This window comes from Paenibacillus algicola, assembly GCF_005577435.1.
GTDB classification, from domain to species: domain Bacteria; phylum Bacillota; class Bacilli; order Paenibacillales; family Paenibacillaceae; genus Paenibacillus_AQ; species Paenibacillus_AQ algicola.
The window spans coordinates 1,002,012-1,417,500 of the sequence record NZ_CP040396.1 but is presented as its reverse complement, the minus strand read 5'-3'; the positions used below and the strand labels follow the sequence as shown (position 1 = coordinate 1,417,500).

Below are 415,489 nucleotides of genomic sequence, written 5' to 3'. Positions count from 1 at the left end.
ATGGCAGCCGCAGTCTTTTTGCGGGCCGTGTAGCGGGAGGGGACTCATATCGGCTCCATATGTTGACCATGGCTGGCACGGCTGAGATGGCATTCCCATGACCATTCCTTGCTGTTGACCGTGCATCGGTTGATGATACATGGAACCAGCGCCCGCAATCGCCTGACCTCCCCACATCATTTGTCCGTAGGGTACCCCGCCGTAATAATCTGGTGATATAGCCATCGGTGAAGACTGCATCTTGTGCTGGGCCGCTTCATGAGGCTGTGGATATACACTGCCTGATGCTGTTGGATATTCAGACACTCCAGCATACATCATCTCATGCCCCCCTGCATTCATGCTCATTGGAGAGCCATAAGGCATAGGATAGGCCGCTGGATGACCCATGCCCCCATCAAACCACATCGGATATGGAGACAATGGCGATCCCTCATTGCAGCCACAAGGCATTTCAGGCAGCATGCTATAGGATGCTGTGGGCGCCCATGGTGCCGGCATCCCTCCGTACATCGGATTTACCATAGACTGGGAGAAGTCTCCTGGAGCACAAGGCATAGGAAAATGAGGCATAGCCTCACTGGCTTCCGTATACGGTTCAGGGCAGGCTGGCATGGACGGATGCATGTCAGGCAGGCATTCTTTCTCAATGATCACAGTCTTCTCTACAACCTCTGGGCTTACGGTAATCTCTGGCTTTACCACGATTTCAGGTGCAATCTCCACTTCGATCTCCAGTTCTTCCGGCATATCAGGGGCTTCTGGCATGTCAGGAACCAAGGGGAGTGAAGGCGCCGTCATCTGTTCTTTGGGACCTGTGTAGGTTTTGCTCCCAGGTGCGGTTTTGCCAAGGAGGTCCGGTGCTGCCTCCATTTCCTTCTTCTCGACAGCTCCTGCTGGTGAAGGTGCCGGTATATTAACGATTTCTCCGACCAAAAGAGCATTGGGATTCTTCAGCTGCGGATTAGCCTCAATCATGTTCTTAAGGGGAACTCCCCATGCTTTGGACAGCTTCCACAGTGAATCTCCCTGCTTCACCGTATGCTTATGGATAGACGTGCTTGAGCCGTCCGGCACGGTAACGGGTTCTGCCGGAATTTTAATTTTGGCACCGATGTCCAGCTGATCAGGGTCCACCAGCTGCGGATTGGCATCCATAATCTTGGCCAATGAAACCCCATACTTTTGTGACAACTCATATAAGGTGTCGCCCTGTTTGACGATGTGGATTTTCACGCTGTACAAACCTCCTATACTCCTCTTTTAGGCCACCGTTAGGTTATCGCCCGCATTGAATAATACATCCTATGCAGGCAATGGGCGATTGACCTCCCTAAAAGCAAAAAAAATCCCTGTCGCAGTAGCGACGGGATCTTTTCAAGCTATGTTGCTGCCGGGGATTGCTGTTTATTGTAAGCAAAGCCGGGATAGGAGCCGAGCACTCGAACCTGACAGCCCAGCGCTTCGATCTCTCCAATAGCTGCTGTCAGCAGCACAGATTCAGCCGATTCCATAACATCAATGTAGAAGTAGTAGTTACCCAGCTTTTTTTTGGTTGGACGAGACTCAATTCGGGACAGGTTCAGCCGGCGCCATGCAAAAGCGGAAAGCACCTGATGCAGGGCTCCTGGCACATCCTCCGGGAGCGTAACCAGAACACTTGTCTTGACATACACCGATGTACGCGGAATGGATATCGAATGGCTTCCAACCAGCACAAATCGGGTGTAGTTGTTGTCGTGATCCGTAATTGACGGGGACAGGATATCCAGCCCATGCGTCTCAGCACCCAGCGAGGTACCGATGGCCGCCCAGCCTTTCCCCGGGTTCTGCTTCACAATGTGTACTCCTTCAGAAGTGCTGCCTACCGGCTCCAGCTCCGCACCAGGTACATTGCGTGAGAGAAACTGCCGACATTGAGCAGTCGCTACAGGATGAGAGTAAATTTTCGTAATCCGTTGAAAATCAATGCTCCCGTCTGCCCGCTCAAACTCAGCTCGGCTGCCGATCAGATTCTGTTTCGAAGGGTACACCCACTCCGCCTGCATCGGGATCTCAACTTCATTCACAAGCCAATCCATATGAAGACTGACCGAGCCCTCAATCGTGTTCTCAATCGGAATGACGCTGTAATCGGTTCTGCCTTCTACGGTAGACATGAACACATCAGAAATCAGCTTATGGTGAACCAATTCTGCCGGCTCGCCGTTCAACAGATACAACAGTGCTTCATGCGATACAGATCCTGAGGGTAGAAGTGCGATTCGGTTCATATTGTAACTTCCCCTTTAACGATATCCATCAGGGTAGTGCCCCGGTTCATGCCCAGAACAGTAACACCCTCTTTATCGGGCTTCAGCAGCTGGGCTGACGCCTGAATTCCCTGCTCCTTCATCGTCTCCAAAAGATAGCTCTTCAGCATCTCGGTTCCCTCATCACCGCGGCGCACGAATGCAATCATCGTCGGCCCAGCTCCGCTTAAAGCAATGCCCAAAGCCCCTCGCCCTGTAGCTTCCTTCAGGATGCGGTCCATTCCAGGCACGAGACTCGCCCGGTAAGGCTGATGCAGGCGGTCCTGCATCGCGGCAGAAATCAGGTCCAGCTGCCCCGAGGAGAGCGCTGCGGTGAGAAGTGAAGACCGGCTAATATTAAATACGGCATCTGTTAATGACACATGCTGCGGCAATACGTCCCGAGCCTTGGTCGTGGCCAGCTGAAAGTCTGGTATGACCACTAGCGTCTCCAGCTCTTCGGGAGGCTCAATCCGCACGTAGTCCGCATGCTGGCCGTCCCAGGCAGACGCAATAATTCCCCCGAACATGGAAGCTCCTACATTGTCAGGATGACGCTCCAAGTCTGTGGCCATGTCAAATAGCTTATGATCCGGCAGCGGCGAGCCTGCAACAGCATTGGCTGCCGCCAGCGCACCAACGATGGCTGAAGCACTGCTTCCCAAGCCGCGCGTCAGCGGGATGTCTGAATACATTCCGATGTGGAGCTCCGGAATTGAAATCCCGGCCTCCTGAAATACCAGCTGCGCTACCTTGTACAGCAGATTATCCTTATTTTGCGGAAGGCCCTTCATTTCGTCACCGTGCAGCTCGAATACGGTCCGATCATGCGGTCTCATTTCAATCCAGGCGTACAGCGATAGCGCCATGCCCAAGGTGTCAAAGCCGGGTCCCAGGTTTGCCGTACTGGCAGGAACCCTGATCCGTACGCCGTCGTTCAAGATCATACCTGCGCAGCCCCTTCAAGGGTAGCAATCGCATCCATAACGGCAGCTTCGTTGTCCGAGACTACGAGCGGCTCGGCGTTGACCGTTTTGATCGCAATGTTCGGATCCTTCAAGCCGTGGCCTGTCAGCACACAGACTACCGATTCTCCGCCCTTGAAATATCCTTCGCGCTTCATTTTGTAGACACCAGCGATCGATGCGGCAGAGCCCGGCTCAGCGAATACTCCTTCCCGGGAAGCAATCGTACGATAGGCCTCCAGAATCTCATCATCGGTTACATAGTTAATCTGACCTTGAGATTCTTCAGCAGCTATTACCGCCGTCTTCCAGCTGGCTGGATTACCGATACGAATCGCCGTCGCAACGGTTTCAGGATTAGCAATCGGCTCACCTTTTACGATCGCCATTGCACCCTCAGCCTCAAAGCCGAGCATACGAGGCAAGGTCGAGGACTTACCCGCTTCCTTATATTCCTTGAAGCCCTTCCAGTATGCGGAGATGTTTCCGGCATTACCAACAGGAATTGCCAATACATCCGGAGCTTTGCCCAGCTGATCCACCACCTCAAAGGCTGCAGTCTTCTGTCCTTCGATACGATACGGATTCACAGAGTTCACCAGCGTAATCGGATGCTTCGCTGTAATTTCACGGACGATTTCAAGCGCACGGTCAAAGTTGCCGTCAATCGCAATGACTTTGGCTCCATAAATGATCGCTTGTGCCAGCTTGCCGAGGGCAATATTGTTGTTTGGAATCAACACAATACAGTTCAGCCCCCCACGTGCAGCATACGCTGCTGCCGCGGCGGAGGTGTTCCCGGTGGACGCGCACATAATCGTCTTGCTTCCTTCTTCCATCGCTTTCGCTACAGCCATGACCATACCGCGGTCCTTAAAGGAACCGGTTGGATTCAAGCCTTCAAACTTGAAATACAAATCAAGATCCAGATCCTTGGACAGATTCTCCGCACGGATCAGAGGGGTATTCCCTTCCTTCAGCGTCAACAATGGTGTGTTCTCATTTACAGGCAGATAATTTTTATAAGTTTGGATTAAGCCTTCGTATGGCATAGCAATACTCTCCTCGTATTCATTCAAATAAGTGATATTTAACTAGCATGACTCCAACGGACACCTGGCCTGATTAGCCTTCGACCCGATACACGCTTTTAATCTCGCGGATAACTTCCAAGCCTTCAAAATGATCCAGCACCTTATCCATACTCGCTTTGCTGGCATTGTGGGTTACAATAATGATTTCTGCCTGAGGTGTCTGATCATTCGGCTGCTGAACAACCGACTCCAGGCTCACCCCGTATTCTGCAAACACCTGTGTAATCTGTGCCAATACCCCAGCCTTGTCATCTACGTGAAGCAAAATGAAATTCTTAAACATAATCTGATCATCGGTCTTCAGCACCTTCGCCTTATAAGGAGCGATCGCCTGAAGCCCGTTGACTCCGAGCTTAAGATTCTTAACCACAGCTACCAGATCGGCAACCACTGACGTAGCTGTAGGCATCTCACCTGCCCCTGGTCCGTAAAACATGGTCTCGCCCACAGCTTCTCCATACACATAAACCGCGTTGAACACACCGTTTACGGCGGCCATCGGGTGACTGGTGCGGACCATTGTTGGCTGCACACTAATGCTGACCTGCTCCTGCTCCCGATCCGCGATGCCGAGCAGCTTCATTTCATAGCCGAGACGTTTAGCGTACTGGATATCCTCTTTCGTTACCTGGGAGATCCCCTTCACACTTACATCCTGCAGCTCCACGTTCGTACGGAAGCCGAGCGTTCCCATAATGGCCATTTTGCGTGCCGCATCCAGACCTTCTACATCCGAGGTGGGATCTGCTTCTGCATATCCGAGCTCCTGAGCTTCAGCCAAAACATCCTCGTAGGATGCTCCTTCCTGGCTCATTTTGGTCAAAATATAGTTCGTTGTTCCGTTCACAATGCCCATGATCTTCGTAATCCGGTCCGAGGAGAAGCCCTCGATCAGCGTCCGTATAATCGGAATGCCGCCGGCCACACTCGCTTCATAAAACACATCGCACTGCTTCTCTTGAGCTTTAGCCAAAATTTCCGCCCCATGCAAAGCCATCAAATCCTTGTTGGCTGTTACAATATGCTTGCCCTGATATGCTTGCAATATGCTTGCCCTGCTCAAGCGCCTCCAGGATATACTCCTTCGTCTGCTCAATCCCGCCCATCACCTCTACAATGACGTCGATCTCCGGGTCACGGATAACTTCCCATGGGTCAGATGTCATCTTGCTGCTGTCAACCGAAATACTGCGTTCTTTCTCTGTATTCTTAACAGCAATCTTGCCGATCGTAATCGGTGAGCCCACCTGACTGCTCAAATCCTCCTGATGTCCTTCCACAATCCGAACCACACCTGTTCCTACAGTCCCTAATCCCAACAAACCTACCTTAACCGGCTTCATCTATACATTCCCTCCTGTATTCTAGCATCAATCTCTTCTTTCCCTATGTGAATCCATCCTGTTATCCCTGTCCAATCATCTGGACCCGCCGGACTCCCTGGATGCGCCGAATGCCGACCAATAAATCGTCCAGCTCCTCATTCAGCCTTGAAACCTCTACGGAAATAACGACGTTGGCAATGCCTTGCAGCGGGATGCTCTGATGAATGGTCAGCACGTTTCCGCCTTCCCCAGCGACCAGTCCCAGAACTCCTGACAGCATGCCCGAGCGATGTTCCATATCAATGGAGATGGTTACAATTTCGTCCCGCTCCAGCTGGTTAATGGGATGAATACCGTCTTTGTATTTGTAAAAAGCGCTCCGGCTTAATCCCACCTGCTCCACAGCATCGTGCACGGTCTTGGCCTCTCCGGCCGCCAGCAGTCTCTTGACCTGCATCGTCTTGACGACAGCTTCCGGTAAAATATCCTCTCGGACCAAATAATAACGTTCTTTCACAAAACGTCCTCTCCCCAAAGACTACTGTATTCATATAGTGGACATTATAAGGGATATTGAACAGGAGGGCAATACATTCACGTCTATTTTTTGTAATGCGTGTTGCTGCCTTTCCCCACTATACCTTAAAACGGCTATGAATTGAGGCTTTGCAGCAATAAAAAAAACGCCGATTTCATAACATGAAATCTGGCGTTCTTCATAGTGGCTCTGTTGCAGGGCACTAGTAATAGCTGCTTCCCTCAACAAACTCAAACTCAAAATCCGCAATACGTACAATCGTTCCGTCCACAGCCCCCCGGCGGCGAAGCTCATCGTCAATGCCCATATGTCTCATCGTCCGCGCAAGCTTCAGAATCGCATCATGGGAATTCATCTGCATCCGCTTGAGCATGCGCTCAATGCGCTCACTGTGCACCACGTACGCCTCATTGTCCCGGGTAATTGTAAAGGAATTGTCCTCCTGCTGCTCGAATCGGTACACCTTGCGCTCTGCTACCTCCGGCACTTCTTCTACTGCAACCTCCTCCGGAATTTCATCCAGTACAGCAGCGGCTTTGTACAGAAGCTCTTTAATGCCTTGGCGCGTCAAGGATGAGATCGGCAGAATCTCAAGATCCGGCCGGACTGCTGCAGTCTTCTCACGGAACACGCTTAGATTCTCCTCCGACTCCGGCATGTCCATTTTATTAGCTGCTACGATCTGAGGGCGCTCGGCCAAAACCGGATTGTACAGCCTGAGCTCTTCGTTAATTTTTACCCAGTCTTCAAACGGGTCCCGGCCCTCAGAGCCCGACATGTCCACCACGTGAATAATGACACGCGTACGCTCAACATGACGCAGGAATTCGTGTCCCAGTCCGATTCCCTCATGAGCACCTTCAATCAGACCCGGCAGGTCTGCCATTACAAAGCTACGGTCATCTCCTACTTCCACCATCCCCAGGTTCGGAGTTATCGTTGTGAAATGATACGCCCCGATCTTCGGCTGGGCAGCAGATACTACGGAGAGCAGCGTTGATTTGCCGACACTTGGAAAGCCGACAAGACCGACATCTGCCATCACCTTGAGCTCCATCGTAATGTACCGCTCCTGCCCCTCTTCTCCGTTCTCTGCAAGCTCCGGAGCAGGATTATTCGGTGTTGCAAAACGGATATTTCCCCGTCCGCCCCGTCCGCCGCGAGCGACGACAACCTGCTGGCCGTTACGTGTCAAATCGGCAATGATCTCGCCGGAATCATCATCAATAAGCACTGTTCCCGGAGGAATCCGAACAATCATATCCTCGGCGCCGGCACCGTGCTGACTTTTATTTCTGCCCTTTTCGCCACGCTTGGCTTTAAAATGGCGCTGGTAACGGAAATCCATCAAGGTTCTCAAGCCTTCATCTACCCGAAAAATAACGTCTCCGCCTCTTCCGCCATCCCCGCCGGCAGGTCCGCCGTTAGGAACGTATTTCTCCCGCCGGAACGAAATCAAGCCGTCTCCGCCGTCTCCGCCTTTTACAAACACTTTCGCTTTATCTACGAACATCGGTTATCTTCACCTTCCTCAAGTCACATACGGGATATACAGACGGTAGGTCATATGATCCGTATCGACCTGCTCTACCCGTAATTCTGTATGCTCCGTCACGCGCTTCAATTGCTGCTCCAAAGCACGGCGGTCTCCAAAAGCTCCTTCTCCTTCAAGCTCGGCTATGCAGTGATCCTCCTGATCCCAGAAGGTAATAATCAGCTGTCTTTCTTCCTCTGGCGAACCGCCTTCTCCCGCCTTCTCATAGATGTCTACAGCAGCAATAATGACTTCCGTCAAAGCCTCCTGCCGCAGCGGGGACAGCTTCTCATTCAAGTGCAGCTGGTCCACGACTTCGATCTCAAGCTGCAGCGGCACATTAAAGGTTCGATACGCCTGAAAGTAAAACACGAGTGAAGGAATGCCCAGCTTCGACACTTTGCTTTCCTGAAGCATCCGTTCTTTTATTCTTTCCACACATTGCACCGATTTATCATGCTTGCCCAACTGGATATAGCCGTACATAATTTGCAGCTCGTTCATCCAATCATGACGGTGATGATTCAGTGCCTGCACCGCCCGCTCCTTCAGCTGCTCCTCGGACATTCTTTGCTGCTCAGCCATAGATCTCTCCTGCTCCCGCAGCACCATCCTTACCGCGAACAGCGTTGCGGCAACAGACCAGATTACTGTCCCAAGAGCTGCCAGAAGGCCAGGCATCCACAGCAGCCAGATGACAGGAAGCAGTATTGATCCCCCGGCCCCAGCCGCAATCCATTTCCAGGACTTCATGAACTCTCCCCGTTCCCTATACTGGTTAGTTTCACCAAAACCAAGTATACCATAGACGTTATTCGGGATTCATCCGTGATCCATAAATAGTTCTGCCTTGATCCCTAAAAAAAGAAGCCCCCGGCATACTGCCGGAGACCTCTTCATCTGTATGCCGGATTGAGGACAATTAAGCCTCAACTGCTGCCGCTACAGGAGCGACCTCAACCGGGTAGACGCTCACTTTCTTGCGATCACGACCCCAACGTTCAAATTTCACAACGCCATCGACTTTCGCAAACAGAGTGTCGTCTTTACCAATGCCCACGTTCGTGCCTGGGTGAATCTTGGTTCCGCGTTGGCGAACCAGAATGCTTCCGCCCGTAACGGTTTGACCGTCTGCACGCTTCGTGCCGAGACGCTTGGAAATACTGTCACGACCGTTCTTCGTGGAGCCTACACCTTTTTTGGATGCGAATAACTGAAGATCCAATTTCAACATGTTAGCCTACCTCCTTCTTTTAATAATCTTAACCTGTATTTGAATATACTCATCGTATGAATCTGCAATACTCTGCAGCATCAGCACCATCGATTCCAGGAGCAGCTGAACTTGTTCCGAGGAGGCGTTATGTCCTTCATGCGGCAGCACCGCACTCAGAAATCCACCTTTCATCTCGGCCTCCATGACTGTGCCGGTTAACGCCTCGATCGAGTTGACCGTGCCAACAGTGACAGCGGAAACCCCAGCGCAAACGATATCCTGTCCCGGATCTGCATAACCTGCATGACCCTTGACTTCAAAGCCATGAATTCTTCCGTCGTCCCGGCGGGAGATCTGTACAGTAATCAATTACCGCACCCTCTTACGCCTGAATCTTCTCGATTGTTACTTTCGTGAAAGGCTGACGATGACCTTGCTTCTTGTGGTAGTTCTTCTTCGGCTTGTATTTGTATACAACGACCTTGCGGCCTTTACCGTGCTTCTCTACCTTTGCAGTTACAGAAGCTCCGGATACTACCGGTGTTCCTGCTACCAGGCCTTCACCATTGGATACGGCCAGTACACGGTCGAAAGTCACGCTTTCGCCGTCACCTGCATTCAGCTTCTCGATGAACAACACATCGCCCTCTTGGACTTTGTATTGCTTACCACCTGTTTCGATAATAGCGTACATTTGCTTGCACCTCCTCATGTCTCAGACTCGCCTGATTCAGGTGTCCAGCCGAGCAGTCTCGACCGTCCTTGTCAACCTGACCGGAGCGGTTACAGCATGTGCAGCAAATTGTTCGCTGAACACATACCAAGAGATGATAACACAGAATAAAAGTGTCGTCAATCCATCAACTCGTAATTCCTTTGCCGGAGCAGGCTTTGCAGATTCTGCGATAGGGGTTAGCCGCAGGATCCCGTTCCATCTTCCGTGTAATTTCGAGCAGTCCCAGACGCGTCCAGCCCAGCACAACGCATTTGGTGCGGTCCTTGCTAATAATCTCCTCCATGGCAGACAGCACCAGCTCCCGGCTATGCTCTTCCTCCATATCAATAAAGTCAACAATAATGATGCCGCCCATATCCCTCAAACGGAGCAGGCGTGCAATCTCCCTGGCAGCACTGACATTGGTGCGCGTGACCGTTTCCTCCAGACTGCTGCCCCCCGTATAACTGGCCGTATTGACATCAATCACCGTCAGGGCCTCCGTCTCATCAATGACAATCGTACCGCCGTCTGCAAGCTGGATCTGTCTCGAAAAAGCCTGCTTTAGCTGCTCCTCTACGCCATATGCCTCAAAAAGAGTTCGGTCCCCTTCGTAAACCTTGATGCAGGGCTTGCTCCCAGGAAGCAGCTCCTGCAAATAAGCACGGATTTCCTTCGCTTCAGTCGGCCTTGCTACAATCAATTCATCCTGCTCCGGGCTAAATACATCGCGAATAAATCGGTGGACCATGCCCCGCTCCCGGTGCAGCAGTGCCGGTGGCCTTTGCTTGATCGCCTGCTCCAGAATACGCGACCAAAGAAATCGCAGCCACTCCAGATCGCTGCGCACAGCTGCTTCTTGTTCCCCCTCTGACACAGTCCTGATAATCAGGCCCTCTTCCTTACCTATCAGGCCTTCTCCCAGCTGCTTCAGACGCGATCGTTCATTCTCCCGGGAAATTTTCTTGGATACAGCGACATATCCGGCCTTAGGCATATAGACCATAAACCGCCCGGGGAGAGAATAATGAGTCGTCACCCGAGCGCCTTTTCCGCCCATCGGCTCCTTCACGACTTGTACAATCAACTCCTGGCCTGCACTTAGCAATGCTTCAATAGACGGCTTGGTGTCGGGCTGCTTCTCCAGATGGGGAGAGAGCACATCATCCACGTACAAAAAGGCATTCTTCCTCAGTCCGATGTCAACAAAGGCGGCCTGCATGCCTGGAATGACATTAACGACCCTGCCTTTATAAAAATTGCCGGCCGCACCGGGATGCTCACCCCGTTCGGAGGCATATTCCAGAAGGATACGGTTGTCCAGAAGAGCGAGCTGAACAATGTCTGCTTCGCTCTGAACGATAAGCTGCTTCATGGCCTCACCTCTTTAAGCGGATACTGTCTGTTGATTATACCATTTCAACAGCTCACGCTGGGCCGATTTGGAGCACATTGCTCCTCTGCTGAAATGATAGATATGCTAGTCACGCACCGGGGGTTCTTTGACTGCAAAGTAGGAAGAGATCACCTGCTGTTCAGGAAGAACAGCCATGACGCCCCCGCCCCGATTCATGACATAAATCAGATGAACCTTTTCTCTCCTAAATAAACGCACAATCTCATCTAAAGGTTTCGAAGCATCTGCTACAATAGCTTGAGCTTCTCCACTCTGCTCTCCTGCATAGCTGCTTCGCTGGACTAGAAAACGTACGAAGCGGTAAGGCACATTCCGATAATCCTCGAAATTGGAATATGCCAGAAACAAGCCGATCATCATGATATTCAGCTGCAGCGTCTCTCCGGTGAACAATGGCTGGACGCCGATCGCGAGCATGACGAGGCTGCAGAAGCATCCCGCCCGCGAGGTCCAGATCAGTGTAGCGTGATAAGGAGCGAACAGACTGATCAGCGCCTGCAGCAATTTTCCACCATCCAGCGGCAGAATCGGCAGCAAATTGAACAGGGCAATCATCAGATTAGCCTGGATCAGGTATTCCAGAAAGCTGGCGTCTCCCCAGCCAATGTACAGCAGCAGCTTTGCCATGCCAATCATAATTACATTCTGCAGCGGCCCTGCAAGCGCAATGACGATCTCCTTGTATGCATTCATCCTTCCCTGCTCTTCAATGACCGCCACGCCTCCAAACGGCAGCAGCTGGATGGACCTAACCTTGAAGCCCATAGCAGCAGCTGCAGCAGCATGGCCTAATTCATGGATGAACACAATAATGAAGAGCGTCAGCAGCTCCAGAAAGCCACCAGTGATCACCGAAGCCAGCATAATCATGACAAATAGCGGGTGTAAAGACAGGACTGTGCCCCGAATGGTAATCAAAACGGAATCACATCCGCCGGATCGACAGGCATGCTCCCTTCTTTCAGCATAAAGTAAAGCACAGGCTCTTCACCGGAAGAAAGCGATAACGGAACCACTCCCAGCACATCCCCGCCCTGCACCCAGTCCTCGGCCCTCAGTGTGACATGGCTTAATCCGCTGTACTGCGCGTAGCGGCCGTTTCTGTGCTGCACCTCAAGCGTATACAGTCCATCCGGGAGCGGACGCACCTTCATAACTCTGCCAGCCTCAATACTGTGTACCTCCCGAGAGGATTGCTGCTCGCTCTGAGGAACGATTTTGATCCCCTTCATATCTACAACAAACGGCTGCAGTACCGTCCCGCTAAGGGGCGGTACGAGCATTTCTCCGTTCACCTTGGTAGATTCCTGTGGATCCTGTCCAAAAATCGGGATAAAGGATGGCGCACCGCCAAAATGCTCTTCATACCAGGCCTGGGCTGCTGCAAAATCCATCTCTCGACTTAGCCCGTCCAGCACAAACCATTGCACACGGGCTGCCCAAGGCTGATCGGTAGAAAAAACGCCCCAAACCGCTCCGAACAAAAGCGCACTGATAACAATTCTCCGAAGCAGGCCTGTCATCAGCCGCGGCGGACCTGAAGCGGGCGGAGTCGGCACCGGCTCCTCCCAGCCTCTATAGCCCTGCTTCCAGAGCTTTTCCGGGTCACGCTCCGACACAGGGTCTTGCAGCGGTGAAGCTAAAGAGCCTGTGAAGTGCTTCTTATTGAACTCCGCAGCCTGCAGCAGAGCTTCAGATTCCTGCCTCGTTGCTGATGCCGGATTTGCCTTTTCCTCCAGCAGCTCCCGAATTCGAGCTTCTCTTCTATTTCTGACCGATGTGCGGATGTCCATACGAATTCTCCCCCAGAGCTTGTTTTACCTTATCCTATGTGCCATAAAAAGCGGTTTAGAACAAGCCTTACGAGAGCGAACATCCACACAACGAAAAAAAAGCACCTTCTGAGCCAAAGCGTCTCAGAGGTGCCGGGTTGCTGCGGGGCCTAATCATGTCGGGCTTTCCTGCTAGCCCATGCCAAAAAATTTCTTAAAGCGGGTAAACATGCCTTTTTTCTGATGGATTTGCATTAAAGGCACGGTATCTCCCAGAATCCGCCGGGCGATATTGCGGTAAGCAATTGCCGCTTGGGAGTCCGGGTTCATTACCGTCGGCTCGCCGATGTTCGCTGCTTTAATGACCATTTCGTCATCCGGTACAATTCCGATCAGGTCAATGTTCAGCACCTGAAGAACGTCCTCAATTTCCAGCATGTCTCCCGACTTGACCATATTCGGCCGAATCCGGTTTACGACCAGCTTCGGTGACTCCACTTCCGAATTCTCCAGGAGCCCGATAATCCGATCGGCGTCACGGACTGCCGCATGCTCAGGAGTCGTCACTACAATTGCTTTATCCGCACCTGCAATCGCGTTCTTGAAGCCCTGCTCAATACCTGCCGGACAGTCGATAATAACGTATTCGTATTCCTTCTTCAGTTCCAGAACAATATCCCTCACCTGTTCCGGTGAAACAGCGTTCTTGTCCTTAGTCTGGGCGGCAGGCAGCATATACAGCTCGTCAAAGCGCTTATCCTTGATTAGCGCTTGATTAAGGCGGCATCGTCCTTCCGCAACGTCGCAAAGATCATATATGATCCGGTTCTCCAGACCCATAACGACATCCAGATTTCGCAGGCCGATATCGGTATCTACCAGGCATACCTTCTTGCCCAGCAGTGCCAGGGCCGTTCCGATGTTGGCCGAGGTCGTCGTTTTGCCGACTCCGCCTTTGCCTGATGTGACGACAATTGCCTCTCCCATGTTCTACACTCCTTTAAACACATTAAAATCCCGGCCCAAACGAGCAATGTTGCTAATCTTGTCAATCTTCATGACATCATCCTGCAGATAGGCAAACTCCATCACCGTCTCCCGGGTTTCCCATTCGTCCGGCGGCCTGCTAATCTTCTCCGAGATTCGAAGCTGCGTTGGAGCCAGGTAGGATGCAGCAATAATCGCGTCCTGATTCCCTTCAGAACCAGCGTGCGCCGTTCCCCTCAGCGCCCCTACAATGTAAATATCTCCGGTGGCCACGATGGTACCGCCGGGATTCACATCGCCCAGGAAGAGCAGGTCCCCGCGATGATGCAGCACCTGTCCGGAACGCACCATGCCTGCTTTCACTGACGGTCCCTTCTCAGGCTCACTCTCCGGGCTGACCGGAGGAGATTCCACGGAACGGATCAGCAGATTCCCCTTCTGCTTCAAAATATCTAGAATACTCTGCTTCTCATCATCATTAATTCTCCGGGAGCCCAGCTTCACATCCACGTGAATAATCGGCCCGGTCAGTATATTCTGATGGCTATGCTCCAGCTTGTAACGAAGCTCGCTGAGCAGCTCTTCAAAATCACATTGATCATCAAGCAGGAAAACCAGGCCATCTTTGATGCCCTTAATCGTAACGTGATTGGATTTTACAGCCATAAGCCTGTCCCTCCCATCTACATACATTTCGCGGTCACAGCCTGTAGTTCCTGCCGGCCTCTCACCAAAATGTCGAAATTAGATTCAAGAAGCCTTGCTTCGCCGTGGCGCCTTCACAACCAGATCGAGCTGTTTGCGGACAGGCACATAAATGATCAGGGCAAACGCGAAATGAATCAGAAGATCGGGCAGCATTTGATGCAGCAAAGCCCAATTGTACGAATCCGGATTAATCCGGAACAGCTTGTAGATGCCGAACAGCATACTGTCCAGCAGCAGGCTCCCCAGGATGACAGCGGTCAGCATGACCGGCAGAGGAGATCGCGGCTTGTTAAATATCATTCCCATGATATATGCCGAGACCCCCATCCCAAAGGAGTAGGTACCGATCATTTCGCCGTAATAGATAATGTCATGTACAATTCCGAAAATAAGTCCCAGCACAAGCCCGGTATGGCGGTGATGATAAATTGTCGCAAATAAAATAGCAACAAACACGAGATTTGGAGAAATGATTCCCTGCAGTGCAGGCGGTGTCAGCCAAAATCCAATGGTTCCCTGAAATATAAACAGCAGAAACAGCAGCAGGATCAGCAATTGATAACGCTTCATTCCTGAGGCTCCTCCGGCGTAAATACGACCAGGAGTGTCTTCCAATCCTGGAAGTTTGCCGCGGGTTCAATGGTGGCGGTTCGGGTCAGGCCAAATTCCCCGGTCTCTACCTCTACCACTTTACCGATAATCATGCCGCGAGGAATAACGCCTCCGTTACCAGAGGATACAATGAGATCCTGAGGAGCAACCGGATCGTCTTCCGGAATGCGCGTCATTTTCAGCATCCTGGTTTTCTTGTCATAGCTCTCAATGATGCCAAAGGTGTCCTTATTCGAGACCGTGGCCGCGATCTGCTGCCGCTTGGCATCCTGCGGGTCCAGGGTGGTAAGCAACTTCACGGTCGAGGTGAAGTTGCCGACCTGGCTGATCACACCGACCATCCCTTCTACCGAGATGACCGTCATGTTCTGCCTTACGCCATCCTTTTCTCCCAGGTCAATGACGAGCGTATGATTATTGGGATCCTGATTCACGCTGAGCACATTGGCCGGCCGGTAATCATAATCGTATTTGTTCTTCTGGGCCTCTGTGAACTTGAGCATGTTCATGTAGTCTTCATTCTCTGCTTTAATCCGGTGATACTCCGCACTTTCACGGGCATACTGGGCCACGGCCATCTTCAGGCGCTCATTCTCGCTGTAGACTTCTTTCATATTCCTAACATCTTCAAAGAAGCCCGCTATATAAGAAGCGGGCTTATAAAATACGCCTTGCACAAATCCAACGGTGTCTCTCATGAACTTTTCGGGCCAGGTCAGTCCCACACGAGGTCCCAGTGTAAAGCCCATGAGTGCTATAAACGTGACAAGTCCGATCAGCATAATAAACAGTCGTTTGTTGCCTAGCAGCTTAAACAGTTTCTAACACCTTCTAACGTTACTGTTATATTCCCGAATCCTTTGTTCAATCAGGGTCTGCTCTCCAGACTACCGCTTGGAACGGCTGGCTGAGCTGCTGCGGGATTTGAACAGATGAATATTGTCAAGCGCTTTGCCTGTGCCAATAGCTACGCAATCCAGCGGATTCTCGGCCACAATGACCGGCATTCCGGTTTCTTCTGCAAGCAGCTTATCGAGGTTACGGAGCAGCGCACCGCCACCGGTAAGCACAATGCCGCGGTCCATAATATCTGCTGCGAGCTCCGGCGGACATTTCTCCAGCGTAACCTTTACAGCTTCAACGATGGCATTGATCGTATCTGCCAGCGCTTCACTGATCTCATCGGACGTAATCGAGATCGTCTTCGGCAGTCCGGTCACGAGATCCCGGCCGCGAATTTCCATGGTTTCTACGGATTCCAGCGGCATGGCGGAGCCTACTTCCATCTTCAGCTGTTCTGCCGTCCGCTCTCCGATCATTAAATTATACTGGCGTTTGATATAAGAGATGATGGATTCATCCATTTCATCGCCGGCAACGCGAACCGAGCGGCTTGTTACGATTCCGCCCAACGAAATAACAGCTACCTCTGTCGTTCCTCCGCCGATATCTACTACCATGCTGCCCGTCGGCTCCCATACCGGTAGATCCGCTCCGATTGCCGCTGCGAACGGCTCCTCAATCGTGTAGGCTTCACGTGCACCGGCTTGCTTCGTTGCGTCCTCTACAGCGCGCTGTTCTACCGCTGTAATACCGGAAGGCACACACACCATGACATTCGGATGACGCTGAAAGAACGAGCGCTGCTTCTGCGCCTGACGAATGAAATATTTAATCATCGTCGCCGTAGTGTCAAAATCGGCGATGACGCCGTCCTTCATTGGCCGGATTGCCCGGATGTTGCCGGGGGTGCGTCCAATCATTTTCTTGGCAGATTCACCGACCGCCTCAATGCTCTTCGTATCTGTACGCAGGGCAACCACCGAGGGCTCCCGAACGACAATACCTTTACCACGGACATAAACGAGTGTATTCGCTGTCCCCAAATCAATTCCTAAATCCTTCGTGAATCCACCAAACATGCTGTAAACTCCCTTTCTTCCTCAATCTGGACTATTATATTACATCAAACCGCGTTCCTTCAAACTGACAAAGCTTCCATCTCCAATAATGATGTGATCCAGTACGTCAATCCCGATAATGCTCCCCGCCTCGACCAGGCGTGTTGTAAGCGCAATATCCTCCGGGCTTGGTGTAGGATCCCCGCTGGGATGATTGTGCGCACAGACGAGCGAAGCGCAGCTGCTCTTGATGGCAGCCCGGAAGACCTCTCTGGGATGCACGACCGCTGCGTTCAAGCTGCCAATGGACAGCGTCTCCTGAGCAATCACATGATTCTTGGTATTTAAAAAAAGACAAACAAAGTGTTCTTTATGCAGAGAGCGCAGCTCCTCGCTAAGCAGATCTGCAGCATCGCGCGGACTCCGGATAATGACCGGCTCGCCTCGCTTAAAACCGGACATTCTTCGTCCCAGCTCAATCCCGGCCTTTAGCTGAACCGCCTTGGCTGGCCCGATCCCTTTAATCTGCGTCAATTCGGTAATGCTTAAATCTGACAGCTCCCGAATGCTGCCTGCCTGTTGCAATATCCGCTGGGCTACGTGCACCGCCGATTCCTGGCGGGTTCCGGTCCGCAGCAGTATCGCGAGCAGCTCAGCATGACTCAAAGCGCTTGCCCCATAAGCCATCATGCGCTCTCTAGGTCGTTCATCATGGGGGATATCGCGCAGCATAAATGCGTGCGACTCCATGCCTTCCCCTACTTTCTATAAGTTCAACGCGTCATGTTCCTGCCGCCCTGGCTGCTGCTCTGCAAGCATCCGTCGAGCACGGAAATCCCCAGCTCCAGCAGCATATCGGACAGCATAGAGATCGAGAGGCCCACGACATTGAAGTAATCGCCCTCGATGCTCTCCACCAGAACAGCACCCAATCCTTGAATGCCATATGCCCCTGCCTTGTCCATCGGCTCGCCGGTTCTTACATAGCTCTCAATCTGAGTCTCCAGAAGCGGCTTCATCGCTACAGTTGTGACGCGATGCCGGAGCAGGCTTGTCCCTGTGGATAGATCCACGCAGGCAATGCCAGTATATACGGCATGTCTTCTTCCCTGAAGCCGGGAGAGCATTGAAACAGCCTCCTCCGGGTTCCGGGGCTTGCCCAGAATCTCCCCATCCAGCACGACTACCGTATCACTCCCGACAATAACAGCTGCCGGTGCAGCAAGTCTACAGCGCTCTAACACAGCCTCAGCCTTGCGGAGAGCCAGACTCTCCACAACCTGCTCAGGCTTCCATCCTGCAGGCGTGTCTTCGTCAGCGCCGCTAGGCATAACTTCAACCGGAAGACCAAGCATTTGAATCAGCTCCTGTCTTCGAGGAGAGGTTGAGGCAAGCACAATCTGCCGCCGAGATCTGTTGTCCGTCACGGGCTGTTCTCCTTGTCTAGAGCCTGCGATACAGCCAGACCGCTGTAATAATACCGATCAGTCCGAGCAGGCTAAGCTTGATTTCAATGTTTATATTATAATTGATAATATCCAATTGTGCCTCCGGCCTCCAGCCGATATAGGTCGAGGTTGTTAAAAAAGAAAGGGCCTTGACGGACATCAGCGCTTTGGCAAGCCAGGTTCCTGTCAGCCACCCCAGCAGTATGAACAAAATCAGCACTCCTGCGTTTTTCTTCATCTCTCATCGTCCCTCGCCATTTTTTGACACCTACATTATTATACGGTGTAACAGTTAGCAATACAAATACAAAAACAGCAGGGACAACTGGAAATAGTTGCCCCTGCTGTGAGGTATTTCTGACCCGGGAAATAAGGGCTATAGCAGTGAAATGAGCTTTTTTTGACCCATGATATAGTTCATCATGCCTGATTGGATTTCCCACAAATGCCCCTTGGCCTGGTTTTTGTTATATTCTGCGAGTGCCGTAACCGCGCTGTTCATCTGCTGCGCCATCCCCTTTAGCTGAGACTCCGCCTCGGGACTCATACCCTGAAGCAGCTCCAGCGCCTCCGTCCATTGTAAATGCAGCCCGGTTATACGGTTCATCGTTTCTGCATCGGCAGCAGTCCCGGTCTCCCGCCCCAGCATAAGGGCAGAAAACGCGCTGAGCTCTGAAGCCAGTCCTCCGCCCGTTTCTATGAACAGGCTCCATGGCAATCCAGAGACAGCCAGAACCGTCGTCTGTGGTCCCGCAGACACCACCTCTTTTACATAGAGCTCGATTCCGCTATGCTTCAGCTGACTGCTGAGCAGCTTCGCTCCCTCCCGGTCAGGAGATATTCCGGCATAGACACGGTAAGCCCCATCCATGTCCCCGTAGGCGGCCAGCCCTGACTGCAGCAGCTCCTTCTCTGCTTGCTTGGCCCCTTCCTCCGAGCTGAACATGCCGTATTGAAGCAAATAGTAGGTTTTTTCAGGAACAAGGACCGTCTCGCTTCCAGGCTGCACTCCCGCTGCATCATGCTGCTGTGACTGGGCCGCTTCCGGTACAGGTGCGGAATCGACAGGCGTAGTATGTTCAGATGCACGAGGCTCCCCGCCAAATGAATTCAAGACCGCAAAGCCGAACAGCAGACCGGTCAGCACAGCGGCTGTGATGGAGCCGATCAGCTTCCAGAGTGAAGCTTTCGGCGCGCGCGGGCGATAATAGCTGCCAAGATCCACTTCAATATTGTGATCCTCTGTCTTCGGAACTCCGGATAGCCGCACACTTCGCTCTTCTATCGTCCCCCGCGGCGGCTCTTGATCCAGACGAATCGTCATTCGGGATTTGCTCATGGACTCCCCTCCTTGGTTGTCACCTCTCGTACTACCCATATTTATGAGGATGTCCATCTCGTTATGTCCCGCTGCCGTGCCAGATGTAAATGAAAAAAAGAGCCATGCCCTGAAGGAAAGCCTCCTTCATAACATGACCCTGGTATTCACCTTATTTACTCTTCAGCACTTCTGCCAGAGCAGCTCCAACCTTCCAAATGTCACCTGCACCCATCGTAAGCACCAGATCTCCGGGAGCCACGCGTCCCTTCAAATCCTCCAGCACCTCATCCTTCGTCGAAAGGTACCTTGCTCCTGCATTGCTGTTCTGTACGATCAGCTCCGCGAGCTTCGCTGAGGTAATGCCTTCGATTTGCTTCTCGCCGGCCGGTGCGTAAATGTCGGTAATAATGACCTCATCGGCATCGCCGAAAGCGCGGCTAAACGCGTCCAGCAGGAAGAAGGTACGCGAGTAGCGCTGCGGCTGAAATACGGCTACAATTCTTTTTCCGGTTGCCTTTGCGGCGCTGATGGTCGCTTCAATCTCGGTCGGATGATGTGCATAATCGTCAATGACCAGAATATCATTGATTTCACCAAGCACCTGGAAGCGCCTTTTGGCTCCGTTAAATTTGATGATAGACTGGGCAATCTCTTCGAACGGGACGCCTGCCTTCATGCAGGTAATGACGGTAGCCATGGCGTTGTATACATTATGCTTGCCGGGAACCGAGAGCCGGATGGTACCCATGACCTCTTCACCGTGCAGCATCGTAAAGCTAACCTGCCGGTCTCCGAGCACAAGATCCCGCGCTGAGTATTCAGCATCATGGTGAATTCCATATGTGGTAGCCTGGTATTTCAGCTCCGGCAAAATAGCTCTGATATTCTCGTCATCCGCACACACAACGGCTGTTCCGTCCTCACGGATCTGGCTCAAAAATTGCACATAAGCCGCCTTGAGCTGGTTAAAATCTCCGTCATAATTCTCAAGATGATCAGCCTCAATGTTAAGCACTACCCCGAGCCACGGGTAGTACTGCAGGAACGAGCCGTCGCTTTCATCTGCTTCAGCTACGACATACTCCCCCTGTCCGGCCTTCGCATTCGTACCGACATTCATAATCTCTCCGCCGATAATAAAGGTCGGGTCTACGCCGCAATCCTCCAGCACCGTTGAGATCATGGATGAGGTCGTCGTCTTGCCGTGCGCCCCTGCTACCGCAATGCCCTTGCGCTCATTCAGCAGTCTCGCCAGCATTTGGGCACGGTGCAGCACGGGAATGTTCTGCTCCTCTGCCGCTACCCGCTCCACATTATCGCGAGAAAGCGCAGTCGAATAAACGACCAGGTCCGCTCCTTGAATCTGCTCGGCCGTATGGCCGATATATATTTGGGCGCCTTTGGCTGCCAGCTTTTCAGTCAGCTCCTGGGAGGCTACATCCGAGCCCGTAACCTTGTATCCCATCTCCAGCATCACTCTTGCAATGGCACTCATGCCATAACCGCCAATTCCTATAAAATGAACATGTTCCGAAGTATTCAACAATTTTCACCAACCTTTTTCAGCATCGGAAAGGCCAAGGAGGTCTGAACGCACGTCGGCAATCAGGTACAACGTGCCTGACACGACCCCGAGATCCTCCGCTTCCGTCCGTGACTTCAATGCTTCAAGCGCTTTTCTCCAGTCTGGTTCTATGATGATTTGAAGGGATGGTTTAGCGTATGACTCCCTGATCCGTTCAGCAACGTCTGCCAAGGCGTTGGCGTCCATTTTTCTCCGGAAATCCGGTTCAGTGATGATCAATGTATCCACTATAGGAAGTATATGCTTCAAATAGTCTTCATGATGCTTATTTGAGAGCATTCCCATCATCAGGTTCAGCTTTCGGTAGCGGTAGGTTCCAGGAAGGCTCTTCGCGAGCGATTCGGCTCCTTCCGGATTATGAGCTCCGTCGAGAATCAGTCGTGGCATTTGACTCACCTGTTCAAGGCGTCCAGCCCAGCGAGTGCTTGTAAAGCCCTTCTGCAAGTCATCAGGCTCAATAACAAACGCCATGTAATGGCGGAGAATGTCTATCGCCATCATGGCACAGGCCGCATTCTGGCATTGATGCTCGCCCTGCATGCCAATCTCCAGTTCCAGTTCCCGGAAAGGCCCCGAGAAGCGAAGCTTCTGGCTGTTTTCGTCCCCGGACAACCGCTCGTAGCTGAACTGCTCTCCTGCTGCATACAGTGTTGCGCGCTTGGAGGCTGCCGTCTGGCGGATAACCTCCAGAGCCTCCGGCTGGGAAACCGCCGTGACCACAGGTACCCCCGGCTTGATAATACCGGCTTTTTCCGCAGCAATCTCCTGAATGGTCTCCCCAAGAATATCGGTATGATCCATTCCTATGTTCGTAATCACCGATACGACAGGGTGAACGACGTTCGTCACATCCATTCTGCCGCCAAGCCCTGTCTCCCACACGACCACATCCGGTACCCGTTCCCGGGAATAGAACAGGATCGCCAGCGCTGTGGACACCTCAAACATGGTCGGAGAGCCAAGCTCACTGTCTGCAATCTCCTGTACAAGCGGATACAGCTGGTTTGCAAGCTTCAGCAATACCTCTTCCTCAATATCCTCACCGTCAATCTGAAAGCGATTCGTGAACTTCGTAATATAGGGCGAGGTAAAGGTCCCGACGGAATATCCGCCCTGCAGCAGCACGCGTGTCAAGAACGCACAGGTGGAGCCTTTACCGTTCGTGCCCGCCACATGAACGAACTTCAGCCGGCGTTCAGGATGACCCAGGCGCTCAAGCAGCAGCTCAATCCGCTCTAGACCGGGCCTGATCCCGAATGGGATCAAGCCGTTAATCCAGTTCACCGCTTCTGTATACGTCTCAAAGGGGGCTGCCGGGACCTTATTCATCATATCTTCACCTACGGATCCGGTTTGTCCCATATCAGCCTCTCAGCTCCGCGATACGGGCAATCACTTTATCCCGCTTGTCGCTGTAATCAGCCTGCTTGGCCTTCTCTTCCTCGATCACCTTCGCCGGCGCTTTGGCCACAAATCCCTCATTACCCAGCTTCTTGTCTACCCGGGATACCTCGCTATTGAGATGCTGCAGCTCCTTCTCCAGGCGGGCAATCTCCTGATCGATATCGATCAGGCCGGCAAGCGGAAGGTACAGCTCCGCCCCTGTTACAATTGCAGTCATCGCTTTATCCGGCGTGGACAGGCTCAGACCCGCTTCGTATTGGGAAGTGTTGCAGAAGCGGCGGATGTACACTTCGTTGCGCTGAACAATGCTTAAGCCTTTGGCGTCCGAAGCTTGAAGGAGCAGCTCGATTTTCTTGCTCATCGGTACGTTCACCTCGGCCCGGATGTTCCGGACTGCACGGATCACGTCCATAAGCATATCCATTTCAGCAACAGCCTCCGGGTTCTCCAGAGCGGCATCATAGGTCGGCCATTCTGCCAGCATAACGGTATCCCCGTCATGAGGAAGATGCTGCCAGATTTCCTCGGAAATAAACGGCATGAACGGGTGAATCAAACGCATCGTGCGATCCAGGACATAGACGAGCACGGACTGGGTGTTCTTTTTGGCAGCCTCATCCTCGCCGTACAGTGTCAGCTTCGCAAACTCAATATACCAGTCACACAGATCATCCCAGATGAAGTTATAGAGCAATCGGCCTGTTTCGCCGAACTCGTAGCTGTCTATTAGACGCGTAATGTCGCGTGAAGTTTCGTTCAGGCGATGCAGAATCCAGCGGTCGGCTGTACCCAGATCCCCGCTGATGTCGATATCGCTGTATTGTACGCCCTCCAGATTCATCAAGGCAAAGCGGGAGGCGTTCCAGATCTTGTTGGCGAAGTTCCGCGCCTGCTCTACCTTCTCCCAGCGGAAGCGCAGATCCTGTCCCGGCGTAATTCCTGTAGAGATCATATAGCGCATGGCATCTGTGCCATACTTCTCGATGACTTCCAGCGGATCCACGCCGTTGCCGAGCGACTTGGACATTTTCTTGCCGTCCGCATCCCGCACCAGTCCGTGCATCAGCACATCCTTAAACGGCTTCTCGCCGGTAAACTCCAGCGCAGTGAAGATCATCCGGGCTACCCAGAAATAAATAATGTCATAGCCGGTCACGAGAACATTCGTTGGGTAGTAACGCTTGAAGTCCTCACTGTCCTCCGGCCAGCCTAGTGTCGAGAACGGCCAGAGCGCGGAGCTGAACCAAGTGTCCAGAACGTCCTCATCCTGCTTCAGCTGATGACTTCCGCACGCGCTGCACACGTCCAGCTCGTCATGCGATACATGCACTTCGCCGCACTGCTCACAGTACCAGGCTGGAATCCGGTGTCCCCACCACAGCTGCCGGGAAATGCACCAGTCCCGCACATTCTCGATCCAGTGAAGATAGGTTTTCTCAAAGCGTTCCGGCACGAAGTTTACACCGTCTCCGGATTTTTGCGCCTCGATGGCGGCATCGGCGAGCGGCTTCATTTTGACAAACCACTGTGTCGACAAATACGGCTCAACGACCGCGCCGCTGCGCTCACTGTGCCCGACCTGATGAACATGGTCCTCGATACGGATCAGGACGCCGGCTTCCTGCAGATCGCTGACAATCTGCTTGCGGCATTCGCTGCGGTCAAGCCCTTCATATTTGCCGGCGAAGCCATTCATGGTGCCGGACTCATCCATCACCGTGATCTGCGGAAGATCGTGGCGCAGGCCCATCTCAAAATCGTTCGGGTCATGGGAAGGGGTGATCTTCACCGCACCGCTGCCGAAGTCCTTCTCTACATACTCGTCTGCGATGACCGGAATTTCCCGGCCTACAACCGGAAGCACCAGCATTTTGCCGATCATATCCTGATAACGCTCATCTTCCGGATGCACCGCTACCGCTGTATCTCCCAGCATCGTTTCCGGACGGGTCGTCGCGACCGTAATAAACCCGCTGCCATCCTTTAACGGATATTTCAGATGATACAGATGGCCCTGTACCTCTTTATATTCCACCTCAATATCAGACAGGGCTGTCCGCGCTGCCGGGTCCCAGTTAATAATTCGCTTACCGCGATAAATGAGACCCTTGTTGTACAAGTTCACGAACACTTCCCGTACTGCACGGGACAGTCCCTCATCCAGTGTGAAGCGCTCGCGGGAATAATCCAGGGAAAGCCCCATCTTCGCCCACTGCTCGCGGATGGTATTCGCGTATTGCTCTTTCCACTCCCACACCTTCTCCAGAAACTTCTCGCGCCCCAGATCATAACGGGTCACACCCTGCTCGCGCAGCTTCTGCTCGACCTTGGTCTGTGTAGCAATGCCGGCATGGTCCGAGCCCGGTAGCCATAAGGCATCATAGCCCTGCATGCGCTTGACCCGGATAATGATGTCCTGAAGGGTAAAATCCAGAGTATGGCCGATGTGCAGCATACCGGTCACATTCGGCGGCGGAATGACGATCGTAAAAGGCTCTGCCTCCGGTCGCTTCCCGGCGTTAAAAAAGCCTCCGTCCTTCCAGTAGCTGTACCATTTCTGTTCTGCAGCTTTGGGATCATAGGTGGTCGGCATCTGAGCCGAGCCTGTCGTTTCTTTGGATTCCATATTCATTTACCTCCGTTACTTAGTCAGCATTTCCATACTATAGGGTTTTAGCCGTACCGCTGCGGGAGGGCCGCGCAGTCCGGAACAACAAAAAAAGCCCCTCGTCCTCAAAGGACGAAAGACTTTGGTTCTCTCGCGGTACCACCTTTGTTTCGCAATCCACCAGGAGCACTTCTACGCTCACGGCAATCCTGATCACACTGCGACACTCTGCACAGATAACGGCTGCAGCCGGCCTGCTCTAACTGGGTCCTCACATCGGTGTGTGTCACAGCTCAAGCAAGCAACTCACGGGCGACTTTGGGAATGCTGGTTCCTGCGGAATCTCTCAGCGCTGCAACTCCGCTCTCTTTAGGCCACACATCCTACTCTTCCCGCTCCTCGTTGATGATGGTATGGGGTTACTGCTTTTTGAATTTGGCTATAGATACTATAACCTTTTTAAGGCATGACCGTCAATCTTTGCAGGTACCGCCGCTGTGAGAAAACGGCAGGGCCGCTTTATGACGAAGCAGCACCGAATTAAACCGTCCTAACACAGCAAAAAGCTGTTCCCCACCAGGCATAAAAATCCCCAGGGAAACAGCTTTTAATAAGCAACTGCCGCATAAGCATTCCATCAACGGTTCAGGCCAGCTACGGGATGTACAAAATTTGCCCCTCTTCGACACTCTGCTCCGACAAGCGGTTATATAGCAGCAGCTCGCGCGGACTCAGCTGGTAGCGCTCTGCAATGCCCTCCAGCGTCTCTTCCCTCTGCACAATGCATAAGCGAACCTTTCGGAACGGCGTTTCTTCCTGCCGTGCTCCCAGGAACAAGGACTTCCATTGCACGTCCTCTCCTGCTTGCCGCTCAGGCTCATTCGCTGCTGGCTCTTCCGCAGGAATGGAAGCCGCTTCTCCTTCCGAAGTCAGACGGCCGGGATGCAGCAATGAGGAGAAGCCTGCACTGCCAGTGCTGCTAACCGTACTGTTTTTGCTGCTGAAGGCCACCTTAAGCTCCGGCTTCGCGGGCACTTCTTCCTCCTGCAGCTCTGCGCTTTCCTGAATGCCTCCCTCCAGCGCGATCGTTTCCGGCTGTTCAGCCTCGGTTTCCAAGGTATCTGGAGTATGTTCTACAGTCTCCGCAGCCTGCTCCGGCTCGGCAGTTTCTTTCTCATCCTGCCTTTCTTCGTCCTGAAGCTCCTCCGGCCAGCCGGATTGCTGACGCTCAAAGCTCCATACACTCGGCACCGGCGCTGCAGCGTCAGCTTGAGTGCTCTCTGCCGTCAGGGGAGTGGAGTCCGCCTTTGATTCGTTTGTGGTCTCTGCCGCCCCTCTCGGGACAGCCTCAAGCTCAGGCTCCGCTGCTGCAGGCTCGTTCACTGCCTCAAAAGAATTGGCCGTATACACCTCCTGTGAGGCTTCGCGGCGTGCTTCTTCCTCCTGCTGTTGCGAATCTGCAGGAGCATGTACGACCGAAATTTCTTCATCTTGCCAGGCTTGGTCGCTGCCGTAGCCCTGCACCCCGCCTTGGATTCCTTTTAAGGACAACACACCGGTAATGTTTAACCCTCGCTTGGACAGCACATCAACATCAAAATTCTCAATCTCGACGGCAATGTCCTCCAGCGAGGAAACCCGATTCATCGGAACCGTGATCTCAACGGGAATCCAATGCTCCAGCGGCTCGGTTTCCTGCTCCGGGGTGTCCCCCTTGTACAGTCCGGCTAACAGCAGATGACCCCGCAGGGCAGCTTGCTCTCCCTGGTGAATCACCTGGATATGAGGAATCAGCTCAGCCTCCTCCAGCTCTTCAATTCCCGGCAGATCTTCCGCTAAAATGATGCGCTCGTAAATATCAAACCGCAATCCGTAGGACTGGTCGAACACGGGAATGTCCTCCTTTTTGGCGTATACTATCCGCGGCAATTCCGCGGCATGAGCCCGTTATGGTCACTCCCTTAATCTATATGCCGTGAACGGGCGGGCATGCCTGTTTTGAGCGAGATGGAAGCCAGAACATAAAAAAAGACCGCCGCAGCGGTCTCAAATCATCATTCATCTCTCCTGCTGAACAAGCTCCTTCAGCTCCATTAAATCCTGCGGCCAGGGTGCCTCCAGAAGCAGCTCTTCTCCGGTTAACGGATGCCTGAAGGAAAGCTCCGCTCCATGAAGCGCCTGACGCTGGAAGCTGCCAAACGAGGCACCATACAGCGGATCGCCCAAAATAGGATGTCCCATATGGCTGAGATGCACCCGAAGCTGGTGGGTCCGCCCCGTCTCCAGACTCAAGAACAGGAGGCTTGCTTGCCGATACGGCTCTACCGAGAGGATTCGCGTCACGGCATGCTGTCCGGTCAGTGATACTCTGCGCCGCTTAGGATGATGCCGGTCTTTGCCGATAGGCAGATCAATAACCTTCAGCTTGTGAGACACGACTCCCTGCACCAGTGCAGCATATCTGCGTACGATTTCTTTGTTCCGCATCGCCTCATCCAGCTTCAGGAGAGCAAATTCATTCTTGCCGTACAGCACCGGCCCCGTGGTATCCTTATCCAGTCGATGGACATGACGGACAGCGGCCTTGGTGCCATGGGTATGAAAATGCCAGGCTACCGCGTGATTCAAGGTCAGCTCCGAGCTCGAGGAGTCCGGATGGACTGCCATCCCGGCCGGCTTGTTGACCACCAGGCAGAAATCATCCTCATACAAAATGTCGAGCTCTGCGCACCGCGGCTCAATCCCGGCCGCAACGGCAGGAAACAGCTGCAGACGGAGACGGTCTCCGCGCCACTGAAGCGCACCCTCACTTCTCAGGCAGCGTATCAGCTTCTCAGGCATCCCGAGCTGCTCCTTGAGCCAAGCCTCCGTTGCCGATTCACGGTCACTTGCAGCCGTTAGCACCTTGCCGGGTGTCAGCTCCAGCCATTCGCCCCGGCGCAGCCAGGCACCTTGGTAGAGGCTCACAGGCTTTGCAGCGCGCGGTAGTTGGCTTCAATAGTAGCGTCAATATCCTCCACGCTGTGCGCAGCCGAAATGAACATGCCTTCAAACTGGGAAGGAGGTACACTGATGCCCTCATGCACCATACCGGCAAAGTATGAGGTGAATCTCGACAAGTCGCTTGTCTTCGCGGTGTCGAAATTTACGACCTCCTTCTCCGTAAAGAACGGACATACCATCGAACCTACCCGGTTAATCGTCAATGGAATGCCAAGCTCCCGGCTATTGCGCTCGAAGCCAGCTTGCAGACGTGCTCCCCGCTCTTCAAGCTGGGCATATACTTCAGGGGTAAGCAGCGACAGTGTCGTATACCCGGCTGCCATAGCCAGCGGATTGCCGCTCAACGTTCCGGCCTGATAGATCGGCCCCGCCGGTGCGATCTGCTCCATAATCTCTCTGCGGCCGCCGTACGCGCCTACAGGCAGTCCACCGCCAATGACCTTGCCAAGGCAGGTCAGGTCCGGTGTGACTCCGTAACGCCCCTGCGCACAGTGAAGGTCTACCCGGAAGCCGGTCATCACTTCATCGAATATGAGCAGGCTGCCGTACTGGGAGGTCACCCTTCTCAAGCCTTCCAGAAAGCCTACCGCCGGCGGAACGACACCCATGTTGCCCGCCACCGGCTCCACAATAATAGCGGCAATTTCTTCTCCAAACCGCTCAAACGCCAGCTCGATAGACTCCAGATCGTTGTAAGGGACGGCGATCGTGTTCGTAGCTACCGATTCCGGAACGCCCGGACTGTCCGGCAGCCCCAGAGTTGCAATGCCAGAGCCGGCCTTGATCAGAAGACTGTCGGCATGACCATGGTAGGAGCCTTCGAATTTGATAATTTTGGTACGTCCGGTATAGCCTCTCGCCAAGCGAATTGCGCTCATGGTCGCTTCCGTCCCGGAATTGACCATTCGAACTACCTCAATCGACGGTACCCGCTCACAGACGAGCTTCGCCATCTCGGTTTCCAGAAGCGTCGGCGCACCAAAGCTCGTGCCTTTTACTGCCGTATCCCGCAGGACATCGACAACGGCAGGATGCGCGTGCCCCATAATGAGCGGACCCCATGAGCCTACATAATCAATAAAAGAGTTGCCATCAATGTCATACACCCGGCTGCCTTCGCCGCGATCCATATAGATGGGCGTCAAGCCTACCGATTTAAAAGCCCGGACCGGACTGTTCACACCACCTGGGATGTATTGCTTCGCTTCCTCAAAAGCATTACGCGATGCTTCTTCCTTGCGTTGGTGTTGATTCATTTCAATTCACTCCTAACTGTCTGGAAGACGATTTGTGCCATTCATGCCAAGCCTCTTAACGCTGACGGAGCCAGCCTGCTGCCTGCTTGGAAAAATACGTAATGATCATATCCGCACCCGCGCGCTTCATGCCGGTTAGCTTTTCCATAACGATCGCCTTCTCATCAATCCAGCCCTGCATCGAGGCTGCCTTGACCATGGAATATTCTCCGCTTACATTGTACACCACCAGCGGCAGGTCGAATTGATCCCGAAGCTGGCGAACGATGTCCAGATAGGCGAGGCCCGGCTTCACCATCAGCATATCTGCACCTTCAAGCACATCGGTCTCTGCTTCCCGCAGTGCTTCACGGCTATTAGCCGGATCCATCTGATACGTCTTTCGATCGCCAAACTGCGGAGCTGAATCCGCCGCCTCCCGGAACGGGCCGTAAAACGCAGAGGCATACTTGACCGAATACGACATGATTGGAATATGCTCAAAGCCCTCTTCATCCAGTGCCGATCGGATGGCCTGAACAAAGCCGTCCATCATATTGGATGGAGCAATAATGTCCGCCCCTGCCTTCGCCTGGGAGACGGCCGTTCGCGCAAGCAGCTCCAGCGATTCATCATTCATGACATCTCCGCACAGCTGTCCCTCACGTTCATAGGTGTGCACCATGCCGCAGTGACCGTGATCCGTAAACTCACACAGACAGGTGTCGGCAATGACCATCAGATCCGGATACCACGACTTGATCAGACGAGTCGCCTCCTGGACAATGCCCTGCTCGTCAAAGCCGGAGCTGCCCACCTCGTCCTTGCTCTCCGGAATGCCGAACAGCAACACTGCCGGGATTCCCAGCGCCGCAATCTCATCCACCTCTGGCTTCAAGGTGTCCAGTGAAAAGTGATACACGCCCGGCATGGAAGATATTTCATTCTTGATTCCGCTGCCGTGTGCAACGAATATCGGCTGGATCAAATCCTCCACATGAAGTACGTTCTCGCGGACCATACTGCGAATCGCAGCAGTCCGGCGCAAACGGCGATGCCTTACTATCGGAAAACTCATGTCCAATCCCTCCATAGCTGTATGTTAATCCCGAAATCGTCTCGGTTCATCTTTATTCCACTCACAGAGTGCCTCTACCAGGCTCTCGATGGTCGCTTCCTTAGCGAGAATCAACCCTTTCAGTCCCGCTTGCTGAGCCGTATCGGCCGTAATCGGTCCAATACAGGCGGCAGCTGCGCCCTCTAACAGCTGAACCGGGCTTTGGACACCCATGCGCTCCAGCATCGCCAGCAGATGAGTCACCGTGGATGAGCTGGTGAAGGTCACCGCATGAATACCGCCTTCCTGCAGCAGCCGCAGCAGCTCCTCATCTTCCTCTTCGGGCATGACTGTCTCATAAATCGGAAGATCCGTCACCTGGAGCCCCATGTCTCGCAATTGGCCGGGAAGCCAGTCTCGGGCCAGATCACCCCGGGGGAGCAGCACCGCCTGTCCAGGCTGCAATTCCCCGGCAAAGGCGTCAATCAGTCCCTCAGCCTGGAAGCGGCTTTCCAGCACCTCTGCAGCAATGCCCCGCTCGCGAAGCGCGGCTCCCGTTGCCGGGCCGACTGCGGCAATCCGTGCTTCCGCGAGAGACCTGATATCTTGCCCGGAAGCATTAAGATGGCGGAAGAAATACTCTACTCCATTCACGCTTGTGAAAAACACCCAAGCATACGTCTGAAGCTGCTCCAAAGCGCGACTGATTTCCTGCAGCTTGCCGGGTGAAGGCATGACCATCTCAATGACCGGAAATTCATACGGCTCTCCGCCCAGCTCTTCAATCCGCTTCACAAGCAGACTTTCCTGCTTCCGGGAACGGGTTACCAGAATGCGCTTGCCGAACAACGGAAGCTGCTCTGACCATTTCAAACGAGAGCGCTGGTGTACAACTTCTCCGACTACAATAACAGCAGGAGGCTCAAACCGCAGTGCGTTCACCTTCTCTTCAATATCCTGAAGCGTTCCGACCAGGGTATCCTGCTCTGCCCTCGTTCCCCAGCGGATCAAGGCTACGGGTGTTTCCGGCGGCTTGCCATGAAGCATCAGCTGACGACTGATGTAACCGATCTTGGCAACGCCCATCATAAAGATGAGCGTTCCGGTTGCATGAGTCACCTTGTCCCATTGAATCATTCGGTCCAGCTTATCCGGGCTTTCATGGCCGGTAATAATCGATAAAGATGAGGCCAGGTCCCGATGGGTTACGGGAATCCCGGCATATGCAGGAACACTGATCGAAGAAGTAATGCCGGGTACAATCTCGAAAGGGATTCCGTGCTTATATAACAGCTCGGCTTCTTCCCCCACGCGTCCGAAGATCGTGGGATCTCCTCCCTTGAGCCTCACCACCGTCTTCCCCTCCAGAGCCAAATCCACCAGCAGCTGGTTGATTTCCTCCTGCTTCATGGTATGGCGATCCGGAAGCTTGCCGACATAAATCTTTTGTACCCCCGGCTGCAGCCACCGTAACAACCGCGGAGAAGCTAACCGGTCATAGACAACGGCATCGGCCTGTTCCAGACAGTCCTTCCCTTTCACCGTAATCAAACGCGCATCGCCCGGTCCAGCTCCGACCAGATAAACCTTCCCCGTCATGCTTCTTCATCCCCTAACCTGTGACAATATCTCCTCGGCACCGCCAGATTTCAACAAATCTGCAACCTGGATGCCCAAGCTATCCGGCTCCACTCCCATAGAGCTTTCTTTCAAGATGCGCTCCCCGTCCGGCGAGCCGACCATTCCAGTCAATTGAATGATTCTTTGTCCCTCCTGCGCATGTCCCTCCGGGGCGTCCATCCAGACCGCATGCGCGCCAATCGGCACCTGGCATCCGCCGTTCAGCTCATACAAATATCTGCGCTCCGCTGCGACCGTTTGCGCTGTATCGTCATCATTGTAGAGCTTCAGCAATGCCAGTAGGTCTTCATCCTCTGTCCGGCATTCAATGCCGAGCGCGCCTTGGCCTACCGCAGGCAGGCAAATATCAGAGGGAAGATAAGCTGTAATGACATCCTCCCAGCCCATGCGCTGCAGACCGGCTGCCGCCAGAATAATCGCTTGGAACTCTCCGTTCTGGAGCTTCCGCAGGCGTGAATCAATATTCCCCCTGATCCATTCAATCTGCAGATCCGGGCGATACGCCTTCAGCTGGCTCGATCTTCTCAAGCTGCTTGTCCCTACCTTTGCGCCTTCAGGAAGCTCATCCAGGCTGCCCGCAATATGAGAAATCAGGCAGTCCCGAGGGTCCTTGCGTTTCGGGACCGCCCCTGTCGTTAAGCCCTCCGGAAGCACGGACGGCATGTCCTTCATGCTGTGCACTGCCATATCAATGCTGCCATCGATCAACGCCTGCTCGATTTCCTTAACGAACAGACCCTTCCCTCCAACCTTGGACAGCGTCACATCCAGGATGCGGTCGCCTTTGGTCACGATTTTCTGTACCTCAAATGTATATTCAAGCCCATGCTCCTTACACAGCCGGGTCAAATCGTCGATCACCTGTCCCGTTTGCGTAAGTGCCAGAGCACTCTGTCTGCTTCCCACTACGATGGTTCTCATCATTCCGCCTCCTGATTGTCTGTAATCCAGTTTTGTATTTGCGCCGGAGTCCAGGGAATAAAATCTCCACGCTCAATGTCAAGCCATAGATCCTGCTCATGTATAGCCCGCATCAGGCGATGCCGCTCTGAAGGGGTCTTCACCTGCTTCTTGATTCCCTGACGAAGCTCATATAGAAACTCCAGATAAAGATCAAAGGAGCTCCCGAGCTCACTCTCTAAATGCCTGCATAGCTGAACAGAAGCGAGCGGGCCCGCCCCTGCTGTAGTTACGGCAAGCGTCAGCCGCCCCCGCCGGAGCACCGCCGGGCTGATGAAATCACCGGCCTCTCCATGATGGGCTATGTTTACCAGCGTTCCGAGGCTTCTTGCCTCCTCCGCAATCAGGTGGTTGACCTCTTCATGCTCTGTAGCCGCATATACCAGAAATGCGCCTTCCAGATCTCCGGGCTGATAAGCCCGCTCACTCCACCTCACGCTGCCTTCATCAGCCATTGCTGCCAGACGGGGCGTGACATCAGGACTAATAATATGTACGGAGGCACCGGCCTGCAGAAGGCTGCTAGCCTTTCGTTCCGCAACCGCTCCTCCACCTGCAATGACGCAGGACTTTCCTTCACAATTCAGCATTACCGGAACGTATCGGACCAAACCCCATTACACCCCCGACCATCCATGAAATCCCGACCAGGCATTCAGCAGAAAGTTAATAACGATAAAGACAAGGCCGATCAAGGCCCATCTCGCTGTTTCCAGCCCCGATCTGCGCTGAATGGTCCTCCTTACGAAATAATTCAGATATACGCAGAGCACAATAAAGGTCGTTATCACTTTCAAATCCCAGAGCAATGACAGCTGCCCTTCCTGAATCAACGAGATGACCGCAATTGTTAGAGACAGCACGAGCAGTAAAATCCCGAACAGAATAGCCGCATAGGAATAGCGGTCGAGCATTTCCAGACTCGGGAGCCTGCGAATGAGGCTGTTCCATTTCTTCGTTTTGAGCCTGCTGTGCAAAAAGAGATACATCCCCGCAAAGGCCGCCCCCACCATAAGGGCAGTGAAGCTGACACTTGCCAGTGTAATATGCAGCACCAGCAGGCCCTTCACCGAGCTCCACATGTCCCACATTTCCATCGGCTTGAAGCCTGTCGTAATGATCATGCGGTTAAACACGGTGACACAAAAGCCTGCTATGCCGAGTATGACAGGAGCCAGGTCTGCCCTTTTCATAAACGTAATGACCAGCGAGGTCAATGTCAGACTTAACGAACAGAATAGCAAAAAGTCGAAGGTTGTCAGCACCGGCAGCGCTGAATCCCCGAACAGCCTCACGCCCGTCACCAGCAGCTGCACGGCAAAAGCAACGGCAAGAAGCCCCGCGCCGGTCCGCTTTGCTGTCCGATTGCGATGGACGCAATCCGAAATGTAAAACAGTAGGCTCAGGGCATAGATATAAATGCCAATATCATACATATAATTGAGCGGCATATGTCTTCACCGCCTTACAGAACAGCTGGAGCAAAAGGAGCCTGAATACTCTTGCGCTCCTTCACCAGCGGATCGTCCTTACGGACAACAGTGTCATTTTCCTTCACCTGTGCCTGAACCGGAGTCTTCCGCTTTGCCCCCTGCTCCTGCTCGTGAACCAGATCCTCCAGGGCAAAAATCTGGGTGAAATACTCCAGTGCCTCCGGAGCTTGCTTACCGCCTGTCATCTCTTTAATCCGGTTGATGGGATCATGCATCATCTGATTCACGATGCTCTTCGTCAGGCGCCGGATGACCTTACGCTGACGGTCGTCCAGCTCGGGAAGCTTGTTAAACAAGCTTTCCAGCGTCTCTTCATAGATGCCGGTAGACTTGTCTTGAAGAGCGCGGATCGCAGGTCTTACCCCAAGCGTCTTCAGCCATTGATAGAAATTGGCCATCTCTTCCTCAATCATCCGCTCGATCTTCACGGCTTCCGAACGCCGCATTTCGAGGTTGCTCTCCACGATTCCCTCCAGATCGTCAATGTCGTACAGAAATACGTTCTCTACGTCTCCGACAGAAGGATCAATGTCACGCGGTACCGCAATGTCGATCATAAACAAGGGCTTGGACTTCCGCTTCATCATGCTCTGCTTGACAAGCGATGGACCCAGCACATAATCATTGGCTCCAGTAGAGCTGATGATAATATCCACTTCACCCAGACGGCTCATGGCCTCCGTCATCGTGCATGGAGTGCCCTTGAAGCGATCAGCCAGCTCTTCAGCGCGAGCCAAAGTCCGGTTTGCTACAATCACCTCGGCAGCACCATTGGCATAAAGATGCTTTACCGTCAGCTCACTCATTTTGCCGGCGCCAAGAATCATGACCTTCTTATGGTGAAACGTGCCGAAAATCCGCTTGCCCAGCTCCACCGCTGCATAGCTGACCGAAACAGCACTCTCTCCGATGGAGGTTTCTGCGTGGGCTTTCTTGGCAAGCGTGATCGCCTGCTTGAACAGCATATTGAACCAAGTGCCTGTCGCCTTCTCCTCTTGAGCTTTCAGGAAGGCATTGCGGACCTGACCGAGAATCTGAGTTTCGCCGATCACCATGGAATCCAGGCCGGAGGTTACTTTAAACAAGTGCGAGATCGCCTGTTCTTCTTCGTATATATATAAGTGTTTCGTAAATTCCTCACGCGGGATGCCAAACCACTTCTCCATAAAGCTGCGAATAAAATATCCGCACATATGAAGACGGTCAACCACCACATAGATTTCTGTCCGGTTGCAGGTGGCGACAACGACGCCCTCCAGTACGCTCTTGGTCGATTTCAGCTGTGCAAGCGCCTCAGGGAGATCCTGCTCCGCGAAGGCAAAACGTTCTCTGACCGCAACAGGCGCCGTGCGGTAATTCAACCCAACAACGACGATGTGCATGGATGTTCACCTGCCTAATAAATGATGTGTTCCAGATCTTTTATAGCCATAAATAATTATATCATAGTATGTCGAATAGGCTTGTTGCTTTTATGAAATGTTTATGAAATCGCCATCTTCTTCATCTGCTGCCTAAATGCACTGACCTTCCTGTACTATTGTGGTAAGTTTCAAGCCAAGATATGCAAGGTCAGGGAAATGGTCAGATCTGCTGCAGATTCCATAAAATAAATAACCATGGAATATTCCATGGTTATTTCTATACACATTTGGATGGTGATTTACACCAGTTCAGCCTGCTTCATATCAGGAGTTTCGACCTTCATCTCGCCCAGTCCGCGTACAAGCTTCTTGGCGTAGCATTTCTCAGGTTTCAGTGCGGATACCAGGTAATCAATGGCCAATTGCGGATCCACTGTTTCTCCGCAGGTATAACAGTCAATCGCAGCAAAACCTCTCTCAGGGTAAGTATGAATAGAGAGATGGCTTTCCGACAACAGCACAAGCACCGTTGCACCTTGTGGTTCAAATTGCTTGGACTGTACGGACAGTACCGTTGCTCCGCAGGCTTCAGCAGCTTCCACCATCTGAGACTGCAGGTATTCCGCATTGTTCAGTAGTTCGAAGTCAACTCCCCAAGTATCAACAGCAACGTGTCTTCCGAAAGTAGAGTATTCCATCTTCCGGTTTCCCCCTTCCTAGGAATAAAATGTTTGAAAAATTTCATCCGCTAGGACCTACGTCATTCACTTCCCGAGGGAATAATCTCTCGCAACATTACATGTCCTGAGTGAATCCTGGTTCCTATATTCTTTTCAACGAGATTAAAAATAACATCTATGACGGCGAATTGCAACACATTTCTTAAAAAAAGAAGAGATAATTATTTTACAGACCAGCATATGAATATTCCCGGTTCCTTGCTACACCGTCCATTAAAATTAACAAACCGCGTCAGAAAGTCAGAAATGTCTTTACATGGTCAAAGAAAATGCCCTGCGGTAAGCCGCAAGGCATAGTAAGTGTTAGGCTTCTAATATGAATAAGCGATGATTATAAAGGCGTAGCTGCTCATCAATGTTCCGGGTATGTGTCATGGATGTAGACTTCAGCCGCTCATCCAACAGGGCATTCACCCGGTCCTGGATGACCTTGATCTCGACTTCTGCTGCGTGACTCTGAAACAGACGCTCCAGCTCTCCGGCTGTATCCTTGTGCTCATACACCAGGCTGCATTCTCCGTCTGCCAATTGGGCGATCCGTTGTACCGTGCCTTCATGGTAGTCATAGCTCATCGTAAATCCTCGGTAAATCCGGTTAACCCGTCCGCTGCCCTTGAATGCCGCAAACAGCTTGCGGACCTCGTTGGTCAGTTTAGGGGTTACCAGTCGGCACGATAACTCACAGACATACATGCCATTTCTGCGCTCAAAAGGCAAATGAACTTCTTCCCCGCTTTCATCTTCGAGCATGATTGCATGCCCTCCGCCTTCTAAGACCCCGACCCGCATTTGCAGGGTGGAACCTCTCTTTCCTTGGAGGAATTGATCCATTTGAACATCCGTCATTTGCATGGTGGCGTTAACATATTCTGTGGCTATCTTATGAGCCATAAAAATCTCCTCAATTCTTTTAACAATCCTTAGGTCCATTATACAGCAGACGCCAAAGATTTTCTTGTGATTGAACGGAGATTATTCATCATATTTCATAAAAAAACGCTTTTAGGTTCGTTTTACGCAGGAATTTCAGCGACATCCTTCAAATCCTACTGAAAATTCACCGTATCCCTGCCCTATTCGTGAATATGGGACTGAATAATACTCCATAATTCATCTTTACCCATCCCCGTCTCCGATGAAAACATGACCAGCTGATGATCCTTTCGAAAGCCCAGCGTTTCTTTCACAACCTTGATATGCTTCTGCCACCGGCTGCGCGGAATTTTATCCGCCTTGGTCGCTACCACACAGATCGGGCGGTCATAATGCTGCAGCCAATCATACATACTGACATCATCCTTGGAAGGCGGATGGCGGAGATCCACGACCAGCAGCACCAGCTTGAGCACATCGCGCTCCAGCATGTAACGCTCAATCATGGCTCCCCAGGCGGCACGCTGGGTCTTGGACACTTTGGCGTAGCCATAGCCCGGAACGTCGACGAAATAAAGGCCATTTTCAATCCGGTAGTAGTTCAGATGCTGGGTTTTGCCTGGCGTTGAGCTTGTCCGGGCCAGGTTCTTTCTCGTGATCAAGGTGTTGATCAAGGAAGACTTCCCCACATTGGAACGCCCTGCCAGAGCAATCTCTGGCAAGGCGTCATCAGGATACTGTTCAGGTCGGACAGCGCTGATTACAAATTCGGCTTGATTAACTTTCATATGCAGTAAATTCCTCTCTAGTGCAGTCCCGCCTGTTCAACAAGCGCATGCTGCAGCACTTGATCCATGTGAGATACCGGAACAAACTCCACATCATTCTTTACACTGTCCGGTATTTCACGCAGATCGCGTTCATTGTCTTTGGGGAGCAGAATCTTCTTGTAGCCTGCACGATGAGCTGCCAGGGATTTCTCCTTCAGCCCTCCGATCGGCAATACCCGTCCGCGCAGGGTGATTTCTCCCGTCATCGCCACAGCGCGGTTGACGTGGCGCTTCGTTAAAGCGGAGATGAGTGCAGTCGCTATTGTAATGCCGGCTGAAGGTCCATCCTTCGGGATCGCTCCCTCCGGAATATGAATATGGACGTCCAGCTTCTCATGGAAATCATCTTGAATCCCGAGCTCTCCGGCCTTCGAGCGCGTATAGCTGAAGGCCGCTTGAGCAGATTCCTTCATAACGTCTCCCAGCTTGCCGGTCAGGGTCAGCTTCCCGGAGCCCGGTACGACTGTAACCTCAATGGTTAGAGTGTCTCCGCCGACCTCGGTCCAGGCCAGCCCCGTTACGCTGCCGATCTGATCCTCCAGCTCAGCCATGCCATAGCGGAATTTCGGTACACCGAGGTATTCCTTGATGTCTTCTGCTGTAATTGTAATGACACCCGGCTCACTTGTCACGATCTTCTTGGCTGTTTTGCGGCACAGCGCTGCGATCTGCTGCTCCAGGTTACGCACGCCCGATTCCCGGGTATACTCCCGGATCACCTTCAGCAGCGCGTCTTCCTCCAGGTGCAGCTGGTCCGGCTCCAGGCCATGATCCCGCTTCTGCTTCGGCAGCAGGTAGCGCGTGGCGATTTGCTGCTTCTCAAGCTCAGTATAGCCCGGGATATACAGCACCTCCATCCGGTCCAGCAACGGACGCGGAATCGTATGCAGGGCATTGGCTGTCGTGACAAACATCACCTGGGACAGATCGAAAGGAAGCTCAACAAAATGGTCACTAAAGGTGTTGTTCTGCTCCGGATCCAGCACCTCCAGCAAAGCTGAAGCCGGATCTCCCCGGAAATCGCTGGCCATCTTATCAATCTCATCCAGCAGGAACACCGGATTTCTGGAGCCTGCCGTCTTCATGCCTTGGACAATACGTCCCGGCATGGCTCCTACATAAGTCCGGCGGTGACCGCGAATTTCGGCCTCGTCCCGTACGCCGCCCAGGGAAATACGAACAAACTTCCGCTCCAGTGAACGGGCGATGGAGCGCGCGAGGGACGTTTTACCTACGCCGGGAGGTCCGACCAGACAAAGAATGGGACCCTTCAGCTTTTTGACGAGCTTCTGCACGGCCAAATACTCCAGCACCCGCTCCTTCGGCTTCTCCAGTCCGTAGTGATCCTCATCCAGCACCTGCTCCGCCTTCTTGATGTCAAGGTCATCCTCGGTTTCGGACGTCCACGGCAATGCCAGCAGCCAGTCCACATAGTTGCGGATTACTCCACCTTCTGCGGAGCTGGCAGGCATTTTTTCCAGACGGTCGATTTCCTTCTCCACCTTCTCGCGGACAGCCTCCGGCAGCTCCAGGTCCTGCAGCTGGCTGCGCAGCTCCTCAACCTCACCGGTGCGGCCTTCCTTGTCTCCAAGCTCCTTCTGGATCGCTTTCATCTGCTCCCGAAGGTAGTACTCCTTCTGCGTCTTCTCCATCTGCTTCTTAACGCGCTGGTTAATCTTCCGCTCGAGCTCCAGCACTTCCCGCTCATTATTGAGAATATCCAGCAGCTTCTCCAGCCGCTTACGTACATCAATCGTCTCCAGGATCTCCTGCTTATCCTTGATCTTCAAAGACAAATGGCTCGTAATGACATCGGCCAGACGTCCAGGCTCATCAATGTCCGATACCGCGGCGAGCGTCTCCGGCGTCACCTTTTTGGAAAGATTGATATAATTCTCAAACTGGCTCAGCACCGTCCGCATGAGAGCGGAAACCTCGAAATCATCATTCTCTTCCTCCGGCAGCTCCCGTGCCAGAACCTCATAGAACTCCTCGTTGTCCGTATATTCTATAATTTCCGCGCGCTCCATACCTTCAACCAGAACTCGTATGGTCCCGTTCGGAAGCTTCAGCATCTGCCTTACGTTGGCGATCGTGCCGATTCTGAATATGTCTTCCTGCGTAGGCTCTTCAATGTTCACTTCGGATTGAGAACAGAGGAGAATCAGATTATCTTCCACCATCGCCTTCTCCAGGGCCTTTACCGATTTCTCCCGCCCTACATCCAAATGAAGCACCATGCTTGGATAAACCAGCAGTCCTCGTAAAGGCAGCAAAGGAAAACGACGATCTTTCGACTTATGGGGTCCCATCGCTTTCACACCTCCAATGGCTCTCAATGTTGACACGAATCTTATTTTATCAAATGTTCATATAAAAAACCAACGGCGCGTCGCCTAACAGCCTCCTGCGTCTGTCACCTGGTTTGGACGCTGTACCGATGCCTGAAGCAGGGATGCAGCAGACGGAGGAAAGACCTCCACTGCCGGCTGATGGAGCAGCTCCCGCGCCGCCTCTACGCCAAAAATGTGTGCAAACACTTCATCCACCGTCTCCACCGGAATGACCCGCAGTCCGTCCAAATCCTCAAACAGGCTCTGCCAGTTATCCTTCGGAATAATGACCGTAGTGGCACCAGCCTGAAAAGCCGCCTCCACTTTGGCAATGACGCCGCCAATCGGCTTGACACTGCCATGAATACTGATTTCTCCCGTCATAGCGGTTTTGTTGTCTACCGGAATTCCTTTGATCGCAGATACGATGGCTGTAGCCATTGCAATGCCTGCCGAGGGGCCGTCAATCGGCGTGCCGCCCGGAAAATTAATATGCAGCTCATACGCTTTAGGCTGAAAGCCCATATAGCCCAAAACGGTCAGCACGTTCTCGATGGAGCCCTTCGCCATACTCTTGCGGCGCAGCTTCCGTGAGCCTCCTCCGAGCTCCTCTTCATCCACGACGCCTGTAATATTATATGTTCCGGCGCCTTTTTCGGCACGTACAGCAGACACCTCAATCTCCAGCAGCGCCCCCATATTGGGACCGTACACCGCAAGCCCGTTGACCAGCCCGATCTGCGGACGCTCCGGCACCTTGCGGTCCGGACGCGGCTGCAGCTGGCTGCTGCCGGCCACCCACTCGACGTCGGCAGCGCGAAGCGCATCCCTTTTTTCGGACATCGCAATGCCGCCTGCCATCTGAATCATATTCACAGCTTCCCGGCCGTTCGTGCAGTACCGCTTGACCACTTCCACCGCTTCCGGCGATGGCTGCAGTCCAATCTTCTGAATGGCATCCTCGCCGATCCGCCCGATCTCCTCCGGCAGCAGCGGACGGAAAAATATTTCCATACAGCGGGAGCGCAGCGCCGGCGCAATCTCCTCCGGAGAGCGGGTCGTCGCCCCAACAAGACGGAAGTCCGCCGGAAGTCCGTTCTGAAAAATATCGTGGATGTACGCCGGAGTGTTGACATCCTCCGAGTTGTAGTATGCGCTCTCCAGCAGCACTTTACGATCCTCGAGTACTTTTAACAGCTTATTCATCTGGATCGGGTGCAATTCGCCAATTTCATCCACAAATAAAATACCGCCGTGCGCCTTCGTCACCGCACCCGGCTTGGGCTGCGGAATGCCTGCTACTCCCATTGCCCCGGCGCCTTGGTAAATCGGGTCATGCACCGAGCCGATCAACGGGTCGGCAATACCCCTTTCATCGAATCGGGCTGTGGTAGCATCAATCTCTGTAAACTTGGCATCAAATTTAAAGGGTGACTGTGGATTTTTTTTGGCCTCCTCCAAAATTACCCGTGCTGCCGCCGTTTTACCCACCCCCGGTGGACCATAAACAATGACATGCTGAGGATTACCGCTGCACAAAGCAGCCTTTAAGGCGCGCAGCCCGTCCTTCTGACCCACAATATCGTCCATACTTTGCGGACGCGTCTTCTCTGCCAACGGCTTGGTCAGCGAAATGGAACGCAGCTTGCGGAGCTTATCCAGCTCCTTGCGCGATTCCCGGTCTACTGCCGTTTTACTGTTTTTTTGGCCTCGCAAAAGATTCCAGAAATAGACTCCGATGATCACAGCAAAAAACAATTGAATCATCATAATGATGATATTCAGATTCATGAGCACTTCCTCCTTTGTACTTTCAAAACAACAGCTTTTTATATGGTAGTATTGCCTGAATATTTGAAAGTAAAAGTAAACCACTTCATCAAATCTGTGAAAACATAAAAACCGCCTGAACCGGCGACTCCCGATTCAGGCGGCTATAGTGGCTGCTTACACACCCAATTTATGCTTGCGTCCCGGAATTTCTCCGGTTTGTTCATATACGGTAACGATATGGTCAATTTCCTTCTTCAGTTCCTCAACCATCGTCTCTTCCGGTACTTTGCGAATCATTTCTCCATAGCGGAACAGCAGGCCTTCGCCCCGTGCTCCGGCAATACCGATATCGGCTTCTCTTGCTTCGCCCGGGCCGTTTACGGCACAGCCCAAGACAGACACCTTAATCGGAACCTTCAGCTTGGAAATATACTCCTCCACCTCTGCGGCGATCGAGAACAGATCAATATCCAGCCTTCCGCAGGTTGGACAAGAGATCAGTGTTGGCGCATCAGAAATGAGACCGAAGGTCTTGAGCAGTTCCCGCCCTACTTTGATTTCTTCTACAGGATCTGCGCTGAGCGAGATGCGCACCGTGTTCCCGATGCCCATAGCCAGCAGCGCCCCCAATCCGGCCGCACTCTTCACGGTGCCGGAGAACAGCGTACCTGCTTCGGTAATTCCCAGGTGAAGCGGATAAGGAATGACCTCCGCAGCCTTGGTGTAAGCCGCAATAGCCATCGGAACGTCTGAAGCCTTCAAAGAAACAATAATGTCGTGGAAATCCAGCTCCTCCAAAATACCGATATGGTACAGGGCGCTCTCCACCATTGCTTCCGGAGTCGGATAGCCGTACTTCTCCAGCAAATGGTTCTCCAGAGAGCCGGCATTAACACCGATTCGAATAGGAATACCCTTGGCTTTGCAGGCTTTGACTACCTCTTCCACCTTGGAGCGCTTACCGATATTACCCGGGTTAATCCGAACCTTATCAATCCCGTTCTCAATTGCCAGAAGGGCGAGCTTGTAATTAAAATGAATATCTGCCACTAACGGAATATGAATGCGCTTCTTGATCTCCTTGATCGCTTCCGCCGCTTCCTCATTGTTAACGGTGACCCGGACTACCTGACAGCCCGCTTCCTCCAGACGAAGAATTTCGGCAACGGTTGCTTCGACGTCCGCAGTTTTGGTCGTGCACATGCTTTGGATAACGACTTCGTTACTCCCGCCAATTGTGAGATTCCCCACTTTTACGGGCCTGGTGTCCTGTCTCAAAAACATGGATCAATCTCTCCCATAGAACGGCAAAGCTCCACTCCTCAACTCGGCGTAGTAATCGGTGCCAAGAGTGGAAGTGGAGAATTGTCGTTTAATTGATTGTCAAGTGAGGGGCACCCGAATTAGGCGCTCTCTTCCTGCTTCTTGTCACTGCTGCTTTGCAGCTCCGGCACAACCTTGTCCTTCACGACCTGCTCTGTAATGACACAGTCAGCAATATCGTCACGGGACGGCACCTCGTACATAACCTCCAGCATAATGCCTTCAATAATGGAACGCAGGCCGCGGGCTCCGGTATTACGCTTGATCGCTTCACGGGCAATGGCCTCCAGCGCTTCCTGCTCGAACTTCAGATTGACGTTATCCAGCTCCAGAAGCTTCTGGTACTGCTTCGTCAACGCATTCTTCGGCTCCGAGAGGATACGAACCAGAGTCTGCTCATCCAACGGCTCTAGGGTAGAGATTACTGGAAGACGACCGACAAACTCCGGAATCAGGCCAAATTTCAGAAGATCCTCCGGCAATGCCATCGTCAGGTACTCGCCAGCCTTGAGCTCCTTCTGACCTTCCGTCGTAGTGGCATTGAAGCCAATGACCTTCTTGCCGATCCGGCGCTTGATGTACTGCTCCAGGCCATCAAAGGCACCGCCGCAAATAAACAGAATGTTCGTAGTATCAATCTGAATAAATTCCTGATGCGGATGCTTGCGGCCACCTTGAGGCGGAACCGATGCGACCGTGCCCTCCAGAATCTTCAGCAGTGCCTGCTGTACACCTTCCCCGGAAACGTCCCGGGTAATGGAAGGATTCTCGGATTTACGGGCCACTTTATCAATCTCATCAATATAGATGATGCCGCGCTCCGCCTTCTCTACATCAAAGTCCGCAGCCTGAATCAGCTTCAGGAGGATGTTCTCTACATCTTCCCCTACATAACCCGCTTCAGTTAGCGAGGTAGCATCCGCAATAGCAAAAGGTACATTCAGAATCTTCGCCATCGTTTGAGCAAGCAGAGTCTTACCAGAGCCTGTAGGTCCCAGCAAGAGAATGTTACTCTTCTGCAATTCTACGTCCTCAATCTTGCTCTGGGTGTTGATGCGCTTGTAATGGTTATATACAGCAACAGCAAGAGATTTCTTGGCTGCTTCCTGTCCAATTACATATTGATCCAGAATTCCGCGGATTTCCCGCGGCTTCGGAATATCCTTCAGATCTACTTCTTCTTCATGCCCCAGCTCTTCCTCTACGATCTCGGAGCACAGGTCGATACACTCGTCACATATATAAACGCCGGGCCCAGCTACCAGCTTGCGCACCTGCTCCTGCGACTTCCCGCAGAAGGAGCATTTCAGCTGCCCTTTGTCATCATTGAATTTAAACATCTTATTACCACCTCTTAAGATTTGATCGGCGAAGACAATACATCATCAATAATCCCGTAGGATTTGGCTTCTTCCGCACTCATGAAAAAGTCACGGTCTGTATCGCGTTCAATTTTTTCAAGGGGCTGTCCTGTCCGCTCCACATAGATCTGGTTCAGCTTCTGTCTCGTCTTGATGATCCAGTCAGCGTGAATTTGAATATCGGAGGCCTGGCCTTGAATGCCGCCCAGCGGCTGGTGAATCATGACCTCACTGTTCTGAAGCGCATAGCGTTTGCCCGGCGCTCCCGCCGTTAACAGAAGTGAGCCCATGCTTGCTGCCATACCTACACAAATCGTAGACACGTCAGGCTTGATAAATTGCATTGTATCATATATACCCATACCGGCTGTCACAGAACCACCGGGTGAATTGATGTACAGATGAATGTCTTTCTCCGGATCCTCGGCAGCCAGAAAGAGCAGCTGAGCCATCACCAGATTCGCTACATCATCATCGATCGCATTGCTGAGGAAGATGATACGATCCTTTAGCAGCCGGGAGTATATGTCATACGAACGCTCTCCCCGACTGGTTTGTTCCACAACCATAGGCACAAGACTCATGCGACCAACCTCATTTCCTTGAAAAATTATACTTCAGCGTTACAAAAGATATTCTAACATGTTCAACGTCTCATGTCATTTTTTAACCATGTATACATTGTATGAACATGCCGCTCAAAATATCCTGATCGAAAACTTGCAATATGTATGGAGCTGCTGTTGTCAATTGATGACCAATTGATGTCATATTTAGTATGTTTTTGGATGTTAAAGGGTAGAAATAAGGCACGTCTTTATACAAAGCACGTGCCTCATCGTATCCTTAACTGCGATAAGCAGTTTCTATTCTTCTGTGGACTCTTCTTCTTTCGGTGCTGGAGGACCCTCAACGCTGTTCTCAATCAGGAAATCAATCGTCTTGCGGAGAACCAGCTCTTCACGCAGGTTGTCCAGGGAACCGTTCGCGGAAAGGATGCTGCGGATTTCTTCAACCGGACGCTTGTAGGTTTCAGCCATATTGCCAAGCTCCTCGTTGATTTCTTCTTCGCTCACTTCCAGGTTCTCTTCCTTCGCGATTTGCTCCAGAACCAGGTTGTTACGAACGCGCTTCTCAGCATCGTCCTTCATTTGACCTTCCAGATCGGACTTGGATTGTCCGGAGAAGCTCAGGAACATATCCAGGTTCATACCCTGCTGACGCAGACGGTTGTCGAAGTCACGCATCATGTTCTGTACTTCGGACTGAATCATCGCTTCTGGAATTTCGATCTCTGCATTAGCAGACGCCTTCTCCACAGCTTCGTTCTCGCGAACGCCTTGAGCATCTTGCTCTTTACGCTTCATCAGCTGGGATTTCAGGTCAGCCTGGTATTCTTCCAGCGTGTCAAACTCGCTGACGTCTTTAGCGAATTCGTCGTCCAGCTCTGGCAGCTGCTTGCGCTTGATTTCATGTACCTTCACCTTGAAGACAGCAACTTTACCTGCAAGCTCTTCAGCATGATACTCTTCTGGGAAGGTCACCTCTACGTCCTTGAAATCGCCAGTCGCCATGCCGATGACCTGCTCTTCGAAGCCAGGGATAAAGCTGTTGCTTCCAAGCTCCAAGGAGTAACGCTCAGCTTGTCCACCTTCGAAAGGAACACCGTCAACCGATCCGTCGAAATCAATAACCGCGATGTCGCCGGACTCTGCTTGTCCTTCTTCAAGAACAGCCAGCTCCGCATGACGCTCCTGCATACGCTTCAGCTCTTCGTTCAGCTCGTCCTCTGTAACCTCTACAGGTACAGCGGCAACCTCGATCCCTTTGTAGTCGCCCAGCTTCACTTCAGGCTTCACAATTACTCTCGCCTTGAATTTGAACGACTCACCTTTGGAGAATTGCTCAATATCGATTTCAGGACGGTCTACAGGGAAGATGTCTGCTTGCTCTACAGCTTCGCCGTACACTTCAGGAAGAAGGATATCGATAGCATCCTGATACAGGCTTTCCACACCGTAACGCGCTTCAAAAATCGGCCGTGGCACTTTACCTTTACGGAAACCAGGTACGTTCGCTTTCTTTGACACTTTATTAAAAGCCTTGTCAAGCGCAGCCGCGACGCGGTCCGCTTCTACCTCAACGTCTAGAACGCCGAGGTTCTTCTCTATTTTTTCCCAAGTTGCTTTCATTTATGCTTTCCCCTCCAAAATTCACGTGGTCGGCGCAGATCAAATCTCACGTCCCGAATAACCACTATAGTATAAACAACATTAATTCCTTTTTCAAGGGTAAACCCTTGCAGACGGTAAGAGGAAGCGTTCCCTCTGCCCTAATTCTCCATTCCTGCGGATACAAACTGGCGGATCGCCCGGCATGCCTGCTCGTAGCGGAAGCGCATCGTGTCTGTCACTCCATACGCGGAGCGGATGCTCTCTTCGTCCCGAACGCCCTTCAGGCTCACCGATACCGTATCTTGAAGGGCGGCCGCCCAGATGTCAAGGGTCGATTCCTCATTATCCAGCATGGAATAATAATCCTTGGTCCCGTATACCGCCATAATAAACTGCGACCACAGCTCCTGCGCAAAATAATACAGCGTCGGCTCATGCACTTCTGTCTTCTCCGCAACCCGCTCCAGCACCTGCTGGATGACCTCCGGATATTCACCGGGGCCCAATGGAATATGCTCTACTTCCACGCTCACGGTCTCGCTGCCACGGATCAGAGACACCGTTCCGGTCGCGCCTCTTCGTCTCATGGTCTGCAGCACCCTGAACTGCAGCAGCGGATGCAGCGGCCGTTCCTTCATCCACGCCGCCAGGGCATCATCCACTTCCGGCCGGTCCAGATAAGCCAGCTGCTCCAGCGCCAGCACGGTCTGTTCCGTCAGCGGACCATTCATCACTGTATCCAGGAGCTTATCTGCGTATCCTGCATCCTGCGCCATTTTGTCCTGGACCATGCGCCTGGTCATCTCCGCTTCATCTCCATCTTCTTCGGGGTCATCACTGCTGCCTGCATCTGAGGATGGAAAAGCCGCCTCCAGCCACTCCAGCAAGGCCTGCCACTCTTCATAGTGGCGTTGATCCTGCCCCTCGCAGCGAAGAAGAAAGGCGAGCAGCTCCTTGGCTTCCCCGTACCGCTCGTTCTCAAGCATCACGGTCAGCTGGATCTGGTAGTAATCGAGGGTTTTGGGGAACAGAATAACATTTCTTGCGTCTTGGTCTGTGGAGTTGGAGTCCTTTATAAGGACACCTCCTTTCGCACCGATTTCATATTTGTTGATTATAGCATAACCCTGATCGCTAAAAAAATAAGGCCTGCGAGGTGAGCAGCCCGATGTCATGATCTCAAATTATAACGGCGATCCGCATGCCTATTTCCAGTTACAACTACCACAAAGCTGAAATAAAGGTTGAACTCACTTTCTGTTTATGATATTATAATTTTTGCTTGAAAAAATACGTGTCCCAGTAGCTCAGCTGGATAGAGCAACGGCCTTCTAAGCCGTCGGTCAGGGGTTCGAATCCCTTCTGGGACGTACATAGAGAAACCGCCCTCGGGCGGTTTTTCGCGTTCCAGAGGGATAAGAACCCCGTTGGTTCGTCGAAGCTGACGCTTCGGGAGCATATTCTTCGCAGTCCGCCCAAACGGGCGGCATCCCTTCTGGGACGTACATAGAAAAACCGCCCTCGGGCGGTTTTTCGCGTTCCAGAGGGATGAGAACCCCGTTGGTTCGTCGAAGCTGACGCTTCGAAAGCATATTCTTCGCAGTCCGCCTGCAACATGCTGTTGTGTTCGGTTTTTCGCATTCATTCGCCTCTTATGCCATTTACTGCACCATCGTGTTCGGTTTTTCGCACACATTCGTCTCTTACACCATTTACTGCACCATTGTGTTCGGTTTTTCGCATTCATTCGCCTTTTGCGCCATTTACTGCACCATCGTGTTCGGTTTTTCGCATTCATTCGGCTCTTACGCCATTTACTGCACCATTGTGTTCGGTTTTTCGCATTCATTCGCCTTTTGCGCCACCACTGCACCATCGTGTTCGGTTTTTCGCATTCATTCGCCTCTTATGCCATTTACTGCACCATCGTGTTCGGTTTTTCGCACACATTCGCCCCTTACGCCGCTCTCGACACCTATCGTATTCGGTTTTTCATACACATCTCACTACTTCACTCACGCGAAGTTTGCTAGATCTAATGACACGATTGATGGTCAAACTCAAAAGTTTCGCATGGTCTCAGAGCTGTGGATGGTCGAAGCCGCTGTGCGATTTTTTTTTCATCCGAAGGGGGTAAGAGGATTCTGGTTCCAATGCTTTTCCAGGATTTTATAGATTTAACCTATAAGTTGGATAGTTATTTAGTATTTCTATTTATAACACTCTAAGAGTAATAATAAGTCCAACATTACAAGTCTTTTGTTGGGAGGAATTGTCCATGGCAGATTCTCAGAGATGGAGTCCAGAAGAATATGACCGCTCTATGAGTTTTGTATCCGGATTCGGCAAGGGTCTGATCGACTGGCTATCTCCGCAGGAAGGTGAATCGATTTTGGATTGGGGCTGTGGAACCGGCGATCTGGCTTACAGCATTTCACGCTCCGGTGCTGAAGTAACGGGAATGGATTTCTCGCACGATATGGTCCGGGCTGCATCCGTCAAATACCCCGAACTTCACTTTATACAAGGCAACGGAGAAAATTACACCTCCGATATTTCGTATGATGCCATATTCTCTAATGCTGCACTGCACTGGATGAAAGACGCAAAAAGCGCCGCATTGTCGATCCACCGCTGCTTGAAGCCTGGAGGACGATTCATTGCTGAATTTGGCGGGCAGGGCAATATTGAGATGATCCTGAAGGCTGCATTGGACACGTTAAAAACAGATTACGGGATCGAAGCCGCAGGTCGAAATCCATGGTATTTTCCAACCCTTGGCCAGTACACTTTATTGCTGGAGGAAGCAGGCTTTCGGGTTACACAGGCGCTGCATTATGAGCGCCCCACTCCTCTTCCAGATGGGGAAAAGGGAGTACAGCATTGGCTCTCTCACTTTGGACAAATGCTTTTCTCGGGAATGAACCCGCAGGACAAGAAGGATGCCTACCATAAAATAAGTGAGCGAGTAAAACCCGCCTTATGGAACGGGGAATGGTACAGCGCTGACTATACGCGCCTTCGTATCGCTGCTATAAAATGTAGTTGATTTTCACATAATATTGGTTATAATATGAAAAACATTATGTACATATCAATGCAATTCAATGATCGGGAGAGTAATGAACGTATATCTATGTCCAAGCGAGCCGGAAGAGTGGGAGCCGGTACAGATTCGTTTACGAAACGGGCCCGGGAGATGGATCTCCGAAATTATAGTAGGAGTCCCGGCTTACACCGTTAACGTATAAAGTGGCTGAGTGTGTTTACATCAGCAACAAGAGTGGTACCGCGAGCCAAATCCTCGTCTCTTATAAGAGACGAGGATTTTTTTATTTTATCCTAGGAGGAAAGCATAATGCTGAGCCAGTTTATTAAATCATCCGTTCTAACCGCAGTTCAGGAAATCTTATCCTTATCGGGACAACCGGCGTCAGATGAAGCAAGCCTGCGGATCCAGATTCAGCAGCCTGCCAACATGAAGCATGGAGACTATTCAACCAATGCCGCCATGCAGCTGGCCAAGACACTGCGCAAACCGCCACTCTCTATCGCTCAAATGATTACAGAGGTACTCCAGCAAAACCCGAAATTTAGCGAGCTATTTCCGCAAATAGACATCGTTGCTCCCGGCTTCATCAATTTCAAAATCCATTGGACGGCCTGGGCCAAGATGAATACTGAAAAATCAGAGCCTGCAGGACAAAAAGTGGTAATCGAGCACACCTCCATTAATCCGAATAAATCAGCACATATCGGTCACTTGAGAAACTCCTGTATCGGGGACACTCTCGTTCGGCTGCTCAGGAAAAATGGATATCATGTAGAGGTCCACAATTATATCGATGATTTGGGGAATCAGCTGGCGGATACACTGGTTGGCCTGCTCCAGCAGCCTATAAATGGCAGCCACAAACGATTCGGCGATTTCTGCTGGGATGTTTACGCTGCGGTGAACCGGGCTTACAAGGAAAAACCTGATTTGCTGCAAAAAAGAACCGAAGTCCTTCATGCACTTGAAAAAGGCGATCAAAACATAGCCTGGATCGGCCTCATTACTGCAGAACGTATTGTGCGCGAGCATCTGGAAGAGATGCAGCAGTTTGGCATTGAATATGACCTGCTGGTTTGGGAGAGCAGCATTGTTAAAGAAGGTTTCTGGAACACCGCATTTCATCTGCTACAGCAAACACCTCTTTTTGTTCAAGAAACTCAAGGCAAGCTTGCGGGCTGCTGGGTGTTAAAACAAAACCATTCGGATGATGAAAGTTCGGGGGGCATGAGGACCCTAGAGCAGGATCACAGCTTGGATAAGGTGCTCGTGCGCTCTAACGGCATTTTGACCTATACGGCAAAAGACATTGCCTACCACTTGTGGAAATACGGGCTGCTGCAAAACGATTTTTCATATACAGGCTTTACTGAAGGGGTATGGACCACCGCGCCCAACAACACCGGTCAGATCAAGACGTTTGGACGGGCGGATGCCGTCATCAACGTAATTGACTATAGGCAGCAGTATCCACAAGCCATGGTAAAACAAGCGTTGGAGGTGCTTGGGTTTCAAGAAGAAGCGCAAAAGCTCCGCCATGTCAGCTACGGTGTCGTGTCTTTAAGTCCTGCCGCCGCTGAAGAATTGGGAGTGGATACATCGGAAAGAAAAGCTTCCTACGCCATGTCCGGGCGTCAGGGAATCGGAATCAAAGTCGCTGAGCTGATCGAACGCGTGGAAGCTTTTATAGAGGACCACCGCTCGGATAAAAACGGGCTGGCAAGCCGTGACATCGCTATCGCCTCGATCCGTTATTACCTGCTTCGGTTTGCTCTGCAAACTGAGGTGGTATTTGACTTGAAGCAGGCAACAGAGATTTCCGGGAACACCGGTGTCTATCTGCTGTATTCATACGCCCGGTCGCTGAGTGTGCTGAATAAAGCCGGCTTGAAGAATCAGCTGCCAGAGGCGCCCGAGCACATTGAGGCACTTGAGGTTCAGGAGCATGCCTTACTGCGACATATCAGCATGTGGAATGAAACACTCGCTGAGGCCGCGCAGGAGCTTTCACCGAGCACCATTTGTAACTATGCATACGAATTAGCTTCGCTCTTCAATCATTTTTATGCGGCTTGCCCTATTTTGAAATCAGAAGGTCCCCTGCATCAGCTTCGGGTCTGGTTGACCTTGTTATTCAGGGATACCCTTAAGGAAGCGTTGGATGTACTAGGCTTGCCCGCACCTGAAAGGATGTAACGCTGAGATATTGCCCTCTTTAATCGCCTGCTGGAGCATCTCGCCAAAGCTTAGGACGACTGAAGGCCGCGGAGCATGAGCCGGACGATTACGGCGGTGCCCTCAACCTTAACGTCTGCAATCATCCAGTTGACGGCCAGGCGCTGCTCCAGCAGCTTTAGCTGAGACTCTGACAGGGTCAGCCCCTCGATCATTCCTTCGCCAACCGTAAAGTCGGTTTCGGAATTCAGGCCGAACGTCTGCTCCAGCCATATTTTGAGACCGTTGCGGGTATTGAAGGTGATCCGGTAGCCCTCTTGAATGGCTTTTTGCAGATCCTCTCCATGCTCTTCGGCATAGCTGAACCATTCTTCGTAGCGGTAATGCTCATGCTGAGCCGGTGCAAACACCTGGAGTGACTGCTCTCTTACCCCCTGCAGCAGCTCTTCGGCAGACAGGCCGCAGCGACGGGCACGCTCCAGAAGAATGGCGGAATGCTGAGATATTTTTGGAATAGATACGGACATCTTGGAACCCCCCTTTGGGTTATAAAAAAACCGCCAAATCGGCGGTTTCATCTTTACTAATACGTCCCAGAAGGGATTCGAACCCCTGACCGACGGCTTAGAAGGCCGTTGCTCTATCCAGCTGAGCTACTGGGACATGAGCTATGTAATGGTATATCCATCAAAACAGTGACGAAGATTATTATAACGTAAGTTTATTCTTTTTCAAAGTATTTTTTTGCATTAGCTTCATGCTCTCCATAGCAATGCACCTCCACCCAGGGTAATAAAAAGAGTAAACCGCACCATATCATCCACATGGGAGGGATTTGCATGCGCCAGCTGTTGTCTTCGCTATCGTATTTCAGCATTTTTTTTGCTCCATTTCTGTTACCGATTGCCGTCTGGATTATCGCCGGGGACCGCTTTGTAAGGGAGCATGCCAAAAGAGCACTCCTCTCGCATCTGTTTCCTGTAGCCGCAGGCATTCTGCTGCTGATTATGGCCTTTAGTGCCGGGTCCTTCGGCGCAGTCATAGGATATGTCATTTTGTTCGCGATCATTTACTTCGGCACCTTCGTGTACAACATCATTCAAGGCATCCAGGTTCTCAGGGATTAAGGAAAAGCCGGACTGCTCACGCAGCCGGCTTTTTTTTTCGCTGCACTTACTCTCTTTCGAAAAGATAAACTTGGTGTTCATAACCAGCTGCTTCGCTCCCTGGCCTACATCCTATTGCCGCCGCCAAAAAACCGCTCATTCAGCTGCTGCTGAAGCGAGCCTGTGGACAGCAGCTGCTGCCTGAAGCTGTCGCGTTCCTCCTCCGCTGTCGCCATCAGGCTGCTTTCAAAAGCCGTATCTGTCGCATCCACAAACGCTTCGTGAAAGCTGTTGTCGTACCAGTCATACTCTAATGAGGCGTCGCTGCGGACGAGCTTGACCAGCTCGTAGCCTCCAACGGGTGCAGATGGAGACAGGTACGCCAGCACCGTAACGTCTCCGCTGCTTGCAGGGTACACTTCAATCTCCGCGCAAGGAGCTCCGTTGACCTCTGTCATTCTGCGAATCTTGGCATCCTTGATCTGATACATAATCCATCTCTCCTTCTTCTTTATAGATCCACCATAGGCTAGGCTGTTTTGTCATAACGGTCTTCCTAGTCATCCCTATTCCCGCTCCGGGGCATGAGCCTGTATTCTTCAATCAGGGCGCGTGTCTGTGCTGATCCCAATCGGTGAATACTCCGGTATACTTCATCCAAAGTGCCCTGAAAGCGAGCATTGGTCTCTGCTTCCGGCGTATCCGGCCAGGGGAAGACGAAGCCGGTAAAGTCCTCCTCTTCCTGCTCCTGCAGCAGCTCCAGCTGCATTCTTAGCTGCTCTGCTTCCTCTGAAGTCGCTTGAATCTCCCACTCATAGGCGCTCGCACCCTGTTCATTCAGGACCGAGCGGCCGTGAACGGACACATAGTATGTGGATTTATTCAACAGTCATCCCACTCCTTCGCTGGCGTGCTCCTCTTGTAGTTTTCGTTTAAGGACAGACATTTTATGCCTCCCTTCGGCATATATCTTTATCACTTTGGCGATTTTAGTCCCATGGAGAAGGTCAGCGGAGATCACATACAAAGAGAGGATGAACTACATGTGCGGAATAACCGGCTTTATACAATGGAATGGCGACCTGACCCAGGATTCCAGACTGCTGGTCAAAATGACAGAAACGTTAGCGCATCGCGGACCTGACGGCTCGGGAACCTGGATATCGGGCCCTTGTGCCTTTGGACATCGGCGCCTCAGTGTCATCGATCCCGAGAACGGAGCGCAGCCGATGATTATTCATCGGGAAGAAGAGGTTTATGCCATTGTGTATAACGGAGAACTATATAATGCAGGCGAATTAAAAAAAGAGCTGTCCAGCCGCGGTCACTCCTTCAGGACCACATGCGATACAGAGGTGCTGCTAGTGTCCTACATGGAGTGGGGGCCGGACTGTCTGGAGCGGCTTAACGGCATCTTTGCCTTTGCGATCTGGGACAGCGTTCAGGAGCAGGTATTTCTTGCGCGGGATCGCGTCGGGGTAAAGCCGCTATTCTACAGCTATGTGGATGGGACGCTTGTGTTCGGCTCCGAGCCGAAAGCGATTTTGCAGCATCCTAAAGTGGAGCCTGTCGTAGGTCCGGAAGGCTTGGCCGAGGTCTTCATCGTAGGCCCCGCGCGGACACCGGGCCACGGTGTATTCCGCGATCTGGCCGAGCTTCGTCCCGGACGCGCCATGATCTTCAATCGGGAAGGGCTGCGCACCTACACATACTGGAAGCTTGAAAGCCGGCCTCACGAGGATGACGAAGCCCGGACAGCGGCTTATTTGAGAGAGCTGATTCAGGATACGGTCGAGCGTCAGCTTGTTTCGGACGTCCCGGTATGCTCCCTGCTCTCCGGTGGTCTGGATTCCAGTGCCCTGTCCGCCCTAGCGGTGCAGTACTATACCCGCACAGGACAAGGGCAGGTCCATACGTATTCTGTCGATTATGTCGATAACGACAAGCATTTCAAATCCCACGCCTTTCAGCCGGGTGCCGATGCGCCCTGGATTCAGCGAATGCAGGAAGAGCTCAAATCCAAGCATCACTGGATTGAATTTGACACACCGGAGCTTGTCAATACACTGGAGCTGTCAACCGAGAAACGGGATTTGCCGGGAATGGCGGATGTGGATGCTTCTCTGCTGCTCTTCTGCCAGGAAATCAAGAAGGGCGCAACGGTTGCGATTTCTGGCGAGGCCGCAGATGAAATTTTTGGCGGCTACCCTTGGTTCCACCGCGAGGAGGCTCTTCAATCCGGAACGTTCCCCTGGTCTGTTGCTCCCCAGCTGCGCAGTGAGCTGCTATCTCCGGAAATCCGGGAATGGATCTCACCGCTTGAATATCTTGCTGACCGGTACAGCGATGCGGTGGCGGAGGTGCCGCTGCTGGAAGGCGAGGATGCCGGGCAGGCCAGAATGCGCGTCATGTCGTATCTGAACATTACACGCTTCATGCCTACTCTGCTGGACCGGAAGGACCGTATGAGCATGGGGGCGGGGCTGGAGGTCCGCGTACCGTACACGGATCATCGCCTGATCGATTACGTGTTTAATATTCCGTGGAGCATCAAGACCGCAGGCGGACGGGAAAAGGGTATTCTCCGCAAGGCGCTGGAAGGCGTGCTGCCCCAGGATGTCCTGTACCGCAAGAAAAGCCCTTATCCAAAGACCCATAATCCGAATTATCTTTCCGCTGTCAAGCAGCGCATGCTCCATGTGCTGGAGGATTCTTCTTCGCCGATTCTTCCGCTCATTGATGCCGCTAAAATAAGGGAGCTCGCCGCTTCGTCAGAAGCCTCGTCTAATCTCCCCTGGTTTGGCCAGCTGATGTCCGGCCCTCAGCTGTTTGCCTACTTAACTCAAGTGAATCATTGGCTCAAAGCCTACAAAATTTCTATTAAATAAGAAGTCTGCAGCCATAGGTAACATAAAAAGCCCGCGCCCCGGAGTATCTTGATCCCGGGGCGCGGGCCTTCATGCTTATGACTGAAATTCCCGAAGTCTGTCTGTCAACGCCCGCAGGGCGTGACCCCGGTGGCTGATTTCCTGCTTCTCCGCAAGCGTCAGCTCCGCCATCGTCTTGCCGTAAGGCTTCAGATAGAACAGGGGATCGTAGCCGAAGCCGCCCTCTCCATGAGGCTTGGCGGTAATCCAGCCGTCTATCGTGCCTCGGGTCTCTATATGCTCGCCGCTGTGCGGATCATACAGGACCAGGACACATACAAACTGAGCTTGGCTTAACAAAGGCTCTCCGGCATCGTCTGCCGTGCGCAGACGCTCCAGCTCGGTCAGCAGCTTGCGGTTGTTTGCTTCATCGTCCCCATGGGTTCCTGCATAACGTGCCGAATATACCCCGGGATCTCCGCCCAGCGCATCCACACACAAGCCCGAGTCATCCGCGAGCACAGGCAGATTCAGGGCATCTCCGATGATTTTTGCTTTCTTGATAGCATTATCGGCGAAGGTCGTTCCATCCTCAATGACATCCGGCAGATCCGGATAATCGAACATGCTCTGTACAGACCACCCGAAGGCCGCAAAAGCATGGGCAAACTCCTTCACCTTTCCCGGGTTCCGCGTTGCGACAATAATACTATTTCCGGTCAGCTTCATATCTTACACCCCGCTTCTGGAGCCCGCTGTGCCAATCCTATCTGCAATCGGCCCCAGAATTTCCCGCTGGCGGGCAATCAGCTCCGAAATCCCTTTCTCGCCCAGCTCCAGCATGTCATTCAGCTCGGAGCGCGAATACGGAGCTTCTTCCCCGGTGCCCTGAACCTCCACGAATTTGCCGCTGCCGGTCATCACAAGGTTCATATCCACCTTCGCCTTGGAATCCTCTTCATAGTTCAAATCCAGCAGCGCCCGGCCTCCTGCAATGCCGACGCTGACCGAGGCCAGATAGTCGGTAATGGGGAATACATTCAGCTTGTGCTGCTCAGCGATCTTGTTGACTGCAATGCTGAGCGCTATAAAGGCCCCCGTGATGGAGGTAGTCCGCGTACCGCCGTCCGCCTGGATGACATCACAATCCAACGTAATGGTACGCTCGCCTAAAGCATGCAGATTCACAACAGAGCGCAATGCCCGACCGATCAGCCGCTGAATTTCCATCGTCCGGCCGCTGAGCTTGCCGCGGTTGGCTTCACGCTGGTTACGGGAATGTGTCGCCCGAGGCAGCATGGAGTACTCGGCAGTGACCCAGCCTTTTCCTTGTCCTTTCAGAAACGGAGGAACCTTCTCGTCCACCGTTGCGGTGACCAGCACTTTGGTTTCTCCCATTTCGATGTACACGGAGCCTTCTGCATATTTATTGACATGAGTTGATAAATTCAAGGGCCGAAGCTCGTCGTTCTTGCGTCCGTTAGATCTCATCTTTTTGCCTCCTACTTTATCGCAATACTGGTTAGCTTCCTTTATTTTAACAAAGGTGACGCATAAAAGCACCCTGCCGGAATCAGATTGGAATCTCGTTGATATGCTCCGGACGGCTGACCGGCTGGCTATAGCTCACACTGTCCGTACCGGTTACCTCAGCCAGATCATTCATTTTGATCTTTACTTTAGTGGCTCCGGCATTCTCTGTCACCGTCAGGACGACAGCCTGCAGCAGCTCCGCCGGGATGTGATCACCCTGCTGGAACATGCTGTCGCTTAAAGCCACGGTCAGCGATCCGTCTTCTCCCTGCTCTACGCCTGTCAGTGTCGTTCCTCCCGTCATCACCATCGCGAGCCCGTCACCAAACTGCGGTCCGCGGATCAGCTCATGCACAGCCGCCTGAACAGCATCCTGTCCGGCAGGCACCAGGCGCGTTACCGGAACATAATACTGTACTCCTCCTGGCGTCACTCCAGAAAAGTACACCGTCACCGGTGAGGACTGACTGTACTGGGTATCATCCGCTTTCTGCAGATTAATGCCCATGGTGCGGGACAATGGGCGATCCAGCGGGGTGCGGTTTAGCGGCATCTCGGTCAGCTTCTCCCCCGCTACCCACAGCTCCGCCTTCTCGACTCCCTTTTGCCCTGTGAGCGTCCAGGTCAGGGCTTCCAGAATCCGCCGTTCCTCCTTGTGATCGTACTTCTTGAATACTTCGTTAAACTCTACCATGGCGAGCTTGCGTTCTGCGTCTACAGTCACATTCGTCACTTCTGTGCCTGCCGGCAGCACACCGCTGAAGCCTTCAGGGATGTAGCCGGCGTACGGGCTGTTCTTCACCAGCACCATGATTGCACTGGAAATCGGGTCTTTGGCACTGTCTTTGGGTAAAGCAAGAGTAACGGGGGCAAGCATACCCTTCGAGTCCGAGAGGTATACTGTATTCTGGACTGCATCATCTGCCAGAACGGGAATGACGCTGGCGCTGCTGTTCGCCGCGCCGATCATTTGGGCCTCGAGCTGCGCTGGCGGCGGATCCACGGCCTCCGACTCTTTCCCCCCGAAGGGACCGCAGCCCGCCAGCAGAATAGGTACCGCCAGCAAGCCAGCGGCTGAAAGTCCGCGAATGGAGTGCTTCTGTGTCATGTATAGTTCCTCCCTACATTTTGTACAGGTTGTACTCCTATGTATACGAGCTCTTTTCCAAAACATGACCGTCATTTACCCTTTCTGGACAAAGCACCTGCCGGACAAGTACAATCAATACCAACCCTACTTACACCAGAACGGAGGATGAGTATGACAGAAGCTAACATTCCTTACAGCCTGAACAGCAAGAAGGTTGCCGAAGCGACCACCCGCCTGCTTCATGAACGCGGGGTCACCATGGAAGAGATCGCCGAGCTGGTCATGTTTCTGCAGAAGAAATATTATCCCGACCTGACCATGCAGGAGTGCATCGAGAACGTCGAAAGCGTGCTCGCCAAGCGGGAAATTCAGAACGCCGTCCTGACCGGCATTCAGCTGGATATTTTGGCAGAGCAGGGTCAGCTGATGTCCCCGCTGCAGGAAATGCTCTCCAATGACGAAAGCTTATACGGTGTCGATGAGGTCCTCGCCTTCTCGATCGTCAATGTGTATGGAAGCATCGGCTTCACCAACTATGGTTATGTAGACAAGCTGAAGCCGGGCGTTCTGCAGCGGCTCAATGATAAATCGGATCATACGATACACACCTTCCTCGATGATATTGTCGGAGCCGTAGCCGCGGCTGCCAGCAGCCGGATCGCGCATCGCAAGCAGGGCGAGCGGGAGATCGAGCTGACGGGAGATACCGAGGAGAATCATAACCTCTAGCCTGCAGCAAAGCCGGTTTGGGAAGCTCCCAGCCGGCTTTATTGTGCTCCATATGCTTTAAAGCTTCAGGCATTGCTCAGCCCGAGCCCGAATCTCGGCGCTCATGCTTGCATGTACGGGATAGATGCTTTCCAGGAAATCCAGAATGATCAGCGCAGCTTGCGGTGTGTTCTCATAGCCCTGAAGCATGGAGCCCAGCTTCTTGGAGAAGACCGGAAAGCGGATTTCCAGCCTGCGCTCCTGGCCGAAGGGATCCGGAAACCCTTCCGACTCGTTTTCCAACAGATGAAGAATGGACATGAGGCCATCCAGAGGATAGCCCTGCACAAATTTAAAGGCCGACATTTTCTCTCCACGCAAATAGCGCCCCAGGCCCACATACAGATTCGTTACGGCTTCACCAACGACATGATCCAGAGACTTTGCTCGCCGTGATGGAATACAGCCGCGTCCTGCTGCAAGATCATCGGGAATCAGAGCCGAGCTTTTCCATATCATCCGTCCCCCGGTGTATAGTGCACGCTCCAGCTCATCCTGCTCAAATACGGCAAATTCTCCGTAAATCCCATCCTGGAACAAAAATTTATAGCCGATCTCACAATTCATAAACCGGTACGCCAGCGGACAAACGACCTCAAGCCAATCCAGAGAATCAATCAGCTCCTGCTTGCGTCCAGGCCTTGCAATGACAAAAAAATCAAGATCCGAATATTCATCCAGCCGTGCAGTCTCCACTCCCACAGAGCCCAGGCCAAACAAGGCCAGCGCCTCTTCCTTCTTCGACAAAGCTCTCCCGATTGCGTCCAGCCGCTCCAGCAAGGGGTTCGTATGCATAAGCATTCTCCTTCTCATATCTCTTATTTTACAGGGTGTAACAGTGAGTATACGGACGCTCATAACATCAAAAAAAGGGTTCAACCTCTTCAGATCGAGAGGTTGAACCCTTGGGGGTTACATAGCCTTTAGGTTAGAAACAATGGATGATGCCTTCAGCTCTCACGGCGCACGGGAGCAATATCCCAAATATCTGCAGCATAACGCTCAATCGTACAGTCACTTGAAAAATGCCCGCTGTTCGCGATGTTCACGATGGACTTGCTTGCCCAAGAGACGGAATCGCGGTAAGCCTGCTCTACCTGCTTCTGAGCAGCCGCATAATCATCAAAATCCCGCAGGACGAAGAACTCATCATTATGGTCGAGCAACGCCTGACGAATGATTTCAAACTCCCGTTCGTGGCAGCAGAACGGCCCTTCTGTCACGAGAGAATCCAGCACGCGCCGCAGGCGGGCATCCTGATGATAAAGTTCCCGAGCGACATACCCTCCATGACGATAGTAGTTCAGCACCTCTTGCGAGCGGAGCCCGAACAGGAACATATTCTCCTCGCCAAGCAGATCGAACATTTCCACATTCGCGCCGTCCAGCGTGCCAATGGTCAGCGCCCCGTTCATCATAAACTTCATATTTCCGGTACCGGACGCTTCCTTCCCCGCTGTCGAGATTTGTTCACTGACGTTAGCCGCCGGAATAATCTTCTCTGCCAGAGATACCGAGTAGTTCTCCAGAAAGACCACCTTCAGCTGCTGTGACACCTGAGGATCCCGGTTAATGACATCTGCGGCCACATTAATCAGCTTGATAATGCTCTTCGCCAAGTAGTAGCCCGGCGCGGCTTTAGCGCCGAAGATGAAGGTTCTTGGGACACGCTCGACATTCGGCTGATCCTTGATTTCGTGATACAGGTGGATCACATGCAAAATGTTCATCAGCTGCCGCTTGTAGCCATGCAATCGTTTTACCTGAACGTCAAAAATAGACTCCGGATCCACCATAACTCCCTGCTTGTCTTGGATATAAGCTGCCAGGCGCCGCTTATTGTCCAGCTTGATGCCCATCAGGACATCCTGTATGTGCCGGTCATCCTTGAACTTCGCAAGCTCCTTCAGCTGCAGAGGAGAGGTGGTCCAGCCGCTGCCGATGGCTTCGCTAATCAGGCTGCTGAGCTTCGGATTGGCATGCATGAGCCAGCGGCGATGTGTTATGCCGTTCGTTTTATTATTGAACCGATCCGGATACAGCTCATAGAAGGGCTGCATGACATCGGTTTTTAGCAGCTCGGTATGCAGACCGGCTACGCCATTAATGCTGTTGCTGCCTGCTATGGCAAGATGCGCCATTTTGACCTGGCCGCTCTCCAGAATGGCCACCTGGGACACAAACTCCTGAGACCGTCCCTCCTCCAGTAGCTGGCCGCAGAAACGTTTGTTGATTTCCTCAATAATCATATAGATGCGTGGCAGCAGCTCCCGAATCATATTCTCAGGCCACTTCTCCAGCGCTTCGCTGAGCAGTGTATGATTCGTATAGGATACGGTTCGAACGGTAATGTCCCACGCTTCGTCCCAGCCAAAGCCCTGCTCATCCATCAGAATCCGCATCAGCTCCGGAATGACCAGGGTGGGGTGCGTATCATTAATATGCACAGATACCTTCTCCGGCAGCTCCGTGTAAGGAAGCTTCAGCTTCTCAAAGGTTCGAAGCAGGCTTTGCAAGCCGGCGGAGCACAGGAAGTACTGCTGCTTGAGCCGGAGCAGCTTGCCTTCATAGCCGGAGTCATCGGGATACAGAAATTCCGAGATTGACTGCACGGAACGGCTGTAATTCAAGAAGGAATAATAGCTGTTTTGGCCATCCTGCGCCATCTTGATAGGATCTACGGCGGATTCCGCACTCCACAGACGCAGCGTGTTCACTCTGCCTTCGCCATGGCCAATGACCGGCACATCATAAGGAACGGCCCATACCTTCTCGTACCCGGTAGTCTCAAACACTGTGCGTCCGTCCCGCTCACTCATCTCGACACGGCCCCAGAAACGGACCTCTACCTTCTTGTCGGGACGGCGCTCTTCCCACACATTGCCCCGCTGAAGCCAGTCATCCGGCAGCTCCACCTGATGGCCGTCGATAATCTTTTGTTCAAACAGACCGTATTTATAGCGGATGCCGCAGCCGTGTCCGGCATATTGGAGCGAAGCAAGAGAATCCAGAAAGCAGGCGGCCAGGCGGCCTAAGCCGCCGTTGCCAAGCCCTGCATCCGGCTCCTGGGACTCGATCTCATCAAGATCCCAGCCGAGCTCCTTCAAGCCGTCCCGGACGGTCTCCAGCATGCCGATATTCAGCAGATTGTTGCCGAGCAGGCGCCCGATCAGAAACTCCATGGAGAAGTAGTATACCTGCTTCTCTTCCTGTACCTTCGCGATCCGGTTGCTTTCCGCCCAATCCCGGCCAATATTTTCACGGATTAAGGATCCTAAAATTTTGTACACATCGCCGGCTGTTGCTTCTTCCATACTCTTGCCGAGCCGACTAACGAGCTGCTCCTGAAATGACGCCTTGAACAATTCTTTATTGTTAAACAAAAGATGAAGCCTCCTGACCATAGTAAAAATTTAAATCACCGTATCCTTGGCAACGACGTACGGCTTGCGTACATCTCCCTGCAGCTTGATTCCTGCGGTAATTCTGACGTCTTTGTCCAGTATGACATTCTCCAGCACCACACCCTCTTCAATGACGCATTTCTGCATAATGATCGAGTTATGGATGCGCGCCCCTTCCTTGACCTTCACGCCGCGGAACAGAATGCTGTTCTCCACCTGGCCATCAATCTGACAGCCATTTGCCACCAGAGAATGGTTAACCTGCGCTCCCTCCAGATATTTGGCCGGAACCTCATACTTGATCTTGGTCAGCACCGGCTGCGGATCAAACAGAGCGTGGAAGGTATCCGGATTAAGCAGCTCCAGACTGTTGCGGTAATAGCTTTCCAGTGAGTTAATGACCGCATGATAGCCGGTATGCTGATAAGCGGCAATCTTGAGCTTATGCCGATTCTTTTGGATGGCATCCCGGAAAACATGGCTTTCCTGGTGGGCAATGCATTGGTTGACGAGCTGCAGAAACAGATTTTTTTCCATAATAAACATTTCCATATAAATGTTCCGGTTGTCCTGCTCATGATGAATATCCGTGACCCGTCCATCCTCTGCAACGTCCAGGCGAACACAAGGGCGGTGCTCCGGGAGCAGCTCCTCGGGAGTGCTGTAAATCAGAGTCACGTCAGCCCCCTGCTGGATATGATATTCATAGGCGGCGCTGAAATCCACACTGCCTAAATGCTGACTGCCGGAGTACACAATATGCGGTGCCGGACCGCGCTCGAAAAAATCCAGATTATTATAAATGTGCTGCATTTCTCCGATAGATACATCTGACGGATCGTTCCAGTCCGGAGGGAGAATAAATAATCCGCCCCGCTTCCGGTCCAGATCCCAGGGACCGCCTTCTCCCAGATGATCCAGCAGGGAGCGGTATTTGCGGCGCACGAACAGCGCGATATCCTCCACCCCGGAGTGCATCATATTCGACATTACAAAATCGATCAGCCGGTAGCGTCCGGCAAAAGGCACAGCCGCACCGCAGCGGAAATAGGTCAGCTCACTCAGTACATCCAGCTCGTGGTCCAAATTAATTACGCCGATCATGGATTTCATCGTCTACACCGTCCCTCATTATAATAGCTATGCTGCAGGCTCATCAGCGCTGGGTACTTTAATGACTCCCGGTCGCTTCCGGCGACACGTCCGCCTCCTCCTCGCTGATCAGCCTGATTTCGGAATCGTCTTCTCCCTGCGGACCAATGACGCTCCCGTCCGGGATGACCATGTTCTCCGTCACAATGGCGCGATGGATGGTGACATTCCGCCCGATCTTCACCTTCGGCATAATGACCGAATCGGTAATCACGCTGCCCTCACCAACCTCTACGCCGTAGAACAACACGGATTGGCGGACCTCGCCGTATACCCGGCAGCCCTCATTAATCATACAGTTGCTGACCTTGGCCAGTGGAGCGATGTACTGAGCCGGCTGATTGGGGTTTCGGGTATAGATGCGCCAGTCGGGATCGTTCAGATCCAGCTTGGGATGCTCGGAGAGCAGATCCATATTACCTTCCCACAGGCTCTGGACGGTTCCGACGTCTTTCCAGTAGCCCTCAAACGGATACGCATACAGGGTACGGTTCTCCTCCAGCATTAATGGAATAATGTCTTTGCCAAAATCGTGAGTCGTATCGGGATTGCGGACGTTCATCAGCAGATACTCACGCAGCATTTCCCAGCGGAAAATATAGACTCCCATGGAAGCCAGCGTACTCTTGGGCTGCGCGGGCTTCTCTTCGAATTCGTAGATCCGCAGGTCATCCTCGGTGTTCAGAATTCCGAACCGGGTCGCCTCCTCCATGGATACATTCACGACGGAAATGGTGCAGTCGGCATTTTTTTCTTTATGGTATTGAAGCATCCGGTCATAGTTCATCTTGTAGATGTGATCCCCGGAAAGAATCAGCACATGCTCCGGATTGTATTGCTCAATAAATTTCAGGTTTCTGAAAATCGCATCCGCTGTTCCCCGGTACCAGGTTGTCCCGTCCTCCCGTTCGTAGGGAGGGAGCACGAAAACACCACCGTTCTTCCGGTCCAGATCCCAGTCGCTGCCTACCCCGATATAGGAGTGGAGCACGAGCGGCTCATACTGTGTCAGCACCCCGACAGTGTCGATGCCTGAATTTGCGCAGTTGGACAATGGAAAATCAATAATACGGTAAGTCCCGCCGAAATATACGGCCGGCTTTGCCAGATTGCGGGTAAGGCTTTTCAGCCGTTTGCCCTGGCCTCCGGCAAGCAGCATCGCTACCATTTCTTTTCTTTTCATGGCAGATTCTCCTTTGCGTATGGTATGAGGGGTGCGGCCTTGCCTTCATAAATGGAAAACGGCCGTACCGGTAATGCGAGTGTACTCTGGGCGGCTGGCGCCTATGCCTGAGAGATGCGGCCAAAGGAGAAATCCGGGGAAAGCCCTTATGTACAAAGCCAAGCGGCTCAGGCGGCGAAAAAAACAGCCATTACACATCATTAAACGTTTATCCGGACTCATAATCCGGCTATCTCTACCATATTCGAAAATGCGTTGTCCATAAACCTTTATGTCAGCAGGGTGTGAGGATTAGTTTAAGGAAAGCCGTGATTTATTCTGGCACGGCAAACGAAATCCATCCATCCGGGTGCTCCCGGGGCACGGCTCGGGAGCGCCGGGACAGCTCGGCGAGATGGGCCAGCGCTTCGCACATGGCGAAGCGCATCTGGTGGATGCCGAGCCGGCCGCCGAAGAGGGCGGTGCACACCTCGAAGGCGCTTTGGGGGCCGGCCGTCTGCAGAAGGTCGGCCGCGGTGTCCAGCCGCTCCTCGTGATGGGCGAGGAGCGCGTCAATCCGTTCACGGTAATGCGTGAACGGGTTTCGGTGTCCGGGATACGCAGTCCGGACCGGGAGCTCCCGGAGGCGGCGCAGCCCCTCCAGGAAGCTGTGCAGCGGCTGGGCGTCGCTGCCCGGCAGCAGGCTGACGTTCGGCGAGATTTGCGGCAGCACGGCATCGCCGCAAATCAGGTCGCCGCTCTCTGCATGCCAGAAGGACAAGTGTCCCGGTGCATGTCCATGGGTCTGTACCGCTTGCCACAAACGTCCGCCAAGCGGCACAACATCACCATCTCGCAGAAAGCGCGCCTGCGGAGCCGGCTTGACCTGCGGCAGGAAGGAGTCCAGATGCCCCGGCAGCTGCTCCAGCCACGCTGCAGGCATGCCATGAATGCGAAAGAACGCCGGCAGGTCTGCACTCATGCTGCTGTGCTTGCCCCACATGAGCTTCGCTTCCTGATGAGCACGCTCCGACATCCATACCGCAGCCCCGCTGAGCTCCTGAAAAAAGCCTGCCAAGCCGTAATGATCCGGATGATGGTGAGTCAACACGATCGAGGTGATCTCTTGCACCTGCATTCCAAGCTTCTGCAATACCAGCTCCCATTCCCGCTCTGCCCGCGCCGTGCGAGGCCCGGGATCAATAACGGCAAGCTCCCTACCGTGCTGCAGCACATAGCTGTTTACCCAGCGCAGCGGATTATCCAGCGGGATTTTAATCTGAATCAGGCCGCTGCTGTACTGGAGGATTTCCGGCTCATGGGATAAGATGTTCAGCTCCATCATCATTTCCTTTCCGGGGCCATGGCGGCGAGACCCTTTACGGCCAGAACAGCCCGTTCCAAGGCTTCTATTGAAGTGATACTCTCCTTCACGCCCTCTCTTCCTAACCACTCCACCTCTTGATCTCCCGCTCCTCTCCCCACAATAATGACCATCGGGGCTCCTGCGAGATCGGCATCTTTGAACTTTACGCCAGCCCGCTCCTCCCGGTCATCCAGCAGCACGTCTATTCCTGCTTGTGTCATCTGGACGTACAGCTGCTCAGACAGCTCTCGCTGAGCATCATCCTTCATGGATATTGGAATAATATGCACATGGAATGGAGCGATGGACAGCGGCCAAATCAAGCGTTCTTCTGTAATGCTCTGTTCTGCAACGGCTGCCATGACCCGGGATACCCCAATGCCGTAGCATCCCATGACGAACGGCTTCTGCTGCCCATCCTGATCAACAAACGTTGCATCCAGTGCAGCACTATATTTGGTACCCAGTTTGAATACATGCCCAAGCTCAATTCCGCGGTGAAATTCCAGCTCTGAGCCGCAAAGCAGACATTTGTCTCCCGGCTCCGCATTCCGAAAATCGCCCGTCTGCTCTAAAGAAAAGTGAATGCCTGGAACGATGCCTCGCACATGGGTATCTAAGAGGTTTGCACCTGCCACTGCTGCTGTCATCTCTGCCACCTCCTTATCCGCAAGGATTGGAAGTACAAGTCCAGCCGGACCAGCGAATCCCATTTCAGCTCCTGTTACGGCAAGCACAGTCTCGGGGGATGCCAAGGCAACATGCTCTGCTTGCAAATCATTTTTCACTTTCACTTCATTCACTTCGCGGTCTCCGCGTACGAGAACTGCAACAAGCTGTCCGTCCGCTTCATAGATCAGCGTTTTGATGATTTTTACCGGCGGCACAACCAGAAAATCGGCCAGCTCTGTTATCGTTTTGATCCCAGGGGTATAGACTTGCTCCGGCTCTAAAGCGGCTTCCTCTGCATGCTGTTCAGGATCAGCCTTAGCATCACTTGCACAGGCTTTAACCCTGAAGCCAGCCCGCTCTAGGTTCGCGGCATAGCTGCAAGCGCTGCAGGATACAACGGTATCCTCTCCAATCTCGGCCAGCGCCATGAACTCATGCGTTTCACCCTGTCCGCCAATTGCGCCGCTGTCTGCTTCCACAGCCCGGAATTCGAGACCCATGCGCTGAAAGATCCGCTCATACGCAGCAAACATTTGACGATAAACCACATCCAGCCCTTCCCAGTCCCGATCAAAGGAGTAAGCATCTTTCATGAGAAACTCACGGCCACGAAGCAAGCCGAAGCGCGGTCTGCGTTCGTCACGGAATTTGGTCTGAATCTGATACACATTAACTGGAAGCTGGCGATAAGATGAGATTTCCTGACGGGCAATGCTGACCACTACTTCTTCGTGGGTAGGTCCTAATGCAAATTCCCGTTCGTGACGGTCATGCATCCGCATTAACTCCGGACCATACAGCTCGTAACGACCGGAAGCCTTCCATAGCTCTGCCGGCTGCATGGCCGGCATATGCAGTTCCTGAGCGCCGGCTGCATCCATTTCTTCACGGATGATGCATTCAATTTTTCGTAATACCTTGTAACCTAGCGGAAGAAAGGAGTAAATACCGGATGCCGCCTGACGAATATATCCGCCTCTCAGCATCCATTGGTGGCTCCGTGCTTCTGCCTCGGCAGGCACTTCCCTTAAGGTAGACATCAATAACTTGCTTTGACGCATGGACTCCCAGCTCCTTTTGAATAATGGACATCGTTTAAATGATGAATAACGCAAAAAAAGCACGCTCGTCTGAAGGGACGAATGTGCTCGCGGTACCACCCTGTTTCGATCTGTCCTGCTCAGGCAGGCAACAGATCCTCTCATCGGCAATAACGGGCCGGGCCGGTCTATTGGCCGTTTCACCCGCTAGGCTCAAGAGACAACTCCAAGGGAAGGAAGACTACAGTCGTGCGCGAGAAGCCTCTCAGCCTGGGGCTTCCTCTCTGACGCGCCGTCATCTGTATCTTATAATCCTTGATCAACGTTATTATGCGAAATGGATTTGCCCATACCTTACCTTGTCCCTGCCGATAAAGTCAAGCGAAAACAGAGCTATACCGGATACAGCTCCTCGTAACGCTCGGCCTTTCCCTTGCAATCCCGGCAAAATCCACGGACAACGCCCGCTTCATTCGCATAAAAAATGAGTGTGCTGCGCTGTTTGCATCTGCTGCAGGCTTGTGCCTTATGCTGGCGTTTCTTTCTTGCCTCTTCAAGGGAGATTACATTTCTGCTGGTTCTGGGGGCAGGTTTACGAAGGAAGTAGAACAGTCCAATAACGGCAATGACTGTAATCGGAAGCAGGTAGATCAGGAGTTTGTCCATGCCAAGCCCTCCCACAATAAGTTCTTTTTTGTTAAATACCCATTTGGCATTTGACTCACTCAGCGAAGCTGAACTTTTTTTATTGTGCCTAAATTCATTATACACAAAAGAGCTCCCTTTTCCCGATGGAAAAGAGAGCTTTCGCGCAAAGGTGTGTATGCGGCAGGACGTCAGATTTTCAGCTCTCCCAGCTTGATCAGTTCAACGACGGCTTGCGAACGGCCTTTGACGTTCAGCTTTTGCATAACATTGGAGATGGGGTTTGAAGCACACCGAGAAGATATAAAAGGAGGATTAATCAGTTTACTGCATTTTACGGCGTAACAATTACAGGTGTTTTTTCATAATCATCAAAGTACCATGTTTGATAATTATCTATTGATCGATCTGTGGCATTCACTCCCTCGACCCCGGGGCCATAATAGGAGGACATATATTCGTAATCTGCCTTGCCTTTTGGATTACTGTGAAATCGAATAATAATGTGTGGGTAGGGCTGGTCATCACCTTCAGCATAATGTTTAAAATAGATCTCTTCTATTGTAGTCTCTTTAAACTCCTCGGTAAGGATCAGTTCTCTTGTCTCAACAAAAATGTTCTCGCTGACCTCTTTATCTGTATTTTCTTTGAGATGGTAATTAAAGGTTACTTGGGTCGGTGCCATCTGGATTTTCAGATCAGCTATTTCTTTATATTCGGTGCGAACACTCTTCTTAAAATCGGTCAGTTGTTCTGTTTTGACATTTGTAGAGGTAGTACAACCGATTAAAAACAATATAAAAATTAATAAAAGTGAAATACTTCTCTTTACCATAAAGCCACCTCCTTCTAACAAAACAGAAACTCGATTGATTTCGTCAATATTATATGCAGATAATGTCGACTGGTAAACTCCGAAAATACGAAGTTCTAGTCAAACATATTAGTTTATTTTGCGGCCTATACAATGCAGAAAAAAGCAGGGCTTTTTCACTCCTAATTCTATACACTCAATCGCATATTTTCTTTATCCGTTTCTTTTTAATATGCGATTAGTTCAATACGAGCTGTCTGAGCCGTTATAGTCTGCGGGTCTCATATGATGAATCTGTACTTCGGCTAAGTAAAGCTAAAGATGCGTGCTTGGCTGGGCACGCTACCACAAAAAAGCTCTCTTTTCCCGATGGAAAAGAGAGCTTCGCGCAAAGGTGTGTATGCGGCAGGACGTCAGATTTTCAGCTCTCCCAGCTTGATCAGTTCAACGACGGCTTGCGAACGGCCTTTGACGTTCAGCTTTTGCATAACATTGGAAATATGGTTTGAAGCACACCTCTGTGGCATTCACTGCCTCGACTCCAGGGCTATAGGCCATAATAGGAGGACATATATTCGTAATCCACCTTGTCTGATGACTCTGAACCTTTAGGCATGAATATTCTCCTCTCGGTGCAGATCTCATTCATACCCATGCGGGCCAGGACTCAAAAATTACCAAACGATCGTCCTTATCGTTCCGAGGAGACCTTCCGCCATCCTCTGGAAGCCCAGGTCGGTCGGATGTTTGCCGTCCACCGTGCATTCATCATAATCAACACTGCCCAGGAGAATGGAACCGTCAAAGAAAAAGATATGCCGATCCCCTTCCTCACGAAGTCTGCGGACAAGCTTATGCTGAAAAGCTGCTTGCTCCTCTCTCTCGCGGATCCATGCAGGATCATGAGTCTCTAGACTGTAACGGAGCCGAGAAACGACAAGAATGGGAGTTACAGGATGAGCAGTGCGGTACACTGTGATAAACTCTGGAAGTGTGATCTGGAACTCCTCTGGATCGCCATCAGCTTCATAATCAAGAATGAGGCAAGCCGGGCAGGAAATGGTAGAGATAAGCTGGGCAGCTTCCGGCGCAGCCCTCCCGCTGCCCGCAAAGCTTAGATTGATAATCTCTAGCGGCATGCTTCGGCTCAGAATATTGGGATATGCCATTGCAGGACGGGAGGCATAGCCACCCTGGGTGATGGAGGTTCCGTAAAGCAGGATCTTCTGATTTGAAGCAAACGGTGGCGGAGCTGATAGCGAGGCTCCCTGATCTACTCCTATCCATAGCTCGTCTATACCTTGAAAGAGAGGCAAATACAGCGTAACTGTCTCCATGCTACTTGGCCTATTCTGATACAGTACGGATTCATATTCAGATTGCATCCAGTCATACTTGGTCGTCGCCATATACCACATACGGTCAACATCCCCAATGTAGCAGTCCACCCCGCATTGCCCTGTCGCAGGCATATACACCATATCCGCCTTCCCTTTCAGTCTGACCCGAATCGATAGAGAGGCAGAGTCTGTGCGAAAACGGATCTGAGCGCCAGACAGATGGTTAGCGCTGTCACCAACAGCCTCCTCCAGTTTCTTGTCCAATACAACAGGGAGCCTTCGATATTGACGTTCCTCAGTAAACCAGGCCAAGCCTATCACCTGAAATGGCTCCTCTAACGGTGACAGCCAGTCAACATCATCATGAGCTCTGCTGCTCCCTTTCATAGCAGGGTCATATCGTGTAATATCATTGTCGCTCCGGGACATATAAAAATGATCGCTCCCTTCGTTACATCGTTAAAGCCTGTTCGCTATAGCAGCAGCGCTCTTAAAACTGGCTCATAGCCTTTAGCCAAATGCCAATAACCAAGATCGGTGGGATGGGCTCCATCCACCGTACATTCCTGGTAGTACTGCCCGAGCAGATCAGATCCATCGAAGAAATAGACATGAAAGTCACCTTCCTGACGCAGCTTTCGAACCAGTTCCTGCTCCAGTTCCTTTCGCTCCAGCCTCGTATTGCGCAGTTCTTTCCGCTCTGCTTCACGAGCGTACTTCATACGAGAAGAGATGAGAATTGGGACAGATGGATGCCGGGCCCTGCAAATAGCAATACTTTCCGGCAGAGTTTGACGAAATAGTTCAGTAGATTTGCAGTTCCCCTCATAATCGAGAATGATACAGCCCGGGTTCTTTATACCTGCAATCAGCTCAATTACCTCCGGCTCTCCTCTCCCGCTTCCTGAGAAACCCAGATTCAGAAATTCTAGCGGGATGTGCCGGCTTAACATATTCGTGTGCAGCATACCAGGACGGGACGCACAACCGCCTTGGGTTACAGAGGTTCCATAAAATATCACCTTCTGATTGCTCTGATATGCCGCAGGAGGCAGAACCAAGGCCTCTTCTTCCAGACCGATCCAGATCTCCTCAACCCCTTGATAGAGCGGCAGGTTCAGCACGACACTGCGCATTTCCCTCTTCCATCCTATGTATAGAGTGCTTTCATATTCATCTTGGGTAACTTCAAATTGCGCCGTGCTTACAAATCTAAGAGCACCGTTCTCCCCAACATAGCAGTCCACGCCGCACTGACCCGAGGACGCCATATGTGGCAGATGCGCCTTGCCTGTCAGCCTTACTCTAACTACGAATTGAGAAGAATCCGTACGGAACCGGATCTGCCCGCCCGCGGTATGGTTAGCTAGCCTGTCGACCGCCTCCGGTACAACGCCATCTGCAAGGACAGGAAGCCTGCGATACTTCTGCTCCGAGATGAACCATCCCAGCCCGGCTACATAAAAAGGCTCCTGCAGCGGAGAGTACCAACGAACCTTGCCTGCAGTACAATCCCTAAGTCTCTGACTCTGTTCTCTCGCCATGTTGTTGTATGAATGGTGCATGTAATTTGACCCCTTTCTTCTTGTTGTGATTACGGATGCATAAGCTAGGTAAGTTGTATACTAAACAAACTCTGATTTCTTACAAAATAAAGCGTGTCTCGCGCTTCATCTACCGCTAAAAGCTTGGCGTCCCGGTATATTACGGCAGCTTCAAGACTATCCTTATTCAGGCGGTATATGGTACGGTCTACATTAACAATAAGATCCCCATCACTGAGCACCCGAAGAAATGGACCTCTCCAAAAATGCCCCTGCCACACCTTTTCCACCAACACTTTACTTCTCAGCAGTATGCCACTTGAGGGATCGATCTGGAACAATGTTCCACGTGTGACGCCCCATAGACCTCCTTCACTGTCAAACGCTAAGCACCCGATTCCGTCCTCACCCTGCAGCGGAACCCAAGAGTGCTCTACCTTTTTCTTTACCGTATCCCAAATAAAAAGCTTTCCATCCGACTCCACCGGCGTCTGACCGAGACCTCCCCAGACCGTTGTTCCACCGTACAGATACCGGGGAGCCTCAGGTGATATCGCTAATGCCGAAATGCTTTGAGCTTCTATCAGATGCCGATAGGTTACGCGCTTCTTGCCGACAGTATCATATTCGGTCAACGCGCCCCCGCTTTTCCCATAATCCGGAATCGTGCCCACGAAGAGATACTCTGCATGTGCTGCCATTGCAAAAGGACGGTCTTGGTGCTCGCCGACACGAAACAGCAGCCTTGGCATGGCTTCAGGATCTTTTTCATCACTGTAATCCCACTCGTAAATGCAGGCTCCTGGATAAGCGCCAAAATAAGCTTTGTCAGGTGTAAACACCATTCCATCAATCTGTTCAATGCCCTTGTGCTCCGCAGTTCTGCCAGTAACCGGATCATAGATTGAGAGTCCCCCGCACTGGTAGCCGCTCATATAAATACAGCCGGTCGGGGCTTCCTGGATCGTCTGAATCAAGGCAGGGGCTGTTGGCAGCGGGAGTTGCAGCATTTCTTTTGCCCCGGTAGATAAAGAAAGTATACTAAGCTCTCCGTGACGGGTTATGCCAGTCAGCTTATGCTCCTCATCCATCCTCGCCGCTCTCATTACCTTCCATCCTGCAGTGAAGCTTCCGGACATGTGTGTCAGCTGATCTTCTTCCTCCTGATAGTAGTATGTCCCTTCCGCATTAAACAGAAATAGCTTCTCGTTCACAACGATAAATTGCGAGAAGTTTCTGAACACGCGTATCAGTCTGTTAGAGCTGCGGTCACACAGAATGACCATATCCAGCGCTTCAATACTAGCTGCGATGCTGTTTCTATATATCCTGAGATTCGTTACAAACCCGGGGCTTCCTTCGATCTCTTCCCCTAATTCCAAAGCGATACAGGACTTCTCTGCGGGCTGGTAGCGATATAATCGGACGTGAGCCCCGCAGCCGATAAAAAGCTCCCCGTCGACCTCCAGCATAGATCGCAGATACATCTCTCTAGAATCTATCTCTGCAGCTTTACTTACAATACCTGTAGACAGATGAATCCGGTACAATATACAGCCCGGGTAGCCTCCAAAATACAAGTCATCTCCCACGATGCAGACGGCATATACAAAGCTCAGACCGGCACTGTGCACCGTTAGCCGCTGAATCTCATCCTGTTCCAGATGCAGGATATAAAGCTCCCCATTAGGGAAAGAGCCGGCGATAACCCGGTCTTCTCCTGCTGCCTCCAGCACCATAGCCCCATCTGCGCCTTCCAAAGGATAGCTTCCTCGTAGCTTTGACTGGCGCACATCGACTACACATAGCCGAGCAGGATTTCCGTTTGTTACAGTGACGAGGGTCTCGTCTCCTTCACGGGAAGGGATAAAGTCATACTGGTACAGATACGTATGGTTTACCGGGAAACCCAAATTCCGAGTGCTCTCCATAGCCCCAAATCACTCCTGTTTATGACTCTAGGGTCCCTCGAGAGGACCCTAGAAGTAAGTCTTATTTACTTTCATACCATGCGGTTGCTTCTTCAATCAGCTTGTCGCCTCCACGCTTCATCCAGTCCTCGACAAAAGCATCGAATTCATCAAGGCTTCCCTCACCTGTCATAATCCGGGCTGCCGTCTCCAGAAAGAGACCGTTCCTTCCGAGTTCCGGCCGTTCGGTCAAGGTGGTCATGTTCGGCATGCCGTTACCATCGTCGACAATCCCCTCGGCATCGGCTACTGCCAGTGCATCAAGAACCAGCTGTCCGTTGGGCTTCTCCTTCATAAATGCTTCATCTCCGATTGGGTCCGGCCCGATCAGGCGAAGCCAGTATTGCCTCATCGACTGCAAATAGGTTTCTTCCTGCGTTACAGGATACTTATATTTGATCTGTCCGTTCTCTACCGTATAATCCTGTCCCTCAATGCCGAACGAGAAGAACGTCAAGGCTTCGTCACTGTAGAACCAATCCAGGAATTTTATCGCTGCAACGGGGTCCTTGCTGCCCTGTGGAATCATATAAACCATACCGCCGACCGGATCTGTGCCGTAGGCAGCACCGCCTTGACCGTTCGATCCTTTAGGAGCAGGTATAATGACGATCTCGGCGTTGGGATCTCCCTGCTGCACTTCCGTGAGCCATTTATCCGGGTAATGCGGCTGATGTGTCCACATGCCTACATTCGCCTGTCCCTTAATTTTTGCATCCCAATCCTTTCCCTGCTGTACGAAAAATTCATTGTCGATCAGCTTTTCTTGATACAGCTCGCGGTACAACTCCAGTGCTTCCTTCATTTCCGGTCTTACATAATTCGGCAGAAGCTTGCCATCGGTATAACGCCATCCTCCAATCGGGACATCAAAAGCTCCGAAGAATGCTTCGCCGAACGTGAAATTGGCTCTCGCCGTGTACGGGATTTCATCCTTTCTTCCATTGCCGTTTGGATCTCCATCGCGAAAGGCCTTCAGTACCTCGATATACTCCTCTACCGTCTCCGGTGCTTCCAGTTTCATCTTATCCAGCCAATCCTTACGCATGAAGGTGACATTATTAATGTTGCTGACCTTAATAGAAGGCACTGCATAGATGACGCCGTTTTTGCTGACACGCACGGAATCCCATGCTTCTTGTGGTATATGCTTCTTTAAATTGGGAGCATGCTCATCAATAAGATCATTCAGCGGCATAAAGACGTCTGCTTCGAAGGCAGGGGCAATCTCCGGCGCGGTGGCTCCAGCGGTTTGCAGCAGATCCGGCATGTCGCCGCCTGCAAACAGCAGCGTCATATTCTGCTTGTAATCGTTGTATGGAATCAGCTCTAGCTGCACATCTACGCCCGACATCTCTCTCAGCTTCTCAACATGTACATCCTCATTCATATTGGCTGAGCCTTCGACATACTGGGAGCCTGCCGTAGTAACCCCCAGTGTAATGGTCGGAGCTGCTTCCGGCGTCTGGATTTGGGTGTTGCCTTGACCTTCAGTGTTAGGCGGCGCACCAGTACCGCTTTGTGTTCCGCTCGTACACGCGCTTGTGATCAACAGCATAGACAGTGCAGCGGCACTGGCAATTTTTGAAATTTTCACAAAGAACCCTCTCCTTTTCATCTTGTGCTTGTATGCATCAAACCAGGCCTTACTCCTTTATAGAGCCCAGCATACTGCCTTTAATAAAATGCTTCTGGATAAACGGGTACACAAACAAAATCGGAAGCGTAGCGACGATAATCGTAGCCATCTTGATCCCCTCCAGCGAGGATAAGTTCACCTCAACCGCCTGCATCATTTGCTCTGCATCATTCTCCACCAGCAGCTGCCTCAGCTTAACCTGCAGCGGATACAGCTTGGGATCCCGGATATAAATGATCGCTGCAAAATAGGAGTTCCAATGTGTGACTGCATAAAACAGGCCGATGGTTGTGATAGAAGGCAGGGACAAAGGAATTGCGATGCTCAGCCAGGTCCGGTATTCCCCGGCCCCATCGATTCGAGCCGATTCAAGAAGGCCTTCAGGCAAGCTGCGGAAAAAAGAAATCATAATAATCAGGTTAAATGCACTGATGGCAGATGGAACAATGAGAGCCTGCAGTGTGTTCAGCATACCAAGCGACTTAACCAACAAATACGAAGGAATAAGCGGCGCTGGAAATATCATCGTGAAAATAATACAGAGCATGATCAAGGTGCGTCCCCTCAGTTCCTTGCGGGCAAGCCCGTAAGCCATGAGCGAGGTCAGCAGCAGGTTAAAAAAGGTGCCGACAACCGTAATGAAGGCGGTTACCACAAAGGAATTCCAGATGGCTGCATTCCGAAACACAGCTTGGTAATTCACCCATGTCCATTCCACAGGAAATATAGATACCCGGCCTTGAAGAATGGCTGTACCACTGCTCAGGGAGCCTGCGGCGATGTACAGGAACGGAAACAGCATGCTGGCTGACAGCAATATCATAAATAGCCCATTGATCCGGTCAAATGCACTGCCTGAGTGCCTGGATTTCTTCAAGGTGAATCGCCTCCTTTTCTTAGAGAATCATGATCAATAAATGGAGTGGCCCGTGTAACGCTTGCTAAATTCATTGGCACCAACAATCAGGATTAAGCCGACGACGGACTTGAAGATCCCGATAGCCGTCGTGTAGCTGAATTGGGCTCCAAGCAGACCGACCTCATAAATATAGGTATCAATGATCTCTCCTGTTGATTTTACTAGCGGGTTGAGCAGCATATATACCTGTTCAAAGCCTAGATCCAGAAAGTCTCCAATTCTCAGCAGGAGCAGCACTACCACGGTAGGCATAATCGCAGGCAGTGTTACGCTAATGGCTTTGCGAAGGCGTCCCGCACCATCCATTTCAGCGGCTTCGTACAGATCCGGATTCACGCCGGCCAGGGCAGCAAGGAAAATAATAGTACTCCATCCAACTTCCTTCCAAATACCTGAGAGAACAATGATTGAGCGAAAATATTCCGGCTCCTGCAGGAAAAAAATCGGTTCAAGTCCAAAATAACGTAGCAGTTCATTTACAATTCCGTAATTAGGGGACAGCAGATTAATGACCAGTCCACCTACGATAACCCAAGACAGAAAGTGCGGCAGATAGATGACCGTTTGGATTGTACGTTTAAAAGCCATTTTGCGGATTTCGTTCAATAGTAGCGCCAGAATAATCGGAGCCGGAAACCCGAATATAATTTTGTACAGACTGATCAGTATCGTATTTTTCAATACCCTATAAAATTCGGGATAGGCAAATAGGTTCTGGAAGTGCTTGAAGCCTACGAAGGCACTCTCCCGGATTCCTTTAAACACGTTATAGTCCTGAAATGCAATAACACTCCCCAGAAGGGGGATGTATTTGAAGACCACAAAATACAACACACCAGGCAAAATCATTGAATAAAGAGCCCAATGTCTGAGAATATAACTTTTCTGCATGTCTGCTCCTCCTCCCCCGCAAAATCTTATTTTTAGAAAGTCATGCAACCATATTACCTTCACTTCTGTTACCTGAATATGATGATAATTGTCCGACTTGTCGTATTTTATTCGAATCGTAAGCGCTTCGAGTTTTTGATCTATACTCCTTTATCCCCTGTGATAAAATGACAATTACAGTGATCCAGGCAGTCATTTCTTATTTGGGGTTGAGTGAACCATGAAAATTATAGTACCGCTCACGATCCGCAGGAAGCTTCTTTCCATGATTCTCTTTTTCATCTGCGTTCCTTTTCTAATCCTTGGGAAGCTCTGGTACGATCAGTCCATGAGGCTGATGGAGCAAAATGCCGTCAATACCGGGATGCAGGCTGTGCGTCAAATCAGCGGTGGTCTAGACTCATATATGGAAGGCCTTGAAAACCTGACTCTGCCTTTTCTTACCCACCACCTAACTCAGAAATTTATAAAGCTTACTCCCTTGGACGAATATTACCGCTTCAGCGTGACCCGGCAGATTCAAGAGGATCTCTTCCCTGCTTTAAATGCCGGACGCAAGGATATACATAATACAATCATGACAAACACTCATCAGATTTCGGCAAGTAATCTGGGTGCAGCCTACTCGTTGGAGCGCTCGCAAGCCTACCTCCAGCTATCTCCAGCCCATGGCCGTTTCGGTATTGAAGGCATTAGCCGGGTTCATGGAGTCCCGGTCATCTCGGTATATCGACTGATTGCCAGTACTCTTAATTTTCAACCTGCGGGAGTTCTGATGCTCGATCTAAATCTGTCCGAGATTACCCGGATCGTCAGCAATTTCAAGTACGAAGAGGATGACGCTTCAGCACCGGTATCAATTGTGGATACCTCACATCGTTATGTTTACCATCCTGATCAGCAGCAGTGGGGGGAGCCGATTCCAGCTACACTTTCGCAGCGACTTGATGGCAGTTACGAAGGATATTTTTTTGAAGAGATTCGGGGAGTTCAGACGCTTACGGTGTATTACCGCTCGACCGCAACCGGCTGGACGACACTTTCCTACTATCCAATTCGAGAAATGACCGCACTTCTGATTCAGCAGCGTAACATTTCCGTCATCGTCGGGCTCTCTTTAATTGGGCTCGCCCTGCTTCTTGTGGGAGGATATTCTATGACCTTGACCCGGGCGCTCCTGCGCCTGAAGAATCATATGAACCGGGCGGAGAACGGTGACCTTACCTCCCGCGCAGATGATCGGCGCAATGACGAGCTCGGCAGCCTCAATCGCAGCTTTAATAAAATGCTCACTCGGATACAACAGCAGAACGAGGTGATCTACATGAAGCAGCTTCAGGAGAAGGAACTGCAAATTCAACAAAAGGACTCCCGGCTGCTCGCGATGCAGTCACAGATTAATCCGCACTTTTTATATAATTCGCTAGAGATCATTAACTCTTATGCGATTCTGGAAGGCAACACCTCCATTAGCAAAATGACAGCTTCACTGGCCCGGTTATTTCGCTATAACAGCCAGGATGGCACGGCCGTCGTATCTTTGGAGGAAGAGCTCCAACATATAACCACATACCTTTCTATTCAAAAGGAGCGCTATTCCGAGCTGAAAACGGTTCTTGAAGCGGAACCCAATGACCTTATGCAGGTCAAGGTTCCCCGATTCACACTGCAGCCTTTAGTCGAAAATGCATTCAAGCATGGATATGACAAGCCTATGCTTCCGCCTAGCTACCTGGCTATTACTGGCCGTGTCGTAGAGAATCACTATTGCGTTCACATTACTGATCATGGGCATGGGATGTCTCCGGAAAAAATGGATTCACTTAATCAACAATTCGAGAAGGCCTCATCATCCGATTCAAGCCGACTCGCTCACGCTTCCATCGGGTTGTGGAATGTGCATTCCCGGATTGTACTTCACTTTGGCTCGCCTTACGGACTGCGCTTCATTCAATCTTCGAAGGAGGGAACCACCGTTGAACTCCGCCTCCCTATGAATAAACAACTATATTACGTTCCGGAGGGATGCTAATGTATTCTGTCATTGTGGTAGATGATGAACGTATGATCAAGCTCAGCCTGACCAAGCTGGTGAATGACCATCCTCATTTCTATATTGTCGGCATCGCCAGCAATGGCCGGGAGGCTTTAGATCTGCAGGGGCAGCATCAGGCCGCGCTTATGATTACAGATATCCGCATGCCGGTTATAGATGGACTCCAGCTCATTAAGGCACTGAAGGATAACAGCGATCCGGCAGAAATCATTCTGCTGACGGGCTATGCTGAATTTGAATATGCCAGACAGTCCTTGCAGCTGGGCGCCGTTGATTATTTGCTGAAGCCGGTAGAAGTGGAATCGCTTTATGATGCGCTGGATCGTACATATGCCAAGCTGGAAGCCCGGCGGCCTGCTCCTTTAAGCCCGAGGCCTGATTGGGTGTGGCAGTGCAAAGAGCATGGCTTGCGGCTATGCGATTTATTGTGGAGTACGGATGAAGAGGGACTTCAAGAGGAATTGGTTCGGATTCGTGCCCTGACGTGGGCGGAAGAAGCACATCAGCCCGGAATCTCCCCCGCCCTGTATTCGGAGCTGCTTCATTTCGTGAAGCAGGAAATATCCCGAAAAAGCTCGCGTAAAATCCAGGACACGGAGAATGATACTGACCTTCAGGAAGGATCTAAGCATCCATTCATGTTTGAGCAGCGTGTAATGGCTCTGTTGGAGGAGATTCGCGGCTCCAGAAGCTGGAGCAGCCGCCATGTGGTAGACAAGGCCGTAGCGCATTTGGAAGCCTGTTACCCGGATGAAAGCCTGTCGCTTAAAAGCGTGGCTGCCAAGCTGGGGGTGTCTGTCTCCTATCTGAGCCGGAGCTTCAGTGAAGAAATGGGGGTTCCATTCATTCAATATTTAACCCGATACCGAATGGAGCGCGCCATGAAGTACTTACAGCAGTCTCACTTCAAAACCTATGAAATTTCGCAGAAGGTCGGTTATGCCGATTACCCTCATTTTGCGAGGACGTTCAAGAAGCACTGCGGCCTGTCAGCCAGTGCCTATCGCAAGACATACGGTTCTCTTGAACAGGAATAACCTCTTGCTTCAAACCCCATCTCCCGGGAGATGGGGTTTGAAGCACACGGAGAAGGGCCGGTCATCACCTTCAGCATAATGTTACTTCTTCTCGCCTTCCGGTTCTTGTAACGAAAGCCCGAATGTCATAACGACCTGAATTTCACCATCACGGCTAACTTTAATTTGAGACAGTAACTTTTTCAGAATCAACTGCATCTCATCGAATGAATCAAAATCCAAATCCAGCAGCTCATCCAACATATCCATGACTTGCTCATATAGTTCGGTTAAATCAGATTTCTTACGTTGTTCTTCTGTCAATTCCGCAAGTCTTTTTTCGCACTGTACAATTTCCTTTTCATATATCGCTTTTTCTATATTGTATTGTTCCTCATCGTGGAACTGACCTGACATTTTCTCACGTCGCAGTTCAAATAGGCATTTGCGATTGTCAGCCATTCGCTTCTGCAGCTTTTTCATTTCACTTTCCAAGTCTGATTGATTAATTTGAATGAGTCCTTTGTGTTTCTCCAGCAATTCCTCCGCCGAGGTTATGTTCCTAAGCATAATAGATAAAGTGTCGATTAGTTCATCTCGAAATGGATGATAGGGAAGCCAAAAATCATTGCTGCATCCCGTATCACCTAGTCGTCGTCGTCTGGAACAGATTAGATATCGGTATTCTCTTTCATCACGGTCTGTCTTTTTACTTTTGGATTTCATGCTGACCACAGATGATCCACAATGCGCACATTTCATAATCCCTGCAAAGACATTGATTTTTTGCCTTACGCCGCCTCGCTCACCGCCACCTCGTTCAAGCCGCAAAGCTTGCGCTAACTGAAACGTATCCTCGTCAATAATCGCTTGGTGTGTGACAACCTTGTTAGCATACCGCCATTCACTCTTCGGTCGCTGTACCAATACTTTTTTTCTTTCTGATGTATCGTTCACGTTGGTGTAGACCTTCTTGGTTTCATACTTTGAAGAACGGTTCTTCCCAATGTACGCCTCATTCTGAAGGATTCGTTGTATAGTTGTAGTGCCCCACAATCCATCCTTGGGCGAAGGAATACCCTTATCGTTCAGATACTCGACAATCGCTTTTTCGCCCATCTTATTCGCCGTATAGAGCTGAAATATGGTACGCACAACTCCGGTTTGCTGATCATCAGGTACAAGCACCTTTAATCCGTTTCTATTTTCCCTATAATATCCGTAAGGAGCGCGGCTGCCTGTAAAGTTTCCTTTTAGCGCTGATTCCCGTTTGCCGCGGCGTGAGCTGCGACTAATTTGTTCACTCACCGATTGGTTGACGCTGGAAATAATCGAAAATAACATTTCATCGTCTCGGTCTGAATCATAATGGTCATCTATAGAAATAAGCCTGATATTTAAGGCATTGACCATCTTCCGTTTTAAGCTGATGGAATCCCCGATGTCACGCGCGAAACGAGATAGTGCGGCGAATATGATAACCTGAAACGCACCACGCTGTGCATCTCTAACGACCTGCTGAATCGCTTGTCTGTCGGTAATGTTTGCTCCTGACTCTCTGTCTTCATAAATGATGTCCTCGCCTGTCTCCCAGCCCATATCCTCTGCGTAGTGCTTGCATGCGGAAATCTGGTGTTCTGGGCTATCCTTCTGACTGTCCTTCGTCGTACTGACACGAACGTATATCGCTGCTTTTGTCATACTGAATCATTCCCCTTACATAAAAGCAATCCCTCTGACGAATCAAGCTCAAGCCAAAGGGATTGCTGAATGTTCCAATATATAAACAGCTACTTTCTAAACGGCACGTCCCAAAGCTGTGATTTTTTTTGCACGGTAATTGTTTGCTTGAAATTCATCTATATTTTTACGAACAACCTGTCTGGCAAGTTCATCAATCATTTCATTGAGATTCCCTTGTCCAGATTGAAGATGAATACGATATGCTTTATTTAAAACCCTTGACATCGGGCATTCTCCTCTCGTCATGTATATCGTTTATTTATTTTATGTAGCATCTATCTTGTACAATAACCGATTAAATATAAAGAGCTAATGCCACCGCTGAGGTCAGAGGACTAAAAGAACACTGCGATTTTAGCCTTGCAAAGATTTAACTGTGAAGAGACAGAAAGAGAGTTAGCTTATAAAAAGGCACTAAAAAAGCTGGAGGAAAGGCTGTTTGATGTCCTTTCCTCCCACTATAAATTAATGTTTTCTATGCAATCGATTCTGCTTCACAAAGTCATCAAAATCATCGTTCACTTCAATAGTCAGCCTCTGCTGATTGAACTTTTCATACTCAGCCGCAGCCAATTTCTCTGCAACCTCTTGCGAAATTTTTCCTGCATTAGTCAAAATCTCACGCTCATTAAACTTTAAGAACGAATTCAACTTTTCAATCCAATCCTTCATAAACATTGGATTTTGTCGTTCCGCTTGATCTTCTGCATAGTCCAGATACATGGTTACAATACGATTCAAGGACTGCATTTCCTTGTCCGACAAGTAATTTTTTGCGATAGTAACATCGGACTTTCTTACTTTATCGCCCTTCCAATTTGTTAGCCCCATATTGTCTTTCTCCGCATCGGCACGGTCTGCGATTAATTCAGCTGCTGTATGTCCATGAATAGCAAAATGCAGTTTATTCTGAACGGTAGCGAAAAAATCTTTGGACAAGTCTGCTTGTGAATCGTAATCGATGGACGTAGCATAGATATCCGTGATTTTACGGTAAAATCTTTTCTCCGATGCACGAATGTCACGAATGCGACCAAGTAATTCATCAAAATAATCTTGACCGAAATTACGCATATCCTTCAACCGTTCATCGTCCATTGTAAATCCTTTGACAAGGTATTCGTTTAGCCGCTCTGTTGCCCAACGTCTGAATTGCGTACCTCTATGAGAACGAACACGATAGCCAATGGCGATTATCATTTCAAGATTATAATGTTTTGCACGGCGTTCAACTTTTCTTGACCCTTCAATTTGAACTTGTAAGTATTCCTTACAAGTTGACTCAAAATACAATTCCTCTTCTTCATATATATTCTTGATATGGAGAGTGATGTTTTGCGAGCTTGTCTGGTACAACTCCGCAATTGCCTTTTGAGTCATCCAGACTGTTCCATTTTCCAACTTCACGTCAATCTTGGTATTCCCGTCTTCAGTCTGATATATCAAAATATCTGTATGGTTAACCATTGTACATTCACCTCTCTAATACTTGTCCCTTTCATACAATCATATGTTCCCATTTTATCACATTTGTATGGTACACGGTGAAAAAAAGCACCTCGTAAGGTCTGTTTCTCCCCTCACTAAGTGCCTAACTGTTTCTCCAATCCATTGAAATTACCTAAAACCCAATGAAGTCAAAGGTTTTAGCCTTTAATGATGGGTGTGTTTCAAACCACATAACATTGGAAATATGGTTTCGCACCGTTTTCTCGCTGATAAACAACTGCCCGGCGATGTCGCGAGTCGTTTTGTCCTGCACCAGCAGCTCAAATACTTCTCGCTCACGGTGGGTTAACAAGAACTTGCTGTGTTGATCATTTCCCTTCAATGGTGTCACCCCTCCTTGCCCGGGTATGTGTGGTCTAACAAGGTTAAGGGATACAGTCAACACATCATATGAGAACCCGGTGGCATTGGTGCGCCGGGGTATTCATTTTGGGCGGGGAGCGCAGGCTATGGGATAGCTGCATATGAAATTGCCCCTTGATTCCTGACATGTAATGGTCTAACATGGACATTATTAAAATTATTTTCTTATTTATATGAGATGTACAATAATTATTTTCACGGCAAAAGCCGTTAAAGAAGAAGGAGGCCTTGCATGGCACCCGTTCTGCACATTATCGCTGTAGAGAAGAACGCTCTGCCCCGGCAGGAGCGGCGGCTGGCTGATTTTATTCTGGAAAACCCGGGAAGCATTGTACATCTGGGAATTAAGGATCTTGCCGAGCAGTGTGAGGTCAGCCCGGCTACGATCACCCGCTTTTGCAAGCATTTTGATTGTAAGGGGTATCCGGATTTCAAGGTCAAGCTGGCGTCCGAAATGGCTCATGCCGAGATCACCTCCCGCTCCGGACAGACAAAGTACCAGGATATTGTCGCGGGCAACCCTCTGGCGGGCATTGTGCAGGCCATGGAGAGCAATCATCTGAAGTCCATTCAGGATACGACCTCTCTGCTGGATTTGGGACAGCTGGAGCGTGCGGTGGATGCACTGTGCAAGGCTAAGCGGATTGACCTTTACGGCATTGCCACCTCGTCCATCGTGGCCCAGGATTTCTACCAGAAGCTCGTCCGGATCGGCAAAAGCTGTACGGCCTTTGCCGATTCCCATATGCAGATCACTTCAGCATCCAACCTGGGTCCGGAGGATGTCGCCATCGCGATCTCCTATTCCGGAGAAACGCCGGAGACTATTGATGCACTCAGCTGCGCCAAGAAGGCCGGCGCCTTTACGATCAGCGTCACCTCTTACCGCAGCAGTGCACTGGCCGCACTGTCTGATATTGCCCTGTACTCCTCCTCACTGGAGGAGGGCATGCGCCGCGGAGATATGGCCTCCCGCATTGCCCAGCTTCATATTATCGATATTTTATTTATGGGCATGGCCAGCCGCGATTTCTCTACTTATGTACCGAGATTAGAGCAGTCTTATCTGAATGTACAAAATTACCGTAAAAGCCGAGGAGGTCTTGAATAGACATGAACATTTACACCCTAGACAGTGAAGAAGCCTTCGTCCAAACCGCTGCCGGTTTGATTACCGCACTGGTCACCAGCCGTCCCCGCGCCAAGCTGGGGCTCGCAACAGGCAGCACCCCGGTCGGTCTGTACGCCAAGCTGGTCGATATGCACAGACAGGGGCTGGTTAGCTTCGCCGGTGTCACTACATACAACCTGGATGAGTATGTCGGTCTCCCGGAGCAGCACTCCGAAAGCTACCGCACCTTTATGAACGAGAAGCTGTTCAAGCATGTGGACATCTCCCTGGACCAGACCCACGTCCCTAACGGCAATGCGGCTGACCTGGAGCAGGAATGCCTGCGCTATGACCGGATGCTTGAGGAGAACGGCCCTGTAGACCTGCAGCTGCTTGGCATTGGCCATAACGGGCATATCGGCTTCAACGAGCCGGGTAATCATCTGATCGGGGGGACTCATGTCGTACCGCTGAAAGAAGAAACGCGAGTAGCGAATGCGAGATTCTTCGATTCTCTGGATGAGGTTCCTACCCACGCCATTACGATGGGTGCAGCTACTATTATGAAGTCACGCCAAATTCTGCTGCTAATCCGGGGAGCGGACAAAGCGGAGATTGCCCGCCAAGCACTGACCGGACCGATCACCACGGATTGCCCTGCTTCCTTGCTTCAATGCCATCCCAATGTCGTCGTGCTTCTGGACGAAGGCGCCGGGAGATACTTCCGATGAGCCGCTCCCCACAGAGTACGCTGTTATACGGCAGCGTCATAACTCCTGGCGGACTGATTCCAGACGGGGCTGTCGCCATGCAAGGAGAGCAGATTGTATATGCCGGTCCCGCATCCGGTCTGCCTTCTGTTCTGGAGCAGGAGGCTGAGCAGGTGATTAGGCGGAAGGAAGGCTATATTATGCCCGGCTTTGTGGATATCCACGTTCACGGCGGCAGCGGCGAAGACTTCATGGAGGCGGATATCGAAGGCCTGAACGCGATCACCTCCTTCCACTGCTCGCAAGGCACGACCTCCATGCTCGCCACGACCATGACAGCTCCTAAACATGCCATTGATGCTGTGCTTCAAAACGTACAGCAATATCGAAGCTCAACGATGCCGTACGCCCGGCTGGAGGGTGTTCATCTGGAGGGACCCTTTATAAGTCCCCAGTGGCCGGGAGCACAGAATCCGGAGCACATTGTTCCCGCCAGCATCCTCTGGCTGGAGGAATGGGAGCAGAGCTTCCCCGGGCTGGTGAAGCTGATGACCCTCGCTCCAGAGCGGGACGGTGCCCTTGAAGCCATATCTTGGCTGAAGGAGCACGGTATTGTGGCTGCGCTGGGTCACACCGACGCCACGTATGAGCAGGTGCAGCGTGCGGTGGATGCCGGTCTTTCCCACGGGGTCCACACCTTTAATGCCATGACCGGACTGCATCACCGCAAGCCGGGTACAGCCGGGGCTCTGCTCGGCGACGATCGCCTCAGCGCTGAAATTATTGCGGACGGTATTCACGTCCATCCGGCAGCCGTCTCCATTCTGGCACGACTGAAGCCGGCAGATGGCCTTATTCTTGTGACCGATGCCGTGTCTGCAGCCGGTATGCCGGATGGCGAATATATGCTGGGCGGCCTGCAGACCATTGTTGAGAAGGGAATCGCGACCTTAAAGTCCAACAGCAACAGTCTGGCCGGAAGCACCCTGACCATGATTCGAGGCTTCCAATATCTCGTAAAAGAGGTCGGCCTCAGCATTCAGCAGGCCTCGGCTGCGGCCAGCTTCAATCCCGCGAAGGTCATCGGCATTGACGATCGAACCGGCTCCCTGGCCAAAGGGCTGCTGGCCGATGTACTGCTCCTGAACGACCAGCTGGACCTGGAAGCGGTATGGGTTCAGGGCAGCCGCAAATATTAACAGGGCTGTGCACAAAAGCTCCTGCCGATTCCTTTCGGCAGGAGCTTTTTTAAGCATAAAGAGATGAAAATAATGACAAGCTAGTACTTATCGGTTCGTGCCGCTGTTGCCTGTGTTATACATGCCGTTTGAGGTACCGTCATTATTCAGAATACCGTTATCCCGACCGTTCATGTTCATCGGGAACAGACGATTGATGAACGCACCCAAATCCTCTGTCATGTTGCCAACGACATTGCCGTCTCCTTGATCTCCGTTACCCATCATTCCGTTGCCGGCATAGCCTTCAGAGCGGTCAAAGAAATCGGCATCATCAGATACGTATACCTGCTCACATTGAGGAGCCGTTTTCTGAACGGTGCTGTTAATCAGGCTCCGGATATTTTGCGGCACTTGATTGTCACCCATACCCATGCCCATATCGTTGTCTGTATTCATGGCTCCATAGCGGCCGCGGTTGCCCATTGTCGCTCCGTTGCTGCCCATCAAATGATTGTCGCCGGAGTTGTCGCCCATGGTGTTCCCACCGCCTGTACCATAGCTGCCATATCCTGCACTGCGCCCGAGACCGGTATTGTTATCCAGCGTGCCGCGCGGATCACTCATGCCTCGCAGCAGACCTGCAGTCCCGGTACCGGATGCCCCGTACAAGCCGTCTGTACGGCCGTTGGTTCCCGTGTTGCTGCGTCCTGTCAAGCTGTCCATGCGATCTGTCATGCCGCTAGTGCCGCCCATGCGGCCGTTCATGCCGTTCATGCCATTGCTGCCAGTGCGGCTGCCATTCATGCCGGACTCGCCATCCAGGGATAAGGAGACATAAGCGTTATTTTTGGTAACGAATACGCGTGCGTCACCCACACCATTGATTTTGGACACCTTCTCGGAGAGCACCTTGCTGTATTTCAGGTTGGAGAGGTCATGCTGCATGCCGTTGCGGCCATTGTTCAAGATGCGGCTGTCCCCGATGCGTCCATTATCGTTCGTGCTGATATTGTGCGTCTTGGTGGAGTTGCCGTCGTTCATGTTGCCACAGCCTGCCAGACCGGCCACGCTTGTGATTAAAGCCGCCGACAAGGTCAGGCTAAGGGCTTTGGATTTCATCATCAATTCATCCTCCATCTCTGTTATAGGTGTGCTGACAAGGTATAGGATGACCGATGGGACCAGGCGGTATGCTGAAAGGTTTTGGATGCACCAAAGACGCATGAGGATGAAAAGCAAGCACCTCCAGCAAAAGGCAAACAGACCGCCGAGGGATCAGCAGTCTGCCGTCTTCCTATTATGGTTAATGTCATGCGACACTGCCCCTCGCAAGGGGGAAGCTTGTTATCGCGAGGATTCCGTGACAGCTCGTGCATAGGCCAAAATATCATCCAGGCTCTTCTCCATTTCAATTCCAGGACGCCAGCCCAGTTCTGACAATGACGGAGAGCGTACAGTCTCACTTTTGGGGGGAGCGGGGGCGTTGTCAGTCTCACTGCCCCACTGCACAGGTACGCTGCCGCGAGCTTTACATAACAGCCGCTCTGCAACCTCGCCCAAAGTCCACTCCTGCTCTCCGGTTACAGGATATACTTCTCCCGGTGCACCGGATAACAGCAGCTTCTCATAAGCTGAAACCGCGTCTCTGACGTCCAGAAATCGACGAACTGCTCCTCTGGAGGAGATGGTAAACGGAGCCTTACCTTCCATAGTACCAAGCTCGCAGCGGGCAATATGCTTTGCCAGCAGCATGCAAAAGCCTGTGGATTCCCCAGGACCGATTAGATTCGAAGGCTCAGCGATCATCACAGGCAGATGATATAAGGCGGACCAGGCCTCTGCGACCCAGCTTCCTACGCTCTTGCTAAGGCTGTAAGGATGCGGCACAGAACGGGCTCCCTGGGCAGGATCCACTCCCAGCCTGGAGCCCGCCAGCAGCAGCCTGCCGTCCGGCCTGAATTCACGCATCGCCTCCATGAGATATACCGGGGCCATCACATTGGCTTCCATATGCGCAGCCGGATCGCGCCAGGAATCCGGCACTGCATTCCTACCGGCTACATGCAGAACATAATGAGGTCTGATCCTGTCAATCAGCTGGCGGACCTGCTCCCGGTCAGTCAGCTCACACTCTGCCGCCTTCACGCCCGGAAGAAGCGAAGCCGGCGGAGTCTTGCGCACTGCCGCTGTAACGGCCCAGCCGAGGTCATGGAAATGCTGACACGCATGCCTGCCGGTAAAGCCTGAAGCCCCGGTCACCAACAGGGCAGGCTTCAACCCCTTTGCTGCCATTGCCGCAGCTCCCTCAGCATGTCAGGATACGAAGGGAGAGCATACTCCACGTCTTCCCGAGTTGAGATCAGCGTTCGATCCTGTACCATGGCATCGTCAGGCTCGATGAGGGTATCTTCTTTGTTCCATAGATCCTTGAACAGCTGCAGCAGCTCATACTTGCTAAGCGGCTCGGGATGAGCCAGGTGGATTAAGCCTCCAAGGTCTGAGCTGATGAAATGGTGAATCGCTTTGGCCAGCTCCAGCGTGGTGACTCCGTTCCACCAGACGTTCCGATATCCGGAAACCTTGCCCTCCTGCCGCATAAACCATTCGAACAGACCAATGCCACCGGAGCGGATTTCCGGTCCAATGATGGAGGTCCGAATCGTGAGGTGCTCCGGATGCGAGACCTCTCCCAGCGCCTTCGTCAGGGCATAGACGGAGGTACCGTCCGGGGTATCCTTTTCCTGGTATCCTCCCCGGCTGCCCGAGAATACACAATCCGTGCTAATATGAATCAGGCGCGCCGAAATGGCATCTGCCATATGACGCAGGCGGTGGGGCAGAAATCCGTTAATATGGTAGGCGTTAATTTTGTCCTGCTCTGCGAACTGGTTCAGTACGCCGACCGCATTGATGATAACCTCCGGCGAGACAGCGCGAACGATGTGCTCCACCGCGCCGATATCTCCCGCATCCAGCAGCAGGCCGTCCTCACTCCTGCGGTCCCGTGTCGTGTAAAACACATGATGGCCGTGCCTGCGGAAATAATCCACAAGCACATGGCCAGCCATGCCATTCCCTCCCAGCACCAGCATTTTCATGACAAAAATCCTCCGCGCTGCAAAATGTCCCGAATTTCCTGCTTGCTCATCAGATTAAATTCCGAGCTAAAGCTCTTGAACGCAACCTTCGGCTTGCTGGCATAATGAGACTGAATGCCGGGAATATCCAGTGTCGGAAGGATGACCAAATACTGATCATCATAGGCTACGGTTGTCAGGCTCTCGAAATCGCTCATCAGTATTTCGTGAATTTTCTCCCCTGGACGCACTCCTGTCTCTACCAGCTTGATGCCCTGCTTCTGGGAATGCTCAATCAGCACCTCGGCTAAATCCGAAATTTTACACGTCGGCATCATCATCACGAAAATTTCTCCGCCAACGCTTTCGATCGAAGCCTTGAACAGCAGGGAGATGGCGTCCTTCAGCGTCAGGAAGAATCTCGTCATCCCAAGATCGGTAATGCGGATCTGCCCCTTCTGGTTAATCTGGTTAATAAACAGATGCACCACACTGCCATTCGTGCCAAGCACATTCCCGCCCCGGACGCATACGAATTTCGTGTCCGGACTGAGCAGGTTGGCATACACGATCAGCTTTTCGCCGATCGCCTTGGTCATACCGTAGAAGTTGGAAGGATTCGCGGCCTTATCTGTCGAGATATAGATGACCTTTTTCACTTTATTCTCAATGGCGGCCTCGATCACGTGCTGCGTGCCGACCACATTCGTCTTCAGCGCCTCATACGGGTGTTCTTCACATACCGGCACATGCTTGAGCGCCGCCAGATGGAACACATAATCGACGCCCTGACAGGCGGCGCTTAACGCCTCCTTATCCCGGATATCTCCAATCCGAAAGGTCAGCCGCTGGTCCTCGAATTCACGGTCCATTGCGACCTGAGTCGCCTCGCTTCTGGAGAATACGATAATCTGCTTCGGATTTTGCGGCAGCAGCTGGCTGATCAATTCATGTCCCCAAGAGCCTGTGCCGCCCGTAACCAGAATACGTTGATTATTAAACATTCACTTTCCCTCCAACCACATATTTTACGACGGTGTGCGACACATGCTCCGTCAAATACCCTTCCGGACAAACCCAATCCGGCTTCAGCTCTGTCATCAGCTTCACCGCATCATGGATACGGTCTGCATCTACACCGGAGACGATGTTGCTGCCGCAGTCTACCGTCTCGGGACGCTCTGTCGTCCGCCTAACCGTTACGGTAGGCACGTGCAGAATGCAGCATTCCTCCTGAACGGTACCGCTGTCGGTAATCGCGCATCTGGCATCCTGCTCCAGACGGACAAAATCGAAAAATCCGAACGGCTCATGAAACTCCACCAGCGGGTGCATGACTGTGCCGGCCGCCTTCAGCCTGGAGGCTGTACGGGGATGAAGGCTGCAAATCAACCGCTGTCCGTACGTCTCGGCTACCCGGTTCAAGCCGGCCAAAATTTCACGCAGCGGCTCGGGGCGGTCCACATTTTCGGACCGGTGCACGGTGACCAGGAAATATTGCTTTGGCGTCAGGGACAGCCTCTGCAGCACCTGGCTCTCCTGAATATGCTTCTCGTAATGCTTCATCACTTCATAGATTGGATTGCCGGTCAAGACGATCCGCTGGCTGGGAACACCCTCGCGCAGCAAATGCTTTCGGCTATACTCGGTGTAAGGCATATTAATTGAAGAAACGGCATCAATAACCTTCCGGTTCTTCTCTTCCGGCACGTTCAAATCGAAGCAGCGATTCCCGGCTTCCATATGCACAACGGGATACCCCATCCGTTCCGCCAGAACGGCGCACAGTGCACTGTTCGTATCTCCCAGTAGCAGCACAGTGTCCGGCTGCTCCGCCTCCAGAATTTCTTCCATTCGGCTGAACATCAGAGACAGCTGACCTCCCAGCGAGGCCTGGCGGTCCTGAAGCACGTAGTCCGGATTTCGAAGACCAAGCTCCGAGAAGAACACCTGGCTCAGACCTGCGGTGAAATTCTGACCGGTATGAACGAGCACATGACGCTCTGCAAAACGGTCCAATAGAGGAATAATCAAGCTCAGCCGGATAATTTCAGGCCGGGTTCCTAGAATCGTTAAGACTTTCATCTGCGGGTGTGCTCCTTATCATCGTAGTCCGGGGCTGACCCATGGACAGCGCCCGGCTTCAGCCGCGCCTTAGCCTGCTTCGCTTGTCTGTCCGCGACAAGCTTTTGTGCCGGCTGCGCGTCCGGCTGGGGGCTGCAGTCAACCGGCGGCGACGGGCTTTGGCACGTACACGAAGCGACCTCCGGCTCCTGCCTCGTTTGACCGGCACCGCTCGCGCGCTGCTTTTTCTTCGTTCGGCCCCCTTCTGGAAGCCTAGAGGTCTCTCCAGCACCCAGCGGCTGATAAGCTCCTGCAGCCGCATGCGGTACATTTGCGGACCGAATATACCCAGGACATTGCCCCGGCTGCTTTCTCCTAAAGCCCGGCACGATGCGGCATCCTCCAGCAGACCTTGCACCGCATCCGCCAGTGCGCCGGGATTTCCCGGCTCGGCCAGCAGCGCCGGGCTCCCTGCCGCCTCCAGCAGCTCCTTTAACCCGCCGTGGGCATAAGCAACGACCGGCTTGCCATGTACCATACCCTCCAGAGCAGTCAGTCCAAAGCCTTCCGGCACCCGGCTTGGCACCACAAGAATATCGAGGGCGCTGTACACCGGCTCTAACTGCTCCTGACTGCCTGTGATCAGAAAACGCTCCGCAGCGCCAGCCTCGGTTATCCGGGCCTGGAGCTGAGCATAGTACTCCTCCTGCAATACGCTGCCGACAATCCAGAACCTGGCTTGCGGGTTACGCTCCTTCAAAGCGATTCCCATCTCGACGAAATCCGCGATCCCTTTATTCGGAACGAGAAAGGAAGAGACGACACCGATCAGCGGCATCCCGGCATCTACGCCGAGTGCAGCGCGCCGTTGCTCCCGAAGCTCAGTCCAGGCTGCAGGCTGCAGCTCCTCTTCATTCCAGGAAGGGTACAGCACGAAGCACTTGGAGCTTCGTACAGGCTCACTAAAGCACTGGACCACGGATTGAGAGATCCCGAGAATCCAGTCGCTAAAGGTATCAATGAGCGCTGCCGATTCCTGCAGAAATCCGTTATCCATCATCACCTCGTTCAGCTTCCAGATGACCGGGATGCCCAGTGCCTTTCCGGCAGCTGCCGGAAGGTAATGAACACAGGTATTGGTCAGAATAAGATCTGGCGCTTCCTTCGCCATCCAGCGGACCAGCCTCCGGTAGACCGGCTTTGTTCTCATCCGCCGGGCCTCCTCTTTCAATTGCGGCGAAGGCGTATACACGCTGTACAGCAGTGGAAGGGGCCAGATTCTAACAGGAACGCCAGACTCCCGGGCCAAGGCGGTGAGACGCCCCTCTCCCGGAGCCACCAGCACACAGTCAAAGTACGGCAGCAATTCCCGGCAAAAAAACAGCAGCAGCTTTTCCGCACCGGTAATGCTGTCAGGATTGGATAAGTGAGAAAACAATAGCAGCTTCGGCTTTGAGCTCATAACCATCCATCACACTCTGCCGCTTGCGATACTCGCGCAGGGTGCGAACTTCACCTCCTCCGGACCCAGTTGGTACAATATATTACGAGGACAGCGGCGGTGTAACGACGCTTGTTCCCCTCCATTCAACCATTTCAGGCGGCGACAGCTTCATGTCGCCGGCTACGCAAAAATCACCGACAGCATCCGTTCCAGCCGGTGGGCGTACGTATGCTCTTTCAGCGTCCGCTCCAGTCCCCGCAGCGCGATTTCTTTGCGAAGCGGCTCGTTGGCCACATAATAGGCGATTTTCTCCAGCAGCTCAGCCGGAGACCGAAAGGTATCCATCTCCACGCCGGGCGTGTAGAAGCTGGCCAGATCCTCCCGCTCATCACAGAGCTGAAGCGTTCCGCAGGCGCCGATTTCAAAGGTTCGCGGATTGGGAGAAGCTGCCTGAATCCGGCTGGTATTCTGGTTGATGGCAGCATCATCAAAAGCCCGGTGCAGATTCACGACGATCTTGGCACTGTTGTAGACGTCTGCGGTCTCCGCCGGTCCCATCCATTTATTCATTTCAATCCTTGTGCCATATCGACTGTAGCCCGGAAGCCGTTCCCACCAGTTCCCGTTAATGTGCATATCAAATTTCATCAGCTCCTCCATAATCGGACTGAAAAATTCAATCCGCTTCGGGTAGGCCGTCCCGATAAAGCTCACCTGCCTGCGGAAGGCAGTCGGCTTTGGAACCGGGCGGTAATGACCGGGATAAGCGGCAAACGGAAGGTAGGCAACCCGCGGGCAGCCCAGATTTTGATAGTAAGCCACACAATTTTTTTCTAAGGTAAATACGTAATCATAATGCATGACCCAGCCTGCCGACATATCTGCATAGTAGGGATCATCCGTCATCCATACGGCGGTAGGGATGCCCATGCTGCGAACCTGGTCTACCTGATCCGTCGGTAAAAACATCCCGTCCAGCACAATCATCACATCCGGCCGGCATCCGGCCGCTGCGGAAGCGACATCCGCTCTGGAATCCGAGAGGGTAACCTGCCGGACCATGCTCTGCAGGGTCGCAAACACTGCTTCATCAATCGGCGAATACGGATAGCCTTTACCGGACGCAACATACAGCACGTGGACGTCCCGCATTGCCGGCGTAAAGTGGCTGCGCTGCGTGTACGCCTGCTGCTTGCCTCGAAAATATCCTTCCTCATAGCCCTCGCGCTGCCCCGCCTCCCGGCCCTGAAGATAGGCTAGAGCTCCCGGAGGCTGCGGGGAAGGCATTTTGTTACGCATGATCACCACTCTCCCTCTTTCCTGAAGGTTTCAACTCATGGCTGCACAGCCTGCGCCAGAATCTCCAGAAGCTGAGGCAGCCTGTGCTTATACGTGTGCCGGGACCAGGTCGTCCGGAGCCCGCGTACTGCAATATCCAGCCGCTCCTGCTCCCGGGATAAATAATGCTCCAGCTTGTGCTGCAGCTCTCTAGCATCGCGGAACGTCTCGATGTCCACGCCCGGCTCGTAATAGTGATACAAATCCTCGCGGATATCGGTGAGCTGCAGTGTTCCACAAGCGCTGATCTCAAAGGTCCGAGGATTAATGGACCTGCCCGGCAGACCCAGGCTGTTCCGGTTATCGTCTCCGATCCCTGCAGGCCGGTGAAGATTGATGACAATTTTCGCGCCATTATAATACTTTGCCGTTTCCGCTGGTGGAATGAATCCGCTTTTTATACAGGGGGACAGCTGTTTGTAACGCGTCAATCGCTCCCAGAACCCGCCGATAATGCGGACTTTTTTGCCGGATAAATACGGGGCCAGCTCATCAAACAGCGCAGCCCGGTTACGAAAGGCATTGCCGATAAAGCAAATATCAGACTGATAGTCCGCCCCTGCCGGGATCGGGGCAAAGATGCCGGGATGCACCGCCAGCGGCATATAGTGCACCCGCTCCGCGCCTAATGAACGATACAGCTCGGCACAGCTCAGCTCGTGGGTGAACACCAGATCATAGTGCCGGCACAGCACAGACGTCTCCTCCGTAAAATAAGGATCATCCACAAACCACACAGCGGTTGTGATGCCAAGAGAGGAGACCTCCTCCAGCTGCATCGTCCAGTCCTTCGGAAACACATGCAGCCCGTTCATGACCAGAATGACGTCCGGTCTTTCCTTGCGGGCAGCCTCCAGCATGCCCTCCGGACTCACCTGAATCCATTCTCTCACCATCGTGCTGAGAGCGGCTTCGATGCCGGCATCAATCGACTCAAAGCCTTGGGGAATGTACATGAGCTTTAGATCCAGCTGAGGCGATGCCGGGTCGGGAATCCGGTCTGTAACCGCCCGGCACAAGCCCAGCCGGTATCCTTCCAGAAAGCCCTCCCTATAATGCTGCTTCCTCCGGTCTGCTTGCTTGAGTCTCTGCTTCATCCGCTTCACCCTGCTTCATTGAATTCCTATACCAAAACGGTTCCATAAACTATATGCCGGCAGGACGGATGCATCATGGACGGATGTCCACAGCCGCCGGAAATTGGCGGATGCCCGCTTCTGCGGAGCCCGCAAGCAGCAAAAAAAGAGCCGGGGAAGACTTTCCGCACAGCTCTTTACGTTCAAAAAAGCAATTTTTATACCTTCAGCCCGTCTTCATAGCCCTTGGCAAATCCGGAGTTAAAGCCTTCATCATAGGCCTGGGCATAGCCGGTTGCATAAGTCGGGTTGAACGTCAGTCGGCTGAGTCTCTGCTTGACCGACTTGCTTCCCGGCCTCCTGCGGGCCTTACGGCGCAGCTTGGCACGGACGATCGACTTTTTAACAGCCAAGGTCCGTCTGACCTTCTTACTGCGCAAGGTCCCTGGTACACTGCGGCGGGACGGGGTTCGCCGTCCCGGCTTTCTCGCCCGGCCCGGACGCGCAGATCGGGATGTCTTCATGCCGTTACCTCCTACCCTGTGGTCTGGTTTCCCGCCCGGCAATGCTGGCCAGCCAGACAGGAGCAGGTGCGCCCTCCTTCACCCGGTTAAAGGAGATCCCTGTCAGCATCTGAGACATGACTTCCTGATATTGGGTCAGCAGGCGAATATTCTCCGCAAGCTTCTTCACCGTCACATCGGAGAAGGAAGCCGATTCGGCAATCTGCTCCAGCATGTGGGCCAGCGCATGCTGACTGCGGGCGATTGAAGCGACGAGCTCCGCCTTGGCCTCCTGCTCCCGACGCGTTGAACGGCTCATTTCTGTGCATCCCCGAAATCAAAGCCTTCAAAGCCGGAGGCCTCCGAATCCTCGTCTCCTGCCTGCAGCACTGCTCTGAGGTTCCGGCACAGACCGGAGCTGATCCGCGTCAGGCCCTCGATCTGCTCTACAATCTGCTCATGGATCGCCAGCGGCTCCTGCAGGGTATCCACATTTCCGCCGTAAGTAATGACCCACTGCTTCACTTTCTCCGCTTCCACCGCTTTGCCCGCCAAAATGAGCGCTGTCTCCCGCTGGATGGACACTGCGGCATCCAGCATCCGCATCAAAGAATCATTTCTGCTCATATACGCCTCCGCTTGACTGCCTTGTGCCTTGGTATGCCTGCCTGGATTATTCCTCGCTGTCCCCGCCCCGCAGCTCCTTCATGACCATCTCCAAATGATCCGCCGCCGCCTGCTGAAAATCAGCCATCACGTTCAAATAGGCTGCAATGCTGCCATTGACCTGCTGGATCTGTTGAATAAAGCCTTCTGCGGCATCATCGCTTTCCCGGCTCCCGGGCTTCCCTTCATTTCCGGCGACTCCAGACCGAGCACTCCAGTCATCCGGCATACCATGTACCACTTGAGCCATCCGCACGGCGGCATGGCGCTGGGCCTCCAGGATCCGCGCCATTTGCTGCTGCGAATGGGACAGATGGTTCATAAGCTCGTCAATCTTCTGCTCCATGCAGGCACCTCCCATCTATGGACAATAGCACCGGTACGGTATGGTACGGGTTTCTCGTTTAACATATGCACGACGGGCAGAACCGGTTCCGAACTCAGTCTTACAGCGTCACATTTTTCATCTTCAACGAAGCCTCCGCCAGGGATTCAAACGTGCCGGCATCACACCACCACTGTGTCAGCACATCATACTCAAGCCTGCCTTCACCCGCATACAGATTGTTCACATCGGTAATTTCCAGCTCTCCGCGCGCCGAGGGATGGATGCGTTCAATCCATTGGAACACCGCATCATCGTACATGTAAATCCCTGTCACGGCATATTGACTTTGCGGCTGCTGCGGCTTCTCTTCAATCCGGTCAATCTTCGAGCTCTGCTCTGCATTGAAGACAGGAACCCCATAACGATGCGGGTCTTTTACCGGACTGAGCAGCACGCGTGCGCTGCCTGCCGGCTGCTTGTTGAAGTTTCGAAGATAGGGCTGCAGATCATCCAGAAACAGGTTATCTCCCAGCAGCATCACAAATTTTTCCCCCGGCAAAATAAAGCCCTTTGCCAGCTCCAGCGCCTCGGCAATGCCGCCGGCCTGCTCCTGAACTCGGTAGGTCAAGCGCACTCCATGCTTGAGTCCATTCTCAAAATATTCAGCGTATAATCCCAGTGATCTAGCGCCTGTAATGAGCAGTACCTCTGTAATGCCTGCAAGGCGGAGTCGGTCGATGCCATAGGCAATCATCGGATACCGGCCTACCGGCAAGAGGTGCTTGTTCATCAGCTTCGTCAAAGGCGCAAGCCGGGTGCCGTTTCCGCCAGCCAGCAGCACTCCCTTCATCTTCACCATCGCCTCCATCAGGTTATGAATGTGCGGGGATCACAGCCCCATTTTTGTATAAACCGCTTCCGGTTCCGGGCAATTAAAGCCCGCATTCCCCGGGGGTAACGCCGCCGAAAGCTGGCGCTTCCCTCATGATGCACGAGAACATCTCCGGCCAGAATCAGGCGGTAGCCCTTCTTTCGCGCTCTGTAGCAGTAATCGTCATCTTCATAATGGCCTGGTGAGAAGCCTTCATCGAGCAGGCCAATGCTCTGTGCAACCTCCCGTTTGAACAAAAAGCATAATCCGACAATCCGCTGCACTTCGCGCCACCGCGCGGGATTACTCCGGTTGTGGCGCTCTGCCTCTACAAGAAAGCCCTCGCGGTTCTTATAGCTTACCTTCACCTGCTGGATGCCGCTCGCATAATTAGTGACCGGACCGGCGATGCCATATTCGGGCCGGCTGTATAAGGCCTGCGTCAGCAGAGACAGCCAGCGCGGGGAGACAAGAACGTCGTTATTGAGCAGCAGCAGCGAGTCGCCCCGGGCAGCGCGCAGCCCATAATTGCAAGCGGCGGGGAAGCCCAGATTCTGCGGCAGTGAGATCAGGAAGAGCCCCTCCTGTAAGCAATATTCACAGGTGCCGTCCCGGGAGCCATTGTCAACCACAATGATCTCATAGGCTGTGTCGGTATATGTCCGAATATGCTCTACACAAGAGCGCAGCAGCTCCAGGCCATTGAAGGTAGGAATAATTATGCTCGTCAAGCGGGTTATACTGCTCATCGGCGGTTCCTCCTGGCGGCGAGCACTTTGCGGGAAGGCGGCGCTAGGGTTAGCGACGGACCGAGTCTTTCCATCATGCTGCCCAGCGCCTCCAGATAGTCACCGATGAGGATCTCCTCTGCAAGGGAGGACTCAGACATGTCCATGTCCATGCCCTTCTCTGATTCTTTTGTGGACTCCGGTGCCAGCGGGGCAGCGCTGACAGCCCTGATCTTCAGTCCCCCGGCCAAAGCCGATCCATGCGCCTTGGCCGGGGTCGCGAGACGGAAGCTTCCCATACACTGAATGGCCCGCCGGCTGAGCGCGTGCGGCAGCTCAGTAAGCGAGCTGGCATTCAGATCCTCCCGACCCATGATCCGGTTCAGAAAGCTTCGGACACGCATTTCCCGGCTTTGATGCTTGAAAGCCGGAAGCCGCCCGGAAAGATCCTGAAGCACAACATCCGTACCTTGGCTGCAGGCCTCTATATAAAGGGCCAGCTCCTCTTCCGTCACGATCCGATCTCCGGGCATGAACATGACAATCTCTCCTGTGCTGACCTCCGCACCCAAGACATGTGCTGCCCCCGCAGACAAGATGTCCGGCTGATTAATCACAATAGCCCCTTTACAGGAACGGGCGTGTTCGAAGGCTTGGGATTGACTTTCGTCCAGCACAATAATGACCTCATGCAGTGACATGGAGAGGAGGCTCTCCACCACTTCCGGTGCGTAAATCATTCCGTTTCCTACGCCCACCACGGCAGAGACCCTGCGGTCCTCCTGCAGCTTTCGCTGCTCTATAGGAAGCTTGAGCGCCTTGCCAGGCGGCCGCCTGCGAGCACAGCTTCTTCTGCTCCTTGCCTCTCTTCCTTTCGAAGGATGCAGCATCTCAGCAGCTCTTTTCAACCTCGATTTACGTTTGTGGCTTCTGGATTTCATGTTCATGTGACCACCTCAGTTCGGGCTTTTTCCTCTCTAGCGGCGGCATCTAAGGAAACTGGAAAGCCTCCCCGGCAGCCCTTGCTCCGAAAGAGTTTCTGTAAGGCTTCCAGATGATCACTCAGCACGAGCGCTTCCAGCGGATCACGGCCCTGAACCCGCCGAGGGTTCATTCTTCCAACCTCAACCCGGTGCACCCGCTGCACCTGAAGCCCGGACATCATGGCAGCAGCCTGGGCACGGGGAGGCACCGAAAGGGCTGGCGCGGTAATGATTTCAAGTGCTTTTCGGCTAAGTGCATGCGGAACCGCCGTCATAGAAGCTCCGGCAAGCTCTGGCCGCCCCAGTGCAATGTTCAGCACGTGCTTTGCCAGAATGACACGGTGCACGGGCTGCCGCTCTACCGGACCCTCATAGTCATTCAGGGCGACATCCACCCCGGTAGTGACAGCCTCTACGAAACGGCGCAGATCCCGGGACGGAATTACCATATCTCCATCGATAAATAACAGGACCTCCCCCCGCGCAGCCCCCGCACCGACGCTTCGCCCTACATCATGCCCCAGCGGGGTTCGAAACGTCAGCACCCTTGCCCCTGACGCCCGGGCGATTCTCGCCGTATGATCACTGCAGCCGTTGGCAACCACAATGATTTCTGTGTCACGGTGCACCTTTGCAGCTTCCCTGATGACTCTCGCAATGGTCGCAGACTCATTCATCGCTGGAATGATGACCGATACATACGGCCTCTGAGCAGCAACCGTGTCGTCTTTCTTATGCCAAAGCTGCAGAGGCGCTTTGCGGCTTCCCCATCGCTTTACCATCTACATCCCTCTTTTTATGATGCGACATTTCATCTATCTTATGGTATGTCAGCAATGCAGCGCGGACACGGCTCCTATACCCGCTGCATCAGCTGCGCCCAGCGTGCGGCCGTCAGATCCCAGCGGAATTGGCGATGGCAACGCGCAAGCCCTGCTGCTCCCATACTTGCCCGCAGTGACTCATCGCCCAGAAGCCGGTTGATTGGAGCTACAAGCCCCCAGGGCAGGCTCTCGGGCGGAACCAGCAGCCCGCTGACGCCGTCCTCTACAACCTCAGGTATACCTCCGGCCGCCGCCGCTACAATCGGGAGAGCTGTTGCCATAGCCTCCACATTAACCAGACCAAAGGCTTCCCGGGTAGAGGAGGGGACCACCATTACGTCACCCAGGGTGTACCAATGAACCAGAGCCGGAAACGGAACATAGGGCTGAAATGTGATCCAGGGAGCCACAGGCCGTGCGATCTGCTTCAGCCTCCGTACATAAGCGGTTTCGCGGTCGGAGCTATAGCCTGCACTGCCGATAATGAGGACATGTACATCCGGATGCACCGCAATAATGCCCGGCAGGGCCTCGATAATATGATGAACGCCCTTCTCCGGAATCAGTCGCCCGACAAAGAGAAGAATCTTCTTTCCCTCCCAGCCCCGCTGCGCCAGCTGCAGACCTCGCAGCGCTTCAACCGCCGGCGTAAACCGCGGCGTGAAGTCCTCTGGCCTGACGCCAAGGTGATTGACTATAATTTCCGGCGGCATTCGCCTAAAACCGGCTTCAATAAACTGTTTGAGATATCGGCTGTTCACGATAATGCAGTCCGCTTGACCCAGTGCAGCCTCGAACTGCCCCGGCTTCAGGCTGGGGGGGCGAATGAAGGTGTTGGAATGGAGATTCAGGACCATCTTGACACCCGGAAGCCTGGCCTTCAGCTTCTGTAGTATAAAGGGGCGATTGTTGACCTCCACCACCTCTGGCCTCCAGGACGTCAGGCCTCGAACCAAGGATTTATGATAGGAAGCAGCCGGCAGCCGGATGCAAGGAACTCCATGCACGTATCCTTTTAAGGAAAGCCCTCTTCCTCCGGTTCCATAGATACGGATGTCCAGGTCCTGACGGGCAAGCGGAACCACCTGTTCAATAACCCGTTCCACCGAGCTGCTTCTTGCTGAAGGAATGACGAAGGAACCCGGTGTAATGACCGCGACTTTTCTCATCCCACAGCCTCCTTTCCTATTGCATATGGTACCGCTCTGCTGCATGTCAAAGTGAAAAGATAGGCCCGTGGAATCCGGCACCCGTCCATCCCGAAGGGGCTTATCTCCCATACAATACAAGGAGAATACACCGAATTGATCAGGAGGGAGGCTGGTCCATGAAGCCGCAATATGTCGGTATACTGCTCAACAGCTCAGCGTATCTCGGAATTCCGGAAGGGTCTACAGGGACGGAATCTATCCCCTGCTACGAAGAAGCGGCCGCAGACCTGGGTCTTATCCCGTGCTTTTTCCGGATTACGGACATTGCGCTGGACACGCGAACCGTACTTGCCTGGACGCCTGGTCATTCAGGCTATGTACAGACAACCGTTCCGCTGCCGAAAGTGATTCACAACCGATCTATACTGCAGCGGCCAACCCATAAAAAAATCATTGAGCACTTGATCACGTCAGGCATCTATGTCTTTAACGCCTATAATCGCTATGGAAAGGATCTTGTGCATCACATGCTGGCAGAGCAGCCGGAAACCCTGTCCTTGCTGCCCCATACAGCCCCTGCCCGCCCTAGCTCCATTGCGCTAATGTTGAAGAAGCACCGCGATGTGATTGTAAAGCCCTGCAGCGGCAGCGTCGGACTTGGCATTATGCGGCTGCAGCGCGGCCGGCAGCATGACCGGTTTACCTATTCCACGTCCTCGCCGTCTGCAGCCGCTTGGCGTAGCGCCCCTGCCCGGCATGGACGCCTTCCAGCCCTGCTGCGCCGCCGAATTTCCCGGCAGCCCTTTCTCGTCCAGGAACGCATTCCGCTGGCAAGGTACGGCGGCAATCCCTATGACATCCGGATTACGGTTCAGCGGGGGGCGCAGGGGACCTGGGAGGTCACCGGCATGTTCGCCAGAACTACACCGCAAGGAACCTTTGTCTCAAACATTGCCCAAGGGGGCATTCCGCTTCCTATAGAAGGAGTGCTTAGAGATTCGTTCCCTGCCATTCCCGCCTGCCAGCTGGTGGAGCGGCTGGAGCACTTCGGTCTCCGGATTGCCGCAGCGCTGTCGCGCCATATGCTATACGCCGCCGATTTTGGCATTGACGCAGGCCTTACGTCCGACGGACGCCTATTCTTTATAGAATGCAACGGCAGGGATCAGCGTTACGGATTTCAAAAAGCCGGAATGACTGAGGTATGGAAGGAGACCTACCGCAAGCCGATGGCCTTTGCCCGCTATCTGCTGAAGCACAGGGCATGGCCGGAAGATGATTTCCGCTAAGTACAAATATGGCCGTATCAGGATCTCTTTCCTGATACGGCCATATTTATAGTCATCTTCGCTCTGCGGACGATTCTGTCTAGATGACGAAAGTGAAACGTCAGCAGTTTATTGATCGGCATCCGGTTCTTCATCCCGTTCTCCGTAGATCTCCATTTTCTCTGTGCTTTGCTTATAAACCGCAGCCAGTACCTTCTCATAAGCAGTTTCAAAAGCCTCCGGCAGCCGAGGCTTCAGCTCATCGAGCAGAGGCAGGCTCTTGAAAAGCGCCTGAGCCTCTTCCTCTGTCAAGCCTATTGGATACATCGCAAAATGCCCGATAAAGGTATATCCCTTTCCCCGTCCCATGTGCATGATCGGTATATGCATACTACTCAGAGCATCCATGTCCCTGTAGATCGTTCTTTCGCTGGTTCCACAGCGTTCAGCAAGCTCCCGGGCCAGTATGCCCGGCCTTGCCTGGACAAGCGTAATGATTTTCATGAGTCGGATCAGTCGGTCTGTCATATCTATTCTCCCTATCTTTCTAGTTAATTAGACTTAGTGAGTAAGTCTTTTGCTCTAGTCAATTCTACCTTTAGTAACCATTTTCCTTCTTCACCGACTATTTTATATAGAACTTTTTACCTGTATAATATAATCTATTTTTAATACAAAAGTCCCTTAATTGCAAACTTTTCCCGTTCAATAGTCCCTAGGCCTGAAGTGAAACCGCATACGTTTCGCTCCATTGCCGGGCAAGCGCATACATCCATTCCGCTTCTTTAAGCAGCTCTGCATCGTTCCAGCGAAGCGCACAGAGCAGCATTTCATCAGCCCGCCTGCAGATCAAATCCTCGCCTTGACGGGCTTTCCCCCGCTCGAACAGCTTGAACGCGCGCTCTAGCAGAAGCGGGTTCTGCAGCATTCGAAGATATTTATCAACCTTTGTATCCATCGCGGGAACCAAGACGGACGTATGGTTGCTGAACTGCAGGTGCAGACGCACCGCAGGCGTCATCACCTGCACCCAATAATCATCACGATAGCTCCAATACAGCTGCAGCACGGAATGCTGGCCGGAAGCCCTGCCCTCCAGCTGCAGCTGGAGGATGGCCTGCCTTTTCAAGTCATTTCGAAGAGAGCCGACCGCCATCACAGCGTAATCACGGTCCACCCATTGCAGCGGAGATCCCAAAGCTGTGATGAGCTGGACACCGCGATCAAGCTTGATATGAAGCTGAAGATTGGTCAGCCCTTTGCCCGCGCCTCTGCTTCTGCTCATGCCTGACTGCTCCTGAAGCCCCCATTCTGCCAGTAAATAAAGCGGATAAAATCCGCCGGCTGCTATATGCTCTCTACTCCATTTATAATCTGTATACAAGCCAGACTGCACTTTCTCCACCTCTTTCCTCTTCTTTTAATACTGTACCAAGACGCATCGACAGCTTTCTGTCACGGAACATTTGTTCCTACGCCACTTTTTACACTAGTGTTCCATTTCTCCCGAATTCTTCCCGTCGTTGACTCCCAATAAAAAAGAATACTGTAGATATATACGCACCCTCTACTCGATCGGATTAGCTTTTGCTTGGTGAAAATCAGGCATTAAAAAGCCCGGGAGAACCTCCCGGGCCGTAATTGCGCTTATTCCGTTGTAAACGGCTTGGTTACATTGCAGCTTTCGGCTGCAGTGCAGCGGTGTAGCTGCTTTTGTCTACCGGAGCATATGTCGTCTTGTCGATCCACAAGCCGCTGCCTACCGGCTTTCCGTTCACGGTAATCATAATTTTCTTTACATTATTGTCATTCATGCCTGTTCATTCTCCTTTATAGGTACGGTTCTATATATTTGGATAGGTTATCTGCTTTCTTCAGAAGGCCTTGCTGGCTTGCACCTAATATACATACCCCTGGGAGCAAACACCGAAACAGGTTGCTGTGATGGTGCTCTGCTATAGAATAGGTTAATATATTGTAGAAACTTGTCGCGCATTTTAAAGGTATAATGTGGCTATCTACTTGAATTTAAGGCGGTGATCCCATGGATAAGCCCCTGTTACAGAAGCTGACCCTGGCGCTCCCACTCCTGCTGGCCGCAGGCACATGGCTCCCGGGAGCTGTCGAGCGTGCAAGCGCCAATTTTTTCACAGATGCCTATCATAATATACAGCAGTTCACCGAGCTGCCCGGCGAAATTGACGAGCTGAAGAGCAGCTATCAGCAGTCGCTTGAAGAACTCGATCAGGTGCGCGCCGACGCGGAGCTGTATCGCCAGCAGAACGAAGCGCTCGCCGAGCAGAACCGGCAGCTCAGCCTGATGGTCCAGCAGCTTCAACAGGCTGAGGACTCCAGACAGCGGGCCGAAGAAGCCCGGCAGCAGTCTGCTGCTCGAATCCGCACGACAGCCTACACCGCGGCAGGCCTGCTGGCCGGCTACTTCATTCTGACCCGGGCGCTCAGATACGGCATGCGCCGGACGAACCGCAGAGCATAAAGGAGGAGGAACGGGCGTGAAGATCCGTTTGGAGGAAACCCCCGGAGGCGGAGCCGGACAAGCCGTTACCTTTTCGCTGCAGGAGGGCGATCTGGTTCATATTTTGCACCCGGAGCAGATCATCGCTTACCGCGGACCCTCCCACGGACGCCATGACCGCCTCATGAATGTAAAGGGCATCTACCGCAAGAAAAAGCTGCTGCGGGCCGACATGAGCGGCCCCTGTCAGTTTACCGCGGCACTCCCGGCAGGCATCGGCATGAGGGAAATTCCTCTGCAGGATCAGGAGGATATGCTGTATGATTTTCGTCATGTGTTTTTCTACACGCAAGGCGTCAGCATGCAGTCCCGCTTCCTGAAGATCAAGAATATGTTCGTCACCCGGGATGCGATCAAGATGAAGTTCAGCGGGGAAGGAAGCATCGGGATTCTGACGCAGGGCCCTGTTTGCCAGGTCAAGCTGCATCCGACAGAGCCGATTTATGTCGATGCCGGCAGCATGATTGCCTATCCCGAGAATGCGCAGCTCGACCTGACCGTTTATGGCAACCATCTCGCCAGCCAGCATATGAATTATCACTGGAAGCTGACCGGGGAGGGATATGTCCTGTTTCAGGCCGGGAGGCAGAACAGCCGCCTGGCTGAAGAGATGAATGACGAGAGCGTCATCCGGAGATTTTTAAGGGAAGTCATTCCATTCGGCGGGGTATTTATCAAATAGGCGAGATCTGCTATAATACCACGAGCAAGGCTGCAATTGTAAAGACTGACCTTGCACCTAATTGAAGACAGTCCATGCCCTGGCATGGGAGAGGTTCGCGAACTCCCTCTATAAAAAACTATACAGCCTTTTTTTCCACTGCATGGAAAGGCTTGTTTTTTAATGGCTACAGTTCAAGAACTTCTCTTTCTTCCGTCCCGCCCTGGTGTTCAAGCCGGAGCTAACCTAGAAGAATGAGAGGTTTTTTTATGTTAAAGCAAGAGAAAGCGTTCGTCGTATTCAGCGGCGGACAGGATAGTACGACCTGCCTGTTCTGGGCCAAGCAGCAATTTGCAGAGGTAGAAGCGGTCACGTTTGATTACGGGCAGCGACACCGTGATGAGATAGAATGCGCCCAGAGCATTGCCCGGGAACAGAATATCAAGCATACGGTGCTTGATATGAGCCTCTTGAACCAGCTGGCTCCCAATGCGCTGACCCGGAGCGAGATCCCGATTGAGGAAGGCGACAATGGACTGCCGACTACGTTCGTGGACGGCCGGAACCACCTGTTTCTGAGCTTTGCCGCTGTGCTGGCCAAACAGAACGGTGCCCGGCACCTGGTCACCGGCGTATGCGAAACGGACTTTAGCGGTTATCCCGACTGCAGAGACAGCTTCATTAAATCGCTGAATGTAACACTCAATTTGGCCATGGATTATCCCTTTGTCATTCATACTCCGCTCATGTGGCTGGATAAGGCCGACACCTGGGGACTGGCAGATGAGATGAACGTGCTGGAATATATCCGCAATAACACCCTGACCTGCTACAACGGCATCATCGGTGATGGCTGCGGAGAGTGTCCGGCCTGCAAGCTCCGCCGCGCCGGCCTGGAGCAGTATTTGAGCCGCAGAGACCCTGGAAATCAGGGGGTGACGTCATGAAGCATCAGCCCGGAACCTTTCGGATTGTAGAGCAGCTGCAGAAATATGGCGAGGACATTGGTGCCGGACAGCTTCGCTATCACCAGAAGCGCGTTCTGGTATCCAAGGAATTCACCTTTGATGCCGCCCATCATCTCCACGCCTATGAAGGCAAGTGCAAAAATTTGCACGGCCACACGTACAAAGTCGTATTCGGCATCTCCGGTACACCGGATCAAGTCGGAATCACCGTTGATTTCGGTCAGATCAAGGATATATGGAAGACGAAGATCGAGCCATACTTGGACCATCAATATTTGAATGAAACATTGCCGCCAATGAATACTACGGCAGAGAATATGGTCGTCTGGCTGTATGAGCAGATGGCTCTTGCACTCTCGTCCCAGGCTGCCTTCCAGCAGCAGGCCATGCGCACGGAATTCGTGCGGCTGTATGAGACGCCTACCAGCTACGCCGAGGTCAGACGGGAGTGGATGGAGGATGAGTAGCATGCTGGAAGCCTATAAGAACCAGACTTCTTCGGAAGCTGTCGTCCGTCCGGTGCCCGTTCTGGAGGTGTTCGGACCTACCGTGCAGGGCGAAGGCATGGTGATCGGCCGCAAAACGATGTTTGTCCGCACCGCAGGCTGCGATTATCGCTGCTCCTGGTGTGACTCCGCCTTCACGTGGGACGGCTCTGCCAAGGACAGCATTGCCTTGTTGTCACCCGAGGATATTTGGGAAGAGCTCTACCGTCTTGGCGGAGAACGGTTCGATCATGTGACCATCTCCGGCGGCAATCCCGCACTGCTGCCGCAGCTCGGTTCCCTGGTGGATCTCCTGCACAGCCGCGGCATTACCGTTGCTTTGGAGACGCAAGGCTCGCGCTGGCAGCCATGGCTATCTGACATCGACGAGATCACCCTGTCTCCTAAGCCTCCCAGCTCTCGAATGGATACCGACTGGAATATTCTGGATGACGTTGTATCCCGATTGTCTGCGCGAGAGCCCGGCCGAAGCTTCAGCCTGAAGGTCGTCGTCTTTGATGACCGGGATTTGTCTTATGCCAAAACCGTGCATGAGCGCTATCCCAACGTCCCCTTCTATATCCAGGCCGGAAATCCGGACGTCAGCACGACGAATCAGACAGCGCATGTCGCAGATTTACTGCTCCGCTATGAACAGCTGATTGAAGCCGTAATGGCTTCTGACCGGCTGAATGATGTACGCGTGCTTCCCCAGCTGCACACGCTGGTATGGAGCAACAAACGCGGCGTATAAATCACATCTATGGGATAGAAAGAGGTAGAATGAACATGGCTGGAAGACAGCATAATGAAATGGAAGACTTGACGCTTCTGGGTAATCAGGGAACCCGGTATACCTTTGAGTACGATCCCGGGATCCTGGAAACCTTCGAGAACAAGCACCCTTACCGGGACTACATGGTTAAATTCAACTGTCCCGAATTTACAAGCCTGTGCCCGATTACAGGACAGCCGGATTTCGCAACCATATATATCAGCTATATTCCGGACATCAAAATGGTCGAGAGCAAAGCATTGAAGCTGTACCTGTTCAGCTTCCGCAACCATGGCGATTTCCATGAGGATTGCGTCAACATTATCATGAATGATCTGATTAAGCTGATGGATCCCCGCTACATTGAGGTATGGGGGAAATTCACGCCACGAGGCGGCATTTCGATCGATCCGTATTGCAACTACGGAAAGCCGGGTACCTCCTTCGAGCAGATGGCTGCCCACCGATTGATGAATCATGACATGTATCCCGAAAAAATAGACAATCGCTAAACCTTGGAAAGCTTTCTCTGGTCCGGAATACTTTCGTCCGGCAATAGACCAACATAAAGACATGGCGGTGCGGGGCTAACCTCCCTGACTCCACCATGTCTTTATGAGTTGCTTCAGATTTCACTCAGGTTGCCTCATTGGATTAACGCCCGGAGAAGGACTCCAGCATCCAGGCCTGCTTCTCTACTTCCGCCTTCATCCCAGTCAGCAGATCACCAGAGGGCTCGTCCCCCTCCTGCCCAGCTTCAACGATCCCCGCGCTCAGCTGGGCTGCAATAGTGCGAAAATCTGATGCCAGGTCTGCTGTCATCTCTTCTGCCGTCATCGGTCCGCTGTACTCCTTGACAGAAGCCAGCTGCAGGTACTGACTCATGGATGCTGCAGGAGTTCCGCCAATCGCCAGCAGCCGTTCTGCCAATTCATCCGTGTATCCAGCTGCCGCACCGTACAGCTCCTCAAACTTCTTATGCAGTGTAAAGAACTGCGGCCCTTTCACAAACCAGTGGTAAGCATGCAGCTTAACACCAAGCACACTCCAGTTCGCGAGCTGGGTGTTCAGCTGATTCTGCAATGCAGCGTTCGTACGATTCTCTTGAGTAGGGTTCATCTTCATCCCGTCCTTTATTTAAATTTAGACTTATTCTAAATCTGTATATTCATCTTAACAGATTTATTTCTATATCGCAAGCCTTTACGGCGCACTTGATATGAGGATGTGATGAAGGAGACTTTTTTATGAATGTTTGTTATACGCAGACGTCCCTACTCCGAGCATATTTCTCATCTGCTGACGCTTCGCTTTGGAGCACATGACATATAGCGTGTCACCCTCCTGAATCACGGTGCTGCCCCTGGGAGTCAGAATCTGATCCCCTCGAATGATCGCGGTAAACAGGATATCGTCCGGCAATGCCAGCTCCTGAATCTCTTTGCCAATCACACTCATATGCTTCTGCACCTGAATATGATTGATTTCAGCCTTCCCCTTGCCCAGAGCGTACAGCTCCAGCTGCGAGGACTGCAGCAGAGGATCCGGATTGACGAGCCGCAGCATCTTCGCTAATGGAGCAATGGTTGTGCCCTGAATGATAGCTGAGGTGAGCACAACGAAAAAGACAACATTAAAGAACATTTGCCCATTCGTAAATCCCGCCAGAATCGGATAGGTAGCAAGCACAATCGGAACTGCACCCCGCAGTCCCGCCCAGGCTACCAGCAGCTTCTCGCTGAAAGGAAAAGAGGTAAACAGCAGACTGGCCATAACTCCGACCGGCCGGGCGACACCAATAAGAAGCAGGGACAACAGCAGCCCTTCCCAGGCAATATCCGATAGCTGATAGGGAAATACGAGGAGGCCCAGCAGCACGAACATGACAATCTGCATCATCCAGGCGAAGCCTTGATTAAAGGCAAGAATCGTGCGGCGGTAGGTCAGCTCGGTATTACCGACAACGAGGGCCATCACATATACTGCCAGAAGTCCGCTGCTCATCACCGTCTCGGCCAGCCCGTAGGTCAGGACAGCAAAGCCCATCGCCATGACAGGATATAAGCCAGAGGAGTCAAAATTAATCCGGTTAATCACGTAGACGGACAGCATGCCAAGCAGCACTCCAACGATCATGCCGAGACCCATTTCCCGGATAAAGGACAGGACCATACCGAGAATGCCGGCCTCTGAGCCTTGAATCCATTCAATCAGAGATACCGTCAAAAATACCGCCATCGGGTCATTGCTGCCCGACTCGGCTTCCAGCGTCGCCTTGATTCTCTGCTTCAAGTTCAGTCCGCCCAGTACGGAGAATACAGCTGCCGCATCTGTAGACCCTACAATCGCGCCGATCAGCAGTCCCTCAGCAAGGGGCAGCCCCAGAATGAAGGACGCGCTGATTCCGATGACGACCGTAGTCAGAAGCACCCCTAGTGTAGCCAAAGACAATGCCGGTCCAATGACCGGCTTAATCTCTCTGAAATCCGTCTGCATCCCGCCCTGAAACAGAATAACGATCAACGCAAACACCCCGACCAGTTGGGTAATCTCCGCATCATCATAGTAGATGTAGCGGCTTAAGACCATGCCGATGACAATAAAAATGACCAGCGCCGGCATGCCGAAGCGTGAAGAAAATTTAGTCGTCAGCACACCGGTCAGCAGCAGCAGTGCCGCTGAAATAATGACGGAATCCACAAAGTTTAGCACCTGACACCCCCTCCGATCGGGTGAGCTCCGTATCTTGTCTTCGACACCCTAAAAAGGCCACCCGGAAGTATAGCTCCGGGTGGCCTTCAGCATAGAACTGGAGATATTTAGCGGCGGTCTCTGTCATTATTCAGATCATCTGCTGCCGCCGCAGCTCCTCTTTGTTCTTCTTCTGCCAGCTTGATATTCTCTGCAGAATTCGGATCCGGATTCGAAGCACCGCCATATCCGGCACCTTGTCCCTGATACAGGTTCGGATCCTGAACCGTATCCTCGGCTGCAGCAGCAACCTCAGGGTCATGGTCAAGGGTCGAGCCGGCACCGCCATATGAGGCATCTCCCAGCGAGCTGTCTCCTCCATCCCCAGCTGTGGAAGAGGCGGAGGCTTCAGCGTCTGCGCGGCCTGGTACAATACCGCTGCCGGTATGTCCAAGACTTGCATCGCGGGAAGGCTCGGGATCATCCATGCCCGTGTTCAGCCCGCCTACACCCGCATAATGATGGGCATTCAGTGTATTATTGCGGCGGAAGGTGTCATACACCCCATCCGAGCGATGATCGTCAGTATCCACAAGGACGAGAATTCGCCCTTCTTCTACGAACTCATCGTACTCCTTCGCTTCTTCTTCCGGAATACCCAGGCCGATCAAGCCGCCTACAAGTCCGCCGGCGCCCGCGCCTACGGCAGCGCCCGTCAGTGTCGCTGCAATCGGCCCTGCCGCTACGATAGGCCCGATACCGGGAATCGCTAACGCACCCAGCCCTGCCAGCAATCCCGTTACACCTCCGACGACACCGCCCGTTGCTGCGCCGGATGCAAGTCCTTCCGGTGCCTTCGTCTCCGTCTCATCGGAGATATGCTGAGCCTCATCGCGATCCTTCGCAATGACTGAAATTTCGTCTGCGCTGTATCCCTGCTGCTTTAAATCCTCAATCGCTTTTGTCGCTTCTTGTTCTGTATGAAATGCTCCAACAATTTTTTTAGACATATCGGATTACCTCCTGATTTGTGGTGCATTATTTTAGTGCTGCATATCTCTTTTATAAACGCGGGGCAAGAAGATCAAACAAAGACCTCCAATGTAAATATTTAACTTTAAAGGGATATATGATATGATCAGAAGTATGTAAAAACACTTCGTAGATAATCGCTGAGCTTCTTATTTCAGGTAAAGTTGGTGACGCTATGAAATGGCTGGAAACCTATGAAAAGGACCTGACGGAAGTGTTTGCAGCATGTGAGAAGACCATATCCCAGTTTCCTTTTCCACTCCATGAGACAGGCCTCCATTATTTGAGCAAATTCAACGTGTTTGAACAGGAAAGCGCCAAGAATTACATTTGTTATCTGCTCCCCTTCTGGCTTCAAGACTCTACCAGGCTTACCCCATCCCTGTACCGCACTTTATCCTCAGCCAACATTTTCGGCATGCTTTATTTCTTCATTCAGGATGATATTATGGACAGCTCTGCCGAGTCCGCTCCTCCTGTAAGCTTTCGTACCCAGCTGCTGCTCGCCAATCTGTTCTACAATGAATTCATGAGACTGTACCGCGGTCTGTTTCCGGCAGAGAGCCCCTTCTGGAGCTACTTTGATCTCTACCTTCGAGAATGGTGTGATGGGGTTGGGTTTGAACAGGAGGGCCGGGAATTTCACATCAATCCGCTGTATATTGCCAAGAAAGCGTCTCCTGTCAAGCTGGGGAGCACAGCCGTGCTGCTGCTGGCCGGTCAGGAGGAACAGATCCCGGAAACCTCTGACATTCTGGATGTCGTTCTGGTCACACTGCAGATGATGGATGACTGGGCTGACTGGGAACAGGATCTGGCCGATGGCAGCTATAATTGCCTGCTCTCCCTGATCCGCTCCGAGCGGCAGCTGCCCCCAGATTCCGCTCTAGGACACACCGAAGTGCAGCAGGCTGTCTATCATCAGCAGGCTCTAACCCGCTATACAGACATTGCGATCGCCAATCATCAGCGCCTGCAGGATATCCCTTCCACCCTTCCACATCTGATTGATTTCCACAGCACGCTGGTCCAGCAGCTTCATGAGGAGTCGGAAAACATCGAATCCGGTCGGCAGCTGCTGCAGCATGGAGGTCTGAATTTTATTTTGTCTACTTTATCCAAAAAGTAATAGATTTTATATCAATACCATGTTATTCTATTAAAGTAATAAATAACCATTTTGAAAGGGTGATTCGTAATGACGACAGAAGCCATCTTTCAAACACAATTGATCCAGAAAGCATGGGAGGATCCAAGCTTTAAGGCGAAGCTGCTGGCAGATCCGAGATCCGCGATCAAGGAAGCGCTTGGTGTCTGGATTCCCGACCACATTCAGGTAAGAACCGTGGAAGAGAACTCTAATGAGTTCTACCTGGTTATTCCGCCGAATCCTTCCGGAGTGATCAAGTCGGAAGCCAAAGAAAAGGCAATGTGGTAACATCTCCTTCCCGCACATGAGTCTGAAGCAACACCATGACATCTAGTGTAAATTACATACAACATAAGAAGGAGTGGGACAAGCCCTCTTCCTGCCGCGAACTAGCTAACCGCGGCAGGAAGAGTAATCAAGGCTTCGGTTCCCACTCCTTTTTTGCTGCTATATTGAATTTGTCCTTCCATCGCTTCAATAATCCGGAAGGTGACCATGAGCCCCAGCCCGGTGCCCTTGCTCTTATTAGAGAAATACGGCTCGCCCAGCCGGACCAGCTCCTCCTCCTTCATCCCCTCGCCATTATCCCGAATGAGAATATATATGACCTGATTCCGGCGATAGGCCTGAATATGAATCATTCCTTCCTCCTGGATCGCCTCAATGCTATTCTTCACAATGTTGATCAGCGCCTGCTTGAATTTGGAGGAATTCCCCCGAATCCACAGATCGGTCGGAATGTCCACGGTAATTTTGCTGCCATGCAGATGGGCCAGCGGGGTTAGAATGCCCTCAATATGAGTGAACTCATCCAGTACACGGAGAACCGAGGTCCGGCCGCTTTCGGGCTTGGCAAAGGTCAGAAAGTCCGTAATAATTCCGGAAGCCCGGTCCAGCTCCACCAGAGCCAGATTCAAATACTCCCGCTCCTCCGGCCGTGACTTACCGCTGATCAGCTGCAGAAAGCCTCTTGTTACTTGAAGCGGGTTGCGGACCTCATGGGCTACCGATGCGGCCAACTCACTAATAATCTCCATTTTCTCCGAACGCTGCAGCTCCTGATTGAACATCTTGAGCTCTCTGGAATACTGAATAACCTGCTCATGGTTCTGCGTAAAAATCCTGCCCAGGATCATGATCAGCACGACCACAAATCCCGCGGCCCCCCACTTCCAATACATCAGTGTATATTCGCCGCCACTCATATAAAAGCGAAACAGCTCTCCCAGGCTGATGCCGGCAAACAGACACAGCCCCACACTGAAAATGACCGCTTCCCGGCTTCCCCGCACCGCAAACATAATAGAGCTGAACACCAGCACGGCGAGCTGAACCATCATCATCATGCCGAGCGCTTTGGCAGTCAGGACATAATACCACTCATCGTACCGGCCTTGAGAGAGCATATTGAGGGACATAAACAGCAGACAGAACAAGGAATAGCCTGTTTGCAGCCGGCGCATGGTCCGCAGCCATCCACGGTAGCCCGAGCCGAACACCGTCTCGAAAAACAAGCTGAAGGAAGGCAGCAGAACTAGCAAAGCCAGATCATAAAGGCGGGTAAAGAGCTCTTCTTTATGCTCAAAGACGGTGTAAAGGAAGGGAGAGTACGTAAAGACCAGCACCCCGGCGGAAAGAATGACTAGAGCGAGGGACAGCACATGAAGCCGGTAACGCCGATTCGTAAAAAAGCTCCAGACGAGCATAATAGCGGACATAAAGAGCAGCGTGCTGCCAAGAATAATGTCGTCCAGACTGCTCCTCAGAAACTCGTTAAACAAATGCTGAAAATCTCCGAACTGCACACGCTCCTCCAGGCGGAGGTTGGGGTTGTCGGTCTCCAGCCACATATACATATATTGGCCGGACAGCGCAGATTGCAGCGGAAAGAGGATTTGATTGAGCTGATAGTTATAGTTCGCTTTGTAAATGATATGATTAGCTGCAAAAATGGTCATTCGCTTGCCCTGAAGATTCTCCAGCAGAATGCCCTGGGGGCTCCCTTGCAGCTCTGGAACCTGAAGCCGGATCCAGACAGCATTCAGCTGTGAGGATTCAGGCGAAGTCAAGCCGTAAGGTCTCCATGCCTCCTCAGGGAGGTCTGTCGGCGGTCTGGAGGGAGGAGTGCCGTCAGAGGTGGTCCACGAGATGCTCCAGGAGGACACGTTTACTTGTGTCGAAGCATGACTCAATGCAATCTCTGCACCAGCCACCATTCCCATTATGAGAAGAAACAGGAGAACAATTACAGCTCTGAGACATTTCAATATACCCACCTCAACCAAAGGAATAATCTGGGGTGTATGTCTATCCATTCCGATGGTTATACATTCGATGGACTTGCTCTCTATCCCTGCTTCTTAAGCCAAATCTGATAATAAATGTTTATTATTCCAATCATTTATTTGAAGCCAGCGGAATCTGAATGACCGCTTCCGTCCCGATGCCTTTATGGCTGGTAAAATGGATTTTTCCCTGCATGGCTTCAATAATGCGGAAGGTCACCATAAGTCCCAGCCCGGTCCCTTTGGTCTTGTTGGAGAAATACGGCTCGCCCAGGCGGGACAGCTCCTGCATATCCATGCCGACCCCATTGTCCCGGATGGAGATGACCGCATACTCCTTATCCTTAAACACCCGGATCTTGATCACGCCCTCGCCCTCCAGAGCCTCAATACTGTTCTTCACGAGATTGATGACCGCCTGCTTCAGCTTGGAGGCATTACCGGCAATGTATACTCCCTTGGAGACCTCCAGTTGAATGACGCCCCCGCTCAAATTAGCGAGCGGATTCAGGATTCCCGTAACATGGCGCAGCTCCTCTGCCAGATTCAGCACGGTCACCTGCTCCAGCTCAGGCTTGGCAAAGGTAAGGAAATCGGTAATAATTCCTGAAGCCCGGTCCAGCTCCTTCAGAGCCAGGTTCAGATACTCTTTTTGCCCTTCTTCCGATTTCTCGGCGAGGAGCTGCATAAAGCCTCGTGTCACCTGCAACGGATTTCTGACCTCATGCGCGACGGAAGCCGCGAGCTCGCTTATAATCTCCATCTTCTCGGATCGCTGCAGCTCATTGTTGAACATCTCCAGCTCCTTGGAATACTGCACCACCTGATCATGTCCACGAATAAATTTACGGCCAAGCATAATCATCAGCGACAGGATGAACGCAAGAACGCCCCACTTCCAGTACACAAATTGATGACCGCGGCCAGAAGCATAAAACAGCAGCAGATCCGTAAGCGCTCCTCCGGCGAGCAGCATAAAGCCCGCGGAGAAAATGTAGGCGTCCTTATTCTTGCGGATGGCAGATAAAATGCTTAGTCCCACCAGGTACAGCACCTGGAGGATCATCATCATGCCCAGCAGGTAGACGGTAAAAAAGTAGTAGATTCCATCATAATCAGTACCGGAAAGCGTCATGATCATCAAAAAAACCGCGCACAGCAAGGAATATAGTGTCTGGAACATGAGCAGGCGGCTGGTAAGCCGGTATGGACCGGGACCGTATATTTTTACGAAATAAAAGGTCATGGAAGGCAGCAGCGTAAACAGTGCCGCATCGAAAGCCGTCACCCACAACCGGGAATACGATTCATAATAGGTGTATAAGAATGGTGAATACGTCATGAGCAGTACACCGCAGGAGCCGACCACCAGGGTTAATGCAAGCCAGCTCGTCCGGGTATGCCTTGGCAGAAACAGCAGGCAAAACAGCATCACGAGTGCAATAAAAGCAAACGAGCTCCCCATTACGAAGTCGCTCAGGTCTTTCAGGGGCACGGCCATCTTTTTGCGACACCTCAGTCCTTCTCTATATATATGAAGCAGCGATAAAATACAGCAATCGACATGATTTGCAACGTCTCTATCAATATATCATGAAATGAAATGGACGCTCGCATTTTTTCTGTTAGAAGCACAAAAACGCACAGGCTCCTCCCACGCCCTGACGCTGCCGCAAATAGATTTGTATTCCGCAGGGACAAGAAGTATTATTATTATTTGATGACCTGATTGCCGCTATTATATGAACCTCTGATGAATAGATGAATGAGATTTGAGAGTACTACTTGATTCCTCCAGCCGGAAAGGGTCTATATACCCAAATGAGGTATGAAATCCATATGCACAGACTGGCTGTGTGGAACTACATATATAGAAAGGGGCTGTATGCCTTGATACTATCCTTCGTCCTTCAGGACTTGGCTTTTGAGCGGATCCAGGGCGACTTGAACCAGGAAGTCAGCAGCGTCGCCTTTGACTCACGTGAAGTGATGCCGGGCGCCATCTTTGTGGCTATATCCGGATTTACTGTCGATGGACACCGATATATTCCAGCAGCGATCGCTCAGGGCGCTTCCGTCATTGTGGCCGAGCAGCCGGTAGAGCTCCCGCTCTCCGCTCCGTCCGCCCTCACGCTGCTGCAGGTACAGGATACGCGGGATGCGCTGGCGCGGATCTCCGCCAACTTCTATGGCCGGCCGACCGAGAAGCTCAATATGGTAGGAATCACCGGCACAAATGGCAAAACCTCGATCAGCTATTTTATCAAATCCATCCTGGATCAAGCCGGTCAATCCTCCGGCATCATCGGGACGATCGGAACGCTGATCGGTGAGGAGCTCCGAAAGAACAAGAATACGACCCCTGAGGCATTGTATTTGCAGCAATCCTTTGCGGAGATGGCCCAGCGCGGCATTGATACCTGTGTCATGGAGGTATCCTCCCACGCCCTGAGCCTGAAACGGGTAGCTTACAGCTCGTTTCACACCGGCATATTTACCAATTTGACGCCGGATCATCTGGAGCTTCACCGCAGTATGGAGGAATATTTCGAAGCGAAGGCCATGCTGTTCGACATGACCTCCCGCTGCAACATTATTAATGCGGATGATCCATACGGCGCCCTTTTAATCCAGAGACTGCGCACTCGGCCTGCAGCCCTGTTGACCTATGGCCTGGAGCAGGACGCTGATATTTACGCCGACAATATTTCCTATGCGATTGACGCCACGCGCTTTACTGCGCACACCCCTGCCGGCTCCATTGAGCTGGAGGTCCGCCTGCCGGGCAGCATTTATGTGCTGAACAGCCTTGCGGCCCTGGCGTGGGCGTATGCCAGCGGAATCCCACTGGAAACGGCCAAGGCGGGAATTCAGGCCGTAGAAGGCATTAAGGGCCGCATGGAGGTCGTCTACCGGGATGACCATAACACCGTGATTGTGGATTTCGCTCATACTGAAGATAGCCTGGAAAAGGTGCTCTCCACGCTTCGCCCCTATGCCAAGAGCCGCATTATCCTCGTCTTCGGTGTTTATGCCGCACCCGGAAAGCTGGGGCTGGACAAGCGCCGCGCAATGGGACGAGTCGCTGCACAGCATGCGGATTTCTCGGTCATTACCTCCGATAATCCGAAGGATCAGGATCCGGATGCCATTATTGCAGACATAGCTGCTGCGATGCAGGAGCATCAGGGCTCCTTTAAAGGGATGGTGGACCGCAAAGAAGCGATTGAATATGCGCTTGCCTTAGCTGAAAAAGACGATATTGTGCTAATTACCGGAAAAGGCCACGAAACCTCCCAGATTATCGGTACGACTGAAATTCCTTTTCACGAGGCACAGATTGTGAATGATTTTAAAAAGAGGCAGCTGTTGAACCATGGACAATAAAAAACTGGGCGTGATCGGCGGCATGGGTCCTCAAGCCACCTCGGTTTTTTTCGAAAAGGTGATTGAGCATACCGCAGCGAATAACGATCAAGAGCATATCGATATGGTCATTCTGAACCATACCGGACTTCCGGACCGAACCCAGGTCATTCAGAAAGGCAACAAGGAGGATTTCCTGGAGGCGATTTCCGGTGATCTCAGGCTGCTGGAAATGGCAGGAGTGCATCATATTGCGATTCCATGCAACACCTCCCATTATTTCTTCGAGGATATGCAGAGGATGACCTCGATCCCGCTCATTCATATGGTTGACGAGACGATGAAGCAGGTGCAGCAGCGGTTCGGGGCAGGCAGCAAAGTCGGCATTCTGGCGACCAATGGCACGATATCCAGTGGAATATACCGCCTTAGCGCGGAGAAATACGGTCTGGAGCTTCATGAGCCGAAGGAAGAGCTGCAGCAGCTGGCCATGGAAATTATTTATGATGACGTTAAGGGAAACAAAGATGTAAGTCCGGCCAAGCTGGAAGCACTCATCCATACACTTGTTTACGAGCAGCAGTGCCGCGCCGTAATTCTTGCCTGTACAGAGCTGTCCTGTATTACGCTCACGGAATTTTACCGGGAATGTGCCATAGATGCCATGGATGTGCTGGTGGAACGTTCCATTATTTTGTCTGGCAAGACGCTGACGCGTTAAACTCATCATTTAAGCGGTAGATTCAGGGGATCATGTCCTGTTGAATCACCGCTTTTGTTTTGCGCTGATGCACCAAAAGGCCGATGGTGACTCCAGCCGCTTTGTGAGAAAAAAGGTGGCGGAGTAATTGCTGCACCCTCATAAGGGCACACTAGGAGCGAAAGCGGGGAAAGCCTGCCCTGCAGGATTCAATCTTCCATCAGCGGGTAATTTCCGTATACAGAAACGAAGCACTGACTATGAATCCTGATAAGGAGATGAATATTATGCGTAATGAATTGAACCGCAACTCATTTTCAGATGTAGTCCGTTTACAATACGAGAGCATGGATCCGCTGGACCCGATGACCGATATTCCGGAGGATGAAACGCGCAATATGCAGACTACCACGAGCCAGAGCCTGAGCAGTGAGGAGGCTGATCACAGCGGCTTCAGCCAGGATGAGGCCGGCCCGGCAGACGGGAATCATGGACGCCAGCTGAACCCGGATGCAAGCGCGATGGAAGCCTGGAGAGTGTCCGGGGCAGAGCCGGAGAACGATTCCCCTTCGGAGGAATCGCGATATGCGGGAGAGACCCCGCGGCAATATGACGAGCCTCTAGGTGAGGACGCCAATAGCACGTATCTGCATGGTGTTCCACAGTACAATCCGGCTTATAGCCAGGAAGCGCCAGAGGAAAATGCTTTTATGGAGGCTGACATGACCGAAGACGCTGCAGGCAGCGACGCGGAAGACGGGCCGCTCGAGGACGTGCCGGATGCCGACACCCTGCAGGCGGACAGCCCGGTTGACCCTGCCTTTCCTACGGATCAGGATCAGCACGGAATCGATCTGCTGAACGGTGCAGGCGGCGTGGACGGCGATGAGGTGCGCAAGCTGCCGGAGGATTTTTAACCGTATAACCGTATATGACTTGGATGATAAGGAGGGCCTGATATGAATTCCAGAAATTCCAGCAATAAGGATAAGAACAGATTAGAGCATTCTTTAGTCAATGAGCGGGACATTAATAAAGAATCCGGCCTGTTTGCGAAAGACTCCTACCCGGATGGCAGCATACTGCCCGAGGGCCTGGAGCACGAATTTCCGGACGGCACCCGAAACCATAAAGAAACCCCGCAGCATGACGACGGTGAGGATGGAGCGGAATAAATCCGTTCGCATGACGATCAAGGATGCCCCGAATCTGGCCAACAGATGCGGGGCATCTTCCGCTTGTGATAAAATCAGGCTAGACTATTGTCAAGGAGGATATTGATTGTCATGAAAAACCGAACTAAAACGATGACGCTCTGGGCTCTGCTGCTCACCGTCATGCTGCTGCTGGGCGCTTGCGGAAATGATCAGTCCCGGGAGAATGCAGACAGTGGAACGACCAGTAATAACGCTAATAACGCCAGCAATGGAAGCTCGACTCAGGAAACGCCAGCGGAGCCGGAAACCGAGCTTAATGTTCCGAATCCCGACGCCAGCCACCCGGTCGTCACGATCGAGATGGAGAACGGAGGCATCATCAAGGCCGAGCTGTACCCTGAAGTCGCCCCGAACACAGTGAATAACTTTATTTCACTCGCTGAAAGCGGCTTTTACAATGGTCTTGGCTTTCACCGCGCCGTTCCCGGCTTCATGATTCAGGGCGGTGACCCAAGCGGAAACGGAACCGGCGGACCGGGCTATGGCATCAAAGGAGAGTTTACGGCCAACGGCTTCCAGAACGATTTGCTGCATACGGAGGGCGTATTATCTATGGCCCGGGCACAGGATCCGAACTCTGCGGGATCGCAGTTTTTCATCATGCACGCGGATTCTGATTTTCTGGACGGCAAGTATGCTGCTTTTGGGAAGGTTATTGAAGGGCTGGACGTCGTCGATGAGATTGCCAATCTGCCAACCCAGGGAGAAACCGTCGTTGATCCGCCGGTGATGAAAAATGTTACTGTAGATACGTTGGGTGAGGAGTATCCGGAGCCGGACAAGCAGTAATTGCGCTTCAGATACTAATCTCCAATCAGCTCCCCTTGCACGGGGTATACTTATATAGAGGGCTAATACTATAAACAATCGGGAGTGGATCAGATGAGCTTGAAGAATAAGACCGCTATTATTACTGGCGCCGGCAAGGGCATCGGGCGCGCTATGGCGATCGCGCTGGCCAGTGAAGGGGTACATGTGGGGCTCATTGCCCGAACCGCCGAGGATTTGCAGTCGCTCAGCAAGCTGATTACAGAGCAATACGGGGTTAAAGCGATCGGCGCTGCCGCAGACATCTCGCTGCAGAGTGAAGTGGAGGCGGCATTTGCCGTCATTAGTCAGGAGCTGGGTGCCATTGACATCCTGATTAATAACGCCGGGATTGCCCAATTTGGCAATCTGCTGGAGATGGAAACCGAGGAATGGAAAAAAATCATTGATGTCAATCTGATGGGAACCTACCATATGCTCCGCACGGTGCTGCCAAGCATGATGGAACGCGGCTCTGGCGATGTCATAAATATTTCTTCCACTGCGGGTGAACGCGGATTCGCCACCGGGTCGGCTTATAATGCCTCTAAATTTGCCGTAATGGGCCTGACCGAGGCTGTGCTGCAGGAGGTTCGCAAGCATAACATCCGGGTGACGGCGCTGACGCCAAGCACGGTAAATACCGAGCTTGCTGTTCATGCCGGGCTGAAAATCGGTGATGAGGACCGGATGATGCAGCCGGAGGATGTTGCGGCCCTGGCTTTGGCAGCCCTGAAGCTGCCTGCCCGCGTGTTTGTCAAAACAGCCGGAATCTGGACGACGAACCCTCAATAACCCCAGCGTGAACGATTTAGCTATGAAGGCCGAGGAGCTCTTTTGGGCAGCAGGATGTACCGTGATCTGAACGTTCCGGTCCTTCCTGTGATGCGCCAGGGACCTCGGCTTTTTTGCGTGACAGAAGCCCATGCCGTGGTATAATGACTGTCAAATGCATTTTTCGGAAAGAAGATGAATATACCGTCATGATTATCGGCATCCTGCTAGAAGTAGTGCTGCCTATCTTTATCCTCATCGGCGCGGGGGTATTGATGCAGCGGGCTTTCCAGCTTGACCTGTACACCTTGGCCAAGATCAATTTCTATTATATTACTCCGGCCGTGGTGTTCATGAGTATGTATGAATCAGAAATGTCCGCCGAGCTGTTTGGCACCATCGTGCTATACTATTCCATATATGTTACCGCGCTTTATCTCATCGGAAGACTCTGCTCTGCCCGGCTGAAATTTACGCGCGGCATGCGGGCTGCATTTACGAATGCACTGATCTTGGACAATTCAGGCAATTACGGACTTCCGGTGAACGAGCTTGCCTTTAAAGGAGATGCGCTGGCGGGGTCACTGCAGGCTCTTATTATGACGATGCAAGCGCTGCTGACCTTTACATACGGTGTATTCTCAATTCAGGGAGCGAAGACTCAAGGGCTATACCGGCAGGCTCTGATCGGATTCTTGAAGCTGCCTGTACCCTATGCGCTCGTTGCCGGTCTGGTGTTCCAGATCGGTTCTATTCCGCTGCCAGAGTTTCTGGCCCGGCCCCTGATCTATGCCGATCAGTCTCTGGTCGCAATTGCGCTCTTAACGCTGGGAGCGCAGATGATTAAATATCCGCTGCGGCTGCACCGCAAGGAAATTTATTTCAGTGTAGCCATCCGGCTGCTCGCCGCTCCTGTCATTGGCATCCTGATCGTACTGTCTCTTGGGCTGAAAGGTATTCCGGCCCAAGCGCTTATTCTCGCCTCCGGAATGCCGGTCGGCGTAAATGCGTCCATTTTGGCCGAAGAATATCAGAACGAGCCGGATTTTACGGCTCAGACGGTTCTGTTCTCGACGCTGCTGAGCGTCTTGACCCTGACCGCCCTGATTCCTTTATCCCGGATCTTAGCAGCATAGGGCATGAGCATGGGCGTGCTGCTGTAGATTAGTTTATTTTTTGTGGGTTGTTGGGTTGCGACTTGGGTTGCTGCTTAGGTTTCTGATTTCGAACTATGAGAAGTCTCTCTCAAACTGACAGACATTAGATAAAGACGATCTTGGAGGAGATAGTTATGAATTTTGATCTGAATATTGACCGCACAGAAACTTCGTCCCTGAAGTGGGATCACGTCCATACGATTTTTGGTGTTACCGATGCCTTGCCGCTATGGGTTGCCGACATGGACTTTGCAGCACCTCCGGCCGTCATCCAGGCGATGCACGACCGTGTGGACCATGGTGTGTTCGGTTACACACTACCAAGCCAGAACTATCTGGAGGCCGTCTGCGGCTGGATGAAATCCCGTCACCAATGGTCCATTAAGCCGGAATGGATTCAATTCTGCCCCGGCGTCGTCCCAGCACTGAGCATGCTTGTCAGCAGCCTGACGGAGCCAGGCGATGGCGTCGTCATCCAGACCCCGGTATACCCTCCTTTTTATCGCGTGGTGAAGGACCAGGGCCGGGAGCTTATCGAGAACGTGCTGGTACAGGATGAGGATGGACGCTACGATATTGATTTCGAGGATTTGGAGCGCTGTCTTGCCGCCGAACGAACAAAGATGATTATTCTGTGCAGTCCTCATAACCCGGTGGGTCGGGTATGGAAACGTGAAGAGCTGAGCCGAATCGCTGAGCTGTGTCAGCAGCATGATGTGCTCGTTGTTTCCGATGAAATCCATGCAGACCTTGTGTTTGAGCCCGGAGCGCATACGCCGTTTGCTGCGTTGTCTGAGGATGCAGCCCAGCGCTCAATCATCTGCACAGCACCGAGCAAAACCTTTAATATCGCAGGACTTAATACAGCTAATCTGATTATTCCTAACGTTTCTCTGAAGCGCAAATTTGCCAAGACGCTCGAAACCTTCGCTTTGGGCGCAATCACTCCTCTGGGTGCCGCCGCTACAGAAGCTGCCTATCGTGAAGGCGGGGAGTGGCTTGACGCGCTACTAACTTACGTTCGGGGTAACATGGAATATGTACGCGACTATATCGCTGAGCATACACCAGAGGTCAAAGTATGGCTGCCGGAAGCTACCTACCTGCTGTGGCTCGACTTCAGAGCATTGGGACTTCCCGATAAGGAGCTGTCCAAGTTCCTCGTAGAGGACGCGAAGCTGGGCCTGAATAACGGCGCTTCCTTCGGAACAGTAGGCGACGGTTTCATGCGAATGAACGTCGCTTGCACTTCTGCTACATTACAGGAAGCCATGCGCCGGCTGGAAGAGGCTTTGTCGCGCCGCCGCATGGAAGCAGCCGGAAGCTAGGGCCACGGTAGGGAGCGCGAGGCTAACGAACGTGAAATTTCACGTTCGTGGCGCATGTTCGCGCCTGGCGCAAACATCCAACGCGAAATTTCGTGTTCGTGGTGCTCGTTTGCGCCTGGCGCGCACATCCAACGCGAAATTTCACGTTCGTGGCGCATGTTTGCGCCTGGCGCGCCCAACCAATGCGAAATTTCGCGTTCGTGGCGCTCGTTGGCGCCTGGCGCGCACATCCAACGCGAAATTTCGCGTTCGTGGCGCATGTTTGCGCCAGGGGCGGCCAACCAACGTGAAATTTCACGTTCGTGGCGTGGTGGCGCGCCCACGCACCATCGCGCCAGGCGCCCGCGCACCGGGCGCAAGCAAAGAGCAGGTGATCCTCCCGATCACCTGCTCTTTGCTCTACCCCCACGCCGCACCAGCTGTCAGCTAAACGGCGGTATCTCAACATCACCGCCAGCATCCACCACCTCTGCTGCTCCGCTGCTGCTTGTCGCCTCATACGCTCGATCCAGCCTGTAACCGGCATCCATCAAGCCTTCGTTCAGCCGCTGAACCTGCCTGCCCACCTGTTTTAATTCCTGATACTGCTGACGCAGCGCGGCCGCTTCCGGCGACTCCCGCATCTGCTCTTCATGACTTAGCTGCTCAAAGGCCGGTTTGCCGTCTCCCAGCACCCGGCGATACTGCTCGGCTGCCTGGTCCTGCTGCTGTGTCAACAGCTCCATGCACCGGGAAAGCTCCACCCGGCACTGGACCAACTCCTGCCGCGTCCCCATGCTTTCACTGGAGCCTGCTGCCCACTCCTCCAGCTGCAGCTCCTGCAGTCGTCCATGAAGCTGCTCTATCTGCTGCATGAGCCCTTTCTTTTCTCCGGAATCTCCTAAACCTGAATGCTGCAGGCCGCTTAAGGCCCCTGTCAGCATACCAATCTGATGACATAATGCAGGCTCTCTGTCCATCCTCTGCCTCCTGTTTTTCATATAGCTTGCGAAGCTCGGTCCTTTATTATACCTGCTCTCGCCCTTGCCTTCCTTCGTTAAAACCAGCCTTAAGCCGAGTAGATGCCCATCCCCGTGACCCGCTATAATAGAAGGACGAGCTTCATAAACTGTTGATTTTGTTTCAGGGAAGGCAGGTTAACCACCCAAGCTATGGCTACCGCACAAGTAAAACCCAAACGTAAAAGTCCCACCCGATGGATCATCGCCGCCATCCTGCTGGTTATTATATATATACAGGTACAGGATCAGCCCTATCATCTCCTCCCCGAGGAGAATACAACGCCCGCCGCCCCGATCACAGAGCTGCACCCCGTCGTATTGGCTCAAAAAAACCGGCTGGTCGCCAAGACCCGCGAGCTTGGCATCAAGATTATTGTGACCGACGGCTACCGCTCTCATGAGGAGCAGGATCGGCTCTACGAGCAGGGAAGATCAGCTCCCGGAGATATCGTTACCCAAGCCCGGGGAGGCCAATCCATGCACAATTACGGTCTGGCTATTGACTTTGCCCTTTGGAATAACGAGGGACAGGTCATTTGGGATCTGGAGTATGACGGGAACCGAAACGGGAAGTCCGACTGGATGGAGGTCGTTGCGATCGCCAAAGACCTTGGCTTTCAGTGGGGAGGCGACTGGGCCAGCTTTCCCGATTATCCGCATCTGCAGATGGATTTCGGCCTGTCGCTCCGCGAGCTGCAGCGCGGGAAACGGCCGCCCATTGAATCCGCCCCATCGCTGGAGGCTCTCAAATAAGAAATTTTTATCATTTTTGTCTCGTATCCTGCAACACTCACGATGAAGCGTTCGTCAATGTATACAGGAGGTGTTAGAAATGATGAAATTCAAAAAATCCATGATCAGCATAGCTGCCGCATCACTGCTTGTGACCGGAACGTCCGCTTTTGCTTTTTCCGATCTGCCTAAGGGTGAGGAGGCCGACCGGGTTGAACGCCTGCAGCAGCAGGGTGTGATTTCAGGAATGACATCGGACACATTTGCACCAAACGCGCAGCTGACATCTGGGCAGGCGGTACAGCTCGTCGTGAAGGCACTGAACTTGAAGGCGTCTGCCGCCGAAGTGCCAGCATGGGCGAAAGCGCTCCCGGAGCAAGCTTGGTACAGCTCTTCGGTCCGGATTGCAGCAGAGAACGGTCTAGCCGTGGATGCCAGCTTTAAAGCGGGAAAGGCGATGAGCCGTATTCAATTCGCAGAGCTGCTTCACAGCGGTATTGAAGCCTTAGGAGATTTCCCAACCGTCAAAATGTATATTAACGTTAAAGACGAAGGAAATATCGACCCCGAGCACCGCCTGGCGCTCCAGTTTCTGCTCCTGACCCAAATTGCCGAGCTTGATGAGAAAGGGTATTTCCATCCTGATGCCCCTGTTACCCGCCTGGAGGCAGCGGTTATGGTATCCAAGGCTGCAGAGTTTGTAGCCAATCAGACCGCAGTGAAAGAGGATCAGGGGGAAGCTGTCCTTGATTTATCCGTTGAACCAGTAAATGACGACGTCAACAAGGTCACCATTACACGCAGCGAGCTGCCAGCCCCCGGCTATGGTGTTCGCATTGACCGGATTGAATTCACCGAGGATGGCAAAGCAAAGATCCACTATTCCCTGACCTTGCCGGATCCGGCCGCCATTTACCCTGCCGATATGAAGGAAGCTGCAGCCTTCACCTATATATCCAGTGATTACACCCCGGAGATGGTCAAGCCGTAACTGTAGACGATCTTTATGCGTAAAAAGTATCAAAAGCCGCCTCTTCAGCGCTTAAAGAGGCGGCTTTATCCATATGTATAAAATGTAATAACATTATGCCATCAAGCCGAGTAAATAAAGCCGCACCACCTCCTGTGCCAGCTCCTCCGGCGGACGTTTGCCCGTGAGCAGCTGTTCCCGGGTGAGGCATTCGATCGTTCCCAGCAGACATTCCGCAGCAATTTCCATATCAGCATCATGCCGGAAATGGCCGTTCTGCTGCTTTGCAGCAAAATCGCTGTGGATGGCCGACATCAGCCTGCGCTTTAGTGCCGCCGACTGCGTTCCCGTAAAAAAACCAATCTGCGTCAAATCCTGATTTTTCCCCAGAAAACCGAACAATCCTGCCAGCTCCCGGTACATCTGCCCCTCGGAAGCCTCCCTGCGATTTCCTTCCTGGCCCACGTTATCCGGGTCATCGGGCTCTTCCCTGCTATGCCTGCCCATTTCCTTGAATTGAATCTCAAACAGCTCCATCAGTTCCTCAAAAATTGCTTCCTTACTCTGAAAATAAAGATAAAAGGACGGCTGGGTTAACCCGGCCCGGGACACGATCGTGCTGATCTTCGTTTCATGATAGCCTGAACGTGCGAATTCTTGAGCTGCTGCTTCCAGCAGTCTGGCTCTGCTTTCCTGTCCGTTAGATCCCTTTTTGCGCAATGATATCGGTCCTTTCGTCTCTACTGAGTTGTCACCTCATTATACCTGATGCCTATTTCAACATCTATAAAATTGGTGTTTTTTTACATTCATAAAAGGAATCTGCTCCGATTCTTATTGCACCAAAGGGACTGCCCTTTACAATTGCACCGGAACGTTATAACGTTATAGACTAAGGTTTTTTATTAATAACACAGCTTGTCCCATAGAGCAGCAGTCAGAAGGAGTGAACGTCATTGTCCCATTATGAAGAGGCATCCATTTTAATTGTTACCGCCGTAGCTCCCGAGCAGGAAGCCATCCTGCGGGGACTGAACGGCGATGACCGGTTTGAGGTCATCGCTGCCGGTGTCGGGCCGGCCGCGGCGGCCGCGGCTACCGCAAGAGTTCTAGCCTCAGGCGGCGGACGCCATCGCCTCGTGATTAGTGCCGGCATCGGCGGCGGATTCGACGGACAAGCGGACCAAGCGGGACTCGTCGTCGCTGACCGCATGATCGCAGCCGATCTCGGCGCGGAGTCCCCTGGCGGCTTTCTCAGCGTCGATGAGCTGGGCTTTGGCTCGTCTGCGATTGCCGCCCCCGAGCCCATCACACGCTCACTGACCGAGGCGCTGAACCGCGCCGGTCTCCAGGCAGTCTGTGGTCCTATTCTGACGGTTTCGACGGCGACAGGCACTGCAGAGACCGCTGCAGCGCGGTCAGCCCGCATCCCGCTCGCGGCGGCTGAAGCCATGGAAGGCTTCGGCGCAGCGCAGGCGGCAGCGGACGTCAAGCTGCCTGTGCTTGAGCTTCGCGCAATATCTAACCGTGTCGGCCTCCGAGACAGAGAAGCCTGGGACATTCCAGGTGCCCTGAAACGTCTGGAGGCGGCCAGTTCCATACTTACGGAGGTTGTATGAGAAATGCTGAAGATTGCTTACTCCCCCTGTCCTAACGACACCTTTGTGTTTCATGCCTGGGCGCATGGACTGATTCCCGGCGCACCGGAGCTCGACATATCCTATGCCGATATTGATGTAACCAATTACTGGGCTGCGGGAGAAGATCCCCGGTCCCATGATATTCTCAAAATATCGTATGCCGCTCTGCCCTGGGTGCTGGAGGAATATGCCCTGCTTCCATGCGGAGGCGCCTTGGGACGCGGCTGTGGTCCGCTCGTGCTAACCTCGGGACGGGAAAGCGCCGCGGCAGAGCCGTCCCAGCTGAGCGGCCGCCGCGTGGCCGTACCGAGCGAACGCTCCACCGCTTATCTGCTGTTCCGCCTGTGGGCAGCCCAGCAGATTCCCGGCGGTCTGGGCGAGATCGTCGTGATGCCTTTTCACGAGATCATGCCTGCCGTTCGCGACGGCCATGTCGACGCCGGACTCGTCATCCATGAAGCCCGCTTCACCTATCCGTCCTATGGCCTGCAGCTGATGACCGATCTCGGAAGCTGGTGGGAGCAGGATACCGGTCTTCCTATCCCGCTGGGCGCCATCATTGCTCGCCGGTCGCTGGATTTGACCCGGATTACGTCCTGGATTCGCGCTTCGGTGGAGCAGGCATGGAACGACCCGTTGGCTTCCCAGGAATATGTCATGCAGCATGCTCAGGAGATGGACCCGGACGTAGCCAAGTCGCATATCCAGCTTTATGTCAATGCATATACTAAGGACCTCGGTCAAGACGGCCATGCCGCCGTAGCTGCCCTGCTCCAGCGCGCCGCCGCAGAAGGACTCGTACCTCCAGTTGCACCGGAGCTGCTGCAATTCCCCGATGGGAACTAACCCACGGCTCCACGCAGCGCGCACAAACAGCAGGCCACCTGGAAGCTCTTCTTCCAGGTGGCCTGTTGTTCGTATTACTCTGATTCTTGTGAATCCTGCGCCAGATTGCTGCCCAGCTGCTTATAAATCTCTACAATGCTCTCCATGCTCATCCGTACCAGCCCGCTGGAAGACGGAGCGACAAATTCTCTGACCTCCGGAATGACCGTCTCCGCCTGAAAGCCCCATTCCGCCCGGGATTTTCGGCTAAACTCCGTGTATACGCCCTTCCCGACAAAGCAAGCGATGCTCGGCTTATACTGCATGAGCTTGTCGTACAGCAGCTTTCGCCCGGCGGCATATTCCTCCCGTGTAATATCGTCGATTCCGCGGGTAGGCCGCGCGACAATATTCGTAAAGCCATACCCCAGCTTCAAGAGCTCCCGATCCTCGGAAAAATGGTATAGCCTTGGAGTAATACCCGATTGCTGCAAAATACGCCAAAAGTGATTACGCGGGTTACCATAATGATGTCCACTTTCACCAGAGCGCAGACTAGGGTTAAAGCCAATAAAAATGACCGAGAGCCCGTAATCCAGATGGTCACTGACTTCATTCATCATCGGTTCCTCCTTCTACTGAGCACTCCCTGCCAGGGTCTTTACGACGCGAACGCAGTGTATTAAGCAGGAGCCATAAAAAGCGGCAGTGCAGAGTTCCCTCCGGCACTGCCGCTTTCTTCATTATAATACATACACACTGACCTGCGGGGCCCTGCACTGCTCACTCTCGCCAGGCTCGTGCTTTAAGGCTTAGGCGGCGTTGTCCATCGTTTTTGCGCTGTCCAGAACCTCCTGCGGCACCTCAATCTTCTCGATTTCATTGTGCTTGCTGTAGTCACTGGTCATGTTCATTTCCAGTGTAATCTTCTGGTCGCCTTCCGCCATTTCCATGACCATATCTACCGTTGATTCCATCGGCAGGTACGTCTCTTTATGGATGCCAAACACGATCTTCATGCTCTTGATATCCATCTGCTCCAGCATCGCCTGCGTCTGCGCATCGCTACCACCAGTCTGGTTCATGTAAGTCTGAGCCAGCTCCTTCAGGCTGTCGCCAGAAACATCGGCTGTCAGCACATAGTGATCGCCATCTTCACTGATCTCCGTGTCCTCGGCAATCGTCTTGAACTGCTCCAGCTGCTGCTCTGGACTCTGTGAGGTCATGGCCATGCTGTCGATAATTTGCTTGGCTTCAGCATCCGGCATTTTGTACCATTCGCCCTCCACTCCGGAGTACACACTATCCTCCAAAATGTACTGCTTCAGCTCCTGGCTGCCCTGCTCTCCCATATCCATCGTCATTTCCTGATACATTTGCATCGGGTCCATCGTTGTATCTACCATCATCTGAATGTTAATGTTCTGCTGCTCTTCACCCAGGCTGATGTTTTGCTCAATATCAGAAGTCATCGAGAAGCTTTTCAAATTCTCGCCGGCTTCGGCGCTTTTTTGAATCAGCTCATCTACGGTCGGTGTCTCTGTCATTTCCTCTGCTGGCGCTTCGGCAGGCTCGGTCACGGTTTCTCCGTTCTCTGCAGGCTGCTCAGTGTTCGCCGGCGGCGTTGCCGTACCTGCTTCCTCAGCCTCATTGTCACTGCTGCATGCAGCCAGTCCAAATGCCAAGATCACGCTTAATAATCCTGTTGTCCATTTTTTCAAAATGATTTCCTCCTGCCTGTCGACTCCATAATTTTTCGCTACCAACCCTATTACCCAATCCTCCCTGTTCTGTAACACATCGGCAGCCATCCGGTCTGCTATGCTATAGTAGAGGCATCAACCCGAAGGAGTGTCACCCTTGAAAAATCTTCTGATCACCGGCTACCGGGCTCACGAGCTCGGCGTATACAGCAACAAGCATAAGGGCATCCCCTATATTATCAAGGCGATCGAATCACGCTTGATCCCTTTTCTGGAAGACGGACTGGAGTGGGTGCTCACTCCCGGCCAATACGGGGTCGATCTCTGGGCCATCGAGGCGGCAATCCGTCTGAAGTCCAGGTATCCCCAGTTGAAGTGCTCCATTGTAACAGCCTACAGCCATCCGGAGGAGCAGTGGAATGAGGAGAAAAAGACCTATTTTCAGGGACTGATCAGGCAAGTCGATTTCTATACCTCAGTCAGCAAAAAGGGGTATGAGGGCAGCTGGCAATTCAAAGCAAGAGACGAGCTCCTGCTGCGGAAAAGCGACGGAATCCTCTTAGTATATGACGAGGAAAACGGCGAAGCAAGCCCGCGGTTCATCAAGGAGCAGGCTATGAGGCAGCATCTGGAATCAGGCTACGGCTACGTAAATATTGGACACGAGGAAATCCAGGCGGCACTGGAGGATGACCAGCCCTGGGAGTAACGAAATTCACTCCTTAACCCGGCACTGCTGTGCTAGCCCTCGATCTCCCTAAACTCCTTGGACCGCGAAGACCGAAACGACAGCGCGAAGACCGCAAAGGTCAGAAGCAGCAGCACCGCACAGAGCAGGAACAGGCTGCGAAAGCCAAGAGCCTGATCTCTGAAGCCGAGCGCCGCTCCACCGGCTGCGGTGCCTAGCATCATGCCCAGATTGCGGGAGAGCGCGATGAGGCTGCTGACAAGCCCCAGCTCGGACTTCCTTGCGCGGCCCAGGATGAGAGAATTATTAGGGGGAGTAATCATGCCCATGGACCCGCCCAGAAGCACAATCAAGGCAAGCACAGCAAGCACTGGATAAGAAGCGGACAAGAAGCTCATCGCTCCTGCCGCCCCAGCCATCAGCAGCAGACCGGCCGACATCAAGGGATACGTCCCCAGCTTGTCTGACAAGCTTCCGAATAACGGAGAAAAAATAACCAGTGACAGCGGATACCCCATCATAATCATCCCTGCGGCAGCCGGTCCCAGCTCCAGTTCACTCCGAAAAAATACCGGAAGAAGAAGCTGCGCGGAGAAGGCCGCCAAATACGTGACCAGCGTCACACCGATACCGGCGGCAATGCCCGGCTCCCGGAACAGCCGCAGCTGGATAAATGGCTCCCGGTTGCCAGGCCACGGGGTTAAGCACCTTGCCGTAAACAGCAGGAAGCCGGCAAGAGACGCGATGATCGGAGCGAGAACCTGCCAGGATACCCAGCCGTAGCTTCCTCCCAGGCTCAGTGATGTGACCAAAACCGTCAGCGAGACGGCGAACAGGGCGGCTCCGGCAAGATCTGGTTTCCCGGCGCCGGAGGGAGCATCTTTGGGAATCAGCCGGTTTGCGAGCAGCCAGGCTGTCAGCGCCAGCGCCGTTAGCAGCCAGAAGCCGGTCCGCCAGCTGAACCATTCCAGCACCAGGCCGCCAAGGCCAGGTCCCGCCAGTGAGCCCGCTGCGACAAATGTACTGATCAATCCCAGTGCCCTGCCGCGCTGATCCTTAGGAAACACACTGATTATAAGCGCCATATTCGTCGCCTGATACATAGCGGCCCCGGCTCCTTGAACAACCCGCGAAGCAATAAGCAGCGGCAAGGAAGGCGACAGTGCACAGCCCAGCGCTCCGGCAAGGAAAATGAAGTAGCCCGCATTGTGCACCTTTGTTCTTCCGATCCGGTCGCCCAGCTTTCCCATAAGGGGCAGCAGCACAGAAATAACAAGCAGGTAGACGGTGACAACCCATTGTGCAGAAGGCAGGCTTGCCTGAAGGGAGTCCGCAATATCTACCAGTGCAATGTTGAACATCCCTGCAGACAAATTAGATAGCAGCGCTCCCAAACAGATCGTATATTGGGTCAGACGAAGGGAATCGCTTGACATGCCTTTCACACGGCCATCAGCTCACTGCCGGCTGCGCCGGCCTTAGCACTTCAGCACTGTGGTGGCCAGACTGCTCCCAGCAACGAATCAGCTCAGGAGTAGTAGCCGCCTTCCCGAAGTAGCCTTCAATATTTTCCACCGTCATGTCATGGGCCTTCTGGGAATACGAAGCGCATGCATCGTGGACGAGCACGATGTTGTAATCCCGCATGAAGCCGTCCCTGGCCGTCGATTCAACACACACATTCGTGCTTACTCCTGTCATGACAAGGGTCTCCACCTTCAGCGTGTGCAGCACGGAGTCAAGCCGCGTATTTACAAATGCGCTGTATCGGTGCTTGTTGACGATCACATCCTCTTTTTCCGGACAGACCTCGTAAAACTGAGCGCCCCAGCTGCCCGTACGGCATACTGCTGATGAACGGCCCGAGGAACGGGTTACCCAGGCTTCGGAATCGGTAGCCTTCTCATGAAAGGTCTGAATGAATATAATCGGAACCGCGTTTGCTCTCGCCTGCGTTAACAGCTCCTGCAAATTCGGCATCATGCTCTTGACTCCACTGAGATCACAGCCGGAAAGGGGCAGAGCCCCATCCGGATGACAGTAATCATTCTGAACATCCACCACAATGACCGCCGTGCGTGTTTCCTTGACCAGCTCTTCCAATGTTCTCATCTTTAATCTCTCCTTTAGTCATTACTCGGGTTAAGAACCCTAGCTTTTTCCTTCATCACGGCTGCGCGTTTCTCACAAACTGCATATCAACCAGCTCGTCATACGCATAATCGCCTGTAAAGATACCGGTTTGAATCATAACCTCCATATCGTTCTTCAACGCTTCTTCGGAAATCATGCCGTCCAGACTCCATAGATGATCTTCATACGCACGGTCCATGGACGCCTGCAGCGCCTCCTCGGAAAGCGTCGGGAATTCCGCCTTAAGGATGCTCGCCGCCAGCTCTTTATCATTCTGCACGGCCTGCAGCGCCTCGATGATTGCATCGGTAAATTTCTGCACCGTTTCCGGATCCTTCTCGATCGTGGACTTCTTTACACTGAGCACCGAGTAAGCAAAATCGCCAAGATCATGGAACTTGTAAAACGGCTCGTCCCAGACCTGCTTTGACATCCCGTCGCTAATCTGCGGCTCGGCGCCATTGGCAATATCAGCCGCTCCCTGCTGTACCATCGTGACCACGGTCGAGCCGTCCGCCGGCTCCAGCAGCTGTACATCCTTGGCCGGGTCAAGACCCAGCTGGACCAGCAGGTAGCGGGTCAACAGGTTCGGTGTACCTCCATGACGGCCAGCGTTAATCTTCTTTCCTTCAAGAAAAGCCTTCAGGTCCTCCGGGGAATTGCTTGCTGGTCCGGTACCACTCTTCGCCATCAGGTACACGTTAGCCCGGTTCACGACATTGACGACAGAAACGATGGGGTCAGAGTTGTTCTTGTTCGCCAGCGCATTGGACTCGGCACCGCCGATCACGCCCCACGCATCTCCGCTGACGACAGCGGTAACATGCGCGCCGCCGGACGCCTGAATGACTTCAACGTCCAGACCTCTCTTCTCAAAATACCCTTCCCGCTGAGCTACATACAGCGGCAAATACCCCGTCAAATGAAGCGGCTCGGCAATGACGATCTTCTTCAGTTCTTCCGTACCGCCAGCGGCCGATACCGTTTCTTCCTCCGTCTTCCCGCCGCAGGCTCCGAGCAGTGAAGTGAGCAATAATCCGGCTAAAAGCAAAGGCAGTCTTTTCATCGTTCTGTGCATGTTCATTCCCCTTTTCATCTATAGTGGTCTTTCATGTAACCCTTTTGTCATGGAAGCGAGAAGACTCTATGGCTCAGACCTTGGCAAGGCCCTTGGACAGCCATTTCTCCAGCAGAACCACGCCCCAGTACATTAGCATCGAGAGGAACGACAGTACGACAACGCCAACCCAAACGAGGTTAATATCGAGAATGGTCCCCGCATACATAATCATGCGTCCGATTCCCTGACTCGAAGCGATGAATTCACCTACTATAGCTCCGGCAAGTGCGAGAGCGATGTTGATGCGAAGGCTGCTGATGATCCAGGGCATCGACCACGGCACCACGACCTTCGCGAACACCTGACGCCGTTTTGCGCCGAGCGAGTACATCAGCTTTTCCATATCCGGATCGACACTTTTCACGCCGCTGTAGGCCGACAGTGCCGCGACAACTACGGTCATAGAGAATGCCAGTGCCACTTTGGAGAAAAATCCGATGCCGAGCAGGATGACCAGGACAGGCGCAAGCGCCAGCTTCGGCATGGCATTGAGAATAATTAAGTACGGCTCACTGACGCCTGCGTACGATTTCGACCACCAAAACGAGAGTCCCAGCAATGCTCCCAAGGCCGTCCCAAACATAAAACCTAGAATGGTTGAGCCCGAGGTGTAAATGACATCGCGCATCAGCGTTCCTTCCGTCAGCTGAATCCAGGTGGTCTCGGCAATGGCGCTGGGGCTGCTCCAATAGTAGGCATCCAGCAGGCCAAGGCGCGTAAACACCTCCCATATCACAAAAATCATGGCAGCCACGGCGGCTCTGCCCCATACGATCCGCCGGCTTCTTTTTCGTTCGATAGCCTCTTCATCCAAAATATAAGGCACCACCTCCGGCCTCTTGGCTCCACTGACAGACAGCTCCGGGGAGGGGATGGCATGTACAACAAAGGCTTCTTTACGTGCAGTTTCCATTCAGATCACTCCTTCACTAGATTCATAAAATGTGAAATACAGTATTTGAGAGACTAGGACGATACGGGCTCTTCATGTCCTGCGGATAACAAGTCCATCAGATGCTGCTTGAGCTCCATAAAGGCCGGAGAGGTCATATCCTCGGTCTTGCGCGGACGCTCCATGGTCACTGTAATCTTGGACTTGATCCGCCCGGGTCTGGAGGAAAACACATAAATGTCATCCGATAAATAAATGGCTTCGTCTATGTCATGGGTAACGAACAGCACCGTCTTGCCGAAATCCTCCCAAATCTGCAGCAGCCAGTTCTGCATCGTCAGCCGGGTCTGGGCATCCAGCGCCCCAAAGGGCTCGTCCAGCAAAATAATATCGCGGTCATACAGCAGCGTTCTCAGTAAAGCTGCTCTTTGCTTCATCCCTCCTGAAAGCTCCTTGGGATAATGCTTGTCAAAGCCCTTCAGTCCGTACTTCTCCATCAACGGCAAGGCGCGCTGAACCGCCTCCTGATGAGGAACGCCCCTTACCTCCATGCCGAGAATAATGTTATCCAGGATAGTCCGCCATGGGAGGAGCATATCCTTCTGCAGCATGTACCCGACATAACCGGTCTTGCCTACGATATTTTCTCCGTCCGCCAGCACCCGTCCCGTGGAGGGCGGCATCAGGCCTGCAATAATATTGAACAAGGTCGATTTCCCGCAGCCGCTGGGGCCGATGATGCTGACAAACCTGCCGGCTTCAATCGAAAGATTCGTCTCCCGCATCGCAGCAATCTCCTCTCCGTTGCGGCGAAACCATTTGCTGACACCATCAATCTCAATTTTGTGCTGACTCATTTTGTTTCCTCCTTTTTCTGAAATTACAGGGGTTATTTTCAAAGCGGGTATAAAAAAATCGCCAGTCCAGGCCCGAACGTGCAGCATTCCTGCACAGTTCGATACTAAACTGACGATCGGCCCGCTCTCTTAACAGAGTTCCGGCTTGTCGTTCAGATAACATTCCACGTCCTTCTCCAGGAAAACGATGGTACCGGAATATTCGGTCTCAGCATCATAATCCTTCAGAATCGTGATAATATTCAATTTCAGCTGTTGTTCAAACTCCTTCTTGATCTCCTGCTTCAGCACCTGAAACAGCAGATGGTCCAGCTGGCGTGTAGACTGGGGATCATGCTCATCCAGCAGCTTTAAGACGGGAACCCGGGTGTTTCTGGAGACGATGATGATCTTGCTGCCGACAAAATCGACCTTCTGCTGCCTGACGCCCACATTAAAAATCCTCTTGTTAATGGCGTTGTAAATTCTCAAAATATCCTGCTTGAGATCGCCGGCCGTAATCATCATGTCAAGCACCCCAATGTGAGTTATAGTAACACCTAATCAAAATTTCTAGGTTGATTCGATGTTTCCTCTGACTCTTTGTGTTTAATTATAGGGGTAAAAAGCCCAAAGTCAATAGAATATGTTAAATAAACTAACAAAAATAGTTTTATGTGTTATATAAACTTACATTATGACCTGGAATTTCAGGATATTGCTTCATCCTCACCTTCAGCCCAGATGCTTCTGCAGAAACACCACCGCTTCCCGCTTCTGATGCTCGCTGACCTCATGACCGGAGAATGGATAGTCGCGGATTTCCTTGGGCGACTGAACCCGGTTGTAGGCGGCATAGATGGTCTCCGGCATACAAACTGTATCCTTCCAGCCTACTGACACCATCACAGGCACCTTGAGCCGGGGAGCGAGATTGAGCATATCAAAATGCGCCAGACTCGACAGAACAGCCTCCAGCCGGTCGGGATAGCGCTTGATGTATTGTGCCACCTCCGTCAAGGAGCTGGTAGAATGCAGCACCCCGTAATCCATACGGCACAGATTGGGAATATCCGCCGCAACGGCTGCGACAAGCGGGCTGAGTGCTCCGCTGATGAATGCGAGTCCCCCGCCCTGACTTCCCCCGGCTGTGGCAATACGCTTGGCGTCGACGCCCGGCAGCCCGGCCGCTACCTTGACGGCTCTCACCGCATCTATAGTAACCGCCATATAATAGGAGCGCTCTGCCTCCATAATGCCTTGTGTAATCCAGCCGCGAGCGATTCCGCTGTCCAGCGGCAGCAGGCTGCCGGTCTCTCCCGACTGCCCCCGGACGTCTACAGCCAGCACATGCCAGCCGAGCAGCAGATAGTGAGCATAGCGCTCCGGAAAGCCGCGGTCCATCGTGTAGCCGGGAAAGGTCACCACACACGGTGCATTCGTCTCGGCTTGTACCGGTGCAATATGCCATGCATGTACAGACGTCTCATCAAAGCCTTTGTAGGTGACTTTGTTCACCTTCATTCCCGGGTAAGGTGTATCCTCCCCGGCTATTGTAACCTCCAGCGGGCGTTCCTCATGCCGGGCCAGCTGCTCATCCCAGAACCGGTTAAGCCGGCTTTCGTCCATGGTCGGGATGGGACTGCAGTTTTCCAATTCGATTTTTCGAAGGCTGATCGTATTCATGATGATTTCATAAGCTCCTTTATGCTGTCGATTGGATGTGGAACAAGAAGCCGCAGCCTTCAAAGCCGCTGAGCCTCGCACATCCCCTAGCATGCTTACTTCTGCATTGGCGAATGAATCCCTTTTATCCTCTCACTTTTCTTTACGCAAAAAAAGCGCCCCTGCATCCAGGGAACAGCCGGATTGTGTTACATCCAGTCTGTCACCTTGAGCAGGGGCGCCTTACCTAGGCTTACTTTAATGAAGAATGAGGATTAATGATTCATGTGGCCCATATGAGCCATTTCCTTCGTGAGCATCAGGTCTTGAGCGGTTCCATGCAGCTTCCACCCAAGCAGCTCAGCGATAAAGCGAACCGGTACATGGGTACGGCCATTCTCGATAAACACCTTCGCGCCTACCTTTTGAGATTTGCCGTTCAGCTCCATAACATCCTGACCGATCCAGAATGCCAGCTTATCGTCACCGGCCATGATCCAGGTTGTCTTGGTGGTATTGTCAAACTTGATCTCCGCTCCCAGGCTTTCAGCAAGGTAGCGAACCGGGATATAGGTTCTGTTGTACTTGATCATTGGAGCCACGTCCATCTTGACCGCTTTTCCGTCTACCATCAGCATTTTGCTGCCAAGACCCAGCGTGATCTTGGATACCATAGGTGCTGCCGGCTTCTCAGGAGTCATGCCTTGCATGAACTTGTCCGGGAATTGCTTCACAATAGCGCCGCTGATGCCTTCACCCGTCATAAACATATGTGTGTAGGCTTCACGGTTCATCATGTATGCTTCTGAATAGTCTTTAGCTACATAGCTGTCGAATGCGTCCACCAGGTGGTTGATATGCATTTTGAGACCTTCCGCGGTCTGCTGCTCATTCATGAACGGATTGGCATCTGCAAAAAATTTAGCCTGCTCCATCCGGTACTTCTCCAGATCATTTACTGCTTTTTGCTTGGCTGCCGCATCGTTAGCGCCTGTAGCCTTCACATAGTCGACGAAGTAGCCGATATGAGAGTTCCAGATCGTCTTGAACGCTGCTCCAGCTTCATTGCCATAGACAGAAGCAATGGCTTTCGTCAGATCCTCGGTGTTCATGTTCAGCCATGCTGCTGCGTTATTGAAATCAGGTGCACCGTCAATGCCCTTTTGCAATGTAACAGCTGCTGCAAAGGCATGCTCGCCAAGCAGCTGCTCCAGAGCGGAGCGCAGATCCGATGCCGGACTCATGGCATCCCCCGGGAATTGCTTCGGAAATTGCTTGATGATCGCTCCGGCAATGCCGTCACCTGTCATAAACATATGCATGTAAGCTTCACGCTGATAGCTGTAAGCCTCGTCATATTTGCCTGCGGTATAGCTGTTGAAAGCATCCAGCAGGTGATTAATGTGCATTTTGAGGCCTTCTGCCGTCTGCTGCTCATTCATGTACGGATTCGCATCGGCAAAAAACTTGGCTTGCTCCATGCGGTACTTCTCCAGATTCTGGACAGCCTTCTGCATGCCGGCACTGTCCTTCGCTGCTGAAGCCTGTACATAGTCAACAAAGTAACCAATGTGCGAGTTCCAGACCTTTTTGAATGCTACGCCCGCTTCAGCACCGTATACAGAGCTGATCGCCTGCGTCAAATCCTCCGTGTTGCCATTCAGCGCTTCTGCCGCTGCGTTAAAGTCTGCCTTCCCGTCGTATCCCTTCTGCATGGCCGTCAGCGCCAGCACCGCATGCTCTCCCAAGAGACGTCCCAGTGCAGAGCGAAGATCCTCGGCGGCTCCCTTCACAGTAGGTGCTGCTGCAGCACCGGCTGCTGCGGGTACAACCAGCATGAATGCCAGCATCAAGGTCAGCATTCGGGTTAAAGTGGATTTCATCAAATTTTGCACACTCCTTTTAAGAAATGGTATGTTATGAGCAACCCTTCACGTCTTGTGAATGGCTTCTTGTCCCATGTAACGAGAGGTTTTTAGATTTGGATCACTTTTTTTCAAAAAAAAATAAAATAAAATGTAATCCTTTGGAACATTCCCTGCGAAAGCTATACTATAGGGAGGTTTTGAGGGAAAGGAGCCTCCGGATGAATGACAATCACGATGACCGCCTGCTCATGCAGCGGATCATGGAGAAGGACAGTGCTGCTCTGGAGCAGCTGTACAGCCAGTATGAGAGAGTCATTTACGCTTTTGCCTACCGCATTGTGCAGGATGAGATGGCGGCGGAAGAAGTGATGCAGGAGCTGTTTCTGCGAATCTGGAATCATGCAGAACGGTACCAGAGCGAGCAGGGAAAGCTGACGACCTGGATGTTTGCCATCACGCGCAATATCGCAATTGATATGCTGCGCCGCAAATCAGCGCGCAACGCCGCCTCCCCGGTGGACGATGAGGTGATTCATCTCATTCCCGATGAGAGTAGCAACACAGAGCAGGTCGTAGAAAGCCGGTGGCTGGGTCTAAAGGTGTCAGAAGCCCTGGCAGAATTAAGCGAAGAGCAGAAGATCGTCGTGGACTCCATCTATTATCAGGGTATGACACAGCATGAGGTTTCTGTTCAATATCAAATACCGCTTGGCACCGTCAAGAGCCGGGTCCGCCTGGCCATGAAACAGCTTCAAAAGCGATTGGGAGCGCTGAATCTGTGGGCGGAGACGGAAAGAAGGGAAGAGACTGTATGATGGACAAGCATACAACGATGGTAGAGCTCGTTGAACTGTATGTACTTGGGGGATTGTCCGCATCCGAGCAGAAGGAATTCGAGGCGCATTTGTCTGAATGCCCTGAATGTGTGAAGCAGGTGGAGGAAATGAAGAAGATTCTGGATTACCTGCCGCTGGCGGCAACGCCTGTTCAGCCTCCGGCCGGCATGAAGGAGCGCATCCTGGGACATGTGCTGCAGGGTGAAGCCGGCACAGCATATGCATCAGCCGTACCGAATGCGGCTGGACAAGAATCTGTCCCTGCTGCCGGGAACGGGCTGAATCAGCGTGCGGAGTCTCAGGCCACGAAGAGGTCTTCTGCGGCTGAACGGGCTTCAGCCACAGAAAGCGGCACGGCTTCGGCACCGCCAAGAGCTATTTCCATGCGAAGCAGTCGCGGCTGGCGGGCTGCCAGTGCCGGACTTGCCGCTGCCGTTATTGCATTAGGGGTGTACAGTGCCCAGCTTCGGGGTGAAGTGGAGCAGCTGGAGCTGCAGTCTGCCGAGGCCGAGGCTGCGAAGCAGGAGCTGTTGGCTGCACAGAATGAGGCAGACCGGCTGCAGGCCATGCTGAATGATGCGCTCAAGCCCTCACAGGGCTTAAAGCTGGGTGAAGCGGTGAAGCTGGACCCGGTCTCTGAGGACATTATTGCTCAGGGCCTGGCTACGATCGTCATTGACAGTCAGGGCACCCATCTGGTCGTGCAGGCTGAGAATCTGCCGGAGCTGCAATCCAATGAAGCCTTCCAGGTATGGCTCATCAAAGGCGAAGACAAGCGCAACGCCGGCACCTTCCTCGCCAGAGACGGCATTGGCGCGCTGTATTACACCTTTGAGCCGGAGGATTATGACACCGTCGCAATTACGGTGGAGCCGGATGCTTATGGGGAACAGCCGCGAGGCCGGCTTATCCTGGCGGCGCCCATCGCCGGGGCTGATATTTAGATAACAGCTTTAACCTAAGGCCACTTCATGCATGATGCAAAAGGACCGCTTTTGAAGATCATTGATCCTCAGAAGCGGTCCTTTTTGTTATGGAAAGTCTCATTTCATGATTTTTTTGTATAAAACTCAAGGATATTCCTTCCCCACTGTCGAATATTTCTAGTGAATTTCGTAAGCAGCCACACAATCTTGGTTTAAGAGGGTGATGTCTTTTGTCGGAATTTAAGGGTGTTCTGCTGCAGCTGTTATTTGCTTTAATGCCTTTTGTTATGTACAACGTCTACTATCGGAATCTGGAGATCAACTACTCCCGTGCCTTCATCGCAATCACCTGCTGTATTTCTCTGTTCCTCGCGATGACCTTCCCATCCAGTGCCGTACAAGGCATTATGTTCGATATCCGATATGTCATTATGTTTTTTGGCCTGGTCTTTGGCGGCATAACAACCGGGCTTATTCTCCTGGCTGAATTTGTGGCTTACCGCCTGTATCTTGGGGGGATTGGGGCCTTCAACGCCATGATTATTATGTGTGTGACCTTTCCCATCTCCGTTCTGCTGAGCGCTGCCTATCATCGAGCAAGGCGGAAGCAGCTGGTCACGCTGCTGGCGGCTGTCCTCTTCTCGTTTCTTCCACTTATCTATCTTTACTTTAGTCACACCGACTATTTGCTGACGCACCTGTCCTTTAACATGATCGTCATGCCCGTGCAGAACTTTATTGGCATTTGGCTGATCGTGACGCTATTTAACAAATCGGTCAGCGATAAAGAGCTGCAGCTGCGTTATTTGCAAAATGAAAAAGTAGAAGCGGCCAACCACGTGGCCGCCTCACTCGCCCATGAGGTCCGCAATCCGCTGACGACCGTGCTGGGCTTTCTGAAATTAATTCGCTCCAATGCCTTCTCTCCGGACAAAACAGAACGCTTTATCGATATTAGCATTGAAGAAATTCACCGGACAGAGCAGATCCTGTCAGATTACTTATCCATGAGCAAGCCGCTCAGCTCTCACAGGCAAGAGCTTGACCTCATCACTCATTTAAGATCCGTTGTCGAGGTCATGACCCCGTACGCCACCATGCACAAGGTGAGCATTCAGACCGACTGTCCTGCAGAAGCCGTGATGGTCTACGGCAACTCTACCGAGATGAAGCAGCTGCTCATGAATTTCATCAAAAATGCGATTGAGGCCTGCATGGACGTCCCGCACGCCCAGGTCCTTATCTCCTTCAAGTCTCTGGGAGACCGGGTCCAGTTCGAGATTCGCGACAACGGAGTCGGCATGGACGGAGATCAGCTCAGCCGTCTTGGCTCCATCTACTATTCTACCAAAAGAACCGGAACCGGCCTTGGGCTGACCTTTTCTTATCAGGCCATCCGTTCCATGCAGGGCACAGTATCCGTGAACAGCGAGCCGCAGAACGGCACGGTGTTTACGATCTCGCTGCCTGTGGCTTGAGACTGCAGGCAGGGGTCAAGCCGTTAGGAGGTCACCTTTTTTTAGAACGCAGGAATCGCGATCTCGGCATAGTTCTCTTCGAAGAAGGCCCGTACGTCTGATCCTGTCATGACTTGTGCCAGCTTCTGGATCGCCTCGGAATCCTTATTGTCCTCGCGGGCCACAAGCGTAATCGCAAACTCCGAGTCTTTTCCTTCCGTGATGAGCGCATCCTTCTTCGGCGTCAGTCCCAGCGGCTTGGCGTAAGCCGGGGTCATCGTCACCAGATCCACATCATCCAGCGTGCGCGCCAGCATAAGCAGATCGACCTCCTCGAACTCGTAGCCCTTCGGATTGTCCACGACATCCCCTACCGTCGCCTGAATGCCTACCCCTTCCTTCAGCTTGATCATCCCGTGCTGCTCCAGCATGACCAGGGAGCGTCCAATGTTCGAGGGATCATTCGGCACCGCAATCACAGCTCCCTCCGGCAGCTCCTCAATGGAGTCATACCGCTTGGAGTACGCACCGTAAACAGCGTTGTAAATCGGCTGCACCGACACCAGCTCGGCATCGTTATTCTTGTTGTAGTCCTCCATGTACGGAGCATGCTGGAAGAAGTTCGCATCGACCTCTTTGTTCGCCAGCGCGTGGTTTGGCTGAATATTATCCGACAGAATGACGACCTCCAGCAGGATGCCCTCCTCCTGAAGCGCCGGCTTTACCATTTCCAGAACATCGGTCATCGGCGGAATCAGGGAAGCCACCTTCAGCGTAATTTCCTCCACAGCCTTGCCTTCCGGCTCTGACTCATTGCCGGCCTGGCCGCATCCGGCTACTGTAATCAGGGCCAGAGCAAGCAGCAGGGCTGCCCAGGGCCGGCCCGTATTCATTTTCCATAGCTTCATCGTTGTTGTCTCCTTTATATGTGTTGAGATATGCCGCGCAGGCGTAGCGGGCTGATTGAAACTCATTTCTTATCCAGCAGGCGGGAGCACACATTCCCGGCGAACTGGATGGACTGTACCAGAATGATCATGATGATGATCGTGAACACCATAATCTCGTATTCAAAGCGCTGGTAGCCATAACGGATCGCGAAGTCCCCGACGCCTCCTCCGCCAACGATGCCCATCACCGTCGAATACGAAATGAAGCTGATCATGGAAGTCGTCAGGCCGAGCACCAGTCCCGAGCGCGCCTCCACATATACAAATTTCACAATAATCTGCAGAGTAGATGCTCCCATTGAAGAGGCGGCCTCAATGACATCCCGGGGGACCTCCAGCAGTGACTGCTCGACCAGCCGTGAATAATACGCAAATGCGATGACCGACATCGGCACAGCGGCGGCAAGTGTTCCGATGGCAGTACCGACAATCAGTCGCGTGAGCGGAATCATTGCAACTACCAGCAGCAGGAACGGGAACGAGCGTATGACATTCACCAGGCTGTTGACGATGGCGAACAGCAGCGGATTCTCCAGCAGCTGTCCCCTTCGGGTCAGATACAGGAGCGTGCCTGCAGGAAGCCCGAGCAGCAAGGCAGCGGCAATGGAAATGCCGACCATCACGAACGTTTCTCCGATCGCCTTCCAGATCTGCTCCTGATACCCGGATACATACTGGAAGTAGTCCGCCAGATATTGATAGAGATTGTTCCACCATTCCATCATGGATAGCTCTCCTTTACCGGCGCCGTAAGGAGAATGCGTCCATGCTCCATCACCGAAACATGGCTGCACATCCGGTCAATGACACTCCGCTCATGTGTAACCATGACGATGGTAACTCCCGAGGCATGAACCTCCTTCAACAGCTCCAGAATACTTGAAGCTGTTCGTTCATCCAGTGCCGAGGTGGGCTCGTCACACAGCAGCACCTTAGGACGCGAGATCAGGGCACGGGCAATGGCCACCCGCTGTTTCTGGCCTCCGCTCAGGCTCGCGGGGTACTGGTGCTTCTTCTCCAGCAGGCCTACATAGCGAAGCAGCTCCTCTGTGCGCTGCTGCCGCTCCGGCCTGCGCACGCCTGAAAGCTCTAAAGGCATCCCTACATTCCCTTCCACGGTCCGGTTGCCGACCAGATTAAAGTGCTGAAAGATCATGCCGATCGATCTTCTCGCCTGCCGGAGCGCTGATGCCGAGAGAACCGTCAATTCTTGACCTCCCACGAATACCTTCCCGGCATCCGGGCGCTCCAGCAGATTAATCATTCGAAGCAGCGTGGACTTGCCTGCTCCGCTGGCTCCCATAATGCCGTGAATTTCGCCCGCTGCAATTTCCAGCGTCACGCGGTCCACAGCCTGAAGGCGGCTGTCCCCCTGGGTAAAGCTTCTGCTGACCTCCTGCAAGGATATCACAGGACATCACCTCCTTTGCCATGCTGTGAAGACGCAAGAAGAAACGGCCCGCCGCCTGTCAGGGCCGCGAAAGCCGTTTCTTTGAAATGAAAAGTCAGTGCTCCTATCATACCACAGTTTCACGACTTTCGTATCATTGCAGAGGATTACAGAAAATGGTGAAATAACACGTCGTTTCCCCTCACGGGCTTCAGGATAAATACTGGCTTTGGCCGTACATGCCTCTCAAGCGTTCTGCAGCCTCCTCCAGGATCTCCTCTGTGAAGCCCTCCAGCGAGCGAATGGCGTTTACTCTCTCTCCGACCGGGGCCTCCTTATCATAGAACAGCCCCCAGCTCACAATGTGCTGCAGAGCTGCTTCTGGCTCCAGCTGTCCGAAATAAATATGAGCTTTATATAAATAGCAGTCCGCATGCTCGGGAATGAGCGACAGCACCCGGTCAAAAGCAGCCAGTGCAGCCTCCTCCTCCCGATTCTTGTACAGCATCTGTCCCAGTCGGTAATAAGCTCCGGGGTGCTCGGGGTAAAAGTGCAGGTACTGCTGCATATCCTGTGCAGCCGCCGGATAATCCTTCATTGCGTAATAAACCGAGCTGCGGAGACTGTACAGCTCCGCAGCATCTCCATCCAGCTCTAGCCCCCGTGTGCAATCCGCGGCTGCCTGCTCCAGCTGCCCCGTTTCCAGGAAGCAGCCGGCGCGGAATTCGTACAGCTTCACCTGGCGGGGCTCTGCCCGAATCGCCCGGCTGTAGGCCTGAACAGCCAAATCCCACATGCCCATCTCCTTATAAATATGTCCGCTGGCGGACTGATAGGCGGGGTGCTGCTCATACTCCGGATCGAGCTCTGCCGTCTGCTGGAGGGATAGCAGCGCATCCTCATTATGCCCCTGCAAATATTGAATGTAGCTGAGCTTGTTATGAATTTCCGGGCTGTTCTCCAGCTTCACGGCTTGCTGCATGGCCTCCTCCGCGGAAGGCAGGCTGCCCATTTCAATGTAGATGTCTGCACGCTGGATGTAGTTGGCCGGATCATCCGGCTCTACCTCCAGCAGGCGGCTGTTCATGTCCAGCGCATGCTCGTGCCGGCCCAGGCGATACAGGCTGTCTGCTACCCAATAGCAGACAATGGGTGTTCTCGGCTGACGCTTCATCAGCCCCGTGAGCAGCTCCAGCGCAGCCTCTTCTCCTGCCTCTCCTTCCTCTTCCCGCAGCAGACGCAAAAGCTCGGCATAGGCCCTTAAATCATCCGGCTCCTGGTGCACGGCCAGCCGCAAATTCTCCCTCGCTTCATCGGCTCTGCCGGCGGCAGAAAGAAGCATGGCCCGCTTCAGATACAGCTCCACTTCTCCGGGATATCTGGCCAATCCTTCAGCAATCGCCTTAAGGCCCCCGTCGATGTCTCCCAGCTGCAGATTAATATCAGCAAGCAGCAGGCGGAAAGAAAAGCTCTCCTTCATCTGCCGCTGAAACGTCAGGAACGCGCCCCTACTATAACTCGTAGACTCATCAAACAGCGCGTAGCCCTCATCGGCCTGGGCTTCATAGCGGTCCGCCAGCTCTACCCCCTGCAGCAGCACCTGCTTTGCTTCTTCCGGCTTCCCTTCATGGCACAGGCACCGGGCCAGCATGAAGTAGTACATCGGTATACTTCGCTCTGGCCGCTGAATGCTTAGCTGAAACCAGCGGGTGGCAGCGGCAGGATCTCCGCTTTCCACATACGTCATGCCCAGCTCATAGTAGGTGGAGATGATACTCTCCGGCCCCTCTCTGCTAATGCTCTGCTTCAGATCCCGGATGGCTTCTTCATAATTTCCCAAATCCCGATTCAGCACACCGCGGGTATACCAGTTCAAATAGTTATCGCTGTTCAGCATAATAGCTTCATCCAGGTCCGTAATGGCTTCCTCGCCCCGTCCCAGCTCCCTTAGCAGGTGCGCGCGCCGCTCATAAGCAGCGGAGGCTCCCTTCTGGTCAATAATCTGGCCCAGCAACGTCAGCCCCTCCTGTGAGCGGCCGGCACCGTGCAGCAGATTGACGTAGGCAATCTGGTCCTGCAGCGTACTTATCTCATCTTTACCTTTATCCATGTAGGCCAGCGCCCGCTCCCGATCCCGATTCTTCAGGGCTCTTTGGGCAAGGCGCAGCCACAGCCTGTTCCTCCACCGCATATTGGAATTCACCCTTTAACCCTATGTATTTCACTGCTCCTGCACCCGGCCGTCCATTCTGCAAAAGAAAAGGAATTGCCCGAATGCAGGAGGACAATTCCTTCTATTCTTACCCAATACCTTCGTAGTCAAAGCCCATTTCTCTCAGCTCCGCTCCCCTCAGGCAATTGCGGGTATCCAGAATATAGGGCTGCTTCACAGAATAAAATATCATTTTCCAATTTAATTGTAAATATTGCTCCCAATGCGTCATTAGCACCAGCGCATGCGTCCGCTCTGCCGCCTCCTCTGCGCTCTCGCAGTAATCGACAGGGAGATCAGGATAAAGCCGGCGGAAATGGTCCATCCCCTTCGGATCATGCACCCTCACCTGGGCCCCCAGCTCCAGAAGCTGCCGGATCATGAAGAGCGCCTGCGTTTCACGTACATCATCGGTATTGGGCTTAAAAGTCAGCCCCAGAAGCCCGATGCAGCTTCCATTCAGGCTTTTCAGCTTGCGCTGGAGCTTGCGCACACAAAAATGCTTCATTTCTTCATTCGAATCCATTGCCGCTCTCACAATGCTCAGCTCAGCGCCGTATTTGCGGCTGGTGGTCCACAGCTCTTGGGTATCCTTGGGGAAGCAGCTGCCGCTCCAGCCGCTCGATACCTCTAGAAATTTCTCCCCGATTCGGGAATCCAGGCCCATGCCCCTGGCGATATGTGCAGTGTTCGCACCCAGCGCTTCAGACAATCGGGCTATCTCGTTGATGTAGCTGATTTTGACAGCGAGAAATGCATTGGATGCATATTTGATCAGCTCGGCACTTTTGGTATCCGTTTCAAAATATACCGTCTCCTGCTGCCCCCCTGCTCCTTCAAGATATGGCTTCAGTACATCCGGTATACGGATCAGCCGTTTCACATAAGGCTTATACAGCTCTCTGAGCCTTGCCAGGCCCTCGGGATGCTGTGTGCCCACGATAATGCGATCGGGAAAAAGAACATCCTCCAGCGCATAGCCCTCGCGCAGAAATTCCGGATTGCTCGCGACCGTAAAATGACGCTCTGCTTCTCCGCCGGATACCGATTCCACAATAGAGGCAACGAGAGCTGCGGTACCTACAGGCACCGTAGACTTGTTCACAATCACAGTAAAGCGCTCCAGGCTCAGGTTCTCTCCGATGGAGCGGGCGGCATCCTTTACGTAGCGGAGATCAGCCGTTCCGTCCGGCAGCGCAGGCGTCCCTACACAGATAAAGATGACGTCCGCCTCGCGCACACTTTCCAGCGACACACTGGCTGTCAGCAGCCGTCCCGCATGAAGGGAAATGACGTCATTCAGTCCCGGCTCAAATATAGGGCTGGCTCCTGCATTAATGCTGTTTACCTTTTGCTTATCAATATCAATTACGGTCGCCTGATGCCCTGCCATGGCCAGCGCCGCAGCGGTTACAGTTCCGACATAGCCGGTTCCCAAGCATACTGTCTTCATGTCACGCCCCTCCACCATATTTATTGAACCGCGAACGATAAATCTCTATGGTACGCAACAGTCCTTCCTCCAGCGTAACGACAGGCTCCCAGCCGAGCAGCGCCTTCGCTTTATCAATGACCGGGCGCCGGATCCTGGGATCATTCTCCGGCAGCGGATGGAAGGTAATGCGGCTATGGGACTGAGCCAGCCGCTTGGTGAGCTCTGCTACCTCCAGCACGCGGTACTCCTGCGGATTGCCCAGGTTGATGATCTCCCCGGTGGCTGCATCACTCTCCATCATCCGGATCAGGCCGCCGAGCAGGTCATCCACATAACAGAAGGAACGGGTTTGGCTGCCGTCCCCGTAAACCGTAATATCCTGATTCTGAATAGCTTGATTGACGAAATTGGAAATGACCCGGCCGTCATCATTGCGCAGCTCTGCGGAATACGTATTGAAGATTCGCGCCACCTTGACCTTCACCTGAAACTTGTCAAAGTATTCATAGCAGTACACTTCACCCAGCCGCTTGCCTTCGTCATAGCAGGCCCGGGGTCCCCAGGTATTCACGTTTCCCCAGTAATTCTCCGGCTGGGGATGAACCTGGGGGTCTCCGTAAGCTTCACTCGTGCTGGCATATACCATGGACGCCTTGTTTCTGCGGGCGAGTCTCAACATCTGGTGCGTCCCTGCCGTGTTCGCTGCTATCGTTTCCAGTGGAGCGGCCTGATAAAACCTCGGCGAAGCCGGAGAAGCCAGATGATATATCTCCTGTACGTCCTCCAGCGGCTCAGTGTGAGGATTTCCTCACACTCCACGCCATACTCAAACCCTGTAAAGCGAGGATGCTGCTGCAAGACAGCGAATCGGCTTCGCTGCCCGGAGCTGAAGTTATCTACTCCAATGACATCATGTCCGGCAGACAGCAGCCTTTGACTCAGACAGGAGCCGAGAAATCCGGCAGCTCCAGTAATCAGCACTTTACTCAACTGCTTCCCTCCTTCCTCCACACGCTCTGCTCCTATACTGTATGGCTGCAAGTCTTGACAGGACCTCCGCTTTAGCGGGTTTGTCTGAAAAAGGTTTCTATTGATGCATCTGCCCGTGTCCAGTCTAAGCCCCTGTGCATATATCTTGAACAGAACGTCACGTCACAGAAGGGAAGTTGGCATGGTATGAGCATAGAAGTCAGTGTCATTATGATTGCACACCAGAAATTCCACCAGACTCTCCTGTCCCTGTATGCGCTGGAGAGCCAGACCTTTCCACCGGCTAGCCTGGAGGTCATTCTGGTCGATGATGCCTCCACCGATCAGACCTACCGGCTGCAGAGGCTGCGCCTTCCGTTTCACTTCAAATATGTACGCTGCGAGCCGAACGTCGGGCGGTCCAAAGCCAAAAATATTGGTGCCGCTTCCGCTTCCGGGCAGGTGCTGATCTTTATGGACGCCGAAATGCTGCTGGACCCGGATTATGTGAAGCAGCATTACCAGCTTCATCAGAGCAGAAGTCCCGGAGAGGCGGTCATCACAGGCTGCATGCAGCACTATAATGTGTTCACAGTGCTGGACAGCCGCTTCAATCCGGAGCAGCTGACACAGTTCAAGCAGCTGTACCTGAAGGCCCATACTAAGCGCAGCACAGCGAAAGCTCTCCGAAAGCGTGCGGCTCGATCCCGGGCTAAGGCTCGTCCTTTATCCCGGCAAGCCAGGTATGTCAGGCTCCTCCGGCGCTTGAAACAGACTCGCAGAGGCAAAGATTCCATAATCAGGCTGTTCTCCAAAGCGTCCATTGTGGCTGGAAGGTATCAGAAGTATGCATTTCACACCCCATTCTATCCCGAGGTTATAAAGCGTTTCGGATCGCGGTACGAAGGGTTTCATTTGCCGTATATTTTCGTCGTGACGCACAATATTTCTTTGCAGAGATCAACCTTTGATCGAGTGGGTCCGTTTAACGAGGGCTTTCAAGGATGGGGCTGTGAGGACTGGGAGTTCGGCTACCGTCTCTACCGCAGCGGTGTGCAGATTTTGGATCATCCTCTGGTGAAGGTGTATCATCAGGAGCACCCTCGAAGCCTCGGCAGCCAGACCAAGGACGGCCTGATCAATTACCGCTTCTTCTTCTCTCTCCATCCGGAGTTTGATGTGGGTGTCCAGTCGCTGTGCTGGATCGGAAAAGACATCTTTGAAGTCAATGACATGGTTCACGAATACAAGCTCATGGCTGTGAAAGAACAGTATCCGGTGCTGTCACAGGCTTGTCTTGGCCTGTTTGACCAGATTTTTCACCTGCTTATTCACGACTTGCCGATGACCGGCTTGCTGGATGCCGCAGAAATGGGAAGAGAGCCCGGATGGAGAGCCAGATTTTACGAAGAATGGAGCCTGTTCAAAGCCTCCGGAGGCTGTCCAAAGCTGGCAGCATCGCTGGAATGGCTTCTTAGCCTGTAAGCAGAAGGGAGAGTGCTATGTGTTTATATCTGTTGTAATGGCGGTTTATAACGGAGAGGCGTATCTGGAGGAAGCCGTGCATAGTGTGCTGGGGCAGACGTACCCGCACTTTGAGCTTATTGTGGTGAACGACGGCTCAAGTGACCGGACTGCGGACATCTTGAGCTCCATTCAGGACCCGCGGCTGAGGGTCATTTCGGTTGAAGTCAATCAGGGTGCTGCACGCTGTCTCAATCTGGGCATTGCGAATGCTGCCGGGGACTGGATTGCCATTCATGATGCCGATGATCTCAGCGATCGCAACCGGCTTGCAGAGCAGGCAGCCTATTTGCAGGCCCATCCCGGCTGCATCGGCGTGGGCTCTCTTATTATGGGTCGCATGGGAGATGAAGCTGTGATTACGCCGGAGATTGAATCGTACAATATCATTCGAGATCCGCAGGATATCTATGCGACCCGGCATTTCACCTGTTATTTATGCCACGGGTCTGTGACCTTCTCGAAGCAGGCGTTCTATGCGGCTGGCCAGTACAATCCGAACTACCGCATATCGTATGATTATGATCTGTGGCTGCGGATGTTTGAAATCTCACCGATAGAGAAGGTTCCGAAGGTGCTCTATCACTATCGTCTCCGCGATGATTCGCTCGGCAAGACAAACATGACGGAGACGATCAAGGAATTGATGACCATCTCCTCTCATTCTATCTCGCGTCAGCAATCCACATCCCGAAAACAGACACCCCTCCTGACCATTATCGGCTCCAGAAAAGGATGTCTGTTCTACAAGCGACATGTTGCCGGTGCCTTCCCTAGAATCCGGTTTGTCATTGTCCATACCCCCCGGGATTACAGAAAGCTGCAGGTGCTGCGCCGCAGAGGACAGCTACGAACCGCCGTACTGCTGAACAATCCGCTAAACCGGGAATGGTATCCCCGTCTTCAATCACGAAGCCGCCGTAGCTGTGCTATGTTCAAAATCTGGAACGATACCTACTAGCGTGAGATGCCGAAGGCTTCAGCCTCCGGCTTTCCAGCGGGACGCATTCTCCGCATAGATGATCTCCATCACCCGCCCCGCCGGAACCTGGAGGCTCCAGGCGGGATAGTCTTTTTTGAAGCGCGACATGTCTGTAATGTACCACTTATGATCCCCTTTACGGGGCTGATCTATGTAGCTGTAAGAGAGCTTCTTGCCTGTAATTTGAGTGATGAGCTCTATAGACTCCAGGATGGATACGTTGGACTCTCGGCCCCCGCCGAGATTGTATACCCGCCCGCCTCTGCGGGGGTTTTGGAAGCATTCATGGAACGCCGCGACCACGTCGCTGGCATGAATAATATCTCGAACCTGCTTGCCCTCATATCCAAAAATGGTGTACGGCACGTCCGTCACCGCGCATTTCATCAAATAATTCAAAAAGCCGTGCAGCTGGACACCCGACTGTCTGGAGCCGCTAAGCACACCTCCACGGAAGCATACGGTTCTCATATTGAAATATTGTCCGTACTCCTGTACGAGAAGATCTGCTGCCAGCTTGGAGGCCCCGAATAAAGAATGCATGCAGTGATCCACAGACATGCTCTCATCAATGCCCTTGTAACAGGCATGGGCAGGCTCAAGCTCCCAGCGGCTGGCCAGCTCTACAAGAGGAAGGCTGTTCGGCCGATCTCCATATACTTTGTTGGTGGATGTAAAGATAAAAACCGCGTCTTCACAATGTGTCCGCGTCATTTCCAGCAGATTCAGGGTGCCTGTCGCATTGATATGGAAATCCGTCAACGGCTCCCGTGCCGCCCAGTCATGTGAGGGCTGAGCAGCAGTGTGGATAATGAGCTGAATGTCCTTCCCGTGCCTGGTGAAAATCTCATCCAGCTCTGCGGTATTGCGAATATCGGTGTCGTAGTGAATGTAGGAGGACCCGTGCTTCTCCTTCAGCTGCTCCACATTGTCCCTCGTTGTGCCCTCCGAGCCAAACAGCGTCTGGCGCATATTGTTGTCCAGCCCGACCACGACATATCCTTTCTCCGCGTAAAACGCTGCCGCCTCACTGCCGATCAAGCCCGCCGAACCGGTGACCATGACTACCGGCATGCTCTCACCTCCATATAGATCGTGCCTCCCTTGGCGACCGGTTTCTACGTCTGCTTACCGGATCAGCTTCAGCACATCCTCGGGATTGACACGAAAGTCAAGCGATGCCTCCTCCGGCTCGCTGACCATTCGATGATAGTCAAGGTCCATGTGAGCACTGATCATTTCGTAATAAGAGGGCGTATAATTGGAAGCAAATAACTCAATAATTCGTGTGCCCGGCCGGCAGAACACCGTATTCGTCAAGCCGGCTCCATGCGGCGCTACGATGCAGGCGGCTTCCACAAACAGCTGTACCTGCTCGGCATGACGCAGATGCTCCAGCTGAACGACCTTAAAGCCGAGAGTGGATAAAGCCTCTGTCAGCTCCGGCTCGTTGACGACTTTGCGGTAGACAGCATGCCTGCGGCTGATATAAAGATACCTCCCTTTTCCTGCAGTTCCGAGGTGGTCCAGCTCGGGAGGGATAAATACGCTGCGTAAATAATGACAAGCCCATTTCGGGATGGATACCGGGATCACGTAGGGCTGCACATTGAATTGATACCTTGTGATGGGTGAGGTTACAACAAGCCGCTTCACCTGCAGGTGAAGCCGGGCATCGAGTATTTGATGAGGAGAAATGTTCACCGCCGCCAGCGTTTCTTTATGGAAAGCGTGAAGAGTGGTCCGGTTCATAATATAGGTATCCACTGGAATGCCGCTCTGCTCCAGCAAGTAAAGCCGGGGCAGCACATCAAGCATCCAGTGAAAATAGTTGCCGGGAGAGGCGGAGCACAGATAAGCCGCCGTTCTCCCGAGAAACCTTGCGGGCTTCTCTCTCCATTGCTGCAGCATCTGTATTCTTCGAACCGGCTTCAGATGCTCTCCCTGAAAGGTAAAGGAAATATCCTGCAGCAGCTGGAAGCGCTTTGTCAGCACAAGCATACCGTCTTTGCAAATCCGTCCATAGGGCAGCACGGCTGCAAAGGATGATGAATCGTCCTCCGCGAAGCTCAGCTCACGATAGATCGGCCTTGACCGTCTGGTGCGGTAGGCAGCATGAAGATAGGCCCGGGTCGTTGAGACAAACCATCTGGGATTGCGTCTGCGAACAGTGATGTGAGTCACCCCCAGCTCAGACATTGTTGCTTTCAGGTGCACGCAGGCACGTTCCCTTATGTGTATGGGTACCGGGAGTGAAATAAAACTACTTTGTTGACCCTTCTTACAAAAACCTATGTTTTACGGCAGCTTCATCACCTCTTCGTAGCGGTTCAGCGCCCCCTCCAGCTCCTCCATCCGCACAAAGCGGGCAGCACGGTATACTTCCTTCCCTTCATAAAACACCAGAACGACCGGGGAAGTCAGCGCCATAAAGGCGGACGCGACCTCCGGAGCATGCTCCATATAGGCGTAGATGCCGGTAATATGCTCCCGCGGCTCCAGCATTGCAGCTACCTTGCTCTGCACGGCCTCGCAAACCCCGCAATGCTGCGTCTTGAGCACGAGCACCACCAGCGGCTGGCTGGCAAGTGTGGTGTGAATGTCTTCCAGTGTAAATAGCTCCTTCATCAGGCAAGTCTCCTTTATACATAAGGGCAGCCTTACACCTCCACCCCTTGACGGATGGGCTGACAGGCTGCCCCTTGTTTAGTCGGCTGTTTTCTTGAGCTGGCTGTGGAACAGCTCACTATAAAATCCTTTTTGCTCCAGCAGCTCCTCATGACAGCCCTGTTCCAGCAAACGACCGTCCTGAAGCACCAGAATCCGGTCTGCTTGGCGGATCGTATTCAGCCGGTGTGCAATGACAAAGCTGGTCCGGCCCTTCATCAGGCGCTGCAGCCCTTCCTGAATCTTGATCTCGGTCACGGTATCAATACTGCTCGTCGCTTCATCCAGCACCAGGATGGACGGGTTCGCCAGGATCGCGCGGGCGATCGCCAGCAGCTGCTTCTGTCCCTGACTGATGCCGCTGCCACCATGCTTCAGCACCTTGTCATAGCCGTCATTCATACGCATGATAAAGGAATGCGCATTGGCCAGCTTGGCCGCCTCCTCCACCTCTTCGTCGGTGGCCTGAAGCCGCCCGTAGCGGATATTTTCCCGAATCGTCCCTTCGAACAGGAAGGAATCCTGGAGCACGAATGCCATGTGAGATCGCAGGCTCTCGCGCTGAATGGTCGACAGATCCCGTCCATCCAGTAAAATCTGTCCCTGATTCGGATCATAAAATCGGGACAAGAGCTGGATCAGCGTCGTCTTTCCCGCGCCTGTCGGCCCGACCAGTGCAATCATCTCCCCAGGCTTCGCCTCAAACGTGATTCCATCCAGCGTATCGCCGTCTTCTTCATAGGAGAAGGACACGTTCTGGAAGGAGACGCTGCCTTCTACCCGCTCCAGCTTCACCGCCTGGCCCTCATCCCTGGACTCCACCTCTTCATCCAGCACCTCGAACACGCGCTCTGCGCCTGCCATTGCGGACAAGAGGGTATTCCACTGGTTCGCCAAATCATTCAGCGGCCGGGTAAACTGTCTGGCATAGCTTTCGAATATGACAATCACGCCGATCGTAATATAGCCCTTGATAGCCATAATTCCGCCGATGCCGGCTACGATGGCGAAGCTTAAATTGTTCAAGCCGTTCATCAGCTTCGGAATAAAGCCGGAAATCGTCTGTGCCCAGAAGCCGGACATGCGAATCTTCGTATTGCGCTCCCGGAACTCCCGCAGCACCCGCTTCTCTTGCGAGAACGCCTTGATGACGCGCTGGCCGGACAAGGTTTCTTCAATGTAGCCGTTCAGCTCGCCCAGGTTGCGCTGCCGCTCCTTGAACAGCGGCCCGGTGCGCCGGGTAATCCAGCGAAGCCCGGCTGCCATGAGCGGCACGACCGTAAAGGTGAGCAGTGTCAGCAACGGACTGAGCCACAGCATCACCGTAACCGTACCCGCCAGCGTCAGTACACTGGAGAAGATCTGGATCGCGGAGCTATTTAGGGTAGAGCTCACATTCTCGATATCATTGGTCAGGCGGCTCATAATTTCTCCCTGCTGCCGCTTGCCATAGAACGGAATGGGCAGCCGGTGCAGATGGGTGAACAGATCGGTTCGCATGCGGTATACCGTCTCCTGGGCGATGCCGATCATCCAGATGTTATGCAGCCAGGTCGTGATCGCCTGCAGGATAAATACGACGCCCAGCCCGATCAGAAAATAGATCCAGGTCCAGTCATCCGCGCTGCTGGCGCTGCCCGCCGATTCCAGAAATTGATCGACCGCGGTACCGAGCAGAAATGGGCCCAGAAGCCCTAAGGCGGAGCTGAGCAGCACCATGAGCAATACAACGGCAAGCTTGCCCTTCCGCTTCGCCAGATAAGACCAGATCCGCTTCAGCGTCCCCTGCCAGTTACGGGTGCGGACCTTGTTCTTCCCCGTGAATATGCCTTTGCCCTCCCCCAGCTCAAACCGGGGCCTCGGCTGACGGAATGGTTCAATGAAGGCTCTGAACATGCGCGGTTTCCTCCTCATGCTGGGATTCATAGATTCGGCGGTACAGTGCAGAATCGTTCATCAGCTCTTCATGCTCGCCGCAGGCGATCAGGCGCCCTTCATCCAGCAGCAGAATCTGGTCTGCCGACACGGTAGAGCTGATTTTTTGCGTAATTAAAAAGGTCGTGCACGAAATCTCCTTCAGCGCTTGCAGCAGCGCCGACTCTGTCTTGACATCCAGCGCACTGGTACTGTCATCCAGGATGAGAATCGCCGGCTTGCGGACCAGTGCCCGGGCAATCGACAAGCGCTGCTTCTGACCGCCGGAGAGGTTCACGCCCCGCTGTCCCAGCATCGTGTCATATCTCTTCGGCAGCCGAAGAATCGTCTCATGAATCTGGGCCTGCTTCGCCGCCTCCATAATGTCCTCCAGGCTGGCATCCTGACGTCCCCAGGCGATATTATCTCTCACGGTACCGGAAAATAACAGCACCTCCTGCGGCACATAGCCAATGCTGGCGCGAAGGCTGTCCGGCGCGTAGCTATGGGCTGCCTGTCCGTCAATCAGCACCGTGCCCTTATGCTCCTGATAGAGCTGTGGAATGAGCTGGACGAGCGAGGATTTGCCGGCTCCGGTAGCTCCCATAATCGCAATCCGCTCCCCCGGTGCCGCGCGGAAAGAGATCTCCTCCAGCACCGTAATATCGCTGCCCGGGTAGCTGAAGCCTACGTGATTGAATTCAACGTCGCCCGCGATAACCGGAATATCAGGCTGCTTGGACAATCCAGCGCGGACCCCATCTTGCTTCCCAGAACCCTCCAAGGAAGCATCCTCTGTCTCCAGTACTTCCTGAATCCGGAGCGCGGAGGCTCTTGCCCGGGATAGTACCATTACCAGCCCTGACAGCATCGACATCGCCCCGATACAGCGGAGAGAGTAATTGAGCACGGCGACGACCTCCCCGATGGACGCATTGCCGGTCGTAATGTCACGCCGCCCGAACCAGAGCACCGCGATAATTGCGGTATTCATCACGATCAGAATGAACGGCATTGTCCGTTCAGTCATGCGCAGTGTGGATACGGTGCGCTGCATCAGCTGCTCTGAAGAGGAGGCGAACCGGCGGATTTCATGTCCCATGCGCACGAAGACGCGGATGAGCCGAATGCCGGTCAGATTCTCCTGAATGACGCCGTTCACGGCATCCAGACGCTGCTGAACCCGCCTGAAGGAAACCGCGGCTTTCTTCATCACCCAGGCGATAAAGATCGATAGCATCGGCACCGTCAGCGCCAGCCACAATCCGAGCTGAACATCAATGACCAGCGCCATAATAATGCTTCCCGAGACGACGAGCGGAACGCGGGTCATAAACCGCAGTCCCATGAACACCGTATCCTGAATCTGTGTCACATCGCCGGTCAGCCGGGTGATCAGGGAGGAGGTGGCGAACTTGTTAAACACTGCGTACGAGAAAGACTGCACCTTGTCGTACAGCCTGTCACGCATGTCATACCCCAGCCCCTGACTTGCATGTGCGGCGAAAAAAGAGCTCGCGATACCGGCAGCAAACGCGATTACCGCGGTTGACGCCAGCACCGCCAGCCAAGTCCAGACAACGGTCAAATTCTTCTCCTGAATGCCTTCATCAATGATCTTGGAGATGATCAGCGGCTGCGACAGCTCGACGGCAAGCTCGATGATCATCATGAGCAGTGCCGCCAGGGCAGCCACCCGATACTTGTTCAAAAACGTAAAAACGATACCCATGTCCATTCCTCCGCCGCGAGAGTCCTTCTGTTGCTATGTATTGGGAAGGCTCCGATGATATCAACTGACTGCTTCTCCACTTCCGCACAAAACCGGGCTCCCTGCCGATGAGCAGGAGCCCCGCTTGTAGATGATATGTCTATTATAACGTATTTCAGCCTGCGGATGTTTGCCGCTCCAAACTTCTTCAGCTGCTCCGGAATGCTCCATATGTCCTACGCCGCTTCGGCATCCTTAATGCTGCTTCTGCTTCTCCCGCTTCTCCTCCTGCTCATACCGGTCCCGGTGCTCCTCCTTCATCCTGATATAATCAGGATCACTCTTCGCTTCAAACCATTTCTTTTTGAAAATCGCCGCCGCTTCCGCCTTGATCTTGTCGTTCTGGTAAGGCAGAATGGCCCCGTCCTCCTTGGAATATTTCCGTCCGCCTTTATGGTTCGTGTATCTGCGGGCCCTTGTATAGCCCATCTGCAGAAATTTTCTGGCCATATCCATTCCGACGAAATCGCCTTCATCTTTATAATTCAGAAACATTTCGTATATCTTTTCCGAGGATTGCCTTGCGATCTCCGGGGTCTTGAACCGCCAGTGGGGCAAAATCTCACCCTTGTACGGCTCGACGAGCAGGACTCCCTGCTCTCCCCGTCCGACCGTGTACAGCTCCGGCTGCTGACGAAGGTCCAGCTGCTTGTAATCCAGGGAGTAATCAAATTCCTTCATCTTCCTCACTCCTTCGGGATTGTTGTACCTTATCTTTACCCGAAAAAGCCGCCCGGATAACGAGGAGCACCGGCATGTGCCGCGGCTTCTCGTTATCCGGGCGGAGAGCCGGCAGATCTCAGCATATATAAAAAAGACGGCCAGAGTCTCTCTGCACCGCCTTGCCGTTAGTCTGCTGCTGCCCTTACCCTGCCGCTTCCGCCGCAATGCCATCCCCCTTGGCATGTACGTCCGGGAGGGTCCGCATGACCCGGTTCCGGCCGGCCTGCTTCGCCTCATAAAGTGCAATATCGCTCAGCTTGTACAGCTTGTCGATGGACATCCTATCCTTCATATGCACCGTGACCACTCCGATACTGAGCGCAAACGGAATTCCAGAACCATGCCGGGAATCCTCGGCTGCCTGCCGGATCGCCTCGGCTACCACATCAGAGGCTCGCTCGTCGGCAAAGGGCAGCAGCACCGCGAACTCATCACCGCCATAGCGTCCCAGCAGATCTCCCGGCTCCAGTGCTGCCTGAACCAGACCGGCATACTCCTGCAGCACCCGATCGCCCATATCATGGCCATAGGTGTCGTTAATGTCCTTGAACTCATCTACATCCATAAGCATAAAGGAAACCGGTGCCCCTTTCCTGCGGCACTGCTCCAGCGCCAGACGCGCTTCGGTAATGAAGGTTCTGCGGTTGCGCACACCGGTCAGATCATCATAGCTGGCCAGCCGCAGCAGCTCGGCATCGGCTCGCTCCTTGGACAACAGCACAAAGCTGGTGTTACCCATAAATAAGAGCAGAAACAGAAGCAGGAAGGCGAGCGGCTGGAACACATTCGGCTCATACAGTGACGTCGGCCCATCTGTTGTCCAAGCCACGATGCCCCTTACGAAGGTGCCTCCTGCGATCAGGATGCTCGTGAAGGCGGTGATCTTCATTAAGAGAGAAGCACGAGCGCGGCGCAGCATCTTGACTGCTGGCAGTATAAAGTACAGGGACAGCCCGAAGGAGGCAGCAACGATCCGGTATTTCTCCATGCCCGTCCCCAGTGCAACCGAATAAAACAGTATCAGGCACCCGGCGGTCAGCATGATATACATGGCCCGGGTACGTCGGTCAAAGGCATCCACCAGCCGCAGCAGCGCTGCTGCCTCGCATGCAGCTGCCATGAACAACAGCGTGTTAGCCGCATATACCGTCAGGAGGTCAGGGGCTTCATTGCGAAACATGGCGAGCATCCATCCGCCTGCCTGCAGCATCTTTGCCGCATAAAAAGCATTAACCGCCCGGTCCCTGTCATGCCCCCGGCGGTATGCCCAAATTAACAATATGGTAAACACATGCCCTGTGACGAGGCAGATGAATACAGTGTTCATATCCAGATTCAGATTCATATGCATCAATCCAGTCATTACGAGATTCAGTCTTTCGATTAAATTCGATTGCTGCAGCGCCAATTCCTCTTTTAAATTACATTTTTTTCAATGAAAATCGACAAAAAAAGACTGCAGGACACAGATCTGAAATCTTGCAGATGCAGTCTTGTTAAGATTGGCAAGGTCACAGCCCTTTAGGATGCTGTTCAGGCGCTGGCCTGCCTATAGGGTGACGGCTGCTGCTCGGCTACCGCAGCGTGATTCGACTGCCTGGAGAGCAGATACAGACTCAGCCAGATGAGCACGAAGCCCAGCGTTTGTGCAAGCGTGATTGTTTCCTGGAAGACCATCCAGTTGATCAGTACACCGACCATTGGAAAGCTCAGCTCGGCAAGGGTCGCAGCGGACGCTTTCGTTGTCGTCAAGCCCTTGTAATAGATCATCAGGCTCAGCAGTCCCGGCAGCAGCGCCTGGCCCGCCAGATTCAGCATGACAGCTGTACCTTCCGCCGTTCCAGCTGCCGGAAGATTCCAGGCTGCGCCCTCGCTCCAGGAAATCATGGAAAGCAGTGGAAGCGCCAGCACGAACCTGAGCGAGGTTACGGTTTCGTATTTGATCTTGCCGACCATCATCCGCCCCATGACCGTGGAGCCGCCCCACAGAGCAGCGGCTCCCAGAGACATCAGGCTCCCGGCCTGAAGATATTGTCCCCAGTTCCCGCCCGGAAACGACAGGCCGAAGGTCAGCATATAGGTTCCAGCAAGCGCAATGCCCAGCAGCCAGCCAAAATGGCGCGGCAGCCGCTCCTTCAGCAGCAGGCTGGCGAGAATGATGGCAAACAGCGGCTGAAGCTTTTGCAGCAGCAGCACAGCATTCAGATTGCCGCTCGACAACCCCGCCGTAAACAGAATGGTGGCGAGCGCCGAGCCGCCCCAAGAAATGAACAATAGCGCCCCCGCATGCTTCCAGCTCAAGGAGAGCAGCTCTGCCCGGTTACGCCAGAGAATGGGCACCGCGATCAGCGAGATGAGCAGATGCTCCAGCATCACAATCTGCGCCGAGGTCATGTAGTTCAATAACGTCACTCGAAACAGGGGGTTAATCCCCCAGAGCGCGGCTCCCAGAGCGACGAGCCAGAAGCCGCCTCCTGCGTGAAGCCGAGAGTAATTCCTTCCATCTGCATGGAGATTGGAGCTTGTGCCTGCACGTGCCATCATTGACTTCTCCTATCCTCGAATACGGAGTCTTACCGCAAGAAAGCCCCCGGCTGTCCATTCCATCCTGGAATCGAGAGCTCGGGGGCTGACCAAACAAGCCTGCTCACGCCGTTCAAAAAACCGCGCAGCACACCTGTGATTGATCTTCTCCCATCCGGACTTTACCGTCGGCCCTGGAGTTCCACCAGGTCAGTCGCTGTATAAACCATACAGCGAGTCGCGGGCTTATACATGAATGCCTTAAGAGATTCATGCCATCACCGCCGGTCAGGAATTTCACCCTACCCCGAAGATCCATATTCAAATTTATATTTGTAATGTCATCTATATCATCTGATTATACACCAGTTTATAATAAGTTACTATACTTTTGTATGTTTAAAATGCACTTTCGCTGTTTTCCCGCCATTCGTTAAGGAAGCAGCCCCGGCTTTCTCAGACCGGGGCTGCTATTTCATGATCAGATTCAGTTCTTGGACTCCAGTGTCTCCAAATACTCTGAAATCTGATTCGGTGTCTTGGCATACTTGCTGTGCAGATGTGCCAGCTTCACGCCATTTTGATACACGAGCAGGCTTGGAATGCCGCGCACTTCATTATGGCTCGCCACATCCTCCAGCTGCTCCACATCCAAGGCATAAAACTCCTTGTCGGGATGCTTGCTTACGATGTCAGGCATAAATTTGTCCAGCGTCTTGCAATCCGGACACCAGGTGGCGTCATATTTAATGACCGTCAGCCCTTCGCGGTTAATCAGATCCTCATATTGCTGCTTGCTTTGAATTCGATCCATGCTCTGCATCCTCCTTCAGCTCATCGTCTAACCTCTCCGGCCGGTCTCGGCACATGAGATGTATTATATCATACCCGGCAGCGGTGCGCCGGATTAAAGGGTGATGATCTGGTAGTCGGCAGCAACCAGCTCGGCGATGCTTGGATGTCCGTCGCGCTCTCCCATGGAGGCCAGACCGGACTGCTTCACATCCTCATTTACGCCAAATGCGTTCGAGCAGTATTCGCAGACGCCTGCGATCAGACCCTGGTTCTTCACGGCATTGTAGACCGGATTGTAGTCACTTGCCGGATCCTCAAATTTCTTCACCCACACAGTACCTGCTCCGTCAAAAATAACCTTGACCTCATGGCCCGCCTCATTCAGCTCCATAGCATACAGCAGAGCGTGAAGCGCACGGCCCAGCTCATTCTCTGACGAGTGAACAATAATCGCAAACTTTTTCATTCTGTAGCCTCTCCTTTTGGGGTAAGATTATATATTTAATTTGTTCTTCAACACTTCTTTGCTTTGAAGACCAACCATTTTATCCACAAGCTCTCCATCTTTAAAAAGAAGCAGTGTCGGAATACTCATAATTTCGTATTTGGACGCAAGCTCCGGCTCCTGATCGACATTCACCTTCGCAATGGTAGCCTGATCCAGCTCCGTGGACAGCTCCTCGATGATTGGAATCTGGATTTTGCACGGTCCGCACCAAGGTGCCCAGAAGTCAACCAGTGTGACCCCCTGATCAATTTGCTCTTGAAACGTGGATTGCGTTAAAGTAACGGCTCCCATGTTGTTCACTCCTTTTCTGTAAGTTGAACTCATTGTAGACCATCTCCTCTCCCTAGTTCTGTAATGTAACTTACAAAAGAAAAGAAACCTATAAAAAGTTATAGGTTTCTCCGGATGTCGCATGCTTATTTGCTTTTGCAGCCTAGCTCCAGACAGCTTCTTGACGCCGCTTGGTATACCGCAATGCTCTTGCGGCCCGTCTCCAGCATGCCGTCCCTAACCAGCTCATTCAGCACAACCGTGACAGCCTCGCGCGTGGCGCCGATCATATTCGCGATCTCCTGGTGCGTCAGGGCGAGATCGATTTTGACCGGGTCTTCCTTGCCGATGCCGAACTTCTCGGACAGCTTCAGAAGCAGGTGCAGCACCCGTTCCCGCAAATCGCCAAATGCCAGCTTCTCCAGCATCTCATCCCGCTCCCGAAGGAGGGTGCTGAATTCAGCCAGCAGCTTCATAGCCAGCTCCGGCCTTTTGGATAAGAAGGCCTCAAACTGCTCGCGTGGAATAGAACAGATCATCGTCTCTTCCAATGTTTCTATATAAATGCCGCCGGTTCCGAACGAGAAGGTGTCGATCTCACCGAACATATTGCCCTTGCCCAGAATGCCTGCCGTGAACTGCTTGCCTTCGAGGCTGATCTTGTAAAGCCGAAGCTTGCCCTGCTTAATGAAAAACAGTCCGTCGCGGTTCGTATCCGGCGTCTGGATCAATGTGCCCTTAGGCAACGCATCAAAATGAGTCATCGGCGCGATCTGGTCCAGCTCCTGCAAATCCTGCTCAGCCAGCGCCTCAAAAATGCTGACCTTTGATAAATACCATAACTTGTTATCCATCTCCCGCCTCCTCTTGTTTCGTGGATTTCAAGCTGCCAGGGCTCTTAAGATCCAATATATTATAAAATACGGGATGACAAAAGCGTAAATTCCAGCTTCATGCTCTTTCGGAAATACAGACGTCCAATCCAGCGGACACTTCATCACGCCTTGACAGTATACCAACCGGTATGGTTACATGTAAACATTAGACCGATCGGTTTATAACTAGAGGAGGCTTACTATGATTATGCTCTCAAGAGCTGCACAAGCTATATGGCTGAAGCTGCTAAAATCCCCTTTATGGCTGGCGGCAGGCTTTGTCATCATGTGGAGCTCCGGGTTTATCGGAGCGAGATTGGGTACGGATGAAGCTGGTTCCATGACGATCTTGATGTGGCGGTTTATTATAGCGGCTGTTGTGCTGGGTGCATGGTGGGGCTGGCGGCATCGAACGAGGCTAACGCTCCGAACGGTCATTACGCAAGGCCTGCTCGGCCTGTTTGCCCAAGGAGCGTATTTGTATTGTGTATTTCTATCCATTGAAATGGGCGTATCTGCCGGTACGTCCAATCTCATTACTATCCTTCAGCCCATTGCAGCGGCTGCGCTGGTCGGCCCTGTTTTGAAGGAGCCCACCTCCTTGAAGCAATGGGGCGGACTGGCGCTTGGACTGCTTGGGGTGCTGCTCGTGGTATTCGAGGATCTTGGCGTGCGTTCCGAGGCTCCGCTGTGGGCCTATGTGTTATCCTTCCTGGCTATGATCAGTCTCGTGGGCGCGACGCTGTACGAGAAAGCACGACCTTCCACTGTCAGCCTGGCAGATACCCTGTTCATCCAGACTGTCATCAGCGCCGTGCTGTTCTCGTGGATGGGTGCTGCCTCCGGACAGGCGTCTCCGCCAATGTCGGCTGATTTCTGGCTGGCGGCTGCCTGGCTCGCCGGCTTCTCAACCGTGGGAGGCTATGGCTTTTACTGGCTGAATCTAAAAGCTGGAAGTGTGACCCGGGTGAGCAGCCTGCTCTACCTGACCCCTCCCGTAACTATGCTGTGGTCGTTTCTGATGTTTGGAGACAAGATCGGTATCCTTACCGTAGCAGGAATGTTAATCTGTGTATGGAGTGTCACCTCCATTGGCAGTCCGCGAAAGCGACAAGACAGACACATCACCCATGTGAATGAAATGGAGAGTGAGCGACATGAATAACAATACCTCTTTGACTCCCGCCGCCCAAAAAATCCTCGATACCGCATCCCGACTGTTCTACTGGCGAGGCATTCATGCCGTGGGTGTCGAGAGCATCGCGAGCGAGGCTGGCGTAACCAAGAAAACCCTGTACGACCGTTTTGGCTCCAAGGACCAGCTGATCGTTGCTTATTTGAAGGAGCGTGACCGCAAGTGGAAGGAGCATCTGATACCCTATCTGGACGCCGTAGAGCAAGGGCAGCCCATTGATAAGATCCTGGCCGTGTTCGATGCGCTGGAGAGCTGGCTCCATTCACAGAACCAGCGGGGATGTGCCTTTATCAATGCCTTGGCCGAGCTGGATGAGCTGCATCCGGGACGTGCAGTTATAATAGAAGAAAAAAAATGGCTGAAGGAGCTGTTTGGTGATCTGCTGGAGAAGGCAGATCACGCTGAACCCGCGGCAGCCGCAGAGCAGCTGCTCATGCTGCACGAGGGCTTGATGGTTACCTATTCCATGAAGCTGTTCTCAAGCGGTGTGGAGTCCGTGAAGGAAACCGCGGCCGGGATTGTCCGGGGGAGGAGTAATTCCTGAACGGACAGGTCAAGCTTATAAGCTCACCCACTTGATCGCGGTTGCGCTGACAGTGAGCATCTGAGGATCCATCTTTTATTCCCTCACAGTCTCCAGATGCTTCATAAATGCGCTGGCGGCCAGAGACCGCGCTCCCCCCTTGCGGACAGCGATGCCGATCTCGCGGTCCGGCAGCGGCAGAGCGGTGTTCAGCATGAGCAGCTTGCCCTGCTGAATGCGTTTCTCGGCGAAGCTTCTTGGCAGAAAGGCCGCTCCGTAGCCCCGCTCTGTGAACTCAGCCAGCATATCCAGGCTGTTCAATTCGAAATCCCCTTGAATTTCTACGCCCTGCGATAGAAACCATCCCTCAATAAAAGAACGGGTGGAGCTGCCAGAGGACAACAGCAGCAGCGGCAGCTCCGCAAGCCTTGCGGCAGACAGCGGCTCCCCTCCCCCCGCCCATCTCCGAAAGCTCTCGCCCACGACGACACAATAAGGCAATGTCTCATAGCTCCAGCTGGTGATCTCCTCATCCTTTACCGGCAGATGGACAAAGCCCAAATCCAGCGTTCCGTCCTTCAATTTTTGCACAACTGCTCCTGTACTTTCCTGCACCAGCTGAATGCGGATGCCGGGGTAATGATTGTGGAAGCTGTCCAGCAGCGGAATGAGCAGCTCTTTAATCATCGCTCCATTGGCTCCGATGCGCAGCTGGCCTTCTTTATATTCCCGTAGCTTTAAGAGCTCCTTCTCGGCGGACTCCAGCTCTGCGAAACTTTTTTGCACCCGGATGTACAGCACTTCTCCCTCCGGCGTCAGCCGTACCCCTTTGGACAATCGCTCAAACAGCTTCACTCCGAGCGATGTCTCCAGCTGCTTGATGGCATAACTCACCGAGGGCTGCGTCAGATGCAGCTGCTCGGCCGCTTTGGTTAAATTAAGCGACTCTGCCGCCGCCAAGAACACCCGATACCCTTCCATGCTGGTTTTCAGCATTCTGTCATCAACCCTCTCTATGACAAAGCTCAATAATAACAATTTCATTTATTTCAAGTATACCGTTATACTAAGAAAAGAGAAACTTCAAGAACATGGAGGCATGGTTATGGCAGGCAGTACATTTGGAGAGCGATTCAAGATGACCACCTTCGGCGAATCCCATGGTGATTCTGTCGGAGTTATTGTAGAAGGCGTTACGCCGGGCGTGGAGCTCGACGAGTCTTACATTCAGGTACAGATGGACCGGAGAAGACCGGGTCAGTCCTCAGTGACCACCCCCCGTAAGGAATATGACAAGATCCGGATCGTATCCGGGATCTTCGAAGGCAAGACTACAGGTACACCGCTGTGCATTTTGTTGAACAATACGGATATGCGTCCTTCCAGCTATGATGATATCAAGAATATGTACAGACCCGGACATGCCGACTGGACCTATGAGAAAAAATACGGGATTCGCGACTACCGCGGCAGCGGCAGAGCCTCAGGCCGTGAAACAGCAGGGCGTGTAGCCGCAGGTGCCGTAGCCCGCAAGCTGCTGGAGCTGAAAGGCGTTGGTGTGCTGGCGTATACCACCCAGGTAGGGGACATTAAATGCGAAACCTTTGATCCGGCTGCGATCGAGAGCAATCCGGTTCGCGCGTGTGACCCGGCCGCAGCCGAGCTCATGGTCCGCAAGATCGAGAAGCTCGCTGAGGAAGGCGATAGCTGCGGCGGTATCGTGGAATGCCGCATCACTGGTGTTCCGGCAGGCCTTGGCGAGCCGGTTTTTGACAAGCTGGATGCTGAGCTGGCCAAGGCGATGCTGTCGGTCGGCGCCATCAAGGGCATCGAATTCGGCACAGGCTTTCAGGCCGCTTCCATGCGTGGCAGCGAGCATAATGACCAGATGGATAACTCCGGCTTCCAAACCAATCATGCCGGCGGTATCATCGGCGGCATCAGCACAGGACAGGAAATCGTGTTTCGCGTTGCGGTGAAGCCAACCTCTTCGATCTCTCTGTCCCAGCAGACGGTAGACACTCAAGGGAATGACCGCGAGATCAGAACGATCGGCCGTCATGACCCGTGCATCTGTCCCCGTGTCGTGCCTGTGATCGAGGCAATGGCCTGCATGGTCATTGAGGATCATCTGAAGCGCCAGGCGGCTCTGCTGTACTAAGCTGTAACTAGAGAGACGGCTCTGCGAGATCATGGTGATTTCGCAGAGCCGTTTTATATTGTAGGCAGGTCGGTCCTGCCTAGCTTCGGAAGGTTACAGCATTTCACACTCCGGCTGATGCCTTTTGCGCCTCCCGTCCACAAATCCCCCATGCTGCGCTCCCAGGCGCTGCATAATTTTTTTCCGGGCCCGGCTCATTCGGTTTCGGACGTTAACGATTGGAATTTGCAATACTTTGGCGATATCCTGGGTGCTGAAGCCTTCATAATAGTATAAATACATAGGCTGGCTCATCGTTGGCGGCAAAGACAGGATGGCAGACAGCACGTCATCCTCTTGCGCATTTAATTTGATATTCTTTAGCAATTCCACACTAGATCCTGCCCGCTTTCCGTTTCTTGCTTCCCTGGCGGGGGGTGAACAAAGACCGGAGCAAGAATCTGAGTTTCTTTGAAATGTTTCTGTATTCCCGTGTGATTTCAGTGTATTTGCTGGTCTGTTTCGTATCCCTCTGCTGCTCTTGTCCATACTTCCACGCCTCCCTTGCCTTGTTCTCTAATTCCTGCTGCTGTTCTTCAATCAAATACTCTGACCCAAACCAATTATGCATTGTAGTCCCTCCTAAAATGGGATGATCATCAGAATAGGTTCCCTAACCGCTCATTCATTTAGTTCATAATTTTTAGAACTTATCTGTTAAGTTCAATAATACATGAACTTTTTATTTTTGCAATCCTTTTTTAGCCCAAGTATGTTAAACTTGTGTTTGACCTGAACTTGAGAAGGAGCGAATTGAAGGTATGACCGTGATCCACATCGACTACTCTCCCGTGCATGAGCTTGCGACGAGCTTGTTTGCCTATCAAGACCGAAAGAACCAGCTTCACGACCTGGGAAACAAGTGGAGAAAGCAGATGGAGAAGCATCTGTCGGACTCCTTCGATGCCCGGCTGGATCAGCTTCAATTCTGCGATCATATTTCTTTTTTGCATTTATTAATCCTGGACAGCCCTGCCAAGCATGAGATTGACTCTTACTTGAACTGGATGGCGGAGCTGGGCGAGGGTGAATTGTATGAAAGGCTCTCCCCTTATCTGGAGGAGGGTCCCGGCATGAGCATCGGCTTGAAGGCGTTCCGTGACGGGAGTGTGGATGTACTTCGGGAATGGCAGCAGGCCTGCCACATTTCGGACCACATCCTTGGCAGCCTTCAGCGTTCCGCCGCCCGCGTGGAGGAGCTGAGCCGGACATTATCTTATCCTGACCTGATTGATGCTGCGACGAGCGGGGTGGTGCTTGACCTGGAGGAAGAACTGGAATTTATTCTGCTGATTCCTGCCTACCACATCAAGCCGCTCAACCGGATCGATATTATGAACGACAAGCAGCTTGTCGTCAGCTATGCCGTTGATGATGAGCAGATGAATGAGGATACACCGACCAGCCAGATGCTGCGGATGATCAAAAGCCTTGCCGATGAGAAGCGCCTGATTCTGCTGCATATCCTGGCCGCCGGTCCTGTCACGTTTACCGAGCTTCAGCAGAAGACCAAGCTGTCCAAGAGCAATCTCCACTATCATCTCTCTCTGCTCAAAACAGCCGGACTTCTCCGGATGCATCTAAAAAAGCAAGGGGAGCGCTACAAATACAGCGCGCGCCCGGAATCCTTCGATTCACTTCGGGATATGCTGGAATCCTACGTATTCGGGTTAAACCGAGATAAGTAGATCTGAGCTGCTTACTAGCTCACACACAAAAACCTCTCTCCACAGCCAGGCTGCGAAGAGAGGTTTTTTATGTGCTTTTGTGCTGTAGGGAGCAGATTACGAGTAGCCGCGTTCCGGCCGTTCCGACTGTTCTGGTGTCAGCATCTGCTTCAGGTCATGACCGGAAGGATTCTGGAATACACGAAGCCCGAATTCCGGTGCCACTGCAATAATGTGATCAAATACGTCAGCCTGCACATTCTCGAATACCCCCCAGTCAATATCGTTCGTGAACGCATAAATCTCCAGAGGCAGACCGTTCTCTCCGGCCTGAAGCTGTCTGACCATGCAGGTCATACCCTTGTGAATCTTGGGATGGCGCCTTAGATAGCATTCGATATACACCCGGAATGTGCCCAGATTGGTCAGAGCTCTGCCGTTGACCTTGTTCAGCTCGTCAATCTGGTGCTCCAGGTTGTACTGCTGGATCTCAAGCTCTTTTTGCGCGATATAGTCCTGAAGGCAGTGAATGCTTCTGAACTTCTCGATCATCTCCGGACTGCTGATGGACACGCTGCTCATATCCACATAGATGGACCGCTTGATCCGCCGTCCGCCGGAGGTCTGCATCCCTCTCCAGTTCTTGAAGGAATCCGAGATCAGCGCGTAGGTCGGAATGGTCGTGATCGTCTTGTCAAAATTCTGTACCTTCACCGTGTTCAGGGAAATGTCCAGCACATCGCCGTCCGCGCCATATTTCGGCATCTCAATCCAGTCACCCACACGGACCATATCGTTTGAGGTTAGCTGCACGCCTGCTACCAGACCCAGAATGGAATCCTTGAATACGAGCATGATGACCGCGGACAGCGCGCCAATCCCGCTAAGCAGGATGACCGGACTCTCCCCGATCATGTTGGAGATAAGCAGAATAGCCCCGATAATATAGATGAAAATCTTCACAACCTGCACATATCCCCGGATCGGCCGGGCTTTGGAAACCTCATATGTGTTATAGATGTCATTGATGGCATTCAAGAACGCATTCAGCACCATCAGCACAACGACAATGATGTAGAGCATGACTCCTTTTTCAATCAGATGCTGATACGCCGGGAACAAATAAGACGAGTAATATATGATAATGGCAGGCACCACATGTGACAGCTTGTGAAATACCTTTCGCTCCAGCAAATAATTGTCCCATTGATAACGGTTGTTGTGAATGTAGTAGGTTAACACATTCAGCACAACGCGCTTGGTTACATAGTTCGCAATGATGCTCAGCAAGGCAATGACCGCAATCATGATGCCATTAGCCAAATAGGTAACCATCGCGCCTTCAACGCCCATATTGATCAGCCAGTCTTGAATAAAATCCATATCTTCCTCCTTGTCATCCATCACACCATGCGTTAAGCACGGCAAAGTAATAGCCTCCATTTTAACATACATGGCAAGCCATTCGGGGAGGATCAGGAAATTTAGGGTTAGATATTTTTACCAGAGGCTGCCCGGGCCAGCTCCCGATGGCCGCCATAGCTCAGCAGCGCAAAGACTGCGTTGACCGCCACAAAGGCGTAGTAGGCCGGACTCATGACCCTCGCCACGCCCCAGGAGAGCAGCGCGAGAAACAGCATAAACCCACAAGTCACCTTCGGTACCTTGAACACAAACGGCCACGCCAGCAGCTGAAAAAACAACAGACATCCGCCGATGTAATGAACGACTTCTCCCTGAAATCCGATCGGCTCCATCGTAAAAAACTGATAGCCCATCAGAAGAAGCCATACGGCCAGCAGCACCGCCGCTGCCATCCTCATGCGTCCTCTCCCTCTCTTTAAATAAAGTATGTACTTTCATTATTCCCTAGAATCCGCTTCGCATCAAGCATGTGATCACTTCCTGGCAGACATCTACATCTTGTATCCGGTTTGTCGTCTGTGCCATTTTGGGCTACAATATTTATGAGTGCAGCAGAGGGGGAATGCCGTTTGGAGTTCACAGTCGATCGTTCCGTTTTATTATTTTCAGCCTTGTTAGTGATCGGAGTCTTTACCACGAAATTCTCTTCCCGGTTAGGAGTCCCTTCCCTTGTATTCTTTATTGCGGTCGGGATGATCCTCAGCCGGTTTATTTATTATGATAGTGCCTTTCTGACTCAACTGTTCGGGGTGCTTGCTCTGATTGTGATCCTGTTTGAGGGCGGCTTGCAGACCAAATGGTCCAGCACTAGAAAAGTTATTATCCCATCCGTCACGCTAGCCACCGTTGGCGTGTTTATTACGACTGCAATTATCGGGGTGCTGGCCAAATATATTCTGGGCGTCAGCTGGCTGGAAGGCCTGCTGTTCGGAGCCATCGTCGGCTCCACGGACGCCGCAGCCGTATTTGCTGTCCTGGGCAACAAGAATATCAAGCCCCGGTTGACCTCTACGCTGGAAGCTGAGTCGGGGACAAATGACCCGATGGCGATCTTTTTGACCGTTGCCCTGATCGAGCTCATCATGCAGCCGGATACCAGTGTATGGTCGATGGTGCTGGGGCTGTTCTGGCAAATGGGACTGGGCCTCGCCGCCGGACTGCTGTTCGGTAAAGCCTCGGTCTGGATTATTAACAAAATCAATCTGGATTCGTCTGGGCTCTACCCCGTGCTCTCGATGGCCCTGGCGATTCTTACGTATAGTGTCACAGCTTTGCTGCAGGGCAGCGGGCTGCTCGCCGTTTACGTCATGGCCGTGCTGGTCGGCAATTCGGATCTGACGTATCGGCACTCCATCTTCCGCTTTAATGAAGGCTTTGCGTGGATGATGCAGATTCTGATGTTTATTTTGCTGGGATTGCTCGTGTTCCCGAATCAGCTGATTCATATTGTATGGCAAGGACTTGCCTTGTCTCTCCTGCTGATGTTCGTTGCGCGTCCTATTGGCGTGTTTATCAGCCTGAGGTTTCTGAACTTCAACCTGAAGGAGATTACGTTTATTTCCTGGGCGGGGCTGCGCGGGGCCGTACCGATCGTACTGGCCACTTATCCGATGATGGCCGGACTGGAAGGAAGCCAGCTGCTATTTAATGTTGTGTTCTTCGTCGTGCTGACGTCCGCACTCATTCAAGGGGCGACTATTACACCATTAGCTAACAAGCTAGGCCTTTCCGGCGGCAAAAAAGTATCCGTGCCCCACAGTCTGGAGCTCGTATCCATGGGCCAGACCAATTCGGAAATTATCGAAATTGTCGTGGAGCCCGGCTCCCGGGTCGCCGGCAAGGAGCTTCGGGAATCCCAGATCCCCCACGTCGCGCTGATCAACGCAATCGTGAGGGAGGGCAAGATTATTACGCCAAGAGGGCAGACCCTGCTCCTCGAAGACGACATTCTGTACATCCTCCTGCCGAAGACACGGCGGGAGGAAATCAAGGCCTTCTTCCGCACCGTGCCGGTGCCGGAGGCTGCGGCTGAGAAGAAGCGGAAGTAAGCCGGGTGTGGGTAGAGCCCGGGTATGCGGGGCCGTTTATGCGGGCAGCGCGCGATGCGCGTGCGGGAAGCGGGGCGCGTGTCGGGGCGCGGAGCGTGCAGGGCGCGTACCGGGGCAAGGCAGAGCGTGAGCGTGCGGTGCAGGGCGTGTGCCGAGGCATGGCAGAGCGTGAGCGTGCGGTGCAGGGCGTGTGCCCTGCGCAGGAAGCGGGCCATGTTCCCCCTCACCTGGCATAAACATTGAAAAACTTACGGTATGAAGCACATGCCGCTGTATTACGAGCCTCTTGAAAGATCAGGCTCGTGATATGGCGGCTATTTTTGTTAACACAAAATGAATTTAAACAAAGAGAACAGAAAGCTCTTCCTACTAAAGCCGACTACTAAAGCCGATGAACTTTGCTTTTAGTAGATAATCCACATCCAATTCAATCCCTAACGGAACCAATGGAAAGCTACAAACCCCACACGAACCATGCAACTACAAATAACACTCAATACAAAACTCCCCTGAATCATGGTCCATATGTGTGAACAGCATAGCGGTTTTGGTTGAACAAAATGTGCAGTTTTTCATCCTAACATCCTCCTATATTAACCTGAATATAAAAAACCGCAGACTTCTACCCCTAAAGGTCAGTGTCTGCGGTACTTCCGCTCACAAGGTTTATTTTATTCCTTACAATATACCTCAGCTGAGTTGGCGAGCAAGAATTATCACTTCATAACTTGAGAAGACCACTAGATACTCTGCTAATGAATTTTAAGCTATAAATTTGATCCTTTCTTCGGTCATTGAGAAGATAGATCCTTGGGGAATGTAATTCTTACACCTAGAAACAATTCTTTGGAAAATCAGATGTTGTTGAGTACGTCAAGATTTAACCTGACTTTATCCTTATACTTAGTTAATAATTCTTCTTTGTACTTCTGGAAGTCTTCAATGGTTTCAAAAGTTCTATCGTCCCCACGCAAAGAATTCATTAACTTCCCTTCCAATAATGCATCTTTATAACCTTGTTTAACGAAATCAGCCTTCCAAAATTCCTCTTCAGATAATCCTGTGATTCTGATTCTGTTCTTCATCATATCGTAAATATCTTGTACTTCTGGAGATGACAAATCCATTTGATTTTCAAATACATCTCGTTGAAAATCGATCTCTTTTTGTACTTCCTCGTCGCTCACAGTAATTCCTTGCTGTATAGCTTCATATGCAGTTAATTTGTCTTTTAGCATATTATCAATTAGATACTGATCACTGGGCACTTCAGTACTTTTCAGTTTCGCAACCAATTGTGCATTTGCTTTGTAAAAAATAAAGTCTTCTACGTCTACTTTCAGTGTATCAAAAGATGCCAAATTTTGATTTTGTACAGCACTGATCTTATCGATCTTATCAATCGTTACTTTCATCTCATCAAATGATTGACTGATTAATTTTGAATTACTGTTATTAGATGAAGCAGAAACCATTGATAACATCATAGCTAAAGCACAAACTCCTGCGGCAGGAACCAGTAAATATTTTTTCTTCATGTATATACCTCCCTGTTAGTGATTTATAGTGTATGAATTTTGAACTGATCCTCCACCCATACACATACTCGGATCAGCCAACCAAATTTAATATCGAATGTAACTTTGGAAATAAAAAGTGTTTTATATTATAATCTTATTTCACATTAAAGTAAAATTATAACAAGGAAGTGATCGAAGTGGATCATAAGCCTGAGGACGAAAATCAAAAGTATGATTTAAACGAATTGAATGATGACGTATCTTTCAATAGTGTGACCGATCATTATCGTAATGTAATGGGGGCTCCTACTAAAAGAGTAAATATGAATAGTTTACCAAAACCAATTAGATGGTTTATGTATTTAATATATATATTTGCAGGATTGGCTGCTCTATCTATCTTAGCAATTATTATTTACCAGATAATCACTTAAATAAAAGAGAAAGTCTAACTAACTTTTTCCAAATGTGCACGAATTCCATTTCAATATTTAGTGGGATTCTCAATACACTTTATCACTGTTCATGACAATATACGTAGAGCAAAGCGATCTTTGCTATCTCATCATGCGAGTTATGTCCACTAAATTCTTTTCGATATATCCGTGACGCTATTCATCCTTTCCAGACTATCCAACCTCCTACTCTCCCCCTTCGAGTTAACTATTACTGCAAACCTAATGACTTGCCGTGCATTTCCTGCACGAAATTGCATCATTTGCAACTCAGAAAAATTGATCCCACCTCGGCCTGTCCGAGAACCGCACCCGAGTCCTTCTTCGTACCCTGGTCGGCAAAAAACTGCTCACCGTAGCCAGCGGCAAACTGCGCTATCGCACTTATCAACTTCGTAAATAAGGCTGATCGTCTACAAGTGATCACACTTTAAGGATGAAAATGACTAGAGTGAGGACAACTACCATGGGTTTCACTGCTGTGCCTGATCCCGCGGCTAATACTTGCTACTGCTTCTGACCGCGCTCCTGCTCTAACGGATGCCCGCGAGCCCGAGTGATATTTAGTGTGTTGACGGTGGCGGGGACAGTTACGTTTGCACACTTTGGGGTCTCGTAGTTGAGATAGGTGCGGCTAACGGTTGCCACAGTGCTTATTGGAGGTATTGAGTAACATTTGTCTTTCTAAGGGTTGCTATAGTGGCTATTTGCACCGAACTGCGCGTTTTCCTTGCAATTTGCGTTGTTTAGCCACGCTGGCAACCGTTAGATTTGCAATGTGCGCAATAGCTTCTAGTTAACGCTTGTGGCAACCGTTAGACCCCCTAGCTTCAGCAAAGCCAGGCCCAGCACCAAAGCCAGGCCCGCCGCCAAGCCCACACCCACACCCGCTCCTACCCGGCCGGTCTAGATCATGCTGCACAGCACTCTGGGCAGGTGCGTGAGAGAAGCCTGCTTCTCCACCGCGCCAAGCTGGTAGGCGGCCTTGGGCATGCCGTAGACGACGCAAGAAGCCTCGTCCTGTCCGAGCGTGCGGGCTCCTTTGCGGCGCATGGACATGAGCCCTTTTGCCCCGTCGTATCCCATCCCGGTCAGAATAATCCCGATGCCATGGGCCCCTGCCTCCTTGGCGACAGAATCAAACAGCACATCTACCGACGGACAGTGACCATTCACTTTGTCACCATGAAAGCACTCAATTCTGTACCGGTCGCCTATCTTTTTCACCTTCATATGCTGATCGCCGGGAGCAATATACACATGACCGCGCTGCACATATAGTCCACTGCTCGCCTCACACACCGTAAAACCGGAGAACTGGTTCAACCGTTCTGCAAACATGCGAGAGAACACCGGCGGAATATGCTGTACAATCAGCATGCCCGGCAGATCGTCGGGCAGGCTTTTTAACAGATCGTGGATGGCTTCCGTACCTCCCGTGGATGCACCAACCGCAATCAACCGATCCTCCGCGGCTGCTGCGGGTGACGGCCATGCACGGGATAGAGCAGGAGAAGCTCTGTGCTGTACCAGATTTGCCTTTGCCGCCGTCTTCACCTTCGTAATCAGCTCTTGAATAAAGAGTTGCATCTGCTGCAAGGTCTGCACATTCGGCTTGGCCAGAAAATCGACCGCTCCCGCATTCAAGGCATCAAACACGGCATGACTGATCGTGCTGATCACAACGACCGGCAAGGCATATTGCGGCAGCAGACGCTGGATGAAATCAATGCCGTTCATTTTGGGCATTTCAATATCACAGGTCATGACGTCGGGCCGAAGCTCCAATATTTTGTCCCTGGCATCAAAAGGATCTTCTGCGGTGGCTACCACCTCAATGCCGGGATCCATCATCAGCCCCCGCGAAAGCACCTCGCGAAACAACAGGGAGTCATCGACAACGAGCACCCGGATTTTTCTCATCTTACCCCTCCTTTCGGTACACCGCCGGCATCATATACTTGAATTTCGTATGCTCCCGATCAAGCGTTTCTGAATGCCCAATAAACAGATATCCCCCCGGCTCCATCCACTCATAAAACTTTTCCACAAGCTGGCGCTTGGTCACGGCATCGAAATAGATCATCACATTCCGGCAAAATATGACGTGGAACTTCTTTTTAAATGGAAACACTGGCTCCATCAGATTAAATCGGCGAAAAATAACCTCCTGCTGCAGCTTTTTGGCTACCTTAAACTTCCCGGGGCCTGCAGCTTGAAAATAAGCCTTGCGCCACGGAGCCGGCAGCGCTTGCAGCTTCTCCTCCTCGTACAGACCTGCCCTGCAGGTATCCAGCACCTTGCTCGAAAGATCCGTGGCGAGCACCCGGGTGTCCCACTCCGACTTCTCCAAGCCAAAATACTCGTCCATGATCATGGCAAGCGTGTACGGCTCCTCGCCCGTAGAGCAGCCTGCACTCCATACCCGCAGATCCTGATCCCTGGCTTGATGCACCAGACTCGGCAGAACCTGATCCCGGAACAACAAAAAATGCTCTGGCTCGCGCATAAAAAACGTGTGGTTCGTGGAAATTTTGTCTGCCAGCAGACGCGAGGCCTGCCCCGTTGGATCGGCTTGCACATATTCGATATATTCCGTAAAGCTGTTCATCCTCAGTTGCTGCAGCACACTTCCCAAGCGCCCCATGACCAGCGTTCTCTTCTCGGCCTTCAGATGAATGCCGTAATGCTGCTTAATATAATGCACGAGCTGCTGAAACTCCTGATCTGTAATTTGAATCATCGCAATCCCTCACCTCTCCTGACTAAAAAAGAGGGGGCGCCCCCCCTCTAATCGCAGTTCATTCAAGAACTAATATTTTCCAAACTCCTCGTCACTAAGGGAGATTTTCAGCGGCTTTTCCTTATATTCCTTAAAGGCCACCACAGGCTCCGCAGCCGGTCTGTCCGCAGTATAGCTCAGCTTCTCGATCATGCGAATCAGATCAGGGGACATAGGCTGAGACCGGTAGCTGACTGACCCATGGATTTTACGAAGCTTGAACTTACTCAGCTGCTCATTCAAAAGCTCTGCCTGGCTCGACAGCTCCTCACTCGCTGCTGCGCTTTCTTCCGAGGTCGCCGAATTTCCTTGTACCACCTGGGAGACCTGAATCAAGCCTTGATTGATCTGGTTAATCCCAGCTGCCTGTTCATTGGACGACACCGCAATCTGGTCAATCAGCTCCGCAACCTGTGAAATATCGTCGACAATCTGCTGCAGGGCCGAGGCCGTTTCGTTGGCAATCTTGGTGCCTGCTTCTACTTTTTTCATGGAGCCTTCAATCATCTCTGTCGTCTCTTTCGCTGCATTCGCCGATCGTGCTGCCAAATTCCGTACTTCTTCTGCTACCACCGCAAACCCCTTGCCGTGCTGACCGGCACGGGCAGCTTCCACAGCCGCATTCAGTGCCAAAATATTCGTCTGAAACGCAATTTCATCAATCACCTTAATGATCTTGGAGATGCTGGCCGAGGCCTGATTGATATCCTCCATCGCCTCCAGCATATCCTTCATTTGGCTGCTGCCTCTGGCTGCATTGGCTTTGGTCTCTACTGCCAAAAGATTGGCACGGTCAGAACCCCCCGCATTTTGCTGTGTTTGCGCTGATACCTCTTGTAGAGATGCCGTTAATTCCTCCACCGAGCTTGCCTGCTCGGTAGCACCGTCGGATAGCGTAATACTGGCCTCGGACACTTGTCTTGCACCGGAAGCAACCTGCTCGGAAGCGGTCTGAATATTGTTCATGACGTTGTTCAAATTATCGGTCATGCGCTGGAAGGCTGCGGCAAGCACGCCCACTTCATCCTTGGAATTCACTTCAATAGCAACATTCAAATCTCCATCAGCAATACTTTCTGCCACATGAACCATGTTACGGATCGGTCCGCTGATCCACCGGGAAATCAATAAACCCAGCACGATCGCCGAAAGGACAGAAACTGCCACAATGACAATCATCGTTACAATGGTCGTATTTGTCTGGTCGGTCAGCTGCTCTGACAATGCATAGCCGTCGGTAATTTTGTTATCATACAGCTGGGCTATGTACCCGGACGCGACGCCAGCTAGCGCATTCGCCTCGGTCTGAATCAGCTCGTAGGCCTGCTGGGTTTGTCCATCGCGATCCAGAGCCATCGCATTTTCAAACACCGTTTCATACTGCTGAAGCGTTTGCTGCAGCTCATTGAAGATTTGGCGGGTGGACTCATTTACCAGAGACTCCTCAAACCTCATTAATGCAGCGTTAATTAGCGGGAGCTTACTCCGTGCATCTTCCACGTACTGCTGCTTGTCTGCTGAATTTTCAGTCAGCATCACATCCCGTATGGAAGCTCTCATCTGATGAAAAGATATTCCTGCTGAGCCAATATCACCTACAGCGACTCCGTAATCTGCATATAGCTGATTGTAATCCTTGTCGATATTGTTCATATTCAGGACGCCAACTGTGCCCACCACTCCTGCCAAAAGCGCGACAAATACGAACGAAAGAATGAGCTTTCTACCAATTTTCAAATCCATGAACCATTTCATTACAGTTCCTCCCTGGGGGTGTTTAGGTTATCGAGCTGTTCCAGCTCATGATCATTAAGCAGCCGGTTACAGTCGAGCAGCAGCTTCGCGCCGCCATCGGACCTTCCGACTCCCATCACATATCTCGCGCCGCCGATGCCAAGACCTGGAGGAGGAACAATGTCTTCACTAGCAATCCACAATACCTCAGACACACTATCCACGATCAGACCGACACACAGCTCATCAATGTCCACAACGATAATGCAAGTCCGGTCATTGTATGCCCGGTATGGCTTTTTAAATCGAAGGCGGATATCCATTATGGGAATAATTCTGCCTCTTAAATTAATAATGCCCTTGATGTACACCGGCATTTCCGGGACCTCCGTGATGGTGTGCAGCCCCACAATTTCTTTTACATATTGAATCGGAATGCCGTAGTACTCCTGATCCACCAAAAACGTTAGAAACTTCCCTGTCAGCGTATCCTCAACCTGTCCCCCATCGTCCTGTAATGCCAAATTGGACGCCTGCCCCATGTGATCCTCTCCCTAATGTGATATCAGATGCGGAATATCCAGAATCAAGCTGGTGCTCCCATCGCTTAAGAGCGTGCATCCCGCAATTCCTTTTAAATTCGTAAGCTTCTTAATGTAGACCGGCAGAGCCTTGATCACCACCTGCTGCTGAGCAAGCAGCTCATCTGCAAAAAGACATACCTGCTGCCCGTCCACTTCTACCATCGTTAAAATGCCGTCCTCCACCGTTTGGACATCGGAATGGAGCTTGAAATGCTCATACAGCCGAATGATGGCATAGCATTGCCCCCGGACCATGATCATTTCACAGCCATCCGGATCCCTGATGATATCCTTGCCTTGTGGCCGGAACGATTCCTTAATCGAAGAGATCGGAAGGGTGAAGCGAGAGGAGCCTACCTTCACATTCATGCCGTCAATGATGGCCAGTGTCAGCGGAATTTTAATGGTAATGGCAGAGCCGTGTCCCGGCTCACTGTCGATGAATACGGTTCCACCGATGCTGTCAATATTTTGGAGCACGACGTCCATGCCAACCCCCCGGCCGCTAAATTCGGAGATACTGTCTTTGGTCGAAAAACCCGGCATGAAAATCAGCTGATAGACCTCCCGATCAGACATGTCGGCCTCTTCCTTGTAAAGCATATTTTTCTCGCGCGCGCGAGCTAGCAGCTTTCCCCGGTCCATCCCCCGGCCGTCGTCCCGAACGATAATCATAACCTCACTGCCCGTGTTCCGGGCTTCTAACGTGAGCGTTCCGGTCCGCGCTTTTCCCGCGGCTTCTCGTTCAGGGCCCGTCTCCAATCCATGATCCGCGGCATTGCGGACGAGATGCATCAGAGGATCCGTTATTTTGTCAATGATGCTCTTATCGACCTCGGTTTCTTCGCCGATCAGCTGAAGCCGGATATCCTTGTCCAGCTTCTTGGACATGTCGCGCAGCACTCGGTTCATTTTGTGGAAGCAGCTTTCCAGAGGCACCATGCGAATGGACATCGTTTTATCCTGAATTTCCTTGGTAATCTTGGTAAGATGCCGGGCGGCATGCTTGAACTGCTCCAGCGGGTGCCCTTGAAGCTCCGGATGCTGGGAGACCATGGATTCCGCAATAACAAGCTCGCCGATCAGATTCATCAGCTCATCCAGCTTGCTGACATTTACGCTCAGATAGCTGGCTGACTGCATAGGGGAACGCTCAACCGCTGCCAGAGGCACCTTATCCTCCGCTTCATTTTTTGAGCTTGGATGTGCCAGGCGAGGAGCTGTGGTTGGTTCATGGTCACGCTTACCGTTGTGGTGGCTGTGGTTGCTGCTGTCAGCGTCACTGTCAAACAATTGAACGGCCGTCACGCCGCAAGCCTCTCTGATGCATTGATGCACCTCACTGTAATTATGCTTATCCTGAAAAAGAAGCTGGAAGCCATGATTCCGGATAAATGCAGTCTCTTCTGCTCCCCCTAGTGAATCCTTGGGATGATAGCTGTAATTCGCTTCGATGTCTTCCAGGCTCTGAATAAGCTGAACAGCTCTTACACCTTCCATTCCCGGGTCATTGCCGAAAAATACAACCGCTTTAAACCCGGCCGCAGGAGCGTCCAGATTCGCTAAACCGATTTCATGATCATCCTCCGAGGACGTAGCAGGACATGGGTCTTGGCTCGTTTTCAGCTGGTCCAGATAAGCCGTAATTCTGTGGGTCAGAGTCGCGCTGTCTTCATCTGCGATATGTCCATTTTGCAGCTTGAGCAGCTCGATCTTGATGAAATCACTGCCTTGAAGCACGAGCTCGGACAGCTGGGAATAGTCAGCCAGCACCTCTTCCCGTTCCCTTAAATACGCAAAAAGATCCTCCATCGCATGCGACAAAGCGGCAATGTGATTGAATTGCATCATGGTGGAGGAGCCCTTAATCGTATGCATGATCCGGAAAATCTCGTGGACGGCTGCTGCCGGGTAAGCATTGACATGCTCGCATTCCAAAATGATATTCTCTAGCTGCTCCAGCAAAGTGGAATTTTCAAACAAATACATCTCCAGAAGTGAATCGATCGGGCTTGAATCAGTCATAGGCTCTCCCTCATGCAGTGATCAACGCTTGATTTGGTAACAAAAAAACCTCTGCCCATGTAAAAGGACAGAGGAACAAGCAGACATGTGTCTGCTGCTGCAACCCGGCGATCGTAGCAATTCTCATTGCTTTAGACCCGTGGCTTTGCGTCCTAGTCTTTCGACAAGTTTGCCAAATATATCTTTTTTTCGACATTATATGCTTAATATAATGTAGGACTTTAGACTTGTCAATCCATTTTTTCAAGTTCTATGTACCCATATCACCTCTTCCTGGCGTGAGTCTTAATTCGCAGAAGCGATGTAATATGGGGTCCGGTGAATTGTAACTCTGGCGGCTACCGCAGAGGTTGGTCGGTAACCTCAATGCTTGCTGATGGGTGGGCAAATTCCAGGTCGCGTTATGCTAATTGTGCTTCGGTAAATTTAACGGTTGCCACAGGCGGTCGGTAGCCCACATCCGCCGGCTAGTAGCTCTAGCGGTTGGCACGGGCGGTCGGTAGCCCACATCCGCCAGCTCATTACTCTAACGGTTGCCACAGGCGCTATGTAGCCTAGATTCGCACTTTGGTAACTCTAACGGTTGCCAGCGTGGCTATTTGAACCCTAGTTAGTTAAAAGCTCGCACTTTCGCACATTTAGCCACTGTGGCAACCGTTAGCCTGAGGAATGTGACTTTTTGGCACTAATAAGCGCTGTGGCAACCGTTAGAATGCAGCTTGCTGCTGACAAGCACGACCGACTGCAAATTAAAAAGAAGGCATCGCCTCATCAGTGAGGTAGATACCTTCTTCTAGTTAACTAGTTCAATGCTACAATACAAGGTAAACTTCAACAGCGTTTTCGCCAGACCTTAACTACATAAATAGCGCACTTACTCGATACTCGCAACAATCTTCTTTCATCCATAAAAAAGTCCTTTTTTACATGCCAGCGCTCGCCGGCCCTACAGATTCTCCTTCAACCAGACCGACGTAAATTCGTTCATGCTGCGCGGAGCTGTCGCCTTCGACCAGCTTGATAAGCTGCTCTGCCGCTACAGCCCCCCAACGCCGTTCGGAGTAATCGATGGTAGCCATGCGCGGCTGTACATAATCCGTAATGTCAATATGGTCGAAGCCGACCACATGAATATGCTCGCCGACCCGATAGGGTGTTCCTCTCAAAGCCTGGTACATACCGATCGCCATCTCGTCGTTGAGACAGAAGACGCCTACGGGCCCGTCGTACTCCGATATAATCCGCAAGGCTGCCGCCTCGCCGCTTGCCTTATCAAAATTACCCGGGATCTCCTTATAAGTGATAAGCGGGCCTCCCCTCTCCACCGTCTGCCGGGCCGCGCCAAGACGTTGTTCAGAGTCGAACGAACCTTCCGGGCCCGTCACCGCGTACAGCTTCTGATGACCATTGCGGATTAAATACTCCATGGCAAACGTCGCGCCGGCTTTGTTGTCCAGCAGCACCTGCACGATATTATCATGCTTGAGCTCCCGGTCGAGCACCACGAGCTTATGCCCCCGATTCGCATGCAGAAGCAGCTCCTCATCTGAGAATAGGCGATCGAGGATAATCGCACCGTCCAGTATACCTTCAGGCAGCATCCGATGCGATTGTGTTCCACTGCAAATGACGAGATCGTAGCCCCGCTTGTTCATTTCTTCCTTCATTCCTTGAAGCAGCTTGCCGTAAAAAGCGCCTTCAAAAGTCGTCAGGAACGCACCAATAATTCGCGTCTCCCGCTTCTTCAGGGTGCGAGCGGCCGCGTTCGGCACATAATTCAACTCTTTCGCCACGGCAAGAATCCGTTTACTCGTCTCCTCGGTGACTTTGGGATTGCCATTGAGCGCATAGGATACAGTCGAAATCGATACTCCCGCACGCCTGGCTATGTCCTTGATGCTTACCATAGCTTTCGCTCCTATCACTTGCTACCTATTACTTACATAATGATTACAATTATAGCAGGAGACGGGGGAACGAGGGATATATTCCTCTCATGAAAGTCCATATTGTTTAGACTCTATACCGAATCTCCTGAATCCCCCGCCTATCTATGCCATCTCAATCACGATTTCGTTCACGCCATCAACGAGCAGCGCCTCCAAATGATCTTTCGGAATCCGTACTCCGCCGTGGCGGTAACGGTTCGGCTGCTGTACCGTCAGAACCTGCTCACCGTTCACAGTAACGCAGCGAACCGATTCACCGCTTACGTTGTAACGGAATACGATTTTTTTGCCATTCCATCGGAAACAAAATTGCATGCCATCCATCCCGGCCGGAAGCACGGGATCTACCACCAGATCGCCGCTCTCCTGACGAATACCGAGTGCGTTCGAGATCAGCTGGTTCATGTAAATCCCCGGACCACTGGAATAGATACGCCAGCCGCCTTTGACCTTAACCTCCCCGGAGCGCAGCTTGCCGAAACCATCCGCAGCTTCGTAGCGATCATCGAATTTACCGTCGGAGCTGCTGAAGTAAGCATTGCTTTGCCTTAGATCCGCATTCGGCACTACGTGTTGGATGCCGATCGGATTAATTGCAGCCAGCGCCTTCCAGGTCTCTTCGGCTTTTCCTAGCTTGGCTGTCGCTTCAATGAAGCGAATATGCGCGTGTACGTATTGAAGCCCGATCTCACGTCCGAAGTTAGCCGCTTGCTCGGCGCGCTTGAATCTCGTGCTGACACCACCCGCATAATCAGCCGGACGATTCATCAGGCGCACGCCATCTGGACACAGCAGCTCTTGCTCGATCAAGCGGTAATGAGAATCTGCTTGATCCTTATCGAACAGCTCCCCGATCATGCTGCGAGTCATCGGCAGGAGCCGGTAACGGATCCCTGTCTTGTCATCGCTGGGATGCAGCATCAGTTGAACCTCGCCCGGCTCCTCCATATAAGCAAAGCCAGAGGTCACACCATCCTTCACGAGATATCGGTTAAAATCTTCCTTCATGCCTTCCGCAAGTTCACTTAGCTCACTCGCCAAAGCTTCCAGTTCACCGCCCTTATCCGCCAGCACTCCGGAGAGCTGAGTAAATGTCTGGAATGTTAGCGACACAGTCCAGCTGCTAATTGTAAATTGCTTCAGCTTCGCATTCGCCGGCTGGAGCGTGTCATCCCAATCCCCATCGCCGTAGGATGACAACCTGGTTCCATGGAGAAAATGGTCCTTTATATACTGAATTTCTTTGCGCGCATGATCAAGTAACGTATAGGTGACCTGCGTAAGCTCTCCCCCGTGCGTGGTGTAAGGGATTTTTTCGTTCAGCAATGCGTAATCGCCTGTAATCCGCAAGTAATCGCCAAGCACCTTAAGCGGCCATACGATGACATCGCCGTGGCTCTCTTCCTGCTGGATCCGGTAATATCGGTCAAACATGAACCATTGCGGCCAGTTTCCTTCTTCTATATATTGATGACTATACACGGTTTTCAAAATGTCTTTCACTTGACCGAACTTGCCAGTCGCAAGAAAATATTCCGTCGGTCCCTGGCAGACGTCTCGCGTGCCCCAGGCAGCACCGCTGTATTGCTCCAGGCCATGCGGTACGGAGTAGTGCACAAGCATATTGTGTGTGTACCACCAAGCGAGTGTGTTATATTTATCCAGCTCTTCCTGCTGCTCCGCCGAATCGTGAGATAAGTCGAAGCCGTTCATGACGTCACCGAGAAATTGACGATAGGCCGAAATATCAGCCTCGACGGGACGCTCCATCAAGCGGTTATGCTCCGGTACCGCTGAGACGGCTTTTTCCAGACGCCCTTGAATGCTCAGCCGCCACATGGCAGTCGGCTCCAGCTCTAGCACAACCAGGGAGGCGGAGCCTTCCGGCGCTCCCGCAACCAACGCGCGCTCGTCCAACACCTGCATAGCAGTGCCGCTAAGGCGCATACGGAAATGGAGATGCGGGTAAACGCCAGCGCTTAACGATTCTCGATGAGCTCGGAAGATCAGCTCACCGCCATCGCGTTCCATCAGGAACGGAACCTCGTATTCCTTGTCGTTCATCGTGATCTGGTTAGTCACGAGGAAGCGATAGGCCTCACCTTGACGAGAGAAGGCCTCGAGAAACAACTCCGGGACGTCCGGAGACGACCATGCGGTAATCGTAAGAACATCTTTCTCTATTTTGTAATGCCAGCGTGCGTAGTTAAAGCCGAGTTCGTACAGAGATGGGAGAGTCAGCAACCGAAATTGTCCGTCAATCTCCACATAAATCCGCTGTCCCGACGTCTTTAACACATTCAACGCGTTACGTGCATTACTCATCAGCTTGTTGAACGACGTATTGCCTAACGTAATTTGCGAGTGGAAAAGTCCATACATATAGTTTGTCGATGACGCTACATTGTCGTTCACCCGGGCGTTGTCGCCACTCATCAGAATATGACCATGAGGCCGCTCCATGCGCCGCTCTTTTTGTTTTAGCACGACATGCTCGTACGTATCTGTGAAAAAGGAAAGCAGCTCATCGTTCACACGCTCTTCCTGCTGCCTTGACGGGAACAGCGCCTGAATCTCGCCTTCCGTCATGTCGTCTGCTTGCAGCGGAGATCCGACGCTCACGTTCCAGGCAAGGGGTTCACCGATGGGGGAAAGCTCTTCACCTTTCAGTGATTGTGCTCCTTGCCAAGCTTGCTTGATCTCATCCACATATTCCAGCTCGCATATTGCCGCTTCATGATTCGGGTTCAGGAGGCCGTAAAAGACCACCGTTTTCTCTTCAATTCCGACTTCCAGCAGCTCCGACTGCAGTGCCGTGTAGGCAAATTCGTACTGATAAACCTTATTCGCCAGTTGCTTGTGACAAAGCGCTTCCGGAACGTCCGTCTCCTTGTAGGAGAGACCGAAGAACTGGAAGCCATCGGTCGAAAAGCCCGCCGCACCAGTCAACGATCCTTGCTGCAGATAAGGAAAGCCGGTGGTCATCGGTTGATTCTGCCGCGAGCATACCGTATAGCCTCTCTCGTCGGTCTCAAAAACCGTATGGCCAATATATTGCGACATATATGCTTCGTTAGTGCGCACGGCTCCTTGATCGGCAAGCCCCAGATCCTGACCATAGACAACGTCCACCACAACGCCAGGTGTTCCCGCTGCGGACAGGCTGACCTCCCAGAACCAGATTAGCCCGGGCATTAACGTAAAGGTTACGCGATAGGCAACGCCCAGTGCTTCTCCTGTCCACAAAATTCGCCGATCAGAAGCGCTGACGATGCTTCCTGAAGAAACGCCAAGGAGCGGTGCGTATTCAAGCCGGCCCTCTTTGTGCAAGCGTAAAAAAAGATTGTTCATCGATCCGTCAAGCGGATTCGACATCACCTGATTGATCATCAGATCCTTGTAGCGAATTTCGCGAAGGTCTCCGCTCTTCATAAACGTGAAGGCCAGTCCGTCTGTTTGCACGGAAAACTCGCTATTTGCTAATTGCCCAGTATTCATTGCCTTGCTCCTTTCCCCTACCTCTAACTGCTGTCTTGTCTGTATTCTCTGTTTTATGTTGTAGTTGTTGTCGTGCCGTAAACACCCGAGATCAGCTGGAATGGCAGCTCTTGCACCTCCCGGCTGTTTGGACCCACCATCGCTATGAAGGCTCCTGAATCGCTGTGGTAAGACAAATCACTATGGTGATATCGAAGCATGTCTTCCGTCAACAAGAACTCGATTTCCTTGGTCTCGCCCGCATTAAGCGTAATCTTGCGGAACGCCTTCAGCTCGCGCAGCGGCCGCACAGTCTCACCCGATATGTCTCGCACATATAGTTGAACGGTCTCCTCACCGGCGCGCGATCCGGCGTTCGTCACACTGACACTTGCGCTCAGGCTACTGCCAGCGTGAAGCTCATCGGAAGATAATACGGCTTGCCCGTACTCAAACTCGGTATAGCCAAGACCGTAACCAAACGGTAGAAGCGGTTCATTCGGGATGTCCAGATATTGTGATTCATAACGAACCGGAGCGCTTGGATCGCTTTGCGGACGCCCGGTATTGAAGGCGTTATAGTAGACAGGCACCTGTCCAACGGAATACGGGAAGCTCATTGTCAAACGTCCTGAGGGATTAGCTTCGCCGTAGAGCAGCTCTGCTACCGCCTCAGCACCTTTCGTGCCAGGGTACCATGCCTCCAGTACGGAATCAGCTTCATCCAGTACACCGTGAAGATCCAGCGGTCGGCCGTTAAACAAAACTGCAACCGTCGGCTTTCCCAGCTCGCGCACCCTTTGGACCAGCTCCAGCTGACAGCCCGGCAGGCGTATGTCCGCGCGGCAGCCCGCCTCGCCGCTCATCTCCGAAGCTTCGCCAAGCGCCAGTACGACCACATCAGCCGAACGCGCCGCAGTCAGCATATCTGTGAGCTCCTTTTCCGTGATCGATTCGACACCGCAGCCAACGGCGGTTAAGGCGGATGAACCCGCAAGCAGGCTCATGCTTTCGGCCAGTGTAGCTGTTTCTTCCCGCTTGCCCATGCATGACCATGGCCCCAGCAAATCATCGCTGACCGCGAACGGACCGATGAGCGCAGTCTTCATGTCCTTATTCAAGGGAAGAGTATTCTGTTCGTTCTTTAACAGTACGCAGGACCTAAGCGCGGCTTCATGCGCTGCATCCAAATGCTCTGCACAGAGCAGTATGTCCTGCTCCGCCGCCGGGTCCGCGTATCGATGCGGTTTTTGAAATAACCCGAGCTTACGCTTCAGCCTTAGAATGCGCATCACTGCCTCGTCCACGAGCTTGACGTCCACTTCGCCGCTCTCCACCAGCTCTTGCAGATGATGCGGATAGCAAGGTGACATCATCTCGATATCGACCCCGGCTTCAATGGCTTTGCGCGCACACTCCCTCTCATTTTCAGCGACACCATGCGGAATCATTTCCTTCACGGCGCCCCAGTCCGAAATGAGCACACCGTTAAAGCCCCATTCCTCTCGCAGCAGGTCACGCATGAGCTTGCGATTGCCCGTAGCAGGAATACCATCCACTGTATTGAATGCCGTCATCACCATTTCGCAGCCCTCATCAAGAGCCGCGCGATAGGAAGGCATATAATACTCGCGGCGCATCCATTCTGACATATCCACGGTGTTGTAATCCCGCCCGCCTTCAGCTGCTCCATATGCGGCAAAGTGCTTGATGCACGCCGCAATCTTATAAGGCTCTTTGGCCACATCCTTGCCCTGATAGCCGCGCACAAACGCTCGCGCATACTCGCCGTTCAGCCATGGATCCTCCCCTGTTGATTCCATGACCCGACCCCACCGGGGATCTCGCGTCAAATCCGCCATGGGTGAGAAGGTAACATGGATGCCCGCTGCCGCTGCTTCCTTGGCCGCGATCGCTGCCGTTCGGCCAGCCAACTCCATGTCCCACGAGCTGCCGATTGCGAGCGGCACTGGAAAGATGGTGCGGTAGCCGTGGATGACGTCGGCCATGATCAGAAGCGGAATATTAAGCCGGTTATGGCGCAAGTGCGCGTCTTGGATGGCAATCGCCTCCTCGGCACCGCCGAGTCCGAGCGCTGATCCCGCACGGCGTACCGTTGCCTCGGTGATCCCAAGCCCTTCAAGCGGACCGGTAATCTGGCCGGCACTGTTCGCCCCTTCAAAAAAAGCCGGAGCCAGCTGCAAGAGCTGATCCACCTTCTCCTCCAGCGTCATCATGCTCAACAATCGTTGCAATTCCATGTCGTTCACCGCGTCATTCCTCCAAGCTTTCATGAATAGCTCCCTTAAAGAGCTCTATAGATTTAATGGATATATTCATCCTCTATCTCGTCCATCAACTGCTCCAATTGCTTCGTCAATGTAATCCTCCGAGCGGCATAAGCCGGATCAGCGTATACATTGTTCAGCTCATACGGATCTGCCTCCAGATCAAAAAGCTCCCACTCCGGCGGGCGGTCCTCATCACGGGAATCCGTCGTACCTAACGCCTGGGCGTAATAATAAATGAGCTTATACCTCTCCGTGCGGAGCCCGTAGTGGGAATACACTTCATGGCAGCCGTCCAGGTGCATCCAGTACCGATACACCATTGCTTTCCGCCAGTCTTGGGGCAGAACACCATTCATCAAAGGACGAATGCTGACGCCCTGCATCCTTTCATGAACCGGCAAGCCTGCGTAATCCAGAAAGGTTGGAGCAAAATCCGTGTTCAAAATCATGTCCTTCGCCACACTGCCCGGCTCGACTTCCTTCGGATAACGGAGAAGGAACGGCATGCGAAGCGACTCCTCATACATAAACCGTTTATCAAACCACCCATGATCTCCGAGGAAAAAGCCTTGATCAGACGTATAAATCACAATAGTATCCTCGGTCAGTCCCTGCTCATCCAGATAATCCAGCAAGCGGCCTACATTGTCATCAATTGAAGCAATGCAGCGCAAGTAATCCTTGATATAACGCTGATACTTCCACTTGCGGGTCTCTTCCGGCGTTAGTCCTTCCGGTGGCGGGTTCTTCGTATCAAGCTCGTTCAGATCATCGATGCGCATCTTCGCCTGGACAGCAGCTTGCGAACGGGTCGCGTAATCGTCATTGAAGGTAGCCGGCTCGGGAATGTCTATATTTTCGTATAAGTGCATATGCTTCTCGTCCGGTTCCCAATGACGATGCGGAGCCTTATGATGGCACATGAGTAAGAACGGACGCTTGGGATCGCGCTTGTCGATCCATTGAAGCGACTTGTCCGTAATAATGTCGGTCACATACCCTTTGAACTTCTTTTTGGTGCCCATCTCCAAAAAATCCGGGTCGTGATAATCCCCTTGATCTGGCAGCACACTCCAATAATCAAAGCCTGTCGGGTCATGGTGACCACCGTGTCCGAGATGCCACTTCCCGATCATGGCAGTCTGGTATCCCTCTGCCTGCAATAGCTTCGGGAACGTGACCTGCCGTCCATCCAGATCATCACCTAATGTCTTCACTCCATTGATATGATTGTACGTGCCCGTCAGAATGGCCGCCCGGCTCGGTGCGCAAATCGAATTCGTACAGAAGCAGTTGTCAAAGGTCATGCCTTCATTCGCGATCCGATCGAGATTCGGCGTCTCATTAATCCGGCTCCCATAAGCGCTGATGGCGTGGGAAGCATGATCATCCGACATGATGAACAAAATGTTGGGCCGTTTAGGCTTACTAGCTGACATCTTTTTCACCCTCCTTCCGAGCTTGCTTGTTATTTCATACCGGAGATGCTGAAGTTCTCAATGATGTGCTTCTGAAAATAGGTAAACAACAGGATCACCGGCGCGACCATGAAAGTAGCCCCCGCCATCTGGAGGCCGAAGTTTGCCGCATATTGCCCCTTAAGCAGCGACAAGCCGACCGATAGAGTGTAGAGCCCTTCATCATTCGCAATAATGAGCGGCCAGAGAAAGCTGTTCCAGCCGGCGATGAACGTCAAAATGGCTTGCACAGCGAGAATCGGCTTTGAAATGGGAAGCACGATTTGCAGAAAGATACGATACTCACTTGCACCGTCGAGACGTGTGGCTTCCAGCAGCTCCGTCGGAACCGTAGACATGAACTGGCGGAATAGGAAGATCCCGAAGGCCCCCACCAGACCCGGCAGCACAATGCCTGTCATCGTATTCGTAAGTCCAAGTGTATTCAGGATCAAATAAACCGGAATCATCGTCACCTGACTTGGGATCATCATCGTTGCCAGCACGAGCACGAACAGTGCGTTCCGGCCTTTAAAATCGTATTTGGCGAAGCCAAAACCTGCAGCGGCGTTTAGCAGTAATCCTACGAACGAGAACGCCACGATAATCAGCGTATTTCGAAGATAGATACCGAAGTTCATGTTCTCGAACAGATACTGAAAATTGTACAGCGTGAAGGTTTCCGGCCATAGCGTCGGAGGAATTTGGACAATTTCGTTCTCCGGCTTGAAGGAGGACATCATCATCCAGAAGAACGGCAACAGGAAAAACAGGCCGCCAATCGTCAGGATGATGCCGGAAATCCACTGAAACGTACGGCCGCTTTTTCCTTCCTGCGAGCCCTTCCTTTTGCCAGCGGTTATTGAACTCATAATGATCTCTCCCTTGCCTTAAGTCATATCTGTCTCGTTCTTCTGCAGCCTGAGCTGAACGAGCGTGACGGCGATAATGCAAATGAACAGGACGAACGACCCTGCCGCTGCGTATCCGAAGTTGTTGAATTGGAAGCCGTTCTGGTAAATGAACAGGGATACGGACAACGTTCCATCTAACGGACCGCCATCTGTCATTACAAATGGCTCCTCGAAGAACTGCAGCCAGCCGATCATCGTTGTAATAGAAACGAAGAAGATCGCAAAGCGAAGCATCGGAACCGTAATCAGCGTCACTTGCTGCCACGTGTTTGCCCCGTCAAGCTGGGCGGCCTCGTAATAGGATCTCGGGATGCCTTGCAGTGCCGCAATGAAAATAATCATGTTCAGTCCAATCGCCTTCCACAGCGCAAGTAAAATCAAGGATAGCTTGGCGACCGTTGGTTCCGTGAGCCAGGGCACGTCCGGGAGACCGACCGAATTCAGCATATAGTTGAACAGACCGAGCGCCGGATTATACAGATAGCTCCAGACCACCGCAACGGCGACGATATTGGTCACGGAAGGGAGATAGTACACGACCCGGAACACTTTAAAGATGCGGGACGTGCCCAGATTAATGAGCAGAGCGATCCCGAGAGAAAACAGAATGACGAGCGGAACGCCGATCACGACGTAGAACAACGTATTGTATATCGCCTTATGGAAGACGGGATCCTGAATGACCTCCGCATAATTGTCGAAGCCGATGAATCCAACCCGGTCCATATTGGCGAGACCTCCAAGATCCATGTCGGTGAAGCTGATCACGAGCGCGACCGCAATCGGGACAATAGAGAACAAAATCAGCAGGAGCAGGGTTGGCGCAATGAAAATATAAGGCGCTCTTTTATTCAGAAAGCTTTTCATCAGGAATAGTCACTTCCTTCTTTCATGCCGTAGCATATATGGGAGCGGGCCGGCCTCATGCCGGCCCGCTTGTTTTGCTGAAGTCACCCTCGTCGCTTATAGCGTCTGCTAGGTGCCTTCATGGTGCGAAGGGGTTGATTCAATATTCAAAGTTATTTCATGAATTTCACAGCTTCAGCATTGAGCGCTTCAAGCTCTTTTTTCACGTCTACGTTGTTGCGATAGATAACTTCAAAGTGCTTCACATAGCTCTGGCTGATCTGTGACCAAGCCGTAATAACCGGCATTGGAACCGCAGCATTTAGCTGTTCCCCGATGACTTTGTAGAACTCATTGTTCTTCAGGGACTCATCTTCCCATGCCGCTGTCGCAGCTGGCAGAGAGCTCGTAAATTCCATCCATTTCAGCTGTGTCTCCGCTTTGCTCATGTACGCCACGAATTTCGCAGCAGCGTCCTTGTTCTTCGAATATTCAAAGATCGACAGGTTAGAACCGCCGAGCAGGGAGGTGTTGTTCTCTTTCTTAGGAAGAACAGCCATAGACCATTTGCCGTCGATGTCGGCCGCCTGATCCTGAATCAGCTTGATCATCCAAGGGCCGCTGATGAACATGGGCAGGATGCCTTCCTTAAAGGCCGGAATAATGTCGAGTCCAAGGTCCTTCGGTGCAGAGCCATTTTGGTAAAAGCTATTGATATACTCCACCGCTTCTACGAATTTATCGTTTGCAAAGTCAGGCTGACCGTCAGGCGTAAACCACTCCGCGCCATTTTGGCGTGCGAACATAAAGCCTAGGGACTGTTCCTTCGGATCAATACTCATGCCGTACTTGCCATCGCCGCGTGCCGCAAGCTTCTGCGCTGCGTCAGACAGCTCTTCCCAATTCTGCGGTGCCTGATCGTAGCCGGCTTCCTTCAGCAGATCCGTGCGGTAATAGAGAACACGAGTCTCTACGTACCACGGCACGCTGACGTATTTGTCTTCATATGTTCCTGCTTCCACAGCTCCATCATAAAAGTGCTCTTGCTTCAGCTCCGGATACTGCTCGACGTAAGGAGCAAGATCGGCAAGTGCGCCGGCATCCGCGAATTCAGGAATCCAGGAGGTGCCCATCTGGACAACATCGGGACCTTTTTTGGAGGCAATTGCGGTCAGCAGCTTCTCATGTCCTTGATCCCACGGCAGCGCCTGAACCTTAATCTCAATGTTCGGATTCTCGGCTGTGAATTGCTCCGCGATTTTCGGCAGTGTCTTCGCTTCTTCACCCATTCCCCACACGCTGAGCGTTACTTTCTCGTTTGACGCATCGCCGCTGCTGCCTTCTGTGTTGTCATTTGTTCCGCAGCCCGCAAGCAAACTTGCACTCAGAGCGAGTGTTGTAATCATTGCCAGAACTTTTTTCATATCTAATACCCCTCTCATTAATTTGTTCATGTTCAAAATTTCAGACCCTATTTATTGCATTCTGTTGCATTAAACCATCCGAGAAAACAGCCGACCTAATGCCCCGCTTATAAAGTGTGCTCTTCTACCTCCACTTCATTCAAAATTGTTCAGACCCACATCTGCAAGACATTGTTGAAGACATTGTTGAAGATCTGCAACGATGGCGGTGAAACGTTTCGATTGTGCATAAAAAAATAAAATAAAGGTGGTTTTGCTACATGAATTATTAAGAGAAACGTTTCGATTACGATTGTATCTCATTTTGTAATCGCATACAAGTGGTAATTTAAAATTTATCGAAACGTTTATATTGAATTTGTAAGCGCACACATTATGGGATAGGGATAACGTACTGTCAGCAAGATCCTCGTCTCGCACATTCCGACTCTCTGCCCCTCCGCATCCCTATCGGACAGCAACATTTAAACGGGCACGCTTAGCACAACATATCCTCTCAAGGTTGCCATAGGCGCTAATCAGTAACATCATAGGCAGGCTGCTAATGGCGATTCGTTGCCCACATCGACCGGTTAGCTGCTCTAGCGGTTGCCACAGGCGCTTGGTAGCCCGCTTCCGCCGGCTAGTAACTCTAACGGTTGCCACAGGTGCTATTTAGCCTAGATTCGCACTTTGGTAACTCTAACGGTTACCAGCGTGGCTATTTGAACCCTAGTTAGTTAAAAGCTCGCATTTTCGCTCATTTAGCCACTGTGGCAACCGTTAGGCTGGGGAATGTGACTTTTTAGCACTAATAAGCGCTGTGGCAACCGTTAGCCTAGAGCCCCGCGCCCAGCAAGCACGATCGACTCCCCCACCATGAAGAAGGCACCTGCCTCAATCAGGCAGGTGCCTTCTTCATCTTGTGCTGCTCCAAGCTAAGCTAAACTAATCGAAACTTGCTTAGGCTTTAGATACCTGTCGATTTACGGCAGACAAAGATAAACTCACGGCCGTCCTGTACCGAATTGCCGTCATACCAGCCGTATTCCTCATCAATGGTAAACCCGGAGGAGGTAATCAGACGCCGAATGTCATCTCCGTAAAAATACCGGAGCCGGATGCTGTCGTGAAACTCCTGCACAAGCTCGCCATCCTGATCTAAGCGATATATGAAATCCGTGAACAGTAATCGTCGCTCTGTATCAACACGTTTTCGTATCGAATGTCGGGTGACATGTTCGCCGCTCTCCAGAACAGATTCATAATCCAGGTTTTCCGCCGGATCCACCCACCATGCCCCGAGCTTTTTTATCGGTTTGAACACGTTAATGATAAACTGTCCATCCTCCTCCAAATGATTATGGACTGCGGATAAACATTGCAGCGCCTGTTCGTCCGTTTCTAAGCTTTGAAAGCTGCGGAAGGGGATGAAGATCAGCTTGAATTTTTCCGAAAGCGAAAAATCAGTCATGTCTCCATATACCGTATGCAGATGCTGCCGGGATTCGGTGGACAGCTTTTGAAGCTTTTTTTCCAGCACCTCCAGCATACTCTTGGAGTAATCTAAACCCCAGATCTCAACCCCTTCCCTGGCAAGAGGAATGGTGATCCTGCCCGTTCCACAGGCTAACTCCAGAACGCGTCCCCCCAAACGCTTAGCCCGGTCCAGATAAAACGGAATATCTGCCGAAAACACCTCGCGAGGGTCAGCATCGTACAGCTGCGCTGTATGGATGTACAAATTCTCCATGGCTTTAGCGTCCTTTCATGGGTCCTCCCCCAATCACTTGATTGAGAGTTGATTCAGCACGTTGATCAGAACCGTTACTGCCTCCGCTCTCGTGGCTTCACGAGTCGGGCTGAATGTATTGCCGCTTGTCCCTTTGAGGACAGCTAGGTTTTTCAATGCCGTTACAGCAGGGACTGCCCACGCAGGAATGGAATCATGATCTGCAAAAAGAGCTGCAGCATTCTCAGCACCAGACAGATCCAAGCCCCTGGCTACCATCACCGCCATCTCAGCCCGGGTGATATTGGCATTGGGACGGAAGGAGCCATCTGCGTAACCGGTAACGATGCCTGCATGCAGCGCATCAGCTACTGCTTGTTTAGCCCACTCACCAATCTCTGCCGTATCTGAAAAGCTACGGTCCATGACTGCGGCTTTCACATTCACAATGTTCATCAGCATGAGCAGAAATTCTGCACGCGTTACCGAAGCATTAGGCTTGAAGGTTCCGTCTGGATATCCCGAAACTATTCCTGTACGGATCGCCTGCCTCACGTTTCCTTCCGCCCAATGGTTAGAAATATCGTGAAGGATGAGCTCTTCTGAAGGGTCCTCTATAATGGCACCTGGACTTTTGTCCAACGCGAGTACGGCGTACTTCCCAAATTGATCGATGCTGACACTGATTTTGTTGCCTTGAATGGTCCCGCCTTCAACTTCGCTCCAGGCTTTGTTTACTTCGTTGTAGTAAAATACTGCAGGAGTCTGATCTTCCTTCAAGCTGCCGCGATCAAACGTCAGGGTCAGACTTACCGGCTTGCTTGGTTTCTTGGAAACGCTGTTCACGATAGCAAAGACCGGACTTGCTAATACCTGTTTGCTTGAGAGCATGTTTGGTGTTTCCGGATTTTTTTGAATCGATAATCTGATGTCCTCTGTAAAAGCTCCTGCCGGAACCGAAATGAGGATTTCCCCATCCAAGCCTACAACGCCGGACATGCCGGTTGGAATGCTCAGAATTCCGTTCGTTGAGGTAACTGAGATTTGAACCGGTGTAGAGGGAGTCCATGAAGATTCTGTAGAGCTGCTGTCAGGCAAGGGAACCGTCGAAATAGAATATGTATTCGAAAGAGTTACGCCTTCTCCCGGGTTACCCGCAATATCAGCTATGCCATCATTGTGAAGCGTAATCGAATGGTCCTGAACATTCACATTGGCCTGAGGTGTCAGCGTGGCCGTCCACGTTATTCCTCCATCTGAGGAAGCCAGTCCACTCAATGTACCGTTCGGGACCGTCAGATCGGCTTCTGTAAAGCCTATTACCGCTTCGGAAAAAGTAATGGTGACCAAAGAGGTTTTTCCAATGGTTAGCGCAGTGTCCCTGATCTCGATCTCGGCGGATGGCCTCAAGGTATCGATTGCATAGTTATTAGAATCCGTTGAGCCACTGCCCGCATTGTCCGCAAAATCAGCAACACCAGTGTTATCAAGGGTGATAACATTGGTCATGTCCTCGATATTTGCGCTTGGCGTCAGCGTGGCCATCCACGTTATTCCTCCATCTGAGGAAGACAGTACGCTTAATGTACCGTTCGGGACCGTTAGATCTGCTTCTGTAAAGCCTGTTACCGTTTCGGAAAATGTAATGGTGACCAAAGAGGTTTTTTCAATGGTTAGCGCAGTGTCCCTGATCTCGATCTCGGCGGATGGCCTTAAGGTATCGATTGCATAGTTATTAGAATCCGTTGAGCCACTGCCCGCATTGCCCGCAAAATCAGCAACACCAGTGTTATCAAGGGTGATAACATTGGTCATGTCCTCAACATTTGCGCTTGGCGTCAGCGTGGCCGTCCACGTTATTCCTCCATCTGAGGAAGACAGTCCGCTTAATGTACCGTTCGGGACCGTTAGATCTGCTTCTGTAAAGCCTATTACCGCTTCGGAAAATGTAATGGTGACCAAAGAGGTTTCTCCAGTGGTTAGCGCAGTGTCCCTGATCTCGATCTCGGCGGATGGCCTCAAGGTATCGATTGCATAGTTATTAGAATCCGTTGAGCCACTGCCCGCATTGCCCGCCTCATCAACAACACCAGTGTTATCAAGGGTGATAACATTGGTCATGTCCTCGACATTTTCGTTTGGCGTCAGCGTGGCCGTCCACATTATTCCTCCATCTGAGGAAGCCAGTCCGCTCAATGTACCGTTCGGGACCGTTAGATCTGCACTAGTTAGGCCTGTTACCGCCTCGGAAAATGTAATGGTGACCAAAGAGGTTTTTCCAACGGTTAGCGCAGTGTCCTCGATCACGATCACGGCGGATGGCCTTAAGGTATCCATTGCATAGTTATTAGAATCCGTTGAACCAGTGCCTGTATTGCCCGCCGCGTCAGCAATACCAGTGTTATCAAGGGTAATAACATTGGTCGCGTCCTCGATACCTGCGCTTGGTGTCAGCGTGGCCGTCCACATTATTCCTCCATCTGAGGAAGCCAGTCCGCTCAATGTACCGTTCGGGACCGTTAGATCAGCTTCTGTAAAGCCTATTACCTTTTCCGAGAACGTGATCGTTACGGTTGTTGTTTCTCCGATACTTAAGGTAGTATCTGTAATGACTATCGTTGATGACAGAGATGAATCTGCATAGGCTCGATGAACTGTCTTTGAACCCATCAGACCCGAAAGCACGGAGATACATAATAATAGCTTGGCGACCTTTTTTACAATAACCAAATCATAACCCCCTCTAATAATCACATGAGATCACTACTTCAAACCCGCAAATCCTATGAACAAAAAAAGTCTGCAAGACACCATCCATGATTCGATTTATTGTACCATATGTTGGTAGCAAATCGGCGTAAATCTCGAATCGCTCTACGTCTATGCCTGACGGTCATTCACATACAACTCGTATGAGGAGGTATACACGGTAATATGTGAGCAGGGGCATAGGTTTTTTAGCCGATTTCAATAGAACGAAGTCGTTCACTTGCCCGGAATTTTCCAATTTGAGATATTCAACGTCACAGAGTTAGAAAAAGGAGCGCAGCCTATATAGGCTTCCAATTGGACTCAGCCATCCAATAGACAACTGGTGCTGGAAAAACCTTTTGTTGTTCCGGTTTAACTTTTAGTTTCGTTTCGCTTGCCGGAAAGCGGTAAGGGAGCGAAGTTTCCTGGAAAAGACACCGTGTATCGTTTCTTGAATCATAGCGCATATCCGTGGCGCCGATTTTTGATTTATCCCCGTCGACTTCTCCTTGCTCGCTTCGCTCAAATCGCAAGTGAATGGAATCATAGACGGTATCGATCAGCGGACGTCCGGCTACAAAAGACGGATGGAGGCACTCCTGCCCGCCCTGAGGTGGTCCCCGCGATGATCGATCGCGGTCTGGATGTTATTGGCATGGTTAAAGCCGACAAGAAAAGATACCTTGGATGGCCGGCGGTTAACGCTCCAAGAGCTTTACTATAAAGCAGCTCTTGTTCAAGGGAACACCAAGGGCATTCTGCGGTGCATCCGCACTCAGCTGTCTCCTGGGATTCCCGTCACGATGGTCTTTGTGCGCCATCGCTCCAACAAAAAGGAATGGCTCGCCATTGTATGCACCGATCTTTCACTTTCCGAGGAAGAAATCATCCGAATCTACGGAATCCGCTGGGACATTGAGGTTTTCTTTAAGTGTGCCAAGTCATTGCTGCGCTTGCAGAAAGAATTTCAGGGGCGCACTAATGATTTGTTGATCAGCCACACGACTATTGTCTTTTCTCGATCCATCCTGCTGGCTTGGCAACACCGACAGAGTACCGACAACCGCACCTTGGGTGGTTTATTTCATCTGCTCTGCGACGAAGTCAGTCAACTGGATTGGGCCGTAGCTTTACATCAGCTCATACAAACACAACTACAGCAATGGATTGCTGATTTGCCCAGTTACATCAAGGCTTATCTGCCAAATTTAAGCTGCGAAAGTTGAGTTAATAAATCATACATTTTTTCATTTTTTTCTACCCAGTCCACAATACCTATAGGGGTTCCCAATAATCATCTTCCTTCCATGCGGTTATTTATATTCTCTTCTTGATCGGTATGTATAAATCAACTTTACATTTCCCTTCCTTATCCTTAGCAGGATCATTTATACAAAATTCGAGACATGGTCTATCGTCGGCATCATACTCACTATTCAGTAGCACATGCTGTAAATGGTGGAGTAGGACAGTTGAAGGATGTTCATAACATCCTTGATTGGAGCGGTGACGGAATGAACATAGAAGCATAAGAAGGCATTCCTACACCGTCACAAACTGCTGGAAAGAAAAACGCTTATGATATGTGGGGAGGATGTACGGTTCGTGGAATTCTTACGAATCCCCATTATGTGGGCGATCTGGTACAATGCCGATCTACAACCAAAAGTGTAACGAACAAAAATAGGAACTATATAGACCCGAAGGACTTCATCATCGTCCAAGACACCCACGAACCAATTGTTACAAGAAAAGACTTTGATTCAGCAATTACTTGAAAGTAGAAAACGGACGAGACCGTAATCAGAGGTACGTCTATTTACGAATACCGCATATTGTGCCGATTGTGGGCGTGGCATGCACTTTAAGAAGAATCTCAAAGGCTACTTGTGCAGTAGTTATAATAAATATGGAAGTAAAAAGTGTACCGATCATCTCGTTCGTGAAACCGATCTAATCTCTGTTATTCTACAAGATATTCAAATGCTTGTGTCCAATTTAAGTAATGATGTTGTGATTAAAAAGCTTGAGAACCAGTTAAGGAAGCTAAAGCAACAGAATGAAAAAGTGCTCAGAGCATTAGATACTCAAATGGAAAAGTTAAAAAATCGGAAGAAACAAGCTCATGACAAGCATTTTGATAGAGACATGCCAAAAAGAGAATATGATGAATACGTTACTTCTTTAAATCAGGAAATAGACGAACTGATGCAAAAAAATTCCAATTCAATGAATCGCTTCAAATTCATGATGATGCGTTAGCTTTTTCGGAATTAAAGAAAACCCTTGAGGAGTTCCTATCTTTCAAGGAGCTTACGACGACAGAAATTCTTCATAGATTAATCGATCGTATCGAAATTAAAGCAGAAGGGTTCGAGAATCTTCTACAGATTCTCGAACCCTTCTGCTTATTCTTTACTTCTTACTATCAACGCACAACACTCCACATGTGTGGGTTGCGCAAAATAGACAAATCTGATGTGGCAGTATTCGCTAAACATACTACATGCTTAATTCAATTAAAGAGGAATTGGAGAGGTCACATAGAATAATACTACGTCATCTTCCAATTACTGGTCAAAATGGGGTGTTCATTTGAGAAGAACTGAAATTGCTCCTTGGACGGAAAACTGGTTTGATGTATACCGTATAGAAGAAGTCTTATTACATTCCATCTTCTCGAACGAGTTACTTGAAATCCATCATATTGGAAGCACTTCCGTTCCTCAGATTGGGTTTGCAAAGCCAATTATTGATATTCTAATTGTCGTCAAGGATATTATCAAGGTAGACGAGTATAACGAACAAATGATTCATAAGGGCTATAAACCACGTGGGGAACAAGGAATCGTTGGTCGTCGATATTTTCCAAAGGGTGGAGACCATAGAACTCATCACGTACATATTTACGAGGTCGGAAATATCAACATCGAGTATCATCTGAACTTCAAAGAATACCTAATGAATCATCCTGATGAAGCTAAAACATACGGGGAATTGAAATTACACTTAGCCAAACAATCACCGGATGATGTTCGTGTATATCAAGATGGAAAAGAAGCCTTTTGCACTGAAATTGTAAAGAAGGCAATGAAATGGGCGTCTGAAAGAAGGAACAATAAGGAGCAGAACCGAGAATGGAGGTTAGCGTAGGTGTACAAGCTGTAATTATTGAAAACAATAAAATTCTTACTATCAAGAAACGGGATGATGATTCAAGTGATGCGACTTACATCCTCCCCGGTGGGAAACAAGAGTTTGGTGAAACATTAGAGCAAGCGGTTTGCCGCGAAGTATTCGAAGAAGTTGGTATAGCCGTAAACGTAGACGACTTTTTATTCCTTAGAGAATTTATTGGAGCCAACCACGAAAATGCCGAAGCGAATAAAAATCTTCAAATAGTCAGTCCTATTTTTTTATGTAGTATAAAATCCAGTAATGACATACCTTTAACTCCCCCGAATCCAGACCCTGACCAAATCGGGGTAGAATGGATTCCATTAAATGAGTTAGTCAAGCTTCGTTTTTATCCGAAGGAATTAATTCCCCAATTAATTAAAGTTGGTAATGGAAATAAACCAAGTCGTTGCTATGTTGGCGATATCAACTAAAAGACAATCATAAAAATTTCTCACGGATAAAACGAGGGTAAACTCCAACACAACAACAAAAAGCGATTCATTCGACACCCGATGCCATCCATATATCTAAGACATGTATGCTACATCTATCAAAAGAAAGAGCCGCCCAAATAATGGGTGGCTCAGTTCATTTCAGTTCTTGTAAAGCCCTTCTACGGCTCGTAGTTTATCTTCCTCTGACGGCTTCGAGTATCGCATAATCATATCTGACGAACTATGTCCGCTTAGAGTTTGGACGAGTGAGAAATCATTGTTTGAACGGACAAGTTCCGTAATAAATGTATGTCGTGGGGATGAATGTCATGTTGCCATAGAAGGTGCTGAACGCTTCGGACGCTTATCCGCTCCCCACGATTACAAGGAAATATAAATCGATTTGCTTCGAATCATGATGTAATTTTCTTGTACAGTATGAGCGAAAATTTTACCTATTCTAAAATTCAAGAATCACGCGGCGAAACAGTAAGGCAAATCAAGCGTGTTTGGAGTAAAGAATCCAAAAAGCTAGTGAACGCTAAAAATGAAGACGGTCGAGTTATATGCAAGAAGTTCGAAAATTCATTCAGCACACGTTGCCTCCACGAGCCAGAGCGTATCTTAAGGCTAACCATCGTTTGCTGAATACGCAGGCGGAATGGCTTGGTGAAGAAGGCAAAAAGCGATTAAACACGCTGCTGAATTATGCTCCAATTCTTCGCTGTGTATGGGAATGGAAGGAAGCGTTCACCACCTGGTACGACTGCTCTCCCGGCTTTTCTGTTGCCAAACTGGGATTCGAGCGTTGGTGTGAACAAGGTCATCGAATCGATCATGATGCCGTACGAAGCACCCTCAAGACCATGAGCAATTGGAAAGAGGAAATTATGAACTACCATAAATGCCGGTAGACGAACGGGACAGTTGAAGGCCGTCATAATCGTATTAAAGCCTTCCAATGCCGCCCCTTATTTCACGCGGAACCGTAGCCGCTATAAAGCAGGGATTCTCATTGAATGCAACCGACATCGGATGTTGGGCTTATAGTCAAGCACTGATTTTGAGGTTGAGCCAACATCAGAAAAAAGAAATTTCGAGCTCCTCATTTTTTTTGTAATTTGTAAATTATTGTCGTTTTATATCCAGGACCATTGTATCATTTACAATATTATGAATTTTGTTTAGGATATTACTCATTCCAGTCATCATGAGAGCTTTTAATTACTTTGAATTACTACTAAATCAATTGGCTGCTGGAGATGGTAATCCAGGTGAAATTAACGAAAAATTAAAAGAAAAGAAAATCCATAAGTTGGATCTACCCCAAGATTACACTGTAACACCTATGAGTCAACCAAGTGATGTAAATATGAATGCAGTGAATATTTATGCTGATGGCCAAACTGGTAACTGGTATGTAACTGGTGGAGGAAGTTGGAACGACCTTACATGGACTGCTGATGCGCCAAGTTTCAGACTTTATCCGAATGTAGGGTCAAAGAAAAATGTAGGTGGATATGATACTGTTGGTATAACTTACTATAATACAAGCGGTACTTATGGAACGACTGTTTTAAGTTCTCAAGGTTATTGGCACGATGGAGTTGGAAATAGTTGGTCAAGCTATAGTCCAAGTCACGGTGATGGAAAACTCGGTGCAGCATTCGATTTTCAAGATAAAGTAAGAATAACTAAAGTGAATTGGGATGGGTCTTACAGTTATGTGTATGAAGGTAAAGGATTTGCTGCCACACTCACTTATACACCAAATTTTGTGTATTACAACGGCAAAGCTAGAACCTTTTATGGGCATACTTACAATCAAGCAACAGTCGATAATGTAACATTTGGCGCAAGCACAGGTGATTTCGGAGTAGACATTCAATTATCTAATACATCTCAGGGATTTAAGGCCTTTAACAATAGTGATACAAATTTCTAAAGTAACAAAGGCTATTCCTTATTGGAGTAGCCTTTGTTATTTATTTTGAAACAATATTGTAAAAAGGAAGGTCGGTAGGAGTTATGAAATTAAAAAGAAATGGAATATTGCTAACTTTTATGATAGGAGTCACAGTTCTTTTAGTATATACGTTTGTAAAAACAGGCACCGATAATGTTAATCTGGATTCAATTTCGTCAAACAAGAATTATAATATAACTCAAGTTAAAGATCATAATCCAATTACTTTTTCACTTAAACCCGAATGGATATTCAAACAAATAAAGGATAAACACAAAGTATTTGAAATTAACCAGCATCAAATATTTTTGGTGAGTGTAAAAAATAGAGAAAATGACATCTATTTTAGTTTTCATACGAAACTAAAATTGCCTAAAAAGAAGGGGAGTTTTATTTATCCAGGCACCATACAAGGTAGCGGAGTGTTTTCCACCCCAAGAGAAGAAATTAGAGTATTAACTCTTGACAACAAAATAATTCAAACAACACAAATTGGTATAGGACCTTCATCTGATTTTTCTTTTGGAATAAACAAAACGGATCAAGATAAGATAATTGATGGCTTTAAAGTCGAGTTTAAGGGTATGAAACTTTACAATTACTTTTTAAAGTAATTGACTGTACTTTCCGATAACTACTTCGAAAGAAAGTTTGTAAACCCGTATTAATTAATCTCTACATTTCTAGCATTTAGCAACTATTATGCTAACGCTACCAACTATTACACGAGTCTGTAAAATAGATTGTGAAGTGCGACCGGGCAAGGTCGCACTTCACAATCTTATTGACGTTTAAGGCTGAGTTAATGAAGTTCGCTGCGCTTGACGTTAACAACGAGGAAATCCTGAGGGACATGATTCACAAAATGATTAACCGTGTGGACGTTGACGAAGACGGTTCAATCGAAATCAGTTACAACTTTCAAAATCCACTAAAACAAGGGGCGTAGCCTATTTAGGCTCGCCCCTCCATTCCATCAATATTACACACTCCACATGACTCGTCTGCGGAAACATATCCACCGGCTGCACCCACTCTAAAGAGTAGCCTCCGTCCAGCAGGACCTTGCAGTCTTTGGCCAGGGTGGCGGGATTGCAGGATACGTAGATGAATTTCTTCGGCCTTGTACGCAGTACGGTGTCCAGGAAGCGTGGGTCAAGTCCTGTGCGCGGGGGATCGGCTACGATGACGTCCGGGGACAGGCCGGCCTTGACCCAGCGTGGCAGCAGCACTTCGGCTTCGCCGGTGTGGAAGGAGACGTTGTCGCGCTGGTTGCGCGCCGCGTTCTGCTTCGCATCCTCAATCGCCTCCGGAATGACCTCAATGCCGCGAACCTCCTTGGCATATGGCGCCAGCCACAGCCCGATCGTCCCAGTCCCGCAATAGGCATCAATGACGGTTTCTTTCCCTGTCAATCCAGCCGCGGCCCGCACCGATTCATACAGCTTCACCGTCTGCTGTGGATTCAGCTGAAAAAAAGCCCGCGGCGACAAAGAAAACTCCAGATCTCCCAGAGACTCCTTCAGCGTGTCTGCCCCCCACAGCTTGATCGTCCGGTCTCCAAAAATCAGCGAGGTCTTCTTCGGGTTTATGTTCATCGCAATTCCGCTAATTCCGGGGATCGACAGGCGAAGCATGCTGACCAGCTCCTCCTGACGCGGCAGCCTGCTGCCTGCGGTGACCAGCGTCACCTGAACCTCTCCGGACTGAAAGCCATTCCGCACCACAATGGTGCGCACCCCGTCCTTACTGCCATTGTCCTTATAAAAAGGAATGTTCAGCTCTTGCAGTACAGCTTTCACCTTCTCGACGGCTTCATTAACCTTGCTGTTCTGGATGGGGCAGCCGGTTATATCGACGATCTCATGGCTTTCCGCCTGATACAAGCCTGCAATGACCTCGTTTCCGCGCCGCTTCACCTGAAGCTGCGCCTTGTTGCGATAATCCCAAGGATGCTCCATGCCGAGGATCGGCTTCAGCTTCACATCCTGCAGTCCGGCATAGCGGTGGAAAGCCTCACGCACAATATCTGTTTTGGCCTGAAGCTGGCCTTCATAGGACATATGCTGTATCTGACAGCCGCCGCAAATGCCAAACACGGGGCAAGGAGGCTCGATCCGGTAAGGTGAACGCTTCTCGACCTCCAGCAGCTGTGCCTTGATGAATTTAGGCTGCTGTCCGGTTACTTCTGCTTTGACCACTTCATCCGTCAAGGCGCCGTCTATAAATACAGCCTTCCGGCGGTAATAGCCCACGCCTTCGCCGTTAATTCCCAGCCGCTTGATCGTAACCACGATCACGTCACCGGGGACAAGCTCCTCGGCACTTTCACTGACAGAAGGGCGCGGAGTGTGAGCCGCAGGACGTTTCTTGACCGATTGCGGCAAAGAGGCCGCCTTGGCGGCCTTGCCACCGCGCTGCCCTGCATTACGCCCGCTGCCGGCGCCCGCTGGCCTGCCCCCTCCTGCCTTCCCGCGGAGCCCGGCCTGCTCCTGCCGTTTGCTCCCAGGCTGCTGGCCCGCCTGATGCGGCTCGCCTCGCACTTCATCCTGCTGCTTGCCTCCTGCCTGCTTGCCCGCCTGGCGCGAATCGCCTCCGGCCGGCCGCTTGCCGTTCACTCTACGCTGCTGAAGCTTGCGCTCCTGCGCCAGAGCATCCAGGCTGCTGGCTTGAGGGCGCTGCGAATCTCCGGATTTGCTGCGGCGGTTATCCTGCGGTTTTTGTACATGGTTTGGCTGTATATGGGATTGCTTCATATTTTCACGATTCGACTTCCGATTCGACTTCTTCGAAGAGCGCATTGAATCCTTCACGTTTAGGCAGCTCCATCCTCTTTGGTTTCGTGTCCACTATACCATGTCCATAGCCGTAAAACCACGCCTCTCCCGGCTTTGGAAGCTCTGAGCCTCTCATAAATAACCCTGCCCTCCAAAATATTTTTACGGGACCGCTTGTCGAATTGCAACTTTACTCCTATTCAATGTGTCATATAATAGAGGTAATCTTACCCAACTGATTTATTATTTTAAGGAGGTCAAGCACGTGAAGAAGCTTTGGACTGCCTTTCTGGCGGTCGTCTGCATCCTCCCCCTGCTCTTTCAAGGTCAGGTACAGGCTGCAACTCACATCAATGTCATCGTGGACGGGATGAGAATCAATCCTTCCCAGCCACCGATTATGGTACAGAATCGGGTTATGCTCCCGATGCGCGTCATTTTCCAGCTCCTCGGCGCCAAGGTTACCTGGGACCAGAAGACCCAAACGGTCACCGCGGTTAGAGACAATTCTACCATTATTCTCAAAATCAACGCCAAAACAGCAACCATCGACGGTAAATCGACAACGCTCGATGTTCCCGCCAAGAATTTGAGCGGTACTACTATGGTACCGGTTCGCTTTGTCAGTGAAGCGCTGGGCGAGAAGATCGGCTGGAATTCAACAACCAAAACCGTGACCGTCACCACCTCTAACAACAGTGCCGGTGAAGGCAGCCTCGGTCCGGTCAACTACATTACACTCAGAGACATCGGTAATATCGGAGACGGACGCGACCTCCAGGTCAGCTTCTCCAAATCTGCCAACGAGCAGCATGCTTCTTATTACCGGGTTTTTCTGGTGAAGGCGTCGAAGGCTTCTTATTTCAATGAAAGTGCAGCTGCAAATGTACCTTCCGCCAACTATTCTGTCATTTTCCCGACGGGTAGTGATCCTTCCCTGACCTTCTCGAGCAATACACGGGACAGCGATGGAGAGCTGATTCGAGAGAACCAGGCCTACACCGCCTTTGTCCTCGCCGTAGGCAAGTACAGCGGCAGCTCGCAAATGTCGAAGGCCTCTCCCGCCGTCACTCTGATCAACAACAGAGCCGTAGATGCGCCAACAGGCGTTACGGTTTCGGATGTAAACAATTACGGCGATGGCCGGGATCTGTCGGTTTCTTTTGTCCGGGCGGCATCGGAGAGTCAAATTTCCGGTTACCGGTTGTTTGTCGTCAAAACTCAAAGCCTGTCCAGCTTTAATCTTACTGCGGCTCAAGCCGTTCCGGGAACCTCCTATACGAGCGTAGCCAAGCCAAGCTCCAGCACTTCACAGATGACGCTCAGCCTCGGCTCCTCCTCCAGAGATACCTCCGGAGAATTGATCCGCAGCGGAGTATCCTACTCTGTCGTCGTTATGGCGCTCAGCAGCAATGAATCCACGGCCCTGAGCAGACTGTCTACACCCTCGTCATCGGTCACACTGAACCAAAGTGCTTCTGTACCGATGATTACCCAGGTGTCGGATGTGAGCGATTACGGGGATGGAAGAGATTTGCGGGTCGCTTTTAACAAAGTATCGGATGAATCGAATATCGGTTCTTATCGCATCTATGTTGTCAAATCCGGCACGGCCGGCCTGTTTGATGTTAATCGGGCCGATAATCTGACAAACTACTTTTATACAACCGTGAGCAAGAACGGATATAATCTCGTTCACACGTTACCTGCTACGGCGCGGGATACCGATGGACAGCTGATCCGCAGCGGCGTCTACTACCGGGTCTTTGTATCGGCCGTGGGAACAGGCAGCCAGAACGGAGTTCAGCTGCTCTCGACGGCATCCAATGAGATTATTCTAAGCACCGGCAACCAGGTTGAAGCCGTAACAGGTGTAGCAGCCACAGACAGCAGCGACTATAACGATGGCCGGGACCTGCGAATAACCTTCAACCGGGCGAATAACGAGAGCAACATCCTGAATTACCGTGTCTTTGTCGTAAAATACAACAAGTCCTCCAGCTTCAGCGTGGACAGTGCCAATGCATTAAGCATTTATAATTACACCCAGGTCAATAAGACAGGATACAACCTCAGTCAGAGCCTGTCTTCGAGCACACGCGATACCGACGGAGATCTTCTTCGCAACGGCAACAGCTATGCGATCTTCGTTATGTCCGTCAGCAGCAATGCATACACAGGTAATGTCCTTTCCGCTTCATCCCCGTATGTGTACATGTCCGCGAACCAGGTAGTCGCGGCAGTAACCGGTTTAGCGGTCAGTGACGTTAGCGATAACAATGACGGACGCGATCTGCGCGTGGCCTTCAACCGTGTTTCCAATGAGGGCACGATCGGTCACTACAAAATTTATGTCGTCAAAAATGAAAATGCTGCTTCCTTCGACCTGAATTGGGCGAACAGCCTGGACAGCAGCCGGTATACGTATGTCAGCAAGACCAACAACAATCAGATCGTAAACCTCGCCGCAGGGGCACGGGATATCAATGGTGATGTCATCCGTAACGGCGTTGCGTACCGGATTTTCGTACTGACTGCCGGCAGCGGCAGCTACGCGGGCTATAGCGCCCTGTCTTCTCCTTCGTCCGTAATCACGCTAAGCGGCAATACATCTGTGCCTGCGGCAAGCAATGTAGCAGCCACAGACGGAGGCAACAACAATGACGGACGGGACCTGTTCGTATCCTTCAGCCCTGCTGCCGAAGAATCCAGAATCAGCGGGTACCGGATTTATGTCGTGCCATCGCAAAAGGCAGACGCCTTCAACCTGGCCGCAGCCAATAATGTCAACACAGCGAATTACACGCCTGTGAACAAAACAGGCAGCACCCTCAGTGTCAGCCTGTCGGCAACGTCAACAGATACTGATGGCCTGCCGATTCGCAATATGACCGCATACCGGGTATTCGTAGTTTCCGTGAGCTCAGACGGCGTCGCGGGCAACAACGCCCTGTCGGCACCTTCATCTGCAATTACGATGGAGAGCGGAGCCGTTACGGCGCCGACCAGTGTCACCGCCAGCGTCTACTGGGACAATGCTGCTGCGCAGCGGATTGATCTCAGCTTCACGCCGGCTACCAGCGGGAATGTTTCAGAATACCGTGTGATGCTTGTGCCAACGTCATTGCCGTTTGGAATCGATGATGCTAAGCGGGTCGCGGCGAACAATTATACTGTAATTCCACATCAGGAAGGGACGATTACTCGGGAGTTGGGAATCAACACCAGAGATGTGGAGGGTAACAGCTTTAACGCCTCCAGCCAAAGCTACCATGTCATTATTCTGGCTGTCGGGAATCCGGCGCAGACGAACACTGTGGCGATTACAGAGAATGTGCCGCTGCAGAACTGGCCGCCGCCAAGATAAATTTCATTCTCACGTATCACAAAGAGCCAGCCCCGCGAATTGAGCGGGGCTGGCTCTTTGCCTTGTGCTCTTCATGTCTGAAGCAGCAGCCCGGACCACCGGACGCCGCTGCCTCCTGCCGACACACCCGTTGATGGGTTCAGGTACAGCAGTTAATACTCATACTCACCACATGCCGATTCTTGATTACCTGGAATCGCTGCTCGGCAGCTTTACTTCGCCAGCTTGACTAACAGATTGTGAATGACCTGTGCGCTTTCGGCCCGGGTTGCTGGCACCTGCGGCTTAAAGGTATTCATGCTGCTGCCCTTCATCAGGTTCAGATCATATGCTTCTCTGATGGCTTCACGAGCCCAGATCGGCAGCTGCTGCGTATCCTGGAACGGGATCGCCTTGCGTTCTGCTGCAGAGCGTGCCGCGGTATACGCGTAAGCTCGAACCAGCATGGCCGCCATTTCCTGCCGCTGGATGTGCTCATCCGGACGGAACTGCGATTGGCCTGTTCCCTCTACAATCCCCGCTTGCTTGGCAGCAGATACTGCGGCTGCATACCACTGCTCCGGCGCAACATCGCGGAACGAAGCCGCTTGTGCTGGCTCCAGCTTCAATGCACGCACCAGCATGGCCGTAAACTCGGCGCGGGTAACCTCCTGGGACGGCTTGAACATACCGCCGCCGGTTCCTTCAATCAGCTGTCTGGATGACAGCTCGCGAATTACGTCATAGGACCAGTGGGATGCCGGTACATCTCCGTAATTTTTGGTGTAGGTCAGAACGGCATAGGTGCTGAAGTGCATCACCTGCGCAGTAATCTGATCACCGCTTATCGTTCCTCCTATATATTGGAGCATGCCGTCTTCCCCGACATGGTACACATGAGTGAGGGACGGATGGGACGCCGCCATCACGGGTAAAGTCAGACTCAGCGGCTCACTGAAGGAGGTCAGCTTGGTGACTGTACCCTCTTCGCTCACATGCTCCAGCGTAAAGCTGAACATGCCACCCGCATTTTGCAGAACGGCTCCCGACCTTCCACTTGCCTGACTCAGGAGTCGTTCAGAGGCGGACGATGACGGACTTTCCACGTTCAGCTGAATGAAGCCCGATCCAGGATGATTACGGCTCCCCAGGTCACTCACTTCTTGAAGCACCTTCCCCGGTAGGCTGATCTTCATATTGTCTGCCACAATGGTGAAGGCTTCATCCTTCAGCAGCTTACCCGCATTGGATGGCAGACGCAGCTGTCTCAGCTCCTCCTTCAGGTTCACAAGAAGCGGCTCTCCGTCGGAGATCATAGCGTTAAGCTCGGCTTCAGTAAGTACAAGCTGACCTGTCACGGACGGAGGCTGAGGCGTGATCGGCGGCTGGGGCGGCACAGGATCCACAGAGCCGTCTCCGTTGCCCGGATTGCTGCCTCCTCCATTGTCGGGACTGCCACCGTTGCCCGGGTCCGGATTTACAGTCTGCGTTACGTTCAATGCATAGTGATCCGAGAAGCCTTCATACGTTGCGGAGATCACCGTTGTGCCCTCACGAAGACCCTGAACCTCTCCGCTCTCGCTGATTGCAGCCACAGACGGCTCGCTGCTGGCATAGATGACACCCTCCATAAGATCATATCGGGCGCCGTCCGTGTATACGGCTTCGATGACCGTCTGGTCTCGTTCCCCTACCTTTAAGGCAGCCGCACCGCGCAGTGATATGGCTTCCATGACGCCTTCCGGCTGACGGTCAACTGTCACCACAATGTCATCATAGACCTGCGGTGCCGCATTACTGGCTGCTCGGATCACGGCCGTGCCTAGCCCTGTTGCAGTCAATCGTCCATCCTGGTTGATCGTGACTGGCGAATCTTGCGGCTCCGGGCTGTAAACCGACCAGGTTACGCTCTTGTCCGCTGCCCCCTCGGGCTTGACCTCTACACTCAGCTGACGGTGTTCTCCGACAGCCAGGCTGATATCCCCTTCTGCAATCTGCACACGCTCTGGCAGAAGCTCTTTTCTTTTGAGGAGCGTAAATTCATCAACCACCCGTCCGCCAACGGTCTTGGTTACCATGTTCAGCTGGTCTCCCACAATTTCCACAGCGGAATACATCTGAGTCTTTTCTGCATCGGTTACCATTTGCCAGTCCTGTGCTGTCAGAGCATAAAATTTGGAGCCCGTAGAGCCTGAAATGACGTAGGTGGTTCCGAGTCCATCGGAAGCCTTCTGTTTATCCTTCATCGGGAACGTTCTCAGATAAATATGCTCGTGCCCGTTCAGCACCAGATCTACGCCATGCTTCTCCAGTATAGGTGCCCATGTATCCCGAATGACGGCCGTATCATAGATACTGCCATAAGGCCCGCGATGGAATATGGCAATATTCCAGTCCTTCGTGCTGGCTGCAAGATCCTGCTCCAGCCATTGCGCCTGCTTCTCATAATCATATTCACTATTTAGCATGATAAAATGGATATTCTTATAATCGAAGGAAAAGCTTGTGCCCTCAAGACCCGGCAGCCCGTTATCCGGCTGATTGAAATGAGCCTGAAAATGTCCATTCCATTCTGTGTCTGTAACCTCATGATTACCGACCGCCGTCACTAAAGTCGTGTTAAGGAACGCCTCCTGAGCCTCTTTAAACCAGTGACTCCACTCTTGGCCCAAGTAGCCCTTATCGACCATATCTCCAACCTGAATCATGAACTCGGAATCGGGATGCTCAGCCGCTGCAATGCTGACGGTATTTCCCCACAGCTTATAGTCCGCTGCAGTGCTTCCCTGGGAATCGGCGAATACCAGGAACTTCGTTGCATCCCCTTCCGCTGCAGCCGTTCTAAAGGATCCCTGCGGACCATAATGCCCCGTGCCGTCTCCGACGCGGTACACATATTCGGTACCCGGCACAAGCTCCTCCACCAGTGCCTTGTGAACCCGAACCGCGCCAACGTCCTGCGTCTGATACAGCTCATGGCTTCCGCTTACTCTCTTCACCTCCAGCTGGTCAAAGCCGCTGAAGCCGTCCTTTGGAGCGAGCTCCACAACCGTCGTCTGGACACCCGGATGGGTATGCCATGTAAAGCCACGCGAAGAGGTCGGATCTGTCCCCATGCTCACATTTATATTGTAAGGGGTTGGGCTGCCGGCAAGCCGTGACACAGTAAATGCCGTCAGCGGGCTGTACCATACATCCTTGCTTGCTTGAAGAGTATGCTTTTTCACCTGAGCCGTCAGGGTGTTCGTGCGCACTTCACCCGCGGCATCACTGGTCCCGATCACGGCGCCATCTGCGGTAACGACAGCTCCTTCAACGAGGCTCCCGTTCTCATCCTCAACCTGCAGGACGGTTTCGTAGCCCTCCACTTGTCCGTTTACATCCCAGGACAGTTTTAAATGATGGTTAATGCTTGAAATCACGGGCAGACCAAAGATTGAAAATACAGCCTCCCCGGCACTTAGGAAAGAAATGCTTCCCGACATGAAGTCAAACGAATGTTTATCGGCCTCCGTATTGGCCTTCACCCTGTACTGAAGCTGTGCAATCAAGTCGTCATCCTGGATGCCTGAGGCAAGGAGATCCTGCATGTCCAGCCTCACATGGCCGGTTACCGGATCCATCTGTGCCTGAAGCTGCGATTCCTGCAGCTTGGCCCCCCGAATGAGAGATACGTCCTCCAGCACGTTCGGATTATAAGAGAACTCCATGGAGGCCCTTGTAATATTGGAAGCATGTATGCCTTGAATATCCAAGGTATAGGTATTTCCGGCATACACCTTTTCCGGCGCCGTATACTGAAGCCTTGAGCCTCCGGTATTCACCATAAAGGTCCAGGTTTCATCCGTCTGGTTGCCGGACAAATCACGTACAACCGCCCGCACCTGGTGGATGCCATCCGCAAGCGGAGTCGGTGGCGTGTAGTGTATTTCCCCTGTTGGCGGATACAAGGCAGGCTCTACCGGATGCCCGTCTACGTACAACCGGATTTTGTTTGGATCAATGAGCGTGGTGGCAGGATGTTTTGCCGGATCATAGCCTGCATCCTCCCCGACAAAAGAAATCCGGGGCTGGTTGTTGTTCACCACACTATGCTCTGCAGGCGCCATATTCTTGATGACCGGGGGCTCGATGTCATCCTGGTTGGGGCCATATAAGGCACGGATCTGGTCCACGTAAATAACACCCGCATCTTTCTTGGCCGTACTCGTTTCCATGTACCGTACAGGCATGTCCATGACGAGCGGCAAGGTGCGGTTTGGCGGCACCTCCGCCTCCAGGTATTTCCACCCAGTGAATGTCAATCCAGGCTCCTGCTCGACAAAATTCAAAGGAATGGTACCATTGGCGTCCCGGATCTGGGCACGTAGCCAGTGTTTTTTTCCGTCACCGTACACCCACATGCTGATTTTTTTCGGATATCCCGGGATTGAAATGCGGTCTGCCACAGTTTTGACGTCAAGATAAGCCCCGGACGTTCCTGTTCTGCCGGTGAAATCATACTCCAGCTTCAAGGAGCTGCTGCCAAAACGGACCAGGTCCTCATCTTGCTCAATGCTGACCTTCGACAGATTGGCTGCCGCGCCGGAGCTTTCCTTATACCGGTCCAGACCATTCTCGAAATCCTCCAGAATAACCGGAGGCAGACCAATATTGACGTCCATGAAAGCCTCGACCCCTTGGTAGGAAACGATAATGGTGCCGGTTACCTCCGTCTCATGCACGGCTGTAAAAACTCCGTCCCCGCTCACCGTGCCTACATTTCCTTCCACACGCCACTCCAGCTGACTGTAGTCCGCCTTTACGGACTTGCCGTCGAGCAGCGCGTTCACATTCAGCCTCTGCACGGCCCCCGGCTCAAAGCTCATTACGGCATCGCTGAAACGCAGCTCACTGAGCCGGTCCACCACCTCAATGTGGGCTGAGCCGCCAAGTCCGTCCGAGGCCGCCGTTACAGATCCAGCCCCTGGCTGGGTCCCGGCTGTAAATACGCCCTGATCATTTATAGACCCAAGTCCGGGCTCTACACTCCAGGAAACTGCGCCAGGAAGGCTTGCCGGATGAAGCTGGCTGTCTACAGCCAGCGCCTTGAAGCTTGCCGTGGAGCCAATCAGGACACGCTCCAGATTCGGCTCTACCACCAGCTGATTCGCTTGTCCTTCTTCCCCCGTATTCACCAGCAGCAGGCCGTTCGCTGTTTTGCGCTCACCGCCGTCCGACGGAGAATTCATAACCTTTCTAGCGGCTTCACCTGGGAGACGGGCAACCATCGTTGCCGATCCGCCGCCGTCCAGATTAAGAGCCTGTACCGCTCCCGCATCCTTCATAAGCTGTCCCATCTCTGCCAATGTGACGCCTTCACTAAAGCCCGGCTGACGTCCGTCCACGACCAGCATAATAACCGTGCCGTCAGCCTTCGTGCCGATTGCCGAGCGCGGGTGTACCGCCGGATCCGTGAGCGGCTGTACCACGCCGTCCTTCACCAGCATGGCGTTACCTCCGATCGCTGTCGTAACATCCTGCCATGCAGGGTCCAGCTGCAAACGCACCGTCACCTGATCTCCCTGACTTAAGGAAGAAAGCTTGCTGCGCTGGGAGCCGGAAACAGACAGTACAGCTTGTCCCTCGCGGATCGGTGAGCTGCCTTTCTCTTTAAACAGTGTGGAGACTCTGAGTGTAATGTCTTCTCCGCTCTTGAAATCTCCGGAGACAACATCCAGCACATATTCATCTCCAAGATCATTGGTCAGGGTCGAGCTATGAAAAGAATCCGTATATAAAACGAGTGCGTCCGTGCCCCGGCTGCGGTTCACTGCAGTCAGTGTATGCTCCTGTCCGCCAATCTCTACAGTGCGGATGAGCGATGGACTGGGACCATAAAGGGTAGACCCGTCACTTTTCATCCCAAATGCATTCCAGCCTGAAGGCGGACTGTTCAGCAGTTCTCCCTCACTCATAAACAGCCCCGTCGGCACGCCGCTGGACATATCATAGAAATCGCCATTGATCCCTGCAATAACGCGGTTGCCTTGGGCATCCACCTCCTGCGCCATAGCGCTGAGCTGCTGCATGCCATACAGCTTGCCATTCGTTTTGGCGGCTTTCAGGCTCAGCGATGACTGTGCAGGATCAAACTGTATCATGTGCAGCCGCTCCGGACCGCGCTCCACCTCCAGCTGCTTCCAGGTGTATGACGCTCCCGGTCCAATCATCCAGGTCCGTTCATCCATCAGCGTTCCGAGTCGCTGCTCTTCCTCATTGGCTGCTGCAGGTGCAGCCGGCGCTATTACGGATACCAGCATGATCACACTCAGCATGCAGGCCAGCCAGTTCGGCCGCTTTTCTAACTTTCTGCTGATCATCGTACGTTCGACCTCCGCTCACTCTCCCTATGTACAAGGGGTTATGGTTGTACAGGTGCAAGTATAAAGCGGTTTTGTTAACTCCTCCCCTGCCCCGTGTTAAGTCTTGGTCAAGTTTGATCTCTCTCGCAAAAAAACCTGTATTTTGAGTCATCCGCACCCTGCTTGTCAAAAGCCCCCTTTTGCGTGTATATATTAATGAACGCTACTTGATAAACTACACATGAATATAGAGAGCAGGTGGAAGGCAGATGAAGGTCGCAATATGCGGCGGGACCGGATTTATAGGTCAAGCCATGAGTGAGAAGTGGATTGCAGAAGGCCACGAGGTGCTGGTGGTGACGAGATCCAGGCCCGCTTCGGAGGATCAGACTGAGCTAGAGCGCAGCATCACCTATGTGACTTGGGATGAGATGGAGCAGCAGCCAGAGCGGCTGGAAGGCCTGGACGCCTTGATCAATCTCGCCGGCTCCTCGCTGAGTCAGCGATGGACGGAAGCGGCAAAAAAGAGCATCCTGTCATCCCGGCTTCAAACCGTTGAGGCCGTTGCCCGGCTGATGGCCCGGCTCTCCAGTCCTCCCCCGGTTGTAATCCAGGCATCGGCGATGGCGATTTACGGCACCTCCGACACCGAGACCTTCGACGAGAGCAGTCCGGCGAGAGTCATGGACTTTCCGTCCCGTGTCGTCCAGGCGTGGGAAGAGGCGGCAGATGGCATTGAGGCAGAGCGCCTGGTGAAGCTGCGGATCAGCGTCGTGCTCGGTCAGGACGGCGGTGCATTTCCGAAGATGATTCTTCCCTATAAGCTGGGCATTGGCGGAAAGATCGGCAGCGGCAGACAGTGGATGTCCTGGATTCACCTTCAGGATATGGTCTCTCTCATCGAGTTCTGCATCACCCGGTCCGACATCTCAGGTCCTGTCAACGCCGCCTCGCCCCATCCCGTCACCAATGACGAATTCGGACGGACCGCTGGTAGTGTATATCATCGGCCGCACTGGCTGCCAGTGCCAGGCTTTGCCCTGAAGGCTCTCCTCGGAGAATTGTCCATGATTCTGCTGGATGGCCAGCGGGTCATCCCGATGAAGGCGGAGCGTCATGGATTTCATTTCCGGTACCCCGAGCTGAAGGAAGCTCTGCAGGAACTGAAGCAGCAATAACAAAGCAGGCCGCGAAGCACCATTCGCGGCCTGCTTTGTTATTGCTTCGGTGCCCCCGTGAAGCGCTTCGTCTCAACAGAAGCGGGAAGAGGATGTCGTATGCTACAATGAGACAATCCGGCCTGCTCCGAAGCGACAGGTCCGTTGTTAATCATTGGGTTTCAGGAGGATGATGAACATGTCAGAACACGTAGAGGCGCTGCAGCGCTGCCATCCCGATACGGTCAAAGTATATCGAATCTACAGCATTGGCGGCAGCGCCTTATTCCTGCTCCTTGCAGCCGCCTATCTCTATCTTGCCGGCCGTCAGGACTGGCCGCTGTTCCCCGGATGGGCCGCCCTTGCAGGGACGCTCCCGGCTGCGCTGTGGCTGGTGCTTACTGCACCCCGCTTATGGCATGAGACCTTCGGGTTCCGGGTATCGGCAGAGCAGCTGGAAATATCGTCGGGGATCTTTTTTATGCGGGATACGATCATTCCCATGACCCGGGTGCAGCATGTAGAGCTGGAAAGCGGTCCCCTGCTTCGCCGCTATGGACTGGCAGAGCTCAAGGTGGTCACGGCCGCCAAATCCCATGTCATCCGGGCACTATCCAGCGAAGAGGCAGAGCGGCTGAAGGCCGTCATTGGAAAGCTGGCTCAGGTGGTGGATGAGGATGTCTGAGCTGGATTCCCGGCAGCGGCTGCACCGATGGTATATCCTTTTCCCCTTGGCTTCCGTGATCCGCACACTGCTGCCGGCTTTGGCGCTGCTGCTGGTTCGAGTGATGGGGGACAATCCGTTTCCGCCCGTCTTTTGGCTGTGGAGCTCGCTAAGCCTTGTTGTTACGCTCATCCTGCTGCTGCTTTACGGCTGGAGAAGATGGAGGCGGTTTACCTACGAATTAAAGCCTGACAAGCTATTGCTTCAAAAAGGAGTCTGGTTCCGGGAAGAGCAGTCCATTTATATCGCCCGGATTCACTCTGTGCATGTAGAGCAGCCGCTGCTTCAAAGGCTGCTCGGGCTGGCCCAGATCAAAATCGAAACCTCCGGCAAGAATGAAGACGGCGGCAAGCTTCCCGCCATCTCCAAGCCCGAAGCCCGAAAGCTGCAGTTATGGCTGCAGGAGCCCCGGCATGTGCAGGCTGAAGAGGAGTCATCCGGGACACTTTTCCCGGGAAATGAGCAGCCTGAACCACAACCTCCAGAGAATCAGGCTGGTCAGCAGGCTTCTTCTCCTGGAGAGGTGAAAGCACGTACCGTCCTGCTGCGAGTGACGCCGGGGAGGCTGCTGCTCGCCGCGCTGACCTCCTCCAACTTCTCGCTGGCCCTGGCGTTTCTGGCAGCCATCGGCTCTTTGGCCGACGATTTACTTCCGGACCCTATGTACAACCGGTTGTTCCGGGAAGCCGGTCAGCTCTTGTCCGGAAGCTGGATCACCGCCGCCGCAGCTGCATTCATCCTGGCCTGGCTGCTGTCGGCCATTCTTTACACAGTGCAGTACGCCGGGTTTACGGTAGAACGCGCTGGACGTCAAATCATCGTCACCCGTGGGCTGCTGGAGAGAAAGGAGCTGATCTTCTCTCCAGAGCGCGTACAAGCCGTCACCGTCAAGGAGGGACTGCTGCGCCAGCCCTTCCGTTACAGTGAAGTAAGGCTTCACGTCCTGACCTCGGGTGACGACAAGCAGCTTGTCCTCCATCCGATGCTTCGGCTCAGCGAGGTTAACAGCCTGATGAACAGCATCGTGCCCCAGTTTCAAGCCCAGACTATAGATACTACGCCTCCCCGCCGGGCACTGTGGCTTTATATAAGATCTGATGCGATGCTTGCAGCAGCACTGAGTGCCGGATGCATCTGGATCTTTGAGGATCTCGGCCTGTGGTCACTGCTGCTGCTGCCCTTGTCCCTGCTTCACGCGATCTGGGCGTTCCGCGATGCTGGTATGTCGCTGCACGAAAAACAACTCACGCTCCGTACACGTCGGCTCGCCCGCCATACTCGTTATGTCCGGCGGCCGCAGGTCGTCAGCTTCACCGTGAGAAGCACCCGTGCTCAGCGTAAGCGCAGGCTGCGCTCGTTCCATGTCAGCCTGCTGTCGAGCCAATATGACGGAAAGATCTTGGGCATGGAGCAGGATGAGGTAGAGCGTGTGCGACAATGGTTCATGAAACTAGAGGATACAGAAAGGAATTTTTGCGGTGAAATCAAACTCTAACGTATATATGCAGCTAAGTCTGGCCATGCTTCGAACCGGGATTCTGGGCTACGGGGGTGGGCCCTCGGTCATTCCGCTGATCCGCCATGAGGCTGTCATCCGTTACGGATGGCTGACCCTGGATGAGTTCGGAGAAACCTTGGCACTCGCGAACGCTCTTCCGGGACCCATCGCTACCAAGATGGCCGCCTACCTTGGCTACCAGCAAAAAAAGACCCCGGGAGCAATCATCGCTGTGCTGTCACATATTTTGCCGACCTGCTTCGCCATGATTGCCCTGTTCTCGGCCGTCCAGGTGCTCAGCAGCTCCAGCATCATTGCCGGCATGATTGCGGGCGTGACCCCGGTCATCGCCGTTATGCTCGGCACCATGGCCTATGAATTCGGGGAAAAGGCCGTCAAGGGACTTGGCCTTGCTGCCGGCAGTCTCTCTTTTATCATTGCCTTTCTGCTGCTGCAGCAGATCCAGCTTCACCCCGCCGTCGTCATTATGCTGTTTCTGGCTTACGGGGCTATGCACTACAAGCTCCTCGCCCGCTGGAAGCGGCAGCGAGCAGCACGGAAGGAGGAATAGTCTTGGAATGGCTTCAGGTATTTATAAGCTTTCTGGTGTCCAACGTCCTCGGCTATGGCGGCGGCCCGGCATCCATCCCGCTTATGTATGAGTATATTGTGGCGCAGCGGGGCTGGCTGAGTGATTACGAGTTCTCCAATATGCTCGCGCTCGGCAATTCACTGCCTGGTCCGATTGCCACCAAGATCGCGGCCTACGTGGGATATGGGGTGACTGGCTGGGTTGGCTTTGCCGCTGCACTTACGGCCACCGTGGTTCCATCTGCGGCAGCGCTCATCATCCTCTTGAAGGTGCTGCAGAAGCACCGGACCTCACCGGTCGTCAAGGGCATGACCCTGCTCGTTCAGCCAGTGATCGCCATCATGATGGCCGTGCTGACCTGGCAGATGGCCCAAAGCTCTGCGGCCTCCATCGGCCTGCTGCAGAGCCTTGGCATTGCTGCTGCAGCCTTCTGGGCGATGAACATTCGCAAGCTCCATCCGGCCCTCGTCATCCTGGCTGCTTTTGCATACGGTGCGCTTGTGCTCTCCAGGAGCATGTAGCTCCATTACTCAACCCACATTAAAAAGAGCAGCGTCCGCCCGGTTTATCCTGCAGACCTGCTCTTATATAGGATGCCGCTCACTTCTTCAGGGGAGGCTTCACTTGAACCAGCCTTTTTCCTTAAAGCGTGTAATGGCTTCAATCCGGTTGCTGACACCCAGCTTATCCAGAATGACCGAGATATAATTACGGACTGTGCCGGTCGTCAGAAACAGCTCGCTGGCGATCTCCTTCGTGTTCTTGCCGTCAGCGATCAGCCCCAGCACTTCCTTCTCCCGCGGGGTCAGCGGATTCTCTTCCCCGTACGCTTCATCCACCAGCTCCGGCGCATAGATCCGGCGACCCTGCATAATGCTTCGGATCGACGTAGCCAGCTCTTCACTGGGACTGTCTTTCAGCAGATAGCCATGGGCTCCTGCCTTCAGGGCACGCTCGAAATACCCCGGTCTCGCGAAGGTTGTCAGAATCATAATCTTGCAGCCTTGCCCCCGCAGCTCCTCGGCGGCTTCCAGTCCGCTCTTCAGAGGCATTTCAATGTCCATAATACAGATGTCCGGCTGACGAAGATGCACCAGCTTGACCGCATCCTCTCCGTTACCAGCCGTTCCCACTACCTGCATATCCTCCTCCAGATCCAGAAGCGAAGCCAGTGCTCCCAGCAGCATCCTCTGATCTTCTGCAATGACGACCGTAATCATATCCCTGCCTCCTTCCCGGGCTGTTTCAACACCTGAGGCACCCTCAGTGTAAGCAGGGTCCCATGGTCCGACTTGATGTCCATACTTCCATTTACGAACTCCAGCCGCTCCCACATGCCGCGCAGGCCATTTCCCCGTGTGTAAGCTCTCTCGCCTGAGAACCCGACACCGTTGTCCCGCACGGACACAACCAGCTCGGTTGCATTCGGCTTGACGCTGATCCAGCATTCCCGGGCAGTGCTATGCTTGACAATATTCGTCACTGCTTCCTTCAGGCACATACTCAGTACATTTTCGTTCATCAATGACAGATTGATGTCTTCGGCATCTCCATCCAGATGAAGCTCAATCTGCGCCGCCTTGAGAATCTGCCGTATCCGGAACATCTCATCCACCAGCCGTGTCCCCCTCATCTGGGTGACCAGCTCCCGGACCTCCTTTAAGGCCAGTCTCGCGGTCTGGCGCACATCCTGAATCTCCTCTTGAGCCCTGCCGGGATCCTTCATGACCAGCTTGCCGGCGAGATCACTCTTCAATCCGATCAAGGACAGCTTCTGTCCCAGCGTATCATGAAGGTCTCTTGCAATCCGCTGCCGCTCCTCCAGCTTGACGAGCTCGGAAATTTTCTTGTTAGCATCCTCCAGCTGAACCTGCAGGCGGTCATTGTTGTTGCGGTTAAACGTCGTGATCGGCAGCAGCACCACAGCTACGACACTGACCAGCACGAACGGCAGCTGCGTGATAAAGAACGGGTTTTTGGAGACAAAGCCGTAGTTGACCGTCAGAATCGTAGCAATGAGATGGATGGTGTACAGCGTGAAGAAGCCGACCCGGTTCCGGATATTCCCGATGAAAAAGGCCAGAAATAAAGAGAAATACACATAGCCAAAGAGCAAAGACATCGTAACCGAAATTAAAATCTGCACGCTCGTCCAGAAATAAATCAACCAGCCCTTGGCCTGAAACGACAGCACGTAGCAGCAGAAGAACGCCAAAATCATGACAATACCGATGACAATCTGATAGGTCGAGGTCGAACGGAAAATAAAATAAAACGGCAGAATATAAAAGACGACCCACACGTAAGGATTTAGCCCCGTGTTTTTCTGGAAAATCTGGTACCACTTTTGCATTGGGCGCCCACCTTTTCGCATCTTGATCATCTTATATAGTAACATATTCCACCGTTTGTTATGAATGATATTCAAGGTTTACCGTCTTAATTCGTGCCTGTCTTCAGCTTCGTAACCGCACGCTCGGAATCCAGCTGCTTCTGCCGCCGGCGCTGCCGCAGCTCCTTGAAGCTGATGAACAGCTTTGCTTCCTCATCCCATAGACGGAAGCTGAGCGCTTTGAAGCTGGTGCGCATCGTGATGGTCGTTGCTTTTTGCAGGGGAGGTGTGGCATTATGCGCCTTCTCCAGATTGTAATTCGGCACTCTCGGGCTCAGATGATGCACATGGTGGAAGCCGATATTACCGGTAATCCATTGCAGCACCTTCGGCAGCTTGTAGTAAGAGCTTCCTTCCACCGCTGCGTTCACATAGCTCCATTCCTCATCATGCTCATAGTACGTATCTTCAAACTGGTGCTGTACGTAGAACAGCCAGATGCCCATCATCCCGGAGAACAGGAAGACCGGACCCTGCACCAGCAGGAACGCTTCCCAGCCGATTGCCCAGCACAGCAATGCATACAATCCAACCAGAGAAAGATTCGTAATGTACGTGCTGATCCGTTCCTTGCGCTTCGCTTCCTTGCGGTTAAAGCGGTAGTCAATCACGAAGATAAAGATCGGTCCCAAGATAAACATAACCAGCGGATTCCGGTAGATACGGTAACGAACCTTCGTCCAGAACGAGGCCTGCTCATATTCACTTACGGTCAGCACCCAAATGTCACCGATGCCTCTCTTATCGAGATTGCTGCTCGTTGCATGGTGGATGGAATGTGTTGTTTTCCATTGCTGGTAAGGACAGAGCGTGATGACACCGGTAATCGTGCCTAGTATTTCATTGGCCCGGCGGCTTTTGAAGAAGGATTGGTGGCAGCAGTCATGAAAAATGATAAAGGTACGAACCACGAAGCCGGCCGCTACCATAGCAATCGGCAGTGTCAGCCAGTACGATACCGACAGGCTTAGATAGGCCAAATACCATAGGACGACCAATGGAAGCAGCGTATTGATGAGCTGCCGAATGCTGGCCTTCGTATCAATATTTTCGTAGGGAGCGACATTTTTCTTTAGATGGGACAGTGAATTAGCCTGAGCCATGATGAATTCCTCCTCAAAATATAGCGCAGCCGGGATCCAAGGTTCCACAGCATACTTTTCTACTTTACATTATAGTGAAGACCTGTCATGCTCCACAGTCATAAACGTCAAGAACAAGGGATGACATTTGTCATATATCCATACAAAATTTGAGTGCATAGAGAATAGATTGTCATTATCGTCCATTTTTTACACACAAAAAAGCCGCTTGACGCAGGTAAGCGCCATCAGCGGCTTTGCTTCATAATTTACTTGTCTGCGGTCTGCTGATCGGCAGGATACACCAGACCGATCTGGCGCCTGGCTTCCTCCGCGATTTCCGCGGTAATGATGGAGGCCTCATGCGAGTTGATCTCACTCTCCCGCTTGCCGGCTTCCAGCACGTCGATAAATTCATCCAGCTCATAGTACATGGACTCATGCGTCTGGGTTTGTGTGATCTCTTCAATCGTGCCGTCGCGGTAATGAATCTTGACGTTGTACGGCTGATTGATTTTGTCGATGACCATCGTCCCGTTCTCGCCTTGGATTTCGGCCGGCAGATAGGAGTCGCTGATCTTGGAATGCATGATCACGGCATCCATCTCCGGATAGCGCAGCAGCAGGCTTCCCTCACCGTCCACACCGGAGGAGAGCAGAATCCCTTCCGACTTGATGGACTCCGGTCTGCCGAAGAGCACAGCCGCCGGGTAGATGCAGTACACGCCCAAATCCATCAGCGAGCCGTTGGAGAACTGCGGGTTGAACGCATTGAGCACCGTGCCTGCAAGGAAAGCATCATAGCGCGAAGAATATTGGCCATATGAAGCCACATAACGCCGAATACGCCCCAGCTTGTACAAATGATCGCGAACCGCTTTGAAATTCGGCATCTGTGTGGACTTCATGCCCTCCATGAGCAGCACGTTGCTGTTCCGGGCAGCATCCACCATCGCCTGAACCTCGGCAGTATTAGAAGCCAGCGGCTTCTCACACAGCACATGCTTGCCTGCCTTCATGCACAGAATGGCCTGCTCTGCGTGAAACGAATTGGGACTCGCGATATACACCGCGTCCACATCGGGGCTCGCAGCCATTTCCGAGATGTCTGTATATACCGCCGGACGAGGATCATATTTCGAAGCGAACTCTGATCCCTTCTCCGCTGTCCGAGAGTACACGGCAGTCAAGGTAAACCGGTCATTCTCCATCGCGGCCTGAATAAAACGTTCTGTAATCCAGTTGGTTCCAATAATTCCGAATCGCACCTGTAACAATCACAACGCATCCTTTCCATGATCAATTTCCGGGAGGTCTCTCTAAGCCGGGGCTCGTCCTTCAAAGTGTTCAATGATCTTCCGGGCATGCTCCGAAACCGGCTTGCTCTTACCGCTTTCGGTGTCGATCAGCACGATGGTTCCACGTCCGGCCGCCTTCAGCTGATCCTCAACCACCACCGCATACTGCACATCCATGGAGGAGCGGCCAATCTCCGCTACCTTCACATGCAGCATCAGCGGATCCTTCAGATAGAGCTGTGCCAGATACTGACACTCCAGGTCTGCAACCACAGAAACCGCCTTTTGGCTAAACAGCTCCTCCGTCAGTCCCAAATGCTCAAAATATTCAATCCGCCCTTGTTCGAAGTACATGAAATAGCTCACGTTATTCACATGTCCGAGCATGTCGGTCTCACAGTAACGGATTCTGATAGGAAATGCAAAATGGAAGGTCTGCAGCCAGCTCTGAGGGTCCGGCTGTACAAAGGTCGTCTTTCTCACGGTGATCCCCTTTCAACAAAATGCTGTGCATTCATGTCAGCTTCTCCTAGCATAATGAATACCGCTCCCAGCCGTCAATGACCGGCAGCTAAATCTCTAACCGCAGAGAGGTGTAAAAAGACGGCAAAAAGACCGTCTCTGGAAAAGACGGCCTGATCTCTTTAATGCTTCTTCTTGTAATACGTCACCGCAAGCGCCAGCGCCAGCACGGAGCCCTTTACGATATCCATAGCGTAGTAAGGAACCGACATCATAATGAGGCCGTTCTGCAGAATCCCGATCAGCACAGCGCCGACAAAGGTTCCCAGCGCATTCGGTTTGCCGGACCCAAGCACGGAATAGCCGATAAAGGCGGCCGCTACAGCATCCATTAAATACGGACCGCCTGCATTGACCTCCGCGTTCATAACGCGGGCACCCAGGATGATTCCGCCGATGGCCGCAAATAGTGCCGAAAGCAGGTACGCCGTCAGCCGGTATCGGCTGACCGCGATGCCGGACAGCTCGGCAGCCTCACGGTTGCCGCCGATCATGTACATGTAGCGGCCGTGCTTGGTGTAGGTCAGGAACAGGTGCACGATGACCACGACGAGCAGCATGATAACGATGATCCATGGCACTTGGCCGATTTTTTCGAATAATCCGGGAATTCGGCCCTCAGCGTACTCACCGCTTGGCATAATCATGTTCTGCGATACGGTAGCACCCCGTGTATAGGTTAAGGCGACGCCCTGAAACACGAACATCGTGGCCAGCGTCATCAGCATATCCTGAATTTTGAAATTAATGACGAGAAACGCATTAATCACGCCGACCACCAGACAGAAGATCAGTGTCAGCACGATGCCGACGCCTATATTTTGCCCGTGCCAGACGAAGAAGGAAATGACCAGCGCATTGGCCAGGGAGGCTGTAGAGCCGACGGAGAGATCAAAGCCCCCAACCGCGAGAGATACCGTCAATCCCACGGCAATAATGGTCACAATGGAGATTGAGCGCAGAATGTTAATGACGTTTCCCGAGCTGAGGAAGTTCTCATTCAAAAGGCCGAATACCGCAATCAGCACGACGACCGTGATCAAGGTTCCATATTTGTACAAAAAATCAAATGCGCTCTGTGCCGGCTTGTTCCGGGCACCCGCTGATGTATTCATGTCGTTAATCCCCCTCCAGTGCAATACAGAAGCAGCTCTTCCTCGCTGCTGTTCGATGTTTCCAGCTCCTTGACAATCCGGCCGTCATACATGACGTAGACCCGGTCGGAAATGCCCATGATTTCGGACAGCTCACTGGAAGCGTACAGCACGCATTTGCCGCGTGCCGCCAGCTCCGCCACCAGCTCGAAAATGTCCCGCTTCGCGCCGACATCCACTCCCTTGGTCGGCTCATCGAACATGTAAACATCGGCATCTACCAGCAGCCACTTGCCGATGGCTACCTTCTGCTGATTGCCGCCGGACAAGCTCCCCGTCTTCGTATGGCCGCCCGGGGTCTTGATCCCCAGGCTGTCGATAATCATCTCGGAGGACTGCGCCTCCTTCTTGAAGCTGATCCAGGAGCCCCACCGGCAGAACCTCGACAGCATCGCTGCCGTCAGATTCACGGATACCGATTCCTCGACAAAAATGCCTTCGCGCCGCCGTTCCTCCGGCACCAGCGCCAGCCCCTGGCGCACTGCATCGTGCGGGGTTGAAATCCGCAGCCTGCGGCCATTCAGCACCACCTCGCCGGAATGCTTGGCAGCCCCGAACAAGGCCCGGCACAGCTCGGTCTTCCCAGCACCAACGAGTCCGGCCAGGCCGATAATTTCTCCCTGGTGCATCGTGAAGCTTACATCACTGACCTTGCCTTCGCGGTCGGACAAATGACTGACGGTCAAGGCAGCCTCCCCCTTCACCTTCTTGCGAAGCGGAAACTGCTGCTCCATCCGGGCATTCAGCATATGCTCGACGATCTCCTCCTGGGTCAGGTTGTGGATGACATCAGAGGTTACCCGCTGACCGTCTCGGAGAATCGTAATATCGTCACAGATTTCATACAACTCCGGGAGACGATGGGAGATGAAGATGACACTGACGCCTTCTCCCTTCAGCTTGCGCACCAGCTTGAAGAGCTGATCTGTTTCGCTGCGGCTCAGCGGTGCTGTCGGCTCGTCCAGCACCAGAATGCGGCATTGCTTGATCACCGAACGGGCAATCAGCACCATTTGCTTCTCCGCCAGGGTCAATTCCTGTACGAGCTTTCGTGTGGAGATATAGACATTCATCCGCGCAAGTGCGGCCTGCGCCTGCTCGTGCAGTGCCTGCCAGCGGATGACATGGCTTCCCTTCATGCTATGTACCATAGACTCCAGCATAATGTTCTCGGCAACAGTCAGATTCGGGATCAGAGCCGTATCGACCTCCTGATACACAACCTGAATGCCGAGATCCTTAGCATCTCGCGGTGAAGCAATGACAGCCTTGCTGCCCTCCACCACAATCTCACCCTTATAGTGGCTGTACGCACCTGCCAGAATCTTCATCAGGGTGGATTTGCCGGCTCCATTCGCGCCGATCAGCGCATGGGCTCTTCCGGCCTGCAGTTCAAAATTCACATCCGATAACGCCTTTACTCCCGGAAATGAAATCGAGATGCCCTTCATCTCCAGCAACGGGGCTGCCGTATCCTTCCTTTGCGGTTCGGCAGACAGACGGGTGCCTGACATGATGATTCACCTTCTCCCCTCATTAAAATGGGCGCTCCTATCCTATTGGATAAGAGCGCCGGGCGGCATATTAATTACCGTAAACTTCTTTCAAGGCTTTCATCCAGTCCTCTTCAAAATCCGTGCTGGTTCCCCAGCCAGGAATCAAATTCGCAAGACTGCTCATATTCACAGGCTCCTCAGACTTTGCCAGGCTCGCCTGGTCAATCAGTGTGGCGGGAAGGCTGTACGTGGAAGGTGTCTCTTCACCGGCCAGCTTCTTCGCCAGCAAACGTACATTCACCGCGCCGATGGTCTTGGGATCCACCGCAGCCGTAGCTGTCCATGGGCTGTCCGGCTTCTGCATAATTTCAAGATCCGCGTTAGATACGTCGATGCCGTAGATCTTGATCTCATTGCGTCCGGCTTCATTGATCGCTCTTGCAGCGCCAATCGCGAAGGCGTCCCAAGTCGCGAAGATTGCGTCAATCTCGCCTTTCGGATGCTTCGTCAGCATAGCCGCTACAGCATTCTGTGTTTCTATAGAAGTATCGCTGCTCGCTACGCCAAAGCGTTCAATCTCTTTGATGCCCGGATTGCTCTTCAGGGTTTCTTGATATACCGCATTCCGGCGAACCATTGGCGGGAATCCATCTACCCACAGATAGACGATATTAGCGTCAGGGCCCTGCTCTTCTACCAGGCGATCCAGCGACAGCTTGGCCAGTGTCTCATCATCCTGGGAAGTCACAGTTACACCCTCGATTTCTGCAAGCTCCGGTACCGAGTCAAACGCTACAACCGGAATCCCTTTAGCAGCAAGAGCCTTGACATCCTCCACGGTAGCAGGGTCGTCACCATGAGACAATACGATACCATCATAGCCGTTACCAGCCGCTTGAGCAACCGCATCATGGAATTTAGCTGCATCATTATTCGCTGTAAAGGTATCTACCTTAAAGCCAAGTGCTTCACCTTCCTGCTTCGCACCCGCCAAAAACTGTGCTGTGTGATCATCTCCGCCGATCTTGCGGATGATCATAAGCTTCATATCATCTTTCTCTGCAATGGCTGCTGGCAGATTCTCAATGTCTGCTCTAGAGCCTTTGCTTTCGCCGGCGGAATCTTGTCCGCAGCCCGTTGTGAGAATCACTGCCGACAGTAGCAAGCCGGACAGCTTCACCCATGGTTTCTTAATATTCATGCTGGTTCTCCCCCTCAATATGACTGATCTCTTTTTATTACAAGTAATCCTATCGGATTTAGAAGGGAGAGTCAATACTTTTTTTGCGTCACTTTAACGCATTCCAGCATAAGCTCAAAAAAACACACAAATCAAGTCATTGACCTCTAGAGAATGCCCATGGTCTCCATCCATGCCTTCGCAATCAGTCCGTGGCCAGCCGGTGATGGATGAACGCCGTCCGGCGCCCAGTATGCCGGCTCCCGGCGTGCAGCTGCCGCGTTAAACAGGCCGTCCAGCGGAACGAGCAGCGCTTGGAATTCGGCGGCCAGCTCCCGCACAGCATGGATCTTGGGATCCAGATCTTCGCGCCAAGCGCGGCGATCCTCCGGCACAGGCAGCACAAACGGCTCCATCAAAATCAGCTTGGCTCCCAGTGATTCCTGCGTCCGCTCCAGCAGCTCCCTGTAGCCCGCTTTGAAAGCCGCCGCCGGCGTTTCATCCTGTCTGCTGTATCGGCGCCAGCAATCATTAATCCCGATATATACCGACACCCAGGTCGGCTTCAGCTCCAGGCAATCTCCCTGCCATCTCTCCTGCAGGTTCACGACGCGGTCCCCGCTAATGCCCCGATTCAGGAACTGCAGGTTCAGCTCTGGATGCTTCAGACCTGTCAGCGCCGAGATAAGCAGTGGATAGCCTGTCCCCAAGCTACTGGACTCACTGCGGTTTCTGCCTGCATCTGTAATGCTGTCACCTTGAAAAAGAATAATATCATTGTGTTGCAGCTGCACTGTGTTCTTCCCCCTTATTAGACCAAAGATAGACATTCCTCGACCGTTTTTGACGTTTATCTATTAAATTTGCCACACGCAGCCCATCTTCCTGCTTGCCGACAGGAATTTAAAAGGAATTTTATTTCCATGAACATCTACTGCTGCAAAAAAACCCTCACGCTCAGCGGAGGCCACTGAAAACGCAAAAGATGGTGTATCCGCCAACGAAGGCGTAGTCGCTGCAGGAAGAGGGGGCTTCCGATCGCTGTTGTCCCCAGATTTCTTGTTCATACCGCTTGGCGGATGAAATCCGGGGACAAAGGCGAGCGCTCCGCTTCTCCAGCCTCCCTCTTCCCTCCGCTCCTTCGTCATCTACTGCAAAACCGTTAAGATAGAAAGGATGGAAGCCCTTTGTTCCAGAATCAACCTTCGTTTTCATTCAGCCCGTACACGTCCTTGTATGACCTGATCGTGCCTAAAGACAAAAAAGCGTCGCGGCTGGCGTAACTGTAAAGACCGTGATGGGCGACACGGCGTATTCGGAGAAGGACAACCTGATCGCAAGGGGGACGCAAGAAGGAGACGGGCAAGAACCAAGCCGACACCTACTACTTTGATGTAGAGCAGTGCAAGAGGTGTCCCTTGAAAGAGGGATGTTACAAGGAGGGCGCCAAGAGCAAGACGTACTCCGTCACCATTAAATCCGGGGTGCACGCCAAACAAATGGCGTTTCAGGAAAGTGAGGCTTTCAAAGAAAAAGGCAAAGAGCGCTACAAAATTGAAGCGAAGAACAGCGAACTCAAGCACAGACACGGGTAGGATGTGGCCACATCCTCGGGTCTATCCGGCATGCATATGCAAGGAGCAATGGCTATATTCGTGGTGAATCTGAAACGAATCTTTACATTAGGAAGCTGAAAGAAACCGAAAATAGGGGCACCGTGCTCGCTTTTATTGCGAGCTCGGTGCCCCTAATTTTATATTAAAGTCTATTGGCCTCCGCTCAGCGAGGGCTTATTCCGCCATTGTGAAGCAGCATTTGCTGCAGAAATGGCGATGGGGGCTACTTGCACGTCAGGAGACGTGTCCGGCCGGAACGGCTACCCAGTGTCCTGGAGTCACCTCCACCAGCTCGGAATGCTCCAGATTGTATTTATCTTCTCCCGTCCGTTCTTCCAGCAGCACCCGCTTCTTCGCAGCTTCGATCTTGGGGTCGGGAATCGGAATGGCAGACAGCAGTGATTTCGTATACTCATGCTGTGGATTGGCGTATAGCTCCTCGCTTTCGGCCAGCTCCACGATCTTGCCCTGATACATGACAGCTACCCGATCGCTGATGTGCTTGACCATCGACAAATCGTGAGCAATGAATAAATAAGTGAGGCCCAGGCGCTGCTGAAGCTCCTCCAGCAGCTTGACGATCTGCGACTGTATCGAGACATCGAGCGCGGACAAAGGCTCATCACACACTATGAATTTCGGTTCTACCGCGAGGGCCCGGGCAATCCCGATCCGCTGACGCTGTCCCCCGGAGAACTCATGCGGATAACGGTCTGCAAAGGCCGGGTTCAGCCCGACCATATCGAGCAGCTCCTCAACACGCTTGCGGCGCTGCTGCCGGCTTCCGGACAGCTTGTGCACATCCAGCGCCTCGCCAATAATATCCACGATCTTGAATCTCGGATTGAGCGAAGCATACGGATCCTGAAAGATCATCTGCATATGCTGCCGCATGGTCTTCATTTCACCGGACGAAAGCCGGTTCACCGCCATCCCCTGATACAGCACATCGCCTCCTGTCGGCTGATGAAGCCGCAGAATTGCGCGCCCTGTTGTGGACTTGCCGCTGCCGGACTCTCCGACAAGCCCTAACGTTTCGCCGGCATTAATATGGAAGTTGATATTGTTAACGGCCTTCAGCACCTGTCCCTTACCCATGCTGAAGTGCTGCTTCAATCCTTGAACCTGCAACAGCGGACGCTTCAGCTCCTCTGCTGTCAAGATCGATGATACCGGCTTCGGCTTCTTCTTCTCATGAAGCCTCGGCAGAGCATTCAGCAGCTTAAGGGTGTACGGATGCTGCGGATTATCAAAGATCTCCTCCGTCGTTCCCGTTTCTACAATAACGCCATCCTTCATGACCGCGACCCGGTCGCACATACCGGCTACAACGCCGAGATCATGGGTAATGAGAATGATCGAGGTGCCAAAACGGTTCTGCATATCCTTCATGACATTCAAAATCTGGGCCTGAATCGTTACATCGAGCGCCGTCGTAGGCTCATCCGCAATCAGCAGCGCCGGCCGGCAGGCGAGTGCAATGGCGATCATGACCCGCTGCCGCATCCCGCCGGAAAATTCATGCGGATACTGGCTGTACCGCGCCTCACTGTTCGGAATACCAACCAGCTTCAGCATATCGAGCGCTTGCTGCTTCGCTTCTTTGCCCGACAGCTTCTGATGCTTGATCAGGCTCTCCGCAATCTGCTCTCCGATTCGAAGCGTAGGGTTCAAGGACGTCATCGGATCCTGAAAAATCATGCCCATATCCCGTCCCCGTATGCTCTCCATCTCACGCTCGGTCTTCTCGTTCAGGCTCTGTCCTTGAAACTTGATCTCGCCTTCCTTCATAAAAGAAGGCGGCGACGGGAGCAAGCGCATAATGGAGCGGGCAGTGACGCTTTTGCCGCTGCCGGATTCACCGACAATGCCCAGCGTCTCTCCCTTGTTCAGCTGGAAGCTGACTCCGCGTACCGCATGAAATTCCCGATCGCGGTTCTGAAAGGATACGTTTAAGTTTTTTACATCTAGTAGGGGTTCCATATCTCCTTCTCCTGCCTTAAAATATATATGAACTATGATAAAGAAAGAAACGTTTGATCTCTATTGACTTTTGAAAAACGCTAAAATAAAATATACTATATCACTCGGAATAATGCAATTTATGAAGGAGGGCTAGTCATCTTATGGATGTGAAGGAAGCAGCCGGCTTCAGCCGGACCATCAACCACATCACCAGCACGTATCGTAAAATCCTTCTGAATCCTTCATATAAATACCTCTTTCTCTTGTTAGGAGCTCCGGTTCATCTGGTTGTCTTCTTTGTTTATATGATTCAGAGAAATCATGACGCTTATACCGCCGTGGTTAACAGACTGCGAAACGAGTGGTTATCCTCCGGCTATCATCTGAAGCTGCAGGAGGAGATCCAGGATCAGTTGCGGCGTAAGGCTGAATTTTTTCAACAGCAGCTCTCTTCGGAGAAGCTGAAACGCGAGACCGAGCGGCTCGCGGAACAGAAGTTCCAGGAACAGCTACATGACGAGGCGATCAAGGAAATGCAGCTTAACGGGCAAAGCCGGTTAACTTTTGCGGACACGTTTGAATCCTTGATCCGCAGGTCGGCTTTTTTTGCAATTTCATGGATTCCAGGCTTGCTCATGTATCTGATGATCATTCTGTACAGCTATCCCTTGCTGAAGTTTATCTCAGAGCGGCTTGTTATGACGTGGTTCGTCATCCTTGGAGTGTCGGTGCTGGTGTTCAGCATTCTCTATATGTCGCCGATGAATCCGGCCGCCAACATCTTAGGTGTGACCGCGACTCAGGAACAGATCGAGGCCTTCAACCGCCTACACGGTCTGGATCAGTCATATTGGGCGCAGCTGTGGAACACACTAAAGGGAATATTCACCTTCGACCTGGGGAAATCCTTCTCCGGAAATGAACAAGTGACCGACAGTATTGCAAGGAAATTTCCGATTACGCTGACGCTGACCGTGATTTCCCTGCTCATCGCGATGATCATTGCCATTCCAATCGGAATCATATCGGCGACCCGGAAGAATTCGTTCTGGGATTACTCCTTTATGTTCATCGCCCTTCTGGGATTGTCGATTCCGAACTTCTGGCAGGGCTTGATCTTCATTCTGGGCTTCTCCATTAATCTGAAGTGGCTGCCGGCAACCTACAGCCCTGGGAACTGGCTCTCTATGATCATGCCGGTCATTGTGCTGGGCACCGCGCTTACAGCCTCCGTTGCCCGAATGACACGCTCCTCAACCCTGGAGGTCATTCATGAGGACTATATCCTGACCGCCAAGGCGAAAGGTATCAGCAGCCGGCAGGTCCTGCGCCGGCATGCGGTGCGCAACGCGCTCATTCCGATTGTTACTGTCATCGGTCTTCAGTTCGGAGCGATGCTCGGAGGCGCCGCTGTCACGGAGAAGGTATTTAATATTAGCGGGATCGGCGGCTATATTGTAGACAAGCAGTTTATACCCGACATCCCGGCCGTTATGGGCGGTGTCGTATACACAGCCATCACGATTTCGATTGTAAATGTGATGATTGATATGATGTATGCGTTCCTGGATCCGCGGATCCGTTCCCGGATGAAGCAGTACTGAGCCGGCTCATTGCAGCCTTTCAGCACTGCAACCTTATTAAAGCAGGTGTACCCATGATCAAGAAGAACTTACAACAATCGCAGCAGGACCGGTTCCGCCTGAAATCCTCACCCGAGTATTCCCAGGCGAACTTCACTTGGGTCGTCTCCCTGGCTTTAGCCCTTGTATTGCTGCTAAACAGCTTTGCATGGGGCAGCCTGGAGGTTCGCCCTGTGATCCTGGTATTATTCATCCTATACACCCTGTTCACCTTGGGGCAGGGAGCACTAACCTACCAAATCCGGCGAGATCTCACCCGGCATGGAGAGATCAGGCCGGCAACAAGAAGATGGGGATACGCCGGCCTGCTCAGCCTGCTGACAGGCAATGTGTTTCTGACGGTGGCTTCCTTCAACCTGATCAAGAAGCAGAAGAGTCCGGAATATACGATTTCGGTATATATGCTTCTGACTCAGATCTTCGTCATCGCGCTATCGTCTCTAAATATGTTCAAACCGTACGTATCGAATGGGTTCTTGCCCGGTATGGGCATACTGATTGCCGTTACCGTGTTTCATCTGACGGCGCTGCTCCTCGTCGCCAAGTATGCCCATCAGCATGTGCTTCCTGCCAGATTGAAATGGCTGGCACTGCCGTTGCTGCTAACCGCAGCTACCGGTAATTTGTTCGCCGTTGTGCTGGGGCTTAGCCTGCTATCCAAAATCCGCCGTAGTGCGAATCCCGGGGCTACCCGCTGGGCCGATGTCTGGATCAAAATTACGAGCAACCACACAGCAATGCTCGGCATGTTCTTCATTATATTTCTGTTCACGATTTCCGTCAGCAGCCTGCTGACCTTTGAATATAGCTTTGCTGTAGACAATAATTACAGTGCCATTCTGCAGTCGCCGTCACTGACCTATCCACTGGGAACGGATGACTTTGGACGCTGTCTGTACTCCCGAATTGTCTTTGGCGCACGGATCTCGCTCATTGTGGGATTTATGTCGACACTGATTCCTGTTATTATTGGAGGCATCCTGGGTGCCATTTCCGGCTACTATGGCCGTCATACTGACAATATCATCATGCGGGCGCTTGATATTTTGTATGCTATCCCAGGCATCCTGCTCGCCATTGCGATCATTGCTGCGTTCGGGGCAAATACGTTCAACTTGATTATCGCGCTGAGTGTCGGAGCGATTCCGACCTATGCCCGGACGATGAGAGCGAACGTGCTGATGGTTTCCACCTATGAATATGTGGATGCGGCGCGGGCCTTTGGCTCCAGCCATCTATCGATCATCTTCAAGCACATTGTCCCGAATTCACTGGCCCCCATGATTGTCAAATCTACCTTAACCATTGGTGGAGCGGTCATTGCTACAAGTAGTCTGAGCTACCTCGGACTGGGTGTAGAGCCCCACATTCCGGAATGGGGCAATATTCTGAAGATCGGAAGCACGTATCTGGAGACGAACTCGTACCTGGCCATTTATCCCGGCCTGGCTATTATCGCTCTTGTGCTCTCCTTTAACTTCCTCGGCGACGGACTGCGCGATGCGCTGGACCCGAAGCTGGACTAACTAGCGGCAACAACAATTTATATATCCAGGAGGAACTCAACATGAAGAAAAGAAACATCCTGCTTCTTCTGCTCACCTTTGTGCTGATCCTGAGCGGCTGCACCGTTCAGACGAAAGACGAGGGTCAATCTACGCCTGCTCCAGATAACAATGCCGAGCAGCCTGCCAATACCACAGCACCAACCATCGAAGTGCTGGGGATGAGCGCCAATGAAGCGGACCTCAATATCATCCGCGACCAGCTTACCAAGAACGGCTTTAACGTGAAGCTGAACATTCAGCCGGACTACGGCAGCTTCAAAAGCCAGCAGGACGCCGGTAATTATGATGTGTCTATGTCCAGCTGGACGACCGTAACCGGGAACCCGGACTATGCAGTACGCTCCCTGTTCACCACTGGCGGCGACTACAGCATTATGTCTGATGAAGAAGTGGATCAGCTGATCAACCAGGCATCCACTCAAAGCCCGGAAGATGCAGTAGAAACGTACAAGCAGCTGGAGCAGGTGCTCGTTGAGAGCAAGGCCTATATTGCACCGCTGTACATTTCATTGAAAAGCCAGGCACTGAACAAGGATGTTCTGAATCCGGAGTCGGTACGCCTGTCGAAATCCCGCTCCCTGCCTTGGGAAGATATTGACTTTAACGATACGTCCAAGCGCGACCAGGAGCCTCTCATTTTGTCCCAGACGATCCCTACGCTGACTTCCTTGGATCCGATCAAGGGCAATGACGGCTCGATCAATATTATTAACACGAATATGAACGTACGCCTGATTAACCTGACCGATGACGACAAGATTACGTCCGAAGGCTCGCTGTCTTACAACCACAGCATTGCTGAAGGTAACAGCGATTACTACTTCATTCTGCGGGATGACATCAACTTCGCGAAGGTAGAAGACAAGCTGGCTGTAGATTCGGGAGAGCGTGTCGGTGCCGATGATGTTGTGTTCTCCATGAACCGTGCCAAGAACAAGGATTCGGTGCCAGATCACCGCACCTATACCCTGCATGAGCATATTCAGGATGTAGAGGTTGTAGAGGATCTTGCTTCCCTGGATGCCGTAAAGGTAGCCGGCAGTGACGAAACAGTTCGTCAGGCACTGGAGAACGGCCTGGATACCCCAATCGCTTCTCTCGTGACAGACAAGAATCAAGCCAGCACCAAGGACGGCAAATATCAGGTCATCAAGCTGACGACCACCGAGCCGTTCCCGCAAGTCCTGAATTACCTGGCTCACCAATCCGCAGGGATTGTATCCAAGAAGCAGGTTGAAAGCATCAACACCTATGATGTTGCTAAATTTGATGTGAACAAGGACATCCCTTACGGCGATCAGAACACGGTAACCGAAGGCGATCAGTATAATAACACCCTGTATGCCAGCGGTCCTTACATTCTGTCGTACAAGAATGACTACGAAGCTGTGTTCTACAAAAACCCTGGTTACATGACAGGTACCGACCATGAGCCGAACATCAATCAGGTGAAGGTACGCTTCATTCAGGATGCAGACAGCACACTGGCGGCATTGCGCAGCGGAGAGATTCATCTGTTCTACTCCGTTCCTGAAACGAAGTATGATGTTGTCCGTAGCGACAGCAAGCTGGAGCTGCAGACGGTTCAAAGCAATGCCGTAGCCTACCTGCTCTTCAACACGGCGAACCGTGATGTAGCGAAGAGCGAGGATCTGCGCAAAGCGGTTCTGCATTCCATCAATCAGGACGAGTTCCTTGCCTACTACAAGAACAACAAGGAAAAAGCCTACTCCACACTCAGCCCGCTCGTGAACACGGGCAATGAGCTGAAAGCCGATCCGGCGAAAGTGAAGGAATTCCTTGCGAACTATCAGAATTCGAAGTAAGCTGCTGTAATTAAAAACCTCCCCCGAGATGAGATGATCCCGGGGGAGGTTTTTTGTTTCCATAGTCTGTTTTAACGAACCGGACTTACCGTCTGAATGCAGTCCACCATCGACAGTACCTGAATCTCTCTCGCCGATGCCGGCTCGAATGGAGCTGCTCCTTCACTGCGACGGGAGAAGGTGACCACCTTCGGCTGGCCTGGAACAAGATCAAAATCATTATCGCTGAAGATTCCCTCCTGCTCCGTGGTGAGCCACACATGGCGGGCTAGGGTACGGCACTCCAGGCGATACGCTGGCTGCCCGTTCTCGGTAATTGCTGTCACACTGATTTCAGACTGTTCCAGCTGAAGATCACGATCGTGGACGAAATAGAATGTCTTGCTGTCAAGCAGCATGTCCTGCTGCTTCAGCTCTGCCTGCAGCACTACCCTTCCGGCCTCTTGCCCGGACAGGAGCTCAGCGGCATCAATCTCGTACAGAATGCTCGACTGCTGCGCCTGCACAAGAATGTCCAGCTGATCACGCCACAGCACGTTACCTTGAAGATCCATCAGACACAGCTCAAGGTGACCCGCCGTTTCCTCGCGCAGATCAGACACCCCATACACTTCCAGCCTCTGCTCCCCCTCCTGATGATGTACAATGAGGCTCAGATCGCGGAAGCAGCGCTTGGCTGTATACTGCAGCGCCTTCCAGCGTCCTAGGTAATCCATGCCTGCCCAGGAAGCAACAGGCCAGCAGTCATTCATCTGCCAGTATAGTGTCCCCATGCAGTATGGCATCCGGCGGCGATGAGCTTCAATGGCCGTCTTCATTGCATCAGCCTGCAGCATCTGGCTCATATGAAGGAAGGCTTCGAAATCCTTGGGCTCATTCATGTACTGATCCATATAGCTCTTGATCAAGCGGTTGCCGGCGCCGTTCTTCTGGTGGGCCAGCATGACCTTGGACTCCAGCTCCATATCGCTTTCCTCAGCATAAGTGCGGACGGTGCGCGGCTCCGGGAAGGACTGAAATCCGTACTCGCTCATGAATCGGCCGACATGCACCTCATAATTGCTAAACGGCTCCGTGTTATGCCACACACCCCAGTAGTGAATGTCTCCGCTCGTGGTGCTGGAATGCGCATGCTGACTGATGTCGCCGGTGAGTGAGACCATCGGAGAAGACGGCCAGTAATCCATGCCCGGCGCATAAGAAGAAACGGCCTTCGGCAGCACCTCGTGAAAAATAGCCTCATAATCCTTCCAGATCCGCTCCCGCTGCGCTGCGCTGTAATCCTTCTTCCAGCCCCAGCCACCATGCTCATCATAATGCGACCAAGCGGTGTCAATTTCATTATTGCCGCACCATAGCACGATCGAAGGGTGATTGCGCAGCCGCACGACATTATCCTCTGCTTCAAGCTTCACACTTTCGAGGAAAGTGGGGTCGCCCGGATACATACTGCATGCAAACATGAAATCCTGCCACACCATCATGCCGTACTCGTCGCACAGCTCGTAGAAGGCTGCCTCTTCATAAATGCCGCCGCCCCAGACGCGAAGCATGTTCATATTGGACTCTGCGGCCGAGGCAATCTCATGACGATAGCGCTCTGTCGTAACCTCTGTTTGGAAGCTGTCATTGGGAATATGGTTTGCCCCCTTGGCAAACACTGGCGTTCCGTTCAGCTCGATGTAAAAGGATGTGCCCTCCTGATCCTTCTTCCGAATCAGCTTGGCGCTGCGCAGTCCGGTGCGTACTGAAGCTTCTGCCGATGTCTGTGCTCCCTTCAGCTCCGCCTTAAAGGTGTACAGATGAGGCTCGCCCAAGCCTCTGGACCACCATAGCTTCGGCTGCTCTATATCCAGTGGGAGCTCTGCCGTATGCTTCCCCGCACTCACCTGAAGCTCTTTTGACCAGCGGCTGTCCTCCGTCTTTACCGTCAGGATACCACTGAACGAAGCATCCGTCTCAAAGGTTACCTGTGCTGTAAGGCGGGCAAGCGGGGCCGATACCTCATCCTGCCGGATGAACACGTCGCTGATGCGAACGCCAGACCAGGCCTCCAGCGAGACCGGTCTCCAGATTCCGGAGGTCACAAACCGCGGACCCCAGTCCCAGCCGTAGTGATAGGGCGCTTTTCGTGCAAAAATGCTAAGCTTCTTCTCGCCAAGACCGCCCACCTCAGACTGGTCATTGGTAGCCGGTAACGGGTAGCCCAAGGCTTCGAGCTTCGGCAGATCCTCTTGAATCGGAGAACGAAATACAATGCGCAGTGTGTTGCTGCCCATCTTGAGGAGAGATTTCACCTTGATTCTCCAGGATCGAAACATGTTATCGGCCGAGAGCACCTGAGTTTCGTTCAAATATACATTCGCATACGTGTCCAAGCCTTCAAATACCAGATCCAGCTGCTGCTCAGCGTACATTTCCTCTGTGACCTCAATGACGGTTTTATACTCCCAGTCCTTCTTGTCAATCCACTGCAAATCATGCTCATTTGTACCATAGAAAGGATCTCTAATCTGGCCATTATGCAGTAAATCAGTATGAACACAGCCCGGCACCTTCGCAGGCAGCCATTCCTGTCTCCCTACTTCTCTAAATGTCCAGTCTTGAATAAGCATCTTGTTCAAGTTCATCACGCGCTCCTTTAGGTTCGTCAGGTTCTATTGCATCCGGTTACATATGATAGGATAATAACATAACAAAATAACAAACACGCACTTAATAACATATTTGTTATGTTGTTTGGTGTTAAATATACCGTCATTCCGCACCGCCGTCAATATCAAAATAAAAACCTAAAAGTACAAGTCCGAAAATCCGCAATTGGATCTGCTGAAGGGAATATGAGACGGGAAAAAGCCGCTCGCGCTGTATCAGCCTTGGGAAATGCTGCATAGGCTGATGTATCACGTTTGACAGGAGATTAAAACCTATGAGCTTATATGAACCGCCGGTGCAGATTCAAACCTTAACCTACAGAACGCCGAATGCGCTTATTCAGTACCCACAAGTCCGGGGGCTTGCCAGCCAGCAGGCCGAGCATAAGATCAACCATAACATTGTAATGGCTCTGCAGGAAATGGAGCGGCAGCAGCAGAGCGTTCAGAGCGGCAGCAATCCAGAGATGACCGTACATTTTGAGATCAAGACGAATGAACGCGGCATCCTCAGCCTGATGCTCAGTAATTATACGTATTCCACGCCTATGGCTCATGGGTATACTGTGGCCAAAGGCCTGACCTTCTGCACAGCAACCGGGCAGCTGTACCGTCTGGGTGATTTATTTAAGCCAGGCTCCAATTATGAAGCCGTATTGGCCGCCGAGGTAAAGCGACAGATTAAGGAGCGGGATCTGCCCGTGCTGGACAATTCGGTTACCGTGCAGTCTGATCAGGATTTTTATCTGGCCGATAAAGCCCTGGTGCTCTTTTATCCGCTGTATGCGATCACTCCCTACTATGTCGGCTTACCCATGTTCCCCATCTCGGTGTACAGCCTCCAGCCGATCATCGCGGAGGATGGACCGCTGGCTGTGTTAACGGCGGGTGTGGTTTAGATACATTGTAATCGGCAAGGGTAGTTCATGAACAAGAATAAGATGGCAATTTAACACGAAAACGAACAACTCTGCATTCAGGATTGGCCGTACCTGTAACCGCAAAGAGAGCACCTCAATTACGTATTGTCTTCCCCTTATGCTGAGCACTAACTGCTATTGTTATTTTTCAGATAATATCTCACGACAAGTACTAGAGTAAAAACGATGAATAAAATGCTCAGGAATGTGGAGGATTCATAGTAGGTCTTGAATTTTTCTATGGACCACCGATCATCAGTGATCAATAGATCTGCAATATCATTACTGATTGAAATTCCTTCCGGATTGCTGGTCAAGCTTGCTGAGTAGTTCTGCGCCAAAGCAATATTTATGATTATTAGAAACTGTGAACATAAAATAAATAGATAGATTAAAAGTTTATGTTTGTTAATGGAAATCCCCCCTATAATGTGAGAATTAAAACTACCTTACTCATCGTCCTTCAGCAAATTTGTGAAGACGAATAGTTCTGAATATTCAGGGCTTGACGTACCCGCAACCAGCAGCCCTTCATTCGTGAAGTCTAAGGTATCTACAGTCTTCTGCGTATATTCCGTAAGATCAACTTTTTGATTATCATTAGCACGGTAATACATCAATTTATGATCCTTTGTAATGTAGGCTATGTGATAGTTATAGGTGTCAAAACGACTGATATAATCCTTTTCGATAAGTTCAAATTGTTGTGAGTCTATATCAAGTGTTCCAAACTTTCCTGTGGTCCATTTTTGTACATCTTCAAAATTAATGCTGAGTATTTGATCATCTGCAAACCTTGCATAGCCGATGTAGGGATACTCAGAGTTGATTTCATCAATCTCACCACTATTAAGGTCGTACAAATAATATTTACCCTTGTCATTCACGGTATCTGTCCACAGCAGTTCATCTTCATGGAAATCGACAAAGTTATTATGCAGACCCGCAGCCTCTATAACTGCAATGGTTTGCAATTTGTTACTGGATAAATCGTATAACATGACCTCCGGCTGATCATAGTTTGTGGTCATCCAAGCGACCCAGTTCTCATGCAGTACAGGAGCGTCCATAGCTACTTTCTCTGGATCCTCATATTGAAATATGATCGTTTCTGTATTTTCTGCCCGGTCCATTGCGTGAACAGAAGCTTTCATACCAAACTCATCCGTCTCCACCCAGACCATATAATCCGCACTGCATGTTAGATCATTAATCGCTGCGTAGGTAAGCTTGGATGAATATATGATTTCGGACTGTTTCGTCTCCATGTCATAGGACAAAATCTGGTTCTGCAGCCCTTCCTTTTCCGAGTTTACTGGTACAAATAACTGTCCACCCCACGTACAAGGCTGTGTGTACTGATTATAGGGCAGCTTGATTTGGGTCATTCCATAGGGAGATTTCTGATTTTCATTCTGATTTTCTTCAACGACCTCCTCCTCATGACTGACTTCGTTTTCATGCTCCACAGACTCCAGATCCTTTAATGGTTGAATTTCTTCTGTGCAGCCAGCCAGTAATATCGTTATAAGAAGCAGGCATGACATTAACTCTTTCATGATTTGTCTCCTTTCAAAAAGAAAGGAGGAGGGGATCCCCCTCCAATCTTTGTAAATATCTTAATATACCATTGCTTTATTGGTACCATTAAGATCAGCATTATATACAGCTCTAAAGACACCATTTGAGCTTCCTGAACCCATAGGATCCCAGAATGTTCCTAAGTACTGATTATTGTTATGTGGATCAACTAGTCTTAATTGACCCGCAGTGTTATTCCAACCGCTAACTGTATTATAATGCCTGATACCTCTTCCTGAGTAACGGTCAAGGTATACCGTTTCAAGTAAGACGATAGGCGCATAAGTTTCATTAATTATGGGAGATGTAACTCTGCTTTTAAAAAGGTCAAATGCAGCACTTGCAGATCCTGCAGTTGTAATATCAGCCGCCACATAAACGAACGACCCGAAGGTGCCATTGTAATTGTTTAAAGCCTTTGCGAGACCAGTTGTTGTAGAGCCATCTGTAGAAGTACCTGCTAAAGAGGCTAAAGTTGTCTGACTCGGTAAACTTTGCGTAGAATTACTTTTGTTTTTGTGAAATGCTAAGGTTTGCCTCACTGCAGCAGGACCGCACCAATAGGAAGTTTCTTGCTGGTAATTAGGAACTCCAACTGTATATACTGCTTGGATTCCAATAGAGCCATTTAGTTGTGATTGAATTAATGGCATGGTCATCAATATTTCCTTGTCTTTAGCTTCCGCTTGCTTCTTCCAATACTCCTCAGTCTCTGGTGTTAGAGTAGGGTCGTCTTTCATGGCCCCTGTCTCTTTTCCTGTATTAATTGGGGTCGCGTTTTCTTCACTATGATTATTGAGCATGATTTCCATATCTTTAGCTTCTGCTTGCTTTCTCCAATACTCTTCCGTCTCAGGGGTCAGAGTTAAGTCGTCTTTCACTGCCCCTGTGGATTCATTTCCTGGATTATTTATGGTCATGTTCTCTTCATGATGATAATCCATCACATTTTCCTGAGCATTAACATGATAAAAGCCTGTTCCCGATATAATCAGTGAAGAGATTACAAGTTTTAGTACTTTTGATGATTTCATTCAATCCATCCTTTTCAATGTATTTTGTCATGACATGTATAAAACACTAACATTAATTCATTAATTTTCCATGATACACAGGAACTATAACATATGCTAAATAAGTTGTTAAATGTCACATTTCATTTTAAAAACCGTACTTTACACTACCAATGATGGGGTCTTTTTTAAGAGAAAACGTCAATTAGACAATCTTTTTGTCGAACTATAGAACATTGAATTCAAATGTCCTAGACAGAAAACAGTTAAATCTACCTATATAAAATCTCACAAAAAAATACACTTCGTAAAAAAGTATAAGATGATCACTTAAAAGTGAATCATATACTTTCTTAGAAGTGTATTGGCTATCTATCCTGCTAATATTTGTACCTAAATCACACCATCATTTTGCAAATATCATTCGTGAACTCAACCGGGTCTGACACCTGCAGACCTTCGATCAGCAGCGCCTGGTTGTACAGCAGGTTGGTGTACAGGGCCAGCTTCTCCTGGTCGTTTTGCTGTGCGTTTTTCAGGGATTGGAATACATTATGGTTAATGTTGATCTCAAGCACCTTATCCGCCTGAATGCCTTGGTTATTCGGCATTTGATTCAGGATCTTCTCCATCTCGATGGACAGATCACCTTCGGTGGACAGGCAGACCGGATGGGATCTCAGGCGTTTGGAAGCTTTAACGCTCTTCACTTTACCGCTCAAGATGCCGCTCATTGCCTCGAACAGCTCCTTGTTATCGTTCTCGGCAGCCTCTTCGGCCTTCTCCTCCGCCTCGGAATCGATACCCAGGTCACCGCTGGATACGGATCTGAATTCCTTCTCCTTGTAGCTCATGAGCATTTTGATCGCGAACTCATCCACATCGTCTGTGAAATAGAGGATTTCATAGCCCTTGTCCGCTACCAGCTCTGTTTGCGGGAGCTTCTCGATCCGGTCGATGGACTCACCGGCTGCATAGTAGATGTACTTCTGGTCTTCCGGCATGCGGGACACATACTCATCCAGCGTCACCAGCTTCTTCTCTTTGGAGGAATGGAACAGCAGCAGATCCTGCAGCACGTCCTTATGCTGGCCGTAGTCATTGTATACGCCGAATTTCAGCTGTCTGCCAAAGGCGGAGTAGAACTTCTCGTAATTCTCCCTTTCTTCCTTCAGCAGGCTCAGCAGCGCGCTCTTGACCTTGCTCTTGATGTTCTTGGCAATCAGAGTCAGCTGGCGGTCATGCTGCAGCATTTCCCGAGAAATATTAAGGGACAGGTCTTCGGAATCTACCATCCCCTTCACGAAGCTGAAATAATCCGGAAGGAGATCGCCGCATTTGTCCATGATGAGGACGCCGTTGGAGTAGAGCTCCAGGCCTTTTTCATATTCCTTGGTGTAGTAGTCAAACGGTGTGTTCTCCGGAATAAACAAGATTGCATTGTATACGACCGCACCGTCTGCCTTAACATGGATATGCTTGAGCGGCTTATCAAAGCCGTAACGCTTCTCGGCGTAGAAATTGGCATAATCCTCATCCGTCAGCTCGTCCTTGTTCTTGCGCCAGATCGGAACCATGCTGTTCACAACCTGCTCTTCGCGGTACTCCTCGAACTCGCCCTCGGCATCCTCCTTCGGACGCTGACCGGTAATTTCCATCTTGATCGGATAACGGATAAAATCAGAATACTTCTTGATGATCGCCTTCAGACGGTACTCTTCAAGAAATTCATCATAGCTGTCCTCTTCTGTATTCTCCTTGATCTTCAAGACGATCTCAGTGCCGACCGTGTCCTTCTCAGCAACTTCCACGGTGTAACCTTCTGCACCGCTGGATTCCCAGCGATAAGCTTCCGCCGAGCCCAATGCCTTCGTGGTTACCGTAACATGGTCCGCGACCATGAATGCGGAGTAGAACCCCACCCCGAACTGGCCGATGATGTTATGGCCATCCTTCGCTTCATTCTCGCTCTTGAAGGCGAGAGAGCCGCTCTTGGCAATCGTACCCAGATTGTTCTCCAGCTCTTCTTGGGTCATACCGATGCCTGTGTCAGTAATAGTCAGCGTACGTTGATCCTTGTCTGCCTTGACCTGAACGTAGTAATCCTCTTTATTAAATACGAGCTGATCATCAGTCAGCGCTTTATAGTAGATCTTGTCGATCGCGTCGCTGGCGTTCGAGATCAGCTCCCGGAGGAAAATCTCGCGCTGGGTGTAGATGGAGTTAATCATCATTTCCAGCAAGCGTTTGGATTCTGCCTTGAATTCTTTCTGAGCCATGGATGAGTCTCCTTTCATAAACCGAAAATGTTCAAATTTTAGCACTCCATGCTCTCGAGTGCCAACACTTCTTTTATTTAACAATACCTGATTTTTGATGTCAATACGTTCCCGTCACTTAATTTGTAATGGCAAAAATATGAAGGGCTTCTCTCCATCCATAAAAAAACAGCCTCCCTCCAAAAAGGGAGACCGTCATCTCGTTCGTTAGCTATGATTGCCTCATGGGGTCCGCCTGACTGACTGTTGCCTCAGTCATCGGCCTTGGCCAGCTTGGCCACGGCATCCAGTGCAGCCTGTATTTCGCGTTCCACGGCCCGTGCCACCGTGTCGGTATGCGGGTCATATTCTGCCGCCAGGTCGCTGTCAGCATAGCCGTCCATCGCGACAATGGCGCCCGCCCGCGCTCCGCGCAGCGACGCAATAACGTATAGCGCAGCAATCTCCATCTCCACGCCCAGCGCACCGGCCGCCTTGTACTTGGCATGCGGCACCTCTTCGACACCGTTGAAGAACACATCCAGCGTGACGGTGATGCCTTTGCGGACGGCGCCGCCCTTCAATGCCAGCGCACTCTCCTCCAGCGCTTGGGTCACTGCACTGTCAGCGACAGCCGGGAAGCCTTCCGGCACCAGCTGGCGAGTCAGTCCGTCCGTGCGGATAGCCGCTGTACTGACGACCAGGCTGCCGGCCGGAAGCTCGGCATGATAGGAGCCGGCTGTTCCAACACGGATCAGTGTCTTCACGCCGGAGCGGATCAGCTCCTCGAAGCATACTGCCGCTCCCGGTGAGCCGACGCCGTGGCTCGTTACGGCCAGCCTGACTCCTTGATATGTACCCGTAAAGGTCCGGTATTCACGGCTGAACGCAAGCTCGCGGACGTCCTGCAGGAAGCCGGCAATTCGCTCGGCTCGCTGCGGATCACCGCACACAATGCCATACTCCGGCATGTCTTCGGATTGAACCTGTAAAATCGGCATCAGCATCTCAGTCATACTCCTTATGGGTCCACTCATCCTCTGGAATCGGCAGGGCTTCTCCGCTGAACCGCTCTTCCTTGAACGGGTCCGCTTCGTTATGGAAGCCATTCTTTTCCCAGAAGCCGGGACGGTCCTCTGTCATAAATTCGATGCCGCGCAGCCATTTCGCACTTTTCCAGAAGTAGCGGTGCGGCACAAGAGTGCGCAGCGGCCAGCCGTGCTTCTTCGTCAGCGGCTCTCCGTTAAATTTTAAGGCAAGCAGCACGTCATCGCGCAGCAAATCCTCCAGCGGCACGTTAGTATCATAATCAGGGTCCGCATGGAACATGACATACTTGGCCTCCGGCTTAACCTTCAGCAGCTGGAGAAAATCCCGGAATAAGATGCCCTCCCATACCGTATCCAGCTTGGACCAGCGGGTCACACAGTGAATATCGCAGTTCACCGTAACGGTCGGCAGCGCCAGCAGCTCTTCATAGCTGAAGGTCCGCTTCTCTTCCACCTCGCCAAATACATTCAGGCTCCACTGTGACATCTCATACTCAGGCACTTCACCCTCATGCAGAATCGGAAATTTCTCCGTCAGCGCTTGTCCGGGCGGCAGCTTCGCACGCTGTTCCTCGCTCAGGCTGCCGAGCGGCAGGGGCTTCATTTTCTTGAGGCGCTCAGCCTTGTTGTGCATGCTTGTCTTCTCCTTTCGGGGACAAAATGTCGTGTCCTTGGTATTGTATCATATCCCGTCCCGATGTTTACCGCGAGCTGGTGCCCTGCTTCTGGGCATCCTTCAGAAAACTCTTGTCTTTGAAAAAGAACATGGCAGCAATGGTGACGAGATACGGCAGCATCTGTGTAAAATGGGTCGGCAGCGCAAGGCCCTGAAAGCGGATGCTCAGGGCTTCCATAAAGCCGAAGAGCAGGCTGGCCGCCGTCACGCCCAGCGGACCGGACTGTCCCAGCATCGTTGCAACCAGCGCGATAAAGCCGCGGCCATCGGTCATGCCCTCCGTGAACATGGTCAGCTGGCCCAAGGAGAGCTGTGCACCGGCTAGCGCACACAGCACCCCGCTCGCAAGAACGGCCCCGTACTGGTAACGCCGCACCCGGATTCCAAGACTGGATGCCGCCAGCGGATTCTCTCCTGACGCCAGAAACCGGAAGCCGTTCTTCGTGCGGTAGAAGTAGAACCACATCAGCCCGGCCACGAGGAACGCGAGGTACACGAGCGGCGTGTGCCCGGAAAGAATCGGCCCCAGCCCGGGGACGCTCTCCAGTACGGGAATATCCCATTTTGGAAGACCGACCATTTCCTTATCATAGAAGGCACCCTTAACGTCAAAAATCGCCCGTAAACTGAATGTAGTCAGACCCGCTGCCAGCGCGTTCATCGCGATCCCGACAACAATGACATTCGCCTTCAGGTGGATGGACAGATAGGCGAACAGCAGTGAGAAGAGGAGCACGACCAGCACGGCAAAAAGAATCGCCAGGAGCACATTGCCGAAGAAATAGTTGCCGGCAATCGCCGCGAAGGCACCGAGCAGCATGAACCCCTCCAGCCCGACATTAAACAGACCGACACGCGCACATAGTGCGCCCCCCAGCGCCGCCAGCAGTATAGGAGCCAGAACACGGAGGGCCGTATTCAGCAGTGCGAGATCAAACAGCTGTTCCATGTGACTTGCTCCCCCTTTTGCGCTTCCAGAAATCATACGTAAACTGTGCAGAAATGAACAAGATCAGGGCAGCCTGAATAATCGCTCCAACCTCCAGCGGCACCTCGGTGTTACGCTCGACACCCATGGCACCGGTCTGCAGCGCGGCCAGGAATACGGCTGCCAGCAGTGTGCCTAACGGATTAGAGCGGGCGAGCAAAGCCGCCATGATGCCGGTCCAGGCATAATCCGCTGAAGTCAGCGCGCCGTCGATGTAACGGTATTGCGAGCCCAGCACTTCAACCGCGCCTCCTAGTCCTGCCAGGCCGCCGCTAAAGAACATGGCACCCAGCATCATCGTCCCGCGGTTAATGCCGCCGTACAGTGCAAACAGCGGGTTGCCGCCCAGCATCCGCACCTCATACCCTACTCTTGTGCGTTTTAGCAGCACATAAATGACTACAGCGAGCAAGGCTGCGAACAGAAAACCGATGTGCAGCGGCATGCCCCGGAACAGCTTGGGCAGCCATACGCTGCTGTCGAGCATGGCGGACTGAGCCATCGCCGCAGAACCGGACGTATCACGAAGCGGATAACTCACCAGGTATCCCGCAAACAGATCGGCAATATAGTTCAGCAGCAGCGTGGAAATGAGCAGGTTCACCGCAAAGCGTGCATCGAAATAGCCGGCCATCACCGACCATAGCCCTCCTGCCAGAATACCGGCAAGGATAGCCGCAATGCAGATTAGCCAGCCCGGTCCCGGCAGATACAATCCGGTCAGCGAGGCGGCAAGCGCGCCGAAGATCATCTGTCCCGGAGCGCCCAGATTAAAGAAGCCTGCACGGAATGCAAATGCAGCCCCCAGCCCGACCAGAATAATCGGTGTTGATCTTGCGAGCGTGCTCGTAACAAAGTAGAAGCTGCCAAAGGCTCCCTTCCACATTTCGGCATATGTCGTCCAGATCTCTCCACCAGCAATCAGAATCGCTGCCGCTCCTACCAGCAGACCGACAAGCACGGCCGCGACCGGCTGCAGAAGTGGAGCGAAAAGTCTTAATCCTTGTTTCATCCTATCGTTCCTCCCGCCATCAAAAGCCCCAGCTTCTCCTCACTCGCTTCCTCTGCCCGAAGCTCCCCGGCAATGCGGCCCTCGAACATGACCAGAATACGGTCCGACAGCTTCATAATTTCGGTCAGCTCGGAGGATACGAGCAGAATGCCGCTCCCCTGCTCGCGGCGTTTCAGCAGCTCGCTGTGAATGGTCTCCATCGCACCGATATCCACGCCGCGTGTAGGCTCTGCAGCAATGAGAAACGGGGTATCCTGCTCCAGCTCCCGGGCCACGATCAGCTTCTGTAAATTCCCCCCCGACAAGTACTGCGTACTCGTGGACAGAGAGCCGGTCTTGATCGAAAACTTGGAAATCCAGCGGGATACCATCTGACGGATGTCCTTCTGTTTCATGAATCCCCTTGTTTGCAGTCTGCGCTGATGTCCCATCAATCCGGTATCCAGCACAGTAGCCTCGCGGTTCGCTCCCCAGACGTACCGGTCCTCAGGAATATGAGCCAGACCCTGATCCCGAATGCTTCGGATCGACTGGCCTGTAATTTCTGAACCATTAAGCATGATGCGGCCCTCGTCTGGCTGCAGCAGGCCGGAAATGACCTGAAGCAGCTCGGACTGTCCGTTGCCGGAAATCCCGGCGATCCCGACAATTTCTCCAGCCCGCACATGGAGATGGACTTGATCCAGCACCGGCTTGCCAGCCTTCTGGCGGAGTGTTACATCTGTCAGGGCCAGAAGCTCTTGTCCCGGTGCTGCCGGGGTCCGGTTCAGCTCCTTAAGCTCACGCCCCACCATCATTCGGGACAGCTGGCTGGCATCGGTTTCTCCCTTCATGGCAGTACCGGTTACCGCACCGTCCCGCAGCACCGTAATGCGGTCCGCCACATCCAGCACCTCATTCAGCTTGTGGCTGATCAGGATGAAGCTTTTGCCCTGCTTCGTGAGCAGCTTGATGGCAGACAGGAGCTCCTGCACCTCGATCGGAGTCAGCACCCCTGTTGGTTCATCGAGAATGATGACCTCCGCTCCCTGATACAGCACCTTCAAAATTTCGACCCGCTGCTGGACACCGGGAGCACTGCTTCCCACCACGGCTTCCGGATCTACCTTCATTCCGTATTGCTGACATAGCTGCTGCACAATGGCGGAAGCCTGCTTCCGGTCAAAGCGCACGCTTTTGCCGGGCTCGCTGCCTATGACAATATTCTCTGCAATCGTAAAGGAAGGAAACAGCATAAAGTGCTGATGCACCATGCCAATCCCCTGCTTCATGGCATCCAGGGGACTGCTGAAGGAGACCTCCTTGCCATCAATCCGGATCGTGCCGGAGGTGGGCTGCTCCATGCCGTATAAAATCCGCATCAGCGTCGTCTTGCCTGCTCCGTTCTCCCCGACGATGGCATGCACCTCGCCCGGCCGGAGGGAAAAATCAATGCCGCGGTTGGCGCTGAAATCGCCGTATTTTTTCGTAATGTGATCCATTTCGAGCAGCATGAACGTGTCTCCTCCCTCGCTTACATGAATGAAAGACCGGCTGCCATCGACAGCCGGTCGGCCTAGCCCTGTATATTATTGCTGCAATGCATTCGTCACGGTGATCTTACCGGAAATGATGTCCTCGGAAATCGTCTTGAGCTGATCGATCACATCTTGTCCGATGAAGTCATTCAGCGGAGTTTCACTTTCGTGAGTCACGTAAGTCAGGCCTACGCCCTTCTCCTTCAAGCCATAATCCTTCACATCATAGGTAAAGCTGCCTTCCACAAAATCCTTCACCGTCTCATACGTCACAGCGTCCACTCCTTTAAGCTGGGACAGGACGACATGCTCCGGGTCCGTACCCGTATTGTCCGTATCTTGTCCGGAGGTGTAGAAGCCCTTCTCCTTCGCGGCTTCAAACACTCCCAAATCGCCGACTGCCGACATGGCCGCGATGAAGTCCGCGCCCTTGGAATGCTGCAGCAATGCAAACTCCTTCGCTTTCGCCGGATCGGTAAAGCTGCCGACATAGTTAACGAAGATTTCTACATCCGGGCGAACCGACTTCGCGCCTTCTTCAAAGCCCTTGATGTACTTGTGCATGATCGGAATATCGGCCGCTACCACATTGCCTACCTTGCCAGTTTGTGTCGCAAGGCCTGCAGCGGCGCCCAGCAGGTAAGCCGCCTCATGCTCCCGGAACACTGCGCTCCGTACATTCGGCAGGTCAACGACGGTATCTACAATCGCAAATGGAACGTCTCCGTTCTCCGGTGCGATCTTCTTGAGTGCATCCTCCATCTGGAACGTCGAGGTAATAATCAGGTCATACTGCTCGGCAACCGCTGTGCGCAGGTTACTTTCAATCGAAGCCGGGTCTGTAGATTCGATCGTCTTCACTTCCACGCCGAAATCCTCACCAGCCTTCTTCAAGCCTTCATCCATCAAAGCAAAGAACGGGTTCACACCAATCTCTTCCGGAAGCACGAGCGCGATCCGCTTCTTCTCTCCGGCATTGCCGGTATCTCCAGCTGCTGTCTGCTCCGCAGGTTTATCTCCGCAGCCTGCCAGCAAGCCAAATGTCAGTACCAGGGTTAGAATCATAGACCAGGATTTTCTCATTGCGTGTGTTAAGCCTCCTAATTGATTGCTCTTTCTTCTATCTATCATCCTATTGGATTGTGAGGAAGTTGTCAAAGCTAAATTTAGTTTTTAGAGCTTTAAAGGGTCTATTTATGTTGTAATATGTCGATAATAGGAACAATGAATGAACGTTATGGTCATTTTATAGCCTTATTGTTCGGTTTTTGATTCAATAGCTGAGTATCAATTTAATGGACAATTAATGGAAACGGGATACAAAAATAAGCAGGACGCCAGGATCAATCCCCTGAACGTCCTGCTCTTCCTGATTGTCTCCGCGAGTGTGATCGGGAGCTATAGCTTGTCGGGGTCCACGGGCCTTGGCTTACACCAAGCCCCGAAGCGTAAAGCTCACGCTATAGCTGCGGTTGGCATGCAGCACATGCTCGGGATGCGGGCGGGCGCCCCAGCTGTCATCTCCGCCGACGCCCATCTGCTTGCCCATGATGCGGACCACGGTCTTGCTGGATTGCGGCAGCTTATAGGCATGGTCGCTGCCTTCAACCTCCAGCGGCGTATACGGCAGTGCGCTGAATTCAAACTTGGGAGATCCGGTAATTTCAAGGCCTGCACCCTCCTGGCTGCGCACTACAGCCCGCCGCACCTCCGTCTTATTGCCGCACTCCTGCGGCCTTAAATACGGAACCCACTGCTCGCTGACCTTGCCGGAATAAAGAGCCAGCTTGGCGCCGGTATTCCGGTCGGAGTAGTTCTCAAACGGTCCCTTGCCGTACCATTCCAGCTCATTAAAGGAGCCGTCCAGCTCCAGCATGAGTCCAACCTCCGGAATTTCTGGCAGTCCGGCTCCCGGCGTCAGGTGCAGGGAGACGTCGATCCTGCCATCCTGCACCTCATACTGGATGATGCAGGAGGATTCCGGCACAGTAGGCAGGCTATACTGCACCCGAACGCGGACGCAACGCTCCCCTTCCTCGTAGGTGAGCTTCTGCAAGGTGCGCTCCTGACTGGCCGTGCGCCAGATGGAGCTGCGCTCCTCCAGCTTGTTCCCCCGGTCATTATCGATCAGCGCGCGCCAGAAATTCGGGACAGGCGCCTTCGTCAGCAGCTCCTGACCGCCGATTGCGTAAGACACCAGCTCGCCGGTTGCCAGGTCAAAGCGTACCGCATACCCTTCGCCATGAACCGTTAAAGCTCCATTTTCCATAGACGTCTTCAGGGCTCCTTCCGGAGTCAGACGGGTGATGACCGGAGCCGCTGCTGTAACCGGCATGATAAACTGCTCAAAGGCCACTTCATGGCCGGCGGGAGCCCACGGCGTATCTTTTTTCAGCAGAAGAGCAGCGGTCAGAACCGCCTCTCCCTGATCCCCCCAAGCGGCCGCGGCCTCCACGGCTTCCTTCAGCTCGATGGAGACGGCTGTACCCGGGGCGGCGGAAAGAGTCGTTGTGCCTTCTTTTTTCACGATGCCGTCAATAGCCAGCGTCCACTTGAAATCATAAGCCGCCAGATCTGTAAACAGGTTCCGGTTGCTCACCGTAATTACACCGTTCTTAAGATCCTCTGCGTTGAAGCGGACATTCTGGTAGCACTTCTTAACCTCGTACAGCTTCGGCGATACCGTCCGGTCTGCAAAAATCAACCCGTTCCCGCAAAACGTTCCGTCATGAGGCGATTCTCCAAAGTCACCGCCGTAGGCGAGGTACGTCTCTCCTTCTTGGTTTGTTGTCTGAATGCCCTGATCGATCCAGTCCCAAATGAATCCGCCCTGCAGCACGGGATAGCGGTCGAACAGCTCCCAGTACGTGCTCAGGCCCCCGCAGGAGTTCCCCATCGCATGGCTGTACTCACACAAAATGAACGGCTTCGGCGGTTGATTCGCAGCATATTCCTCAATGACCCGCACATGGGAATACATATGGCTCTCGATATCTGAAGCCGCCTCGCTGGGACGATAGTGGAACACACCCTCATAATGCACTACGCGGGATGGATCCTCCTGCTTGAAATAGTCGTACATATGCAGGAAGTTGTCGCCCCCGAAGGACTCATTGCCAAGCGACCAAATCAGAATAGACGGGTGATTCTTGTCGCGCTCGAACATCGACCGGCTGCGATCCAGCACGTTGTCCCGCCACTCCGGGCGGCTGCCCGGCAGGGTATCGAGAAGCTCTTTTTGCTTGTAATACCACGAGCCGTGGGTTTCGAGATTGACCTCGTCGATCACGTACAGACCATATTCATCGCAAAGATCATACCAGTCCGGATGGTTTGGATAATGGGAGGTCCGCACAGCATTGATATTGTACGCCTTCATCAGCTTGATATCCGCCAGCATCTCCTCGTAGCCGATGGCCCGGCCCTTAGTAGAAGAGAACTCGTGGCGGTTGACACCCTTGAACTCCACGACCTGACCGTTCAGCTTCATCAGGTTGCCTTCAATCTCGAAGCGGCGGAAGCCCGTGCGGCTGCTCACATATTGAAGCGTCTCTCCTGCAGCATCCTGTAAGTGGATGACCAGCGTGTACAGCGCGGGAGATTCCGCGCTCCAGAGCTCTGGTGACGCTACCTCTGCCTCATACTGAAGCTGCTGCACGCTCCAAGCTCCGCCGATGGCCTTCAGGATTCCAGGCTCCTGCCAGATCGGCTGATCTTTGGCATCATACAGCTGCACACTTGCAGTAATTCCCTCCTGCACGCCTTCATCGTAATTGTGAAGCAGAAGCTTCACCTGGAGATGGCCATGCTGATAAGCATCATCCAATTCGGCTTCTACACGAAAATCGTAGATGTGCACATTCGGTGCCGTATACAGAAATACCTCTCGAAAAATACCGCTCATCCGCCAGAAATCCTGATCCTCCAGCCAGCTGGCATCACACCAGCGGTACACCTCGACAGCCAGCTTGTTCTCCCCCTCCACGATGTAAGGAGTCAAGTCAAAATCCGACGGCGTAAACGTATCCTCACTGTACCCGACCCGCTCTCCGTTCAGCCAAATATAAAAGGCCGATTCGACTCCCTGAAAGCTGATAAATACCGGCTGATTCTTCCAAGCCTCTGGCACAGTGAACGTGGTGACGTAGGAGCCGACCGGATTGTACAAGGTTGGAGCGAACGGAGCCTTCAGCTCCTCCTGCTCGATCCAGGGATATCGGACATTCGTATACTGCGGGTAATCGTAGCCCTGCAGCTGCCAGTGCGACGGCACCGGAATCTCCTTCCAAGTACTGCAGTCATAATCCAGAGACTCAAAGCCCTGCACGCGGCTCTCCGGGTTCTTCGCCCAAGAGAACTTCCAATTGCCGTTTAGCGAAAAGCGGCTGGATGATTCATTACGCTTCTGCAAAGCCTGCTCCAGCGAATCGTACGCGGTAAAGGCCGTATGCGCTTCCAAGCGCCCGACCTGAAAAATTTCAGGATTGTTGTTCCACTCCGGATACCCGTTCTCGGGCGGGGTATAATTCAGCTTGTGCTTGGTTGCACCAGATTTGCTCACATTACTCCACTCCCTGCTATAATATCATTATATTCAGATTATAAAGCAGATCAGGAATGCAGTTCTATTTAACAATTTTCAATACACTTTAAAAATATGAAAGTATGAGGGAAGGTTATGAACGTGGATTTCATCTTCTACGCTCTGGTGACGGAGCGCGACAGGCATTTGCCCCTGTACTTGACCAGCTCTGGACAATGGACGCACCAGGACCCGGTCCGGCGTCCCGAGGGCTTCGCCTCCTATCAGTGGCTGCTGCCCCTCACCGGGGAAGGCCGTCTGTACGTGAACGGCCATTCCTACGCCGTGAAGCCGGGACAGGCGATCTGCCTGTTTCCCGATGAGCCTCACCGCTATGAGGCCACACAAGAGCCGTGGGGAATGCAGTTTATTTCTTTTGAAGGGACGCTGTGCGGGCCGCTGCTGGAGCAAGCCGGCGTTCACCATTCCGGGGTGTATCTCGTCAGTGATTTTGCCGGACTCAGCCGGGGGCTGTCCCCCATTGTACGCGCTGCCGATCAGGAGCCTTTTGAAGCTGCCGCAGCGTCGAAGCAGCTCTACGCCTTCCTGCTGGATCTGCCGAAGCAGCTATCGACGAGCCGCCACCAGATCCACCTGCATGCCGAACGGCTGCAGCCCGTGCTGTCGTACATCAGAGAGCATTGCCACCAGCCCCTGAGTATTCAGCAGCTGGCGGACCAAGCTCAGGTGACTCCCCAGTATTTATGCTCGCTGTTCAAGACCGCCATGGACCTTCGGCCCATGGAATATGTAAACCGGGAGCGGATCAACCGCAGCAAGCAGCTGATCTTCCAGCAGCCCGGCCTTAGAATTCAGGACATTGCGAAACAGTCCGGCTTCGAGCACGCGAGCTATTACTGCACAGTGTTCAAGAAGCTGGAGGGCCTTACGCCCGAGCAATTCAGGCGCTCGCATGGGCTCGGGTAGAGTGTGCGGTGGAGCTATTCAGGCGCTCGCACAGGCTCGGGTAGAGTGCCGGTGGAGCTATTCGCTTACCCGCTTGGCCCACAGAAAGTTTTCTTCCCAGAATGGCAGATTAATGCTGCGGTACTGTACGCCGTCCTTCGGCTCATCCAGGGCGTGGATCATCATGCCATCCCCCATATATATGCCAACATGTCCCGCAATGTTCTGCGACTTGAAGCGGCCAGGCACACGGAAAAAGAGCAGGTCGCCTTTGCGCAGCGATTTGCGGCTTACGGTTTTTCCTACCTTGCTCTGCGAGCGTGCAGTACGCGGGAGCGAAACGCCGTGCTTTTTGAACACATGCTGTGTGTAAGAGGAGCAGTCAAATGCTCTGTCCTCGGGATAGGTTGAGCCGAAAACATACTCCACGCCCAGGTATTTTTTTGCCGTAGTTAGCAGCTTGTCCGCACCGCCGCTTACGGCTTGTGCCTGTAGATTGCCACCGGTGGCATCATCATCCCCGCTTCGGTTCATACGCAGCCCGCCTGCTTCGTCCTCCTGAAAGCGGTATGCGTCATGGCGTGCGGTTTGCTTCATCTCGAGAGTGTTCTCTTCTGTGCTTTCCGTGCTTTCCGCGCTCTCCGAGGTTTTTTCTTCCCCAATTACCTTTGCACGCAGCTGTCCCTCTGCGAACTGCAGCGCCATATCCTGCCCGAACAGCTCTTCCACCACGCCAACAGGCAGACAGAGCTTGCCTTCAATCGTCTCTGGTGCTTCACTCAGGCTCACCGTCTCCCCTTGTCTGAGCGCCTGCGCCTCGCGGGACTTCAGCTCATATTCCGGACCGGTGTCGCCGATGAGGACGGTGCCCCCCTTGGTTCGCATCCGGTACCCCAGAAGCTCTGTCAGCTGCTGCACGTCCACATATTCTTTGCCGGCATGGCGCATCACGGGAACCTGACCATATTCAAACTCCGAGCCTGCACGAGCATGCTGGGAGTCGCTGCCTGGCTGTGGATTGCTGTCTATTCCGAGGTCTCCCATCCGGGAGCTGTTATTGCCTTCGTAGCTGTATGCTTGCGGGCCTCCACCCTCCCGATCCTGGCGGACCTCCTGAGCTGAATCGGTTGCTGTATTGCCGCAGCCTGCCAGCAGGAGAACCCCCGCCGCTGCCACACTCCATCTCTTGATGCTGTTCATGGTCATAGCCTCCACAATGGTTTTCCTTAGAGTCCGCCTGCGAGACGTTCTTTATGCGGCCACAAGTAAAAAAGCCGCCACCTCTGTAGTATGAGGAGGCGGGCTTGTGGCAGCGGTGCTCCGCTATGTGTGCGTTAGCTAGCGTGCCTTCAGTGCGGGCGGAGGCTCTGGTGCTGTTGTTGGGGCGGGCTCTTCGCTTTTTCCCGACTACACGTCCTCTCCGTAGTTCTAACAGTTGCCACAGGTGCTAAAAGTGCTAATTCATGGTTACTTTGAATCTAACGGTTGCCAGACGCGTTATTTCGGTCATTTGGATGCTTTAGAGCGACTACTCCACCTATTAAGCACGTTCACAACCGTTAGAATTAGTTTGCTGCCGATTAGCTAACAATAAGCGCTGTGGCAACCGTTAGAGCGGAAGCCCGCGTGGGATAGGGGTTGTGTTCCAGAGCGGGAGACAGCGTGGAATGCGTAGCGTGTTCGAGAGCGCGAGACAGTATGAGATGCGAGGCGCATCCGAGAGCGCGAGACAGTGTGAGATGCGAGGCGCATCCGAGAGCGCGAACCAGTGTGGGATGCGAAGCATGTTCAAGCTGGGAGCTTGCACGCATTGTGCGATTCGCGATTGTTGGAGCGCGTAACAAGTACAATTCTAACGGTTGCCACAGGTGCTAAAAGTGCTAATTCATGGTTACTTTGAATCTAACGGTTGCCAGACGCGTTATTTCGGTCATTTGGGTGCTTTAGAGCAACTATTCCATCAATTAAGCACGCTCACAACCGTTAGAATTAGTTTGCTGCCGATTAGCTAACAATAAGCGCTGTGGCAACCGTTAGAGCAGGAGCCAATATAGGATACGAGCCGTGTTCGAGAGCGTGAGACAGTATGAGGTACGAGGCGCATCCGAGAACGCGAGCCTGCGTGGGATGCGAAGCGTGTTCGAGAGCGCGAGCCAGCGTGAGATACGAGGCGCATCCGAGACTACGAGCCCGCGTGGGATGCGAGGCGTGTTCGAGCGTGCGAGCCGCGGCAATAAAAAAGGGCAAAGGGCGATAACTCGCCTCTTTGCCCTCACAGGTCCTTACCGCGGAAGGCAGGACTTGGTGCCGCCAAGTCCTACTTCTGCAGCATTTGCTCGCGCCAGAAGTACTTCGGCTGCCAGCCTAAGAGGCGCTTGGCCTTGCGATTGTCCATCAGGGTCTCATAGCCGTCCAGCGTTGTCCGGAAGTCGGTTACCTCGGCATAGCGAGCCTGCATCAGCTCCCGGCTTGGGATATCCATGCTGGTGTCATCCGCGGTTATGTTCAACGCCACCGCTCCCAGCCCATCTATCTCTACGGCCAGACGGCAGGCTTCTGCTGCATCACGGGTGTCGATGTAGCTCCAGAGGATTCGCTCGCGGGCTTCAGGACGATGAATGAACGACGGGAAACGCTCGTACCATTCCGGCGGAATCACATTACCAAGTCGCATGGATACGACCTGCATCCCGGTCCGGCGATGAATCATCTCTGCATTCTGCTCATTCACGACTTTAGACAAGCCATAACTGTCCTGGGGCAGCTGCGGATGCAGCTCATCCATCGGAACATATTGCGGAGCAAATGGATGCACGGCAAAAACGATCCCGTAAGAGGATTCGCTAGACGCAATCACGGCCTTCGTAATACCGAGATTCGCTGCAGCCTCCAAAATATTGTAGGTTGACATCACATTATTGCGGAAGGTTACCTCCGGGGTGCGGATGTTCATCGCAGGCACCGCCGCCAAATGCACAACAGCATCCGCACCGGCCAGCGCGCTATAGGTTTCGCCCAGATCCTCCAAATTCACTAGCAGTGTCCGGCATAACGCCTCCTCCGGCTGTTTTGTATCTACATTTAACACTTCATACCCATGCTCCAAAAAGTGTCGAACGACCCAGCGGCCCAGCATCCCACTGCCTCCGGTAATAACGACTTTAGGCATATTGTTGTCTCCTTTTGTTTTTCCTGGACAGCCTGAAGTGCCAGACCTATACATCTGACACGCAAGACGCCTCGCGGATGTATTGGTGGATAGGTTCGTCATCCCCAGACTACGGCAATCAACTCTATGCCGAGGTGTGGAGAGGACATGTTAACTACTCTATTATAGAGATACTACAGGGAAATAATATAGTTCTTTACATGTGGAGTAAGAATACTTTTAGCGCGAAAGAACTTCATATCAGACGCTTAATTGCTCATATCCCAAAATCAGGCGTCGTACAGGTTATTTCCATCGTCTTGATAGGCTCTAACGTACAGCTCTGTCCGTTAAAACTTCGCTATGTGCGGTACGCGCATTACAATACGCCTAGCTGACCGTTGGGCCGTATGTACAAAATATGACACTGCGTAAACAGCTCGACTTTCACACCGCGCAGAGTTCTCGTCACGACTTCCACACCATACCACGCCGAATTCTCGGCACGATTCACACCACGCGGTGTTCCAGCTCAACTTTCGCACCACGCCGAATTCTCGGCACGATCCTCACCACGCGCAGTTCCCCGCGCGATTGAGGCGGAACAGTCATCGTTACAGCACGGTGCACCCAATGCAAAACACCTTCATGCCTGAAGTCCTGCTGCTTAGCAGGATTCAGCTTGAAGGTGTTTGTCTGTCTATGAAAGCACTGCGCACAGTTCCGGCGCGCGCCGGTGCAAACTTTACCTTATTCCAGTCTCGCTTACTGAAGTCCGGCGGCCCGGTATACGTGCCTGAAACCTTCTGCCGAACGGGAGATCAGCGTATCACTGCTGTCCGGCGGAGACTGCTGACTCAGAATTTCCTGCGCCACGACACCCTTATACCCGATCACATTCAGAGATTGCAAAAAGCCTTGCAGATCAATAACGCCCTCGCCCGGATAGAGACGGTCGTTGTCCAGCACTTCGCTGACAGGCAACGGCTTTGCGTCATTGAGATGCACATGGACGATCTGCTCCGCCTTCAGGCTAAGAATAGCCTCCTTCGTGCCGCCGGTGGTATACCAGTGATACGCGTCAAAAAGCAAGCCCACGTTGCGCCTGTCGATCGCGGCGATCCAATCAAGCGTCTCTTCCATCGTCCAGATGAAGGGGTTCGCCCAGCGGGTACGCAGATGATGCGGGCCTACGAATTCCAGACCCAAAGAGATGCCATAGGCACCGAGCAGCTCTGCGCAAGTGCGGAGGCGCCGGGTGGCCAGCGCCATAAAGTGAGCCGCGTTCTGGTCGGTGGACGGCAGGATATACGTGCAGCATGCTGTACAGCCAAAAGCAGCGGCGGCTTTCGCATCTCGTGCCAGCTCGACCAGTCCCTCGCGGAACGATGCTTCGTCGGCGCGCCACTCGACCGGCAGCCCAATTGAGCCGATTCTTAGCTCATGCTTCCTCAGCGTTTCTTGCGCAGCTTCAAGGCCTCGCCGCTCAGCCCACTCACGAAGCTCTTTGCCACTGACATCTATTGCTTCAAAGCCATGCTTCGCCGCTTTTTCAGCAAATGCTTCGATATCTCCCACATCCCCTATTCCTGCGCGCGACAACCCTTTAATCAATTGCGTCTCCTCCTCTTTTGTTGAACGATGTCTGCCCTTGCCACCCTATACATCCCAATTCAGCTTCACTTCGTTACCCGTGCGGGACGATTCGTACACGGCATCCAGTACAAGATTGTTAGTCAGGCCGGTCAGTGCCGAGCTGATCGGCGTACGGCCAGAGCCGATGCAATCCAGGAAATGCCGGCTAAGCCGCATGCGTTCCCCTTCATCCTGCTCCGGCTTGAGCAGCTCAGAATCGAGCGGGCGATTGAATTTCTCCGTATGCAGCAGTCCCTGTGCACCGCGATAGGTCGCTCCGCCATCACTGCCCATCAGGCGGATAAACGGCGTATTATCCGTGTCCGAATGAACCGCCCAGCTGACCTCCAGCGACAGTGTACTGCCGTCTTCCATCTTAATGAGAGCTGTGGCCAGATCCTCAACGTCATAAATCCCGTTCCAATCCGGAGTCCCCCAGTTGCCGATTCCCTTCCGGTTAGGCCCGAATTCGGCATAGGTCGCTCCATAAACAGACACCGGCTTCGGGTTGCCCATCAGATACAAGGCCAAATCGAGCATATGGACGCCGATATCGATCAAAGGGCCACCCCCGGACTGTTCCATCTGTGTGAACCATGTTCCCCAGCCGGGAATGCCCTTGCGGCGGTACCACCCGGTCTTCGCAGTGTAGATACGCCCCAGTTCTCCCCGCTCCACTTGCTCCTTGATTTGCGAGGCCACGGCCTCAAACCGCATCTGATGAGCGACCATCAGCACCTTATCCGAGGCCAAGCTGGCCTCATAGATTTGCCGGGCATCTGCACCGTTAAGCCCCATCGGCTTCTCCAGCAGCACATGCTTGCCGGCTGCAAGCGCCTGAACAGCGTAAGGCGCGTGAAACTGATTAGGCACGCCAATAATGACCGCATCAATCTCTTCACTTTGAATTAATGCTTCTGCCGAAGTATACACATTCGGGATACTATGCTGTGCTGCAAGCGCTTGCGCCCGCGACTGAACAATGTCCGTGATTCCTTGTATTTTACACAGCTCTGACAGGTTGGCAAACTGCTGGACATGTACACCGCCGATATTGCCGGCCCCGATCACGCCCAGACGGATTTTGCTGCTCAAGCTCATGCTCCTCATCCTCCAATACGGTAAGTTCCTGTGTTTCTCTTAATCATGGTAGAATACATTCAAAGAGAACGCGTACCGTTTTTTTCGGATTATATGCCAGATTTTCGAGGAGATCATCATGACAGGAATTCCGCAATACATTACATCATTTCCTAATATGCATACTGCGCTGCCTGTGCACTTCAGCCTGAATCGGCTGCCCGCCGGCTACCGTGCACATCGGCATGATTTTTTGGAATTCTCCTATGTGGTGGAGGGCCGAGGCTTTGAAACGATTAACGGGGTGCAGCATCCCATGCTGCCAGGAACCTTTACCTTCGTCCTGCCTTATCAGATCCATGAGCTGTTCACGGATCCCGGCAGTGAGCTGGTGCTGTATAACTGCAATTTCGGCATGGACTTTTTGCTGCAGCCCTCTCCGTTTTCTACCGGCAGCGAAGGACTTGGCCGCTTGATTGAAGCCGAGGCTGCTGCGCCTTATTACTTATTTGACGAGCACAGCGCAGCAGAGATCAAACGGATCATGACCGAGATGCATAAGGAGTATCAAGGGAACGACTGGGGGCGCTCCACCCGGCTCGCCATCAAGCTGATGGAAGCGCTCATTCTGTTTCACCGCAGCAGAAGCAAGCACAGCCGCTCCTCCGCTCCAGCGATCCCCAGTCAGACTCGGGCTGCCTGGCACATCATCCATTACCTTCAGCAGCATTATACAAGAGAAGATCTGACACTGACAGAGCTGTCAAAGCAATTCGCCATGAGTGTCTCCCGGATCAGCGAGGTCATTAAGGAAAAGACGGGACAGCATTATTTGGAGCTCTTAAATGATCTTCGCATTCGCCATGCTATCGGCTTGATGGGGTCTACTGAGATGAGCATGACCGAGATCGCGCATGAATCAGGGTACGGGTCGTACAAGACGTTCTCACGTATTTTTCGTGAACGCCAGGGAGTTGTACCTTCAGCCTACCGCAAGATGAAGATGACTTTTTGACGATGAGGGCACTTTAAAATGCTGGCAATGGATCTGCAAGCTCCCGCCAGTTCCCCTCCATCTCCTCTTGTGTCAACAGCGCTGCGTCCAGTGAATCGATGATTGCCTCCTTATCCAGCTCAATGCCGATAAAGACCAGCTTGGTGACCCGATCTCCCCACTCATCATCCCAATCGGGAGATTTCGGATAGTCTGCACCGAAGTAAGCATATCTTTCTTCCTCAGACAGGGAAGCCACCCATAGACCTGCTGGCGTCAGCTGGCGGGATACGCCCGCCTGACTAAACGTGATGGCAGTATTATTTCGTGTCGCCAGCCACACCAGGCCTTTAGAGCGGACAACCGATTTGGGCCACTTCGCCATCCAGTTGAGCAGACGTTCCGGGTGAAACGGAACCTTCCGCGTATAAACGAAGGAAGATATTCCGTATTCCTCGGTCTCCGGTGTATGCTCCTCCTTTAGGAGCTCCTTAATCCAGCCCGCGGATTGGCTAGCCTCATCAAAGTCAAAGAGCCCCGTATTCAAAATCTGTTTAGGATCTATCTGACCATAGCTCGTGGTAATGATTTTCGCGCTGGGCTGGAGTCCTCTCAAGGCATTTTTCAGCTTCTCCAGCTCTTCGGTGCTGACCATATCGCATTTGTTAATGATGAGCACATCGCAAAACTCCACTTGATCTGTCAGCAAATGCACGACATGTCTCGTATCGTCTTCACCCGCTTCCTGATTCCGTTGCTGCAGCGATTCCGGTGAATTGAAATCCTGCCAGAAATGATGGGCATCCACGACAGTCACCATACAGTCAAGGCGTGTCAGCTTGGACAGGTCGATATCCTGCTCTTCGTCCACGTAGGTAAACGTTTGGGCAACCGGAAGCGGCTCGCCAATGCCCGTGGATTCGATGAGTATGTAATCAAAGGAGCCGGCCTTCGCCAGCTTCTCAACCTCCTGCAGCAAGTCATCACGAAGGGTGCAGCAGATGCAGCCGTTAGACATTTCAACCAGCTTCTCTTCCGTCCTGCTGAGTCCGCCTCCGTCGCGAATCAGATCAGCATCAATGTTAACTTCGCTCAGATCGTTGACGATGACCGCTACCTTCAGCCCGTCTCGATTGTTGAGGACGTGATTCAATATGGTTGTTTTGCCTGCACCGAGATATCCGCTTAACACCGTTACCGGAATTCTATCGTCAACCTTTTTGCTATTCATTAACTGCTTCCTCCTTATCCTATTACCTCTTTTACCGCCCTACTATAAGCATTATGCACGTAGCAGATACCAGAGAGGTGAGCATTTGACGGCCTGTAATTACCGCAGCCAAGCGCCATCCCAACTCTTTTCCAATCGTCCAAAGGGTTACCATACAAGCTGTTAAAGTGGAGGCCAGATATACAATGACGAGCAGCTGACCTGCCGAAACACTCGTCAAGATTGCTCCATCGTTTGCATTGAGCAGCAGGATTCCATCTTTACGCAAAATCGAGAACATGATACTTGAGGCCGCTTCGACCGGAATATGGATCACGGCAAACAGCGGCTCCGCGAGCTTGGACAGCTTATCCATTGTACCTGACAGCTGCAGCACTCCTGCTGCCAGGCACATCATTATGAAAATTGGCATAGCTTGCTGCAGGAATTGCTTGATTACAGCCCACACGCGCCGCATCATGGCAGACCACTGAGGAACCTGCAGATCGAAGTGGGTTCTTCGGACCGGATGCAGAGGGACGCCCCCTTTTGGAGCCCATAGCCGAGTATGTATGGCACCTACAATGACCAGCAGCAGAAGGTAAGGAAAGAACAGCCAGGGACGGCCCGCCGAGCCAAAGATCGACAAGGATGCCCCGATTTGATAACTGCATGCCGAGCCAAAAGCAATCAGGGATACACATGATTTACGGGTACATGCGCTGCAGGCGCGACTTTGAAAGACGGCCACCACATTACAACCGAAGCCCGACAACACGGGTATTAAATCCCGCCCGCTGAGGCCTATGATGGACATCCATCTCTCCAGCGAATCGGTGATGGCGTCTTTCAGCCCGCTTTCTTCGGCAGCAGCGAGACTTCCTCCCAGCAAAACTACGACAGGAAAGGCCCAAATAAATGAATATATGCCGAGTGTAACCACGCCATAGTCTCCGGATATGAGCACGTTCAGCCCATAAGGCAGCGCTTCAGACACGGATTTAATCCATGCTATGATTGTTCGATCCATCCAGGGCTGCGACCAGGATGAGAGCAAATAGGCCATATACACTGGTGTGGCGAACAACAGCATAGCGGCAAGAGCGGCAAGCAGTCTGCCCCAGACGTTATGCCGGAACGGGCTTGGCGCACTCTCCAGCGAAATTAACATACACAATCCTCTGCACAGCAGGATAAATCCTCCAGCATCATGTTCTCACGTCGATATTGATTCAAAATAGAAACATCGAGCTCCAACGCCTTCCCGATCGCCTCTGCAATAACGGCATAGCGTTGACGGAACTTATAGATAAAGCATAGCTGCAGATCGTCATGCACAACTGAAGGACCGCTGAGAAACAAACCCGGCGTTATCGTAGACTCGTCATGCCTGGACAGTAAAGGCTGACCGTCTGGTCTTTGATCGAACAGATGACGGATCAAGTCCACACTCCCCTTAAATCCCGTTGCCAATATCGGTGGGTGAGCCGAACGAACAAAATGCTCCTTGCCCTCCTGATCTTCGCAATATATAAGATATCCCCCTTGCTCCATAGGCTCGAGCCAATGCACCTCGTAACCCGGCAGGAGGTCAATCGCATCATCAGGGATTTCATCCAAACGATCCTTCGTGTACGGCGACAGCTCCACACTCGGATCACTGCTTCCTTTTTCCAGCCAGCGGCCGTTACGGTCAATGATCGTCACCTTTTTGCCTAGCCGGCTCAGGTGAATGGCTGCATCCGCGCCGCTCTCATACCCCCCGATAACGACAACCTCATCGCCCTCAATGTCAGACCATTCTGCAACCAAGCTGTTGTGTATCGCATATTCAGAGCCTGGAAATCCATCTGTCTTGGGATACTGAAATTCCCCCGCGGCCCAGATCACGAACCGGCTATGGATAACCTCGCCTGATGTCACCAGCTGAAACCCTCCGTCAGAAAAGGGAGTCAGGGCTTGAATATCTATGCCGGTACGCACCGGAAGTTTTTTGTACTCCGCCAAGGCCTCCAGATATTCGGCGAACTCCTCTCCCGTAGGGTGCTCTGTTCCGAGCGTATAGGCAGGGGAGGTTTGAAGCGCAACTGCGTTTAAATCCAGCATTCCATAAGCGTTGCCTGGGAACGAAGGAGTAATCATTGACATCTCTTTAGGCCACTTGCGAAAGGAAGAGCCAATGTGGTTCCGTTCCAAAATAATGAAGTTTTCCATTTTCATATCCTGCAGCACACAGCCTAGGCCAATTCCTGCAGGTCCAGCCCCGACAATGACACAATCATACCGATTCATAAGTCACCCCTTTATTAGTAATTGTTACGATTAAATGCTATAATGTTGCAGCATGAACAACCCAAGACTTCTCACATCTTGGGCTAATCAGGGACATCGCCTTTCTCGATATTTCTAAATATGAAGTTCTCGAAGCAGCGAGTCCCGCTTCCCGCTTGAGCATCCTTAGATGATTAGTCAAGATATCCAGAACAGCCCTTCGCTGTCCAGTTCAACCTGCTCCAGCTGCTTCTCAAAATCAGGATCGGGCCGGATCGTAGAAACGGGAACAAAGCTCCCGTCCTCCTTACCGGCATATACATGCCAGCCTTCATTGTTCCGGACAAATTGCACAATGTTAGAGCGGACCCATTCTTTCTTTGGCAGGTCAGGCCTTCTTTCACACAAGGTTAAGGTGTTGTTATTCCACTCATATTGCAAGTTGACAGAAGACCGTACATGAACCGGCACTTTCAGGTCAATGTAGCCGTCCAGTATTTTCTCAATCCTTTTGATCGTGAAGTTGTCCATCCCTCATCCCCCGACCTGTTACCAGCTGGATTTCTTAACGCCCGGGATTTGCCCTTTGTAAGCCAGTTCCCGGAACACAATACGTGATACTTTGAATTTGCTCAAATATCCATGCGGTCTGCCTGTCACCTGACAGCGATTGTGAAGCCGTGTAGGAGAAGCATCTCGCGGCAGCTTGCTAAGGCCTTCATAATCCTTGTTCTCCTTCATTTGCTTTCTGATTTCAGCGTAGCGGGCGACAGTCTCTCGTCTTTTCTGCTCTTGAATTACTTTAGATTTCTTAGCCATATATTTCATCTCCTCTTAATCTTAATAGTAATTATTACGATTAATTATAGTGAAATTTGAACAGAATGCAACCCTTGATCTGCAGCTTCATTTTAAATGTGAAGAATCACCACAACAAAAAAAAGACGTTGTCACCCAATATGGGCTTAACGTCTTCTTTAAAGAGCCTTAGGCGGTATGCTCTTTTTGCGCGGTGTTCAGCATTTCATCCCAGTTCTTGAAGTTCGTTTCGCGGGCAATATGGCGCTCGAACAGCTCTTCTGGAATCTGATCCACGTCCTCGTAGGTCGTCACTTCGAACTTGCCCTTCTCATTGAAAGCGGCAAAGCTCTCATGCCGGGTGTGCCGGCGCATAAATGAATCATTAAACAGCTGACTGAGCGGGACCTGAGCGGGATTATCCGCATTCTCCTTCTCGCCCTTTAGATCCTTCAGCAAATCGTCAAATGACATAGGTTGATGTCTTCTCAAATGATCACTCCTTGCAAATTTCATTCCACATGCTCTTCAGTATACCAGTGAATCCGGCGTCTCAACCATAATTTTGGAAAAATAATTTCAAAACAATATACTTTTGATCATAAAACCGGCGGTCTTCTGTAATCGAAGCCGCCGTCGTTATAGTATATTGCTATTGGGAATGATTTATGACTGGGGATGTGGTGACCGGTCGAGGAAGCAAAGATACCGCCTTATTACTGCTGGCTGACTCATAACAAGCGAACACCGTTTCGAAGGTAATCAGGTAATCCTCCCCGGACGTTTCAAATGCACACTTCCCAGCCAAGCCATCAATAAAATGCTGCTGTGTCGCGATCGTGCTTCCACCCTTCCAGCCATTCGCGGGAATAGGATATGTATGCTCCTGCTCTGTACCGCCCCGAGCTGTATAAAACAGCCTTCCATCTTCTTGAAGCCTCAAACTGCCCCCGGTTCCCTCAATCGTCATGCAGCCGTAGGTCAAAGATCGTTCATGTTCTTTATAAGTGGTTCGATTAGCATCGTAAATTACAGTCACACCGTTATCAAAGTGAAATTGTGCAATTGCAAAATCTTCACCTTTAATGACGGGATTAATCGTTCTGGTTCTGCAATACACACTCTCCATCTCACCGAATAAATACCGGAACGTGTCAATGTAATGCACCCCGGTCTCAAACAGCAGAAATTTCTCCATCTTTTTGAAATAAGGCTGCATGGCATACGGATTGCTGCCCCATCCGTCTCCAGGCCGCATGGAAAAGTAAGCTGTGTATACTTCACCCAAAGCTTTAGCATCTATCAGTTTTTTGATCTCGCGATACCAAGCCTGCCAGCGCCAGTTCTCATTGATCATCAAAGGGACCCGGCGCTCTTTACAATACTGTACCAGCTCCCTGCCTTCCTTTAATGTTGTAGATAAGGGCTTCTGACACAGAATCGGCAGACTTGCATCCGCAGCTAATCTGGCATAATAGCTGTGCGAGTCCGGTGGTGTACATATATCTATAAAGTGCGGCTTGACCGAGGCCAGCATGTCATCAAATGAAGAATAGACCTCAATCCCATATTTGTGAGCTATATGCTGTGCTTTCTGGAAATCTTGATCATAGATCCCGACAATGCCGCCGCCGTGTACCGATGCCCAGGCCTCTAACTGAATGTCTGCAAAAAAACCGGCACCTACCATAACTCCTCTGAAGTTATTGTCCATTTCGTTTACCTACTTTTCTATTCATTCTTGGTTTGTAGTTGGCATGGTTTAAAAAATCCTCCACGATCAATGCATCCAGCTCATGTAATGAAAGCTTGGCTTGCAGGGCTGTAACCAACATCCGGCAAGTCATTTCAAGTGTCTGAAGCCGCATCACGGCCTCCTTCACACTGCGGTCGAAGACGATCACACCATGGTTTCGAAGCATGATCACCTCTGCTTCCGCTGCAGCATGCTCTACAGCTTCTCCCAGCTCAAGAGAGCCTGGGTGAACATAATCTACATACGCAATCTTCTCTACATAATACATTGACTCAACAAATAGATTGGATGGAATCGCCAAGCTTGAACAAGCCGCCAAAGTCGACCAGAAGGGTGACGCATGGATGACCGCATGGGCATCGTCCCGAGCTAGATACACCGCCCTATGCATCGGCAGTTCTTTGGAGGGCTTGGAGCTTGATGACCACTCGCCGTCGTGTAAGGACACCTTTACAAAATGATCCTCGTCCAAATGGCCCAGCTCCGTGCCTGAAGCCGTGATCAGCATATCCTCTGACGAAGATCGAGCACTCAAGTTACCAGAGTTCCCCCAAGTTAACTGGTGATCCAGTAGATATCTTCCTGTTTGCACAAGCTCGTTTCTCAGCTGCTTATTCATGTTCCCTTCACCTCTCACCATGTTCCGCTGCGGATACTCTCGAAATAATGAACATGACCCAGCTGTCCTCCCTTGAGAGCAAGCTCCAGCCCGTCAATCTCCGGATCTTCTGAATAACAATGACATAACGGTGCTCCAGGACTCACTGACCACAGCATTTGAAGCCCGGTCACACCGAGCTCTCTAGAAGCAAAGCCAGATGAATCTCCTCCAGCAAGCACCAAACGGCGAATCCCCGCCTCTTTTACTGCGCGCTTGGCAATGGACCCGAGCCGGCGGCCGATGAACTCCCCGGAATCCGCAGCCTTTAATCCATGCTGAGCAAGCTTGTCGCGAAGCTGGGGAATGGCTTCATCATCAGGTCCCGATGCCGTATAGGCAACAGCGCTGTGTCCTTCCTGTAACAGGGATATCAGATCGTTCGTCTGTTGTTCTTCTATTAATGGATGCTCCAGCCATTGGTGGACCTCCAGCCTGACTATTCTAAAGCCATGCTGCTCAGCCGCATCCATCTGCTGCCTCGTCGTTGGCGAACAGCTGCCGGAGAGCACGAGCGTCGGCCGGGACGGAATGGTTACCGCCGAATTATGAACCTGATGCGATGGAGAACCCAGCGCCCAGGCGGTCTGAATGCCGGAAGAGCCGACGGTACACAGCGGAGCACGGGCGGACATTGTGCGCAGTAAACGACCGATTCGGGTCATATGCTCCTGGTTAACCGCATCAAGGATTACAAAGTCCACGTCTTTAGCCAGCTGGGTACAGACCTCCGTCAGATCATCGTGACGTTCAATATCTAATATATTGAGTTGTCCACATCGCAGCCTCGTTTGTTGAGCGAAGTGCAGCCTCAGATCACTTTCTCCCATCGGTGTTACAGGATGTTTCGCCATAACCGGATGCCGATCCAGCCGATAAATGATATCATTCCAGGCGGCAAAGTGATGTCCGAATACGGTGTAGCGCCCCAGCTCAGGAGAGGCTGCAAGGAAAGGAATGAACGGTTGGTCGGGATAGAGCGGCCTTAGCCATTCCATAACCTTCCCCACGTTTCCGATCGTCTCTGAGGAGTCACAGGTGGAGCAGATTTTGTAATGTAATAGATCTGCATCTAGTGAAGCCAGCTTATGTAAGCTGGGGCGCAGCTCCCTATTCATTTGGCAAGTGTTCATGGAGCGGCTGATTCCGGCTACCCCGATACATTCAAGCTCTGGATAATGAGTCTCCAGCCATTCAGCGGTTGGGGGTTCCAGGAACAGCATCGTTTTGTAGCCGGCATTGGCCAGCATCTGCATTGAATCTGTGCCGCCGGTGAAATCATCTGCATAATATGCGAGCTTCAGCTTCATACGGCACCCTCCATATGCAATTGCTGCTTCGCCTGCCTCCATGCTGCTCGAACGGTACGCTTCGCATTCATTAATATATCCTTTACCTGTTCATCCTGGCGCGGAATGATTTCAATTCCGAGGCTCCCTGCTGTGTCGCCTCCAAGGTACCCGGCCTTTGCCAGACTGCATAAGAGGTCTGCGATCTCAGGCACATCATTGCAGCCCTGCGGATATCCGAAATAGGGATGAGAATCACCGTAACGAGCATCGCTCTGGGTAAGAACACAATTACCAATATGCACATGTCCCGGATGATGGCCCATCGCTGTCATTACGCCAGTAACGGTTTCTTGTAACAGCGGGAAGTGACTAAGCTCAGCGACGATTGAAAAGTTAGAGATGTCTTTAGTCTTCTCCAGAAGCAGCATCAGTCTTTCATTCGATCCCATCCATCTTTTCTTGTCTACCTTGTCATCAAACGGTTCAAGCAAAAGCTCTAAACCCAGTACGCTCGCCCGCTCCGACAGGACTCCAATCAAGTCAACATACGCTTGACTCACAAGCTCCTCGTCTTCGGAATCATTGGGCCCGCTGCAAAAAAGCACCATGTCTGCTTCAATTTCGGCTGCTTCTTCCAGACAAAGATTCATTTCGTGCAGCGACCGCCTTCTCTCTTCCAGAAGATGACTGTGCGGATTTAGACGCTTACCGAAAATAACGGGCTGCATCAGATAGGAGCGGCTGACCCTGCAAATCCGTGCTCTATGCGCAAACTCCCGGCGAACCAATGGGTCTGCGATGTGAGTCACCTCTATACGATTGAAGAAATCGTCATGCAAAATCAGCTCGGCATACTCTAGAATCGGACCTTTACCCTCTAAAAATAACGGATGTAGTGTACAGTGTATACAACTAAAATCAAAAGTGTCTTCCAGGCTGCCCCATTTCAAAGTTATGCACCTGCCTATTTATAAATCGAAAATTCCCCGCTCTCCAATAACGGGATGGCCTTCTCAATATGCTTGCGCATAAGGTTCTCTGCAGCTTCTCCATCCTTCTTCGCCAAGGCGTCTAATATATCCATGTGCTCCACAATCGTCTCCTCAGGATCTCTGTATAGTCCCTGAACCTGACTCGTCATAATGATCTTATTGTTCTCGATGGTCTGAATCAGCATCGCATCCTGGGTCGCGTCTGTAATGAATTTATGAAATCTAACATCTGCCTGATAATAGGCTTGTGCTTTCCGGTCTCTTACCTGACGATAGCCTTCTTCAAATAAGGTCTTCAGGTACACAATATCTGCATACTCCATCTTGGGTGCAGCCAGCCTGCACGCCAGTCCCTCCATGAGCGCACGAATTCGAAACACGGAGATCATATCTTCATTGGTAAACTCTTTAATGTACCAGCCTTTGGGGGTGCCTGCCAGCAGCCCTTCTTTCTCCAGCTGAGCAAGCGCCTTGCGAAGTGGGGTACGACTGACACCAAGACATTGGGACAGCTGATTCTGTACAATCAGTTCACCAGGCTGAAGCTTCTTGTTTATAATCATCTCTTTAAGCTGAGTGTAGACAGTGTGATCCAGCGTGTCATAAGACTGAAGCTGCATAGTGGTCATCCTTCCGGAAGATAAGTTTAGATATTTCCACTATAGCATAAGAGCGTTAACCACTGCATTACCCACTTCCTCTGTCCCGGACTTGCCTCCAATGTCGGCCGTCTTGGACAATCCTTTGCTCAGCACAGCTTCCACAGCCTGCTCAATATGCCCGGCCGCTTTGGCAAGCACGGGGTCGTTATGACGTTCACTTAACCATTCCAGCATCATGGCACCCGATAGTATGGTCGCCACAGGGTTTGCTATATTTTTGCCTGCAATGCCCGGAGCCGTTCCATGAGAAGGCTGAAACATCGCATGATGATCTCCGATGTCACCGGAGGGAGCCATGCCCAGCCCTCCAATCGTAGCGGATGAGAGATCTGAAATGATATCAGCGAACATATTCTCGGCGACAACCACATCAAACATATGAGGACTGAGCACCTGATATAAAGTCATGGCATCCACGTAAGCATAATCTCGTGAAATATCCGGATACCGATCGGCTATATCATTAAAGACGCTGCGGAAATAGGCGTAAGAGCTCAATACATTCGCTTTATCTACACAGGTAACCATTGAAGTTCCATCAAGAGGTCTGCCGTTTCTTTTCTGGGCGAGCTTAAAGGCAAACTCGGAAATTTTGGAGATTCCGGTTCTTGTCATAATGATGGTGTCCGTGGCCACCTCGTTGCGAACATTGCATCCCCCAGTCCTGGAGGCGTACAGTCCTTCAACATTCTCTCTGACAATGACGTAATCAAGCCCCTTGGATACATCTCTCAGCGGACTTGTGACTCCTTCATACAGACGGCACGGCCTTACACCTGCGTATAAATCAAGGTCAAAGCGAAGCCGAAAAATGACATCCCCATTCACTTCTCTTCCGTCTGGATGCCGCGCTTCCGGCAGCCCGATGGCTCCCATAAGAATGGCATCTGCTTCTTTGCAATGCTTGAAGGTATCCTCCGGCATCGTTACGCCTGTCTTCAGAAAGCGCTCGGCACCTGCATCAAATGATTCAAGCTCAAGCGAGAAATCATACAGCTTCTCCACCTGCTTCAGCACGCGAATTGCAGACTCGGTCACCTCTGGACCGATCCCGTCTCCGGGGAGTACTGCGATATGGTAAGTTGACATGTAGGAGGACTCCTTATCTTATGAAATGTGAAAGAGCTGTTTCGGTGTGGAATACAAGATTTGTTCCATTTGCTGCTCGGTAATTCCGATGGTCTGCAGCTTCAAGATCTCGATCGGCAGGTTGGAAATATGATCGGACCCCAGCATCATTCGTTCTGCACCAATGTGATCTACCATCTTCTTGATCGTATACGTTGGACACCAGGAGGGTTCAAGATAGATGTTCTCACAAGCTTTTGCGGCCACGACGGCCTCATCGGTGTAAACTGCAAAGCCGGCATGCGCGAGAATGATCGGAACATCCGGGAATCTGCGGGCAGGCTCGATCATTAATGAGGGAAGTGAAAATGGATTCCCGATCCCTGTGTGCACAATAACAGGCACTTTATATTTGCGAGCCGCCGCATAGATTTGATCACACCGCGGGGATAACGGAGAAATATTATGGCCCATCGGGTGCAGCTTGATCGCAACAAAATGATGCTGCTCGAAGCATTCCTGTGCCTGGGAATCAAAACGCTCCTCATCCAGCCATGGATCAATCGCAGCCATGCCGTATATTTTTCCGGGATACGCCGCAGAGAAGCGGGCTATTCTTCGGTGTACTTCCTCAATGTCTTCCAGCGTAGGCTGCGGCATGACCAGGCTGGTTTCTACGTTGTACTTCTTCATGGCGTCAATAATATCGGTTTCGGTCGTTGCCACTCCCGAGAACTTGGATACTCCTAGATGAACGTGAGTATCAATCAACTTCATCATGAACCCCGCCTTCTTTCTCATCAGTGCTGTAGAATCTACTCCTTCACAGAACCAAGCACGATCCCCTTCACAAAATATTTTTGAAGAAAAGGATATACCAAAATAATAGGCAGCATGGAAATAAAGATTTGAGCCGCTTTTGCGGTGCGGTCTGACAGCTCTTCAAGAGCCTCAACATCCTGAATCATATCCAGCTGCGGGTTCACAATCATCGTCTGCAGGTAAGTGGATAAAGGAAATTTATTCATATCCGTAATGTAAATTAGTCCATCAAACCAGGAGTTCCATTGGGACACCATGGTGAATAATGCAATCGTTGCAATCGCGGGCTTAGAGATAGGCAGATAGATACTCCACATGGCTCTGAAATGTCCTGCACCGTCTATGAACGCAGCTTCCTCCAGGTCTTTAGGGATTCCCGTCCGAAAAAAGTTAATCAGCAGAATCAAGTGAAACACATTGATAATGCCCGTAAGGATCAACGCCCAGACTGTGTTCATCAAACCAAGCTTACTGATCAGAATATACTGCGGAATTAATCCAGCCTGCAGCAGCATCATCCCTACAAAAAAGTACATGTAGAAGGTTCTGCCTTTAAATTCCCTGGCATCCTTGGACAAGGGATACGCCGCCATGGCCAGCACAATCATCGTAATGACTGTCCCCAAAACAGTTCGCTCGAATCCGTAATAAAGCGCATACCCAAATCGGGGATTATTGATCATTTTAATCCATGGCTCCAGTGTGAAATCTACCGGAAGCAGCATGATGAGATTGGCATCTGCTGCCGCCGCACCACTAAATGAGATTGCAAGCAAATGAATTAAAGGGAGAATGCAGAGGATTGACAAGAGAAGCAGGAATCCATGATTGAACCACTTAAACATCTGATAAGCTTTACTTTCAATATGCACAGATTCTCCCCCTTAAAAAATTCGATAATTGGCAAATCTATAAGCCAGATAATAGCCTGTAATGATCAGGATAAAGCCAATGACTGACTTAAACATGCCCACAGCTGTTGCAAAGCTGAATTGTCCGCCCAGCAGACCTACACGATACACGTAAGTGTCAATGATATCACCCGATTCATAGACCAGCGGATTATACAAGTTAAACACCTGATCAAAGCCGGCATTCAATATTTGACCCAGTGAAAGCGTTGCGACAACGATGACAATGGGAATAATTGCAGGGAGTGTAATGTACCATACCTGCTGCAAACGATTCGCGCCGTCAATAACTGAGGCTTCATACAGACTTGGATTCACTCCGGATAAAGCCGCCAGAAATACAATGGCCGAGAAGCCGAATTCCTTCCAAAGGTCACTGGTGATCAAAGTAAACACAAACCATTGATTATCGCCAAGAAAAAAGACGGGTCCGATCCCGAAGAATCCGAGAGCCTGATTGACAATGCCTCCTTTTACAGAGAGAATATCAATCAAAATTCCTCCTAAGATAACCCAGGACAGGAAATGAGGAAGGTAAACCAGCGTTTGAATGGTTCGCTTCAGACTGCTTATTCTGACTTCATTCAATAACAGGGCAAATACAAGCGGCACGATGAGAGAAAACACAATTTTGAAGGAGGAGATCACTAAGGTGTTTGAAATAACCCTGCGTGTCTCCGAGAACTCAAAAATTCTCTTAAAGTTATCTAGCCCGACCCACTCTGAGCCTCCGAATCCCAGCCAGGGCTTATACTCTTGAAAAGCCATGATCATTCCAGGCAGCGGACCATAATGAAATAGGAGGCCCAAAATAACAGCGGGCAGAACAAGAATATGCAACGGCCAGTTTTTACTAAAATTCCACCGTGTCTTGGGAGCACGAAGAGCTGAGGTCTTCGTCTTTACGGTTGTTTCATGAATTACAGGTTCCATCGGACACCTCCCGGCTTCTGGTTACATCCATGAGCGATGAACCAGGATTTTAGCTGTAATCAGCACCACGACTGCTTTAATGAGATATGCGGCTGCATAAGGTGCAGCCGCATAGATCGCAGACAGCTACATGGCATTTATTTCGCAGCTACACTCTTGTACCATTCGTTCACTTCTGCTGTGATCGTGTCTCCGCCGTTCTTCTTCCATTCCTGCACAAACTGGTCAAAAGCGTCTACAGAAAGCTCACCATAAATGATTTTCGTGAAATATTCGTTCTCAATTTTATCCAGCTGAGCTTTTCGGGAGAGCATGGTTTTGGTAGGTGCCGACAAGAACTTGTTCTCAACCCGGTATTCTCTGGATTCGTATACATGAGCTCCTGCTTCGACAGATAACTCACCTAAACCCTTTGTACGGATTTCATATCCTGTTTGAGGCTCTTGGCCATCAAAGAGCTTCTTTCTGATTTCATTTTGCACAAATGGGATCTCTGGCTGGTTAATCAAATAAAAGCGAGCCGGGATTGTACCCCCAGGAACATTTTTTAGATCAGCCTTTCCATCCGTTACAACACACTCATAGCCTTCAAAATAACAATTATAAAAATCGGAGGACTTGTCGCCGAGTACATTGCCGTGAAGCATGTCGTAGTAATGGAAGAATGCATCAATATGCTTGAAATCCTTGTTAAACAGGGCAATATTCGCGTATAAATTGGAGCCTAAATGCGCTCTTCGATCACCAGGCCCTGCCGGATACAGGTATGGCTTCATCTCAGCGCCTTCGATCTTCTCCAGATTAAACCGGCCTAGCGGGGAATGGAACTGACCCACAATCATACCGGATTTGCCGGAGTTAAACGCCTCTGCAGACTTGTTCCAGTCCATCAAGGCAACCTCTTTATCAAGATATCCTTTACGGAACCAGTCCTGTAGAAGTGCAAGGCCTTCCTTCACATTTGGCTGAATCGAGCCGTACACCAGGCTACCGTCGGAAGACTCGTTCCAAGCTCGCGGCATATAGTCCCCGTATGCACCAAAGACCCAGCTCATAGCCTGTTCAATGCCGCCATCCATAGAGAAGGATAATCCGATTGTTTCGTGACCGTCCGGCTTCGCTTCTACAAACGCTTTCATTACTTTCTCCATGTCCTCAACGGTGGAAGGTGCCTCAAGGCCCAACTCATCCAGCCAATCCTGGCGAACCCAAAGAACCGGATCATTTACGTCTCCACCACTTGTTAAGGGGAGTCCCAGCTTTTTACCATCCCGGGTCACGAGCTGCCACAGCTCCGGGTGCTTGTTATAGATTTCTTTTAATCGTGGTGACGCATACTTATCGAAAGCTTCTGTGATGTCCATGAGCTTGCCCGAATCCATTAACTCGCCAGCGAGCAGGAGATTGGGAACCGTGATGACATCAGGGAGCGGTTTGCCTGCTGCAAGTGACAGACGGATTTTGTTTTCGAATCCATTTTGCTCAGATGGCACTGTCCACATATACTCCAGATTGATGCCAAGCTTATCCTTAGCCCAACGGGTATGTACATTATCTTCAATCGTTTCCCCGTCCTTGAACTTCAAGGATGCATCAATCCCTCTTGCTGTTGTCATCGTAATGGGCGGATCATACTTGTCGCCAACCTTTTGAGCAGGCTCTACAGTAGCGGCTTCCTTCTCTGACGATCCTGCTCCGCACCCCGTTACGACCAAGCATAATGCCAGCAAGCCTGGGACGATCCGTTTCACAACATTCGATTGCATTGTTTAACCCCCAACTTTTTAGAATTTGAACAGTCCAGTGACTTTTCACTTTAGGCGGCTTCATGATGCATGGAATTTCACGTCGAGCACAGCTGATTGGTGTCCCGGACCCTCACCTCCTTCCGGATGAAGTAGTCATCAATGTCCTGTAATCTCTTTAATCTTTTCAAAAAACTGCTTCTTCCTCGCCGTGTTGATTCCCCAGTTCACCGGAGGGCACTGATAGCCATCCTCATAGTCACTTTGCCCGGGATCAAAATATCCCCAGGAAACTGAACGCTCGATGGAAATAAGCAAGTGATTTCTGTCTTGATCAAAGTCAAAATGATCGTCTTCGTTGTTTACAATGGGCTGCCCTCTGTACCCCGTTTGAGAGCGTGTCAAGTCGATTTGTCGAGAAATCCATTCCATGCTGCAGGAATTGCCATGAAGCAGGACAAAGTCACTTACCTCTAACAAATGGTTCGCAGGCACGGTGCCTCCTGAACAGCTGGCACCAATTAACAGCGGAGCCCCCGGTGATTGTGATTGGGATACGAGTCTAGCCAGCTCAATGAGTTCATGTATTCGAGGCATTAAAATAATGGGATGACGGTAAAGGATGTCACATTCATTTGCGATTTCAATGACCACGTTGGTGTAGCCCTTTTGATGGACCCACATGGTAGCGTTTACAACAGCCTGTTTTACAGCGTACTCGCTAGCCAGAACAAGATCCTGACCAAAATAAAAGTAACCGAGAATAATGACCATACCGAGTTCGTCCGCTCGATCCAGAATTCTCTCCAGCCGATTCATATAGGCTTCGTCCAGAGTTCCATCCGGATGGAATGCCGAATTGATCCATGGCTGTAAACGGGAGTATCCTTCCGGACTTCCTCCCTGCAGATTTATTGTGAGAGCCAGGACCCCATGCTCTCTCCAGGATTGCATGTTATCCAGGAATTCATTCGTGTTGCGTTCACAGTCCCACACTTCTGTATCCGGGTATCGCCACCTTCCAGCTGTTTCCGGATTGCGGTCATCAAATACTGCTTGAACCATTCTGCTGTTCATAAGCAGCCCTTCAATAGAAATATGTTTCCATGTTCTCCCCTCGTAAGTCGGGACTCCATTAATTAGCCAGGCACTTCCTTGAATCGAGACTTTCGTTTGTCTTTTCACTTTTTTCAATTCCCTCCCATCGAATATTTCAGGTCAGAAAAGCTATGAAATTAACTCAGTACTCATTGTATACAATGTATATTATTCGAATATCCCTGTAGTGTCAACGGTAATTGTGAACGCTTTCTTGTAAAAATGTGATTATTTTGCCTACAAAAAATGAATAGCGGCACTCCAGGTGGAGTGCCGCTGAAAACAAATATGGTTTGGCCTATCCTCAGATGCGCAAATCGCTCCACTTGGCTTCCAGCCAGGCATCGAAGCCGTCGCCTTTTTCACCTTCATAGATGTCATAGACATCTGCTCTCATCTTGTTCAGCTTGTCCTTGAACTGCTCGTAGGTGTGATCCTTGGGCAGGCTCTTCTTAATGCGGACGAGCATCTTGGTCAAGCCTTTGACCGGCTCTTCCGGACTGGGCTTCGGCTTGTGAACCTCTTCGCCCAGGCCTTTCAGCTGCTCATAGGCAGCGACCTGAACCCGGTATACCGGGTCCTGCTGCATGCGGTGCATCAGAACGTCCACCGCATGCGGGTGATCGAGTGCACCTAATTCCTCAATCGCCTTTACCCGCGTACGCCAGTCCGCCATCCGGTTCGCATCCGCCTTGAGCTTCTTGTACCGGTCCTCCGGCTGCAGGGCGTTCTCTTGTGGTTCTATTGTCAATGTGATCTTCCTTTCATGGGTCTTCTGTTGATGTTAAATCGCAGGGCACTCAAACTGAAAAATAAAGCAGCTTCCCTCTTCATTTGTTTCTTCTAGCCAAACACGGGCATGGATAGCCTCTGCCAGCTGTCTGCACATCGAAAGGCCAAGTCCCACTCCGACCGGCTTACCCGGAACCTTAGCATCACGAATAGGAGAAAATGCTTGGAACAGTCGCTCGTGCTGCTCCACCGGAATGCCGCAGCCTGTATCGTGAATTTCTAAATCCACAACCGACGCCCCCTCGGGGTTCGTCTCCATCCGAGCAATTAATGTGACTTGACCTCGATCGGTGAATTTAACGGCGTTGTCAACAAGACCGTGCACAATTGTAGTGACTTTCCCTACATCCCCTAGCAATGCCCGCTCTTCTTCAGCCTCAAACTGAGATTGAAGCAGGACGCCCTTTTCTTTTGCTGCAGGCGTGTACTCCTGCAGCACCCGGTCGAGAACATCCCTGATACTAAACGGGGTTTGGTCCTGTTTCGGCGACCCCGATTCCAGCCGTGAATATTCCATAATCTGATCCATCATATCCAGCAGACCTTGTCCGTTCTTCTCCATCAGATTCACATACATACTTTGCTCATCCGACAGATTCGTATGATGCAGCAGATCCGCGATCCCGATAATACCATTCATAGGCGAGCGAATTTCGTGGCTCAGCACAGCCAATAAATCCTTGCGTTCTTCCACCAATCGCTCGGCCAATACTTCTTTTTCCCGAAGCAGCCCAAGCGTTTGTTCCATTTCTAACAATCCCGTATAAAAATCAGATAATGAAAGAAGCAGCTCAACATCCCTCTCGCCGAAGCGATAAAACTCGTGATCGAAGGAACAAAGAGAACCATAAAATGCCCCAGTCTCTGAACGTATGGGAACACCGACGAAAGAGCACCCGCCCACAAATTGAGTTGCTGCCATGTCTTTGGTTAAGGGATGCGTTAGATTATTGTCGATCACTAATGGTCCTTGGGTATGCTCTGTCACGAGAGCGCAGTACGACTCCGCGTTTTCTACCACGAGCCCCTCATTCAAAATCAGCTTGTCCCGATTATACGCCTTTAGCACCTGTGTGGAAACTTTATCCAGTTTGGCGATACAGAACGTGTTTGCCGGAATAGTCCGGCTTGCCGTCACCATCACCTTAGCAGCGGAATCATACAATTTGTGCGAAATAACTGACAACACATCGATATAGTCAGTTTTCAACATCGGAACACCGCTCCTCCTGGATTATAAATTATGAGTTGAATTAGTGCACCAGCTATCATTATAGTACAAAACTCTATTACGCGCATCAGGAAGGAACAAAGAGCTGTATTGAGAATTACAATTTTTGGTTGGGTTAGGCTTGGAGATTCCCCTCACTCTCCATACAGCCCACGCCAGCGCGACAGCTTCTCCTGCATCATCTTGCGGTAGCTGCGGGGCTCCAGGATTTCGGCGTCCGGGCCGTATTGGTTGACCCAGTTCAGGAATTCACGGTCGTGGTTCAGGGTGACCTCAAACAGCAGGCTGCCATCCGGCAGGTCTGTCATTTTGGGCCGGACGAACATTTCTTCCTCCTTGATGTAACGGGCGACCTCGCGCGAAAATTTGACTTTGAAGGTGATCTGCCCGGTTCCGCGCTCAATGGACCAGGTGTGCTTCATGTAGTTGGCCAGATTGAAGTCTCCTTTTTCAAAAGAACGCGCGGTGACCTCCAGTTTACGGAACCGGCTGAGCCGGAAGGTGCGGATCTGCCCTGCTAAATGGCAATAGCCAATGAGGTAAAACCGCTGATCCCGCGGAATCAGATAATAAGGATCAATCTCCCGCTCAGTCAGCTCATTCCGGCTTTGCGTATGGTAGGTCACGCTTAACGTCTGCTCTGCCAGTATGGCCTGAATCACAGGGAGCAGGTGGTTGGGGCTGTCCTCCCGGTAGGCCGGGGAGCCCATCTGAATAATGTCTGTCACATGCTTCAAAATGTCCTGATTCCGCCGCTTCTCCCGGGTCCGGGCAGCCATTATTTTGTCATAGGCGCTCTCAAAGCCCGGCGGAAGCTGGGTGTGATCCAGGATCGATGGAAGCATCGTAAACACCAGCTCCTCCTGCGGCGTCCAGTTCAGAGGATACATGGCGAAATCCCCGGCAAAGGTATAGCCTTTGCCATAACCGTCATTGACGATGGGAGCGAGGGTGTCCAGAGAACGAAGATCACGGTAAATGGTGCGGACATCGACATCACATTTTTGAGCCAGCTCCGGAGCTGTAATCCCAGGCCTTGCCTGAATCGCGTAAATAATATTGAACCAACGATAAAGTTTGTCAGACATACTTCGAATCTCCTATGGTTTTGGATATATGTTTAATCTAGGTAATTCGACATTCCTACACGACATCCTCCTAAAGAACTAGAAAAACCGTTCCGAAATCGGAACGGTTCCTCCATTGCATTATCCTTTAGCCTGTTTTAGCCGGGATCGAAATGCCTCAACGGAGGGCATCCACTCCACAATAGGAAACGGGTAATCCTTCCCCAATTCCAGACCAAACTCCTGCTGCTCAAACCACGTCCATTCAGGCACATCATAGACCTGTTCCCCAGGAACGGCGGCAAGCTCCGGAAGCCAGTGCTTGGCATAGTCGCCAGCAGGATCATAATCACGCCCTTGCTTGCTGACATTAAAAATCCGGTACGGCCGCGTATCGTTTCCTACTGCCGCATTGTAGCACCAGTTGCCGTAATTAACCGATACGTCGTAATCCAGCAGCTGAGACTCGAACCACTGGGCGCCGGCACGCCAGTGAATCCCCAGATTTTTTGCCAAAAAGCTAGCCGTATTCTGCCGGCCCCGATTCGACATCCACCCGGTCTGCCGCAGCTCTCTCATATTGGCATCCACCAGCGGATACCCGGTGTTGCCTTCAGTCCATGCCTGCAGCAGCGCAGGGTCGCTGGACCACTCCAGGCGCTTGCCGTCCAAGCCCCCCGCTGCAAATATCCGGCTCCCATGCTTGCGATGCACATAGATGAAGTACTCTCTCCACAGCAGCTCATCCAGGAACCCCTGCGTCGATTCATTCACCGACCGGGCGGCCTCCGCCTCCTTGAGGCTCCAATAGACAAAGCGCGGCGACAGGCAGCCTAGGGCCAGATAAGGTGACAGCTTCGAGGAGGCGTCCGGCTCCAGCATTCCGTTGCGGGTTTCACTGTAGCGGCTAATATGGTCCTGCTCGTGAAAATAATACGTCAAACGCTTGCGGCCTGCCGAGGAGCCCCCGGTAAATACTGGCTGCGGCGGCAGCTCATCATCGGCAAGCCCCAGCGCGGCAAGCTCTGGCAGGTCTCCTTCCTCGACAGCCAGTGAAACGCTTTGACGCTCCGGCAGTGGAAGCATGCTGCGGATACAGCGCTCCTGCGACTTCAAGATCCGCTGCTTGAACGGCGTATACAGCTTCGGCAGCTCTTCGAGCGGGAAAGGAAGATCCTCCGGGTGGACCAGGCTATGCCCGAAGTACGTGTACAGCTCCACTTCTCCTAAGCTGTCCTTCACCTGCTGCAGCACATAGGACTCCTCCGTGCCCAGCTCGTCATGAGCATGGACCTCCACCAGATCGAGGCCGCTCTGAATAAGCTCCGGCATGACCTCCTCCGGCTTACCCAGCCGAACCAGCAGCGGAATGCCAAGCTTGTTCAGGTTGTCCCGCAGCTCGGCCACACTTTCAAGAATGAAGCGTGCCCGGTGTGCCCCGGTTTTGGGATATCCAAAGCCGGTCACCCCGTATTCCCGGGGGTCCAGGCAGTATAATCCAACGACCGGCAGACCGGACGCAGATGCCGATAACAGCGGCTGGTGATCGTGTACACGCAGATCCCGCCGAAACCAGACTAAGGCGCATTTCATCAAGCGCCCTCCTCTCTTTTTTTTACAACGATGATATACATCGTTTACAATGAAATTGAAATGCTGCGCATTCCTGTTTATATTTACCCCAAACACCGAAATCTGATGATTTAAGCTTACAGGGGAGGAATTTTACATGCACTCAACAAGAAATTTGAAGCACTACATGCTGCCAGCCGTACTAGCGGGAACACTGGCGGGCATATTTCTGGGCTTGCTGCTGAAGGCTGCAGAGGCTCTTACCTCGCTCAAGGTGTATACGCTGCTCTTGAATGTAGACTACATTCCGGTCCTGAATCAGCTGCCGCTGCCTGAAGCCGCCGAGTTCGGCCTGCATTTGATTGTATCGGTGGGGCTCAGCCTGGTTCTCGCTTACTTGCTGTACATCCGCCCTAATCCTGCTTCGGCGCGGCAGCGCCTGGGGATCTATGCTCTTGTAAACACCGTCGTGGGCCTGCTGCTATTCCCTACCACTGCCTTGTCGGACCGAACCCCTGAACTGTTCGACGTTCCGGCGCTGCTGATCTGGCTGCTGGGCCATGTCCTGTATGGCCTCCTCCTCGGCTGGCTGATGGAGAAGCTGAAGCCGCGGGCTTGAAGCAGGATGGACGGCAGCAGTCACATTTTACACTGGCTTAATCCTCCCTTTATCTATGTAGAGTATAGTCATGGATAACTCTATATTAAAGGATGATGACCTGGATGGGCATTCACACGTACTTTCGTTCTCTCAACGACCTGGAGCGGATTATCCGCACCCCCGGCAAATTCAAATTCGAAGAGCACAGCGTCTCCGCCCACTCCTGGAAGGTGGTACAGTATGCAAAGACGCTCGCAGATATTGAGGAGCTGAATGGGGTACCCATCAATTGGAAGAAGCTGTATGAGATTACGAGCAGCCACGATTATGGCGAAATTTTTATCGGAGATATCAAGACTCCGGTGAAGCACTCCTCCCTGGAGCTCCGCTCTATGCTGCAGCAGGTGGAGGAAGGAATGATCCGGCACTTTATTGAGGAGAACATTCCGGAGGAGTTTCAGGGCATTTTCCGCCGGCAGCTGCGGGAGGGCAAGGATGGCTCGCTTGAAGGGCTGATCCTGGAGGTTGCGGACAAGATGGACCAGGTGTATGAGGCTTTTGCAGAGCTGCAGCGGGGAAATACAGAGAAGGAATTTGTGCTCATGTACCGCCACGCGCTGATCAAGATCAAGAATATCGACCTCCACTGCGTCCGTTATTTCCTGGGACATATTTTGCCGGATATTATAGAAGAAAGTCAGATTTCCCCCATTGATATCAAGGGCATTACGGAAGAAGCCTTGGCGCAGCAATGAATAAAGCTGTACGTGCACTCTCCACTTGGCGGAGAGTTTTTTAATGCCGGATACTAAGAATAGCCTCCTTCACGTCGAAGCAGGCTAAGATTGAACGATATAAGTGCACTCGGGCTTTCTCACACGTCGGTGCTCCCGCCGCTCACGTACGCGGTCTGCTCCGACTTCACCCATTTGATCTCCCGGCCTAAAGCCTCGGAGGCAAAGCGAAGCGGCACCATGGTCTTGCCTTCATGGATAAAGGGCTCGGCATCCATCTCCAGCTGCTCCTCATCCTTAATGACAGTGCTCTTCCCGACCGTAATGACGAGATACGTCTTGGGCCCGGTAATCTCAATCTCCTTATTTACATGGTTCCATTCCATGTCCAATCCCTCGCGGAGCTGAACCAGGTCCGTAAAGGCAATAAAGATCCGGTTATCCTTCATGACCACATGCTCCTGCTGGAGTCTCACATCGTCTATATATACGTCCGGCGTACTGCCGGCATAGGCCTCGTCCCAGGGAAGAACCGTATACCAGAGGACAGCAGCCAGCAGTCCCAGCAGCACACGGAAGGGATACTTCATCACAATTCCTCCTCACTTTCACTGTAGAGTCTTATCTATTAAACGTTTGAAATGGATGAAAGTTGCTCTTTAACGCTTTTTCCTTGTATAAAAGCACAAAAAGCCTTTGTTAGATGAAGCTCACCTAATTAAGGCTTCGTTGTGTTTTTTCGGAGCGGGTTCAGTCCTTATTCAAAAGCTCTTCCGGCGTTTCTCCACTGTAAATGAAGACCGGGCTTGCTACTTGAACAAAAAATACCGCGAGCAGCGTCAGGCATGTGGCGGTTGCCGTAAATGCAGCGTGTTTAGCTTTGCTGAGCAGGGTCAGGGTCAGGGTTCTCACCTCCTTTCAAGCGGATCAAGGTCATAGCCTGAACTAGAAAAGAAGCAGCAATAATATCCGATTGGATGACAAAGTTGGTCATGATGAGCATACAGCTGATGAAGGTAAGCGTTCTGTAGAATGTGCGGGGGATCCGGGATTGATATTCAATCCGGCTTGGAGCGTACATAGCCGTCAGGATGAAGGCGCCGGCGGTAAAGCCATGAGTCCATATCTGAGGCAGGTGGACCCAGGAAATCAGAGTCAGAAGCAGTGTTGTCAGGAGAATGCAGGCGGCACCGGTCTTCAGATGAACACCGCCGGATACCTGCCTTAGGAGGGCGAAGCTGATCATCGCCGTCAACGCCTCTGCCGTAGTGCCGGCTGCCCAGGAGATGAGCAGCACAGCGGATACAATACCTGTCATATTGAGCAGAATAGCAATACCGTGCTTCAGAACAGCGATGGAAGACGGATGCTCGGGCACTTCTTTTTTAATAGCTTGGGCCATTCTTAAGGCGGCGTGTTCAATCTTCATCAACCTCAAACTCCTCCGAATGATAAGCATAATACAGAAAAATCCCGAAGGTCAGGCTGAAGAACAGGATGAGCAGCCACAGCTGTGCCATGTAAAACAGGATAGCCAGCAGCAGCAATACGATCGCCATCAGGACCATAAGGATCACGTATTCATATTTCAGACGAAGACGTTCCAGCTCCAGGGCAATGCCGATCTTGAAGCGGTGCAAAAGCCAGGCGAGAAGGAATCCGGCTGCCGCACTGAGAATCTGGGTGAGGTAGGCATTCTCCGGCAGCTGTGCAGCTTCGATAGATCCGAAAATAGCCATAATCAGCAGTCCCTGCATGATCGCGTAGCCGAAATAACTGAGTACCGTGCCGATCAAAGACCAGATGACCGGAATCTTGACGACCGCTGCGTAGAAGAACACAAAGATGACTACAGTGGTCATCGGTGCCAGATAATCCAGCTCCAGTGAATTCCTCAGCAGATAGCTCTGCAGGCTGGACAGCAGCATGACGACAACAGCCTGTCCGGCATATCTGGAGGCCTTGAGCTTCAGCAGCGACATCGTGAGCGCATAAATCGCCAGCGTCTCCAGGGTGGACAGCAGTAAAAACAAAACAACATCCATGAACAGTAACCCCTTACACCTTGTAATATTCTGTTATCAATCCGCCGATGATGAGGGCTCGGGTAGGAGAAACAGCTCTGCTATTAACATACGAGAAGAGCACGGATTGTACAATACCTCAGGATCGGTTTTTTGCAAAAAAAAACGCTGCCCGGCTTCCTTCCCTGACGCCTTGCGCCCGGTCCGCGCCGCAGCAGCAAAAAGGCTTGCCGGCATCAAGTCCGGCAAGCCTTTCATTGTGGTGCTCTCGCTGCAGCGGTATACCCGCCCGAAAGAGAGGTCCGGGCGGGCGGCATGCTAGCTGCGCGGCTGTGCTGGCTGGCGCCGAGCCAGGCGGCGCTGGTACGCCCAGTGATTGGTCGGCCCGTGGCCTCCCCCGAGTCCCAGGCTGTCCTCAATGGCAGCCTGGATAAATGCCCGGCCCTCCGTCATAGCTTGCAGCGGATCAGCCCCCTTGGCGAGCCATGCTGTCACGGCTGCCGAGAAGGTGCAGCCGGTTCCATGCGTATGCACCGTGTGGATTCTTCGCCCCGAGAGCTCGGTGAAGACGTCTCCGTCATAAACCAGGTCCGTCACCTGCCTGCTGTCCTCTTCGTCATGTCCGCCTTTGATCACGACGAACGCCGGACCCAGGCTGTGAATACGGCGGGCAGCTTCCTTCCGGTCCTCCGGCGTCCGGATCTCGATGCCGGCCAGCGCCTCGGCCTCCGGAATGTTCGGCGTTACGACCCGGGCAAGCGGCAAGAGCTTGTGCTTCAAGGCGTACACCGCTTCGGCTTGGAGCAGCTCTGCTCCGCCCTTTGCAATCATGACGGGATCGACCACCACGGAGCTCCATTTATATCGTCCTATGACCTCGGCGGCCGCTTCAATAATGGGAGCATTAAACAGCATGCCTGTCTTTACCGCATCTACCCCGAGATCCTGCGATACGGCCTCAATCTGGGCAGCGCATGCTTCTGGCGGGAGAGGATAGACTCCCGTCACGCCCAGCGTGTTCTGCACGGTCACGGCCGTAATGGCGGACATGCCGAAGACCTCCAGCTCCTGAAACGTCTTCAAGTCAGCCTGAATGCCGGCACCGCCCCCGCTATCCGAGCCGGCAATCGTCAAGGCGCGGGGAATATGTACCTGCTCATCTTGCAGCCTGTTGTGTATCGTGTCACTCATTAGTGTTGTCTGCTCCTTTATATGCTTCTATGGAAATATCCTAAACGACTGCTGCGGGCTGCGGAACCGGCCACTCTTCCAGGCGGAAAGCCATATCCCAGAACATATACTCCAGCTGGCAGCTGAGCATAAAGTACTCCTTCATGCGCTTCTTCTCTTCTTCTCCGGCTTGAAGCGCCCAGGCATCCAGCCGCTGACACAGCTTCGTCGTAACGCCTTCGCCCCGTGTACCATAGAAGGTAATCCAGTCATAGAACGGATGGGACGGATCGGGCTGCAGCTCTTCCATCAGCTTCGCGCCAATCTCCACATACGTCCAAGGGCAAGGCAGCAGGACAGCCATAATCTCGCCCAAGGTGCCCTCGTGCGCGACAGTCAGCATATGGCGGATGTAGTGATGTGCCGATGGCGACAGCGGGAAGCCCTGCAGCTCCTCGTAGGTGACGCCAGCCACATCGCAGAAATTGTTGTGCGGATGAATCTCGCTGTGCAGCACGAAGGAAATCTGTTCATTGAACATTGCGATGTCTTCGCGGTCACTGCACTTGGAGATGGCAATGCCGTAAATGCGCATAAACGCGTTCAAATATTCAAAATCCTGCTTTACATAATGCATCAGCTGCTCCCGGTCTAACCGGCCTTCCGCAATACCGCGGACAAAGGGATGATTAAAGATTGCCTCAAAAATAGGGTCCGCCTCTTGGCGGAGCTGTTGTGAAAAGCTCATGAGTCCCACCTCCAAATGAATTGAAGAGCAGGAAGTCCGTGCAGGCCTGTACAAGAAGGTGAACCTGATCCCGCCGTCCGGATCTAATTATAAAAGCCGCTCCCGTAAGCGGGAGCGGCTTTGTATCCATGCTGTGTCTGCTCGCGTGTTCCTCGATCAAAGGCACACTGCAGACCGGACGGCCGGCTCCACTTTCCTACGCTAGTGCGAACTAGATCAGGTTCAAAGGGTCCAGGATATGCTCCTGTCTCAGCCGCTGACGGCTCCCCTAGTGGACTTCCTATTCTATTGCCTCTACTCTACCCAGAAATAGCCATTCTGTCAATTCCCGGATGAATATCACCCGCCTTGTTCAGGAGAGGAACATTTGAACGCAGCTCCTTCCAAGCGATATACTAGGCTTGTCTATCACGTTAGAAGGAGAGGATTGTATGCAGAGCAGAAGACTTGGCAGCAGCGGGCTGCACGTATCTGTACTGGGCCTGGGCACGAATGCTTTTGGCAAAAGAGCGGACAAGAGCACCTCGATCTCCACCATTCACTGTGCGCTGGATCACGGAATCACCTTCCTGGACACCGCTAATATTTATGCGGGCACCGAATCCGAAGCCATCATCGGCGCTGCCTTGACAGGGCGGCGTCAGGACGCCGTCCTGACGACCAAGGCAGGCCTTCCCCGCGGAGCAGGTCCCGGAGAACGCGGCTCCTCGCGGCATCATCTGATGAGGGAGCTGGAGGGCAGTCTGAAGCGGCTGCAAACTGATTATGTCGATCTTTATCAGATCCATACCTTTGATCCGGACACCCCGCTGGATGAGACACTGCGCACATTGGATGATATGGTATCCTCCGGCAAGGTTCGCTATATCGGGGCATCCAATTATGCAGCCTGGGAGCTGATGAAGGCACTCGGCATCAGTGATCAGAGGGGATATCTTCGCTACAGCTCTATTCAGACCTGCTACTCTCTTGCAGACCGCACACCGGAGCGGGAGTTGGTTCCGCTCTGCCTCGATCAGGGGCTGGGCATCATTCCATATTTCCCGCTGGCCGGAGGCATATTGACCGGGAAATATAATGACGGCGGGACGCCGTCCGGCTCCAGAGCCGACACCGATCCCAACTTCAAACGGTTTTTGCAGGAGCGTAATCTGAATCTCGGGCAGCAGGTGAGCCGGCTGGCAGAGGAGCATGGTGTCACGCCGAGCGCGCTGTCTCTGGCCTGGCTTATGGCGCGCCCTGCGGTATCAAGCGTGATCGTTGGTGCAACCTCTCCCGCCCAGGTAGAGCGTAACCTGGACAGCCTGGAGCTGCAGCTTGAATCCCATCTTTCAGAGCAGCTGGACCAGCTCAGCCAGCCGTTCATCTACGGCGAGCCGTTCGCCTCATACCGGCTGTCCTAGCGGCGATGGCGTCTGAAAGGCAGTCAGGCGTCGCGGCAAGGATATGGCGGCTGCGCTACACACCTCCCGCCGCAGGCAATTACACAATAAGCACAGCCGCCCCTCAAAGGAATTCGCTTTGGGGAGCGGCTGCTTTTTGTAGATCCTGCGCTTAGCCTTGAAGGGATTTCTGGTCTGCCGCCGCAAGCGGCTTATAGACAGATAGCATAATGACTCCCGCACTTGCGAGTCCAATCCAGGTTAATACGGAAATCTGACTCCAGCTAAGACCCTGGTCAAAAAAGAACAGCTCTCGCAGCCCTTCTACCAGAAACCGCATCGGCAGCCAGGAATAAATCCATTCCCGGTAAAAGCTGGACATGAGTTCAGGCGCCAGCGTCATCAACGGAATGCCGAAGAACAGCATAAGGGCGAATATCGAAATTCCCTGCAGCCCAAGCCAGGATACCACCGCGGTTTGCAGCAGACAGAAGCTGATAAAGGCTATGGTTAGAAACCAGGCCGTATCTGTGTATTGAGGGATAGCAAATCCGACCATATCCCTTGCCAGCCAGGTCAGCCCGAAGCCTACTCCAATTCCAGCAGCTGCAGTAATTCCGACTTGGTAAACTTTTGACAGCAGCCTTTCGTTTAACGTTCTGGCTTGTGCCTTCCGTAGTGCGATGTAAAGGATGGCGGCACTCGCAATGCTTGCCATCCAGAGTGGCTGCAGCAGAGATACTGGTGCATTTCCGTTGGCACTTTGGGTTCCGGTTTCATTGACGTTGATGACTTGCTTTTGGATAGGAGAAGCCAGCAGTGAGGCCTGCTTCGCAGTCAATAATGCATTTTGAGCGTCAAAGCCTGATAAAAGCTGCTCCCGAACAGATACGTTCATTTTGTCAACGATGCCGCCCAGCGCCTGTCCTGCCAGGGTGGAGGCTGCAGGATTCATGCCTTGGTTAATATAAATGATAATTTCTGAGGCGGCAGGCTGCTCTGTACGCAGTGAGGCTTGCTTTTGACTGAAGTCTCCAGGGATGACCAAGGCGGCGTAATATTCCTGATCATCAAGACCTTCTTTAACTTCTTCTTCACTTCCCACTTCAATCCAGCGAAATGCTTCAGCCTGAGCCGGGTTCGCAGAGGTCATCTGCTCGATCATCTCACCATGGTGGACCCCATATTCATTTCAGGCTGGTTCGGTAATTGAAATCCTTCATCCTCATTGACAAGGGCAACCGGCAATTGAAAAGGCTGAACCTTTGCCGATGGAAACAAGGTTAAGGAAAATACAAAAATAACTAATAGCGCAACAACAGGCACGATGAGCCCCACTTTATTTTTGAACAAATTCATATTCGCTCCTCCTTAGCTCTCTTAATGCTGGCTCGAAATACCGTTCATGATAAATTGCACTGCCGCTTCAACCTCATCGTCCTCGATTCTTGACTGCTGCAGCACGACGAACCGGGATGCAAGAAAGCCGCCAATGAACGTAAATACCATTCGGACCAGAACCGTAGTCTCCACATCCCTCAGCTCACCTCGTGCTTGATACGAAGCAATAACCTTCGACAGGCGCGGAACAACTTCCGATGCAAAATAAGGGAGCAGCTCATTCTTGAGATCCTCTTTGTAAATAAATTCTTTAATCAGCACTTGAAAAACCTCACGATTCTCGGCTGCAAATGCCACACGATTCTTCAGAAACGCAGTCAGAAATTGTTCAAACGTCATGTGCTGGTTGCTGCTTCTAATCTCTTGAATAATCTCGTCCGCCTTGGCGGGAAGAAAATCCTTGGCATAGGGAATGACCAGGGATAGAAGGAGTCTTTCTTTGGTTCCATATTGCTTGAAAATACTGGCCTCTGACACCTCCGCCTTCTTGGCAATCTCCGCTGTAGAGGTGTTGGAGTAGCCTTTCTCTGCAAACAGTGAAATGGCCGCTTCCACCACGCGTTCCTGCTTTACCGTCAGCTTCGCCTTCTGCTGCGAGGATAAAATCTCTTGAAATAAATTCTGGTTCATTGAGTCACCTTCCGTTCATTAACTGGAGTGAATGCTTAAATCATCATAAAGTGAGTGATTACTTACTTTTAGAGTTATATCACGAAACAGTTCGCATGGCAATAGTAAAAGTGAGTACTTACTTTTATGCGGAATCAAAAAAATACCGCTCTCGATGAGCGGTCAGCGGCTTAGCGCTTACCCGCACCCAGCGAGGCGGTGTGGTTAGACATGTAGAACCTACCCGATCTCTTCCACCGGCTCATCCAGCACCTGAAGCTGCAGCTGTCTCAGCTCCTGCTTCAGCTTCACAGTAATGTCCCGGTACTTCTCTTGTCCATACACATTGTTCAGCTCGTAAGGGTCCTCGTGCAGATCGAACAGCTCCCACTCCGGCGGCCGGTTCTCCTCCACCGAGCCTGTCGTTCCCAGCGCCTCGGCGTAATAATAAATCAGCTTGTAGCGCTCGGTACGAATGCCGTAATGGGAGTACACCTCATGATGCTTGTCTAAATGCATCCAGTATCTGTAATACATGGAGGTGCGCCAGTTCTCAGGAGTTTCTCCCTCCAGGATCTTGCGCAGGCTGACACCCTGCATATCCTCAGGGATGTCAATACCGGCCAGGTCCAGGAATGTGCATGGAAAATCGACATTGAGCGCCATCGAGGACGTTATGCTGCCGGGCTGGATCATGGCCGGATAGCGGACGACAAATGGCATGCGCAGTGATTCTTCGTACATAAACCGTTTGTCATACCAGCCATGATCCCCCAGGAAAAAGCCTTGGTCCGACGTGTAAATGACGAGCGTATTCTCCGCCAGGCCTTCGGCCTCCAGGTAATCCAGCAGCCGCCCCACGCTCTCGTCAATCGAGGCAACACAGCGTAAATAATCCTTGATGTATCTTTGGTATCTCCATCTTTTCTGTTCCACAGGACTCAGATCCTCAGGCGGAAGCCCCTTTAGATCCTCCTCATCCTTCAGATCCCGATCAATTCGCATCTTCGCTTCTTTGGCCGCCTGAGAGCGGGTCTCGTAATCATCATAGAAGGTTGCCGGCTCCGGGATGTCGATATCTTCATAGAGATCCTTATACTTCTCCGCCGGCTCCCACGGTCGGTGCGGCGCCTTGTGGTGGCACATCAGCATGAACGGCTGTGTGTCATCGCGCTGCTCCAGCCAGTTCAGGCTGAAATCTGTAATCAAGTCCGTCACATAGCCCTTGAAGCGCTTCGGCTCTCCCATCTCCAGGAACATCGGGTCATGATACTCTCCCTGGTCCGGCACTACACTCCAGTGATCGAAGCCGGTGGGGTCGGCCTCCTGACCGTGCCCCAGATGCCACTTGCCGATAATCGCAGTCTGATAGCCATTCGCCTTCAGCATCTTGGCGACATTCGGCTGCCTCCCGTCAAAACGGTCGTGAATCGACTTGACCCCGTTTAGATGATTGTATGTTCCGCTCAGAATTGCTGCCCGGCTTGGGGAGCAGATTGAATTGGTGCAAAAGCAGTTGTCAAACCGCATTCCCTCATGGGCAATCCGGTCAATATTCGGCGTTTCATTGATGCGGCTGCCATAGCAGCTCATCGCGTGGGACGCATGATCGTCCGACATGATAAACAATAGGTTTGGCTGAGCCTGTTTCATATTCATCACCTCGCATTGAGTATATCGGAATCCATTGTTGGCGTTGAGGTAAAATGTTACGATTATTGTATATACTCACACTGGATCTGAAGGAGCTGAGCTGCGTGCTGACCGTGATGAATACCACCTTTGACGACTTCACCCCGTGCTGGAGAAATCGGCTCGTTCAGGTGGAATCCAACATTTTTGTGCTGATTACGGCAGGCAGGCTTCACTATCGGCTGAATGGAGAGCCCTACACCGCGCAGAAGGGAGACCTGCTCTTCATTCCCAAAGGTACGCTGCGGGAAGCCTACAATGCCGCAGACACGCTGCATCAGAAATACGCGGTGTTCTTCAGCGGCACCCTCCCCGGCTTTGAGCTGCCCTTTCTGATCCGCTCCCGGTATCATGTACAGTCCGTGGAGCCGCTGGATCCCTTTAAAGCCTGCTTTCACTCCATGTACCGCTGCAGCCTGGACCGCAGCGAAGGCAGCCGGATCATGCAGCTTGGCTTGTTTATTCAGTTTCTCGGTATGCTGGACCGCAGGCTTAAGGCGCCACCCCTCCCCAAGCGCAAAAAAATCTTCGCCGCTCACATCGAAGACTACATTGCCGCCCATTACCGGGAAAGCATCCCGCTTGCACAGCTGGCCCGCCTGATTGGACGCTCTCCGAACTATACCCTGGCCTTGTTTAAAGAGGCTACTGGCGTGACCCCGCTCGATTTTCAAATTCGGCTGCGCCTGAAGGCGGCTAAGGATTTGCTGGAGAACACTTCGATGAGCGTCAGCGCAATCGCCGACGAGCTGGGCTACTGTGACAGCTCTTACTTCAACAAAGCCTTCACCCGGCATGTCGGGCTATCGCCTGCCGCCTTCCGCGCCCGCGTTAGTCCCGGTGCTGAACCGGGAGAGAGCTGGCATGGCGATGAAATGCATCGTCCCTGGGGGTAAGGGGGAGGGGTGACACCGTTTTGGGACCACGTCAAAAAAAAGCATTTCCTGCGGGCTAGTGCAGAAAATGCTTGCATATAGAGCACGGTGTACAGCTACATGCTGCTGTAATAACGGATCAGCGCCTGAGTCCCTTGATCCTGATAGCCCTTCTCCGCCAGCTGGCGGTACAGCGCTTCTGCCAGCGACAGCCCCGGCGTGCTCACGTTCATCTCCTTCGCGGATTCCAGGGCGATGCCCATATCCTTGATAAAATGCTTGATGTAGAAGCCCGGCGCCAGATCTCCTGCGATGATGCGGGGGGCCAGATTGCTCAGAGACCAGCTGCCTGCGGCCCCGCTCTCAATGCTCTTCAGCACGGTCTGCGGATCCAGCCCGGCGCTTTCGGCATACGCCATAGCCTCACACACGCCCATCATGTTGGAGGCAATTGCAATCTGATTGCACATCTTCGTATGCTGTCCCGCTCCTGCCGGCCCCTGATGTACAATCTGCCGCCCCATCAAGGACAGGATCGGGCGCAGCACCTCTACATCCTCTGCTTCACCGCCGATCATAATAGACAGGCGGCCTTCGCGGGCACCGATATCCCCGCCGGATACCGGCGCATCCAGCGCATGCAGGCCGCGCTTGTCCGCCGCTTCCCCGATCCGGCGGGCCAGTGCGGGACTCGACGTGGTCATATCCAGCAAATAAGCTCCGTGACGGGCATTGGCAATCAAGCCATCTTCCCCTAAATACAGCTCCTCGACATCCTGCGGATAGCCTACCATTGTAAGGATGATGTCACAGGCCTGCGCCAGCTTGGCCGGTGTCTCCTGCCACACAGCGCCGCGCCCTGTCAGCTCTTCGGCCTTGGATGCGGTTCGGGTGTACACATGCAGATCATAGCCGCCTGCTAAGATATGCCCAGCCATACTGTGACCCATAACGCCCAGGCCAATAAAGCCGACGGAAGCTTGTCCCGGTGAAATAACCATGATGTATCCTCTCCTTGTTTGCGTGTACAGCGGACCTTATCGAGGGCGATGTCCCGCTGCCAGAACTCTTGCCTCCATTCTAGCACCCGCCGCAGCAACTCTTCAATTTCCTAACGCCTCTCTCGATGAGGTTATCCCTTGACGAGCTTAGCCCGAAGCTGATTCGACAAGAGCTCGATGATCAGAATAAGGACAACCAGCCCGATCAGAATCGAGCCTACCTGATCCCATTTGTACCCCCGCATCGCAAAAATCAACGGAGCCCCGATGCCGCCGGCACCGACCAGACCCAATATCGAGGCTTCCCGCATGTTCATATCAAAGCGGTAAATCATGACGGAGGCGAATACAGATAACAGCTGCGGCATCACGCCGAAGCGAATCTTGTCCAGGGTGCTGCAGCCGACCGAGGTCATGGACTCCAGCACCCGCTTGTCGAGCTCTTCGATGGCATCCACATACAGCTTTGCAAGCATACCGATCGAGGTTAACCCGACTGTCAGCACACCGGCAAAGGGACCGGGCCCCGTGACGCGGATAAACATCAGGCCATACACAAGCGCAGGAAGCGTGCGGATCATGATCAGGAGCAGTCGGGTGATCCAGGACACCGGCTTGGGCACCAGATTTGATGCCGCGAGAAAGGCGAGCGGCACCGCCAGAAAGGCACCGACGATCGTGCCCAGAAACGCAATCGCCAGCGTCTCTGCCAGCAAAAACAGCACACTTTGCCTGGACACGTTAAATAACAGCTCGGTGTCGGGATGCGTGAGTCCGTACAGAATATTTCGGGCGATAGCAAGGCCGCCCTCTTCAATGTTGCTGACATTCACAGCCGTCAGAGACCACAGAAACAGCCCGATCACGATCGCGGCGATGAAGGAAAGATACAGATGGTTTCGAGGTGCTGTCAGCAGCTGTTTTTCAATATGATTCATGAGCGTTCATGTCTCCCTTAGATCAGCTTTTTGCGGAAATGCTCGCTGGCTCGTTCGATCAGATAGACCGTCCCGATCAGCACGAGAACAATCATCCCGACCGCCGGATAATCGCGCCAGCCCAGACCTTCATTGATCAGCAGTCCGATGCCGCCGGCACCTACAAAGCCCAGGATGGCTGCATAGCGGACGTTGCCCTCAAAGCAGTACAGCGATGTTGAAATGTATCCTGGCAGCACCTGTGGAAGGACTGCGAAGCGGAAGGCTTGAATTCTTGTCATCCCGACCGACTCCATCGCCTCGAAGGGGCTCATATCAACATTCTCGATCTGTTCATACAGCAGCTTGCCGACATAGGAGATGGTGAACAGCGTAATCGCTACCGTTCCTGCCATCGGTCCCAGGCCGAACACGAATGTGGCGATCAGGGCCGAGACCAGGGTCGGCAGGGTGCGCAGCAGACTGAGCACAATTTTGCTAATAAACGTGAGCAGCTTGGAGGGAATAATGTTGGATGAAGCCGCAAGAGCCACCGGCAGAGCCACCAGAGAGCCGATGATTGAGCCCAGCAGCGACATTTTGATCGTATCCAGCAATGGGCCCCAGATGCTGGGCAGGCTGCTCCAATCCGGTGGAATCATGTTCAGAAGAATGGTAAAAAACTCGTGAAATCGGGTCGCCAGCACACGGAAGCTGAAGCCTGTAAACTCAGCAGACCATACAGTCAGCACCAGCAGCACCAGGGCGATCAGCGGCAGGCGGGACGCTTTTTGCTGGACGGTTTTGCCGCTGGGCAAGGTGATGGTGCGGGGAGGAAAGATTTTATCAAACATAGGCTGCCTGCTCCTCCATACTGGCTTTCTCCGCCTCCCATTTGCCGCCGTAAATCTCCTGAAGGATGCTCTGCGTCACCATGGACGCCGGACCGTCGAACACAACCTCACCCTTGCGGATGCCAATGATGCGGTCTGCATACTCCAGCGCGATTTCGACGTGGTGAATGTTCATGATGACAGAAATGTCCAGGTCGCGGTTAATGTTCTTGAAGTCATCCATCACAATGCGCGCCGTAACCGGGTCCAGCGAAGCGATCGGCTCATCCGCCAGGATAATATCAGGGCTCTGGGCCAGGGTGCGCGCCAGCGCCACCCGCTGCTGCTGCCCGCCGGACAGCTGATCCACCCGGATAAAGGCCTTGTCCAGAATGCCGACCTTGTCGAGCGCCTCCAGTGCCTTCACCTTTTGTAGCTTTGTAAACACGCCGGTCAGCTTGCGCCACATCGGAAGCTCTGGAACAAAGGACACGAGAACATTATTCAGCACCGTCGTCCGCGTCACCAGATTAAAAGACTGGAAGATCATGCCGATGCGGCGCCGGAATTTGCGGATATGGCGTCCTTTTAGCCTCGACACGTCCACATTATCGACTAGCAGTGTTCCTTGGCTAATCTCGTGAATACGGTTGATGCAGCGAATCAATGTTGATTTGCCCGCACCGGAGAGACCGATTACGGCCACGAATTCCCCCTGCTCAATCGTCAAATGAATGTTGCTGAGCGCAATGGTGCCGTTGGGATACGTTTTACTGACATCCATGAATTGAATCATAGGTATACTCAATCCTTTAGCCGTTATTTTGGAATTTCACGGTTTACGAAAAAAGAGAGAACATCATGATTCACGATGTCCTCCATAACGATATTCTTCCTTCTCATTGTGCTTGCTGCTTTATTTCATGCTGCGGATCAGCTCTTGAGCCTCACGTTCCCCGTCGTAATCGGAGGATTGGGCCACTTGATAGCCTTCGTGAGAATAGATCGCAATGACCTGCTTGCCTTCCTCTGTTCCCGCGATCGCCATGAACGCATCCTGAAGCGCCTTCTTCAGCTCCTCGTTCATAATCGGAGAATTCTTGCTCACGCTTACGGTATCGTTAAAAATCGGCTGGGTCACACCAATCACATTCGTGTCTTCCCAAATGCTTGCTTTGCCGCCGTACTCACTGGTCCACTTCTCTTCATTGTCGCGGCGTCCGTCCGCATATACGACAATAATGTCAGCTTGTCCAACCGCAAGCCGGGAGAAGGAGGTGCCGTAGGAGTCCGCTTGGTTTGCTTTTGCAAGGTCGGTCAGCTTCTTGCCGTACTTCTCCTGCAGCCACAGCGTCGGATAGATATAACCGGCTGATGAAGAGGTAGACATGATGGACCAGCTGGCGCTGTTCAAATCTTCCCAGGTCAGCTCTTCTCCGTTATTGACCTTTGCTGCGAGCTCCTTTCCCTTCTCGGAAGGGCCTGCCAGAATAAGTGAACGGTAATAGGAAGCCTGCTCGTTGTCCAGCCCTTGAGTCGGCTTGTTATCATTCCATTCCTTCGCAACGTCCGAGTCGATCGAGAGTGCTTTCCGGGTTGCTGTCAGAATCACTTCTGCTCCGTCATCATACAGGGTATAGGTTCCGCCTGGAATCAGGCCGACATCTGTCGTCCCGGCGCTCAGCGCTTCGCCGACTGCTTCGTACGTAGTCCCTACGTCAATCTGCACCTCACCTACATTGTAGCCCTGTTCTGCCAGCTGACTCTTCAGCAGCTCCTTAAGCGGCTCTGTAGCGGTAATAATCTCGCCCGGATCCTTGGAAGGCACAAAGCTGACCTTGAGCGTATCTATGGACTTGCCTTCATCCTGCTTCGTAGTATCTTCAGCATTCTCTGTCTGCGTCTCTGTCGTTCCTGCTCCGTTCGAGGTACCGCCTGTGCCACTGTTCCCGCTGTTATTTCCGCCGCTGCAGGCTGTCAGCAAGCTGAAGGTCAGTATCATGCTCAGAAGCACCATCCATTTGTTCTTCACGCGAAGTCCCCCACCTTTGTATAAATTTGGTTGAATACTCTAGCAGTATACCTCCCGATTATTAAGCATTCGTCATTCCATTGTTACGAGAATGTAAAAAATGGAATGTTTTTGTAGAAAAAAAGCATTCATATGATAGTATGTCGTTAGCTACAGCTCTAGCGGCTCTTGCGAGAGCGCTTTTGGATTCTATTTTTTCCACCGTTATTCTATGGGTAAAGGAGAGAAAGGTATGGAAGATCATCGCTGTGAGGTCATCCTGCTGCAAACGAGTGATGTTCATGGCTGTTTGCTGCCGCGAAGCTATGCAGATCAAAGCGAGGTATGCTACGGACTTGCCCGGGTAGCGAGCATCATCAAGGAAGAGCGCCGCAAGCACAAGCAGGTTCTGCTCATGGACAGCGGCGACAGTCTGCAGGGCACGCCACTGACCTATTATCACGCCAGAGTGAACTCCACGCCGGCCCATCCGGTGATCGCCTGTATGAATGAGCTCGGCTATGATGCGGCAGGGATCGGTAATCACGAATTCAACTATGGCCTGCCCTATTTGGAGCGTACGATGAAGGAAGCCCGCTTCCCCTGGTTGTCCGCCAATATCCTGGATACGGCAACAGGCCAGCCGAAATTCGGCCCGCCGTACCTGATTAAGGAACTGCCGCTCGGATTGCGGATCGGGATTCTGGGCCTGACCACCTCCTACATTCCTAACTGGGAGCGCCCGGAGCATATCGCAGGGCTTACCTTTAGTGATCCGGTGGAGGCGGCACGTACCTGGGTGCACCATATGAAGAAGCATGAGCGCGCCGATGTGATCGTTGTCGCTTACCACGGCGGCTTGGAACGGGATGTCAAGACTGGAGTGCCTACCGAGCCCTTGACCGGTGAAAATGTCGGGATTGCCCTGTGTCAGCAGGTGCCGGGGATTGACGTGCTGCTGACAGGCCATCAGCACCGAAGCCTTGCCGGGTATGAGGTGAACGGCGTCTGTGTCGTGCAGCCCGGGTACGAAGGGCGCGCTCTTGGAAAAGTAACCCTGCAGCTGGCCAACGAGGGGGACGGCTGGAAGCTGCTTCACAAGCAGTCCGAGCTGATGGGGGCAGATGATTATGAGCCGGATCCCGTGATAGAGGATAAGGTCCGCGAGGTGGAAGCCTTGACCCAGGCGTGGCTGGATCAGCCGATTGGCGAGGTGGACGGGGATCTGTCTATTCATGCTCCGGCTGAGGTCCGCCTGAGCGAGCATCCACTCATCGAATGGATCAACCGGGTGCAGATGGACGTCTCAGGCGCTGACGTGTCGTGCACAGCATTGTTCGATAACCGCTCCTCCGGCTTCGGTGCAGTGATCACGATGCGGGACCTTGTCACCTTTTACGTATATCCGAACACCTTGAAGGTGCTCCGGATCTCCGGCCGTGACCTGCGGGAGGCATTGGAGCAATCAGCACAATATTTCACCCTGGACGACACAGGGGCAATCATCGTCCACCCTGCCTATCTTGCGCCCAAGCCGCAGCACTACAATTACGATATGTGGGAAGGCATAGAGTACACGCTCGACATTTCCAGGCCTGCCGGGCAGCGGGTCACCCGCCTGGAGCATAACGGCCGCCCCGTCGTAGATCAGCAAGCTTTTGACGTCGTCATGAACAACTATCGCGCGAGCGGCGGAGGCAACTTTGAAATGTTCCGGGACAAGCCCGTGGTCAAGGATATTCCGATGGATATGGTGGAGCTGCTGGCTGATTACATCACCAGCCACGGCCGCATCACCGCCAGCGTGAACCACAACTGGCTAGTGGTCGGCGGGCACTCCCCCGCGCCGGACTTGGCGCGGGGGAGTGCGGAAACCCGCACTCGTGCGGGGCGCTGATTGAATGCGAAAATCCGAACTCGTTGCGCCGCTTTGGAGGGTCTGAAGTAAATGAATGCGAAAAACCGAACTCGTTGCGCTGCTGTGGCGGTTCTGGAGTAAATGAACTCGAAAATCCGAACTCATCGCGCCGCTATGGCGGGTCTAAAGTAAATGAACTCGAAATACTGAACTCGTTGCGCTGCTGCAGCGGGTCTAGAGCCAACGAATGCGAAAAACCGTACTCGTTGCGCCGCTGTGGCGGGTCTGGAGTAAATGAACTCGAAAATCCGAACTCATCGCGCCGCTGGAACGGGTTTGGAGCCAACGAACACGAAAAAACGAACTCGTTGCGCCGCTTTGGCGGGTCTGGAGCCAACAAACTCGAAAATCCGAACTCGTTGCGCCGCTGTGGCTGTTCTGGAGTAAATGAACGCGAAAAACCGAAATCGTTGCGCCGCTGTGGCGGGTCTGGAGTAAATGAACTCGAAAATCCGAACTCATCGCGCCGCTGGAACGGGTCTGGAGCCAACGAACACGAAAAAACGAACTCGTTGCGCCGCTTTGGCGGGTCTGGAGTAAATGAACATGAAAAACTGAACTCATTGCGCCGCTGTGGCGGGTCTGAAGTAAATGAACTCGAAATACTGAACTCATTGCGCCACTTTGGAGGGTCTGGAGTAAATGAACTCGAAAATCCGAACTCATTCTGCCACTGTGGCGGGTCTGGAGTAAACGAATGCGAAAATCCGTACTCGTTGCGCCGCTGTGGCAGGTCTGAAGTAAATGAACGCGAAAAACCGAACTTATCGCGCCACTGCAGCGGTTCCTAATCCAACGAACTCGAAAATCCGAACTCATTGCGCCACTGTGGCGGATCTAGAGCCAACGAATGCGAAAATCCGAACTCGTTGCGCCGCTGTGGCAGGTCTGGAGTAAATGAACTCGAAATACTGAACTCATTGCGCCACTTTGGCCTGTCTGGAGTAAATGAACTCGAAAAAACGAACTCGTTGCGCTGCTGCAGCGGGTCTAGAGCCAACGAATGCGAAAAACCGAACTCGTTGCGCCGCTATGGCGGGTCTGGAGTAAATGAACGCGAATATCCGAACTCGTTGCGCCGCTGTGGCTGTTCTGGAGTAAATGAACGCGAAAATCCGAACTCATTGCGCCGCTGTGGCTGTTCTGGAGTAAATGAACGCGAAAATCCGAACTTATCGCGCCGCTGGGACGGGTCTAGAGCCAACGAACTCGAAAAACCACACTCATTCCAGCCGCTGATCGCCCGCGTCCCAGCGCCCGCGCATGGCGCGCACGGCGCACGTCAGCTTCTTTTTTTCCTAAACCTATGGAGTACAGACAGCACGATGCCAACCACCAGCGCGCCAAAGCTGGCGTAGATTAGACACCACTTGATTAGTGTAAAGATGGGCGTCATCTCGGCAATGACGAGAGTCCGGGCAGGATAGCGGTACATCACCAGCGAGGAGCCGAGATTCTCCAGCCAGTCAAACCCCCAGCCGCCCAGCGGCAGCAGATTGACAGCCCTCCACCGACTGCCCGAGGACAGAAAGACATATGCGGCAGTCAAAGCAATCGTCAGGAAGCCCAGGTACACCAGCGGCCAGATCACATCAAAGGTAAAGCGCGCCTCAATGTAATGTGCTCGTCCCTCCTCCCCATAGATCTCTGCAATCCGGTACAAGTCTGCCGAGGTGTACCACAGCGAGGAATCCGGAGATTCCCCGCTCCCCGATGCGGACTCCGACAAGCTTGCCTGCCTTGGCAGGACCCATGCGATAAAGCCCGCGAACACCAATACCGCCACAGCAACCCCCTTCCAATTCACCATCTGGTACAGACGCTCTGTAAAAAATATAACCCACCGACGCATTCCCCGGCCTCCTCATCTCTGTTAGAATCACCCGGCACGATCCCGGGCTGAGCATGACATCAATTTGTCCCTCACAACTCCTCACGACTTCAACCGAATCCAGAATATCAACCGTTCGCTTAAATCTGTACTGCGCGTTGCTCCCAGCGCACAGTGGTGCGAAACGGGTGTCACACGCCAATCTATAATCATCCCGAAATCCAAGCGAACTGCGCGGAGCGCGAAACCTGTCTCAACCGCTCACTCTCTATCCATACCCATATCCCCGTCCATTGTCCCTGCACCTGGCTTACATCAGCACTCTATATAAAAAAACAACCCCGCGTCCTTTTCCTGCCCTCAGGCATTCCAGGAGATGACGGGGCTGTAAGCCGCTCAGGCCTAAACCTGCATGTTGTTCAGTCTTTGATCCGCCTGCCGCAGACTCTGCACACTGCGTTCATTACTGTATAGCAGTTCATCCACGGAAGCCTTCAGCTCCTCCATGGTCGCCGCCGTTTGCTGGGAAATCGAAATAAATTCATGGGTCACATCATAAGTGGACTGATTGGCTTCCGTTACACCGGTAATCATCCTTTCCATTTCCTCCGCCTTACCATTCAAATTCCCAATGTCCGCGTCGATCTGCTGGAAGGCTGCCCGGGCGCTTGAAGTCGTCTCCGAGCTGCCTGCGACTCTGGACACAACCTCATTCAGGCGGCGCAGCGTGTTCTGGGAGTACATCGTGATATCCGATAAATTGTTCGAAATCCGTTTGGCAGAATCACCGGCAGATTCTGAAAGCTTGCGAATCTCGCTGGCAATGATTGAAAAGCCTGCTCCATACTGCCCTGACCTGGCGGCCTCAATGCTCGCATTGACCGACAACAGATTCGTCTGGTCCGCGATAGCACGAATGACCTGATTGAAGCCCTCCGTTTCCGTAATTCGCCCATCCAGCTCCTTCATGCTCTGGGAAAGGGTGAGCAGTACCGTTTCCAGCTCCTTCATGAGCATATCCATCTCCGTGATCCGGAGACCGCCTTCATGGGAAGTCACCTTGGCTTGCGCCGCTTGCTGATTCAGCATATGCACAGCCTCCGTCATCGCTGTAAGTTGCTGGGAGGTTTTGTAGATGTTGTCGGTGATCGTTTGGGTGGAAGCGGCCTGCTCGTTCGCTCCCTCCGTCATTTCTTCAAAAGCAGTTCCCATACGGCGGAACGCTTCCAAATTGTCAATGCTTGCTGCCGTGATCGAGGTCAGCTCCGTGGAAATGCCGGAGGTTTCCTGGAGGAGATGCTCTTTTTGCTGGGACATTTGTTCATATAAGGTCTGGCTTTGAGAGGAAGACGCCGCAATATCCTTCACCAGGCTTCCCGTAACCTTGGAGAAGAAGAGCAGGATGACCGACCCGAGAATGTAGAGATAGAATGCCGAGCTGGAAGCGTATTTTTCCAATCCGAGGACTTCACTTTGCCCGAACAAAATATACAGTATTAACACCAAACCACAGATAATTCCTGTCAACAAATAAGAGCGATACATGTACACCATCGACAAGATCAGAATCACAAAAACTGCGAACACATTAACGAAATCCGGCTTTAACATGGACACGCCAAACGTAATTAACGTATAGCCAACAATAGGTATGAACGGAATATAGGTCACAGCCCGATGCCGAAAATGAAAAAATGCAAAGAAGCCTAGCATCACCACATTGCCGATGAGGTTCATCAGGATCATGTCCAGGCTTGCTCCAAGACCAACCAGACTCCCAATCGATAATAGCCCGTTCATCACCAAAATTTTAAAAATCCAACCGTTCTTCCGCCGAAGGTCATCGCGTAAATGCTGCTGCAGATGTGTCATGCCTGAAGTCCCCTCACTCAATGTCGAATATTGTCGTAAATTGCTATAAATGATTGTACATGGTGACGCCTCTTTTCAACAGGATAATTTTTCATGAATAGGTTTACGATTTGAAGACGGCTGTAAAAAAACGCCTCCCGCTCCCCCTTGAGGGCAGCGAAAGGCGTTCCTTCCATTCTGTGTATAGCCTTGCGTACGACTTCTCTTTCTTTAATCCCGCCCGTATACCTCAATTTGTGTTAATGCCGGGAACGGAGACGGATCGTCCGAGGGGATTAGCTCGCTCAAGGTTACCCACTCAATGCTTTTGGGCTCTACGGCAAAGGACTGCGGCTCCCCGCTCTTTTCCAGATGAACCACCTGCTTGCTGCCATCGGAGAAGGTCAGTGTCGCTTGTGTCCAATAGTTATCATGCGGGAAATCTGCACGAAGGGTCAAAGCTACGCTCTCCACCTCCACCGTTCGGCCAAAATGCACAGTAATCGCTGCATCCGCCCGCTGATTGATGCCCCAGGATTCGAACGGCCAAGGTCCATGAGAGTGGGAAATGGTATTGCCGTTAATCGCGTTTCGTGGAGCAAATACGGACTCGCCCCGGGTCTGCACATTCGCTGAAGCATGCGGGAAGCACTGCTCATTGTCCGATTGATCAAAGCTGTTGTACGCGAGGTTCTTGGTCGCAGACCGCTCGTCCTCAGTAGCCAGCCGCGCCTGAAGCACATGCACACTGCCCGTAAAGGATTTCGGCGAATAGGATACCCTCTTCTCACTTGGAGGTACAGGATAACGATATGTATTCCCTTTCAGGTAAACATACGCCGGTGGAATCGTATCCTCCAGCTGAATAACGAGATAGACGCCAGACTCCGAGCTGTTCAATACAATGACATCGCCTTCTTCATAAGCCTGCTTGTACACCAGTACCGCCTTGTCCTCACCCTGGTGCTCTGCCTTTACCGTGCCGTCTGCCTGTTCAATGGAAAGTGATAACTGAGTCATCTGCAAAACCTCCGTTGTAATAAGTATGCCAAGCTGAAAGCGCCTTCGATTCCTTGCACGAAAACACCACTCTCCTTATTGTATTGGAATTGCCCTATAAAATCTCCCCTTTTGCCATAAATTATTGAAAAGTAAAAAAAGCTGCGGGACCAACTTGTAACGTGGGTCCTGCCTGGCTTAAGCTTGCTGCGACATCTCCCGGAGCTGCCAGCCATATCAGCCCCTTTAATATAATTTGAACACTTCAAAAAACCGATGAAGGCTCAGGAGATTATCCTGTGCTTCCATCGGTTTTTTCTGCGATTGCAAACGTTTATCCAATTCTCTCAATCATCAGCGATGCGCCTTGACTAGCTGGCAGTAAGTTTATAGCTCTGTTTATGCCGTACATCTGCAGACTTACCGTGTCTCCCGCCGAAAGATTTACAATTACACTTGCACTGAATTGGCTTTGGGGGTTAATGGGCTCGATCGTTGATGCCCTAACCTGCACGCCGCTCACATTGATTCGCGTGCTGACTAACAGTGGTTCCGTTAAGTTAATGCTATAACTCAGCTTATATCTTCCTGCTTCATTGACGATGAATGTAGTAGTTCTTGAAGAAGATATATACGAACCCATATTTTGTGCATCCGGCAGTGGTATGTCAGTACCGTTCATAACAACCGCCATAACATATCCACTCGTGTTAGCAGCAAAACCGGTATATGGACCGTAATCCATTCCGTCCGCTCCAGGAAGCCCCTGTGATCCGGCTGGTCCCACTGGACCGGCTGGACCTGTGGCACCTGGTGCTCCATCATTGCCTGCTGGGCCCTGTGGTCCGGCTGGTCCCGCTGGACCTTGCGGTCCTGTGGCACCTGGTGCTCCATCGTTGCCTGCTGGGCCCTGTGGTCCGACTGGACCTGGCGCCCCTGTTCCTGCCGGTCCCTGTGGACCTTCTGGACCTGCCGGTCCTTGTGAGCCTGGAGAGCCTGGAGAACCTGAGGAGCCCGATGGTCCCTGCGGCCCTTGAGGTCCCGCAGGCCCTGGTGGCCCGGCCGGTCCAATCGGTCCTTGTTCTCCTTGTTCTGCTACTGGAGGCTTGATCGTCCGCACCTGATCAACCGCCTCAATTACAAGTCCGCTGCCGCCCGATGCTGTAAGCGTTACAGGCGTGCCAGGCAGCAGATTGGATCTTGGTATAGGTTTCTTGCTTCCTTTTCCATAGAACAAACTCTCATCAGTAATATCGAAAGAGACCGTTTCTCCAGATTGCTTAATTGTGATAGTATCTTTTGTAATACTGCTGACAATTCCACTGACTACCTTGCTCTTTCCATCCATATAAGGCAGTGCATTGGCAAGCAGTACCGTCATCTGAGCGCGGGTAACTTCTACATCCGGCTTAAATGTACGGTCAGTGAAACCCTGCATAATCTCGAGGCGAACTGCCGCGTTGACATAACCTTTATATTCCGGGGAAACTTGAGCAGCGTCCCGGAATGTCGAAGCAACTCCTGTGAGTGCCACTGCATCTCCCTCACGTTTTGTCGCCCGAATGATCAGCCTGGAGGCCCACTCCCGGCTCGCGGCCTGTCTGCCCCATGCAGAAAGCTGCTTTTCCTCGGCAGGGTCAATCAAGCCTTTCTCAATCGCCAGTGCCACATAAGGTTTGGCCCAAGTGTCTACTGAGAGAGGGTCAGTCTGGTTTTCGGTCTCTGAGTTGTCCCAGCCCAAAAGACGAATGACCTGCGCGATGGTTTCCTGTTTCGTCACACTTTCGTTAGGCTTAAAAGCTCCTGACGGCTCTCCTGTTACCACACCCATCAGTGCCATCTTTGAAATTTCTTTTTCCGCCCATGGTACCCGATCAATATCCTTAAACGAGCTGGCCGCCAACACATCCCCTAGCGGATTGAGCGCAACCACAATTGCAAGCGCAGCTAAGGCATGATACAACTTCTTCTTCATACATGTTCTCCCTTCGTCTTAGCCAGACATTTGTATGTACCGGGTGCAGCGCTGAAATCCATGATGTCTAAATAATAGGGTATTCCAGTAGATTATTGTCATATGTTTACAAATGAAAGCATTTCATATCATTATATCATTCTCTGGTAGAAAAGATACCTTCACCTCCTCCGGCAGCGGGGGATTGGATTTTACGAAACAGCTTCCCGCTTCTTGTCAAGCGACAGGTACCACTGTACCGGGCGGAGGTAGAGAAGCTTCATATCGTAGTGGCTGTCCTTGAAGGCGAAACGACTCGGCTGCCGGATTCACAAGCGAACAGGATGCGGATGCCCTCTTGCTGCTCGATACGCAAAGCTTGTATGTCAGACATGTGCCCCTCCTTGTATGTATTTCATAATTTAGTGTTCAAGTTTGGGATGGGTTACGGATGCATTGGCTTTACCCGATTGATGAAATCGAATAATCAAATCTGTGGACAAATCGAAAAATAAAAAGACAGAGATCCGTTCCAGCCGGCGCCTCTGTCGGTTGACTCTTATTCACTAGACATGCTCGATAATTTCAGCCACATCCAGTCTGGATTTCGGCAGTGCTGCGTTAAAATCGGATGGTGCCCGGTAGCCCAGCGCAACCACGACACAGGAGCTGAATCCTTTTTCATTCAGGCTGAATTCATCGTCGAGCGCCTGAAAATCCATGCCTTCCATTGCGACAGCATCAATGTCCAGTGCCGCCACCCCGAGCAGGAAGCTGCCCAAATTGAGGTATACCTGCTTCTCCGCCCACTGCTGAACATCCTTGTAGTCAAATTTATGGAAGTCCACGAACATTTTTCGGCCGTTATGGTTATCCGTCTTGAAATTCCCTTGAGCAAAGCGACCGTCCTGATCTTCTCGATCTGTAAGATGCTGCAGATACTCTTCTGAAATATCTGTTTTGGTTGCGAACACCACCACTGCCGCAGCATTCAACACCTTGGATTTGTTAAAAATGAACAGCCCCTCTGCTGCACGAGCCATTCTTTTCTTGCCCTCGTCGGTTTGAGCAATGATAAAATGCCACGGCTGCAAATTGGTCGATGACGGGGCCAGCTGCAGCAAAGCCTCAATGTTCCTCATATTCTCACTTGAAATGCTTTTTGACGGATCAAACTCTTTGGCGGAATAACGCTTTTTCATAGCCTCCATGACATCCACGTGTGCACACTTCCTTTACTCTTGATTATGACCGGATCTGCCCTTGGTCAGTATGCACATGTGGAGATGGCGCTATTCGCGGCGTCTACTCCTCAAAATCCTCCAGAAAGTCTCCGTCTTCCTCGCTGTGAAAATCTCCTACATACTTTGCACGATCAAGCGGAGATGCTTTTTTTCGGTCAAGCCATACTATTTTGAGAATTTGACTCTGTAGAATCGTAACCACTTTTCCATCAGACTTTTTAATATCTACGTAGTCTGTTCCTACCTGACTTAAAAGCCCTCGGATGTTCTCAGACTTCTCCCCGGACACAACTTCAATGATAACCATGCTGCCTTTGTGCCGGAACAACTCAAAATTCAGATTACTGTTGATCCCGGCCAGCCGAAGCTGAATTAGCGGTTTTACTCCTTTAATGATTTTGAAACAACGGTTACGATTGAATTTATGCCTGGAAACAGGCTTATGACAGGCACAATCCTTCGGATGCTTTATGACTTTAAGGTGACAGTCTTTTTTTACCCACGCTTTCGACCTCTTTGGGGTCCTATTCATGTTAAACCTCCGCATCATTTTTGTATTTACGGTATGTATATGCCTATACAAAGAGGTGTGCTTGAGTCAAATGCCTAGGGCCTAAACATTTAAATCCTTAAAACATAGGCATGCAACCAGACCCATAAAGGCGAAAACCCATATACTGTTCTAAACTCTTCTAGGAGGTTCCCGATCGGTGCAAAAATTAAAAACACGTGAAAGAATTGGGATTAGTTCGCCAACGACGTCTTTACCTGAACAACAATTTATTGAACTTCGAGCATGCATAGAAGAAGCCAATCATATTCTGCGGTCTCTTGGCAATCCAAAACAACCTGAAAATCCAAGACAGCTGCAGTTAAAGCTGGCTTCATTAATAAACAAGCATGTGAAATTGAACATTGCTTATCAAGGAATGTTCAAATCTTTGCAAGGTATACTCGTTCAGGCGGGGCGTAATTATGTGCAGTTATGTACGGGGAGTCATCAACGATATGTCATGTTTGATGACCTGATTTCGGTCACCACGAGTCTACGCAGCTCTAAATTTCCTCATCATACGGATAACCCTTATTTAAGTAACAAGCTAAATTGCCAAATTTTATACAATTACTCAGACACGGTTTCTGGAAGTGTGAGATTGCTGAATCGGTTTTATGGCATTCCATTAAGCGTCGCTCTGCTGGAGCAAGTCGGCAGGAAAATCAGAGTGCGTCATACCCCGAATGTTGAAGTGTCTGGAATTTTGTTAGATACGACAGAGCAAGCGATTGTCATTCGAACGGCAAAGAAGAGAAGAACCATCGAACGGGTCCCTTTTGAGAAGATAGAGATTGTTTGCGTGGATCAATAGCATGAATTCCCTCTTTGGCAGCATATATATAGCATCGGAATATGTTAAGTGCTATCACAATCGTCAAGGAGGGGTGATTCGATTGAACGTCCAACATTCTCATTATCCATCATCCGATGAGGCAAATATAAATGGTATCTTTACTGATCTGCTCGGACAGGACATTATCCTAGTTCTTAACGCTTCCCAGCTCAACATTTTGGGTCAAACCTTCAGACCCATTTTCACCGGGACGCTGGAAGAAGTGAGAGGCGGATCCGTGCAGCTTAATCCCGCCATTATCAAGATGCCCAATGCGCCCAATTTTGTATTTCCGACACCGTTAAGCTTCCCGATCGAGCAAATTGCCATCTTTGCACCTTTTGATCTTAATACGAAACTTACACTTACCTAAGGAGGATGAAAAATCATGCCACCATCTGCGGATCAACAAAGCTTAAATGATCTTCGCCATCAATCACTTGTCGCTGAGTTTAGACGGAACATTGGAAACCGCATCCTCGTGTTGATCGCGTCGTTCCCTTTTTTCTATGTGGGTGAGCTTGTAGATGTTGAATCGGATACAGTCTTTGTACAAGCAGAGTTTTCTAACGTCCCTGTGCTCGACAACGTTATACTGCGCACACATATTGATAATATTCAGGTGTATTTTATTGAGACTCCCGGCACTCCGATTCCTGAAATACGACTATAAGAGGTGAACCGTGAAAAGACGATTTCATATTGTAGCGATCTCCGTCCGGATCGTCATCAACGACTTCGGAGATCACGACCCTGAAGGCAAATTGTATGTCCTGAAAGAGAATGAAAACAAGGTCAGAAGGCTGATAGCCAAAAACCCCTTCACTACCGTTGACTTGGTTCAACCCTTGATCATTCGGGCCAACGCCGGAGATGATATTGAAATATTATTTGAAAACAGGCTGAACGCTCCCGCCTCCATGCATATTCAGGATGTTGAATACAATGTCATGACCTCAGATGGAGCAGCTGTTGGATTTAACAGCAACACTACGGTCCAGCCGGGAAATACCATAACCTACTCATGGCATGCCACCCGTGAGAGTATCTGCCTGTTTAATGATTTTGGCAACACGCTTTCCAGTGAGCTGGGAACGCAGGTTCATGGTCTTTTCGGCGCACTCATCGTTGAACCCCGAGGCTCCAGCTGGACCGACCCCGAGACGGGAAAATTTATAGATTCCGGGATTTACGCGGATGTACATAATCCTTTTCTTCCCTCATTTCGTGAATATGCCTGGGTTTTTCATGATGAAATGGAGATTAATGATCTGACCGGGGATACACCTTTCAGTCCTCACACGTTACAGCCTGAAGCAACCCACACGGTAAATTATCGGGGAGAACCGATGCGAAACCGTCAACGACTTATTCTGAACGGAGTGGTTTCTCCCGATACGGAGGGCGAAGAGGTTCATCACGATTCGTGGATGTTCGGAGATCCAGCTACGCCCGTATTGCGTGCCTATGTGGGAGATCCAGTAAAAATCAGGCTCATTCACGGCGGAGTCCAAGAAACTCATGTTTTCCACTACCATGTTCACCAGTGGTTGTTTGAACCCACCGACATGGAATCTGAAATTAAAGACTCGCAAGCGATATCGCCTCAGGCTTCCTACACCATCTCTCCACTTTATGGAGCAGGCAGTCTGCAAGAGGCTTTTGGGGATGTTATTATTCACTGCCATTTGTACCCTCACTTCGATGAGGGAATGTGGGGGATGCAGCGCATATTTAATACACTTCAGGACGGAAGGGGCAAATATCCTAACGGGAAACCGATTAAAGCGCTGAAACCACTTCCGGACCGCCCAAGACCCCCTGAACCGACAAAAGCAAAGCCTGGTTTTCCTAATTTTATTCCCGGGATTGTGGGCAAGAAAGCTCCCAGACCCCCCCTTGGAATTGAAGGCGGCCGTCCATCAACGCGACTCGAAATCAACCAGTTTGCTCCCAATGCAGTGCCAGGAGCCGTATTTGTAAATCCGTGCGAGCCTGACATAAACCCTGACCGGGAATTTCATATTGTCGCTGTCCAGCTCCCTGTCGTTTACAACACTCATGGCTGGCATGATCCACAAGCCCGCATTTTTGTGCTGGCTGAAGATGAAGAAGCTGTATGCTCGGGGCGTAAAAAGCCTGAGCCGCTAACTATTAGAGCAAACGCCGGTGACTGTATCCGATTGAAATTTACAAATAAATTACCGGAGGTCATCGGAGGCAATGCTTTTCAACTGGTAAATCGGACCTATGAAGCCGGCCTTCATGTTCACTTCGTCAAGTTCGATCCTCTCGTTTCAGATGGTGCCAATGTAGGCTGGAACTATGATTCCGGTATATTACCCGGCCAGACTATTCAATATCAATGGTTTGCGGATGCGGAGCTTAAGGCAACGTTTTTTCATGATCATCTTTTTGCTAATCAACATCAGAATCACGGTTTGTTTGCAGCTATAAACATAGAGCCTAGAGGATCTCTGTTTTTATCTTCAGAAACAGGTAAAGAAATTAAGGCAGGCACACAGGCTACTATTGTCAATCCGTTTATCCCTGACTTTAGAGAATTCACTCTGCTCGTTCATGATTTTGCCTTCTTGTTTGATAAAGATGGAGATCCATTAAATCAGCCTCCGTTCCCTAGCTCCCATGATGACCCAGGGGCTATGGGGATTAATTACAGTAACGAACCCCTTCAGTTCCGGCTGACCCATCCCGACAGCGACCCCGCATATGTCTTTAGTTCTTGGGTGCATGGAGATCCCGCAACGCCGATGCTTAATACGTATAATGGGGATCCCGTCCGTATTCGGCTGCTCCAAGGATCTCATGAGGAATCTCATTCTTTTAATTTGCATCGCCAGCGGTGGAGAATGGAAAGAGGCGACCTGGATTCCGATCTTGTAGATCAGCAGCATATCGGAATATCAGAATCTTTTACCCTGGAGTTTTCCATTGAAGGAATTGGCGACTTTGATATGTTATATCATTTTGGCTCCATCGATGACATTTGGCTCGGAAATTGGGGAATTCTGCGCACATTCGAAGAACGCGTTCCCCATCTTATTCCTTTGCCTGATCGCCAAATGCCTAGACGACGAACGAAAGCCTTGCCCGAACCGAATGGAAAACGACCGCCTAAACCATCAGGTGAAGAAAATGTACCTGCGCCACCAGGAGCACCGGTCCGCAAATATGAAGTTGTCGCCTTACAAACGCCAGTTATTTATAACGATTTCGGCGATCAGGATCCGTTCAGCATCATATTCGCTTTGAAGGAAAATGTCGAAGATATTATTGACAGCAGCCTTAATCCGGAGCCGCTGATCATCAGAGGAAACGTAGGTGAAATCATTGAGGTTACTTTATTTAATACACTGGATGATTTAAAGTTCCCACCTGATGATCAGCTGTACCCAGGTGTCCCGATCAACGTACTTCATAGACCGTCCAAACGAATATCGCTCCATACCCAATTGCTCCAATACGACGTTCGTTTTTCTGATGGTGCCACGGTTGGTTTTAATCCAGATCAAACGATTGCACCTGGTGAACAAATTACGTATCGGTGGTATATTGACCAGCAGATTGGTGCCGTAGGGCTTGTTGATATGGCAGACATTCGAAACCATCGTCATCATGGAGCTTTTGGCATGCTAATCACCGAGCCCCGGGGTTCTACCTACCTCCACCATGTTACCAGGGAACCTCTCAGCACAGGAAGTCAAGCGATTATTCTCAACGGCGGAAACAGCTTCAGGGAATACTGTATCCTGATGCACGATGGTGTGCGGCTTTATAATAAAGACGGTGTGCTCATCCTTGATCCTGAGCCGGTTATTCGAGTGGACGCGGAGGAAGAGACGGAGGATTTTGAAGACCAGGGCTCTCGAGGCTTTAATTATAGAGCTGAACGATTCAAGAACCGTCTTATTGCCAACCCCGATATTTCATTAGTGTTCAGCTCCACTGTTCATGGGGATCCAGCTACTCCGCTATTTTTGGCTTACCCGGGAGATCCGGTCGTCATTCGCTTTATTTTTATGTCCGATCGTGCTCGTGCACACACTTTTGTCTTGCATGGGCATCAATGGCTGCGAAGCGATGATGATATTAATTCACAGCTTGTATCCTTCCAAGGACAGATAAGTGTCGGTCATACGGATGACTTTCCTATTCAGTATGGTGCAGGCGGCTTTCTGGGAAAGCCCGGTGATTATTTATACCGTTCAGGAAATATACGTTGGGATATCGAGCTGGGAGTATGGGGGATTTTCAGAGTATTGGAGAAAATGAGCCCCGAATTAGCACCACTCCTATTAAAGAACATATAAGTTCATTCTAGGAATACAAAGAAGACACCTTCACTTTGAGCGGGTGTCTTCTACATAAAATGAAAGAGCTGCTAACTAAATCTTTGTTTCTCTATACTGACGATATCCTTCCATGGGGCAAATGACTCTTTTCCCTGATGTAACATTGTAATTCCCTTTGTACCTACTTCCGTCAATTTAACTTTCTCTCGTTGAGTATCTGTTTCCACCGTCAGTCGGTTGTTCAACAATACTTTAAGATGTCCGGCGAAGGTTTGATCAAAAAATTGCTGCTTTAGAAACTCTTTCTGCCCTACCGTCTTCCCAAAGCAAAGCATAATTTTTTGCTTCAACTCGTCATCATACACTACCTGCTGATGTGGCTGATGAGGAACATTCGCTTGGTCGAACGGCTGCTCAGCGGAGACGATCGCTTGGAATGGGAGCCAGTATCTCCTGAGCAAGGTTGTCAGGATGACAAAATCTCTCCCTACAGCTTCCGTTTTCGCGATCAGCTCCTGATCTCCAAGGAGCGAGCTTTTTCTAATGACCTTTACCGTTTGAGTTTTATGAGTTTTAAAAAACTGGGAAAGCATAATATCCTTTCTCCGTTTTGGATTGACATTGCCAATGATCTGGATATTCTGTTGGTGAATGTATTCCTGGAGAACTTTCAATTCATGCAGAGGCAAAGGACTTGAGGAAGAACTGAAATTGGACGTTACAGAAACCATCATTTAATCCCCCCTAATTAATCATAAGCCATTTTATGTAGTGAGTACGATTCGTATGCAATGACAGGAGGGTACCTAATGAACCTTATTTTATTTATTTGCATCAATGCTTTGATGGCCGCTGGATTGGTAACAACTTATGTCTATCTAAAAAAACTGAAGAACCTCATTGGCTATCATCTGGGGATGAATATTTCAATGACGATCAGTACCGTAAGCGCATTGTCTTTAGGCCCATTATGGGCATTTCAGTTTCACCATCATTCCAGCTGGATCACCATGATCGTCACCTTAGCAGCAATGACAATCGGGATGCTCTTTGGTGCATTGGTCGACTACCAAACCGTCGTCACAGGCATTTCAAGCGGAATCATGGCAGGACTCATGGGACCTATGATCATTATGCACAGTTTTGATCCTATTCCTCTCCTGTGCTTTACTCTCTTTTTATTTTTCTTTTCGCTTATCATGCTATGCACTTCGGTCAAAGTGTGAAATCCGTCACTCATAAGCACAGCTCTACTGCACCAGCCTTTACTTTTTACGCTCAAAATGAACCTGCAGCCCAATGATTTCATTTACTCTAGAAACGATCAATTTACTCAGTACATCCGTGTAATTTTGATAATCATCTGACTTGGCTGCTCGCACCATCTTCTTCCACTTCTAATAGATGAGCTTCAATAGCCTCATCTAGAGTCATTGCTTTTTCCAGATCATCATCAACCAATATAAGCAATGGACCTTCCATAACGTGCCCTTCTGATGTTATAACCTCAAATGTAGCGGACCAATATTTATGTGAGATTCTAGACACTTCTATATCAATCATTGCTAAGTAGTAGTGGTTGCTTTTATCTTTATTCACATAATCAATGGCTAATTGCTTGGCATTTTCTTTAGTTAGCTTCATTAACTAATTCCCCCTTTAAGCTGGTTATCGCATACCGAAAATGCCGTGAATCGAAGCGTCACTTAAAGTTTGACTCTGAACAAAAAGCTCTACCTACTCATAGATCAAGTAGAAAGAGCGTTATCAAGTATTTCAATGGTTTATGTTTGGTTTGTTGATTCATTTTCTATACTCTTAACTTCTTCAACTTTTTGCTCAATCCAGTTCATTACCATTTCTGCCTCTTCTTCATCAATGACCTTTTTTTCTTTTTTATATTTATAATTTTCATAAGCCCACACTAATATAATTTTCACAAATTCAACTGTCTCTAGCTTACAAATTGGTTCTACTTCATCTTCTTCTTCATCGTAAAATGGATCTTCAATTATTGTATAATTTTTATGAGATATAACGCTGGATGCATTCCCTCCATGTCTATATTCAGGAATAATTCCTCTTAACAAATCAACATAATTATCAATATCTTTTTTCAGATCCTTGAATCTCCAAGGGATATCAGATCCTAATGGATCGCTTATCATGTTGGCGAATTCTAGAGATTTTTCCTCGTCAAAATCCAGCACTACGATATTAAATTCATCCATATATTTTAGTTTATATTTTAACATCAAGGATATACCCTCCCATTTCAGTATGCGGGTATTTTTCATGCAGCCATTCTCGTAAATACATTGGTACAAACAGCTCACCAGACGCAGGTTGTGGTAGTCAATAACAAACAACCCCTGCGGCGTCATGACAACATGCCTGAAAACCCTACCTCCTTAGTATAGATTTATAAATACAGATAAGGTCTTTCTTCAATAAGATTTTGCAATGTGCTGTATTTGTCTGGCTGTAAACCATTAACGATTCCCTCAAATTTCTCGAGTGAATTTTCTGTTTCTAGCCAACTTAATGCGGCTAAAGCAAAGTGAGAATTGTTGTAAAGTCCTATTACTTTAGGTTCTTCTTCCGCATTTTGAGCTAACTTAGCTAATTTTTGAATTACAATATCATCGTCAATTTTCAGTTTTACAATTTGAAAGATTGCATTCGCCTTAATTAAGATATTATGACTGTCGAGAAAATGTACTAGTTCGTCCTTCGCTACGTTATTATTTTTTATATTATTAATCACGAGTTGTACCTCATTCATGACTCTACCTCCCAAGTATTTCTTGCCTTCTAGCTCGCATTTCTTTCAAAATAATTCTCCCTGCATCGTACTCACGTATTTCACTCGCTAATCTTATTTCCTCCATGTAACCCCTATATTCAAGTCGCCAAAACAATTCACTGTCAGCGATCACTCTCATTCCAGGATGACCTAAATCAAAATCATCTAACATATGCCTATATTCATGTCGAACAGCACCTATTGAAGCTTCTGGATCAAGTATGAGTCTTCCTGGATTGTTAAAAGAAGGCTCGTAAGCTAGTGTACCTTTTCTGAAATCAACTTTCACTCCTGATTCTTCAGCGTGTTTAAGAATACTTTTATATTCGTCTATATGCGAATCTTGAGCTGGCCCAAGTTTTTGTCGAAGTGCATCACCATAAGTGTTAAGCCTAGCATCTTTAGTATCTTTAATTTTATTATAGTCGCTGCTGCTAGTATGAGACTTAGGGCTATTCTTAACTCCCACTCTGCGTAAAGCAAGACCTCCAGCAATCATCGCGCCCTGCTGTCCGATAAATTGGCTGGTTCCTTCCGCAGCATTAACGCTATCTTCAAATTTCTCCCGGGTATCCTCCACATCAAAAGCCATCTTAGTTCCCCAGACCGTAGTGTCAATAACTTCCTCTACCGTTCCGATCGTGGCATTGTACGCCATGTCTCCTATGGTTCTAAGTGGATCTTCAATGAGAGCTTCTCCCGTACTAGCATGGAAATGGCGACCTTCCACTCGGGAGATAGCTTATCCAACAGGAACAAGCGGACGAAAGACACTAACGCGAGCGATTTGCACTTTATGATGGATGGCTTGGTGCTGCTATGCAACCATTGGAGAAGAATAAAGGCGATTAAGGCAGCGAATAATTGTCCGTATACAGCATTTTCAGTCGTGCCAAATAAGGTGGGGACATTGAGATGTTGTTTGATCCATCGAAAGAAAACCTCTATGCTTCTTCATGAGAGGTCTCCTTTTCGAATCGTGGTGTCGTGACTACCGATTCTACTAAAGGCAAGACCTCTTTTCAATTTTTATTTCCTGTTACTGGATAATCAACACGCCTGATACAAGACCCCTCTCCCAACGCTTCCTGCCTTCCGCTGCTGTACACCGCCTTGGTTACAGTTGAATGGGTTTGGCCGGTCTGCAGCCGGTAGCTGGATTGATCAAGCACCAGACCTGTGATGACATCGTCAGGCACCCGCTCCTTCAAGATCACTTTCGCTTCTGCTGTAACCTGGTTCGGATTATGGATGCCTGCTGGCAAATCAAGCGTCCCCTCAAATAGATAAACTCCTGCGGCTGCAGGATCATATATCGGAGTACCCCCATTCCAAGCGACTGGAGCGTCTGTAACCGAATGGTCCTCCAAGGTAATCTCTATCGTTCTGGGCAGTCCGAGCCCCTCCTTCCTTGTACCAAACGAGACATAAATATCCGGGATATAAGTCACATCCGTAACTGTCAGCGCCGGCTGAGCATTGCGGATGCGCCAGCTGTTCCCCATAAAGGAGCTATCAGTATTATTGCAGCCATGAGAAGTGCGGTAAATCGTTTCTTGCGTGTTAGTAGCATCTGGATGTTTCCTCCTGAAAGTGAATTATAATCGTAAAAAAAAACACAATGAAAGAATACTATACAACTGACTATAAGGCTAGTAATAATTAACTGTTTTTTCAAAGAGTAGCTTTGAACGGGAAATATACCGGCCTTCCCAGTCAAGATCAACTCTTAACATGATAAGAATGATCTCTACTGACACCTCCCGCCTTGTCCACATGCTCTGCTCGAAGCCTAGAATCGGTGATTATCGCTTCGCTCAGGGTTTCATAGATGCTCTGTATATCGCTTTCTGTTAATTCGGGGTTCAGCTTTTCGGCTTGAATCCGGTTCATTTTGCGCTGGATATATTCCGACAGCTCGACATCGTACACAATGAGATCGTCAGATTGGATCTTCCTTAATTCTGGGTCTACGCTAAATCGGCAGCGCATGGTAAAAGACACCAGAGAGATGTAACGGGCCTCCCGGTATTTTGGAAGAACTGACTTTATCGCCTGGATATGACCGTAATTCTGCATGAACGGATTGTACATTTTAAATCTGCCGCTCACCGTCCAGGACTTGCCCTGCCTGCTACCCTTGATCTCGCCGTTCTAATTCTTCGTCTCAATCACAAACAGGCCCTGCGGGGTAATCACCACATGATCAATCTGCGAATAACCCGTGCGTGATTTCGAATTGGCCACCATAAGATCACTCAGAAAGTTGCATCCTTTAGGCAGCTGATCCAGCTGGATATTAATCTTATGCTCGCCCAGTTCTCCGATTCTTGTAGGCTCAACTTTAGGCTTAGGTTTGGGTTTACTTCTGGATGGTGCATTGGCCTTGTTGGATTGAGCCGGCTTTTTCTTATCCGGGGTACTTGATTTGAACAGTGACAGTAACTTTTTTAACATGTGAAGGCTCCGTTCTGTGGGTTGGGTGTTTTTGTTTTGTATCGACCGGTAGGGCGCACTCTTGTATACTGATTTTTCCAAAGTAATAAAAAAGCCGCCTAAACATCAGGACAAAGCCTGACATCCGGCAGCTTTTGCAGCTATACCAATATGATTCACACCTAATAAAGTAATCCCAGCTAACAGTTCTATGATTCAATAGTTGTTCCTTCAACAAAATTACCATTTTCTTTAATGATTATTCTTGCCAATCTTCTTCCAGCTCTTTTAAAAAAGAAATCATCGGTATAACTGTCAGAAACAATTGCAGAGATTTGATTAATGACACCGTTCTTTTTATCATATTCAATCTTACCGACCGTTTCTTCATTTGGTCCATAACTAAACACTACTTTTTGTTCGTTTTCATAATCCTTCAGCATTAATACGAATACTGCCATTGAATGTCACTTCGCCTTGAAAAACACGAGTCCTAACTAGGTTAACTCACTATATCTTTTTAATTGAAATTGAGGTGCAAAGTATCTCTGAGTTAAGAGGGGGAATTAAAATTTTGCAATTTAGCAAACTATGACCATCCCTTTGAACATCAGTTACTTCAATATCTTGAAGAAAATAAGGGATCTGTGGTCTAGTCAACTCTCTTAAGGGTTTTATCCGATCATCGACATTTGTAACAAAGGAAAAACTAGAACAACCAATAAAGGATAACTTGACGTTGAACTCTGTGTCCTCAAACACAAGGGTTATTTCATCACCAAAATAACTTGAATCAAACCTTAACACTCTAGCATCCCAGTAGTGCATGGACTCAATCTGGGATAGAATTTTTTCAGCCTTCACGCTAATTACCTCACTTTTTGTATGGGATATGAGCTTCAGAGCTTTTTCTGTCAACAACATTCAAGTTTACATCAATCGGATTACCACTTTCATCAAACAAATGAACATGGTCATACTTTGTAACCTTATCAGGTGGGTCAATTTTCATTCGAACGTTTCCTCTAGCATCTCTAATGTGAACGAAACCATTGTTATCAGTATACTTCCAATCCTTCGGCAAGCTATCTAAGATTTCTTGTTTTGACATGTTAGGAATGTTTTCAGCAATAATGTTACCTGCAAAGTTTCCTACAGTGTTATCCGTACCCTCAGCCTTCTTAGAGCCGCCACCACCACCGCCTGAATCATCGTGATCCTTGAGACCGAGCCTGCGAAGAAGGAAATTACTCGCAATTGCAACTCCCTGCTGCCCAATAAATTGGTCTCTTCCTCCAGCAGCATTCACACTCTCATCAAACTTCTCCCGGGTGTCTCCCACGTCGAAGGCCATCTTGGCTCCCCAAACCGTAGTATCTATGACTTCTTCTGCAGTGCCAATGGTGGCATTGTACAGCATGTCACCTGCGGTTCCGATAGGGTCCTCGATCAAGGCTTCTCCTGTGCTAACGATGGAATCTGCGATATTCCTGCCGCCTGTCTTGACACCTTCCCACAGATCTTCTGCGTGATCCTGCCAGTTTTTCGGCTCGGGCTTATTACTAGATGGGATATATGACAAGGTTTCCTCATCAAGAAGCCTAAATTTAATTGCGATTCCTTGTAATTCTACGCTGACAGACTCCATAAGTTCAATAACCCGTTTCAGATCCAGTCGAGCTCTATCATAATCCGCATAAAATCGCTGCCGTGTCGTCCCTTCCCATAACAGCATCGTGTCCATTTGATGATTCAGTTGGTTTACAGTCCATTCGAATTGCAGGGAAGCTAGGTGAAACTGCTGGGACAACTGGATCAGCACTTCCGGCGGCACAATTATTTTGAACATTTGGTTACCTCTCCATGGTTTACTAACCTTCATTGTATCCAGATTCAAATATATGGAAAATGTTCTAGAGTCCTTCATTCAAGATCCTGAATAAGACACTATCTCATTAGCCTAGGAGATTTCACCTAATTCTATAGTCCGTATGTCACTGGGTTAGCATGGATGCTGCACAGTTTATTACCAAAGCATCAAATGATACAGAGATAAGCACAAAAACCGCCCGAACATCAGAACAGCACCTGACATCCGATCGGCTTTCCACTCATCATCAAAGCCCCTACTGCACCACTCCCTGTTCCTTACGCTCAAAATGAACATGCAGCCTATACAGGCATACCTCCTGCGTCCAGCGGTGCAGCACTTCTAGATCCTCCGCAGTAGTTTCAATGTCTAGGCTAAACACGCCATCCTCAAAGCGAGTCATGCTTCCTCTGGCTGAGCTCCACTTGGTCATGGGCATCCTCTCAATCAGCTTGCCTACCCTTACCTCATCATAATCCCACAGCTTTTTTGCATCGTTATCCGAGAAATCAATCCGTTTGCGGTACTCCTTCTCGGTCAGGTACTTATGGAAGAATGGCGCGACCTCCAGAGAAGTCACAGGCTCCGCCCACTGCTTGGAACCACGTTCCAGCATGTACAGAAGAACGATCATTTTATAGCTTTTGTTCATGGCCGTCTTCTCTACATCGCGCAGCCAGCTCTCATAACGCCAATAGATCTCTTCTTCCTGCTCGGTCAAGCACTCCGCCCATTGAAGAAAGCCGATGTAGGAACCGAATTCATTCCGGTACTCCCAGCTGTTGGCCCTGCCGTACAAGTGAAGCTCCAGATAGGACGGAATCCGGCCGATCTCAGCCTGAAGATCCAGAAAAGAGCGGTGCAGACGCTCGCGGTGAGGCAGCTTTTTGCGGCTCAGCTCATCCAGCAGATTAATGACCTCGGTCTCCAGCTGGATCTCGCATCCGGCCGGCACCGAAGGAATCACCTTGTCCTTAGCCGTTCCTTTCAACTCCTCGTCATTCGCGAACAGCCGCAGCTTCACATCCGCATTCCGGTAGTTGCCGATCAGGTCGATGATGGTGCAGTGTGTCTTCTGCTCATATAACCTGAGGCCCCGGCCCACCTGCTGGGTGAACACCGTTAACGATTCTGTTGGACGTACGAACAGCAGCGTATCCACACTTGGAATATCCACGCCTTCATTGAACAAATCCACTGTAAAAATAATTTTAAGATCTCCATCGGCAAGACGCTGTATCGCTTCTCCCCTGGTCATGCCGGCCGTTCCGGAATGCAGACTGACGGCGGGGTTGCCCTTCTCCTGAAAATACCGCGCCAAAAAATCCGCCTGCCGGATCGACGAACAAAAGCCAATCGTTCTCGTCTGCTTATGCGCCATCCAGGAATCGTAAATCTTGTCCGCAAGACTCCCTCTTAACTGGGCAGCCGTTAGCTGTTCGTCATCGTAGTGCGATCCCATCCAGCGGATGGACGAATAATCGGTATCATCATAGACGCCGTAATATTGAAAAGGAGACAGCCAGCCCCGCCGAATCGCTTCGATAAAATAGATCTGGTACGCCACGTTTCCATCACAAAGAGCATACACATCCTTACCGTCCATCCGGTCCGGCGTTGCCGTAATGCCAAGCAGAAATTTCGGTTCAAAATATTGAATCACCGATTGATACGAGCTGGCAGCCGCATGATGAAATTCATCCACCACAATCAGGTCAAAATGCTTCTGAGCAAAAGCCTCCCGGTGCTTCTTCATGCCCAGTGTATAGATAGAAGCAAACACACAATCGGCGTCTCCTTCTTTCAGCTGCCCGTTATAGATACCAAAGGTTTTGTCCGGCATGATCTGCTGAAAGGACCGCTTCGCTTGTAACAAAATCTCCTCCCGATGCGCCACGAACAGCACACGCTGAAACCGCTGAGCGAAAAAGCCAGCGAGGTAGGTTTTGCCCAGGCCTGTCGCCATGACCACCATTGCTTTATCGTATTCCTCTTCCAGAGTACGCTCCAGGGCATCCAACGCATCCAGCTGGGCAAATCGGGGCTGAATCAGTACCTGCCCGCCGTCCGGAATGACGACAGCCTCAGAGCTGCTGGCACTATCCGAACGATACTCCTCTTCCTCCATCTCGGTAATTCTGCGGATGAGCTCCGGATTCTCCCGGTGGTAAGCTCTATACTCTTCCTCATATAGAGAAATCGTATGGTCATTCAGCGGCAGGGTGGAATCGTGATAAAAGTTCTGCATGAACTTGTCCAATGCAACCTGAAAAGTGTACGGCTCGGCCTTGGCATTCATCGCCAGGTTCCATTCCATCCCCATCCGCATGGCCGACATCGAGAAGTTCGAAGAGCCCACGATCAGCAGACCCTCTCCGTTGTCATAATCAAAAAGATAGGCTTTGGGATGAAACGAGGTTCCCATACTCCGCCACAATCTGGCCTCCAGCCGGCTGTCAGTATCACGCAGGGCCTGCAGGCCTTCCGGCTGTGTTACGAACAAATAATCTCCGGCAAGCAGCTTGACCTCGGCGCCGCGATCAATGGCTTTTTTCAGATGAGGAGCCAGCAACCGAACCCCCGACTGCATTACAAAAGAAGTCATAATATAAATGCCGGAAGCATGCTGCATGCCGACAATGAGCTCGTCCGCCAGGTTCTCCGTAATCAGCTTAACATTAAGCGTTGTCGTCGACATCGATGAGATACACCTTATCCTTAAACCCGCCGCGGGCCTGCGCCTTCTGCTCTCTCAACGCATCAAGCTGCTCCCAGCTTGATCCATGTACAGTAGCCAGAGACCGAATGACTTCAAGCATATCTGCCAGCTCTTCTAAAGCTTCCTCTGACTTCGACGCGGCAAAATATTCCTCTGATTCTTCCTTCAGCTTCACGTTCAGCTCTTTCTGGTACTCTTCATCATCCAAAATCCGTGTCCGGCATTCCTTGCCGCTCTTATGTATAATCTCCGGGATCAGATCCCGGACAAGCTTGTTATATACTGGCATGGGTTATTCATCCTTTGCTGGTTGGTTGTGTAATTGTATTGTAGCATGTTAACCGGCATCTTTGGCGCTTAAGTAGAGCAGAAACACTCCTATTATAAATAGTAAGATGGGTATTAAAATCCACAAAAAGCTAATATTGAACAGACTGTACTCAAAGGCTCCAAGATTTATACCTGCTGAATAGTGAACGGATCTTAATGCTGAAACAATAAATCCTGCACATAGGACGATAACGGATGAGATAATGGACGTGATCCCTAACAAGATTGTGATCATAGGCTCCTCCTTTTTACCGTCAGAGTCCAGACTCTGCTTGAATTTTTTCACCTAGTGTTGGTGAAATTTTCTTGAGAGAATCAGAAGCAATGCCTTGTGATAATAATTGAGACTCTACTAAATCTAATACATCGTAATAAGCAAAATTCGAACCCAACCTGTAAGATTTATCTTCATCACTTTCATCTGCAGGTACATCCAACGTATCATTATATTTCTCCTGAATAAGTACAATTAAGTCACCAAGGAAATCTTTTAATTGTTTATCCATTTCCCCTCACCCCTTATCTTTTTACTATATCTACCATTAACCAGAAATCGTTATAAAGTCCTCATCGATTCCAAAATTTTCAATCACACGAGCTAGCCCCAATACCGACAAATATAATAGAATAGACTAAAAGCTACATGTATTTACCAGAATGCAAGACCGGAGGGAAATGAATTGAAAAAGAACATCCATGTGGTCGGAGCTGTCATTATCGAGAATGGAAAAATTCTCTGTGCCCAGCGCGGGGCTACAAAAGCTTTAGCATACAAGTGGGAATTTCCCGGCGGCAAGATTGAGGAAGGCGAAACGCCACAGGCTGCATTGAAGCGCGAGATCGATGAAGAGATGCATTGCAGCATCGAGATTGGCGAGCACATCGAAACGACCGTTTATGAATATGATTTTGGCATTGTGCATTTGTCTACTTTTTATTGCCGCCTTCTAAACGGAAAGCCTATGCTTACTGAACATGTCGACATCTCCTGGCTGTATCCGGATGAGCTCATGTCCTTGGATTGGGCACCCGCAGACATTCCTGCCGTACACCGAATTCAAAAGGATTTGATTACATAGATGGATACCTCTACTCAACAGCTCAACCATTCTCTAAGCTGGGCGTTCATCAATCACCAACAGGAATCATTGGACAAATACAAGCCGAAGCTGCTGGTGAATAACAAAGGAAGCAAGGATTATGTCCTGACGCCACTGCTGGAAGAACTGGATCACTGTCAATCCTTCGTGTTCTCTGTTGCCTTTATCACTGAAAGTGGACTGGCTACACTGAAGTCTCATTTGCTCGACCTGAACATGCGCGGTGTTACGGGTAAAATTCTGACCTCCAACTATCTTAACTTTAATCAGCCAAAAATCTATAAAGAGCTGCTGAAAATTACCAACGTAGAGGTCCGGTTATCAGACCTGAGTGGGTTTCATGCGAAGGGTTACCTGTTTCACCATGAAGGATACTCCACCATTATTACAGGAAGCTCCAATCTGACAGCCTCTGCCCTAAAAGCCAACTATGAATGGAACGTGAAGCTGACTTCTTTTAAGCATGGTGGTCTCCTGGGGCAGTTTCAAAGTGAATTCAATAAGGTCTGGGATGAATCCGTCCCTTTGTCCAGCCAGTGGATTGATGCTTATCAGATTCTATACGAAGAGGTTACAAAAGCCACTCGAGATGTGAGCCAGGTGCTCCCGCTCGCTCCAGAAGGCATTCCGCAGACGGTGTTCAGCTCTATTGTGCCAAATACGATGCAGATGAACGCGTTAAAAAATCTTCAGGATCTGCGCGCCACCGGAGCGCAGAAAGGGCTCGTAATTTCGGCAACAGGTACAGGCAAGACGTACTTGTCCGCATTTGACGTCAGAAACTTTGCCCCTAAACGTATGCTGTTTGTCGTTCACCGGGAGCAAATTTTGCAAAAAGCCATGCTCAATTACCAGCGAATCCTTGGTGGTGAAGATCGAGACTATGGCATTTTATCTGGGAGCAGCAGAGAGACGGATGCCAAATATCTGTTTGCTACTGTCCAGACGATATCAAAAGCCTCCACTCTAAACAGCTTCGATCCTGAAGCGTTTGATTACATTTTAATAGACGAAGTGCACAAGGCCGGGGCCAGCTCGTATCTTAACATCATAAATTATTTTCAACCTGCATTTCTGCTTGGGATGACCGCTACGCCGGAGCGGACGGATGACTTCAACATCTATGAGTTGTTTGACTACAATGTTGCTTATGAGATTCGTCTGCAAGAAGCGCTGGAAGAAGATATGCTGTGTCCATTTCATTATTTTGGAGTGACCGATTTTGAATATAATGGCCAAGTGATCGACGATACCGTAATGCTCTCTCAGCTCGTTTCGGATGAACGGGTAGCCTATCTAATAGAAAAGATGGAGTACTACGGTTATTCCGGCGAGACGGTAAAAGGTCTTATCTTTTGCAGCCGGAAAGAAGAAGCGCTCGAGCTTTCTAAGCTGCTGAATATGCGAGGATATCGAACCGTAGCGTTAACAGGAGATGACCGTCAAGAAGAACGGGCTCGCTGTGTCACAGATTTGGAAAATGGGCAGCTGGACTACATCCTGACCGTGGATATCTTTAATGAAGGAATCGATATTCCGTGCATTAACCAGGTGGTCATGCTGCGCCAGACACAATCCAGCATCGTATTTGTTCAGCAACTGGGACGCGGCCTACGTAAACATGCGGGTAAGGAATTTGTGACGATCATTGATTTTATCGGAAATTATAAGAATAACTACCTGATTCCGATTGCGCTCTCTGGAGATAAGTCGCAGAACAAGGATAATATCCGCCGTCATATGAAGGACACGAGCTTTATCAATGGAATTTCGACGATTAATTTCGAGGAAGTTGCCAAGAAACAGATCTTTCAATCCATCAGCAATAGTAATTTAACCGCGCTGAAGATCCTTAAAGAGGAATATATTCAGCTTAAAAATCGTTTAAACCGCATCCCTACGCACCTGGATTACTTGGAGCACGGCTCGATCGATCCGCTGATTTTCTCAGATGAGCACGGGAGCTATTATCATTTTTTGCAAAAGATTAAGGAGCCTGTCCCTCTGCTAACCGATCAAGAGAAAAAGTATTTGGTTATGCTGTCGGCGGAAGTGTTGAATGGTAAACGCAGGCATGAGATTGTTTTGCTGAGCCAGTTACTCACAGCGTGTCGTGTTACAGCCCAGGAATGGGTCCACGCTCTTGGTGAGCATAGATGTTCTGTGGATTCGCAAACACTGGATTCCGTGAAACGTGTGCTGGACATGTCCTTTTTCACAGAGCCGACAAGGAAGAAATATGGTGACACCCCCGTCGTCGTATTCACGGAAGCGCAGCAGTTCGTATTTCATCCGGTGTTGTTGCAGTCCATGCAGAACAATGAGTACTTTAGGGGCATGCTTGCCGATATCATCCAAACCGCTTCACATATCACGGAGCAATATGATTGCCATGAACACCTTACGCTCTATAAAAAGTATTCCCGGAAGGATTCCTGTAAGCTGCTCAATTGGCTGAGTGATGAAAGCTCCACCATGTATGGGTACAAGACGAAGTATCAGACCTGCCCCATCTTTGTCACCTATCATAAGCATGAAGGGGTTGAAGCAAGCACGAACTATCAGGAGGAATTCATTTCTCCAGAGGTGTTGAAGTGGTCGACAAGAAGCAGACGAACTCTGGAATCGGAAGAAGTCCGAACAATCCTTGAGGCAGACGAGCGGGAAATCGACCTGCATGTATTCATCAAAAAGGACGATGCGGAAGGAACGGAGTTCTATTATTTGGGTAAAGCTCATCCCGATCCTCAAAGCGCGGTCCAGGGGTCTATGCTCGATAATAACGGCAAATCGATTTCCGTTGTGCATATGAATCTAGTACTGGAGCAGTCTGTGGAGAGCAAGCTTTATAGGTATTTGACTTGAGAATTGTGTAGTAAGGGAAGCGGCGTCGCTCTGATGCGACGCCTGCTTCACTTCGTCAGTACGATCACTACCCGATCAATAAGTGTGTAATTGGGATGCAGTTGGTTCTGATTGAATGCACCAAACAAAATACCGAAATATTACTCTTTTTAATGATTTGTCTTGGCTAATTCAACACTCGTCCCCTCAACCACATCATCCACACTTTTACTCGCTTGCGCAGCAACTCCCTCGCCAATGTCCGCTCCCTTAAACATCTTACCTACCGGCCGGAAAGCGGCTGTGAACGGCAGCATAGAGGCCCATATTCAGCCCCGCATCTGCTGTATCCCGTATAGCCATACGCATCGGTTCGTTGTGCAACTGATCGCTGACTTCTAGACGCATTCGGTTAAAATAAACAAAATGCAGAAATTATTTTATGTATGGGGGAGTGACAATAAAAAGAAACCTTGATAGGCATAAAACCAATCAAGGAAAATATAGTACATGCCTAATTCGCATCTATACATCTATTAACAACTGTTTCATTTGCCGGATGAATGAGAGCCACTCCATTGGACCATTCCGTTCCATCAATATTCAACGCCCGACCGCATGTATCACATTCTAAAATTAATTTTTTCTCCGCTGTCTTTAGAACTTCAGCAACAACATAATTCAATTCATCATCTTTACATCTAGGACAATCTTTCCCTGAACGAAATTTAACCAAATCCCATAGTGTGTTACCCAACCTCATTACAAAAGAATCTACTGTATCTGGTTTCAAACTAAACATCCTTTTTGATTCTTGGTTAAGCAAAATCTCTGGCCTTGTTGAAATATATTCTTTTATATCTACATCTATCACAGTTCCAACCCTATTCCAATACGCTGAATTTTCCAAATCGTCCTTATACTTTTTTATCCACTCAACCAAAATTGAAAAATAATCGGAGTAGCTGTTAAATAATAAAGGGTTGCTCATTAAGCTTTTAAAATCTTCCCAAATGTAATCATCCAATGTTGTTTCGAAGTATTGCATTTCTATCACCCTTTTCTAATCTTAATTCTCATGGTGCTGGAACAGGATAAGTTGTAATTAAATTACCTGCTTTGTCAGTGAAAATTTTAATCCAAGCGGTATCTTCACCCCCATATTTCAAGGCTGAGTTACCAATTATCTCTCCAACAATCACTGTTCTAGTGAACTGACCACCACCGATATCTGTGACAGTAGATTTGATAGCGTCTGAACTTTGTAGGATTCCCTTTAACTTATCTGGTTCAATTGAGAAAATCGACCTACTATTAGCTAATGGTCTGTTAAAATGTTCTGGGTATGTGGATGGGTGAGAATAAGTCTGCGAAATCCTGGCTAAGTGTGCTCTATGAATTAAAGAATCGCGGTATGCAGGGGAGAGCTCTTGATTTAAAGCTTACACAAACTTATAAACACACCAAAAAGCTGACTCCAATGTGATCTCAGCACCAGCTTTTTCTAAATTTATATAAAACTATGTTACAGACTCAACTCATTCGATTCATTTTTCAAAAATCTTAACTTCTAGCATTCTTTGTTCAATCCATATTATCATGATTTTTTTCACATACTCGAATAATCTCTTTAGGTATTGACTCAAAAACTAGTATCTCTGGTTTTGGATAAGGTCTTTTCAAAAAGTATTCTTGAAGTGTCATCATGCTGTCCCAATACAATTTTATCCAATACTCTATACTTTTTCCGGTATCAAAATTTAATGCTTCCTCATCAAAAGCGTTGAAATCATCGTAGAATGCCTGGTCATAAATAGAAATAGAAATATCAGCATCAAATACACGAATTTTATCCGTAAACACTGGGAAACAATATGACTTGAAAAAACGATTAGATATATCAACACCTATAGCTTCTTTAAAATTGACCCAATTAGGGGTGTTTACAGGTCTCAAACTTTCAGTCTTTTCAATTTTCACTCTACCACCGTTGCTATAACGATTATTAGACTCTGTAAAAGATTGTATTCCTTCTTGCATAACTTGTTCTTCCGGAACAAAATGCGCATGATTTTCAGGTAAATAAGCATGATACAATGATAAACTCACGTTCTTTCACCCACTCATTCTTTATTTTTTGGCACATAAGGGAAGTATGAACTTCTGGTAGGGTCATCTAGATGCTCAAAAACTCTGTAACTTCCCGTTGGAGTATCAGGCGTACTGATGTTTCCATCAAATTCTTTATAATACTTTGTTATTCGGTTTGGATTCGGATTATTGGGGTTTGGCCAGTTTGAAAATGCCTTGTCAGGATTAGTCATTGTTTCTTGCCTTAATTTCTCTACATCAACATCCTTCCGATATTGTGACCTATTCGGGGTAGATGGTCTACTTGGGTCATAAAGGTGCTTTTCGGAATGGGGATTAACAAAATCTCTAGGATTGCTTCCCCCATCGGGTTTTATAGGGACTGGAGCATTACCTATTCCCTCAACCACATCATCCACACTTTTACCCACTCCCTTAAACATCTTACCTACAGGCCGGAAAGCGGCTGTGAGGGGCATCATGGAGGCCACGGTAAACCCTTTCTGCACCGTTGACAGCTCTTCATTCGTCACCATACTTCTACCGGTATATAGCTCCACCGCTCCTTTTATCGTGCCGAGCACCGGAATGGCATTGAGTCCGGTATCTGCAGCATCCCGGATCTGGATGCGGATCGGTTCGTTGTGCAGCTGATCGCTGACCACATTGCGCATCCGATTAAAGTTCATCACATTCTGGGCATGGGGATTCAGTGTCTCATCCATCCTGAGTTCCCGGATTGTGTAACGATGCTGAACGAAAAAGTCGCGTAGTGACAAGGAGTTTCCTTAAAAAAAATGGTTGATTTTACCTCGTCATACATATAAAATGTGTAACGAGGTTGGTGTTCATTATGGCTATCATTTATCAAACGAATAAAAAGACAGGCATTACCTATGCCTACAATAACGAGCCCTACTGGGACAAAGAAAAACAGCAGTCTCGGGCAAAACGGACGCTCATCGGGAAAGTCGATCCCAAGACAGGAGAGATTGTGTCCACCCGAGCGTATCGGAGAGAGCCGGAGGCAGAGTCAGGCGCCCCTGCCAAGAAGCGCGGCCCCGTACCAATTACCGGTTTTCTGCGCAGTTTTTACGGCGCAACCTACCTGTTCGATCAAATCGGCCAGGAAACTGGCGTTGAAGCGGATCTCAAGGCGTGTTTCCCGGACAGCTACAAGAAGCTTCTGTCTATCGCCTACTATCTCATCTTGGAAGAAAACAACTCGCTCAGCCGCTTTTCTCACTGGCAGCGCATGCATATTCATCCCTGTGGAGCAGACATTCCTTCGCAGCGAAGCAGCGAACTGTTCCAGTCTATTGAAGAGGCGCAGCGCATGGCCTTTTTCGAAAGACAAGGCAGACGACGCATCGAAAAGGAGTACTGGGCATTCGACATTACCACGATTTCCAGTTACTCCGAGATTCTCAAGCAAGTGAAGAAGGGAAAGAACAAGGAGCATGACCGGTTGCCGCAAATCAATCTGGCCCTGCTCTTTGGCGAAGAATCGGGCCTGCCCTTCTACTACCGAAAGCTTCCCGGCCATGTGACGGACGTCAAGACGGTCCGGCAACTCATGCAAGAGTTCCACATCATGGGCTACAAGAAAGTAAACGTTGTACTGGATCGGGGCTTTTACAGCAAGCGAAATGTGGATCATCTGTATCAGAACCATCAAAAATTTATCATCGGCGTCAAACTGAATCTCTCCTACGTGAAAGCACATCTGGAAGAGGAACGGGAGCGGCTCAAGCTCTGGTCGAATTTTTATTCGCAGTATGGCACCTACGGCATTTGCAAAAGAATCGAGTGGGCCTACGAGCAAGAGAGGCCGTACAAAGGCGATATCTTACAAGAGACGCGCCGAGCCTATCTCCTGCTCTATTACAATCCGGAGAAAGCAGCCAGAGACCAAGCGGATATGAATGAGTATCTGACGAGCCTGCACCGAGATCTGCAGGAAGGCAATCTGCGCGAGCATTGCCGCAAGGACTACACCAAGTATTTCGAAGTGACCGAGACCCCGAAGCGCGGCCGCAGGATTGTACCGAGAGAGGACAAGATGCTGGAGGCGGCTCAAAACTATGGCTACTTTGCCTTGCTCTCCAATGAAGTCAAAGCTCCCGATGAAGCATTGTCACTGTACCGCAGCAAGGACATCGTAGAAAAGGCATTTGGCAATTTGAAAGAGCGACTGAATTTCCGCAGAATGCAAGTTTCTTCGGAAACTTCACTAAATGGCAAGCTATTTGTCGAATTTATTGCACTTATTTACCTTTCTTATGTCAAGAAACGCATGCAAGATGCCGGACTCTTTGATTCCTGGACAATGCAAGGGCTGCTGGATGAATTAGACACAATAGAGCGGTTTGAAGCGCCTGGACACGGTCGAATCTTGGGCGAGGTAACGCAAAAACAGGCTGATTTATTTCGAGCACTGGGAGTAGAGCCTCCCTCGTTATAAATTCCGGGAACTTAGGATCCATGTGCTCGAACGTGATGGGGTCATAGCCTTTGTCCACCGCATACTGTAAAAAATCGGCTGTGCCAGTCCGAGGAGCATAGAGAACCTCAGGTCTTGTGAAAAACTCCTTCTCATCCTTATACTGCTCCAGCAGATGGTCCAAATTATCGGTGTTAACGGAAAGTTGGGACCCATTCTGCCCAGCAAACGTAACGTTACCTTCCTCATCTTCCTGATACTCTCCGATCAGGTCCTCCACTTTAGAGCTGCTGCTGAATTCCGCGACGGTCTGACCGTCTTTATCTGTAAACAGCAGGGTATGATCCGAGCCCTTAGTTTCTGCTGTTGTCGACCCATCCGTCCCGGCCGCTGATGTCCCCCCAAAATTCGCGAGCGTTCCCGAGTCTACAGCACTTGGGTCCATGCAGTTATCCAAGGTTCTGAACTTGATTGCCGCACGCTTTAGTTCGACATGAACCTGATGCATATGCTCTACAGTCAGATTCATCTCACGGGTAGCTTGCTGGAAATCACCATAGAATCGCTCCCGCGTCATTCCATCCTACTATTAACCGGAATTGGGAGCCCTATTTTCACTATAATTCCAGTGGACATCCTGTAATTGTATTTCACACGATCAATGATATCGGAAAAATAACATTAAACCAATATGTCCATGTATTTAATGCACATGACTATACGCTTCAAGTTGAAAAGCTCTGTATAGCAAGCTGCTGAAGGAGGTATGATTTTTTTAAAAGTTTTTGGCTAGGATAAGTAAAAAAGCTGACGTCGATTCAATCTCGGCATCAGCTTTTTCTGAATTGATTTGCAATCAGAATAGTCACTTACAATTTTATTATCATTTCTAAAATGACTCAAATATAAAAATGCTGCTTCTACATGTTGATTACGCATTAAATTAATCTTGGCTAAAATGAATAAATTTATCAAACGGAATCTCTCGATAATTCAAATTAACGTTTTCTGCTAAAAACTCATCTAAAGACTGTTCCGGATCTTTCACTTTGAAAAGAACACTTACATTACAATGGGCTAATGCTACATGTTCAATCAAGTGTTCAGAAACCTGATATAACAGGTTTTCTTCATCATTAGATAGCTTACTTATGGCGATAACATTAACAGTTATATGGTTTTTTCTTCTATCTTCTCCTATGCCATTTAGAATCCACGGATAATCACTATCTTCACTAGGTCTGTTTTTATCGATAATAATGATTCTACAGCTCTTTGAATTCACCGTAATATCCCAGGCTTCTAAGTTTTTCAATCTGATTATCCTTTTGCAATCTCTTAAAAAATCCACTACCATGATATAATTCTTCCTTTCTCCATTAACCACTCGAAATGTGAGCCAGGTCCTTCCACTCGCTCCAGAAGGCATTCCGCAGACGGTGTTCGGCCCTATTGTACTGATAACATCCTCATTATATTAATGCTCCCCTAACTCCCCGAGCAAATTCACAACTCGTAGCACTCCACTGCCCGGTACGATGCGCTGCCAAGCGCACAAAAGCCGCTCCAAAATGGAGCGACTATTAAAAAATGAGCAGGAAGAGTTCATATCTCTTGGGAATGAGATGCCTAGGGTTATTTTGTTAATTCTAGCTTAAAACTTGCCTTGGGGCTTGAAGTAAAAGGCGACTCTTCTGTGAGAGGCGTAAACGGATTGGTTAGCATAATTACCCTTAGATTGTTTCCTTCTTTCGGATTTTCAACGGAAACCTTCATTTTCTTATTTTCCTGACTCGCCAGATCGTCGTAAATCTTTAAACTACCATTCATTCTCTCCTGCTTCCAATCAATGAGGCTGACCAAATAAAAATCCAAATGATCCTCTCCAAGATTACCGTAAACCAAATCGAACACTACCGTTTCTTTGCTCTCTGTCTGCAATAAGGCACTGTATAATTTATCGTGCTTATTGATCAGTAAACCTTCGACTCGTGATTCTGTTAAGTCTTCGCCTATTTGAGTCAACGAAGGGCGTTCCGTCGGTATCGAATTCATGTCTTTAAACAAATTAACTCTGACATTAAATATCCTCGAAAGTTCATCAGCCACAGTAAGATCATTTGAATCTATAACAATGTCTGAGTTCTCCATAATAATATAATCTACAGCATGAAATCCATCTTCAATATTCACCAATTTCACGAGCATGTTCGCTTCTTGTTGACTTTCGAGGTCAAAATGGTAGACCTTCTCTCGTTGGCCGTTCACTATAAATTCTTTCTGTTCACCGTTACTAAAAATGATGAGTGTAAAAGAACGGTCCATATTAGTCTTATTTCTAAATAGTATGTTTCTCAAGAAATCGTCTGTTTCTATTTCAAATGTCCGTTCCTTTTCAATTTGCATCTCTTGATCGTAAAAACCCAGTGAAAAACCTTGTTCCTCTCTGGCATTCGGCAGCATATTTTCTTCCAGATTATCTGGTTTGTTTTCGTTATCCCCTGAACATCCGGCAGCGATCAATAAAACAAAAATCATCAATGGCCAAGCTGTCCATTTAATCATCCACTCACATCCTAAGTTACACTAAGGAGGAAGGTGTTAACTCCCCCCGCCTCCCTATTTTATTAAATTAACCTTTACCAACCTGTTGAGTCTTTTCTAGTATTAGGATACATGAAGTTGAGGTACCAGTTGAATGAAACTGCGCTTGTGGAACTGGAAACTTGAAGGCTTTCCCCAACTCCGTTTAGCATTCCAGTTTGGGGCTGCTGCTAAAAGCTTACTATTTTCTCCATTTGAAAGTGGGTTATAAGCCTTATCTTGAACTAAAACAATATTTTCTTCTTCATCAACATAAGAGTATTCTTTAACAATAACGCCTTCTTTCTCACTGTTATCGAAGCATAAACAGTAACTGAAAATGTCATACCAATAAAAATCATGCACTCATAAGTTTTTTAAACATTTTATACCAACGATCATCAAGACACACTTTCCTCCTTTTCTGTTTTTTTTGGTTGCATACTAAATAACAATAATTTTAATAGAAAGTTAAGAAAAAATTTTAAAAACCTCAAAATCAGTGCTTGACTGTCTGCCCGTATACACTATTGTGAAATAAAGAACTACTCGTTCTAAAATCGTCCACTCCTAAAAGAAGCTGTTTGGCGTATTGTACTATGAGACGGGCCACGTACTCTACTGCGATGGTGAGCGATTGATACTCCAGCTTTTTATTCCCGTTCTGGACGCGGACTTCAATCCTATCTCCAAGGCAACATCGTGATGATCTTAGATAATGGCCGAAATCATCACCTTGAACAAGTACAAATCAAATTACAGGAGCATTCCCGGCTGCAGTTCGTTTTTCTGCCAAGGTATTCACCAGATTTCAATTTAATTGAAGGCCTATGGAAATTTCTATAAGAAGTTATATCACATTAGAATCAACATAGCTTGCCTTTATGAAACGGGTGATTTCCAGAGCAAACGAAGTTTATGACCAAATGTGTATTCGAATGTAATTCGAATGTAATTCGAATGTAATTCAAAACTTCAGTCTTTCAATCGATGAGCAATAGTAGCTTAACCGCGCTGAAGATCCTGAGAGAAGAATATATCCAGCTCAAAAATCGTTTAAACCGCATCCCTACGCACCTGGATTACTTGGAGCACGGCTCGATCGATCCGCTGATTTTCTCAGATGAGCACGGGAGCTATTATCATTTCTTTGCAAAAGATTAAGGAGCCTGTCCCTCTGCTAACCGATCAAGAGAAAAAGTATTTGGTTATGCTTTCGGCGGAAGTGATGAATGGTAAACGCAGGCATGAGATTGTTCTGCTGAGCAGGTTATTAAAAGAGTCAAGTGTTACAGCCCTGGAATGGGTACACGCTCTTGCTGAGCATGGATCCTCTGTGGATTCGCAAACGCTGGATTCAGTGAAACGTGTGCTGGACATGTCCTTTTTCACGGAGCCGACAAGGAAGAAATATGGTGACACCCCCGTCGTCGTATTCACGGAAGCGCAGCAGTTCGTATTTCATCCGGTGTTGTTGCAGTCCATGCAGAACAATGAATATTTTAAGGAAATGCTTACCGACATCATCCAATCCGCTTCACATATCACGGAGCAATATGATTGCCATGAACACCTTACGCTCTATAAAAAGTATTCCCGGAAGGATTCCTGTAAGCTGCTCAATTGGCTGAGTGATGAAAGCTCCACCATGTATGGGTACAAGACGAAGTATCAGACCTGCCCCATCTTTGTCAGCTATCATAAGCATGAAGGGGTTGAAGCAAGCACGAACTATCAGGAGGAATTCATTTCTCCAGAGGTATTGAAGTGGTCCACAAGAAGCAGACGAACTCTGGAATCGGAAGAAGTCCGAACGATCCTTGAGGCAGACGAGCAGGGAATCGACCTTCATGTATTCATCAAAAAGGACGATGCAGAAGGAACGGAGTTCTATTATTTGGGCAAAGCTCATCCCGATCCTCAAAGCGCGGTCTAGGGGTCTATGCTCGATAATAACGGCAACTCCATTTCTGTTGTGCATCTTAATCTAGTACTGGAGCAGTCTGTGTATAGCAAGCTTTATAGGTATTTGACTTGAGAATTATGCACTAACGGACATTACTATTTCCCTCCGAATAATGCACCAAATGTGTATTCAGGTAATTCTGCTTCTTAGCTAACTTGCACTTGGATTTTGAGCGAGTACAAATCGATAAGTAGTACATTTTTCCAAGGAAATCGTTGTTTTTTTTGGAAATTACGCTAAAATAGGGTTATGCATAGAGATATATTATCCAAATTAATACAGTAAAAAGTAATGCATATAAGTATTTCTGCTATAGAAGATTAGCGGGGTTTCCCTAGCTCAATCATATAAATGTGAATCGGCTACACTTAGTTGGACAGGAAAATTAGGGGCTAGTAGAATGAAATCATCACAATGAGGAGCGGATCTACTATGCCAAGAGAAAGACGTACATTTACAGCAGAATTTAAGAGACAAATGGTTCAGTTATATGAAAATGGGAAAACCAGAGCAGCCATTGCAAATGAGTATGAGCTCAGCCCATCTGCGCTAGATCGCTGGATCAAACAATCCCAAACCTCAGGCTCGTTTTCTGAAAAAGACAATAGAAGCGCAGAAGAGAATGAACTTATTGCGCTTCGAAAAGAACTTAAACAACTTCGAATGGAGAATGACATTTTAAAGCAAGCCGCGCTGATCATGGGACGAAAGTAAACATCATTAAACAAAATAGTGATAAATACTCGGTATCAGCAATGTGTAACGTCCTACAAATCCCTAAAAGCACCTTTTACTATGAAGTAAGCGAGAAAGAAAGCGAAGACGAGAGCATTCTTACGAAGGCGATCGTAGCGATCTTTCAAAGCAACCGCAAAGTCTATGGGACACGGAAGATTAAAACGAAACTCCAGGAGCAAGGATACACGGTTTCCAGACGCCGTATTGGGCGGATTATGAAAGAGCAAGGTCTTGTGTCCACGTACACGATTGCTCAGTATAAGCCGCATAGAACGGCTTGTAATGATGCAAACACAGCCAATGTATTGAAACGTGAGTTCAACCAAACAGAAGCAAAACGCTTTGTCGTCAGCGATCTGACGTATGTAAAAGTCGGGCACAAGTGGCATTACATTTGTGTACTGGTCGACTTATTCAACAGAGAAATTATTGGGCACAGTGCAGGTCCGCGTAAGGACGCTGCTCTAGTTTCCCGCGCCTTTGCCACAGTAGAAGGCGATTTGAGCGACATTCAGTGGTTCCACACGGATCGTGGAAGTGAGTTTAAAAACCAGGCCATGGATACGTTGTTAAAGACCTTTGACATCGGTCGTTCGCTCAGCATGAAGGGCTGTCCTTACGACAACGCCGTTGCTGAAGCGACTTACAAAGTAATGAAAACCGAATTCATTAACCAGATGTCGTTCCAGAGTCTCCACCATCTAAAGCTAGAATTATATGATTATGTGAACTGGTTTAACAAACACCGGGTTCATGGTTCACTAGGTTACATGACACCCGTTCAGTATAAAGCTGCGGCCCTTAAAAAAGTTGTCTGATTTACTGTTGACAGTCCAATGATTGAGTTTGATATTGGAAGGTACAGTTTTTTTATGTCTTCTTGAGGAGTTGTGTAGTTTCATGGAGTCAAGGAATCTTAAAAGCGTGAGAAAAACTAATAAAATGAAATGGATTTATCTCTCTTTATTAATCCTGATTATGATGGCTGGTGTTGGCTATCTTTTTAGAAAAGAATTATCTATATTTGCCTTTAATTCGCTACTAAAAGAAGATTTAAAAACAAGTCTAGATAAATCTTACAAAGCAGTAGGATACGAGGATAGCGATAATCAATCGTTCAAAAATGAACCCTTTTCCTTACTTCTTCTTGGGATAGATCAGCGCGACAAAGAAGCCAGTAGATCAGATACTATCATATATTCAGTAATTCGCCCTAAAGATAATAAAGTATTATTAGTCTCTATCCCCCGCGACACTTACACTGAAATTGTAGGAAGGGATGTAAAATCAAAAATTAATTCAGCTTTCGCCTATGGAGAGGAAAAAATGTCTATAGACACGGTTGAGAACTTGCTAAAATCAAAAGTTAATTATTATGGAACTGTAAACTTTAATGCAATCATAAATCTCGTCGACGCTGTTGGAGGAGTGAAGCTTCCTATCACAGAAGTGATTGAAAATAAAAATCCAGTACATATAAAATTGAGAATAGACCCTAACAAATTGATTTATGATGGCCAAGATGCTTTGAATTACGTTCGTTATCGTGAGGATTCTGACTTTAAACGTACTGAACGCCAACGTATCTTTATAGAATCCATGATGGATAAAGTGTTAGAACTGAAAAATATTACAAAAGTTCCAGACTTGATTGATATAGCTGGTTCTAACTTCACTACAAATATGCATCCTGATTTTATTTTTAGTTTAGCTGAAACCTTGTATTTAAATGATACGCCCCCTGATTTTGAAAGCTACATGTTACATGGTAACGGGAAAATGATCGGCAGCACTTGGTACTATGATGTTGATACGGAAGATTTAGATTATACACAAAATCTGATATCAAATTGGTTAGATAGCGAGATAGATAAAGAAAATCTTATGCTTCCTAATGATAAAAATTAGGGATAGAAATTAATGATAGACGGAACGAAGAACGGCGCCCCCACTAACTTTGATGTATCCAACACGAAATATACTAAGGAGCATCAAAATCTTGGCGGGGATGAGCCTTGGTTCGGAACGATTCCCCTTGTACAGCGTGGAGGCGCAGGAGTTTCTTGGACAAAACTTAGAAAAACGACCACAAATTTACTCATTTTTATATTACATTTAGATGTAGGAGGTGATGTGCTTGGAAGAGGATTTAATGAAATTGTTGGCGCCGATATTTCTTTCTCTGATCCTTACGATTGTTATTAGTGTGCGGGGTATTAAGCACGGCAGCTTAAAAACCCTATTGACTGCTACAATTTTAAACGGGGTTATTCTGCTTGCAGGGTTCATATGGCTCTGGAGCAGTGCTCCTGATGGACTCGTTCAGCTTATACAAGCGGGTATTTACGGGATATCGTTTTTCTTTATTCTGGCAATAAATATAGTAATTGTCTTCATTGGCAAAAAATTACTCTAAACAAACTAACCGCGTAGTCCGGTGTCAGACCTGACTATGCGGTTTTAATATATTCATATTGATAAAACCTACAATTGCGCATCGTACCAGCGAGCAAACCCTGATTGGGCACTGCAAACGTTGGATGAGCCTTAATTTGTATTGCAAATTTTTATCCTCCAACTTCTGTTTTCATGCCAGGATTGTAAGTAATATCAAGCATCTCTTTCTCTTGTTTCGTAACTAAATTTTCAATGAATTTTTCAACATCATTTACGTCTTTAAACTGTTGTTTATCGAATTCATTAATAACAAAATTGACTTTTTGTTCAGAAATTCCCACTCCGATATGAGTCATTTTTATACCAGCATCATCAATTTCCTTCAATTTTGTTTTCAACTTATTTAAAGCCTGATTGAGATCTGACCTTGAGTATTCGACCTCTATGAATTTCACTTTATCTTTCAACTTTGTTTCAAGTTTTTCTTTCAGTTGTTTAGTATTTTCATTCTCTTCCTTTAAACCTACAATAATCTTTCCAGAATCTGTGTAAAAGATTCCATCCTGTGCAAATGGAATATTATCGTTGTAGACCTCTTTAACAATCATATTATATGTTTGAATATCTTTGGGTTGAATATTTGTTTCTTTGGTCTTCGTAGAGCTTTCACAGCCAGACATTAGTGCTAAACTGATTATTAAAGCTATCCCCATGCTTTTTTTTTAGCCATGTTTAAACCTCCCTATATATTCAATTACATTTAAACTAAATAATCCCTTTAAATATTAAAAACGCATTCCATCCTAAAAAGTCACAATTAAAAAATAAAGAAGGATAAAAGTCCTAATAAATAAGGTTTTTAAAATTAATCATTTAAACGGTGAACTAAAATAGTTATTACTGTATATACTACGAGTGATATAAGCATGATAAACACGATTACATCTTTTAATAGAAAATAAGATGCTGCAATCGCTGCTAGACCTATTACATTTAGGATGAGACATCTACTAGTTAATGACCAATTATTTTTTTCATAACTAAATATCTTAGGAAACTAAAGAGCAAATGAGAGGGATACAATATTAAGAAGAACAATACAAATACAACACCGTCACCTGGATCACTCACGAAAGGAGTTTCTGATACCAATGATTGATTTACATTAACTAACAGAAAACTATGCAAAAGACTCAAAAAAATAGAGACAACAGTTAAATTCATTACTAACTCTTTTTTTATTCTGTCCACAGTATAACTCCCATTACCTTCGATCCCGTCGTTCACGGATGTACCCATAGAGCTAGCATGCCTTTACCGCGCAGTATCCAATGGCGTATATTAAATCAGTCATCTTCAGATATCATGGTCTACTACAACAGACGGCGCATCTATACCTCTAGTCCTGGGGGTTGGCCCCCAACTATATATCGTGAGAGAATGCTGTCACAAGCAGCGTAGTAACGAGATTTCTGTATGAGTGTGTTTTCAAACTGCACTTTTATTGACAACTCCAAACCTTGAGTGGCATGGAGCCAATCAAGGTCAATTTTTCTAATACTTAGCTATCAATTTCATCCTGTCTTTATTGAGGTCAATAGTTAAGTATTCATCCGTTCCATCATTACAGATAATATACCAATTAGATGAAATATCTTCTTCGCATAATTCTCCCACAATTATTGGATTGGCTAAGATAAACTTTTCAGGAGACACGAAATGATTGGATAGTCTTTATTTTTAAATAGAACTAAGCCACCACAGAGACTATAAAATTCTTTTAAATCATTAGGTAAAATATGCTTTGTTTCGTCAATAATGGGTAACCCAGTAGACTTTAAGATACGACAATTGGGTAAAGTTTTTATTTGTGTGAGTAACTGCTTTATCTTTTCCATTAGCTTCACTCCCTAAAATTATATTGATTAAAGGAATTATAATATTTCTGCCTGGAAGATTTGGGAACATTTTCAGCATCAAACATTCTTTCTGTCAGTTCTTGTATTTCTCTTGGCGAGACAGATTGCCAATCAATCCCCCCCAACCTTCAGTACTCGCGTAAAATTTTCGTATCCTATTTGGATAGTAATAACATAATGAGAGCTACTCATATGTATGCTCGAAACCTGGATGAAGTTCTCGCGAATTATCCAACTGCTCAAGCTGTTATAGGTGGGCAAAATTATAATAAGGATAGTTGGACTTCGGCTCTATTCAGCAAAGCTTATGATCTTGCAGCTTGGCGTACTGTATTGGCTTGGAATAATACTTATGGGTATTTAATGGTGACTAATGGAACCTCTGTTACAGTTCCCAATTTGAAGGTAGCTCTTCAAGAAGTCGGACTTAACCCAGTTAATTCTATTGTACTCGATGGTTCTGGATCTACAGCGATGAGAGTAGTTCAGAATGATCAAATTCGTTGGTATGGTTCACCTACCCACAATAGATATATTGGTAGTATGGTCAGAGTCCACGGGATTGATTGGTTTAAATAACTTAAATAGGTGATGTCAACTCTGCTGGCATCACCTTATATGTTAATGTTTGGCATTTTAGTATATATGTTTTATCATAAAATAAAAATTACATCTTTTAGGAGTATTCCATGAACAAATTAAAGAAGGAATTAATATTGAATCTGTGTGTTGTCCCGCTTATTATGAGTCTTTTGTACAGTTTTCTTTTAGTTAATGTAAATAATTCTTTGGTATCAGGGGATACCAGCTATAGTGATCCTGGCGATGCGGTTGTATTTGTATTGTTTTTCTTAATATTATATATTCCTCATCTGGTTTTTAGTTTAATTAGCTATACTATTATGAAGAATGTTAGATGGACGTTGACAAAAAAACTCTTTACGCAGAATGTAATAGGTCTAGTAATGATAGCAATCGTTTATTTTTTAATAAATGAACCTATCGTTTTCTTCTTGGTTTTCTCTCTTATTGTTTACTCATTAGGTAGCATCAATAATATGCGTAAATGAAAATATCCTTATTTTGCAGAAAGATTCGAAGTGACCCCCAAAAGTTAGACACGGTTATTTCATTAGGCAACATTCTCAATCATAACCCCATTCTTCCCAGAAGCAGATAAAAAAGACTCTACGAGGGAGTCACCACATTCGTCTAAAAGTCTTACTCCTTACTAGGAGCGGTTAATTTGTTTCATCATATCTGGCTACCTGCAGTCCAGTTGCGTTATTCGTAACTGATCAGCTATTACAAGGCATTTAGAAAGGCGGTTAATACGACACTCAATTACTCCAAAGTCGTTAGCAACATTTCTTCGTTGTAACAGTCGATAAACAAGCCTTCTACGGAGTAACACTAGAAAGAACCTGGGATTATTCCTTTCCAGGTCCTTTCGTCTGCATTTAACTTTGACTCCAATTTAATCCTTGTGCGAGATCAAATTGTAGCGCTATTTGACCTTTCTTTCGTATCCCATTTAATTGAATTGCAGCTGGTCCTGAGAGTCGATTTCCTTTTCGGATTTCCTCTACTCCTCGGTTGACCTGCCTCCGTTTTTGTGATTACATCCGAACTTCTGCTACCTACAACCTGAAAGAGCATCCTAGGATGTTCCCCTTTGCGCGAAGGCTTATACTCAAAGCAGATGATCTCCGGGCCGTTGCGTCTACTACGATACAGCCACATGTACGACTCGCTCGTCGCGACCTTCCCGGGCTCCTGCAATACCTGCACCCGCGTTTCATCAGCATGCAGGGTGTCAAATTTAGATCGTACCGTTTTCTCTCCATTTGCGTTCCCCTCCGACTGATTTCAGTGTATCGGAATAAAGGGGTGTATTGTCCAAGTTCATTTGGGGGCTAAATAGGTTACCCATTGTTATCGCCACGAGCTTTGTCATTCTCGTTAGTTTGTTAGCTATTTCATGTTATAGCACCCTTGCCATGTAAAATATGTCATCTCGCCTATTTCTCGTTCTTGTTCGTTTCTCCAAGTATTAAAACGATACTCCATGATGGTACAACCATCATGAGATCTCGATTCTCATACAGGTCATTTTCTTTTTCTCTCACTCAATATCAGCTGATTTAATCTAAAGCAAAGTAAAAAAACCTTGAAAGGCATTTAGCCAATCAAGGTAGTAATAAAAAAGTTAATTATTTTTCTTGTCTATGTTTGTTATATCACATTTTCCAACATGAATCTCATAATTTTTTTCTTCTACAAAAATTTGAGCAATACTTCCCGTAGACTTATCAGCTAATATTATATCACGATTTTCTGATGTTTCCCAAAGTTCTTCAATTGCTTTTGTAATATCGAACACTCTAACATTAGCCCATACGGGAGATTGACAATTTGGCACCAGAATAACCCATTCATTATTTTCCTTTAGAAAATCCAAAGAACTTTCAAACCAAGATATAAAACCAATAGTATCTCCAATAGGTTTAGAATATGTTGGTTCAGAATCTATCCTACGGAATTGTTTCAATGGAAATTCAAATAATTTCAACCACTGCGAATCATAATCTTCAAAATCAATAAGCTCTATATATGATAATTGATTTAAAGTTTTTTTAGCATTCATCAATGCTATTTTCTTTAATATCTTTTCATTTTGATATGACATCACAATTACCTCTTTATCTATTGTAATAAATGTGATGGTCTCCATTCGGACCATAAATATTAGAGTATCTTTCTTTCTTAAAATCATACTCAAATGGATTAGCACCGTCTTTTGGTTTTCCTGCATGTGTGTGCAGTCTTCCATCATTTATATGTTCTACAATAACCCTTTTTCCTTGAGGGGTATCGTATTCATAGTAACGCCCATGATGAGTTGGGTTTGAACTGTACTCATAATTTTTATAGTCGCCACCCTTTTTATTGATATTATCTCCGACTTGCCATTGACGTGTAGGTTGTTGGGACCTAGGTACACCTGCTAAATCCTTCGCATTGTTAAATGCCTCTTTTCTATTAAGATTACCCCACCCTTACGCTTCCCCGCCTGAATCGCATCCAGCCCCAGCGGGTCCACAAACGTCACCGGATTGCCGGTTACATACGCGAAGCGGTCCATGCTGAGCCCCAGGCTCACTTCTCCTCGCAGCACATCGCGGTTCATAAACCGCTTGATGTCCGGGTTATAATATCGCGCGCGCATGGTATAAAGGCCGTTGATGTCAGTCTGTACACCATCGCGGCCACGCACCTCTTATTCGACCAATTGCATAGAATTGCTTAAGGTTGTTGCGGTTTTCGTCATTTTTCTTCCGGCGGTTACACTTTGATGACCTTGGGCTCCACCATCCCTTGTTGAATTGCCTCTCGGTATTCGTACGGCGACAGATCGTATAAGCTACCATGGATTCGCTTGTGATTGTAGTTGTGGATAAAGCTGCTGACGATTTCATACGCTTGTTGATAGCTCTCAAACTCGTGCCGCTGATAACACTCCGATTCCAGAATCGCATGGAAGGATTCGATATGCGCATTCTTGTTTGGCGTCTTGGGTGGAATGCGCTCGTGAACGATTTGAAACTGTGCACAGGCCTCCGCAAAGCGATGGCTAATGAACTGGGGACCATTGTCAGAGCGAATGACAGGCCGATTCGTGTTGTCAAAAGAGCTGGCGCTTCATCAGCGCTTCCTGCGTGATTTGAACCAAGTCCTTGGCCTCGCAGGACAGGCCGTGATGATCAGCGACGATCGCCCGGTCGAACACATCGATGATGCTCAGCAGGAAGAAGAAGCGCCCTTCGCCTTCGACCCACCCATACTTAATATCCGTTTCCCAGAGCTGACTGGAGCCTGTGAGAAGCCGATTATTGGCCAGTCGCTTCGGGTGCTTAACTTTCACCTGGCGCTGGGGCCGCAGGACGTTCATGGCTTTGCACAGCCGATAGACTTTCTTCTTGTTGATCACCAGACGATGCTCACGCTGCAGCATCTTTGTCAGCTTGCGGTATCCGTAGACGGACGTATACTCGTCCGCCAGCAGTTCCATGATCCACTCGCTCACTTGTTCATCGCTAATCCGCTTGCCGTCTTGCGTGGTTGAATAACCAGGCGCGGGGCGACCGCTCCTGTGGATAGGTTCGTGATGTTCAGATCGATTCACATGTGCATAATACGTCGAACGCTCCACGTCTAAAATGCGCAGCACCAGACGAATGGCATGCCCCAACTGAATGTACTTCTGAGCGATGGCTATTTTATCCTCAAGTTTGGATTCGTTTTTTTAAAGGCCACGGAGGATTTCTCGCTCCAGCGCCTGCTCGGCATACAGCTTCTTCAGCTTCTCATGCCCCTTCTCCAAGGTGGCATAATCCGATGCCGTTGGGATGAAGGCGCTTTGCTTCAATGCGGATCCGTCCAGTTGTTCCAGATCCGAGCGGCTGAGCTCCTTCGCCCAGCGAAGCACCATCTTGGGATCCAATTCATGCTGCGTTCCCCTCCGACTGATTTCAGTGTATCGGAATAAGGGGTGTATTGTCCAAGTTCATTTGGGGGCTAAATAAAAGGCACTTAGCCAATCAAGGTTCGTTCATCATATCACCCAATAAAATGAGTCTGTAAAATAGATTGTGTAAACTCCCAAAACTATTAAAATGAAACATAGTAGAAAGGTTGGGAGAACACATGAGACTTTGGGATAAACAACAGCTGCGGGCCTTCATTAAGGAGAATAATCTGGTGACCGCGCAGGATGCACAAAACGCCTTGAAAGATCTGTTTGCAGAAACACTTCAGGAAATGCTGGAGGCCGAAATGGACCAGCATTTGGGTTACGAGAAGCATGTCGTGAAGAGCAAGCAGACAACAAACAGCCGAAACGGCAAGAGCAAAAAGAAGATCACCAGTGAATATGGTGAGCAGCAAATTTTGGTACCTCGAGACCGTGAAGGTGAGTTTGAGCCGTTAGTGGTCAAGAAACATCAGTCCAATGTGACAGGCATTGAGGACCAAATTATCGCCCTCTATGCTAAAGGCATCAGCACTCGTGAGATTCAGGACCATCTGCAGCAGCTGTACGGCCTCGATGTCTCTCCGACCTTCATCTCCAACGTGACCAATAAGATTATCCCTCTCGTGAAAGAGTGGCAGAATCGCCCCCTACAGAGCGTGTATGCTGTGGTGTTTCTGGACGCCATTCATTTCAAGGTGAAACAGGATGGGGCTATTGTCAACAAGGCTGCTTACATGGTCATTGGCATTGATTTGGATGGAAACAAAGACGTCCTGGGCATGTGGATTGGTGAGAATGAGTCTGCAAAGTTCTGGCTCAGTGTGCTCAATGAATTGAAAAATCGCGGTGTTCAGGACATTCTCATTACTTGTGTAGATAACCTTACGGGCTTCTCACAAGCGATTTCAGCATGCTATCCCAGCACGGAAATCCAAAAATGTATCATCCACCAGATCCGCAACTCCACCCGTTATGTATCCTACAAAGATCTCAAGAAGGTGACCTCGGATTTAAAGCCCATCTACAAGGCCACAACAGAGGAGATGGCTCTGCTGGAATTGGATCGGTTTGAGGAGATCTGGGGCGCCAAATATCCACTCATTGTCCGTTCCTGGCGCAACAACTGGGAAGAACTTGCCACGTTCTTTAAGTACCCGCCTGAGCTTCGCAAGCTTATTTATACGACCAATATGATTGAGAGCTACCACCGCCAACTCCGTAAAGTAACGAAAGGGAAAAGCATCTTTCCTACGGACGAATCGCTGCTCAAAATGCTCTATCTGGTGACGGTCGATGTCACCCGCAAGTGGACAGGCCGAGTCCAAAACTGGGGTCAGATCCTGCTTCAATTATCCGTCTTTTATCCTGAACGGATTGGCCAGCATCTGCCTTAAAGAGCATCTTCTTCTCTAAACAGGGGAACTCTTGATTTAGAGTTTACACAAACTTATTGACAGACCCAATAAAATCAACGCTTAATCTATCTGCCCGAATTTGTACGTTTTGATTATGAAGATATCCATAGTCGAAAAGAAATTCACTATCTACCTCGAATATTATGCCTGCGTCTATATTACCAGTATCAATATTCAAGGTACCTCTTATAAAATGCGAAAAACTATCTCCTATCTGTTCAATACTTTTTTCACCTGAATCAATCTTAGATATTACGAAGTCATCAAGTATTGCCAATTCCATTTCAACTAGGTACTGTCCTCCTTGAATTATCTCAAAAGGACAGTTATTGATAAAAGCAACTAATCTTTGTCCATTAATTTCAAGTACAGCTTCTTCTTCAATTAAAGGGCTTAATTCTATTAATTTTGCAGTATATTGCATGAAAAGGCTACCTCCTTATTCCAAAGGGTTAATTGTGTTATTCCGTTTATTGTTATTTAGCAATTTCCATAAATCCTCACCGCGTTTTACATGATATGTTGTAACATTACCATTGGCATTTGTTCCTACAAACGCAAATTTTGCTTCCCCCTTACGAGAGTTACCCATAAACTTCACGTAACCTGTTCGAGTTTCACCTTTATATTGATATCCTACTTTTGTGCCACTGCTCATAACATCCCTAGCACCTTGCATATATTGATCTGCATTATTGTAAGCACCATGAAATTCATTGTTTTTAACTGCATGTTTTTCAAAATGAGACTCTAGTAAATCTCTAGAAGCAAAATTCTTATTAGCAAAGTTACCCGTACCCTATGTTGTAATCTTAAAAGCTAAAATAAAAAAACCAGCCATTTTATCACCCTACTTCCTTATCTTGCACTATTGGTAATTTATAGGCTGTTTTGTGCTTGTAAAAATACAACACAATTTTTGTCTGCACTGCTACTAAACTAGTAACCTTCTTACGTAACCCACCTTTTATCCCCACGAGCTTTGTCATTATCGTTAGTTTTTTAACCAGCCCATATCATAAGTATCCCTGCCATGTAAAATGTCATCTCGTCTATTTAGCGTTCTTCTCACAAAATCCAAATATAAATCAATACTCCATGATGGTACTACCTTCATGAGCTATGAATTTCAGTAAAGCAACATTCATGTTATCCAAAGCATAAATGTCTCATTAAAAAACGAAAAACACCTGTTACCTAATAGGCAATCAAGTGCTTTATAGTTATCTATATTAAATACTTCATTAGATTAAAATGCCATCTCTCGCATAATGATAATTTGTTTATAAAAAAATTGCCATATAATTTCTTGATGGTACAACCAACAAGAGTTTTTGATTTTCAGCAATCTCATTTATAATTTCTTTCTATTTATCTATCTTAATAATCTTCTTCCCATGCTTCTTTTGCATCCAACAACCTTTGTGATAAAAACTCATAAAAATCCTTTGCTGTATTGTAGTCATCAAGTCCCCCTGGTCTATTCCACGCTATTACCGGGCACTCATTATTCTCCATTTCACTGATATATAGACAATAAGCATATTCTCCAGCATCTTCAATAACTACTAAATCCTTGTCCATTCCTAAATCTCTATATCTCTTTGTATTAACAACAACAGGAGCTCTATTTGACTTAGCCACTCCTAAAATATCAACTCCAAATACCCCACCAGAACCATAGGTAGTTAAAAACCACTTATAACTTTCTGGTAATTCCACCCCTAGCTCATTTTGGATTGATTTAATTTGACTTTCATCTACTCCACCTGTAAAGTCATCTGATTCCTTATGTTCATTAATAAAGTTTATTAATTCCTCTTTATCCAATCAAGGTTCCTCCTTTTACAATTCACTTTTATCTATTTGCTTAGCTCTCCATCTCCAATATTTACTTTTAAAGTTGTCATATTGCTTTTTAATACAGGGTCATTCCTAAAGCTCCCACCATTCTCCACCAAACCATGCAAAATTTTATTATATTCATCATGCATACTTGCAGGAATTTCTACCATTGATCCTGGCTCTCTTTGGATTAAATGATGAAGCTCTATAACCGTTCCATCTTTCCAAATTGGTGCTCTACCTTTTTTTCATTAATTGAAAATTTGTCTTGCCAGTATCAGGATCTATTCTCTTATAATCGATATCAACCCTTTGAAAAACCCGTCTGCTAATATCTCTTTCTTCTCCATTAACCCTTGTTGTTCCATTATATTCCACAAATTTATATTTTTTATACTCTTTACCTGTCCCCTTACTCTTCCCCGCCTGAATCGCATCCAGCCCCAGCGGGTCCACAAACGTCACCGGATTGCCGTTTACATGCGCGAAGCGGTTCATGTTGAGCCCTAGGCTCACTTTTCCTCGCAGCGCATCGCGGTTCATAAACCGCTTGATGTCCGGGTTGTAGTATCGCGCGCGCATGGTGTAAAGGCCGTTGATGTCAATCTGTACACCATCGCGGCCGTTGTAGGCGAACGGCTGGCGGGTCGTGCCCTCGTGCTTCACGAGTTCGCCGAAGGCGCCATAGGTGTAGCGGTCGGTGACGTCTCCTTCTTCATCTGTGATCCGTGTCGTACTGCCGCGCAGGGCACGGAGGTAGTGACTCAGGAGCAGTTAACGGTAACTACACGGAAAAACAATTCGCATTAAAAATTGCCACCGGAAATCCAGCTATCCCAAGGTTGTGAAATCTCTGCAGGAAAACCCCTATATCTTCACGTTCTACAGCTTTCCAGAGTCCATCTGGAGAAGTATTTACTCTACGAATCTCATCGAGTCATTTAACATACAGATTAAGAAATACACCAAGCGCAAAGAGCAATTCCCGCACGAGAAAGCGTTGGAGAAGTTTTTGGTTGCACAGTTTGAGGGCTACAACCAACGTTTCGCAACCCGATGCCATACCGGCTTTGACCAGGCTCGGGCTGAACTACAGGCTATGTTCACAACCACAGATTAAACGCGACATCTACAAGACAAGGTTTTTCTATTTACACAAAATTCTTGACGCTACCAAATAAATTTTGGCTGACTAAATCGTAAGAAAATTAAAGCATAAAAAAACCTTGAATGGCATTTAGCCAATCAAGGTTATAAAATTCATTTAAACTATATAATCATCTTTTGGGCTATTAATGGGAACCTCTGTAATCAAAATTTGAATTAGCTGTTGCTATCTCTTTCTTCTATGAATTCTAAAAACAAATCTTGTAGTTCTCCTTCTGTGTCATTAGAATCAAGCAGTAATTTGGGTTCTAACGAACAATCATTTAAAGTTGAGCTTCCATCAATTACACCTAGCATGTTTGAAATGGTATCAATCATGGTTTGTTCAATTATTCTCATTAAAGTATCTTTATTTTCGTCAGTTAAACTATCGTAAAAACCAATAGTTTTTTTCCAATAATCATCTGTTTTAGAAGTAACATTCGTCGTTTCATACAAGTTCTTGTATAGTTGTAGGTTCTCTTCAACAATAGTCTCATAAAGTGATTTAACAAAAATATCATTCATTTTACTTCCTCATTTCTAGATACATTTTTTTGTTTATTTAAAGCAGAATTCGGTATGTCATCATAGACTCTTCTAAGTTCTCTAATATCTCTTGCCAATAACTGTCTAGGATTATCTATTCCTTTTGTACTTCTAAAAACTATTCCATTAGGTCCTTTAATGGTGTGCCCCACCTTTGGCACATTAATTGCAGGTGCCGTATTAAAATCATAATTATCTACTAGCTTCTTCATTGCTGCCTTCTGTCCTGCATGATGGGCATCAAGTCCTTCTACTCCTCTAATATCTTTATATGCTCCAACTTGATATTTACCTGTCCCCTTACGCTTCCCCGCCTGAATCGCATCCAGCCCCAGCGGGTCCACAAACGTCACCGGATTGCCGTTTACATACGCGAAGCGGTTCATGCTGAGCCTGAGCCCCAGGCTCACTTCTCCTCGCAGCACATCGCGGTTCATAAACCGCTTGATGTCCGGGTTATAGTATCGCGCGCGCATGGTGTAAAGGCCGTTGATGTCAGTCTGTACACCATCGCGGCCGTTGTAGGCGAACGGCTGGCGGGTCGTGCCCTCGTGCTTCACGAGTTCGCCGAAGGCGCCATAGGTGTAGCGGTCGGTGACGTCGCCTTCTTCATCTGTGATCCGTGTCGTACTGCCGCGCAGATCGTAATGGTAGCTTTGGTAGCGCCCGTCTGCGCTCTCGCGGCCAATCAGGCCGAGCCCGTAGACATGGGCGGCGCTCACTCTGCCCGCCTCATCGGCCTCCAGCAGCAGCTGGCTGTACTCTGCATGCGGATTCACCACATAAAGAGTGGTCTGGCCCTTCACGTTCATCCAGGTCCGCTCGTTCTCTGCATTATAACCGTACGTAATACTGCCGGCCTGGACCAGGCGGTCCCGGGCATCGTAGACAAAATCCTGGCTTCGTCCGCGCAGCCGCCCTCGGAGAAGGTTGCCGTCTTCGTCCACGGCAACGTCCTCGCCGTTCACACTTCTCAGGCGGTTTATACTTCTTGCACTTTTTGCATAATAAAATCGAACAATACATTACCAAAATCATTAGCAATTACTTTATAACTTTGCCTGTCCAACTATCCAGCTACCACATAATTAACCTGGACAGACGAAAGGTGAGCCAACATTTCTTGTAAGCCCACCCTGTCTATTTCTAGTGCTTCTTCCTTTAGTTATGCGCCACTAATCCCTTCGTCTCCTCTCTAAAAATATGTATCAAATTAATATCCTGTTCTTCACAGTATGCGTTGATTTCTTCTTCTTGAAATGTTAAGCTATATCCCTCTCTTGCTTGTCCTTGAGTGGAGACTCGTATATACCCAACAACATTCAACTTTTCACCCTCCCGTTACGGAAATAACAGTTTATGTAACGCTTTTAAACGAATAGCGAGTATTATAAGACCATCTCTTGTAAAAATACAACCTAAAATTTATAAGCCTACGCTGAGTAAGAACGCCTTATTACGTTAGCCATTGTTTATCGCCACGAGCTTTGTCATTCTCGTTAGTTTATTTGGACTGTCAACAGTAAATCAGACAACTTTTTTAAGGGCCGCAGCTTTATACTGAACGGGTGTCATGTAACCTAGTGAACCATGAACCCGGTGTTTGTTAAACCAGTTCACATAATCATATAATTCTAGCTTTAGATGGTGGAGACTCTGGAACGACATCTGGTTAATGAATTCGGTTTTCATTACTTTGTAAGTCGCTTCAGCAACGGCGTTGTCGTAAGGACAGCCCTTCATGCTGAGCGAACGACCGATGTCAAAGGTCTTTAACAACGTATCCATGGCCTGGTTTTTAAACTCACTTCCACGATCCGTGTGGAACCACTGAATGTCGCTCAAATCGCCTTCTACTGTGGCAAAGGCGCGGGAAACTAGAGCAGCGTCCTTACGCGGACCTGCACTGTGCCCAATAATTTCTCTGTTGAATAAGTCGACCAGTACACAAATGTAATGCCACTTGTGCCCGACTTTTACATACGTCAGATCGCTGACGACAAAGCGTTTTGCTTCTGTTTGGTTGAACTCACGTTTCAATACATTGGCTGTGTTTGCATCATTACAAGCCGTTCTATGCGGCTTATACTGAGCAATCGTGTACGTGGACACAAGACCTTGCTCTTTCATAATCCGCCCAATACGGCGTCTGGAAACCGTGTATCCTTGCTCCTGGAGTTTCGTTTTAATCTTCCGTGTCCCATAGACTTTGCGGTTGCTTTGAAAGATCGCTACGATCGCCTTCGTAAGAATGCTCTCGTCTTCGCTTTCTTTCTCGCTTACTTCATAGTAAAAGGTGCTTTTAGGGATTTGTAGGACGTTACACATTGCTGATACCGAGTATTTATCACTATTTTGTTTAATGATGTTTACTTTCGTCCCATGATCAGCGCGGCTTGCTTTAAAATGTCATTCTCCATTCGAAGTTGTTTAAGTTCTTTTCGAAGCGCAATAAGTTCATTCTCTTCTGCGCTTCTATTGTCTTTTTCAGAAAACGAGCCTGAGGTTTGGGATTGTTTGATCCAGCGATCTAGCGCAGATGGGCTGAGCTCATACTCATTTGCAATGGCTGCTCTGGTTTTCCCATTTTCATATAACTGAACCATTTGTCTCTTAAATTCTGCTGTAAATGTACGTCTTTCTCTTGGCATAGTAGATCCGCTCCTCATTGTGATGATTTCATTCTACTAGCCCCTAATTTTCCTGTCCAACTAAGTGTAGCCGATTCAATTAGCCTTTCCATGTCATAACTACCCCTGCCATGTAAAATGTCATCTCGCCCATTTTCTCATTCTTGTTAGTTCCTCCATGTATTGAAACGATACTCCATGATGGTACAACCATCATGAACTCTCGATTCTTAAACAAAGCATTTTCTTATTGTCTCACTCAAATATCAGCTGATTTAATATAGGCATTAAAGTAAGAAACCTTGAAAGGCAAAATGCCAATCAAGGTTTTAACTTCTTATTCATGTAGAGACTTAAAATGACTTGCAAGTGATACTATTTCATCATCGAGGTTAGGAAACGCAATAATACTATCCAGTACATTTATAAAATATGCTTTTCTATCCCCTTGAGAACCATTGATAACTCTATTTAACATCCAAACAGTATGTTGTGTAGGTTGTCTTTTAAGAGATTCAACCAGCTTTTCTTCATATCCATTTTTATAAAACTTCTCAACAAAATGCACAAGCGGTCCTGGACTACCGAAATTTACACTTGAATATTTTTCCATCAACTTAAAAATGGGTTGAATAGCTTCAAAGGCATCTCCCCTTTCTTCTATCTCTTCAACAATATCGTAAGTAACATCAATAAAGTCCTCTTTCATAATTGATTTTTCTAACTTCACCATTAACCGATTCAATTCATGTTCCATCTTATCATTCCTTATTTTAAAGTATTTTTCATATGATTTAACGCTTTATTTGTAATATCGTTTACAATATCTTCTGAAATACCGGCATCTCGCAAAATTTTAGAATTACTTATAATATTATCTAATGGTAATTGATTGGCAGCGTCAATACCTCTTTGTGCCTGATTTATAACCTTGTGTTGTTCACGTTCTAATGCGATTACTGGATTGTTTTTCGATGCTTCAGTAGATAATCTATTAGTAGCAAGACCAAACTTCATGCCCTTCTAAATTATCCCCGACAACTGACCTATCAACAAAATCCTTATAAGTAGTAACTTCGTTTTGCTTAATAGCTTGCTTGGCTGCATTACCCCCACCCTTACGCTTCCCCGCCTGAATCGCATCCAGCCCCAGCGGGTCCACACACGTCACCGGATGCCGTTTACATACGCGAAGCGGTTCATGCTGAGCCCCAGGCTCACTTCTCCTCGCAGCACATCGCGGTTCATAAACCGCTTGATGTCCGGGTTATAGTATCGCGCGCGCATGGTGTAGAGGCCGTTGATGTCAGTCTGCACACCATCGCGGCCGTTGTAGGCGAACGGCTGGCGGGTCGCGCCCTCGTGCTTCACAAGTTCGCCGAAGGCGCCATAAGTGTAGCGGTCGGTGACGTCTCCTTCTTCATCTGTGAGCCGTGTCGTACTACCGCGCAGATCGTAATGGTAGCTTTGGACGTGACTGGCGCTATCCTGAACTGATCTGATCGTTCACAGCGATCAAGCAAGCCAGTACACATCCCCTTTCAGATGTGAGAAGAAGCTCTGGGTGGAGGCGTTGTCGTAACAATTGCCCCTGCATGACATGCTGATTCGGGCACCAACCTTTGGCAGCATGTTGTGGTAAGCAGCACACAGGCGAATTGAGGAATACATTCACTTTTATAACATGGGAAGAGCACAGAGCACAGAGAAAACTAAATAAGCTGACACCGGTTGAGTACCGGCGCCAGCTTACAGCCTAGGGCTTTTTTCAATGTCTGCTAAATGGGACCTTGACCACAGCCCTTTAAGGTGGTTTTTTAATTATATTGCTTTTAATACTTCATCTACAGAATTGCTAAACATATCTGGGTCTTCACTTTTTATATCCCACAGTAAGTTTATTATTGTCTCTTTTGAATTGTCATCCAGCTTAGATAGCACACTACCGTATACTTTTCTTACTTGTTCATGATTTAAAATTCTGTAATGTAAAACTTCCATCCATTCTCTTGCCCTATCAATAACACTTGGGACAGCTATAGCAATTAAATACAATCCCTCTTCCATATTTTCTTTATAGAGGTACTCTATGCCATGTACTAATCCAAACATTATTTCATATTGTTCAGTATCATCGTCGAATACTGGACTGTCAACAGTAAATCAGACAACTTTTTTAAGGGCCGCAGCTTTATACTGAACGGGTGTCATGTAACCTAGTGAACCATGAACCCGGTGTTTGTTAAACCAGTTCACATAATCATATAATTCTAGCTTTAGATGGTGGAGACTCTGGAACGACATCTGGTTAATGAATTCGGTTTTCATTACTTTGTAAGTCGCTTCAGCAACGGCGTTGTCGTAAGGACAGCCCTTCATGCTGAGCGAACGACCGATGTCAAAGGTCTTTAACAACGTATCCATGGCCTGGTTTTTAAACTCACTTCCACGATCCGTGTGGAACCACTGAATGTCGCTCAAATCGCCTTCTACTGTGGCAAAGGCGCGGGAAACTAGAGCAGCGTCCTTACGCGGACCTGCACTGTGCCCAATAATTTCTCTGTTGAATAAGTCGACCAGTACACAAATGTAATGCCACTTGTGCCCGACTTTTACATACGTCAGATCGCTGACGACAAAGCGTTTTGCTTCTGTTTGGTTGAACTCACGTTTCAATACATTGGCTGTGTTTGCATCATTACAAGCCGTTCTATGCGGCTTATACTGAGCAATCGTGTACGTGGACACAAGACCTTGCTCTTTCATAATCCGCCCAATACGGCGTCTGGAAACCGTGTATCCTTGCTCCTGGAGTTTCGTTTTAATCTTCCGTGTCCCATAGACTTTGCGGTTGCTTTGAAAGATCGCTACGATCGCCTTCGTAAGAATGCTCTCGTCTTCGCTTTCTTTCTCGCTTACTTCATAGTAAAAGGTGCTTTTAGGGATTTGTAGGACGTTACACATTGCTGATACCGAGTATTTATCACTATTTTGTTTAATGATGTTTACTTTCGTCCCATGATCAGCGCGGCTTGCTTTAAAATGTCATTCTCCATTCGAAGTTGTTTAAGTTCTTTTCGAAGCGCAATAAGTTCATTCTCTTCTGCGCTTCTATTGTCTTTTTCAGAAAACGAGCCTGAGGTTTGGGATTGTTTGATCCAGCGATCTAGCGCAGATGGGCTGAGCTCATACTCATTTGCAATGGCTGCTCTGGTTTTCCCATTTTCATATAACTGAACCATTTGTCTCTTAAATTCTGCTGTAAATGTACGTCTTTCTCTTGGCATAGTAGATCCGCTCCTCATTGTGATGATTTCATTCTACTAGCCCCTAATTTTCCTGTCCAACTAAGTGTAGCCGATTCATACCATACATAATTCGGTAATGACTGATTTATCCTCTAAACCAATGAGATTACCTAATGCTTCTTCAAATGCGTCTATTTCTTCTTGAGATTGTAAAAGTCTATTTGTGTAGATTTTATTTAATTCTGATTTCACATCCATGTACTCCACCCACTTGCTTAATAAATAATTCAGGATACAACTCTCTATTCTTTCTAATCGCATTTAATAGTTCTACTCTTATTTCAGGTGTGTAGACACCTTGCTTATTCTTGGATCTAATATATCATGAGTCAGGGCATCGAGAGCGTAAAATATCGGCTAACATAGTATTAGCCGCTCACATTAAACTATCTAACAGTATAAACTTCAATTAAATAATCTTTCTCTAGTTAATTGCCCCCCCACACAATGAACGAGTTTTCATATTCAAACCGTTCAATACATATTCCTAAACTTAATCCTTCATCTACAAATAATAAATCTCTATAATCTTTTGCAAAACCAACGACATCTAGTAATGTATCTATATCAATGAAAAAATCATGTAAAGGAATTTTTAGTAATCCAGTTTCTCTGTCTTGTTGATGAAACAATAACATTGTTTTATCATTTAGTGCTTTAAATTGATTTTCTAATGATAATAGATATTGCTTAGAATACTTAAGTTGTTTGGGAATTGGAGTTTTGTTAGAAATTAGGTCTATTTTTTTATAGATATTTCTACTAATTTTTATTGTGTCTTCAATTCCCATAAAACCTTCTATAGTTATTTCATTTATTTTACTTTTGATATCATTCTCCAGTTTTTTTCTTCTATTCTTTATCTGTAATTCTTTAATCTTTTCTTTTCTATCCTCTATCGTCATTTAATCCTCCCCTTAAAACCACCAAAGTCTTCAGGGAAATGTCCAGGATACTGGTTATATCTTCCCTTATCAAAAGGACTTCCCTTTATATCATCAGCACCATGAAAATGTGGTCCTCTTCCAAATTTATCTTCAGTATGCTTTATTATATACTTCTTTTTACCATTAACATCAAATTCATATACAGTTCGGTTTTCATATTGTTTATCATAAACATACTTATGAGTTTTATGTTGAGATGAGGTTGGTATACCAGCAGACCTCTTTGCTTCTCTAAATGCCTGTTTTGAGTAGTTTGTCCTATACCCTTAGGAATATCTAAAAATGCACTTTATGTAAGGGTGGCAGTTATTGAACCACCACCCATATTAGTTAACTAGCTATTGTTTCAGGTTGATCTGGCATGATATATGCCTTCTTATTTTTCATCATACCATAGATAATTCTGACTAACCTTCTCATAATACAGAGAAGGGCTTGTGACTTAGACTTCCCTTCACTTAGCTTACGGTTATAGTAAGCGTAAAAGACAGGGTTACGAGGTGTTTTACTCCCTTTACAGACCTGTACTTGTTGAACAGCTAGGTTGTAAAAGGTATCGTATAGCTTTCTATTGCCCTGTTTCGTTTTCTTCATCGTTTCTTTACCGCCCGAACCCATTCTGATAGGGGCTATCCCTGCATATCTTGCTAGTTTATCAGAGTTAGCGAAGCGGTGTATGTCACCAATCTCTGCAATTAAAGCGGATGAAGTAACGGTATCAATCCCTGGCATGGGTTCAAGCTGCATACCTAACGTCTGAATAGTGACCTTTAACTCTTTGTCTACCTTCTTGATTTCCTGCTTTTTAAAACGGATATCTCGCACTATACTTTGAATAATAAAGTCTCTAGATGTCTGATATTTACGCTTTACCTCTCCATCAGTTTGAACGAGCGATAGTATCTGTTCTGCTTTTCTAGTGGAACAAGCATTATTACTTGCTTCTAATAGGAACTTGCGTAAGTCCTCTATGGTTGCCCCCTCCAAATGTGAAGGTGAAGGATAGCTTTCCCAAAAGGCTAGTGCTGTTTTCCCATCCACTTCTGAAAAGAAATCCTTGTAGCTTGGATAATGATAGTTTAATTGCATATGAAGTTGATTTTTCAAAGCGGTTTGGGCTTTCACTAAAGCGTTTCTTCTTCCAACAAGTTGAGCGATTATCCAATGAATATCCGATGGTGCAGCGTCAGGTAAAAAAGGTAGCTTGCGAATTAAAACATCTGCGACACATTGAGCGTCCCAACTATCATGCTTTTGTGTCATCGCATAGCTGTTTCGTTCCGCATTGGATAAAGAAGAGTTAACGAATTTGACAATATAGCCTTGTCCAATCAGATACAACGCTAAATCTCGTCCATAACCACCCACATCTTCTAATCCAAATACAGGGGTCAAGTCTTCTGTAAGATACCTATTCACATATTCTAATAAACTAGGAAAAGCTATTGGTTTGTTTTGAATTGTCATTTCCCCTAGCTTTTCATGCCAACAATTCAATATCACCGCTGTATGTTGGAACTTGTGTAAATCTAACCCTATATAAATATGCCTATCTCGTTTCATCAGAAAACCTCACCCCTACTTTGGATTTAAACGATTAAAGCAAGACAGAGAATGTCGGCAACCTTAGGTCGAGCGTTAGTCTCCTAGAGACTCGCAAGGGTACGAAAGCCTATCCATCCTCTATCTGTTAACCGTTATAAAATGGCTTGATGTTTGCCAGTTACTGTTATTTCACCATAGCGGTATAACCCACTATAAAACGCTTTTCTATCCAAAATCCGTTTGATCTGGACTTTCGTAAACAATTTTCCTTGTTTCGTTCTGTGTCCTTCTGCATTCAGTTGTTCTGCAAGTTGTGTTAATGTCAATGAAGGATACTGTTCCTTTAGGTCAAAAACTCTTTGAACGGTTCTGGCTTGTCTGTCATCTATGACAAGCCTTTTCTTACCTCTCTCCACTTTGTAGCCTAATGCGACATTTCCTCCTGCATAACCGCCCTGTTGGGCTTTCTTGTTTCGCCCTCTCCCTAGCTTTAGTGAGATTTCTAATCGTTGATATTGGTCTAATAACTCCATTAAGCCATTAATTAAAAAATCGCTAGGGTCTTTCTTATGGATACTGTATTGCGGTTGTTCAATACTCCGAATGTCCACTCCATACTTTTTCAACTCTCGTTGAACTAACACTTTCACTATGTCTGACCGCCATAAACGGCTTGTATTCAGTGTGACAACATAATTCACCTCTTGGCGGGAGAGATACTCCAACATCTCCTGAAAGCCTAATCTGTCCACTTCTAACGCTTCCTCATCGACTTTAGCCCCACTAATACCCTCATCCTTAAACAAGCGTAAAAGCGTGTATCCTTGTGCCTGACAATATGCTTTGATTTCATCTTCTTGGTAAGCAAGGCTGTATCCATCCCTTGCTTGTCCTTGTGTCGAAACTCGAATATAACCGATAACATTCATGGCATTTCCCCCTCACCGTTACGCAAATCGAGATTAACGTAACGCTTAGCCGCTATATTTAATATAAATTCATTGTATGCGGCTTTAGCGATACAATCAACCCCTTTACCGATACAAATTTATTGTGTATCGTAAAAGTAACATGAAGAAGGGGAAGGGAAATACCATGCCAATTTCAATCAAACTCAAGGAAATCCTTAAAGAACGTGACCTTTCACAACGTGAATTGGCGCGAATGACAGGGCTTCGCCCTAATACAATAAGCCATCTTTGTTCAGACAATGTGGACAGGGTTTATCTATCAACATTAGAAACAGTATGCAAAGTGTTAGACATCGACATTCAGGAGTTAATTAAGGTGGAGTAGACTCACGCTAGTAATCGTTCTATGTACGTAAAAGTTGCGAAAAATTTAAAAAGGGAGGGAGAAAACAAAGGTAGGGTATTAGAGGTTGAGAATGGTAGTATCTAATAATTTTCAGGTTATTTATTCGATTTGAATTTCATTATATCCTGAGTTCCCGGATTGTGTAACGATGCTGAACGAAAAAGTCGCGTAGTGACAAGGAGTTTCCTTAAAAAAAATGGTTGATTTTACCTCGTCATACATATAAAATGTGTAACGAGGTTGGTGTTCATTATGGCTATCATTTATCAAACGAATAAAAAGACAGGCATTACCTATGCCTACAATAACGAGCCCTACTGGGACAAAGAAAAACAGCAGTCTCGGGCAAAACGGACGCTCATCGGGAAAGTCGATCCCAAGACAGGAGAGATTGTGTCCACCCGAGCGTATCGGAGAGAGCCGGAGGCAGAGTCAGGCGCCCCTGCCAAGAAGCGCGGCCCCGTACCAATTACCGGTTTTCTGCGCAGTTTTTACGGCGCAACCTACCTGTTCGATCAAATCGGCCAGGAAACTGGCGTTGAAGCGGATCTCAAGGCGTGTTTCCCGGACAGCTACAAGAAGCTTCTGTCTATCGCCTACTATCTCATCTTGGAAGAAAACAACTCGCTCAGCCGCTTTTCTCACTGGCAGCGCATGCATATTCATCCCTGTGGAGCAGACATTCCTTCGCAGCGAAGCAGCGAACTGTTCCAGTCTATTGAAGAGGCGCAGCGCATGGCCTTTTTCGAAAGACAAGGCAGACGACGCATCGAAAAGGAGTACTGGGCATTCGACATTACCACGATTTCCAGTTACTCCGAGATTCTCAAGCAAGTGAAGAAGGGAAAGAACAAGGAGCATGACCGGTTGCCGCAAATCAATCTGGCCCTGCTCTTTGGCGAAGAATCGGGCCTGCCCTTCTACTACCGAAAGCTTCCCGGCCATGTGACAGACGTCAAGACGGTCCGGCAACTCATGCAAGAGTTCCACATCATGGGCTACAAGAAAGTAAACGTTGTACTGGATCGGGGCTTTTACAGCAAGCGAAATGTGGATCATCTGTATCAGAACCATCAAAAATTTATCATCGGCGTCAAACTGAATCTCTCCTACGTGAAAGCACATCTGGAAGAGGAACGGGAGCGGCTCAAGCTCTGGTCGAATTTTTATTCGCAGTATGGCACCTACGGCATTTGCAAAAGAATCGAGTGGGCCTACGAGCAAGAGAGGCCGTACAAAGGCGATATCTTACAAGAGACGCGCCGAGCCTATCTCCTGCTCTATTACAATCCGGAGAAAGCAGCCAGAGACCAAGCGGATATGAATGAGTATCTGACGAGCCTGCACCGAGATCTGCAGGAAGGCAATCTGCGCGAGCATTGCCGCAAGGACTACACCAAGTATTTCGAAGTGACCGAGACCCCGAAGCGCGGCCGCAGGATTGTACCGAGAGAGGACAAGATGCTGGAGGCGGCTCAAAACTATGGCTACTTTGCCTTGCTCTCCAATGAAGTCAAAGCTCCCGATGAAGCATTGTCACTGTACCGCAGCAAGGACATCGTAGAAAAGGCATTTGGCAATTTGAAAGAGCGACTGAATTTCCGCAGAATGCAAGTTTCTTCGGAAACTTCACTAAATGGCAAGCTATTTGTCGAATTTATTGCACTTATTTACCTTTCTTATGTCAAGAAACGCATGCAAGATGCCGGACTCTTTGATTCCTGGACAATGCAAGGGCTGCTGGATGAATTAGACACAATAGAGCGGTTTGAAGCGCCTGGACACGGTCGAATCTTGGGCGAGGTAACGCAAAAACAGGCTGATTTATTTCGAGCACTGGGAGTAGAGCCTCCCTCGTTATAAATTCCGGGAACTTAGGTTATATAGGGTGTACGTTATTATTTGTTAAAACATCATATAGGGCTTACGATGATTATCCTTATTCTTTTAATAAAAATTGGTTTACTCGGCACTAGGTAGCCCCACCAAAAAAAAAGAAACCTTGAAAGGCAATTAGCCAATCAAGGTTTTTTGGTATTGATTAATCAAGAAGAAATTCGGGATATTCATTTTCTAATTTACTAATCATCTTCTTATCTTTGGTTAGGATGAAAAACATGTCACCATCTAAAATTCTTATTTCTAAATGCGATAAGGAATGTTGAATGGTATTAACCTCTGTAACTTCCACCTTTGGACGAAAGTTATAATCATAGGGGTAATTATTGAAAAAGCAAACAAATACCCCTCTCCTAATTGTTTGAGTATCGTCCAGAACTTCATAAAGAGTTGCTCCCTCTAAAAATACTATTTTTTCATTTTCAACTTTCTCCCCGAATTTCCATGCAATTTCTTTATTTTTATGGGTGCCAGAACCTGGATAGTCTCCAGAATATCTTGGTATAATATCTAAATCTCCTACCCCCCAATATATATTGTTTTGTTCTCTGGATATAACATTAATTAATCCCTTGATAAAATCACTGTTGTTATTCCCATCAGAATATTGAAATTTAATCATAATTTCACCTCTTTTACTTAAACGGTATGTTAGTATCCATACGGTGGTCAATCTTGTATCCACCTATTGGATATCTTTCATTCCATTGAACTTCATGCCAATGTGGAACACTATGGTTTGAAGGATACCCATGGTTTGTAAAGTCAACCCAACCTTTTTCTCTACCATAATCATCATAATACTTAGTTTGTTTAAGGTTACCAAATTCATCATACTTGTTGAGACTCTTAGTTCCTGGTTCAACAAACTTAGGAAGATTTTTTCCATATGCTTCATCTGGTAAGAAAGGTTCCTTAGCAAAATCATCAACTTTACCCTTACCCTTACTCTTCCCCGCCTGAATCGCATCCAGCCCCAGCGGGTCCACAAACGTCACCGGATTGCCGTTTACATACGCGAAGCGGTTCATGCTGAGCCCTAGGCTCACTTCTCCTCGCAGCACATCGCGGTTCATAAACCGCTTGATGTCCGGGTTATAGTATCGCGCGCGCATGTAGTAAAGGCCGTTGATGTCAGTCTGTACACCATCGCGGCCGTTGTAGGCGAACGGCTGGCGGGTCGTGCCCTCATGCTTCACAAGTTCGCCGAAGGCGCCATAGGTGTAGCGGTCGGTGACGTCGCCTTCTTCATCTGTGAGCCGTGTCGTACTGCCGCGCAGATCGTAATGGTAGCTTTGGTAGCGCCCGTCTGCGTTCTCGCGGCCAATCAGGCCGAGACCGTAGACATAGGCGGCGCTCACTCTGCCCGCCTCATCGGTCTCCAGCAGCAGCTGGCTGTACTCTGCATGCGGATTCACTACATAAAGAGTGGTCTGGCCCTTCACGTTCATCCAGGTCCGCTCGTTCTCTGCATTATAACCATACGTAATACTGCCGGCCTGGACCAGGCGGTCCCGGGCATCGTAGACAAAATCCTGGCTTCGTCCGCGCAGCCGCCCTCGGAGAAGGTTGCCGTCTTCGTCCATGGCAACGTCCTCGCCGTTCACACTTCTCAGGCGGTTGTCTGCTGCATAGGACATCCGTATCTGGGAATCGCCTTCTTCCATACAGGTCATATTTCCGGAGGCATCGTAGGTGTACCGGCTGGCGTTTGCCGCAGTGAGTGCTCCCCAGCTATTGTACTCATACCGGGTTTCGTTCTCCTTGATCAGAAGCCCTGCGGCGTCATAACAATAGCGGTACTGCTGCAGTAGCCGTCCCTTTACGCCCGTGTCGAGCAGGGAGATCAACTGACCCTCTTTGTCGTAGGCCCGCAGCTCTGCGGTACCGTTCGGCCGGTCCGTACGGACCAGCTGGCCCCTTTCATCATAGCTGTAGGCGGTCACCCGCTTCTTCCAGTCACGCACTTCGGTCATCCGCCCCGCTGCATCGTAGCGGTACGTGACTTTTTTGCCGTCCGGGTAGTGGAGCACGGACACATTTCCAAGCCCGTCATATTCGTAACGGATGGTCTGGCCGCGTTCATTGGTATAAGAAGTTACCCGGCCCAGTGAATCGTAGGTGCGCTTCTCTATCGTGGCTGCTGTGCCGTCTCCTGTGCTTTCGCTGATGGTGATCAGGCGCCCGGCCGCATCATATTGATGTTCCAGCGTACCGGCCCCGTCTTGCTGCTTATGCAGCCTTCCGGCCGCATCCGGCGTATAGGTGGTAACGATACCGCGCGCACTGCGGCGGCGGATGAGAAATCCTCGTGGATCATAGTCATAGGTTAGCTGCGTGCCTGCCGGTGTGATCTCCTCTGTCGGCCTGCCGGCCATATCGTAGCGGAACTTGGTCTCATTTCCGGCCGCATCGCGGTAGCCTGCCAGCTGTCCTGCTGCGGTAAAAGCCCGGCTGCTCTCTTGGCCGCACTGATTCACCCGCACCAGGCGTGATAGGCCGTCATACGCATAAGCTGTAATATCGCCCTTCGCGTTCTCTTTCTCTAGAATCTGTCCCAGCCGATTAAAACGGTAGTTCACCGCATGCCCCAGCGCGTTCACCACAGCTGCCGGATTGCCGTCCTTGTCATATCGCACAGAGCGCAGGGCATATCCCTCGCCATCCGTAACCTTCGTTACACGGCCGGCCGCATCATATTGATAACGGGTGACTACACCGGATGGATCGGTACTTTGCAAAAGACGCCCCGCCCCATCATACGCATAACAAGTGGAAGCGCCGTTCGTATGAACAACCTGAATGACGCGCTCTTCATTATCGTACCGATAACGAACCGTACGCCCAAGCTCATCTTGTTCTTCGATCAGGTTTCCTGCCGCATTATACTTGTACAACCGGGCATGGCCGAGCGGATCGATCTGTCTTCGCAGCGCGCCCTCCTTATCATAGTCGTATGTAGTGACGGCACCCAGCGGATCGGTTACCGAAACCACCTGATGGCTGACATTGTAGGCTTGACGGATCACGCCGCCGGCAGGATCGGTCACCTGGGTGATGCGTCCTCCAGCATCGTACTCATAGCGTGTCATACATCCAAGCGGATCCGTAACGGTCACCAGGTTTCCGAATGCGTCATAGGAGTACCGGGTCACTGCCCCGGATTGATCCTCCATCGTCTGCATAAGCCCCTGCTCATTATAGCTGATCCGAATGAGGCCGTCTTCGGAGTCTTTCCGCAGGACTGGGCGGTGATGCTCATCATACTCGAAATCAATGGCGTTTCCTTCACCGTCAATGTAAGAAATCAAGGAACCGAATTCATTATACCGGTAAAGGTCGCGAAGCTGTCCATTCATGCGTCGTTCCGTAAGCCGTCCCTTTTCATCGTACACATAGATGCTCTCTTTGCCGTCCGGCTCCACCTCCAAAGTGCAGAGCCCCTGCTCATTATATTCATACCGAGTGACATGTCCCAGCTCATCCTGCAGTGCAATCAGGCGGTACCGGTCGTCGTGGGTAAACACCCGGGTTGCGCCTTCCCGGTTCGTAAAGGTCGTGATGATCCAACCCGGATGGCTCTCCTCGTCATAGTCAAAAGAACACCATTGTCCCAGCGCATCCTTCTGGCGGGCCACACGTCCTTCATCGTCATATTCGTTCACAAAATAAACGATGCCCTCTCCGCTTCGCATCGAGGATAAACGTCCTTCGGGTGTGTATGCACAGCTGATCAGGCTGTGATCCGGGGGCGTGATATCTGTAAGCCGTCCTGCTGTGTAGAGAAAGAACGCGGTATAACCCAGCGGATCGACAACAGATTGAAGTAATCCTGTTTCACTATAAGATAATTGAAATGATCTGCCGCTCAAGGCATCCTTGATTTCAAGCAAACGGCCCTGTGTATCAAAAGACAATCGCTGTATCTGGCCTGCCGGATTCCGGATCTCCTTCAGCTGGCCCTCAGCACTAAATAACAGGACTTTTTGATCCTTCCTGACGAGACGATAGCCTCCATCCGCCCGGATAATCCGGTCATGAAGCACATCCACATCCCTGCTTCGGAATATGCCGTCTTCTCCCCGCTGATAGGTGTTGCTGCGGAAGCTGCTCCACCAAACCTCTAATGTGCCTTCAGCAGGCTGTTCCAGACGAATTTCGTAGTTATGGCTCCAATCCAGGCCCAAAGCTCCACTGCCGTTAAGCAGAGAATGATAGGAAATCGAGAATGTCAGGTCCTCGGCGCCCTTGAGATGCAGCAGCGGATGCTCAATAATCTGGGCTCCAGTAGAGGTATCGACAGGGTCCCCTGCTGTGGAACGCGGATTAACGCCGTCCTTCTTCTGGATCCGGCTGCCAGCAGACACGCCGGAATACGGGGTTCGTGCCATTCCAATGCCTGCTGCTGCGCCGGCACCTCCCGCGGCTGCCAAGCCCGCTGTACCTGTGGCAGCTTCGTCCACTTGTCTTGCAGTGTTCTCCGCTGCCGCTGCAGCCTCATCCCCATGCCTCGCAGCTCCCGGCGCAGCATCCACGGTCGGTCCTGACGCAGCAGCATCTTTGCCGCTATTGGCGGCATCGCCTGCACGATCGACTGCTGTACCTCCATCCCCTGCTTGATCGGCCGCCTTCGCCGCATCCCCGGCCTGATCTGCTGTCTTGGCCGCATTACCCGCGTTGTCCGCCGCCTTGGCTGAGTCACCGGCACGGTCGACGGCGCGCGCAGCGTCAGACGCGCGTTCTCCTTGTTTGGAGACGCTCGCTGCATCATCAATCATTCCAATCAGCTGAGAGCCCTTCTTCACCGTCTTGCCTGCCGGTCCCAGCATACTGAGGACACGCTCTACGTTCGTCAGCTTTTCTTTGGTAAAGACATCATATCCCACCGCCGCATCCACAATGCCTTTGACATTGCCGACGACGGGGACAAAATCCAGCGTCGTTCCCAGGACCACGGCTGCCCACTTCAGGAGCTTTCCGGCCGAGAAGCCGGTTTCCTGCCCGTCAGCCTCGGCAAATCCCTCGCTTTTCTTATTTAAAAATGCCGCCATCTCCTCATACTGCTGAGCCAGCTTGCCGAACAGCCCCGCCATTTCCGCCCAGGCCGCATCCAATGATCCCCGCTGCGAGCCTTCATAATCCACACTGCGCCAGGTGCTCTCCAGCGCACGGCCCAGGCGCTCGATATCCTGGGATGCATTTTTCATCTTGTTCCGCAGGTCTGCCAGTTCTCCCGGATCCACAATGATACGCAAGCGTCCCTCTCCTCCCTCACTTCTCGCCAAGTGCAGCTTACCGCCCTTCGCGTTCTCTTCTCCGTTCCTCTTCATCGGCCCGGCGCAGCGCTTCGGCTACACCTTGGCACTGTGACGCCATCTGCGAAGCTAGTGCTGTCAAGCGATGTAAGGTACGTTCACTCTCATTCCATGCGACTGAATATTTCTGTTCAGCCCGGCCCGACCATTCTATGGAGGCTTTTCGTTTCTGCGGCTCCCCGGCAATCTGCCCAAGCTGCTGACCCGCTGCCGCAAAATGGGACGCCGCCCGTTCCAGTGCCGCAATGTCCGCTATGATTCTCGACAAATAGGTCCTCCCCTTTCCAACTCTGTCTGCTAGGAGCTCTCATCCGCACTCCGGAACCTTCCCGAAATCGCCTTCAGCTCTTCTCCGATCATCTTCAGCGTCTCGGACACACTTTGCAGCTGTTCATGCGAGCCCGTGTAGGATTGATAAAATCGTTCTCGCGTGACGCCCTCCCATTCGCCGGACATCCCATCGATTATTGCTTTGAGCTCCACAGCCATATCGAGATTGCTCTGACTGCACGCTAAGAAGCGGGCAGCCGCCTCATCCAGCTGCTCCGGATTAATCTTGATCTTCGTCATGCGCCTCACCTCCGAAGTTCGTTTTGGGTAATGCAAGCATATCCTGAACCAGAGTTTTCACCGCTAAACCTAGTTTTTTGCGCCGATAATTCTCCACCCGCACGCCCTGCTCCTCGTCACGCCTAGCGATCCAGCCGCCGTCCACTCCTATACCGCAGGTAATGATCTGCTGGCGCCACACCGGTCCGCTGCGCTGCATCAAGGACATTCTCCCGTGAAATTCAGCCTGCTTCATGAGAGCCTTCAGGCTCTCCTGCTCCGGACTCAGCCTCGTGGACAAGGTTCTCGCCTTCTCCTGATCACTGCCGCTCAGCAAAATGTCATAAGCCTCAACCGGAAGCGTAAACGGCTGCTTGATCACTCCTTGTGCCGCGGCTTCAACCGGAAACACTTGCTCAATCAGCGGCAAGGACAGCTCCAGGTTCGCAATAGCGCTCAGCCGAACCATAGAGTTCCCTTCCTCATCGCCATTTACGGTCTGCACTCGTTCGACCACCATCTGCGGCAAAAAATGAAGGTAAGCATCGTAGATGGACTCCCCGCTTTTTTTCAACTCCAGACGTACCGCATAAGGACTGTCCAGCACCGCCAAGCAAGCCTCTAACACAGGTTCAATCAACAGATCTGACCTGCCCGCGGAAAGGAGCCCGCGCTCTTGCAGCTGCTGCCGGGTCTTGTCCCATTCTTCCTCAAGCTCATCAAGCAAGTAACCGGGATACGGATCTCTAAATCCGGCTATCCCACCATGCTCCACCATATTTATTAGAAAAAACAGCTCCCGCTGTCCGATCTCACGCACCCATTCCTGATCGCTCTCTGCTGCCACTGACATACGGCACCCCCTGTTTTCCACAATTCCCCATATTATATATAAACATTTTGCCATGCTGTTCCAAGCTTTGTCAAAAGTAACCATGATGCATTGAGAACTTTCTTGAGATAGTACATCTTCTCTCCTTAAACGGGATAAGCCCCTCCTGCTAATAGCCACTCCCAACCTTTAATGTTAAAATAAACTATATAGCGGAAAAGTTAGCATGTTCTAATGCCAAAGGAGGCTGTTTATGAAACAAGAGGATGAGATCCGGGAGCTGAGAGAACGATTAGCTGAAATCGAAGAGCAGCTCGAACATCAGTCGGACGGGTCAAAGCTTCTCCGCAACATCATACTTGTCGTCATACTTGTCGTGATCAGCGTGTTCTTGCTGTTGTTCTTGGTCGGCATGTTTCAATTTGTATCTGCAAGCAGCAGTTCATAACAACGTATCATTCTGCAACGAACAACATATTTTTGTACTTGAAGATGAAGATCCAGCAGTACGGTTCTGGATATACGTCAAAATCCCCCCGCATAGCCTCGATGCGGGGGGATTTTGGCTGTATTATAGTAGAGATCCTTTAATAGAGCTGCTCCAGCTCATCAATGAGTGAGCCTACATAAGCAGCGGCGTGCTTGATGGGCTCGGGCTGGGACATGTCAACGCCTGCCATCTTCATGAGCTCCAAGGGGCTGCGGGAGCCGCCCGCCTTCAGCACGTCAAGCCAGCGCTCTACGGCCGGCTGGCCTTCTTCCCGGATCTGCTTCGCTGCCGCTGTAGAAGCGGTCAAGCCAGCAGCGTAGGTATACGGGTACAAGCTCATGTAATAATGAGGCTGACGCATCCAGGTCAGCTTGGCGTCATCATCAATCTTGACAGCATCCCCCCAGAAGGCGGACAGAATGCCCCCTTTCACATCCCCCAAGAGGTTAGCTGTAATCGGAACCTGCCGGGATGCCAGATCATAAACCTGGCGCTGCAGCTCCCCTTCCAGCAGATGGGTCACAAAGTTATGAAAATACGTTCCGAGCAGCTGCGATATGACCCAGCGGCGCATTCGGGGATCCTCGGATCGCTCGAGCAAATGATCTGCCAGCAACAGCTCGTTCATTGTCGAAGGAGCTTCAATGAAAAAAAGCGAAGGCCGGGCATTGGTCATCCGCTGATACCGCGCCCCCAGCATGAGATGTCCGGCGTGACCAACCTCATGGGCGAGCGTAAATACCCCCCTCATGCTGCCGGTCCAACTGATGAGAATGTAAGAATGCATGCCTGGAATGGAGCGGCAGAACGCCCCTGTTCTTTTTCCCGTGTTGACGGCATAATCGACCCAGCGATCCCGAAACGCAGCCTCCACAATCTCGCCGTATTCCGGTCCTAGAATGAACAAAGCCTCCTTAATCAGCTCACCCGCTTCCTCATACGTCATACCCGGGCTGAAATCCGGATCCAGGGGCGCCTTGAGATCTGCAAACGTCATTTCATGAAGTCCCAGCACCCGCTGCTTCAATGCCGCATACCTCCGCATATGAGGGGCCAGCTCCTGCTGCAAAACATCCAGCACCTGATTATACATATCTTTGGTTACCTGCTGCGGCGTTAACAGCATCTCGGTCACTGATGGATACCCCCGAAGCCGGGCTTCAATGACTTGTCGCTTCACTTCGGTTGCATAGGTCTCGGCGAAGGTATTCCGGTACTGATACAAGGTCTGGCTAAAGCTGCGAAAAGCATGTCGCCTCAGTGCCGTATCCGGTGACTCTGCATATTTATTCTCATACAGGGCAAACGACAGCGGTACCTGCTCGCCTTGTCCATTCTCTATATCAGGAAACCTCATATCTGCCAGCTTGCCGCGCTCATAGATCTGGTATGGGGCTGTCAGCACCTCCCGAAATGACGATAACACCTTCTCGGTGTCCGGCGATAACCGGTAGGCCTTGTTGTGCAGCAGCAGCCTCAGGCTGCGCTAAAATTCCTGCAGACCGGGCTCATCCTCGATGAACCGGTCCAGCACGCCCTCATCCATCGCAAGAATTTCCGAGTTTACAAAGGAAAGCGCCGACTGTATGCTGGCGACGACTTCCCGTGCCCTTGCGGCATCCATCTGATACTCAGTACACGTACTATCGCCCGCCAGATGCAGATCCGAGTATGCGTTGAGGCGGCTTACTCGGGCCAGCAGCTGCTCCTGCTCAATCAGACATGCCAAGAGCACCGCTGCACCTGTATGCAGCTTCCCTTCGTATTGGGTTACTCGCGATACCTCTTGTTGAACAGCGTTCAATTCAAGGGTCCAGGCTTCCTTCGTTTCATAAATATCTTGCAGATTCCAGGTCGTCTTTTCATCCACTTGAGCTCGTGCTAATTGGCCAGCCATGCAGCATCTCCCTTTCATACGTTTTTCAAGGTGTATGATGTTTTCATCACTAGCATGATTGTACCACTTTTTTGGAACTGTAGTGAAAGCTTGAGCTCGGGCCATGGTGACCACAGGATGACAAAGACAGCTGCAGCCTTAAATCTTAAACTGCTGAATAAGCTTCTGCAGATTCTCGGCCAAGGCGGCCAGCGCCTGGGATGAGGAGGTAATCTCTTCCATGGAGGCCAGCTGCTCTTCGGCGGCGGCAGAGATTCCCTGACTGTGATCTGCCGAATTCAGGGACACGGCTCTTACATCCGTGAACTGGGTATTTACCTGTTGGATTCCTTCGGCAACCTTCAAAAGGGTGCTCGCGATCTCCTCAATACGGCCAACGACATTGCCGACGGCGTTTTCTATATTATAGAAGGTCTGTCCCGCCTGGTGTACAACATGCAGGCCCTGCTGAACCTCTCCGGACGTAACTCTCATCGTGTCGATCGTATGCTCCGTATCTCGCTGGATCTGGCGGATCATGTCTGTAATCTGCTTTGTCGACTTGCCCGACTGTTCGGCCAGCTTGCCTACCTCACTGGCAACGACAGCAAAGCCTTTACCCTGCTCCCCGGCGCGAGCGGCTTCAATAGATGCATTCAAGGCGAGCAGATTCGTCTGGGAAGAAATATCAGAAATGATATCTACCAGCTGTCCGATTTCCAGTGACCGCGTACTCAAGCTTTGGACTGCCTCAAACAATCCGTTCACATTGCTCGAGATGGACCCCATCTGGACGCTGACATCCTGAATGGCCGCAGTTCCTTCGTGAGACATTTGAGAAGCGTGCAATGCGTCGTTCTTCACATGCTGCGTCTGATCCGCAATGGACCGGGTGTACGCTGTCATGGTGTTCATTTCATGGGAAGCATCTTCGATCATCTCCACCTGCCGGTCTGTGCCCGCCGCCAGCTCCTGGATCGTAAGGGTGACCTGCTCACTAGCCTGAGAGCTTTGCTCTGCGCTTGCACTAAGCTGCTCCGAAGAGGAAGCGACCAGCATCGAGGAATCCTGAACGGCAGCGAACACCGATTGAAGCTTGGCACTCATCTGATTGAAGGAGGCAGTGAGCTCCCCCAGCTCATCTCGGGATTGATATTGTCCTTTTACCGTGAAATCTCCGGTTTCGGCAATGGTCAGCATCCGCCTAACCTCCTTCAGCGGTCTAACGATCATCCGTGCTATCGTGTATCCAATGACGATGAGCAGCGTCAGCGTAATGATATTTGCCAAGATTACTCTCGTTATCGCCTGGTTCACATTGTCCTGATTGCGTTCATTGATCGCGCTGGAATAATCCACCTTCAGGCGCTGCAGCTCTTCAAGCGCAGCATTGACCCGGTCTCCCCGATACTCGACAAGAGCCTGGTACTGCAGATAGGCGTCGCTTTTCTTGTCATCCGCTATCAAGGCCATAACCTGCTCCCTACTCTCCTCCAGGGCCTGGATGTAATTCATCAACTCCTGCATCAGCCCGGCCTCTTCTTTGCGCAGGTTGTTCTGCTGCAGCTCGGCCAGCTTTGCTCTAACGTCCTGCTGTAATCCCGACAGATCCTCCTGCAGCTCCTTATGTTTTCTGGTACTGCTGGACATTAGCATTTCAAGCAGCACCGCGTCACTGGATTTGGCCTGAATTTGGATTTGCATGATCGTACTCAGCGGAAGGAGGCTGTCTTTGTACATCGCTTCCGAGTCCCCCGCCATTTTTGTAATATACGCCAATCCCGTCATGCCAACAGAGATTAACGATAAGGCGCTGATCAGGATCAGGATCATCAGTTTTCTGGTGATGGATAAGTTTCGCAGTAGCTTCATGGCTCTTTCCCCTTTTTGTCTATAGATATCCAATCCTGTGCCTCTCTCTTCCCACTTAAAGCAAGTGAATCCAGTTCCTGAGATGAGAAAGGACAACTATGTATATCGGATGACAAGGATTAATTTTTGATATCAAAATTGTAGATTTGAAGAGGATGTCAGGTTCTTTTTTTACCCTGTTTAGCTCTGAGCTGGCTGGAAAGGGATGGGGCAGCGTGCGGTTCAGGCGAGGCGGGGCTGCGGTACAGCGTGGGGCAGCGTGCGGCTCAAGCGAGGCGGGGCTGAGGTATAGCGTGGGGCAGCGTGCGGTTCAGGCCAGGCGGACCCGCCGCACAGTGTGGCGGAGCGTGGAGAGCGTGCGATTCAGGCGAGGCGGGGCCGCCGCACAGCGTGGGGCAGCGTGCGGTTCAAGCGAGGCGGACCCGCGGCACAGCGTGGCGGAGCGTTTAGCGCTTCTAACGGTTGCCACAAGCGTTAATTGGTTCAATCCACGGTTACTGTAAATCTAACGGTTGCTAGACGAGTTATTTGGGTAATTTGATGCCTTTCCGCGACTTATTCCACCATATAAGCACGCTCACAACCGTTAGAATTAGTTAGCTCCCGAATAGCCATCAATAAGCGCTGTGGCAACCGTTAGAGCGAGCATGAGTCAGGGCGTGTTCGCCGCACGGGATGGAGCAGCGTGCGGTTCGTGAACGGCATGCTTGCGGCACAGTGTGGGGCAGCGCGCTTCAAACGAGGGAGGCTCGCGACACGGGGTCGCGGCATGGTGCGGTTCAAGCGAGGCGGGACCGCGGTACGGGTGGTACAAGGTTTCTAACGGTTGCCACGAGCGTTAATTGGTCCAATCCACGGTTACTTTAAATCTAACGGTTGCTAGACGAGTTATTTGGGTAATTTGATGCCTTTCCGCGACTTATTCCACCATATAAGCACGCTCACAACCGTTAGAATTAGTTAGCTCCCGAATAGCCATCAATAAGCGCTGTGGCAACCGTTAGAGCATGAGCCAGAGCGTGTTCGCCGCACGGGATGGGGTAATGTGCGGTGTGTGAAGGGTGTGCTCATAGCAGGTTATGAAGCAGCGCGCGCTCCAAGCCAGAGCGCGTCCCCCGCACAGTGTGGAGCAGACAAGTTGGCACATCATACAGTCGTCCCCCTATAAAAAGCGCCCGTCATGCAGCACGGCTGCACCACGGGCGCTTCACATCTGATCAGGCTTTCGCCATGTCCATCGCCTTTCGCCATCCACCGTATTCGGTGAGGTTCACGGCTCCTTCCGTCCCATAAGCTTCGCAAATAAATCCGGATACAACGCGGCCATCGTCAAGCTCAATCTTTCCGATCCCCAGCGGACCGGGGATGCCGGCGGTGAACGCTCCTAGAGAGGATTGCGGCATACTCCACAGCTCAACCGCTATTGAGGCACCCCCTTCTGCGACCCGAACCAGCCCCGGCTTCGGAGGAACAGTAGGCAGCCTATACAGCTCATACGTCGGGGAAGTTCTGCTTTCCTCCAGGAACACTGCACCCAGTCCGGTCATTTGCGGCTCCAGCGCAAAGCCTCTCATATGCAGTCCACAGACAGCCACGGTTACGACCTCGACCAGGCTGCGGAACTGAGCCGCCGCGGCTGTCAATTGTCCTTCCTCCTCCGGTACACTAAATAAAGTGACTCCAAACGGCAGCTGCGGACCGGCATCGACAGACGGCACGGCAACGGCACTTAAATCCAGCAGGTTACAGTGATTCGTGTACAGCCCCATCTGATTGTTGGTGCCTATCGGATCCTGCTGCACTTGTGCCCGGCTCCACGTACCGCCGCAGGTAGGCAGCAGCAGAACGGCGCCACTCAGCGCTTTCGCAATAATATGCTTGATTTCCGCTAAACGATGCTGCGCTTGAAAAAGGGCTGCTGCACTGAACTCTGCTTTGGCCCCGGTGCGCAGAATCTTCTCGGTTACCGGGAACACCTCCCCGCGCTGTCCCTCAACAAAATCACCAAGATCAGACCAGCGCTCTGCCACAAGCGGCCCTTCATACAACAGCGCTGCTGCCTCCTGCAGCAAGCTGATATCCATTTCCTCCACAGCGAAATGAAGCTGCAGAAGGTCCCGGGTGCGTTCCCATGCCTGTTCATACTCGTGGGCGAAGGGACCATAGAATGACAGCGGACCCTTTGGCAGCAGCCATACCTGGGGAGAAGCAGCGCGTCCCAGCGGCCGGTCCACGGAGAAAGGATCGTCCGGGTCCCGTCCGCGCAATATGCTGTCTGCCACCGCGGCATCCTGTATATGGTGTGCGAACACATTCACACAGTCGATGCTGCGGCATGCCGGCACTACACCGCTCAGCGGCCAGGCCCCGACAGCCGGCTTGTAGCCCACAAGCCGATTAAGCGCTGCCGGTACACGTCCCGATCCGGCGGTATCCGTTCCAAGAGCAAAAGCGGCTTGACCCCGGGCAACGGCAACGGCCGAGCCGGAGCTTGATCCGCCGCTGATCAGCTCGGGCAGCAAGGCGTTATGCGTATCGCCGTATGGGCTGCGCGTGCCCACGAGACCAGTCGCGAACTGGTCCAGGTTGGTTTTGCCTACAGGTATAGCTCCGGCAGACACCAGCCGCGCTACTACCCCGGCATGCTCTTGCGGCGTAAAGGCATATGCCGGACAGGCTGCGGTAACCGGCCACCCGGCTACCGCGATATTATCCTTCACGGCAAAAGGAATCCCCCACAAGGGATGCTCCGCCGGCTCCAGCTCCTGCAGCCTTTCCAGATAAGGTGCAAGGTTCTCCAGAGAAGGCGGCGTGATCCAGATGTTCATCTCGCGGTCCCGCTCTGCCCGCAGGATTACAGCTTCCATGACCTCCTGCGGTGTAAAGGCACGGGCTCGATATCCCTGCTGCAGAGTGTCAATCGTCAATTCATGAGGCACAGCTTGCACAGACATTAGACCATCGCCTCCTTCTCGACCGGAAATAATGCGACAATGCAGTCGCCAGCTTTAACCTCGGCCCCGGCATTGGCGTATACGGCAGCCACAATTCCGTCAAACGGGGCCACCTGATGGAACTCCATTTTCATACTTTCTTCTATTAAAAGAGTGTCTCCCTTTCGAACCTCATCCCCCGGGCTGACGAGCACCTTCCAAACACTGCCGGACATGGAGCTGTTAATGCCGACACTGCCTTCAGGCAGCTGCTCCTGCTCCTCGGATCCAGCCGATTCAGCCTCCGACACATATTCCGCAATTCCCAGCTCTCTCCACCGCTCCCGCTCCTGCTGGAATGACGCCTGCTGCCGATTCCGAAAGACCGAGGATTCCTCCTGAATGTCCGTCAGCCATTTCAGATAATCGCCTAGACGGAACGTCGTCTCCTCCACCTCAACCTCAAAGCGCCCGCGCGGGAAATCCTCCCGGTATTGCAGCAGCTCCTCCTGAGTCACCGGATAGAACTGAATCTGGTCAAAAAACCGCAGCAGCCAAGGCTTCCCTTTTTCAAAATTAACGGTTTCGCGATGCTTGTTCCACATCTGTACCGTCCGGCCAACAAACTGATAGCCTCCCGGTCCTTCCATCCCGTAGATGCACAGATAGGCTCCGCCGATGCCAACGGCATTTTCCGGCGTCCAGGTTCTCGCTGGGTTATACTTTGTTGTTACGAGGCGATGCCGGGGATCCAGCGGGACAGCTACCGGCGCACCCAGATACACATCTCCAAGCCCCATCACAAGATAGGAGGCATTAAACACGACCTCTGCAACTTCATCATGCGAGCCGAGACCGTTCATCCGGCGGATAAACTCCAGATTGCTCGGACACCAAGGCGCATCCGGGCGCACGTTCTGCTGATAACGCTCAATCGCAAGCTGGGTTGCTGGATCATCCCACGACAAGGGCAGCTTAACGATCCGGGATGGTACTTCAATCGAATCCAGCGGAGGCAGAGCTTGATCCAGTCCCAGAATCATGACTGCCGCTTCCTTGACCGTCATCTTGGATGCATCCAGATGAATCTGCAAGGAACGGATGCCCGGGGTCATCTCGATATATGGAATCTGGCCGCTGTCTTCAATAGCCTGCATCAGCACATACACTTGAAAACGGTATAGCAGATCCAGCTCGCGCTCCCCATACTCAATCAGCAAATTCTCATCTCCGGAGCAGCGGATGGCCATCGGAAAGCGGCGACCCTCTTCTTCGTAAGCAAGGAGCGGCATGTAGTTTCCGCTGGATTGTGCCGGAAGCGCTGGCAAGGCCGGATGATTCGCAAGCGTGCTGAGATAGCTTTCCTGCTCACGGCGCAGCTGCTCTGCTTCTTCCACGGTGATGAGCGTGAAGGAAACACGATCGCCAGGATGCAGCTGTCCGAGCTTCCATAGCTCGGCTGTGGCTGTGGTCACCGGACAGACAAAGCCGCCGAGACTCGGTCCGTCCGGACCGAGCAGAATCGGCATGTCGCCGGTCAAATCCAGAGCACCTATCGCATAGGCATTGTCATGAATGTTGGAGGGGTGCAGTCCGGCATCCCCGCCGTCCTCCCGGGCCCACAGCGGTGCGGGACCCACAAGCCGCACGCCGGTGCGTGAGCTGTTGAAGTGAACCTCCCACGAAGTTGTCGTCAGCTGCTCCAAGTACTCCGGGAGCACATACTCCGCGGTACAATGCGGGCCCGGAATGACGCCAATATTCCACTCCCGACCGAGCTGAGGTACCGAGGCTGGTGGCAGCCCGGCAAGGAGCGGCGCGCTATCTTCAGGCGGGCCGGGATGGACGCCAAGCACCGCACCCGCTCGCAATGCACTGCCGGAATGTCCCCCGAAGCCGCCAAGTGTAAAGGTAGCCGCACTGCCAAGGGTCAACGGCATATCCAGGCCCCCGCCCACGAGCAGATAGGCTCGCATACCGTATTGCGCCTCGCCAAGAGTGAGCGTGGACCCCGCCTTCACAGGTATCGGCGTATACATCGGGATCTTGTCCCCGTCTATGGTCGCCTGCATGTCAGCACCGGTGAGACAGATTCTGAAATCTGCACGGAATCGGTACGCCCCGCCGCGCAGCGTCATTTCAAGGCCTGCAGCCTGATCGTCATTACCAAGCAGCCGGTTCCCGGTCCGGAAGGCCAGGCGGTCCATTGGACCAGACGGTGGAACCCCGATATCCCAGTATCCGACCCGGCCGGGATCATCCTGCACCGTGGTCTGAACACCGCCGTCCAGCACCTCAATCGCAAGCTCGGTGGGCATGAAGCCATCCAGAATATGTGTATATACTTTCCCCTCCTGAAAAGCCGGGGTTTGCAAAAATCCTTCAATATAAGCCTTATTGGTTGTCACCCCGTACACCCTCAGCTCTCCAAGGGCGGTCATCATCGCCTGAATAGCTTCATCCCGGGCAGGAGCATGCACAATGAGCTTCGCAAGCATAGGATCATACAGCGTCGTAACCTGCACGCCGTTCTGAATCCAGGTTTCCACACGCGTATTGCGCGGCCATACAATCTGATCAATCATGCCATCGCTGGGACGGAAGCTGTTCACCGCGTCCTCGGCATAGAGCCGGACCTGAAGGCTGTGACCCTGCGGCGTCCCTGCTTTCGCACTTAATTGCTGCAGATCCCCGGCAGCTTCCCGGATCATCCATTCCACCAGATCAATGCCGAGCACCTCCTCGGTCACGCCATGCTCCACCTGCAGTCGGGTGTTTACCTCGAGGAAATAATATTTTTCGTCTTCAGGGTCATACAGGAACTCCACCGTTCCCGCGCTGCGGTAGCCTGCCGTAAGCGCCAGCTGGCGCGCATCCTCATGCATGCGATGGCGCAGCCGATCCGGGAAGCAGGGGGCCGGGGTTTCCTCAATAATCTTCTGATTTCTTCGCTGCACAGAGCAGTCACGCTCACCGAGAGCCACCGCCTCCCCATACTCGTTACCAAAGATCTGCACCTCCACGTGCCGCGCGCGCTCCACATATTTTTCCAAAAACACACCGCCATCGTTAAAGTTCGTCATCGCGAGCCGGGTTACCGCATCGAACGCCTCGCGCAGAGCCTCGGCATGATCACAAATTCGCATCCCGATGCCGCCGCCGCCGGCTGTACTTTTTAGGATCACAGGATAAGTAATCTCTTCCGCAGCATGAACCGCTGCTTCCACATCTGTAATCAATGCAGTGCCGGGGAGCAGAGGCACACCTGCCGCCTGCGCCATGGAGCGCGCCGTATGCTTCAGTCCGAACATCTCAAGATGCTCCGGAGACGGACCGATAAATGTAATGCCGTTTCTGGCACAGGACCTGGCGAATTCAGCATTCTCACTCAAAAATCCATAACCCGGGTGAATCGCATCAGCACCTACCTCCAGTGCGGTACGCAGAATCAGCTCAGCATTGACATAGCTTTCTTTGGCCGGGCCTTCCCCGATCTGCACCGCCTCATCCCCCTGATAGACGTGCAGGCTGTCCTGGTCCGCCTTGGTGTACACGGCCACCGATGGAATTCCCATTTGACGCAGGGTACGCTCGATCCGAACCGCAATTGCGCCCCGGTTAGCAATCAGAACCTTCTTAAACATGGACCTCGCCTCCTTCGCCTGTTTCTCCATTTCCATCCCAGATCAGCACTCTTGCAGGGGTCGGGTTGTAGCCGTTACACGGGTTATTCAGCTGCGGGCAGTTACTGATCAGCACGGTTACCGGAGCCAAAGCGGTAAGCTCGACATACCGGCCCGGTCCCGAAATGCCATCCTCAAAGGTCAGGCCTCCCTCCGGCGTCACAGGTACATTCATAAAAAAATTCACGTTAGGTGCCAAATCCCGCTTGCTAAACGAACTCCGCTCTGACAGCATGAGCATAAAGGTGTCCCGGCAATTGTGCATCGGCAGTGTGTCATGGGCATACCGGACCGTGTTGCTCTGCGCCGAGCAAGCGCCCCCGATCGTATCGTGACGTCCGCAGGTATCGGCCGTAATCTTCAGCAGCTCCCGCCCGGATTCAGCAACCAGCACCGAGCCTGTCGTAAGATACAGGCTGCCTTGTCTTGTGATCGTCCCCACTGCACTATAGTGATCCGCAGGATCTTCTGTTGAATAGAACAGCGTATCTACGGCCTGATTGCCTTCCACATCGACGATCCGAAGCACCTGACCCGGCAGCAGATCATGCATCCATCCGTCCCCTGCCAAAATCGTCTGATCATACCCGGCAGCCGCCACGCTCCGTCTGTCCTCCATCGCTCTTAGGTTCTCCATCTCAATAAGCCCCCTTCAACAGCGCATTGTCATGCCATGTATTTTCAAATGCCCGGCGGTTCTCCCCGCATCGATTCACGCAAATATCATCTTCCTTCACAGGCTCTGCGTCCAAAATCTCGATCTCAATGGGAGCGTTAAGATAGTGCTCGGAGGGATCCAGCGGGCTTGGCGTATTCGAGAATACTACCAGCACCTCCATCTCTGTTCGAAGGATCACGGTCTGCTGAGCCACCGCCTGCTCTACATAGCGCATGGCCCCATCCTTTTGACATACGATTTTTGTGAAAAAATTAACCGGCGCTACCATGTCCCTGCCTGTCAGGCCGTGGCGGAAGAGCTCCACCTTGAAATTCTCTTCTCCGCTGCGGTACCACTTATTCCCTTCCGTCTGGTAACGAGTCCACCCGTACTTCTCATCCGTACCCCGTCTCGTCGTGTAGCCCGAAAGAGAATCATGCCAGCCCACCTCGTCCTGGATCATCGATGCCAGCACCTTTCCCTGATCACTCATCAGCACATGACCGGCAGTCAGCATCGCAGTATGCTGTGCCTTCAGCGTATCCGGCATATTGTAGCGTTCGGCAGGAGATTTGGCGTTGTACAGCATGCAGGCCAGATTAGCCCGCTCTCCTTGTGCCGTGATTCGGATCTGCTTGCCCCGACCTACCTGTGCGGACCATTTACCGCCCGCTGGAATCATCATCTTGAACACTGCTGTCATGAGAATGGCCTCCCTTATTCAAATATAAAAGCCCGGAAGAACGTCAAAAGATAACTTTTGATGCATTCTCCCGGGCTTTTGTCCCGCCGTGTACACCGGCACTGGCACCCGATGCGTTCTCTCTCGGACCAGACGGCTGCACCTGGCAGCCCGGAACCCTAGAAAACCTTTTATATTCACTTTTGTTGTTCTTGTGTTAAATATCCTAACATAAATTGCAGGCAACCAACAATCAAAAAGAGTAAATATCGTGATAAAAATGTTTTTTCAGGCGAAAAAAGGGGTGGTTTGCATGAGTTTTCTGAAATTCGAAGGCTGTATTTTAATTTTTATGAAAAAAATGTTGTTGTCTTTTGAACCGTTACCTGCAACAATGTTAAATTATATAACACGAGAAAATCATTGCCGCCGACGAACGACAATAACAAGGAGGAATGAAAGATGCCAAAAGAGATCACTTTAAAACGCAATCTTTCCATGACACATGTGGTGACGATGGGGCTGGCCTGGATGTCTCCCATGATTTTTTTTACCAGCTTCGGGGTACTCTCTGAAGGCTCCGGAGGGATGATGCTGGCTGCCTATGTACTGGCTTTTATCGCAATTATCTTTACAGCGGCCAGCTATGCGCAGATGGCAAAGGCGTTCCCGGTATCGGGCTCCGCCTATACCTATGTCACGAAATCCATGAATTCCTTTACCGGCTTTCTGGTCGGCTGGGTCATTCTGCTGGATTATCTGTTCTCCTGTATCGTGGCTGTGCTTATGTTCGGCATTAACCTGAATGCCCAGTTCACCACAGTGCCCTCCTTTGTCTGGATTCTGGCGTTAACGCTTGTCATTATGGTCGTGAATATCATCGGAATTAAATCCTCCGCCAACCTGAACAAGGTGTTCGTGACGATGCAGATTCTGTTCATTGCCGGCTTCTGCGGACTGATTGTATACAATGCAACGGAATATGGCCTGAGTGCAGGCTGGAATCCGCTGCCTTCGACGGACGGCGTATCCTTCTCCACCATCCTTGCCGGTGCTTCCCTCGTCTGCTTCTCGTTCCTCGGTTTCGACTCGGTCACCACGATGGCGGAAGAAACCAAGGACCCCAAGAAAACGATCCCCCGCGCCATTATGGCCATCGTTCTGATCGCGGGCGCGATTTATTTTGTAACGGCGTATTTGATTCAGCAAATGTACCCGTCCTTCACCTTCGCTAATGCGGAGTCGGCGGGCTTCGAACTCATGCAGGCGATCGGCGGAAGCGGCCTGGCCTCCATCTATACATTTGTCGTCATCTTCGCAGTGTTGTCTCAGGGCATGTCCTCCATGACCACTGTCTCCCGCCTGCTGTTCGTGATGGGCCGGAGCGCCATTCTGCCTGCCAAGACGTTCGGCTCCATTCACCCTAAATTCCGCACGCCCGTATTCAACATCGTGCTGGTCAGCATCATCTCGCTATCTGCGTTGTTTATGAGTTTGGACACCGCGATCAAATTCGTGAGCTTCGGTGCTCTGACTGCGTTCTTATTCGTCAACCTTTCGGTCATTTCCCACTATATCCTCCGGGAGAAGCAGCGGGGCGCGAGAAACCTGCTTCTTCGGTTCTTCTGTCCGCTTCTGGGCGCCGGATTTATTCTGTATCTGATTACCCTGCTGGACCTTGATTCGCTCCTGCTTGGCTTCAGCTGGCTGCTGCTTGGCTCGCTGTACTACGGCGCCGTACGGATCAAGCGCAGAATACCTGCCGTCTCCATTGCCGATGCCGAGGGGGTATCGTAACCGGGGCATGGTCTTGGTCTGAAGAACGCCAAGAAGCTGACGTCGAGCCGTGACGTCAGCTTTTTTGAATAAAGTATTGTGCGCATAGGCCAAGAAGACGGAATGCCTGCTGATGATCCGTTTACATCTCGGCAGAGGAATAACCGAGCAGCTGATCCCGTACATCCACCCAGCCCTCACCGGGATGACGCAGAGCCTCCAGGATCACCTGAGCGTTATAGCCGTCGTGGAAGTTAAAGATGACACCGGGTTCACCCTGGATGCACTGCAGAAACTGCTTGAGCATTGGCAGCGGGCTAGAGACATCATCCAATGGCACCGGCTGCATCTCCGCTTCGGCCGGGCCGCCAAGCTGCAGGTCCCGCCAGTTCTCCAAGGCGATTCTCCCCTCTTCGCCATGGATGACGAGCGAGACTCGCTCATCACCTTCCCGGCGGTCGGTTCCTGACAACTGAATGTCCGTGCCGTCCTCCAGGCGCAGCACAGCGCGCACAAGGCTTTCGCACTGGGAGGCATCTTCGGGAAACGTCACTTGACTCTGGACATGAGTGATGGGTCCGAACACCTGCTGAATCATTTGAATCCAGTGAATTCCCACCTCCAGCAAATATCCGCCCTGCTGCCTGGATGTAATCCACGCATTATGCTGCCAGGCTCTGGGCCACTGCGGGAATTCCAGGAACAAATTCATGCCCGCAATCGCGCCGATGGCTCTCTCCTTCAGCAGCGCTTTCATCTTCAGCACAGCCGGGTCCAGCGGAAGTGAGAAATGAACGGCATGAATCTTTCCGCTTCGCTCCGCGAGGGCGGTCATGACTCTCGCTTCTTCCAGACTGTTCGCAAGCGGCTTCTCACAGAATACGTGGAGCCCCTTCTCGAACGCGATCTTCGCCACGTTCTCATGCAGGGAGGGCGGAACCGCAATGTATACCATATCCAGCTCTGTTTCATTCAGCAGCTGGCGGTAATCTGTGTATAGGCGCGGGCTGTCTGCGATCTCGGCGGCTTCTCTGCGCAGTCTTTCCTCATGGCTGTCGCAAATGGCGCTCAGCTCGATTTGGCCTTTAAATTGAGGCAATAGCCGGTGAATCATATGCTTGCCCATGTGTCCGAGGCCGATCACGGCCATTTTTTGAATGGTATTCATGTTGAACGTTCTCCTGTTCTGTGGATGCTTGTTCCTGTGCAGCTTTATGGAGCCAGCTTTTCTATTATAGAGCAAGAGTCCCGTCTTTCAAAAGTATCCTCCATTTCGCATTCTGAACGCGTTGACGTTGCTGCGAATGCAGCTCTATTTTTCTTCCTTACGTCTTTCGAATTTAACATTCTGTTAACACGGTGCGATATACATAGTGATAGTATAAGGCTATAGCGGCAAAACAACATGAACCTCGCCTCGCTTCTTCAGGCATAAAAGGACGGATGGATTATGAAAACACATCTCTTTTCTTCACAGAATTCTCCAGGTGTTAATAAACCTATGACTTACCTGTTTGACGTCATCCGGCAGTACATGGTCTCTCTGAAACGTTATCATGCTCTGCGGGGGATGATCCGGGACCAATCGCTGACGACGTATTTCCAGCCGGTCATCAGCCTGCAGGAGGGCAGTCCTCTCGGCTATGAGGTGCTGAACCGTCCGCCGGCCTCTTCTTTGTTTCCGAATACAGAAGCTTTTTATGATTTTATTGGACATACCGATCAGGTATTTGCCTTTGAGCGTGCCAGCCGGGATTTGTCCTTTAATCGCTTCTGCGCTGCGTTAACGCGTTCGGACAAGCCTCGAGATACTGTGATCTTCATCAATATCCATCCTCAAGTGCTGCTGGATACCAACTATCGCAGTGGTGAAACATTGCAGCTGCTGTCCAGATACGGCCTGTCGCCGAAGCAGGTAGTCTTCGAGCTGACCGAGAAGCAGGCGGTCCATGATTACGTGGAATTTGAACGCATCCTGTACCATTACCGCGCCCAAGGCTTTCGCGTGGCTATTGACGATGCAGGCTCTGGCTATAACAGCCTGAAGGCGATTGTGAGCCTGAAGCCTGAATTCATCAAGCTGGATAAATCGCTGATCCGAAACGTCCACCAGTGCCCAAATCAACAGCGGATCGTCAAGCTGCTGCAGGAGTTTGCTGCGGAATCCGGGACGCATATCATTGCAGAAGGCATTGAGGCGCGGGAGGAATTTGTTTTTTTACAACAGGAAGGGATTGAATACGGGCAGGGCTATGCCATTGGACGACCGGCTACCGAGCTGCAGACCGCTTCACTGCCTGTCTGTGAGAAGACATCGATGTAAGCAGAGCGGTGGCGGGCCCGGATGCCCGTTCGTAATGAAAGGCTTGACGAGGAGGAGAGTCGACTTGACGCTGGCACAAATCGGCGACATTGCCGAGACCATTCCCGTCGTCTCCCCGGATACCAATTGCCGGGTTGCAGACGAATGGTTCAAGCAGAGCCACAGGCTGGAAGGCATCGCTGTTGTCGGGGAGACCGGCAAGCCTGCTCTGCTGACACGCAACCGGTTTTATCAGCATGTGGGAACCCAATATGGCTATAACATCTACATTCAGCGCCCGGTCAAGCTGATTATGAACCGCTGTCCACTTGTCGTGGATGCGAGCGAATCCATCATTGATGTCAGCCTTCAGGCGATGAACCGGGCAGAGGAGGAATTGTATGATGTCGTACTGGTCCTTCGGGAAGACCAGCTGTTAGGTGCTGTAAGCATTCGCAGGCTGCTCCTGGAGGTCGCCGACATCCGGGCGGAGAAAGCAGCCTATCTCAATTCGCTGACTGGACTGCCGGGCAATCATATGATTGATGAGCAGCTTCAGAAGACCGTATTGCTGGAACAGTTCAGTGTGCTGTACGTTGATCTCGACTACTTCAAATCGTACAATGATAGCTACGGCTTCAAGATGGGCGACGTTCTGATCCAGGCGACGGCCAATCTGCTGCGGGAAGCGTTTCAAGGACCCGGCTCTTTTCTGGGACATATCGGCGGGGATGATTTCATCGTCATTTTGAACCATCATAGCTACGCCAACTCCTGCAGTCAGGTCATCGAACAGTTTGAAGCACTCAAGAGCAGCCTGTACAAGCAAGAAGATCTCCAGAACAATTACGTGATGGGTGATGGGCGCTCTGGCGTCTACGGCCAGATCCCGCTGGTGTCCATATCCATTGCCGTCGTCACCAATCAAAGCGAAAGCTTCCACAGCGTGGATGACATCATTGAAGAAGCGACACGAATCAAAAAATTATGTAAATCCCGCTCCGGCAGCACCAGTATTGCGAACGAATGCTGCCGGTAATCCACGCGCAGGTCTACAAAAACCAAGTGCTGCTGCCGGGCTTTGCGTATGCCCTGAATAAGACATGCTTGTTGCCTGTTGGCAGCAGCAGGATCATCTGCTATTTTGCCGATAGAGCTCTATGCTCTTGAAGCCTTGGATTAATAGCGACTTCATCTCTTCCCGCCGCTTGGCTCTTGTTCCCTCCTGCACGGCACTGTAGACATAACGCGCCCAGTCTCGCTGGTAGCCGGGAGTCAGCGATCGATAGAAGGACAGCGCCTCCGGCTCCCCGCTCAAATCCTGCTCTATATTAGGTATCATCGCAATGTAATCGGCGACGGACTGGCTGGGCTTTGAGGAGGATCGGGCCTTCTTCGGGCCTTCATTTTTGAAGCCGACCACGGTAAAGACGTCATTCATGCCCACCATCCGGCTAAATTTCATAGTGCTTGACCCGATATACCCTTCCGGATCTGCTCCCAGTCCCTCAAACAGCGTGTCCCGGTGAATATAAGAGTCGTATACGCGATTGCCTTTCTTGGGATAAGCGGCGTATAAATACCCTCCCTTTCGGATACAGTCCCGGTCAATAACCGTTGCGACAAGCTCCTGCAAGGCTCTCAGATCCAGACAGAACGCAAAAATCATATCATACACCTGAGGCTTCAATGCCCGGTCCGCGGCTGTCAAGGACGCCAGGCTGTCCTCCCCCTCCGGGGTAAACAGCACGGCGGCGTGCTCGTATTTATGCAGGTTCAGCTTTTCTATAATTGTTTTGGCCATATCCATCTCTCCTGCCTTAATTCATCTCTAAATCAACTATACACTAACCTAAATAAAGGAGCCGCTTCAACCCCGCGGCTCCTTTCTAAATCCTCTCCTCATTGCTTCGTTCTTAACCTTCTAGAGCCGTCAGCATGTTCGCAACAGCCTGCGCGGCCTCTGCGCGGCTGGCGGAGGCTTTCGGCAGAAAGCGGCTTCCACCGGCTCCGTTCAGCAGCCCGGCTGCGGTTCCACGGCTAATATGTGCTTGGGCCCACGATGCAATCTCGTTCTGATCCTCGTACCTGATGGTGGAGGAAGACATTGCAGACGCGCCGCGGGAAAGCTCGTATGCCCGAACCAGCATGACCGCCATCTCCTCACGGGTCATCCCGGCATGCGGCTCAAACGCCTTGGCCGACTTGCCCTGGATGAGTCCGGCATCATAGGCCGCTGCTACTTCAGAAGCAAACCATGATGAAGTCGGCACATCCTGAAAGGAATGGGTGACTTTACCTGAAGTCTGAAGGGAAAGCGTGCGAACGAGCAGCGCTGCAAACTCAGCCCGGGACACCTGCCGGCTTGGAGCGAACATGGTGTCCGATACCCCGAAGACGATGTGCCGGGCCGCGAGCGTAGTAATCGTCTCCTGAGCCCAGTGCCCGGCTGGTACATCCGCAAACGCTTTATGGTATTCCAGAACTGCAAAGGTGCTGAAGTGGGGAAGCTTCGCGATCAAGCGCGTCTCTGTTGTGTCCAGAGCTCCGCCCATATACTCCCATGCTCCTTGCTGTTCATTCCAGTAGTAGACACCCATCAGACGCTTCTCACGATTCTCATCGAAGCCGAAAGACACCTCAATAGGTTCGGAGAAGGATGACAGCCTGACCGCGGTGCCGGACTGCGTGTGCAGTGCCAGATCCAGATCCAGCACCTGTCCGGCTGTTGTCATCCGGGTTCCGGCCGTGCGCTGCGGTAGCTGCTTCTCCGCCTCTGATACATTCAACTCCTGAACGATAAACGATATGGCTGCCCCCTCCAGACTCTCACCCGCCTTGAGCTTGACCAGATCAGAGAGCACCTTCGGCTGGATCTCGACGCTGACCGCGCCGCTGTGGATAATCAGGCTGCGGCTGCCCAAGAGCTCCCCTGCATTGTACGGCAGCTTAACTCCCTCATTCCCTGCTGGCACCTTTATGGTGACTGGCCCCGGCCCCGCAGTATTGACTGCGCTGAGGCTGGAAGCATCTACGACATATAACGGGACTGAGCCCGGCTGAACAGCAGGCGGCTGTGACGGCTGAGTGGGCTGCGCGCCGGGCGCTTCCGGTACACTCACTGGCGGCGGAGTGGGCTGGGAGATTGCTGAATACGTAAACTCCGTCGTTACCAATGTGTCTCCTCCGCTGCCTCCCACCTTGACTAGATAGGTCCCCCTCGGACTCATTTCCTCCAGCACATATTGAAACTCATATTGTCCGTCACTGCTGCTAGAGGTCTGATCCACATAATCTATACCGCCGGACGGCCGGATGACCATGACCGTAACCGGCTGACCTGCCCCTTTGGAGACCGTCCCCGTAATTCTCACTGTGCCGGATGCAGCATCCACCTGGGCGACTGCGGACAAGGCGTTTGGGGACAGATCTGCCGCCGCAAAAACACCAGACCGGGCGCTGCTGTATCCTGTATTCATCATGACTCCCTGAGACGTTGAACCTGCTGCAGCACCCTCAGCCGCTGCACTCCCTCCGCCTGACAGCGCTACAGGCACCACCATCATCGCCATACATATGCGGGCTTGAAGCCGTGTTATGGGTCTGTTCATAAAATCCTCCCTGTTCTGTGCCTCGTATCCCGTTACTGCTTCACCGTATCCTGCTCTTCATTCGGGAACTGAACCGCCTCCGACAACGGCTTCATGCCATTGAAGCTGTCCCATACCATCACCTTGATCACGTAGCCTTTAACATTGTTCGGCAGGCTAAAGCCGGCTTTCAAGGATTCCGTTTGGCCGGCGGCCACTTTTTTCTCCACGTACGACACATTCTTCAGCCGGTTCTTGCTGTCGTAAAGCGCAATAATCAAAGCGGCCTGCTGCTCTGCACCACTCTGGTTCGTCATCACACTCCCGACTTGAATAAATTGATCCCGCTGCAGCGCCGTTACCGGCTTGCCTGAAAGGTCGGTAAAGACCGGTGAACCCACCAGGAATGCATCTGGAGCCGTAGCGTCAGCATCTGCAAAATCCTCCATGCTCCGGGGCTTCAGCTGAAAGCTGCCATTGTAAGGGACAACGATCCCCGTGATATGCAGCACATCCCCTGCCGTCACCTCGGCCTTAAAGGCTTCATAAGTGATGCCAGTGCGGCTGTCTACATAAATGCTCTCGCTGCGCCCGTCGCGTACCGCCTTAAAGCTGAAATTGCCGTATCCGTCCTTGGCGGATAGCTGCTCGACCTTGACCTCCTGAAGCGTTACCAGCTCATACTCCTGCGCTCCGGTCAGGGTGCTTACCGCCTGCGGCTGCAGCTGCACCTGTCCCAGCACTTGCAATTCCGCAATGCCGTTCAGCTGATAAGCCCCGCGGTATGTGCTTTTTTGCGACTTCAGCTTCAGCCGGTCTCCGACGCTCACACCCGGATTCTCGAAGGTATATACCTGAATGCCGCCGCTGTCATCCTGAAGGTAAAAGCTGTGGTTCGAACCGAAGGCTCCCGGCTTGCTGCTGACGACGCCTTCCACCGTCACTTCAGCTCCGTCCTCCAGCAGCTTGGCTTCTCCAATGGTCACGACAGGTCCGAACTCACTGCCTCCGCTGCCTACTTCAGAGATTCGTCCCTCCGCTTCATAACGGATCGGCTCCTTAAAGCTCTCGATGAAGCTTACAAGCGCCTCCAGATCCTCCGGTCCCATGACCGGATTGTTGCCCAGCTCACCGAACAGCTTGTATTTAGCGCCTGTGGATGTGGACATGTAGTTGTTCACCGTGAGGGTGTACACCCGATCTGCATCAATGGCACTTCCGTCCGGCAGCATGATGTCCACTACTTTAGCCGTGCTGCCATCCCAGGTATATTTGAATCCGCTGATGCTGAAATCCGGCCCGTACAGGCTGGTCATCTGGGCATTCACCATCTTCACCAGATCGCTTCCCTGAATCTCCAGCTTCACGAGCACGTTATTAAACGGCAAAATATTAAACAACTCGCCAAACGTAATCTCTCCTGCATTCAGCTGATCGCGGATGCCGCCGCCGTTCATCATGGCAAAATCACTATCCATCGCCCAAGCCATACTGTCTGCGATCAGATTGCCAAGCGCATTGTCCCCAACCTCGCCTTTAACGGCATAGCCGCCCTCCATATCGATCGCCGCTGTGCCAACGACCTCATTCAAGAGGGGAGCAACCTGCTGCTCATATTTGTCCAGAATGGCGCTTACTTCCGGGTCCGGCTCAACACCGGCATGATCCACCCACAGAATATCCGCACTCTTCTCTGCAATATCTCCGGTCACCGGATCCAGGCTCAGCTTCACCCGGCTCAGAGCCTTGCCATATTCCGACGCCTGCACGATTAAGGTGCTGCCGAGAAGGCCATTCACGACCGCATGATTATGCGCGGCAAAAATAACATCAACCTCCGCATCAATCCCATTCACATAATCTGCAGCCTCGCCGGTAATGCGACCTGCAGCATCCTGTGAGGCAGCGCTGTGAGCCAGCACGATGATGGCACGGACGCCTTGCTCCTTCAGCTCGGCTGCCGCTTTATTGATGGCGTTGACCGGATTCGTAAACTCGATATCCTGGATGCCTGAGGGCATCACCATCTCTGCTGCGCCTTCCGTGACAACCCCGATAAATCCGATCCGCTGACCCTCTACCTCTTCAATGTGATAAGCCGGGAGAATACTTTCGCCTGCCGACTCTCCGGATCTCCAGACCACATTCGCCGCCAGCAGTGCATGCTCCATACCGCCGTACGCCCGGTTCACGTCATCATGCGGGTAATCTCCGCCGTTTACCATCCGCAAGAGCTCCGTAGTCCCCTCATCGAATTCATGATTGCCGGCGGTATTTACGGCCATATCCAGAGCATCCAGAATTTCTACGGTCGGCTCGTCCTGAAACAGAGCCGATACTGGTGAACTGCCGCCAATCAGATCACCGACTCCGACAAACAAGGTGTTAGGTTGTGCTTGCTGACGCTGACGGATATACGCTGCCATATACTCAGCCCCGCCGTAGGTTCCGTCCATCATGCCATCTCCGTTAATATCCAGCTCGTAATGCTGATCGATTTTGCCGTGAAGATCGTTCAGGCCGATCAGCTCTACCGCAACCGGCTCCTCCGATGCGTTATCTGTATACACAACATCCTCTGCCGAGCGCGGCTTGAGCTGATAGGTCCCGTTAAAAACACTTGCAATTCCCGTCAGATCCAGCATATCCCCTTCTTTGTACTGGGCGGTAAAGGTATTGTAGTTGACTCCAGTGCGGTTATCGATTCGCACCAGCGTGCTGCTGCTTCCTTTTACAGCATTGAATTGAAGAGTGCCGTAATTGTCTGCTTTTACGATATTTTGGATACTGACGCCGTTCAGCTTCACTACCTGTCCCTGATGGCTCTCATCTACAGTTGAAACCACCTTCGGCTGGGGAAGGGTGCCGTTACCGGTTACGGTTATTTGGGATATATTGGATAGCTGGAGCTCGCTGCTAAACACATTGACATCTCCGGTCACCTGCACTTTCTGACCCAGAGCGTAGCTGCCCGCATTTTGATACATGTAAATGCCGCCGGTAGCGTCCTGGATATAAAAACCTTTGGCACCCCAAGAGCCCGGAGTCGTCGTAATGACCCCTTCGACCGTAAGCGTCGTGCTTACCGGATACTTTCTCGCCTCAGCGATCGAGGTAATGCCGGGCACCTCCACCTTCTCGGGCGGCGCTTGACCTGATCCATACGAGCCCGGGGCAAAGGTAGCGGGATTATACCATTTGTAGCCCCCCGTCGGATTGCTCCACGGCTCCTGCTGCGGCTCTGTCGATGCAGCCGGAGTCTCAAAGCTGAGCAGCGGTGTCACCGGACTCAGCTCCACCCGTCCTTCAAAGGTCGTGTAGTCCTCCTGTACAGCCAGCCACTCTACTGTTTGAAGCAGAAATTCGCTGTTATCGCCTTCTTCCAGGAAGCCGTTATAGGTGGTCTTGACAGCACCGCTGTCCTCCCGGCGGTATTTTGGCGTGATATCCTCTACCGGAGAGGAGTCGCCAATGAATGCGGCTTTGCCGGCCCCCACCTTGGCAATGGCCGCATACGGACCTTCGTCGATGCCGCCTCCGTTGTAGACCCCCTGGTCTACCGCAGGTCCCCACTTCGGTGCATTTTTAGGCATATAGATCAGACCCTTGGCAATCTTCGGATTCAAAATGGCCAGCGTACCGCCGGCGTGGGATTCAACGACGCTTACTCCCTCTGTGATGCCAAAAGCATCGCTCGGAGGCACCACCGTCTGACCACTTTCGATCGTTCCCAAGGCATTAAACCGGAACCGGATGCCGAAGTTCGTACCCAGCCAGTCTGTGCTCGTTACGCCTGCCATGGCGCTAGAAGCTGCTTCCTCTGCTGTCATGCCTTTGGTCGGATTACCGAAGGCCCCGCGCCGATAACCGTTAAACACCTCGGTGGAATCCCAGCGGTTATAATTTCGGTCTGCATTATAATGATCGCCGATGAAGAAGATGCTGCCTCCGTTTTGAGCATATTGCAGCAATGCATCTTGCTCCGACGCTTTAAAGGGAATGTTCGCTTCCCCGATAATAAACACATCATATTCCTGAAGCTTCTCCAGCGTAATGGCCTGCTCACTGAAGTTAAATGGAGCCGTGCGCTCCAGCTGGTCAACGGTGAAGCCGAGATCCTTCAGCCCATCCGCAAAATCCGAAAAGGCTCCGTCAATAACCCAATCTGCCGCGCCGGCAGTCTGTCCATGGGTATTGTCAAAAAGGATTTTTTTGCCGGAAACGTTCGTCAGAGCCGGACGGATATCACCAGCCTTCGATGGCTTGATCTGCAGTCCGCCTTCAAAAGGAGTCACGACTCCGGTAACATGGACCTCCTGTCCGTTTTGCACTGTGTTTTTGGCAAGGCCGGTATGGAAGTCTACAAACACCCGAACCTGCTCCCCATCTGCTGCTGCATAGAAAGAAAACGAGCCGGATGTGCCCTCATCACTGACCTGCTGGGCAGTGACTCCCGTCAGCTTTACCAGCTGTCCGTAGGTATCTGCACTGACCGTCGCCGGCGTTACTCCCACCGGGGCCGGTATCGGGCTTGTCCCTGTAATCTGTACCGTTGTCGCTTGAAGCTGCACCTCGCCGCTGGCGCTGTCCACCGACTTGATGCCGCTGACTGTCACCTTGCTGCCGGCCTCCGCCTCTACGCTCTGCTGCTGAACGTAGATGCCTGCGGTATCATCCTGCACATAGAAGCCTTTGGAGCCAAAAGCGCCCGACTTTGTTATAGCAACCCCTGTAATGATGGCGGCTTCGCCGTCATGCAGTGCCCGTGCTGCTGCAATGGACATTGTGCCGGGATTGCCGGGATCGCCAGGATCGCCGGGTGCTTCCGCGAACACCATCTCCGTCGGGCTTTTCAAGCCTGGAAAATTGTTGTATAACGCAAGCTGTCCCGTCACCTTGATCTTCTTACCGATCAGCCCCTGGTTGCTCTGAAGACCAAATTCGCTGCGGTACCCTGACGAAACCTGTACATTCAACAGCTTGCCGGGATCCCTTTCTCCTGCCGCATCTGCCAGATGAACATTGTAATCATTGCCGAATGGAGCTGTAAAGTTAGACGTCTTGGAGCCCGTAGCATGTCCGACAATGTACCCCTCCACCGTCGCAGTGCCACTGTTCCCAGCGATCGCCTGCGCAACCGTCAGCGCGCTGCCCGGTGCCGCCTCCACTTGCTGCGGTGCCACAATCCATAGATTCGAGAGCATGAGGACACCACTTAACAACAAAGCCAGCCACTTTCTGTGAAAAAGCTTCATGATTCTACCTTCATCCTTCCTATGCTTTAATGACATCTACCCGATTATAGATTCGTATAATTTACAAAGATTTCACTCTATGTAAAATATGTTCCTTAATTTGTTAATTATTTGTCAGATTTACAAGAATGGTCGCATTTACTCTAAACCCGCCGCTGTGGATCATCGTGTTCGGTTTTTGGTGTTCATTTACTCCAAACCTACCGCCGTGGATCATCGTATTCGGTTTTTGATGTTCGTTGGGCGCTAAACCGGGCTGCGCGCGCATCGAGTTCGGTTTTTCGCGTTCATTTACTCCAAACCCGCCGCTGTGGATCATCGAGTTCGGTTTTTGATGTTCGTTGGGCGCTAAACCGGGCTGCGCGAGTATCGAGTTCGGTTTTTCGCGTTCGTTCGGCGCGGGGGTGGGCTGTGGGCGCATCGAGTTCGGTTTTTCGCGTTCGTTCGGCGCTAAACCGGGCTGCGCGCACATCGAGTTCGGTTTTTGGTGTTCGTTGGGCGCGGGGGCGGACTGCGCGCACATCGAGTTCGGTTTTTCGCGTTCGTTGGGCGCTAAACCGGGCTGCGCGAGTATCGAGTTCGGTTTTTCGCACTCGTTCGGCCCGAAAGCGGGCTGCGCACGCATCGAGTTCGGTTTTTCGCGTTCATTTACTCCTAACCCGCCGCTGTGGATCATCGAGTTCGGTTTTTGATGTTCGTTGGGCGCTAAACCGGGCTGCGCGAGTATCGAGTTCGGTTTTTGGTGTTCAGTTACTCCAAACCCGCCGCCGTGGATCATCGAGTTCGGTTTTTGATGTTCATTGGGCGCTAAACCGGGCTGCGAGCGCATCGAGTTCGGTTTTTGGTGTTCATTGGGCGCTAAACCGGACTGCGCGAGTATCGAGTTCGGTTTTTGGTGTTCATTGGGCGCGGGGGCGGGCTGCGGGCGCATCGAGTTCGGTTTTTCGCGTTCATTTACTCCAAACCCGCCGCTGTGGATCATCGAGTTCGGTTTTTGATGTTCGTTGGGCGCTAAACCGGGCTGCGCGAGTATCGAGTTCGGTTTTTCGCGTTCGTTGGGCGCTAAACCGGGCTGCGGGCGCATCGAGTTCGGTTTTTCGCGTTCAGTTACTCCAAACCTGCCGCCGTGGATCATCGAGTTCGGTTTTTGATGTTCGTTGGGCGCTAAACCGGGTTGCGCGAGTATCGAGTTCGGTTTTTCGCGTTCGTTGGGCGCGAGGGCGGGCTACGGGCGCATCGAGTTCGGTTTTTCGCACTCGTTCGACCCGAAAGCGGGCTGCGCGCGCATCGAGTTCGGTTTTTCGCACTCGTTCGCCCCGAAAGCGGGCTACGCACGCATCGAGTTCGGTTTTTCGCGTTCGTTGGGCGCGGGGGCGAGCCGCGGGCGCATCGAGTTCGGTTTTTCGCGTTCGTTGGGCGCGAGGGCGGGCTGCGCGCGCATCGAGTTCGGTTTTTGGTGTTCATTGGGCGCGAGGGCCGGCTGCGGGCGCATCGAGTTCGGTTTTTCGCACTCGTTCGACCCGAAAGCAGGCTGCGCGCGCATCGAGTTCGGTTTTTCGCGTTCGTTCGGCCCGAAAGCGGGATGCGGGCACATCGAGTTCGGTTTTTCGCGTTCATTTACTCCAAACCCGCCGCTGTGGATCATCGAGTTCGGTTTTTGATGTTCGTTGGGCGCTAAACCGGACTGCCCGAGTATCGAGTTCGGTTTTTCGCACTCGTTCGACCCGAAAGCGGGCTGCGCGCGCATCGAGTTCGGTTTTTCGCGTTCGTTCGGCCCGAAAGCGGGATGCGGGCACATCGAGTTCGGTTTTTCGCCTTCGTTGGGCGCTAAACCGGACTGCGCACACATCGAGTTCGGTTTTTCGCACTCGTTGGGCGCGGGGGCGGGCTGCGCGCGCATCGAGTTCGGTTTTTCGCACTCGTTCGACCCGAAAGCGGACTGCGCGCGCATCGAATTCGGTTTTTCGCACTCGTTCGGCCCGAAAGCGGGCTGCGCGCGCATCGAGTTCGGTTTTTCGCACTCGTTCGCCGCGATCCCGCATCCCCAGCCCAACACAAAAAATCACCCCCAGCCCGTATTTCAGGCCAAGGGTGATCTTATTTACCGCGTACGTCTTAGATGAAACGTAAATACATCGTTGCGCATATAATCCTGGGAATAAAACACAGGCTGGTTTCCTTCATCATAGTGCAGCTGCTTCAGCAGCAGTACCGTCGTGTGCGGATGCTGCAGCAGCTGCTGACAATTTCGGTCAATGTGCAGCGGCACCGCAATTTCGGTATCGGCGCGATTAATGGTGACTCCTAAGGTATCCTCGACGAACTTCAGCAGGGAGCCGGAAAAGGTATGCTGCTCAAATCCCTCCCCGAAACGCGCCGCCGGCAAGTAATTGACGGACAGCATCACCGGCTCATCATTCGCTTTACGAATCCGCTTCAGGATGTATACCGCGTCGCCCGCTGCAATGCCGAGACGCTCGGCGGCCTCTTCAGGACAAGGTGATTTCGTCAAGGAAATCATACTTTCACTCTCGGTTAAGTTCGCGGATCGGATCATTTCTCCAGAGCTGTACAGCCGCTCCAAAGTGCTCTTGATCGGCGGCAAGGGACGAATAACAAAGGTACCGACACCATGCTTGACCAGGATTCGCCCTTCCTCCTCCAGCATTTTCAGTGCGCCCCGGAAGGTTTCGCGGCTCACCTGAAACTGCTTGGACATCTGAATTTCAGAAGGGAGCTGCTCTCCTACGCGGTAAACGCCCTGATCAATAAGCTCCATCAGCTGCTGCTTGACCTGCATCGACTTCGAATTGGCATTCATGTGATTTGTATTAACACCTCTAGACATCATCTTCTGTGAGCTTATTGTCATATGTTCTCTCTGCCTTGTCAACATTCCCCCACCCGGGCCGAGCCAAGCCGGGTCGGCTCGGCCCGGGCAGGAGCACAAACGCTCCGGCACCTCACGGCGTACCGGAACGTTCCTGTGAGAATATTCTTTTCTAGAAATTGGTGGCAATCATTTTGGAGGCATGCTCGCTGGTGATGAAGTCCATCGCCGAGATCCCAAACCGCCCGCGCGTATTTGCCGTAAATAAGTCCAGCACCTTGGGATTGACGTAATCCTTCGTATCCCGGATGTCCGGAATACCGAAAATGCCTGGCTTGTACCCGCTGGTATAGTTGATATACAGCCATGAAGGGTTGCTGTTCTTGGCCTCATTGTACATGCTCTGAATGTCATTCCACTTCTTCGCCTTGTCCGATACCTTGTAATAGTCCTGGATTTTCAGATTGGCAGCTGTGTTCTGGATGGTGAAGGTGGTGTTCTCCTTCCAAGCTGTTGCATCCAGACCTTTGGGCAGCTGGGTCGCCGAGAATCTTCGGAGCAGCACGATTTTTCCCCGAGCTTGGTCCAGGGTGGGAACGCGGTCAGTCAGCAGCCATTTTCCCGGGTTTTTGCTCGTATAGGCATTAAACGTGGCTTCAAAAGAACGCGTATTCTCTGCCGCCGTGTGCTCCTCCTTTACACTCATGATGACCGTTTCTGTCGGGTTGCTGTTCAGAAAGGAAATGACGGTGTTTAAGACTGAGTCGAAATTTTGCTGCTGATACACGGCACCGTGATGGATTTCAAACGCATTTTTAAAATGTCTTGTACGAATATCGAGATACCTGACCCCGATGGACAGCTGCTGCGCAATGGTCAGATCCTGATTCTTGGCTGTGCCGTAGACCGGCTCGTACAAAGCACCGGAATCATGCGTTCCCGGGATCGTGAGGGAGGACAGCGAGAGCGAGCCGTTCACTTCCCCCATCCAATTGTTACTCGTGTAAGCAGACGCCGCGCCCGCTAATGGCACTACCAGCATCGTCAACAGCATCAGGCATAACCAGGTTTTCTTCAGCATGGAGCATACCACCTTTTCTTAGAGTGTTATTGACTCTTCAGCCAGCTCTCCGACTCGGACTGTGCCCTCTGGAGTGCTTCTTTCGCCGTCAGCTCGCCCAGCAGAATACGCTGTACATTCTCCGACAAAATATAGCGCGGCTGACCGGAACGGTACGGGTAACGCGGCGCCCACAGCTGACTCATCTGCTTCAAAATAATATCCATTTGCGGCAATGCCTTCACACTGTCCCAATCCGCAGCGGCCTTGATGACCGGCATGCTCTGCGAACGCTGCTCTTCCCACATATATTTCTGGAAAAACTCACTGCTGCTAAACTTCAGCCACTCCCACGCCAGATCCTTGTTCTTGCTGTTCTGCCCGATCGCAAACGGACTTCCGGCGAACATGCCGCCCATGCCCAGCTCCGGGTTGGTGAAGAGCAGCGCAGCCTGGTAGCGGTCCTGTGTACCAAAGGTTTCAATGATGTTGATGAAGCCTGGAGCGGCGCGCAAATGAATGGCAATGTTATTTTTATCCGTCAGGAAATTCTCCGAGCCCTGATTGACAAGAACACCTTCCGGCGCATATTGATTCGCTTCCTTCAGCAGCTCCGCCGCTTCAATCATAGTGTCACTATTGAATTCCAGCGACATGTCCTTCCACAGAAATCCGGTGCCCCATTGGCCGCCCTTCGACTCACTGATATTCATCACGGTGTCGGCCGCATCGGTTCCATTATAGGTAAGCCCGTAATTTTGCTCGCCGGTTTTTGGATTCTTGCCTGTCATCTTGGCAGCCTTTTCCAGCACTTCCTCGATGGAAGGCTTCTCTGACAAATACTCTACACCCCAGTCATCAAAAAGCTGCTTGTCATATACAATGAGCCGGGCGTCACCGATGTACGGCAGACTGTAAATTTCCGGCTGCTGATCCTCCGGGCCCATTGCTCTCCAGCCGTCCACCTGACCGTTCAAGTAAATGCTCGTATCAAAGCTGTCTTTATCAATGTAAGGCTGAAGCGGCTCAAGCAGGCCCTGCTCAACAAAGGTAGCCAGCCCCGGCACCTGATACACATCGGCTGCACCGGATTGAAGCATGGTTTGCGTCTTCTCGTTATAATTGTCCCAGCCCATGAGTACAAATTCGACCTCCGCGCCCGGGTACATTCTTTCGAACTCCTCCTTCAGCACGTTCACGCCCTTGGAGGTGATTCCGGTGATTGCATCGGTTTTTTGCTCTGTCGCAAAATCACCAATCATCTGCACCTTCAGCTTCCCCGACGGCCCTTCACCCGCAGCACCTGCTGCGGTACCGCTGGCAGCGGTCGCCGCTTGTCCATTGGAGTCGGAGGATGAAACGCCGCCCTCCTTGCCGCTGCATGCGCTCAGCAGAAAACTTAACAGCAGAAGCAGCATCAGCGGACTTCGCAAAGCTTGAAATTTCTTTTTAAACATAAACATTGGTTTCCCTCCACAAATGTAATCTTTTTCTCTTTAGACCTGCATGATTTGTAACCTTGCGCTACAGCTCTCGGATGCGGTGACACCTGCGGCTGCGTTAACCGCCTTGTCCATCACTCTCCCTTCAGGCCGCTTAAAGCAACGCTGCGAATAATATATTTTTGGAAAAATAGAAACACGAGCAGGATCGGCAGAATGCTCATGGCGGCCAGCGCCATCGTAATCCCTGCCAGGCGGCCTCCGTTCTCGGCCGAGAAATTAGATAAGAACAGCGGAACGGTCCGCAAATCCTGATCATTGATCACCACCAGCGGCCAGATGAAGGAATTCCAGCTGTCCTGGAAGGCCAGAATCGCCACAGTAGCTGTGATAGGACCTGTCAGCGGTACAAAAATGTAAAAGAACGTTTTGAACTCCCCCGCCCCGTCGATCTTGGCGGACTCCCTCAAGCCTTCCGGCAGCTGGTCAAAAAATTGCTTCGCCAGCACCAGGCCCAGAGCATTGATTAACGAAGGAAGAATGAGCGGATATTTGGTATTGATCATTCCAAGATCATTAAACATCGTAAACATGGGAATCAGCCGGGTTTCGAATGGAATCATCATCGTCGCCAGCACGATGAAATACAGCAGCCTCTTGCCCTTAAAGCTTCCGCGGGAAAAGGCGTATCCCCCCAGCAGCGCCGATGCTACACCCAGCATGACACTGAAAAAGGCGACCACGGCAGAGTTCCAATAGGCCAGAAATAAAGCGTTGTTCTCAAACACGAGCTTGTAATTAAACCACGCGAATTGCTCCGGGATCAGGCGCGGCGGAAACGGCAGGGCCAGATTCGCGGTTTGCTCCAGACTGACGCTGATCATCCAGATGAACGGATAAATCATAATCAAGCCCACCGCAGCAAGCAGGATGGTCGTTGCGGCATCCATGGTCTTCCATTTGTGCTTCCTGTCATGCATGATGGTTCACCTCTTTTAAATTTTCATCTTCAGCAGCTTGGTATTTAGGTACGTGAACAGCAGGATGAAGAAGAACAGGATGTACGAGGCCGCAGATGCGATACCATACTCATTGCCGCCAAAGCCGCGCTCGAAAATGAAGCCTACTACGGTGTGAAGGGAGCGGGCAGGACTTCCCTGTAATCCGCCAAGCATAAAGGCATCTGCAAATCGCTGCAGTCCTCCGATCCAGCCCAGCACCAGAAGCAGCGTCAGGCTGCCGAGCATATTCGGCACCGTAATCCACCACCACTGCTGCAGGCGGGTGGCTCCGTCTATGGAGGAGGCTTCATAGTACTCAATCGGGATCGCCTGCAGATTCGCCAGGTTGATAATAATGACGAAGCCCAGCCAGTGCCACACCGAGAGCACTACAGCGCCCCATTTTGCCGAAACCGGCTGGGACAGCCAGACAATTTTTTCAAAGCCGAGCAGCTGCACGATATAATTCAGCGGCCCATCCGGATGAAGAATAGCCAGAAACACCGTCGCGGCCGCAATCATGGAGGTGGCATTGGGAATGTAGAACAGCACTTTGAAGAAATTCGATCCCCGCCGCAGACCATTGATCAAGCAGGCAATCAGGAAGCCGATCGGGATCGCAATCAGCAGCTGAAAGGTGGTTATATACACCGTGTTGTAGACGGCATACCAGAACGTTTCCGAGGCAAGCACCTCTGCATAATTGGCACCGCCCACGTAGCGTTCCTCAACGCCCTTGGTAAAGCTGAGCCGCAAGGATTCGATCAAAGGGTATACCGTGAACAGCAGGATGCCGAGCAGTGACGGGATCAAGAATACATACCATACAGCGCGTGATTCCAGCCGGGAAGCCGGCTGTCGCTCTGAACGGACCAGGGCTCGTTGTCTTTCTGCATTCACTAAGGACATCTTGTCGGACGGCGCAGCCGCCGTCCTCCCTCCTTTACTAGGTTCATATTTTCTCGCTTAACCTGCCCTCCAGACGGTCATGGAGCCATTCCCTCCGAAGCTGGCTACAGTAGGTCACATCCATAACAGACACCGCATCAACGCCCATGTCCATATATTTCGTAATCACGGCTTGATCAGCCGGAAGCGTGAACACCCACACCGCCAATCCATGCTGCCGGGCACAGCGTACCAGCGAAGTCCGACAGGAGGCGTACTGAACATTAATGCCGGCGAAGCCGGACTGTCTGGCGTATTGACACCATGCTAGTGTCTGCTCTTCATAGGCAGCATCCGTCAGGTGAGGCGCTGCAGCCGGTGCGTTCCAGATCACATGCCGGGCGGCATCGCTGCCCGCGAGAGCATCCGTCAGTCCTGTGAAATAAATCTGATCCCAGACCTGCAGCTCCGTAATGACCCTAGTCGCGGCTTCATAAGCCGGCAGTGTCTTCAGATCCAGATTGAATGCCGCCTTCTTTCCTCGCAGGAGACGCAGCACCGTCTCCAATGTTTCAACGGAACCAAGACCGGCTGCAGGCAGTTCGTCATAGCTATAACGGGAGAGGTCCGGCTCGTCATCGTGATAAAGCACCGGAATGCCATCCTTCGTCGCCCGGACATCCACTTCCAGGACATCGGCGCCTGCCTTATAGCCTTTTTCACAGGAAGCTGCTGAATTATAAGGAGTAGCCTCACAGCCGGTATGTGCAATAATTCGGCATGGCTTCATCAGACTGCCGCCCTTTCTGGTTCAGGCACGGGAGGAGACGATACATAAATCGGGTTCGTCATCGCCAAAGGGATCGGGCTGCTCTCCATAAGTCCCTCCGCCTTCACTCTCAGCCACCTCAGACCTTCTATAGAGACCAGGTGCTCGGCTTCACTCTGATCCTCCCGCCATGGAATCTCGGTGATCTCGCCAAGATTGGATTCAAGAATCAGCTTCGTAACCACCACCCGCTCTCCCAAATTACCGGAAGCCGTGGATGAGTCCAGCTGAAGCCGCAGGCTCATCTCCCCGCCGATATTACTTGAGCTGTCCACACAATCACCAAGGAAGTAGGCCCTCCCGCCGAGTCTCGCTTCCACATGCAGCCGTGGCCCGACGCTTAAGTAGCAGCGTCCGTGAGAGATCGCCTGTACCACCTTCTCCCGGGAGAAGCGGTCCTCTTCATGCTCAAGACCGATATACGTAAACGCCGGGGCACCTCCTAGGAGATCCGAATGATGCCAATCCCGCCCGGCCGTGGCTGTAATGCGATGGCCTTCATTTAACAGCTGGTCCCACAGCTGCAGCGCGGGCCAATTATAAGGCCGCAGTGCGGGCATCATGCCGTGCCATACCTCGATGTAGTCCAGGTCAGACCAGTCTGTAATGTCGTACTCCCAGTGGCAGCCTGTACAAATCGGACTTCCCATGGTGTACGGATGAGCGATCCCGACAATGCCTCCAGCCTCATGTACGCGACGTATCCCTTTATGAATATCGCGCGGTCCCAGATCCCGCCACTCGGTATACGGTGCCCCCAGCGTCAGCATATGGCCGTAAAAGGTCGTCCACTCCATACCCGGAATGACAGCCACACCGGTTGTCTGCTGAATGTGCTCGGCCTCCGCTAACCCTGCCGCCGTGTTATGATCGGTCAATGCAATACCCTGCAGCCCCAGTCTGCCGGCTTCCCTGCACATCTCCGCCAGTGAGTGCCTTCCATCACTATGTGGTGTATGCGTGTGCAGCTCGAACGGAACCCAGATCACGGCTTTGCCCTCCTTTGTGAACAATAAGCTGATATGTGCACTCCGGTGTCACTACACAGTGCACACTGATCGTAATTTTCCAGATGCCCGAGGGCAGCGGTCCTGCCAGGAATCCGGGAGAGGCTTCCTGCTCACATAGCATATGTCGCTGCTCTGAGGGATGACGGTGAGCGGACCCCCGAAAGCCATGAGGATCATCGACCGACAAGGTTAACAGATTTTGCAGCGGCATGTACCGCTCCCACTCCGCTTTCCGCAGCTCTACAAGCTCAGCAGCTTCATACTTCTCGATCGCTTCCCAAATGAGCAGCCGCGAGGCTTCCGGGTCCTCCATCACCTTGGGCGTGTACCTGAACTCCATGTCCAGGGAGGCGGGGTCTTCGTCTACCAGGCATGAATATGTAATATGACTTTTGGAGCTGAGCGGGGTCAAGGTCCCCTCTACAGCCAGCAGCTGCTTCTTCATAGCTTCACTTCTCTTTCTGTCTCTTGCTCAGGCGTCATTCATGATTTCCCCTTCATTTGTCTAGATTTCTTCAATAAATACAATGGTAAAAATAATATAATCTAAAAAATAACCCAAAGAGGTATAGACATCTCTGTTGTTTATACAATACCAAGCCTATGTCAGCGCAATATGAAAAGAATGTAGCGTTTATGTAAATAAGCAACAAAAAAAAGACGACCCCGCCTTTCAGGAGTCATCTTTATGAGATGTTCATGATACTGGTTACGAAGTCGGTTCATCACGGCTTGGCCGGTCTTGAAAGCCCCGTCCCTCCCGATCACCCGCAGAAAGCCGCGACAGCTGCCCAAAGCCTGTAACGGCGCAGTAAACCCCGTCCCGTTCTGGATGAAGATAGGACTGAAACCACTCTCCCAGCCGCTTCCGGAATACCTGTATTCGCCCCTGGTGCTCCGGCTCTTGAATGAGGTTATGCTCCTCCCCGGGATCGTGCGTGAGATCATATAGCTCATGGGGACCATACGGATAGCGGTGTATATATTTCCAATCGGCGGTTCGCAGCATGCGAACCGGGCCATACTCGTCATATATGACGACCTCCTCCCGGTGCGTGGAGGCTCCAGACTCTGTTCCCGCAGCCGAGCCCAGCAAAATCCCCGCAAAGCTGCTTCCCGGGCGCGGCTCTTTCTCTGTTCCCGAATTCTCTTCATGAATCCCAGCATACTCCAGAATCGTTGGGTATAGATCATATTGGCTGACCAGCTCCGCACAGATCTGTCCGGCTGGAATCCTTCCCGGATGACTGAAGAGCGCGGGTACCTTGACCGAGGTATCGTACATGTTCAGAGGAAAGGTGCCGTTGCCTTTGCCCCACACGCCGTGATGCCCCATATTCATTCCGTTATCACTCATAAAAATGACCAGCGTCTGCTCCCGAATTCCCAATTGCGTCAGCTGCTCCAAGAGCTGTCCAATCCCGGCATCCATAGCCGTGATCGAAGCGTAATACCCGCGCAGCAGCTCCTTTCTGGCCTCCCCCTGCCCCTGCGGGCAGGTCGGGCTTTGATCCGGATGCGGCGGCAGCTCAGGCACCGAATGAAATTCACAGGAGTCGTACAGGCGGAGATATTCCTCCGGATGCTCCTCCCGATTCCAGGGGGAGTGCGGTGCCGTGTAATGAACACTCATATAAAACGGATGGCGCTCCTTCGCCAGATCCTCCATATCCCGCAGAGCCTGGCGGGTGATCAGATCCGTGACATAGTGCCGCTCCAGCTTAATCTGGCCGTCAACCACCATATCCGGCTCCATGTAAGAGCACCCGCCTCTGGCAATCGTATACCAACGGGAAAAGCCCATCTGCGGAGTTAGACTGCTGCCCAAATGCCACTTGCCGCTCAGGGCACAGGTGTACCCCGCTGCGACCAGCTTCTCGGTATACCCGGTCTGACCTGCAAGATAGGACGTCGCCAGGCTCTCATCCTGAAACCTCGGCAGCGTGGCCAGACCTTCCTCCAGGCCAGCGGCTTCAATGTTGCCGGCACGAATCCAGTCATGTACTCCGTGCTGAGAAGGGATGTGACCCGTGAGAATAGAAGCCCGTGCCGGAGAGCAGACCGGTGAGGTGCAGAAGAAATTACTAAAGCGCATGCCTTCTGCCGCCAGCCGATCCAGATGAGGTGTCTTTACCTCCTCATTCCCCGAACAGCCAAGCGCCCACTCCCCTAGATCGTCTGCCAGTATGAATACAATATTGGGCCGGTGATGCTGTGTATGCATAGGCTTTGCCTCCTTCTATAGCGGCACGCTCTCCCGCTTAGTCCAGCTTCTGGGTGCGTTCCAGTTATCGTAATCGTTTAATGTGAACGGATGCTCGTTCTCTATTGTCAATACTGTCAGTGTGAAGGCTCTCACTCCTTTATTTCACAATCTATCTTGCGGTTCAGCACCACCACCTGCTGCTTCGCGGCCGACTCATAACAGGCGTATACCGCTCGGACCGAGGCCATATAATCCCTGCCATTCGTCTCGAACACTCCACCATCCCGAAGCACGTCTACAAAATGCTGCTGCGTCGCGATCGTACACCCGCCCTTCCAGCCCTTAGCCGGAATATGATATTCATGTCTTCTCTCCTGACCGTCCCGAGGCGTAAAATAAATGGCTCCATCCTCCTCTAGGCGGAGCTTGCCGGAAGTGCCTTCGAGCGTCATCCACCCATAGACCGGGGAACGGACCTGCTCCATATAGGTCACCCGGTTGGCATCATACAGCCCGGTTGCCCCGGAAGTGAAGTTCAAGTGCACCATGGCCAGATCCTCTCCCTGAATGACGGGGTTGATCGTACGAAGCTGGCAATAAAGGCTCTCAATTTCCCCGAATAGATAGCGGTAGGTATCCAGATAATGAATACCTGTCTCATAGATTAGAAACTGCTTCATCTCCCGGAAATAAGGCTGTACCGAGTAAGGCTGCTCTCCCCAGCCATCTCCCGGACGCATCGCCATGTACGCAGAATATACCTCTCCCAGCATACCGGCATCCATCATCGTTTTGATTTCTCGATACCAGGCCTGCCAGCGCCAGTTCTCGTTAACCATCAGCGGGACGCTTCGTTCCTCACAATAAGCAACAAGCTCCTCTGCCTCCTGCAGCGAAGGGGCGAGCGGCTTCTGACACAGGATCGGCAGCCCCCGGTCTGCCGCCAGCCGGGTGTAGTGCAGATGTGAGGGCGGCGGCGTGCAAATGTCTATGAAATCCGGGGAGAGCGCATCAAGAGCATGCTCCCAGTCACCGAAAGCTTCTAACCCATACTTGTCAGCCAGAGGCTGGGCATCCTCCCGCGTCCGGCTCAGTACACCTACAATGCGGGCTCCCTGCACCTCCGCCCAGGCCTCAAGCTGTATATCTGCAAAATGCCCGGCTCCAACAATCAGTCCCTTAATCGTCATACTGCACCTCATCCCCTTCGTCGGAAGCTAAGCTCTCTCCCAGCGCATACACTTGAAGATTTGAATATTCCGCAATCAAGGGTGACATCTGCCGGAAGCCGATTCTGCCGCCCTTCAGCACATCGCCATACGTCACTCCATCATCGTGGAAATGAAACACCTCCAGATCGTTGATGAAAAAAGCAATCTCAGCACCCCGCTTCAGCAGCGCCAGATCTAAGGGGCTGTGAATATCCGCAGCGTTCGGGATCGGGTCAGCACCCTGCTTCACCAGATGAAAACCGGCGCTTTTTCGCAGATTACAAGTATGTAAGGCCCGCTCCTCTTTCAGGTTCCGCCGGAAGTAGGACACATGGTAGGTGTTAAAGTCTCCGTCATAGTACTGTTCATATTCGCCGGTGCGCGGGCGGAGTCTGGCATCCAGAACATCCTCGCCCATTTTGCCCTCCGCCGCAAAAAACAGCATCGCAAGCCCCTTCTCACTCAGCGGCCTGAATGTCCACGTCACTAGCATGTCGGCCGGAAATATTTGATCACACCACAACACATAGTTAGCACGCTGTCCCTCGCTCGGTGGGAGCACAGGCTCCATTCTCATTCGTCCCTGCTCAAAGCACAGCTTTCCAGAGCCCTCCAAAACAAACCCTGCCGTGTCCTCCGCGGACTGTAACGGGTTACTGTATATAAGCCGGGGCTTAGCATCTTGAATACGCTTTCTCAGATCCATTCATAGCTCCTCCTCACTCCAATAAAGAACCGGCCAGACACCATCATGTACTCACGTTGGCATACCGTAGTAACATGTGATTTTCAGTGCTCTTACTCTCTTCCAGACGTTGTTACATGTCATTTATTTTAAAGGAGTGGGCTTCCGCAGGCTAGTTAAAAATGATGAGGATGTAAAAAGGTACCTTCAGGCAGGTCACCTTCGGTTAAGGTGATGGCTGGGGTACCATTGTGTTTTATATCAATTACTGTCTACCGGATCAGCCACCTGTAATCTTGTCTGCAATCTATAATGTGGTCTACATAGACGGTTTTATTTTTTTAAATCAAAATACATTACCAGTTCCCTTTTTCAAAGTCTTCATTGTCTATTTCTTTAATGTATATAGAAATCCATAAAACTGTGTTATCGATTGGCTCAGTTTCAATATAAATCCCTTTAGGACTGCCATAAACTTCTTCAAATTCATCATATTCAAAGCTCGGCTCTATCTTTAAGA

375 protein-coding genes, 2 tRNA genes, 17 pseudogenes, 5 riboswitches and 1 other annotated feature (2 of these 400 only partly in view) are annotated in these 415,489 nt (G+C 51.0%); of the genes and pseudogenes, 99 read left to right on the top strand and 295 right to left on the bottom strand.

What is annotated here, in order from left to right; translation table 11 throughout:
* The 45 genes and pseudogenes from E6C60_RS06290 to E6C60_RS06070 all read right to left on the bottom strand — a co-directional run.
* A protein-coding gene (locus E6C60_RS06290; protein WP_138225086.1) for a LysM peptidoglycan-binding domain-containing protein crosses the window boundary here: on the bottom strand, window positions 1-1,236 show its 5' portion. It extends 222 nt beyond the left edge of the window; only the first 1,236 of its 1,458 coding nucleotides appear in the window; it begins with the start codon at window positions 1,234-1,236; its stop codon lies beyond the left edge, outside the window.
* Window positions 1,237-1,382: 146 nt separating this feature from the next.
* Window positions 1,383-2,273 (bottom strand): prephenate dehydratase, encoded by an 891-nt coding sequence (gene pheA / locus E6C60_RS06285; RefSeq protein ID WP_138225085.1) that lies wholly within the window; start codon window positions 2,271-2,273, stop codon window positions 1,383-1,385.
* Window positions 2,270-3,238 (bottom strand): homoserine kinase, encoded by a 969-nt coding sequence (thrB, locus tag E6C60_RS06280; RefSeq protein ID WP_138225084.1) that lies wholly within the window; start codon window positions 3,236-3,238, stop codon window positions 2,270-2,272. The genes pheA and thrB overlap by 4 nt, the downstream gene beginning before the upstream one ends.
* Window positions 3,235-4,308 (bottom strand): threonine synthase, encoded by a 1,074-nt coding sequence (thrC, locus tag E6C60_RS06275; protein ID WP_138225083.1) that lies wholly within the window; start codon window positions 4,306-4,308, stop codon window positions 3,235-3,237. Before thrC ends, thrB begins: the two co-directional genes overlap by 4 nt.
* Before the next feature lie 73 nt (window positions 4,309-4,381).
* A pseudogene (locus tag E6C60_RS06270) lies at window positions 4,382-5,693 on the bottom strand (homoserine dehydrogenase).
* A gap of 61 nt (window positions 5,694-5,754) precedes the next feature.
* Complete coding sequence (locus E6C60_RS06265) at window positions 5,755-6,192, bottom strand: ACT domain-containing protein (RefSeq protein ID WP_138225082.1); 438 nt, start codon at window positions 6,190-6,192, stop codon at window positions 5,755-5,757.
* A 223-nt stretch (window positions 6,193-6,415) separates the two neighbouring features.
* A complete protein-coding gene (obgE, locus tag E6C60_RS06260; protein ID WP_138225081.1) occupies window positions 6,416-7,726 on the bottom strand; it encodes a GTPase ObgE in 1,311 nt (436 codons plus the stop codon).
* Window positions 7,727-7,744: 18 nt separating this feature from the next.
* The gene (locus E6C60_RS06255; protein ID WP_138225080.1) at window positions 7,745-8,500 is read right to left on the bottom strand and encodes a Spo0B domain-containing protein; all 756 of its coding nucleotides are present in this window, start codon (window positions 8,498-8,500) and stop codon (window positions 7,745-7,747) included.
* Between the two features lie 169 nt (window positions 8,501-8,669).
* Window positions 8,670-8,981 (bottom strand): 50S ribosomal protein L27, encoded by a 312-nt coding sequence (rpmA, locus tag E6C60_RS06250; protein ID WP_138225079.1) that lies wholly within the window; start codon window positions 8,979-8,981, stop codon window positions 8,670-8,672.
* 6 nt (window positions 8,982-8,987) lie between these two features.
* Window positions 8,988-9,332 (bottom strand): ribosomal-processing cysteine protease Prp, encoded by a 345-nt coding sequence (locus E6C60_RS06245; RefSeq protein ID WP_138225078.1) that lies wholly within the window; start codon window positions 9,330-9,332, stop codon window positions 8,988-8,990.
* Between the two features lie 13 nt (window positions 9,333-9,345).
* Complete coding sequence (gene rplU, locus E6C60_RS06240) at window positions 9,346-9,657, bottom strand: 50S ribosomal protein L21 (RefSeq protein ID WP_138225077.1); 312 nt, start codon at window positions 9,655-9,657, stop codon at window positions 9,346-9,348.
* A gap of 166 nt (window positions 9,658-9,823) precedes the next feature.
* The gene (locus E6C60_RS06235; RefSeq protein WP_138225076.1) at window positions 9,824-11,053 is read right to left on the bottom strand and encodes an Rne/Rng family ribonuclease; all 1,230 of its coding nucleotides are present in this window, start codon (window positions 11,051-11,053) and stop codon (window positions 9,824-9,826) included.
* A gap of 105 nt (window positions 11,054-11,158) precedes the next feature.
* On the bottom strand, window positions 11,159-12,013 hold the full coding sequence (locus E6C60_RS06230; RefSeq protein ID WP_138225075.1) for a M50 family metallopeptidase: 855 nt from the start codon (window positions 12,011-12,013) through the stop codon (window positions 11,159-11,161).
* Entirely contained in the window at window positions 12,010-12,888 is an 879-nt protein-coding gene (locus E6C60_RS06225; protein WP_138225074.1) for a M23 family metallopeptidase, read from the bottom strand. The genes E6C60_RS06230 and E6C60_RS06225 overlap by 4 nt, the downstream gene beginning before the upstream one ends.
* Window positions 12,889-13,059: 171 nt before the next feature.
* Window positions 13,060-13,854 (bottom strand): septum site-determining protein MinD, encoded by a 795-nt coding sequence (gene minD / locus E6C60_RS06220; RefSeq protein ID WP_138225073.1) that lies wholly within the window; start codon window positions 13,852-13,854, stop codon window positions 13,060-13,062.
* 3 nt (window positions 13,855-13,857) lie between these two features.
* The gene (minC, locus tag E6C60_RS06215; RefSeq protein ID WP_138225072.1) at window positions 13,858-14,520 is read right to left on the bottom strand and encodes a septum site-determining protein MinC; all 663 of its coding nucleotides are present in this window, start codon (window positions 14,518-14,520) and stop codon (window positions 13,858-13,860) included.
* Window positions 14,521-14,604: 84 nt separating this feature from the next.
* Window positions 14,605-15,132: a rod shape-determining protein MreD gene (gene mreD / locus E6C60_RS06210; RefSeq protein ID WP_138225071.1), complete on the bottom strand. Its 528-nt coding sequence runs from the start codon at window positions 15,130-15,132 to the stop codon at window positions 14,605-14,607.
* Window positions 15,129-15,956 carry a rod shape-determining protein MreC gene (gene mreC, locus E6C60_RS06205; protein WP_138225070.1) on the bottom strand — a complete coding sequence of 276 codons (828 nt, stop codon included), beginning with the start codon at window positions 15,954-15,956 and terminating at the stop codon, window positions 15,129-15,131. Before mreC ends, mreD begins: the two co-directional genes overlap by 4 nt.
* 105 nt (window positions 15,957-16,061) lie before the next feature.
* The gene (locus tag E6C60_RS06200; RefSeq protein WP_138225069.1) at window positions 16,062-17,096 is read right to left on the bottom strand and encodes a rod shape-determining protein; all 1,035 of its coding nucleotides are present in this window, start codon (window positions 17,094-17,096) and stop codon (window positions 16,062-16,064) included.
* Window positions 17,097-17,135: 39 nt separating this feature from the next.
* The gene (gene radC, locus E6C60_RS06195; RefSeq protein WP_138225068.1) at window positions 17,136-17,825 is read right to left on the bottom strand and encodes a RadC family protein; all 690 of its coding nucleotides are present in this window, start codon (window positions 17,823-17,825) and stop codon (window positions 17,136-17,138) included.
* Between the two features lie 23 nt (window positions 17,826-17,848).
* Window positions 17,849-18,502 carry a Maf family protein gene (locus E6C60_RS06190; protein WP_138225067.1) on the bottom strand — a complete coding sequence of 218 codons (654 nt, stop codon included), beginning with the start codon at window positions 18,500-18,502 and terminating at the stop codon, window positions 17,849-17,851.
* A 16-nt stretch (window positions 18,503-18,518) separates the two neighbouring features.
* Complete coding sequence (locus E6C60_RS06185) at window positions 18,519-18,761, bottom strand: DUF4321 domain-containing protein (protein ID WP_138225066.1); 243 nt, start codon at window positions 18,759-18,761, stop codon at window positions 18,519-18,521.
* A gap of 138 nt (window positions 18,762-18,899) precedes the next feature.
* Window positions 18,900-19,862 (bottom strand): SPOR domain-containing protein, encoded by a 963-nt coding sequence (locus E6C60_RS06180; RefSeq protein ID WP_175415226.1) that lies wholly within the window; start codon window positions 19,860-19,862, stop codon window positions 18,900-18,902.
* A gap of 151 nt (window positions 19,863-20,013) precedes the next feature.
* Window positions 20,014-21,387 carry a UDP-N-acetylmuramate--L-alanine ligase gene (murC, locus tag E6C60_RS06175; RefSeq protein ID WP_138225064.1) on the bottom strand — a complete coding sequence of 458 codons (1,374 nt, stop codon included), beginning with the start codon at window positions 21,385-21,387 and terminating at the stop codon, window positions 20,014-20,016.
* A 6-nt stretch (window positions 21,388-21,393) separates the two neighbouring features.
* Window positions 21,394-22,761 (bottom strand): bifunctional folylpolyglutamate synthase/dihydrofolate synthase, encoded by a 1,368-nt coding sequence (locus E6C60_RS06170; RefSeq protein WP_175415225.1) that lies wholly within the window; start codon window positions 22,759-22,761, stop codon window positions 21,394-21,396.
* A gap of 31 nt (window positions 22,762-22,792) precedes the next feature.
* A complete protein-coding gene (locus E6C60_RS06165; RefSeq protein ID WP_138225062.1) occupies window positions 22,793-25,459 on the bottom strand; it encodes a valine--tRNA ligase in 2,667 nt (888 codons plus the stop codon).
* 636 nt (window positions 25,460-26,095) lie between these two features.
* Window positions 26,096-27,331 (bottom strand): LysM peptidoglycan-binding domain-containing protein, encoded by a 1,236-nt coding sequence (locus E6C60_RS06160; RefSeq protein WP_138225061.1) that lies wholly within the window; start codon window positions 27,329-27,331, stop codon window positions 26,096-26,098.
* 168 nt (window positions 27,332-27,499) lie between these two features.
* The gene (locus E6C60_RS06155) at window positions 27,500-28,408 is read right to left on the bottom strand and encodes an RluA family pseudouridine synthase (RefSeq protein WP_138225060.1); all 909 of its coding nucleotides are present in this window, start codon (window positions 28,406-28,408) and stop codon (window positions 27,500-27,502) included.
* Window positions 28,405-29,700 carry a glutamate-1-semialdehyde 2,1-aminomutase gene (gene hemL, locus E6C60_RS06150; RefSeq protein ID WP_138225059.1) on the bottom strand — a complete coding sequence of 432 codons (1,296 nt, stop codon included), beginning with the start codon at window positions 29,698-29,700 and terminating at the stop codon, window positions 28,405-28,407. Before hemL ends, E6C60_RS06155 begins: the two co-directional genes overlap by 4 nt.
* Before the next feature lie 55 nt (window positions 29,701-29,755).
* Window positions 29,756-30,757, bottom strand: a complete 1,002-nt coding sequence (gene hemB / locus E6C60_RS06145; protein ID WP_138225058.1) for a porphobilinogen synthase — start codon at window positions 30,755-30,757, stop codon at window positions 29,756-29,758.
* A gap of 24 nt (window positions 30,758-30,781) precedes the next feature.
* Window positions 30,782-32,335 (bottom strand): uroporphyrinogen-III C-methyltransferase, encoded by a 1,554-nt coding sequence (cobA, locus tag E6C60_RS06140; RefSeq protein ID WP_138225057.1) that lies wholly within the window; start codon window positions 32,333-32,335, stop codon window positions 30,782-30,784.
* Window positions 32,336-32,341: 6 nt separating this feature from the next.
* Window positions 32,342-33,298, bottom strand: a complete 957-nt coding sequence (hemC, locus tag E6C60_RS06135; RefSeq protein WP_138227660.1) for a hydroxymethylbilane synthase — start codon at window positions 33,296-33,298, stop codon at window positions 32,342-32,344.
* On the bottom strand, window positions 33,298-33,927 hold the full coding sequence (locus E6C60_RS06130; RefSeq protein WP_138227659.1) for a precorrin-2 dehydrogenase/sirohydrochlorin ferrochelatase family protein: 630 nt from the start codon (window positions 33,925-33,927) through the stop codon (window positions 33,298-33,300). Before E6C60_RS06130 ends, hemC begins: the two co-directional genes overlap by 1 nt.
* 27 nt (window positions 33,928-33,954) lie before the next feature.
* Complete coding sequence (gene ccsA / locus E6C60_RS06125) at window positions 33,955-34,788, bottom strand: cytochrome c biogenesis protein CcsA (protein ID WP_138225056.1); 834 nt, start codon at window positions 34,786-34,788, stop codon at window positions 33,955-33,957.
* A 14-nt stretch (window positions 34,789-34,802) separates the two neighbouring features.
* Window positions 34,803-36,212 (bottom strand): glutamyl-tRNA reductase, encoded by a 1,410-nt coding sequence (hemA, locus tag E6C60_RS06120; protein WP_138225055.1) that lies wholly within the window; start codon window positions 36,210-36,212, stop codon window positions 34,803-34,805.
* Window positions 36,213-36,493: 281 nt separating this feature from the next.
* A complete protein-coding gene (gene speD / locus E6C60_RS06115; RefSeq protein WP_138225054.1) occupies window positions 36,494-36,892 on the bottom strand; it encodes an adenosylmethionine decarboxylase in 399 nt (132 codons plus the stop codon).
* Between the two features lie 345 nt (window positions 36,893-37,237).
* Window positions 37,238-37,825: a non-ribosomal peptide synthetase module gene (locus E6C60_RS06110; protein ID WP_138225053.1), complete on the bottom strand. Its 588-nt coding sequence runs from the start codon at window positions 37,823-37,825 to the stop codon at window positions 37,238-37,240.
* Window positions 37,826-38,007: 182 nt separating this feature from the next.
* A complete protein-coding gene (gene yihA / locus E6C60_RS06105) occupies window positions 38,008-38,595 on the bottom strand; it encodes a ribosome biogenesis GTP-binding protein YihA/YsxC (protein WP_138225052.1) in 588 nt (195 codons plus the stop codon).
* Between the two features lie 17 nt (window positions 38,596-38,612).
* A complete protein-coding gene (gene lon, locus E6C60_RS06100) occupies window positions 38,613-40,949 on the bottom strand; it encodes an endopeptidase La (RefSeq protein WP_138225051.1) in 2,337 nt (778 codons plus the stop codon).
* A gap of 84 nt (window positions 40,950-41,033) precedes the next feature.
* On the bottom strand, window positions 41,034-42,761 hold the full coding sequence (lonB, locus tag E6C60_RS06095) for an ATP-dependent protease LonB (RefSeq protein ID WP_138225050.1): 1,728 nt from the start codon (window positions 42,759-42,761) through the stop codon (window positions 41,034-41,036).
* 156 nt (window positions 42,762-42,917) lie between these two features.
* Window positions 42,918-44,027, bottom strand: coding sequence for a flavodoxin-dependent (E)-4-hydroxy-3-methylbut-2-enyl-diphosphate synthase (gene ispG, locus E6C60_RS06090; protein WP_138225049.1), 1,110 nt, complete (start codon window positions 44,025-44,027; stop codon window positions 42,918-42,920).
* A gap of 119 nt (window positions 44,028-44,146) precedes the next feature.
* Window positions 44,147-45,406, bottom strand: a complete 1,260-nt coding sequence (gene clpX, locus E6C60_RS06085; RefSeq protein ID WP_138225048.1) for an ATP-dependent protease ATP-binding subunit ClpX — start codon at window positions 45,404-45,406, stop codon at window positions 44,147-44,149.
* Window positions 45,407-45,420: 14 nt separating this feature from the next.
* Window positions 45,421-46,011 (bottom strand): ATP-dependent Clp endopeptidase proteolytic subunit ClpP, encoded by a 591-nt coding sequence (gene clpP, locus E6C60_RS06080; protein ID WP_138225047.1) that lies wholly within the window; start codon window positions 46,009-46,011, stop codon window positions 45,421-45,423.
* Window positions 46,012-46,293: 282 nt separating this feature from the next.
* Window positions 46,294-47,619: a trigger factor gene (gene tig, locus E6C60_RS06075; RefSeq protein WP_138225046.1), complete on the bottom strand. Its 1,326-nt coding sequence runs from the start codon at window positions 47,617-47,619 to the stop codon at window positions 46,294-46,296.
* 140 nt (window positions 47,620-47,759) lie between these two features.
* Window positions 47,760-48,587, bottom strand: coding sequence for a hypothetical protein (locus tag E6C60_RS06070; protein ID WP_138227658.1), 828 nt, complete (start codon window positions 48,585-48,587; stop codon window positions 47,760-47,762).
* A 310-nt stretch (window positions 48,588-48,897) separates the two neighbouring features.
* Between E6C60_RS06070 and E6C60_RS06065 the strand changes: the two genes are divergently transcribed.
* The 3 genes from E6C60_RS06065 (at window position 48,898) to E6C60_RS06055 (ending at window position 52,849) form a co-directional block, all read left to right on the top strand.
* Window positions 48,898-48,971: transfer RNA gene (locus E6C60_RS06065), tRNA-Arg, on the top strand.
* A 908-nt stretch (window positions 48,972-49,879) separates the two neighbouring features.
* Window positions 49,880-50,650 carry a class I SAM-dependent methyltransferase gene (locus tag E6C60_RS06060; RefSeq protein WP_138225045.1) on the top strand — a complete coding sequence of 257 codons (771 nt, stop codon included), beginning with the start codon at window positions 49,880-49,882 and terminating at the stop codon, window positions 50,648-50,650.
* A gap of 49 nt (window positions 50,651-50,699) precedes the next feature.
* Window positions 50,700-50,916, top strand: a binding site (T-box leader).
* 43 nt (window positions 50,917-50,959) lie between these two features.
* On the top strand, window positions 50,960-52,849 hold the full coding sequence (locus E6C60_RS06055; RefSeq protein WP_138225044.1) for an arginine--tRNA ligase: 1,890 nt from the start codon (window positions 50,960-50,962) through the stop codon (window positions 52,847-52,849).
* Window positions 52,850-52,899: 50 nt separating this feature from the next.
* Here E6C60_RS06055 and E6C60_RS06050 read toward each other — a convergent pair whose 3' ends face one another.
* Both E6C60_RS06050 and E6C60_RS06045 read right to left on the bottom strand, forming a co-directional pair.
* Entirely contained in the window at window positions 52,900-53,355 is a 456-nt protein-coding gene (locus E6C60_RS06050) for a hypothetical protein (RefSeq protein WP_138225043.1), read from the bottom strand.
* A gap of 62 nt (window positions 53,356-53,417) precedes the next feature.
* Window positions 53,418-53,491: transfer RNA gene (locus E6C60_RS06045), tRNA-Arg, on the bottom strand.
* Window positions 53,492-53,667: 176 nt separating this feature from the next.
* Here E6C60_RS06045 and E6C60_RS06040 point away from each other — a divergent pair.
* A complete protein-coding gene (locus E6C60_RS06040) occupies window positions 53,668-53,955 on the top strand; it encodes a magnetosome magnetite crystal formation protein family (RefSeq protein ID WP_138225042.1) in 288 nt (95 codons plus the stop codon).
* A gap of 104 nt (window positions 53,956-54,059) precedes the next feature.
* On the opposite strand, the gene E6C60_RS06035 is transcribed toward E6C60_RS06040, so the two are convergent.
* Together E6C60_RS06035 and E6C60_RS06030 are read right to left on the bottom strand one after the other, a co-directional pair.
* Complete coding sequence (locus E6C60_RS06035; protein WP_138225041.1) at window positions 54,060-54,425, bottom strand: hypothetical protein; 366 nt, start codon at window positions 54,423-54,425, stop codon at window positions 54,060-54,062.
* A gap of 65 nt (window positions 54,426-54,490) precedes the next feature.
* A complete protein-coding gene (locus E6C60_RS06030) occupies window positions 54,491-54,820 on the bottom strand; it encodes a hypothetical protein (protein WP_138225040.1) in 330 nt (109 codons plus the stop codon).
* A gap of 157 nt (window positions 54,821-54,977) precedes the next feature.
* On the opposite strand from E6C60_RS06030, the gene asnB reads away from it, so the two are divergent.
* A complete protein-coding gene (gene asnB, locus E6C60_RS06025; RefSeq protein ID WP_138225039.1) occupies window positions 54,978-56,822 on the top strand; it encodes an asparagine synthase (glutamine-hydrolyzing) in 1,845 nt (614 codons plus the stop codon).
* Between the two features lie 75 nt (window positions 56,823-56,897).
* Here asnB and E6C60_RS06020 read toward each other — a convergent pair whose 3' ends face one another.
* The 3 genes from E6C60_RS06020 to E6C60_RS06010 form a co-directional block, all read right to left on the bottom strand.
* Window positions 56,898-57,530: an XTP/dITP diphosphatase gene (locus E6C60_RS06020; protein WP_138225038.1), complete on the bottom strand. Its 633-nt coding sequence runs from the start codon at window positions 57,528-57,530 to the stop codon at window positions 56,898-56,900.
* Between the two features lie 3 nt (window positions 57,531-57,533).
* Complete coding sequence (gene rph / locus E6C60_RS06015; RefSeq protein WP_138225037.1) at window positions 57,534-58,292, bottom strand: ribonuclease PH; 759 nt, start codon at window positions 58,290-58,292, stop codon at window positions 57,534-57,536.
* An 82-nt stretch (window positions 58,293-58,374) separates the two neighbouring features.
* Window positions 58,375-59,442, bottom strand: coding sequence for a GerMN domain-containing protein (locus E6C60_RS06010; protein WP_138225036.1), 1,068 nt, complete (start codon window positions 59,440-59,442; stop codon window positions 58,375-58,377).
* A 153-nt stretch (window positions 59,443-59,595) separates the two neighbouring features.
* Here E6C60_RS06010 and E6C60_RS06005 point away from each other — a divergent pair, with 153 nt between their 5' ends.
* On the top strand, window positions 59,596-60,153 hold the full coding sequence (locus tag E6C60_RS06005) for a phosphatidylglycerophosphatase A family protein (RefSeq protein ID WP_175415224.1): 558 nt from the start codon (window positions 59,596-59,598) through the stop codon (window positions 60,151-60,153).
* A 57-nt stretch (window positions 60,154-60,210) separates the two neighbouring features.
* Here E6C60_RS06005 and E6C60_RS06000 read toward each other — a convergent pair whose 3' ends face one another.
* The 16 genes and pseudogenes from E6C60_RS06000 to E6C60_RS05925 form a co-directional block, all read right to left on the bottom strand.
* Window positions 60,211-60,987 carry a hypothetical protein gene (locus E6C60_RS06000; RefSeq protein ID WP_233281165.1) on the bottom strand — a complete coding sequence of 259 codons (777 nt, stop codon included), beginning with the start codon at window positions 60,985-60,987 and terminating at the stop codon, window positions 60,211-60,213.
* Between the two features lie 155 nt (window positions 60,988-61,142).
* Window positions 61,143-63,575, bottom strand: a complete 2,433-nt coding sequence (locus tag E6C60_RS05995) for a glycogen/starch/alpha-glucan phosphorylase (RefSeq protein WP_138225034.1) — start codon at window positions 63,573-63,575, stop codon at window positions 61,143-61,145.
* A 30-nt stretch (window positions 63,576-63,605) separates the two neighbouring features.
* Complete coding sequence (gene glgD, locus E6C60_RS05990) at window positions 63,606-64,709, bottom strand: glucose-1-phosphate adenylyltransferase subunit GlgD (protein WP_138225033.1); 1,104 nt, start codon at window positions 64,707-64,709, stop codon at window positions 63,606-63,608.
* Window positions 64,710-64,767: 58 nt separating this feature from the next.
* Window positions 64,768-65,931 carry a glucose-1-phosphate adenylyltransferase gene (locus E6C60_RS05985; RefSeq protein WP_138225032.1) on the bottom strand — a complete coding sequence of 388 codons (1,164 nt, stop codon included), beginning with the start codon at window positions 65,929-65,931 and terminating at the stop codon, window positions 64,768-64,770.
* A 313-nt stretch (window positions 65,932-66,244) separates the two neighbouring features.
* Window positions 66,245-67,252, bottom strand: a complete 1,008-nt coding sequence (locus E6C60_RS05980) for an MBL fold metallo-hydrolase (protein WP_233281218.1) — start codon at window positions 67,250-67,252, stop codon at window positions 66,245-66,247.
* Window positions 67,253-67,254: 2 nt separating this feature from the next.
* Window positions 67,255-69,009 carry a proline--tRNA ligase gene (locus E6C60_RS05975; protein ID WP_138225031.1) on the bottom strand — a complete coding sequence of 585 codons (1,755 nt, stop codon included), beginning with the start codon at window positions 69,007-69,009 and terminating at the stop codon, window positions 67,255-67,257.
* Between the two features lie 372 nt (window positions 69,010-69,381).
* Window positions 69,382-69,654, bottom strand: a complete 273-nt coding sequence (locus tag E6C60_RS05970) for a hypothetical protein (RefSeq protein WP_138225030.1) — start codon at window positions 69,652-69,654, stop codon at window positions 69,382-69,384.
* A 170-nt stretch (window positions 69,655-69,824) separates the two neighbouring features.
* A pseudogene (locus E6C60_RS21295) lies at window positions 69,825-69,917 on the bottom strand (helix-turn-helix domain-containing protein); the annotation flags it as partial.
* Between the two features lie 50 nt (window positions 69,918-69,967).
* A complete protein-coding gene (locus E6C60_RS05960) occupies window positions 69,968-70,468 on the bottom strand; it encodes a hypothetical protein (RefSeq protein WP_138225029.1) in 501 nt (166 codons plus the stop codon).
* Window positions 70,469-70,860: 392 nt separating this feature from the next.
* Window positions 70,861-70,956 (bottom strand): annotated as a pseudogene (locus E6C60_RS05955) (LuxR C-terminal-related transcriptional regulator); the annotation flags it as partial.
* 165 nt (window positions 70,957-71,121) lie between these two features.
* Entirely contained in the window at window positions 71,122-72,174 is a 1,053-nt protein-coding gene (locus E6C60_RS05950) for an SGNH/GDSL hydrolase family protein (RefSeq protein ID WP_217496388.1), read from the bottom strand.
* Between the two features lie 86 nt (window positions 72,175-72,260).
* On the bottom strand, window positions 72,261-73,352 hold the full coding sequence (locus tag E6C60_RS05945; RefSeq protein ID WP_138225027.1) for an SGNH/GDSL hydrolase family protein: 1,092 nt from the start codon (window positions 73,350-73,352) through the stop codon (window positions 72,261-72,263).
* Between the two features lie 44 nt (window positions 73,353-73,396).
* Complete coding sequence (locus E6C60_RS05940) at window positions 73,397-75,262, bottom strand: ligand-binding sensor domain-containing protein (RefSeq protein ID WP_138225026.1); 1,866 nt, start codon at window positions 75,260-75,262, stop codon at window positions 73,397-73,399.
* Window positions 75,263-75,323: 61 nt separating this feature from the next.
* Window positions 75,324-76,898: an extracellular solute-binding protein gene (locus E6C60_RS05935; RefSeq protein ID WP_175415223.1), complete on the bottom strand. Its 1,575-nt coding sequence runs from the start codon at window positions 76,896-76,898 to the stop codon at window positions 75,324-75,326.
* Between the two features lie 49 nt (window positions 76,899-76,947).
* Entirely contained in the window at window positions 76,948-77,817 is an 870-nt protein-coding gene (locus tag E6C60_RS05930) for a carbohydrate ABC transporter permease (RefSeq protein ID WP_233281164.1), read from the bottom strand.
* A 33-nt stretch (window positions 77,818-77,850) separates the two neighbouring features.
* Entirely contained in the window at window positions 77,851-78,750 is a 900-nt protein-coding gene (locus E6C60_RS05925; protein WP_233281163.1) for an ABC transporter permease, read from the bottom strand.
* 220 nt (window positions 78,751-78,970) lie between these two features.
* Between E6C60_RS05925 and E6C60_RS05920 the strand changes: the two genes are divergently transcribed.
* Window positions 78,971-80,782: a cache domain-containing sensor histidine kinase gene (locus E6C60_RS05920; RefSeq protein WP_138225022.1), complete on the top strand. Its 1,812-nt coding sequence runs from the start codon at window positions 78,971-78,973 to the stop codon at window positions 80,780-80,782.
* Window positions 80,782-81,843: a response regulator gene (locus E6C60_RS05915; RefSeq protein ID WP_175415222.1), complete on the top strand. Its 1,062-nt coding sequence runs from the start codon at window positions 80,782-80,784 to the stop codon at window positions 81,841-81,843. The genes E6C60_RS05920 and E6C60_RS05915 overlap by 1 nt, the downstream gene beginning before the upstream one ends.
* An 81-nt stretch (window positions 81,844-81,924) precedes the next feature.
* Here the strand turns inward: E6C60_RS05915 and E6C60_RS05910 are convergent, their stop codons facing one another.
* From E6C60_RS05910 to E6C60_RS05900, 4 genes are all read right to left on the bottom strand, one after another.
* Complete coding sequence (locus E6C60_RS05910) at window positions 81,925-83,523, bottom strand: recombinase family protein (protein ID WP_138225018.1); 1,599 nt, start codon at window positions 83,521-83,523, stop codon at window positions 81,925-81,927.
* Between the two features lie 96 nt (window positions 83,524-83,619).
* Entirely contained in the window at window positions 83,620-83,790 is a 171-nt protein-coding gene (locus E6C60_RS20865) for a hypothetical protein (RefSeq protein ID WP_175415221.1), read from the bottom strand.
* Window positions 83,791-84,030: 240 nt separating this feature from the next.
* A complete protein-coding gene (locus E6C60_RS05905) occupies window positions 84,031-85,032 on the bottom strand; it encodes a virulence RhuM family protein (protein WP_138225016.1) in 1,002 nt (333 codons plus the stop codon).
* A gap of 154 nt (window positions 85,033-85,186) precedes the next feature.
* Window positions 85,187-85,396, bottom strand: coding sequence for a helix-turn-helix domain-containing protein (locus E6C60_RS05900; RefSeq protein ID WP_175415220.1), 210 nt, complete (start codon window positions 85,394-85,396; stop codon window positions 85,187-85,189).
* A gap of 273 nt (window positions 85,397-85,669) precedes the next feature.
* Here E6C60_RS05900 and E6C60_RS05895 point away from each other — a divergent pair, with 273 nt between their 5' ends.
* Genes E6C60_RS05895 through nagA form a run of 3 tightly spaced genes read left to right on the top strand, consistent with a single transcriptional unit; the run spans window position 85,670 to window position 88,457 of the window.
* Window positions 85,670-86,548, top strand: a complete 879-nt coding sequence (locus E6C60_RS05895) for a MurR/RpiR family transcriptional regulator (protein WP_138225011.1) — start codon at window positions 85,670-85,672, stop codon at window positions 86,546-86,548.
* A gap of 2 nt (window positions 86,549-86,550) precedes the next feature.
* Window positions 86,551-87,279: a glucosamine-6-phosphate deaminase gene (gene nagB / locus E6C60_RS05890; protein ID WP_138225009.1), complete on the top strand. Its 729-nt coding sequence runs from the start codon at window positions 86,551-86,553 to the stop codon at window positions 87,277-87,279.
* A complete protein-coding gene (gene nagA, locus E6C60_RS05885) occupies window positions 87,276-88,457 on the top strand; it encodes an N-acetylglucosamine-6-phosphate deacetylase (protein WP_138225007.1) in 1,182 nt (393 codons plus the stop codon). Before nagB ends, nagA begins: the two co-directional genes overlap by 4 nt.
* A gap of 87 nt (window positions 88,458-88,544) precedes the next feature.
* Here the strand turns inward: nagA and E6C60_RS05880 are convergent, their stop codons facing one another.
* From E6C60_RS05880 to E6C60_RS05800, 17 genes are all read right to left on the bottom strand, one after another.
* Complete coding sequence (locus tag E6C60_RS05880) at window positions 88,545-89,561, bottom strand: YhcN/YlaJ family sporulation lipoprotein (RefSeq protein WP_138225004.1); 1,017 nt, start codon at window positions 89,559-89,561, stop codon at window positions 88,545-88,547.
* 222 nt (window positions 89,562-89,783) lie between these two features.
* Complete coding sequence (locus E6C60_RS05875; RefSeq protein ID WP_138225002.1) at window positions 89,784-90,731, bottom strand: NAD-dependent epimerase/dehydratase family protein; 948 nt, start codon at window positions 90,729-90,731, stop codon at window positions 89,784-89,786.
* On the bottom strand, window positions 90,713-91,537 hold the full coding sequence (locus E6C60_RS05870; protein WP_138225000.1) for a dTDP-4-dehydrorhamnose reductase family protein: 825 nt from the start codon (window positions 91,535-91,537) through the stop codon (window positions 90,713-90,715). The genes E6C60_RS05875 and E6C60_RS05870 overlap by 19 nt, the downstream gene beginning before the upstream one ends.
* Entirely contained in the window at window positions 91,534-92,520 is a 987-nt protein-coding gene (locus E6C60_RS05865) for a polysaccharide biosynthesis protein (RefSeq protein ID WP_138224997.1), read from the bottom strand. The genes E6C60_RS05870 and E6C60_RS05865 overlap by 4 nt, the downstream gene beginning before the upstream one ends.
* Window positions 92,513-93,601, bottom strand: coding sequence for a non-hydrolyzing UDP-N-acetylglucosamine 2-epimerase (wecB, locus tag E6C60_RS05860; RefSeq protein WP_138224995.1), 1,089 nt, complete (start codon window positions 93,599-93,601; stop codon window positions 92,513-92,515). Before wecB ends, E6C60_RS05865 begins: the two co-directional genes overlap by 8 nt.
* A gap of 58 nt (window positions 93,602-93,659) precedes the next feature.
* Window positions 93,660-95,042, bottom strand: coding sequence for a glycosyltransferase family 4 protein (locus E6C60_RS05855; RefSeq protein ID WP_217496387.1), 1,383 nt, complete (start codon window positions 95,040-95,042; stop codon window positions 93,660-93,662).
* Between the two features lie 162 nt (window positions 95,043-95,204).
* The gene (locus E6C60_RS05850; protein ID WP_138224989.1) at window positions 95,205-96,323 is read right to left on the bottom strand and encodes a CgeB family protein; all 1,119 of its coding nucleotides are present in this window, start codon (window positions 96,321-96,323) and stop codon (window positions 95,205-95,207) included.
* Window positions 96,324-96,358: 35 nt separating this feature from the next.
* Entirely contained in the window at window positions 96,359-97,459 is a 1,101-nt protein-coding gene (locus E6C60_RS05845; RefSeq protein WP_138224986.1) for a CgeB family protein, read from the bottom strand.
* Between the two features lie 197 nt (window positions 97,460-97,656).
* Window positions 97,657-97,962 carry a hypothetical protein gene (locus E6C60_RS05840; RefSeq protein WP_138224984.1) on the bottom strand — a complete coding sequence of 102 codons (306 nt, stop codon included), beginning with the start codon at window positions 97,960-97,962 and terminating at the stop codon, window positions 97,657-97,659.
* Between the two features lie 4 nt (window positions 97,963-97,966).
* Window positions 97,967-98,260 carry a hypothetical protein gene (locus tag E6C60_RS05835; RefSeq protein WP_138224983.1) on the bottom strand — a complete coding sequence of 98 codons (294 nt, stop codon included), beginning with the start codon at window positions 98,258-98,260 and terminating at the stop codon, window positions 97,967-97,969.
* On the bottom strand, window positions 98,257-98,568 hold the full coding sequence (locus E6C60_RS05830; protein WP_138224982.1) for an alpha-helical endospore appendage domain-containing protein: 312 nt from the start codon (window positions 98,566-98,568) through the stop codon (window positions 98,257-98,259). Before E6C60_RS05830 ends, E6C60_RS05835 begins: the two co-directional genes overlap by 4 nt.
* Window positions 98,569-98,614: 46 nt before the next feature.
* Complete coding sequence (locus tag E6C60_RS05825) at window positions 98,615-98,953, bottom strand: nucleoside-diphosphate sugar epimerase (RefSeq protein ID WP_138224980.1); 339 nt, start codon at window positions 98,951-98,953, stop codon at window positions 98,615-98,617.
* 100 nt (window positions 98,954-99,053) lie between these two features.
* Window positions 99,054-99,785 (bottom strand): sugar phosphate nucleotidyltransferase, encoded by a 732-nt coding sequence (locus tag E6C60_RS05820; RefSeq protein WP_138227653.1) that lies wholly within the window; start codon window positions 99,783-99,785, stop codon window positions 99,054-99,056.
* Window positions 99,786-99,802: 17 nt separating this feature from the next.
* Entirely contained in the window at window positions 99,803-100,555 is a 753-nt protein-coding gene (locus tag E6C60_RS05815) for a glycosyltransferase family 2 protein (protein WP_138224978.1), read from the bottom strand.
* Window positions 100,552-101,475, bottom strand: a complete 924-nt coding sequence (locus tag E6C60_RS05810; protein WP_175415219.1) for a glycosyltransferase family A protein — start codon at window positions 101,473-101,475, stop codon at window positions 100,552-100,554. The genes E6C60_RS05815 and E6C60_RS05810 overlap by 4 nt, the downstream gene beginning before the upstream one ends.
* A 2-nt stretch (window positions 101,476-101,477) precedes the next feature.
* Complete coding sequence (locus tag E6C60_RS05805) at window positions 101,478-102,299, bottom strand: glycosyltransferase family 2 protein (RefSeq protein WP_138224974.1); 822 nt, start codon at window positions 102,297-102,299, stop codon at window positions 101,478-101,480.
* Window positions 102,300-102,373: 74 nt separating this feature from the next.
* Window positions 102,374-103,510 carry a glycosyltransferase family 4 protein gene (locus tag E6C60_RS05800; protein ID WP_233281162.1) on the bottom strand — a complete coding sequence of 379 codons (1,137 nt, stop codon included), beginning with the start codon at window positions 103,508-103,510 and terminating at the stop codon, window positions 102,374-102,376.
* A 158-nt stretch (window positions 103,511-103,668) separates the two neighbouring features.
* Here E6C60_RS05800 and E6C60_RS05795 point away from each other — a divergent pair, with 158 nt between their 5' ends.
* The gene (locus tag E6C60_RS05795) at window positions 103,669-104,781 is read left to right on the top strand and encodes a YheC/YheD family endospore coat-associated protein (RefSeq protein WP_138224970.1); all 1,113 of its coding nucleotides are present in this window, start codon (window positions 103,669-103,671) and stop codon (window positions 104,779-104,781) included.
* A gap of 108 nt (window positions 104,782-104,889) precedes the next feature.
* On the opposite strand, the gene E6C60_RS05790 is transcribed toward E6C60_RS05795, so the two are convergent.
* The 3 genes from E6C60_RS05790 to E6C60_RS20860 form a co-directional block, all read right to left on the bottom strand.
* Window positions 104,890-105,288 (bottom strand): helix-turn-helix transcriptional regulator, encoded by a 399-nt coding sequence (locus E6C60_RS05790; protein WP_138224968.1) that lies wholly within the window; start codon window positions 105,286-105,288, stop codon window positions 104,890-104,892.
* A gap of 187 nt (window positions 105,289-105,475) precedes the next feature.
* Window positions 105,476-106,165 carry a hypothetical protein gene (locus E6C60_RS05785; protein ID WP_138224966.1) on the bottom strand — a complete coding sequence of 230 codons (690 nt, stop codon included), beginning with the start codon at window positions 106,163-106,165 and terminating at the stop codon, window positions 105,476-105,478.
* 265 nt (window positions 106,166-106,430) lie between these two features.
* Window positions 106,431-106,574, bottom strand: coding sequence for a hypothetical protein (locus tag E6C60_RS20860; protein WP_175415218.1), 144 nt, complete (start codon window positions 106,572-106,574; stop codon window positions 106,431-106,433).
* Between the two features lie 230 nt (window positions 106,575-106,804).
* Between E6C60_RS20860 and E6C60_RS05780 the strand changes: the two genes are divergently transcribed.
* The 6 genes from E6C60_RS05780 (at window position 106,805) to queF (ending at window position 110,697) form a co-directional block, all read left to right on the top strand.
* A complete protein-coding gene (locus E6C60_RS05780) occupies window positions 106,805-107,257 on the top strand; it encodes a DUF1631 domain-containing protein (RefSeq protein ID WP_138224964.1) in 453 nt (150 codons plus the stop codon).
* A 16-nt stretch (window positions 107,258-107,273) separates the two neighbouring features.
* A complete protein-coding gene (locus E6C60_RS05775) occupies window positions 107,274-107,978 on the top strand; it encodes an AIM24 family protein (RefSeq protein WP_138224962.1) in 705 nt (234 codons plus the stop codon).
* An 84-nt stretch (window positions 107,979-108,062) separates the two neighbouring features.
* A riboswitch (PreQ1 riboswitch) is annotated at window positions 108,063-108,106 on the top strand.
* A 120-nt stretch (window positions 108,107-108,226) separates the two neighbouring features.
* Complete coding sequence (queC, locus tag E6C60_RS05770; RefSeq protein WP_138224960.1) at window positions 108,227-108,904, top strand: 7-cyano-7-deazaguanine synthase QueC; 678 nt, start codon at window positions 108,227-108,229, stop codon at window positions 108,902-108,904.
* Complete coding sequence (gene queD, locus E6C60_RS05765; RefSeq protein ID WP_138224958.1) at window positions 108,901-109,392, top strand: 6-carboxytetrahydropterin synthase QueD; 492 nt, start codon at window positions 108,901-108,903, stop codon at window positions 109,390-109,392. Before queC ends, queD begins: the two co-directional genes overlap by 4 nt.
* Window positions 109,385-110,164, top strand: coding sequence for a 7-carboxy-7-deazaguanine synthase QueE (gene queE, locus E6C60_RS05760; protein WP_138224956.1), 780 nt, complete (start codon window positions 109,385-109,387; stop codon window positions 110,162-110,164). The genes queD and queE overlap by 8 nt, the downstream gene beginning before the upstream one ends.
* Before the next feature lie 35 nt (window positions 110,165-110,199).
* Window positions 110,200-110,697 (top strand): preQ(1) synthase, encoded by a 498-nt coding sequence (gene queF / locus E6C60_RS05755; RefSeq protein ID WP_138224954.1) that lies wholly within the window; start codon window positions 110,200-110,202, stop codon window positions 110,695-110,697.
* Window positions 110,698-110,839: 142 nt separating this feature from the next.
* Here the strand turns inward: queF and E6C60_RS05750 are convergent, their stop codons facing one another.
* From E6C60_RS05750 to E6C60_RS21495, 3 genes and pseudogenes are all read right to left on the bottom strand, one after another.
* Window positions 110,840-111,304, bottom strand: a complete 465-nt coding sequence (locus E6C60_RS05750) for a Dps family protein (RefSeq protein ID WP_138224952.1) — start codon at window positions 111,302-111,304, stop codon at window positions 110,840-110,842.
* A gap of 126 nt (window positions 111,305-111,430) precedes the next feature.
* Complete coding sequence (locus E6C60_RS05745) at window positions 111,431-112,897, bottom strand: potassium/proton antiporter (protein WP_138224950.1); 1,467 nt, start codon at window positions 112,895-112,897, stop codon at window positions 111,431-111,433.
* Window positions 112,898-113,391: 494 nt separating this feature from the next.
* Window positions 113,392-113,886: pseudogene (locus tag E6C60_RS21495) on the bottom strand (general stress protein); the annotation flags it as partial.
* A 197-nt stretch (window positions 113,887-114,083) separates the two neighbouring features.
* Here E6C60_RS21495 and E6C60_RS05735 point away from each other — a divergent pair.
* A complete protein-coding gene (locus tag E6C60_RS05735; protein WP_138224946.1) occupies window positions 114,084-115,037 on the top strand; it encodes a class 1 isoprenoid biosynthesis enzyme in 954 nt (317 codons plus the stop codon).
* Window positions 115,038-115,106: 69 nt separating this feature from the next.
* Window positions 115,107-115,346 (top strand): NHLP leader peptide family RiPP precursor, encoded by a 240-nt coding sequence (locus tag E6C60_RS05730; RefSeq protein ID WP_138224944.1) that lies wholly within the window; start codon window positions 115,107-115,109, stop codon window positions 115,344-115,346.
* A 101-nt stretch (window positions 115,347-115,447) separates the two neighbouring features.
* Here E6C60_RS05730 and E6C60_RS05725 read toward each other — a convergent pair whose 3' ends face one another.
* Together E6C60_RS05725 and E6C60_RS05720 are read right to left on the bottom strand one after the other, a co-directional pair.
* Window positions 115,448-117,280: a sensor histidine kinase gene (locus E6C60_RS05725; protein ID WP_233281161.1), complete on the bottom strand. Its 1,833-nt coding sequence runs from the start codon at window positions 117,278-117,280 to the stop codon at window positions 115,448-115,450.
* Window positions 117,281-117,455: 175 nt separating this feature from the next.
* Window positions 117,456-118,844 carry a sensor histidine kinase gene (locus E6C60_RS05720; protein ID WP_138224940.1) on the bottom strand — a complete coding sequence of 463 codons (1,389 nt, stop codon included), beginning with the start codon at window positions 118,842-118,844 and terminating at the stop codon, window positions 117,456-117,458.
* A gap of 338 nt (window positions 118,845-119,182) precedes the next feature.
* Here E6C60_RS05720 and E6C60_RS05715 point away from each other — a divergent pair, with 338 nt between their 5' ends.
* The 8 genes from E6C60_RS05715 (at window position 119,183) to E6C60_RS05680 (ending at window position 126,692) form a co-directional block, all read left to right on the top strand.
* Window positions 119,183-120,730 carry a UDP-N-acetylmuramoyl-L-alanyl-D-glutamate--2,6-diaminopimelate ligase gene (locus tag E6C60_RS05715; RefSeq protein ID WP_175415216.1) on the top strand — a complete coding sequence of 516 codons (1,548 nt, stop codon included), beginning with the start codon at window positions 119,183-119,185 and terminating at the stop codon, window positions 120,728-120,730.
* On the top strand, window positions 120,720-121,430 hold the full coding sequence (gene cuyB, locus E6C60_RS05710) for a cysteate racemase (protein ID WP_138224936.1): 711 nt from the start codon (window positions 120,720-120,722) through the stop codon (window positions 121,428-121,430). The genes E6C60_RS05715 and cuyB overlap by 11 nt, the downstream gene beginning before the upstream one ends.
* Window positions 121,431-121,696: 266 nt before the next feature.
* A complete protein-coding gene (locus E6C60_RS05705; RefSeq protein ID WP_138224934.1) occupies window positions 121,697-122,326 on the top strand; it encodes a hypothetical protein in 630 nt (209 codons plus the stop codon).
* A 42-nt stretch (window positions 122,327-122,368) separates the two neighbouring features.
* Complete coding sequence (locus tag E6C60_RS05700) at window positions 122,369-122,584, top strand: hypothetical protein (protein WP_138224932.1); 216 nt, start codon at window positions 122,369-122,371, stop codon at window positions 122,582-122,584.
* A gap of 111 nt (window positions 122,585-122,695) precedes the next feature.
* Complete coding sequence (locus E6C60_RS05695) at window positions 122,696-123,415, top strand: peptidylprolyl isomerase (protein ID WP_138224930.1); 720 nt, start codon at window positions 122,696-122,698, stop codon at window positions 123,413-123,415.
* Window positions 123,416-123,508: 93 nt separating this feature from the next.
* The gene (locus tag E6C60_RS05690) at window positions 123,509-124,228 is read left to right on the top strand and encodes a 3-ketoacyl-ACP reductase (RefSeq protein ID WP_138224928.1); all 720 of its coding nucleotides are present in this window, start codon (window positions 123,509-123,511) and stop codon (window positions 124,226-124,228) included.
* Window positions 124,229-124,416: 188 nt separating this feature from the next.
* Complete coding sequence (locus tag E6C60_RS05685) at window positions 124,417-125,343, top strand: AEC family transporter (protein WP_138224926.1); 927 nt, start codon at window positions 124,417-124,419, stop codon at window positions 125,341-125,343.
* A gap of 155 nt (window positions 125,344-125,498) precedes the next feature.
* Entirely contained in the window at window positions 125,499-126,692 is a 1,194-nt protein-coding gene (locus tag E6C60_RS05680; protein ID WP_138224924.1) for a MalY/PatB family protein, read from the top strand.
* A gap of 422 nt (window positions 126,693-127,114) precedes the next feature.
* Here the strand turns inward: E6C60_RS05680 and E6C60_RS05675 are convergent, their stop codons facing one another.
* The gene (locus E6C60_RS05675; protein WP_138224922.1) at window positions 127,115-127,651 is read right to left on the bottom strand and encodes an AAA family ATPase; all 537 of its coding nucleotides are present in this window, start codon (window positions 127,649-127,651) and stop codon (window positions 127,115-127,117) included.
* A gap of 192 nt (window positions 127,652-127,843) precedes the next feature.
* On the opposite strand from E6C60_RS05675, the gene E6C60_RS05670 reads away from it, so the two are divergent.
* Complete coding sequence (locus tag E6C60_RS05670) at window positions 127,844-128,446, top strand: M15 family metallopeptidase (protein WP_138224920.1); 603 nt, start codon at window positions 127,844-127,846, stop codon at window positions 128,444-128,446.
* 79 nt (window positions 128,447-128,525) lie between these two features.
* Entirely contained in the window at window positions 128,526-129,416 is an 891-nt protein-coding gene (locus E6C60_RS05665; protein ID WP_138224918.1) for an S-layer homology domain-containing protein, read from the top strand.
* 93 nt (window positions 129,417-129,509) lie between these two features.
* Here E6C60_RS05665 and E6C60_RS05660 read toward each other — a convergent pair whose 3' ends face one another.
* Window positions 129,510-130,115, bottom strand: a complete 606-nt coding sequence (locus tag E6C60_RS05660) for a TetR/AcrR family transcriptional regulator (RefSeq protein ID WP_138224916.1) — start codon at window positions 130,113-130,115, stop codon at window positions 129,510-129,512.
* A gap of 236 nt (window positions 130,116-130,351) precedes the next feature.
* Here E6C60_RS05660 and E6C60_RS05655 point away from each other — a divergent pair, with 236 nt between their 5' ends.
* On the top strand, window positions 130,352-131,014 hold the full coding sequence (locus E6C60_RS05655) for a futalosine hydrolase (RefSeq protein ID WP_138224914.1): 663 nt from the start codon (window positions 130,352-130,354) through the stop codon (window positions 131,012-131,014).
* Between the two features lie 6 nt (window positions 131,015-131,020).
* Window positions 131,021-131,881, top strand: a complete 861-nt coding sequence (locus E6C60_RS05650) for a 1,4-dihydroxy-6-naphtoate synthase (protein ID WP_138227652.1) — start codon at window positions 131,021-131,023, stop codon at window positions 131,879-131,881.
* A gap of 74 nt (window positions 131,882-131,955) precedes the next feature.
* On the opposite strand, the gene E6C60_RS05645 is transcribed toward E6C60_RS05650, so the two are convergent.
* Both E6C60_RS05645 and E6C60_RS05640 read right to left on the bottom strand, forming a co-directional pair.
* Window positions 131,956-132,480: a mismatch-specific DNA-glycosylase gene (locus tag E6C60_RS05645; protein ID WP_138227651.1), complete on the bottom strand. Its 525-nt coding sequence runs from the start codon at window positions 132,478-132,480 to the stop codon at window positions 131,956-131,958.
* Window positions 132,481-132,672: 192 nt separating this feature from the next.
* Entirely contained in the window at window positions 132,673-133,581 is a 909-nt protein-coding gene (locus tag E6C60_RS05640) for a DUF6612 family protein (RefSeq protein ID WP_138224913.1), read from the bottom strand.
* A 139-nt stretch (window positions 133,582-133,720) separates the two neighbouring features.
* Here E6C60_RS05640 and E6C60_RS05635 point away from each other — a divergent pair, with 139 nt between their 5' ends.
* The gene (locus E6C60_RS05635; RefSeq protein WP_138224912.1) at window positions 133,721-134,272 is read left to right on the top strand and encodes an SLOG family protein; all 552 of its coding nucleotides are present in this window, start codon (window positions 133,721-133,723) and stop codon (window positions 134,270-134,272) included.
* Window positions 134,273-134,304: 32 nt separating this feature from the next.
* On the opposite strand, the gene E6C60_RS05630 is transcribed toward E6C60_RS05635, so the two are convergent.
* The 8 genes from E6C60_RS05630 to E6C60_RS05595 form a co-directional block, all read right to left on the bottom strand.
* A complete protein-coding gene (locus tag E6C60_RS05630) occupies window positions 134,305-135,687 on the bottom strand; it encodes an MFS transporter (protein ID WP_138224911.1) in 1,383 nt (460 codons plus the stop codon).
* A gap of 16 nt (window positions 135,688-135,703) precedes the next feature.
* On the bottom strand, window positions 135,704-136,363 hold the full coding sequence (locus tag E6C60_RS05625) for a cysteine hydrolase family protein (protein ID WP_138224910.1): 660 nt from the start codon (window positions 136,361-136,363) through the stop codon (window positions 135,704-135,706).
* A 55-nt stretch (window positions 136,364-136,418) separates the two neighbouring features.
* Window positions 136,419-137,462, bottom strand: a complete 1,044-nt coding sequence (locus E6C60_RS05620) for an ABC transporter substrate-binding protein (RefSeq protein WP_138224909.1) — start codon at window positions 137,460-137,462, stop codon at window positions 136,419-136,421.
* 73 nt (window positions 137,463-137,535) lie between these two features.
* Entirely contained in the window at window positions 137,536-138,417 is an 882-nt protein-coding gene (locus tag E6C60_RS05615; protein WP_138224908.1) for an ABC transporter permease, read from the bottom strand.
* 53 nt (window positions 138,418-138,470) lie between these two features.
* Window positions 138,471-139,253, bottom strand: a complete 783-nt coding sequence (locus tag E6C60_RS05610; protein ID WP_138224907.1) for an ABC transporter ATP-binding protein — start codon at window positions 139,251-139,253, stop codon at window positions 138,471-138,473.
* Between the two features lie 129 nt (window positions 139,254-139,382).
* On the bottom strand, window positions 139,383-139,760 hold the full coding sequence (locus tag E6C60_RS05605) for a Na-translocating system protein MpsC family protein (RefSeq protein WP_233281160.1): 378 nt from the start codon (window positions 139,758-139,760) through the stop codon (window positions 139,383-139,385).
* Window positions 139,761-139,967: 207 nt separating this feature from the next.
* Window positions 139,968-140,918 (bottom strand): acetylxylan esterase, encoded by a 951-nt coding sequence (locus E6C60_RS05600; RefSeq protein ID WP_138224906.1) that lies wholly within the window; start codon window positions 140,916-140,918, stop codon window positions 139,968-139,970.
* A 254-nt stretch (window positions 140,919-141,172) separates the two neighbouring features.
* Entirely contained in the window at window positions 141,173-142,780 is a 1,608-nt protein-coding gene (locus E6C60_RS05595) for a copper amine oxidase N-terminal domain-containing protein (RefSeq protein WP_175415215.1), read from the bottom strand.
* 203 nt (window positions 142,781-142,983) lie between these two features.
* On the opposite strand from E6C60_RS05595, the gene E6C60_RS05590 reads away from it, so the two are divergent.
* The 3 genes from E6C60_RS05590 (at window position 142,984) to E6C60_RS05580 (ending at window position 146,005) form a co-directional block, all read left to right on the top strand.
* Window positions 142,984-143,580 (top strand): RNA polymerase sigma factor, encoded by a 597-nt coding sequence (locus E6C60_RS05590; RefSeq protein ID WP_138224904.1) that lies wholly within the window; start codon window positions 142,984-142,986, stop codon window positions 143,578-143,580.
* Window positions 143,577-144,545 carry an anti-sigma factor domain-containing protein gene (locus tag E6C60_RS05585; protein ID WP_138224903.1) on the top strand — a complete coding sequence of 323 codons (969 nt, stop codon included), beginning with the start codon at window positions 143,577-143,579 and terminating at the stop codon, window positions 144,543-144,545. Before E6C60_RS05590 ends, E6C60_RS05585 begins: the two co-directional genes overlap by 4 nt.
* A 212-nt stretch (window positions 144,546-144,757) precedes the next feature.
* The gene (locus E6C60_RS05580; protein WP_138224902.1) at window positions 144,758-146,005 is read left to right on the top strand and encodes a sensor histidine kinase; all 1,248 of its coding nucleotides are present in this window, start codon (window positions 144,758-144,760) and stop codon (window positions 146,003-146,005) included.
* Window positions 146,006-146,046: 41 nt separating this feature from the next.
* Here the strand turns inward: E6C60_RS05580 and E6C60_RS05575 are convergent, their stop codons facing one another.
* The 7 genes from E6C60_RS05575 to E6C60_RS21490 all read right to left on the bottom strand — a co-directional run bounded on the left by E6C60_RS05575 (window position 146,047) and on the right by E6C60_RS21490 (window position 152,952).
* Entirely contained in the window at window positions 146,047-146,877 is an 831-nt protein-coding gene (locus E6C60_RS05575) for a MetQ/NlpA family ABC transporter substrate-binding protein (protein ID WP_138227649.1), read from the bottom strand.
* Between the two features lie 77 nt (window positions 146,878-146,954).
* Window positions 146,955-147,656 carry a methionine ABC transporter permease gene (locus E6C60_RS05570; RefSeq protein ID WP_138227648.1) on the bottom strand — a complete coding sequence of 234 codons (702 nt, stop codon included), beginning with the start codon at window positions 147,654-147,656 and terminating at the stop codon, window positions 146,955-146,957.
* Window positions 147,656-148,345 carry a methionine ABC transporter ATP-binding protein gene (locus tag E6C60_RS05565; protein ID WP_138224901.1) on the bottom strand — a complete coding sequence of 230 codons (690 nt, stop codon included), beginning with the start codon at window positions 148,343-148,345 and terminating at the stop codon, window positions 147,656-147,658. The genes E6C60_RS05570 and E6C60_RS05565 overlap by 1 nt, the downstream gene beginning before the upstream one ends.
* Window positions 148,346-148,535: 190 nt before the next feature.
* Window positions 148,536-150,515, bottom strand: a complete 1,980-nt coding sequence (locus E6C60_RS05560; protein WP_138227647.1) for a tetratricopeptide repeat protein — start codon at window positions 150,513-150,515, stop codon at window positions 148,536-148,538.
* Between the two features lie 109 nt (window positions 150,516-150,624).
* Window positions 150,625-151,989: a UDP-glucose dehydrogenase family protein gene (locus tag E6C60_RS05555; protein WP_138224900.1), complete on the bottom strand. Its 1,365-nt coding sequence runs from the start codon at window positions 151,987-151,989 to the stop codon at window positions 150,625-150,627.
* Between the two features lies 1 nt (window position 151,990).
* A complete protein-coding gene (locus E6C60_RS05550; RefSeq protein WP_325053202.1) occupies window positions 151,991-152,731 on the bottom strand; it encodes an NAD-dependent epimerase/dehydratase family protein in 741 nt (246 codons plus the stop codon).
* Window positions 152,677-152,952 (bottom strand): NAD-dependent epimerase/dehydratase family protein, encoded by a 276-nt coding sequence (locus E6C60_RS21490; protein ID WP_325053201.1) that lies wholly within the window; start codon window positions 152,950-152,952, stop codon window positions 152,677-152,679. Before E6C60_RS21490 ends, E6C60_RS05550 begins: the two co-directional genes overlap by 55 nt.
* Window positions 152,953-153,147: 195 nt before the next feature.
* On the opposite strand from E6C60_RS21490, the gene E6C60_RS05545 reads away from it, so the two are divergent.
* Together E6C60_RS05545 and E6C60_RS05540 are read left to right on the top strand one after the other, a co-directional pair.
* Window positions 153,148-154,425, top strand: a complete 1,278-nt coding sequence (locus tag E6C60_RS05545) for a glycosyltransferase family 2 protein (RefSeq protein ID WP_138224899.1) — start codon at window positions 153,148-153,150, stop codon at window positions 154,423-154,425.
* Between the two features lie 19 nt (window positions 154,426-154,444).
* Window positions 154,445-155,425, top strand: coding sequence for a glycosyltransferase family 2 protein (locus tag E6C60_RS05540; protein ID WP_175415214.1), 981 nt, complete (start codon window positions 154,445-154,447; stop codon window positions 155,423-155,425).
* An 18-nt stretch (window positions 155,426-155,443) separates the two neighbouring features.
* On the opposite strand, the gene E6C60_RS05535 is transcribed toward E6C60_RS05540, so the two are convergent.
* The 12 genes from E6C60_RS05535 to E6C60_RS05480 all read right to left on the bottom strand — a co-directional run bounded on the left by E6C60_RS05535 (window position 155,444) and on the right by E6C60_RS05480 (window position 167,471).
* Entirely contained in the window at window positions 155,444-156,520 is a 1,077-nt protein-coding gene (locus E6C60_RS05535) for an NAD-dependent epimerase/dehydratase family protein (protein WP_138224897.1), read from the bottom strand.
* A 54-nt stretch (window positions 156,521-156,574) separates the two neighbouring features.
* A complete protein-coding gene (locus E6C60_RS05530; protein WP_138224896.1) occupies window positions 156,575-157,645 on the bottom strand; it encodes a glycosyltransferase family 61 protein in 1,071 nt (356 codons plus the stop codon).
* 99 nt (window positions 157,646-157,744) lie between these two features.
* Window positions 157,745-158,074 carry a YbbN family protein gene (locus tag E6C60_RS05525; protein ID WP_138224895.1) on the bottom strand — a complete coding sequence of 110 codons (330 nt, stop codon included), beginning with the start codon at window positions 158,072-158,074 and terminating at the stop codon, window positions 157,745-157,747.
* A 78-nt stretch (window positions 158,075-158,152) separates the two neighbouring features.
* The gene (locus E6C60_RS05520) at window positions 158,153-160,009 is read right to left on the bottom strand and encodes an ABC transporter ATP-binding protein (RefSeq protein ID WP_138224894.1); all 1,857 of its coding nucleotides are present in this window, start codon (window positions 160,007-160,009) and stop codon (window positions 158,153-158,155) included.
* Window positions 159,990-161,759, bottom strand: coding sequence for an ABC transporter ATP-binding protein (locus E6C60_RS05515; RefSeq protein WP_138224893.1), 1,770 nt, complete (start codon window positions 161,757-161,759; stop codon window positions 159,990-159,992). Before E6C60_RS05515 ends, E6C60_RS05520 begins: the two co-directional genes overlap by 20 nt.
* A 234-nt stretch (window positions 161,760-161,993) precedes the next feature.
* Window positions 161,994-162,479 carry a DUF4385 domain-containing protein gene (locus E6C60_RS05510; protein WP_138224892.1) on the bottom strand — a complete coding sequence of 162 codons (486 nt, stop codon included), beginning with the start codon at window positions 162,477-162,479 and terminating at the stop codon, window positions 161,994-161,996.
* A 184-nt stretch (window positions 162,480-162,663) separates the two neighbouring features.
* The gene (locus tag E6C60_RS05505; protein ID WP_175415212.1) at window positions 162,664-163,866 is read right to left on the bottom strand and encodes a GGDEF domain-containing protein; all 1,203 of its coding nucleotides are present in this window, start codon (window positions 163,864-163,866) and stop codon (window positions 162,664-162,666) included.
* 188 nt (window positions 163,867-164,054) lie between these two features.
* Window positions 164,055-165,062 carry a DMT family transporter gene (locus E6C60_RS05500; RefSeq protein WP_407669152.1) on the bottom strand — a complete coding sequence of 336 codons (1,008 nt, stop codon included), beginning with the start codon at window positions 165,060-165,062 and terminating at the stop codon, window positions 164,055-164,057.
* A 141-nt stretch (window positions 165,063-165,203) separates the two neighbouring features.
* Window positions 165,204-165,363, bottom strand: a riboswitch (FMN riboswitch).
* A gap of 168 nt (window positions 165,364-165,531) precedes the next feature.
* Window positions 165,532-165,858, bottom strand: a complete 327-nt coding sequence (locus tag E6C60_RS05495) for a thioredoxin family protein (protein WP_138224889.1) — start codon at window positions 165,856-165,858, stop codon at window positions 165,532-165,534.
* A 93-nt stretch (window positions 165,859-165,951) separates the two neighbouring features.
* Window positions 165,952-166,305, bottom strand: coding sequence for a DsrE family protein (locus E6C60_RS05490; protein WP_138224888.1), 354 nt, complete (start codon window positions 166,303-166,305; stop codon window positions 165,952-165,954).
* A gap of 27 nt (window positions 166,306-166,332) precedes the next feature.
* Entirely contained in the window at window positions 166,333-166,638 is a 306-nt protein-coding gene (trxA, locus tag E6C60_RS05485; RefSeq protein WP_138227646.1) for a thioredoxin, read from the bottom strand.
* Between the two features lie 125 nt (window positions 166,639-166,763).
* Window positions 166,764-167,471, bottom strand: a complete 708-nt coding sequence (locus E6C60_RS05480) for a Crp/Fnr family transcriptional regulator (RefSeq protein ID WP_138224887.1) — start codon at window positions 167,469-167,471, stop codon at window positions 166,764-166,766.
* A gap of 223 nt (window positions 167,472-167,694) precedes the next feature.
* On the opposite strand from E6C60_RS05480, the gene E6C60_RS05475 reads away from it, so the two are divergent.
* Window positions 167,695-168,657 carry a DMT family transporter gene (locus E6C60_RS05475; RefSeq protein WP_233281158.1) on the top strand — a complete coding sequence of 321 codons (963 nt, stop codon included), beginning with the start codon at window positions 167,695-167,697 and terminating at the stop codon, window positions 168,655-168,657.
* The gene (locus tag E6C60_RS05470; protein ID WP_138224886.1) at window positions 168,650-169,231 is read left to right on the top strand and encodes a TetR/AcrR family transcriptional regulator; all 582 of its coding nucleotides are present in this window, start codon (window positions 168,650-168,652) and stop codon (window positions 169,229-169,231) included. The genes E6C60_RS05475 and E6C60_RS05470 overlap by 8 nt, the downstream gene beginning before the upstream one ends.
* 75 nt (window positions 169,232-169,306) lie before the next feature.
* On the opposite strand, the gene E6C60_RS05465 is transcribed toward E6C60_RS05470, so the two are convergent.
* Window positions 169,307-170,191 (bottom strand): LysR family transcriptional regulator, encoded by an 885-nt coding sequence (locus E6C60_RS05465; protein WP_233281157.1) that lies wholly within the window; start codon window positions 170,189-170,191, stop codon window positions 169,307-169,309.
* Between the two features lie 124 nt (window positions 170,192-170,315).
* On the opposite strand from E6C60_RS05465, the gene aroC reads away from it, so the two are divergent.
* A complete protein-coding gene (aroC, locus tag E6C60_RS05460) occupies window positions 170,316-171,371 on the top strand; it encodes a chorismate synthase (RefSeq protein ID WP_138224884.1) in 1,056 nt (351 codons plus the stop codon).
* A 93-nt stretch (window positions 171,372-171,464) separates the two neighbouring features.
* On the opposite strand, the gene E6C60_RS20855 is transcribed toward aroC, so the two are convergent.
* Entirely contained in the window at window positions 171,465-171,743 is a 279-nt protein-coding gene (locus tag E6C60_RS20855) for an RNA polymerase sigma factor (RefSeq protein WP_175415211.1), read from the bottom strand.
* 1 nt (window position 171,744) lies between these two features.
* Window positions 171,745-171,981 carry a hypothetical protein gene (locus tag E6C60_RS20850; protein WP_175415210.1) on the bottom strand — a complete coding sequence of 79 codons (237 nt, stop codon included), beginning with the start codon at window positions 171,979-171,981 and terminating at the stop codon, window positions 171,745-171,747.
* Between the two features lie 190 nt (window positions 171,982-172,171).
* Here E6C60_RS20850 and E6C60_RS05450 point away from each other — a divergent pair, with 190 nt between their 5' ends.
* On the top strand, window positions 172,172-173,098 hold the full coding sequence (locus E6C60_RS05450; protein ID WP_138224882.1) for an ArsR/SmtB family transcription factor: 927 nt from the start codon (window positions 172,172-172,174) through the stop codon (window positions 173,096-173,098).
* 96 nt (window positions 173,099-173,194) lie between these two features.
* Here the strand turns inward: E6C60_RS05450 and E6C60_RS05445 are convergent, their stop codons facing one another.
* Both E6C60_RS05445 and E6C60_RS05440 read right to left on the bottom strand, forming a co-directional pair.
* On the bottom strand, window positions 173,195-174,460 hold the full coding sequence (locus tag E6C60_RS05445) for a mechanosensitive ion channel family protein (RefSeq protein WP_138224881.1): 1,266 nt from the start codon (window positions 174,458-174,460) through the stop codon (window positions 173,195-173,197).
* A gap of 107 nt (window positions 174,461-174,567) precedes the next feature.
* Window positions 174,568-174,900, bottom strand: a complete 333-nt coding sequence (locus E6C60_RS05440; protein WP_138224880.1) for a hypothetical protein — start codon at window positions 174,898-174,900, stop codon at window positions 174,568-174,570.
* Between the two features lie 171 nt (window positions 174,901-175,071).
* On the opposite strand from E6C60_RS05440, the gene E6C60_RS05435 reads away from it, so the two are divergent.
* The gene (locus E6C60_RS05435; protein ID WP_138224879.1) at window positions 175,072-176,550 is read left to right on the top strand and encodes a potassium/proton antiporter; all 1,479 of its coding nucleotides are present in this window, start codon (window positions 175,072-175,074) and stop codon (window positions 176,548-176,550) included.
* Between the two features lie 854 nt (window positions 176,551-177,404).
* On the opposite strand, the gene E6C60_RS05430 is transcribed toward E6C60_RS05435, so the two are convergent.
* Entirely contained in the window at window positions 177,405-178,088 is a 684-nt protein-coding gene (locus tag E6C60_RS05430) for a SurA N-terminal domain-containing protein (protein WP_138224878.1), read from the bottom strand.
* Window positions 178,089-178,267: 179 nt separating this feature from the next.
* Between E6C60_RS05430 and E6C60_RS05425 the strand changes: the two genes are divergently transcribed.
* On the top strand, window positions 178,268-178,504 hold the full coding sequence (locus E6C60_RS05425; protein ID WP_138224877.1) for a hypothetical protein: 237 nt from the start codon (window positions 178,268-178,270) through the stop codon (window positions 178,502-178,504).
* 927 nt (window positions 178,505-179,431) lie between these two features.
* Here E6C60_RS05425 and E6C60_RS05420 read toward each other — a convergent pair.
* The 14 genes from E6C60_RS05420 to E6C60_RS05355 form a co-directional block, all read right to left on the bottom strand.
* Window positions 179,432-180,448 (bottom strand): protein-glutamate methylesterase/protein-glutamine glutaminase, encoded by a 1,017-nt coding sequence (locus E6C60_RS05420; protein WP_138224876.1) that lies wholly within the window; start codon window positions 180,446-180,448, stop codon window positions 179,432-179,434.
* Between the two features lies 1 nt (window position 180,449).
* Window positions 180,450-181,268 carry a CheR family methyltransferase gene (locus E6C60_RS05415; RefSeq protein WP_138224875.1) on the bottom strand — a complete coding sequence of 273 codons (819 nt, stop codon included), beginning with the start codon at window positions 181,266-181,268 and terminating at the stop codon, window positions 180,450-180,452.
* A gap of 69 nt (window positions 181,269-181,337) precedes the next feature.
* Window positions 181,338-183,062, bottom strand: a complete 1,725-nt coding sequence (locus tag E6C60_RS05410; protein ID WP_138224874.1) for a methyl-accepting chemotaxis protein — start codon at window positions 183,060-183,062, stop codon at window positions 181,338-181,340.
* Window positions 183,062-183,583, bottom strand: a complete 522-nt coding sequence (locus E6C60_RS05405; protein ID WP_138224873.1) for a chemotaxis protein CheW — start codon at window positions 183,581-183,583, stop codon at window positions 183,062-183,064. Before E6C60_RS05405 ends, E6C60_RS05410 begins: the two co-directional genes overlap by 1 nt.
* A gap of 12 nt (window positions 183,584-183,595) precedes the next feature.
* Window positions 183,596-185,650: a chemotaxis protein CheA gene (locus tag E6C60_RS05400; RefSeq protein ID WP_138224872.1), complete on the bottom strand. Its 2,055-nt coding sequence runs from the start codon at window positions 185,648-185,650 to the stop codon at window positions 183,596-183,598.
* A gap of 95 nt (window positions 185,651-185,745) precedes the next feature.
* A riboswitch (cyclic di-GMP riboswitch) is annotated at window positions 185,746-185,834 on the bottom strand.
* A 739-nt stretch (window positions 185,835-186,573) separates the two neighbouring features.
* On the bottom strand, window positions 186,574-187,557 hold the full coding sequence (locus E6C60_RS05395; RefSeq protein WP_138224871.1) for a LacI family DNA-binding transcriptional regulator: 984 nt from the start codon (window positions 187,555-187,557) through the stop codon (window positions 186,574-186,576).
* Between the two features lie 144 nt (window positions 187,558-187,701).
* On the bottom strand, window positions 187,702-191,097 hold the full coding sequence (locus E6C60_RS05390) for a GH36-type glycosyl hydrolase domain-containing protein (RefSeq protein ID WP_138224870.1): 3,396 nt from the start codon (window positions 191,095-191,097) through the stop codon (window positions 187,702-187,704).
* Between the two features lie 53 nt (window positions 191,098-191,150).
* Window positions 191,151-193,370 (bottom strand): beta-glucosidase BglX, encoded by a 2,220-nt coding sequence (gene bglX / locus E6C60_RS05385; RefSeq protein ID WP_138224869.1) that lies wholly within the window; start codon window positions 193,368-193,370, stop codon window positions 191,151-191,153.
* A gap of 29 nt (window positions 193,371-193,399) precedes the next feature.
* Window positions 193,400-194,806, bottom strand: coding sequence for a sulfatase family protein (locus tag E6C60_RS05380; protein WP_138224868.1), 1,407 nt, complete (start codon window positions 194,804-194,806; stop codon window positions 193,400-193,402).
* Window positions 194,807-194,835: 29 nt separating this feature from the next.
* On the bottom strand, window positions 194,836-195,696 hold the full coding sequence (locus E6C60_RS05375; protein ID WP_138224867.1) for a carbohydrate ABC transporter permease: 861 nt from the start codon (window positions 195,694-195,696) through the stop codon (window positions 194,836-194,838).
* Between the two features lie 18 nt (window positions 195,697-195,714).
* Window positions 195,715-196,605, bottom strand: coding sequence for a carbohydrate ABC transporter permease (locus tag E6C60_RS05370; protein WP_138224866.1), 891 nt, complete (start codon window positions 196,603-196,605; stop codon window positions 195,715-195,717).
* Between the two features lie 152 nt (window positions 196,606-196,757).
* Window positions 196,758-198,038 carry a sugar ABC transporter substrate-binding protein gene (locus E6C60_RS05365; RefSeq protein WP_407669135.1) on the bottom strand — a complete coding sequence of 427 codons (1,281 nt, stop codon included), beginning with the start codon at window positions 198,036-198,038 and terminating at the stop codon, window positions 196,758-196,760.
* A 919-nt stretch (window positions 198,039-198,957) separates the two neighbouring features.
* Complete coding sequence (locus E6C60_RS05360; protein ID WP_138224864.1) at window positions 198,958-199,740, bottom strand: class I SAM-dependent methyltransferase; 783 nt, start codon at window positions 199,738-199,740, stop codon at window positions 198,958-198,960.
* Window positions 199,741-199,773: 33 nt separating this feature from the next.
* Entirely contained in the window at window positions 199,774-202,449 is a 2,676-nt protein-coding gene (locus tag E6C60_RS05355) for an Ig-like domain-containing protein (protein ID WP_138224863.1), read from the bottom strand.
* Window positions 202,450-202,858: 409 nt separating this feature from the next.
* On the opposite strand from E6C60_RS05355, the pseudogene E6C60_RS05345 reads away from it, so the two are divergent.
* Window positions 202,859-203,696 (top strand): annotated as a pseudogene (locus tag E6C60_RS05345) (IS4 family transposase); the annotation flags it as partial.
* A gap of 91 nt (window positions 203,697-203,787) precedes the next feature.
* Here the strand turns inward: E6C60_RS05345 and E6C60_RS21290 are convergent.
* Window positions 203,788-204,000 (bottom strand): GyrI-like domain-containing protein, encoded by a 213-nt coding sequence (locus E6C60_RS21290; protein ID WP_233281156.1) that lies wholly within the window; start codon window positions 203,998-204,000, stop codon window positions 203,788-203,790.
* A gap of 8 nt (window positions 204,001-204,008) precedes the next feature.
* Between E6C60_RS21290 and E6C60_RS21595 the strand changes: the two genes are divergently transcribed.
* From E6C60_RS21595 to E6C60_RS05320, 4 genes and pseudogenes are all read left to right on the top strand, one after another.
* Window positions 204,009-204,248, top strand: coding sequence for a recombinase family protein (locus tag E6C60_RS21595; protein WP_407669151.1), 240 nt, complete (start codon window positions 204,009-204,011; stop codon window positions 204,246-204,248).
* Between the two features lie 49 nt (window positions 204,249-204,297).
* Window positions 204,298-204,732 (top strand): annotated as a pseudogene (locus E6C60_RS05330) (recombinase zinc beta ribbon domain-containing protein); the annotation flags it as partial.
* A 333-nt stretch (window positions 204,733-205,065) separates the two neighbouring features.
* Entirely contained in the window at window positions 205,066-205,623 is a 558-nt protein-coding gene (locus E6C60_RS05325; RefSeq protein ID WP_138224860.1) for a GrpB family protein, read from the top strand.
* Window positions 205,608-206,081 (top strand): NUDIX domain-containing protein, encoded by a 474-nt coding sequence (locus E6C60_RS05320; protein WP_138224859.1) that lies wholly within the window; start codon window positions 205,608-205,610, stop codon window positions 206,079-206,081. Before E6C60_RS05325 ends, E6C60_RS05320 begins: the two co-directional genes overlap by 16 nt.
* Before the next feature lie 162 nt (window positions 206,082-206,243).
* Here the strand turns inward: E6C60_RS05320 and E6C60_RS21285 are convergent, their stop codons facing one another.
* Window positions 206,244-206,387, bottom strand: coding sequence for a hypothetical protein (locus E6C60_RS21285; RefSeq protein WP_233281217.1), 144 nt, complete (start codon window positions 206,385-206,387; stop codon window positions 206,244-206,246).
* A 263-nt stretch (window positions 206,388-206,650) separates the two neighbouring features.
* Here E6C60_RS21285 and E6C60_RS05310 point away from each other — a divergent pair.
* The 3 genes and pseudogenes from E6C60_RS05310 to E6C60_RS05300 all read left to right on the top strand — a co-directional run.
* A pseudogene (locus tag E6C60_RS05310) lies at window positions 206,651-207,134 on the top strand (ISL3 family transposase); the annotation flags it as partial.
* Window positions 207,135-207,294: 160 nt separating this feature from the next.
* Window positions 207,295-208,029 carry a hypothetical protein gene (locus E6C60_RS05305; protein ID WP_138224858.1) on the top strand — a complete coding sequence of 245 codons (735 nt, stop codon included), beginning with the start codon at window positions 207,295-207,297 and terminating at the stop codon, window positions 208,027-208,029.
* Between the two features lie 83 nt (window positions 208,030-208,112).
* Window positions 208,113-208,664, top strand: coding sequence for a hypothetical protein (locus tag E6C60_RS05300; RefSeq protein ID WP_138224857.1), 552 nt, complete (start codon window positions 208,113-208,115; stop codon window positions 208,662-208,664).
* 336 nt (window positions 208,665-209,000) lie between these two features.
* Here the strand turns inward: E6C60_RS05300 and rlmD are convergent, their stop codons facing one another.
* Entirely contained in the window at window positions 209,001-210,437 is a 1,437-nt protein-coding gene (rlmD, locus tag E6C60_RS05295; RefSeq protein WP_138227644.1) for a 23S rRNA (uracil(1939)-C(5))-methyltransferase RlmD, read from the bottom strand.
* A gap of 655 nt (window positions 210,438-211,092) precedes the next feature.
* On the opposite strand from rlmD, the gene E6C60_RS05290 reads away from it, so the two are divergent.
* On the top strand, window positions 211,093-214,194 hold the full coding sequence (locus E6C60_RS05290; RefSeq protein ID WP_138224856.1) for a copper amine oxidase N-terminal domain-containing protein: 3,102 nt from the start codon (window positions 211,093-211,095) through the stop codon (window positions 214,192-214,194).
* A gap of 212 nt (window positions 214,195-214,406) precedes the next feature.
* On the opposite strand, the gene E6C60_RS05285 is transcribed toward E6C60_RS05290, so the two are convergent.
* On the bottom strand, window positions 214,407-220,535 hold the full coding sequence (locus tag E6C60_RS05285) for a phosphodiester glycosidase family protein (protein ID WP_138224855.1): 6,129 nt from the start codon (window positions 220,533-220,535) through the stop codon (window positions 214,407-214,409).
* A gap of 251 nt (window positions 220,536-220,786) precedes the next feature.
* Between E6C60_RS05285 and E6C60_RS05280 the strand changes: the two genes are divergently transcribed.
* From E6C60_RS05280 to E6C60_RS05260, 5 genes are all read left to right on the top strand, one after another.
* Complete coding sequence (locus E6C60_RS05280) at window positions 220,787-221,695, top strand: TIGR01777 family oxidoreductase (RefSeq protein ID WP_138224854.1); 909 nt, start codon at window positions 220,787-220,789, stop codon at window positions 221,693-221,695.
* 178 nt (window positions 221,696-221,873) lie between these two features.
* The gene (locus E6C60_RS05275) at window positions 221,874-222,359 is read left to right on the top strand and encodes a PH domain-containing protein (RefSeq protein WP_138224853.1); all 486 of its coding nucleotides are present in this window, start codon (window positions 221,874-221,876) and stop codon (window positions 222,357-222,359) included.
* Window positions 222,352-223,893 carry a PH domain-containing protein gene (locus E6C60_RS05270; protein WP_233281154.1) on the top strand — a complete coding sequence of 514 codons (1,542 nt, stop codon included), beginning with the start codon at window positions 222,352-222,354 and terminating at the stop codon, window positions 223,891-223,893. The genes E6C60_RS05275 and E6C60_RS05270 overlap by 8 nt, the downstream gene beginning before the upstream one ends.
* A gap of 7 nt (window positions 223,894-223,900) precedes the next feature.
* Complete coding sequence (locus E6C60_RS05265; RefSeq protein WP_138227642.1) at window positions 223,901-224,467, top strand: chromate efflux transporter ChrB; 567 nt, start codon at window positions 223,901-223,903, stop codon at window positions 224,465-224,467.
* Window positions 224,464-225,009: a chromate efflux transporter ChrA gene (locus E6C60_RS05260; RefSeq protein ID WP_138224852.1), complete on the top strand. Its 546-nt coding sequence runs from the start codon at window positions 224,464-224,466 to the stop codon at window positions 225,007-225,009. Before E6C60_RS05265 ends, E6C60_RS05260 begins: the two co-directional genes overlap by 4 nt.
* 99 nt (window positions 225,010-225,108) lie before the next feature.
* On the opposite strand, the gene E6C60_RS05255 is transcribed toward E6C60_RS05260, so the two are convergent.
* From E6C60_RS05255 to E6C60_RS05215, 9 genes are all read right to left on the bottom strand, one after another.
* Complete coding sequence (locus E6C60_RS05255; protein ID WP_138224851.1) at window positions 225,109-225,708, bottom strand: response regulator transcription factor; 600 nt, start codon at window positions 225,706-225,708, stop codon at window positions 225,109-225,111.
* Complete coding sequence (locus tag E6C60_RS05250) at window positions 225,705-226,841, bottom strand: sensor histidine kinase (RefSeq protein WP_138224850.1); 1,137 nt, start codon at window positions 226,839-226,841, stop codon at window positions 225,705-225,707. The genes E6C60_RS05255 and E6C60_RS05250 overlap by 4 nt, the downstream gene beginning before the upstream one ends.
* 86 nt (window positions 226,842-226,927) lie before the next feature.
* Window positions 226,928-227,983, bottom strand: coding sequence for a Delta(5) desaturase DesA (locus tag E6C60_RS05245; RefSeq protein WP_138224849.1), 1,056 nt, complete (start codon window positions 227,981-227,983; stop codon window positions 226,928-226,930).
* Window positions 227,984-228,231: 248 nt separating this feature from the next.
* Entirely contained in the window at window positions 228,232-229,230 is a 999-nt protein-coding gene (locus tag E6C60_RS05240; RefSeq protein WP_138227641.1) for a Gfo/Idh/MocA family protein, read from the bottom strand.
* A gap of 51 nt (window positions 229,231-229,281) precedes the next feature.
* A complete protein-coding gene (locus E6C60_RS05235; RefSeq protein ID WP_138224848.1) occupies window positions 229,282-229,743 on the bottom strand; it encodes an acyl-CoA thioesterase in 462 nt (153 codons plus the stop codon).
* Between the two features lie 161 nt (window positions 229,744-229,904).
* Complete coding sequence (locus E6C60_RS05230; protein ID WP_138224847.1) at window positions 229,905-230,897, bottom strand: ABC transporter permease; 993 nt, start codon at window positions 230,895-230,897, stop codon at window positions 229,905-229,907.
* Entirely contained in the window at window positions 230,894-232,450 is a 1,557-nt protein-coding gene (locus E6C60_RS05225) for a sugar ABC transporter ATP-binding protein (protein ID WP_233281153.1), read from the bottom strand. Before E6C60_RS05225 ends, E6C60_RS05230 begins: the two co-directional genes overlap by 4 nt.
* Window positions 232,451-232,520: 70 nt before the next feature.
* Window positions 232,521-233,633 carry a sugar ABC transporter substrate-binding protein gene (locus E6C60_RS05220; RefSeq protein ID WP_138224846.1) on the bottom strand — a complete coding sequence of 371 codons (1,113 nt, stop codon included), beginning with the start codon at window positions 233,631-233,633 and terminating at the stop codon, window positions 232,521-232,523.
* A 146-nt stretch (window positions 233,634-233,779) separates the two neighbouring features.
* Window positions 233,780-234,406 carry an SGNH/GDSL hydrolase family protein gene (locus tag E6C60_RS05215; RefSeq protein WP_233281152.1) on the bottom strand — a complete coding sequence of 209 codons (627 nt, stop codon included), beginning with the start codon at window positions 234,404-234,406 and terminating at the stop codon, window positions 233,780-233,782.
* 464 nt (window positions 234,407-234,870) lie between these two features.
* On the opposite strand from E6C60_RS05215, the pseudogene E6C60_RS05205 reads away from it, so the two are divergent.
* Window positions 234,871-235,306, top strand: a pseudogene (locus tag E6C60_RS05205) (transposase); the annotation flags it as partial.
* Between the two features lie 156 nt (window positions 235,307-235,462).
* Here E6C60_RS05205 and E6C60_RS05200 read toward each other — a convergent pair.
* Window positions 235,463-237,211 (bottom strand): ABC transporter ATP-binding protein, encoded by a 1,749-nt coding sequence (locus tag E6C60_RS05200; protein WP_138224843.1) that lies wholly within the window; start codon window positions 237,209-237,211, stop codon window positions 235,463-235,465.
* 143 nt (window positions 237,212-237,354) lie between these two features.
* On the opposite strand from E6C60_RS05200, the gene E6C60_RS05195 reads away from it, so the two are divergent.
* The 3 genes from E6C60_RS05195 to E6C60_RS05185 are packed head-to-tail and all read left to right on the top strand — an operon-like array spanning window position 237,355 to window position 242,230.
* Entirely contained in the window at window positions 237,355-238,797 is a 1,443-nt protein-coding gene (locus E6C60_RS05195) for an ABC transporter permease (RefSeq protein ID WP_138224842.1), read from the top strand.
* Between the two features lie 53 nt (window positions 238,798-238,850).
* Entirely contained in the window at window positions 238,851-240,362 is a 1,512-nt protein-coding gene (locus tag E6C60_RS05190) for an ABC transporter permease (protein WP_138224841.1), read from the top strand.
* A gap of 41 nt (window positions 240,363-240,403) precedes the next feature.
* Entirely contained in the window at window positions 240,404-242,230 is a 1,827-nt protein-coding gene (locus E6C60_RS05185) for an ABC transporter substrate-binding protein (RefSeq protein WP_138224840.1), read from the top strand.
* 71 nt (window positions 242,231-242,301) lie between these two features.
* Here E6C60_RS05185 and E6C60_RS05180 read toward each other — a convergent pair whose 3' ends face one another.
* Window positions 242,302-244,860 (bottom strand): beta-mannosidase, encoded by a 2,559-nt coding sequence (locus E6C60_RS05180; protein WP_138224839.1) that lies wholly within the window; start codon window positions 244,858-244,860, stop codon window positions 242,302-242,304.
* Window positions 244,861-245,159: 299 nt separating this feature from the next.
* On the opposite strand from E6C60_RS05180, the gene E6C60_RS05175 reads away from it, so the two are divergent.
* Window positions 245,160-245,783 carry a DUF3298 and DUF4163 domain-containing protein gene (locus E6C60_RS05175; RefSeq protein WP_138224838.1) on the top strand — a complete coding sequence of 208 codons (624 nt, stop codon included), beginning with the start codon at window positions 245,160-245,162 and terminating at the stop codon, window positions 245,781-245,783.
* A gap of 470 nt (window positions 245,784-246,253) precedes the next feature.
* On the opposite strand, the gene E6C60_RS05170 is transcribed toward E6C60_RS05175, so the two are convergent.
* The 10 genes from E6C60_RS05170 to E6C60_RS05125 form a co-directional block, all read right to left on the bottom strand.
* Window positions 246,254-247,363 (bottom strand): hypothetical protein, encoded by a 1,110-nt coding sequence (locus tag E6C60_RS05170; RefSeq protein WP_138224837.1) that lies wholly within the window; start codon window positions 247,361-247,363, stop codon window positions 246,254-246,256.
* Window positions 247,364-247,423: 60 nt separating this feature from the next.
* A complete protein-coding gene (locus E6C60_RS05165) occupies window positions 247,424-248,419 on the bottom strand; it encodes a C39 family peptidase (RefSeq protein WP_138224836.1) in 996 nt (331 codons plus the stop codon).
* Between the two features lie 377 nt (window positions 248,420-248,796).
* Window positions 248,797-250,677 (bottom strand): molecular chaperone HtpG, encoded by a 1,881-nt coding sequence (gene htpG, locus E6C60_RS05160; RefSeq protein WP_138224835.1) that lies wholly within the window; start codon window positions 250,675-250,677, stop codon window positions 248,797-248,799.
* 251 nt (window positions 250,678-250,928) lie between these two features.
* Complete coding sequence (locus tag E6C60_RS05155) at window positions 250,929-251,663, bottom strand: nucleoside phosphorylase (RefSeq protein ID WP_138224834.1); 735 nt, start codon at window positions 251,661-251,663, stop codon at window positions 250,929-250,931.
* Between the two features lies 1 nt (window position 251,664).
* Window positions 251,665-252,339, bottom strand: a complete 675-nt coding sequence (locus E6C60_RS05150; protein ID WP_138224833.1) for a sulfite oxidase-like oxidoreductase — start codon at window positions 252,337-252,339, stop codon at window positions 251,665-251,667.
* A 67-nt stretch (window positions 252,340-252,406) separates the two neighbouring features.
* The gene (locus E6C60_RS05145; protein WP_138224832.1) at window positions 252,407-253,330 is read right to left on the bottom strand and encodes an ABC transporter permease; all 924 of its coding nucleotides are present in this window, start codon (window positions 253,328-253,330) and stop codon (window positions 252,407-252,409) included.
* A complete protein-coding gene (locus E6C60_RS05140; protein ID WP_138224831.1) occupies window positions 253,314-254,381 on the bottom strand; it encodes an ABC transporter permease in 1,068 nt (355 codons plus the stop codon). Before E6C60_RS05140 ends, E6C60_RS05145 begins: the two co-directional genes overlap by 17 nt.
* Window positions 254,378-255,874: an ABC transporter ATP-binding protein gene (locus E6C60_RS05135; protein WP_138224830.1), complete on the bottom strand. Its 1,497-nt coding sequence runs from the start codon at window positions 255,872-255,874 to the stop codon at window positions 254,378-254,380. The genes E6C60_RS05140 and E6C60_RS05135 overlap by 4 nt, the downstream gene beginning before the upstream one ends.
* Before the next feature lie 75 nt (window positions 255,875-255,949).
* On the bottom strand, window positions 255,950-256,981 hold the full coding sequence (locus tag E6C60_RS05130; RefSeq protein ID WP_138224829.1) for a BMP family protein: 1,032 nt from the start codon (window positions 256,979-256,981) through the stop codon (window positions 255,950-255,952).
* 346 nt (window positions 256,982-257,327) lie between these two features.
* Window positions 257,328-260,459 carry a beta-galactosidase, LacZ type gene (locus E6C60_RS05125; protein ID WP_233281151.1) on the bottom strand — a complete coding sequence of 1,044 codons (3,132 nt, stop codon included), beginning with the start codon at window positions 260,457-260,459 and terminating at the stop codon, window positions 257,328-257,330.
* 117 nt (window positions 260,460-260,576) lie between these two features.
* Between E6C60_RS05125 and E6C60_RS05120 the strand changes: the two genes are divergently transcribed.
* Window positions 260,577-261,407 carry an AraC family transcriptional regulator gene (locus tag E6C60_RS05120; RefSeq protein ID WP_138224828.1) on the top strand — a complete coding sequence of 277 codons (831 nt, stop codon included), beginning with the start codon at window positions 260,577-260,579 and terminating at the stop codon, window positions 261,405-261,407.
* Window positions 261,408-261,464: 57 nt separating this feature from the next.
* Here the strand turns inward: E6C60_RS05120 and E6C60_RS05115 are convergent, their stop codons facing one another.
* From E6C60_RS05115 to E6C60_RS05100, 4 genes are all read right to left on the bottom strand, one after another.
* Window positions 261,465-262,586 (bottom strand): C40 family peptidase, encoded by a 1,122-nt coding sequence (locus E6C60_RS05115; protein ID WP_175415208.1) that lies wholly within the window; start codon window positions 262,584-262,586, stop codon window positions 261,465-261,467.
* Window positions 262,587-263,703: 1,117 nt separating this feature from the next.
* Window positions 263,704-264,555, bottom strand: a complete 852-nt coding sequence (locus E6C60_RS05110) for an NAD-dependent epimerase/dehydratase family protein (RefSeq protein ID WP_138224826.1) — start codon at window positions 264,553-264,555, stop codon at window positions 263,704-263,706.
* Window positions 264,556-265,299: 744 nt separating this feature from the next.
* Complete coding sequence (locus E6C60_RS05105) at window positions 265,300-266,148, bottom strand: sugar phosphate isomerase/epimerase family protein (protein ID WP_138224825.1); 849 nt, start codon at window positions 266,146-266,148, stop codon at window positions 265,300-265,302.
* Between the two features lie 45 nt (window positions 266,149-266,193).
* A complete protein-coding gene (locus E6C60_RS05100) occupies window positions 266,194-267,270 on the bottom strand; it encodes a Gfo/Idh/MocA family protein (protein ID WP_138224824.1) in 1,077 nt (358 codons plus the stop codon).
* A gap of 118 nt (window positions 267,271-267,388) precedes the next feature.
* On the opposite strand from E6C60_RS05100, the gene E6C60_RS05095 reads away from it, so the two are divergent.
* The gene (locus E6C60_RS05095; protein WP_138224823.1) at window positions 267,389-268,264 is read left to right on the top strand and encodes an AraC family transcriptional regulator; all 876 of its coding nucleotides are present in this window, start codon (window positions 267,389-267,391) and stop codon (window positions 268,262-268,264) included.
* 13 nt (window positions 268,265-268,277) lie between these two features.
* Here the strand turns inward: E6C60_RS05095 and E6C60_RS05090 are convergent, their stop codons facing one another.
* From E6C60_RS05090 to E6C60_RS04990, 21 genes are all read right to left on the bottom strand, one after another.
* Window positions 268,278-269,474, bottom strand: a complete 1,197-nt coding sequence (locus tag E6C60_RS05090) for a GTP-binding protein (RefSeq protein ID WP_138224822.1) — start codon at window positions 269,472-269,474, stop codon at window positions 268,278-268,280.
* 31 nt (window positions 269,475-269,505) lie between these two features.
* Window positions 269,506-270,624 carry a nucleoside recognition domain-containing protein gene (locus E6C60_RS05085; protein ID WP_138224821.1) on the bottom strand — a complete coding sequence of 373 codons (1,119 nt, stop codon included), beginning with the start codon at window positions 270,622-270,624 and terminating at the stop codon, window positions 269,506-269,508.
* Window positions 270,618-271,745 carry an NAD(P)/FAD-dependent oxidoreductase gene (locus tag E6C60_RS05080; RefSeq protein WP_138224820.1) on the bottom strand — a complete coding sequence of 376 codons (1,128 nt, stop codon included), beginning with the start codon at window positions 271,743-271,745 and terminating at the stop codon, window positions 270,618-270,620. Before E6C60_RS05080 ends, E6C60_RS05085 begins: the two co-directional genes overlap by 7 nt.
* Before the next feature lie 177 nt (window positions 271,746-271,922).
* Window positions 271,923-272,255: a DUF3024 domain-containing protein gene (locus E6C60_RS05075; protein ID WP_138224819.1), complete on the bottom strand. Its 333-nt coding sequence runs from the start codon at window positions 272,253-272,255 to the stop codon at window positions 271,923-271,925.
* An 18-nt stretch (window positions 272,256-272,273) separates the two neighbouring features.
* On the bottom strand, window positions 272,274-272,543 hold the full coding sequence (gene rpsN, locus E6C60_RS05070) for a 30S ribosomal protein S14 (protein ID WP_138224818.1): 270 nt from the start codon (window positions 272,541-272,543) through the stop codon (window positions 272,274-272,276).
* Window positions 272,544-272,711: 168 nt separating this feature from the next.
* Window positions 272,712-273,014 carry a hypothetical protein gene (locus E6C60_RS05065; protein ID WP_325053182.1) on the bottom strand — a complete coding sequence of 101 codons (303 nt, stop codon included), beginning with the start codon at window positions 273,012-273,014 and terminating at the stop codon, window positions 272,712-272,714.
* A gap of 160 nt (window positions 273,015-273,174) precedes the next feature.
* Window positions 273,175-274,236 carry a Gfo/Idh/MocA family protein gene (locus E6C60_RS05060; protein ID WP_138224817.1) on the bottom strand — a complete coding sequence of 354 codons (1,062 nt, stop codon included), beginning with the start codon at window positions 274,234-274,236 and terminating at the stop codon, window positions 273,175-273,177.
* Window positions 274,226-274,897, bottom strand: a complete 672-nt coding sequence (locus E6C60_RS05055; RefSeq protein WP_138224816.1) for a class II aldolase/adducin family protein — start codon at window positions 274,895-274,897, stop codon at window positions 274,226-274,228. Before E6C60_RS05055 ends, E6C60_RS05060 begins: the two co-directional genes overlap by 11 nt.
* Window positions 274,898-274,911: 14 nt before the next feature.
* Entirely contained in the window at window positions 274,912-276,246 is a 1,335-nt protein-coding gene (locus E6C60_RS05050; RefSeq protein ID WP_175415207.1) for a four-carbon acid sugar kinase family protein, read from the bottom strand.
* Window positions 276,243-277,178 (bottom strand): TIM barrel protein, encoded by a 936-nt coding sequence (locus E6C60_RS05045; protein ID WP_138224814.1) that lies wholly within the window; start codon window positions 277,176-277,178, stop codon window positions 276,243-276,245. Before E6C60_RS05045 ends, E6C60_RS05050 begins: the two co-directional genes overlap by 4 nt.
* Before the next feature lie 14 nt (window positions 277,179-277,192).
* Window positions 277,193-277,840, bottom strand: a complete 648-nt coding sequence (locus tag E6C60_RS05040; protein ID WP_175415206.1) for a GntR family transcriptional regulator — start codon at window positions 277,838-277,840, stop codon at window positions 277,193-277,195.
* A 39-nt stretch (window positions 277,841-277,879) separates the two neighbouring features.
* Entirely contained in the window at window positions 277,880-278,971 is a 1,092-nt protein-coding gene (locus tag E6C60_RS05035) for an isocitrate/isopropylmalate dehydrogenase family protein (protein ID WP_138224812.1), read from the bottom strand.
* 18 nt (window positions 278,972-278,989) lie between these two features.
* Window positions 278,990-279,730, bottom strand: a complete 741-nt coding sequence (locus E6C60_RS05030; RefSeq protein WP_175415205.1) for an amidohydrolase family protein — start codon at window positions 279,728-279,730, stop codon at window positions 278,990-278,992.
* 35 nt (window positions 279,731-279,765) lie between these two features.
* Entirely contained in the window at window positions 279,766-280,644 is an 879-nt protein-coding gene (locus tag E6C60_RS05025) for a carbohydrate ABC transporter permease (RefSeq protein ID WP_407669134.1), read from the bottom strand.
* Window positions 280,645-280,656: 12 nt separating this feature from the next.
* Window positions 280,657-281,616, bottom strand: coding sequence for an ABC transporter permease (locus tag E6C60_RS05020; protein WP_138224810.1), 960 nt, complete (start codon window positions 281,614-281,616; stop codon window positions 280,657-280,659).
* A gap of 137 nt (window positions 281,617-281,753) precedes the next feature.
* A complete protein-coding gene (locus tag E6C60_RS05015; protein ID WP_138224809.1) occupies window positions 281,754-283,382 on the bottom strand; it encodes an extracellular solute-binding protein in 1,629 nt (542 codons plus the stop codon).
* Window positions 283,383-283,520: 138 nt separating this feature from the next.
* The gene (locus E6C60_RS05010; RefSeq protein WP_217496386.1) at window positions 283,521-284,546 is read right to left on the bottom strand and encodes a hypothetical protein; all 1,026 of its coding nucleotides are present in this window, start codon (window positions 284,544-284,546) and stop codon (window positions 283,521-283,523) included.
* A gap of 217 nt (window positions 284,547-284,763) precedes the next feature.
* Window positions 284,764-285,204 (bottom strand): HEAT repeat domain-containing protein, encoded by a 441-nt coding sequence (locus tag E6C60_RS05005; RefSeq protein WP_138227636.1) that lies wholly within the window; start codon window positions 285,202-285,204, stop codon window positions 284,764-284,766.
* Between the two features lie 39 nt (window positions 285,205-285,243).
* On the bottom strand, window positions 285,244-286,464 hold the full coding sequence (locus tag E6C60_RS05000) for a GAF domain-containing sensor histidine kinase (protein ID WP_138224807.1): 1,221 nt from the start codon (window positions 286,462-286,464) through the stop codon (window positions 285,244-285,246).
* 152 nt (window positions 286,465-286,616) lie between these two features.
* Window positions 286,617-287,570 carry a helix-turn-helix transcriptional regulator gene (locus E6C60_RS04995; RefSeq protein WP_138224806.1) on the bottom strand — a complete coding sequence of 318 codons (954 nt, stop codon included), beginning with the start codon at window positions 287,568-287,570 and terminating at the stop codon, window positions 286,617-286,619.
* A gap of 120 nt (window positions 287,571-287,690) precedes the next feature.
* A complete protein-coding gene (locus E6C60_RS04990) occupies window positions 287,691-289,142 on the bottom strand; it encodes a DASH family cryptochrome (protein WP_138224805.1) in 1,452 nt (483 codons plus the stop codon).
* A 136-nt stretch (window positions 289,143-289,278) separates the two neighbouring features.
* On the opposite strand from E6C60_RS04990, the gene E6C60_RS04985 reads away from it, so the two are divergent.
* Both E6C60_RS04985 and E6C60_RS04980 read left to right on the top strand, forming a co-directional pair.
* Complete coding sequence (locus E6C60_RS04985) at window positions 289,279-289,740, top strand: hypothetical protein (protein ID WP_233281150.1); 462 nt, start codon at window positions 289,279-289,281, stop codon at window positions 289,738-289,740.
* Between the two features lie 104 nt (window positions 289,741-289,844).
* The gene (locus E6C60_RS04980) at window positions 289,845-290,477 is read left to right on the top strand and encodes a YfbR-like 5'-deoxynucleotidase (protein WP_138224804.1); all 633 of its coding nucleotides are present in this window, start codon (window positions 289,845-289,847) and stop codon (window positions 290,475-290,477) included.
* 119 nt (window positions 290,478-290,596) lie between these two features.
* Here E6C60_RS04980 and E6C60_RS04975 read toward each other — a convergent pair whose 3' ends face one another.
* From E6C60_RS04975 to E6C60_RS04960, 4 genes are all read right to left on the bottom strand, one after another.
* A complete protein-coding gene (locus E6C60_RS04975; protein ID WP_138224803.1) occupies window positions 290,597-291,046 on the bottom strand; it encodes a copper amine oxidase N-terminal domain-containing protein in 450 nt (149 codons plus the stop codon).
* Window positions 291,047-291,206: 160 nt separating this feature from the next.
* A complete protein-coding gene (locus E6C60_RS04970) occupies window positions 291,207-291,368 on the bottom strand; it encodes an AgrD family cyclic lactone autoinducer peptide (protein ID WP_233281149.1) in 162 nt (53 codons plus the stop codon).
* Window positions 291,331-291,885, bottom strand: a complete 555-nt coding sequence (locus E6C60_RS04965) for an accessory gene regulator ArgB-like protein (protein ID WP_138224802.1) — start codon at window positions 291,883-291,885, stop codon at window positions 291,331-291,333. The genes E6C60_RS04970 and E6C60_RS04965 overlap by 38 nt, the downstream gene beginning before the upstream one ends.
* On the bottom strand, window positions 291,875-292,501 hold the full coding sequence (locus E6C60_RS04960; RefSeq protein WP_138224801.1) for a hypothetical protein: 627 nt from the start codon (window positions 292,499-292,501) through the stop codon (window positions 291,875-291,877). Before E6C60_RS04960 ends, E6C60_RS04965 begins: the two co-directional genes overlap by 11 nt.
* 172 nt (window positions 292,502-292,673) lie before the next feature.
* Here E6C60_RS04960 and E6C60_RS21445 point away from each other — a divergent pair, with 172 nt between their 5' ends.
* Entirely contained in the window at window positions 292,674-292,802 is a 129-nt protein-coding gene (locus tag E6C60_RS21445; protein WP_267900164.1) for a hypothetical protein, read from the top strand.
* Here E6C60_RS21445 and thiD read toward each other — a convergent pair.
* Window positions 292,799-293,671: a bifunctional hydroxymethylpyrimidine kinase/phosphomethylpyrimidine kinase gene (gene thiD / locus E6C60_RS04955; protein ID WP_138224800.1), complete on the bottom strand. Its 873-nt coding sequence runs from the start codon at window positions 293,669-293,671 to the stop codon at window positions 292,799-292,801. The two genes, E6C60_RS21445 and thiD, sit on opposite strands and share 4 nt — an antisense overlap.
* Window positions 293,672-293,711: 40 nt before the next feature.
* Window positions 293,712-294,398: a thiaminase II gene (tenA, locus tag E6C60_RS04950; protein ID WP_138224799.1), complete on the bottom strand. Its 687-nt coding sequence runs from the start codon at window positions 294,396-294,398 to the stop codon at window positions 293,712-293,714.
* 176 nt (window positions 294,399-294,574) lie between these two features.
* A riboswitch (TPP riboswitch) is annotated at window positions 294,575-294,678 on the bottom strand.
* Window positions 294,679-294,829: 151 nt separating this feature from the next.
* On the opposite strand from tenA, the gene E6C60_RS04945 reads away from it, so the two are divergent.
* Window positions 294,830-295,801, top strand: a complete 972-nt coding sequence (locus tag E6C60_RS04945) for an aldo/keto reductase (RefSeq protein WP_138224798.1) — start codon at window positions 294,830-294,832, stop codon at window positions 295,799-295,801.
* A 151-nt stretch (window positions 295,802-295,952) separates the two neighbouring features.
* On the opposite strand, the pseudogene E6C60_RS04940 reads toward E6C60_RS04945, so the two are convergent.
* The 3 genes and pseudogenes from E6C60_RS04940 to E6C60_RS04930 all read right to left on the bottom strand — a co-directional run bounded on the left by E6C60_RS04940 (window position 295,953) and on the right by E6C60_RS04930 (window position 299,443).
* A pseudogene (locus tag E6C60_RS04940) lies at window positions 295,953-297,133 on the bottom strand (YhgE/Pip domain-containing protein).
* A 27-nt stretch (window positions 297,134-297,160) separates the two neighbouring features.
* The gene (locus tag E6C60_RS04935; RefSeq protein ID WP_138224797.1) at window positions 297,161-297,811 is read right to left on the bottom strand and encodes a TetR/AcrR family transcriptional regulator; all 651 of its coding nucleotides are present in this window, start codon (window positions 297,809-297,811) and stop codon (window positions 297,161-297,163) included.
* Window positions 297,812-298,030: 219 nt separating this feature from the next.
* Window positions 298,031-299,443, bottom strand: a complete 1,413-nt coding sequence (locus tag E6C60_RS04930; protein WP_138227633.1) for a sulfatase family protein — start codon at window positions 299,441-299,443, stop codon at window positions 298,031-298,033.
* 53 nt (window positions 299,444-299,496) lie between these two features.
* Here E6C60_RS04930 and E6C60_RS04925 point away from each other — a divergent pair, with 53 nt between their 5' ends.
* A complete protein-coding gene (locus E6C60_RS04925) occupies window positions 299,497-300,378 on the top strand; it encodes an AraC family transcriptional regulator (protein WP_138224796.1) in 882 nt (293 codons plus the stop codon).
* Between the two features lie 95 nt (window positions 300,379-300,473).
* Here E6C60_RS04925 and E6C60_RS04920 read toward each other — a convergent pair whose 3' ends face one another.
* The 5 genes from E6C60_RS04920 to E6C60_RS04900 all read right to left on the bottom strand — a co-directional run bounded on the left by E6C60_RS04920 (window position 300,474) and on the right by E6C60_RS04900 (window position 305,140).
* Window positions 300,474-301,358, bottom strand: a complete 885-nt coding sequence (locus tag E6C60_RS04920) for an NAD(P)-dependent oxidoreductase (protein WP_138224795.1) — start codon at window positions 301,356-301,358, stop codon at window positions 300,474-300,476.
* A gap of 131 nt (window positions 301,359-301,489) precedes the next feature.
* Complete coding sequence (gene phnE / locus E6C60_RS04915; protein WP_138224794.1) at window positions 301,490-302,296, bottom strand: phosphonate ABC transporter, permease protein PhnE; 807 nt, start codon at window positions 302,294-302,296, stop codon at window positions 301,490-301,492.
* Between the two features lie 17 nt (window positions 302,297-302,313).
* On the bottom strand, window positions 302,314-303,129 hold the full coding sequence (phnE, locus tag E6C60_RS04910) for a phosphonate ABC transporter, permease protein PhnE (protein WP_138224793.1): 816 nt from the start codon (window positions 303,127-303,129) through the stop codon (window positions 302,314-302,316).
* On the bottom strand, window positions 303,122-303,904 hold the full coding sequence (phnC, locus tag E6C60_RS04905; RefSeq protein ID WP_138224792.1) for a phosphonate ABC transporter ATP-binding protein: 783 nt from the start codon (window positions 303,902-303,904) through the stop codon (window positions 303,122-303,124). The genes phnE (E6C60_RS04910) and phnC overlap by 8 nt, the downstream gene beginning before the upstream one ends.
* Before the next feature lie 120 nt (window positions 303,905-304,024).
* The gene (locus tag E6C60_RS04900) at window positions 304,025-305,140 is read right to left on the bottom strand and encodes a phosphate/phosphite/phosphonate ABC transporter substrate-binding protein (protein ID WP_233281147.1); all 1,116 of its coding nucleotides are present in this window, start codon (window positions 305,138-305,140) and stop codon (window positions 304,025-304,027) included.
* Window positions 305,141-305,372: 232 nt separating this feature from the next.
* On the opposite strand from E6C60_RS04900, the gene E6C60_RS04895 reads away from it, so the two are divergent.
* Window positions 305,373-307,016, top strand: a complete 1,644-nt coding sequence (locus E6C60_RS04895; RefSeq protein WP_233281146.1) for a bifunctional metallophosphatase/5'-nucleotidase — start codon at window positions 305,373-305,375, stop codon at window positions 307,014-307,016.
* Between the two features lie 23 nt (window positions 307,017-307,039).
* Window positions 307,040-307,828 (top strand): hypothetical protein, encoded by a 789-nt coding sequence (locus tag E6C60_RS21130; protein WP_138224790.1) that lies wholly within the window; start codon window positions 307,040-307,042, stop codon window positions 307,826-307,828.
* A 491-nt stretch (window positions 307,829-308,319) separates the two neighbouring features.
* On the opposite strand, the gene E6C60_RS04885 is transcribed toward E6C60_RS21130, so the two are convergent.
* The 7 genes from E6C60_RS04885 to E6C60_RS04860 all read right to left on the bottom strand — a co-directional run bounded on the left by E6C60_RS04885 (window position 308,320) and on the right by E6C60_RS04860 (window position 315,223).
* The gene (locus E6C60_RS04885; protein WP_138224789.1) at window positions 308,320-308,889 is read right to left on the bottom strand and encodes a hypothetical protein; all 570 of its coding nucleotides are present in this window, start codon (window positions 308,887-308,889) and stop codon (window positions 308,320-308,322) included.
* A gap of 381 nt (window positions 308,890-309,270) precedes the next feature.
* On the bottom strand, window positions 309,271-310,740 hold the full coding sequence (locus tag E6C60_RS04880) for a methyl-accepting chemotaxis protein (protein ID WP_138224788.1): 1,470 nt from the start codon (window positions 310,738-310,740) through the stop codon (window positions 309,271-309,273).
* Between the two features lie 210 nt (window positions 310,741-310,950).
* On the bottom strand, window positions 310,951-311,739 hold the full coding sequence (locus E6C60_RS04875) for a carbohydrate-binding protein (RefSeq protein WP_138224787.1): 789 nt from the start codon (window positions 311,737-311,739) through the stop codon (window positions 310,951-310,953).
* A gap of 313 nt (window positions 311,740-312,052) precedes the next feature.
* Window positions 312,053-313,693, bottom strand: a complete 1,641-nt coding sequence (locus tag E6C60_RS04870) for a BclA C-terminal domain-containing protein (RefSeq protein ID WP_138224786.1) — start codon at window positions 313,691-313,693, stop codon at window positions 312,053-312,055.
* A 259-nt stretch (window positions 313,694-313,952) separates the two neighbouring features.
* Window positions 313,953-314,066, bottom strand: a complete 114-nt coding sequence (locus E6C60_RS21125; RefSeq protein ID WP_217496384.1) for a nucleotidyltransferase domain-containing protein — start codon at window positions 314,064-314,066, stop codon at window positions 313,953-313,955.
* A gap of 172 nt (window positions 314,067-314,238) precedes the next feature.
* Window positions 314,239-314,883, bottom strand: a complete 645-nt coding sequence (nfsB, locus tag E6C60_RS04865; RefSeq protein WP_267900170.1) for an oxygen-insensitive NAD(P)H nitroreductase — start codon at window positions 314,881-314,883, stop codon at window positions 314,239-314,241.
* Between the two features lie 94 nt (window positions 314,884-314,977).
* Complete coding sequence (locus E6C60_RS04860; protein WP_138224784.1) at window positions 314,978-315,223, bottom strand: hypothetical protein; 246 nt, start codon at window positions 315,221-315,223, stop codon at window positions 314,978-314,980.
* Window positions 315,224-315,626: 403 nt separating this feature from the next.
* On the opposite strand from E6C60_RS04860, the gene E6C60_RS04855 reads away from it, so the two are divergent.
* The 4 genes from E6C60_RS04855 (at window position 315,627) to E6C60_RS04840 (ending at window position 320,635) form a co-directional block, all read left to right on the top strand.
* Entirely contained in the window at window positions 315,627-316,283 is a 657-nt protein-coding gene (locus tag E6C60_RS04855; RefSeq protein WP_138224783.1) for a hypothetical protein, read from the top strand.
* 82 nt (window positions 316,284-316,365) lie between these two features.
* Window positions 316,366-316,677, top strand: coding sequence for a hypothetical protein (locus E6C60_RS04850; RefSeq protein ID WP_233281145.1), 312 nt, complete (start codon window positions 316,366-316,368; stop codon window positions 316,675-316,677).
* Between the two features lie 15 nt (window positions 316,678-316,692).
* Complete coding sequence (locus E6C60_RS04845; protein ID WP_138224782.1) at window positions 316,693-316,977, top strand: hypothetical protein; 285 nt, start codon at window positions 316,693-316,695, stop codon at window positions 316,975-316,977.
* Between the two features lie 10 nt (window positions 316,978-316,987).
* Window positions 316,988-320,635, top strand: a complete 3,648-nt coding sequence (locus E6C60_RS04840; protein WP_138224781.1) for a multicopper oxidase domain-containing protein — start codon at window positions 316,988-316,990, stop codon at window positions 320,633-320,635.
* Window positions 320,636-320,706: 71 nt separating this feature from the next.
* Here the strand turns inward: E6C60_RS04840 and E6C60_RS04835 are convergent, their stop codons facing one another.
* The gene (locus E6C60_RS04835) at window positions 320,707-321,351 is read right to left on the bottom strand and encodes a hypothetical protein (RefSeq protein ID WP_138224780.1); all 645 of its coding nucleotides are present in this window, start codon (window positions 321,349-321,351) and stop codon (window positions 320,707-320,709) included.
* A 75-nt stretch (window positions 321,352-321,426) separates the two neighbouring features.
* Here E6C60_RS04835 and E6C60_RS04830 point away from each other — a divergent pair, with 75 nt between their 5' ends.
* Window positions 321,427-321,843, top strand: coding sequence for a hypothetical protein (locus E6C60_RS04830; RefSeq protein WP_138224779.1), 417 nt, complete (start codon window positions 321,427-321,429; stop codon window positions 321,841-321,843).
* A gap of 133 nt (window positions 321,844-321,976) precedes the next feature.
* On the opposite strand, the gene E6C60_RS04825 is transcribed toward E6C60_RS04830, so the two are convergent.
* From E6C60_RS04825 to E6C60_RS04770, 12 genes and pseudogenes are all read right to left on the bottom strand, one after another.
* Entirely contained in the window at window positions 321,977-322,261 is a 285-nt protein-coding gene (locus tag E6C60_RS04825; protein ID WP_138224778.1) for a hypothetical protein, read from the bottom strand.
* 140 nt (window positions 322,262-322,401) lie between these two features.
* A complete protein-coding gene (locus E6C60_RS04820; RefSeq protein ID WP_138224777.1) occupies window positions 322,402-322,872 on the bottom strand; it encodes a hypothetical protein in 471 nt (156 codons plus the stop codon).
* Between the two features lie 167 nt (window positions 322,873-323,039).
* A complete protein-coding gene (locus tag E6C60_RS04815) occupies window positions 323,040-323,402 on the bottom strand; it encodes a hypothetical protein (protein WP_138224776.1) in 363 nt (120 codons plus the stop codon).
* A gap of 4 nt (window positions 323,403-323,406) precedes the next feature.
* On the bottom strand, window positions 323,407-324,081 hold the full coding sequence (locus E6C60_RS04810; RefSeq protein WP_138224775.1) for a hypothetical protein: 675 nt from the start codon (window positions 324,079-324,081) through the stop codon (window positions 323,407-323,409).
* A 364-nt stretch (window positions 324,082-324,445) separates the two neighbouring features.
* Entirely contained in the window at window positions 324,446-324,928 is a 483-nt protein-coding gene (locus tag E6C60_RS04805; RefSeq protein ID WP_138224774.1) for an Ig-like domain-containing protein, read from the bottom strand.
* 217 nt (window positions 324,929-325,145) lie between these two features.
* Window positions 325,146-325,880 (bottom strand): annotated as a pseudogene (locus tag E6C60_RS04800) (nuclease-related domain-containing protein).
* 188 nt (window positions 325,881-326,068) lie between these two features.
* Window positions 326,069-326,320: a hypothetical protein gene (locus E6C60_RS04795; protein ID WP_138224773.1), complete on the bottom strand. Its 252-nt coding sequence runs from the start codon at window positions 326,318-326,320 to the stop codon at window positions 326,069-326,071.
* 49 nt (window positions 326,321-326,369) lie between these two features.
* Entirely contained in the window at window positions 326,370-326,723 is a 354-nt protein-coding gene (locus E6C60_RS04790; RefSeq protein ID WP_138224772.1) for a hypothetical protein, read from the bottom strand.
* A 10-nt stretch (window positions 326,724-326,733) separates the two neighbouring features.
* Complete coding sequence (locus tag E6C60_RS21280; RefSeq protein WP_233281144.1) at window positions 326,734-327,708, bottom strand: WXG100 family type VII secretion target; 975 nt, start codon at window positions 327,706-327,708, stop codon at window positions 326,734-326,736.
* A 277-nt stretch (window positions 327,709-327,985) separates the two neighbouring features.
* A complete protein-coding gene (locus E6C60_RS04780; protein ID WP_138224771.1) occupies window positions 327,986-330,427 on the bottom strand; it encodes a DEAD/DEAH box helicase family protein in 2,442 nt (813 codons plus the stop codon).
* Entirely contained in the window at window positions 330,408-330,737 is a 330-nt protein-coding gene (locus tag E6C60_RS04775; RefSeq protein ID WP_138224770.1) for a nucleoside triphosphate pyrophosphohydrolase, read from the bottom strand. The genes E6C60_RS04780 and E6C60_RS04775 overlap by 20 nt, the downstream gene beginning before the upstream one ends.
* Window positions 330,738-331,032: 295 nt before the next feature.
* Complete coding sequence (locus E6C60_RS04770) at window positions 331,033-331,284, bottom strand: hypothetical protein (RefSeq protein WP_138224769.1); 252 nt, start codon at window positions 331,282-331,284, stop codon at window positions 331,033-331,035.
* A gap of 174 nt (window positions 331,285-331,458) precedes the next feature.
* Here E6C60_RS04770 and E6C60_RS04765 point away from each other — a divergent pair, with 174 nt between their 5' ends.
* Window positions 331,459-331,857: a (deoxy)nucleoside triphosphate pyrophosphohydrolase gene (locus E6C60_RS04765; RefSeq protein ID WP_138224768.1), complete on the top strand. Its 399-nt coding sequence runs from the start codon at window positions 331,459-331,461 to the stop codon at window positions 331,855-331,857.
* Complete coding sequence (locus E6C60_RS04760) at window positions 331,858-334,743, top strand: DEAD/DEAH box helicase (protein ID WP_138224767.1); 2,886 nt, start codon at window positions 331,858-331,860, stop codon at window positions 334,741-334,743. It abuts the gene before it with no gap.
* Window positions 334,744-335,236: 493 nt separating this feature from the next.
* On the opposite strand, the gene E6C60_RS04755 is transcribed toward E6C60_RS04760, so the two are convergent.
* Window positions 335,237-335,749, bottom strand: coding sequence for a hypothetical protein (locus E6C60_RS04755; protein WP_217496382.1), 513 nt, complete (start codon window positions 335,747-335,749; stop codon window positions 335,237-335,239).
* 306 nt (window positions 335,750-336,055) lie between these two features.
* Here E6C60_RS04755 and E6C60_RS21650 point away from each other — a divergent pair.
* Window positions 336,056-336,142: pseudogene (locus tag E6C60_RS21650) on the top strand (transposase); the annotation flags it as partial.
* Between the two features lie 164 nt (window positions 336,143-336,306).
* Here E6C60_RS21650 and E6C60_RS04745 read toward each other — a convergent pair.
* Window positions 336,307-336,831, bottom strand: coding sequence for a DNA polymerase III (locus tag E6C60_RS04745; protein ID WP_175415203.1), 525 nt, complete (start codon window positions 336,829-336,831; stop codon window positions 336,307-336,309).
* Window positions 336,832-336,845: 14 nt separating this feature from the next.
* Entirely contained in the window at window positions 336,846-337,538 is a 693-nt protein-coding gene (locus E6C60_RS04740) for a pre-toxin TG domain-containing protein (RefSeq protein WP_233281143.1), read from the bottom strand.
* 128 nt (window positions 337,539-337,666) lie between these two features.
* Here E6C60_RS04740 and E6C60_RS04735 point away from each other — a divergent pair, with 128 nt between their 5' ends.
* A complete protein-coding gene (locus E6C60_RS04735; RefSeq protein WP_138224736.1) occupies window positions 337,667-339,277 on the top strand; it encodes an IS1634 family transposase in 1,611 nt (536 codons plus the stop codon).
* Window positions 339,278-340,199: 922 nt separating this feature from the next.
* Here E6C60_RS04735 and E6C60_RS04730 read toward each other — a convergent pair.
* The 3 genes from E6C60_RS04730 to E6C60_RS21120 form a co-directional block, all read right to left on the bottom strand.
* Window positions 340,200-340,613 carry a hypothetical protein gene (locus E6C60_RS04730; protein ID WP_138224764.1) on the bottom strand — a complete coding sequence of 138 codons (414 nt, stop codon included), beginning with the start codon at window positions 340,611-340,613 and terminating at the stop codon, window positions 340,200-340,202.
* Window positions 340,614-340,891: 278 nt separating this feature from the next.
* Entirely contained in the window at window positions 340,892-341,821 is a 930-nt protein-coding gene (locus tag E6C60_RS04725; RefSeq protein WP_138224763.1) for a hypothetical protein, read from the bottom strand.
* A gap of 102 nt (window positions 341,822-341,923) precedes the next feature.
* The gene (locus E6C60_RS21120; protein WP_138224762.1) at window positions 341,924-342,205 is read right to left on the bottom strand and encodes a hypothetical protein; all 282 of its coding nucleotides are present in this window, start codon (window positions 342,203-342,205) and stop codon (window positions 341,924-341,926) included.
* A 270-nt stretch (window positions 342,206-342,475) separates the two neighbouring features.
* On the opposite strand from E6C60_RS21120, the gene E6C60_RS04715 reads away from it, so the two are divergent.
* The 6 genes from E6C60_RS04715 to E6C60_RS04690 all read left to right on the top strand — a co-directional run bounded on the left by E6C60_RS04715 (window position 342,476) and on the right by E6C60_RS04690 (window position 346,959).
* The gene (locus E6C60_RS04715; protein ID WP_397333528.1) at window positions 342,476-342,685 is read left to right on the top strand and encodes a transposase; all 210 of its coding nucleotides are present in this window, start codon (window positions 342,476-342,478) and stop codon (window positions 342,683-342,685) included.
* Between the two features lie 144 nt (window positions 342,686-342,829).
* Window positions 342,830-343,003 carry a DUF8090 domain-containing protein gene (locus E6C60_RS21115; protein WP_217496381.1) on the top strand — a complete coding sequence of 58 codons (174 nt, stop codon included), beginning with the start codon at window positions 342,830-342,832 and terminating at the stop codon, window positions 343,001-343,003.
* A complete protein-coding gene (locus E6C60_RS04710) occupies window positions 342,990-343,775 on the top strand; it encodes a DUF3427 domain-containing protein (protein ID WP_175415201.1) in 786 nt (261 codons plus the stop codon). The genes E6C60_RS21115 and E6C60_RS04710 overlap by 14 nt, the downstream gene beginning before the upstream one ends.
* 444 nt (window positions 343,776-344,219) lie before the next feature.
* Window positions 344,220-345,361 (top strand): IS3 family transposase gene (locus E6C60_RS04705; RefSeq protein ID WP_407669130.1). Its coding sequence is split into 2 segments (ribosomal slippage): window positions 344,220-344,484 and window positions 344,484-345,361, totalling 1,143 coding nucleotides; the frame shifts between segments, so codons are not numbered across the junction.
* Between the two features lie 82 nt (window positions 345,362-345,443).
* Window positions 345,444-346,451 carry an LCP family protein gene (locus tag E6C60_RS04700; protein ID WP_138224759.1) on the top strand — a complete coding sequence of 336 codons (1,008 nt, stop codon included), beginning with the start codon at window positions 345,444-345,446 and terminating at the stop codon, window positions 346,449-346,451.
* A gap of 229 nt (window positions 346,452-346,680) precedes the next feature.
* Window positions 346,681-346,959, top strand: coding sequence for a hypothetical protein (locus E6C60_RS04690; RefSeq protein ID WP_138224757.1), 279 nt, complete (start codon window positions 346,681-346,683; stop codon window positions 346,957-346,959).
* A gap of 151 nt (window positions 346,960-347,110) precedes the next feature.
* Here the strand turns inward: E6C60_RS04690 and E6C60_RS04685 are convergent, their stop codons facing one another.
* The 3 genes and pseudogenes from E6C60_RS04685 to E6C60_RS21440 form a co-directional block, all read right to left on the bottom strand.
* Complete coding sequence (locus E6C60_RS04685) at window positions 347,111-347,653, bottom strand: hypothetical protein (RefSeq protein WP_138224756.1); 543 nt, start codon at window positions 347,651-347,653, stop codon at window positions 347,111-347,113.
* An 862-nt stretch (window positions 347,654-348,515) separates the two neighbouring features.
* A pseudogene (locus E6C60_RS04680) lies at window positions 348,516-348,838 on the bottom strand (SMI1/KNR4 family protein); the annotation flags it as partial.
* A 5-nt stretch (window positions 348,839-348,843) separates the two neighbouring features.
* A pseudogene (locus E6C60_RS21440) lies at window positions 348,844-348,969 on the bottom strand (sugar-binding protein); the annotation flags it as partial.
* A gap of 82 nt (window positions 348,970-349,051) precedes the next feature.
* Here E6C60_RS21440 and E6C60_RS04670 point away from each other — a divergent pair.
* On the top strand, window positions 349,052-349,438 hold the full coding sequence (locus E6C60_RS04670; protein ID WP_175415200.1) for a hypothetical protein: 387 nt from the start codon (window positions 349,052-349,054) through the stop codon (window positions 349,436-349,438).
* Window positions 349,439-349,548: 110 nt separating this feature from the next.
* A complete protein-coding gene (locus E6C60_RS04665; protein WP_138224753.1) occupies window positions 349,549-349,929 on the top strand; it encodes a hypothetical protein in 381 nt (126 codons plus the stop codon).
* 424 nt (window positions 349,930-350,353) lie between these two features.
* On the opposite strand, the gene E6C60_RS04660 is transcribed toward E6C60_RS04665, so the two are convergent.
* From E6C60_RS04660 to E6C60_RS04630, 7 genes are all read right to left on the bottom strand, one after another.
* Entirely contained in the window at window positions 350,354-350,671 is a 318-nt protein-coding gene (locus tag E6C60_RS04660; RefSeq protein WP_138227628.1) for an IS66 family transposase, read from the bottom strand.
* 397 nt (window positions 350,672-351,068) lie between these two features.
* Window positions 351,069-351,548 (bottom strand): hypothetical protein, encoded by a 480-nt coding sequence (locus E6C60_RS04655; RefSeq protein ID WP_175415198.1) that lies wholly within the window; start codon window positions 351,546-351,548, stop codon window positions 351,069-351,071.
* 13 nt (window positions 351,549-351,561) lie between these two features.
* The gene (locus E6C60_RS04650; protein WP_233281213.1) at window positions 351,562-351,813 is read right to left on the bottom strand and encodes an HNH/endonuclease VII fold putative polymorphic toxin; all 252 of its coding nucleotides are present in this window, start codon (window positions 351,811-351,813) and stop codon (window positions 351,562-351,564) included.
* Between the two features lie 53 nt (window positions 351,814-351,866).
* Window positions 351,867-352,136, bottom strand: a complete 270-nt coding sequence (locus E6C60_RS04645) for an RHS repeat-associated core domain-containing protein (protein WP_175415197.1) — start codon at window positions 352,134-352,136, stop codon at window positions 351,867-351,869.
* Between the two features lie 68 nt (window positions 352,137-352,204).
* Window positions 352,205-352,459 carry an integrase core domain-containing protein gene (locus E6C60_RS21585; protein ID WP_407669150.1) on the bottom strand — a complete coding sequence of 85 codons (255 nt, stop codon included), beginning with the start codon at window positions 352,457-352,459 and terminating at the stop codon, window positions 352,205-352,207.
* Window positions 352,460-352,544: 85 nt separating this feature from the next.
* Window positions 352,545-353,111 carry an IS3 family transposase gene (locus E6C60_RS04635; RefSeq protein WP_138224751.1) on the bottom strand — a complete coding sequence of 189 codons (567 nt, stop codon included), beginning with the start codon at window positions 353,109-353,111 and terminating at the stop codon, window positions 352,545-352,547.
* A 54-nt stretch (window positions 353,112-353,165) separates the two neighbouring features.
* Complete coding sequence (locus E6C60_RS04630; RefSeq protein WP_138224750.1) at window positions 353,166-353,363, bottom strand: hypothetical protein; 198 nt, start codon at window positions 353,361-353,363, stop codon at window positions 353,166-353,168.
* Between the two features lie 203 nt (window positions 353,364-353,566).
* Between E6C60_RS04630 and E6C60_RS04625 the strand changes: the two genes are divergently transcribed.
* Window positions 353,567-354,787, top strand: a complete 1,221-nt coding sequence (locus tag E6C60_RS04625; protein ID WP_138224659.1) for an IS256 family transposase — start codon at window positions 353,567-353,569, stop codon at window positions 354,785-354,787.
* 43 nt (window positions 354,788-354,830) lie between these two features.
* On the opposite strand, the gene E6C60_RS04620 is transcribed toward E6C60_RS04625, so the two are convergent.
* From E6C60_RS04620 to E6C60_RS21270, 5 genes are all read right to left on the bottom strand, one after another.
* Window positions 354,831-355,232 (bottom strand): hypothetical protein, encoded by a 402-nt coding sequence (locus tag E6C60_RS04620; protein ID WP_138224749.1) that lies wholly within the window; start codon window positions 355,230-355,232, stop codon window positions 354,831-354,833.
* A gap of 15 nt (window positions 355,233-355,247) precedes the next feature.
* Window positions 355,248-355,466: a hypothetical protein gene (locus tag E6C60_RS04615; RefSeq protein ID WP_138224748.1), complete on the bottom strand. Its 219-nt coding sequence runs from the start codon at window positions 355,464-355,466 to the stop codon at window positions 355,248-355,250.
* 722 nt (window positions 355,467-356,188) lie between these two features.
* The gene (locus E6C60_RS04610) at window positions 356,189-356,638 is read right to left on the bottom strand and encodes an SMI1/KNR4 family protein (protein ID WP_138224747.1); all 450 of its coding nucleotides are present in this window, start codon (window positions 356,636-356,638) and stop codon (window positions 356,189-356,191) included.
* 32 nt (window positions 356,639-356,670) lie between these two features.
* On the bottom strand, window positions 356,671-356,844 hold the full coding sequence (locus E6C60_RS21110; RefSeq protein ID WP_233281212.1) for an HNH/ENDO VII family nuclease: 174 nt from the start codon (window positions 356,842-356,844) through the stop codon (window positions 356,671-356,673).
* Window positions 356,845-356,890: 46 nt separating this feature from the next.
* Window positions 356,891-357,379, bottom strand: coding sequence for an RHS repeat-associated core domain-containing protein (locus tag E6C60_RS21270; RefSeq protein WP_407669149.1), 489 nt, complete (start codon window positions 357,377-357,379; stop codon window positions 356,891-356,893).
* Between the two features lie 97 nt (window positions 357,380-357,476).
* Here E6C60_RS21270 and E6C60_RS04595 point away from each other — a divergent pair.
* Window positions 357,477-357,773: pseudogene (locus E6C60_RS04595) on the top strand (transposase); the annotation flags it as partial.
* Window positions 357,774-357,976: 203 nt separating this feature from the next.
* On the opposite strand, the gene E6C60_RS04590 reads toward E6C60_RS04595, so the two are convergent.
* From E6C60_RS04590 to E6C60_RS04520, 14 genes and pseudogenes are all read right to left on the bottom strand, one after another.
* On the bottom strand, window positions 357,977-358,327 hold the full coding sequence (locus E6C60_RS04590; protein ID WP_138224745.1) for a transposase: 351 nt from the start codon (window positions 358,325-358,327) through the stop codon (window positions 357,977-357,979).
* Window positions 358,324-359,316 carry an RHS repeat-associated core domain-containing protein gene (locus E6C60_RS21265; RefSeq protein ID WP_233281140.1) on the bottom strand — a complete coding sequence of 331 codons (993 nt, stop codon included), beginning with the start codon at window positions 359,314-359,316 and terminating at the stop codon, window positions 358,324-358,326. Before E6C60_RS21265 ends, E6C60_RS04590 begins: the two co-directional genes overlap by 4 nt.
* 110 nt (window positions 359,317-359,426) lie before the next feature.
* A pseudogene (locus E6C60_RS04575) lies at window positions 359,427-359,674 on the bottom strand (recombinase family protein); the annotation flags it as partial.
* A gap of 201 nt (window positions 359,675-359,875) precedes the next feature.
* Window positions 359,876-361,017, bottom strand: a protein-coding gene (locus tag E6C60_RS04570) for an IS3 family transposase (protein WP_407669130.1) whose coding sequence is annotated in 2 segments (ribosomal slippage) — window positions 359,876-360,753 and window positions 360,753-361,017 — 1,143 coding nt in all. Because the reading frame shifts where the segments join, the coding sequence is not laid out codon by codon here.
* A gap of 298 nt (window positions 361,018-361,315) precedes the next feature.
* On the bottom strand, window positions 361,316-361,735 hold the full coding sequence (locus E6C60_RS04565; RefSeq protein ID WP_175415196.1) for a hypothetical protein: 420 nt from the start codon (window positions 361,733-361,735) through the stop codon (window positions 361,316-361,318).
* Between the two features lie 11 nt (window positions 361,736-361,746).
* Window positions 361,747-361,995, bottom strand: coding sequence for a hypothetical protein (locus tag E6C60_RS04560; protein ID WP_138224743.1), 249 nt, complete (start codon window positions 361,993-361,995; stop codon window positions 361,747-361,749).
* A gap of 150 nt (window positions 361,996-362,145) precedes the next feature.
* Entirely contained in the window at window positions 362,146-362,349 is a 204-nt protein-coding gene (locus E6C60_RS20840) for an RHS repeat-associated core domain-containing protein (protein ID WP_175415195.1), read from the bottom strand.
* A 450-nt stretch (window positions 362,350-362,799) separates the two neighbouring features.
* A pseudogene (locus E6C60_RS04545) lies at window positions 362,800-363,111 on the bottom strand (Imm30 family immunity protein); the annotation flags it as partial.
* Window positions 363,112-363,141: 30 nt separating this feature from the next.
* A protein-coding gene (locus E6C60_RS04540; RefSeq protein WP_407669130.1) for an IS3 family transposase occupies window positions 363,142-364,283 on the bottom strand; the annotation gives its coding sequence in 2 pieces (ribosomal slippage) (window positions 363,142-364,019 and window positions 364,019-364,283; 1,143 coding nt in all).
* A 57-nt stretch (window positions 364,284-364,340) separates the two neighbouring features.
* Window positions 364,341-364,484: a hypothetical protein gene (locus tag E6C60_RS20835; RefSeq protein WP_217496380.1), complete on the bottom strand. Its 144-nt coding sequence runs from the start codon at window positions 364,482-364,484 to the stop codon at window positions 364,341-364,343.
* 230 nt (window positions 364,485-364,714) lie between these two features.
* Window positions 364,715-365,191: a YxiF family protein gene (locus E6C60_RS04535; RefSeq protein ID WP_138224740.1), complete on the bottom strand. Its 477-nt coding sequence runs from the start codon at window positions 365,189-365,191 to the stop codon at window positions 364,715-364,717.
* Window positions 365,188-365,442, bottom strand: coding sequence for an HNH/endonuclease VII fold putative polymorphic toxin (locus tag E6C60_RS21580; RefSeq protein ID WP_138227625.1), 255 nt, complete (start codon window positions 365,440-365,442; stop codon window positions 365,188-365,190). The genes E6C60_RS04535 and E6C60_RS21580 overlap by 4 nt, the downstream gene beginning before the upstream one ends.
* Window positions 365,443-365,563: 121 nt before the next feature.
* On the bottom strand, window positions 365,564-366,796 hold the full coding sequence (locus E6C60_RS04525; protein WP_138224739.1) for an IS110 family RNA-guided transposase: 1,233 nt from the start codon (window positions 366,794-366,796) through the stop codon (window positions 365,564-365,566).
* A gap of 134 nt (window positions 366,797-366,930) precedes the next feature.
* Entirely contained in the window at window positions 366,931-367,707 is a 777-nt protein-coding gene (locus E6C60_RS04520) for a recombinase family protein (protein WP_138224738.1), read from the bottom strand.
* Between the two features lie 166 nt (window positions 367,708-367,873).
* Here E6C60_RS04520 and E6C60_RS04515 point away from each other — a divergent pair, with 166 nt between their 5' ends.
* Entirely contained in the window at window positions 367,874-368,074 is a 201-nt protein-coding gene (locus E6C60_RS04515; RefSeq protein ID WP_138224737.1) for a helix-turn-helix domain-containing protein, read from the top strand.
* Window positions 368,075-368,347: 273 nt separating this feature from the next.
* Window positions 368,348-369,958: an IS1634 family transposase gene (locus E6C60_RS04510; protein WP_138224736.1), complete on the top strand. Its 1,611-nt coding sequence runs from the start codon at window positions 368,348-368,350 to the stop codon at window positions 369,956-369,958.
* Between the two features lie 178 nt (window positions 369,959-370,136).
* On the opposite strand, the gene E6C60_RS04505 is transcribed toward E6C60_RS04510, so the two are convergent.
* The 5 genes from E6C60_RS04505 to E6C60_RS04485 are packed head-to-tail and all read right to left on the bottom strand — an operon-like array spanning window position 370,137 to window position 376,711.
* Window positions 370,137-370,616: a hypothetical protein gene (locus E6C60_RS04505; protein WP_138224735.1), complete on the bottom strand. Its 480-nt coding sequence runs from the start codon at window positions 370,614-370,616 to the stop codon at window positions 370,137-370,139.
* A 13-nt stretch (window positions 370,617-370,629) separates the two neighbouring features.
* Entirely contained in the window at window positions 370,630-375,324 is a 4,695-nt protein-coding gene (locus tag E6C60_RS04500) for an RHS repeat-associated core domain-containing protein (RefSeq protein ID WP_138224734.1), read from the bottom strand.
* Window positions 375,287-375,577 carry a WXG100 family type VII secretion target gene (locus E6C60_RS04495; protein WP_138224733.1) on the bottom strand — a complete coding sequence of 97 codons (291 nt, stop codon included), beginning with the start codon at window positions 375,575-375,577 and terminating at the stop codon, window positions 375,287-375,289. Before E6C60_RS04495 ends, E6C60_RS04500 begins: the two co-directional genes overlap by 38 nt.
* Before the next feature lie 29 nt (window positions 375,578-375,606).
* Window positions 375,607-375,879, bottom strand: coding sequence for a WXG100 family type VII secretion target (locus E6C60_RS04490; protein ID WP_138224732.1), 273 nt, complete (start codon window positions 375,877-375,879; stop codon window positions 375,607-375,609).
* A complete protein-coding gene (locus E6C60_RS04485; protein ID WP_138224731.1) occupies window positions 375,860-376,711 on the bottom strand; it encodes a hypothetical protein in 852 nt (283 codons plus the stop codon). Before E6C60_RS04485 ends, E6C60_RS04490 begins: the two co-directional genes overlap by 20 nt.
* 232 nt (window positions 376,712-376,943) lie before the next feature.
* Here E6C60_RS04485 and E6C60_RS04480 point away from each other — a divergent pair, with 232 nt between their 5' ends.
* Complete coding sequence (locus tag E6C60_RS04480) at window positions 376,944-377,138, top strand: hypothetical protein (RefSeq protein WP_138224730.1); 195 nt, start codon at window positions 376,944-376,946, stop codon at window positions 377,136-377,138.
* A 139-nt stretch (window positions 377,139-377,277) separates the two neighbouring features.
* Here E6C60_RS04480 and pepF read toward each other — a convergent pair.
* From pepF to E6C60_RS04450, 6 genes and pseudogenes are all read right to left on the bottom strand, one after another.
* Window positions 377,278-379,077, bottom strand: a pseudogene (gene pepF / locus E6C60_RS04475) (oligoendopeptidase F).
* A 138-nt stretch (window positions 379,078-379,215) separates the two neighbouring features.
* The gene (locus tag E6C60_RS04470) at window positions 379,216-380,928 is read right to left on the bottom strand and encodes a methyl-accepting chemotaxis protein (protein ID WP_138224729.1); all 1,713 of its coding nucleotides are present in this window, start codon (window positions 380,926-380,928) and stop codon (window positions 379,216-379,218) included.
* Window positions 380,929-382,145: 1,217 nt separating this feature from the next.
* Window positions 382,146-383,882 carry an allophanate hydrolase gene (locus tag E6C60_RS04465; protein WP_138224728.1) on the bottom strand — a complete coding sequence of 579 codons (1,737 nt, stop codon included), beginning with the start codon at window positions 383,880-383,882 and terminating at the stop codon, window positions 382,146-382,148.
* Entirely contained in the window at window positions 383,882-387,505 is a 3,624-nt protein-coding gene (gene uca / locus E6C60_RS04460) for an urea carboxylase (RefSeq protein ID WP_138224727.1), read from the bottom strand. The genes E6C60_RS04465 and uca overlap by 1 nt, the downstream gene beginning before the upstream one ends.
* The gene (locus E6C60_RS04455) at window positions 387,498-388,181 is read right to left on the bottom strand and encodes an urea amidolyase associated protein UAAP2 (RefSeq protein WP_138224726.1); all 684 of its coding nucleotides are present in this window, start codon (window positions 388,179-388,181) and stop codon (window positions 387,498-387,500) included. The genes uca and E6C60_RS04455 overlap by 8 nt, the downstream gene beginning before the upstream one ends.
* A 1-nt stretch (window position 388,182) precedes the next feature.
* Window positions 388,183-388,905, bottom strand: coding sequence for an urea amidolyase associated protein UAAP1 (locus E6C60_RS04450; protein WP_138224725.1), 723 nt, complete (start codon window positions 388,903-388,905; stop codon window positions 388,183-388,185).
* A 65-nt stretch (window positions 388,906-388,970) separates the two neighbouring features.
* Window positions 388,971-389,078, bottom strand: a riboswitch (guanidine-I (ykkC/yxkD leader).
* A gap of 268 nt (window positions 389,079-389,346) precedes the next feature.
* On the opposite strand from E6C60_RS04450, the gene E6C60_RS04445 reads away from it, so the two are divergent.
* On the top strand, window positions 389,347-390,681 hold the full coding sequence (locus E6C60_RS04445) for an APC family permease (RefSeq protein WP_138224724.1): 1,335 nt from the start codon (window positions 389,347-389,349) through the stop codon (window positions 390,679-390,681).
* A gap of 121 nt (window positions 390,682-390,802) precedes the next feature.
* Here E6C60_RS04445 and E6C60_RS04440 read toward each other — a convergent pair whose 3' ends face one another.
* Window positions 390,803-391,828, bottom strand: a complete 1,026-nt coding sequence (locus E6C60_RS04440) for a Gfo/Idh/MocA family protein (protein WP_138224723.1) — start codon at window positions 391,826-391,828, stop codon at window positions 390,803-390,805.
* A 333-nt stretch (window positions 391,829-392,161) separates the two neighbouring features.
* On the opposite strand from E6C60_RS04440, the gene E6C60_RS04435 reads away from it, so the two are divergent.
* Together E6C60_RS04435 and E6C60_RS04430 are read left to right on the top strand one after the other, a co-directional pair.
* On the top strand, window positions 392,162-392,983 hold the full coding sequence (locus E6C60_RS04435) for an EAL domain-containing protein (protein WP_233281139.1): 822 nt from the start codon (window positions 392,162-392,164) through the stop codon (window positions 392,981-392,983).
* A gap of 64 nt (window positions 392,984-393,047) precedes the next feature.
* A complete protein-coding gene (locus E6C60_RS04430) occupies window positions 393,048-394,001 on the top strand; it encodes a GGDEF domain-containing protein (protein ID WP_233281138.1) in 954 nt (317 codons plus the stop codon).
* 93 nt (window positions 394,002-394,094) lie between these two features.
* Here the strand turns inward: E6C60_RS04430 and E6C60_RS04425 are convergent, their stop codons facing one another.
* The 4 genes from E6C60_RS04425 to E6C60_RS04410 form a co-directional block, all read right to left on the bottom strand.
* On the bottom strand, window positions 394,095-394,766 hold the full coding sequence (locus E6C60_RS04425) for a YdeI/OmpD-associated family protein (protein WP_138224720.1): 672 nt from the start codon (window positions 394,764-394,766) through the stop codon (window positions 394,095-394,097).
* A gap of 112 nt (window positions 394,767-394,878) precedes the next feature.
* Complete coding sequence (locus E6C60_RS04420) at window positions 394,879-396,573, bottom strand: S-layer homology domain-containing protein (protein WP_138224719.1); 1,695 nt, start codon at window positions 396,571-396,573, stop codon at window positions 394,879-394,881.
* A 32-nt stretch (window positions 396,574-396,605) separates the two neighbouring features.
* On the bottom strand, window positions 396,606-401,807 hold the full coding sequence (locus tag E6C60_RS04415; RefSeq protein WP_138224718.1) for a 5'-nucleotidase C-terminal domain-containing protein: 5,202 nt from the start codon (window positions 401,805-401,807) through the stop codon (window positions 396,606-396,608).
* Between the two features lie 103 nt (window positions 401,808-401,910).
* Window positions 401,911-402,942, bottom strand: coding sequence for a hypothetical protein (locus E6C60_RS04410; protein WP_138224717.1), 1,032 nt, complete (start codon window positions 402,940-402,942; stop codon window positions 401,911-401,913).
* Window positions 402,943-402,964: 22 nt separating this feature from the next.
* Here E6C60_RS04410 and E6C60_RS04405 point away from each other — a divergent pair, with 22 nt between their 5' ends.
* Together E6C60_RS04405 and E6C60_RS04400 are read left to right on the top strand one after the other, a co-directional pair.
* On the top strand, window positions 402,965-403,468 hold the full coding sequence (locus E6C60_RS04405; RefSeq protein ID WP_138224716.1) for a hypothetical protein: 504 nt from the start codon (window positions 402,965-402,967) through the stop codon (window positions 403,466-403,468).
* 6 nt (window positions 403,469-403,474) lie between these two features.
* Window positions 403,475-403,930 carry a hypothetical protein gene (locus tag E6C60_RS04400; protein ID WP_138224715.1) on the top strand — a complete coding sequence of 152 codons (456 nt, stop codon included), beginning with the start codon at window positions 403,475-403,477 and terminating at the stop codon, window positions 403,928-403,930.
* On the opposite strand, the gene E6C60_RS04395 is transcribed toward E6C60_RS04400, so the two are convergent.
* From E6C60_RS04395 to E6C60_RS04340, 12 genes are all read right to left on the bottom strand, one after another.
* The gene (locus E6C60_RS04395) at window positions 403,909-404,628 is read right to left on the bottom strand and encodes a GntR family transcriptional regulator (protein WP_233281137.1); all 720 of its coding nucleotides are present in this window, start codon (window positions 404,626-404,628) and stop codon (window positions 403,909-403,911) included. The genes E6C60_RS04400 and E6C60_RS04395 overlap by 22 nt on opposite strands.
* A gap of 181 nt (window positions 404,629-404,809) precedes the next feature.
* Window positions 404,810-405,718: a phosphatidylinositol-specific phospholipase C gene (locus tag E6C60_RS04390; RefSeq protein ID WP_138224714.1), complete on the bottom strand. Its 909-nt coding sequence runs from the start codon at window positions 405,716-405,718 to the stop codon at window positions 404,810-404,812.
* Between the two features lie 26 nt (window positions 405,719-405,744).
* On the bottom strand, window positions 405,745-407,160 hold the full coding sequence (locus E6C60_RS04385; protein WP_233281136.1) for an extracellular solute-binding protein: 1,416 nt from the start codon (window positions 407,158-407,160) through the stop codon (window positions 405,745-405,747).
* 113 nt (window positions 407,161-407,273) lie between these two features.
* Window positions 407,274-408,119, bottom strand: a complete 846-nt coding sequence (locus E6C60_RS04380; protein WP_138224713.1) for a carbohydrate ABC transporter permease — start codon at window positions 408,117-408,119, stop codon at window positions 407,274-407,276.
* A gap of 15 nt (window positions 408,120-408,134) precedes the next feature.
* Complete coding sequence (locus E6C60_RS04375) at window positions 408,135-409,049, bottom strand: carbohydrate ABC transporter permease (RefSeq protein ID WP_138224712.1); 915 nt, start codon at window positions 409,047-409,049, stop codon at window positions 408,135-408,137.
* Window positions 409,050-409,092: 43 nt separating this feature from the next.
* Window positions 409,093-409,818, bottom strand: a complete 726-nt coding sequence (locus tag E6C60_RS04370) for a glycerophosphodiester phosphodiesterase (RefSeq protein ID WP_138224711.1) — start codon at window positions 409,816-409,818, stop codon at window positions 409,093-409,095.
* On the bottom strand, window positions 409,818-410,846 hold the full coding sequence (locus E6C60_RS04365) for a CehA/McbA family metallohydrolase (protein WP_138224710.1): 1,029 nt from the start codon (window positions 410,844-410,846) through the stop codon (window positions 409,818-409,820). The genes E6C60_RS04370 and E6C60_RS04365 overlap by 1 nt, the downstream gene beginning before the upstream one ends.
* Window positions 410,803-411,312, bottom strand: a complete 510-nt coding sequence (locus E6C60_RS04360; protein WP_138224709.1) for a hypothetical protein — start codon at window positions 411,310-411,312, stop codon at window positions 410,803-410,805. The genes E6C60_RS04365 and E6C60_RS04360 overlap by 44 nt, the downstream gene beginning before the upstream one ends.
* 264 nt (window positions 411,313-411,576) lie before the next feature.
* Window positions 411,577-413,091 (bottom strand): sulfatase family protein, encoded by a 1,515-nt coding sequence (locus E6C60_RS04355; RefSeq protein ID WP_138224708.1) that lies wholly within the window; start codon window positions 413,089-413,091, stop codon window positions 411,577-411,579.
* A 131-nt stretch (window positions 413,092-413,222) separates the two neighbouring features.
* The gene (locus E6C60_RS04350; protein ID WP_175415192.1) at window positions 413,223-414,263 is read right to left on the bottom strand and encodes a Gfo/Idh/MocA family protein; all 1,041 of its coding nucleotides are present in this window, start codon (window positions 414,261-414,263) and stop codon (window positions 413,223-413,225) included.
* Complete coding sequence (locus E6C60_RS04345; protein WP_138224706.1) at window positions 414,253-414,990, bottom strand: DUF1961 family protein; 738 nt, start codon at window positions 414,988-414,990, stop codon at window positions 414,253-414,255. The genes E6C60_RS04350 and E6C60_RS04345 overlap by 11 nt, the downstream gene beginning before the upstream one ends.
* Before the next feature lie 335 nt (window positions 414,991-415,325).
* A protein-coding gene (locus E6C60_RS04340; RefSeq protein WP_233281134.1) for a hypothetical protein crosses the window boundary here: on the bottom strand, window positions 415,326-415,489 show its end. It continues 313 nt past the right edge of the window; the window shows 164 of its 477 coding nt (coding positions 314-477); its start codon lies beyond the right edge, outside the window — the gene reads right to left on this strand; it ends in the stop codon at window positions 415,326-415,328.

What these genes read in the sequence shown, in the direction of transcription:
- E6C60_RS05375 (WP_138224867.1), bottom strand. Translation starts at nt 195,696, where the DNA reads ATGAGTTCAATAACCGCTGGCAAAAGGAAGGGCTCGCAGGAAGGAAAA.
- queD (WP_138224958.1), top strand. Translation starts at nt 108,901, where the DNA reads ATGAAGCATCAGCCCGGAACCTTTCGGATTGTAGAGCAGCTGCAGAAA.
- E6C60_RS04370 (WP_138224711.1), bottom strand. Translation starts at nt 409,818, where the DNA reads ATGAAGCCATGCCGAATTATTGCACATACCGGCTGTGAGGCTACTCCT.
- E6C60_RS05915 (WP_175415222.1), top strand. Translation starts at nt 80,782, where the DNA reads ATGTATTCTGTCATTGTGGTAGATGATGAACGTATGATCAAGCTCAGC.
- E6C60_RS06060 (WP_138225045.1), top strand. Translation starts at nt 49,880, where the DNA reads ATGGCAGATTCTCAGAGATGGAGTCCAGAAGAATATGACCGCTCTATG.
- minD (WP_138225073.1), bottom strand. Translation starts at nt 13,854, where the DNA reads ATGGGAGAGGCAATTGTCGTCACATCAGGCAAAGGCGGAGTCGGCAAA.
- E6C60_RS06235 (WP_138225076.1), bottom strand. Translation starts at nt 11,053, where the DNA reads ATGAAGCAGCTTATCGTTCAGAGCGAAGCAGACATTGTTCAGCTCGCT.
- rpsN (WP_138224818.1), bottom strand. Translation starts at nt 272,543, where the DNA reads ATGGCTAAGAAATCTAAAGTAATTCAAGAGCAGAAAAGACGAGAGACT.
- E6C60_RS20865 (WP_175415221.1), bottom strand. Translation starts at nt 83,790, where the DNA reads ATGTCAAGGGTTTTAAATAAAGCATATCGTATTCATCTTCAATCTGGA.
- E6C60_RS04535 (WP_138224740.1), bottom strand. Translation starts at nt 365,191, where the DNA reads ATGACGATAGAGGATAGAAAAGAAAAGATTAAAGAATTACAGATAAAG.
- E6C60_RS21290 (WP_233281156.1), bottom strand. Translation starts at nt 204,000, where the DNA reads ATGCTTCTATGTTCATTCCGTCACCGCTCCAATCAAGGATGTTATGAA.
- E6C60_RS04485 (WP_138224731.1), bottom strand. Translation starts at nt 376,711, where the DNA reads ATGTCAGTGGCAGCAGAGAGCGATCAGGAATGGGTGCGTGAGATCGGA.
- E6C60_RS05165 (WP_138224836.1), bottom strand. Translation starts at nt 248,419, where the DNA reads ATGAAATCATCAAAAGTACTAAAACTTGTAATCTCTTCACTGATTATA.
- E6C60_RS05470 (WP_138224886.1), top strand. Translation starts at nt 168,650, where the DNA reads ATGAATAACAATACCTCTTTGACTCCCGCCGCCCAAAAAATCCTCGAT.
- E6C60_RS05680 (WP_138224924.1), top strand. Translation starts at nt 125,499, where the DNA reads ATGAATTTTGATCTGAATATTGACCGCACAGAAACTTCGTCCCTGAAG.
- E6C60_RS05465 (WP_233281157.1), bottom strand. Translation starts at nt 170,191, where the DNA reads ATGGAAGGGTATCGGGTGTTCTTGGCGGCGGCAGAGTCGCTTAATTTA.
- E6C60_RS05840 (WP_138224984.1), bottom strand. Translation starts at nt 97,962, where the DNA reads ATGAAGACATCCCGATCTGCGCGTCCGGGCCGGGCGAGAAAGCCGGGA.
- E6C60_RS06170 (WP_175415225.1), bottom strand. Translation starts at nt 22,761, where the DNA reads ATGATGAATAAGGTCCCGGCAGCCCCCTTTGAGACGTATACAGAAGCG.
- E6C60_RS05255 (WP_138224851.1), bottom strand. Translation starts at nt 225,708, where the DNA reads ATGATTACGGTCGTCATTGCAGAAGATCAGAGGATGCTGCTGGGAGCA.
- E6C60_RS05285 (WP_138224855.1), bottom strand. Translation starts at nt 220,535, where the DNA reads ATGATCAGCAGAAAGTTAGAAAAGCGGCCGAACTGGCTGGCCTGCATG.
- E6C60_RS05610 (WP_138224907.1), bottom strand. Translation starts at nt 139,253, where the DNA reads ATGAGTCAGCACAAAATTGAGATTGATGGTGTCAGCAAATGGTTTCGC.
- E6C60_RS04615 (WP_138224748.1), bottom strand. Translation starts at nt 355,466, where the DNA reads ATGAGCAGTGGCACAAAAGTAGGATATCAATATAAAGGTGAAACTCGA.
- E6C60_RS05130 (WP_138224829.1), bottom strand. Translation starts at nt 256,981, where the DNA reads ATGAGAAAATCCTGGTCTATGATTCTAACCCTGGTACTGACATTTGGC.
- E6C60_RS04620 (WP_138224749.1), bottom strand. Translation starts at nt 355,232, where the DNA reads ATGCAATATACTGCAAAATTAATAGAATTAAGCCCTTTAATTGAAGAA.
- nfsB (WP_267900170.1), bottom strand. Translation starts at nt 314,883, where the DNA reads ATGGAGGCTATGAAAAAGCGTTATTCCGCCAAAGAGTTTGATCCGTCA.
- E6C60_RS06010 (WP_138225036.1), bottom strand. Translation starts at nt 59,442, where the DNA reads ATGACACAGAAGCACTCCATTCGCGGACTTTCAGCCGCTGGCTTGCTG.
- E6C60_RS06130 (WP_138227659.1), bottom strand. Translation starts at nt 33,927, where the DNA reads ATGCTGAATTGTGAAGGAAAGTCCTGCGTCATTGCAGGTGGAGGAGCG.
- E6C60_RS04935 (WP_138224797.1), bottom strand. Translation starts at nt 297,811, where the DNA reads ATGAACCAGAATTTATTTCAAGAGATTTTATCCTCGCAGCAGAAGGCG.
- E6C60_RS05515 (WP_138224893.1), bottom strand. Translation starts at nt 161,759, where the DNA reads ATGGGTATCGTTTTTACGTTTTTGAACAAGTATCGGGTGGCTGCCCTG.
- E6C60_RS05050 (WP_175415207.1), bottom strand. Translation starts at nt 276,246, where the DNA reads ATGAAGCTGAAGCTCGCATATTATGCAGATGATTTCACCGGCGGCACA.
- E6C60_RS04875 (WP_138224787.1), bottom strand. Translation starts at nt 311,739, where the DNA reads ATGACTCAGTTATCACTTTCCATTGAACAGGCAGACGGCACGGTAAAG.
- E6C60_RS04985 (WP_233281150.1), top strand. Translation starts at nt 289,279, where the DNA reads ATGCACTCAACAAGAAATTTGAAGCACTACATGCTGCCAGCCGTACTA.
- E6C60_RS05545 (WP_138224899.1), top strand. Translation starts at nt 153,148, where the DNA reads ATGAGCATAGAAGTCAGTGTCATTATGATTGCACACCAGAAATTCCAC.
- E6C60_RS05080 (WP_138224820.1), bottom strand. Translation starts at nt 271,745, where the DNA reads ATGAATCGGTATGATTGTGTCATTGTCGGGGCTGGACCTGCAGGAATT.
- E6C60_RS06005 (WP_175415224.1), top strand. Translation starts at nt 59,596, where the DNA reads ATGACAGAAGCTAACATTCCTTACAGCCTGAACAGCAAGAAGGTTGCC.
- E6C60_RS06165 (WP_138225062.1), bottom strand. Translation starts at nt 25,459, where the DNA reads ATGGAATCCAAAGAAACGACAGGCTCGGCTCAGATGCCGACCACCTAT.
- obgE (WP_138225081.1), bottom strand. Translation starts at nt 7,726, where the DNA reads ATGTTCGTAGATAAAGCGAAAGTGTTTGTAAAAGGCGGAGACGGCGGA.
- E6C60_RS05870 (WP_138225000.1), bottom strand. Translation starts at nt 91,537, where the DNA reads ATGAAAATGCTGGTGCTGGGAGGGAATGGCATGGCTGGCCATGTGCTT.
- E6C60_RS05100 (WP_138224824.1), bottom strand. Translation starts at nt 267,270, where the DNA reads ATGAGCTTGAGCAGCAAAATCCGTCTGGGCGTGATCGGGGCCGGCAAT.
- E6C60_RS04885 (WP_138224789.1), bottom strand. Translation starts at nt 308,889, where the DNA reads ATGCGTCGGTGGGTTATATTTTTTACAGAGCGTCTGTACCAGATGGTG.
- E6C60_RS05015 (WP_138224809.1), bottom strand. Translation starts at nt 283,382, where the DNA reads ATGCAATCGAATGTTGTGAAACGGATCGTCCCAGGCTTGCTGGCATTA.
- pheA (WP_138225085.1), bottom strand. Translation starts at nt 2,273, where the DNA reads ATGAACCGAATCGCACTTCTACCCTCAGGATCTGTATCGCATGAAGCA.
- E6C60_RS04590 (WP_138224745.1), bottom strand. Translation starts at nt 358,327, where the DNA reads ATGAATGATATTTTTGTTAAATCACTTTATGAGACTATTGTTGAAGAG.
- cuyB (WP_138224936.1), top strand. Translation starts at nt 120,720, where the DNA reads ATGGACAATAAAAAACTGGGCGTGATCGGCGGCATGGGTCCTCAAGCC.
- E6C60_RS05360 (WP_138224864.1), bottom strand. Translation starts at nt 199,740, where the DNA reads ATGGAGAATTTGTACATCCATACAGCGCAGCTGTACGATGCTGACCCT.
- E6C60_RS05270 (WP_233281154.1), top strand. Translation starts at nt 222,352, where the DNA reads ATGTCTGAGCTGGATTCCCGGCAGCGGCTGCACCGATGGTATATCCTT.
- E6C60_RS05185 (WP_138224840.1), top strand. Translation starts at nt 240,404, where the DNA reads ATGAAGAAAAGAAACATCCTGCTTCTTCTGCTCACCTTTGTGCTGATC.
- E6C60_RS04565 (WP_175415196.1), bottom strand. Translation starts at nt 361,735, where the DNA reads ATGGAACATGAATTGAATCGGTTAATGGTGAAGTTAGAAAAATCAATT.
- E6C60_RS04880 (WP_138224788.1), bottom strand. Translation starts at nt 310,740, where the DNA reads ATGACACATCTGCAGCAGCATTTACGCGATGACCTTCGGCGGAAGAAC.
- E6C60_RS05590 (WP_138224904.1), top strand. Translation starts at nt 142,984, where the DNA reads ATGAATGACAATCACGATGACCGCCTGCTCATGCAGCGGATCATGGAG.
- E6C60_RS04975 (WP_138224803.1), bottom strand. Translation starts at nt 291,046, where the DNA reads ATGAAGTATCCCTTCCGTGTGCTGCTGGGACTGCTGGCTGCTGTCCTC.
- E6C60_RS05225 (WP_233281153.1), bottom strand. Translation starts at nt 232,450, where the DNA reads ATGTCAGGCACCCGTCTGTCTGCCGAACCGCAAAGGAAGGATACGGCA.
- E6C60_RS06000 (WP_233281165.1), bottom strand. Translation starts at nt 60,987, where the DNA reads ATGCATACGAACCCCTTGCTGGAGCGGCTGGACGCAATCGGGAGAGCT.
- E6C60_RS05150 (WP_138224833.1), bottom strand. Translation starts at nt 252,339, where the DNA reads ATGCACAACAAGGCTGAGCGCCTCAAGAAAATGAAGCCCCTGCCGCTC.
- E6C60_RS04895 (WP_233281146.1), top strand. Translation starts at nt 305,373, where the DNA reads ATGGAAGATCATCGCTGTGAGGTCATCCTGCTGCAAACGAGTGATGTT.
- E6C60_RS06225 (WP_138225074.1), bottom strand. Translation starts at nt 12,888, where the DNA reads ATGGACATCCGCACATCGGTCAGAAATAGAAGAGAAGCTCGAATTCGG.
- E6C60_RS04825 (WP_138224778.1), bottom strand. Translation starts at nt 322,261, where the DNA reads ATGAAGCTAACTAAAGAAAATGCCAAGCAATTAGCCATTGATTATGTG.
- E6C60_RS05060 (WP_138224817.1), bottom strand. Translation starts at nt 274,236, where the DNA reads ATGGACAATAACTTCAGAGGAGTTATGGTAGGTGCCGGTTTTTTTGCA.
- E6C60_RS20850 (WP_175415210.1), bottom strand. Translation starts at nt 171,981, where the DNA reads ATGCATAATTGGTTTGGGTCAGAGTATTTGATTGAAGAACAGCAGCAG.
- E6C60_RS04500 (WP_138224734.1), bottom strand. Translation starts at nt 375,324, where the DNA reads ATGAAGAGGAACGGAGAAGAGAACGCGAAGGGCGGTAAGCTGCACTTG.
- E6C60_RS20860 (WP_175415218.1), bottom strand. Translation starts at nt 106,574, where the DNA reads ATGAATGACAATAATGTAAAGAAAATTATGATTACCGTGAACGGAAAG.
- E6C60_RS05490 (WP_138224888.1), bottom strand. Translation starts at nt 166,305, where the DNA reads ATGAAAAAGTTTGCGATTATTGTTCACTCGTCAGAGAATGAGCTGGGC.
- glgD (WP_138225033.1), bottom strand. Translation starts at nt 64,709, where the DNA reads ATGAAATCCATGATCGGCGTAATTAATTTGGACCACGAGCTGGATGTA.
- E6C60_RS04435 (WP_233281139.1), top strand. Translation starts at nt 392,162, where the DNA reads ATGACTTACCTGTTTGACGTCATCCGGCAGTACATGGTCTCTCTGAAA.
- yihA (WP_138225052.1), bottom strand. Translation starts at nt 38,595, where the DNA reads ATGAAAGTTAATCAAGCCGAATTTGTAATCAGCGCTGTCCGACCTGAA.
- E6C60_RS05945 (WP_138225027.1), bottom strand. Translation starts at nt 73,352, where the DNA reads ATGCACCATTCATACAACAACATGGCGAGAGAACAGAGTCAGAGACTT.
- E6C60_RS04455 (WP_138224726.1), bottom strand. Translation starts at nt 388,181, where the DNA reads ATGGAGAACCTAAGAGCGATGGAGGACAGACGGAGCGTGGCGGCTGCC.
- E6C60_RS05085 (WP_138224821.1), bottom strand. Translation starts at nt 270,624, where the DNA reads ATGTTAATTTCGCTGGAGAGTGCGCCAAGCCCGTTCCGGCATAACGTC.
- E6C60_RS06070 (WP_138227658.1), bottom strand. Translation starts at nt 48,587, where the DNA reads ATGCTTGAGAACGAGCGGTACGGGGAAGCCAAGGAGCTGCTCGCCTTT.
- E6C60_RS04965 (WP_138224802.1), bottom strand. Translation starts at nt 291,885, where the DNA reads ATGAAGATTGAACACGCCGCCTTAAGAATGGCCCAAGCTATTAAAAAA.
- E6C60_RS05880 (WP_138225004.1), bottom strand. Translation starts at nt 89,561, where the DNA reads ATGATGAAATCCAAAGCCCTTAGCCTGACCTTGTCGGCGGCTTTAATC.
- E6C60_RS04725 (WP_138224763.1), bottom strand. Translation starts at nt 341,821, where the DNA reads ATGATTAAATGGACAGCTTGGCCATTGATGATTTTTGTTTTATTGATC.
- E6C60_RS05865 (WP_138224997.1), bottom strand. Translation starts at nt 92,520, where the DNA reads ATGTTTAATAATCAACGTATTCTGGTTACGGGCGGCACAGGCTCTTGG.
- E6C60_RS05920 (WP_138225022.1), top strand. Translation starts at nt 78,971, where the DNA reads ATGAAAATTATAGTACCGCTCACGATCCGCAGGAAGCTTCTTTCCATG.
- E6C60_RS05895 (WP_138225011.1), top strand. Translation starts at nt 85,670, where the DNA reads ATGGCACCCGTTCTGCACATTATCGCTGTAGAGAAGAACGCTCTGCCC.
- E6C60_RS05910 (WP_138225018.1), bottom strand. Translation starts at nt 83,523, where the DNA reads ATGACAAAAGCAGCGATATACGTTCGTGTCAGTACGACGAAGGACAGT.
- E6C60_RS04700 (WP_138224759.1), top strand. Translation starts at nt 345,444, where the DNA reads ATGGAGTCAAGGAATCTTAAAAGCGTGAGAAAAACTAATAAAATGAAA.
- E6C60_RS04920 (WP_138224795.1), bottom strand. Translation starts at nt 301,358, where the DNA reads ATGGTTATTTCACCGGGACAAGCTTCCGTCGGCTTTATTGGCCTGGGC.
- E6C60_RS05700 (WP_138224932.1), top strand. Translation starts at nt 122,369, where the DNA reads ATGAATTCCAGAAATTCCAGCAATAAGGATAAGAACAGATTAGAGCAT.
- E6C60_RS05730 (WP_138224944.1), top strand. Translation starts at nt 115,107, where the DNA reads ATGACGACAGAAGCCATCTTTCAAACACAATTGATCCAGAAAGCATGG.
- E6C60_RS05395 (WP_138224871.1), bottom strand. Translation starts at nt 187,557, where the DNA reads ATGGTAAGCATCAAGGACATAGCCAGGCGTGCGGGAGTATCGATTTCG.
- E6C60_RS05980 (WP_233281218.1), bottom strand. Translation starts at nt 67,252, where the DNA reads ATGGAGCTGAACATCTTATCCCATGAGCCGGAAATCCTCCAGTACAGC.
- E6C60_RS04845 (WP_138224782.1), top strand. Translation starts at nt 316,693, where the DNA reads ATGCCACCATCTGCGGATCAACAAAGCTTAAATGATCTTCGCCATCAA.
- E6C60_RS05535 (WP_138224897.1), bottom strand. Translation starts at nt 156,520, where the DNA reads ATGCCGGTAGTCATGGTCACCGGTTCGGCGGGCTTGATCGGCAGTGAG.
- E6C60_RS04820 (WP_138224777.1), bottom strand. Translation starts at nt 322,872, where the DNA reads ATGTTAAAATATAAACTAAAATATATGGATGAATTTAATATCGTAGTG.
- radC (WP_138225068.1), bottom strand. Translation starts at nt 17,825, where the DNA reads ATGGAGTCGCACGCATTTATGCTGCGCGATATCCCCCATGATGAACGA.
- E6C60_RS04465 (WP_138224728.1), bottom strand. Translation starts at nt 383,882, where the DNA reads ATGTCTGTGCAAGCTGTGCCTCATGAATTGACGATTGACACTCTGCAG.
- E6C60_RS05615 (WP_138224908.1), bottom strand. Translation starts at nt 138,417, where the DNA reads ATGGAAACTGCACGTAAAGAAGCCTTTGTTGTACATGCCATCCCCTCC.
- E6C60_RS05055 (WP_138224816.1), bottom strand. Translation starts at nt 274,897, where the DNA reads ATGAATAAGCAGCTGAGAAACGAGCTTGTGCAAACAGGAAGATATCTA.
- E6C60_RS05555 (WP_138224900.1), bottom strand. Translation starts at nt 151,989, where the DNA reads ATGAAGACAGTATGCTTGGGAACCGGCTATGTCGGAACTGTAACCGCT.
- nagA (WP_138225007.1), top strand. Translation starts at nt 87,276, where the DNA reads ATGAGCCGCTCCCCACAGAGTACGCTGTTATACGGCAGCGTCATAACT.
- E6C60_RS21115 (WP_217496381.1), top strand. Translation starts at nt 342,830, where the DNA reads ATGAGCAATAGTAGCTTAACCGCGCTGAAGATCCTGAGAGAAGAATAT.
- E6C60_RS04445 (WP_138224724.1), top strand. Translation starts at nt 389,347, where the DNA reads ATGCCAAAAGAGATCACTTTAAAACGCAATCTTTCCATGACACATGTG.
- E6C60_RS05630 (WP_138224911.1), bottom strand. Translation starts at nt 135,687, where the DNA reads ATGTCAAGCGATTCCCTTCGTCTGACCCAATATACGATCTGTTTGGGA.
- ccsA (WP_138225056.1), bottom strand. Translation starts at nt 34,788, where the DNA reads ATGCCGCTCAATTATATGTATGATATTGGCATTTATATCTATGCCCTG.
- E6C60_RS05495 (WP_138224889.1), bottom strand. Translation starts at nt 165,858, where the DNA reads ATGGATCGAATTCAAAGCAAGCAGCAATATGAGGATCTGATTAACCGC.
- E6C60_RS04925 (WP_138224796.1), top strand. Translation starts at nt 299,497, where the DNA reads ATGTTACGATTATTGTATATACTCACACTGGATCTGAAGGAGCTGAGC.
- E6C60_RS05940 (WP_138225026.1), bottom strand. Translation starts at nt 75,262, where the DNA reads ATGGAGAGCACTCGGAATTTGGGTTTCCCGGTAAACCATACGTATCTG.
- asnB (WP_138225039.1), top strand. Translation starts at nt 54,978, where the DNA reads ATGTGCGGAATAACCGGCTTTATACAATGGAATGGCGACCTGACCCAG.
- E6C60_RS05530 (WP_138224896.1), bottom strand. Translation starts at nt 157,645, where the DNA reads ATGTCTGAGCTGGGGGTGACTCACATCACTGTTCGCAGACGCAATCCC.
- E6C60_RS05620 (WP_138224909.1), bottom strand. Translation starts at nt 137,462, where the DNA reads ATGCACAGAACGATGAAAAGACTGCCTTTGCTTTTAGCCGGATTATTG.
- E6C60_RS05410 (WP_138224874.1), bottom strand. Translation starts at nt 183,062, where the DNA reads ATGAAATGGTTCATGGATTTGAAAATTGGTAGAAAGCTCATTCTTTCG.
- E6C60_RS05690 (WP_138224928.1), top strand. Translation starts at nt 123,509, where the DNA reads ATGAGCTTGAAGAATAAGACCGCTATTATTACTGGCGCCGGCAAGGGC.
- E6C60_RS05245 (WP_138224849.1), bottom strand. Translation starts at nt 227,983, where the DNA reads ATGGCTCAGGCTAATTCACTGTCCCATCTAAAGAAAAATGTCGCTCCC.
- E6C60_RS04510 (WP_138224736.1), top strand. Translation starts at nt 368,348, where the DNA reads ATGGCTATCATTTATCAAACGAATAAAAAGACAGGCATTACCTATGCC.
- E6C60_RS05175 (WP_138224838.1), top strand. Translation starts at nt 245,160, where the DNA reads ATGAGCTTATATGAACCGCCGGTGCAGATTCAAACCTTAACCTACAGA.
- E6C60_RS05625 (WP_138224910.1), bottom strand. Translation starts at nt 136,363, where the DNA reads ATGAGAACATTGGAAGAGCTGGTCAAGGAAACACGCACGGCGGTCATT.
- E6C60_RS04390 (WP_138224714.1), bottom strand. Translation starts at nt 405,718, where the DNA reads ATGCTGAAGAAAACCTGGTTATGCCTGATGCTGTTGACGATGCTGGTA.
- E6C60_RS04525 (WP_138224739.1), bottom strand. Translation starts at nt 366,796, where the DNA reads ATGAAACGAGATAGGCATATTTATATAGGGTTAGATTTACACAAGTTC.
- E6C60_RS05715 (WP_175415216.1), top strand. Translation starts at nt 119,183, where the DNA reads ATGCACAGACTGGCTGTGTGGAACTACATATATAGAAAGGGGCTGTAT.
- E6C60_RS05845 (WP_138224986.1), bottom strand. Translation starts at nt 97,459, where the DNA reads ATGAAGCAGAGACTCAAGCAAGCAGACCGGAGGAAGCAGCATTATAGG.
- E6C60_RS05675 (WP_138224922.1), bottom strand. Translation starts at nt 127,651, where the DNA reads ATGGACAGAGAGCCTGCATTATGTCATCAGATTGGTATGCTGACAGGG.
- hemA (WP_138225055.1), bottom strand. Translation starts at nt 36,212, where the DNA reads ATGCACATCGTCGTTGTTGGGTTGAATTACCGCACGGCGCCTGTTGCG.
- E6C60_RS05560 (WP_138227647.1), bottom strand. Translation starts at nt 150,515, where the DNA reads ATGCGGTGGAGGAACAGGCTGTGGCTGCGCCTTGCCCAAAGAGCCCTG.
- E6C60_RS06185 (WP_138225066.1), bottom strand. Translation starts at nt 18,761, where the DNA reads ATGAAGAAAAACGCAGGAGTGCTGATTTTGTTCATACTGCTGGGGTGG.
- E6C60_RS05645 (WP_138227651.1), bottom strand. Translation starts at nt 132,480, where the DNA reads ATGAATGAAGTCAGTGACCATCTGGATTACGGGCTCTCGGTCATTTTT.
- E6C60_RS04805 (WP_138224774.1), bottom strand. Translation starts at nt 324,928, where the DNA reads ATGGGGAACAGCTGGCGCATCCGCAATGCTCAGCCGGCGCTGACAGTT.
- phnC (WP_138224792.1), bottom strand. Translation starts at nt 303,904, where the DNA reads ATGATTCAATTCATGGATGTCAGTAAAACGTATCCCAACGGCACCATT.
- E6C60_RS04780 (WP_138224771.1), bottom strand. Translation starts at nt 330,427, where the DNA reads ATGTCGACGACAACGCTTAATGTTAAGCTGATTACGGAGAACCTGGCG.
- E6C60_RS04665 (WP_138224753.1), top strand. Translation starts at nt 349,549, where the DNA reads ATGAACAAATTAAAGAAGGAATTAATATTGAATCTGTGTGTTGTCCCG.
- ispG (WP_138225049.1), bottom strand. Translation starts at nt 44,027, where the DNA reads ATGTTTTTGAGACAGGACACCAGGCCCGTAAAAGTGGGGAATCTCACA.
- bglX (WP_138224869.1), bottom strand. Translation starts at nt 193,370, where the DNA reads ATGAAAGCTTGGAGGAATGACGCGGTGAACGACATGGAATTGCAACGA.
- E6C60_RS05250 (WP_138224850.1), bottom strand. Translation starts at nt 226,841, where the DNA reads ATGCAAAAGTGGTACCAGATTTTCCAGAAAAACACGGGGCTAAATCCT.
- E6C60_RS05220 (WP_138224846.1), bottom strand. Translation starts at nt 233,633, where the DNA reads ATGAATATTAAGAAACCATGGGTGAAGCTGTCCGGCTTGCTACTGTCG.
- E6C60_RS05750 (WP_138224952.1), bottom strand. Translation starts at nt 111,304, where the DNA reads ATGAACCCTACTCAAGAGAATCGTACGAACGCTGCATTGCAGAATCAG.
- E6C60_RS05450 (WP_138224882.1), top strand. Translation starts at nt 172,172, where the DNA reads ATGACCGTGATCCACATCGACTACTCTCCCGTGCATGAGCTTGCGACG.
- E6C60_RS04355 (WP_138224708.1), bottom strand. Translation starts at nt 413,091, where the DNA reads ATGCATACACAGCATCACCGGCCCAATATTGTATTCATACTGGCAGAC.
- htpG (WP_138224835.1), bottom strand. Translation starts at nt 250,677, where the DNA reads ATGGCTCAGAAAGAATTCAAGGCAGAATCCAAACGCTTGCTGGAAATG.
- E6C60_RS05670 (WP_138224920.1), top strand. Translation starts at nt 127,844, where the DNA reads ATGGCTACCGCACAAGTAAAACCCAAACGTAAAAGTCCCACCCGATGG.
- cobA (WP_138225057.1), bottom strand. Translation starts at nt 32,335, where the DNA reads ATGACGGGGAAGGTTTATCTGGTCGGAGCTGGACCGGGCGATGCGCGT.
- E6C60_RS04470 (WP_138224729.1), bottom strand. Translation starts at nt 380,928, where the DNA reads ATGAAGCTACTGCGAAACTTATCCATCACCAGAAAACTGATGATCCTG.
- E6C60_RS04670 (WP_175415200.1), top strand. Translation starts at nt 349,052, where the DNA reads ATGTATGCTCGAAACCTGGATGAAGTTCTCGCGAATTATCCAACTGCT.
- E6C60_RS04815 (WP_138224776.1), bottom strand. Translation starts at nt 323,402, where the DNA reads ATGAATGAGGTACAACTCGTGATTAATAATATAAAAAATAATAACGTA.
- clpX (WP_138225048.1), bottom strand. Translation starts at nt 45,406, where the DNA reads ATGTTTAAATTCAATGATGACAAAGGGCAGCTGAAATGCTCCTTCTGC.
- E6C60_RS21280 (WP_233281144.1), bottom strand. Translation starts at nt 327,708, where the DNA reads ATGTTCAAAATAATTGTGCCGCCGGAAGTGCTGATCCAGTTGTCCCAG.
- E6C60_RS05520 (WP_138224894.1), bottom strand. Translation starts at nt 160,009, where the DNA reads ATGTTCAGAGCCTTCATTGAACCATTCCGTCAGCCGAGGCCCCGGTTT.
- E6C60_RS05075 (WP_138224819.1), bottom strand. Translation starts at nt 272,255, where the DNA reads ATGGACAACTTCACGATCAAAAGGATTGAGAAAATACTGGACGGCTAC.
- E6C60_RS06035 (WP_138225041.1), bottom strand. Translation starts at nt 54,425, where the DNA reads ATGTATCAGATCAAGGATGCCAAGATTCGCAGAATGACAGAGGTCAAC.
- E6C60_RS06110 (WP_138225053.1), bottom strand. Translation starts at nt 37,825, where the DNA reads ATGGCTCATAAGATAGCCACAGAATATGTTAACGCCACCATGCAAATG.
- E6C60_RS05585 (WP_138224903.1), top strand. Translation starts at nt 143,577, where the DNA reads ATGATGGACAAGCATACAACGATGGTAGAGCTCGTTGAACTGTATGTA.
- E6C60_RS04480 (WP_138224730.1), top strand. Translation starts at nt 376,944, where the DNA reads ATGAAACAAGAGGATGAGATCCGGGAGCTGAGAGAACGATTAGCTGAA.
- E6C60_RS05795 (WP_138224970.1), top strand. Translation starts at nt 103,669, where the DNA reads ATGAAGCCGCAATATGTCGGTATACTGCTCAACAGCTCAGCGTATCTC.
- E6C60_RS05695 (WP_138224930.1), top strand. Translation starts at nt 122,696, where the DNA reads ATGAAAAACCGAACTAAAACGATGACGCTCTGGGCTCTGCTGCTCACC.
- E6C60_RS05095 (WP_138224823.1), top strand. Translation starts at nt 267,389, where the DNA reads ATGACAGGAATTCCGCAATACATTACATCATTTCCTAATATGCATACT.
- E6C60_RS05090 (WP_138224822.1), bottom strand. Translation starts at nt 269,474, where the DNA reads ATGAATAGCAAAAAGGTTGACGATAGAATTCCGGTAACGGTGTTAAGC.
- E6C60_RS04440 (WP_138224723.1), bottom strand. Translation starts at nt 391,828, where the DNA reads ATGAATACCATTCAAAAAATGGCCGTGATCGGCCTCGGACACATGGGC.
- E6C60_RS05480 (WP_138224887.1), bottom strand. Translation starts at nt 167,471, where the DNA reads ATGGATAACAAGTTATGGTATTTATCAAAGGTCAGCATTTTTGAGGCG.
- E6C60_RS05135 (WP_138224830.1), bottom strand. Translation starts at nt 255,874, where the DNA reads ATGCTGCTCGAAATGGATCACATTACGAAAAAATACGGCGATTTCAGC.
- E6C60_RS05180 (WP_138224839.1), bottom strand. Translation starts at nt 244,860, where the DNA reads ATGAACTTGAACAAGATGCTTATTCAAGACTGGACATTTAGAGAAGTA.
- E6C60_RS05475 (WP_233281158.1), top strand. Translation starts at nt 167,695, where the DNA reads ATGATTATGCTCTCAAGAGCTGCACAAGCTATATGGCTGAAGCTGCTA.
- wecB (WP_138224995.1), bottom strand. Translation starts at nt 93,601, where the DNA reads ATGAAAGTCTTAACGATTCTAGGAACCCGGCCTGAAATTATCCGGCTG.
- E6C60_RS05500 (WP_407669152.1), bottom strand. Translation starts at nt 165,062, where the DNA reads ATGGCACGTGCAGGCACAAGCTCCAATCTCCATGCAGATGGAAGGAAT.
- E6C60_RS05445 (WP_138224881.1), bottom strand. Translation starts at nt 174,460, where the DNA reads ATGGATTTTATTCAAGACTGGCTGATCAATATGGGCGTTGAAGGCGCG.
- E6C60_RS05970 (WP_138225030.1), bottom strand. Translation starts at nt 69,654, where the DNA reads ATGGACAAACTCCTGATCTACCTGCTTCCGATTACAGTCATTGCCGTT.
- queE (WP_138224956.1), top strand. Translation starts at nt 109,385, where the DNA reads ATGAGTAGCATGCTGGAAGCCTATAAGAACCAGACTTCTTCGGAAGCT.
- lonB (WP_138225050.1), bottom strand. Translation starts at nt 42,761, where the DNA reads ATGAATCTGAATATCATCATTATGATGATTCAATTGTTTTTTGCTGTG.
- E6C60_RS05265 (WP_138227642.1), top strand. Translation starts at nt 223,901, where the DNA reads ATGCAGCTAAGTCTGGCCATGCTTCGAACCGGGATTCTGGGCTACGGG.
- rph (WP_138225037.1), bottom strand. Translation starts at nt 58,292, where the DNA reads ATGAGATCTAACGGACGCAAGAACGACGAGCTTCGGCCCTTGAATTTA.
- E6C60_RS05605 (WP_233281160.1), bottom strand. Translation starts at nt 139,760, where the DNA reads ATGATGATTACGGCCGGCGATCTCAAGCAGGATATTTTGAGAATTTAC.
- E6C60_RS04360 (WP_138224709.1), bottom strand. Translation starts at nt 411,312, where the DNA reads ATGAAGAAGCAGCTGCTGGCTGTAGAGGGGACCTTGACCCCGCTCAGC.
- E6C60_RS04625 (WP_138224659.1), top strand. Translation starts at nt 353,567, where the DNA reads ATGAGACTTTGGGATAAACAACAGCTGCGGGCCTTCATTAAGGAGAAT.
- thrC (WP_138225083.1), bottom strand. Translation starts at nt 4,308, where the DNA reads ATGCCATACGAAGGCTTAATCCAAACTTATAAAAATTATCTGCCTGTA.
- E6C60_RS04735 (WP_138224736.1), top strand. Translation starts at nt 337,667, where the DNA reads ATGGCTATCATTTATCAAACGAATAAAAAGACAGGCATTACCTATGCC.
- E6C60_RS06255 (WP_138225080.1), bottom strand. Translation starts at nt 8,500, where the DNA reads ATGAAGTCCTGGAAATGGATTGCGGCTGGGGCCGGGGGATCAATACTG.
- thiD (WP_138224800.1), bottom strand. Translation starts at nt 293,671, where the DNA reads ATGAGTGACACGATACACAACAGGCTGCAAGATGAGCAGGTACATATT.
- E6C60_RS05720 (WP_138224940.1), bottom strand. Translation starts at nt 118,844, where the DNA reads ATGGCCGTGCCCCTGAAAGACCTGAGCGACTTCGTAATGGGGAGCTCG.
- E6C60_RS05020 (WP_138224810.1), bottom strand. Translation starts at nt 281,616, where the DNA reads ATGGAACCTGTAATTCATGAAACAACCGTAAAGACGAAGACCTCAGCT.
- hemB (WP_138225058.1), bottom strand. Translation starts at nt 30,757, where the DNA reads ATGAGTTTTCCGATAGTAAGGCATCGCCGTTTGCGCCGGACTGCTGCG.
- E6C60_RS05365 (WP_407669135.1), bottom strand. Translation starts at nt 198,038, where the DNA reads ATGAACAAATTAATGAGAGGGGTATTAGATATGAAAAAAGTTCTGGCA.
- tenA (WP_138224799.1), bottom strand. Translation starts at nt 294,398, where the DNA reads ATGAGCTTTTCACAACAGCTCCGCCAAGAGGCGGACCCTATTTTTGAG.
- E6C60_RS04560 (WP_138224743.1), bottom strand. Translation starts at nt 361,995, where the DNA reads ATGAAGTTTGGTCTTGCTACTAATAGATTATCTACTGAAGCATCGAAA.
- E6C60_RS05705 (WP_138224934.1), top strand. Translation starts at nt 121,697, where the DNA reads ATGCGTAATGAATTGAACCGCAACTCATTTTCAGATGTAGTCCGTTTA.
- mreC (WP_138225070.1), bottom strand. Translation starts at nt 15,956, where the DNA reads ATGCTGATCGGACTTGTCACGTTTATAGCACTCATGGGCTTTACACTG.
- E6C60_RS05230 (WP_138224847.1), bottom strand. Translation starts at nt 230,897, where the DNA reads ATGAATACATCAGCGGGTGCCCGGAACAAGCCGGCACAGAGCGCATTT.
- E6C60_RS05575 (WP_138227649.1), bottom strand. Translation starts at nt 146,877, where the DNA reads ATGAATACGGGCCGGCCCTGGGCAGCCCTGCTGCTTGCTCTGGCCCTG.
- E6C60_RS06050 (WP_138225043.1), bottom strand. Translation starts at nt 53,355, where the DNA reads ATGTCCGTATCTATTCCAAAAATATCTCAGCATTCCGCCATTCTTCTG.
- E6C60_RS05200 (WP_138224843.1), bottom strand. Translation starts at nt 237,211, where the DNA reads ATGGAACCCCTACTAGATGTAAAAAACTTAAACGTATCCTTTCAGAAC.
- E6C60_RS04350 (WP_175415192.1), bottom strand. Translation starts at nt 414,263, where the DNA reads ATGACGATTAAGGGACTGATTGTTGGAGCCGGGCATTTTGCAGATATA.
- E6C60_RS05830 (WP_138224982.1), bottom strand. Translation starts at nt 98,568, where the DNA reads ATGAGCAGAAATGATTCTTTGATGCGGATGCTGGATGCCGCAGTGTCC.
- E6C60_RS05040 (WP_175415206.1), bottom strand. Translation starts at nt 277,840, where the DNA reads ATGCAGCTTCAGTCTTATGACACGCTGGATCACACTGTCTACACTCAG.
- E6C60_RS04995 (WP_138224806.1), bottom strand. Translation starts at nt 287,570, where the DNA reads ATGTCTGACAAACTTTATCGTTGGTTCAATATTATTTACGCGATTCAG.
- E6C60_RS04795 (WP_138224773.1), bottom strand. Translation starts at nt 326,320, where the DNA reads ATGGCAGTATTCGTATTAATGCTGAAGGATTATGAAAACGAACAAAAA.
- speD (WP_138225054.1), bottom strand. Translation starts at nt 36,892, where the DNA reads ATGGAATACTCTACTTTCGGAAGACACGTTGCTGTTGATACTTGGGGA.
- phnE (WP_138224793.1), bottom strand. Translation starts at nt 303,129, where the DNA reads ATGTTTGATAAAATCTTTCCTCCCCGCACCATCACCTTGCCCAGCGGC.
- uca (WP_138224727.1), bottom strand. Translation starts at nt 387,505, where the DNA reads ATGTTTAAGAAGGTTCTGATTGCTAACCGGGGCGCAATTGCGGTTCGG.
- rplU (WP_138225077.1), bottom strand. Translation starts at nt 9,657, where the DNA reads ATGTACGCTATTATCGAAACAGGTGGTAAGCAATACAAAGTCCAAGAG.
- E6C60_RS06055 (WP_138225044.1), top strand. Translation starts at nt 50,960, where the DNA reads ATGCTGAGCCAGTTTATTAAATCATCCGTTCTAACCGCAGTTCAGGAA.
- E6C60_RS04490 (WP_138224732.1), bottom strand. Translation starts at nt 375,879, where the DNA reads ATGACGAAGATCAAGATTAATCCGGAGCAGCTGGATGAGGCGGCTGCC.
- E6C60_RS05430 (WP_138224878.1), bottom strand. Translation starts at nt 178,088, where the DNA reads ATGAAGAAAAAATATTTACTGGTTCCTGCCGCAGGAGTTTGTGCTTTA.
- E6C60_RS05275 (WP_138224853.1), top strand. Translation starts at nt 221,874, where the DNA reads ATGTCAGAACACGTAGAGGCGCTGCAGCGCTGCCATCCCGATACGGTC.
- E6C60_RS04980 (WP_138224804.1), top strand. Translation starts at nt 289,845, where the DNA reads ATGGGCATTCACACGTACTTTCGTTCTCTCAACGACCTGGAGCGGATT.
- E6C60_RS05400 (WP_138224872.1), bottom strand. Translation starts at nt 185,650, where the DNA reads ATGACTGATTCAAGCCCGATCGATTCACTTCTGGAGATGTATTTGTTT.
- E6C60_RS05820 (WP_138227653.1), bottom strand. Translation starts at nt 99,785, where the DNA reads ATGAAGGGAGTGCTGCTGGCTGGCGGAAACGGCACCCGGCTTGCGCCT.
- E6C60_RS05280 (WP_138224854.1), top strand. Translation starts at nt 220,787, where the DNA reads ATGAAGGTCGCAATATGCGGCGGGACCGGATTTATAGGTCAAGCCATG.
- E6C60_RS21125 (WP_217496384.1), bottom strand. Translation starts at nt 314,066, where the DNA reads ATGTCTGACATACAAGCTTTGCGTATCGAGCAGCAAGAGGGCATCCGC.
- E6C60_RS05780 (WP_138224964.1), top strand. Translation starts at nt 106,805, where the DNA reads ATGGATAAGCCCCTGTTACAGAAGCTGACCCTGGCGCTCCCACTCCTG.
- E6C60_RS04425 (WP_138224720.1), bottom strand. Translation starts at nt 394,766, where the DNA reads ATGGCCAAAACAATTATAGAAAAGCTGAACCTGCATAAATACGAGCAC.
- E6C60_RS05595 (WP_175415215.1), bottom strand. Translation starts at nt 142,780, where the DNA reads ATGAAATCCACTTTAACCCGAATGCTGACCTTGATGCTGGCATTCATG.
- lon (WP_138225051.1), bottom strand. Translation starts at nt 40,949, where the DNA reads ATGGGACCCCATAAGTCGAAAGATCGTCGTTTTCCTTTGCTGCCTTTA.
- E6C60_RS05000 (WP_138224807.1), bottom strand. Translation starts at nt 286,464, where the DNA reads ATGTTGAAAACTGACTATATCGATGTGTTGTCAGTTATTTCGCACAAA.
- E6C60_RS05140 (WP_138224831.1), bottom strand. Translation starts at nt 254,381, where the DNA reads ATGAAACAAGGATTAAGACTTTTCGCTCCACTTCTGCAGCCGGTCGCG.
- E6C60_RS05120 (WP_138224828.1), top strand. Translation starts at nt 260,577, where the DNA reads ATGAACGTGGATTTCATCTTCTACGCTCTGGTGACGGAGCGCGACAGG.
- E6C60_RS05875 (WP_138225002.1), bottom strand. Translation starts at nt 90,731, where the DNA reads ATGGCAGCAAAGGGGTTGAAGCCTGCCCTGTTGGTGACCGGGGCTTCA.
- E6C60_RS20835 (WP_217496380.1), bottom strand. Translation starts at nt 364,484, where the DNA reads ATGGATGTGAAATCAGAATTAAATAAAATCTACACAAATAGACTTTTA.
- E6C60_RS05155 (WP_138224834.1), bottom strand. Translation starts at nt 251,663, where the DNA reads ATGCTGATGCCGATTTTACAGGTTCAATCCGAAGACATGCCGGAGTAT.
- E6C60_RS06200 (WP_138225069.1), bottom strand. Translation starts at nt 17,096, where the DNA reads ATGTTTGGTGGATTCACGAAGGATTTAGGAATTGATTTGGGGACAGCG.
- thrB (WP_138225084.1), bottom strand. Translation starts at nt 3,238, where the DNA reads ATGATCTTGAACGACGGCGTACGGATCAGGGTTCCTGCCAGTACGGCA.
- E6C60_RS05390 (WP_138224870.1), bottom strand. Translation starts at nt 191,097, where the DNA reads ATGAATACTGGGCAATTAGCAAATAGCGAGTTTTCCGTGCAAACAGAC.
- E6C60_RS05320 (WP_138224859.1), top strand. Translation starts at nt 205,608, where the DNA reads ATGGAGGTTAGCGTAGGTGTACAAGCTGTAATTATTGAAAACAATAAA.
- E6C60_RS05525 (WP_138224895.1), bottom strand. Translation starts at nt 158,074, where the DNA reads ATGAAGGAGCTATTTACACTGGAAGACATTCACACCACACTTGCCAGC.
- E6C60_RS04835 (WP_138224780.1), bottom strand. Translation starts at nt 321,351, where the DNA reads ATGATGGTTTCTGTAACGTCCAATTTCAGTTCTTCCTCAAGTCCTTTG.
- E6C60_RS05815 (WP_138224978.1), bottom strand. Translation starts at nt 100,555, where the DNA reads ATGAGCAGTATAACCCGCTTGACGAGCATAATTATTCCTACCTTCAAT.
- E6C60_RS05950 (WP_217496388.1), bottom strand. Translation starts at nt 72,174, where the DNA reads ATGAAAGGGAGCAGCAGAGCTCATGATGATGTTGACTGGCTGTCACCG.
- E6C60_RS04860 (WP_138224784.1), bottom strand. Translation starts at nt 315,223, where the DNA reads ATGGTTATCATTGAAGTTGTGTCCGGGGAGAAGTCTGAGAACATCCGA.
- E6C60_RS04945 (WP_138224798.1), top strand. Translation starts at nt 294,830, where the DNA reads ATGCAGAGCAGAAGACTTGGCAGCAGCGGGCTGCACGTATCTGTACTG.
- E6C60_RS05735 (WP_138224946.1), top strand. Translation starts at nt 114,084, where the DNA reads ATGAAATGGCTGGAAACCTATGAAAAGGACCTGACGGAAGTGTTTGCA.
- E6C60_RS04960 (WP_138224801.1), bottom strand. Translation starts at nt 292,501, where the DNA reads ATGGATGTTGTTTTGTTTTTACTGCTGTCCACCCTGGAGACGCTGGCG.
- E6C60_RS05855 (WP_217496387.1), bottom strand. Translation starts at nt 95,042, where the DNA reads ATGAGCTCAAAGCCGAAGCTGCTATTGTTTTCTCACTTATCCAATCCT.
- mreD (WP_138225071.1), bottom strand. Translation starts at nt 15,132, where the DNA reads ATGAAGCGTTATCAATTGCTGATCCTGCTGCTGTTTCTGCTGTTTATA.
- E6C60_RS04740 (WP_233281143.1), bottom strand. Translation starts at nt 337,538, where the DNA reads ATGGATGAGACACTGAATCCCCATGCCCAGAATGTGATGAACTTTAAT.
- E6C60_RS04345 (WP_138224706.1), bottom strand. Translation starts at nt 414,990, where the DNA reads ATGGATCTGAGAAAGCGTATTCAAGATGCTAAGCCCCGGCTTATATAC.
- E6C60_RS05110 (WP_138224826.1), bottom strand. Translation starts at nt 264,555, where the DNA reads ATGCCTAAAGTCGTTATTACCGGAGGCAGTGGGATGCTGGGCCGCTGG.
- E6C60_RS05960 (WP_138225029.1), bottom strand. Translation starts at nt 70,468, where the DNA reads ATGGTAAAGAGAAGTATTTCACTTTTATTAATTTTTATATTGTTTTTA.
- E6C60_RS05975 (WP_138225031.1), bottom strand. Translation starts at nt 69,009, where the DNA reads ATGCGTCAAAGCAAGTTATTGATGTCTACCTTAAGGGAAGTGCCTGCC.
- E6C60_RS05805 (WP_138224974.1), bottom strand. Translation starts at nt 102,299, where the DNA reads ATGGTAAAGCGATGGGGAAGCCGCAAAGCGCCTCTGCAGCTTTGGCAT.
- E6C60_RS05170 (WP_138224837.1), bottom strand. Translation starts at nt 247,363, where the DNA reads ATGAAAGAGTTAATGTCATGCCTGCTTCTTATAACGATATTACTGGCT.
- aroC (WP_138224884.1), top strand. Translation starts at nt 170,316, where the DNA reads ATGGCAGGCAGTACATTTGGAGAGCGATTCAAGATGACCACCTTCGGC.
- E6C60_RS04685 (WP_138224756.1), bottom strand. Translation starts at nt 347,653, where the DNA reads ATGGGGATAGCTTTAATAATCAGTTTAGCACTAATGTCTGGCTGTGAA.
- E6C60_RS04810 (WP_138224775.1), bottom strand. Translation starts at nt 324,081, where the DNA reads ATGGCGTACAATGCCACGATCGGAACGGTAGAGGAAGTTATTGACACT.
- E6C60_RS05905 (WP_138225016.1), bottom strand. Translation starts at nt 85,032, where the DNA reads ATGGTTAACCATACAGATATTTTGATATATCAGACTGAAGACGGGAAT.
- E6C60_RS05570 (WP_138227648.1), bottom strand. Translation starts at nt 147,656, where the DNA reads ATGGAATGGTGGAACAATCTCTATCAATATCTGGCGGACTACTTCCAG.
- E6C60_RS04395 (WP_233281137.1), bottom strand. Translation starts at nt 404,628, where the DNA reads ATGAATGCCAATTCGAAGTCGATGCAGGTCAAGCAGCAGCTGATGGAG.
- E6C60_RS05510 (WP_138224892.1), bottom strand. Translation starts at nt 162,479, where the DNA reads ATGAAGGAATTTGATTACTCCCTGGATTACAAGCAGCTGGACCTTCGT.
- E6C60_RS05380 (WP_138224868.1), bottom strand. Translation starts at nt 194,806, where the DNA reads ATGTCAGCTAGTAAGCCTAAACGGCCCAACATTTTGTTCATCATGTCG.
- E6C60_RS05440 (WP_138224880.1), bottom strand. Translation starts at nt 174,900, where the DNA reads ATGAGGATGGCAGCGGCGGTGCTGCTGGCCGTATGGCTTCTTCTGATG.
- E6C60_RS04515 (WP_138224737.1), top strand. Translation starts at nt 367,874, where the DNA reads ATGCCAATTTCAATCAAACTCAAGGAAATCCTTAAAGAACGTGACCTT.
- E6C60_RS04385 (WP_233281136.1), bottom strand. Translation starts at nt 407,160, where the DNA reads ATGTTTATGTTTAAAAAGAAATTTCAAGCTTTGCGAAGTCCGCTGATG.
- E6C60_RS05925 (WP_233281163.1), bottom strand. Translation starts at nt 78,750, where the DNA reads ATGCAGAAAAGTTATATTCTCAGACATTGGGCTCTTTATTCAATGATT.
- E6C60_RS05370 (WP_138224866.1), bottom strand. Translation starts at nt 196,605, where the DNA reads ATGAAAAGCTTTCTGAATAAAAGAGCGCCTTATATTTTCATTGCGCCA.
- trxA (WP_138227646.1), bottom strand. Translation starts at nt 166,638, where the DNA reads ATGGGAGCCGTTACTTTAACGCAATCCACGTTTCAAGAGCAAATTGAT.
- E6C60_RS04415 (WP_138224718.1), bottom strand. Translation starts at nt 401,807, where the DNA reads ATGAAGCTTTTTCACAGAAAGTGGCTGGCTTTGTTGTTAAGTGGTGTC.
- queC (WP_138224960.1), top strand. Translation starts at nt 108,227, where the DNA reads ATGTTAAAGCAAGAGAAAGCGTTCGTCGTATTCAGCGGCGGACAGGAT.
- E6C60_RS04505 (WP_138224735.1), bottom strand. Translation starts at nt 370,616, where the DNA reads ATGATTAAATTTCAATATTCTGATGGGAATAACAACAGTGATTTTATC.
- E6C60_RS05115 (WP_175415208.1), bottom strand. Translation starts at nt 262,586, where the DNA reads ATGAACAGCATCAAGAGATGGAGTGTGGCAGCGGCGGGGGTTCTCCTG.
- E6C60_RS05035 (WP_138224812.1), bottom strand. Translation starts at nt 278,971, where the DNA reads ATGTCAACTTACCATATCGCAGTACTCCCCGGAGACGGGATCGGTCCA.
- tig (WP_138225046.1), bottom strand. Translation starts at nt 47,619, where the DNA reads ATGAAAGCAACTTGGGAAAAAATAGAGAAGAACCTCGGCGTTCTAGAC.
- clpP (WP_138225047.1), bottom strand. Translation starts at nt 46,011, where the DNA reads ATGAGTCTTGTGCCTATGGTTGTGGAACAAACCAGTCGGGGAGAGCGT.
- E6C60_RS05195 (WP_138224842.1), top strand. Translation starts at nt 237,355, where the DNA reads ATGGATGTGAAGGAAGCAGCCGGCTTCAGCCGGACCATCAACCACATC.
- queF (WP_138224954.1), top strand. Translation starts at nt 110,200, where the DNA reads ATGGCTGGAAGACAGCATAATGAAATGGAAGACTTGACGCTTCTGGGT.
- E6C60_RS05850 (WP_138224989.1), bottom strand. Translation starts at nt 96,323, where the DNA reads ATGCGTAACAAAATGCCTTCCCCGCAGCCTCCGGGAGCTCTAGCCTAT.
- E6C60_RS04760 (WP_138224767.1), top strand. Translation starts at nt 331,858, where the DNA reads ATGGATACCTCTACTCAACAGCTCAACCATTCTCTAAGCTGGGCGTTC.
- E6C60_RS04730 (WP_138224764.1), bottom strand. Translation starts at nt 340,613, where the DNA reads ATGGTAGTGGATTTTTTAAGAGATTGCAAAAGGATAATCAGATTGAAA.
- E6C60_RS05190 (WP_138224841.1), top strand. Translation starts at nt 238,851, where the DNA reads ATGATCAAGAAGAACTTACAACAATCGCAGCAGGACCGGTTCCGCCTG.
- E6C60_RS06040 (WP_138225042.1), top strand. Translation starts at nt 53,668, where the DNA reads ATGCGCCAGCTGTTGTCTTCGCTATCGTATTTCAGCATTTTTTTTGCT.
- E6C60_RS04375 (WP_138224712.1), bottom strand. Translation starts at nt 409,049, where the DNA reads ATGTCCTTAGTGAATGCAGAAAGACAACGAGCCCTGGTCCGTTCAGAG.
- E6C60_RS04410 (WP_138224717.1), bottom strand. Translation starts at nt 402,942, where the DNA reads ATGATCCACGGCGGCAGGTTTGGAGTAACTGAACGCGAAAAACCGAAC.
- E6C60_RS05665 (WP_138224918.1), top strand. Translation starts at nt 128,526, where the DNA reads ATGATGAAATTCAAAAAATCCATGATCAGCATAGCTGCCGCATCACTG.
- E6C60_RS04775 (WP_138224770.1), bottom strand. Translation starts at nt 330,737, where the DNA reads ATGCCAGTATATAACAAGCTTGTCCGGGATCTGATCCCGGAGATTATA.
- E6C60_RS04930 (WP_138227633.1), bottom strand. Translation starts at nt 299,443, where the DNA reads ATGAAACAGGCTCAGCCAAACCTATTGTTTATCATGTCGGACGATCAT.
- hemL (WP_138225059.1), bottom strand. Translation starts at nt 29,700, where the DNA reads ATGAATCAACACCAACGCAAGGAAGAAGCATCGCGTAATGCTTTTGAG.
- E6C60_RS05685 (WP_138224926.1), top strand. Translation starts at nt 124,417, where the DNA reads ATGATTATCGGCATCCTGCTAGAAGTAGTGCTGCCTATCTTTATCCTC.
- E6C60_RS04830 (WP_138224779.1), top strand. Translation starts at nt 321,427, where the DNA reads ATGAACCTTATTTTATTTATTTGCATCAATGCTTTGATGGCCGCTGGA.
- E6C60_RS05725 (WP_233281161.1), bottom strand. Translation starts at nt 117,280, where the DNA reads ATGGGAATGGTGGCTGGTGCAGAGATTGCATTGAGTCATGCTTCGACA.
- E6C60_RS05800 (WP_233281162.1), bottom strand. Translation starts at nt 103,510, where the DNA reads ATGAGAAAAGTCGCGGTCATTACACCGGGTTCCTTCGTCATTCCTTCA.
- E6C60_RS04380 (WP_138224713.1), bottom strand. Translation starts at nt 408,119, where the DNA reads ATGCATGACAGGAAGCACAAATGGAAGACCATGGATGCCGCAACGACC.
- E6C60_RS05145 (WP_138224832.1), bottom strand. Translation starts at nt 253,330, where the DNA reads ATGGAACAGCTGTTTGATCTCGCACTGCTGAATACGGCCCTCCGTGTT.
- E6C60_RS05300 (WP_138224857.1), top strand. Translation starts at nt 208,113, where the DNA reads ATGAAATTAAAAAGAAATGGAATATTGCTAACTTTTATGATAGGAGTC.
- E6C60_RS04420 (WP_138224719.1), bottom strand. Translation starts at nt 396,573, where the DNA reads ATGAACAGACCCATAACACGGCTTCAAGCCCGCATATGTATGGCGATG.
- E6C60_RS04520 (WP_138224738.1), bottom strand. Translation starts at nt 367,707, where the DNA reads ATGAATGTTATCGGTTATATTCGAGTTTCGACACAAGGACAAGCAAGG.
- E6C60_RS04870 (WP_138224786.1), bottom strand. Translation starts at nt 313,693, where the DNA reads ATGAAGAAGAAGTTGTATCATGCCTTAGCTGCGCTTGCAATTGTGGTT.
- E6C60_RS04770 (WP_138224769.1), bottom strand. Translation starts at nt 331,284, where the DNA reads ATGGATAAACAATTAAAAGATTTCCTTGGTGACTTAATTGTACTTATT.
- E6C60_RS05835 (WP_138224983.1), bottom strand. Translation starts at nt 98,260, where the DNA reads ATGAGCCGTTCAACGCGTCGGGAGCAGGAGGCCAAGGCGGAGCTCGTC.
- hemC (WP_138227660.1), bottom strand. Translation starts at nt 33,298, where the DNA reads ATGAGAACCATCGTAGTGGGAAGCAGACAGAGTGCTCTGGCACTTACG.
- E6C60_RS05305 (WP_138224858.1), top strand. Translation starts at nt 207,295, where the DNA reads ATGAGAGCTTTTAATTACTTTGAATTACTACTAAATCAATTGGCTGCT.
- E6C60_RS05825 (WP_138224980.1), bottom strand. Translation starts at nt 98,953, where the DNA reads ATGGAGCAGAAGATTGACGAGCTTATGAACCATCTGTCCCATTCGCAG.
- E6C60_RS04450 (WP_138224725.1), bottom strand. Translation starts at nt 388,905, where the DNA reads ATGACAGCAGTGTTCAAGATGATGATTCCAGCGGGCGGTAAATGGTCC.
- E6C60_RS04655 (WP_175415198.1), bottom strand. Translation starts at nt 351,548, where the DNA reads ATGTCATATCAAAATGAAAAGATATTAAAGAAAATAGCATTGATGAAT.
- E6C60_RS05505 (WP_175415212.1), bottom strand. Translation starts at nt 163,866, where the DNA reads ATGAATCTGAATCTGGATATGAACACTGTATTCATCTGCCTCGTCACA.
- minC (WP_138225072.1), bottom strand. Translation starts at nt 14,520, where the DNA reads ATGGCTGTAAAATCCAATCACGTTACGATTAAGGGCATCAAAGATGGC.
- phnE (WP_138224794.1), bottom strand. Translation starts at nt 302,296, where the DNA reads ATGAATCATATTGAAAAACAGCTGCTGACAGCACCTCGAAACCATCTG.
- E6C60_RS05405 (WP_138224873.1), bottom strand. Translation starts at nt 183,583, where the DNA reads ATGGGGCAGGCGTCCAATTTGGCATTACAGGACGATGGGGGACAGGTT.
- E6C60_RS04990 (WP_138224805.1), bottom strand. Translation starts at nt 289,142, where the DNA reads ATGAAATGCGCCTTAGTCTGGTTTCGGCGGGATCTGCGTGTACACGAT.
- E6C60_RS05600 (WP_138224906.1), bottom strand. Translation starts at nt 140,918, where the DNA reads ATGAATACGATCAGCCTTCGAAAAATCGAATTGGAAAACTGCAGTCCC.
- E6C60_RS05810 (WP_175415219.1), bottom strand. Translation starts at nt 101,475, where the DNA reads ATGAAATCCAGAAGCCACAAACGTAAATCGAGGTTGAAAAGAGCTGCT.
- E6C60_RS06180 (WP_175415226.1), bottom strand. Translation starts at nt 19,862, where the DNA reads ATGAGCAAATCCCGAATGACGATTCGTCTGGATCAAGAGCCGCCGCGG.
- E6C60_RS05030 (WP_175415205.1), bottom strand. Translation starts at nt 279,730, where the DNA reads ATGATGAAGTTGATTGATACTCACGTTCATCTAGGAGTATCCAAGTTC.
- E6C60_RS05420 (WP_138224876.1), bottom strand. Translation starts at nt 180,448, where the DNA reads ATGAGAAAAATCCGGGTGCTCGTTGTCGATGACTCCCTGTTGTTTCGC.
- E6C60_RS05415 (WP_138224875.1), bottom strand. Translation starts at nt 181,268, where the DNA reads ATGATTCAAATTACAGATCAGGAGTTTCAGCAGCTCGTGCATTATATT.
- E6C60_RS05790 (WP_138224968.1), bottom strand. Translation starts at nt 105,288, where the DNA reads ATGACAGACCGACTGATCCGACTCATGAAAATCATTACGCTTGTCCAG.
- E6C60_RS05985 (WP_138225032.1), bottom strand. Translation starts at nt 65,931, where the DNA reads ATGAAAAGAAAAGAAATGGTAGCGATGCTGCTTGCCGGAGGCCAGGGC.
- nagB (WP_138225009.1), top strand. Translation starts at nt 86,551, where the DNA reads ATGAACATTTACACCCTAGACAGTGAAGAAGCCTTCGTCCAAACCGCT.
- E6C60_RS06020 (WP_138225038.1), bottom strand. Translation starts at nt 57,530, where the DNA reads ATGAAGCTGACCGGAAATAGTATTATTGTCGCAACGCGGAACCCGGGA.
- rpmA (WP_138225079.1), bottom strand. Translation starts at nt 8,981, where the DNA reads ATGTTGAAATTGGATCTTCAGTTATTCGCATCCAAAAAAGGTGTAGGC.